Annotated in this window: 378 protein-coding genes, 14 tRNA genes, 1 other RNA gene, 14 pseudogenes and 1 riboswitch (2 of these 408 cut by a window edge); of the genes and pseudogenes, 268 read left to right on the top strand and 139 right to left on the bottom strand. The window is 62.1% G+C overall.

The window, feature by feature from the left end:
* The 3 genes from AB656_RS05695 to AB656_RS05685 form a co-directional block, all read right to left on the bottom strand.
* Nucleotides 1-2394 carry the 5' portion of a lipid II flippase MurJ gene (locus tag AB656_RS05695; protein WP_476559199.1) on the bottom strand. 1989 nt of this gene lie to the left of the window's left edge, so 2394 of the gene's 4383 nt are visible here — the first part of the coding sequence; the start codon lies at nt 2392-2394; its stop codon lies off the left edge, out of view.
* A gap of 134 nt (nt 2395-2528) precedes the next feature.
* Nucleotides 2529-4901 (bottom strand): DUF6049 family protein, encoded by a 2373-nt coding sequence (locus AB656_RS05690; RefSeq protein WP_144418949.1) that lies wholly within the window; start codon nt 4899-4901, stop codon nt 2529-2531.
* The gene (locus AB656_RS05685) at nt 4894-5709 is read right to left on the bottom strand and encodes an NUDIX hydrolase (protein WP_193786716.1); all 816 of its coding nucleotides are present in this window, start codon (nt 5707-5709) and stop codon (nt 4894-4896) included. Before AB656_RS05685 ends, AB656_RS05690 begins: the two co-directional genes overlap by 8 nt.
* A gap of 116 nt (nt 5710-5825) precedes the next feature.
* On the opposite strand from AB656_RS05685, the gene AB656_RS05680 reads away from it, so the two are divergent.
* The gene (locus tag AB656_RS05680; protein WP_051905408.1) at nt 5826-7280 is read left to right on the top strand and encodes a CCA tRNA nucleotidyltransferase; all 1455 of its coding nucleotides are present in this window, start codon (nt 5826-5828) and stop codon (nt 7278-7280) included.
* Nucleotides 7281-7387: 107 nt separating this feature from the next.
* On the opposite strand, the gene AB656_RS05675 is transcribed toward AB656_RS05680, so the two are convergent.
* The 7 genes from AB656_RS05675 to AB656_RS05645 all read right to left on the bottom strand — a co-directional run bounded on the left by AB656_RS05675 (nt 7388) and on the right by AB656_RS05645 (nt 15608).
* Entirely contained in the window at nt 7388-7996 is a 609-nt protein-coding gene (locus tag AB656_RS05675; protein ID WP_033504889.1) for a LytR C-terminal domain-containing protein, read from the bottom strand.
* A gap of 80 nt (nt 7997-8076) precedes the next feature.
* Nucleotides 8077-8943, bottom strand: coding sequence for a 16S rRNA (adenine(1518)-N(6)/adenine(1519)-N(6))-dimethyltransferase RsmA (rsmA, locus tag AB656_RS05670; protein WP_033504895.1), 867 nt, complete (start codon nt 8941-8943; stop codon nt 8077-8079).
* Between the two features lie 104 nt (nt 8944-9047).
* Nucleotides 9048-10472: an aggregation-promoting factor C-terminal-like domain-containing protein gene (locus tag AB656_RS05665; protein WP_033504888.1), complete on the bottom strand. Its 1425-nt coding sequence runs from the start codon at nt 10470-10472 to the stop codon at nt 9048-9050.
* 367 nt (nt 10473-10839) lie between these two features.
* Nucleotides 10840-10913, bottom strand: a tRNA-Thr gene (locus AB656_RS05660).
* Nucleotides 10914-11172: 259 nt separating this feature from the next.
* A complete protein-coding gene (locus tag AB656_RS05655; RefSeq protein ID WP_033504887.1) occupies nt 11173-12162 on the bottom strand; it encodes a DsbA family protein in 990 nt (329 codons plus the stop codon).
* Between the two features lie 101 nt (nt 12163-12263).
* Nucleotides 12264-14561 (bottom strand): serine/threonine-protein kinase, encoded by a 2298-nt coding sequence (locus AB656_RS05650; protein WP_033504894.1) that lies wholly within the window; start codon nt 14559-14561, stop codon nt 12264-12266.
* A gap of 57 nt (nt 14562-14618) precedes the next feature.
* On the bottom strand, nt 14619-15608 hold the full coding sequence (locus AB656_RS05645) for a LacI family DNA-binding transcriptional regulator (RefSeq protein WP_033504886.1): 990 nt from the start codon (nt 15606-15608) through the stop codon (nt 14619-14621).
* Between the two features lie 231 nt (nt 15609-15839).
* On the opposite strand from AB656_RS05645, the gene AB656_RS05640 reads away from it, so the two are divergent.
* From AB656_RS05640 to AB656_RS05610, 7 genes are all read left to right on the top strand, one after another.
* Nucleotides 15840-16769, top strand: a complete 930-nt coding sequence (locus AB656_RS05640) for a carbohydrate ABC transporter permease (protein ID WP_033504885.1) — start codon at nt 15840-15842, stop codon at nt 16767-16769.
* Nucleotides 16766-17758 (top strand): carbohydrate ABC transporter permease, encoded by a 993-nt coding sequence (locus AB656_RS05635; protein WP_033504884.1) that lies wholly within the window; start codon nt 16766-16768, stop codon nt 17756-17758. Before AB656_RS05640 ends, AB656_RS05635 begins: the two co-directional genes overlap by 4 nt.
* 40 nt (nt 17759-17798) lie before the next feature.
* Nucleotides 17799-19907, top strand: a complete 2109-nt coding sequence (locus AB656_RS05630) for a beta-galactosidase (RefSeq protein WP_236681859.1) — start codon at nt 17799-17801, stop codon at nt 19905-19907.
* A 270-nt stretch (nt 19908-20177) separates the two neighbouring features.
* Nucleotides 20178-21521 carry an ABC transporter substrate-binding protein gene (locus AB656_RS05625; protein ID WP_034983476.1) on the top strand — a complete coding sequence of 448 codons (1344 nt, stop codon included), beginning with the start codon at nt 20178-20180 and terminating at the stop codon, nt 21519-21521.
* Between the two features lie 308 nt (nt 21522-21829).
* Nucleotides 21830-23179 (top strand): ABC transporter substrate-binding protein, encoded by a 1350-nt coding sequence (locus AB656_RS05620; protein WP_034983473.1) that lies wholly within the window; start codon nt 21830-21832, stop codon nt 23177-23179.
* A 319-nt stretch (nt 23180-23498) separates the two neighbouring features.
* The gene (locus tag AB656_RS05615; RefSeq protein WP_033504926.1) at nt 23499-24626 is read left to right on the top strand and encodes an ABC transporter ATP-binding protein; all 1128 of its coding nucleotides are present in this window, start codon (nt 23499-23501) and stop codon (nt 24624-24626) included.
* A 201-nt stretch (nt 24627-24827) separates the two neighbouring features.
* A complete protein-coding gene (locus AB656_RS05610; RefSeq protein ID WP_033504927.1) occupies nt 24828-26288 on the top strand; it encodes a DUF4032 domain-containing protein in 1461 nt (486 codons plus the stop codon).
* A gap of 102 nt (nt 26289-26390) precedes the next feature.
* Here the strand turns inward: AB656_RS05610 and rlmB are convergent, their stop codons facing one another.
* From rlmB to AB656_RS05580, 6 genes are all read right to left on the bottom strand, one after another.
* On the bottom strand, nt 26391-27389 hold the full coding sequence (gene rlmB, locus AB656_RS05605; protein WP_033504928.1) for a 23S rRNA (guanosine(2251)-2'-O)-methyltransferase RlmB: 999 nt from the start codon (nt 27387-27389) through the stop codon (nt 26391-26393).
* Between the two features lie 86 nt (nt 27390-27475).
* Nucleotides 27476-28228, bottom strand: coding sequence for a carboxymuconolactone decarboxylase family protein (locus AB656_RS05600; RefSeq protein WP_033504929.1), 753 nt, complete (start codon nt 28226-28228; stop codon nt 27476-27478).
* Nucleotides 28229-28372: 144 nt separating this feature from the next.
* Complete coding sequence (locus tag AB656_RS05595; RefSeq protein WP_033504930.1) at nt 28373-29020, bottom strand: NAD(P)H-binding protein; 648 nt, start codon at nt 29018-29020, stop codon at nt 28373-28375.
* Nucleotides 29021-29102: 82 nt separating this feature from the next.
* Nucleotides 29103-30260, bottom strand: a complete 1158-nt coding sequence (locus tag AB656_RS05590; protein ID WP_052122817.1) for a LacI family DNA-binding transcriptional regulator — start codon at nt 30258-30260, stop codon at nt 29103-29105.
* A gap of 172 nt (nt 30261-30432) precedes the next feature.
* Nucleotides 30433-31818: an MFS transporter gene (locus AB656_RS05585; protein ID WP_033504931.1), complete on the bottom strand. Its 1386-nt coding sequence runs from the start codon at nt 31816-31818 to the stop codon at nt 30433-30435.
* Nucleotides 31819-31886: 68 nt separating this feature from the next.
* Nucleotides 31887-35942, bottom strand: coding sequence for a fibronectin type III domain-containing protein (locus AB656_RS05580; RefSeq protein ID WP_033504932.1), 4056 nt, complete (start codon nt 35940-35942; stop codon nt 31887-31889).
* Between the two features lie 283 nt (nt 35943-36225).
* Here AB656_RS05580 and AB656_RS05575 point away from each other — a divergent pair, with 283 nt between their 5' ends.
* The gene (locus tag AB656_RS05575; protein WP_158336165.1) at nt 36226-37500 is read left to right on the top strand and encodes an ABC transporter substrate-binding protein; all 1275 of its coding nucleotides are present in this window, start codon (nt 36226-36228) and stop codon (nt 37498-37500) included.
* 36 nt (nt 37501-37536) lie between these two features.
* Here AB656_RS05575 and dcd read toward each other — a convergent pair whose 3' ends face one another.
* Nucleotides 37537-38118, bottom strand: a complete 582-nt coding sequence (gene dcd, locus AB656_RS05570; RefSeq protein WP_033504933.1) for a dCTP deaminase — start codon at nt 38116-38118, stop codon at nt 37537-37539.
* 635 nt (nt 38119-38753) lie between these two features.
* Here dcd and fbaA point away from each other — a divergent pair.
* From fbaA to AB656_RS07690, 8 genes and pseudogenes are all read left to right on the top strand, one after another.
* Entirely contained in the window at nt 38754-39827 is a 1074-nt protein-coding gene (gene fbaA / locus AB656_RS05565) for a class II fructose-bisphosphate aldolase (RefSeq protein WP_033504934.1), read from the top strand.
* Nucleotides 39828-39947: 120 nt separating this feature from the next.
* Nucleotides 39948-41249: an adenylosuccinate synthase gene (locus AB656_RS05560; RefSeq protein ID WP_033504941.1), complete on the top strand. Its 1302-nt coding sequence runs from the start codon at nt 39948-39950 to the stop codon at nt 41247-41249.
* A 56-nt stretch (nt 41250-41305) separates the two neighbouring features.
* Entirely contained in the window at nt 41306-42490 is a 1185-nt protein-coding gene (locus AB656_RS05555; protein ID WP_051905404.1) for a LacI family DNA-binding transcriptional regulator, read from the top strand.
* A 353-nt stretch (nt 42491-42843) separates the two neighbouring features.
* Nucleotides 42844-43664 (top strand): annotated as a pseudogene (locus tag AB656_RS05550) (alpha-amylase family protein); the annotation flags it as partial.
* A pseudogene (gene ilvC, locus AB656_RS05545) lies at nt 43660-44377 on the top strand (ketol-acid reductoisomerase); the annotation flags it as partial. The pseudogenes AB656_RS05550 and ilvC, both read left to right, overlap by 5 nt.
* A gap of 205 nt (nt 44378-44582) precedes the next feature.
* Nucleotides 44583-45929 carry a GntT/GntP/DsdX family permease gene (locus AB656_RS05540; RefSeq protein ID WP_033504935.1) on the top strand — a complete coding sequence of 449 codons (1347 nt, stop codon included), beginning with the start codon at nt 44583-44585 and terminating at the stop codon, nt 45927-45929.
* 59 nt (nt 45930-45988) lie between these two features.
* Nucleotides 45989-47338, top strand: coding sequence for a D-serine ammonia-lyase (locus AB656_RS05535; RefSeq protein ID WP_033504936.1), 1350 nt, complete (start codon nt 45989-45991; stop codon nt 47336-47338).
* Between the two features lie 122 nt (nt 47339-47460).
* Nucleotides 47461-48159, top strand: coding sequence for a helix-turn-helix transcriptional regulator (locus AB656_RS07690; protein WP_033504937.1), 699 nt, complete (start codon nt 47461-47463; stop codon nt 48157-48159).
* A gap of 1 nt (nt 48160) precedes the next feature.
* Here the strand turns inward: AB656_RS07690 and AB656_RS05525 are convergent, their stop codons facing one another.
* From AB656_RS05525 to AB656_RS05515, 3 genes are all read right to left on the bottom strand, one after another.
* A complete protein-coding gene (locus AB656_RS05525; RefSeq protein WP_081924925.1) occupies nt 48161-49696 on the bottom strand; it encodes an amino acid permease in 1536 nt (511 codons plus the stop codon).
* Nucleotides 49668-51179, bottom strand: a complete 1512-nt coding sequence (locus AB656_RS05520) for an amino acid permease (RefSeq protein WP_034983467.1) — start codon at nt 51177-51179, stop codon at nt 49668-49670. Before AB656_RS05520 ends, AB656_RS05525 begins: the two co-directional genes overlap by 29 nt.
* A gap of 112 nt (nt 51180-51291) precedes the next feature.
* Nucleotides 51292-51471: riboswitch (Lysine riboswitch) on the bottom strand.
* Between the two features lie 398 nt (nt 51472-51869).
* On the bottom strand, nt 51870-53390 hold the full coding sequence (locus tag AB656_RS05515) for an amino acid permease (RefSeq protein WP_081924924.1): 1521 nt from the start codon (nt 53388-53390) through the stop codon (nt 51870-51872).
* Between the two features lie 237 nt (nt 53391-53627).
* Between AB656_RS05515 and AB656_RS05510 the strand changes: the two genes are divergently transcribed.
* The 3 genes from AB656_RS05510 (at nt 53628) to AB656_RS05500 (ending at nt 58537) form a co-directional block, all read left to right on the top strand.
* On the top strand, nt 53628-55145 hold the full coding sequence (locus AB656_RS05510; RefSeq protein WP_033503950.1) for an amino acid permease: 1518 nt from the start codon (nt 53628-53630) through the stop codon (nt 55143-55145).
* Nucleotides 55146-55400: 255 nt separating this feature from the next.
* Nucleotides 55401-57410, top strand: a complete 2010-nt coding sequence (locus AB656_RS05505; protein ID WP_081924922.1) for a SpaA isopeptide-forming pilin-related protein — start codon at nt 55401-55403, stop codon at nt 57408-57410.
* A 419-nt stretch (nt 57411-57829) separates the two neighbouring features.
* Complete coding sequence (locus AB656_RS05500; protein WP_033503952.1) at nt 57830-58537, top strand: hypothetical protein; 708 nt, start codon at nt 57830-57832, stop codon at nt 58535-58537.
* Between the two features lie 157 nt (nt 58538-58694).
* Here the strand turns inward: AB656_RS05500 and AB656_RS05495 are convergent, their stop codons facing one another.
* Nucleotides 58695-59984 carry a class I SAM-dependent methyltransferase gene (locus AB656_RS05495; protein ID WP_033503953.1) on the bottom strand — a complete coding sequence of 430 codons (1290 nt, stop codon included), beginning with the start codon at nt 59982-59984 and terminating at the stop codon, nt 58695-58697.
* Between the two features lie 261 nt (nt 59985-60245).
* On the opposite strand from AB656_RS05495, the gene AB656_RS05490 reads away from it, so the two are divergent.
* Nucleotides 60246-60596 (top strand): DUF4186 domain-containing protein, encoded by a 351-nt coding sequence (locus AB656_RS05490; protein ID WP_414630304.1) that lies wholly within the window; start codon nt 60246-60248, stop codon nt 60594-60596.
* Nucleotides 60597-60696: 100 nt separating this feature from the next.
* Here AB656_RS05490 and AB656_RS05485 read toward each other — a convergent pair whose 3' ends face one another.
* The 3 genes from AB656_RS05485 to AB656_RS05475 form a co-directional block, all read right to left on the bottom strand.
* A complete protein-coding gene (locus tag AB656_RS05485) occupies nt 60697-61086 on the bottom strand; it encodes a hypothetical protein (protein ID WP_152593109.1) in 390 nt (129 codons plus the stop codon).
* Nucleotides 61083-63098 (bottom strand): ferrous iron transport protein B, encoded by a 2016-nt coding sequence (feoB, locus tag AB656_RS05480; RefSeq protein ID WP_236681927.1) that lies wholly within the window; start codon nt 63096-63098, stop codon nt 61083-61085. The genes AB656_RS05485 and feoB overlap by 4 nt, the downstream gene beginning before the upstream one ends.
* Before the next feature lie 184 nt (nt 63099-63282).
* On the bottom strand, nt 63283-63510 hold the full coding sequence (locus tag AB656_RS05475; protein ID WP_081924921.1) for a FeoA family protein: 228 nt from the start codon (nt 63508-63510) through the stop codon (nt 63283-63285).
* A 260-nt stretch (nt 63511-63770) separates the two neighbouring features.
* Between AB656_RS05475 and AB656_RS05470 the strand changes: the two genes are divergently transcribed.
* Nucleotides 63771-64439 carry an endonuclease III domain-containing protein gene (locus tag AB656_RS05470; RefSeq protein WP_051905401.1) on the top strand — a complete coding sequence of 223 codons (669 nt, stop codon included), beginning with the start codon at nt 63771-63773 and terminating at the stop codon, nt 64437-64439.
* A 328-nt stretch (nt 64440-64767) separates the two neighbouring features.
* On the opposite strand, the gene AB656_RS05465 is transcribed toward AB656_RS05470, so the two are convergent.
* From AB656_RS05465 to AB656_RS07860, 5 genes are all read right to left on the bottom strand, one after another.
* The gene (locus tag AB656_RS05465) at nt 64768-66417 is read right to left on the bottom strand and encodes an MFS transporter (RefSeq protein WP_236681858.1); all 1650 of its coding nucleotides are present in this window, start codon (nt 66415-66417) and stop codon (nt 64768-64770) included.
* 329 nt (nt 66418-66746) lie between these two features.
* On the bottom strand, nt 66747-67637 hold the full coding sequence (locus AB656_RS05460; RefSeq protein WP_033503956.1) for a 3-hydroxyacyl-CoA dehydrogenase: 891 nt from the start codon (nt 67635-67637) through the stop codon (nt 66747-66749).
* A gap of 316 nt (nt 67638-67953) precedes the next feature.
* On the bottom strand, nt 67954-68349 hold the full coding sequence (locus AB656_RS05455) for a VOC family protein (RefSeq protein WP_236681857.1): 396 nt from the start codon (nt 68347-68349) through the stop codon (nt 67954-67956).
* A 120-nt stretch (nt 68350-68469) separates the two neighbouring features.
* Nucleotides 68470-68667 (bottom strand): hypothetical protein, encoded by a 198-nt coding sequence (locus tag AB656_RS05450; protein ID WP_033503958.1) that lies wholly within the window; start codon nt 68665-68667, stop codon nt 68470-68472.
* A 54-nt stretch (nt 68668-68721) separates the two neighbouring features.
* Nucleotides 68722-68826 (bottom strand): MerR family transcriptional regulator, encoded by a 105-nt coding sequence (locus tag AB656_RS07860; RefSeq protein WP_144418947.1) that lies wholly within the window; start codon nt 68824-68826, stop codon nt 68722-68724.
* 91 nt (nt 68827-68917) lie between these two features.
* Between AB656_RS07860 and AB656_RS05445 the strand changes: the two genes are divergently transcribed.
* Nucleotides 68918-69238 carry a hypothetical protein gene (locus tag AB656_RS05445; protein ID WP_033503959.1) on the top strand — a complete coding sequence of 107 codons (321 nt, stop codon included), beginning with the start codon at nt 68918-68920 and terminating at the stop codon, nt 69236-69238.
* A 270-nt stretch (nt 69239-69508) separates the two neighbouring features.
* Here the strand turns inward: AB656_RS05445 and AB656_RS08025 are convergent, their stop codons facing one another.
* From AB656_RS08025 to AB656_RS05420, 5 genes are all read right to left on the bottom strand, one after another.
* A complete protein-coding gene (locus AB656_RS08025) occupies nt 69509-69655 on the bottom strand; it encodes a hypothetical protein (RefSeq protein WP_193786715.1) in 147 nt (48 codons plus the stop codon).
* Between the two features lie 212 nt (nt 69656-69867).
* A complete protein-coding gene (locus tag AB656_RS05435; protein WP_033503960.1) occupies nt 69868-70125 on the bottom strand; it encodes a Txe/YoeB family addiction module toxin in 258 nt (85 codons plus the stop codon).
* Nucleotides 70122-70406, bottom strand: coding sequence for a type II toxin-antitoxin system Phd/YefM family antitoxin (locus AB656_RS05430; protein WP_033503961.1), 285 nt, complete (start codon nt 70404-70406; stop codon nt 70122-70124). Before AB656_RS05430 ends, AB656_RS05435 begins: the two co-directional genes overlap by 4 nt.
* A 93-nt stretch (nt 70407-70499) precedes the next feature.
* Nucleotides 70500-72662: a YhgE/Pip domain-containing protein gene (locus AB656_RS05425; RefSeq protein WP_033503962.1), complete on the bottom strand. Its 2163-nt coding sequence runs from the start codon at nt 72660-72662 to the stop codon at nt 70500-70502.
* A gap of 100 nt (nt 72663-72762) precedes the next feature.
* The gene (locus tag AB656_RS05420) at nt 72763-75363 is read right to left on the bottom strand and encodes a YhgE/Pip domain-containing protein (RefSeq protein WP_051905400.1); all 2601 of its coding nucleotides are present in this window, start codon (nt 75361-75363) and stop codon (nt 72763-72765) included.
* 812 nt (nt 75364-76175) lie between these two features.
* Here AB656_RS05420 and AB656_RS05415 point away from each other — a divergent pair.
* Nucleotides 76176-76385: a hypothetical protein gene (locus AB656_RS05415; RefSeq protein WP_033503971.1), complete on the top strand. Its 210-nt coding sequence runs from the start codon at nt 76176-76178 to the stop codon at nt 76383-76385.
* Nucleotides 76386-76510: 125 nt separating this feature from the next.
* On the opposite strand, the gene AB656_RS05410 is transcribed toward AB656_RS05415, so the two are convergent.
* On the bottom strand, nt 76511-77473 hold the full coding sequence (locus AB656_RS05410) for a hypothetical protein (protein WP_152593110.1): 963 nt from the start codon (nt 77471-77473) through the stop codon (nt 76511-76513).
* Between the two features lie 267 nt (nt 77474-77740).
* Between AB656_RS05410 and AB656_RS05405 the strand changes: the two genes are divergently transcribed.
* From AB656_RS05405 to AB656_RS05395, 3 genes are all read left to right on the top strand, one after another.
* On the top strand, nt 77741-78139 hold the full coding sequence (locus AB656_RS05405; RefSeq protein ID WP_033503973.1) for a hypothetical protein: 399 nt from the start codon (nt 77741-77743) through the stop codon (nt 78137-78139).
* Nucleotides 78140-78517: 378 nt separating this feature from the next.
* Nucleotides 78518-79198, top strand: a complete 681-nt coding sequence (locus tag AB656_RS05400; protein WP_081924920.1) for a sodium:solute symporter family transporter — start codon at nt 78518-78520, stop codon at nt 79196-79198.
* A gap of 6 nt (nt 79199-79204) precedes the next feature.
* Nucleotides 79205-79486, top strand: coding sequence for a hypothetical protein (locus AB656_RS05395; RefSeq protein ID WP_051905398.1), 282 nt, complete (start codon nt 79205-79207; stop codon nt 79484-79486).
* A gap of 743 nt (nt 79487-80229) precedes the next feature.
* Here the strand turns inward: AB656_RS05395 and AB656_RS05390 are convergent.
* A complete protein-coding gene (locus tag AB656_RS05390) occupies nt 80230-81156 on the bottom strand; it encodes a hypothetical protein (RefSeq protein WP_144418946.1) in 927 nt (308 codons plus the stop codon).
* 452 nt (nt 81157-81608) lie between these two features.
* Here AB656_RS05390 and AB656_RS05385 point away from each other — a divergent pair, with 452 nt between their 5' ends.
* Nucleotides 81609-81962: a carbohydrate ABC transporter permease gene (locus AB656_RS05385; RefSeq protein WP_051905396.1), complete on the top strand. Its 354-nt coding sequence runs from the start codon at nt 81609-81611 to the stop codon at nt 81960-81962.
* Between the two features lie 174 nt (nt 81963-82136).
* On the opposite strand, the gene AB656_RS05380 is transcribed toward AB656_RS05385, so the two are convergent.
* Nucleotides 82137-82943, bottom strand: a complete 807-nt coding sequence (locus tag AB656_RS05380; RefSeq protein WP_158336164.1) for an IclR family transcriptional regulator — start codon at nt 82941-82943, stop codon at nt 82137-82139.
* A 262-nt stretch (nt 82944-83205) separates the two neighbouring features.
* Here AB656_RS05380 and AB656_RS05375 point away from each other — a divergent pair, with 262 nt between their 5' ends.
* Genes AB656_RS05375 through AB656_RS05365 form a run of 3 tightly spaced genes read left to right on the top strand, consistent with a single transcriptional unit; the run spans nt 83206 to nt 88656 of the window.
* A complete protein-coding gene (locus AB656_RS05375; protein ID WP_033503976.1) occupies nt 83206-84495 on the top strand; it encodes an MFS transporter in 1290 nt (429 codons plus the stop codon).
* 31 nt (nt 84496-84526) lie between these two features.
* Entirely contained in the window at nt 84527-87376 is a 2850-nt protein-coding gene (locus AB656_RS05370) for an alpha-L-rhamnosidase (protein ID WP_051905395.1), read from the top strand.
* A 35-nt stretch (nt 87377-87411) separates the two neighbouring features.
* Nucleotides 87412-88656 (top strand): glycoside hydrolase family 1 protein, encoded by a 1245-nt coding sequence (locus tag AB656_RS05365; RefSeq protein WP_033503977.1) that lies wholly within the window; start codon nt 87412-87414, stop codon nt 88654-88656.
* Nucleotides 88657-88754: 98 nt separating this feature from the next.
* Here the strand turns inward: AB656_RS05365 and AB656_RS08105 are convergent, their stop codons facing one another.
* From AB656_RS08105 to AB656_RS05355, 3 genes and pseudogenes are all read right to left on the bottom strand, one after another.
* Entirely contained in the window at nt 88755-89117 is a 363-nt protein-coding gene (locus AB656_RS08105; RefSeq protein WP_236681926.1) for a 3-hydroxyacyl-CoA dehydrogenase family protein, read from the bottom strand.
* 39 nt (nt 89118-89156) lie between these two features.
* Nucleotides 89157-89612 (bottom strand): annotated as a pseudogene (locus AB656_RS08100) (3-hydroxyacyl-CoA dehydrogenase NAD-binding domain-containing protein); the annotation flags it as partial.
* Nucleotides 89613-89829: 217 nt separating this feature from the next.
* Nucleotides 89830-90224 (bottom strand): annotated as a pseudogene (locus AB656_RS05355) (VOC family protein).
* A gap of 449 nt (nt 90225-90673) precedes the next feature.
* On the opposite strand from AB656_RS05355, the pseudogene AB656_RS05350 reads away from it, so the two are divergent.
* The 3 genes and pseudogenes from AB656_RS05350 to AB656_RS05340 all read left to right on the top strand — a co-directional run.
* Nucleotides 90674-92011, top strand: a pseudogene (locus AB656_RS05350) (chorismate-binding protein); the annotation flags it as partial.
* Complete coding sequence (locus AB656_RS08140) at nt 92010-92285, top strand: chorismate-binding protein (RefSeq protein WP_051905393.1); 276 nt, start codon at nt 92010-92012, stop codon at nt 92283-92285. The pseudogene AB656_RS05350 and the gene AB656_RS08140, both read left to right, overlap by 2 nt.
* Before the next feature lie 71 nt (nt 92286-92356).
* Nucleotides 92357-92935, top strand: coding sequence for an anthranilate synthase component II (locus AB656_RS05340; protein ID WP_033503979.1), 579 nt, complete (start codon nt 92357-92359; stop codon nt 92933-92935).
* Between the two features lie 12 nt (nt 92936-92947).
* Here the strand turns inward: AB656_RS05340 and AB656_RS05335 are convergent, their stop codons facing one another.
* Entirely contained in the window at nt 92948-93346 is a 399-nt protein-coding gene (locus tag AB656_RS05335) for a carboxymuconolactone decarboxylase family protein (protein ID WP_033503980.1), read from the bottom strand.
* Between the two features lie 80 nt (nt 93347-93426).
* Between AB656_RS05335 and AB656_RS05330 the strand changes: the two genes are divergently transcribed.
* The gene (locus AB656_RS05330) at nt 93427-93783 is read left to right on the top strand and encodes a MerR family transcriptional regulator (protein ID WP_033503981.1); all 357 of its coding nucleotides are present in this window, start codon (nt 93427-93429) and stop codon (nt 93781-93783) included.
* Nucleotides 93784-94107: 324 nt separating this feature from the next.
* Here AB656_RS05330 and AB656_RS05325 read toward each other — a convergent pair whose 3' ends face one another.
* The 7 genes from AB656_RS05325 to AB656_RS05305 form a co-directional block, all read right to left on the bottom strand.
* A complete protein-coding gene (locus AB656_RS05325; RefSeq protein ID WP_269078547.1) occupies nt 94108-94479 on the bottom strand; it encodes a type I restriction endonuclease subunit R, EcoR124 family in 372 nt (123 codons plus the stop codon).
* Nucleotides 94480-95070: 591 nt separating this feature from the next.
* A complete protein-coding gene (locus AB656_RS05320) occupies nt 95071-98064 on the bottom strand; it encodes a type I restriction endonuclease subunit R (protein WP_033503984.1) in 2994 nt (997 codons plus the stop codon).
* A 2-nt stretch (nt 98065-98066) separates the two neighbouring features.
* The gene (locus AB656_RS07680; protein WP_081924917.1) at nt 98067-99332 is read right to left on the bottom strand and encodes a restriction endonuclease subunit S; all 1266 of its coding nucleotides are present in this window, start codon (nt 99330-99332) and stop codon (nt 98067-98069) included.
* Entirely contained in the window at nt 99332-101338 is a 2007-nt protein-coding gene (locus AB656_RS05315) for a type I restriction-modification system subunit M (RefSeq protein WP_033504034.1), read from the bottom strand. Before AB656_RS05315 ends, AB656_RS07680 begins: the two co-directional genes overlap by 1 nt.
* Before the next feature lie 94 nt (nt 101339-101432).
* Nucleotides 101433-101600, bottom strand: a complete 168-nt coding sequence (locus tag AB656_RS07850) for a hypothetical protein (RefSeq protein WP_201777319.1) — start codon at nt 101598-101600, stop codon at nt 101433-101435.
* A 2163-nt stretch (nt 101601-103763) separates the two neighbouring features.
* Nucleotides 103764-105335: an alpha-L-rhamnosidase-related protein gene (locus tag AB656_RS05310; protein WP_033503987.1), complete on the bottom strand. Its 1572-nt coding sequence runs from the start codon at nt 105333-105335 to the stop codon at nt 103764-103766.
* Nucleotides 105336-105415: 80 nt separating this feature from the next.
* Nucleotides 105416-106711 carry an MFS transporter gene (locus AB656_RS05305; RefSeq protein ID WP_033503988.1) on the bottom strand — a complete coding sequence of 432 codons (1296 nt, stop codon included), beginning with the start codon at nt 106709-106711 and terminating at the stop codon, nt 105416-105418.
* Nucleotides 106712-106915: 204 nt separating this feature from the next.
* Between AB656_RS05305 and AB656_RS05300 the strand changes: the two genes are divergently transcribed.
* A complete protein-coding gene (locus AB656_RS05300) occupies nt 106916-107899 on the top strand; it encodes an AraC family transcriptional regulator (RefSeq protein ID WP_033503989.1) in 984 nt (327 codons plus the stop codon).
* Between the two features lie 1690 nt (nt 107900-109589).
* Here AB656_RS05300 and AB656_RS05285 read toward each other — a convergent pair.
* Together AB656_RS05285 and AB656_RS05280 are read right to left on the bottom strand one after the other, a co-directional pair.
* On the bottom strand, nt 109590-110273 hold the full coding sequence (locus AB656_RS05285) for an InlB B-repeat-containing protein (protein WP_033503991.1): 684 nt from the start codon (nt 110271-110273) through the stop codon (nt 109590-109592).
* Nucleotides 110274-110869: 596 nt separating this feature from the next.
* Nucleotides 110870-110942, bottom strand: a tRNA-Lys gene (locus AB656_RS05280).
* 116 nt (nt 110943-111058) lie between these two features.
* Here AB656_RS05280 and AB656_RS05275 point away from each other — a divergent pair.
* The 3 genes from AB656_RS05275 to ftsY all read left to right on the top strand — a co-directional run bounded on the left by AB656_RS05275 (nt 111059) and on the right by ftsY (nt 113493).
* Nucleotides 111059-111634, top strand: a complete 576-nt coding sequence (locus tag AB656_RS05275; protein ID WP_051905392.1) for a GNAT family N-acetyltransferase — start codon at nt 111059-111061, stop codon at nt 111632-111634.
* A gap of 89 nt (nt 111635-111723) precedes the next feature.
* Complete coding sequence (locus AB656_RS05270) at nt 111724-112227, top strand: hypothetical protein (protein WP_033503992.1); 504 nt, start codon at nt 111724-111726, stop codon at nt 112225-112227.
* A 75-nt stretch (nt 112228-112302) separates the two neighbouring features.
* Nucleotides 112303-113493, top strand: coding sequence for a signal recognition particle-docking protein FtsY (gene ftsY / locus AB656_RS05265; RefSeq protein ID WP_033503993.1), 1191 nt, complete (start codon nt 112303-112305; stop codon nt 113491-113493).
* Nucleotides 113494-113592: 99 nt separating this feature from the next.
* On the opposite strand, the gene AB656_RS05260 is transcribed toward ftsY, so the two are convergent.
* A complete protein-coding gene (locus AB656_RS05260) occupies nt 113593-115023 on the bottom strand; it encodes an MATE family efflux transporter (protein ID WP_051905391.1) in 1431 nt (476 codons plus the stop codon).
* 546 nt (nt 115024-115569) lie between these two features.
* On the opposite strand from AB656_RS05260, the gene dnaB reads away from it, so the two are divergent.
* The 7 genes from dnaB to AB656_RS05225 all read left to right on the top strand — a co-directional run bounded on the left by dnaB (nt 115570) and on the right by AB656_RS05225 (nt 125013).
* Complete coding sequence (gene dnaB, locus AB656_RS05255) at nt 115570-116907, top strand: replicative DNA helicase (RefSeq protein ID WP_033504038.1); 1338 nt, start codon at nt 115570-115572, stop codon at nt 116905-116907.
* 2 nt (nt 116908-116909) lie between these two features.
* A complete protein-coding gene (locus AB656_RS05250; RefSeq protein ID WP_033503994.1) occupies nt 116910-118358 on the top strand; it encodes a Mur ligase family protein in 1449 nt (482 codons plus the stop codon).
* 148 nt (nt 118359-118506) lie between these two features.
* Entirely contained in the window at nt 118507-119313 is an 807-nt protein-coding gene (locus AB656_RS05245; protein ID WP_051905389.1) for a type 1 glutamine amidotransferase, read from the top strand.
* 821 nt (nt 119314-120134) lie between these two features.
* Nucleotides 120135-120437, top strand: a complete 303-nt coding sequence (locus AB656_RS05240) for a phasin family protein (RefSeq protein ID WP_051905388.1) — start codon at nt 120135-120137, stop codon at nt 120435-120437.
* Nucleotides 120438-120632: 195 nt separating this feature from the next.
* Nucleotides 120633-122396, top strand: a complete 1764-nt coding sequence (locus tag AB656_RS05235) for an ABC1 kinase family protein (RefSeq protein WP_081924915.1) — start codon at nt 120633-120635, stop codon at nt 122394-122396.
* An 82-nt stretch (nt 122397-122478) separates the two neighbouring features.
* Nucleotides 122479-123753 carry a glycerophosphodiester phosphodiesterase family protein gene (locus AB656_RS05230; RefSeq protein WP_081924914.1) on the top strand — a complete coding sequence of 425 codons (1275 nt, stop codon included), beginning with the start codon at nt 122479-122481 and terminating at the stop codon, nt 123751-123753.
* Between the two features lie 375 nt (nt 123754-124128).
* Nucleotides 124129-125013, top strand: coding sequence for a DMT family transporter (locus AB656_RS05225; protein WP_414630303.1), 885 nt, complete (start codon nt 124129-124131; stop codon nt 125011-125013).
* Between the two features lie 159 nt (nt 125014-125172).
* Here AB656_RS05225 and upp read toward each other — a convergent pair whose 3' ends face one another.
* From upp to AB656_RS05195, 6 genes are all read right to left on the bottom strand, one after another.
* A complete protein-coding gene (gene upp / locus AB656_RS05220; protein ID WP_033503995.1) occupies nt 125173-125811 on the bottom strand; it encodes a uracil phosphoribosyltransferase in 639 nt (212 codons plus the stop codon).
* A 144-nt stretch (nt 125812-125955) separates the two neighbouring features.
* A complete protein-coding gene (locus AB656_RS05215; protein WP_051905386.1) occupies nt 125956-126687 on the bottom strand; it encodes a histidine phosphatase family protein in 732 nt (243 codons plus the stop codon).
* 12 nt (nt 126688-126699) lie between these two features.
* Nucleotides 126700-128112, bottom strand: coding sequence for a hexose-6-phosphate:phosphate antiporter (gene uhpT, locus AB656_RS05210; protein ID WP_201777318.1), 1413 nt, complete (start codon nt 128110-128112; stop codon nt 126700-126702).
* A gap of 465 nt (nt 128113-128577) precedes the next feature.
* The gene (locus AB656_RS05205) at nt 128578-129321 is read right to left on the bottom strand and encodes a hypothetical protein (RefSeq protein ID WP_033503996.1); all 744 of its coding nucleotides are present in this window, start codon (nt 129319-129321) and stop codon (nt 128578-128580) included.
* Nucleotides 129311-130372 (bottom strand): NUDIX hydrolase, encoded by a 1062-nt coding sequence (locus AB656_RS05200; RefSeq protein ID WP_033503997.1) that lies wholly within the window; start codon nt 130370-130372, stop codon nt 129311-129313. The genes AB656_RS05205 and AB656_RS05200 overlap by 11 nt, the downstream gene beginning before the upstream one ends.
* A 52-nt stretch (nt 130373-130424) precedes the next feature.
* The gene (locus tag AB656_RS05195) at nt 130425-132662 is read right to left on the bottom strand and encodes an RNA degradosome polyphosphate kinase (protein WP_033503998.1); all 2238 of its coding nucleotides are present in this window, start codon (nt 132660-132662) and stop codon (nt 130425-130427) included.
* 495 nt (nt 132663-133157) lie between these two features.
* Here AB656_RS05195 and AB656_RS05190 point away from each other — a divergent pair, with 495 nt between their 5' ends.
* The 9 genes and pseudogenes from AB656_RS05190 (at nt 133158) to recR (ending at nt 141392) form a co-directional block, all read left to right on the top strand.
* Nucleotides 133158-134063, top strand: coding sequence for a CpaE-like family protein (locus tag AB656_RS05190; RefSeq protein WP_144418944.1), 906 nt, complete (start codon nt 133158-133160; stop codon nt 134061-134063).
* Nucleotides 134060-135097: pseudogene (locus tag AB656_RS05185) on the top strand (CpaF family protein); the annotation flags it as partial. The gene AB656_RS05190 and the pseudogene AB656_RS05185, both read left to right, overlap by 4 nt.
* A 260-nt stretch (nt 135098-135357) precedes the next feature.
* Nucleotides 135358-136017, top strand: a complete 660-nt coding sequence (locus tag AB656_RS05180) for a pilus assembly protein (protein ID WP_144418943.1) — start codon at nt 135358-135360, stop codon at nt 136015-136017.
* A gap of 1 nt (nt 136018) precedes the next feature.
* Nucleotides 136019-136582, top strand: coding sequence for a type II secretion system F family protein (locus tag AB656_RS05175; protein WP_051905384.1), 564 nt, complete (start codon nt 136019-136021; stop codon nt 136580-136582).
* A gap of 249 nt (nt 136583-136831) precedes the next feature.
* A complete protein-coding gene (locus AB656_RS05170; RefSeq protein ID WP_236681856.1) occupies nt 136832-137236 on the top strand; it encodes a DUF4244 domain-containing protein in 405 nt (134 codons plus the stop codon).
* Nucleotides 137237-137379: 143 nt separating this feature from the next.
* Complete coding sequence (locus AB656_RS05165) at nt 137380-137697, top strand: TadE family type IV pilus minor pilin (RefSeq protein ID WP_236681855.1); 318 nt, start codon at nt 137380-137382, stop codon at nt 137695-137697.
* Nucleotides 137690-138079: an Rv3654c family TadE-like protein gene (locus AB656_RS05160; RefSeq protein ID WP_051905383.1), complete on the top strand. Its 390-nt coding sequence runs from the start codon at nt 137690-137692 to the stop codon at nt 138077-138079. The genes AB656_RS05165 and AB656_RS05160 overlap by 8 nt, the downstream gene beginning before the upstream one ends.
* Nucleotides 138080-138165: 86 nt before the next feature.
* Nucleotides 138166-140790 (top strand): DNA polymerase III subunit gamma/tau, encoded by a 2625-nt coding sequence (dnaX, locus tag AB656_RS05155; RefSeq protein WP_033503999.1) that lies wholly within the window; start codon nt 138166-138168, stop codon nt 140788-140790.
* On the top strand, nt 140790-141392 hold the full coding sequence (gene recR, locus AB656_RS05150) for a recombination mediator RecR (RefSeq protein WP_033504000.1): 603 nt from the start codon (nt 140790-140792) through the stop codon (nt 141390-141392). Before dnaX ends, recR begins: the two co-directional genes overlap by 1 nt.
* 36 nt (nt 141393-141428) lie before the next feature.
* On the opposite strand, the gene AB656_RS05145 is transcribed toward recR, so the two are convergent.
* Nucleotides 141429-142433, bottom strand: coding sequence for a sugar-binding transcriptional regulator (locus tag AB656_RS05145; RefSeq protein WP_033504001.1), 1005 nt, complete (start codon nt 142431-142433; stop codon nt 141429-141431).
* Nucleotides 142434-142674: 241 nt separating this feature from the next.
* On the opposite strand from AB656_RS05145, the gene AB656_RS05140 reads away from it, so the two are divergent.
* The 6 genes from AB656_RS05140 (at nt 142675) to AB656_RS05115 (ending at nt 148502) form a co-directional block, all read left to right on the top strand.
* Nucleotides 142675-143664, top strand: a complete 990-nt coding sequence (locus AB656_RS05140; protein WP_033504002.1) for a phosphotriesterase family protein — start codon at nt 142675-142677, stop codon at nt 143662-143664.
* 5 nt (nt 143665-143669) lie between these two features.
* Complete coding sequence (locus AB656_RS05135) at nt 143670-144338, top strand: 3-dehydro-L-gulonate-6-phosphate decarboxylase (RefSeq protein WP_033504004.1); 669 nt, start codon at nt 143670-143672, stop codon at nt 144336-144338.
* Nucleotides 144335-145207 carry an L-ribulose-5-phosphate 3-epimerase gene (locus AB656_RS05130; RefSeq protein ID WP_033504005.1) on the top strand — a complete coding sequence of 291 codons (873 nt, stop codon included), beginning with the start codon at nt 144335-144337 and terminating at the stop codon, nt 145205-145207. The genes AB656_RS05135 and AB656_RS05130 overlap by 4 nt, the downstream gene beginning before the upstream one ends.
* Before the next feature lie 200 nt (nt 145208-145407).
* Nucleotides 145408-146364: a sugar kinase gene (locus AB656_RS05125; RefSeq protein ID WP_033504006.1), complete on the top strand. Its 957-nt coding sequence runs from the start codon at nt 145408-145410 to the stop codon at nt 146362-146364.
* Between the two features lie 50 nt (nt 146365-146414).
* Nucleotides 146415-147776, top strand: a complete 1362-nt coding sequence (locus tag AB656_RS05120) for an MFS transporter (protein ID WP_033504007.1) — start codon at nt 146415-146417, stop codon at nt 147774-147776.
* Between the two features lie 33 nt (nt 147777-147809).
* Entirely contained in the window at nt 147810-148502 is a 693-nt protein-coding gene (locus AB656_RS05115; protein WP_033504008.1) for an L-ribulose-5-phosphate 4-epimerase, read from the top strand.
* 90 nt (nt 148503-148592) lie between these two features.
* Here AB656_RS05115 and AB656_RS07675 read toward each other — a convergent pair whose 3' ends face one another.
* Entirely contained in the window at nt 148593-148931 is a 339-nt protein-coding gene (locus AB656_RS07675; protein WP_236681923.1) for an EXLDI protein, read from the bottom strand.
* 236 nt (nt 148932-149167) lie between these two features.
* On the opposite strand from AB656_RS07675, the gene AB656_RS05100 reads away from it, so the two are divergent.
* Entirely contained in the window at nt 149168-149788 is a 621-nt protein-coding gene (locus tag AB656_RS05100; protein WP_033504011.1) for a DUF5701 family protein, read from the top strand.
* Nucleotides 149789-149965: 177 nt separating this feature from the next.
* Here AB656_RS05100 and AB656_RS05095 read toward each other — a convergent pair whose 3' ends face one another.
* The 5 genes from AB656_RS05095 to AB656_RS05075 all read right to left on the bottom strand — a co-directional run bounded on the left by AB656_RS05095 (nt 149966) and on the right by AB656_RS05075 (nt 155064).
* The gene (locus AB656_RS05095) at nt 149966-150739 is read right to left on the bottom strand and encodes an SDR family oxidoreductase (RefSeq protein ID WP_201777317.1); all 774 of its coding nucleotides are present in this window, start codon (nt 150737-150739) and stop codon (nt 149966-149968) included.
* Between the two features lie 45 nt (nt 150740-150784).
* Entirely contained in the window at nt 150785-151528 is a 744-nt protein-coding gene (locus tag AB656_RS05090; RefSeq protein ID WP_201777338.1) for a carboxymuconolactone decarboxylase family protein, read from the bottom strand.
* A gap of 246 nt (nt 151529-151774) precedes the next feature.
* Nucleotides 151775-152365: a LysR family transcriptional regulator substrate-binding protein gene (locus AB656_RS05085; RefSeq protein ID WP_081924907.1), complete on the bottom strand. Its 591-nt coding sequence runs from the start codon at nt 152363-152365 to the stop codon at nt 151775-151777.
* Nucleotides 152353-152679 (bottom strand): LysR family transcriptional regulator, encoded by a 327-nt coding sequence (locus AB656_RS05080; RefSeq protein ID WP_051905381.1) that lies wholly within the window; start codon nt 152677-152679, stop codon nt 152353-152355. The genes AB656_RS05085 and AB656_RS05080 overlap by 13 nt, the downstream gene beginning before the upstream one ends.
* 51 nt (nt 152680-152730) lie before the next feature.
* Nucleotides 152731-155064: a transglycosylase domain-containing protein gene (locus tag AB656_RS05075; protein WP_081924905.1), complete on the bottom strand. Its 2334-nt coding sequence runs from the start codon at nt 155062-155064 to the stop codon at nt 152731-152733.
* A gap of 187 nt (nt 155065-155251) precedes the next feature.
* Here AB656_RS05075 and AB656_RS05070 point away from each other — a divergent pair, with 187 nt between their 5' ends.
* Nucleotides 155252-156394, top strand: a complete 1143-nt coding sequence (locus AB656_RS05070; protein WP_033504014.1) for an inositol-3-phosphate synthase — start codon at nt 155252-155254, stop codon at nt 156392-156394.
* Nucleotides 156395-156543: 149 nt separating this feature from the next.
* On the opposite strand, the gene AB656_RS05065 is transcribed toward AB656_RS05070, so the two are convergent.
* Nucleotides 156544-158064 (bottom strand): alpha-L-arabinofuranosidase C-terminal domain-containing protein, encoded by a 1521-nt coding sequence (locus AB656_RS05065; RefSeq protein ID WP_033504015.1) that lies wholly within the window; start codon nt 158062-158064, stop codon nt 156544-156546.
* A gap of 29 nt (nt 158065-158093) precedes the next feature.
* Nucleotides 158094-159347: an MFS transporter gene (locus AB656_RS05060; RefSeq protein WP_033504016.1), complete on the bottom strand. Its 1254-nt coding sequence runs from the start codon at nt 159345-159347 to the stop codon at nt 158094-158096.
* Nucleotides 159348-159549: 202 nt separating this feature from the next.
* Between AB656_RS05060 and AB656_RS05055 the strand changes: the two genes are divergently transcribed.
* Entirely contained in the window at nt 159550-160254 is a 705-nt protein-coding gene (locus AB656_RS05055) for a TetR/AcrR family transcriptional regulator (protein ID WP_144418942.1), read from the top strand.
* A gap of 52 nt (nt 160255-160306) precedes the next feature.
* Here AB656_RS05055 and glf read toward each other — a convergent pair whose 3' ends face one another.
* Nucleotides 160307-161467 carry a UDP-galactopyranose mutase gene (glf, locus tag AB656_RS05050; protein ID WP_051905380.1) on the bottom strand — a complete coding sequence of 387 codons (1161 nt, stop codon included), beginning with the start codon at nt 161465-161467 and terminating at the stop codon, nt 160307-160309.
* 724 nt (nt 161468-162191) lie between these two features.
* Here glf and AB656_RS05040 point away from each other — a divergent pair.
* The 18 genes and pseudogenes from AB656_RS05040 to clpB all read left to right on the top strand — a co-directional run bounded on the left by AB656_RS05040 (nt 162192) and on the right by clpB (nt 184608).
* Nucleotides 162192-163178 carry a GMP reductase gene (locus AB656_RS05040; protein WP_033504019.1) on the top strand — a complete coding sequence of 329 codons (987 nt, stop codon included), beginning with the start codon at nt 162192-162194 and terminating at the stop codon, nt 163176-163178.
* A gap of 69 nt (nt 163179-163247) precedes the next feature.
* An RNA gene (ffs, locus tag AB656_RS07670) (signal recognition particle sRNA small type) lies at nt 163248-163344 on the top strand.
* 141 nt (nt 163345-163485) lie between these two features.
* A complete protein-coding gene (locus AB656_RS05035) occupies nt 163486-164544 on the top strand; it encodes a DUF6574 domain-containing protein (protein WP_033504020.1) in 1059 nt (352 codons plus the stop codon).
* 76 nt (nt 164545-164620) lie between these two features.
* Nucleotides 164621-164686: pseudogene (locus AB656_RS08200) on the top strand (zinc-ribbon domain-containing protein); the annotation flags it as partial.
* A 39-nt stretch (nt 164687-164725) separates the two neighbouring features.
* On the top strand, nt 164726-165883 hold the full coding sequence (locus AB656_RS05030; protein WP_033504021.1) for a zinc ribbon domain-containing protein: 1158 nt from the start codon (nt 164726-164728) through the stop codon (nt 165881-165883).
* A 461-nt stretch (nt 165884-166344) separates the two neighbouring features.
* The gene (locus AB656_RS05025; protein ID WP_081924904.1) at nt 166345-167514 is read left to right on the top strand and encodes a phosphatase PAP2 family protein; all 1170 of its coding nucleotides are present in this window, start codon (nt 166345-166347) and stop codon (nt 167512-167514) included.
* A 202-nt stretch (nt 167515-167716) separates the two neighbouring features.
* Nucleotides 167717-170752, top strand: coding sequence for a type I DNA topoisomerase (gene topA / locus AB656_RS05020; protein ID WP_081924903.1), 3036 nt, complete (start codon nt 167717-167719; stop codon nt 170750-170752).
* Nucleotides 170749-171411: pseudogene (gene tmk, locus AB656_RS05015) on the top strand (dTMP kinase); the annotation flags it as partial. The gene topA and the pseudogene tmk, both read left to right, overlap by 4 nt.
* A gap of 251 nt (nt 171412-171662) precedes the next feature.
* The gene (locus AB656_RS05010) at nt 171663-172823 is read left to right on the top strand and encodes a DNA polymerase III subunit delta' (protein WP_033504022.1); all 1161 of its coding nucleotides are present in this window, start codon (nt 171663-171665) and stop codon (nt 172821-172823) included.
* Between the two features lie 85 nt (nt 172824-172908).
* On the top strand, nt 172909-173478 hold the full coding sequence (locus tag AB656_RS05005; RefSeq protein WP_033504023.1) for a YbhB/YbcL family Raf kinase inhibitor-like protein: 570 nt from the start codon (nt 172909-172911) through the stop codon (nt 173476-173478).
* A 186-nt stretch (nt 173479-173664) separates the two neighbouring features.
* Nucleotides 173665-175191 (top strand): C69 family dipeptidase, encoded by a 1527-nt coding sequence (locus AB656_RS05000; protein ID WP_033504024.1) that lies wholly within the window; start codon nt 173665-173667, stop codon nt 175189-175191.
* A 244-nt stretch (nt 175192-175435) separates the two neighbouring features.
* Nucleotides 175436-176974: a formate--tetrahydrofolate ligase gene (locus AB656_RS04995; RefSeq protein ID WP_033504025.1), complete on the top strand. Its 1539-nt coding sequence runs from the start codon at nt 175436-175438 to the stop codon at nt 176972-176974.
* Between the two features lie 125 nt (nt 176975-177099).
* Nucleotides 177100-177173: transfer RNA gene (locus AB656_RS04990), tRNA-Lys, on the top strand.
* A 178-nt stretch (nt 177174-177351) separates the two neighbouring features.
* Entirely contained in the window at nt 177352-178695 is a 1344-nt protein-coding gene (locus AB656_RS04985; RefSeq protein WP_033504026.1) for a metal-dependent hydrolase family protein, read from the top strand.
* 14 nt (nt 178696-178709) lie between these two features.
* Nucleotides 178710-179795: a glutamyl-Q tRNA(Asp) synthetase gene (locus AB656_RS04980; RefSeq protein WP_033504059.1), complete on the top strand. Its 1086-nt coding sequence runs from the start codon at nt 178710-178712 to the stop codon at nt 179793-179795.
* A gap of 122 nt (nt 179796-179917) precedes the next feature.
* On the top strand, nt 179918-180742 hold the full coding sequence (locus AB656_RS04975) for a YggS family pyridoxal phosphate-dependent enzyme (RefSeq protein ID WP_033504027.1): 825 nt from the start codon (nt 179918-179920) through the stop codon (nt 180740-180742).
* Between the two features lie 114 nt (nt 180743-180856).
* On the top strand, nt 180857-181678 hold the full coding sequence (locus AB656_RS04970; protein ID WP_033504028.1) for a fumarylacetoacetate hydrolase family protein: 822 nt from the start codon (nt 180857-180859) through the stop codon (nt 181676-181678).
* 152 nt (nt 181679-181830) lie between these two features.
* Nucleotides 181831-184608, top strand: a complete 2778-nt coding sequence (gene clpB, locus AB656_RS04965; protein ID WP_236681854.1) for an ATP-dependent chaperone ClpB — start codon at nt 181831-181833, stop codon at nt 184606-184608.
* Here the strand turns inward: clpB and AB656_RS04960 are convergent.
* Nucleotides 184511-186472 carry an HAD family hydrolase gene (locus AB656_RS04960; RefSeq protein WP_033504985.1) on the bottom strand — a complete coding sequence of 654 codons (1962 nt, stop codon included), beginning with the start codon at nt 186470-186472 and terminating at the stop codon, nt 184511-184513. The genes clpB and AB656_RS04960 overlap by 98 nt on opposite strands.
* Before the next feature lie 178 nt (nt 186473-186650).
* Here AB656_RS04960 and AB656_RS04955 point away from each other — a divergent pair, with 178 nt between their 5' ends.
* The 3 genes from AB656_RS04955 (at nt 186651) to AB656_RS04945 (ending at nt 189646) form a co-directional block, all read left to right on the top strand.
* Entirely contained in the window at nt 186651-188024 is a 1374-nt protein-coding gene (locus AB656_RS04955; protein ID WP_033504984.1) for a DNA recombination protein RmuC, read from the top strand.
* 114 nt (nt 188025-188138) lie between these two features.
* Nucleotides 188139-188882, top strand: coding sequence for a type I phosphoribosyltransferase (locus AB656_RS04950; RefSeq protein WP_236681853.1), 744 nt, complete (start codon nt 188139-188141; stop codon nt 188880-188882).
* Nucleotides 188879-189646: a TrmH family RNA methyltransferase gene (locus AB656_RS04945; RefSeq protein ID WP_033504983.1), complete on the top strand. Its 768-nt coding sequence runs from the start codon at nt 188879-188881 to the stop codon at nt 189644-189646. The genes AB656_RS04950 and AB656_RS04945 overlap by 4 nt, the downstream gene beginning before the upstream one ends.
* Before the next feature lie 172 nt (nt 189647-189818).
* Here AB656_RS04945 and AB656_RS04940 read toward each other — a convergent pair whose 3' ends face one another.
* Nucleotides 189819-192971 carry an RCC1 domain-containing protein gene (locus tag AB656_RS04940; RefSeq protein WP_158336163.1) on the bottom strand — a complete coding sequence of 1051 codons (3153 nt, stop codon included), beginning with the start codon at nt 192969-192971 and terminating at the stop codon, nt 189819-189821.
* Nucleotides 192972-193731: 760 nt separating this feature from the next.
* On the opposite strand from AB656_RS04940, the gene AB656_RS04935 reads away from it, so the two are divergent.
* The 10 genes and pseudogenes from AB656_RS04935 to rplA all read left to right on the top strand — a co-directional run bounded on the left by AB656_RS04935 (nt 193732) and on the right by rplA (nt 203452).
* Complete coding sequence (locus tag AB656_RS04935) at nt 193732-196848, top strand: Rne/Rng family ribonuclease (RefSeq protein ID WP_414630296.1); 3117 nt, start codon at nt 193732-193734, stop codon at nt 196846-196848.
* A 145-nt stretch (nt 196849-196993) separates the two neighbouring features.
* Nucleotides 196994-197302 carry a 50S ribosomal protein L21 gene (gene rplU / locus AB656_RS04930; protein WP_033503707.1) on the top strand — a complete coding sequence of 103 codons (309 nt, stop codon included), beginning with the start codon at nt 196994-196996 and terminating at the stop codon, nt 197300-197302.
* Nucleotides 197303-197341: 39 nt separating this feature from the next.
* Entirely contained in the window at nt 197342-197593 is a 252-nt protein-coding gene (rpmA, locus tag AB656_RS04925) for a 50S ribosomal protein L27 (RefSeq protein ID WP_033503706.1), read from the top strand.
* A gap of 108 nt (nt 197594-197701) precedes the next feature.
* A complete protein-coding gene (gene obgE / locus AB656_RS04920; RefSeq protein WP_033503705.1) occupies nt 197702-199378 on the top strand; it encodes a GTPase ObgE in 1677 nt (558 codons plus the stop codon).
* A gap of 108 nt (nt 199379-199486) precedes the next feature.
* A complete protein-coding gene (gene proB / locus AB656_RS04915) occupies nt 199487-200620 on the top strand; it encodes a glutamate 5-kinase (RefSeq protein WP_033503704.1) in 1134 nt (377 codons plus the stop codon).
* A gap of 217 nt (nt 200621-200837) precedes the next feature.
* Nucleotides 200838-200913: transfer RNA gene (locus tag AB656_RS04910), tRNA-Trp, on the top strand.
* Nucleotides 200914-200946: 33 nt separating this feature from the next.
* Nucleotides 200947-201174: a preprotein translocase subunit SecE gene (secE, locus tag AB656_RS04905; protein ID WP_033503703.1), complete on the top strand. Its 228-nt coding sequence runs from the start codon at nt 200947-200949 to the stop codon at nt 201172-201174.
* 335 nt (nt 201175-201509) lie between these two features.
* Nucleotides 201510-202130: pseudogene (gene nusG / locus AB656_RS04900) on the top strand (transcription termination/antitermination protein NusG); the annotation flags it as partial.
* A gap of 141 nt (nt 202131-202271) precedes the next feature.
* Complete coding sequence (rplK, locus tag AB656_RS04895; RefSeq protein WP_033503702.1) at nt 202272-202706, top strand: 50S ribosomal protein L11; 435 nt, start codon at nt 202272-202274, stop codon at nt 202704-202706.
* 56 nt (nt 202707-202762) lie between these two features.
* The gene (gene rplA / locus AB656_RS04890; protein ID WP_033503701.1) at nt 202763-203452 is read left to right on the top strand and encodes a 50S ribosomal protein L1; all 690 of its coding nucleotides are present in this window, start codon (nt 202763-202765) and stop codon (nt 203450-203452) included.
* A gap of 115 nt (nt 203453-203567) precedes the next feature.
* Here the strand turns inward: rplA and AB656_RS07845 are convergent, their stop codons facing one another.
* Complete coding sequence (locus AB656_RS07845; RefSeq protein ID WP_051905368.1) at nt 203568-205568, bottom strand: DUF6020 family protein; 2001 nt, start codon at nt 205566-205568, stop codon at nt 203568-203570.
* 409 nt (nt 205569-205977) lie between these two features.
* On the opposite strand from AB656_RS07845, the gene AB656_RS04880 reads away from it, so the two are divergent.
* Both AB656_RS04880 and AB656_RS04875 read left to right on the top strand, forming a co-directional pair.
* A complete protein-coding gene (locus AB656_RS04880; protein WP_193786714.1) occupies nt 205978-206598 on the top strand; it encodes a hypothetical protein in 621 nt (206 codons plus the stop codon).
* Between the two features lie 23 nt (nt 206599-206621).
* Nucleotides 206622-207422 (top strand): PHP domain-containing protein, encoded by an 801-nt coding sequence (locus AB656_RS04875; protein WP_033503700.1) that lies wholly within the window; start codon nt 206622-206624, stop codon nt 207420-207422.
* Between the two features lie 143 nt (nt 207423-207565).
* Here the strand turns inward: AB656_RS04875 and AB656_RS04870 are convergent, their stop codons facing one another.
* The 5 genes and pseudogenes from AB656_RS04870 to AB656_RS08195 form a co-directional block, all read right to left on the bottom strand.
* Entirely contained in the window at nt 207566-207991 is a 426-nt protein-coding gene (locus tag AB656_RS04870; RefSeq protein WP_033503699.1) for a hypothetical protein, read from the bottom strand.
* 323 nt (nt 207992-208314) lie between these two features.
* Nucleotides 208315-209600: pseudogene (locus AB656_RS04865) on the bottom strand (MFS transporter).
* 376 nt (nt 209601-209976) lie between these two features.
* Nucleotides 209977-210504: a MarR family winged helix-turn-helix transcriptional regulator gene (locus AB656_RS04860; RefSeq protein WP_051905366.1), complete on the bottom strand. Its 528-nt coding sequence runs from the start codon at nt 210502-210504 to the stop codon at nt 209977-209979.
* A 184-nt stretch (nt 210505-210688) separates the two neighbouring features.
* Entirely contained in the window at nt 210689-211546 is an 858-nt protein-coding gene (locus AB656_RS04855; RefSeq protein WP_033503698.1) for an ICP22 family protein, read from the bottom strand.
* Nucleotides 211547-211594: 48 nt separating this feature from the next.
* On the bottom strand, nt 211595-212041 hold the full coding sequence (locus AB656_RS08195) for a DUF3427 domain-containing protein (RefSeq protein WP_414630295.1): 447 nt from the start codon (nt 212039-212041) through the stop codon (nt 211595-211597).
* 726 nt (nt 212042-212767) lie between these two features.
* Between AB656_RS08195 and AB656_RS04845 the strand changes: the two genes are divergently transcribed.
* Complete coding sequence (locus tag AB656_RS04845; RefSeq protein ID WP_033503696.1) at nt 212768-213757, top strand: glycosyltransferase family 2 protein; 990 nt, start codon at nt 212768-212770, stop codon at nt 213755-213757.
* Here the strand turns inward: AB656_RS04845 and AB656_RS04840 are convergent.
* From AB656_RS04840 to AB656_RS04830, 3 genes are all read right to left on the bottom strand, one after another.
* Entirely contained in the window at nt 213738-215858 is a 2121-nt protein-coding gene (locus AB656_RS04840; RefSeq protein WP_033503695.1) for a DUF6541 family protein, read from the bottom strand. The two genes, AB656_RS04845 and AB656_RS04840, sit on opposite strands and share 20 nt — an antisense overlap.
* Before the next feature lie 61 nt (nt 215859-215919).
* Nucleotides 215920-216855 carry a glycosyltransferase gene (locus AB656_RS04835; protein ID WP_033503694.1) on the bottom strand — a complete coding sequence of 312 codons (936 nt, stop codon included), beginning with the start codon at nt 216853-216855 and terminating at the stop codon, nt 215920-215922.
* A gap of 103 nt (nt 216856-216958) precedes the next feature.
* The gene (locus AB656_RS04830; RefSeq protein WP_081924889.1) at nt 216959-218644 is read right to left on the bottom strand and encodes a glycosyltransferase; all 1686 of its coding nucleotides are present in this window, start codon (nt 218642-218644) and stop codon (nt 216959-216961) included.
* A 176-nt stretch (nt 218645-218820) separates the two neighbouring features.
* On the opposite strand from AB656_RS04830, the gene AB656_RS04825 reads away from it, so the two are divergent.
* Complete coding sequence (locus AB656_RS04825) at nt 218821-219165, top strand: DUF2142 domain-containing protein (RefSeq protein WP_033503693.1); 345 nt, start codon at nt 218821-218823, stop codon at nt 219163-219165.
* Between the two features lie 178 nt (nt 219166-219343).
* On the opposite strand, the gene AB656_RS04820 is transcribed toward AB656_RS04825, so the two are convergent.
* From AB656_RS04820 to AB656_RS04810, 3 genes are all read right to left on the bottom strand, one after another.
* Nucleotides 219344-219431, bottom strand: a tRNA-Ser gene (locus AB656_RS04820).
* 141 nt (nt 219432-219572) lie between these two features.
* Nucleotides 219573-221021, bottom strand: coding sequence for a catalase (locus tag AB656_RS04815; RefSeq protein ID WP_033503692.1), 1449 nt, complete (start codon nt 221019-221021; stop codon nt 219573-219575).
* Between the two features lie 343 nt (nt 221022-221364).
* The gene (locus tag AB656_RS04810; RefSeq protein WP_236681852.1) at nt 221365-222894 is read right to left on the bottom strand and encodes an Nramp family divalent metal transporter; all 1530 of its coding nucleotides are present in this window, start codon (nt 222892-222894) and stop codon (nt 221365-221367) included.
* Between the two features lie 232 nt (nt 222895-223126).
* Between AB656_RS04810 and AB656_RS04805 the strand changes: the two genes are divergently transcribed.
* The gene (locus AB656_RS04805) at nt 223127-223825 is read left to right on the top strand and encodes a metal-dependent transcriptional regulator (RefSeq protein WP_033503691.1); all 699 of its coding nucleotides are present in this window, start codon (nt 223127-223129) and stop codon (nt 223823-223825) included.
* 245 nt (nt 223826-224070) lie between these two features.
* Nucleotides 224071-226725: an RICIN domain-containing protein gene (locus AB656_RS04800; protein WP_034982867.1), complete on the top strand. Its 2655-nt coding sequence runs from the start codon at nt 224071-224073 to the stop codon at nt 226723-226725.
* A 116-nt stretch (nt 226726-226841) separates the two neighbouring features.
* Here AB656_RS04800 and AB656_RS04795 read toward each other — a convergent pair whose 3' ends face one another.
* Nucleotides 226842-227816 (bottom strand): glycosyltransferase family 2 protein, encoded by a 975-nt coding sequence (locus AB656_RS04795; protein WP_051905364.1) that lies wholly within the window; start codon nt 227814-227816, stop codon nt 226842-226844.
* 217 nt (nt 227817-228033) lie between these two features.
* On the opposite strand from AB656_RS04795, the gene AB656_RS04790 reads away from it, so the two are divergent.
* From AB656_RS04790 to AB656_RS04780, 3 genes are all read left to right on the top strand, one after another.
* A complete protein-coding gene (locus tag AB656_RS04790; RefSeq protein WP_033503639.1) occupies nt 228034-229722 on the top strand; it encodes a glycosyltransferase in 1689 nt (562 codons plus the stop codon).
* Nucleotides 229710-230660 carry a glycosyltransferase family 2 protein gene (locus AB656_RS04785; protein ID WP_033503637.1) on the top strand — a complete coding sequence of 317 codons (951 nt, stop codon included), beginning with the start codon at nt 229710-229712 and terminating at the stop codon, nt 230658-230660. The genes AB656_RS04790 and AB656_RS04785 overlap by 13 nt, the downstream gene beginning before the upstream one ends.
* Before the next feature lie 186 nt (nt 230661-230846).
* On the top strand, nt 230847-232733 hold the full coding sequence (locus AB656_RS04780) for a DUF6020 family protein (protein ID WP_144418939.1): 1887 nt from the start codon (nt 230847-230849) through the stop codon (nt 232731-232733).
* Here AB656_RS04780 and AB656_RS04775 read toward each other — a convergent pair.
* Entirely contained in the window at nt 232717-233880 is a 1164-nt protein-coding gene (locus AB656_RS04775; RefSeq protein ID WP_051905362.1) for an acyltransferase family protein, read from the bottom strand. The genes AB656_RS04780 and AB656_RS04775 overlap by 17 nt on opposite strands.
* Nucleotides 233881-234120: 240 nt before the next feature.
* Here AB656_RS04775 and AB656_RS04770 point away from each other — a divergent pair, with 240 nt between their 5' ends.
* From AB656_RS04770 to AB656_RS04750, 5 genes and pseudogenes are all read left to right on the top strand, one after another.
* Nucleotides 234121-234960 carry an ABC transporter permease gene (locus AB656_RS04770; RefSeq protein ID WP_033503687.1) on the top strand — a complete coding sequence of 280 codons (840 nt, stop codon included), beginning with the start codon at nt 234121-234123 and terminating at the stop codon, nt 234958-234960.
* Nucleotides 234960-236225 (top strand): ABC transporter ATP-binding protein, encoded by a 1266-nt coding sequence (locus tag AB656_RS04765; protein WP_033503636.1) that lies wholly within the window; start codon nt 234960-234962, stop codon nt 236223-236225. The genes AB656_RS04770 and AB656_RS04765 overlap by 1 nt, the downstream gene beginning before the upstream one ends.
* 305 nt (nt 236226-236530) lie before the next feature.
* Nucleotides 236531-237081 (top strand): annotated as a pseudogene (locus tag AB656_RS08190) (IspD/TarI family cytidylyltransferase).
* Nucleotides 237078-238211, top strand: a complete 1134-nt coding sequence (locus AB656_RS04755; RefSeq protein WP_033503634.1) for an NAD-dependent epimerase/dehydratase family protein — start codon at nt 237078-237080, stop codon at nt 238209-238211. The pseudogene AB656_RS08190 and the gene AB656_RS04755 overlap by 4 nt, the downstream one beginning before the upstream one ends.
* Nucleotides 238212-238243: 32 nt before the next feature.
* The gene (locus AB656_RS04750) at nt 238244-239323 is read left to right on the top strand and encodes a LicD family protein (RefSeq protein WP_158336161.1); all 1080 of its coding nucleotides are present in this window, start codon (nt 238244-238246) and stop codon (nt 239321-239323) included.
* Here AB656_RS04750 and AB656_RS07835 read toward each other — a convergent pair.
* A complete protein-coding gene (locus AB656_RS07835; protein WP_144418937.1) occupies nt 239310-239570 on the bottom strand; it encodes a hypothetical protein in 261 nt (86 codons plus the stop codon). The genes AB656_RS04750 and AB656_RS07835 overlap by 14 nt on opposite strands.
* 328 nt (nt 239571-239898) lie before the next feature.
* On the opposite strand from AB656_RS07835, the gene rfbB reads away from it, so the two are divergent.
* The 5 genes from rfbB to rplI all read left to right on the top strand — a co-directional run bounded on the left by rfbB (nt 239899) and on the right by rplI (nt 242994).
* Nucleotides 239899-240942: a dTDP-glucose 4,6-dehydratase gene (gene rfbB / locus AB656_RS04740; RefSeq protein ID WP_051905359.1), complete on the top strand. Its 1044-nt coding sequence runs from the start codon at nt 239899-239901 to the stop codon at nt 240940-240942.
* 234 nt (nt 240943-241176) lie between these two features.
* Complete coding sequence (rpsF, locus tag AB656_RS04735; RefSeq protein ID WP_033503631.1) at nt 241177-241473, top strand: 30S ribosomal protein S6; 297 nt, start codon at nt 241177-241179, stop codon at nt 241471-241473.
* 65 nt (nt 241474-241538) lie between these two features.
* Nucleotides 241539-242186: a single-stranded DNA-binding protein gene (locus AB656_RS04730; RefSeq protein ID WP_033503629.1), complete on the top strand. Its 648-nt coding sequence runs from the start codon at nt 241539-241541 to the stop codon at nt 242184-242186.
* A gap of 93 nt (nt 242187-242279) precedes the next feature.
* Nucleotides 242280-242528, top strand: coding sequence for a 30S ribosomal protein S18 (gene rpsR / locus AB656_RS04725; protein ID WP_033503628.1), 249 nt, complete (start codon nt 242280-242282; stop codon nt 242526-242528).
* A gap of 13 nt (nt 242529-242541) precedes the next feature.
* Nucleotides 242542-242994, top strand: a complete 453-nt coding sequence (gene rplI, locus AB656_RS04720; RefSeq protein ID WP_033503627.1) for a 50S ribosomal protein L9 — start codon at nt 242542-242544, stop codon at nt 242992-242994.
* Nucleotides 242995-243098: 104 nt separating this feature from the next.
* On the opposite strand, the gene AB656_RS04715 is transcribed toward rplI, so the two are convergent.
* The 3 genes from AB656_RS04715 to AB656_RS04705 all read right to left on the bottom strand — a co-directional run bounded on the left by AB656_RS04715 (nt 243099) and on the right by AB656_RS04705 (nt 245511).
* Nucleotides 243099-243446 (bottom strand): phenylpyruvate tautomerase MIF-related protein, encoded by a 348-nt coding sequence (locus AB656_RS04715; RefSeq protein ID WP_033503625.1) that lies wholly within the window; start codon nt 243444-243446, stop codon nt 243099-243101.
* Nucleotides 243447-243545: 99 nt separating this feature from the next.
* On the bottom strand, nt 243546-244049 hold the full coding sequence (locus AB656_RS04710; protein ID WP_033503624.1) for a GtrA family protein: 504 nt from the start codon (nt 244047-244049) through the stop codon (nt 243546-243548).
* 136 nt (nt 244050-244185) lie between these two features.
* On the bottom strand, nt 244186-245511 hold the full coding sequence (locus AB656_RS04705; protein WP_033503623.1) for an MFS transporter: 1326 nt from the start codon (nt 245509-245511) through the stop codon (nt 244186-244188).
* Between the two features lie 181 nt (nt 245512-245692).
* Between AB656_RS04705 and AB656_RS04700 the strand changes: the two genes are divergently transcribed.
* A complete protein-coding gene (locus tag AB656_RS04700; protein WP_033503622.1) occupies nt 245693-246352 on the top strand; it encodes a histidine phosphatase family protein in 660 nt (219 codons plus the stop codon).
* A gap of 88 nt (nt 246353-246440) precedes the next feature.
* On the top strand, nt 246441-247307 hold the full coding sequence (locus AB656_RS04695; protein ID WP_033503620.1) for a hypothetical protein: 867 nt from the start codon (nt 246441-246443) through the stop codon (nt 247305-247307).
* 105 nt (nt 247308-247412) lie between these two features.
* Here AB656_RS04695 and AB656_RS04690 read toward each other — a convergent pair whose 3' ends face one another.
* The 3 genes from AB656_RS04690 to AB656_RS04680 form a co-directional block, all read right to left on the bottom strand.
* A complete protein-coding gene (locus AB656_RS04690; protein WP_051905358.1) occupies nt 247413-248456 on the bottom strand; it encodes a DUF805 domain-containing protein in 1044 nt (347 codons plus the stop codon).
* 160 nt (nt 248457-248616) lie between these two features.
* Nucleotides 248617-249360: an ABC transporter permease gene (locus AB656_RS04685; RefSeq protein ID WP_051905357.1), complete on the bottom strand. Its 744-nt coding sequence runs from the start codon at nt 249358-249360 to the stop codon at nt 248617-248619.
* A 116-nt stretch (nt 249361-249476) separates the two neighbouring features.
* Entirely contained in the window at nt 249477-250580 is a 1104-nt protein-coding gene (locus tag AB656_RS04680; RefSeq protein WP_236681850.1) for an ABC transporter substrate-binding protein, read from the bottom strand.
* Nucleotides 250581-251141: 561 nt separating this feature from the next.
* Here AB656_RS04680 and AB656_RS04675 point away from each other — a divergent pair.
* The 12 genes from AB656_RS04675 to cydC all read left to right on the top strand — a co-directional run bounded on the left by AB656_RS04675 (nt 251142) and on the right by cydC (nt 266778).
* Entirely contained in the window at nt 251142-252446 is a 1305-nt protein-coding gene (locus AB656_RS04675) for an MFS transporter (protein ID WP_033503619.1), read from the top strand.
* Nucleotides 252447-252524: 78 nt separating this feature from the next.
* Nucleotides 252525-253373, top strand: coding sequence for an MBL fold metallo-hydrolase (locus AB656_RS04670; protein WP_033503617.1), 849 nt, complete (start codon nt 252525-252527; stop codon nt 253371-253373).
* A 436-nt stretch (nt 253374-253809) separates the two neighbouring features.
* Nucleotides 253810-256209 (top strand): anaerobic ribonucleoside-triphosphate reductase, encoded by a 2400-nt coding sequence (gene nrdD, locus AB656_RS04665; protein ID WP_236681921.1) that lies wholly within the window; start codon nt 253810-253812, stop codon nt 256207-256209.
* Between the two features lie 130 nt (nt 256210-256339).
* Nucleotides 256340-257068, top strand: a complete 729-nt coding sequence (nrdG, locus tag AB656_RS04660; protein WP_081924967.1) for an anaerobic ribonucleoside-triphosphate reductase activating protein — start codon at nt 256340-256342, stop codon at nt 257066-257068.
* A gap of 66 nt (nt 257069-257134) precedes the next feature.
* On the top strand, nt 257135-258664 hold the full coding sequence (gene gltX / locus AB656_RS04655; protein ID WP_033503615.1) for a glutamate--tRNA ligase: 1530 nt from the start codon (nt 257135-257137) through the stop codon (nt 258662-258664).
* A 64-nt stretch (nt 258665-258728) separates the two neighbouring features.
* A tRNA-Glu gene (locus AB656_RS04650) sits at nt 258729-258801 on the top strand.
* A 45-nt stretch (nt 258802-258846) separates the two neighbouring features.
* A tRNA-Gln gene (locus AB656_RS04645) sits at nt 258847-258921 on the top strand.
* Between the two features lie 358 nt (nt 258922-259279).
* A complete protein-coding gene (locus AB656_RS04640; protein ID WP_033503614.1) occupies nt 259280-260455 on the top strand; it encodes an NAD(P)/FAD-dependent oxidoreductase in 1176 nt (391 codons plus the stop codon).
* Between the two features lie 60 nt (nt 260456-260515).
* Entirely contained in the window at nt 260516-262003 is a 1488-nt protein-coding gene (locus tag AB656_RS04635; protein WP_033503613.1) for a cytochrome ubiquinol oxidase subunit I, read from the top strand.
* Complete coding sequence (gene cydB, locus AB656_RS04630; RefSeq protein ID WP_033503611.1) at nt 262000-263040, top strand: cytochrome d ubiquinol oxidase subunit II; 1041 nt, start codon at nt 262000-262002, stop codon at nt 263038-263040. Before AB656_RS04635 ends, cydB begins: the two co-directional genes overlap by 4 nt.
* 53 nt (nt 263041-263093) lie before the next feature.
* Entirely contained in the window at nt 263094-264932 is a 1839-nt protein-coding gene (gene cydD / locus AB656_RS04625) for a thiol reductant ABC exporter subunit CydD (RefSeq protein WP_033503610.1), read from the top strand.
* A complete protein-coding gene (gene cydC, locus AB656_RS04620) occupies nt 264913-266778 on the top strand; it encodes a thiol reductant ABC exporter subunit CydC (RefSeq protein WP_236681849.1) in 1866 nt (621 codons plus the stop codon). The genes cydD and cydC overlap by 20 nt, the downstream gene beginning before the upstream one ends.
* A gap of 136 nt (nt 266779-266914) precedes the next feature.
* Here the strand turns inward: cydC and AB656_RS04615 are convergent, their stop codons facing one another.
* Nucleotides 266915-267391, bottom strand: a complete 477-nt coding sequence (locus AB656_RS04615; RefSeq protein WP_033503609.1) for a cupin domain-containing protein — start codon at nt 267389-267391, stop codon at nt 266915-266917.
* Nucleotides 267392-267459: 68 nt separating this feature from the next.
* The gene (gene radA, locus AB656_RS04610) at nt 267460-268869 is read right to left on the bottom strand and encodes a DNA repair protein RadA (RefSeq protein ID WP_033503679.1); all 1410 of its coding nucleotides are present in this window, start codon (nt 268867-268869) and stop codon (nt 267460-267462) included.
* Between the two features lie 186 nt (nt 268870-269055).
* Between radA and AB656_RS04605 the strand changes: the two genes are divergently transcribed.
* The 4 genes from AB656_RS04605 (at nt 269056) to AB656_RS04595 (ending at nt 271005) form a co-directional block, all read left to right on the top strand.
* Complete coding sequence (locus AB656_RS04605; RefSeq protein ID WP_033503608.1) at nt 269056-269700, top strand: hypothetical protein; 645 nt, start codon at nt 269056-269058, stop codon at nt 269698-269700.
* A 71-nt stretch (nt 269701-269771) separates the two neighbouring features.
* A complete protein-coding gene (locus tag AB656_RS07635; protein WP_003817716.1) occupies nt 269772-269861 on the top strand; it encodes a 30S ribosomal protein bS22 in 90 nt (29 codons plus the stop codon).
* A 195-nt stretch (nt 269862-270056) separates the two neighbouring features.
* Complete coding sequence (tpx, locus tag AB656_RS04600) at nt 270057-270563, top strand: thiol peroxidase (protein WP_033503606.1); 507 nt, start codon at nt 270057-270059, stop codon at nt 270561-270563.
* Between the two features lie 49 nt (nt 270564-270612).
* On the top strand, nt 270613-271005 hold the full coding sequence (locus tag AB656_RS04595; protein WP_051905356.1) for an SdpI family protein: 393 nt from the start codon (nt 270613-270615) through the stop codon (nt 271003-271005).
* A 132-nt stretch (nt 271006-271137) separates the two neighbouring features.
* Here the strand turns inward: AB656_RS04595 and rpiA are convergent, their stop codons facing one another.
* The 4 genes from rpiA to AB656_RS04575 form a co-directional block, all read right to left on the bottom strand.
* Nucleotides 271138-271836: a ribose-5-phosphate isomerase RpiA gene (rpiA, locus tag AB656_RS04590; RefSeq protein ID WP_033503605.1), complete on the bottom strand. Its 699-nt coding sequence runs from the start codon at nt 271834-271836 to the stop codon at nt 271138-271140.
* Between the two features lie 62 nt (nt 271837-271898).
* Nucleotides 271899-272969, bottom strand: a complete 1071-nt coding sequence (locus tag AB656_RS04585) for a ribonuclease H family protein (RefSeq protein ID WP_051905355.1) — start codon at nt 272967-272969, stop codon at nt 271899-271901.
* 86 nt (nt 272970-273055) lie between these two features.
* Nucleotides 273056-274732 carry a phosphoglucomutase (alpha-D-glucose-1,6-bisphosphate-dependent) gene (pgm, locus tag AB656_RS04580; protein ID WP_033503604.1) on the bottom strand — a complete coding sequence of 559 codons (1677 nt, stop codon included), beginning with the start codon at nt 274730-274732 and terminating at the stop codon, nt 273056-273058.
* A 127-nt stretch (nt 274733-274859) separates the two neighbouring features.
* Nucleotides 274860-275951, bottom strand: a complete 1092-nt coding sequence (locus AB656_RS04575) for a diacylglycerol/lipid kinase family protein (RefSeq protein WP_144418936.1) — start codon at nt 275949-275951, stop codon at nt 274860-274862.
* A gap of 317 nt (nt 275952-276268) precedes the next feature.
* On the opposite strand from AB656_RS04575, the gene sdaAB reads away from it, so the two are divergent.
* The 9 genes from sdaAB to AB656_RS04530 all read left to right on the top strand — a co-directional run bounded on the left by sdaAB (nt 276269) and on the right by AB656_RS04530 (nt 286437).
* Nucleotides 276269-276949 (top strand): L-serine ammonia-lyase, iron-sulfur-dependent subunit beta, encoded by a 681-nt coding sequence (sdaAB, locus tag AB656_RS04570; protein WP_033503602.1) that lies wholly within the window; start codon nt 276269-276271, stop codon nt 276947-276949.
* Nucleotides 276950-276961: 12 nt separating this feature from the next.
* Entirely contained in the window at nt 276962-277837 is an 876-nt protein-coding gene (gene sdaAA, locus AB656_RS04565) for an L-serine ammonia-lyase, iron-sulfur-dependent, subunit alpha (protein ID WP_033503600.1), read from the top strand.
* Between the two features lie 147 nt (nt 277838-277984).
* On the top strand, nt 277985-279310 hold the full coding sequence (locus AB656_RS04560) for an aromatic amino acid transport family protein (RefSeq protein WP_081924883.1): 1326 nt from the start codon (nt 277985-277987) through the stop codon (nt 279308-279310).
* A 208-nt stretch (nt 279311-279518) separates the two neighbouring features.
* Nucleotides 279519-280805, top strand: coding sequence for a serine--tRNA ligase (serS, locus tag AB656_RS04555; protein ID WP_033503598.1), 1287 nt, complete (start codon nt 279519-279521; stop codon nt 280803-280805).
* A gap of 284 nt (nt 280806-281089) precedes the next feature.
* Nucleotides 281090-281710, top strand: a complete 621-nt coding sequence (locus tag AB656_RS04550; protein WP_033503675.1) for an MptD family putative ECF transporter S component — start codon at nt 281090-281092, stop codon at nt 281708-281710.
* 5 nt (nt 281711-281715) lie between these two features.
* Nucleotides 281716-282390 (top strand): energy-coupling factor transporter transmembrane component T family protein, encoded by a 675-nt coding sequence (locus AB656_RS04545; protein ID WP_158336160.1) that lies wholly within the window; start codon nt 281716-281718, stop codon nt 282388-282390.
* Nucleotides 282383-283867, top strand: a complete 1485-nt coding sequence (locus AB656_RS04540) for an ABC transporter ATP-binding protein (RefSeq protein WP_033503597.1) — start codon at nt 282383-282385, stop codon at nt 283865-283867. Before AB656_RS04545 ends, AB656_RS04540 begins: the two co-directional genes overlap by 8 nt.
* Nucleotides 283868-283907: 40 nt before the next feature.
* Nucleotides 283908-283990, top strand: a tRNA-Ser gene (locus AB656_RS04535).
* Nucleotides 283991-284253: 263 nt separating this feature from the next.
* Nucleotides 284254-286437: a hypothetical protein gene (locus AB656_RS04530; RefSeq protein WP_033503596.1), complete on the top strand. Its 2184-nt coding sequence runs from the start codon at nt 284254-284256 to the stop codon at nt 286435-286437.
* 111 nt (nt 286438-286548) lie between these two features.
* On the opposite strand, the gene AB656_RS04525 is transcribed toward AB656_RS04530, so the two are convergent.
* The gene (locus AB656_RS04525) at nt 286549-287556 is read right to left on the bottom strand and encodes an aldo/keto reductase (RefSeq protein WP_033503594.1); all 1008 of its coding nucleotides are present in this window, start codon (nt 287554-287556) and stop codon (nt 286549-286551) included.
* A gap of 130 nt (nt 287557-287686) precedes the next feature.
* On the bottom strand, nt 287687-288208 hold the full coding sequence (locus tag AB656_RS04520) for an NAD(P)H-dependent oxidoreductase (RefSeq protein ID WP_033503593.1): 522 nt from the start codon (nt 288206-288208) through the stop codon (nt 287687-287689).
* A gap of 176 nt (nt 288209-288384) precedes the next feature.
* Between AB656_RS04520 and AB656_RS04515 the strand changes: the two genes are divergently transcribed.
* The gene (locus AB656_RS04515; protein ID WP_033503592.1) at nt 288385-289020 is read left to right on the top strand and encodes an HAD family hydrolase; all 636 of its coding nucleotides are present in this window, start codon (nt 288385-288387) and stop codon (nt 289018-289020) included.
* 7 nt (nt 289021-289027) lie between these two features.
* On the opposite strand, the gene AB656_RS04510 is transcribed toward AB656_RS04515, so the two are convergent.
* Both AB656_RS04510 and AB656_RS04505 read right to left on the bottom strand, forming a co-directional pair.
* The gene (locus AB656_RS04510) at nt 289028-289693 is read right to left on the bottom strand and encodes a LuxR C-terminal-related transcriptional regulator (RefSeq protein WP_033503591.1); all 666 of its coding nucleotides are present in this window, start codon (nt 289691-289693) and stop codon (nt 289028-289030) included.
* Between the two features lie 119 nt (nt 289694-289812).
* Entirely contained in the window at nt 289813-291120 is a 1308-nt protein-coding gene (locus tag AB656_RS04505; protein WP_033503673.1) for an ATP-binding protein, read from the bottom strand.
* A 307-nt stretch (nt 291121-291427) separates the two neighbouring features.
* Here AB656_RS04505 and AB656_RS04500 point away from each other — a divergent pair, with 307 nt between their 5' ends.
* A complete protein-coding gene (locus AB656_RS04500) occupies nt 291428-293206 on the top strand; it encodes a PspC domain-containing protein (RefSeq protein WP_033503589.1) in 1779 nt (592 codons plus the stop codon).
* On the top strand, nt 293196-293957 hold the full coding sequence (locus tag AB656_RS04495) for a hypothetical protein (protein ID WP_033503588.1): 762 nt from the start codon (nt 293196-293198) through the stop codon (nt 293955-293957). Before AB656_RS04500 ends, AB656_RS04495 begins: the two co-directional genes overlap by 11 nt.
* Before the next feature lie 60 nt (nt 293958-294017).
* Here AB656_RS04495 and AB656_RS04490 read toward each other — a convergent pair whose 3' ends face one another.
* The 4 genes from AB656_RS04490 to AB656_RS04475 form a co-directional block, all read right to left on the bottom strand.
* Complete coding sequence (locus AB656_RS04490) at nt 294018-295667, bottom strand: alpha/beta hydrolase family protein (RefSeq protein ID WP_051905351.1); 1650 nt, start codon at nt 295665-295667, stop codon at nt 294018-294020.
* A gap of 55 nt (nt 295668-295722) precedes the next feature.
* A complete protein-coding gene (locus AB656_RS04485; protein WP_033503586.1) occupies nt 295723-296379 on the bottom strand; it encodes a DUF4125 family protein in 657 nt (218 codons plus the stop codon).
* A gap of 42 nt (nt 296380-296421) precedes the next feature.
* Nucleotides 296422-298404, bottom strand: a complete 1983-nt coding sequence (locus AB656_RS04480) for a DUF4037 domain-containing protein (protein ID WP_033503671.1) — start codon at nt 298402-298404, stop codon at nt 296422-296424.
* Between the two features lie 75 nt (nt 298405-298479).
* On the bottom strand, nt 298480-299667 hold the full coding sequence (locus AB656_RS04475) for an MFS transporter (protein WP_033503585.1): 1188 nt from the start codon (nt 299665-299667) through the stop codon (nt 298480-298482).
* Between the two features lie 616 nt (nt 299668-300283).
* On the opposite strand from AB656_RS04475, the gene AB656_RS08095 reads away from it, so the two are divergent.
* Complete coding sequence (locus tag AB656_RS08095) at nt 300284-300802, top strand: DUF3152 domain-containing protein (RefSeq protein WP_236681848.1); 519 nt, start codon at nt 300284-300286, stop codon at nt 300800-300802.
* A 188-nt stretch (nt 300803-300990) separates the two neighbouring features.
* Here the strand turns inward: AB656_RS08095 and AB656_RS04465 are convergent, their stop codons facing one another.
* From AB656_RS04465 to AB656_RS04450, 4 genes and pseudogenes are all read right to left on the bottom strand, one after another.
* Nucleotides 300991-301737, bottom strand: coding sequence for an SDR family oxidoreductase (locus tag AB656_RS04465; RefSeq protein ID WP_033503584.1), 747 nt, complete (start codon nt 301735-301737; stop codon nt 300991-300993).
* Nucleotides 301738-301897: 160 nt separating this feature from the next.
* On the bottom strand, nt 301898-303712 hold the full coding sequence (locus AB656_RS08090) for an RCC1 domain-containing protein (RefSeq protein ID WP_051905349.1): 1815 nt from the start codon (nt 303710-303712) through the stop codon (nt 301898-301900).
* A gap of 129 nt (nt 303713-303841) precedes the next feature.
* Nucleotides 303842-305185, bottom strand: a pseudogene (locus AB656_RS08185) (RCC1 domain-containing protein); the annotation flags it as partial.
* Nucleotides 305186-305690: 505 nt separating this feature from the next.
* Nucleotides 305691-306806 carry a zinc-binding dehydrogenase gene (locus tag AB656_RS04450; RefSeq protein ID WP_081924880.1) on the bottom strand — a complete coding sequence of 372 codons (1116 nt, stop codon included), beginning with the start codon at nt 306804-306806 and terminating at the stop codon, nt 305691-305693.
* A 426-nt stretch (nt 306807-307232) separates the two neighbouring features.
* Between AB656_RS04450 and AB656_RS04445 the strand changes: the two genes are divergently transcribed.
* From AB656_RS04445 to AB656_RS04435, 3 genes are all read left to right on the top strand, one after another.
* Entirely contained in the window at nt 307233-307964 is a 732-nt protein-coding gene (locus AB656_RS04445; RefSeq protein ID WP_033503581.1) for a DUF4391 domain-containing protein, read from the top strand.
* 302 nt (nt 307965-308266) lie between these two features.
* The gene (locus AB656_RS04440) at nt 308267-308974 is read left to right on the top strand and encodes an ABC transporter ATP-binding protein (protein ID WP_051905439.1); all 708 of its coding nucleotides are present in this window, start codon (nt 308267-308269) and stop codon (nt 308972-308974) included.
* Nucleotides 308971-310416, top strand: a complete 1446-nt coding sequence (locus AB656_RS04435) for an FtsX-like permease family protein (RefSeq protein ID WP_052201418.1) — start codon at nt 308971-308973, stop codon at nt 310414-310416. Before AB656_RS04440 ends, AB656_RS04435 begins: the two co-directional genes overlap by 4 nt.
* 296 nt (nt 310417-310712) lie before the next feature.
* On the opposite strand, the gene AB656_RS04430 is transcribed toward AB656_RS04435, so the two are convergent.
* Nucleotides 310713-310786: transfer RNA gene (locus AB656_RS04430), tRNA-Pro, on the bottom strand.
* 133 nt (nt 310787-310919) lie between these two features.
* On the opposite strand from AB656_RS04430, the gene lysS reads away from it, so the two are divergent.
* The 3 genes from lysS (at nt 310920) to AB656_RS04415 (ending at nt 314479) form a co-directional block, all read left to right on the top strand.
* On the top strand, nt 310920-312578 hold the full coding sequence (gene lysS / locus AB656_RS04425) for a lysine--tRNA ligase (protein WP_033503578.1): 1659 nt from the start codon (nt 310920-310922) through the stop codon (nt 312576-312578).
* 91 nt (nt 312579-312669) lie between these two features.
* A complete protein-coding gene (menA, locus tag AB656_RS04420) occupies nt 312670-313671 on the top strand; it encodes a 1,4-dihydroxy-2-naphthoate octaprenyltransferase (protein WP_051905348.1) in 1002 nt (333 codons plus the stop codon).
* A gap of 67 nt (nt 313672-313738) precedes the next feature.
* Entirely contained in the window at nt 313739-314479 is a 741-nt protein-coding gene (locus tag AB656_RS04415; RefSeq protein ID WP_033503577.1) for a phosphoglyceromutase, read from the top strand.
* 97 nt (nt 314480-314576) lie between these two features.
* Here AB656_RS04415 and phoU read toward each other — a convergent pair whose 3' ends face one another.
* Nucleotides 314577-315251, bottom strand: coding sequence for a phosphate signaling complex protein PhoU (phoU, locus tag AB656_RS04410; RefSeq protein ID WP_033503575.1), 675 nt, complete (start codon nt 315249-315251; stop codon nt 314577-314579).
* Nucleotides 315252-315365: 114 nt separating this feature from the next.
* On the opposite strand from phoU, the gene AB656_RS04405 reads away from it, so the two are divergent.
* Nucleotides 315366-316655, top strand: coding sequence for a sensor histidine kinase (locus AB656_RS04405; protein WP_051905347.1), 1290 nt, complete (start codon nt 315366-315368; stop codon nt 316653-316655).
* Nucleotides 316656-316740: 85 nt separating this feature from the next.
* On the opposite strand, the gene AB656_RS04400 is transcribed toward AB656_RS04405, so the two are convergent.
* Nucleotides 316741-316995, bottom strand: coding sequence for a hypothetical protein (locus AB656_RS04400; RefSeq protein ID WP_033503573.1), 255 nt, complete (start codon nt 316993-316995; stop codon nt 316741-316743).
* Between the two features lie 125 nt (nt 316996-317120).
* On the opposite strand from AB656_RS04400, the gene manA reads away from it, so the two are divergent.
* The 4 genes from manA (at nt 317121) to AB656_RS04380 (ending at nt 321851) form a co-directional block, all read left to right on the top strand.
* On the top strand, nt 317121-318545 hold the full coding sequence (gene manA, locus AB656_RS04395) for a mannose-6-phosphate isomerase, class I (protein ID WP_033503572.1): 1425 nt from the start codon (nt 317121-317123) through the stop codon (nt 318543-318545).
* Nucleotides 318546-318829: 284 nt separating this feature from the next.
* On the top strand, nt 318830-319795 hold the full coding sequence (locus AB656_RS04390; protein ID WP_033503571.1) for a CHAP domain-containing protein: 966 nt from the start codon (nt 318830-318832) through the stop codon (nt 319793-319795).
* Nucleotides 319796-319856: 61 nt separating this feature from the next.
* Nucleotides 319857-320597, top strand: a complete 741-nt coding sequence (locus AB656_RS04385; protein WP_033503570.1) for a C40 family peptidase — start codon at nt 319857-319859, stop codon at nt 320595-320597.
* A 198-nt stretch (nt 320598-320795) separates the two neighbouring features.
* Nucleotides 320796-321851 carry a universal stress protein gene (locus AB656_RS04380; protein WP_033503568.1) on the top strand — a complete coding sequence of 352 codons (1056 nt, stop codon included), beginning with the start codon at nt 320796-320798 and terminating at the stop codon, nt 321849-321851.
* Nucleotides 321852-321964: 113 nt separating this feature from the next.
* On the opposite strand, the gene AB656_RS04375 is transcribed toward AB656_RS04380, so the two are convergent.
* Nucleotides 321965-322378 carry an OsmC family protein gene (locus tag AB656_RS04375; protein ID WP_033503566.1) on the bottom strand — a complete coding sequence of 138 codons (414 nt, stop codon included), beginning with the start codon at nt 322376-322378 and terminating at the stop codon, nt 321965-321967.
* A gap of 198 nt (nt 322379-322576) precedes the next feature.
* On the opposite strand from AB656_RS04375, the gene AB656_RS04370 reads away from it, so the two are divergent.
* From AB656_RS04370 to AB656_RS04360, 3 genes are read left to right on the top strand one after another with little or no spacing between them, the layout of a single operon-like run.
* Nucleotides 322577-323452: a thymidylate synthase gene (locus AB656_RS04370; protein ID WP_033503663.1), complete on the top strand. Its 876-nt coding sequence runs from the start codon at nt 322577-322579 to the stop codon at nt 323450-323452.
* Nucleotides 323453-323505: 53 nt separating this feature from the next.
* Complete coding sequence (locus AB656_RS04365) at nt 323506-324174, top strand: dihydrofolate reductase (protein ID WP_033503565.1); 669 nt, start codon at nt 323506-323508, stop codon at nt 324172-324174.
* A gap of 31 nt (nt 324175-324205) precedes the next feature.
* The gene (locus AB656_RS04360; RefSeq protein ID WP_236681847.1) at nt 324206-324709 is read left to right on the top strand and encodes a low molecular weight protein-tyrosine-phosphatase; all 504 of its coding nucleotides are present in this window, start codon (nt 324206-324208) and stop codon (nt 324707-324709) included.
* A 65-nt stretch (nt 324710-324774) separates the two neighbouring features.
* Here AB656_RS04360 and AB656_RS04355 read toward each other — a convergent pair.
* The 4 genes from AB656_RS04355 to galE all read right to left on the bottom strand — a co-directional run bounded on the left by AB656_RS04355 (nt 324775) and on the right by galE (nt 326666).
* Nucleotides 324775-324850, bottom strand: a tRNA-Phe gene (locus tag AB656_RS04355).
* A gap of 47 nt (nt 324851-324897) precedes the next feature.
* Nucleotides 324898-324971: transfer RNA gene (locus AB656_RS04350), tRNA-Asp, on the bottom strand.
* A 122-nt stretch (nt 324972-325093) separates the two neighbouring features.
* Nucleotides 325094-325570 carry a DUF4190 domain-containing protein gene (locus tag AB656_RS04345; RefSeq protein ID WP_051905345.1) on the bottom strand — a complete coding sequence of 159 codons (477 nt, stop codon included), beginning with the start codon at nt 325568-325570 and terminating at the stop codon, nt 325094-325096.
* Nucleotides 325571-325655: 85 nt separating this feature from the next.
* Nucleotides 325656-326666, bottom strand: a complete 1011-nt coding sequence (gene galE, locus AB656_RS04340; protein ID WP_033503562.1) for a UDP-glucose 4-epimerase GalE — start codon at nt 326664-326666, stop codon at nt 325656-325658.
* A gap of 160 nt (nt 326667-326826) precedes the next feature.
* On the opposite strand from galE, the gene trmB reads away from it, so the two are divergent.
* The 3 genes from trmB (at nt 326827) to AB656_RS04325 (ending at nt 330444) form a co-directional block, all read left to right on the top strand.
* Nucleotides 326827-327684 carry a tRNA (guanine(46)-N(7))-methyltransferase TrmB gene (gene trmB / locus AB656_RS04335; RefSeq protein ID WP_236681846.1) on the top strand — a complete coding sequence of 286 codons (858 nt, stop codon included), beginning with the start codon at nt 326827-326829 and terminating at the stop codon, nt 327682-327684.
* A gap of 139 nt (nt 327685-327823) precedes the next feature.
* Nucleotides 327824-328492 carry a signal peptidase I gene (gene lepB, locus AB656_RS04330; RefSeq protein WP_158336159.1) on the top strand — a complete coding sequence of 223 codons (669 nt, stop codon included), beginning with the start codon at nt 327824-327826 and terminating at the stop codon, nt 328490-328492.
* Complete coding sequence (locus tag AB656_RS04325) at nt 328489-330444, top strand: elongation factor G (protein ID WP_236681845.1); 1956 nt, start codon at nt 328489-328491, stop codon at nt 330442-330444. Before lepB ends, AB656_RS04325 begins: the two co-directional genes overlap by 4 nt.
* Before the next feature lie 116 nt (nt 330445-330560).
* On the opposite strand, the gene AB656_RS04320 is transcribed toward AB656_RS04325, so the two are convergent.
* The 3 genes from AB656_RS04320 to AB656_RS04310 form a co-directional block, all read right to left on the bottom strand.
* Nucleotides 330561-332126, bottom strand: a complete 1566-nt coding sequence (locus tag AB656_RS04320; RefSeq protein WP_051905343.1) for a S10 family peptidase — start codon at nt 332124-332126, stop codon at nt 330561-330563.
* Nucleotides 332127-332394: 268 nt separating this feature from the next.
* Nucleotides 332395-332466: transfer RNA gene (locus AB656_RS04315), tRNA-Glu, on the bottom strand.
* 58 nt (nt 332467-332524) lie between these two features.
* Nucleotides 332525-333406, bottom strand: a complete 882-nt coding sequence (locus AB656_RS04310; protein ID WP_033503561.1) for a glycosyltransferase family 2 protein — start codon at nt 333404-333406, stop codon at nt 332525-332527.
* Nucleotides 333407-333486: 80 nt separating this feature from the next.
* Between AB656_RS04310 and AB656_RS04305 the strand changes: the two genes are divergently transcribed.
* From AB656_RS04305 to AB656_RS04270, 8 genes are all read left to right on the top strand, one after another.
* Nucleotides 333487-334950: an AI-2E family transporter gene (locus AB656_RS04305; protein WP_081924876.1), complete on the top strand. Its 1464-nt coding sequence runs from the start codon at nt 333487-333489 to the stop codon at nt 334948-334950.
* A complete protein-coding gene (locus tag AB656_RS04300; RefSeq protein ID WP_033503559.1) occupies nt 334951-336177 on the top strand; it encodes a glycosyltransferase family 2 protein in 1227 nt (408 codons plus the stop codon).
* A gap of 250 nt (nt 336178-336427) precedes the next feature.
* Nucleotides 336428-337861: a D-alanyl-D-alanine carboxypeptidase/D-alanyl-D-alanine endopeptidase gene (gene dacB, locus AB656_RS04295; protein ID WP_236681844.1), complete on the top strand. Its 1434-nt coding sequence runs from the start codon at nt 336428-336430 to the stop codon at nt 337859-337861.
* A gap of 12 nt (nt 337862-337873) precedes the next feature.
* Entirely contained in the window at nt 337874-338983 is a 1110-nt protein-coding gene (gene tilS / locus AB656_RS04290; RefSeq protein WP_033503555.1) for a tRNA lysidine(34) synthetase TilS, read from the top strand.
* Nucleotides 338970-339545, top strand: coding sequence for a hypoxanthine phosphoribosyltransferase (hpt, locus tag AB656_RS04285; protein WP_033503554.1), 576 nt, complete (start codon nt 338970-338972; stop codon nt 339543-339545). The genes tilS and hpt overlap by 14 nt, the downstream gene beginning before the upstream one ends.
* The gene (gene ftsH / locus AB656_RS04280; RefSeq protein WP_033503552.1) at nt 339542-341683 is read left to right on the top strand and encodes an ATP-dependent zinc metalloprotease FtsH; all 2142 of its coding nucleotides are present in this window, start codon (nt 339542-339544) and stop codon (nt 341681-341683) included. The genes hpt and ftsH overlap by 4 nt, the downstream gene beginning before the upstream one ends.
* Nucleotides 341684-341751: 68 nt before the next feature.
* Nucleotides 341752-342825, top strand: a complete 1074-nt coding sequence (locus AB656_RS04275; RefSeq protein WP_033503550.1) for a dihydroneopterin aldolase — start codon at nt 341752-341754, stop codon at nt 342823-342825.
* A complete protein-coding gene (locus AB656_RS04270; RefSeq protein WP_051905342.1) occupies nt 342822-343382 on the top strand; it encodes a DUF3180 domain-containing protein in 561 nt (186 codons plus the stop codon). The genes AB656_RS04275 and AB656_RS04270 overlap by 4 nt, the downstream gene beginning before the upstream one ends.
* A 12-nt stretch (nt 343383-343394) precedes the next feature.
* On the opposite strand, the gene AB656_RS04265 is transcribed toward AB656_RS04270, so the two are convergent.
* Both AB656_RS04265 and ettA read right to left on the bottom strand, forming a co-directional pair.
* Nucleotides 343395-344303 carry an acyl-CoA thioesterase gene (locus tag AB656_RS04265; protein WP_033503549.1) on the bottom strand — a complete coding sequence of 303 codons (909 nt, stop codon included), beginning with the start codon at nt 344301-344303 and terminating at the stop codon, nt 343395-343397.
* A 171-nt stretch (nt 344304-344474) separates the two neighbouring features.
* Entirely contained in the window at nt 344475-346151 is a 1677-nt protein-coding gene (ettA, locus tag AB656_RS04260) for an energy-dependent translational throttle protein EttA (protein ID WP_033503547.1), read from the bottom strand.
* A gap of 359 nt (nt 346152-346510) precedes the next feature.
* Here ettA and AB656_RS04255 point away from each other — a divergent pair, with 359 nt between their 5' ends.
* The 3 genes and pseudogenes from AB656_RS04255 to AB656_RS04245 all read left to right on the top strand — a co-directional run bounded on the left by AB656_RS04255 (nt 346511) and on the right by AB656_RS04245 (nt 348997).
* Nucleotides 346511-347149, top strand: coding sequence for an ECF transporter S component (locus AB656_RS04255; RefSeq protein WP_033503545.1), 639 nt, complete (start codon nt 346511-346513; stop codon nt 347147-347149).
* 43 nt (nt 347150-347192) lie between these two features.
* A pseudogene (locus AB656_RS04250) lies at nt 347193-348867 on the top strand (peptide ABC transporter substrate-binding protein).
* Nucleotides 348868-348923: 56 nt separating this feature from the next.
* Nucleotides 348924-348997, top strand: a tRNA-Ile gene (locus tag AB656_RS04245).
* Nucleotides 348998-349291: 294 nt separating this feature from the next.
* Here AB656_RS04245 and AB656_RS07620 read toward each other — a convergent pair.
* The 4 genes from AB656_RS07620 to AB656_RS04225 form a co-directional block, all read right to left on the bottom strand.
* Entirely contained in the window at nt 349292-350347 is a 1056-nt protein-coding gene (locus tag AB656_RS07620; RefSeq protein WP_158336158.1) for a restriction endonuclease subunit S, read from the bottom strand.
* Entirely contained in the window at nt 350334-352262 is a 1929-nt protein-coding gene (locus AB656_RS04235) for an HsdM family class I SAM-dependent methyltransferase (RefSeq protein WP_033503543.1), read from the bottom strand. The genes AB656_RS07620 and AB656_RS04235 overlap by 14 nt, the downstream gene beginning before the upstream one ends.
* 248 nt (nt 352263-352510) lie before the next feature.
* Complete coding sequence (locus AB656_RS04230) at nt 352511-352711, bottom strand: hypothetical protein (protein WP_033503542.1); 201 nt, start codon at nt 352709-352711, stop codon at nt 352511-352513.
* Between the two features lie 1112 nt (nt 352712-353823).
* Entirely contained in the window at nt 353824-354816 is a 993-nt protein-coding gene (locus AB656_RS04225; RefSeq protein ID WP_051905340.1) for a LacI family DNA-binding transcriptional regulator, read from the bottom strand.
* Nucleotides 354817-354993: 177 nt separating this feature from the next.
* Between AB656_RS04225 and AB656_RS04220 the strand changes: the two genes are divergently transcribed.
* From AB656_RS04220 to AB656_RS04175, 10 genes are all read left to right on the top strand, one after another.
* The gene (locus tag AB656_RS04220; RefSeq protein WP_033503539.1) at nt 354994-356277 is read left to right on the top strand and encodes an enolase C-terminal domain-like protein; all 1284 of its coding nucleotides are present in this window, start codon (nt 354994-354996) and stop codon (nt 356275-356277) included.
* 124 nt (nt 356278-356401) lie between these two features.
* Complete coding sequence (locus tag AB656_RS04215) at nt 356402-357838, top strand: GntP family permease (RefSeq protein WP_051905339.1); 1437 nt, start codon at nt 356402-356404, stop codon at nt 357836-357838.
* 132 nt (nt 357839-357970) lie between these two features.
* Nucleotides 357971-358879, top strand: coding sequence for a dihydrodipicolinate synthase family protein (locus tag AB656_RS04210; protein ID WP_033503538.1), 909 nt, complete (start codon nt 357971-357973; stop codon nt 358877-358879).
* Between the two features lie 1004 nt (nt 358880-359883).
* Complete coding sequence (gene rpmE / locus AB656_RS04205) at nt 359884-360102, top strand: 50S ribosomal protein L31 (RefSeq protein ID WP_033503537.1); 219 nt, start codon at nt 359884-359886, stop codon at nt 360100-360102.
* 136 nt (nt 360103-360238) lie between these two features.
* Nucleotides 360239-361327: a peptide chain release factor 1 gene (gene prfA, locus AB656_RS04200; RefSeq protein ID WP_033503648.1), complete on the top strand. Its 1089-nt coding sequence runs from the start codon at nt 360239-360241 to the stop codon at nt 361325-361327.
* Nucleotides 361328-361369: 42 nt separating this feature from the next.
* On the top strand, nt 361370-362425 hold the full coding sequence (prmC, locus tag AB656_RS04195) for a peptide chain release factor N(5)-glutamine methyltransferase (RefSeq protein ID WP_414630294.1): 1056 nt from the start codon (nt 361370-361372) through the stop codon (nt 362423-362425).
* A 696-nt stretch (nt 362426-363121) separates the two neighbouring features.
* Nucleotides 363122-363931 carry an iron-containing alcohol dehydrogenase gene (locus AB656_RS04190; RefSeq protein ID WP_269078540.1) on the top strand — a complete coding sequence of 270 codons (810 nt, stop codon included), beginning with the start codon at nt 363122-363124 and terminating at the stop codon, nt 363929-363931.
* A 33-nt stretch (nt 363932-363964) separates the two neighbouring features.
* On the top strand, nt 363965-364906 hold the full coding sequence (gene uriH, locus AB656_RS04185; protein WP_033503536.1) for a uridine-preferring nucleoside hydrolase UriH: 942 nt from the start codon (nt 363965-363967) through the stop codon (nt 364904-364906).
* Nucleotides 364907-364935: 29 nt separating this feature from the next.
* Nucleotides 364936-366324: a uridine transporter UriT gene (gene uriT, locus AB656_RS04180; RefSeq protein WP_414630293.1), complete on the top strand. Its 1389-nt coding sequence runs from the start codon at nt 364936-364938 to the stop codon at nt 366322-366324.
* 194 nt (nt 366325-366518) lie between these two features.
* Nucleotides 366519-367697: an SLC13 family permease gene (locus AB656_RS04175; protein ID WP_033503643.1), complete on the top strand. Its 1179-nt coding sequence runs from the start codon at nt 366519-366521 to the stop codon at nt 367695-367697.
* A 31-nt stretch (nt 367698-367728) separates the two neighbouring features.
* On the opposite strand, the gene AB656_RS04170 is transcribed toward AB656_RS04175, so the two are convergent.
* Together AB656_RS04170 and fdxA are read right to left on the bottom strand one after the other, a co-directional pair.
* A complete protein-coding gene (locus tag AB656_RS04170; RefSeq protein WP_081924874.1) occupies nt 367729-368388 on the bottom strand; it encodes a DNA-3-methyladenine glycosylase in 660 nt (219 codons plus the stop codon).
* Between the two features lie 74 nt (nt 368389-368462).
* A pseudogene (gene fdxA / locus AB656_RS04165) lies at nt 368463-368777 on the bottom strand (ferredoxin); the annotation flags it as partial.
* Between the two features lie 268 nt (nt 368778-369045).
* Here fdxA and AB656_RS07830 point away from each other — a divergent pair.
* From AB656_RS07830 to AB656_RS04135, 5 genes are all read left to right on the top strand, one after another.
* Nucleotides 369046-369861 carry a hypothetical protein gene (locus AB656_RS07830; protein ID WP_152593107.1) on the top strand — a complete coding sequence of 272 codons (816 nt, stop codon included), beginning with the start codon at nt 369046-369048 and terminating at the stop codon, nt 369859-369861.
* Nucleotides 369855-371780 (top strand): multicopper oxidase domain-containing protein, encoded by a 1926-nt coding sequence (locus tag AB656_RS07825; protein ID WP_201777314.1) that lies wholly within the window; start codon nt 369855-369857, stop codon nt 371778-371780. Before AB656_RS07830 ends, AB656_RS07825 begins: the two co-directional genes overlap by 7 nt.
* 131 nt (nt 371781-371911) lie before the next feature.
* Complete coding sequence (locus tag AB656_RS04145; RefSeq protein ID WP_034983453.1) at nt 371912-373360, top strand: tyrosine-type recombinase/integrase; 1449 nt, start codon at nt 371912-371914, stop codon at nt 373358-373360.
* A gap of 208 nt (nt 373361-373568) precedes the next feature.
* Nucleotides 373569-374123: a Panacea domain-containing protein gene (locus AB656_RS04140; protein WP_051905336.1), complete on the top strand. Its 555-nt coding sequence runs from the start codon at nt 373569-373571 to the stop codon at nt 374121-374123.
* Nucleotides 374124-374139: 16 nt separating this feature from the next.
* On the top strand, nt 374140-374673 hold the full coding sequence (locus AB656_RS04135) for a GNAT family protein (RefSeq protein ID WP_033504779.1): 534 nt from the start codon (nt 374140-374142) through the stop codon (nt 374671-374673).
* 213 nt (nt 374674-374886) lie between these two features.
* On the opposite strand, the gene AB656_RS07820 is transcribed toward AB656_RS04135, so the two are convergent.
* Nucleotides 374887-375465, bottom strand: coding sequence for a hypothetical protein (locus AB656_RS07820; protein ID WP_144418933.1), 579 nt, complete (start codon nt 375463-375465; stop codon nt 374887-374889).
* Nucleotides 375466-375608: 143 nt separating this feature from the next.
* Between AB656_RS07820 and AB656_RS04125 the strand changes: the two genes are divergently transcribed.
* The gene (locus AB656_RS04125; protein WP_033504777.1) at nt 375609-376367 is read left to right on the top strand and encodes a hypothetical protein; all 759 of its coding nucleotides are present in this window, start codon (nt 375609-375611) and stop codon (nt 376365-376367) included.
* A 3-nt stretch (nt 376368-376370) separates the two neighbouring features.
* Here the strand turns inward: AB656_RS04125 and AB656_RS04120 are convergent, their stop codons facing one another.
* Both AB656_RS04120 and AB656_RS04115 read right to left on the bottom strand, forming a co-directional pair.
* Nucleotides 376371-376811, bottom strand: coding sequence for an ImmA/IrrE family metallo-endopeptidase (locus tag AB656_RS04120; protein WP_051905335.1), 441 nt, complete (start codon nt 376809-376811; stop codon nt 376371-376373).
* A 24-nt stretch (nt 376812-376835) separates the two neighbouring features.
* The gene (locus AB656_RS04115; RefSeq protein WP_051905334.1) at nt 376836-377249 is read right to left on the bottom strand and encodes a hypothetical protein; all 414 of its coding nucleotides are present in this window, start codon (nt 377247-377249) and stop codon (nt 376836-376838) included.
* A 140-nt stretch (nt 377250-377389) separates the two neighbouring features.
* Between AB656_RS04115 and AB656_RS07815 the strand changes: the two genes are divergently transcribed.
* The 25 genes from AB656_RS07815 (at nt 377390) to AB656_RS04005 (ending at nt 390387) form a co-directional block, all read left to right on the top strand.
* Nucleotides 377390-377647, top strand: a complete 258-nt coding sequence (locus tag AB656_RS07815) for a hypothetical protein (RefSeq protein WP_144418932.1) — start codon at nt 377390-377392, stop codon at nt 377645-377647.
* 11 nt (nt 377648-377658) lie between these two features.
* Entirely contained in the window at nt 377659-377871 is a 213-nt protein-coding gene (locus AB656_RS07955) for a hypothetical protein (RefSeq protein ID WP_033504776.1), read from the top strand.
* Between the two features lie 20 nt (nt 377872-377891).
* A complete protein-coding gene (locus tag AB656_RS07950; RefSeq protein ID WP_156097187.1) occupies nt 377892-378047 on the top strand; it encodes a hypothetical protein in 156 nt (51 codons plus the stop codon).
* 134 nt (nt 378048-378181) lie between these two features.
* Nucleotides 378182-378967, top strand: a complete 786-nt coding sequence (locus AB656_RS04105; protein WP_081924873.1) for a phage antirepressor — start codon at nt 378182-378184, stop codon at nt 378965-378967.
* A complete protein-coding gene (locus AB656_RS07945) occupies nt 378964-379134 on the top strand; it encodes a hypothetical protein (protein WP_156097186.1) in 171 nt (56 codons plus the stop codon). Before AB656_RS04105 ends, AB656_RS07945 begins: the two co-directional genes overlap by 4 nt.
* Nucleotides 379131-379319 (top strand): hypothetical protein, encoded by a 189-nt coding sequence (locus tag AB656_RS04100; RefSeq protein ID WP_033504775.1) that lies wholly within the window; start codon nt 379131-379133, stop codon nt 379317-379319. The genes AB656_RS07945 and AB656_RS04100 overlap by 4 nt, the downstream gene beginning before the upstream one ends.
* Nucleotides 379316-379501, top strand: coding sequence for a hypothetical protein (locus AB656_RS04095; RefSeq protein ID WP_033504774.1), 186 nt, complete (start codon nt 379316-379318; stop codon nt 379499-379501). The genes AB656_RS04100 and AB656_RS04095 overlap by 4 nt, the downstream gene beginning before the upstream one ends.
* Nucleotides 379502-379568: 67 nt before the next feature.
* Nucleotides 379569-380024, top strand: a complete 456-nt coding sequence (locus AB656_RS04090) for a hypothetical protein (protein ID WP_144418931.1) — start codon at nt 379569-379571, stop codon at nt 380022-380024.
* Nucleotides 380024-380560 (top strand): hypothetical protein, encoded by a 537-nt coding sequence (locus AB656_RS04085; protein ID WP_033504772.1) that lies wholly within the window; start codon nt 380024-380026, stop codon nt 380558-380560. Before AB656_RS04090 ends, AB656_RS04085 begins: the two co-directional genes overlap by 1 nt.
* Nucleotides 380545-381357, top strand: a complete 813-nt coding sequence (locus AB656_RS04080; RefSeq protein WP_051905332.1) for a hypothetical protein — start codon at nt 380545-380547, stop codon at nt 381355-381357. The genes AB656_RS04085 and AB656_RS04080 overlap by 16 nt, the downstream gene beginning before the upstream one ends.
* 166 nt (nt 381358-381523) lie before the next feature.
* Nucleotides 381524-381982 carry a single-stranded DNA-binding protein gene (locus tag AB656_RS04075; RefSeq protein ID WP_033504771.1) on the top strand — a complete coding sequence of 153 codons (459 nt, stop codon included), beginning with the start codon at nt 381524-381526 and terminating at the stop codon, nt 381980-381982.
* Entirely contained in the window at nt 381957-382679 is a 723-nt protein-coding gene (locus AB656_RS04070) for an N-6 DNA methylase (RefSeq protein ID WP_201777313.1), read from the top strand. The genes AB656_RS04075 and AB656_RS04070 overlap by 26 nt, the downstream gene beginning before the upstream one ends.
* A gap of 142 nt (nt 382680-382821) precedes the next feature.
* The gene (locus tag AB656_RS04065; RefSeq protein WP_033504770.1) at nt 382822-383190 is read left to right on the top strand and encodes a hypothetical protein; all 369 of its coding nucleotides are present in this window, start codon (nt 382822-382824) and stop codon (nt 383188-383190) included.
* Between the two features lie 192 nt (nt 383191-383382).
* Nucleotides 383383-384234, top strand: a complete 852-nt coding sequence (locus AB656_RS04060) for a hypothetical protein (protein ID WP_051905331.1) — start codon at nt 383383-383385, stop codon at nt 384232-384234.
* A complete protein-coding gene (locus tag AB656_RS04055) occupies nt 384231-384734 on the top strand; it encodes a hypothetical protein (RefSeq protein ID WP_033504769.1) in 504 nt (167 codons plus the stop codon). The genes AB656_RS04060 and AB656_RS04055 overlap by 4 nt, the downstream gene beginning before the upstream one ends.
* A complete protein-coding gene (locus AB656_RS04050; protein WP_033504768.1) occupies nt 384734-385084 on the top strand; it encodes a hypothetical protein in 351 nt (116 codons plus the stop codon). Before AB656_RS04055 ends, AB656_RS04050 begins: the two co-directional genes overlap by 1 nt.
* Nucleotides 385077-385394 (top strand): hypothetical protein, encoded by a 318-nt coding sequence (locus AB656_RS04045; RefSeq protein WP_052201415.1) that lies wholly within the window; start codon nt 385077-385079, stop codon nt 385392-385394. Before AB656_RS04050 ends, AB656_RS04045 begins: the two co-directional genes overlap by 8 nt.
* Nucleotides 385391-385693 (top strand): hypothetical protein, encoded by a 303-nt coding sequence (locus AB656_RS04040; RefSeq protein ID WP_033504766.1) that lies wholly within the window; start codon nt 385391-385393, stop codon nt 385691-385693. Before AB656_RS04045 ends, AB656_RS04040 begins: the two co-directional genes overlap by 4 nt.
* 69 nt (nt 385694-385762) lie before the next feature.
* Entirely contained in the window at nt 385763-386329 is a 567-nt protein-coding gene (locus tag AB656_RS07610) for a type I-E CRISPR-associated protein Cas6/Cse3/CasE (protein WP_033504765.1), read from the top strand.
* Nucleotides 386326-387063 carry a hypothetical protein gene (locus tag AB656_RS04030; protein ID WP_033504764.1) on the top strand — a complete coding sequence of 246 codons (738 nt, stop codon included), beginning with the start codon at nt 386326-386328 and terminating at the stop codon, nt 387061-387063. Before AB656_RS07610 ends, AB656_RS04030 begins: the two co-directional genes overlap by 4 nt.
* On the top strand, nt 387060-387437 hold the full coding sequence (locus AB656_RS04025; protein WP_033504763.1) for a hypothetical protein: 378 nt from the start codon (nt 387060-387062) through the stop codon (nt 387435-387437). The genes AB656_RS04030 and AB656_RS04025 overlap by 4 nt, the downstream gene beginning before the upstream one ends.
* 1 nt (nt 387438) lies before the next feature.
* Nucleotides 387439-388269: a hypothetical protein gene (locus AB656_RS04020; protein WP_033504762.1), complete on the top strand. Its 831-nt coding sequence runs from the start codon at nt 387439-387441 to the stop codon at nt 388267-388269.
* Nucleotides 388266-388853: a hypothetical protein gene (locus AB656_RS04015; protein WP_033504761.1), complete on the top strand. Its 588-nt coding sequence runs from the start codon at nt 388266-388268 to the stop codon at nt 388851-388853. Before AB656_RS04020 ends, AB656_RS04015 begins: the two co-directional genes overlap by 4 nt.
* Nucleotides 388847-389620 (top strand): phosphoadenosine phosphosulfate reductase domain-containing protein, encoded by a 774-nt coding sequence (locus AB656_RS04010; protein ID WP_033504760.1) that lies wholly within the window; start codon nt 388847-388849, stop codon nt 389618-389620. The genes AB656_RS04015 and AB656_RS04010 overlap by 7 nt, the downstream gene beginning before the upstream one ends.
* Complete coding sequence (locus AB656_RS04005) at nt 389617-390387, top strand: hypothetical protein (RefSeq protein WP_033504759.1); 771 nt, start codon at nt 389617-389619, stop codon at nt 390385-390387. The genes AB656_RS04010 and AB656_RS04005 overlap by 4 nt, the downstream gene beginning before the upstream one ends.
* 154 nt (nt 390388-390541) lie before the next feature.
* On the opposite strand, the gene AB656_RS07810 is transcribed toward AB656_RS04005, so the two are convergent.
* Both AB656_RS07810 and AB656_RS04000 read right to left on the bottom strand, forming a co-directional pair.
* Nucleotides 390542-390787: a hypothetical protein gene (locus AB656_RS07810; RefSeq protein WP_158336157.1), complete on the bottom strand. Its 246-nt coding sequence runs from the start codon at nt 390785-390787 to the stop codon at nt 390542-390544.
* 298 nt (nt 390788-391085) lie between these two features.
* Nucleotides 391086-391580 (bottom strand): hypothetical protein, encoded by a 495-nt coding sequence (locus tag AB656_RS04000; protein WP_144418930.1) that lies wholly within the window; start codon nt 391578-391580, stop codon nt 391086-391088.
* Between the two features lie 46 nt (nt 391581-391626).
* On the opposite strand from AB656_RS04000, the gene AB656_RS03995 reads away from it, so the two are divergent.
* The 25 genes from AB656_RS03995 to AB656_RS03875 all read left to right on the top strand — a co-directional run bounded on the left by AB656_RS03995 (nt 391627) and on the right by AB656_RS03875 (nt 414981).
* The gene (locus tag AB656_RS03995; RefSeq protein WP_033504756.1) at nt 391627-391923 is read left to right on the top strand and encodes a hypothetical protein; all 297 of its coding nucleotides are present in this window, start codon (nt 391627-391629) and stop codon (nt 391921-391923) included.
* A gap of 152 nt (nt 391924-392075) precedes the next feature.
* Nucleotides 392076-392390, top strand: a complete 315-nt coding sequence (locus AB656_RS03990) for a terminase small subunit (protein ID WP_051905330.1) — start codon at nt 392076-392078, stop codon at nt 392388-392390.
* A 23-nt stretch (nt 392391-392413) separates the two neighbouring features.
* Nucleotides 392414-393997 (top strand): terminase, encoded by a 1584-nt coding sequence (locus AB656_RS03985; RefSeq protein WP_051905329.1) that lies wholly within the window; start codon nt 392414-392416, stop codon nt 393995-393997.
* A 17-nt stretch (nt 393998-394014) separates the two neighbouring features.
* Nucleotides 394015-395505 carry a phage portal protein gene (locus AB656_RS03980; RefSeq protein WP_051905328.1) on the top strand — a complete coding sequence of 497 codons (1491 nt, stop codon included), beginning with the start codon at nt 394015-394017 and terminating at the stop codon, nt 395503-395505.
* Nucleotides 395495-396283, top strand: a complete 789-nt coding sequence (locus AB656_RS03975; protein ID WP_051905327.1) for an HK97 family phage prohead protease — start codon at nt 395495-395497, stop codon at nt 396281-396283. The genes AB656_RS03980 and AB656_RS03975 overlap by 11 nt, the downstream gene beginning before the upstream one ends.
* Before the next feature lies 1 nt (nt 396284).
* Nucleotides 396285-397523 carry a phage major capsid protein gene (locus AB656_RS03970; RefSeq protein WP_033504755.1) on the top strand — a complete coding sequence of 413 codons (1239 nt, stop codon included), beginning with the start codon at nt 396285-396287 and terminating at the stop codon, nt 397521-397523.
* A gap of 19 nt (nt 397524-397542) precedes the next feature.
* Nucleotides 397543-398079, top strand: coding sequence for a hypothetical protein (locus tag AB656_RS03965; RefSeq protein ID WP_051905326.1), 537 nt, complete (start codon nt 397543-397545; stop codon nt 398077-398079).
* Entirely contained in the window at nt 398076-398468 is a 393-nt protein-coding gene (locus AB656_RS03960; protein WP_144418929.1) for a hypothetical protein, read from the top strand. Before AB656_RS03965 ends, AB656_RS03960 begins: the two co-directional genes overlap by 4 nt.
* The gene (locus AB656_RS03955) at nt 398465-398788 is read left to right on the top strand and encodes a hypothetical protein (protein WP_033504754.1); all 324 of its coding nucleotides are present in this window, start codon (nt 398465-398467) and stop codon (nt 398786-398788) included. Before AB656_RS03960 ends, AB656_RS03955 begins: the two co-directional genes overlap by 4 nt.
* Entirely contained in the window at nt 398785-399198 is a 414-nt protein-coding gene (locus AB656_RS03950; RefSeq protein WP_033504753.1) for a hypothetical protein, read from the top strand. The genes AB656_RS03955 and AB656_RS03950 overlap by 4 nt, the downstream gene beginning before the upstream one ends.
* Nucleotides 399199-399264: 66 nt before the next feature.
* Nucleotides 399265-399885, top strand: a complete 621-nt coding sequence (locus tag AB656_RS03945) for a hypothetical protein (protein WP_051905324.1) — start codon at nt 399265-399267, stop codon at nt 399883-399885.
* A gap of 108 nt (nt 399886-399993) precedes the next feature.
* On the top strand, nt 399994-400479 hold the full coding sequence (locus tag AB656_RS03940) for a hypothetical protein (protein WP_033504752.1): 486 nt from the start codon (nt 399994-399996) through the stop codon (nt 400477-400479).
* A 257-nt stretch (nt 400480-400736) separates the two neighbouring features.
* Nucleotides 400737-404267, top strand: a complete 3531-nt coding sequence (locus tag AB656_RS07940) for a hypothetical protein (protein ID WP_033504750.1) — start codon at nt 400737-400739, stop codon at nt 404265-404267.
* Nucleotides 404264-405148, top strand: coding sequence for a phage tail family protein (locus tag AB656_RS03930; RefSeq protein ID WP_158336156.1), 885 nt, complete (start codon nt 404264-404266; stop codon nt 405146-405148). Before AB656_RS07940 ends, AB656_RS03930 begins: the two co-directional genes overlap by 4 nt.
* 28 nt (nt 405149-405176) lie before the next feature.
* Complete coding sequence (locus tag AB656_RS03925; protein WP_051905322.1) at nt 405177-406043, top strand: hypothetical protein; 867 nt, start codon at nt 405177-405179, stop codon at nt 406041-406043.
* Nucleotides 406040-407263: a hypothetical protein gene (locus AB656_RS03920; RefSeq protein WP_033504749.1), complete on the top strand. Its 1224-nt coding sequence runs from the start codon at nt 406040-406042 to the stop codon at nt 407261-407263. The genes AB656_RS03925 and AB656_RS03920 overlap by 4 nt, the downstream gene beginning before the upstream one ends.
* Nucleotides 407264-407283: 20 nt before the next feature.
* Nucleotides 407284-408900, top strand: coding sequence for a hypothetical protein (locus AB656_RS03915; RefSeq protein ID WP_051905321.1), 1617 nt, complete (start codon nt 407284-407286; stop codon nt 408898-408900).
* Nucleotides 408901-408910: 10 nt separating this feature from the next.
* On the top strand, nt 408911-409225 hold the full coding sequence (locus AB656_RS07935; protein ID WP_051905320.1) for a hypothetical protein: 315 nt from the start codon (nt 408911-408913) through the stop codon (nt 409223-409225).
* Between the two features lie 68 nt (nt 409226-409293).
* Entirely contained in the window at nt 409294-410538 is a 1245-nt protein-coding gene (locus AB656_RS03905) for a GH25 family lysozyme (protein WP_033504746.1), read from the top strand.
* 14 nt (nt 410539-410552) lie between these two features.
* Entirely contained in the window at nt 410553-410804 is a 252-nt protein-coding gene (locus AB656_RS03900; protein WP_033504745.1) for a phage holin, read from the top strand.
* A 299-nt stretch (nt 410805-411103) separates the two neighbouring features.
* Complete coding sequence (locus tag AB656_RS03895) at nt 411104-411412, top strand: hypothetical protein (protein ID WP_033504744.1); 309 nt, start codon at nt 411104-411106, stop codon at nt 411410-411412.
* 82 nt (nt 411413-411494) lie between these two features.
* The gene (locus AB656_RS03890) at nt 411495-411830 is read left to right on the top strand and encodes a helix-turn-helix domain-containing protein (RefSeq protein ID WP_051905319.1); all 336 of its coding nucleotides are present in this window, start codon (nt 411495-411497) and stop codon (nt 411828-411830) included.
* An 88-nt stretch (nt 411831-411918) separates the two neighbouring features.
* Complete coding sequence (locus AB656_RS03885; RefSeq protein ID WP_033504743.1) at nt 411919-412338, top strand: hypothetical protein; 420 nt, start codon at nt 411919-411921, stop codon at nt 412336-412338.
* Nucleotides 412338-414620, top strand: a complete 2283-nt coding sequence (casA, locus tag AB656_RS03880) for a type I-E CRISPR-associated protein Cse1/CasA (RefSeq protein ID WP_034983443.1) — start codon at nt 412338-412340, stop codon at nt 414618-414620. The genes AB656_RS03885 and casA overlap by 1 nt, the downstream gene beginning before the upstream one ends.
* A gap of 85 nt (nt 414621-414705) precedes the next feature.
* The gene (locus AB656_RS03875) at nt 414706-414981 is read left to right on the top strand and encodes a hypothetical protein (RefSeq protein ID WP_144418928.1); all 276 of its coding nucleotides are present in this window, start codon (nt 414706-414708) and stop codon (nt 414979-414981) included.
* Between the two features lie 141 nt (nt 414982-415122).
* Here AB656_RS03875 and AB656_RS03870 read toward each other — a convergent pair.
* Nucleotides 415123-415199: transfer RNA gene (locus AB656_RS03870), tRNA-Arg, on the bottom strand.
* Nucleotides 415200-415409: 210 nt separating this feature from the next.
* On the opposite strand from AB656_RS03870, the gene AB656_RS03865 reads away from it, so the two are divergent.
* Nucleotides 415410-415859: a Fur family transcriptional regulator gene (locus AB656_RS03865; protein WP_033505014.1), complete on the top strand. Its 450-nt coding sequence runs from the start codon at nt 415410-415412 to the stop codon at nt 415857-415859.
* Between the two features lie 545 nt (nt 415860-416404).
* Here AB656_RS03865 and AB656_RS03860 read toward each other — a convergent pair.
* The gene (locus AB656_RS03860; RefSeq protein WP_081924870.1) at nt 416405-419224 is read right to left on the bottom strand and encodes a bifunctional lysylphosphatidylglycerol flippase/synthetase MprF; all 2820 of its coding nucleotides are present in this window, start codon (nt 419222-419224) and stop codon (nt 416405-416407) included.
* The gene (locus AB656_RS03855; protein WP_033504798.1) at nt 419221-420609 is read right to left on the bottom strand and encodes an alpha/beta hydrolase; all 1389 of its coding nucleotides are present in this window, start codon (nt 420607-420609) and stop codon (nt 419221-419223) included. Before AB656_RS03855 ends, AB656_RS03860 begins: the two co-directional genes overlap by 4 nt.
* Before the next feature lie 169 nt (nt 420610-420778).
* Here AB656_RS03855 and AB656_RS03850 point away from each other — a divergent pair, with 169 nt between their 5' ends.
* The 11 genes from AB656_RS03850 (at nt 420779) to AB656_RS03800 (ending at nt 435059) form a co-directional block, all read left to right on the top strand.
* Entirely contained in the window at nt 420779-421699 is a 921-nt protein-coding gene (locus tag AB656_RS03850) for a metal ABC transporter solute-binding protein, Zn/Mn family (RefSeq protein ID WP_051905318.1), read from the top strand.
* A 107-nt stretch (nt 421700-421806) separates the two neighbouring features.
* On the top strand, nt 421807-424077 hold the full coding sequence (locus tag AB656_RS03845; protein WP_081924869.1) for an LTA synthase family protein: 2271 nt from the start codon (nt 421807-421809) through the stop codon (nt 424075-424077).
* 198 nt (nt 424078-424275) lie between these two features.
* Complete coding sequence (locus AB656_RS03840; RefSeq protein ID WP_236681841.1) at nt 424276-425346, top strand: methionine ABC transporter ATP-binding protein; 1071 nt, start codon at nt 424276-424278, stop codon at nt 425344-425346.
* Nucleotides 425339-426019: a methionine ABC transporter permease gene (locus tag AB656_RS03835; RefSeq protein WP_033504800.1), complete on the top strand. Its 681-nt coding sequence runs from the start codon at nt 425339-425341 to the stop codon at nt 426017-426019. The genes AB656_RS03840 and AB656_RS03835 overlap by 8 nt, the downstream gene beginning before the upstream one ends.
* A gap of 54 nt (nt 426020-426073) precedes the next feature.
* Complete coding sequence (locus AB656_RS03830; RefSeq protein ID WP_033504801.1) at nt 426074-426952, top strand: MetQ/NlpA family ABC transporter substrate-binding protein; 879 nt, start codon at nt 426074-426076, stop codon at nt 426950-426952.
* Between the two features lie 156 nt (nt 426953-427108).
* A complete protein-coding gene (locus AB656_RS03825; protein ID WP_033504802.1) occupies nt 427109-427765 on the top strand; it encodes an L-threonylcarbamoyladenylate synthase in 657 nt (218 codons plus the stop codon).
* The gene (locus AB656_RS03820; protein WP_033504803.1) at nt 427762-428943 is read left to right on the top strand and encodes an MraY family glycosyltransferase; all 1182 of its coding nucleotides are present in this window, start codon (nt 427762-427764) and stop codon (nt 428941-428943) included. Before AB656_RS03825 ends, AB656_RS03820 begins: the two co-directional genes overlap by 4 nt.
* 47 nt (nt 428944-428990) lie before the next feature.
* Entirely contained in the window at nt 428991-430538 is a 1548-nt protein-coding gene (gene guaB / locus AB656_RS03815; protein WP_033504804.1) for an IMP dehydrogenase, read from the top strand.
* Between the two features lie 116 nt (nt 430539-430654).
* Nucleotides 430655-431359 (top strand): oligoribonuclease, encoded by a 705-nt coding sequence (gene orn / locus AB656_RS03810; protein ID WP_033504805.1) that lies wholly within the window; start codon nt 430655-430657, stop codon nt 431357-431359.
* Between the two features lie 42 nt (nt 431360-431401).
* Nucleotides 431402-432808: a PIF1 family DEAD/DEAH box helicase gene (locus AB656_RS03805; RefSeq protein ID WP_033504806.1), complete on the top strand. Its 1407-nt coding sequence runs from the start codon at nt 431402-431404 to the stop codon at nt 432806-432808.
* A 433-nt stretch (nt 432809-433241) separates the two neighbouring features.
* Nucleotides 433242-435059, top strand: a complete 1818-nt coding sequence (locus AB656_RS03800) for a proline--tRNA ligase (RefSeq protein ID WP_144418926.1) — start codon at nt 433242-433244, stop codon at nt 435057-435059.
* Between the two features lie 214 nt (nt 435060-435273).
* On the opposite strand, the gene AB656_RS03795 is transcribed toward AB656_RS03800, so the two are convergent.
* A complete protein-coding gene (locus tag AB656_RS03795) occupies nt 435274-436146 on the bottom strand; it encodes an exodeoxyribonuclease III (protein WP_033504808.1) in 873 nt (290 codons plus the stop codon).
* A 334-nt stretch (nt 436147-436480) separates the two neighbouring features.
* Here AB656_RS03795 and AB656_RS03790 point away from each other — a divergent pair, with 334 nt between their 5' ends.
* Nucleotides 436481-437020, top strand: a complete 540-nt coding sequence (locus tag AB656_RS03790) for a single-stranded DNA-binding protein (protein ID WP_051905315.1) — start codon at nt 436481-436483, stop codon at nt 437018-437020.
* 149 nt (nt 437021-437169) lie between these two features.
* Here AB656_RS03790 and AB656_RS03785 read toward each other — a convergent pair whose 3' ends face one another.
* Nucleotides 437170-439254 (bottom strand): M13 family metallopeptidase, encoded by a 2085-nt coding sequence (locus tag AB656_RS03785; protein WP_033504809.1) that lies wholly within the window; start codon nt 439252-439254, stop codon nt 437170-437172.
* A gap of 185 nt (nt 439255-439439) precedes the next feature.
* On the opposite strand from AB656_RS03785, the gene AB656_RS03780 reads away from it, so the two are divergent.
* The 12 genes from AB656_RS03780 (at nt 439440) to AB656_RS03725 (ending at nt 452612) form a co-directional block, all read left to right on the top strand.
* On the top strand, nt 439440-440081 hold the full coding sequence (locus tag AB656_RS03780; RefSeq protein ID WP_144418925.1) for an HdeD family acid-resistance protein: 642 nt from the start codon (nt 439440-439442) through the stop codon (nt 440079-440081).
* A 69-nt stretch (nt 440082-440150) separates the two neighbouring features.
* Nucleotides 440151-440930, top strand: coding sequence for a type I methionyl aminopeptidase (gene map / locus AB656_RS03775; RefSeq protein WP_033504810.1), 780 nt, complete (start codon nt 440151-440153; stop codon nt 440928-440930).
* A 183-nt stretch (nt 440931-441113) separates the two neighbouring features.
* Nucleotides 441114-442247 carry a peptide chain release factor 2 gene (gene prfB / locus AB656_RS03770; protein WP_033504811.1) on the top strand — a complete coding sequence of 378 codons (1134 nt, stop codon included), beginning with the start codon at nt 441114-441116 and terminating at the stop codon, nt 442245-442247.
* Nucleotides 442248-442375: 128 nt separating this feature from the next.
* Nucleotides 442376-443578 carry a cell division ATP-binding protein FtsE gene (gene ftsE / locus AB656_RS03765; protein WP_033504812.1) on the top strand — a complete coding sequence of 401 codons (1203 nt, stop codon included), beginning with the start codon at nt 442376-442378 and terminating at the stop codon, nt 443576-443578.
* Complete coding sequence (gene ftsX, locus AB656_RS03760; RefSeq protein ID WP_033504813.1) at nt 443575-444498, top strand: permease-like cell division protein FtsX; 924 nt, start codon at nt 443575-443577, stop codon at nt 444496-444498. Before ftsE ends, ftsX begins: the two co-directional genes overlap by 4 nt.
* Nucleotides 444499-444642: 144 nt before the next feature.
* Entirely contained in the window at nt 444643-446013 is a 1371-nt protein-coding gene (locus tag AB656_RS03755; protein WP_033504814.1) for a CHAP domain-containing protein, read from the top strand.
* Between the two features lie 136 nt (nt 446014-446149).
* Nucleotides 446150-446632, top strand: a complete 483-nt coding sequence (gene smpB / locus AB656_RS03750; RefSeq protein WP_033504815.1) for an SsrA-binding protein SmpB — start codon at nt 446150-446152, stop codon at nt 446630-446632.
* Nucleotides 446633-446910: 278 nt separating this feature from the next.
* Nucleotides 446911-447852: an ABC transporter substrate-binding protein gene (locus tag AB656_RS03745; protein ID WP_033504816.1), complete on the top strand. Its 942-nt coding sequence runs from the start codon at nt 446911-446913 to the stop codon at nt 447850-447852.
* Nucleotides 447853-447940: 88 nt separating this feature from the next.
* Nucleotides 447941-448915, top strand: coding sequence for an amino acid ABC transporter permease (locus AB656_RS03740; RefSeq protein ID WP_033504817.1), 975 nt, complete (start codon nt 447941-447943; stop codon nt 448913-448915).
* An 8-nt stretch (nt 448916-448923) separates the two neighbouring features.
* Nucleotides 448924-449736, top strand: a complete 813-nt coding sequence (locus AB656_RS03735; protein ID WP_033504825.1) for an amino acid ABC transporter ATP-binding protein — start codon at nt 448924-448926, stop codon at nt 449734-449736.
* Nucleotides 449737-449838: 102 nt separating this feature from the next.
* Complete coding sequence (gene glmS / locus AB656_RS03730; protein WP_033504818.1) at nt 449839-451731, top strand: glutamine--fructose-6-phosphate transaminase (isomerizing); 1893 nt, start codon at nt 449839-449841, stop codon at nt 451729-451731.
* Nucleotides 451732-451763: 32 nt separating this feature from the next.
* Nucleotides 451764-452612, top strand: a complete 849-nt coding sequence (locus AB656_RS03725; protein WP_033504819.1) for a pseudouridine synthase — start codon at nt 451764-451766, stop codon at nt 452610-452612.
* Nucleotides 452613-452775: 163 nt separating this feature from the next.
* Here AB656_RS03725 and AB656_RS03720 read toward each other — a convergent pair whose 3' ends face one another.
* Together AB656_RS03720 and AB656_RS03715 are read right to left on the bottom strand one after the other, a co-directional pair.
* The gene (locus tag AB656_RS03720; protein WP_051905314.1) at nt 452776-455985 is read right to left on the bottom strand and encodes an RCC1 domain-containing protein; all 3210 of its coding nucleotides are present in this window, start codon (nt 455983-455985) and stop codon (nt 452776-452778) included.
* A 532-nt stretch (nt 455986-456517) separates the two neighbouring features.
* Nucleotides 456518-457303: a type III pantothenate kinase gene (locus AB656_RS03715; RefSeq protein ID WP_033503716.1), complete on the bottom strand. Its 786-nt coding sequence runs from the start codon at nt 457301-457303 to the stop codon at nt 456518-456520.
* 140 nt (nt 457304-457443) lie between these two features.
* Between AB656_RS03715 and AB656_RS03710 the strand changes: the two genes are divergently transcribed.
* The 4 genes from AB656_RS03710 to AB656_RS03695 all read left to right on the top strand — a co-directional run.
* On the top strand, nt 457444-459111 hold the full coding sequence (locus AB656_RS03710; RefSeq protein ID WP_051905435.1) for an ABC transporter substrate-binding protein: 1668 nt from the start codon (nt 457444-457446) through the stop codon (nt 459109-459111).
* A gap of 9 nt (nt 459112-459120) precedes the next feature.
* On the top strand, nt 459121-460095 hold the full coding sequence (locus tag AB656_RS03705) for an ABC transporter permease (protein ID WP_033503717.1): 975 nt from the start codon (nt 459121-459123) through the stop codon (nt 460093-460095).
* A 107-nt stretch (nt 460096-460202) separates the two neighbouring features.
* Entirely contained in the window at nt 460203-461033 is an 831-nt protein-coding gene (locus AB656_RS03700; protein ID WP_033503823.1) for an ABC transporter permease, read from the top strand.
* Nucleotides 461030-461373, top strand: the 5' portion of a protein-coding gene (locus tag AB656_RS03695; protein ID WP_051905313.1) for an ABC transporter ATP-binding protein. The gene runs 526 nt beyond the window's last position; the window shows 344 of its 870 coding nt (coding positions 1-344); its start codon is at nt 461030-461032; the stop codon falls past the right edge of the window. The genes AB656_RS03700 and AB656_RS03695 overlap by 4 nt, the downstream gene beginning before the upstream one ends.

Here is a 461373-nt window from a genome sequence, read left to right as displayed (position 1 = left end):
GACCAGGGCGATGCCGTCGCGCGCATGGAGTTGATAGACCGGTGTGAACCGGCGGTTGGGCTTCAGGGCCATGGCGGAGGCCGCGGCACCCACTGGCTCCAAGGCCGAGGCGTCGGTCACCAGGAAGAGCTGGCAGGGCCTATCGAGGACTTTATCTTGCGCCTGCCATACGCTCAGGCCCGGTCCGCGCTTGAGGAGGGTTTTGAGCTGGTAGCGGTCGAGAAGGATATCTGAGGTGGAAGGCTCCATGGTTCCTGAATTCTCGTGAGCTGCGGGGCTGGGCTGCGTCGAGAGGGCGCTTGGCTGGGGCCAGGCTGTGCCTTCGGACGGGAGGGCGAAGGAAGGAGAGGGTTCGGTAGGTTTGGCCAGGGGGGCTCCTGAGGGGGGTGCGGCCGGTATGGGGGCACTTGCGAGGTTGCTTTGGCGATCGCCAGCCCGCTGGCCTGTCGTTTGGCTGATTGGGGCGGCTGCTGGTGTTGCGGGTGTTGGTGTTGCGGGCTCCGTGGCCTTTCGCTGCAAGGTTTTGCGGGGTGGGAGTTTGGGGACGATGCGGGCTGGCTGCTTCCAGACGCGAGGATTCATGGAGCCGGCGTCAGCCATGGCCACATTCTCGATTTGCTCGAGCGCCCCTTCCAACTCAGAGCCGATGGCGGGTTGGGTGTAGGACCGGATGACGCGTATGGGCTGCCCGGCCAGTTCGCTCTCCTGGGCCGTCGGGTCGGCGGGTAGGGAGGAAACAGCTGGTATCGAACCGGTTCGAGCGCTCTTGCTGTTGGTTTTCTCGCCAACGCCCAGACGTCTGGTCAGGCCGTTGAGAAGGTCGGTCAGTTCGCTGGTGCGCAGCAGGCAGAGCAGCAGGAAGTAGACCGCGCCGACCAGGACGCTGATGACCAGACAGATGAACACCGCCTGGACCCAACTCATGTGCCCCTGGCGCCCGCTTACCTCGGCGCCTGCGAGCTTGGTCAGCGGCGTCTTCACGAGGAGGGCCAGGCCACCTGCCACGATGGCGGCCAGCAGGGCCTTGCAATAGGTGGCGACGATTCGTCGTCCGTCCAGGAATCCTTCGAACCGGCGCTTGAGCATGTGCACTAGGAAGGGGAATGAGACGATGTTGCTCAGGGCCAAAGAGAGGCCGACGAGAGTGGTCCAGTAGCGGGGAGGAGCCAGGCGGACGGCGACCAGCACCATGCCCACCTGCAGCGTGTTTGAGATGGCCGCGAAGATGAAAGGCTGCTTGCCGTCCTCGAAAGCGTAGAAAGTGCGCTGTATGAGCAGGAAGGCCGAGACCGCCGCCAAGCCCACCGTAAGGCCCAATAGGGGGCCGGAAATCAGGACGGCTTCGTGCACGCTGACCGAGGGCAGGAGCGCGCGGATGATTGGCACTGGGATGACCAGCATGACCACGCCGAAGAAACACATCATCAGGCCCACATTGCGCAGGGCCCGGCTCAAAGCCTGACGGGCGTCATCGATTCGGTTCTCGGCGATGGCCTGTGAGAGCAGGGGGAAGATAGCGGTGGAGACGGAGACGGCGATCAGCGAATAGGGCAGCATGTAGAGCGTGTAGGCGTTCTGATAGGAGCCGTTGCCGGCGATGTCGAAGGGATCGCCTTCCAGGGGCGCACCGTTCGTAATGCGGGCGTTAACGATATTCGCCAGCTGGTCGATGACCACCACGCCCAGGCTCCAGGCCGCCACGGGGCCCATCGAGCGCAGGCCGATGCCCTTCAGCCCCCAGCGCGGCCGGTAGGTGAAGCCGGATTGGATGAGCGGGATGAACAGGACCAGGGCTTGGAAGGCCACACCCAGGGTCCAAGCTCCGGCTGTGAGCCCCACTTTCTCGGTCGTCCAAAAGTCCATCGGTTGCTTCTGGGCGTTGCCGAACATGGCGATGAAGGCCAGGAAACCGCCGCAGGAGATGGCATTCGCCGCTACCGAGGACCAGGCGTAGGCCGTAAAGCGCCCCTTAGCCGCCAGAATCTGCCCGAGGACCGTGTACAGACCGTAGAAGAAGACCTGTGGCATGCACCAGAGCGTAAAGGCGTTCGCCAGGGCGCGCTGGGCTGGGTTCCATTTCGAGTTCAGGTAGATGGAGGTCAGCACCGAAGTGCCCAGCATCAGGATGAGCGTCAGACCGGCCAGCAGGGCGATTGACGCGGTTATAAGCTTGTTGAGCCGGTCCTCGGCGTCCTCCTCCTTCAGGGTGCGCACAATCTGCGGGACCAGCACCGCGTTGAAGATGCCTCCTGAGATCAGGGTGAACATGACCTGGGGGATCATGGCGCCAGTTTGGTAGGCGTCCGCGGCGATGCCGGTGGTGCCGATCGCGGCGGCCAGCAGGATGGTGCGAATCTGTCCGGTCACGCGCGAGGCGGCCGTGCCGGAGGCCATGATGATTGAGTTACGTCCTACGGAATCCTTGCCCTCAGCCGCCTGGCTCAGCCGCTCTGGGGCTGGCGAGGATGAGGCCGGCAAGGATGCTTGCGCATGGGTCTGTTTCTGGGCCGAGGCCCGGTTCGCCCGGCTCATTCGTCCGGGTCCTTCTTGCGATGGAACTGCCGCCACAGGCCTAAGGCGCCGAACAAGAGGGCTGCGACGACGATGATTAAACCAGACATGTCGCTCAGACGCAGGTGGCTGTTGATGTGGGTGGCCTGCGTCTGCCCGAAGGGACGACCCTGCCGGTCCACCAGGGAGATTTCAGCGGTGGCTTGGCCGGCGGTGGCCACGCGGATGGTGAAGGTCACTTGGGCTTCGGAATTGGCGGGGATGACCGTGTCTGCGGTGCGCGTGGTGGCGATCTCCATCGAATCGGTCTTAGCGCTGACCCGGGCGGCCACCGGATAAGGGTGCGAGTTGGAGACGGTGACCGGCATCGTCGCGGTCTCGGAGACCACGGTGATGGACTCGGAAGGCCTTATTTGTATGCCGCCGAGAAGTTGGTCGGCTAGGGCGCGCGCCGAGTCGGCCAGGCTTGCAGCTTGGTTGGTGCAGGCCAGGGTGTGCAGAGCCAGGGTGTCGTGGGCCTCGCTCACCTCGTTGAGCCAGCGTCGGGGGTCATCGGAGCGATGGGCCGCGTTGGCCGCGTCTTGCCGGGCCAGGGCTTGGGCGTCGGACCGGCTGGAGGCCGAGGGAGTGGATTGGGCTTGGCTGGGGGTGGCTAGGATGGACTCGCCGAATCGGGAGATGTCCTGCCGACTGGCGGTCAGGGAGTCCAGCGTGCCGGACAGTCCGTTGTCCTTGCTCTGGCCGCCGTTGGCCTGATTCGCCTGGGCCACGGTCTGTTTGGCGGCTTCCCCGCCCTGGTAGGCCTGGGCCTGATTGAGCGCGTCAAGTCCGCTCAGCTTCAGCCAAGGGGCTTTCTCCGCCGCGTCCATCAGCGCCGACGTGGCTTCGGCGTCTTGGTCGGTCCCGAAGCAGACCAGCAGGGGCCGCTCGGAGTAAGGCTGTTCCATCTGGTAGAAGGCGGATTGGGCCATGAATCGGGCGGTCTGCCCGGCCGGCGTCTGCTCGCCCGCCGCTCTGGTGGAGGTGGGTTGCCCTTGCGCCAGGTCGCTCAACTCCTGCTGGGCCGACAGCACCGTGACCTCGCCGGCGGCTGTAGGTACCGTGTACTTGCCGGTGTGGGCCGAGGAGCCGGAGCCCGCGTCCAAGCCCAGGGGGGCCACGACGGTCTGGTATCCCTGCTGACGGGCCTGGGTCAATGAGTCCATGGACCAGGACCTCCGCCCTTGCCAAGCGTAGGTTGGGATGGTCTTCGAGGATGCGCCCAGGGCCGCTTGCAGGTCCTTGCCGGTTTGGTCGGCGCTCCACACGGTGGGTTGGACGCCGGCGGAAGCGTAGTGGGCGGCGTCTTGGCTGGAGTATGCGGTCAGGTCGAATGCGGCGGGCTGCATGACGGCATCCACCTTGGGCGAGTTCTCGAACGCGGCCAGGTAGGTGGGGTCGGCCACCACATTGAGATTGGGATGGTGGCTGACGAGTTGCATCTGGCTGTTCTGCACCTTCTGGGCCTCCTGATTGAGGCTTAGGATTTGGCTGGGATCGGTCTGCTCACGCGATCCTTCACCGCGACCGGCTTGGCCGTCGCTGTGCTTGCTGCCCTGGCTGTCCTGATCCTCTTGGCGCTCACCGGTCATCAGGCGCTTGACCGCGCCTTGGTCGCTGGTCCAGCCGGTCGTCGTCAGCGGCATAAGCATGCTCACCGTCATCGGCGGGGTCTGGGCGGTGGTCAAGCCGTCTTGCGAGCGGGTCAGGAAGGAACTGATCGCTGCGCGCACCTGCTTGCCGGAGCCGCCCGCCTGCCCGCTCTGGTATGTCAGCAACAGGGGTTTCGGCCCCCAAGTGGCCATGGCTTTGATCGATCCGTCGTCGGCGGGGGCGGAAAGGGTGACCTCCACGCTTTGCCCTGGCTGGATGACGCCGACGGGCTGGGCGGCAAGCTGGTTGGGCGTGGGGATCCGGGAGCCTCCTTCGGCCCAACCCTGCATGTCGATTCTGGAGCTGAAGGTATACAGGCTGTTGGTGGAGGCGCTTAGGCTGCCCGCATCAAGGGGGGCGCTCGAGGTGTTGGTCACGGCCACCCGCGCCGCGTAGCCGGACGTGGACGAGATCATTGGCGTGGAGGACCGGATGGCCAGCTTGGTTTTGGTCTCATCCTCGCGCTCTTCGGTCTTGCGCTGTTCGCCCGCCGCTTGAATCTCCTCGCCTGGGTTCGCCAGGGCCGCGGGCGCTGGCAGCAGGATGCTGGCGCAGACCAAAAGGAACGCCAGCAGGGCGCGGATTGATGTGGTCAACGCGCCTAGGGGTGCGCTGGGTCGCCGCCGGTCTGCTCCCGGTGCGGGGGCGCGGCGGTCCTGGGGGGTGACGGAACTCCCACGGTGCTGGCTCTCAGTCATGAGGCCTCTTGATTTTCTTGGCGTAGAGCCAGGCGATTTTGCGCTCGTTCGGGTAGGAGAGGACGTCGGTCAAGTCGTCGAAGTCCACCCAGGTGGCGTCCTCGGCCTCGTGGTCGGGGTCGCCTTCCACGGTCAGCCAGCCCCCAGTCTGTTCCAGGACGAAATGATGGACCAGTTTGTGGACCCGATGGTTGCTGCCGGTGAACCAGTAGTCGATAGTGGCGATTGAATCGACCACCCGCCCCAGGATGCCTGTTTCCTCGTGCACCTCGCGTACGGCGGTCTGCTCCGGGCTCTCGCCCTTCTCGATGTGCCCTTTGGGCAGGCACCACTCCATGTGACCGGAGCGCGAGTGCCTGGCGATGATGGCCACCCTGTTGTCCTTGTCGAAGATGAGCCCACCGGCCGAGTACTCGCGCACCACTGGCAGGTCTTGGGTCTGCAAGGAGGCGAATGAGGCGCGGCCTGTCTCCTGGCGGTGACGCGGCATGATCGCGGGCGTGGGCGCGTCGCTGTCGTCCCTTTCGCTGCTGTGCTCGCGGATGGAAACGGAGATCAGCCGTCCGTTCGAGGTTCCGTCCGTCTCGTCGGCCTCGGCAGCGGATGCATCAAGGTCCAGCTCGCCGTCCCCCAGTTCCTGGCCCCGGCTCAGCCGCTCCACCATCCGACCCAGGTCCGGATCCAAATCGTCGCTCAAAGTATGGAATAGCCGTGGGGATTCCTTGGGTCCCTGGCCTTTTTTGGCATGGTCGCCCCGATCTTTGGCGTGGCGCGACAGCATGCGCGCAAAATCGGTAGGCGTAGTCATAACTTCCACTTTACGTAAGCTATTGTGCAGGTGGGGTGACGGTAAGCTGGTAGGCGCATACACTGCTCACGCCGCTGCGACGGGCGTGATGACAAGTATACGCGGAAAGGGTGATTGTGGACTTTGAAGTTTGGCCTGAGGCGCTGGAGCTGGGGCGCTTGTTCGCCCAGGAGGGCTTCGAGCTGGCCTTGGTAGGCGGCCCTGTGCGCGACCTCCTCCTGCGCCGCCCCTCCCACGATTTGGATTTCTGCACTTCGGCCAAGCCTGAGCGCTTCGAGCCCATCCTGCGCCGGTGGGGGCAGGGTTTTTGGGATATGGGCCGCAAGTTCGGCACCCTAGGCGCCATGCGTCGGCGGCCGGACGGGACCGAGGTGAAGGTGGAGGTCACCACCTACCGGTCCGACCGGTACGAGCCGGACTCTCGCAAGCCGGACGTGGACTACGGAGACAGCTTGGAAGGCGACCTGTCACGGCGGGACTTCACAGTCAACGCGATGGCCCTGCGGGTGCCCGACCTGGAGTTCGTGGATCCCTTCGGCGGGGCTTCCGACCTGTCCAAACGGGTCCTGCGCACGCCAGTGGACCCCCGGCAGTCCTTCGATGATGACCCCCTGCGGATGATGCGTGCCGTCCGCTTCGTCGCCCAGCTGGGCTTCCGCATAGCCCCGGAGACCGCCGAAGCGTTGAGCGACATGACAGACCGGATCAGCATCGTCTCGGCCGAGAGGGTGCGCGACGAGTTGACCAAGCTCCTGCTCAGCGAGCATGCCTCCGATGGCGTCGAGGCCCTGGTGGATTCAGGGCTGGCTGACCAGGTGCTGCCTGAGCTGCCCGCCCTCCAGTTGGAGATAGACGAACACCACCGACACAAGGATGTCTACGAGCATACGCTGATGGTCCTGGACCGGGCCATCGCGCTTGAGACCGGCCCGGATGGACCGGTGCCCGCTCCCGACCTGACCCTGCGCATGGCCGCCCTCCTGCACGACATCGGGAAGCCCGCCACCCGCCGCTTCGAGCCCGGTGGCAAGGTCAGCTTCCACCACCACGACGCGGTGGGCGCCAAACTGGCCCGCAAACGCCTCAAGGCGTTGCGCTTCGACAAGCGGCTCATCGACGACGTGTGCGACCTGATCGCCATGCACCTACGCTTTCATGGGTATGTGGATGAGCGCTGGACGGATGCGGCTGTGCGCCGGTACGCCAAGGAGACCGGCCCCCTGTATGAGCGGCTCAACCGCTTGACCCGGGCTGACGCTACCACGCGCAACAAGCGCAAAGCCCAGGTGTTCTCCGCCGCCATGGACGAGCTGGAGGACCGCGTTCGGCAGTTGAAAAAGAAGGAGAACCTGGACGCCATCCGCCCTGACTTGGACGGCCAGCAGATAATGGCGATCCTTGGCCTGGAACCTGGGCCTCTGGTGGGCAAGGCTTACCGGCACATGCTGAACTACCGTTTGGACCACGGCCCGGTCGACCCGGCCAGCGCCGAGGCAGAGCTCAAGGCCTGGTGGGACGCCCTGCCCGAGGATCAGAGGCGGTCGGCCCGACGGTCTGCGCGCCGCCCCTAAGCGAGCCAGGGGCGTACGAAACGGCGGGGGAGCGGCGAATCCGAGTGGTTCGCCGCTCCCCCGCTTGCTTATCTATGCCTGTATTACCGGCATTCCCGCTCTGAGTGTTACTGCTTGAACTTGGGCAGGGTGCCGAGGTCCTTGATGTCCGATTGGCAGCCCCGGATCGCCTCGATCGGCTTGCCTACGGCCGGGGTCTCTTTCTCCTTGGCCAAGTCGTTGAAGGTGGCGCCGATCACCACGTCGACCAGGTCATCCTGCCGGTCGTCCATGCGCATGATCGCATCGTTGAAGAGGCCTGCCACCGTGTAGCCCTGGGCCACGCCATTGGCGCCGAAGCGGATCTCGGTGCGGGCCAGCTCGGTTTTGGTCGGGAAGTCCGCTAGACCTTGCATGTTGAAACCGCGGTTGCGAAGGGCCCGCAAGACGGCGCTTCCCAACCCGGTCTTGTTGGTGCCATTGAGCACGCGCACGCGCACGGTCGGATGGTTGAGCACGGCTGCGTCCTTGGGAGGGCAAATCACAGCCACCCCGTAATTGGGCTTGGACTGGGCCGACTGCCGGTGGGAGCGTCCGACCGCGCCCAGGGTGACGACCAGGGCGATGACCAACACCACGGCCAGGGCCGATACCGCGATTGTGAAGACCATCTTTTGGCGGCGGCGGACGAACTGGCGGCGAGCCTCTCGCTCATCCGCTGGATCGGGAAACGTCATGGTTGAACCCCTCTGAACGGTGACTGCCTCAATACTCTATCCCGTCCGGCTGACGCTGGCGCGGCGCGGGCGGGGCGGTGTTATGGGAGTTCGCCGTCCCTGGGATCAGCGGCCGCCAGACGGGCGAATTCGTCCACGAGCAGGGTCTCCCCCCGGCGCTTGGGGTCGATGCCCGCAGCGTTGAAAGCGGACGGATCCACGCGTCCGGACAAGGCTGCGCGTAGGGTCTTGCGCCGCTGGGCGAAGGCGGCGTCGATGAGGGAGAACACCCGCGCCCGTTCGTCTGGGGCGTGTTCGGGACCGCGCTCGCGCCCCTCGGTTCTGTTGAAGGACACGAGGGCCGAGTCCACGTTCGGGGCCGGCCAAAAGACCGCGCGCCCAATCCGTCCGGCGGGGCGTGCCTGGCCGTACCAGGCCAGCTTGACCGAGGGCGCCCCGTAGGTCTTGCTCCCGGGCTGAGCGGTCAGCCGGTCGGCGACCTCCTTCTGCACCATGACCAAGAATCCGGTGAGGTTGTCGAAGCGCTCCAGCAAGGTCAGGATAATGGGTGTGGCCACGTTGTAGGGCAAGTTCGAGACCAAGGTGAGCTCGGGCGCCTGGGCCAGGTCCGGCGCTGTCTCCCGGCTCAGGGTGAGGGCGTCGCGCGTTCTCACATCGAACCGGTCCAAGGCTTGCGGCATATACGATTGAATGGTATTTGGCAGCTGGGTCGCCAGGCGGGGGTCAATCTCGACGGCGGACACGCGCGCGCCGGTTTCGAGCAGCCCCAGGGTGAGCGAGCCCAGGCCAGGGCCCACTTCCACCACCCGTGAGCCAGCGCCCACCCTGGCTTCGCGCACGATGCGGCGCACGGTCCCTGGGTCGGTCACGAAGTTCTGCCCAAGTTTTTTGGTTGGGCTCACGTCGGCGGCCGCGGCCAAGCGCCGGATATCGGCGGCCCCTAACAGGCCGCTTTCGGTTCCGGTATCGGGGCTGCTGAGCGGGAAGGAGGCGCTGTCGCTACTAGCGGTCAGACCTGGCTCTCCTTGCTTATGCGAATCGTTCACGGGGCTCAGTACCAATTGAATCTCTCAGAGTGCTGCCAGGCGGCGCTGGGGTTGCCGTAGGCGGAGGCGATGTAGCTCAGACCCCACGCGATCTGGATGGCGGCGTCATCGCGCCAGTTGGCGCCGAATGCGGCCATTTTGCTGCCAGGCAAGGACTGGGGGATGCCATAGGCGCCTGAACCGGGGTTTTCCGCAGACCATCTCCAACCCGATTCCCGGTTCCACAGTTTCACCAGGTCATCGAATTGCTGGCCGGTCCAGCCGCGTTGGGCGGCGGCACCGGCGGCGAAACTTTGCGCGGCGGCGGGGCTGGCATGCCACAGGCCGCTTTCGGAAGGCGCGGGAGGGGCCGGCGGTGCGGGGGGCGCAGGAGCTGGCTGAGCGGGTGGCGCAGGTTGAGCGGGCGCAGGCGTGGACGTAGGCTTTGAGGGGGTGGAGGCCCCGTTCTGGCCGTCGTTTTGGCTGGGCTTCGCCGCTTCTTGCTTGCTGGACTGGTCCTTGTCCTTATCCTCTCCGTTCTTCTTGTCGTTCTCACCGCCCTGCTTGTTGGCATCCGCTGAGCCGCCTTGGGCTGCTTGCTGCTCCGGTCCGACGGCGATGATCTGGTCCAGCGGCACGGCCACGGTCTCTTCATTGATCAAGATGGAGGACTCGGCTTCGCCGTCCACGAATGTGGTCTGGTAGGTCTGCTTCTTCTGGCCCGCCTGGCCTTGCTGGCGGATGACGGTCTGCCCTGGGGCCAGGCTGGTGTCAACTACCGTGCGGCTGCCGAAGGGCAGGGCCACCATTTTGATCGTCTGCCCGTGGGTGACCCGCTGTACGCGCAGGATGGTGGTGCCGGCGCCCTTCTCCGCAGAGACGCGGTCCTCCTTGCCCAGGACTATGCCCTTGGAGTCCAGGATCGAGGCGGCCGGCAACTTGCCGTCGGGCGCCACTGATGTCTTGCCGTCCGCTATGACGGTCACCGGACCCGCCTGGTTGATGGCTAGTCCGCCGGTTAGTTGGTTGTATACGTTCTTGATGTCCACGCTCACCTTGGCGGCGTTGCGGCGGTTGGCCTCGAAGAAGCCCAGGAGCTGTTCGGCCGAGCTGGCGGTGGTCCAGAAGGGCACTTGCTGTCCGTCGATCGAAATCGTGGTCTGGTAGGCGGACTGCACGGTCACTGTCCCGTGGTCCACCAGCTGCCCGCCGGCGGAGGTCTCAACCAGGTCGTGGGTCTTGCGATCGATGCCTTCTTGCTGGAGCAAGGCATCCACGCTGGAAGCGTAGGTGGTGACCTGACGGGTCTGACCGTTGACGGTCAAGGCCACTGATTTACGCGCAGTGAAGGCGAATGAGCCGATTATGGCAACGGCCACCAGGGCGGCGCAAGCGATGACGCGGATGCGGCGCTTGATCACGAATTGCTGCGGTGTCCACCGTCTACTCATGGTCGCTCCTTTCGTGCACGCAATAGACCCGACTCTATCGGTGCGATGTGTGGCTTCCGTGGAGGTGGGCGCGGACATGTGTAAATATGCACAATTGTCGGGGCACCTGTGAAGCGTTTGTGGAGGTTGTGCCTCCACAAACGGTCCACAAAGAAATCAGGGGCGGGATTGAAGGGGATGTTCCCGCCCCTGCAAACGGACGAAGCTGGTTGGAGAAAGCGCTTCGTCCTGTCTCCGCAGGCCGAAACCTTCGGAATCTTACTCGAGAGAAGTATTCGTTTGCGGGCCGGTAGTCCGGGCCGCTCCCGTTGAGGGGGCCGAGGCCGGACGCCACCCGTAAGGCGTGTCCAGACAAGTGTTCTCAGCGAGCCTCCTGTCAGATTCGAACTGACGACCTGCCGCTTACAAGGCGGCTGCTCTGGCCAACTGAGCTAAGGAGGCGGTGAGTGCGCTAGTATGCGAACGCGCAACGCATCAGTCAGCATACTATTGTTTTGTAACGACGTGGCCGTTCTGTGAGCCACATCCCAAAACCGTCCTAAGCTCCTTGGCCATGCGATCGAAACCGAATCCGGCAAGGGCTTCATATTCAATTGTGGGCCAGCACGTCCGCAGGACGCCGGTCCGCCTGGTTCGAGGGCTCAAACTCTCACGCAGGCAAGGTCGTTCACCTTAGCACATACTGCGGGCGACCCTCAAGTCACTGCCGCGAACTCGCTGTGAGCGCAATCGGCGCCCCCTTGTCCCCAATCGACGGCATCCGGCCCGCTTGGCCCACCTGAGCGGCCGGCAGACCAACCGCGGCCAGGAAGCCGCTAACCGTGTCCATGCCCGCCTTGGATGGGGAGTCCACCGACCAGAAACGCTTGTTGATGCGTACCGTCGGGGTGGTCATCGACCCCTTGCTTGAGCCGCTCGTGTTCCACAGCTCGGAGCGCATGGGGGTGTACTTGTTCATCTTGGACAGCCACTCCTTGTACTGCCCCTTGAGCGCCTCATCGGCCACTTGCTCGCTCACCCCGGCCTTGAGCATCTGCTCCTTGAGACGCGCGTCCGAGACGGGCTGGTAGTTGGACTCGTCGGGTTGGAAGTCTTTCGCGTACAGGTTCGACATGTACGCCATGTAGTGCTTCGAGTCGTGCTCCAGCAGGTAGATTCCTGCGGAGCCGGCCCGGGCCGAGTACTCGTCTGTGGTGAGCCGGTCCATGAAGCTCATCGGGTAGATTTCCAGGTTGAGTTGACCCGCGTCCATCATCTTGTTCAACGTGGGGTCCAGGCTGCGGTTGAGCGCGGCGCAACCGGGGCACATGAAGTCCATATAGATTTCCACGGTGGGGGCCCCGGCCACGCTCTTGCCCACGCCGTCCTTGGACAGGAGGAAGCCCCCCTGGCTGTTGGCGTCCCGGGGCTTCACTTTGACCTGTTCCACCGCCTGGTAAGCCTGCTTGATTGAGGAGGGCGAGTCCTCGGCGGCAGGGCGGTGCGAGCGCCAGTAGAAGAAGCCGCCTGCGGCCACCAGGGCGATAACGATGACGGCCGCGACCACACCGATGATGGTCTGTTGGCGTCCTTCCCGGGCCAATTCCTCCTGGTGCGCGCGCTCCTGGGCTTCTTTGGCCGCCCGGTTGGAGCTCGCGTTCGGGCGCACCGTGCGCTCCTGTTGGGACTGCTGGGGGTGCTTTTGGGCCATATCCACGTTCCTTTCGCCAATCTCGTGCACTAAGTGTAGCCAAGAAAAGAGAAGATGGGCTCCGCTGGTTCCAGGTCGCTGGCGCCAGGGCTCATCCGGTCTCAGGAGCTCGCGGGCATGAGCGTGATTGGAGCCCAGTCCAGGGTGGTGCCCGAGGCGATGAAGGCCAGCAACACACCTAGGATGAGCACCCACAGGGCCAGCAGAATCAGCGGACGCCTGCGGCTGGCCTGGGCTGGAGTCCCCTGGAGTGGGTCCGCTTGGCCGCTCAGGCCCGCTGCCGCCGCCTGCTGGGCTTGCTCCGCCTCCCTCTCCTGGGCGCCCTTGCCTGGCAGGGCACCGGCTCCCAGGCGCACTGCCAGCCTCCAATCCTTCGTGCCAGGAGCGGTGGCTGAATTCGACGCCCCTCCTCCGCCACCAGCGAAAGCCGCCAGGAGCCAGCCGACAAGCGCGCAGGTGGCAGCCAGCAGGCCCGCCGCCGATGAGGACTTGCCAGCCACTAGGGGGAGCGGGATGACGGCGCCGAAGAGCCCCAGCTTCCCGCTGACCTTGGGGGTTCCCAAGAGCCAGCCGCCTGCTGCCAGCCCCAGGGCGTCAGTGGTTAGGAGGATGAGCAGGCGGGGCAGGGTCATCGCGAGGGCTTTGATGGCCAACCAGGGCAGGCTTGCCAGGTTCAGAAGCGCGTCCCGCCGGCGTCGGCCATCGCCCCGCTTGAGTTCCCGGCTCATCTGCCCGCCCAGGCTCAGACCGGCGGTGGCCAGCGCCCATAGGGCCAGGGAGGAGAGTAGACAGGCGGAGAACGGGGTCAGTGCGGCCAGGGCGGCGGCCAGCAGGCCGATCATCCACAGAACCGGCCTGCCCCGCTTGTAGCGCTCCCTCCAGCGTACAGCGGCAGGGGGGTCAAGGGGGGCTTGGGCGTAAGGGCCATAGGGGGTGGCTGGAGCCGCGTACTGGCCTGGGACGGCCGCTTCGGGCGCTATGCGCGGCGCCGCCTGGGCCATGGTTCCGGCTTGGAGGCTTGGTCCTCCAACCTCCGCCGGCAGCGCCGTGGTCATGGCTGGCAGGGTCCGCGTGGCGCTGGAAGGACCGCCGACCCAGGTCTTTTCCGCGTCGTCCTCGGCTCCGTCCTCCGCTTCGTCCCAGTCGGCCGTGGCGCCCAACTCCGATTCCTTGGCGGGCAGCGTGCGGGTCAGTCCAGCTAGGGTCGTTGCATCCTCCGGGCCGCTGTCGGCCAGGGCCTGGGTGCGAGCAGTATCGACGTTTTGAGTCCGCCAGGTCAGGCGGGGGTTGCTTGCTGGGCCCCCTAGAACCTGCGTGGTTTCGCCGGCCGTCAGATTTCTCGCATCTCCAACTCCGCTGGCCTGCGCGCCGCCGCTGGGCCCAGGTCGCCGATCAGTCGAAGAGCTTGCGCCAAAAGGGCGCACCACCCCTTCGCTTTCCTCGTCGCCAGGCTGGCTCTGTCCGCTTTCGCCGCTGTCCTCGCCCTGTTCGCTGTCTTGTTGATCGTCCGGTTCGTCGTCCCGCTCCCAGAGCTCAGGTTGCAGGGCGTCCAGCCCTATGGCGTCCAGCAGGGCTTGGGGCCTGGGCCTGTCCTGCCTGCGGGGGCTGAGGGCGGCCCGGAAAGCCGCCATGGTCCGGGCTGGCAGCCCGGTTAAGTCCGCCGATCCCGAGGCCGCCCGTTCCAACACGGCCATCATGGGTTGGGAACCGAAGACCGGCTTGCCGCAGGCCGCGTAAGCCAATACTGCGGCCGTGCTCCACCAGTCCGATTCCTCGTCCGACTCGGCCCCATCGATCACCTCCGGGGCTATGAATCCCGGCGTGCCCATCACGAGCCCGGTGCGGGTCACGTGCGCTTCGCCCGCGCCCATAGCGATGCCGAAATCCACTAGGACCGGACCGGCGGCGGAAATCATCACGTTCGTGGGCTTGATGTCCCTGTGGACGATGCCCGCCCGGTGGACGGCGGCCACCGCGTCGATCAGCTTGGCGGCCAAGCGCTCCAGGTCATCGCCGCTGTAGGCTCCGTTCGTGGACACATCGTCGCTCAGGTTCAGCCCCTCGATCAGTTCGGTGACGATGAAGGCCAGCGAGTCGTCCAGCTCCATGTCCACAATCCGGCAGACCCCGGGGTGGTCGATCCGCCGCAGGGACATGGCTTCCCGGCGTAGGCGCTCGCGGGCGGATGCCCGGTCCGTTCCCCCCTGACCATCCGCCTGGCCGTCCTTCTCGGCCAGGGAGTCCCGCAGGACCTTCATCGCGTAGTCGGTGCCCCCGTCGTCCTGGACCCGCCAGACTGAGCCCATCGCCCCGCCGCCCAGCGGGGCGATCAGCGTGTAGCCTCCCACCTCGTCGCCGGTCTGCAAGTTCAGCACGTCCACTCTGCTCATGCCTTCTATTGTGGTCCTTTGCGCGAACAAGGTTCTTCCCTGCGGCCTCTCAAGCCGTTCGGGCCCTTACTCGCTGATGTCACGCACTGACCCGCGCTCGATCAGCTCGGCGGGGATCACGGTCTTGACGCCTACCGGCACCTCCTCGCCTTCGCACTGGCGGCGGGCCATTGAGAAGGCCTCGCGGCCGATTTCGTTGAACTTCATCCTCATGGTGGTCATTGTCAGCCGCGGCACCACGCCCAGCAGGGAGTCGTCCACGCCGATCACACTCACATCTTGGGGCACGCGCTTGCCGTTGGCTACCAGTCCTTGCACCAGCCCGTAGGCCATTTGGTCGTTAGCCGCGTAGATCGCGGTGCAGTCCTCCTCACGGGCCAGAGCCAGCCCGGCCTGGTATCCGCTGTCCGCCTCCCAGTCGCCGACATAGGTCTTAGGCAGGGGGATTCCGAACTGCTTCAGGGCGTCCCTCCAGCCTTTGGCCCGGCTCTCCGCAGCGCGCGACCAGGAGGGGCCGGCCACATGGTAGACGGTCCGATGCCCCTTGCTCAGCAGATAGTCGACGATGGCGGTGGAGCAACCGTACTGGTCAGCATCGATTGTCGGGCAGTGGTTAGCTGGGTCCTCCGAGATCAGGACTACTGGAAGGTCTTTTGCCGGATCGAATTCGTTGAAGTCGGGAACCCGCCGTTCCAGCACGGCCACCACCGCGTCCACCGGTAGTTGCTGGAAGTGGGTTATGGCTGAGTTCAGGCTCTGGTTGGCTTGCCCGTTGATGGTGTGAACTGTCACCGCGTAGCCGCTCTCCGCCGCGGCTGAGACGATTCCATTCAAGATGCGCACGTTTCCGTTTGAGGTCATGTTGTGCATGAGCACACCCACGTTCTTGAAGCGTCCGTGTTTCAGGGCCCGAGCCGCGTAGTTGGGCCGGTAGCCGAGCTTGGTCATCGCCGCTTCCACTCGTTGCTGGGTTTGGGGGCGCACAGCCGTGGAACCATTCGCCACCCGGGAGACCGTCTGGGCGGAGACGCCCGCCGCCTTGGCGACATCGCGCATAGACGCGGGTTGTGCGTGTTCCATCTCGATTCGGCCTCTTGATCTATCGGCTGCAAGCTTCCCGAGCGGTATTTTCTTGACCAATTATACCTATCAGCGTGCGCTCAGGCCTTAAGTATGGCAATATTACATTATTGCGAAGTGTTAAGATGATAACGCAAACATTTTGGAGTGACTGCCCTGAACTCCTGTAAGTTTTCGGCGGTCGGCCTTCGAGGGAGAGGGATTGGGATGACTTCCGGGGATCTTGATGCGAGTGGGCTTGCAGGCCGGCCTCAGGTGACGGTTCACCGGCGAAGGACGGATTGGCGTGGGTGGAAGTTCATGTGGCCGTTCGCCTTAGTGTTCTTGCTGGTGTTCGTGATTCCGATTGTGTATGCGGTGTATATCTCGTTCTTCCAGCAGAAGATGATCGGCGGGACGGTGTTCAGTGGATTCGCAAATTACACGCGGCTGTTCAGGGATGGGCAGTTTTGGAGTTCCGTGCGCCGGGTGGCGTTGTTCACGGTGGTGCAGGTGCCTGTGATGTTGGCGTTGGCGGCGTTGATGGCGTTGGCATTGGATTCGATGAGGCTCCATGGCACGAAGTTCTTCCGTATTTCGACGTTCCTGCCGTACGCGGTGCCTGCTGTGGTGTCCGCGTTGATTTGGGGATTCGTGTATGGCGCGAAGTATGGCCTGGTGGGTTCGCTGAATAGTTGGCTGGGCGTGCATATCGACGTGTTGCAGCCCAGCGTGCTCCTGGCGGCGATCGGCAATATCAACACGTGGGAGTTCACGGGGTATAACATGTTGATCTTCTATTCGTCCCTGTCCACGATTCCGCATTCCTTGTATGAGGCGGCGGCGATTGACGGTGCCAGTGAGTGGCAGATAGTCAAGCGTGTCAAGATGCCTGAACTCAAGGGCTCGCTGGCGATCACGGTGATTTTCTCGATCATCGGTTCCTTCCAGTTGTTCAACGAGCCGAGCATTTTGCAGAACATGGTGCCGGGTAACGCGATTACGACGTATTACACGCCGAACATGTACGCGTATAACCTGTCGTTCTCGGGTAACCAGAGCAATTACGCGGCGGCGTTGGCGATCGTAATGGCGGTGATCACGATGGGCATCGCGTACGCGGTGCAGTTGAACAGCATGAAGGAGCAGATGAAGTGAGTGCGGCGGCGGAGGGGCCCCAGGTCGGGTCCAGTCAGTCATGGTTAGGGGCCAGGAAGGTTGAAAGGGCCCGGCGGCGGCGAATCGCTGCTGATGAGCGCGCGGAGCGCAGGCGTTCGGGCAAGAGCGGGTTCTCGAACCCCGCAAACCCGCGTCGTTCCGTGTGGATGACGGTGGTGTGCGGGGTGTTCGCGGTTTACTGCCTTTTCCCGTTCGCCTACTTGTTGATCAATGCGACGAAGACGCAGGGGGATTTCACTAGCACGTTCGGCCTGGGACCCGGGCACAGCTTCGCCTTGTGGGATAACTTGGTGATGGTGTTCACTTACCAGGATGGCATCTTCGGCCGGTGGCTGCTAAACACGGTGTTCTACGTAGTCGTCGGCGCGGGCGGCGCCACGCTGCTGGCCATCATGGGCGGGTACGCGTTGGCGAAGTTCCGTTTCCCTGGCAGGAAGGCCGTGTTCGCGGTGATCATTGGCGCGATTAGCGTGCCGGGGATTGCGCTGGCGGTCCCACAGTTCCTGTTGTTCGCCAAGCTGGGGTTGACGAACACGCCTTGGGCCATGATTCTGCCGAGCTTGATTTCGCCGTTCGGCTTGTATCTGATGTGGATTTTCTCTGAGCAGGCGGTGCCCACGGAGTTGTTGGAAGCTGCGCGGGTGGATGGGGCGTCGGAATGGCGCACGTTCGCGCAGGTGAGCCTGCCTTTGCTGGCCCCTGGGATTGTGACGACGGCTTTGTTCACGATCGTGGCGACTTGGAATAACTACTTCCTTCCGTTGATCATGCTCAAGGATGCGGACTGGTACCCGTTGACGATTGGTCTGAACCAGTGGAAGGACCAGGCCAGCACGGCGGGCGGTCAAGCGATTCAGAACCTGGTCATCACTGGCAGCCTGGTCACGATCATCCCCTTGGTGATCGCTTTCCTCCTTCTGCAACGCTACTGGCAGTCCGGTCTCGCCGCCGGCGCCGTCAAGGAATAAAACCCATACTTTGCGGACCAATCGGGGAGAACAGTTCCACGTGAAATACGATAACGAGACGGGTCTGACCGCGTCCGCGCGCAGGGCGCACCGGTGGCCGCAGCCTTCCGCCGGACGGTCAGGGCGCATCTGGTATGGTGGCGATTACAACCCCGACCAGTGGCCCGAGGAGGTTTGGGACGAAGATGTCGCCTTGATGGCCAAGGTCGGCGTCAACGTGGTCTCCTTGGCCATCTTCTCTTGGTCCAAGCTGGAGCCGCGTGAGGGTGTTTATGATTTCGGCTGGCTGGATCGGGTGGTTGGCAAGCTCGGCCGTGCCGGCATCAGCGTGCTGATGGCCACAGCCACCGCTTCCCCGCCCATGTGGCTCACTCAGGCTCACCCGGAGGTCCTCTGGCGTGACGAACGCGGCGATGTGGTCTGGCCCGGCGCCCGCCAGCACTGGCGGGCCACCAGCCCGGTCTACCGGGACTACGCCCTCAAGCTCTGCCGTGCCATCGCGGAGCACTACAAGGGCAATCCGGTCATCGTTGGCTGGCATGTTGGCAACGAATACGGTTGCCACAACCGCTTTGACTACTCAGACGATGCGATGCGCGCCTTCCAGGTTTGGTGCCATCGCCGCTATGGCACGATTGAGGCGGTCAATGAGGCCTGGGGGACGGCCTTCTGGGCTCAGAACCTGGACGATTTCTCACAAATTCTGCCCCCCCGATACATCGGCGAAGGCAATTTCATCAACCCAGGGAAGCTCCTGGATTTCAAGCGCTTCAGTTCCGACGCCTTGAAGGACTTCTATCAGGCTGAGCGTGATGTCCTGCACGAGGTCGCTCCGAAGTTGCCGGCCACCACTAACTTCATGGTCTCGGCCGCAGGCAGCACCCTGGATTACGACGACTGGGGTGCTGAAGTGGACTTCGTTTCGAACGATCACTACTTCACCCCAGGCGAGGCTCACTTCGATGAGCTGGCCTATTCAGCTTCGCTGGTGGATGGCATAGCCCGTAAGGACCCCTGGTGGTTGATGGAGCACTCCACTGGAGCCGTCAACTGGCGGCCCATCAACTACCGCAAGGAGCCTGGCCAGCTGGTTCGGGATTCCTTGGCCCATCTGGCCTTCGGGGCGGATGCCATCTGCTACTTCCAGTGGCGGCAGTCCCGCTCCGGCGCCGAGAAGTTCCACACCGCCATGGTTCCTCATGCGGGCGCCGATTCCCAGATTTTCCGTGATGTGTGCGAGTTGGGCGACGATTTGCGCCTCCTGTCCGACCACGGCTTGGCCGGTAGTCGCCTGGCCAAGTCCCAGATGGCTGTCGTCTTCGACTACGAGAGCGAGTGGGCCAGCGAGTACACGGCCACTCCCTCCCAAGAGGTGCGCCATTGGACCGAGCCTTTGGACTGGTTCCGGGCCCTGGCCGACCAGGGGTTGACCGCTGACGTAGTGCCGGTACGCGGTCCCTGGGATTCCTACGAGGCCGCTGTCCTGCCGGCTGTCTACCTGTTGGATGAAGCCAATACTCGGCGGGTTCACAGCTATGTGTCCGGCGGTGGCAAACTGTTCGTCACCTATTACACTGGCCTCGCCGACGAATCCGATCGCATCTGGCTGGGCGGCTACCCGGGTTCGATTGGCGATGTGGTCGGTGTGCGTGCCGAGGAGTTCGCGCCGATGGGCGCGGACGAGGGTGCTCTGGACCATGTGAACCTGACGAACGGGGCAGTTGCGCATGGCATGGCTGACCTGATCACATCGGTCGTCCCTGGTGTCACGGTCCTGGCTTCCTATCATGCGGATAAGCGCACTGGTTTGGATGGTGCACCAGCCATCACAGTGAACCCCTTCGGGCAGGGCCGAGCGGCATATGTCGGTTGCAAGCTGGGCCGTGAAGGACTGGGTAAGAGCTTGCCTGCCCTGCTGAGAGCCGTGGGGTTGGAGGTGCAGGCTCAGGGCGAGGATCCTGGCGCCCTACTGCGCGTGGAGCGTGTGAGCCCGGACGGATCCAAGCGCTTCGACTTCCTCTTCAACCGTGTTGACCACAAGGTTCGGTTTCAGGCTGACGGCGAGCCCTTGCTGGCCTCCTTGGCCCGGGTGGGGGCGGATGGCCGCGCGTCCATCGACCCCAACGGAGTCTTGGTCCTTGAACGCTGAGCGGAGGTTCATCCAGGGGTGGATCATCGCTCCGGGCCTTGCGATTGCGATATCAGAAAGACACTAGGGTTTTCCTCGGTATTTCACTTACAGACGTGTATAATAAATTATGTTATCGCAACCATTCTCTCCGACCGACGCTGGCTTCGGCGGGAACGGTCGGTCCTCAGCGGCGAGGCATTTCGCGGAAGCCATAGAGGAGCGGCAAGGGTCGCGGATGCAAGTGTAGGCAGCCGTCATCCGGCGGCTGAAGGAAGGAGACTAAGAACGATGAAGTTTACAGCGGTGAAGAAGGGGTTGGCCTTGGTGGCGGGCCTCGCTATGCTGTCCAGTTTGGCGGCCTGCGGTGGTTCCGGCAGCTCATCCGACTCCAGCAAGAGCGGTGAGAAGACCGAGCTGACCGTGTGGGCCTGGGAGCCTACGCTCAAGGGCGTGGTCAAGGAGTTTGAAGCCCAGAATCCGAACATCAAAGTTAAGCTGCAGAATGTGGGCACCAACACCAAGGAGTACACTGCTCTGGATAACGCCATCCAGGCCGGCTCCGGTGCCCCTGACGTGGCACAGGTCGAGTACTATGCCATTCCGCAGTACGCGATTGGCAAGCACCTGATGGACATCACGGATAAGACTAGCGGTTACGAGGGCTTCTACACTCCCGGCACCTGGTCTTCGGTCCAGTGGGATTCCAAGGTTTACGGCCTGCCGATGGATTCTGGCCCTATGGCTTTCTTCTACAACAAGGACGTTTTCGATAAGGCTGGCGTGGACGCCACCCAGATCAAGAGCTGGGATGACTACTATGAGGCGGCCAAGAAGATTAAGGCCACCGGTTCCTACATCACATCCGACTCGGGCGATGCCGGCTTCTACGATTCCATGGTCTGGCTGGCTGGCGGCCACCCCTTCAAGACCTCGGCTGATGGCAAGAATGTCACGCTGAATCTGACAGGAGACGAGAACGCCAAAGCGTTCACTGAGTTCTGGCAGAAGATGATTTCCGAAGGTCTGGTCGACACCAAGACCGCCGGCTGGTCCGAGGATTGGTTCAAGGCCATGATCGACGGCTCAATCGCCTCCCTCCTGTCCGGCGCTTGGATGCCCGCCAATCTGGCTAACTCCGCTGCTGGCGGCGCTGGCAAGTGGCGTGTGGCCCCCATGCCCACCCGCGACGGTAAGACCACGGACGCTGAGAACGGTGGTTCCTCGCTGGGCATCATCTCGTCTACGAAGAAGGCCGATGCCGCTTACAAGTTCATCGAGTTCGCCAACCACGACTCCAAGGGCATTTCCATCCGCGTCAAGGGCGGCGCCTTCCCGGCCGATACCAAGACCATGAAGTCCAGTGACTTCCTCAACACCACTACCGTCAAGAACTCCGACGGCAAGGACGTGGATTACTTCGGTGGGCAGAAATACAACGAGGTCCTCGCCAAGGCGGCTGACTCCGTCTCCACCGGCTACCAATTCCTGCCCTTCGAGGTCTACGCCCGTGGTAAGTACGGCGATTTCGTTGGCAAGTCCTTCACTGGCAGCGACAAGCTATCCGACGGCATCGCCGCTTGGCAGGCGGACATGTCCTCCTACGCCAAGGGACAGGGTTTCGAGGTCAAGTGATGAAGCGCTGTGTGTAGCAGTGAGCATACGCGCAGCCCATTGACTGAAGAACCATTCAGCCAGTGCCGTCGCGGCCCTTGCAATTTCTATGGATGCATGGGCCGCGACGGTTTTGTCGTCTCAGGCTCTTGCGTGACGTGTATCATAGTGAGCACCGTTGCGACGACTGGAGAGACATGTAGCCGTTGGTCTGCGAGGTTGCAGAGCAATGAGCTTTAGGTGTATTGGCCGTGGGGGTGTATGGCTCTTGATGGCGTCGCTGTTTCGCCCGTGGCCGCTATGGGGCGGCCGGGAAGGATGTGGGAACGATGAAGTCCATGACAACACGCAAAACCCTGGCACTGGTAACTGGTCTCGCTATGGTCTCCAGCTTGGCGGCCTGCGGTTCCGGAGGATCTCAAGCCTCTAATAGCTCCTTCGAGTCCGGCGGGAAGACCGAGCTGACCGTGTGGGCCTGGGAGCCTACGCTCAAGGGCGTGGTCCCGAAGTTCGAGGCCAAGAACCCGAACATCAAAATCAAGTTGCAGAACGTTGGCACTGGCAACAAGGCTTACACCGCCTTGGATAATGCACTACAGGCAGGCTCCGGCGTGCCCGATGTGGCCCAGATAGAATACATGGCTATCCCGCAGTATGCCATCGGCAAGCACCTGACTGATATTACCGACAAGACGAATGATTACAAGGGCTTCTACACTCCCGGCACCTGGTCCTCGGTCCACTGGGGCGGCAAAGTGTATGGTCTGCCGATGGATTCTGGCCCTATGGCTTTCTTCTACAACAAGGAGGTCTTCGACAAGGCTGGTGTGGACGCCACCCAAATAAAGACCTGGGACGAGTATTACGAGGCGGCCAAGAAAGTGAAGGCCACCGGTTCCGTGATTATGGTTGACTACGGCGATGCCGGTGTTTACGATGCCATGTCCTGGTTGGCAGGGGGGCAACCCTTCAAGACTTCGAACGATGGGTCCCGGGTGACGATTAACTTGACCGGTGATGCCAAGACCAAGGAGTTTACTAGGTTCTGGCAGAAGATGATCTCCGAGGGGCTCATGGATACCAAGACCGCCCCCTGGACAGAGGAATGGTTCAAGGGTTTCTCCGACGGTTCGATCGCCGGCCTGTTGACCGGCGCCTGGATGCCAGCCAATTTCGCTAATTCCGCTGCTGGAGCTGCCGGCAAGTGGCGTGTGGCCCCCATGCCTACCCCTGACGGCAAGCCCACGAACTCGGAGCTGGGCGGTTCTTCGCTGGCGATCATGGCCCCGACCAAGAAGGCTGACGCAGCCTGGAAGTTCATCGAGTTCGCCAACCACGACTCCGAGGGCATCAAGACCCGCGTCGAGGGCGGCGCCTTCCCAGCTGACCCTAAGACGCTCAAGTCCAAGGAGTTCCTGGATACCACAACGGTCAAGAATGCCCAAGGCCAGGATGTGCAGTATTTCGGTGGCCAGAAGTTCAACGAGGTCCTCGCCCAGGGGGCTTCCCAGGTGTCCACCAATTACCAGTTCCTGCCCTTCGAGGTCTACGCTCGCGGAAAGTACGGGGACTTCGTGGGCAAGGCCTTCGGAGGCGAGATCAAGCTGTCCGATGGCATCGCAGCCTGGCAGAATGACCTGAAAACCTACGCCAAGGGGCAAGGTTTCGAGGTTGAGTAAGCGCGTGGCCCAGGCAGGTGCGGCTTTGCCTCGCCGCTGCCTGGGCGCGTGCGCGCGAAGGCCGCTGGGTTTTCCTGCTTGGCGTCGCGCCGACCAAGGAGAGGGAACCAGGCGCCGGCAGTGTGTGAGGTGGGGCTTGGGTGGAATCGGGAGCTTTGAGGTATATACTGGATTTTGGCTCAAGGGAGAGTTTCTCTTAAGCGATAAGTCAAGACCGTTCCGCGGCCCCTCCGTTGATGGCTGGGCTCGAGGCGGTACCACAGTGGAACCCCTTCACTACGGATCGTTCGGCACGTACCTGCCGATGAAAGGATGAACAATGGCAGAAGTGGTATTCGAGCATGTGACTCGCATCTACCCGGGCAATGACGAGCCCTCGGTGGATGACCTCAGTTTGGACATCAAAGACGGCGAGTTCCTGGTCCTGGTGGGCCCCTCCGGCTGCGGCAAGTCGACGACTTTGCGCATGTTGGCCGGCCTGGAGGAGGTCAACAAGGGCCGGATCATGATCGGTGGCAAGGATGTCACCACCATGCAGCCCAAGGATCGCGACATCGCGATGGTCTTTCAGAACTACGCCCTCTACCCCCATATGACGGTGGCGGACAATATGGGCTTCGCCTTGAAGATCGCCGGCACCCCCAAGGATGAGATTCGCCAGCGGGTGGAGAAGGCGGCCGAGATTCTTGATTTGACCGAGTTCCTTGACCGCAAGCCTAAGGCCCTCTCGGGTGGTCAGCGCCAGCGCGTGGCAATGGGCCGCGCCATCGTGCGCCAGCCCAAGGTCTTCCTGATGGACGAGCCCCTGTCGAACTTGGACGCCAAGCTGCGCGTGCAGACCCGTACGCAGATCGCGGCCCTCCAGCGCCAACTCGGCGTCACCACCTTGTACGTGACCCACGATCAGACCGAGGCCCTGACGATGGGCGACAGGATCGCCGTCATCAAGCTGGGCGTCCTCCAGCAGGTGGGCGCTCCGACCGAGCTCTACGATCACCCCGACAATGTGTTCGTGGCTGGCTTCATCGGCTCCCCGTCGATGAACATCAACATCCATCCGGTAGTGGATGGCCATGCCAAGATCGGCGAGGATACGGTCAGTCTGCCGCGCGAGGCCGTCGACAAGCTCACGGCCGAGGACAATGGCCGCATCGTGGTCGGCTTCCGCCCCGAGGACGCAACCCTGGCCGGCGCTGGCGAGCCTGACGCCTTCTCCCTGTCGGTGGCGAATGTCGAGGACTTGGGCTCGGATGGCTACATCTATGGCAACATTCTGACCGACGACAGCCCCGCCGAGAAGGCGACGGTCATGTCCGACCAGAACAAGCTGACCACCATCCGGGTCAACCCCCGCCAGCTGCCCAAGGTGGGCGATGTGGTCAAGATTCACATCGACCCGGCTAAGATGCACCTGTTCTCCCCGTCTACGGAGCTGCGTCTGAACTAATAATGAATCCAGGCGCGCCGGGTCCATCCTGGCGCTGCCCCCTGAGCGCGTCTTTTTTCCTCTTCTTCTCTGCGCGCTCCTCCAGTGGCCCCACCCCCATCCAGGGCGGGGCCACTGGTTTTCCCTGGCCGCGCTCGCTGGCGGCGTGGAGGCGGCGATTCGCGTCCGCTCTTTCTCTGGTCCCGAAGGTAGGTTGGAGGCATGGATTCGACAGATCAGTTGAGCCTGGACCCCAGGGCCCTCAAGGCCACGTCGGTGCAGGTGCCGAGCGGGTCCGGCGCGGATCGGGAGCCCGAGGCGCTGAGGATTACCGCGGCCTCATCCAACCCCAAGATGTTCACTTTGCCCTGGGAGAAGCCGCTGGCCACCTGGCCCAAGGAGCTCCTGGCCAACCTTCCGCGCGGCATCTCCCGGCACGTGGTCCGCTTCGTCCGTGTGGGCGATGAGGTTTACGCCATGAAGGAGATCACCCAGCGCATGGCCGAGCGCGAGTATGAGCTCCTGCGCAAACTGGTCAAGCTCGACCTGCCGGCGGTCACGCCGATCGCGGTTGTTACCGGTCGCAGGGATGCCTCCGGCCAGCCTTTGGAAGCCATCCTGGTGACCCGTCACCTGAAGTTCTCCCTGCCTTACAGGGCCCTTTTCGCGCGCAACCTGCGCCCCGACACCGCCGAACGCCTGATTGACGCCCTGGCTGTGCTGCTGGTACGCCTTCACTTGGGCGGGTTCTACTGGGGCGACGTATCCCTGTCGAACGTGCTTTTCCTGCGCGACGCCGACTCCTTCGCCGCCTTCCTGGTGGATGCGGAGACTGGCGCCCTTTACCCGTCACTGACCGACGGCCAGCGCGAATACGACATCGACCTGGCTCGCACGAACATCATCGGCGAGCTGATGGACCTGAACTCCGGCGACCTGCTCTCGCCCGATGTGGACGAGGTGGCCGTCGGCAACCGCTTGGCCGGTCGGTATCGCTCCCTATGGGCCGCCCTGACCGAGGCGGAGTCCTTCAGCCCGGACGAGATGTGGAAGATTGAGCAGAGGGTCAACAAGCTCAATGACCTGGGTTTCGACGTGGACGAGCTGGAGATGAAGACCGACGAGGATGGCAAGCGGGTGCTGGTGCGTCCCCGCGTGGTCGACGCCGGCTACGCCTCACGCAAGCTGCTCAGGCTCACCGGCTTGGACGTGCAGGAGAACCAGGCCCGGCGCTTGCTCAACGATTTGGATGTCTACCGTACCTCCACCTGGCGGCAGGGCGAGGAGTTGGAGATTGTCGCCACTGATTGGATGCGGGAGGTGTTCGAGCCGACCGTGCGCATGATTCCCCCCGAGTACCGATCGCGGATCGAGCCGGCCCAGTTCTTCCACGAGGTCCTGACCAAACGGTGGCTGCTGGCTGAGCAGGCCGGTCACGACGTCCCCCTGGCTGAGGCTGTACGCGACTACATCGACGAGTCCCTGCCCGAGTACAAGCTGGATGCCGCGGATATGAAGACGATCAACGACGAGGCCGACTCGGCGGTCGTGGACGATGACCGACGGTGGGCGCAGGATGGCACGCAGGGCGAGGCGGCCGACGAGCGCGACGATTCCGCCGATTCGGATGACGTTGACGACGACTACCGCGATGATCAGGACGCCTCGGTCTGGGCCAGCTGACGCTGCGTCCGAGCCTGCGTAAAGCGCGGGAAAGCCCGACGACTGAGAGTACCCAACGTCGGGCTTTCCTTTTGCGGCGGCGGGCGGTTCGTCAGCGCCGGATCACTGCTTCTCCTGAGCCAGCCCTGCCAGGCGACGGGCGTTGGCGACCGAATAGAGGGCGATGCCCGCAGCCACCGAGGCGTTCAGTGACTCCACGGTGGAGGAGATTGGGATGCTGGCGATCACATCGCATGCTTCCCTCACCAGCCGGCTCAAACCCTTGCCCTCGGATCCGAGGACCACAATCAGGGGGTCGGTCTCGAAACCGGTCTCGCCGACCAGGGCCTTGCCGCCGCCGTCCAGGCCGACCGCGTAGTATCCGCGCTCGCGCAGGGCTTCAATCGCCCTGGTCAGGTTCACGACCCGGGCTACCGGCAGATGGGCGGCGGCGCCGGCTGAGACTTTCCAAGCCGCAGCGGTGACCGAGGCCGACCGCCGTTCGGGCAGGATGACGCCCGAAGCGCCAAAAGCGGCAGCGGAACGAATCGCCGCGCCCAGGTTCTGCGGGTCGGTCACCCCATCCAAAGCGATGAAGAGCGGGCGGGCGGCCAAGGCTGCGGCTCCCTGTACGGCCCTCATGGCGGCTGAGTGCCGCTCGGCCTGCTCAACCAGGTTGGCCAGGGTAGCGTACTGGTAAGGCTGGGTTTTCAGCGCGACGCCCTGATGGTTGCTGGAGTGCGCGATTCGGTTCATCTCCAGGCGGTCCGCCTCCAACAGGTTCAGTCCCTCCTGCCCGGCCAAGCGGATGATCTCCCGGGTACGGTCGTCGTGCTCAAGCCGAGCGGCGACGTAGAGCTGACTGGAGGGCACGCCGACTCGCAGGGCCTCCAAGACGGCGTTGCGCCCGATCACCAGGTCGCTGGGGTCGGTGGCGAAGCGGTCCGCCCGCCGCCGGGCCGCCAGCCTTGGGTCAGCCGCCTGCCGCTTGATCGCTGATTGCTTGGCCTTGTACGCTTTGTGATACACGCGGTCCTCGGCCTTTGGGGTGGGGCCCCTGCCGCGCAACTTCCCCCGATGCTTACCGCCCGAACCTTTGGTCGGGCCTTTCTTCTGTGCCATAAGCCTTATCTTACGGGCAACCCGCAACCGCCATGGGCTCCGCTCGTCGCGGTCCAGGGCGGTTGCGGGTTACTGCCGCGCTTTGGTCAGCCCAGTTGGGCGACTGCGGCGGGGCCGGGGAATTCCTGCCAATCGACTACCTGCTCGCCGGGGGCGGCGGGGGTCACGGCCACGTGGGTCATCGAAGAGTCCTGAGCGGCACCGTGCCAGTGACGGACGCCCGCCGGGCAGAAGACCACGTCGCCGGGCTTGAGCTCGCGGGGCTCCTGGCCCTCTTCCTGCTCCCAGCCACGGCCGGCGGTCACCATCAGCAGCTGCCCGTGCGGGTGGGTGTGCCAGCGGTTGACGCAGCCCGGCTCGAAGGTCACGTTGCCTGCGCTGCACTCAGCGCCGGGGTCGGTCAGGTACTGCACCCAGGCGTGCCCGGTGAAGTTGGGGCCGTCCGCCGGGTCGCCCAGCGGGTAGGGGCCATGGTTGGCGATGGGCTCGGCTGTGGGCGCCGCCGCCGCGTCGGACTCGTCGGCCCCGAAAGTCTCCTTAGCCAGGCCGAAAGCGGACCAGGCCTTGGGCCAGCCCGCGTAGAAGGCTAAATGCGTGATCAGCTCCACCATCTCGGTCTTGGTCACGCCGTTGCGCTTGGCGAGTTCCATATGGCTCTTGAGCTGGGGGAAGAGCCCCATCGACATGAGTCCGGCGCACGTGATGAGGGAGCGGTCATGAGCGCTCATCTCGCGCTCGCGCGACCACACCTCCCCGAAGAGCACATCATCGTTCAGGTGGGCGAACTCTGGGGCGAAGTCGCCCAGTCGGTCGTGCCCAGCGGTCTGTTTGATTGCCATGATCGGCTCCTTATAATTCATACTCTGCTGACATTGCTGCTGTTACTGGTATTGCTGTTGCGGAAAGCCGCAGCGGGCGATGGGAGATGCCGCGCGGTGCCGCTCTTGGGGGCGTGCCGCCGGTGCGGCATGCCGGCGGTTCCTTCAGCCCTGGGACTTCCAGATCAGGTGGTCCCCCTCGGTACCGGGTCGGGCTATGCCCAGGCTCTCCCCGCTGTACTCGCTCGGGTTCTTGAGGATATCCACGATTAAGTCGGCGATGGCGGCCCTGGAGACGGTCGTACCTTTAAACGGCTCCCCCTTGCGTGTCAGCTCGTAATCCAGGTCAGGCTCATCGTCCATGTAGGCGGCGCGGATGATTGTGCTGTCCACGTCGGACTCCTCGATGACCTGGGCTGCCCGTCGGGTGTCGTCCATAACCTCGCTGCCGATGCTGTCCTCCACCCACTGCCCGAACCTGCCGGGCACCTCATGGTAGAGCCCCAGGCCAGTCACCCAAATCAGGCGCTTCACGCCAACGGCGTCCATGGCCCGCACCACGTTCTTGGCCATGGGTTCGAATTCCCCGCCCAAGTTGGCGTAGACGATGTCCTGGCCGCGCATGGCGGACAGCAGGTTGCCGTAGTCGTTGACGTCGCCTTCGATGATGGACTCACGCGAGGGGTCGATGGGCTTGAGCCGCTCAGACCGACGCAGGTACTCGCTCAGGAGGGCGTCGCTCTCAGTCAACATGCGCCCTCGCACGATCCGGGCTATTTGCCCGTACGCGCCCAGAATCAAGATATTGCTCATAGCTCGCCTCCGTGACCGCCTCGGCCGCCCTCGCGCGAAGCGGCGAGAAAAAGACGACGGCCATAAGGCTGTATAGCCCCACTTATACAACTTCAAGTAGGCTTGAAATCAAATGCCTTTGAGCCCCTCTTTCCCCGGTACTTCGCCGCATGATTAGCGAGGTGTCCACTGGTATGAGCTCAGGGGAAGCCTCCTGGGGAGATAGACCGTGCGCAGTCAACCACATTTTCAGTTGGTTATCGCGCGACGAGGGCGCATGTCTGACCTGTCGCCCTAACAACGTATCGACCGCCGCTTGGCCGATTTGTGCCCGCGGTATGCGGATTGTGGTGATAGACGGACTTACGACAGGGGCAATGAGCGTGTTATCAAACCCGATGACCGACAAATCGCCGGGTATGCGTAGCCCATCGGCCTGTAGACGCAGTGCCAGTCCGGCCGCGATTAAGTCATTATACGCGATGATGGCATCGGGCAGGCGGTCCTCCACCGCCGCAGCCGCCTGCACGCCGCCTTCCACATTGGCTTTTACAGGCCCGATTCGGTGAGTCTTGAAGCCTAGGCTCCGGCCTATGGTCTCCAGACAGGCCCATCGGGAGTGGTCGGCCCATAAGCCATCTATGCCGCTCACGTAGACGATTGAACGGTGGTGAAAGCGTTTGAGCGCAAGTAGGGCGCGGGTGACGCCCATCGTCGGGTCAGGCACGATTGATGGCACACCTTCGACTGGTCTGTTGACCACAACCGTGGGCAGGCGACGGGCTGTCCGGTGTATGGACTCGGCTGTCAATTCGTTGTTCGCGATGATGATGCCATCCGTGCGGTCCATCAGGAGCCTCAGCAGGCTCTCCGAACGGGGAGCGGACGGCCCTGTTTCGATGACCGATACCGCACAGCCTGAGGCGATGGCCTCTCTTTGCGCGCCTTTGAGGATTTGTGAGGAAATGCCGTCTGCTGTGTCTTGGGTCAGGAAGGCGATGATGCCTCTTCCCCGGTCATTTTCGGTATCGGAGGGATTCCCGGCTGTTGCCGTGCGGTCTGGTCTGGGCCTGTAACCCAGACGGTCCGCCACCTGTCGCACTCGTTCTGCGGTTTGGAAGTTGACCCGTGTTGGCTTGGAAAAGACACGGGAGACCGTGGATATGGCAACGCCCGCTTCTGCTGCCACGTCAGCCAAACGCACGCGGACGGTGGCTTTAGCTGTGCCGCCAGCGGCCTGATGCCCGCTTCCGTCAGTCATAAAACCTCGATGTTGAATGCTGCCAATGGTTATTGCACCAGTGTAGGTCGCACGCTGGATGCGCAGGAGCGGCGTGGCCTATCCGAAATCTCAATTCCGGGCAGGTCGCGTCGCTCCGTAATACGCTTCGGTGGTCGTCCGTCACATTGAAGCGGTTCGCGTCCGTAGTGTATCAGGCTTGTGCCGCCTCCTTGGCATGGCGCTCTTTCAAGTCAGTAGTTATCTGCCGGAACTTCTTTTCAGTGACTGGATAGAAGAAAATCAGGATGGCGGAGATGGCGAACACGATTGTCGGTACTAGGCCGACGGCCAAACGCATATTGGTCTGGATCGAAGGATCTTGCGCCACGTTCATGCCGGACTTGTAACCGATGAAGGAGAGGATGGCAGGACCTGCCCAGCTGTTGATGGCGCCACCTACCTGGCGGGTGAAGGACAAAGCGCCCATTGCTGCGCCCTCGGTGTTTTTCTCACCGGTTTTCCACTCGTGGTACTGCACCGAGTCGGCTTGCATGGCCCAGACGCAAGGGGTGATAAACTGCACGCCGACGCTGTTCATGGCGATGAAGAAGACTGCCAACCAGGCGTTCTCCACGAAGATGAAAGCCAAGGAGGAGATGATCACGATGGCGGCACCGGTGATCCAAGTGGTCTTCTTGCCTAGGTGCCGCACGATGACAGGGGAGAATGGGGACATGACTGCGCCTGCCAGCACGGATACCAGGGTCAAGGCGAACGTGACTTGGCTGATTAGGTGGGGCTGGCCTACGGCGAGGACTTCTTTGGCCACGATTGGGGCGATGGAGCCCACCGGGTTGGTCATGAAGAGTGTGGCCAAGCAGACCAGGAGCAGAGCCTTGTTGCTGAACATGACCTGTAGGCTATGCAGTGGTGAGGTTTTCTTCTGTGGAGCGGGCGTGTACTGTTCGATTGTGGCCTTGGCCATGAACACGTAGCCTAGGGCACCCAGCACGCAGAAGACGGAGACCACAGGCAGGAAGAGCTTGGAGGGGTCCATCGAGTTGACACGGGTGGCCAGGGTGAAGGTGAAAATGATCCCGACGGCTGCGGAACCGAAGTTGCGGGCTGCGGACAGCTTCTGCCGCTCGTTCGGGTCCTCGGTCATCGCGCCCAGCAGGGCGCCGTAGGGCACGCCTCCCAAGGCGCCGAAGAGCTGGTAGAGCAGGTAGGTCACAATCGCCCAGATGATTTTGATGTTCATGGCTGAGTTCGGCGGAATCGTGTACATCAGCGCCACAGAAATCATCAGTGGGATACCGAAGATGACTACCAACCTACGGAACTTGCCGTTTTTGTTGGGTTTGAAGTTGTCAGTGACATTGCCTGCGAACAGGTAGACCACAGCTTGGAAGAGCCGCGCTCCCAGAAAGATGTTCGCTACCACCATCGGGTCGATGCCCATATAGACGTAGTAGGTGGTCAGGAAAAGGTTCATCATCTGCCAGCCCACGTTGTTGGCGGCATCGCCTGTCCCGTAACCGATGATGTTGAGTGGCGTTAGCTTTTGAGGCTGAGGCGCGACTTGCGATTGGCTCATTTGAGCTTTTCTCCTTCTGTTTCTTATTGGTTATTGCTGGACATTCATTGCCGATTGCTGCCTTGGGCTCACTTGATGATGCAAGGCAGAGAGGGGCTGGACTCTTGGGACATGCCAATTGCGTTGACAGCAATGATCGAGACTGTATAGTTCCCCGGTGCCAGGGCATCCACGCTGACCACCGTCTGGCTGGCATCGGCCTTGACCACCTGGCTTTTGCCTTCGGTCAAGTTGCGCAGGGTGAGTACGTAGGAGGTGACTGGGGTACCGCCGTCGGTGGGCACCTGCCAGGTCACCTTCATCCGGCGCCCGGATGAGGTGACTCCGGGCTTGTTGGGTTTGGCAGGAGTGTGCGCCACGATGATTGGGGCGCTCGGCTGGGAGGGTTCGGAAACCGCGCCAACCGTGCTGGTCGCCTCCAACCAGGCTCGGTAGCTCCCTGTCGGCACCTGTTCAAAGGTCCAGCTGGGCTCATCCTCATTGGCTGGGGCCCATGCGGTCAGGGCCTGGCCGTCACCAGAGATTGGCGAGAGTATCAGATTCCATCCCTCGATATCGTTAGGAAGATTGTTAGCCTTCCAAGTCAGGTTCACCTGCGCTCGATCCACATCCACTTCTGCGCTCGGCTGGTCCGGTCGAGGCAGAGTGCTGTTGATTTGTTCGGACTGCGTCTCTCCAACAAGGGTTTCATAGGGTTCGGAAAGTTCGCCGGCTCCTATCGTATTTCGACCTTGAATCAGGACGATCCACGACCCATACGGCACGTTCCTCAGACTTGTTTGCTGCTGGGCGCCATCCAACTCCATCCGGATGAGTTGGTCTTGTTCGTTCACAAGCTTAAGCGTGGAGCCAGTCAATGGCGAGCGACCATCGGAGTTATAACTCCAACTCAAGTCCAGTTGGTGACCTCGGCTTTGTGCGCGTACCTGGGTGGGCGCAGTGGGAATAGTGGGTATTCGGTGGTCGGCGTAGGCCGCAATCTGGGTCAGCTGCATGGCGTAGGCCCCACCAGCATTCGGGTTAGGACGCAGTCGGCTGGCGGCAATGCGCACGAAGCGTACGCCTTGTACCGGCTCAAAATCAAAGGATCTGGGTTTACCATTATCTGGTAACGGGTAATTCACGTGACGGGATACCTCCTGCCAATCGTGACCGTTTTCCGAGACCGAGATTGTGAAGTCCAGAGGGAAGCCCTGCCCGCGGTTGGGGTCCAACGCTTTGTGACCGGCCGCGAACTCCAGCACGCCGCCCACTCCCTCACCTTCGCCGTGAAAGGCCTCGGCTACGGTGCCTCCGGGGTTCTCCCCGCGTGGTACGAGTACCACTTGGGCTAGGCTAACTGGCCTGTGGAACTCCAATTGGGCCCATTGTGGTTTGTTTTCGCCGCTGATTTCGCTGGACCATCCGAATCGGTCATAACCGGCGTTGAACACGCCATCCACCAAGGCTGCGGCGGTCCAGCCCGGCTTTCCGGATGTCGAGGAGACCCTCACCCGTGCGCCAGCGGCGAGGTTCGTGGGATCTTCGCTCCCTGGAGCATCGTTTACGGTGAAAGCGACGGTGAACCGAGCTGTTTCACCGTTCTCGCCTGTAAAGGTCACGGCTGCGCGATGCTTGCTGCCCGCTTCCAGCGCCGCGGTGTTGAGCGTGTAGAAAATGTCCTGCTCGTGACGCAGATTGCCGGTCCGCGCTTCCAGCTGGAAGGCTCCCGAGGCATCGTCGTCGACTGTGGCAGTCCAGTGCTCGCTCATTGTGCCACCCTCTTGAGCTAAGTGAATCACGTGCTTGACTGTGCGCGATTCCCAGCCCAACTCTCCTAGGTGGCGCTCTGAGCCGTGTACAGCTAGCTTGGCTGGCGCAGGTCGGTCTATCCAGCCTAAGAAGTTTTCCTCCCGATATACTTCCTGATTCTCTTTGCGTACCGCCAGAGTGAGGATAAGCTTGGCGCCTCGGGCGGCATCCGCGTCGGGCACTTGGATATTGATCGTGCTTTCTCGGTGCTCAGCGTGAGGCACTTCTACGATTCGTGTGTCTTCCTCAGTTGTGTACAAGTTACCGTCAGATACGGTTTGGTAGGACACTCTCCACTGCAGTTCCAGCTTGGTGCCGCGGCGCTCTTCGTCATTGTGCACGATAATGATGCGTTCGCTGGTCTCGCCTGGTCGGTAAATCCGATGGGGCTGGCCTAGACGGGGCTCCTTGTCGTATGCCTTGTCATAGGCCGCCACATCCGCGTAAGAATTGGCGAAATACCGGTACCCGCCGCCCTCAATCCATCGTTCGTCGCCGCTCTTTGTCGGGTCAAACTGCGGGCGCATCAGCAGTTTAGGGTTGAGTCCATGTTTTGTCATCTTCTGGTCCAGCGGTACGAAGCGCTCGATATTGTCATAGATGAACATGGACAGGCAGAATGGTTTCCAATCGGCCATACGCGTAGTGCGTACACCTCGAGTTACGCGGCCGACCTCCCGTCCGAAGTCCGCGCGGGTGATTGTGTCGGGGTCGCCATTAAGCCTGCCGTGGTAGATGTCTTGGATGGATCCGTCCTCGCTGTATCGGGGGATGCCAGCTGTGGATACGGAGAACTCCTCGCCGGCGGCCAGCGGCAGGTCGGAGTCGATCTGATATAGGGAGTAGATGTCAGGCGCGGAAGTCATGCCAGAGGGGTATCCCCCGAAGTAATGGCGGGAGTCCTCATTGGTGATTGGCTTATTGAAACCGTCATTGATCACCAGCCGGGAAGGGTCTTCCCTTAGTGCTGCCTCCTGCAGCGGACCTATCAGCTCGGTGGCGTCGTTGGGGTTCCATGCCTCATTGGTAGTGGACCATAGGATGATGGATGGGTGGTTGCGGTAAGCGCGCACCCAGCGTTGCACCCACTCGCAGTAGTAGCCTATGGTCTCGTCGCTGTAGTTGATATAGTAAGGGGGTTCCAACGACACATTTGAGACCGAACCCGGATTCCAGAAAGCGGTCTCCTCCTCGATCAACATGCCTGTTTCATCGGCATGGTTCTCCAGGCTGTCAGAGGGGATGGAACGGATGTGGTTGCGTAGGATATTGGCGTTGGCGTGCCGGTAGGCGTCTATCCATGCTTCTGCCATCGCATCCGAGGCGTGGTTGTCGTCCAGAATCACCCCGTAAGCGTCACCGATTTCGTTGATTAGGTCGCGGTTGCCCTGGTTGAGTAAGCAGAGGGAGTCGCCGCGTAGACGGATTGGCAAGCCATTCATCATGTAGCGATCGCCTTCCCTCCAGAATTGACGAAAACCGAAGCGGTCGCTGGCGGTGTTCACTGGTATCCCACTGGTGGTTCGGATCAACTCCGCATCCATTTGGTAGAGGAAGGGGTCGGTCCGCGACCAGTAGCGCGCATCAGGCCAAGCAGCGGTCAAGCTAATCACCTGGCTGGCTCCCGCCGCCAGCTCTATCTGTCCGCTCTCCAATGTCAGTTCCGCTGATTCAGTTGCTCTCTCGTTTCGCGTCCAGGGGCGGACCTGGGCTTTGAGGGCTAGCTTGGCCATGCGCCGCGTGTGGTTGACGAGCGTGGCTTTGAGTGTTAACTCGTCGTCGGATGGGTCGGCATTACGTTTCAGGTCAGGGATTATCTGCATGTCGTCGATGCGCAGCTTAGGTCGGCTCGCCACCCGAACATCGCCGCCCAACCCTACGCGGCCCACGATGTTTTCGGTGCCGAAGGGGAAGAGCAGGCGGTCAGGTCCTTCTTCCGGTGCCAGCGCGTCCTCCGGTAGTTGCTTGACGCTCCAAACTTCGATTTCCAGTTCGTTGCTCCCGGTCCTCGCCGCCCCGTTGATGTCCAAATCGTAGGGCAGAAGGGTCATCAGGTACTCCTTAGTAGACTCGGGCCCAACGGACACCCCATTGACCCTCACTTTGCCTAACGTGGCCAGCGCGCCCACATGCACGAACAAATCCTCGGCAAGGTCTTCTTTGCTTAGTTGGAAACTCCTCCGATAAAGCCCGTGCCGCACCCCTTGACTCCACTCGGCTGGGTAGCCGGTGGTCTGCGGAAGGCTATCCCACCAGGTGGGCACGGTAATTTTGTGCCCTTCATCGCTGCCATCTGGGTAGAAATTCCAGCTGCCATTGAGATTGAGTTCCATCGCATCTCGCTTTCCTGCGTATATCCCTGATCGGTCTGCCGGGTTGCCTCTCAGTAGGCTACCTCTGGGTTTTTTTGCCATTTTTTGCCATTTGCAACGGACTGAATGGGCGGGATTCCACGCTTGCGCAGAGGCGCGCACTTCGCTTCGACGGGGCGCGTTTGACATCGGTAGTATGTGTACTTGCTGGAGCACGCCGCAGTGTTGGGCGCGGCACGCAGTGATGTCAGGAGGATGCATGTATCGATGGTGTCGGTCCCGATTCGGCGGGATAGCAAAAGCAATGGCTGCGGTGCTGGTCATAGTGTTCGCGCTTGCAGCGGCGGGATGTGGCTCGTCCGGCCCAGCGGACGGTGCGGTTGAGATTACGCTGTGGACCTGGCAGTCCACGATTGACGATTTCACTCGGGCGTATTCAAAGACTCATCCCGGAGTGCGTGTCAAAGCGGTCAACGTGGGTTCTAATGAGAAGGAATATATGCAGTTGACCAATGCCATCGCTGCTGGTAAAGGCGTGCCCGACTTGGTTTACATGGATTACAACGCGGTCCAACAGTACGCGGTATCAAGTCAGCTGCATTCGGTAGATGAGCATGGATTCGATTCGATTTCCGACGATTTCACTCTTTCTTCCTTGGCTAATGTCAGCTACCAGGGCAAGCATTACGGTCTGCCGATTTCCGCGGGCCCCATGGTCATGTTCTATAACAGTGACCTGCTGACTCGTGCGGGCGTGAATCAGCCTCCAGCTACCTGGCAGGCGTACGCTCAAGCAGCGCGAAAGCTGGCTGACTTGGACGCGGGTGTTCATATTACTTCAGACTCCGGTGACGCCAATTTCCTAACCTCTATGCTGTGGCAGGCGGGCTCCCGTCCATTTAAAGTCGATGGGACTCATCTAAGCATAGGCTTCTCCGACCAGGGGGCCCGGCGGTTCACTGGTATGTGGCAACCGTTGTTAGACCAGAGGCTGGTGGACACTAAAATCAAGATGTGGGACGAGTCATGGTACAAGGCTCTGGACGATGGTCGGATCGCCACGGTACTTACCGGAGCTTGGCTGGCCACGTCTCTTAAGAAGAACGTCAAAGCAGGGGAGGGTCACTGGCGGATAGCGCCGATTCCCCAATATGAAGCCCAGCCTATCGCCAATGCGGAGAACGGCGGAGGAGCTTTGGTTCTCCCTGCCGCTGCTGACCGGCGCAAGGTCGACGCTGCATACGATTTCGCCCGGTGGTTTGCGCACGAGGGTGGTGTCCAGGTTAACTTGAATCAGGATGGTATTCCGCCGCTCGCCACAGTGTTGAACGGCGCGGAATTCCGAGACAAGACTGACCCATACTTCGGAGGTCAGCGCACCGGGCAGATCATCTCTGACGCTGCGGCCCAAATCAGTTCTGGCTGGACCCACCTGCCCTACATGGTCTACGGATCCCAAATTGCCGCTAATTCAGTAGGCAAGGCGTATCTGGGCAAGTGCACATTGAACCAAGCCTTAATTCAATGGGGCCAAGACTTATCCGATTACGGGCGCCAGCAAGGCTTCACCGTCAACTAGCTGTGTTTCGTCGTTTCGATAATTGCCGCGGTCCGGTCAGTCGGAGACGTCCGCACGGTAGAAGTTGATGTAGGAGCGCGAGGGGGTGGGGCCGCGCTGGCCCTGGTAGTGGGAGCCGGTGCCCTTGGACCCGTAAGGGTGAGCCGCCGGGGAGCTCATCTGGAAGAAGCACATCTGGCCGATTTTCATGCCGGGCCATAGCTTGACCGGCAGGGTGCTGACGTTCGAGAGCTCCAGGGTGATGTGGCCTTCGAAGCCGGGGTCGATGAAGCCGGCGGTCGAGTGGGTCAGGATGCCCAGCCGCCCCAGGGAGCTCTTGCCCTCAAGCCGGGCGGCGATTGTCCCGTCCAGCTTGACGTACTCCCAGGTGGAGCCGAGCACGAACTCGCCGGGGTGGAGGATCCAGGGCTCCCCGTTCGGCACCTCGAATTGCTCGGTTAGGTCGCCTTGGTCCTCGGCAGGGTCCACGTAGGTGTACTCGTGGTTGTTGAACAGGCGGAAGAACTTATCCAGGCGCACGTCCACGCTGGCAGGCTGCACCATTTCGGGCGTCCACGGGTCCAGGGACATGTGCCCTGCCTCGCGGGCCGCCTCTATGTCATGGTCGCTGAGCAGCATCGCATTCTCCTTATTATCGGCTGTCACCAGGCGTTCTGGCTCCAGTCTACTGCCTGGCCCCAAGAGCCTGGCCTCCCGCCCTGCCGCTGGTTGTTTCTCAGAGTATTCCCAGGGGAATCCTGCCTCTTTCCAAGATAAAGGTGTTGTACTGTCCCTGTCGGCACGAGGTGCGCTATGCCGGCCGAGTTGTGGAAGTCTCGTTAAGTTGAATCTCTCTCTTCTCTGCCCGGCGGTCTCTCTTCTCCCGCCGGGTCTCTCTTTCCTCTGCCTGGGAAGCGGGATTGTGGCGAGTGGGTGTGTGAACGAAAAAGAAAAACCGTTACAAAATATTCACATAGCTCACATTGAATTCCCAGAAAACTCTAAAAGTTTGCCGAGAAAGTGATGCTTAACTAAGAATTGTTGGCGGAATATAGCTGACGGGGTGATTACCGAGGTGGTTTGGTCTGGCGGTCACTGGTGGTAGAAGTTCCTTTTCTCTTCTTTCTTGGCCCGGCGGCCCCCATCCGCCGGGCTTTCTATATTCCGCACCATTGCGAAGGCTTGCGCCCCTGCCTCCGGCGTCCCCTTCCGCCGAAGTGGGCGCCGCGTGGCCCGGACCCCACATTATCGGTGGCAGTGGCGATAATGAAAGCATGACTTTAGCGACACCCGAGCGGTACGCGCTCATGCTGGACTCGGCCAGGCGCGGCGGTTACGCTTACCCGGCCATCAATGTGACCTCCACCCAGACCTTGAACGCGGCCATCCAAGGCTTCGCGCAAGCTGAATCCGACGGGATCATCCAGATTTCTGTAGGCGGCGCGGACTACCTGTCCGGCCAGCGGCTCCACGATCGAGTGGTCGGTTCCATCGCTTTCGCCCGTTTCGCCTCCGAGGTCATCTCCGGGTATAAGGGCGTCACGCTCGCCCTCCACACCGACCATTGCGCCCCCCAGTACCTGGACGGGTGGGTCCGCCCCCTTCTGGCCTACGAGCGTGAGCAGGTGGCGCGCGGCGAGGAGCCCCTCTTCCTTTCGCACATGTGGGATGGCTCCACCCTGCCGCTAGAGGAGAACCTGCGCATAGCCCGCGAGCTCCTGAGCGAATCCCAGGCGGCCCATACCATCCTGGAGATCGAGGTCGGGGCGGTCGGCGGCGAGGAGGATGGGCAGTCGGCCGAGATGGACGAGCGGCTCTACTCCAGTCCCTCCGACGGCATCAAGGTGGCTCAGGCCTTGGGCTTAGGGGAGGAGGGGCGCTACATGGCGGCCTTCACCTTCGGCAACGTCCACGGCGCGTACAAGCCCGGCGTGGTCAAGCTGCGCCCGGAGCTCCTGGGCCGCATCCAAAGCGCAACGGCTGAGGCGGCCGCTCAGGGCGGTCTGCCGGAGCGGACGGCGCGCGCGGCGGCCGAGGCCCCGGACAGCAAGCCCTTCCTGCTGGTCTTCCACGGCGGGTCAGGTTCGCGTCCCGAGGAAATCGCCCAAGCGGTGACCCACGGGATCGTCAAGATGAATGTGGATACCGACACCCAGTACGCTTTCACTCGCGGTGTGGCCGACCATGTGTTCACCAACTACGACAAGGTCCTCAAAGTGGACGGCGAGGTGGGCGCCAAGAGCGAGTACGACCCGCGCGCTTGGGGTCGGCGGGCTGAGGACTCGATGGCCGCCCGCGTGGTCCAGGCTTGCCAGCAGCTAGGCTCAGCGGGTCGGGCCCTGAAGTAAACCAAGCCGGGCGTCCGAGCCTGGCGGCGGGGCTCCTTGCTCCACGCTCCGGAGTAGGCTGCTGCTGGCGGTCGATTCGGCGCGAGGCGCGGAAGATCGTCTGACGTGGAGGAGGATTTCATGCCGGGAATCGTGATTGTCGGAGCCCAATGGGGGGATGAAGGCAAAGGCAAAGCCACCGACTTGATTGGTAGCAGGATGGATTACGTGGCCCGCTTCAACGGGGGCAACAACGCCGGGCACACCGTGGTCGTGGGTGACCAGACCTACGCCCTCCACCTCCTGCCCTCAGGCATCATCCACCCCCGGCTGACCCCGGTGATCGGCAACGGCGTGGTCATCGACCCCGAAGCCCTCCTGTCCGAGATCGACGGCCTCCAGGCGCGCGGCGTGGACTGCTCCAAGCTTAAGATTTCCGAGGCGGCGCACATCATCGCCCCCTTCCACCGTCGGCTCGACAAGGTGTCGGAGCGTTTCCTGGGCTCCCACAAAATCGGCACCACCGGTCGGGGCATCGGTCCCGCGTACGTGGACAAGGTCAACCGTGTAGGTATCCGGGTCCATGACCTCTTTAATGCCGCCCACTTGCGAAACAAGGTGGAAGCCTCCCTTCACCAGAAGAACCTGATGCTGGAGAAGATCTATGATTTGCCGCCGGTAGACATCGACCAGACCGTCGATGAGCTCCTGAAGGCCGCTGAACGGCTCAAGCCTTACGTGGCCAACACTTCCCTGCTGTTGAACGAGGCCTTGGATGCGGGCAAGTCCGTCCTCTTCGAGGGCGGCCAGGCCACCATGCTCGACGTGGACCACGGCACTTACCCCTTCGTCACCTCCTCCAACTGCACGTCCGGCGGCGCCTGCACCGGCACCGGCGTGGGCCCCGCCAAGATCGACCGGGTCATCGGCGTGGCCAAGGCTTACGTGACGCGTGTGGGCCAAGGCCCCTTCCCCACGGAGCTGGAAAATGAATCCGGCGAATGGCTACGCAAGCACGGCCATGAGTTCGGCGTCACCACCGGCCGGCCCCGCCGCTGCGGCTGGTTCGACGCGCTGGTTTCCCGCTACGCCACCCAGGTGAATGGTTTGACCGACATCGTGCTCACCAAGCTCGACGTGCTGACCGGTCTGGAGTCCATCCCGGTTTGCGTGGCCTACGACGTGACGATGGCCGACGGCTCGACCGCCCGGGTGGATCACATGCCCACCGATCAGGCTGAGTTCACCTCCGCCAAGCCCGTCTACCAGGAGTTCCCCGGCTGGTCCGAGGACATCCAGGGCGCTCGCTCCTTCGACGAGTTCCCAGCCAAGGCCAAGGATTATGTCCATCGGCTGGAGGACCTCTCCGGTTGCAGGATTTCCGCCATTGGTTCCGGCGCTGGTCGTGGGCAGATCGTCTCCCTGCGCTCTCTGGTAGACTGAGAGGCCGCAGGGTATCGAACGTTCGATACCCCGTTGATTCGACGGGAGGCTCTCAAATGGTAGGTATGCGCGATGTGGCCAGGAAGGCGGGCGTCTCCACCAGCACGGTCTCCCTGGTCGTCAATGGCAATGGTTACGTCTCCCAGGCCATGGCCGACCGCGTCCAGGCGGCCATGGACCAGCTTGATTACGTGCCCAACGAGTTGGCCCGCAACCTCTCACGCAACCGGACCAACCTGGTCGGCGTCATCGTTCCGACCATACGCCACCCATTTTTCGCCACGCTGACCGCCAGCCTGCAGCGAGCCCTCTACGAGCAGGGTCTGCGCACGGCCTTGTGCTCCACCGCAGACGTGGATCAAGACGTCAGCCAGTATGTGGACATGCTGAGGCGGCGGGCTATGGATGGCATCATCATGGGCGCCCACACGGTCTATCCGGCCGACTACTGGTCCTCGATCGACCGGCCGATTGTGGCCTTCGACCGCTACTTGGGCTCCTCGATTCCCTCGGTGGGCTCTGACCACAGCCAGGGTGGCCAGTTGGCGGCAGCCCTGTTTATCAAGACCGGAGCCCGGCGCGTGGTCGAGATCGGAGGCCCCCGCATCCACTACCAAACGGCTGCGGGCGTCGATTCGGTGCCCCTGGGGTCCGTCACGATTGCCGGTCAATCCACCTTCCCGCCCGTCCGCTATCACCTGGCCTTTGAGCGCAGCCTGCGGGCGGCGGGCGTGCGCTACGACTACATCGAGATTGAGTCAGTCGCGCGGATGGAGGAGTTCCGCAACGCAGCCTATCTGGCCTTCGAGCGCTGCCCCGACTTGGATGCCATCGTCGCTCCTGACCTGGCGGCCGCCTTCTGCGCCCAAGAGGCCATCCGCCGGGGTCGTCCGATTCCCGGTGACTTGCAAATCGTCGCCTACGACGGCACTTACGTCTCCGACCTGGCTGGCGTCAAGCTGACCAGCGTCCTCCAGGACTTCGACGGCGTGGCCTCCGCCTTGGCCCGGCGCCTCGTGCAGCTCATCCCTGGGCGAGACGGCCAGGTCCCTTTGCCTCAGGGCGGTAGCCCGCGCGCGGCTGGTGCAAGGTCGAGGACCAAGCACGCCGCGCGGTCCGCTCGCGTTGGCTCGGGCGCCCCGGGCGGCCTATCCGCCCAGTCCGAGCTGGTCCCGATGACGCTCAAGCCTGGTGAATCCACCCGTTGGAAGGGCTCGATTCAAAGCCTGCTCAGTCGCTGACGGCCACTGATTTCGGTTCCAGGTCGATGTCATCCAGGGGGCACGATCTTAGTGTGGTGGCTGATTTTGTATCCCAAATACGGGGCGAGCACTAAGATAACGCTGAAGTAGGTCATCGCGATTTCGCGCCAATCGCCACTTTGGAGGACATCTCTGGCTGCCGCATTTCGGCCATCGGCTTGGGCCCCGGCCGCGACCAGATCGTTCAGATTCACTCCCTGATGGACTGACGAATTCGTCAGTGTCGTCCAGTGTCCTTGGTTTGTCGGATGCTTGTAAAATCGGTTTGGTAAAATGCTCCGAGTGGGCCTGTAGGCGTTGTAAGGAGAAATTGCGGATAACAGGGTCAGCCCATCGCCTATGCGGACCGTTTCGGAGACGGTACTCTGCTTCCTTGGCTGAAATGCTGCGAACCAGGTTCGATGGTGTTTATTGTGGCATTCACATATTGCCTTTTTCGCCCCGTACGATGGCGCGGATCCCGGTTTCGATCCAACCGATCACACCAAGGTGGATTCGCGTCTGGGCTCCTGGGAGGACATTAGGGAGCTGAGCCGTACCCATGGGATCATGGTGGACACCATTGTCAACAACATGTCATGGGAATCCAGAGAATTCCAGGATGTCATGCGCCAAGGCGAGGTGAGCCTTTACCACAATATGTTCCTAACCATGTCTTCTGTCTTTTCAGAAGGTGCTTCGGAAGAAGATTTGACGGGTATTTACCGCCCTTGTCCAGGTTTGCCCTTTACCCAGTACGACTGGGCAGGAAAAACGAGATTGGTCTGGACCATTTCCACCCCCCAGCGGGTCGACATTGATACCGGGACTGAGCAGGGGTGGGGTTATATCATGTTGATTCTCGACAGGCTGGCAGAAAGTCGTGTACGGTACATCCGGCTAGATGCTGTCGGTTATGGAGCCAAACAAGCCGGCACCAACTGTTTCATGACTCCAAAGACCTTCGAACTGATTTGAGCCAGCAAGCAGGAGGCTGGGAAGCGCGGTCTGGAAACCCTGATTGAGGTTCATTCCTATTACAAGAAGCAGGTTGAAATAGCTGCTAAAAGTCCATCGGATCTACGATTTCGCCTTACCGGCTCTCCTTCTCCACTCGATTTATATGGGTGATTTGGAAGCACTATCTTATTGGGTAAGTGTGCGGCCGGGCAATTGTTGGCTTCGTCCACGGGTTCAACATCCATTACGGATACGTCAAGCCCAGCGCCGATCATCCTGTCTCCATGGTCGCACCCAAGGGCCCGGGCCACATCGTCCATCGCGAGTACGTGGCCGGACGTGGTGTGCCGGTGGTCGTTGCCGTCGAGCAGGATCCCCGCCTACGCCAAGGCCCTGGGCTCCCTGCGTGTAGGCGCCATCAAGACCACCTTCAAGGAGGAGACCGAGACCGATCTCTTCGGTGAGCAGGATGTGCTCATGGGTGGCGTCAACCACCTGGTCGAGACTGGCTTCGAGGTGCTGACTGAGGCCGGCTACCAGCCCGAGATCGCCTACTTCGAGGTCTGGCACGAGCTCAATATGCTGGTCGACCTGATGAACGAGGGTGGTCTGAACAAGGCCCGTTGGTCCTGCTCCGACACCGCCCACTACGGTGACTTCACATCCACCGTGGTCGACGAGTCCACCAAGGATCGCATGCGTTACCAGCTCAAGCGCATCCAGGACGGCTCCTTCGCCAAGGAGTTCATCGACGATCAGGATGCCGGCGCCCCTAAGTCCAAGGAGTTGCAGGAGAAGTACTCCCACGAGAAGATTGAGGAGGTCGGCCCCAGGCTGCGTGTCATGTTCTCCTGGAACAAGGACGTCAAGGATGCCGACGAGGCTCAGTCCTTCACCGGGAAGATCGCCCGCTCCCAGGTTCAGTGACCTATAAGTTCCTAAGTCTGTAATCTATAGGGCCACCGTCCAAGTGACGGTGGCCCTTTTTTATTGTGTGACCCGGATTATCTATTTCCGTTTAAGTGGTGGAAGCGCTGTACTCTGAAGAGTCGTACCCATACTTATATTGGCAAAAATTATTTACTGTGGTAAAATACTATTACCACTGAGTTCAGTAAACAAAGGAGTTGACGTGGGTACCGGTCCTCTTCTGGTGGTCCTCCTGATCGCCATAGCCGTCATTGTGCTGCTCATTGTTAAGGTAAAGATGCATCCTTCGCTTGCCTTACTGCTTGCGGCATTCTTAGTCGCTTTTGTTACGCGGGTTCCTTTGGGGAAAATAAGCGATATCCTTGAGAAAGGTGTTGGCGATACCTTGGGCTTTCTGACCCTGATTATCGGTTTTGGGGCCGTCCTCGGCAAGTTGCTGGAGGTTTCTGGCGGGGCGCAGCGCTTGGCTCACTCAATGCTCAAGGCTTTCGGCAAACAACGTGCCACCATTATCATGGCTTTATTGGGTCTGATTTGTGGTATCCCTGTCTTTGTGGAGGTAGGGTTCGTACTCTTGGTTCCTTTGGTCTTTGTGGTCGCAAAGGAGGCCGGAATATCCCGGTTGAAAGTAGGAATACCCCTCGCCACCTCTCTAATGGTTGTTCACTGCATCCTGCCGCCACATCCCGCGGCTACCGCCATTGCCGGGACCTTGCATGCCGATATCGGTATGGTTATCCTTTTGGGGCTTTGTGTGGCAATCCCCTCCGTACTCGTGGGAGGTGTGCTCTTTGCTCATTTTGCTATACCTGCACATGACTCGTCTCTTCAGGAGATCACCGAAGGGGGCTTGGGTAATTTCGTAGAAAAGGATGAGAAGGATCTTCCTGGGTTCGGTATCACCTTGCTTACCATCCTTCTACCCCTCCTGATCATGGTCACCCGCACCATCTGTGAGCGGCTGATTCCAGCTGATACTTTGGCAATGCAATGGATTAATGTTATTGGCAATCCGATCTCTGCCCTCACAATTGCACTGCTCTTTGCGTACTTCTCATTGGGGCTGAACCGAGGGTTTGGTATTGAGAAGCTCCAGGAGATCACCGACGGCTCCTTCGGACCTATCGGTGGCATTCTCTTGATTATAGGTGCTGGAGGGGCATTCAACGCAGTACTGACTGCTTCGGGTGTGGCTCCAGGACTGGCAAAGGCTTTCGCTCACCTACCTGTAAGCCCGGTAATCCTAGCTTGGCTGATTGCTCTCATCCTACACTTCGCGGTAGGTTCCGCCACGGTTGCCATGATTAGCGCCGCCGGAATCGTGCTTCCGATGCTTTCAGCCAATCCCAATCTTTCTCCAGCAATTTTGGCCTTGGCCATCGGTGCGGGTGCCATAGGCCTTACCCATGTCACTGATTCACTCTTTTGGATGGTCAAGGAGTATCTGCAAATCAGTGTCCCACAGGCCTATAAGACCCTGACAGTTGGCACCACCATAACCTCCGTGGTGGCCCTCTGCATGACCCTCTTGCTGAGCCTGGTGGTCTAAGGTCCTCACCCTGAACAGTAAAGGCAGTTGTCAACAATTGTGAACAAAGGAGTCAAACCATGAACAATGAAATACAAGGCAAGTCAATGTCCGAATGGGTCAAGGACTTCCCTGTGTTGGATGACCTGAGACATGAAAAGGAAACCACCTGGTTCAACAGCCGGTTGCAATCGGCTCAGGAAGGTATCGCCCATGTAGGGTTAACGATTAAGGACGTCGATGATGCAGCTGACAGACTGAAGCGTTTCGCCCCCCTGATCATGGATCTCTTTCCGTCGATCAAAACCTCAGAAGGCATCATTGAGTCACCGCTGGTAGCTGTTCCCGATCAGAGCAAGGCTCTTGGGGAACGGTATGGGCACTCGCTTCCGGGGCAACTCTGGGCCAAGCTTGACAGTGAACTGCCCATCAGTGGTTCCATCAAAGCTCGAGGTGGTATCTACGAGGTGCTGAAACATGCCGAGGATCTGGCCATTGAAGCAGGACTTTTGGAACCTGGCGATGACTACCGTAAACTTGCTACCCCAAAAATGAAGAAATTCTTCGGGCAATACAAAATTGCAGTCGGCTCGACTGGTAACCTCGGCCTGTCCATCGGAATCATGAGTGCTGCCCTGGGCTTCGACGCCAGTGTCCATATGTCAGCAGACGCCAGGCAGTGGAAGAAGGACAAACTTCGTGCCAATGGAGTCCATGTGTTCGAATATCAATCGGATTATTCGGTAGCAGTGGCCTCTGGGCGCAAAGAGGCGGAAGCTGATCAGAAAGCGTACTTCGTCGACGATGAGAATTCGTCAACCCTCTTCCTGGGATATGCGGTTGCTGGCAGACGTCTTGCTGGTCAGTTGCAGACCTACGACGTGCGCGTGAATGCTGACAATCCCCTCTTTGTCTACCTGCCCTGTGGAGTGGGCGGATCGCCTGGCGGCGTTGCCTTCGGCCTCAAGACCGTTTTCGGTGATGATGTCCATTGCATTTTTGCAGAACCTACGCACTGTCCCTCCATGTTTCTGGGGACTTATACGGGTCTGCATGACAAGATATGCGTCCAGGACTTCGGTATTGACAACGTGACTGCAGCCGATGGCCTGGCCTGTGGCCGCCCGTCGCGCTTCGTTGGTAAGGCCATGGAGCATCTTGTTGATGGGTTCTTTACAATTGATGACGATGAGCTCTTCCGTATCGAAGCCAACCTGCACGACAAGGCTGGCATCGATATCGAGCCGTCGGCTGCCGCTGGATTCGTGGGTCCTTGGCGAATTCTGGCAGGTAACGAGTATCGTCAGAAAATGAATCTGGATGATGTTAGCATGGCGCATGCCACGCACATCGCCTGGTGTACAGGCGGATCCATGGTACCTAAGGACGAGATGGCCGGTTATATCAGTAAGGGTGAGAGCTTACTCTAGACCGGAGGTTCAGGTTGGAGTGAATACAGGGTGGGAGCATAAAAACTAAAGCTGTTTCCACCCTGATTTCATGCCGAATTCGATGTGATAAGGTCGTGTCCAAACATGGAGAGGTTAGAGTTATGACTCAAGAAGCTTCCTTCCCTGGTAAAGATTCCGAGGCGGCGGATGATGCAGCCTACCTTCGACAGTTCTTTCCTTTGGTGGATTTCCTGGGTGAAGTGTTGGGTCCGAGGACTGAGGTGGTTCTACACGATGCATCTAACGTGAAAAATTCAATCATTGCTATTGCAAACGGTCATGTTTCTTCAAGGAGTGTGGGGTCTCCAGCCACTGATTTCCTGTTGCGGTTGCTTCGGGACGGGGCACAAGGAGGAAAGGACTACATGGTGGGGTACAGAGGAAAGTCGTCCACCAACAAGAACCCCTTAGTCTCGTCAACCTGCCTGCTCAGACGGCAAGGAAGGATAGTCGGCGCCTTGTGTATTAACAGTGATCGCACCCCGCTCGTGGCCGTTGAGCATATGGTAGGGCAGCTCAAAGAGATGTACTTTCCCTCTGCTGACTATGATAATATCCATCAACAGGAGGAGAACCTGGTTGCCTCAGTTGGAGATATCGTTTCCCAGGTGATTGATGGGGTCTGTGTTGAGACCGGGTTACGTGTGGATCAGCTGGGTACAGAGCGACGCCTCGATGTGATGAAACGGCTTAATGATCGAGGTTGTTTCAACATCAAGGGTTCTGTTGCGCGGGTTGCTAAACAGCTAGCAATATCTGAATCGACAGCCTACCGTTACATCCACATGGTTACTGAATGAGTCACACCGGTATATCGGTTGTCTGATTTCGATGTCCGGGGATTACGTCGGTCCCGGAGACGTCCATGTCCTTGAGCTTGACGATCTTGGTGTGGTTGATGAACTTGTAGCCCAGGTAGAGCACCAGGACCAGGACCACGCTGAAGTAGGTCATGGCCATGTGTGACCAGTTCAGACTTGCCATGGAGGGGATGTCCTGTCCGGCGATGACGATCAGGCAGAGCGCCATCGCCAGGAGAGGGCCCAGAGGGTAGAGCCTGGAGTGGTACTTGAGCTCGCTCACGTCATGCCCCTGGAGTTTGAAGGCCCGGCGGAAGCGCAAGTGGCTCAGGGCTATGCCAATCCAGGCGATGAAACCGGTCAGCCCGGTCGCGGTCACCAGCCACAGGTAGAAGGACTGGCCGAAAATCGAAGTGGTGAAGGTAGCTAGCGACATGCATACCGTTGCGATCAGTGCGGCCATCGGGATGCCGTGCTTGGTGGTGTGGGCGAAGATCTTAGGCGCGTAGTGGTCCTGGGCCAGGGCGTAGAGCATACGCGAGGAGGCGTAGGCGCCGGTGTTGACCGCGGAGAGAATCGAGGTCAGGACCACCGCGTTCATGACCGAGGCAGCCCCCGCCAGCCCGGCCCGTTGGAAAACCAGGGTGAAGGGCGACATGGCGATATTCGCGTCCGAAGCGCCCAGCAGGTTGGGGGAGGTGTAGGGGATCAGGGCGGCGATGACGAAGATGGAGAGAATGTAAAAGAGCAGGATCCTCCAGAACACCTCGTTGATGGCCTTGGGCACGGCCTTGCTTGGGTCCTTGGACTCTCCAGCGGTCACGCCCACCACTTCGGTGCCCTGGAAGGAGTAGCCCGCGATCAGGAAGACCGACATGATGGCCGGCAGCCCGCCCACGAACGGCGCATCCTTATAGGTGAAGTTCCGCAGGCCTTCGGCCGGGTGGAACATGATGCCGAAGATCATGGCGAAGCCGATCACCAGGAAGACGATGATCGTTGCCACCTTGATGAGCGAGAGCCAGAACTCGGTCTCCCCGAAGGCCGAGACCGCGAGCGCGTTGATCAGGAAGACTATGACCAGGACCAGTAGGCTCCAAATCCAACCCGGTGTGTTAGGCAGCCAGTATTGGATCAGGAGGGCTGCGGTCGAGATGTCCACCGCCCCGGAGATGGTCCAATTCAGCCAGTAATCCCAGCCCATGGCGAAGCCTAGGGCCGGGTCCACGAACCGGGCGGAGTACGAGGCGAAGGAGCCGGAAACCGGCATGTACGTGGCCAGCTCGCCCAGGCTGGTCATCAGGAAGTAGACCATGATGCCCATGGCCGCGTAGGCCACCAGACCGCCGCCGGGGCCTGCTTTGGCGATGGTGGACCCGGATGTCATGAACAGGCCGGTGCCGATGCACCCGCCCAAGGCGATCATCGAGATGTGGCGGGTGCGCAGGGAGCGTTGCACGGCGTTGCCGCCCCCTGCGCCCGCCCCGCCCTGGGGGTCGTCGCTTGCTTTAGCCCTGGACCTGCTCTGCTGCTTCATGCTCTTCCACACCTGTCTGTGCCGCTGATACGTCGATGTCTTTCAAGGGAATCAGCTTGGTATGGTGCTTAATCTTATATCCGAAGAAGAGGATGAGCACGAGCGGGACCGATATGTATGTCACGCCGATTTCCTGCCAATTCCACTGGATGAAGGCTTCGATGTTCTGCCCGGCGATCACGACCAGGCACAGGACCAGGGCCAAGATAGGGCCCAGGGGGAAGAGCTTGGCGTGATACTTGAGCTCGGAGACCTTGTGCCCCTGGAGCACGAAGGCCCGGCGGAAGCGGAAGTGGCTGATGGCGATGCCGAGCCAGGCGATGAACCCGGTCAGGCCCGAGGCGGCCACCAGCCACATGTAGACCTGCTGGCCGAAGATCGAGGTGGCGAAGGTGGCCAGGGCCACGATTGTAGTGGCGATCAGCGAGGCCATCGGGATGCCGCGCTTGGTGGTGCGCGCGAATATTTGGGGCGCGTAGTGGTCCCTGGCCAGGGCGTAGAGCATGCGGGTGGAGGCGTAGGAGCCTGAGTTGGCTGCGGAGAGCACCGAGGTGAGCACGATCGCGTTCATGACTGAAGCCGCGCTGGCCAGGCCCGCCCGCTGGAAGACGAGAGTGAAGGGCGACATGGCGATATCGCCGTCGGCCGCGCTCAGCAGGTTGGGGGAGGTGTAGGGGATCAGGGCGGCGATGACGAAGATGGAGAGGATGTAGAAGAGGAGGATCCTCCAGAACACCTCGTTGATGGCCTTGGGCACGGCCTTGCTCGGGTTGTCCGACTCGCCGGCCGTCACGCCCACTAGCTCGGTGCCTTGGAAGGAGAAGCCCGCGATGAGGAAGACGGAGAGGATGGCCGGGAAGCCGCCCACGAAGGGCCCGCCCTTGTAGGTGAAGTTCCGCAGGCCCACGGCGGGGTGGAACATGATGCCGAAGATCATAGCGAAGCCGACGACCAGGAAGACGATGACGGTCAGGACCTTGATGAGCGAGAGCCAGAACTCGGTCTCCCCGAAGGCCGAGACCGTCAGCGCGTTGATGGTGAAGACTATGACCAGGACCAGCAGGCTCCAAATCCAACCTGGCGTATTGGGCAGCCAGTATTGGATCAGGAGGGCTGCGGTCGAGATGTCCACCGCCACCGTAATCGCCCAGTTAAACCAGTAGTTCCAGCCCATGGCGAAGCCTAGGGCCGGGTCCACGTAGCGGGCGTTGTAGGTGGCGAAGGAGCCGGAGACCGGCAGGTGGGTGGCCAGCTCGCCCAGGCTGGTCATCAGGGCGTAGACCATGATGCCCATGGCCGCGTAGGCCACCAGACCGCCGCCGGGGCCTGCTTTGGCGATGGTGGACCCGGATGTCATGAACAGGCCGGTGCCGATGCACCCGCCCAGGGCGATCATCGAGACATGGCGCGCCTTCAAATTGCGCTGCACCCCCGACGAGCCGGCAGTTCCGCTTGAATTGCCCGATGCTTCCTGTTGGGCCATGAGTCATCCTCCTTGCAATACGTAAGAAGGAGCGTGAAAACGACGAAAACCGCAGCCGTAGTGCTGGGGGCGCGAAGCCTCCGGGCAACCGTCGACTGAGGCTAACGCATGAACCGTCCATAGCGCTCCGCAGCGCATCCGCTGCGACAGTCCTGGATTTGTTGAACCCAGTCCCAACCCCCAGGCTCAGCGGCTCCTGGACGTTTCGGCTGACCACCCTTTCGCCAGGTTTCACCGGCGCCGCAACGCCTCCACCTGGCTACTGATGAGCTCAGCGACCTCTTCTGTGACTTGTAATGTGCCCTACACTATACCGCATCCTTGCCGCTAGTGTGTTACGTCCTTCCGCCAATAAGCGGGCGAAGGGCTTTCCCACTCCCGTTTTCACCCGTTCCGATCCTTAAAACCCCCGAAAATCCTGGGCTGGCCTCTTCCGTCGCGGGATTCGGGGCAGGACAGCGTCTTTGAAACCAATCCGAGCAGGCAGGGATTCCTAGGGGCGCTTGTCTTTCCCTATGAGGTTGGTTCCCAGTCGCTCCCCCCCCCAATCCACGGTCCGTGCGACCGGGGATTAGAAGGTGCGGCCGCCGGATACCTCAATGTGGCTGTTAACGCCTGCCGCCCTGGCTACAAGCCGACGTACGAGCGGTTTTCACATAGCAGGATATGGGTGGTGGAACGAAAGACCGCCTAGCGCTTCCTCCGCATGGTGAGCTGGTAGGCGGCCACCAGGGCGGCCAGCCAGATGGGGCCGATGATGACGGCGACGCGGTAGGACGGAGAGAAGCACATCAGCGCTACGACCAGGGCCATGAAAGCCAGGAGGACCCAGGGGGTCACGCGCGGCCAGGGGAGTTTGAAGGCGATAGCGTTCAGGGCCGGTTGGCCGGTTCTGCCGGCCAGCGCCCCAGGCCCGCGTCCAGCGGCCACGGCCTTGCGGAACTTCATTTCGGTGATCATGATGATGGTCCAGTTGATTAAGGTGGCGATCGTGGCCACGCTCATCAGATAGTTGAAGGCGAATCGCGGCCAGAGGAAGACTACGAGAACCGCTAGAGCGGTGATCGCGGCCGAGGTGAGCACTCCCGCGTAGGGCACGCCCCCGCGCGAGACCCGGGCCAGGTAGCTGGGCGCATTGCCTTGCTGGGCCAAGGAGTAGAGCATACGGGAGTTGGAGTAGAGGGCGGAGTTGTACACGCTCATCACTGCAGTCAGGCAGACGAAATTGAGGATGCCTGCGGCCGCGTGCACGCCGACCGAATCGAAAATCTGCACGAACGGGCTAGTCACCACTCCCCGCGCATCCGGCTGACCGATCGAGCGCCAGGGCACGACGGCCATGATGACGCCCAGGGCGGCGATATAGAAGACCAGGATTCGCCAGATGATGTCGTTGGTGGCGCGCGGTATGGTCTTGCGCGGATCAGCGGTCTCCCCGGCGGTGATGCCAATCAGCTCAGTGCCTCCGAAGCTGAACATGACCATGGTCAGGGCCATGAGCAGCCCGGTCCACTGCCCGCCGGGCCCGCGTCGCAGCAGCCCGGTGGGGAAGAACCCGCCGTCGTTGAACCAGTTGGAGAAGGAAGCGCGCATACCGCCCGTGGTAGGCAGGGCCATGATGACTACCGCAGCGCCGCCTATGATCATCGCGATAATCGCTACTATCTTGATGGTCGCGAACCAGAATTCGAATTCGCCGAAGCGGGCCACCCCCATCAGATTGGCCGCGGTGATCACCAGCAGGAAGACGGCGGCCGAAACCCAGGCTGGAATCGCGGGGAACCAGTAGCTGACGAAGGAACCCACCACGGCCAGCTCCACCATGGAAACCAGAATGTAGTTGAGCCAGTAGTTCCAGCCGGAGACGAAGCCCGCGCGCTTGGACCAGTAGCGACTCGCGTAGTAGGAGAAAGCGCCGGCTTGGGCGTCTTCCACGCTCATTTCGCTCAGGGCCCGCACAATCATGAAAATGGCCGCCCCACCAATCAGATACGCCAGCAGAATCGCCGGCCCGGCCAGTTTGATCGACTCGCTGGACCCGTAAAAGAGGCCAGTGCCGATGGCCCCTCCGAGCGAAATCAGCTGGATATGGCGGTTTTTGAGGGTGCGTTGCAGAGCACCGCTGGCCCTCTTTCCTTCCGCCCCTGTCGCTGCCTGTGCTGTTATCGGCCCCGCAGTGTTCTGATGATTCGGGGCATCCTGCTTGTTCATCGCGCTCGCGCTTCCTGCTTTCGGTTCATGGTCACTGCTCGCTTACACCGGCCGCGCGAGGCGTTGTTCGCCGTCCCGTCGCCCGCTTGACGCTGTCCGCCCGCCAAACCTTGTGGGCCCTGGCTTAGGAAAGTCCATCCGCCAGTCTAGCCAGGCCCGCGCCGGCCCGCGCTCTCCGTCTCGCTGGATGGATGCCCCTACCGCTCGTCCCAGATGGGGAGTTACGATAGGTGTCCTATGCGAAATTCAGACGAAGACAATCAGCAGACCTCGGCCTCCTGGCAGGCTGCGGCCGAATCCACGGATGGCGCCGGTCAGCGGCCTGGTGCAGGCAACCAGATGGAGCGTGGCTTGAGCAAGCGTCACGTGCAGTTCATCGCCATCGGCGGCACAATTGGCACCGGCCTCTTCCTTGGCTCGGGCAAGTCAATCGCTCTGACCGGTCCATCGATCATTTTCGTTTATATAGCAGTAGGCCTCATCATGTTCCTGCTGATGCGGGCGATTGGCGAGCTGATGTACGCCGACCCCGACCAGCACACTTTCATCGCGTTCATTTCGCGCTACCTGGGCCCGGGCTGGGGCTCCTTCGCTGGCTGGTCCTACTGGATCGTGCTGATTCTCATAGGCATGTCCGAGCTGACCGCCGTAGGCACCTATTTCGTCACGTTCTTCAACACGTTCGGCATCGACCTGTCCTCCTGGCGCTTCCTGATTGAGCTGGCCTTCCTGCTGGCCATGGTGGCCATCAACCTGATTGCGGTGCGCGTGTTCGGCGAGGCCGAGTTCTGGTTCTCGATGATTAAAATCACACTGATTGTGGGCATGATCGCCACCGCCGTGGTCATGGTGATCATAGGCTTCCATTATCCGGAAATCCACATGTCCGGTTCCGAGCCCGCCTCCCCGGCTGGCCACGCGGGCATTGACAATATCCTGAACGGTTTCTCCTTGGCACCGAATGGATGGCTCTCCTTCTTCATGAGCTTCCAAATGGTCTTCTTCGCCTACGAGATGATCGAATTCGTTGGCGTCACGGTCTCGGAGACCCAGAATCCGCGCAAGGTCCTGCCTAAGGCCATCAACGAGATTATTGTGCGCGTGCTGATCTTCTATGTGGGCGCTTTGGTCGCCATCATGCTCATCGTCCCCTGGCGCACCTTCAAGCCCAAGTCGGACGGGACGTTCGCCTCCCCCTTCGTGATGGTCTTCCGATACGCCGGGCTGGACTGGGCGGCCGCGCTGGTCTTCTTCGTCGTGATAACGGCCGCGGCCTCGGCCTTGAACTCCCTGCTCTATTCGGCCGGCCGCAACCTCTTCCAACTGGCCGGCTCGGCTGAGAACCCTGCCATGCGCTCCTTGGCCGTCATCTCCAAGCGGGGCCATGTGCCGGCTAGGGCCATCCTGGTGTCCGGCTTGCTCATCCTCTTGTCACCCGTCCTGCGCTCGCTGCCGGGATTCTCGTCCGCGTTCGTCCTGTTCGCCTCAGCGTCCTCCGCGGTGATTATTTTCATCTATGTCTTGCTGATCGTGACCCACCGCCGCTACCGCGCTTCAGCTGACTTCGTGGCGGATGGTTTCCTCATGCCGGCCTACCGGTGGACTGGCTCGCTGGCCATCGCCTTCTTCGTGTTCGTCTACGCTTCGCTCTTCCTGGCGCAGGACACGCGAGCGTCCGCCGTCTGCGGCCTGATTTGGCTGCTGGTTTTCGGCGGCGCATGCCTCTGGAAGCATCGCGGAGCGGCGAAGGCTTGAATTCGTGAGTTGCATTTGACGGCGTCCAGGCGTGCCAGGCTGCGGGTAATCACAGGAGCGTAGTTACAAACCCATTACAGCAGTAGGCTTCCTGTGGCTCTTTTTATTTGCCCTTTTGCCTAGGCTATGCGTATAATCAAACTTGCGCGGGGTCTAACCGGCACTGACTGCAATCTTGCATCGTGGCGGTGAAAGATGGGGAACTATCGGTTGGACCTGCACTATAGATAAGGTAAGAGAAAAGGAGCGCATTCAATGCGTATTCAAAACGATAAGACTGGGAGCCGTAGTCTTGCTGCAAGACTGCTTGGCCTCCTAGTGGCGGTGCTCACCACCGCGGCGGCTTTCCTGGTTGCCGCGCCTGGTGCCCACGCTGCTGACCCTGACACCATTTCGGCTGATGACGAGTTCTCCACTTCGGTTGACCCAGCTGCAGGCGAGCATGACAAGGTCACTCTGACCAAGTACCTGGCTAACGCCGCGGGTAATGCCGCCACTGGTTCGTCCTTGGACGCCAAGCCTGGTACCGCTGTGGGAGTTGGCGTTGTGTTCAAGCTGCGTGAGATTGTGGCTACCGGTTCGCATAACCCGAGTGATATGAACCCTAACGGTGGCGCTAATAAAAACTACAACTATGTAGATGGCAAAACCTGGGCCGGTGTTACTGACGCAAACGGTAAGATTGCCAACCTGGCCAGCGGTAATCCAGCTGTCGGTATCTGGATGAAGGCACCGGCCACAGATCCTGTTGACGCCGCAAGCTGGAAGGCTTGGGCTCAGGGTCAAGGCAGCGCCCCGGCTACCAGCGCTGATGTCCTGCCGCTCGAAGCAACTGGCACGCACTACTATGAGCTGTCCGAGGTTGCTCATCCCGTAAGCCTGAATCATTACACACCTGCCGAGACAACCGTCTTCTCCCTGCCTTACATGACCACCGGTAAGTACACCGTGAATGGTACCCAGCAGACCATGACGGGTTACATCCATCACCTGCACATCTTCCCGAAGAACGTTAACACCCAGCAGGTTTCGAAGTCGATTACCAAGGTCAATGGCTCTGATTACGTTCCTGGGAGCGAAGCCGCTGTTGCCGGTAATACGGTCACTTGGCAGATTAACAACAACATCAGTACAGCTAGCCCGGTCAACAACGATAACAACATCTACTGGAATTACATCCAATCTGCTGGAAACACCGGCGAGTACCTGAGGGTTGTTGATCGTGTTTCCAGCGCCTTGAGCGTTGACACTGACACTGCTAGCAACGTTTCTGTAGTGTTCACTTATAACGATGGTACGAGCGACCATACCCGAGGCTTGATGAGTGATAGCGATTACACGATGGAAAAGCTGTCGACTCCTCCCACCCGTATTAATAGCACGGACGAGATGTTCACGGATGACGGTTCCTCGCAGTACCTCGTATTCCACTTCAAGAAGGCCTCGAATTCTTCGCTTAGCGGTGTGACCGGTACCGTGAACGACCCTCGCTTTGTGATTACCATCAGGTCCACGGTGACTCCGAACGGTGCTGGCGATGGTTCCCTGGCCGGCCGTCTGTCCAACTCTGTCGCTACCGATACCTACAACGACAGTAGGCAGAACCCTGGCAGTCAAGCTGACGCGTCCATGCCTTCCGCCGGTTTCCAGTTTGCAAAGGTGAAGACGGATGGCACCGGTCTTGCTGGAGCCAAGTTCGCTCTGCAGAAGAACGATGATACGGGTACTTTCCTGCTGCAAGACGGTACTTTTGGTGCGGATGGACAATCGGCTAACCCGATGATTACCGCTACTTCGAACAACCAGGGTGTCGTCACATTCACTGGCATCAAGCTGCCGGTGGGTGTTTCTAGCGACCAGGGCCAGTTCAAACTCGTTGAGATCGCGGCCCCGGCGAACTATCAGCAGGCTTCTACAAAGTTCAACATCGTCGACTTTGGTGATGTCGTGTCCAAGGCCAGTGTCTCGGATGCTATCGCTGCGTTCCCCAGTGGTCTGCACCCTAACATGTCCAAGCTGAACTTCGGCTCATATGACCCTGCTGCTCACAATGTCTCCATTAGCCCTAACATTAAGGATGCTAACGGTGACCAGATCACCAAGGGTATGATGAACTGGAAGAGTGGTGAGTCCGGTGCGCCCATCAGCCTGCCTCTGACCGGTGGCAAGGGCATCATCCTGCTCCTGATTATCGGCCTGGCCATCATGGGTGGTGTGCTGGTTGCCCGCAACCGCAAGAACGCCTCTGTTGGTCGTCACATCTGATTCATTGAATCAGATTCAATCACTGCCTTGTAACCAGCAGTGATCATGCAGTGGGGCTCCGTCCGCCTTGACGGGCGGGCGGAGCCCCACCTCGACAGTATGGCTTTTGGACTCGCGAGGGTCCGCTTCCCGAGGCTTCTGCCTATTAGGGCAGGGGGCTTGGGACCCACTGAAGGAGAGAGCGGTGGGTTACCAAACGGCTTCCGGTGTAAGAGAAGAGACACTTGAGTAAGAATCCGGAACCGATGAATAGCTTTTGACGGGGAGTATTCAACATGAGGCTGAAGAGATTATCGTCGGCAGTTGGGGTAGGGCTATTGTCCTTCCTGCTGTTGATAGCTATTGCGATAGGGGTTGCCCCTACGCAGGCCAGGGCTGATAGCGGCCAGCCTCACAGTGACGCTGCATTGACCCTCCAAGTGGCAGAGAACGGCACGGGCACTGGCATTGGAGATCCCCGCAACATCAATCAACTACTGCCAGCTGGAGCAAAGCCGGTCGGCGCAGGCTACATATTCAGCGCCACAAAACTGGACTATTCCGTCATGCAGCGCATCGTTGATGATCAAACATCCAACGGTCAAGGTACAGCTGCGAACAAGGCCGTCACCGATAAGGTGATGGAGAAGTTCTCTGATACCGTGGATAAGACGGGCGGCAAAAGCACCATTTACCTCGGCACCACCGATGGCCAGGGCCAAATCACCGTCGGTTCCTCGGCCTCTAACGGCGTATGGCTGCAAGGGGCCACTTACGACCGGTCGCAGAACAAGGTGAACGGTGGTTCTCCGGCAGCCTTCAACTTAGATAGGTACAGCACGTATTGGCTGGTGCAGGTTGTCTCGGGCCCAACAGGCAAGATTGCCTCAGGCGATCCAGTCGTCGTGCAACTACCTGACCATACGGGCGTTAGCTCGGACCCCTACCGTGTGACGATCCGGCCGAAGGTGCAGGTCAGAGACGCTCCCCCTGCTGCCGCGAACGCATCCTCCTCATCGTCCGCCCCCCAGGTCACAGGTCGCTTGGCGGCGACCGGCAGCAATGTCCAAGCTTTGGCTTCGATGACCATCCTCCTGCTTATAGCAGCCGGCCCATTACGCCTTTACGCGGCCCAATCCCGCCGCTAGCATTACCTAATCGAAGCCCTCCAAGCGGAGGGCTTCGTCATGCCAGACAGGCCCGGGTAAGGCGCGAGTCCAGACAGTAGCGTCTCATGGCATGCGAGCCTGAACGAGGAAAGCCCCGCACCAAGTGCGGGGCTTTGCGTTTCGGGCTGGCTGCTGGCTACCGCGTCCACCAGGGGCGCAGCGGGTAGGTGCTAGTGCCGGTGTCTGGATCGGGCTTGATGCACTGGAACTGGTGGACCTGAATCGTGTTGATTTCGAAGTTCAGGCGGGAACCAGCCATGTACAGGCCCCAGAGACGTGCCTTGGGCTCGCCCACCATTGATTTCGCCTGTTCCCACTGGGCTTGGAGGTTCTCGGTCCAGTGCTTGAGCGTGATGGCGTAGTTCTGGCGCAAGTTCTCTTGGGTGATGACCTCAAAGCCATTGTCTTGGATGGTCATCTCGATCTCGGCTGGGCTGGCGAGCTCGCCATCAGGGAAGATGTAACGGTCAATGAAGCTGCCAGCGCGCTTACCGTCGTGCGAATTCGTCCGCGTGATCTGGTGGTTGAGCAAGATGCCGCCAGGGCGCAGCTTTTCCATCATCTCATGGAAGTAGGCCGGGTACTGTTTGAAGCCCACATGCTCCATCATACCGATTGAGCATATGCCGTCGAAACCGGACTCCGGCACATCGCGGTAGTCCATCAGACGGATTTCCGCCAAGTCTTCCAAGCCCTCGCGCTTGATCCACTCCTGGCCCCACTCAACCTGCTCATCGGCCAAGGTGACGCCAATTACGTTAATGCCACGCTTTGCGGCGGCTATCTCCATGGAACCCCAACCGCAACCGATGTCGAGCAGACGGTCGCCCTTCTTCAGGTTCATCTTGTCGAGCACCATGTTGAGCTTGTGGGCCTGGGCGTCTTCCAAAGAGGTCTCCGGGGTGTCGAAAACCGCGCAAGTGTACGTCATCGAGGGGCCCAGGAAGAGCCTGTAGAAGTCATTGGACTGGTCATAATGGTAGCTGACGGTGGCCGCGTCGCCCTTGCGGGTGTGGGGGCGGATGCCTTCGCGCAGGCGCGTCGAAAGGGAAGGGCCTTCGATGGTCGGCGGATCAGGCACGTGCACGCCGTGGGAGAAGACAGCCGCGGCGATGCGGGCCAGCTCGACCTTGCCGGGCTTGCGCAGGTAGGACTTAAGGCCGGTCAGTTGCTTGAAAACCTCGTAAGGGTTGCCGGGCAGGAGCTCAGGGGAATCCAAATCGCCCTGGAGGTAAGCGCGGGCCAGCCCCAGGTCGTTCGGGTTCTCCGCGATGTAGTACATGGCGCGAGAACTCTTGATATCCAAGTGGAGGGGAGCGTCGTCGGAGCCAAAGCGCGAGCCATCGAAGGCCCTCACCTGCACCGGAGCGTCAGGCTCCAGGAAAGCCTCAACCATCTGCGCGACCGTCATGTTGCGTGCGTTCATATAGCCTCTTCCTCTTCAAAGCCTCGCCTGCCTGAGAGTAATTAGGAGCGGGGCCAAATCACTAACACTTCCTACCCTCCACACTACTCCCCGTAGGCTTACCGTGCCGTGCCTTACGGGAAAAGCTGCATCGTTCGGCCATGTAGCCGTCCTATATTAGAAGGCGGATGCCGAGGCGAGGAGAGGATGGACGTGATGGGTCACAGCGGCGAGCCAGGTGAAAGCACAGGTGAGTACGCGGGCCAGGAATGGGTCCAGGAGATGCTCAGACGGCTGGGAACGTCCGAGTTCCGCGCCTCCTTTTCGCTTACCGCCAAGGACCGCGCCTATGCCAGGGCGAAAGGGAAAGCCACGATAGACCGGCATGCCCACGAGATGCTCCGTCAGCGCGTAGGCGCCGCCAACCCTTTGAAGGATGGCAAGCAGACCCCCTACCGCGGGCATCCGGTCTTTACGGCCCAACACGCTACGGCCACCTGCTGCCGGGGCTGCATCGAGCGCTGGCACCACGTGCCCAAAGGGCGCGAGCTGACCGATCAGGAGGTGGACCGTCTAGCTGCCCTAATCATGGCTTGGATTGAACGCGACCTGATCGCCCATCCTGCCATTTGAGTCAATTCCGCTGGACGAGAGAAATCTAGCGTTACTCAGGGTTTCATCCAGTCGGTCTTGTCTCTGCCTGGGACGGGTGGGATTCAAAAGCCGGCAAGGGTCATCGGTCTTCTGAGGGGGATTGGCGAATGCGGGCGCGCAGGCGGGCCCACGGGGACTGCTGGCGGCGCACTGCGGCTGGCAGGATGGGGCAGGAGGCGCAGACCAGGGAATCCGGGTCTGGGTCGCAGCCCGGGCCGGAGCCACAGTTCCCGGCGGCGAGCTCGTAGTAGTTCAGGCGGCCTGAGCGACGGGCCTGCTCGGTGACCAGTGAGACGAAATCGAGGGGGACCCCTACTTTCCGCGCCACGGTTTGGGGAGGCTGCCCGGCTGTCAGGGCGTTGATGATTCGCTCGGCGATTGGGGCTTGCATGTCGCCGCCTACACCGGGTTCGCCCGGCTTGGACGCACCGCTGGGGCTGGTTTTCCTGAACCCAGGCCCGGCGCTCATAAGAACCGCCCGACTTGGAAGACGATGACGGCCAGAATGTAGGCGATGATGAGACCGGCAGCTACGGATTGGGCCGCGATTCTGCCCCCGTACTGGCGGCGCATCTCCGCCACCGTGGCCAGGCAGGGCGTGTAGGCCAGGACGAAGAGCATGAAGGCCGCCGCCGCTGCCGAGCCATGCCCATGACTGGAAGCCTCGAAGGACTCGCGCACCGCCTGGCCCAAGGTGCCGGTGCCCTGCTCCTGGTCGGAGGCGTCATCAGAAGAGTGGATTTGATAGGACTGCGACATGGAGCCGACCACTACCTCCTTGGCCACGAACCCTGTGATCAGCGCCGCGGAAGCGTGCCAGTCGTCGAAGCCCGCCGGTTTGAAGACCGGGGCCACCGAGGTGGCGACCGCCCCGTAGAGGGAGTCGTGCACGTCGTCCACATGGCCGAAGGAGTTAGCGCCGGCCGCGCCTGCCGAAACGGGGATGGCGGACAGGAACCACATGATGACGATCATCGTGATGATGATTGAGCTGGCCCCGGTCAGGAAGGCCCACAGGCGCAGCGCCACCGATTTGCCAAGTTGGATCAGGCGGGGCATCTGGTAGGGGGGCAGGCCGATAGCGAACGGCTGGGTCCTTAAATCGCTGAACTGCGTCTTGCGCAGCAGAAGGCCCACGCCCAGGATGATCAGGATCGAAGACACGTACATCAGGAAGATGGCCAAGCCCGCGTAGCGCCCGAAGAAGGCGTAAGCCAGCACGATGTAGACGCTCAGCCGGGCTGAGCAGGAGGTGAACGGAATCAGCAGGCCGGTCATCAGGCGCTGGCGGGAGTCAGGCAGGGTGCGGGTGGAGGCCAGGGCTGGCAGATTGCAGCCGAAACCGACCACCAACGGTAGGAAGGCGCGTCCGTCCAGTCCGATTGAGCGCATGGCTTTGTCCATCACGAAGGCGGCGCGGGCCAGGTAACCGGAGTCCTCCAGCAGGGAGAGGACGATGAAGATGATGCCCATCGGCGCTATGAAGGTCAGGACGGTGATGCAGCCGTCCAAAAGCCCATCCACCAGCAGCGAATGGGGCCAGGAGTCCAGGGAGCCGGGCCCGGACAAAGCGGAGAAGACCCAGTCGATCGCGCTCGTGGCCCAGCCGCGCACGGTCACGTCGAACCAGTCGTTGATGGGGGCTGCTACCACGGTTGTGGCCTCGAACACCAGGTACATGACGGCTAGGAAGATGACGATGCCGGCCACCGGGTGCAGGAGGACCCTGTCCAGGCGGTCGGAGAAGGTGGGTTCAGGCCCAGTGGCATCCGGATGCGCAGGATTCAAATCCGTCAGCACGCGAGCCGTCCAATCAAAGCGCTGGTCGGCGGTGGCGCGCACCCAGGCGGAGACTTCCTCCTGGCTGGCTTCGCGCCCGGGAGCTGACAGGTCGGTCGCTGGCGAGAGCAGCTGGAGGGAACCAGACGAATCCTCTTGCTCACCGGCGGCGATACGGGCCCCGATGGCCTCCAGCAGGTCCTCCTTGCCGTGGCCGGTGCGCCCGTCCACCGCAATGAAATCCAAGCCAGGCACCTGGCGGCTGAGCGCGTCCACACTGATTGACGAGCCCTGCTTGGCTGCCAAATCCAGCATGGTCACCGCCGCTACGATTGGTCGGCCCAAGTCAAGCAGCTGGCTGAGCAGGTAGAGGGACTTGGAGGGGGAGGTGGCGTCGAAGACGGCGACGATGACATCTGGTTCCGGGTTGCCGGCCCGGCCCATAGCCGCCTCCGAAGCCACTTGCTCGTCGGGGCTGAGCGCGTCCAGGGAGGCTGTGCCTGGGGTGTCGATGAAGTCCCAGCTGGTTCCGCCTCGGTTGAGCTGGCCGCGTTCAACCAGGACCGTCGTCCCCGGCGCGTTCATGACCGAGGCCGATGTTCCCAGAATCGCGTTGAAAAGGGTGGACTTGCCGACGTTCGGGTTGCCGACGAAGACGATGGAGGGCCGATTCTGGGACGGGTGCATATGGTGATGGGGCATGGGCAGCAGGACCGCCAGGCCCCGGCGGTGATGGTGGCCGCCGGCGTGGGCCTCATGCGTCCCCATTTCCATTTCCCGCGATTCCAGCGTCTCCTGCGTCGCTACGCTCGGCCGCTTGGCCTCCTTAGCGAGGTCATCAGCCATAGTGATCCTTCCCTCTTGAACCTGGATCGGTCTGTCTGCCTCAGCTTACTTTCACGACGATGTGCTTGGCAGTAGCCCCGTCCAAGGCGATGCGTTCCGAGCCGTGGGCGATGACGCGACCTCCGAAATTGGCTTTCTGAATGACCCTGACCCGCTCGTGCTCGCGGAAGCCGAGCTCCCTTAGCCGGAACCGATAGGCGCTGCTCAGGTCAATGCGACATATCTCTATGTCCACGCCCAGCGGGCAGGTCCGCAATGTCTCGGTCATACTTGTGAGAGTAGTTCCCCAACCGCCCCATGTAAAGATTCGCCGTCCACTTTTCCCAGGACTTGCCCCATGCTTCGGTTGCAGGTGAGAGGAAGCGGGAGGTTCGTCTGCCCAGGGATGCCTTAGTGGAATGGACCGATACCCATAGCGGGGAATGCTGCGGCGGTGGCCGCACTGTGGTTGTGGATGCTGTACTGTGCGGGTGATTGGCGAGGAGCGCGGGAATTGACCTAGGGGGTGTAATGCGCTACTAACGGAGTATGGACAAGCAACGATTTGAGACGACTCTCGCCGCGGGCTCGCCCGCACCACCGACCTCCCGCGAGCTCTATCAGGCTCTGCAGCGCACATTCGGCCGGATGGATTGGTGGCCGGCCGAGACCAGCTTCGAGATGATGATGGGCGCGGTGCTGGTCCAGCACACGGCCTGGGAGAACGTGGGCAAATCCTTGGACGCCTTGCGCCAGGCTGGGCTCCTGCATCCCGCCGCCATGGCGGAAGCTGAGTACGAGCGGGTCAAGACGCTGATCAACCCGAGTGGCTTCATGACGGCGAAGGCGCGCACCTGCATAGCGCTCGCCCAGTGGCTGCTGGGGCGGGCAACCGATGCGGCGGACGTGGAGCCCAGCGTGGACCCTGGTCTGCGCGACAGCCTGCTGACGGTGACTGGAGTCGGACCTGAGACCGCTGACGTGATCCGTCTCTACGCCTTCGGGCAGAAGTGCTTTATCTGGGACCTCTATTCCCGGCGGCTTCTAGCGGCTGTTGGGTATCCGAATTGGGGCAGCTACGAGGGCGCTTGCGGACACGAACGGGAGTTCATCAACGTGGACGAGTACACCTTGCCTGAGATGCAGGGATACCATGGGCTGATTCTTTCCGCAGGCAAGCGCGCCCGCCGCGAAGGCTCCTGGGATTTTCTGAGGTAGCGACAGGGCTGGTCATCCAGATTAACGGTCCGTGGGGTTTTGGGGCTCCGGGTGCCGTTGGCTTTCCCGTACTCCGTATTAATCGGAGGGGGCTATTGCCGGCATGGGCATGAGCGCTCCCAGCGGCCTCTTCCGGGACCTGTCGAGCAGCTTGAGCGGGGGCATCCCTCTGATGCGGTCCGTAGATATGCCAGGTCGTCGCCCCAAGGTGAATCGTTCGCCAGGGTCGGGGTCGAATGGGCCGATTGCGCGCGCAATCGAGCGCGTTCCATACAGCGAGAGGCCGCCCTTCCGTCTCTTGCGGTGTATTGGGTGGCCTCGCGCTGTCTCACATTTGCTGGGTTTCGCGGATGGCCCGGGCGGCGGTTTTTATGGTTTCGGGGACTTGGCGGGTGCCGTTGGCCTCGGCGTCTTTGATGATGGCCTTGACATCCAGATCCGGGTTCTTGTCTTGGGTGGCGACCAGGTCGCGTGCCTCCTGCTGGCTGGAGACCGTGGGCAGGGTGCCGGGCATGGGCTTGCGCGCCGACTCCTTGAGGAAGAGCACGGTGACCAGGCCGCAGGCGGAGGTGAACATGATCCAGTAGGCCGGGGCCAGGTCACGTCCGGTGGCTGAGACCAGGGCCTCCATGATTAGGGGCGCGGTGCCGCCGAAGATGGCGACGGCCAGGTTGTAGGACAGGCCCATGCCGCCATAGCGGGAGGCGGTGGGGAAGAGGGCCGGCAGCGATGAGGCCAGGTTCGCCACGAAGAAGATGACTGGAATCGCGATCAGCAGCAGGCCCAGGAAGGTGGTGCCCGCGGTGCCCTGTTCCATCAGTTCAAATGCGGGGATGACCAGCGCCAGGCCGGTAAGGGCGCCCGCGAACAGGATCTTCTTGCGGCCGAACTTGTCGGAAAGCGCGCCTGTGAGTGGGATGCAAGCGGCCACGATCAGCAGGATGGGTAGGGTCAACAGATTGGATTGCGCCATGTTCTGGTGCAGGGTGGTCGTCAGGTAGGTGGGCATGTAGGTGGTCAGCGTGTAACCCAGCGTGTTGGCGGCCGCCACGAGCACGAATGCCATGAGCAGCTCCCTCCAGTACCCGCGGATCAGGCTGATGACGCCCTTATGCTCGGCCGCGGTCTTCTCTGTCGTGGCGTTCTGCGCCTGCTGGAAGGCGGGGGTGTCCTCCACCCTGGTACGGAAGTAGACCGCGATCGCGGCCAGCGGCAGGGCGAGGATGAAGGGGATGCGCCAACCCCAGGCTTGCATGGCCTCGGGGCTGAGGTTGAACTCGATCAGGGAGACCAAACCCGCGCCAAAAGCGAAGCCCAAGTAAGAGCCTACGTCGAGGAGGGAGGCGAAGAAGCCGCGGTGGCGGTCGGGCGCGTACTCGGTGACCATGGTGGTGGCACCGGCGTACTCGCCACCGGTCGAGAAGCCCTGGGCCAGCTTGAGGATGATCAGGGCCAGAGGCGCCCAGAACCCGATAGCGCTATAGCCGGGCAGCAGGCCGATCAGGAGGGTTGCGCCCGACATGGACAGGAGGGTGAAGGCCAGGATGCGCTGGCGGCCCAGCTTGTCTCCCAGTTGTCCAAGCACGATGCCGCCCAGGGGGCGGGCTATGAAAGTAACCGCGAACACGCCCAGGGAGAAGAGCCGCTGGATGGCGGGCGAGGCGTCGGACAGGAAGACCACGCCGATCGTGATGGCCAGGTAGCCGTACACGCCCACGTCGTACCATTCCATGAAGTTACCGACCACGGTGCCTGCGACGGCACGCTTGAGCGTGGCTTTCTCGACGACGGTCACATCGCTCACATGTAGGCGCCGTCGCCAATTGCGGAAGCTGTATGGGGTCTGTTTCTTTGGCTTGCGGGGCATCCCGCCCTTACTGTCGGGCTCTCCGTCCGCTTCCGCCGCTGGGCTGTTGGGCTTGGCCCCATCCTCGCGGCTCGTATTCATGTGGGTATTCGTAGTATTCTCGGCTGTCATGTTTTCTTCCCGGCTCCTGCGGCCGTGGTCTTGGTCTTGCTGGCTCTGGTTCGCCTCTGGGCTGTCATCTTTCTTCACAACAATGTCATAATGTGTGAGTTTATCACTGGGGGCTCGCTGCGCCTCGCTCAGGGCTTGCGCCGTCTGAATCGCGCTCTTATGGCCAACTGGACCGGGCTGGGGGCTGGGATTTCCGCGCATGACAAAGCCCGGCGGCCCGTCTTTCCGAGCATTTCGCTGGTGGGGAACCTCGCGCCGGGCTTACGTCTTAGGTGTGTGGGTCGCAGGCCGGATTGGCGGCTGCTGCGCCGCTGCGGCCGGACGGACCGTCAGGCCTTGAGGAAAGCGGGGTCGGCGAACTCGGGGTTGGGGTAATGATAGAAGCCCTCACCCGACTCGCGGCCTAGTTTGCCCTCGTCCAGCATGGCCTTCATCTTCTCCAGGTAAGGCTGGGCCTTAGGGTCGTCGCCCTGCTGCTCCTTGGTGATGTTGTAGCAAGTGCGCAGGCCTACCAGGTCCATGATCCCGAACGGGCCCATGGGGGCGCCCGTGCCGATCATCCAGGTCTTATCGATGGTGTGCGGGTCGGCGATGTCCTGGCCCCAGAGGTAACTGCCGGCATCCAGCAGCGGGATCAGCAAGGTGTTGAGGACATAGCCCGGCTGCTCCTTCTTCAGCTCGATCGGCACCATCCCGATTTCGCGCGCGTACTGCACGACCTGCTGGTATATCGCCGGGTCCGTCTTGGGCGAGCCCATGATCTCGGCGGTGTTGTTCTTCCAGACCTGGTTGGCGAAGTGGAGGTTGAGGAAGCGGTCCGGCCGGCCGGTATCCTCCATGTAAGTGGAGGGCACGTAGGTGGAGGAATTGCTAGTGAAAATGGTGCGCTCAGGGGCCATCTTGGCCAGGTTCTGGTACAGGCCGTGCTTGATTGAGGGGCGCTCGGGCACCGCTTCGATCACCAGGTCCGCATCTGCCACGGCCGAGGCCAGGTCGGTAGTGAACGACAGGCGGCCGAGTCCGGCGTCGAACTGCCCGTCGGTGGCCTTAATGTCGTTCTTATAAGAATCACGTAGGCCATTCACGCGTTTCTTGACCTGCGCGATGGCTTCGTCATTGATGTCGTAAATGATGACGGCCTTACCCTTAAAAGCCGACTGGTAGGCGATCTGGCTACCCAGCACGCCCCCGCCGGTTACGGTCACATGTTCCAAGCTCATCTGTGAACTTCCTTTCGTTGAGCGGCCCGACGTTGGGCCGACTCACTGCTACTGCACTTCCCAATCTATCCGCTCGCCCCCGTGGAAACCACCCCTGATAGCCCCAATATTGTATGGAACCGCACATCCTCGCCGGCATGATCTTCGAGGCGCCTGGCTTAAGGTCGTCACTGAGCCTTGCCGCGCATCAGATGGTCCTCAATGATGGGGGGGGGCGTCGCCCTCTGGAATGGAATGGCCTTCGCGGGCTCTTCCCGTCCCACGATCGCGATGATCGGGCTCGGCTTCTTGGGGTGTGCGCCGGCTCGGCGCCCGCTCACAGGATTTGGCAGAATTCGATGGTTTCCTTGTTGGGGCCCCAGATGTTGAAGTAGCGGATGCCGTGGTCCCAGAAGGAGGGGATCGACTGGATCTCCTTCTCCTTGATGTTCAGGTTCAGCGCCTTGGCGTTGGCCCAGGCGGCCTCGATGTCGGGGGCGTCCAGGGCCCAGTGGTTGATGGCGCCCGTCGTCATCGGCGCGGTCTCGCCTTCCCAGGTCTCGATCGTCAGGTGCCCGTAGCGCAGGAAGGCGCAGCGGTTGCCTCCGTTAAAGAAGGTGTCCACCAGCTCGAAGCCCATCTTCTCCGTGTAGAACTTGATCGTCTCGTCCAAGTCCCAGGCGATCATGCCCGAGTGCTGTAAATCCGTGGTAAACGCCGTCATTGGTTTCATCGCGTGACTCCTTGGTTTTCGTCGGTCCACCCTGACCGCTGATATAGTCCTCTCTATTCTAACCGGATTTTTCGAGCGGTCGCACTTCCGGGCAGGCCTTGAATCTGGTGGATGGAGGGCTCAGCCTAGGAGCTGTTCCAGTTCCTTCTTCGCCGTTTTGAGAGAGGCGGTGCGGCGGGCGAGATCGGCCTGCTGTTGGGCGATGGAGGCAAATTCCCGATTCACTAGGTCCAGGTTGGCTTCCCGTTGTTCCCGGGTGCCGCATTGAGTCTCATGCCTGCCATGGATTTCGACGATGGTGGCTATCGAGAATCCCATGCCTCTTAAGGATTTGTCTTCTTCAAGGGCCTCTTTCTCCGGTGGACCGAAGTCTTAGTTGCGGCCTGCTCGGCTGGGCTGCAGCAGCCCAGCCACCATGTAAAAGCGCACCGTGTCCTTGGTGGTCTGATGCCGGTGCGCGAATTCGCCGATCTGCATGCCGCCTCTTCCTGTGCGCCGACTTTTCTGCGCAATTTGCTGTGGGGGTCCCCCCCCCCATATGTTTCAATTGAAGCACGAAAGGGGCAGTATGAGAATCCTGAATGCCATCTACGTCAGTGCGGTGGTCATATACGCAGGGCTGATGATTATTTCCGCATTGGCTCTTATGGGGAGTGTGCCGGTCTGGCCGCTTCTGGCCACACTCCTCTTCGCTTGCTGCCTCCTGGCCGCCTTACGCTGGGACTGGCTCCTGCCAATCGGCCTGTTAGGCTTGATCGCGGCCGCCGTCGTTAACGGATTCAGCATGTATGGCCACATCAATCCGCCCCACCTGCTGGCCCGGCTCGCTGTTTCGATGGTGTTGCTCGGACTGTGGGCGGTGAAAAGGAAAGGAAATCCCGTAAGCTAATAACGTCTATTGCGCGCGATCACCTCCATCTACGTGCGCGACTTGGCGAGAACCTGGTGGAGCTTTCCCTGCTATACCGGGCGATGGCCGCTGCTTCCGCCGGGGCAGTCATGCCGCACTCCTGGCGCCAATCTCGGTATGTGCACTGAGGGAGGAGCCTAGGTCGGTCATGAGTTGGCAGCGGCGGACCGGGTTGAAGGCGGTGGCGGGGTCAGACCAGTAGCGGTTTTCGTAGAGCCAGGCGGGGAGGGGCTGGTGGTCGGGCGGTTCCTAATCGTAGCGTGGGTAGGCGTGGGCATGCAGGTATTCGTCGGTGTTGCCCAGGATGTCGTAGTTGATGCGCCCGGGTTGGCAGACCGCCAGTGTCGCGTCTCCCAGGACCGACATGTCCAGCAGGGATTGAGACCGCTCTTCCATGCCGAGCTCATTGAGCGAGCCCACGTGCCGGTGGGGGAGCAGAATGCGCCAGCCAGGCAGGAACCGCATATCCGCAAAAACCGTGAATCCGCTCGGCAACTCAGCGATCGCCGTGGGGTTACGCCTCTGCCGAGCCGCCCCAATCCGGTCCAGCCTTCCAACCCTCGTCCATAAACCCAGCATATAAGGGCTGGGAGCGATCAGTGGGCGGCTTATTGGTAGTGGCTGCGGGCGGAGAGGATGGTCAGTTTGGTGGCGGTGAAGGTGTATATGAGGCGGTTGGCGGAGTCTATGCGGCGCGACCAGGCGCCTTGGAGACCCCACTTGAGCGGCTCGGGCTTGCCGATGCCGGAGTCGGGATGGCGGAGGGTGTCGAGAATCAGGGTGTTGATGCGCTTGAGGGTTTTACGGTCCTGGGACTGCCAGTAGCGGTAGTCCTCCCAAGCGTCTTCGGTCCAGCCCAGAATCATGCCGCCGCCCGGCGCTCCGGCTCGTCGTCGTCGACCAGGCTGTGTTCGCTGGCCTGGCCCTGAGCTACCGCTGCCAGACCGCGGGTGATTTTATCGCGCAGATACGGGTTTTGGTAGATGCGTAGGGTCTCCATGAGGGAGTCGTAATCATCGGCGCTCATCACGACCACGTTGTCTTCTGGGTCGGTGTTGGTCACCAGGAGCATATCCGCGTCCTCGTTGACCTTATGCATGTACGCCTTAAGGCTCTTGCGGAAGTTGCTGTACGCTACGGCCTGCATGTCGTCCTCCTCCCCAGTCCGGTAGACTAGTGTCGTTCGATATTGTACAAAAATCTGTACATTTAAATCAACGAGGAAGAGGAGAGGAGCGCATTACTCCATGAGTTTGGTGGCTTCTATCTTGGATACATACCACTGGTTGAACTTGACTAGGGGCTTGCGTAGGACCAGGCCCAGCAGGATCATGGGCGGCACGAAGAGGAGGAGCTTGCTGATCTCGATCCAATAGTCGTTCATGTAGATGCCGGCGATTGCGGCGCGCATGGCCTGTATTGAGTGGGAGACCGGCAGATACGGGTTGACCGCTGAGACGAAGCCTGGCAGTACTTGCAAGGGGTAGGCGCCCCCGGAGCCGGAAATCTGCATGACCAGGTAAATCACGCCTATGGCCTTGCCTACGTTGCCAAAGGAGGCGACAAGGGTGTAGATGAAGAAGGCGTAAACCAGTCCGCTGATCCAGCCGGTGGCCATGAACAGCCAGGGGTGCGCCGCATGGACTCTGATGAAGAGGAGGGAACCGGCGCAAGAGAAGGTGGACTGCAGGAGGGAAATCACCGCGAACACGCCAAAGTGCCCCAGGAAGAGCTGGTGGGGCTTTGGATCGCCTAGGGCTTCGCGTGTGCGGCGGGAGACCGTGATTTTCAGCGTGACCGCCATCAACAGGGAGCCCACCCACAAGGGGATCAGGGTGTAGAAGGGGGTCAGGGCCGCGCCAAAGGACTGCACCGGGTACAGGGTTGTGCGGCTGAGTTTGACCGGCGCCGCCAGAGTGGCGGCCAGCGTCTCCGGGTCGTTGGAGCCCAGGATTCGGCGGACCGTGTCCATGTCGCCGCTGGTCAGGGCGGCGTTGAGTTTGCCGGTGAAGTCGGTCAGGCGGTCGCTGGTCTTAGCCATCGTGGCTGACATGGAGCTGAGCATGTCGTTCACGTCGGCCATGTCTTTATTCACCGCGCTGGTGTCGGTTCTTAACCCGCTCAAGGTGCTCTTGAGCTGTGAGCTTGCGGACCCGAGCGTGGCGGTGGTCGCGTTGACCGAGGATGCGATCTGCTTGATTTGCGGCCTGAGCTTGGTGTTGAAATCGCTGGAAACGCCGGAGATCGAAGCTTTGGCCTGGGCGGCCAGATCCTTGATTTGCTGCCGCTGCTGGGCGGACTGCGCGTTCCTGTTGCTCACGTTTGCGGCGGTGGATGATAGGGAGGAGCTGAGCTGGCGGAGCTGCAAAATCACCGCGTCCAGGCGCTGGGAGACCGAGTTCTCGCCGGTGGTAGCGACCAGAGCGCCGCGGATCCGCTGGTACTGGTCGGCCTGCTGGCTCACCTGCTGGGACTCGCGGTTGAGGCCGGCGGCCGCGTCCGCCACTGAATGATTAGCAGTTTGGAAGGTGGAATCGATGCTGCTGCCCACCGCATCGTAGGAGGAGGATGAGGCGACCAAGGCATCCGACAAGCTCTTAGCGGTGGAGTCGAGCGCGCCGGACACGTCACTCACCTGATGATTGGCGTTCTGCAAGTCACGTCCGGCCTGGTTGGCTCCGTCCGACAAGGAGTCGACCATCTGGGTGGAGGATGTCATCAGGCCTTGCGCGTCCTGGGAAAGGGAGTCGAAGTTGTTGAGGATGGCGCTGGCTTGACTCAGCTCTTTGGCGACATCGTCCACGTTGCCGGTGAACCGGGTCAGCATGGTCTTGGCCTCAGGCCGATCCATCTCGTCCGCCAGCTGGGAGGCGATGGACAGCGCGGTGCCGGTGATGGTCTTGGCGAACATCTCATTGATCTGCCCGGCCACCTGGTCGGCGCCCTGCCCAGTGACCTTAGGGGCCAGGGCGTTGGTCTTCTCGTTTGAGTAGTAGGCCAGCTTGGCGTGGTGGGCGTCGGCCGAGAAGAAGGTCATCATGTCGTGGCTGAAGTTTTCGGGAATGACGACGGAGGCGTAGTACTTGCCGGATTTAGTGCCGTCGATGGCGTCATCCTTGGAGGTGAAGGTCCAATCCAGCTGGCTGTTGGCGCGCAGCTCGTTGACCACCTGGTCACCCACCGTCACCTTGACCGGGATGAGGTCGGATTTATAGCCTTTATCCACATTTGCTACCGCGAACTTGAGGTTTTTGGTGTTGGAGAAGGGGTCCCAGCTGGCCGCCACGTTGAACCACGCGAACAGGCCTGGGATCACGACGAGCCCTATGACGATGATGATGGAGACGATGTTGGAGGTGATTCGCTTGAGGTCACCGGTGAAGAGCTCCCACATGGACTTCATGCCCGTTCACTTCCTTCCCCTGGTTTGGCATATCCGTTTCACCTGCTTAGGCAGCACTGTTCGCTCCATCCGCTCCGTCAACCTCATCCGCTTCCCACGCTTAATCCCGCTTGGCCGCGGGATTGGTCACGTCCGAAGGCAGGTGGGCCGGCATGGCGGCCCGCCGCCTGCGCCGAATCTTGCGTCGGGGGCGGTCGAAGTCGAAGACCATGCCGCGAATGGTCTGCTCGGACAAAGTGCCCAGACGAATTTGGCGCACCACATGGTCTCGCATCATCTCAATCGCCATCAGGAAGGCGATGATGACCAGAATCCAGATGACCCAGGCCGCCAGGGCGGTCACCATAGTGCCGGAAGTGAAGGAGAAGGTGACCGCCAGGATGGCGGGCACGACGATGCCGGCGATCAGGGCCCCTCGCTTGAGCCGGGGGTACAGCCGGGCGAAGCTGGTGGCGCGCGCCACGATCGCCTGCCGGTATTCGTCCTTATTGGCGAGCACGGCCAGGGCCTGGGCCAAGGAGAATTCGCTGCTGATGCGCTCCACCGGCTCTCCGACCAGCATGTCCGAGTCCTCGATTTCGCGGGCGAACAAGCGATTGAGGTTGTTGAGCCGGGGCCGCCCGTAGATGCCGAGGACGAAGAAGAGAAGGGCGAATACACCGAGCTTGGCCAGGTCCATGGCCCAATCGTTGCGGTAAAAGCCGCCGATCGTCTCGCGCAGGGCGTTGATTGAGTAGGTGAACGGGAAGAAGGGGTAGAGCCGGCGGAAGAAGGAGGGCATCATCTCGATGGGGTAGAGGCCGGATGCGCCGGGAATCTGCAGGATGACCAACACGACGCACAGGCCCTTGCCCACGTGCATGAACGTGGTCGAGAGGGCGTAGGCGATGGACAGGTATATCAGGGAGGTGATTGCGCCGGTCAGCACGAACAGGGGGGCTGAGATGGTCTGCACGCCGATCAGTATGGTCCCGATGGTGGTGGTGACGCCTTGCAGGGCCGCCAGGGGCGCTAGGAGGAGCCAACGGCCCCAGTAGCGCTCCGTGGGCGTGGGGTCGTCCAGGCCTTCGTCGTCCACCTCCAGCTTGACGATGACCATCAGCACGAACGCGCCCACCCATAGCGAGAGGTTGACGAAGAGGGGGGCCATGCCGGAGCCATAGGAAGCCACCGGGTAGAGCACCTTAGTGTCGAGCACGGTGGGCGAAAGCATGAAGTCCGCCACTTTCGCCGCATCGAGCTTTCCGTCTTTGCCAAAAACTTGGGGCAGGGCGTTGGCGGTGTCCAGCGCGTCGATGTCGGTGGAGAGGGTGGTCAGTTTGCCTTGCAGCCCGGAAAGGTAGGAGTCGGTGGAGGCCAGGGACTGGCGGGTTGATGAGGTGGCCTGATCCAGCTGGCCCAGGATCGCCTTCGCTTGCGCGATGGTGGTGCCTTGCGAGCTCAGCCTGGCGCCCAGGCCACCCGAGGCGGAGGAGAGGGAGTTCAAGCCGTTGTTGAGCTGGGGCAGGGTTCCGGCGATGATGTTTTTGCGGGCGTTGCCTGAGGCGGACAGGGAGTTCTGGGTGGCGTGGTTGAGGGTGTCCGCTAGTGAGGCGGTGGAGGCGATGGTGGCGCCGGTGTCCGCGTTCAGCTGCTCCAGGGCCCTGATTGATTGGCCTAGGGACTGGTTTTGAGCCTTGAGCTGGTTGATGATGCCGCTGGTGTTCGGCAGGCCTAGGTCCTCTAAATCCTTGATGATCTGCGCGTTCGACTGGTTGAGCTGTTTGGCTTGGGCGATCGCCGAACCTACGCCACCATTGGCTTCGGCCAGCATGCCGGTCGCCTGGGAGACGGCCACGTTTGCCTGGGCGCTGGCCTGGCCCAGCTGGGAGGACGCTTGATCGAGGTTCGTGGAAGAGGAGTCGATGAACCCGTTGAGCTCGCCTTGGGCCTGGCTCAGCAGTGTGGACATGGAGGAAAGCGACCGGCCGGCGTCACTCTTGAGGTTGTCGGCTTGGTTCAGGGCTATGCGCGCCTGCTGGGTCTGGTTGGGCACCTGCGAGAGTTGGCCGCTTACATCGCTGATGGTCGAGCGGGCTTTGTTGATGTTGCCCTGCAAGGCCGCGAGATCGGATTCCGCCTGGTTGCCGGCCGCTTTACTTGCCTGGTTGAGGTTCTCGTTGGTGGTGTCGACCGCGCTGGAAACCACCTTGGAGACGGTGGAAACGAAGGTGTTATTCACCTGTTTGTCGACCGTGGCGGCGCCGGTGTCGGTCACCTTGGTGGCGATGGCGTTGGCCTTTTCGTTGACGTAATACTGGAGCTGGGGGCGGGCCGATCCGTCGGTCACCACACTGGAGAGCTGCTTGCTGAAGTCACGCGGAATGATGATGGCCGCGTAACTCCTGCCCGACTTGACCTGGTCAAGGGCCTCGTCCCGGTCCACGAACTGCCAGCCCAGTTGCTTGTTCGACTTGAGCTGGGAGACGATTTGGCCGCCCAGGTTCACCTTGCCCATGATTTCGGAGTTGGCGCCCTTGTCTTCATTCACTACGGCCACGCGGATGTTAAGCGTGTTCCCGTACGGATTCCAGAAGCCAAGGACGTTGAACCAAGCGTAGAGCGGCGGGATGAAGACGAGGCCGAACATAATCACCCATGCCGCAGGTACACGCAACAACCGCAGCGCGTCTCTTCTGACGATGGCAAGCACGTTCCTCATGGTTATTGTCGTCTTCCTTCGGGGGTCGTGGTCCGGCTCGTCCGCCAGGCACAGGGTGCTGCGGGCATACCAGGAGCCCAATATTAGTCATCTACTACTACGAAACGCGGGTTTCGCTATGAACGTGGCGACCTTCGACAATGCTCACACTAGGTTGTGCTCTCCACTTAACGCATAGCCGTCGAGTGGGACTGTTGTGGAGAGGTGTTCTCTTGAATCGTGAACCCCATTGAGTTTGGCAACATGCGTCTGCCGTAATGGTCTGAATGTAGCCAAGGAGGGGAGGGCGACCCGAAGATGATTCGGGTTGGATTTCGACCTAGAGTTACTTGATTCGTCGTCCGTCGGGCTTGCGGAGAGCTTGCAGTGTTTTGAAGAAGAAATACGCGGATCAAGGACGGTACGTATGACAGGTCATTCTCACTCCCAAGGGCGGACCGTATTATTAACGCGCAATTACAGCGCTGACGAACTGAATTGACTAATCGTTTGGCAATTCAGTTGAAGTGCCTGAAACGCTGGCGAGTTCTCCACAGCTATTTCAAGGGGAGGAACATGGTTTTGAAAAGACATCTACGCGAACCCGTTCGGCCTTCACAGTAGCCCTCGATACGGTCACCAGTTTAAGGAGACCGAGAACAGGCGCGCACAATCAAAGCAGGTATGGCCACTACTCTGGGTGATCTGCAGGCGCCCTCAATTTGACCACCTATTACCGCTTATCACGTCCTCCGCATGGTCGGTAGGGTGCCGTTAATAAGCGTATAGGCCCGCGTTATCGCCGGAATTTGAATAAGTCGATGGAGACACTCATGGCGAGTGTGGCTTCGGGCAAACCTGCTGAAAGGAAGGTTAAGAAAAACTCGATGCCGAACGCCTACGTCATCCTATTTCTCGTCATTGCGTTCATCGGTGTGCTGACGTGGTTTGCGCCCGGCGGCGCCTGCCAGATGGATAAAGTTGGGCAGGCTCTATCCAGTATTCGCCACCTGACGGCATTCTCGCCTTGCCGAGATTGCTGAATAACCCCAGTTTCTTCATATGCTTTCCCTTACCATGAAGGGGACGGGCACACGTGCTCGTCCAACCTAGCCAGCGGGGCGGGAACCTGCTAAGTATTCAGCCCCGCTGGCACATTCTTAATCAATCAGCCAATACCACACGAACCATCCGGATTACAACCATGATTGCCTATCGGTTTTTGGCTGTTGAGCCTTTCCCTCCAATTCGAGCCTCCGCCTTGTGGCGCAGCAGGCGCTGGCGCTGGCGCGGGGGCTGGCGCCGGAGCGGACCAGCCGCCGCCACGATTAACGGAAGGCCGGTAGGAAGGCGCGTACCCGTCCCCGCCGTAGGAAGGGGCCGACCGTTGGACCGGGGCCGCCTGCTGGACGACCGGGGCCGGCGCCGCCTGGCCGGCGGCCTGCGCGTCCGCCTCGGCCTTCGCCTGCATCGAAGCGTTGATCTGATCCATGGCCGACCGCAGCGCGTTAGCCGCGTCCTGGTAATCCTTTGCCTTATCGCCCTTGACCCCGCCGGCCTGGTCGATGGCCTTGCTCAACGCGTCGCGGGTGGCGTTATCAGCCACCTTCCCATCACTGTCCCCCAACAGCTTGGCCGCTTCATCCCTCCTCCCATTCAAATCCGACTTCGCGTCCGCCAAGGTTTTCGCATCCCGCGAAGCCAACACCGCCTTCGCAGCCCGCTCGATGGACTTGTCCTGGTCCTCGCGCTTGGCGGCGGCGGCGTCCATCCGATCCGCAGCCGACCGCAGATCCGACGTGCCCAGGGAGGCGTCGCACGACGCTGGCTTGACCGTGGCCACGGCTTTCACGGCCCTCTGGTAGCCGGTAACGGTCTTGGCGTCGGCCACCTGGCCGGCCTGCACCCCGCGCGCCTCCGTCAGTTGCTTCGAACCTATAGGTTTATCCGCGCGGGTCAGCCGGCCGGCAGCGTTCTGGCACGCCGCCACCGCATCCTCATGACGAGAGGTTTTCAGCCGGTGAATCCCCCAACCGCCAGCGCACAAAACCACGACGACGAGGGCGGCGACAGGAATGGCCCACCGCTTCCCAGGCCGTTTAACGTTTTCTGTTTGTTGCCCTTCTCCCATGATTGTCTTCTCCCCTTTACGTGAGTAGCTAGGCTTCTCTGGCAGCCTCACAATTCATTTTGGCAGGTGATATGCCCAGTCATGCGTAAACCCACTTCCACACCTCTAGTGCAACATGGGCAAGTCCACTCTAGGCGTGGATTTCGCCCTGGCGTGGTGGGCGTCTCCGCTCGCGTCTCGGTTCCGTGTGCTCAGGGGATGGTTTCGCGGCACGGCGCCGGGATGGCGGGATTCGCGGTATCGAAGGCCTCCGGTATCCTGTGATGCATGGAAATAGGAAATCTTGCCGAGTGGGTCACGGGGTTGGCCGAGATGGCGGCGGTGCTGACCACTCTCTTCTTCTCCTTTTATCAGAGTTATTTTGACAAAAAACGCAAGCGGGGGATCGCAGCTCGCTCCTTGAGGACCATGATTGCGGAGACTTTGGATTCCCTCAGCCGCATCGAGCGTTCGGGCAAGCCGTTGACTTATGAGAGCAAGGCCGAGGACAAAGCTTACCGAGTGTTCACAGAGTGGCTTCAGATAAAGGCTTTGGTGGATGATTCGGATTCCGATCAGGTTGTCGAGGTCGCTAGCCAAATCAAAATCATCCTGGATAAGGCTACCACCATTGATCAGGCCACCCGCGATCAGGTCGCGGATCTGTTGATGTCGCTGCATTACTGAGGCCTAGCTCCCGGGCGCCTGCTTCAGGCTTTTTTTGAGGGGTTTTGCGCGCGTGGGCGCCTTGCAAGACCCGGCCGAGAAGAGTAAGAGGGGGTGTTCCCTGTGTGCCTGCGCCGGGAGCCCTGTGGTCATCGAAATGAATCATGCGCGGGCGTTCGGACGGGATCGTGCGCCTGCCGTTCAATCCTGAGGTTGGCCGGGGCCTTGGTCCGAACGCGCGCCGTTGTGATTCCCGGCCCACTGCTGCCGCCAATGCCGAGGTCTGGGCTTCAAAAGAGCGGTGATTTCGCTCCTTTTGGCACTGCGTTGTCAGTCCGGAGACGTTTCACCTCATCCCTTAGAAGGTCCAATGCCTGACCGTTTTGTGACTGTTCGTGAATGGTCATAGTTCGTGTTAAGGCTCTGGGAGTCATGCTTCTCGTACCGTTTTTTCTACTCCCCGACCCGAAGATAAGGGCACTACGGGGTTTATGGGCAAGATACCGCAAAGTCACTGGAATCTGGGTACATGCGGGCCTTCAGGAACCTTGTACTGGGTCCTACTGTATGTACTTGGTACTTGGATTGGTGATCGGCCAGGACATCTGGCAGCGGATGTTCACAGCTCGAACTCCGAAGATTGCCCGTAGGGGTACCATAACTGCCGGCGTGTACGCCATCTTCTATTCACTGGCCGCCATTATGCTCGGTATGTCGGTGTATGCCGCCGGCATTAAGCTCAGTGACCCGTCGATGGCGTTTGAAGCTGGTATCTCAGCTTTCCTACCGCAGGGAGTCGTGGGGTTGCTGCTTGCGGTGGCGCTTGCGGCTTCTATGTCCGTGGCCTCCGGGACCATCCTGGCTTGCTCGACGGTGGTCTACGACGATTTGTATGTGCGTTTCATCCGTCGTGGACCTTCGGAGGAGATTTCGCATGACTCGCAGAATCAGGCTAATAGCAGCAAGGACGCGTGGATTAACCGCGGGATAGCGCTGGTGGTTGGATTGGTCACAATCGACGTCTCGCTGGCCATAGGGGACCTGTTCAAAGCGCTCGACCTGGCGTACGCTTTTCTGTAGGGTTGTGTGTTCATCCCCGTCATTTTCTCCTTCCTGGTCAAGAGGATCTCGCCTAGAGCCGGTTTCGCCTCGTTGGTCATGAGCGCGTTCACAGTCGCTGGCACGATGGCCTATGGTGGCATGACCCACAAGGCCGACTTTGCTTTGGGGGGCAACTGGCCGATTATGTTCGGCATAGCCATTGGTTTGATTTCCTACCTGCTCGTCACGCTCTTGGACAAGACCAGAATCACTCCGAACGCGGGTGGGGAGGGAGAAACCGCGGAGGCAGTGCACCGGGCATGGTAGCAATGGAACCATTGGTGGCGCGCAATCGCACGTTCCGAGACGCATGAAGCCACAATATTCGATGGCTGAAGTGCTTTTTGGGGAATGTGAACTCAGAACTGAAGGATTAACGGGCTTGCCTTGTTGGTCGTTAAAAGTGTCGGCTATTGCACATTGAGAGGCGTTGCTGTTGTAGATACGCCTGTTTATTGTATTCGCCCGAGTTTGCATACAGCCAGACCTGAGATGATGCATCTGGTGGATGAATTGGCTGCTCGGACCGGTCATCGCCCTCACTTTTATGACACGGCAGGCTGCCGGGACGATTAGTTCGAGGCGCGGAGTGTTGAATCGCTTGGCACAATCGGTGTTGGATGCGTTCAGCGTGGCCTGGGCCTTGCTGACAATGGTTGTCGAAGGAGCTGCACCCATATCGATGAAAGTTATATTGACAGCGGATGTGTCGTAACCGCTATCGGTTCTGTCATCGTTGTCCTTGTAGGTCCGCTGTCGCGAGATATCCATAGGTTCGGAGTCGTCGCTATTGTTGTTGCCGCAGGCGAGCGCTACTCCGGCGATCAAAGCCGCCACCGCCGAAACGATGGACACGCCCTTCCTCGCCCTGCTGGGATTGGTTAATAACTCCAGTTTCTTCATATGCTTTCCCTTACTATGAAGGGGATGACCGTTATGGTCGTCCTCAAAACGCCAGTGGGATAGGTAGCGTCCAAACCAGCCAATCCCGCTGGCACATTCTTAATCAATCAGCCAATACCACACGAACCATCCGGGTTACAACCATGATGATTTGTATCTAATGGAGGCAATCGGCTCTGAGCGCTTGATCCGCCGCCTTGTGGCGCGGCGTGCGCCGCCGGCGCGGGCGCGGGGGCTGGCGCCGGAGCGTACCCGCCGCCACCGCCGCCGCGATTGGCAGGAGGCCGGTAGGAGGGCGCGCTCCCGACGCCACCGTATGAAGGGGCCGGCTGCTGCGCGGCCTGAGCGTCCGCCTCGGCCTTCGCCTGCGCGCTGGCGTTGACCTGGTCGAGCGCGGCCTGGATGGCGGCCTGCGCCTGCTGGTAGTCGGACGGCTTCGAGGAGGAGACCTTGCCCGCCGCGTCCAACGCCTGCAGCAGCCGCTCACGGGTGGCGTCATCGGCCACCTGCCCGTCGGTCTGCGCCAAACGCGCCGAACCCTCGTCCTGCTTCGCTTTCAACGCGGCCTTAGCGTCCGCCAAACTCTTCGCATCCCGCGAAGCCAACACAGCCTTCGCAGCCCGCTCCGCCTTGGCTATGGCCGCCTTGCGGGAGTCGGCTTGAGTGTCCATTCGCTCAGCTGCCGCCCGCAAAGCGGTCTCGTCTTGGGAGGCTTGGCAGGTCGCAGGCTTGACCGGCTCAGCTGGTAAAGCGTCTTTTTGGAAGGCGGTCACCGTACCGGCGTCGACCACCTGGTCCGTCCTCACCATGCGCGCCTCCGCCAGTAGTTTCGTCTCCCCCGTTTTGGCCGTAGTGGTCAACCGTGTTTCCGCTTGCCGGCATTCGGTCAGTGCTTCGTTGTGCTTTTCAACGTTCCAGCGGTATAAGCCCCAGCCGCTTGCGAATGATGCGACGACGACCACCACGGTTGCAGGCGCGCCCCAGCGTTTCCATGCGGATGCTGTTTTCTTGTCCCGTGTCTCCTTGCTAGGCATTCAATCAACCCCCTTTCTCTCACATTTCGAATATTAATAAACAGTTTAAGTGTAACCATATGTTCTTTATTCATTCTGCTATTAGACGAAATCTCTTGCCTAAGATACTTATTCCTCACCAAGAGCGTATTACCTGCAGCCGCTCGCATCCATGCTCAATTTGTTGGAAGTCGACCGTTCAGGATATGACCTGTTTTCGCTTGTTTATAGGTTCGTGCGAAACTGTATTCCCGTGTCGTTGTGCTCCTGGTTTCCGGTGGCGCGACGCTACTTATGTCGTATTAAGTGAATGTAAGGCTTTTGTAATGCTGGCTTTAGCGTAAAGGGACTGCGATGGCTGCGCTTTCCTCAATGCCGGTCTTGGAGGAAGGTAGGGCGCCAGAGGCTAAGCAGGTCGAAAGGAGTATTTCTTTTAACATAGCGGGCGTCTAGGCGTTCGTGACTATAGCTACATGAAGGAGATACCGGATTCCCTACTGGAGGCCGCCCGTATCGATGGGGCCGGGACCTGGCAGGTGTTCTCCCGGATCGTAATGCCGCTTTCTCGCAATACGACGGTCACCGTGGCGACCTATAACTTCGTTTTCATCTGGAACGAGTTCGTCTTCGCCAACACGCTCATGGTGCAAAGTGACATGAAGACCCTCCCGATCGGCCTGAACGATTTTGTCGGCATGTATGGGCAGACAGATCTTGGAGCCACCTATTCCGCCATTGTCGTGTCGATGGTGCCGATGCTGATCCTGTATTTCTTCCTGAACAGGCAGGTTATTTCCGGCATGGTGGCAGGGGCCGTTCGCGGCTGAGGATTCGGCCTACAAGGACAAGGATATTGAAGATGAGTACACAAATGGATCGTATCGCTTTGGCGTTTTTGAGCTATTTGAGAGTGAGCCCCGCCTGTGGGGAATGCCATCCAGCGGGGCCATGCGCGGGTGGATTAGTGCTGTGAATATCTCTGGTCAGGAGACGCGCCCTCTTCAGTTTCCTTCCCAGGGCGGCAGGACCCTGCAGGGCTTCGGACTGGTGACGCGACGCGTTATCGCACGGGCGCCTGCCTTGATGATGGGCACGTAGCTCTCCAGCTGATGTTCGCTGGCGTTGACCACGATGCCGATTGCGGCGATTACTGACCCGGTTTTCCCGAAGATGGGAGAGGCGACCGAATGAACGGCAGCATCTGGGACCTTCAGAAGGGCGACCTGCTGGTGCCGAATGCGTTCCAGATCCTGACGAACCAGACCAGCTGGGGGCCTGGGCGTCTGCCAGGTGGGCCAGGTGAATTGCTCATCATTCAGGATGAGGTCGATTGTTTCCGTGGAGGCATAGGCCAGAAGGGTTCTGCCCACGGCCGTGGGCACCAATGGAAGGCGATCACCGATATGGTAATAAATCGGTATCTTGTGTTTTCCCTCCCGCCTGTCCAGCACGGTCATCTCCAGACCATCCAGGGTGCCCAGCTGTATGTGTTCGTCTGTCATGCTGGCCAGTTTGTCGAGGATGGGTGAGGCCAATTCCCTGATGTTGAGCATGGGTTGGGCGTACTGGGCGATTTCCATCAACCGGGTTCCGATTGAGTAGGCTCCGAACCGGTCCCGCGTCAGGGCCTGGCTGGTGGTCAGCTCTTTGAGCAGCCTGCTTGTGGTACTGGCCGGGAGGCCAGTGCGTTGCATGATCTGGGTCAGGGTCAATGTCGGTTGTTCGGAAGTGAAGCAGTCAAGGATGGCGAAAGCCCGCTTAAGTACGCCACTCCGCGGGACTTTGCCGGAATCTTGAGTTGCTGCCATAGCCATATGCTCCCATATCCACTATGGGAAATGCTAATGAATGGGCATAGGACTTTCCAATGACTTTTCCATTGAGTGGAAGTTGAGTTTTCGACCGGGCCGAGAGGTGGATAAAAACAATAGTAACCCTTGTGAAGTCGGAATCGGAAGGAGCGCTTGGCGAGTTTCCGCACGAAGCCGCGTCGGCTGAATCCTCGTTGAGAATCCCCGTTCGGATGCACCAAGGGGAATACAGGTTTTTACAGTCCAAAGGAGGACCAGCATGACTGAACAAGACAGTCAGACCCTTGAGGCCAGTGGTCTGACAGACCACGATCCGGGCTATCTGCCGCCCGAGTATCCCAGCCCCGGCAAGACCATCGCGTTGGTGCTGATTGCCGCTGTCGGCTTGTACATCATGTGCATGAGTCTGGGAACGGCACTTTCCCTGCGCGTGGCAGCCGTCATGCCCGAACAGAAGGATGCCGTTTACAGTCGTATAACCTCGGTGGGCTCCCTGCTGATGTTGTTCGTCATTCCCCTGGTCGGAGGTCTTTCCGATAGGACCACCAGCAGGTTCGGTCGCCGCCGTCCCTGGATTGTCGGTTGCCTCCTGGTTTCGTTGGTGACCGCCGCCTTGGTGGGTCTGTCGGATAACGCCTGGGTGATGGGTGCCGCTTACGTCATTTCGGTTGTGGCTATGCAGGCCGGTTTCAATGCCTACTCGGTCATTGCCGTTGAGGGTGTGCCGGAGAATCGTCGCGGCACGGTCATGGGGTTGATGGGCCTCTTTGGTGCTCTCGCCTTCTCGGCTGGTACCTACCTGACAGGTGCCCTGGTCGGTAATGGTCTCCTCCTGATGACCGTACCAATCCTGCTGGGTTTGATTGCCTCAATTCCGCTGCTCCTCATGTACCGCGATCCGGTCAAGGACCGCAGCGAGGTTCCCTCGCTCAGCGTGAAGAAGCTCTTCGGTGGATTCTTTGTTAATCCCCGGAAACACCCGAACTTCGGATGGACCTGGTTGTCCCGCTTCCTGGTGGGCCTGGCCATGGCCTCCATGCAGACTTATTTCGTGTATTACCTGATTTCCGGCCTGCACACCCCCTTGAACCAGGTGGGTAACAAGGCGGGTCTGCTCACCCTCTGCTCGGCCCCCATCTCGGTCATCTTCTTCTCCTGCTCTGGTTTCCTCACCGATCGTCTGGGCAGGAAGAAGCCCTTCGTGATCGCGGCCGCCGTTATTATGGCCTTTGCCCTGATTCTGGCGGGCTCCTCCCATAGCTTCACCCAGTTCCTGGTTGCCTGGGAGATATTCTGTGTGGGCCAGGCCATGTATATGACTGTCGATTTGGCTCTTTGCGCTGCGGTTCTTCCCGAGAGCAAGGACGCCGGCAAGGACATGGGCGTCTTCGGGTTGGCCCTGAACGGTGCCAATGTTCTGGTTCCGGCGGTGGCTCCCTTCATCATCAACATGGCAAGCGGCAACAACTACCCCCTGCTCTGGCTGATTGGTGCAATACTCAGCCTCTGCAGTGTTCTGATCATGCCGCTTATTAAGGGCGTCAAGTAGGATTCCGACGGAACGGGGAAGGTAGGCGGCCATGACATCGGTGGTGGTTTCCAAGGCGCGTTTTGGTTTGCACCAAGCTGGCGAACAGGTTTTGGGGTATGAGGATGCAAGGCCCTCCCTGTCCTGGAAGGTTCTTTCGGCCCCTGAGGGTTGGGAGCAGACCAGGGCCCAGGTGGAGATCGCGTCGGGTCATACCCAGGCGGAGGTGTACGACCTGGAGGGTTCCAATCAGGTCTGTGTGGCTTGGCCAGGCAGTCCCCTGGGCTCGCATCAGGCCTGCCGTGTACGGGTCCGGGTCGCGGGTGGTGACGGGGTCTGGTCGGCCTGGTCGGACCCTGCCATGGTGGAGACCGGTCTGCTCGACAATGCCGACTGGGGCGGTCGTCCCATTACCCCTAATCCTGCAGTCGGTCGTGAAGAGGCCTCTCCCATCATGGTGCGTGATTTCATGGTGGGGGAGGACTGCGACCTGGCTCGCCTGGATCTGACCGCAGGGGGTATTTTCGTGGTTTACCTGGATGGGCGCCGTGTCGGGTCCGACCAGTTGGCTCCGGGCTGGACCGATTACAATCACCGTTTGAACGCCCTGACCTATGACCTGACCCACATGCTGACGCCGGGTCGGCATGAGCTGGCGATCATTCTGGGCAATGGCTGGTACCGCGGGCAGCTTTCGTGGACCTGCCGTACCGACGTCTACGGGAGTGCTCTTTGGGTCCTGGCCAACCTGCTCTGGCATGACAGGGATGGGGAACATACTCTGGTGACGGATCAGGCCTGGAACTGGCGTTCGTCCTCGATCCTGGCCAATGACCTTTACGATGGTCAGACCCAGGATATGCGTCTTCCCCTTCTGAATCCCCAGGGACAGACCTATCCTGTCCGAGAGCTCCCCATGCCGTCGTCCCGAATCAGGCCCCAGGAAGCCGCTCCGGCCCAGATCGTCGACCGCCTGCCCGGACAGGAGATCATCGTCACCCCCTCAGGGAAACGAATTGTGGATTTCGGGCAGAATCTCTCGGGCTGGGTCCGCATGCATGTCAGTAGCGGACATGCTGGTCAGCGTGTGGTCCTGAAGCATGCGGAGGTCCTGGAGAAGGGCGAGCTGGGCACACGGCCCCTCCGTAATGCCAAGGCGACTGATTGTTTCATCCTCTCCGGTCAGGAGGAAGACCTGGAGCCGATGTTCACCCAGCATGGCTTCAGGTATGTCCAGGTGGAGGGGATTGACGATTTCCGGGCAGAGGACCTGCAGGCCTGTCTGGTTTCGGCCCGGATGGAGCCCCTGGCCACCTTCCGGTCCTCGGATGCCGATCTGAATCGCCTGTTCCAGAACGCCCGCTGGTCCACCATGGATAACTTCATCACGGTGCCCACGGATTGTCCGCAGCGTGATGAACGGCTGGGTTGGACGGGTGATATCGCCATGTTCGCACCCACCGCGCTCAGTCTTTTCGATGCCGGCGGTTTTCTCTCCTCCTGGTTGGTCGATATGGCCCAGGCTCAGGCGCAGGACGGCGGCATCCCGGTGGTAGTCCCCGATGTGCTGGACGGTCCTAAGCTGACCTGCGGATGGGGTGATGCGGCGGTACTGGTGCCCTGGGCCGTTTACCGGTCTACCGGGGATGCCGGTGTGCTGCGCCGGTTCCTGCCGATGATGGATGGGTTCGTAAACGGGGTGGAGGCTCGATGCGGCGACTCCTACCTCTGGCGGGGAGGTTTCCAATTTGGTGACTGGCTGGATCCGGATGCGCCGCCGGACAACCCCGGGGGTTCCAAGGCCGATCCCGACGTGGTGGCTACGGCCTACTTTGCCCATTCCACCCGCCTGGTGGCTCGGGCCCATGCTGCCCTGGGGCAGACGGATGAGGCCAAGCGGTATGACCGGCTGGCCGACAAGGTGGCTCAGGCTTTCCGCCACGAATACGTCACCGACAATGGAGCCATCCTCTCCGATTGCGCCTCGGTCTATGCCATGGCCCTGGTCTGGGATCTTCTGGAGACCCCGCAAGAGCGAAAAGGTGCCGGTGACCGGCTGGCGGACATCGTGCGGGTCAGCGGTTTCCGCATCTCCACAGGTTTCCTGGGGGCCCCCCTGGTCTGCCCCGCCCTGGTCAGGAGCGGGCATCCTCATCTGGCCGTCCGTCTTCTGCTCCAGCGTCACTGCCCGAGCTGGCTCTATCCAGTGAGCATGGGTGCCACCACCATCTGGGAACGTTGGGATTCCATGCTTCCTGACGGGTCCATCAACCCTGGGGAGATGACCTCATTCAACCACTATGCCCTGGGAGCCATCGTGCATTGGATGCTTGCCGGACTGGCCGGAGTGGCAATGGAGGAGCCGGGGTGGCGGAAGGTCCGCATCGCACCGGTCTTCGATGCGGCCCTGACCAGTATCGACATGAGCCAGCAGACCCCGTATGGGTTGATGGCCCTGTCCTGGCGAATGGATGCGGATACCGTCCATCTCGACTTGGATATACCGGTCGGCGTCGAAGCCAGGGTGTCCCTGCCAGGTGAGGAGGAACGCGCCTGGGCGCATGGGCACCATTCCTGGGACCTGCCCAGTAGCCAGGTCTGCCCAGGCCTAGGACTGATTCGTACCATCCGTGACCTTATCGATTCGGATGAGGCCATGGCCGGTCTGGTCCAGGTGCTGACTGCCTCCGGGTCGCCCATCTATCAGGGCGATCAGGCGGATGTCGCCTTCACCAAGGCTGCAAAACCTTGGTTGGGCGCAAGTCTGGACCTCCTACCCGAGGTCGCTTCCCAGCAGGGGTATGTGCCTGGGGCCGGCGACATCGTTGAGGCCTGCAAGAGGTTTCTGTCCGAAAGGACAACAGGCGAAACCGTATCGCGCGGTTTCCCCAACAAGAAATAGACCCAATCTGTAACCAAACAAAAAGGAGCAATCACATGACAGCAATTCTGCCCGATCATTTTCTGTGGGGTGCCTCGACCGCTGGGCACCAGGTGGATGGCGGCGATACCGCAGCCGATACCACCTTCCTGGAGGGCGTGACCCCTAGCGTCTTCAAAGAGCCTGCCGGCAAGGCCTGCAACAGTTGGGAGCGTTGGGAGGATGACCTCGACCTGGTCAAGGGGATGGGCCTGAATTCCTACCGCTTCTCCGTGGAGTGGGCCCGGATCGAGCCCGAAGAGGGGAAGATCGACCAGTCCGCCCTGGACCACTACGACCGGATGGTTGACGGCTGCCTGGAGCGGGGCATTGACCCGGCCATAACCCTGTGCCACTTCACCCTTCCCAGCTGGTTTGCGGCCAAGGGCGGCTGGCTGAACCATGATGCCCCCTCCATGTTCGCTGACGAGTGCGTACGTGTGTTGGATCGTATCGGTGATCGTGCCGTCCTTGCCGTCACCTTCAATGAGCCGGACCTGCCCCGTATCCTCGACAATGGCAGTCTGCCCCAGGAGGCGGTCGACCTGCAGCGTGCCTGCATCGATGCAGCCACCAAGAAGGCCGGCGTTGCGCGGTATCGTTCCGGTAACGTCGTCATTCCCGAAGAGGTCACCCAGCTGGAGTATGGCTTCATTCGCGCACACCGCACAGCCGTTCAAGCGGTGCGTTCCGTCTGCCCGACCCTACCCGTGGGCCTCTCCCTGGCAGTCATCGACGAGAGTTACTCGACCGAAAGGGGCAAGGAGCTGGCCCTGGACAAGCGTGAGTCCTGCTATGGACCCTGGCCTGCAGCAGTACAGGGTGACGACTTCGTGGGTGTGCAGAACTACGAACGTGAGGTCTTCGATGACAATGGGCCGATTCCGGCTCAGCCCGGCGAGGATGTGAATGAGAGCGGCTCCCCACTTCATCCCGAGTCGCTGGCCAACTCCGTGACCTACATCCATCATCTGACCGGTCTTCCCGTTGTCGTGACCGAGCATGGCGTCTCCACCCCGGATGACGACCTGCGCTGCCGCTTCATCAAGGCTTCGATTCCGCCCCTGGTCGAGCTGGTCCGTGACAATGTGCCCGTACTCGGATACTTCCACTGGTCGCTCATGGATAACTACGAGTGGATCAGCGCCTTCGACGTTCACTTCGGGCTGTGCTCGGTTGAGCGCGAGAACGGCACCTATGACCGCAAGCCCAAGGGAAGCGCCGCGGTCTACCGCGACATCGTGGCCTCCACTGTCCTCTGACGGCCGTTAGGACTCGCGAAAAACCAATGTCGAGTTCCATAGATTTCCCGTGAGAAGCCTGTGGAACTCGACGTATAGGTAGAGCAGCCTGATGACTCTCAGGCTTTCAGGAAGTCGGGGTTCTCGAACTCGGGATTCGGATACTGGTAGAAGCCCTGGCCTGTCTCGATGCCAACCTTATTCGCGTCGATTATCTTTTGGATTTTGTCCAGGAACGGCTTGAAATCAGGGCTGCTGCCCTGCTGTTCCGTTGTGATATTCAAAGCGGTGCGCAGCCCAACCGTATCGAAGATGCCGAAGGGGCCGGTGGAGGCTCCGGTGGTGATCATCCAGGTCCTGTCGATGGTCTCCGGGTCGGCGATGTCGTGGCCCCAGAGGTAACCTGCCACGTTCAGAAGCGGAATCAGCAGGGTGCTGAGAACGTAACAGGGTTGCTCCTTCTTGAGGATGATTGGAACCATGCCGATTTCCTTGGCGCATTCGACGACCGTCTGGAAGACCTGGGGGTCGGTCTGGTCGGTGCCCATGATTTCCGCGGTGTTGTAGAGCCAGACCTTGTTGGCGAAGCGGAGGTTGAGGAACTTGTCTGGTCTGCCGGTGTCCGGCGCGAAGACGATGGGCGCATAGGTCGATGAATTGCTGGCGAAGATGGTCCCTACTGGCGTCAGTTTGGCGAGGTTCTGGTAGAAGTGATGCTTGATGGTCAGTTACTCCGGAACGGCTTCGATGACGAGGTCAGCATCTTTGACGGCTTCGGCCATATCAGCTGTGTAGTTCAGATTCTTCAGACCGGCATCGAACTGTTCGTCGGTGGCATTGGCGTCGTGCTTATAGGCATCCCACCTGGCCCCGATGCGCTTCTCCGCTGCTGCAACGGCGTCGTCATTGATCTCGTAAACGGTAACTTTCTTGCCCTTGAAGGCTGATTGGAAGGTGATCTGGCTCCCCGGCAACACCACCGCCGGCCACTGTGACTTTCGCAATGTTCGTTATGAGGAATCTTTTTCTTGGTTGGTACCCCCCGTTGGGTACACCAACAATGATAGTGGTATTCCAGATTCGAATAATCGTCGCGTTAAGTTGGAAATCCGCTGTTTTTCAGTCTTTTGAGAGTATTGCAGGCGATTATGCGTAGCATTTACCACGCACCGACACGGCTGATCGCGGTCGGGTTCAGAGAATCTGGCAGAATTCGATTGTTTCCCTGTTGGACTCGAAGATGTTGAAGTAGCGGATGCCCTTGTTCCAGAAAGCGGGAATGGACTGGATGCCATCCTCCTTGATCTCCAGTCCCAACTCCTGGGCGTTCCGGTAGGCGGCCTCGATATCCGTGGCATCCAAGGCCAGGTGGTTGATGGCTCCCGTGATCATGGGAGCCTCCTCCCCTCCCGGGTTTCAATGGTCAGATGCCCGTACCGCAGGAAGGCGCATCGGTTTTTTCCTTTGGGAAAGATGCCGGCCACCTCGAAGCCGAGCTTCCGAGTGTAGAAAGCGATGGTCTCATCCAGATTCCGGGCGATTATGCCCGAGTGCTGGAGGTCTGTGGTGAATGCGGACATGGGTTGCATGGGTTCTTCTTTGTATATGCGCACGTGTTGCGCGGAAGCCTGATGCTTTTCAGGATACTGCTATGCGGCCAGATTGGAAGTGCTCGGACAGGGTTAAGTCCGCATGGTGGATGTCGATTGTGTGGAGGCATCCGCATGCTCTAGCATGGTGCCCATGAAGAAAGCGACATCACGGCAGGTCTGGTTGCCCAAGGGTGTCTTTTTCTATGTCGATGCTTGATGGCGTTGATGCTTCCGGCCTGAAGGGCCAGAACCGATTCGGTTCTTCTTCTGATTCGCATATCCGTCTCATTTTTGAGGCTCCCTTTTCTTATCAGCTGCGGGCATGACCTAACGGATGATTCATCCCCTGGAACGCCGTATAGCTGGCTTGGTCTGGGTACGTTCGGCACCGGGTGAAGGTCCATTCCCGTTTTCGAACCGCAGCATCCGACAAAGGAAGTATCGGTATGACCATCAACGCATCCATGGAATCCCGTCGGTTCGCCAGCGACCTTGACGCCCTGGCCATCTACAGGCGTCTGCGAACCAGGTACCGGGAGGACCAGCTCTTCCTCCTGGAGTCCCTGAGCGGCCCAGACCCGGACCGGAACCGTCCCGTGATCGGATTCGAGCCAATCCTGACCCTGAGCGTGACGGACCATGTCATGACCATCGACCCCCTGGGCAATGGTCAGCTGACCAGCGTCCTGGAGCCCTTTGGACAGATTGAGCAGGGGGTGATTCGCCACCCGGTCCCGGACATCCAGGAGATCTTCGCGGTGCTGAGGCGGATCGAGTCCTCCTTCGTCATCAGCGGTGGCCATGCAGGGCCTTTCGGGATGGGCTGGTTCGGCTGCTTCGGGTATGACACCATCTTCATGATTGAGGACCTGGAGGAGCGCATACCCAGGGATGCCGCCCTGCCTGTCATCTCGCTGACCCTCTACCGGGGGATCATCAACCTGGATCTGAAGGCCGGCGGGCATTCCGCCACCGTGATTCACCTGGAAGACGACTCTGATGAGCGAGGCGGACGGGAGAGCGCCTGCAATGGTCAGCAGGACGATGGCCGCGCCACGGAGGGTGAAATGGATGGCCGCAATGCTGTGGAAGCGTGCGACGGATTCGACGCGCAGACCGGCAGGGAGGATTCCGGTCGCGAATCCGATCTGCTTGAGGATGTACTGGGGTTGCTCCAATCCGATGCGCTCGCTGAAGAAGTTGCAGGCTCGCATGATTTCGAGCACGCAGGGGTTGCCGATTTTGGTTTGACCGGTCACGCGAATTCGGATGGGATTGGGCCGGACTATCCATACAGTGCCCATGACACGATTGATCGTGACCGCTTTTATCGGTGGTTCGCCAAGGGCAAGGAGCATATAGCCCAGGGCGATGTGTATCAGCTTCAACTTGGGCATGAGATCCAGGTGGATTCCCGGATTCCGCCCTTCCAGGGCTACCGGTGCCTGCGGCACCAGGACCCGTCGCCCTATATGTATTACTTCGTGACCCCACAGGGTGTGCATGTCATCGGTGCCAGTCCCGAGCTTTTCATCGGACTGACCCCTGACGGCGACATCACCTTGCGGCCCATCGCCGGGACGGTCGGCAATCCTGGTGAGGGGGAGGCGCGCCAGGCGGCCATCAGACAGCTGACCGGAGACCCCAAGGAGCGGGCCTAACGCCTGATGCTGGTGGACCTGGGCCGGAACGATGTGGCCAGGTGCTGCACCCTGGAGTCCCTGAAGTTCGACCGGTTGATGACCACCGAAGTCTACTCCCACGTCATTCATATGGTTTCGGATGTGGTCGTTCGAATCCGGCCCGGCCTGGACAAGTACGACGTTTTTCGCGGCCGCCTTCCCGGCCGGCACCATGACCGGAACCCCCAAGGTCCGTGCGGTGGAGATTACCGAGGAGACCGAGGTCAGCTCCCGCGGGCTCTACGCCGGTTCGGTAGGCTTCCTGGGCTTCGACGGGATGGTCCTGACCGCCCTCTGCATACGGACAGCCTCCTATCCACTCGAGCAGCTACCACCTGCGTGCCTCGGCCGGGATTGTCGAGGATTCGCAGCCTGAGAGCGAATGGCAGGAGACCATGAAGAAGATGAGTTCGGCCTACCTGGCCATCAGTGGAAAGGAGTTGGCCCATGAACGCCTTGCTGATTGACGCCTTCGACAGTTTCGTCTATGTGGTCAAGAACTATGTGGACCTGCTGGGCGTGGATACGACCATCGTTCGGGTCAACCGCCTGGATGGGGTGGATCCGCTTGCCTACGATGCGGTGATTCTGGGTCCCGGTCCGGGCCGCCCCGAGGACTGCGGTTACCTGGAGGTCCTGGAGCGGGTGGCGGGCCGGAAGCCTGTATTCGGCATCTGCCTGGGCATGCAGGCCATCGTCCGGTATGCCGGTGCCGACGTGGTCAGGGCCTCCAGCCGTCAGCACGGCAAGGTGAGTCTGATCAGGAACGACGGGAAGGGTTGCTTCACGGGGCTGCCCGATACCTTCGAGGTGACCCGCTACCGCTCCCCGGTCGCCGATGAGGCTTCGTCCGAAGCCGCATCCGATCTGGAGGTGAGCGCCCGCTCCCTCCTGGACGGGTACGTTATGGGACTGCGGAACACCCGTGTCCCCATGGAGGGCGTGCAGTTCCGCCCCGAGAGCATCGGGAGCCAATACGGACACCAACTGATCGGCAACTTCTTCGACCAGTACTGTAGCCGGTGACCGGGGTCGCCGTCAGCTTTGGGTGGGTGCGTCACCGGCCTCTTGATTCCGGAAGACTTCCCTGGCAACGTTGACGGCGTTGATGACCCTGGGGAAACCTACATAGGGAGCCGTCTGGAGAACGGCCTGAACCACCTCCGACTTGGTGAGGCCCACATGCAGGGCAGCGGCTATATGCACCCTGAGCTGGGGAGTGGTATCTCCCTGGGTCACCAGGCTGCCCAAGGTGACCAGTTCCCGCTGCCGTGCGTCCAGGGTCGGGTCGGCATACACGTCGCCAAAGGCGAACTCGACGATCCACTTGCCCAGGTCGGGCGCAATGTCCTGCAGGGATTCGACAACCGCCTGACCGCCCTCTCCATCGATCGATGCCAGTATCCTTGAACCTCGCTCGAATCGTGACTCCGCCATAGCCTGCTCCTTTTCGGTAGAAGATTGAATGATTCTGAGCGTAAAGTATGAACCATGGTTCAGGGCAAGTGGAGGTGAACATGAGAATCGGGCAGGTATCGGAAAGAGTGGGGCTTCCCATATCCACGTTTCGATATTACGAACGGAGGGGAATCATCCGGCCCGGGCGCTCGCCGGAGTGGTATCGGGACTACATGGAGCAGGACCTGGCGTGGATAGCCTTCGTCCAGAGATTGCTGGCGACCGGTATGCCCCTGGCCCAGGTTCAGGAGTATGCCCGACTCAGGCATGAGGGCGACTCAACCGTTCCGCAGCGTCTGGAAATGCTCTACAAGCATCGTGGCGCACTTGAGGCCAGGATGAAGGAATTGCAGGAGCAGATGGGCTTCCTGGATCAGAAGATACAGGTGTATCTCGGCATGTTGGAGAAGCAGTGAAACACTCGGTTTGAAGATTATGCCCGAGGAAGGCCTGGTCCAAGATCATCTGGGTATTGGGCAAGGCGACGATTGATTACAGCTATTCGGTATCGAGCAATATTGGAGGGTTGCCCGTATGCGGGCCTGAATCGTGAGTTGGACATGATAGGTGACCGAAGAGGCATCAGTCGATTTTTATTCCCCATGGTTTGAGCGCTTGTGCAGTGTTATGAATGACCGAATCCCGATTTCCCTCAAGGCAACAGTGGTATGACGGTGTGTTCAAAATCAGTGCGCAGCCGTTCCAGGCCTGTCTCGCGGAATCTACCGCGTTTGAAAAGACTAGTCCTGGTTTTCCCCTAATCCTCTGAATCGTCCGAAGAATCTGGATAGTTTGTCGATTACCTGTTGCTTCTTTTCGCCATGACCGCCTTGAGAGATGAACCTGGACACAGGTGGAAGAATGGTGGTGATCGCCGTGCCGCTGGTCTGCAATAATCCATCGCGGAATGCCTCGTCCATGAACCGTTCAGTCGGCTGGAGTTTGAGTCCTTCCTCTCTGATGATGGTCTGTAATTCCTCATCGCGTCTATGGTCGATGAACTCCCGCCATTGGTCATCCACGGTCCCCTTCATCGAAACTGTGTCGACGAAATCGTCGATCAGGTCCTTCTTGTTGCGCAGGGAGGGGCTTGCCGAGACAGCCTTATTGATCTCGGTGCCTACGAAGTCATTGAAGCTGTTGAGGATGTCTGCAGCCTGAGAGTGTTCACGAAGAGGTAGATAAAGTACTTCTGCTCCTGTTCTTCTAAAAGTGGTTGACCAATAGAGGGGATAGGGATCAAATAGTCTAGTAACTTTGCCTACTTACCCCTTATAACACTTGAACAGTTTGATTATGCTGAATGGCAGGGGCTTCCATTCCCTCATTGCCCTCAACGTTTGCTTCGTCACAAGATTGAGATGTCAGTATTCTTCTCGTCTCACTGATTGGCAGGCTAGGAGAGATATTACCGATGCTAGGCGTGGAGTACTTTCAGAGTCCGCTGTTTTAACGTGTCCGTTCTTGAGATTGGGGGGGGGGTCTCATAGAGCTCAAGTGAAGCATTCCTCGGAATCCTTCACTTTGGTTAAGCGAGCATTGAGTTTTGGTCTATTTATGCTGTGATAACTCTAATTCGCTTGCTTCCCGCCTGCTTCGGCGGGTCTCAATTCTCTTCTCAGAATCGTTCTTTGGCCGTAGGCGTCTTTTTGCCTTCAGCAACCGTGCTATACGAGTTTACGGGCTCTTGGGAACACCGGTATTTAGTCGGTTTGCCTTTCTACTTGTGGAACGTTGTCCGGCGCTTCGAGTGGTTTGCCTTGCTTGTTGTATGTCTGGTTGAACACCATGTTGGTCAACCATTTCTTGAATGATGAATTGTCTTGGAACTGCTTAAACAATTCCATGTTGTCTGACATGATAGAAAAGATGACATTCTGTAGGGCACGTTCGCTTTCGGTCCGGGCCTCTTGCTCATCTGAATTTCGCATGGCGTTCTGGTACTTCTTGTCTCGCGATACCATGGTCGGAATCTGAAGGATCTGTCTTTGCGCGTTGTCTGCGTCATTCCACTGGATGTTTCCGAACAGGTCGTTGAATTCAGAGATAATCTCCGATAGCGGATCCAACTCCGGTTCGGTGATATGACCCACTATCCCGGCGGGAACCGGGTCTATTTCCGCGTCCTCGTCCTCAAGCTTGATATCTACCGCCCCCTGCGCTTCATTGCGATAGCTGTCCAGGTCAATTGCGGACAGAATTCCTTCTGATAGGTCGCCCTCGCACGGTGACGGAAGCTTCGGAATCAGGAGGTTCAGGAAAATGGACCGCCTCTCCCACTCCACGTTCCCATAAGGGAGAATGGAACCAAGGAATCCGTAAGTGCGCACAAATGACTTTGCCGCGCTCTTGAACTCAATCTGATCATCCACTTCCAGCTCGTTGTATACGGAGACACATGGGTCAAGCAGCGGGTCAAGCCGATCCCGCTCAGCGCCGTTAAGGAACAGGTCAACAACGTGTTCCACGTCATCACTGTCGTATACCTGATAGCTTTCTATGACATTTATCAGATCGTGAAGCTTGTCCGGGTTCGTTTCGCTGGAAAGGATGGTAGTCCGGTAGAACTTCGAGAACGCTTCCTCGATCGTCGCTGTCTTGTTGGCAAAATCCAGCACATAGACTTCATCCTTGCCTGGGCACGCTCTGTTCAACCTGGACAAGGTTTGTACAGCTGCTATATCGTAGAGCGGCTTGTCCACGTACATCGTCTGGAGCAATGGCTCGTCGAATCCCGTCTGGAACATGTCCGCGACAACAAGAAGCCTATAGGGATCCTTCTTGAACTCCTCTGGTATCTTCATGTTAGAGAATCCGTTCATTTCAGAAGATGTCAGAGCGGGCTCCTGCCCGTTGTACTTGCATTCTCCGGAGAATGCAATGATTGCTTTGTATGGGCTGTGACGCTCAGCCAGACTTTTGTTGATAGAGTAATAGGTCTCTATGCAACGGGGAATGCTGGCGGTCACAACCATAGCGCGTGATTTCCCGTTGAGCTTTTTCTTGGCGATGATCTGCTCGTGGAAATGATCCACCATCATGGCGGCCTTCTTGGTGATGACATCCGGATTGCCTTCTACGAAGGAACGGAGCTTCTTCCGAGCGCGTTTCTTGTCGAACATCGGATCGTCCTCGACCTTCTTAGCGATCTTGTACCAGCTGTCGACGGTCGTGTAGTTCTTCAGAACGTCAAGAATGAAGCCTTCCTGGATCGCCTGCTTCATCGTATAGACGTGGAAGGGCCTGTGTTTGATAGCGCCGTCCTCTTCGTATGGGCTGCCGAAAACTTCCTCTGTCTTATTCTTTGGCGTGGCTGTGAAGGCAAAGTAGCTCGCGGTCTTCACAAGTTTTCGCCCCTCGACAATGGCATTGATCTTGTCTTCGTTGTCCACTGTACTGTCAGAAGCCATGCCCGAAAGCGCGAGATTCATATTCGCGGCGTTTCGGCCACTCTGGCCGGAATGCGCTTCATCAATGATGATGGCGAACTTGTTGTTGATGTGATCCTGCCCAATTTCCTGCGAGATGAATGGGAACTTCTCAACTGTAGTGATGATGATTCGCCTGCCATCTTCAATCGCCTTCTTTAGGCCGCCGGAATGCTCCGCCCACACAACGGTGTTCTTTACCTGCATGAACTGATTAATCGTGTCGCGAATCTGCTTGTCGAGGATCTTGCGATCAGTAACGACGATGACCGAGTCGATCATCGGATGACCATTCTGCTCTAGTCCAATCAGCTGGTAGGCAAGCCATGCAATGGAGTTCGATTTACCGGAACCCGCGCTGTGCTGGATGAGATACCGCTTGCCGACGCCGTTCTCTTTCACATCTGCCAGCAGCTTCTCCACGCAATCCAATTGATGGTAGCGCGGCCATATCTGCTTCTCGGTTTTCTTCTTCGTGTCATGGTCCTCATCGTCCACTACCTGCGCATAGTTTTCGATGATGCGCGAGAGTTTACATTTGGTCAGGATGTCCTTCCAAAGGTAGTCCGTCATGATGCCGTCCGGATTCGGTGGATTGCCTGCTCCGTCATTGTAGCCCTTGTTGAAAGGCAGGAACCAGCTGTCCTTGCCTGACAGTTTGGTGCAGAACATGATCGTCTGGTCATCAACAGCGAGATGTACCATGCATCGCTTGAAAGAGAAGAGGATATCTCTGGGATTTCGATCTTCCTTGTACTGCTCCACTGCATCTGATGTCGTTTGCCCGGTGAAATGGTTCTTGAGCTCAATCGTGATGATCGGCAGGCCATTGATAAAAATACACAGATCCAGAGCAAGTTTGGTAGCATCCGAAGAGTATCTGAGTTGTCGTATTACGCTGAAACTATTCTTCTGGAACAGCTCCTCAGCCGTCCCATTGTTCTCGCTCGGTGTCAGGTAGAACAGCTCAATGTGGTTCGCAGGGTACATCTCCATGCCATTGCGCAGCACTTTGATAATGCCTTGCTTGGTGATTTCTCTGGAGAGACGGTTGAGGAACAGCCTCTTTTTCTGGTCACTATTGTTCACACCCAGCATTTCCATCTTCTTTGGCTGTGTGTCATTCAGAAAGCGGAAAAGACGCGTCTCGTCGAGAGCATACTCGTTACTGTAGTCGCCATTCGTCCCTTGCTCATAGCCATTCTGGCCCACGAGCCAGTTCACAATAATCGTCTCAAAGCCTTCTTCAGTTTTATCTGTAAAGGCCATGATTACGCCTCCTGATCAATAGCGTTATTGTTTTCATCAGTATTTCCGTTCTTGATGATATCGTCAGCATGTTCATATTCGGGAACAGTGATATCACGGATATCGATTTTTCCTGTGACGACATCGGTAATGATCTTATTTTGAAGCTCTTCTAATGTTTCTTCTTCTTTTAATACCAATGGGCGCATTTTTATATATGAACGTATCAGTTTACAAAATCTCGAAATTGCCTCTGTGTTATGTACTATCGGAATTTCGACTCTGAGCAACTCATTTATGTTCAGAGGGCGATTTCTGCCTGCTGAACCGTGCGAGCATATTTGCAAATCTGCCAGTCCTTTTTGAGATATAAAATATCCAAATAGGTATTCCACCGGAACATCAGTACTTTGACTTTTCAATAGATAATATCGATGTGAAGCTAGTCCTTGCTCATCCTTATCGTCAGTGACAAAAACCGCATCTTCCCATGCAAATTGTCCACTGATCATCAACCGGTTTCTATAGATGTGTTGAAACTTAGAATCACCCATGTCAGAGCCCTTAACTGGTTTGCGTAAGAAGATTCCCCTTCCGCGGTTATACATACCAGCTTTCTGATAATAATCATTTGGGTCAATTTCCATAAAATCGTTATCAAGCGATACCACTCGCTTCAACCGCACTTTCTCAGTTGACTCAGCAATAAGAGAAGCAAACGCAGTTTTGATTAATTCCGTAAGTAAGTGCAACGAATTTCTTTTAGACAATATTATTTTCCGGATCTCCGAAACCTTCCAGTCGAGAAATCGCACGATCTGGTCCTGTTCCGCGTGGGAAGGAACAGGGACAGATATATTCCTTAATTCGTTGTAAGAAAGAGTCAGTCGAATGCCTGTCCCCATTCCATGGAGCATCTTTTTGGAATCCATAGCTTTGAAGTAATAACAATAGTATGTGGGATTAACTTCCGAAGTTCTTGCCCTCAGGCTGATGTATGCAGAAGTGATAATGCCATTTTCTTTCACAATCGCGACCCGCTGAGAGGCAAAATCGTAATTCAGGTTCAAACAATTGATAATGATGTCACCGGTATTAACTTTTGTATACTTGGAATAAGTGTCCACGAGTGAAGCATTAATCTTATATTCTGGTTTTTCTTCTATCGATCCATAGACGAATTTTAGTGCAGTCTTCCTTGAAAAGTCAGTGTTCTTTTCTTTCTGCTCTTGAAACAGTAATCCAAGCCTTTGAGAAGACCATCTGTCCGTATGGGCGAATGGTGTCATCACTTCAGCCCCTTTATGATCTCGTCAATTACACCGTCCGATTCCTTTTCCAGTTCAGCAAGAGAAGCGAGGATGTCTTTCATGTCACGCAGCTTTACCGGCTCGTAAAAATACTTCGTGAAGCTTATTTCGTAGCCGATCTTTGTCTTGCTCTTGTCTACATAGGCATCTGGAGCATAGGGTTTGACTTCTTTATCGATGAAGGCCTCGATGCCGCCCTCATAGTTGAACGGAATAATCTCAGAGTCGCGGAGTTCCTGATCGGATTCCCCTTCTACCTCTTTCGCTCTGGGGTCCGTTTCCGTGATATATGGGCGGATCTTCTTCAGCTGCGTTTTCTTAAGCTCTGTTGCGTCAGCAAAGGTATCCCAATCATCATGTGGTGTACTTACAGGAACACCTGATATAGCTTTCCTGATAGTGTCCAAATCAGCTTGTTTCTTGAAGGCGTTTTCCGGAATCTCTCTCTCCGGGAATACTCGGAGGCGTAGAGGCCGCTCAACTGTCACGTTCCAGTAGCCAAACTCACTGTTGTCGAAGATTTTACTGATGTTGCTTTCTTCCATGTCGAGAAAAATGCGGACGATTTCCTTGCGGATCTCTGGTGTAAACTCGCAGTTCTTGTTGCCCATGTTCTTGCGCAACGAGGATTTCATGTTTGTTGCGTCGATAAGCTGGATCTTTCCCCTGCGGCGGTCGTCTTTCTTGTTGGAAAGAACCCAGATATATGTACCGATGCCGGTGTTGTAGAACATGTTGTCCGGTAATGCGATGATTGCTTCGACGAGGTCGTGCTCAATCATGTACCGACGGGCGTTGCTCTCACCGCTCCCGGCGCCACCGGTGAACAGGGACGAGCCGTTATGGACTTCGATGATGCGGCTGCCGAGTTCTGTGTCCGTTTTCATCTTTGACACGTTATTCAATAGGAAGAGGAGCTGCCCGTCGCTTGTGCGCGGAATCATCTTCAGTTCTTCGCCATCCGAAAGATATGCGTCGAAGCGGGTGTCGAGGATCTCGTTCTTTCCACCCATCTTGTCAGCATCCGTTTTCCAACTCTTCCCATAGGGAGGATTGGAGAGCATGAAGTCAAACTGCCGTGAAGGATTCCCATCGAACGACAGTGTTGATCCATAGATAATGTGCTCGGCTTCCTCACCGTCGCCTTTCAGGAGCATATCCGCCTTGCAGATTGCATATGTCTCCGGGTTGACCTCCTGCCCGAACAGGTGGATCGAGACGTTCTTGCCGCGATTGCCCGCGAGCGTCAGGAGCCGTGACTGCGCTACCGTGAGCATTCCACCTGTGCCGCATGCCCCGTCATAGCAAGAATAGGTAGCGTCCTTGATCTTATTCTTGACCGGATAGAATGCCAAATCGGCCATGAGTTCGACGACGTCACGCGGGGTCCAGTGTTCGCCCGCTTCCTCGTTGTTCTCTTCATTGAAACGGCGGATGAGTTCCTCAAAGATGGTTCCCATGCCATGGTTATCGAGCCCAGGGAGCTTGACGATCTTCTTCTCCGCGTCCTTATAGATTGGATTCGGACTGAGATTGATATCTGCTGAGGTGAACTTGTTGATGACCGCGCCGAGGATGTCCGCGTCGACCATCGTTCTGATCTGGTCGCGGAACTTGAACTTGTCGAGAATCTCTTGAACATTCGGGGAGAACCCGTCCAGGTATGCCTTGAAGTCCGCTTCGAGTGTCTGCTTCTTTCCCCGACTTGTGAGGTCCTTTAGCAGGAATGGAGATGCGTTACAGAATGCCTGCCCGGCTTCATTGCACAGTGCGGGCCACTGATTGTCGATCTTCGCGGCGTCCAGTTGTTTCTTCCTTTCAAGCACCGCTGGTTTCGTTTCCTTGAGCATTGCGTCAAGGCGACGGATGACTGTCATCGGGAGGATGACATCACGGTATTTGCCGCGAACGTACACATCGCGAAGGCAATCATCCGCGATTCCCCATATGAAGCTGACTATTGAGTTGTACTCCTGATTGTCCATTAAGTCTCTCCGCACCCGCTGTACAGTTGCAACGGCTTTCCATTTATTCAATATTGTATAACCGACAGTATTACCATCTGTCTGGGCCAACTGGTCAGTTGTAGTTTTCCTCAATATCCTCTGTGTTGTTGCCGGGGGTGTTCGTCGATCTCGCTGAGCTTGGACTTCCATAGACGTCCGATTTTGCCGGCAGGCAAGTTACTTTGTTCCATTGCATATTGCTCTCGCGGCCTGCTTTGAGGTCTTCCTGCACTTCTTTCATTGGCGGCCACTCCTCTATATTCTTATCCACTTCCTTTCCCCGCCATTTTATGGAACTTCTCTCATATCTTTAGTATTGGAATCCCACCCGTTGCTCGGAAAGCAGCTCTCGCCATTGATGTCCTGCGTCTTTCATTTACGATTGGAGTCTCTCTCGGACCCACGAGCATCAGTGTCTGTAGGTATTTGCACACAATTTTCGGCAATGTCATTTCTGAGATCCTCGGTTCCGCAATTGCCATTCGTGACGGGCGATTTCATCGGTCTGCCCCTTGCCGACTGCCTCGTATTCGCCTAAGACATAATCAGCTAGATACTGCGGACTACTGAGCCCCCTCTCCAATGTTCTCTGAGGGCCATTGAGAAGTAACTGAAAAACATCTATATTATATTGGTACATCCTCAAGGGGTATTTCGGCAGGCCATTGAATTTCATGAAGAAATTGAATGAGTATCTTCTCAATCTTTAGTAGTGCTGAAAGGTAATTCGAATCGACATAGCTAGTGGGAAAGTGCCGTTACTGAGATTATTGTGATAAAAGCGATGAGGCTTCAGAATCTATCGGGGAGGGGAAGAATTTTTATCCAATTAATTATTTGACGGTCATTTTCGTACCCTTTTTTGGTTTTGAAGTTTCGTTAGTTTGACCTTGATGGGGATAGGACATCGCGAAACGGCTGTTTTCCTTTACGCTGAATAACTTGATGATAAATACGCCCGTTGCTTTTGATGGCGACCACTTTTATGTCTAATTTGGTACCGACGGTATCTGGTTTGCGCGTTCTCTCAAGTTTTCCAGTGCCTGATGCCCCCCCCCCCCTGGCAACAAAGGCAGTTGATCAGAAGAGACCTGAAGATAGCTAACATACACTTCCAACATTGATGAAATTGACTTGCAAGAATCAGAGCACCTTTTATCAGCTCTAGGGTGTATTAAATGGTAAAACAGGTAAACTGTTGGAAGTTAGTGCATGAACTACAACGATGCGTAAATCTGGCAGATCAAAATTGAGAATGGCTCTGCCACGTTTGTGCCCTGTATGTCTATGACGTAGTTGAGCCTGTTTTCCACAGCTGTGGGATGGATGTGTTTCGATGATTTTAATCCTTGCTATTACGTGGAGATTTTTGGGCTTTCGACATAATGATTGGTGACAACTAAAGTTTGAACTGATTCAAGCATGCCGGTAAACTGCCCACCCTTACGGTCATTTACACAAGCGCACAAAGGTGACTCGTGCTGCTGTAGTGATGATGGCTGAGCAACGCCTGTCCACGAGAGCGGCTGCTTGTGACAGAACCGATTTCCCGTTCTGGACGATCGGCGGTGCTCTTTCGCACGGTTGTGCCTCTGGTTCGGGAGAAGCGCACGGAGGAATCGAGCATGACAGACAACGACAATTGCAGCAAGCAATGCCGTACCTATTTCAAATTTACTTATCAGAAGGTGATATTACCTAGGGAACCTACAGGGAGCACTACTGCTTAACTATGATCCATTCCGCAAGTGTCATCAGCTGTATGAACAGTGTGCTTACTCAGAGAACAAGTTCTGGCTCTACGGCAGGGACAGCCTTGCTTGCGAGTTCCGCCGAGCTGGAGACATGCTTCCCCTTGATTATGAGAGCTAGAATGAGAACGGGCACCTGCTCGCATCAGGATTCTATCTTGGACAATGTCCTCTCATATAGAAGGTCATTGCAGCCAAGGCTGAGCTGGATCAGTTATTTCGGCATCTGAATGAGCTCGTATCAGAGGCAAAGTAGATCGGCGAACTTTGCAAGGACGGCTTTTATGAAGAAGCCACCGCCTACTGCGATGCAACAGCGATTTATAAGTATGTGCAGAACTCACTTCTGTATGGGTGATTCTTGAATGCAATGTGATTGCTAATGTCATATGCATACATGTGAATAGAGAGACTATACAGAACAAAAGCAGAATATGGTTCGCAATGTTGATTGTGTAAATTTCCTAAACATATGCAAGAACTGAGCAGAAAAAAGAAGGGGCCCTGTTCCTATTTGTGCCGGTTTGAATAGTGCGTTGGTTCAGGGCCCCATGCTTTGAATTTCTCTGTCAGCCACTGTTTAGTGTGGGGTAATGGGGGGTAATCCAGAAGGTCTGATTTTAGGCGATAGAGCACATGACCATCACGATGGTTCACCTGCCCATGGGCAGGTACTTCTTGATCAGGTAGACGGGGGTGCAGCTCCAGGCGTGGCAGTAGCTGTTGATGAGGGTGCTGCCGTAGGGGGAGTACTCCGGCTGGTCGGGGTCGAAGGCCTCCCAGTAGGTGTCGGCGCCCAGGGTGATCATCTTGCCCCAGTAGGACTTCAGGAGCTTGATGGCCTCCTCCTTGAGACCCGCGATGAAGAGCGCCTCGACGATATGGTGGTACATATAGGGTGTGGCGATGCCGGTGACCGGGAAGAGTTCGCGCACCGCTGCGGTCATGAGGTCGTGGTTACCCTGGTTGTCCAGGACCCGGGCCAGGACCATCCAGGTCTGGCTGGCGATGTTGAATTCGTGCTCGGGGCCGGAGGCGAAGAGTCCCCTCTCCTTGTCGAAGAGGTGGTCCTGGGCGTACTGGACCAGGGCGGACAACTTGGCTTCGTAGGGCTGTGCGTCCTCGCCGGCCTTGACGGTAAGGTCGATGAACTGGCGGAGCGCATAGACCAGGATCCCGTGGATGGCCGTGGTCTTATCGAAATCATTGGACCAGTCCACGAAGACCGGGGTGTCGCCAAGCTTGAGTTCACCATCATCGCCTACCAGATCCAGATCCACATCCATCTGTTTCTTGGCGATCGGATACAGATCGTGGAGCACCTCCATGTCCTGCTCATGGTTCATGAGGTCGCTCAGGGTGGAGATGAAGAAGAGACCATAGTCGAAAAGGAAGGTGTCATCAGGGGTGTTGGGGTCGACGAAGACGTTGGCCGAGATGCGTCCATCCGTGGTGTTCATGCCGGCGAAAAGGTAGAGGCAGCGCTTGATCAGGGTGGTGTCGTTGAAGGTGACATAGTCGGCCAGGGCCTGGAGGCGCAGATCGCCGGTCCACAGCCTGCGATCGCGTTTGGGGCCGTCCTCGAAGACCTCCTGCATGCAGTCCTGGAGGGTTTTGCAGCCAACCTGGTAGATTCTCTGGATTTCCGGGTCGTCACTTACGGTTTCCCGGGGCATGGATTCGACGGCGCTGACGGTCTGCACCCTGGCATCGCTGAAAACGGCTTGCCACTTGGGGGAGGTGTCGACCACCTTGATCTCCGCATAACGGAAGCTGTATCGTCTGGGCATTTCGAGGTCGACGGGAAGGGTGTCCAGGTGGATGGTTTCCTCCTGGATCCAGGACTTGCTCAGCCAGCCGTCGTAGGTTGAGCTTTCCTGGGAGAGCTCAACGGGGAGCTCGGCGAATTTGAGGCGCAGGGTCAAAGGTGCGTCCATGGGGGAGCCGACCGACTCGATGTGGATGGAGAAGTGTCCGACCATATGGTCGCCGAAGTCCAGGATCAGCGAATTCCTTCGCTTCATGGGCTTGGATTGTCTGGCTGTGGAGGTGTCCGTTGTCACGGTCACCCCGCCCAATGATTCGGAGTTGGCGGTCAAGGTGCCTTCGCCTACCGGTTCCATGGTGCCGGTACGGAGCTTGGGGCGCAGTGCCTCGGCCTTGGCGAGCAGACGCTCGTCGTGATTGAATGTGACGTCGTTGTTGATCTGGAACGTGAATCCCATTGTCTTACCTTTCAAAAATGCAGGGGCGTAGGGAGGTGGTCGAAGCGGCCGCCTTCACACCCCTGCATGGCATCGTCCCGTCAGACTTCCGCCTCGCGGACGCCGTACTTCTTCTGCATGGCAATCATGATCAGACCGCCGATCAGGCCGACGGTCAGGAGGGCCGCAAACCCGAACATGGTTACGCGGATGGCCGAGGGGACGACCAGGGCCGGGGTGATCAGGGCGAAGAGACCACAGCAGAAACGGGAGAAACCGTTGATGAAGCCCTGGACCGAGGCGCGGACCTCCACCGGGAAGGACTCCTGGGTCCAGACCTTGTACATGGCCTCGCCGGCGAGGTTATTGCCGATGTTGTAGAAGCCGATGGCGATGACGATGGGCCAGAGGGAGGAGCTGCTCAGGGCCAGGCCCAGCATGGCGGCGATCTGGATGATCTGGGCGATGACGAAGACGGTGTTGCGCCACTTGCCGCCGGAGATGGAGGCGAAGATGGAGGTGGTCACCAGACCGAGCAGGTTGAGAACGATGCCGGCACCGGTGGCGAAAGTCTGGCTGGCGTGGGCCTGGACCAGGGTGAAGGTCTGGAACTGGCCGAAGGTGTTGGCCAGAAGGTTCCATGCCAGGTAGAAGACCATGATGCAGGTGAAGAAGAGGACATACTTGGAGCTGCCTTTACTGAAGAAGACGCTGCGGATGCTGACCTCGCTGCCTTCGCTGACCACAGTGTGACCGCTGGCTGCCTCGGCCTCGCGCACCTGGGCGATGCGTTGGTCGGCCTCTTCATGGAAGGTGCGGAACCTGGCGGACAAAAGGCGCCAGAGCCAGGTGGCCACGGCAACGATGGCCAGGAGGGTGAAGACGATCCGGGCCCCGGTGGCGCCGCTGACTCTGGAGACCAGGAAGGCGGCCACGTAGGAGCTGAGCACGCCGACCTGCCAGAAGATCTGGGTGGATGAAACGAGCTGGGCAGAGGTCTTCTCGTTGGGGGAATCGTGAGAGACGACGGTCAGGCTGATCGGCAGATCGGCGCCCGATGCGAAGCCGGTGATGATGACACCCACCAGCAGCATGGCGTAACTTCCGGAGAATACGCAGACCAGTGCACCGATGGCATAGAGGAAGTTGAGCCAGTTGAATGAGCGGATGAGGCCCACATACTTGGTGATCTGGCCTGAGAGCAATGATCCGGCTGCAATGGCGAATGTTAAGGCACCGGAAATGATGCCCACCTGGCCATTGGTAAGACCCAGCCCTTGCTGCCAGACGGTGATGGTGGCCGAGAGGCCCACGATGATTCCTGATCCGAGAATCGAGCCGATTCCCGCAGCAATGGCCAGAGGCCGGTACTTGCTGAATTCCGATATCTGTTCCATGTTCCCTTTCCTCGTTGATTGAGAAACTGAATTTTCAAACGTAGATTCATCGTAACGGCGGAGAATCAGGGCTACAAGAGGCAGCCAATCGCTCTTTAATTGCAAATCCACAGGTTCTTGCCATCGTGGTATGGTCGGCTTAGACGAATGACAGGATATTGATTCAACCGGCTGTCCCCGTATGCCTGATTCCGGGAGGGTGTCATGTTTTCACAGCGACTTGATTGCATCCTGCATGAGCACAATGATGTTGAACGCCAGCAGCTCAGCACGGTCAGCAATTTTAATTACATGAACCTGGATTTCTCCAACGATGCCGTGCCGCAGATGCCGGAGTGGATCTTTTTCAAGGATGGCAGCATCGCCGTAACCAAGAACAACCGTTTTTCATACGTGCCCGAGCATACCCACAGCTTCATCGAGATGAACTACATGTATTCCGGGCGGTGCACGCAATACATCAACAACGAGCTGGTCGAGCTGCATCAGGGCAGTCTGGTCATGCTCGACAAGGCAGTGCCCCATAGAATCTCCTATACCGATGAAGACGATATCCTGGTGAACATCCTCGTTCAGGAGAATGCGGACATCGCCTCCATGTTCACCATGGCTCCAGAGTCCCTCAATGTCATCTCCCAGCTCATCGCCAACGTGGGCAACGCCTCGACCCTGCATGACAACCTCATCGTCTTCGACCTGCAAGGGCACGCCGTGCCCACCAACCTGATTGAGGTGCTCATCGAGCAAGGGTTGGCTGGCCGGCCGACCGTTGGCCGGAACCGGGCCATGGAGCTGGTGCTTTCCGCACTGGTCATTGAATTGAAAGCATTGATTTCCAAGAGTGTCATCGATTTCGGCAACATCCAGGCCGAGCAGGTGGCTCCGATTATCTCATATATCAACCGGCACTATGCCACGGTGAGTCTGGTATCCGTCGCCGACCGGTTCGGTTACAACCCCAACTACCTGAGCAACAAACTGAAAAAGGCCACGGGGGAAGGTTTCCAGGAGCTGTTGGATCGCCGCAGACTGATCGAGGCGCAGAAAATGATGAACGGCACCGACTGTTCGAACCAGGAAATCAGCGAGGCGATCGGCTACCGCAATGTGACATCGCTCTTTCGGCTGTTCAACAAATATCTGGGTGCGACCCCCGATGATTACCGTAGCAAAAACCGCCAGCTCTAGTATTCCGGTTCCTGCCCCTCTTGTGGGCAATTGGATCCAACCACGGATATGCGTGAATGCCGATTTCCGCTGCACCGCTTCAGTGAGGTACCAAACATGTGGAACGAGGAGCATCAAGCCACCCCACCATAAGCGATGGTGCCTGGCATGTGGCGTGAGGAACTGCACTCACGGGTGTTTGACAATACAGGCCAAAGGCATCTGATGCGCTTGCAGACCTGCGACAAATCGATTGCGTCAATCGCTAATGCCGGAACCCCGGTGCCTTCCTGATCGTAGATTGGTGAAGGTAGCTGACCCTGTGGGCGATGTATCAGCCTCGCAGGTTTCGAGGACGGTTTGTCCGAAGGGAGGGCATTCTGGCTGTGAATTTTTTCGGTGCCGGTTTTCTCGGGGGGGGGGCATCGGGGACTCAATAGGGTATGAAGAGCCTGTCCATAATGACCGGACCGCATACGGAACACCGACAGGTGCTTATCAAGGATACCCGGGGGGACAACAGCAAACTGAAGGGTACGGTAAGCGCCGCCTACTCGCGGTCGAATAATCCGGGCTGCACAACCCTGGTCGACATATCTGGCCTGTTCAAGGAGAACGTCGATGGGCGAGGTGTGGATTCACCGCCGATGCAGCTGCGTCTGCGGAGCATACCCATACTGAATTCGCCGTAAAGGACGCCGACCAACACGGGGGGACAGGTAAGGGCGAAACAGCTGCCATCAACAATAATGGAGACGAGCTTGACACCGATTCCGCACCCAAGCCCATCTCCTGAAAAGCCTCGCCGATTCCGTATTGGAGACATGTCCTGGTTTATCCTGTGGGATTAGCGGGCTAGGATACGCCTCCAGAATTTCGATGAGGTGCACGTGTCGGTCAATCGGAGAGTTACGGGTATGCTCCAAACGCGTACTGGTACAGATTGCAGCTATCAGAACGGTGAGAGGCGCGACCATCCATACGTTCGACCACAGCTTTTTCAGGCTCTTCATGGGAATGCGCACCATGACGGCTGATCGGGGGTTCCAATCGCCTGTCACCGCCATTGGCGAAGACCACACCTAAACGTGACTTCGGCTTGCCAAGGTCAGTTGCCATAGGGAAGAGACGATGGTCGGCATTGGTCTTGAGGAGTCGGGACAGGATTCTTGCGATTCTTGAGTAGCCCACGATGGTACCGAAGCTGATATGCGCGGGGAATCTGGAAATGTATCGATCTGTGCTGGTGGGGCCACAGTGCGAAGCCGTCGCGGCGGCCCCTGCGAAGGGCAGGGTACCGCCTGATGTCATCGGTACGCACCTCCGATAGGCTCTATATCGATGCGTGAACCTCTACGTCGGAGACGGCAATCAAGCGTAGCGTTCATGTCGGTATCAAGCTCAAGGTTTCCTACACGGTCTGGTGGCCTCTCGTGGGGCTCGAGCCCATAACCCATGATTCACAAGGAAACGGTGGCAATTATGTCCTGCTGGATGCGGGATGTTGTGTCTCTGCCCGCTTCTGTGACATTGATGATTCTGCGTCGGCTCTCCGTCGGGGAGGGGACCCGGGACCGCTGAGCGGTGTCGGGTTTTATGGGGCTGGGCGTATAACCGATGTCTGTCTGTATGGAGGAGGGCCGGTTACCGTTCTTCTACTTGGCGGAGGAGCCGTGTGCGATCCTTCGTCCTGTGCGAATGCTCGCCAGAGTCAGGATTCCCGCGGCCAGGATGGGGGCGGTGTCGCTGCCCGTGCTGGACAGGACACCGGACGGATTCGGGTTACCGGTCGGGCCGGTCGGCTGCTGTGTATGGTCGATTGGCTTTTGTGTGGGGTTGGTCGGTTTCTGTGTGGGGGTGGTTGGTTTCTCGTCGGCATTGCGGGTCCAGTGGGCGGTGAGGTCAGGTCGCCGGTGACGGGCTGGTCGAAGCCGTAGGGGCCCGTTCCGTTGAACCAGCCGTTAAACCGGTGACTGTCCCCGGTCGGGTCGGCAGGTCTGACGGCCTTCTGCTCGTCCGTGACCCGTTGGGCCGAGAGGGCCGAACCGCTGTCCGGGTCGAAGGTGACGGTACGGGTGGCCACCGGGGCCTCATACGTGTAAGTCAGGTGCTCGTCAGGCTGGGCCATCCCGTTCAGGGTCCAGGTGACGGTGACGGTGACGGTGACCGCGCCGGCCGCATGCGCGGGGGTGGACACGCTCCAGGTGCCGTCCGTCTTGGCGGTCAGGTCCACGCCCGCAATTCCGTCGAACCTCACGCCGGCGAGCCTGACCTGATCGGGGAAGGCCACCCGCCCCGACCTCCCATTCGGGGAGACGCTGTCGGTGTCGCGTCCCAGCTCGTCGTAGTAGTTGTTTCCCCAGGTGTAGAGGTTGCCGTTCGAATCGATCGCCACGGGGGTAGTTTCTGCCAGCGCTGATCTGTGTGATTCGACCGGTTTCAGGTGGGGTGAGGGTAACGGTAGCGCCGCCGGCATCTGGCCCGTGGTCGAGATCGATGGCCCATTGCTGGCCTGCCGTTTGCGTCTGAATAGTCGAAATGGATGGCGGAGATTCGCCCGTAGCGGCGGAGGCGGCACTACCACCGGTCGGACATAAACCGACCAGTAGGGCGGTTGCCGTCAATGAGCGGCCGGGATGGATGAAACTAGATATTGACTACAAATCCTGTCCTTTTGTTATACGTACCACAGTGTGCTGGGTTCCCGCCCTTCCCTCAAATGGGCAATGCGCACATACACATCGTAGAAAAATACAACGAAAACACAACTAAAAGAATAGTAAAGAATACGAGAACAGTTTGTATCGTTCTCATCTGGTTAAGATATGTGTGTGACATTATGAGGATAAAATCTATGAATACCTCGACAGAGGGATGGCCCTGATGTCCGGGGCGGAGCAGTTGCCGATGGCGTTCTGATGAAGCAGATGGCGCACAAGAATACTGAAGGCACCTCGATTGGTTCCGGACCGAGGTGCCTTGTTCAGCCTGTGCCCCCCCTGGGATTCGAACCCAGAACCCACGACTTAAAAGGACGCTGCTCTAACCATTGAGCCAGAGGGGCAACTTCATATCATTCTACAACCAGCCTGACACAAGGCAAGTCGCGTTTTGGGGATGGCGGTTGCCGGAGGTGGCCGGGGTTGCTAAAATGCAAGCACTTTCGTGAAGGGGATTGGCATGGGCGAAATCGGTGGGGGCGCGATGGGCGAGGTCAGGATCGAGCAGGTCGGGGCTGACTCACGGCGTTATGCGCGCTCGGCTTGGGAGCACATGCGCGCCTGTAAGGCGGCGGATGGTGGCCACACTGCGGGCCTGGGCTGCCTGGAGGGCTTCGCCAACGCCGATGAGGCCGAACGGGGTTGGGCGGGTCAGGCGCTCGCCGAGGCTGCGGGCGAGGGCCTGCCTGAAGGTTGGGTGCCCTCCGTTGAGTTCTGCGCGCTCGGTCCAGGCGACCAAGTGGTGGGCATGGCCCAACTGCGGTTGGCGCTGAACGATGCCCTGCTCGACCGTGGTGGGCACATAGGCTACTCGGTGCATCCTGATTTCCGTCGGCGCGGTTATGCCGGACTCCTGTTGCGGCGGTGCTTGAGCCAGGCCCGCCAGCAGGGGATGAGCCGGGTCTTGCTCACCTGCGACGGTTCGAACGAAGCCAGCCGGAGGACCATCCTGTCCTGCGGAGGGGTCTTGGAGGACACCCGGGTGGACTCGGATGGGGCGGCGTATGAGCGCTACTATGTGCAGCTTGGGCACTGAGGGGCCCTGCCTGCCCGCGCTTGTGAATGAGCTTGGGATGTTTGCGGGTGGGGCTTACGCGAATGGGCGCTCCCTGCGACAATAGATATATGGTCTGGGTCATTCTGCTTGTGTGGATAGCCGTGGTTGTGGCGCTGGTGGTCTTCGTCCTGCGCTTGGCCAGGGGTGAGTCCCACGACCGCGCCTTCTCCGAGGCGGTGAATGAACGGACCCGACGGCGGGCTGCCCGGCGGGATCGCGCTGGGCAATCGAAGGAGGCCACCCCGAAGCTCCTGCCGCGAATCGCCGGGACGGCCCCGTCCTTCACCCCTCAAGAGCCCCGGCAGCCGCTCCGGCGAGCCCAACCCTACATCGACGATGAGGACACGATGGAGCACCCGGTCTATGTCAACGACTCCTCCGTCGTTCAGATGCGTTCCCTCCTGATTCCGGGCTCGGGCGCGCAAGCAGCTGACGGACAGGGCGGACAGGACGGGAGCGACGAGGATGAAGTGGCTCGGTCATCCGAAGCGCCCGGCAAGGAAACGGTTGGCGGTCAGGCGACTGAACCCAAGGCCGCGACGTTGGATACGCTGTCCCGCCAGGGGGAGTGACCCGCTCGTCTTCTGGCCCTTGCGGCCGTAGAGCGCTGCGCGGGGGTGTCCGTTAGCGACTTTACTCTTGAAGGTATGAACACTTACGCCATCATCGCCCTGATCTGCGTCGTTGTCGTCCTGATAGCAGCGGGCATCTTCATCGGTATGCGCAGGCGCGGCAACGATTCGCGTCCTTCCGGGCAATCCCAGGCGCAGGCAAAGTCCCAACCGGCCCAGAGGGAGGCGGAAGAAGGAGGGCAAGCCGCGCAGCTTGGCTCTTCCGGGTCCGATGAACGGCAGGCGGAGCCCGTGCAAGCCGGGTCGGTGGCATCCAAGGCCGCGGAGAAGCCGGAGTCCTCGTCATCTAGCATGACCCGGCTCAAGGCGAAGCTAGCCAAGTCCCCGAACCCCTTCGGCAAGGCCCTCTTCTCGATCCTGACCAAGGACCACCTGAGCGAGTCCGACTGGGAGGATGTCGAGGACACCCTTCTGCGGGCGGACGTGGGCGCCGAGGCTTCCGAGCAGCTGGTGGACGAGCTCAGGGCTGACGCGCGCGTGCGGGGTGAAAAAGACCCTCAAGCGGTCCGCGCCATGTTGCGGGAGAAGCTCTTGGCCCTGGTCGACACCGGCCAAGACCGCTCCCTGGCGGCTTCCCGGCCGGGTGCGGCCAAACCGTCGGTCATCATCATGGTAGGGGTCAACGGCACCGGTAAGACCACGACCGCTGGCAAACTGGCCCGCCTGTTCGTGGCCGAGGGCAAGTCCGTGGTCATGGGAGCGGCGGACACCTTCCGTGCGGCGGCCGCCGCCCAGCTACAGACCTGGGCGTCGAAGGTGGGCGTACAGGTCGTGCGCGCCGAGCGGGAGGGTGCGGACCCGGCTTCTGTGGCTTTCGAGGCCGCTCAGCAAGCTAAGGAGTCCGGCGCCGACCTGCTGATTGTCGACACCGCCGGGCGCTTGCAGAACAAGGCCAACCTGATGGATGAGCTGGGCAAGATCCGGCGGGTGGTGGAGAAGAACCTGTCGGTGGACGAGGTGCTCCTGGTCCTGGACGCGACGACCGGGCAGAACGGCATGGTGCAGGCCAAGGTCTTCGCGGAAGCTATCGGCGTCACCGGCATTGTGCTCACCAAGCTCGATGGCTCGGCAAGGGGCGGCATCGTCGTGTCCGTCCAGCGGGAGCTTGGCGTGCCGGTCAAGCTGGTGGGACTGGGCGAGGGGCCGGATGACCTGTCATCCTTCGACCCCGAATCCTTCGTGGATGGGATTTTGGGCGGCGAATAAGCGTTGCCGCCCAGCCCTGCGTCCCTTGCGCAACAGCGAGAAGGGGCGCAGGGCTTTTTTGACGCCCGGAGCGGTCCACAAACCCCAGGCCAGGCAGGGTCAGACGGAAGCCAAGGCTCGGTCCATCCAGGCGTCGCCCCGGGCGCGCAAGCCGTTGAAGATGGCGCGGGCGCCGATGAAGAGGAAGTTGATGGCGGACCAGAGCATGACGATTCGCCAGGTCTGGCTGGCCCAGGTTTGGGCCCACAGGGTCAGCGGGGTCAGCGCCGCCACATAGATGAGGGCGGTGGACGAGCAGGTGGCCGCCAGGTAGCGGTAGTCGCCCGCACCGATCAGGATGCCATCCAGGGCCCACATCCAGCCGGCGATCGGCATGAAGACCCCCTCCACCGCCATGCCCACGGTAATCAGGGAGCGCACGGCGGGCGTGGGGCTGAACAGTGGAGCGGCGAACAGACCTAGCGCGATCATGACCAGGCCGACCAGCACGCCCATCACCATGCCGGCCTTGGCGGACAGGCCGGTCATCATGCGGGCCCGGGGCTTGTGGCGGGCGCCCAGCTCAGTGGCCACCAGCGACTGCCCGGCGATGCCCACCGCGTCCAGCATGTTCAGTCCGAAATTCCAAGCCGAATTCACTCCCTGGTATGCTGCCAGCACCTGTTCGCCCAGGTGCGCCGCCGCCACTACCGTGCCGGCCAAGCACACGCGCAGGGCCAGTGTGCGCAGGAAGAGCGGCAGGCCGTCGCCCGCCGAGCTGAGGATGCCGGCCAGGCGGGGCTTCCAGGAGGCGCCCTCCCGCTTGGCCCAGACCAGCGCCGGTATGGTTAAGAACAGTCCCATGTACCATTCGGCGATGAGCGTGGCGGCGCCCGATCCGGCGATTCCCCAGCGCAGGCCGAAGACGAGCAGGACTTCCAGGACGGTGTTGAGCACGGCGCCGGAGACCGCCGCGAATAGCGTGATTCTGACCTTTTGCAGACCGCGGAAGATGCCGTTCGCCGCGTAGACCAGGAGCATGGCGGGCAGGCCGAAGATCGTCGCGTTCAGATAGACCCGGGCCGCGGCTAGCACGGGCCCGCGCGCCCCCATCAGCCAGCACAAAGGTTCGCTCGCGGCTACCAGGGCCGCGCAGACCAGGATGCCGATCGCGAAAGCCAGCCACATGCCATCGACGCCGACCTCCATGCCCTCCTTGCGCTTGCCAGCGCCCATGAGCCGGGCCACCTGGGAGGTCGTGCCGTAGGCCAGGAAGACGCACAGGCCCACAGTGGTCAGCACGACGGTGGAGCCGATTGACAAGCCGGCCAGGGCGGCGTCGGATATGTGGCCGACAATCGCGGTGTCGATCATCACGAATGCTGGTTCGGCGATTAGCTGGCCGAAGGTGGGCACGGCCAGGGCGGCGATTTGCCGGTAGACCGAGCGCTTGTCCGCTCCGGTCCCGGTACCGGCCTCGGTGACGGCGCCCGGTCCGGCTGTGCCCGCGCTCGCTGCCTGATTCTGTCCCTCGCCCGCCTGCTCCTGCATCCCGCTCTCCTCTGTCCGGGCGCAGCCGCGCCCCTGTCGTGCCCTCGGCGCCGCGCGCCGCTCAGTTGATTCTATATAGGGGAGGCATCGCCGCTGGTGATGGTCGTCGAAAAGCGGAGTCTGGCGTCGTCTTTGTGCACACTTGTGAAGGGAGGACGCTCGATACCATAGAGCGCCCGCTGACGCAACCCGTCCAAGTTGCGCCTATGTCTGTCCCCAGGTTTTGCACATAGTTGTACCCACCGTGTGGATAAGTCAGTCGGTTCTCCCCGCAGACACGCCTATATTGTGGATAACTTTTTTCCTCGTCCACATACGGGGGCGACCTCGTTCCATCGTGAATGGGTGACCGTCAAACGTGAAGATGTGAAGAAAGTGCCCGCGCGACCCGGAAGCGGCCCTGTAAACGCCTTGGGCGGAAACGGTCGGAGGCTGGGCTGCAGATACCGACCAGCCTTTAGAATCGGGCGTATGGCTTCAGATGATTACAGGGACTTCTCGCACCCAGAGCGGGAGGACGGTCGCGGCGGCCAGGGCTCGCGGGACATGCTCTTCGACCGCGTGCCCCCGCATGACGACGATGCGGAGATGGCCGTGCTGGGCGGCATGTTGATGAGCAAGGACGCGATCGGCGAGGTCTCGCAGATGATCGACGTGACCGACTTCTATCAGCCCAAGCACCAGACCATCTACGACGCCATCATCACCCTCTTCGCGGCCTCCCAGCCGGTGGACGCGGTCCTGGTCGCCAACCAGCTGCTCAAACACGGCGACCTGGAGAAAGTGGGCGGCACGGACTACCTGCACTCCCTGGTGGCCTCGGTGCCCACGGCCGCCAACGCCACCTATTACGCGGACATCGTCCACCAGCGGGCCGTCCTGCGCAATGTGATCGCCGCTGGCACCAAGATCGCCCAGATGGGCTACTCCGCCGAGGGCTCCCAGGCCGAGGAGATCGTGAATCTGGCCCAGGCCGAGGTCTACGAGATGAGTGTGGGCAAGGTCCGCCAAGATTATGAGGCGATTGGGCCGGTGGTCCAATCCACCCTGGAGCAGTTGGACAAGATGCAGTCCGGGGACCTGCAGAAGGGCGTGCCTACAGGGTTCAAGTCCATTGACGACGTGACCCAGGGCCTGCAGCCGGGGCAGATGGTCGTGGTGGCGGGCCGCCCGGCTATGGGAAAGTCCACCCTGGGCGTGGATTTCGCCCGCGCCGCCGCGCTCCACAACAAGATGACCACCGTGATCTTCTCCCTGGAGATGAGCAAGACCGAGCTGGCCCAGCGCATCATCTCCGCCGAGACCGACATACCGCTGGTGGCGCTGCGCCGGGCCGACGACATCACCCCGGAGCGGTGGAAGGTGCTGAACAACTTCTGGGGTCAGCTCCAGGACGCCCCGCTCTTCATCGATGATTCGCCCAACTTGAGCCTGATGGAGATCCGCGCCAAGTGCCGTCGGCTCAAGCAGACCAACGAACTACGCCTGGTGGTCATCGACTACCTGCAGCTCATGACCTCGGGCCGGCAGGTCGAATCTCGCCAGCAGGAGGTCTCCGAGTTCTCCCGCGCCCTGAAGCTCCTGGCCAAGGAGTTGGAGGTGCCGGTCGTGGCGTTGAGCCAGCTGAACCGTGGGCCCGAGGCGCGTAACGATAAGCGCCCCATGCTCTCCGACCTGCGAGAGTCCGGCTCGATCGAGCAGGACGCCGACGTGGTCTTTCTGGTCAACCGCCCGGACTTCTATGACAAGGAAGACCGGCCCGGCGAGGCGGACATCATCCTGGCCAAGCACCGCAACGGCCCCACGGACACCTTCACCCTGGCTTTCATTGGCGAGAAATCCAAGTTCAAGGACATGCCGCAAGACCAGCAGGGAGGCGTGTGAGCATGGCATCCGGCGAAACGACGCGAGGCGGGCACCCCAAGCAGGCGGCGGCCCCAAAGCCCCGGCGGCGGCCCTGGTATGGCTTCCTGGCCTTACCAGCGGGCAAGGCGGCGCGCGCCCTGTCCCGGCTGACCCACCACGGCGGCTCGGCCCTGCCGGGTAAGGTGGTGGAACGCCTGGACCCCACGTTCTTGGCCCGCACCCTGGCCCAGCTGCCGATGGGCGTGGTGCTGGTCTCAGGCACCAACGGCAAGACGACCACCACCCGTATGGTGGCCTCCATGCTGGAGGAGCTGGGGCTCAAGGTCTTTACGAATCCTACCGGCTCCAATTTCACCCGGGGCGTGGTTTCGGCCCTGGTCACCGAGCTGGGATCCGGCGCGGGCGGTGGGGGGCTGGACGCCGATATAGCGGTGCTCGAGCTTGACGAGGCCTACGCGGTGCATTTCGTGCAACAGGTTCGACCGCGTTACGCGCTGCTGCTCAACGTGATGCGCGACCAGCTGGACCGCTTCGGCGAGATAGACAACACCGCCCGCCTGCTCGGCTCCGTCGCCAAGGCCACGAGCGGCACCGTGGTGCTCAACCGGGAGGATCCACGAGTGGCTGGGCTTGCTGGTTTGACCGCCGCCACCGCCTCAGTGCGCTACTTTGGCTTGGCTGATTCCCTCCTTTCCTACTTCCCCTCGGACGACGAAATGCACGATGCGGATCTGGCGGGCTCCGGGGCGGGTACGGATTCGACGCAAGCTCTGGCGGCGCGTCTGGCCGCCCGGCCCGAGCACGCTCTGGCGGCCGATGTCGTGCTCACGGCGGTGGGTGACCATACGGCGTCCTTCCAGGTGGACGGTCAGGCGCTGTCCACCCAGGTCAAACTGGAGGGCGTCTACAATCTCTACAATGCGGCGGCCGCGCTGGCCCTGGTGCGGGCGGTGCTGTCCGACCGGCAGGCGACGGGTGGCCAACCCATGCCTTCGGACCAGCGGCTCATGCGGGCTTTGGCGCAGGTGACCCCGGCTTTTGGGCGGGGCGAGGTGATTGAGTACCAGGGCGCTCCGATCGAGCTGGTGCTGGTCAAGAACCCAATGGGATTCCGCTTGGCCTTGTCCTCCTTCAATCCCGCTGGAAGCGACACGATGATCGCCATCCGCGACGAATACGCGGACGGGAGGGACATGAGCTGGCTGTGGGATGTGGACTTCGCCTCCCTGCGCCCCGGCGGCGTGGCCATGGTGTCCGGCACGCGCGCCTGGGACATGGCCCTGCGCCTGGATTATGACCAGGTGCGGGTGGGCGCGGTCGAGCCTGACTTGGAGGAGGCCCTGCATCGGTTCGCGGGCGCCCACGCGGGCACCCCCAAGCGCGTCTACTGCACCTACACGGCCATGCTGCGCCTGCGGGCCGAGCTGGGCAGGATGACGCAGGTGGCGGACGCTGGCGTGGGGGCATAAGGCGGCAAGCTCAGGTTGGAACCGCCGGGAACACGAGCCGGCGGCCGGCGGTTGGTGAGGGTGACGAATGACGGAAACGACTACGGAGGAAGACCGGACCAGCGGGCGGGAAGCCAGCGGGGCGGCTGCGAATAGGAAGGGCGTCGAGATGGTGAACGAGGCTGCTGACAGGTCCGAAGCGGCGCAGGCTGGTCAGGAAGCGCCTGAGCGCGCCATCGACCTGGTCTCCTTGTACCCGCAGGATATGAACATTTACGGCGACTCAGGCAATGTGCTCACGGTCAGCCGGCGATTGGCGCTCTACGGCTACCAGCCGCGCATCCACCGTATCAACCAGGGCGACGCCTGGCCCGACCAGGTGGACATGATCCTGGGCGGAGGCGGCCAGGACCACGGTCAGGGGCGGATTATCGACGACCTGTTCGAGCGGGCTGACACACTGAGGGCGGCGGCGGAAGCGGGCGTGCCCATGCTGATGGTCTGCGGGCTCTACCAGCTCTTCGGGCATTATTTCGAGACCATCGACGGCGAGCGGCTGGACGGCATCGGCATCATCGGCGCCTACAGCCTGGGCCGCCCGGTGCGCATGATCGGCAACCTGGTGGAGCATACGGACTCATTCGGCGACGCGATCGGCTACGAAAACCACTCCGGGCAGACCTTCCTCGACCCAGGCGTCGAGCCCCTGGGGCGGGTGGACGCGGATGGTTGCGGCAACAACGGCGAGGACCGCACCGAGGGCGCTCGCGTGCACAACGTCATCGGCACCTACCTGCACGGCTCCCTCCTGCCCAAAAACCCCGCCATCTCCGATTTCCTTATCCGCACCGCCGTGGAGGCCCGTTACGGTCAAGGTTCCTTCGACCCTGCCGCCGCCCCCGGTTCCGCCGAGCTCGCCCGCCTGGACGAGGCCGCCGCCCAGGCTCGCCAGGCGGCCTCCGCCCGTCCGCGCTGAGCGCGCGGGTCGATGAGCTGGCTCCGGGCGGCTGTTGGAAGATTTGCTTGTGCTCGCCGGCGCGCGGCGGCGCGAGAGCCCTTGAACGCCGCGTCTCCATGCCAGCGAACATGTCCGTTCATTACCGATAGAACCATGTGAATCTGTCATTCATGAGGCTCTTACGCGCGCATTGCCCGCGTGCTTCAAGCGGCCATTTGCCTGCGTTCGACTGGTGGTCGGTTCAGGGCAGGCAGGAGAGTAGGGGCGCGTCCAGGGCTTGCGTAAAGCGGGGGAGAGCCCGCCCATGCGGCTGGTCTGCCGACCTCGGGGCCTAAGGCCTCACCCGTTCGGTCTGCGTCAAACCGGTAATCGTACAGGGTCGTCCGGGGGGGTCGAGCGCGCCGCCGCCAACGCGCGGGTGGCGGGAAAGCCGTTGTTGGATCTGGCGATTGGGCCGACCATCCGCAGGTGCCGCGACGGTTGAATCTGCTCGTCCTCGACCGGCGGGCCGTGGTTCAAAACGGTAATGTCCCCTTGCGGCGGACCTGTTACATACCCTCGTGCCTTGGACCTGGCCCGGGTCTTTGTCCGCTTTTGTCGAGTCCCTATTCATTTTCACCGACGGGCGGGTGGAATCCGTTTCCCGCTGGATTCCACTCCATGCAGCCCATACGTTCACGAAATCAGGGGTTTGAATCCGGCAAATTTTCACGAAATCAAGGGTATGGGCTGGTGGTGAGGATGGGGAGGGCTGAAACGGGTGAGGGGGTTGGGAGCGGCTAGACTGGAGGAACGGGCTGCGGGTCTAAGGCGCGCGGCGGTAATCGAGGAGGTCTGTGATGAGCGAATTGAATTTAGGGGATGGGCTGCGCAAGGTGATGCTGGCGGGCATCGGCGCGCTGGCGACCGGCGTGGAAAAGAGCCAGGAAATCGTGGACCAGCTGGTCGAAAAAGGCGAGCTGACCGTGAACCAGGGCAAGGAACTCAACACCGAGCTCAAGCGCAAGGCAGCGGCCAACCGCCAGGAAGCCAAGGACGAGCGGGCCGCGGCTGACGCCAAGGCCCAGGCGGAGACTCAGTCCGGGGGTTCGATGCCCACGCCGACGCCCGGCGCGGTCTACAACATCAAGACCGGGTGCTGATAACCGAGTACTGACAAGAGCGTCGGCTGGGGCGCGGCGGTTCGCGCGGCCAGGAAGGGCGGGCCGCGCGAATGAGCGCTGCTTGAAACGGCCGGGAGCCAGACGGAACCCGCCAGGCGAGCCCAGGCCGCGAACCAGTGGCAGGTAGTAGGTAGTGAACGTAGGCGGCGGCTACGCGTAGGAAGGGGTCAAGCCATGTCTCAAAGCGGCGAGGACGCAGGCTTCCCCGGCCCTAAAAGGTCCGGCCAGGGGCTGGACCGAGGCCAGTCGGTGCCCACAATCGGGCTCTTCGGTCTGAACGCTGGCAGGGGGGAAGAAGGGGTGGACGGCATCAAGCCCAACCACCGTTCCCGGCTCAAGCGCTTGCGGCAGATTGGGCGCATCGCCGCCCGCTTCGACGTGATTCACGGGCTGACGCCGGTGACCATGAGGCTCATGTTCGAGGCGCTGGGGCCCACATTCGTCAAAATGGGGCAAATCCTCTCCATGCGCTCCGAAATCCTGCCCGAGGCTTTCTGCCGGGAGCTCTCCAAGTTGCGCGCCGATGCCGACCCCATCCCCTACGCCACCGTGATGGATACGCTGGCGCAGGAATACGACGAGCCGCTCGACCGCATTTTCGCCTCGATCGACGCCACGCCGCTGGGTTCGGCCTCCCTGGCCCAGGTGCATCGGGCGCGGCTGGTGACCGGCGAGGATGTGGCGGTCAAGGTGCAGCGGCCCGGCGTGCGCGAGACGATGGTGCAAGACATCGACATCATGCGCTCCTTCGTGAAGTGGGCGGGGCGGCTGGCTCCCAGGCGGTCCCAGGTGGTGGACATCAAGGGCATGGTCGAGGAGCTGTGGCAGACCTTCCAAACCGAAACGAACTTCGTCGACGAAGCGCGCAATCTGGTCCAGTTCCGCGAATTCTGCAAGCCATACGCCTATATCGACTGCCCTAAGCCCTACCCGCGCTACTGCACCGAGCACGTGGTGGTGATGGAGTATGTGGACGGCATCTCCGTGGCCCACCCAGCCCAGCTGGTGGCCGCCGGGTACGACTTGGGCGAAATCGGCACCAAGCTGGTCGACAACTACGCCACGCAAATCCTGGACGCTGGCTTCTTCCACGCCGACCCGCACCCGGGCAACATCATCATCCGCGAGGGCAAGATCGTGCTGATCGACCTGGGCATGGTCGGCCGCCTGGACGTCAAGACCCGTTCGGTCCTGAAAGACATGATTTTCGCGGTGGGCAAGGAGGATTCGCCCGCGCTGGCCGAAGGACTCCTGCGCTTTACCGGCACCGCCGAGACCAGGCCCGACGACTACTCCACCCTGCTGAGCGACCTGGACGCGATCGTGGAGGAGTTCGGCAAGGTGGATCTGGCCGACCTGGACATAGCCGAATACATCAACTCGCTCATGCAGTTGGCTCAGCGGCACAACATCAAGGTCCCCAGTTCGGTGACGATCGTGGCGCGTTGCCTGGTCACGCTCGAAGGTCTCTTGGATGAGTTCCTGCCCAATGCGAACATGGTGGAGATCATCGCCCAGCACCTCACCTCCTCGGTGAGCGTGGAGGACCGTCTGAAACAGGGCGGTAAGCAGTTGGGGTTGGAGTCGAACGCGGCCCTGCATGGGCTGCTGGGGGCGCTGTCTGAGTCGCGCACCGCCTCCCGGATGCTCACGCGAGGCCAGATGCGGCTCAATATGCAGATCGTCGGCTCTGAAGAGCCCCTGCGGCAGCTGTCCGATATGGTCAACCGCCTGGCTATGGCGCTGATTGTGGTGGGGCTGTACGTGGGTTCGTCCATCGTCTATTTCGCTCGAATCAAACCGTTCGTCTTCGGCATCCCGCTGGTGGGGCTCCTGGGCTACGTGGTGGCCTTCATCCTCTCCGTCTGGATCGTATTCGACATTTTGATTAAGAACCGCGCCTCCAAGCGCCGCCAGACCCGCCACAAATCCAGCTGAATTCCGGACCGGGCCAAGCGGCCTGCCAGGTTGCCGGCTGGGCTGCCGTCGCCGTTCGCTAGGATGGGAACGGAGGTGCGCAATGGGGAGTGTTGCACGGATCGTCTCGGCGGGGAAAGCATTAGCAGGGGTCGGCTTGGCTGTGGGCGCGGTCGGGGTGTGGGCTTTGGCCCCCCGGCCCGAGGCCGCGCGCCGGCTGCAAGGGGCCCTTGGGCTGCCTCAAGCTTGCTACGCCCACCGGGGGCTGCACGATGCTGGGTCCGGGTTGGAGGCTGACCCGTCCAAGGACGACGCTGGTGAGCGTGAGTACGTGGCTCTGGCCCGCAGGATTGTTGGTGGGGATGGGGCGAGGCGCGTCAGCGGGCATAAGGCGGTGCCCAGGGGGCTCGCTGACCGCAGTCCGCGCGGGGCGGGGGCGCGGAGGACCTCGCAGTCCGAGGCGGTCACTCAGGAATTGGCCCTGGTTGGATTGAACCCTGACGCGGCTCATGCCCGGAGCGCTGATGGGACAGCAGCTGGCCTGGGCGTTGACCCTGAAGCCGGCGGTGGCCCGGCGGCGCAAGCGCCCCTAGCGCCGGAGAACTCGCTGCCCGCCTTCGCGGCTGCCTGCCAGGCCGGCTACGGGATAGAGCTGGATGTGCGCCTGACCAAGGACAAGCAGGTGGTGGTGGTCCACGACGACGATTTGCGCAGGGTGGCCGGCGACCAGCGGAAGGTCGCTGATCTGACATATGCGCAGCTTCGGGAGGTGACGTTGGGGCCTGCTCCCGTTGCTTCCAACGCTTCCGTCGGGTCGTCCCCCATGCGCGCGACGGGGCACCGCTACCACGCCAGGCATGCGGGACGGTCTGAACCCATTCATGTGCCCTTGCTGTCCGACGTGCTGGCCCTCGTGGATGGCCGTGTGCCGATTTTGGTGGAGTACAAGATGGGCAGCGCGCTGGACTGGGAGCTGATGGAGCGGACGGATGCCCTCCTGTCCGCTTACCCGGGTCCGTACCTGATTGAATCCTTCAACCCGTTGGCGCTGGCATGGTACCGCCGCCACCGTCCCACCGTCTGCCGTGGGCAGTTGGCCGTCCCCTACCACGGCAAAGTGCGGTCATCCGCTGATTTGGCCCGTGCGCTGGCTGGAAACCTGTTGCTGGACTGGCTGGGCCGTCCTGATTTCGCCGCCTACGAGTGGCACGGCGGCGCTGCCCCGCCCCTGCGCCTCTTCCGCGCCCTAGGGGGCGAGTCAGTAGCATGGACGCTACGCTCCGCGGAAGCTCAGAGCCAATCCCGCGCCAATTTCGATCGTTTCATCTTCGAGTCCTACGTTCCTGCGCGCCCGCTGCCCCTTGCCGGTCCGCGTTAAACGCCCCAGATTGCAGCGGCTTCAACCTGCCTTAGCCTCCCCTTTCTCCCTGTTCGAGGCCAGCTATTTTATCGATCTTTGGCCACGGTGAAACTGTACGTAATCTTTACCAAGGGAGGCGGCATGTTGTTACTTGGTTTTGCCTATAGTGAAGCTACTCCGCGAGGGGTGCCACGAGTCAACCGATTGCAGCGAACAGGTTGGGCGTAGATGAGTTTTCAATCAGGCGTACGGATTGTCAAGAGCGGTATGCGCGCGCTCCAAGGGGATGGGACCGGGATGGGCGGACGCTACCGCCTGCTGAAAGCTGGTTTTCGCAAGCTGTACCGGTACGTGCTCCTGTCTTTCCCGCCTAACTTGGCGCGGGTGCTGCTCATGTGCTGCGCGGCCTTGTGGGGCGGCTCCTACCTGATGGCCAAAGTCGCCATTCGCGCCATATCGCCCCAGTGGCTGATGGGGCTGAGGATGACTGGCGCCTGTCTGCTGATGATGCTCCTCTTCCACAAGCGGATCACCCCCCGCCTGACGCGCGCGATTATCCTGCCTGCGCTCGCGGTTGGCGGTACCTATTACGTGAACATGCTTTTGCAGACCGAGGGTTTGCGCATGATCGAGCCCGGCCGCTCCGCATTCCTGACAGCCTCTTACTGCGTGCTGACGCCATTCGCCATTTGGGCCATGTTCCGTCGTCGGCCCCGGCTGGTGAACCTGGTCGCGGCGGTGATTTGCCTGGTCGGCGTGGGCTTCGTGGCGCTGAAACCAGGTTCGGCCTCCCTTTCGCTGTCCTCCGGCGATTTGATGACCCTGGGCTGCGCGGCCTTCTACGCGGTTAACCTGGCGCTGATGGGCCACTTCACCCGCGTGTTCTCACCCTTGTCGATGACCTTCATGCAGTTCGCTGTGGCTGGGGTTTGCTTCCTGGTCGGCGCCCTGTTCACCGAGCCGCTCCCCTCGGCTTCCTGGTTCCAGACGCCGGTGGTGCTGAGCTTCGTCTACCTGCTCTTCGGCGCGACATTCGCTGCGCAGGTGATGCAGAACGTGGGCCTGGCGCATGTCTCCGCTTCATCGGCTTCGATTATCCTGTGCACTGAATCGCTCTTCTCGGTGGCCTTCTCGGCCCTCTTCATGGGCGAGCGAATCACTTCCACGTCTATGGTGGGCTTCGCGCTGATTTTCTGCGCGATTCTACTCTCGGTGGTCCGCTTCAGCCACCTTGTGCCCAAGCGCAAGCCCCGGCCTCAGGTTGTCTCGGTCGGTTGAGGCGCGGTCCTGTGCGCTCAGGGCGTTTTCGGGCCGCAATCAAGGCCTGGGGTGGCACGGTTCCAAGGCATAGGCGGGGAAACGACAAACGGGCCTGGTCTCCGCTGGGAGTCCGGGCCCGCTCAAGCCCCGCGCGGGGGCGGGTTGGTCTTACTGAGTTCAGTTGATGACGCCGTAGAGGCGGTCGCCGGCGTCGCCTAGGCCGGGCACGATGTAGGCGTGCTCGTTGAGCTTTTCGTCCACCGCGCACACCACGACCTTCAGGTTGATCTTCGGGTCCATCTCGGCTTTCAGGTGCTCAAGGCCCTCAGGGGCGGCCAGGATGTTGATTGAGGTGACGTCCTTGGCGCCGCGCTCGGCCAGGTAGTTGGTCGCGGCGATCAAGGTGCCGCCGGTGGCCAGCATCGGGTCGAGCAGGAAGCACTGGCGGCCGGAGAGGTCCTCGGGCAGGCGGTTGGCGTAGGTGATGATGTCGAGCGTGGATTCGTCTCGCTTCATGCCCAGGAAGCCGACCTCCGCCGTTGGCAGGAGGCGGGTCATGCCATCGAGCATCCCCAGTCCGGCGCGCAGGACCGGCACGACCATAGGCCGGGGGGCGGCAAGCTTCTTGCCGACCATCGGAGCCACGGGGGTTTCAATCGCCGCGTCCTCGATTTCCAGGTTGCGCGTGGCTTCATAGGCCTCAAGCATGACCAACTCGCTGGTCAGCTCGCGGAAGGTGTTGGAAGGTGTGTTCTTGTCCCGCAAAACGGTGAGTTTGTGCTCAATCAGCGGGTGCTGTAATACGTGGAGTTCCATACCTCCCAGCCTAGCGCACGGCATGCGCTTGGGACACAGCCCCGGCCCGGCTTGTGGGAGATCCAGGTGAAGACGCTGGTAATAAGCCAAAACCCCGGCCAGTCCGCCTGGTAGCGGACCGCCGGGGTCTGGGATCGGCTTGGGTTACTCCTCGCCACCGCGGTCGTAGTACTCCGAGGAGCACACGCGGCCGTGGATGGTGAAGGCGCCATCCTGGTAGGTCAGCTTGGTGACCGTGGCGTTGGTGGGGTCGGAGAAGTCCGTGCCGTGGTCCACCACGTAGAGGAACTGGCGGATGCTCAGGCCGGAGCTGATGACCAGGACGTTGCCCCAGCCCTCCTGCTCGCCCTTGCGCGCGATGCGGGTCATGGCCGCGTTCATGCGCTCCTGCACCTGGGCGGAGGTCTCGGCGCGGTCCTGGGCGGCCAGCGTGGTCTTGAGCACGTCCGCCTGGTCCATCTCATACAGGGCGTCCTGGATGTCGAGATGGACCTTGCTGCCGCGGTCCGCCTCGCCCTCCTCCATGGTCTTGTACCCCATGTGCTCGATCGCCGCCTGCATGGAGCCCGAGGTGCTGTGACCCTCGAAGGAGCCGAAATTGTCCTCACGTAGGTCCGGGTCCATCTGGATGGACACACCCTCGTTGCCCGAGCCGTCGAGCACGCCGCGGGCGGTCTCGTAATGGCGGGGCAGGGTGCCGCAGTAGGCGGCGGAGAACTCGATGCCGCGCATGCCCCGGCCCAGGCGGCGGATGATGCCCCGCCCCTCCTGGGTGACCGGGAAATCGGACCAGCCCTGCATGATGTCCATGATGTTGGACGTGGTCTGTGTGTGCCGGGCCAGGTAGATGGTGACCGGCTGGGATGCTGTAGTCATATTGGGTGACCCTTACTTATCGGTGGCGGCGAGTTTTTTGCGGGCGCGAATCTTCTTCTCCTCGTGGATGGCCACGAAGATCTGCAACACGAAGGAACAGGCGACGGCCAGGTAGAGGAGGGCGAAGGTGTCGTTCCAGCCGTGGAAGTTGTGTCCGAACAGGGTGATGCCGGAGGCGGTGGAATCGGCGATGCGGGCCAGGACCAGCTTTCCGGTGGAATCACCGAGCAGGTAGGCGAACGCGCCCAGGATGCCGCCAGCCAGGGCAGCCGCCTTCTTGGGGACGACCGCGAACTGGGAGATGGCGATCAGCACCTGGGGGCCGAACGCGAACATGCCGAGGAAGAAGAGGGAGACCATGACCGTGAATGGGGTCTTGGCGGCCTGGTAGACGGCCAGAGGGATGGCGGCAAGGCCCAGGTCGATCAGGGAGACCAGGCCGGGGCGGCCACCGAAGGCGTCGGAGATGGCGCCCCAGATCAGGCAGCCGACCAGCGAGCCCATGCCGAAGTAGAAGATTGCCTGGGCGCCGACCTGGTTGGAGAAGCCCAGCTGCTCGGTGACGCGCAAGGAGGACCAGTTGTCGATGCCCACGCGCAGCACGTAGGCGAACACATCCGAGAAGCACAGGACCCACACGAGCGGGTTGGTGAGCAGGTACTTGCGGAAGAGCTCCCAGGTGGAGTCGTTGGTGGATTCCTCGTCCTCGACCTTCGGCGGTTCGCCGAAGATCTGCTCGGCGGTGCCCCAACCCAGGTCCTCGGGCCGGTTCTTGCCTACGAAGAAGCAGATGAAGGCCACCACGAATGCCACGATCGCCGGGGCTATGAACATGCCGTAGACGTGACCGCCGAAGAAGGTCTGGGCGCACCAGAGGGAGAAGATGCCAGCCAGGCCGCCGCCGATGTTGTGGGAGGCGGACCAGGCGCCGTAGTAGCGGCCGTAGTTCTTGGAGGTGGTCCAGTTGAGGATGGTGCCGGCACAGGCGGGGCCAGCGGCGCACTGGATGACGCCGTTGACCGCCCACAGGGACAGGAACCAGCCGAACGGCACGCTGTTCATGGTGAGTAGGAAGCCCACGCACAGCACCAGGATCGAGGCGGCCAGCAGCATGATGGAGGCGACTTTTTTGTTGTCCTTGTTCGTGACGATGTAGCCGACGATGATCTTGCCGATGCCGTACGCCACCGAGAAGGCGAAACCGATGAGGCCGAGCTGCTGGGTGGTCAGGCCCATCTGCTGTTTGAGCAGGGGCTGGGCGGCTTTGAAGTCGTCGCGCACGAAGTACATGGTGCTGTACAGCAAGGTCACCATGAGGAAGGGCTTCATGAACTCGGTGAACCAGCGCTTGCGCTGGTCCGACAGCGGCAGGTCCACCTTGGGGACGTGCTTATCGAACGCCAAATCGAACGTGTATTTTGACACGGGGGTCAACCTCCTTGTAAACACCAATATCTTGGGTACATGACGGGCTTCGGCGTCCGACTGTGGACGTCTGCTGGCCTTCGGCTCCCTAGTCGATTGCAAGCGCTGTGAATCCAATGCCTCCGGGTTCATGGGGATGCGAGCCTGTCAATAGCTTTTAATGATAACGCTTGCAACATATCCGTCAAACCGGTGTCCAGGAGGGACCGCGAACGTTGGAAAAAGGGGTGAAACGTCGGACCGCGAAAGCGCCTGTCGGCGCAAACGCCGCTCGCGGCGGCAATAAATGGAGCCCGGGGCTTAAGCACGGCCCGACGCACTACCTATTCTACGCGGCCGCCAGTTGTGTGGGGTGTTACGCTCAGCGCCGCAAGCGCTGGGGCGCGGTAAAGGTGCCGGATGAGGTGGAGCCGGGGCGGTTGGCGAGGGTGGATGGGGTGGGTTTAGTCGACTTAAGTAACGACGTTACTCTAAGCGGCCCTGACGCCAGAGTCCGGCGGCTCGGGTGAAGTCCCGGGAGGTGGTCATGAGGGAGGAGACGGTCTTGCGGTCGGCGGACTGGGCCTTACCGGCCTTGCCGGCTGACTGAGCGGCCTGGAGGTGCTGGACCGACTGTGGGGCCTGGTCGAAGGTGGGAATGCCGGCTTGAAGGCCGCGGGCGATGACCTCGCAGAAGGCGGCGGCGCGCTCCAGGGCCAGGGCGAAATCGCCGGTGAAAGCGCCGGAGAGGATAGAGTCGGCGGTGCGAGCCATGGCGGCGGCATCGGGGGCCGCGTCCACGCCGGCGATGGCGGAGGCGGCCGTGTCCCTGGGCTCGCCGATCCGCCACAGGCGGCTGATCTGGTCGCCCTGCCGGCGCATCCAGGAACGCAGAAGGTAGAGCCGCCAAAGGGTGCCGGGCAGGGTGTCCGGGGCGGAGTCGGACCAGAGCTCGGCCACGATGTCCACGCCCTCGCGGTCGATTAGCGTCACCACCCGCTCCACTACTTCCGGATCGGTCGTGTGGTGGACTTTATCAAGTAATGAGGCGGCGGAGACATGGCTCATCTCATTGACTTCCTGAGGGTCCACGCCGCCGGAGACCTGCTCGGCGATCGCCGGGTCCAGCTGGCCGGGCCGGGAGGGGCGGGAGGCGCCGTGCGCGGCTACGAAGCCGGTGCGGGAGGGCAGGATGGAGGAGGAGCCGAAGCTGGAGCCGTTAGTAGACAATGGGTATCGCCTTCTGTATGTCGATGATTCGTGGGCTGTCCGCTCCGCGCGCGAAGTGGAGCGCCAGCGCCGTGCCGGTGGGCATGTAGGGGGAACTCTTGGCGAGGAGCCGGGCTATGCTCTTGGAGGCGCACAGGCCGCGCAGGTGGTCGAAAACGCCGCCTAGCACCGGCCGGTGCATACACACCAGTTTAGTGGACCTGGCGGTCAAGGCGTCCTCTATCAGCGCATCGAGCCAAGCGTAAGCATGGTCTGGCTGGGCGGCGAAGGCGGTCTCGGTCAGGCAATCCACCTCTTCTATCGGCTGACCGGTCTCGGCGGCGTAGGGGCGCACGGTCTGCAAGCAGCGGGTCCAGGGGGAGGAGAACAGGTCGTCCGGGGCCCAGCAGGCCAGCTCCCGATTCAGCGCATAGGCGGCTGCCGCGCCACGGGGGGTCAGGGGGCGCTGGGCGTCCTCCCCGCTCCACTCCTTGCGGGAGATGGACTTGCCGTGACGCACAATGATCAGGGTCGCGCCAGTCAGAGCGCCCTGTTCAACTTGGTCGACGAAGAGGTCCAGGATCTGCTTGTCGGACGAGTGGGTGAGCCAGGAGCGCGCCTGCTTGGGGCTCAGCCAGGCCACCTGGTCGACCTCGTCCGGGTCGGGGATGCTCACGTGGCCGATTACGGCCTGGAGGCGGTCGGCTCGGGCATGACCAGCCAGGCTGGCCATCCAGTAGACGATGTGCTTGCGTCGGCCGAGTCCGTGCGACCCCTTGCTCTTGCCCTCGTTGGACAGCGGGTATTCGGATTCGCCCAAGTAGGGGCCCAGGCGGACCACTCGACCGGTCTCTTCGCTCACCTCGCGGGCGGCCGCATGGGCGTGGGTCTCATGGGCTTCGAGCTTGCCCTTGGGCCAGGACCAGTCGTCGTATTTGGGCCGGTGGACCATGCACAGCTCCAGGCGCTTGAGCAGGGCGTGGGGGTCGGCCTGCACGCCCTGCCCGCTTGAGGGGTCACCCTGCCGCCAACGGTAGAGGATGGCACCGGCTGCTTCGACTGTCTTGCTCATCGGTCCTCCCAACCTTGCGCGTCCGCTGTAGTCGCTGCGCTTGAGCCTGCGCCTAGCGGTTCCTGCCGCCGCGCGAATGACGGTCTATCAGGTACTCCTGGCAGTCAACCAGCGGCCGCCCTTGGTCGTCGCGCGAGTGCCGCACGTAGGTGCCGTCCGCCTGCATATGCCAGGACGCGGTCGTGTCGGCCATTTGCAGGTCTAGGTACTTGATCAGCGAATCCACCTCGTCGGGGGCGGTGATGCGCACCAGGGCCTCGACTCGCCGGTCCAGGTTCCGGTGCATCAGGTCGGCCGAGCCAATCCATACCTCCGGGCCGGATATGGGGCCCTCGCCGATTTGCGGACCCTGGGAGTTGGCGAAGGCGAAGACGCGGGAGTGCTCCAGGAAACGTCCCAGGATGGAGCGCACGCGGATGTTCTCGCTCAGGCCTGGCACCCCGGGTTTCAGGGAGCAGATGCCCCGCTCCACGATGTCCACCTTGACCCCGGCCTGGCTGGCCCGGTAGAGGGCGTCGATCGTCCGCTCGTCCACAATGGAGTTGACTTTGATTTTGATCCACGCCTCGTGGCCTTCGCGCGCGGCCCGCTCCTCGCGCTGGATGCGGGCGATCAGCCCGGTGCGCACGGTGCGGGGGGCCACTAGGAGCCGGTGGAAGCTGGACTTGGGCGCGTAGCCGGAGAGCTGGTTGAACAGGCGGGTCAAGTCCTGACCCACCACCGGGTCGCAGGTCAGCAGGCCCAAGTCCGTGTAGGAGCGGGCGGTCTTCGGGTTGTAGTTGCCGGTGCCCACGTGGCAGTAGCGGCGCAGGCCGTCCGTCTCCTGGCGCACCACCAGCGAGAGCTTGCAGTGGGTCTTGAGGCCCACGATTCCGTAGACGACGTGGACCCCGGCGCGCTCCAGCTTTCGGGCCCAGGCGATGTTGGCCTCCTCGTCGAACCGGGCCTTGATCTCGACCAGGGCCAGGACCTGCTTGCCGGCGTGGGCCGCGTCCACCAGGGCGTCGATGATCGGCGAATTGCCGGAGGTGCGGTAGAGGGTCTGCTTGATGGCCAGCACTTGCGGGTCGGCGGCGGCCTGGGCCAGGAAGGCCTGGACCGAGGTGGAGAAGGAGTCGTAAGGGTGGTGCAGGAGGATGTCGCCCTCGCGGATCGAGGCGAACACGTCTTGCGCCTGGCTGGACTCCACTTGGGCGATTTGGCGGTTGGTGGTGGGGACGAAGGGGCGTAGCTTCAAGTCCGGGCGGTCGATGGATTGGAGCTCGTACAAGACGGTCATATCCAGGGGGGTGGGCAGGCGGTAGACCTCTTCATTGGTCACGCGCAGCTTGCTGGCCAGCAGCTGGGAGAGGAAGGGGGAAGCGGTGTCGGAGATCTCCAGGCGGATGGGCGGACCGAAACGGCGCTGGAGCAGCTCCTTTTCCATGGCGTTGAGCAGGTTCTCAGCGTCGTCCTCCTCCACGTCGATGTCCTCGTTACGGGTCACGCGGAAGGAACGCGCCTCCTTGATCCTCATGCCGGGGAAGAGGGACTCCAGGTGGGCGATGATCAGGTTCTCCATCGTGATGAAGCCGTAGCGCTCCTCGCGTCCTTCCTCGTCCGTCAGATCGTCCACGGCCACCAGGCGGGGGAGGTTGTCGGGGATTTTGACCCGGGCGAAGTGGGTCTTGCCCGAGGTCGGGTTCTCCACCAGCACGGCCAGGTTCAGTGAGTTGCCGGAGATGTAGGGGAAGGGATGGGCCGGGTCCACGGCCAGCGGGGTCAGGACCGGGAAGACCTGCCGGTGGAAGAAGCGGGAGAGTCGCTCCTGCTCGGGGGCGGTCAGGTGGTCCCACTTGAGCAGCACGATGCGTTCGGCGGCCAGGGCCGGCAGGATCGTGTCGATCGCGTAGTGCGCGTGCTCGTTCTGGAGCTTGTGGGCCTGCTCGGAGATGGCTCGCAGCTGCTGGCGGGGGCTCATGCCACTGGGGGCGGGCACCGCGATGCCGGTGTCGACGCGGCGCTTGAGGCCGGCGACGCGCACCATGAAGAACTCGTCCAAGTTCGAGGCGAAGATGGCAGCGAAATTGGCTCGCTCCAGCAAGGGGAGGGATTCGTCCTGGGCCATTTCCAGCACCCGCTTGTTGAACTTGAGCCAGGAGATCTCCCGGTCGAAGTAGCGGTCTTTGGGCAAGGGCTTGTCGTCGCCGGGCTCGGCTGGGCTTCGGCTGGGCTTATCGCTCTCCGCTATGTGCTCGGCGATTTGACGTTTGAGAATCGCCTGGGAGGGCGCATCGAATTTCTGAACCATACTATTGTACTGTATGCCCTGGGCTCCCGGCTTGCAAACACAAGGGACCACAAAGAGAAACGGCCCCCGAAGGAGCCGTTCTCACAAGGCTCGTATCCCTGAGCGGAACTCTTCACAACTTCATCGTTGCAACGGTAAGTGCCATTCTTCACATGCCCCCGTTCAACGTATCGGTCCTTGTGACCATACACTTTTGTGGGCTTCCGCTCTGTTCAATTTGCCTTGCAACTCCTATTATCGCAGGCTTTTCGGGCTTGGCAAGCGGGGCGGGGGAGCGTGCGCGGCGGTGCGGAAGTGTGCGGTGGCGTGCGGATGAACAGGGGGCTTTGCGGGTTTTGTGCGCTTGGGCCGGAGAATTGTGCGCACATGTTGCTTTTGGGGATGGGGCCGGAGGGAAAATGGCGGAATTCGCGGCGTGTCGCGGTTGGTGCCCACATTCGACCACATTGCTCGCGTAAGTTGGCGGCGTCAGAGGCGAGCGCGTGTAATCAAAACATGACATATACGCATGAACAAAGCGGGCGGGCCGCCCGAATGCCTGCGGGGCAGCAGCCTGCCGCCCGCCACGGGCGGCCCGACCGCCGGATGCTCTACATGGACCCGGGCAGGCGCGGGCAAGAGGTTTCAGACGTCAGGCCGCCGGGGGAGGGGAACGTCCCGGCGGCCCTGGTCTTCTTGTCGGCTTGCGGGGGCGTCGGCTTGTCCACCTGCTTGGCCCTGTGCGCCAAGATTCTGGCTGGGCGGGGCTGGCGCTGCGCGATTGTGGACGCGGATCTCGCCGCCGGCGGCATGGATGTATTGCTGGGGCTGGAGACCGATCCGGGCTTGCGCTTGAGCGAGCTGGAGGCGCCGCTAGGGCGGATGGACCCGGACGCGCTGACCCACGAGCTGCCTAAGTGGGAGGGAATCGCCGTGCTGAGTTCCGACCCTTGGAAGGGTGCGCCGCCGCAGGCTTGGGATCTGGATGCGGCCCTGGCGGCGATGGGCGCCCGGTCCGACTTGCTGTTGGTCGACGGCGCCGGAGGGCAAGGGCTGGAGGGGTTGGAGGCCCTGGCTGGGCAGCCTCGCCTGGTGCTCGCTGAGCTGAGCGTGCTGGGCGTGGCCCGCACAAGGGCCCTGCTGGGGCGCGTCGAGGAGGGGTCCAGCGGCCCTGTGGAAGTGGTTGGCGTGGCGCCGCGAGGGGTGAGGGGCGCGCCGCCGGTCAGTCAGGGGGAGGCCGAGGACTTCTTGGGGCGGCCGCTGCTGGCGGTCCTCAAGCCGCGAGCCAAGCTGGCGACGGGCATATTAGAGGGCTTGGGCGTCGAGCGCATCCCCCGCTCCTACCGCAAGCCCTTGGCTGCTATAGGGGATCGGGCAGAAGCCTTGGCTGGGCTCGGCTCCCCCAAGGGGGTTTGGACATGAGGGCAAGACGGACGGCGGGGACGGACGCCGACCGGGGTCTGGCGTTCGGCTACTTGCAGGCGCTGGCCGCTGACCCTGCGGTCACGGATATCGCGGTCACCGGCGACGGGCGGGTCTGGGCGGACACGGGCTCGGGCATGCAGGAGCGACGGGTGCGGCCGGGCTTCACTGGGCCCGCTATGGTGCGCGAGTACGCGGTTCAACTGTGCTCCCAGTTAGGCAAGCGCTTGGACGATTCCTGCCCCATCGCCGACGCTTCCACGGAGGGCGGGGTGCGTGTCCACGCGGTTATCCCGCCGCTTGTGGCTTCGGGCGCTTCCATCTCCATCCGCCTGCCTGATCGGGCCCGACCTGGCCTGGAGGGGCTGGCGGCGGGTGGGCTGTGTCCCGCCGGCTGGGTGCGCGTGCTCAAGGCGCTGGTGGCTGGGAGGGCCACGTTGATGATCACCGGGGGCACCGGCTCGGGTAAGACCACGCTCCTCAAGGCGCTCCTGGGCCAGTGCGGGTCGGACGAGCGGATCGTGTCTGTGGAGGAGGTGCGCGAATTGGGGGCTTTGCAGGGCCATGGAGACCACGTCTCCATGGCGGTGCGTGAAGCGAATGTGGAGGGGGCGGGCGCGGTGGGGCTGCCGGAGCTGATCAAGGCCACGCTGCGGATGCGGCCTGACCGAATCGTCTTAGGGGAATGCCGGGGGGAGGAGGTGGCCGACCTGCTGCGCGCCTTCAACTCCGGCCACCACGGCGGCATGGTCACCCTCCACGCTGACAGTGTGGGGCGGGTGCCCGCGCGCTTGGCCACCCTGGGCTTGTTGGCGGGGTTGGACCCGCTGGCGCTCGCTGCCCTGGTTGAGGGGGCTTTCGACGCGGTCATCCATCTGGAGCGCGTCGGGAGTCACCGACGCATAGCCCAGATCGGCCTGCTGGGTCTCGATGGGCGTGGGCGTTTGCGGGGGCGGCCAGTGTGCGTCTGGGATGGCGGCGGGCCGGCCCTCTATAGCCCTCTATGGCCCGGTTTCGCCCGGCGTTGGGGGATTGAGGGGGTCGGGCCGACGGGTCAGTGTCCGGGCAATCCGGCGACCTTGCGTCAGGTGACGAAAGTGCCTAACGGAGTTGGGCTGCCTGGTTTGGAGAAGGCGGCTGGGCCGGCCCACTCGGCTGAGGCGCAGGAAATGGTTCGTTCGTCCGCGCCACCGCCCGCTGGTCCGTCGTCAGGCCCTGCGCGAGGCATGGCCCGTCCGCGTCCCCATCCGCCCGCGCAGACCAGTCCGATTCGCATGCAAGTCGGGCGAGCGCGATGATGGGCTCATTAGCGCCCTTCTGGGCCGCAGCGTGGACCGTTCTGGCCCTGGCCCTGCGTCAGCCCGCCCGGAGCGCCTCCTGCTCCCGGCTGATGGGCCTGGGCGCCAGTGGGCAGGGAGGGCTGGTTCGCATTGGCTTGGCGGCGGTCATCTCCTCCCTCTCCGCTTACCTGCGCAACGGCGGTGGTCTGGTGGGCGCCTTCGAGGAACAGGCCGGGCGGTCCTTCGCTACGCGCAGGGTCAGCTATGCCCGGGCTCGCGCCATGTTAGATGAGCGCCGCCTTCCTCAGGAGACGAACGACCAGGTCGAGGCGGTCGCTTATGCGCTGGTCGTCGCCTGCCGGTTGAGCGTGACCTTAGGCTGCGAAGCCTCGCGTTGCCTGGAGGCGGTTGGGTCGGCTTATCGCAGGATGGCCCGACTGGCCCAGGCCAAGGCGGCTGCGTTCGCCATGCCTAAGGCCACGGTTAAGCTCCTGACCGCCTTGCCCTTGCTGACGCTGGCCTTCGGTTCCCTCCTGGGCGCCCGTCCCCTGTCCTTCCTGCTCAAACCGGGGGCCGGCACGCTCTGTCTGGCTTTGGGAGGGTCATGCTACCTGCTGGGTCTGCTCTGGATGCGGGCCCTGCTGAGGGACTTGGACGATAAGGCGGCGCAGTGAGATGGTGAGCCTTCCCATGTCCGCCGTCTTGTGCGCCGCCTTCGGCTCCACCTCCCTGGGCTTGGTCCTATCCCGCCCGTCTAGGGCCTTGGACGAGCTCGACGCTGCGGAGCGGAATCTGGACATACCGTTGACGCTTTTGCTGGAGATGCTGGCGGTCTGCGTGCGGCAGGGGGCGTCAGTGCCCCACGCCTTGGACCGGATTGGAGCGGTGGTCCAGCCGGGCCTGGGTACCCCTCTGAAGCAGGTGGCCCGTCTGCTCAACCAGGGGACCGACTGGTATTCCGCCTGGACCCAGGCCTGCTCCCACCCCCGCTATGGGCCCCGGTTCGCGCTCATGCGGGACTGCCTGGAGTCCTCCTGGAGGCATGGCGTCTCGCCGCTGGGGCGGATCGAAACCACCATAGAGCAGGTGGACCAGACCCAGCGTCGGCGTTTGGACGAGGCCTCAGCCGGGCTGACCGTCAAAATCCTCCTGCCAACCGGCCTGTGCATCCTTCCGGCCTTCATCTTGATTGGGGTCCTGCCGTGCATCGCTTCTTTCGCTGGAGGCTTGTCTTTCTGATGCGCCTGTGGGGCCGCCCCGCCCCGGTTCGTGGCACTTATCCACAAGTACCACGTTCGACCACATGAGATGGTACGGCTTCGACCGAAAGCATCCGAGGGGCACAGTTGGAAGCACCCCGCAACGAGAGGCCCTGTCGGGCCGCTGCACCTGGGGGAGGCGTCGGCGGACCGCGTGGCCCGCCCGGGCCGGAGGAATCGGAGTGAACCATCTGCCGCATCGCGGCAGGCAAACGGAAAGGTATTGCACATGTCAGTCTCGCATTTCATCCCAGTTGCCATCGCAACCCAACCAGCCATGACCCTCGTCCCCATGCATCGTGAGCAAGCGGCTCGGGAAACGGTCTGGGCGGGTCTCCGCTTCGTCGCTATGACGGTTTACCTGGCCTGCGTCCGACCCTTGCGCAGGATCTCCATCCCGCTGCGCAGGCTGGGTCGCCGGCTCTCGGACAAGGCCCTACGGCTGGTCTGCTCCCTCCAATCCCGCGTCCATGCGTTGGCTGCCGAACCTGAGTCCGGCGCCGCCACCGCCGAGTACGCGGTCGTCCTGATCGCCGCCACAGCATTCGCTGGGCTCCTTCTGGCCATCCTCAAATCCGGCACCGCTCGTGAGCTTCTGCTGGCTTTGGTCAAGCGGGCGCTCAGTGTGGCCTGATGATGGACCGGTTGCGGTCGGGAGCTTTCGAGCGGCTTCGCCCTACCTGGCTGGGCTGGCGGCGGCCGCCCGACGGACGCTTTGGTCTCCTGGGAGGTTGGCGGCGGGTCCGGGCGTGGTTGAGCCGTGGAGACAGCGGGTCGGTGACAGCGGAGTTCGCGGTGGTCCTGCCGGCGGTCGTGGCTGTCGCCGCCCTCCTTCTAGGCCTCACCCAGACGGTCTGCGTCTCGCTGAGCTGCCAGGACGCGGCCCGGTCGGCTGCCCGGGAGGTGGTCATCCACCGGGGCGAGGGGGATCCCTCAGGCGTGGCCAGCAGGGTGGCGGGAGGTTCGGCGGCGACCTCCTTGGAGCGTTCCGACCAGCAGGTCAAGGTATCCGTCTCCTGCCCGGTCCTGTCCACCCCGCTGGGCGTCCTGCCCGGACGGGTCAACGGCTCAGCGGTGGCGATGCTCGATGAGTAGCGCCAACCTCCCAACCGGCCGCCTGCCCGCCGTCCTGCGTCGGGCCGACCGGGGCTCCGGTACCGCGATGGGGGTCATGCTGGTCGCCATCGTGGCGCTGGGGTTGGTTTTAGTGGCTACGCTGGGCAACATCCTGGTCTGCCAGTCGCGGGCGAGGACCGCCGCCGATGCCTCGGCCCTGGCGGCCGCGTCCGCCCTGGACGAAGGTTCGGGCGCGCCATGCTCCGCTGCGACTACAGTAGCGACGGCCAACAAGGCCAGCTTGGCCTCCTGCCAGGTGGAAGGGCAGGATGCGCTCGTGCGCGTGGAAGTGGCCACCCAGGTGCCTTTCGCCACGCAAGTGTCCAAAGAGGCCAGGGCCGGGCCGCGTGACTGCCCGTGAACGCGCCCTTGGGGCAATGGGCCGGCGCCGCCGGACCTGTGGGAGGGGCGTTGGCCTGTGTCGCAAGAAATGGATACCTTAGAACTATGGCACTAGCACTGTATCGCCGGTATCGCCCGGACACCTTTGACGGGGTAATCGGCCAGAAGCAGGTCACCGTCCCCCTTTCCCGCGCCTTGGATGCGGGAAAGCTGACCCACGCCTACTTGTTCTCCGGGCCCCGGGGGTGCGGTAAGACCTCCAGTGCCCGCATCTTCGCCCGCGGCGTCAACTGCGTCAAGGGACCCACCAGCCATCCGTGCGGCGAGTGCGATAGCTGCCGGGACCTGGCGACCGGCGGTCCAGGCTCCATCGACGTGGTGGAGATCGACGCGGCCAGCCACAACGGGGTAGATGACGCGCGCGAACTGCGTGAGAGGGCCGGATTCGCCCCGGTGCGCGACCGCTACAAGATTTTCATCCTCGATGAGGCCCACATGGTCACTCAGCAAGGATTCAACGCCCTGCTCAAGATCGTGGAGGAGCCCCCCGAGCATGTGATGTTCATCTTCGCCACCACCGAGCCGGAGAAGGTCATCTCGACCATCCGCTCCCGCACCCACCACTACCCCTTCCGCCTGGTGCCCCAAGAGGTCATGGAGCCGTATCTGGAGAGCATTTGCGAGGATGAGAAGATCGAAGCCGAGCCTGGCGTGCTCAAGTTGGCCATGCGGGCCGGGGGCGGTTCGGTGCGCGACACCCTCTCTGTACTCGACCAGCTGATGGTGGGCGCCGACCAGGGCGAAATCACCTACGACGCGGCCGTGACGCTCCTGGGGTACACGCCCGAGAGTCTGATCGGTGAGGCCATCGACGCTGTCATCGAGGGGGACGGTCCCAAGCTCTATGGGGTTGTACAGCATGTTGTGATTGGTGGGTTCGAGCCCAAGCGCTTCGTTGAGGACCTCCTGCAACGGGTGCGCGACCTTCTGGTCCTGACCTTGGCTGGGGCCAAGGCCGAAGGCGTGCTGAGCGAGGATGCGGGCGTCGAGGGAACCGGCGACATGGAGCGGCAGGCCAAGGCCCTCGGCATGGGCAGGCTCACACGGATAGCCGACATCATCGACGACGCGTTGGCTTCGATGTCTGGGGCAATTTCGCCACGTATGAGGTTGGAGCTGCTGGCGGCCCGCCTCTTGGTGCCGGACTCGGAGCTGGCGCCTACCGCGGCTAGTGATGGGCGGGCGGGCACTTCCATGGTTGGGGCTCCTGCTGGCGCTGGCTTCATCGGGGCGAAACGGCAGAACCCATCTGCGCCTCGGGGCGATGGCAGGCAAGAGCAAGCGCCTGGGCCAAGTCCGGTGGCCCAGGGGCCGACGCAATCCGGCGCACCGCGGCCCGCGCCCCAGGTTCAGGCGCAGCCCTCCGGCCACGCGGATCAGAGCGTTGACCAGCGCTGGGACGCTCTAGTAGCGGCCCTGCCTGATGGCGTCAAGGAATACGTGGTTCGGGAGAAAGTGCCCCGGGTGGCCCTGCGTCGAAATCCGAAAGGGCGCTTGGTCCTGGCATTGACCTTCGACCAGCCGTTGAGCCAGCACGCTTTCGCTCTGGCCGTCGCCGCACGAGCGGTGGACGGTGAGACCAAGGTGCCCAACATCGTGATGGTCCGGGCCCGCCAGGAGTTTGGCCCCGACACGATGATCGCCCCGTCGGGCGTGGCCGCAAACGGTGAGAAGGTGGAGTCGGTGGCCAGGATGAGCCCCGAGCGCCGCTCTGAAGTGAAGAAGCGGATAGCCCTGGCCCGGACCAACATGTCCGCGATGAACCTGGGCGTCGGCGTCGCTCCCCACACAGCTAGTGAGGCCGCCGGGCAGCCCCATGCCAGAGGCCAGCAGCACTCAAGCCAGGGTTCCGCGCAGGAAGGGGAGTCCGCTGGAGACGCCTCCGACTCCGACGCTCACCACGCCAGTGGTCCGGGTTCGGACGCTGGCCGTAATGCGTCGGGCAGCGAGCCGGTAGATCAGGGTGCAGGCCCTTCCGGCGGCCCCATCCAGGGGTCGTCGCCCTTGTCTGCCGCTGGTTTCGCTTCGACCGAGTCGTATGTCAGGCCGGACGAGCTGGATGATGATGACCCGTGGGCCACCCCTTCGTCACCCACCGTGGATTTAGGGCCTCACGGCGGTGCTGACGGGTCGCAGAGCCAAGACCAAGAGGAGGCTGAGGCCGAGCGCAAGGCCCGCAAGATGGGCTTGCCCGACCTCAGCGACCAGGACGATCCCTGGGCCAGTCACTTAGCATCGAACCCTGCCTCAGTCCAGACCCAAGCCCCGGATCAGACCCCGGTCCTAAGGCAAGACTCAGCTCAAGCAGCGGAGGCCTCGGCCGAGACGTCGAGGGTCGTCGACCATCCAACGCCTATCGAGGACGCGCCGCAGTCAGCGCCGGTCGAGGCGCCCGCCGCGCCCGTGGCGGACACCCCTGCCTCGCCGGGCCCCGACGGCGATCACGGGAGCTTCGTGCCGCCGGATCGTCCCCAGTCCGACCCGCAGGTGCCTCCTGACGAGGATGAGTATTCCCTCAATGACGCCAGGCAGGGCGAGGAATCGCTGATGGGGCCGAAAGAGCTGGCCAAGATGTTCGATGTTAAAAAAGTGGAGGATTTGAGCGCAGACGATCCAAAGAACCCTCTGAACATTAACAAACGCAAGCGGCAGCAAGGATTTGAGCAGTAATGGCAGTGGCATATGACGGAGCGATCCAGGACCTGATCGACGCTTTCGCGCGCCTTCCAGGGATTGGGCCCAAGGGCGCCCAACGCATCGCTTTCTACATCCTGGGAGCGGATGAAAGCCAGGCCCAGGAGCTGGCTGACGCGGTCATGACCGCCAAAGCGAAAGTGCGTTTCTGCGAAATTTGCGGGAACGTGTGCGAGGTCAGCCCGTGCCCCATCTGTCAGGACCCCCGCCGCGACCGCTCCATCATCTGCGTGGTGGAGGAACCCAAGGATGTGATGAGCATCGAGCGCACCCGCGAGTACCGGGGCCTGTACCATGTGCTGGGCGGCGCGATCAACCCTATGGCCGACGTGGCGCCTTCGGACCTGCGCATTCCTGGCCTCCTGGAGCGTTTGAAGAGCGACGAGGTCAAAGAGGTCATCATGGCCCTGGACCCCAACATCGAGGGTGAGGCAACCACCACCTATCTGAGCCGCCTGCTGGGGCCGCTCGACCTCAAACTCACCCGTTTGGCCTCCGGGTTGCCGGTCGGTTCCGACTTGGAATACGCCGACGAAATCACCCTGGGCCGTGCTCTCACAGGCCGCAGCGAGGTGTAGGACGCGCGGCGGGTTCTCGTTGTTCTCCCGCCGGGTTCATCGCTCATCGTCGGCGGTCTTGCCGGTGTTATCCAGGGCGAGGATTTCTTCGGCGGTGGAGCGGTCGGTGGCCAGGGCGGAGATGAGGCCGCCGCGCATGCAGGCCCGGATGGCCCGAACCTTGGCATGCCCCCAAGCCACACCGATGACCAGCGGTATGCGCTTGAGCCGGTTGAAATCTATCGACACGGTCCGGTCGCATAAGCTGGTGCGGATATGCCGTCCGTAATCGTCGATGTGATGCCCGCAGATGTGGCCGACCGCGCCCAGGGAGGTGATTTCCTCGACGACGCCGGCGTCTTCGTAGTCGGTGAAGATGTGCCCGCTGCGTCCGTTGTTTACGGCTCCCACGCCGACGATGGCCGCATCCGCCCGTCCTCCTAGGGCCAGGGTGGCGGCGATCTGCTTCTCCTTGAGCATGGCCCTGGCCATCGGCGCTGAGGAAAGGATCATCGGCACGGGCAGGGTGGTGTAAGAGCCGCCGAGGCGTTGCGCCAGCATGCGGCAGATCTCCGGCGAATCGGTCATGGGGTTCGCGGGCGAGAGGGACCCGATCATCTGGGCCACGGTGCTCTTCTTCCAATCCTGGACGGGCACCTCCCTCACCGTGGCGGCCACCGCCCGTCCGTTGGAGACGGTGACCAGTGAGTCCGACGAGGCGTGCTCGACCAGGATGGAGGCGGCGCAGCGGGGGATTACGTCGATGGGCCCTCCACCGGCGGGAGGCTCGGCCACCCGCGCGTACATCAGGCCAAACCGGCTCACCAGCTGCGATTCCAGATTCTGCAGGCGCTCCAGGGGGTCGGAGATGGTGATGCGGACGATTCCACGGCCCAGGGCCTCCTGGAGCATGCGTGAGACTGTGGGCCTGGAGTAGCCCACGGTCTTGGCGATTTGCAGTTGGGTCATGTTTCGCTGGTAATACATGCGTGCAACGTCGAGGATCTCGGAGATTCGCTGGCGTTCGTCCGATGATGTCAGCGAGGCGTCATTGTTGAACATATGTTCATGTTATATCATGACCCAACTGATGCGTATTTGTTTCATGTTTGTTCTGACATATTGCTCGAAACAATGTTTATTCTCGCATGGGATCGAATGATGATTTCCACTTTCTGAGCATATGTTCATAACGAAGCTATACTTTTTGCTAGAACTCCCCTAGGTTTACAACTACCAAGGCCGCGAGCGCCTACCTGGGTCCGCGGCATGGTGGCAGACCAAGCACAACAAAGGAGTTCACATGGCAATCGCACGTACAATCCTCGGTGACGTGGATCCTTCAACCCTCGGTGTCGTCGACAGCCACGACCACCTGATCCGCGTGGGCGCTGGCGAGGTCTACATCGATGGCGACCACCAGTTGGATTCGGTCGAGAAGGCCGAGACCGAGGCTGGCTACTTCGCGCAGGCCTCCCTGAATTGGAGCAAGAATGGCGGCACGGTCGTCGATATGTGCCCGATCAACTGCGGTCGTGATCCCCGCAAGCTGTCCGAGGTGGCCCGTTCCGTGGACCACCTGCAGGTCATCGCGGCCACCGGTTTCCACCGCGAGCATGTCTACCTGGAGACTCAGTCGCACTGGATCAACCGTTACACCCCCGACCAGATCGCCGAGCTCGTGATCGCCGACATCCGCGAGGGCATTGACCAGAACGATTACTCCGGCCCCATCGTCGAGCGCTCCCCCTACAAGGCCGGCGTCATCAAGGTCGGGACCGCGTATGGCGAGATCACGCCCTTCGAGCATAAGTGCATGGAAGCGGCCGCCATGGCCTCCATCGAGACCGGCGCCCCCATCAACACCCACACCACCTATGGCACTTGCGGCCTTGAGCAGGCCCAGACCCTGATCGACATGGGCGTGCCCGCCGACCAGATCGCCATCGGCCACATCCAGCGCAACGCCGATGTCTACTACCTGGAGCAGATCCTCGACCTGGGCGTCTACCTGGAGATCGACGGCACCAACCGCATCAAGTACCAGCCCGACTCCAACCGCTTCATGGAGCTGGCCGCCTTCAAGAAGGACGGTTTCGAAGACCGCATCCTCCTGGGCACTGACTCCGGCAAGCGCTCCTACCAGAAGGTCTATGGCTCGGTCAGCGGCGTGGACTACAATCCCGCCGTCGACGGCCCCCGCATGATCGCCGAAGGCTTCGACCCCGCATACGTCGACAAGTTGCTGATGACCAACGCTCAGCGCTTCTTCACCCTGCGTAAGGAGGCATGAGACCCATGGCGGAGCAACTTGAGCGTCCCCAGCTGCAGATAGCGCTCGACACCTTCGACATGCCGTCCGCCCTGCGTCCGCTTAACGCGGCGATTTCCAAAATCGACGTGATCGAATGCGGCACCGTGCTGATCATCGCCGAAGGGCTCAGGGCGGTTCGCGAGATTCGCGCCCTCTACCCCGATAAGACCATCCTGGCCGATGTGCGCATCGCCGAGGCCGGAGCGGTCATCTCCCGGGCTTGCTTCGAGGCTGGGGCCAGCTGGGTCTCGGTCGTGGCCGGCGCCAGCATGACCACAGTCGAGCAGGTGGTCAAGGTCGCCAACGAGTTCGGCGGCGAAGTCCAGATTGAGCTGGGGGAGAAGTACGACCCCGAGCAAGCCCGGCAATGGCGGCGTCTGGGTGCCACCCAGGTCATCGTCCATCGCTCCCGCGACGCCGAGGCGGCTGGCAAGCTCACCTGGGGCGAGGATGACAAGCGGCGCATCCGCGAGCTCCACGATATGGGCTTCAAGGTCACCATCACCGGCGGCGTCAAAGCCAAGGACATCCCCTTCTTCAAGGGTGAGCCCGTGGGCGTCATCATCTCCGGCCGTGGCATCGTCCAAGCGGACGATCCGCTGGCCGCCGCCACCGAGCTAAGCGATACCATAGATCAGGTCTGGGCCCAATGAGCGCCGGATCCGTTACCCTCGGCATCTATGAGAAAGCCCTGAAGGCCGTGGCCGACCCGAGCGATTGGGGCCTCTTCATGGCCCAGGCCGCCCGCGATGGTTTCTCTTTCATGGACTTGTCGGTGGATGAGAGCGCCGAACGCATGGCCCGCCTGGACTGGACCCCAGCCCAGGCCCGTGCCTTCCGCGCGGCCGCGGACCGCCAGGGCGTCCAAATCGGCGGCATGTGCCTGTCCTGCCATCGCAAGGTCGGCCCAGGCTCGGCCGACCCCCAGGTGCGGCGGGAAGCCGCCGACATCTTCCGCAAGGCCATCGACCTCTCCCATGAGGCCGGCATCCCAGTCATCCAAGTGGCCGGCTACTACGCCTACTACGAGGAGCCGGACGCCGGTCAGCGAGACCGCTACCTCGATACCCTGGCCCAGGCTGCGCAGTACGCGGCCCAGGCGGGCGTGATGCTGGGCATCGAGAACGTGGACGGCAACGACATCACTTCCATCTCCAAGGGGTTGGAGATTTGCGATCAGGTGGGTTCCTCCTGGCTGACCATGTACCCGGACATCGGCAACCTCTACGAGCAGCGGTTGGATGCCGTCTCCGAGCTCAAGGCCGGGCAGGGCCGTATGCTGGCCATCCATGTCAAGGATGTGCGTCCGGGCGAGCCTCGCCGGGTGCCCATGGGCGAAGGCAGCGCCGATTTCCCGACAGCGTTCGCCGAGTTGGCCAGGCAGCATTGGTCGGGTCGCATTATGATCGAGATGTGGAACGACGACGATCCCAACGCGGACCGCATCGTGACGGACGCCCGGAGCAAGGTATCGACCTGGCTTGAGGCGGCTGGCATCGAGGTGATTCCCAGGCGGGCGTGAGCGCTACGGCGGCGCGCAACCGACAACAAACGAACACTGAATACCGAATATCGAATACCGAATTGAATATGCAGGTCCCGGCGCGGGTGGTATCAAAGATGGGCCTCCCGCACCGGCTCCCCCCAACCTATGCCTGCCGGACCGGCTCTACGACGAGCGGTCCCGCGAACTGCATCCGCTTGTTTTAAATAGGAGAAGCAATGCCAACACCTACCTATGATTTGTCGACCATCGGCGAGGGCCAGATCCGACTGACCGTCAACCGCGGCGAACGCTTGATGAACGCCCGCTCCGTGCGCATGAACCCCGCTTGCTCTGAGGCCAACGTGGCCGGTTTGCTGTCTGAGCTCAAGCGCAAGACCTTGTGGACCTCCTCCCTGCCCGAAGGCGATCTGGGCGAGTATGTGCTCAGCGAGTACCGCTCGGTCGGCGTGGACCTGTCCACGATGGTGCGCAAGCCCACAAGCCGCATCGCCCTCTACTTCATGGAGCCCGGCGAGCCTCCGATGCCGGCCAACGTCATCTACGACCGCGAGTACACGCCCTTCCGCACCACCGGCATCGACGAGTACGACTGGGATAAGATCCTGGACACGCGTTTGGTCTTCCTGACCGGCATCACCGCGGCCCTGACCGACACGACCGCCTCCGTGGTCAGCTTCGCCGCCGACGAGGCGGAGAAGAGGGGCGTCGACGTCGCCCTGGACGTCAACTTCCGCTCCAAGCTCTGGTCCGGCGACCAAGCCCGCAAGGTCCTGGAGCCCATCGCCGAGAAGGCGCGGATCCTCTTCTGCTCCATCAAGGACGCCAAGGCGGTCTTCGGCATCGAAGGCACCGGCGAGGAGGTGGCGGAACAGCTCTACCAGCGTTTCGGCAACGAGTACGTGGTCTCCACTAACCATCTCGACGGCCCCTACTTGCGCGACAAGAACGGGCTGCACAAGTACACAACGACCACCGTACCTGTGGTGGACCGTCCCGGCGCCGGCGATTCCTTCGTCTCCGCCACCCTGCACGGCTTCCTCTCCGGCGACGTGGAGTGCGGCGTCAAATGGGGCCAGAAGGCCGCCGAGTTCGCCCTGACGCACATGGGCGACCTGACCCGCATGCGCCCCGAGGAGCTTGACATCCCCATGGGCGACGACATCAACCGCTGACTGCCCTAGGGCGCAGTTTCCCTGTCCAGCAACCTTGAAAGAGTGCAATAATGAGTGATTCCAACGCTTCCGTGGCGCGACCCCAGCAGACAGCCTATGAGCTGATCGACTCCCGGCCCCTGACCGGGCACCAGAAATCCATTATCGGCCTGGCCATCGCCGGTAACATCTCGGAGTTCTTCGACATGTTCCTGATCGGCTTCGTCGTTTCCCTGCTCACCTCCGCCTGGCATCTGACCGGCACTTCGGTGGGCATCATCCTGGCCTGCTCCGGTTTGGGCACGGTCATTGGCTCCATCGTCTGGGGTCGCCTGTCCGACAAGTTCGGCCGCAAGCACGCCTTCCAGTGGTGCGTGATTTGCTTCGTGATATTCACCGCCCTCTCGGTCTTCCTGCCGGACGGCGCCTGGGTCCTCCTGGCCATCCTGCGCGTGGGCGTGGGCATCGGCGTGGGTGGCCTGAATATCATCTCCATCCCTTACGTCCAGGAGTTCGTGCCCGCCAAGCAGCGGGGCGTGCTCTCCGGTTTGGCTTCGGTCTTCATCCCCATGGGCCTCCTGCTGGGTTCGGTGGCGCAGTCCCTGATTGGCGGCAACTGGCGCTTGCTGGTGGCCTTGGGAGTCATCCCGGTCCTCCTCCTCTTCTGGTTGGCCACCGTGCCGGAGTCCCCGCGCTTCTACCAGTCCATCGGCAAGGATGACAAGGCCCGCGAGGCCCTGGCCTGGGCCCTGGAGATGCCGGCCAGCGAGGTCGGCGCCCTGCCCGAGGTCAAGGAGGAGAAGAAGGCTTCGTACTCCCTGCTCTTCTCCAAGAGCCTGAAGCCGCTGGTCATCATCTCGCTCGGTTCCTTCTGCTTCATCCTTGGCTCCTTCGCCATCCAGTCCTGGGGCCAGACCCTGATGAAGGACGCCTTCGGCTTCTCCACCCAGATGGTCGCCTACCTGTTCATGGGCGTCTCCGTGGCGGATTGCATCGGCCGCTTCGGCTCCGCTTGGTTGGCCGACGTGATCGGCCGTCGCTGGACCATGTTCTCGTTCGGCATCATTGGCGCGGCCGGCTGCTTCTACGCCGCATTCTTCCATAGCTCGGGTTGGCAGTTCTACATCGCCGTGTTGATCATCATGACCTTCGCGGATGGCGTTTTCGGCATTCTGAACGCCTTTGGCGGCGAGCAGTTCCCCAACGACGTGCGCTCCACCGGCCTTGGTTTGGGCTACGGCATTGGCGCCATCGCCAAGATCGTCGGCCCGATCGTCATGGGCGCCCTGGTGGGCGGCAGCTACGTTGCCCAGCACATCGACATCTCGGTCATCACCAAGGCCTTCACCTTCTTCGGTGTCTGCCTGGTCATCGGCGCGGTTACCTACCTGTTCGCCCAGGAGACCAAGGGTAAGGACCTGGAGAGCCTGTAGGGTTCAAGCATCGAATGATAAGGAGTTCATGTTATGGCTACATTGGCTGATTTTTCGCCTGAGGTGCGCGCTGAGGTCAAGCTGGTGCGTGAGCAGGTGGCGACCCTGCATGAGCAGTTGTTGAAGTGGAATCTGGTGGTGTGGACCGCGGGCAACGTCTCGCAGAGGCTGCATTCCGCCGATTTGATGGTGATTAAGCCGTCTGGCGTGCGTTATGAGTATCTGACGCCGGCCTCGATGGTGGTCACTGATTTGGAAGGGAACCCGGTGGATGGGGCTGAAGCGCCCAGTTCGGACACCGCTTCGCATGCGTATATCTACCGTAATATGCCGGATGTGTACGGGGTGGTCCATACGCATTCCACGTATGCGACCGCTTGGGCGGCGACGGGGCAGAACATTCCCTGTGGCCTGACTATGATGGGTGACGAGTTCGGCGGTCCTGTGCCGGTCGGCCCCTTCCGCTTGATCGGTTCGGAGGCGATTGGCGAGGGCGTGGTCGAGACCTTGAAACGCTACCCCAACTCGCCGGCTGTGCTGATGCAGAACCATGGGCCTTTCACGATTGGTGAGGACGCTGAGTCGGCCGTGAAGGCCGCTGCGATGACGGAGGAGGTGGCGCATACCATGTGGGCCGCCCGCCAGTTGGGCGGAATCATCGAGATCGACCAGTCCGACATCGACAAGCTCAACGACCGCTACCAGAACGTCTACGGTCAACACTGACCCAAATGCGCTCCAATAAGCCTGCGTCCAGGCGTCCCGTCAGCTGTTTTCGCTCACGGGCCGCCTGGCGCAGGTTTTTGGGTGGTCTGATCAGATATCGAGGTCTTCGATGGGCCCTGTTTCAGCGGCGGCGGCGACTTCGGCGGCCAGGGCCGGGGGAAGTTGGGCGGTCAGTTCGCTCAGGGTGTCGAATATGGCCATGGAGCGGGAGACCGACTGGTTGGGGGCGGGGCTGGTCCACTGGTCGCCGACCCGGTCGCTGGCGGTTCGCCACAGCAACATTGAACGTTGGTGGAGCACATACTTGCCCTTGCGGAAGGTGAAAATCTCCGTGACGCTCTGCCGGCGGTCCGCCTGCTGGTCGAAGCGGGAAAGTCGGCGGCCGACGAAGCGCTTGCGGACGGTGCGCCCGTGGTCGCTGACCTCCAGCTCGACCGCTTCCAGACTGGGCTCCGCCGTCCTTCTGGGAGCGCGGGTAGAGCCTGAGCCCTGCCATGACGGAGCCGGACAGGCTCCCCGCTCGCTTGGTCGCCGCCCGCACGAGATGCAGATCCTGATCCAAGATGCACACGTTCTTAGCAGGCATGACTATCACTATGCGCACAGTATCCAGCAAGACGATTGATGGCGCGGCGCGCGGTAACGCCGTGAATTAGACTGGGGGCATGACTACTTCTTCGCAGGAGGCCGTCCGCCAGCTGGACCGCATCGTGGCCCTGGGATACCCGGATGTCGCCGATTTGAGCGCGGCGGCATTCCGCTCCCTGGCCGCTCCTCTCATCAGCGTCTTGGAGCAGGTGGATTTGGGCGACAAGATCCTGCTGGTGCCCACACGCGAGCTGGTCACCCCCGAATCCCTGATTGCCCGTACCTCGATAGGGCGCATGGCCGGCTTCACCACCATGCCCCCCCGGGACATCGCTTCCTTCCTGCCCCAGGATGGGTTCGAGCCGCCCGAAGGACCCTTCTACATCGTGGTTGAGCCCCACACTGGCAGCCGCTACACCAATCGTGAACCGGACGTGGCCCGCAAGCTGATCGACTCCGACGACTGCCTTCCGCTCACCCTGGAGGAAGGCCTGGCCATCGCCACCCAGCACCCGGATTGGCTGGTCAAAAAGAACGGTTTCAACCTGCTCGGATCGCGTTCGGCCGACGGCCGCGTGCCTAGCATCTGGATGAGCCAGAACGCTCCCCGACTGGGCGCGGTCTGGCCCAACTCCCGCCACACTTGGCTGGGCAACGCCTTCTGCGTCGCTCGCCGGGGCGTCTCCCTCTTCCAATAGCCCCCCGTTCGTCGGTGGCCGCTATCGCGCCGCCACCGGTTGCGGCGGCCGTACTGGCCTACGCAAGCGGTGGCGGGTATCTATGGCCCGACGGCTGGCCGGGCCAAATTTATTCACTCGTCGATGTCGGTGGAGCAGGCCAGGTCGGTCTCGCTGCGGTATTCGCCCAGGCGGTCCTCAAGCCGCTGGATGGCGTTGCGCAGGGCCTCGGAGCCTAATACGACATGCAGGGGGGGTCTCGGGGTCGGCGGCGCACTCGATGATGCGGGCGGCCATCTCGGCGGGGTCGCCGGGGGCCAGGCCGTTAGCCGGGTCGAGCATCTTCAGGAAGGCGTGCGTGGGGCCGTCGTACTCGGGCATCAGCTGGGCCACCTGGGCGCTCCCGTAGCGGAATTCGGTCCGGGCGCCACCGGGCTCCACGATCATGGTGCGGATGCCGAAGGGCTTGACCTCCTGGGCCACCGACTCCACGAACCCCTCAATGCCGAACTTAGTGGCGTGATACATCGAGTTGCCTGGGTAGGCCACCTGCCCGCCGTAAGAGGATATCTGCACGATGATGCCCGCGCCCTGCCTGCGTAAGTACGGCAGGGCGGTGCGGATGACCTGGATGGAGCCAAGCAGGTTGGTGGCGATGATGTGCTCCACCTGCTGGTCGCTCAGCTCCTCGGCCGCGCCAAAGAGCCCGTAGCCGGCGTTGTTAACCACCACGTCGACGCGGCCCTGGCGCTCGAAGGCGGCGCCCACCACTCGGTGGACGGCCTCCACGTCGGTCACATCCAGGTTCGGCGTCTCCAGGGTGTCGGGGTACTGGGCCTTGAGCTCGGCCACGGCCGGGGATTCGCGGCGGATGGTGCCGACCGCCTTGTGGCCCGCAGCCAGTAGCTGTCGGGTCAGTTCCAGCCCGAAACCGGAGTTGACGCCGGTAATGAGCCATGTTTGCTTGTTCATATTGCTCTCCTTGCTGAGACGGATACTTATCGAAGTGGGTGCGCCCTAGTGGTCGGTCCGGCTGGGCTGCCGTTGATCGACCGCCTTGCGCAGGCAGCGCAGGGCGTTAAGGCAGCGAGGGTAGCCGATGAAGGGCAGGAGCTGGTAGATGGCGGCGATAAGGAAGTCCTTGTCGTTGCCGATGCGCAGGTTGGCCACCGCGTGGGAGGTCAGTTGCGGTTCGACCCCGCCCTGGGCCGCCAGGAAGCAGAAGGTGATCATCTCCCGCTCCTGGCGGCTCAGCCCTGATCGGCTGTAGTAGTCGCCAAAGCAGTTGCTGGTCAGCCAGTAGTTCATCTGCCTGCTGTCCTCGGGCCCGGATTGGGCGAATCCGCGCATATCCTCGCCGAAAATGTCCACCTGGGCCCGTTCGCCGGCCTGGAGGCGGCTGCCCTCGTCGCTGGTCGTGCTTGCCTGCGGCTCCAAGGGCAGCTCGACGCCGGCCTCGGACAGGGCCTGGTTGGCGGCCTTCAGGAAGGGGAAGACCCGGCCGATGCCCAGGTAGGCCACGGCCTGGTAGACCACCTCCTTGAGCTGGACCGGGCTTAGGCCGAAGTTCAGCGCGGCCGGAATCATGGCTCTGAACTCGTCGATGCCCTGGCATCCGATGAGGCTGGCGAGGATGGCTATGAACCGGGTGGGGTCGGGCAGGTCGCTCTGGTGGATCACTTGGTCGAAGGCGAAGCTGCCGAATCGCTCGATGAACTCCGGGTCGGTCCGCAGAAAGTCGGACCGGTAGCCCGGGAACATCCTCTCATGAAAGTCATGGGCGAAGTCGGTGATGGGCATGGGCCGTCTCCTTTCGCGCTGGCGGCCGGTCTGGTTGACCGGCGTTCATGCTGTTACGCTAAGGCTTGGAGAGGGTCGAAACAATCTCGATTATGGGCCTGATTGATAAGTTTTACTTATATGTCGCCCGCCCGTCAGACGAGGGGAGCCAGCGGTGGCCAGGGCTTGCTGATATCGCCGCAACCGCGGCGAGGAGCGCTCTGCGCCTTATTGAAACTGGGATTTGAGCAGCTGGGCGAAGGCCTCCACATAATAACCCGAGTTATCTCGGCTCCAGAAGGCGTAATACTTGCGCACCAGGGGCTCCCCCTGCCGCGTCAAAGCCAGGGCCCGTCCCACCTGTGGATCCACCTGCGCGCTTTCGCCCTCGTCCATCAGCAGGTAGCCCTGGTTGGCCGCCATCAGCAGCTGCGCCTCCTCCCGGGAGCTTGCGAAGATGCACCGGCTGGTCAGTCCCAGGGCGCTGTGGTGAAAATCCTCCTCGGCCGAGCGTTGATCGTCGCTGGCCAGCAGGATGACGGGCAGGTCGGCCAGTTCGCGCACGTCCGCGCTGCCTGTGGCCCGCTGTGGGGATTGCCGCGAGTCCCGCTGCCGGCCCTGCCTCGCCACGACGGCCACGAGTCGGCTGGAAGTCAGGTACAAGTTGACGAAATTGCGGGACAGGTCCCGTCGCTGGTCGCTGAAGACCAGGTCCGCCTGGCCTCCGGTCAGCAACTGGTAGAGGCGTCCATGGCTGCCGCCGCTGATGTCCAGCCCGATGCGGGGAAACCGCCGGGAGAAGGCGGCTACCGCTTGCAGGAATTCAGTCGAGCCGAAAGATGGAGGTAGCCGACGGCCAGCGAGCTATGGGCCTGGTCGCCAATCTCGCGGGTTCGCTTGGTCAGCGTGTCCACCGAGCGCAAGAGGGAGCGGCTGCGGTTGTAGAAATATTCACCGGCCTCGGTCAGCTCGAAACCGCGGCCGGATCTCCGTAGGAGCGGTACACCCAGCCTCCCCTCCAGGGCTTTGATCTGCTGGGAAATGGCCGATTGGGAGATGTTGCAACGCTCGGCGGCTCGCAAAAAGGTGCCCTCTTCTACGACGGCCACGAAATAGGTCATCTGCTGAAGCACGAGCCGCATCCTTCCCCCGACGAGCGGTTGATCAACCCGCGGCTGTTGGACTTACTGACCGGAGTTTGGCTGGGTTTGCGGCTGGGTGGATTGCTGGCCTGGGTTGGTTTGCTGGTTCGGGGTGGTTTGGGTGCCACCCTGGGTGTTGTTGTAGTTGTAGTTGTAGTTGTAATTCTTGTAGCCATTGCCATAACCGTTGGTGTTTCCGTAGGAGCGCTGGTAGCCGTAGCTGTATGAGGCGCGGCCTGTGCCCCAAGTGCCATCGGGACCGCCCACCTTGCCTACGTCCTTAGCGACGGGGAATTTCTCGTCGGCCATGCCGGCTGTGGCCTGCTTCATGTACTGGGTGAACAGGTAGGTGGGGTAGCCGGAACCATGCGGGTAGCCGGCGAAGTTCGGGACCTTCTGTGCCGAACCGTCCGGTCCGGGCTGCCAGATTCCGAAGGTGGTCAGCACGGAGGGCGTGAAGCCGGCCATAGAGGCCGCGGTGTCGTCGTTAGCGGTGCCGGTCTTGGCGGCGATGGTCTTACCCACCGCGCGCGCCTGGGTGCCGGTGCCGTACTGCACGGTGCCCGTCATGGCCTTCTGCAGGAGGGCCACCTGCTCGGCGTTGAAGACCTGCTCGCCCTGGTTGGAGGCTGTGTAGAGCTGCTGGTCTTTAGTGTCTTTGACTTGGCTGACCAGGTGCAAGGGTATTTTCTTGCCCCCGTTGGCGATGGTCTGGTAGCCCTGGGTCAGGTCCCAGTCGGTCAGCGCGTCCACGCCCAGCGCGTCGAAGGTGGTGGTGTCGTCGATCTTGCCTTCGATGCCGGCTGCGTGCGCCACCTGCGCGGTCTTTTGTGAGGTCACATGCTCGTTCAGGTCCATGAAGACGGTGTTGACCGAGTTCGCCAGCGCCGAATACAGGTTCACGTAACCGTAGCTGATGCCCTCCGCGTTGGCCACGGATTTGCCCACGGAGTTGAAGGTGCGCGGCGAATTGCCGTTAAAGACCGTGTTCAGGTTCACGCCCGATTGGATGGCCCCCAGCAGCGTGAACACTTTCATCGTGGAGCCCACCTGGAAACGGGCCTGGCTCACGTTATTCAGCTGGTGCTTAAGGTAATCGTCACCGGCGTAGAGGGAGATGATGGAGCCGTCCTTGGGGTTGACGGACATGCCGCCCACCTGCAAGCCGTCCGGCAGCCGCTTGCCCTCCACTGAAGGCGAGGCCACCTGGTACATGAGGTCCTGCTTGCTCTTGTCGATTGTGGTGATGATCTTGTAGCCGCCGGTGTCGAGCTCGTCAGCGGTGAAGGGCGCTTTTTTGCCGCCAGCCAACTCCGTGCGCACCATGCGCAGCAGGTAGCCGTTGGGCCCCTGGTAGACGTTCTGCGGCGAGTAGTCGATGGTCTTGGGCGGCGCTTTCAGGGCTTCGCTCTTGTCTTTGGCCGAGATATAGCCATCCTCTTGCATGATGCCTAGCACGCGCTTGTAGCGGGACTGCGCCTGCTGGGGGTTGACCGCCGGATCCCAGGTGGTGGGCGCTGGGATGATGCCCGCCAGCATGGCCGATTCGGGCAAGGTCATGTCCTTGGCGTCCTTGCCGTAGTAGGCCTGGGCCGCCGCTTGGATGCCGTAGGCGCCGCGCCCTAGGTAGATCGTGTTCATGTAATTGCACAAGACCGTGTCTTTATCCTCGGTTTGCGCGATCTTAAGCGAGAGCATGGCCTCCCGCAGTTTGCCGGTGTAGGAGGTGGTTTCGCCCAGATAGTAGCGCTCGGCGTACTGCTGGGTGATGGTGGAGCCGCCCTGGCGGGTGCCCTTGGTCACGTTGTTGAACAGGGCGCGGCCGATGCCCTTCAGGTCGATGCCGTTATCGGAGTAGAAGGAGCGGTTTTCCGAGGCCACGATCGCGTTGCTCATGTGCTTGGGCAGGGTCGAGCAGGGGATGATTTCGCGGTTTTGCTCCGCGAAGGAGCCCACCGGCGTCACGCCGTCCGCATAGTAGACGGTCGTTTTCTGCGCCAGGGCCTGCTTCTCCGGCGGCACCACTTCGGTGGTCAGGTACAGGTAGGCGAAGGCGGCCACCCCGGCCAGGAGCAGGAATCCCAGGATGCCTAAGGTCCACTTGAGGATCAGGTGACGTTTGCGGGGTTTGCCGTCGCGCCCCAGCTTGGGCGTCTTGGCTGGCCCGGAGCCGCCCCTGCGTTTGGCCCCGTGGCGGCTCTTGCCCGCTTCCGTGATGGGGTCGGTCCCGCGGGGGGCGCGCAGCTTGGGGCCCCCGGATGGGCGGAAAGTCGCGGCCCTTCCGCCGCCTGCGCCTGGGCGGCCCGCGGAGGAGGCCGAACGGGCCTTCCTGGGCGGTCTGGGCGCGGAAAACGATGACCGGTTCTCAAATATCATGCCAACCAGGCTAATCTCTGGCTATGTCAAGAGTCCGCTCAAAGAGTAAGGTTCCATACTTTTAGTACGTTTACGCGCCCGTCACCCCTTGCGTTGCCGCTGTGAAGCATTTGCCCCCACAGCGGTCGCCTCTCGCCACCAAAGGCTATGCTGGAATTGGTATTGGTTATTATCAGAGGAGTTTTGTATGAGTATCCGTGTAGCTATAGCTGGCGTTGGCAATTGCGCTTCGTCGCTGGTGCAGGGAGTCGAATATTACAAGGACGCCAAGGATGACGCGAAGATTCCGGGCATTATGCACGCCAACTTTGGCGGCTACCGCATCCGCGACGTCGAATTCGTCACCGCGTTCGACGTGGATGCCAAGAAGGTGGGCAAGGACCTGTCCGAGGCGATTTACGCCTCCCAGAACAACACCTACAAGTTCTGCGATGTGCCCAACCAGGGCGTTGAGGTGCTCCGCGGGCCCACCGGCGACGGCCTGGGCGAGTACTACAAGCAGATGATCGAGGAATCCGACGCCCAGCCGGTGGACGTGGCCCAGGTTCTGCGCGACAAGAAGGTGGACGTCCTGGTCTCCTACCTGCCGGTCGGCTCCGAGCAGGCCGACAAGGCTTACGCCCAGGCCGCGATCGACGCTGGCTGCGCGTTCGTCAACTGCCTGCCGGTCTTCATCGCCTCCGACCCGGAATGGGCGCAGAAGTTCCGCGATGCCGGCCTGCCGATCATCGGCGACGACATCAAGAGCCAGGTGGGCGCTACCATCACCCACCGCGTCATGGCCCGTCTGTTCGAGGATCGCGGCGTGCGCCTGGATCGCACCTACCAGCTGAACGTGGGCGGCAACATGGACTTCATGAACATGCTGCAGCGCACCCGCCTGGAGTCCAAGAAGGTCTCCAAGACCCGCGCCGTCACTTCGATCGTGCCCCACGAGATGGACGCCCACAACGTCCATATCGGCCCCTCGGACTACGTGGCCTGGCTGGACGACCGCAAGTTCGCGTTCGTGCGCCTGGAAGGCACCACTTTCGGCGATGTGCCGCTGAACCTGGAGTACAAGCTGGAGGTCTGGGATTCGCCTAACTCCGCCGGTATCGTGATTGATGCGGTGCGCGCCGCCAAGATTGCCTTGGACCGCCACCTGGCGGGTCCGGTCCTGGCTCCCTCCTCCTACTTCATGAAGTCCCCTGCCGTGCAGCACGAGGACAACGAGGCCCACCAGCTGGTCGAGGATTACATCACCGGCAAGGTCGAGGCCGACGAGGCCTCCCTGGACGCCGACGTGAAGGCCGCCCAGGACGGCGGCAAGGACGTCTGGCACGCCTGAGCCTGAGTCCGGTTCTCCTCGGTTCCGGTTCGGTTGAGTCGGTAACGAGAGACTGTGGTTCTTAATGCATGTTGAGGGCCGCCCCCCAAGTTCCGGGGGGCGGCCCTCAGCCGTATCCTAGGGGCGCCGTGCAGCGCCCCGCGTACCGTCTAGGCCAGCGATAGGGTCAGGGTGTTGACCGAAGCCGGCTCCAGATGGGCAGTGACCTCGCGGCCGATCGGGGCGTCAAAGGCGTTCCTGCGGGCGCGCAGAAGGTCCGGATTCTGTTTACTGTTGAACTGGTGCGGGTCTTCGCCCACCAGAGTTCGCATGTCCTCCACGCGCACGTCCACCGGCAGGGTCAGTGTCTGGTCCACCGCCGCGTCCATGTCGGCGTTGGTCAAGTCGACCAACAGCTTGCGGTTCTTGACCGATGCGAATGCGTAGACTCCGGTCTGCTGGTCCTGTCGGGGTGTTTCGATCGCCTGGGCGCCCCGATGTCCTTGGTACATCATGAAGACGTCGTAATTGGGCGTCAGGATGGTGGCGTCGCCGTCGGTGAGGATCAGCGAGTTGAGCACGTTGATAGTCTGCGCGTTGCAGGCCATGCTGATCTTGTCGCAATTGCGTTGGAGGATGTCCAGGGTCAGCGCCGTGGTCACGGCGTCGCGCATGGTCACCTCCTGGCGCAGGGCGGGCCGGACCTCAAAGGCGTCTCGGTGCCAGTTGCCCCATTCCCCGATGACCAGATCCACGGACTCCAGCCGCGGGTCCTGGGGGACCTCCGGCCTCGGCATGGCGGACAGCCCTGCGCGTATGAGGCCCCACTGTTCATCGATGATGTCCTCCAGCTCCAGGCAGCCTTCCACCACCCGCCGCCATCCGGCCTGGTCGAACTGTGTGGAGGAGTCCTCCTCATGGTCGATGTTCCAGTTGTAGAAGTGCAAATCGTAGGCGCTGATGGGCGGCTGGCGGAAGGAGGCTAGTTCGCGGAAGAACTCCCGCGTCCACTCCACCCGTTCCACCGGCTTATTGCCGTCCGGTCCGCAGGCGATGGGATACATCATGCCGGGTTCGTCGTTGGAATGGGTGAACGAGGGCATGGAGGAGGCGAACAGCCGGTAGAGGTCCATGTAGGTGGAGGGCGTCATCGTGCCGCCGCCGGCCCAGGGCTCGTTGCCCAGACCCCAGTAGCGCACGCCGTATGGTTCGGCATGTCCGTTGGCGGCCCGCGACCGCGCCAGGTCGGTAGGCTCGGCGCGGTTGCAGTATTCCATCCAGTCGCGCATCTCGCTGACGGAGCCGGACAGCATGTTCACGTTCACCCATGGCTGGGCGCCGACCTGTTCGCACAGGCGCAGGTATTCGTCGGTGCCGAATCCGTGGCGGTCCAGCTCATAGGTGCCGAAATTCTCGTTGTAGGTGGTGCGGCGCTGGTCCTGGGGGCCAACTCCATCACGCCAGTGGTAGGTGTCGGCATAGCAGCCGCCGGGCCAGCGCAGCAGGGGTGGTGCCAGCCGTTTCAGGGCCTCAAGGGCGTCTGTGCGGATACCGTTCTGGTTGGGGATGGCGCTGTCGGGCCCGACCCACAGACCCTCGTCGATGCACTCACCTAGGAACTCGATGAACTGTCCGTGCAGCAGGGGGCTAATCGTACTGGTGGTGTTGCCGGGGTCCAATGCGATGGTCATGGTACTTCCTTTCCTGTTGAAAGTCTGCCTTACTTGACGGACTTGATGCGGCTGATGAAGAAGCAGGCCAGGATCACCAACACGATGGCGGTGGGGAAGACCAGCTCATAGGACTTGGTGACCGAGACGATGAGCGAGGTGGCCAGCGGGCCGACCATTTGACCCAAGGTGGTGGCGATGTTGAGGATGCCGAGGTCCTTGCCGGCTTCCCTGGCGTTGGGCAGTACGTCCACATTGAGCGCCTGGTCCACCGAGCCGTACATGCCGTAGCCGAAGCCGCCGATAGCGGTGAACAGGATCATGCCCATGGGGCTGTGCAGGATCCAGGGCATGGCGTAGCCGATGGCCAGAAGCAGGGATGCGATCACGACGGGGATTTTGCGCCGGCCGAGCTTGTCGGAGATGGGGCCTGCGCCCAGGGACGCGATCATGGAGACCACGATCAGCACCATCGACATGGTGGACATGGTGGCGGCGGAATCCTTGACCGACTGGCCCATGTAGTCCTGGAGGATGAAGAGCTGGTAGTTGAGGACCATGTAGTAGGAGAAAAGCAAGAGGCTGCGCCCGGCGAAAGCCAGCCAGAAGTCGGGGGCGTTGCGGGGCGGGCGGAAGGATTCGAGCAGGGACTTCCAGGAGGCTTCCACCTGGGGCAGGTCCTTGGCCGAGGGCTCCTTGGGCCAGATGATGATGGTCACCAAGCCGGAGATGCCCATGACGATGCCGGAGAGGATCCAGCCGGGGACCTGCATCGTGATGAAGTGGGCGCCGACCAGGGTGCCCAGGGAGTTGCCGACCATGTTGCCGGCGGAGATGAAGGCCGACATGGTGGCGCGCTGCGTGTCCGGCACGCGGTCGGACAGGGAGGCCACCACGGGCGAGATCATCATGTTCAGACCCACCATAGCCAGGCAGTACACGATGCCGATGGCCCAGATGTTGCTGAAAACGCCCATCAGGAAGAGGGAGACTCCGGCCAGGACGCCGCCGGAGACGATCCACGGGGTGCGGCGGCCGAAGATGGAGCGCGTACGGTCGGAGAGGTTGCCGACGATCAGGTTCGAGACCAGTGAGGTCAGGGCCGTGGTGGCGTTAAAGACACCCGAGATGGCCACCTTGGAGCTTGGGGCGATGTCGGTGAGCCGCTGGGGAAGCAGCACCGAGGCGACGATGGACAGGGCCATCATCCAGAAGAGGTTGAATACGAAGAAAGCGATGCAGTAACGCGACTTTTCAAGTGGGCCAGACTTGATCTGCCCGCCTGATGGGCTGGCTTGCGACATATCAGAACTCCTTTGTAGTACGACGCCGTGCTGCTGTGCACGACTCTGAAGCGCTATGCTTCACCTTTATTTTATATATTATAAATATTAAATAAGCAAGCTGCGTGGTTGCCGGATTGTATGTGTGCAGTCGGGCCGGGGCGGCTGGCGCGCCACTCTTCAAGCCCGGAACGATTGGGCTGGTGCGCTAGTATCAATAGTGATGAGTAAGTCAGACGAGGGGCTCGACACCCCGGAGAACAATGCGGCGAACCACGGCCCGATTAACCGGCATCGCAGGATGTCACCCGACCGGCGCCGGCGGCAGATAGCGCAGGAAGCCGCCAAACTCATCGCTTATTATGGCAGCTATGGGGTCTCCATGCAGACCATAGCCGACGCCGTGGGGCTGACTCTGCCGGGGTTGTACCACTATGTGCGTAACCGCGAAGAGCTGCTGGCGCTCATCATCGAGACATACTACGACGCAGGCGCGTTCTCCTTTGAGACCAGCCTTCCGGCCAGCGAGCTCACAACCCTGGAGGTGGGCAAGGATGGGCAGGGGCGGCAACTGTATAGTCTGCCGCGCTACCTGGCTGGCATTGTCAAAGTCAACTCACAGCGGTTGGAACTGGTCATGCTCTTCATGCGGCTGGCCATCGAGGCCCACGATCCGCGGCATCCGGCGCACGATTACTACCAGGCGCGGCACGCCAAGATGCTCGATTTTATGGACTCGATACCCTGGAAGCTGCCGGAGCGCTATCAGGGTGAGCAAGCCTTCCATGGACTCATCCGCACCGTTTACTGCACGATGGATGGGGTGCAGGTGCAGGCGCTGACCAACCCGGACGACGACATCATGGGCCTGTGGGCCAATGCGGAGCCGGTGCTCTTCCCCTCTCCCGAGTGGGACGGTTGCTGCTAAGACTGGCCCGTGCCGACTCTGTAACGGAGGGCGGCCCGGGCCGATGCGGAGCTCACTCGCCCAACAGCGGCTCGATTTGCTTGTCGAAGGCGACCAGGGCGGAGTTGATGACCTGGTGCATGTCGTAGTAGGCGTAGGTGCCCAGGCGACCGCCGAAGACGACCTGGGGCTGGGCGGCTGCCAGCTCCTTGTACTGGTTGTAAAGGCTACGGTCGTCGGCCGTGTTGATCGGGTAGTAAGGCTCGTCGCCCTTGCCGGCGAAGCGGGAGTACTCCTCCCAGACGACCGTGGAGTCGTGGGACTGCCGGTCGTAGCGCTCGGGGTTGAAATTCTTGAACTCGATGGCGCGGGTGTAGGGCACGTCCGGGTCGGAGAAGTTCATGACCGGGCAGCCGAAGTGGTCGTCCTCGTTGTAGCGACGCTCCTTGAACTCGACCGTGCGCCATTTGAGCTCGCCCAGCTGGTAGTCGAAGTAACGGTCCACCGGGCCTGTGTAGACCACTGGCACCTGGCCCACCAGGGCGTCCCGGTTCCAGGGCTGCGAGTCGTCGAAGAAGTCCGTGGAGAGCTTCACGCTGATGCGGGGGTCGTCGATCATCCGCTCGAACCAGGCCGTGTAGCCGTCTTTGGGCAGGCCTTCCCAGGTGTCCTTGAAGTAGTGGTTATCGTAGTTGAACCGCACCGGCAGGCGCTTGATGATGGAGGCCGGCAACTCGCTGGGGTCGGTCTGCCACTGCTTGGCCGTGTAGTTCTTGATGAAGGCCTCGTATAAGGGCCTGCCGATCAGGGAGATGCCCTGGTCGTTCAAGTTGGCTGGATCGGTGCCCGCCAGTTCCCCGGCTTGCTCCTGCACCAACGCTTGAGCCTGGGCTGGCGTGTAGTGGGCGTGGAAGAACTGGTTGATCGTGCCCAGGTTGATTGGCAGCGGGAAGACCTCGCCCCGGTGGGTGGTGTAGACCCGGTGGGTGTAGTCGGTGAACGCGGTGAAACGGTTGACGTAGTCCCACACACGTCGGTTGGAGGTGTGGAAGAGGTGGGCGCCGTACTTATGAATCTCGGCCCCGGTCTCCTCGTCCATATAGGAGTAGGCGTTGCCCCCGATGTGGTCGCGCACGTCGATGATCTGCACCTGCGCCCCGGTCCGCTCCACCGCCTGCTGGGCCACGGTCAGCCCGAAGAGCCCGGCCCCTACTACCACTAAATCCGCGTCCATGGTCAGAATTCTCCTTAACTGCATCCGTTCCATTCCTGCATAACCGCTGCCATCGGCGGTTCGGCGCTCGTGACTACCGTATGCAGCAGCCGTCAAGCGGCGAACTTAATCCTATCAATCCCCCTCGCGCCTCCTCCAAAGGCGCCTGCTGGACGAAGGCATGATCCTCGCGAACTTGCTCAGGACGCTTGTGAGCGTGGTTGCTGAAAATGCGCGCTGCGCCCGAACCAGAGTCAGTGTGTTCGAGGTTGTTGACGGGGATGGCTCGCCTAAGCTCCAGCCGATGAAGGCGATGGGACTGGGGAGGGCTGATGCTTCGGAATCTGTGTTCCACCAGGAGCAGGGCGTGGGAAGGGGAGTGTGGAGCAGTCTCTTAGGGTCTGGAATCTTGTCGTGCGCCGATACCGATGATAAGTGCTGGCATCCTAACAATTGGTATGTAGCTCATCCGCGTGTATACCAACCATTCATCGGTGTTCCGGTAAAAGCCGTTGATCGTGCGCAGGGGATGCGGGCCGCCGATTTGCCGGTGGAAACGCTCTGGTTCTGGGCATGCGGTGTTGTGCAACACGCTCTCTTACTGGATGCGCCGACGGCTGTCCCCTGGGTAGTGGCCGCTGGCTCCGGTTTAACGCTTGGCCGGCTTTTCGGTAACCCCTTTTGCTAGGCTGTAGCCACGGACGGTTGGGCCGCAGCCTGGCCGACGTACGAAAGGGCAAGGGCTATGATCCCTTCGGTAGTTTTCGATTACGACGATGTGCAACTCATTCCGAACAAGTGCATCATCGAAAGCCGTTCCGAGGCTGACACCTCGGTGAAGTTCGGGCCGTGCACCTTCAAGATACCTGTAGTGCCGGCGAACATGGAAACCGTGATTAACGAGGAGTTGGCGCAGTGGTTGGCCGCCAACGGATACTTCTATGTGATGCACCGGTTTGAGCCGGGCGCGCGCGCCGGTTTTGTGCGGGACATGCATGAGCGAGGGCTGTATGCCTCGATTTCGGTGGGGGTCAAGCAAGGCGAGCATGACTTCGTGGACGAGCTGGCCGCCGCCGGTCTGACCCCGGAGTACGTGACCATAGATATAGCGCACGGCCACTCGGACCATGTGATCCGTATGATCCGCCACCTGAAGGAGGCCCTGCCTGGCGCTTTCGTGATCGCTGGCAATGTGGGCACGCCCGAGGCCGTGCGCGAGCTGGAGAACGCGGGCGCGGACGCCACCAAGGTGGGCATCGGGCCAGGCAAGGCATGCATCACCAAGCTCAAGACCGGGTTCGGCACCGGCGGCTGGCAGCTGGCTGCGGTGCGGCTGTGCGCCAAGGCCGCGCGCAAGCCCATCATCGCTGACGGTGGCATCCGCTACAACGGGGACATCGCCAAATCCATCCGCTTCGGCGCTACGATGGTGATGGTCGGCTCCCTGCTGGCAGGCCACGACGAGTCGCCCGGAGGCACAATCACGATTGACGGCAAGACCTACAAGCAGTACTGGGGCTCGGCCTCGGAGCGGCAGAAAGGCGCCTACCGCAATGTGGAAGGTAAGCAGATGCTGGTGCCCTACCGGGGCTCAATCGCTGACACCCTGCATGAGATCGAGCAGGATCTCCAGTCCTCCATCTCCTACGCGGGCGGTTGCAAGCTGACGGACATCCGTCACGTCGACTACGTGGTCGTCAACAACTCCGTCTTGAACGGCGACAACTATTAGCGGTTCGCGGGTTGAGCCGGCGGCGAGACATACGCTGGCTGCAATAATCCTCGCAATCGGTTAGAATAAAGAAAGCTCTCACGTGGCGTTACGTCACCCAATCCCCCCAGGGCAGGAATGCAGCAAGGGTAAGTGGCCTCTGACGGGTGCGTGAGAGTTTTCTTATGCCTGGTCGTCAGCGTCGGCGCGGCCGCTGGGCCGGTCCAATCCGTGGGGTTTGATATTCCCGCCTCGTGATTCAATGGTGAAGAATCGCCAAGACCGATGGAAGGTCTTGGGAGGGGACTGTCGAGGAGATGAGGGGACAATGAAGGTATGCGCCGCGTGCAATGCCGAGAACCCGGATTCGGCTAATTTCTGCCGCAAGTGCGGCACATCGTTCGCTAAGGACGCTCAGCCCGAGCCCGCAGCGGCCCCGGAGCCAACCACCGAGCCGACGGCTGAAGGGCGGGACGTTCAAGACCAGGCTGACCGGCAGCAGCCCCAAAAGTTCCAACAGCCTGCCAGCGCGGGAGCTTCCCCCGTCCCTGTCATGGCGCAACCCCAGCCCATCGCTGCGCAGACGGCTCCGATTCAGGTCCAGCCCGCTCCCGCAGGTCAAGCTTTCGCCGGTCAGCAACCCCAGTCGGCGCCGCAACCCCAGCCGGCGCAGGTTCCCACCCAAGGCGCGATGCCCGGCGCGGTCCCTGGGATGGCTCCGGCCCAGCAGACCGGCCCCAGCCAGTTCAAGCTCTTCTTCGACTGGGTCCTCGCCGCTTTGAAGAAGCCCAGCCTCCGCATGGCCACACCTACCTGGTGGGCCTGCGTGCCCATGTTCGTGGAAGCGGCGATCGTCTCGCTCCTGGTCACGATCTGGGCCGCGAAGGCGGCTTCGGCGGTCTTGTACCCCGCTGAATCCATCCTTTCGATGATGGGCGAGTCCTCCCGGTCCATTTCCGTCAGTTCCTCCGACTATTTCTCCCTTTTCTTCCGGGGATTCATCGGTGTGGCTCTCGTGCTCTACGCGCTGGTCCTGATCGTCTTCCTTGGCAGGAAAATCTTTGGTGACGCCGACACCTTCAGGCAAGTCCACGATACGTTCGCGCAAATCGTGATCCCGTTCGCCGTCTTCCACCTGGCGCTGGTCCTGCTTTCGCTCGTGGGCGCTTCGGTTGTGGCTGGCGTCCTCTTCTTCCTCAGCCTCGCCTTCATGGCCCTGCTGCCCTCATACTTGGTCGCCATCTCCGCCAACCACCGCAAGTTGGACTCTTTCTGGCTCTGGCTGTTCGCCATGATCGCGGTTTTCTTCATCCTCGTGCTGCTGATGATCATCTTCTCCAACATCGCGGGCTCCGCCTTCATGGGCGCCCTGTCCCGGTGGAACTGAGACAGGCGGGGATAGGAGCATGACCGACCGGTCCGTCGACCGGCGCGACTCTCAACAATGAGCGGAAGTGGACACCATGTATTGCACCCAATGCGGAGCTGAGAATCATTCTGGCGCACGGTTTTGCCTGTCTTGCGGGCAACCGCTGGAGCCGGAGGAGGCTCAGGGGGCCGAGCAAGCCATGCCTGGAGTCTCTCCGGCCGAGGACGCGGTAGCGGCTCAACCGGTTGCGCAAGCGCGGGCCCAAGAGACGGTCGCCATCCCGGTCCCGCATAAGACACAGCGCCGGACCCTGGTCATCTGGGGCGTGATCATCGCCCTGATCGTGATCTTGGCGGGCGCCTATACGGTCCTGAAGAACACGGTGTTCACTCCGAATGGGCAGATTAACGCCTATGTGTCGGCTATATCCAGCGGCAACTACCAGCGGGCCAACCAGATGGTGGACCCGGGTGTGGAGCAGGATTCGCGCGTGCTGCTCACGAACGATTACGGCAAGGACGCCAGCTCACGCATCAAGGACGCGCAGGTCGGGACCCTGGTCAAGGACCCGAAGGGGGCCGGCTACGAGGTGCGAATCTCCTACGTGGTCAATGGGGTCAAGCAGTCCAAGCAGCTGGCCGTGGAGCCTTCCGGCAAGCGCTTCCTGATTTTCGACTCCTGGCGGATTGCCAGCCCGTTGACCACTTCGATCAAGGTGGCGGCGCCCAAGACCATCGATACCGTGACGGTCAACGGCATCGGGGTCAACCTGGCCAAGGCCGGCACGGACAAGCAGGTCGTCAGCCCGCCTTCGGAACGGTCCTCCTCCAGCGACAGTGATGGGACGCACTACACCTCCATGGACGAGTACACCCTTCCGGTCTACCCGGGCGTCGCCACGGTGGATCTTCCCCAGTCCAAGTACATCAAGGATGAGGCGGTCAAACTCAACGATTCCGAGAAGGTGGCCTATGTATCCCCGCAGGCCACGGACGCCCTGGAGCAGGGAATCCTGGGGCAGGTGCAGCAGCGTATCGACGCATGCACCGCCTCCAGCGATCTGAGGAAGAGCGGTTGCGATTTCTCCAATGGCTCCTTCGACGGCGGTGGGCATCCGGCGTACACGAATATCCGGCGTACCGTCGCCAGCGCGCCCTCACTGGACAAGCTCGACCTGAGCACCGGTGAGTTCAAAACGGACCTGATCCACACCGGCATCAGCTACCAGTACCGGTTCGACGAGGACGACAATTGGCTCAACGACACGTCCTCCGCCTCCGGCTACTTGGCTGGAACGTTCGCGATCAAGAACGGCGAGTTGACTGTCAAGATCGACGACTCAAGTCCTAGCTACTGAGTCCCGCCAGGCGTAGGTGTGCATGGTTAGGCGCCTACGAGCCGCTGATCGAATCACCCGTCCCGCCTGCTTGTCGAAGATCGGCGGTCATCAACCGCAAGAAGGCCACCTACCGCTTTGGAAGGCTATGGCATCCTTTCGCGGGCGGCATTAACTGGCATGTCCGCATAAGGCTGTGGTCCGCTTGCGCGGCGATTCCCCAACTGTGGGCTCAAGGAGGCGGCAGCCCTTGCCTGAGATGGGCAAGTCAGCGTCGGGGGTTGGAAGAGCGCATATAGTCCCGGCCCCGGCCTGTAAACGTAGTGCGATTCTTGGGGGAGCGGGGGTGCGGCGGACCGGGGGAGTAGATAGAGTTTGAAACTATGACAGATCAGCATGGGCAGGGTTGGAGTGAAGGGCCGGGGACCCAGCGCGGGCAGGGATATGGTAGTGGTCCCGGCCCGGTTGGGGGACCGGATTCGGTGTCGGCGTTTACTCCGGGCTCGCCTGATCCGGGTCTGGCCGGACTGGCGGGGGGACCGGCTTTTCAGGATGCCCAAACCGACGGCTATGGTTCCGACGACGTGTTCGCGGAGCGGGACTCCACGGCGTCTTCGGCTCAAGGCGCCGATTCGGCCACACTGTCCACCCTTCAGGACTTACAAGGTTTGGCGGCCCAGGGCGAGCGGGCGGCGGCTGAGGACCCTGAGCAGCTGGAGCGGATGGACCCACTGACCGTGCGGCCGCGCACTTCGTCGTGGATCGTCTGCCTGGTCTTGGGGATTTGCTTCCTGCTGGCCGCGGCCGGGGTCTGGTGGTTGGGTGTGCGTACCCTGGCCGGGCAGCAGTATGACGACGAGGTTTACCGTAATTTCGCCGGCTATATAGGACGAGCGCCCCTTCTGCAGAGCGTCTTGGGGATCTTTCGCGTCAACGGGCTGACGATTGCGCTCTGCTGCGCTATCGGCCTGCTGTCCTACGTGATCGCGGCCCTGCGTAAGCGCTGGTGGCTTTTGGCCCAGGTGGTCGCCTATTCGGCCGTGGCTTACTTGGCCGGTCGCCTGCTTAAGTCCTTCCTGCCCAGGCCCTACCTCATCAACACCGAGTCCATGCGAGGCAACTCCGCGCCTTCGGGCCACACGATTCTGGCCGCGACGGTGACCCTGGCGCTGGTCTGCGTGGTGCCGCGCGTTTGGCGGGCCCTGTGCGCGGCGCTGGGATTCGCTTTCACTCTGGCCGTGGGCTGCTCGGTGATTGACGGGCGTTGGCACCGGCCCACCGATGTGATTATGTCCATCCTGATCGCCGGCGGTTTGGCCCTGATCATGATGGCCTGCACCAGGGCTTCAGGCATGGACGCCCCCGGCACCCGCGTCAGCTCCGCCTCAGTGCAAATCGTCTCCACCGTCATGCTTACGGCAGGCGTCCTAGGGGCCCTGTACGGCGGTTACCTGGTCTGGCAGATGGTCTCCGGGTTTGAACTGGGTGCTCGTTGGACGTTTTATGGGGCCTACTCTTCGGCGTTGGCCTTCATCGCTTCGGCGGCCGCACTCGCTTTCGGCTCGGTTCTGGCCATGCGTCAGGTCACGGCCTCGCCCCTGTCTAAGATCGGCCTGCTTGGAGCCCCGCCGACCCCGCCCGAAAAACGCTGAGAGAGTAAGAGCGGCCTTCTCGCGATGTCTGCGATCGGCTGGCCTTCAGCAGCGTTCCGCAGGCTGAATCCGGGGCTTGATTTGACCTTTTTATCCATTCATCGGCGTGGGAACGTTCGACCACATGCCCGGCGCGTTTTACCAGATGACGATGGCTGGTGGGTAAGATGGCGGCGAATGGCGCGCATATAAAGGAGAGGCCATGACACACGGCAATAAGCTGGTCATCGTGGAGTCGCCAGCCAAGGCTAAGAAAATTAGCGGTTACTTGGGCCCGGGCTACACGGTCATGGCTTCGGTCGGTCACATCCGCGACCTGGCCAAGCCCTCGCAGATACCAACCTCCCAAAAGGAGCGCTTCGGCAAGTTCGGCGTTGACGTGGACCACGACTTCAAGCCCTATTACATCGTGGATGACAATAAGAAGAAGACCGTCTCCGGCCTGCGGCAAGCCTTGAAGGACGCCGACGAGCTTTACCTGGCCACTGATGAGGACCGTGAGGGCGAGGCCATCGCCTGGCACCTGGTGCAGACTTTGAAGCCCAAGGTGCCGGTCAAGCGGATGGTCTTCCATGAGATCACCCCCGAGGCGATCAAGGACTCCTTGAACCACACGCGCGACGTGGACTCGAACATGGTGGTGGCCCAGGAGACCCGGCGCGTGCTGGACCGCCTCTACGGCTATGAGCTCTCGCCCGTCCTCTGGCGCAAAGTGGGGCCGGGCCTGTCCGCCGGGCGCGTGCAGTCCGTGGCCACGCGGCTAATTGTGGAGCGCGAGCGCGAGCGCATCGCTTTCGTCCGCGCCCCCTACTGGGACCTAGTGGCCGACCTGTCCGCGGCCAGCGACCTGAGCGAGTCCGGCTCCGACCGCTTCCAGGCTCGCATGGTGGAATTGGGCGGCAAACGCCTGGTCAATTCCAGGGATTTCTCTTCGGATGGACAACTGACCGCCTCCGCCAAGAAGGATGAGGCCCGCCAGCTGGACCAGACCCTAGCCGAGCGCCTGGCCGGCGAGCTCAAGGACGCCGACTTCACTGTGGTCGGGCTGGATACCAAGCCCTACCGCCGCCGCCCGCAGCCGCCTTTCACGACCTCGACCATGCAGCAGACCGCCGGCAACCGCCTGGGCATGAGCTCACGTGCCTCCATGCGCGCCGCCCAGAGCCTGTACGAGAACGGCTACATCACTTATATGCGCACTGACTCGGTGACTCTGTCCCAACAGGCCATCGCCGCCGCCCGCCAGAGCGTGGAAGAGGTGTACGGCAAGCAGTACCTCGTCGAAGGTCCCAAGCAGTATGTGACCAAGAGCGCCGGGGCCCAGGAGGCTCACGAGTGCATCCGTCCCGCAGGCTCGCACTTCCACAGCCCGCAGGAGCTGGCCTCCTCCTTGCCGCCCGACCAGTTGAAGCTCTACACGCTGATTTGGCAGCGTACCCTGGCCTCGCAGATGGCTGATGCCACCGGATCGACCGCGACCGTGCGCCTGAGCGCGCCCACCCAGAGCGAGGGGGAGTCCATCTTCCAAGCCTCAGGCACCGTGATTCAGTTCCCTGGCTTCATGAAGGCCATGGGCTTCTCCGCTGAAGGCGGTAAGGGAGGCAAGGCTGAGGGCGACGGCTCCCTGCCCCCGGTCAGCCAGGGACAGCGGCTCAAGGCTGACTCGGTCGAGCCTGAGGGGCATGAGACCCAGCCCCCGGCCCGTTACACCGAAGCTTCCCTGGTCAAGACCCTGGAAGCCAAGGAAATAGGCCGCCCATCCACTTACGCTTCGATTATCTCCACGATTATCGATCGCGGGTACGTCTATGAGCGTGGCCGCGCCTTGATCCCCTCCTGGCTGGCCTTCTCCGTGATTAAGCTGTTGGAGACCAACTTCCCCCAATACGTGGATTACCGCTTCACCGCACAGATGGAGAACGGCCTGGACCAGATCGCCCACGGTACCGAGACGGGCACCGACTGGCTCACCCGCTTCTACTTCGGCTCCGGTCCCGGCGCCGCCCGGAACGCGCAGGAGGCCCACCGGGGCCTGCAGGAGCAGGTGGCCCAGTTGGGTGAGATTGACGCCCACCAGGTCAACACCATCCCCATCGGGGAAGGGTTCCAGGTGCGCGTAGGCCGCTACGGTCCTTACCTGGAGGACAGCGCCCACCTGGACGACAAGGGCAACCCTAAGCGGGCCTCCCTGCCCGATACCCTTGCCCCTGATGAGCTGACCGTCGCCAAGGCGCGTGAGCTGATTGAGACCAACTCAGGCGGTCCGCGCGTGCTGGGCACCGATTCGAGCACCGGCGGCCGCGTGGAGCTGCGCAAGGGGCGCTTCGGCCCCTACCTGGCCCTGATCACCCCCGAGGTGGACGCCGCGATGAAAGAGGCTGAGGAGCGCAAGGCCGCAGGCAAGAAGGCCACTGAGCCCAAGCCCAAGATGGCTTCCTTGTTCAAGTCCATGAACCCCGAGACCGTGACCTTGGACGATGCTCTGAAGCTGCTCTCCCTGCCCCGCGAGGTGGGGCAAGTCAGCGTGAGTGACGCTAAGACCGGTCAGAGCGCTACAGCCACGGTCACAGCCAGCAACGGTCGCTACGGCCCCTACCTGACCGCCACTAAGCCGGACGGGAGCAGCGAGACCCGTTCCCTGGCCTCCGAGGATGAGATTTTCACCGTGGACCAGGCGAAGGCCCAGGAGCTCTTCAGCCAGCCCAAGTACGGGCGGCGGAGCGCAGGCGCGGCCAAACCGCCCTTGCGCGAGCTGGGCCCGGACCCTGACACCGGCAAGCCCGTGACCATTAAAGACGGTTTCTATGGGGCCTACATCACCGACGGCGAGACCAATCGCACGCTGCCTAAGCAGTACACGCCAGCCTCGGTTGAGCCCGAGGTGGCATTCCGCCTGCTGGCTGAAAAGCGGGCCGCCGGTCCGACCAAGCGGCGCAAGCGGACCGCTACGCGCAAGAGCGCGGCCAAGGGGACGGCGTCCAAGAAGACCGGCGCGAAGAAAACCGCGACTGAGAAGGCCACGGCTAAGAAGACTGCGGCTGAGAAGACCACGGTGAAAAGGGCGGCGACGAAGACCGCCAGCACCCGCAAGTCCACCGCTACCAAGGCGGCGGGCGGCAAGGCTTCCGCCACTAAGCCCGCCAGCGCCCGCAAGTCCACAGGCGCGTCGACGCGCAGGACTAGGGTTGCCACGTCGAGCAAGGGCGCCAGCCGCCAGACCAGTGAGGACCAGGCATGAGTCAGGGATTGTTCATCTCGTTCGAGGGCGTGGACGGCGCCGGTAAGACCACCCAGGCCCGCCGCGCGTACGATTTCCTCCAGGCCAAGGGCCTGCGCTCGTTGATCACGCGGGAGCCCGGCGGCACCCCGGCGGGGCTGGCCATCCGTGAGCTGGTTCTGCATGGCATGTGCGCCTTCCCCTCCTTCGCCGTGACGGCCGGCACCGACGTAGTGGACTCCTCGGACGACCTGAATTCGCGAACCGAAGCCCTCCTGTACGCGGCGGACCGGGCCGAGCACGTGGCCCAGGTGATCCGGCCCCACCTGGATCGCGGCGACATCATCCTGTGCGACCGCTACTCGGACTCCTCAATCGCCTACCAAGCCGGGGGTCGTGGGCTCGACGAGGACTGCATCGTCAAGCTCAGCTCCTGGGCCGCTGACGGTTTGCAGCCGGCTCGGACCTACCTGCTGGACGTGGACCCGGCCCAATCCCACGCGCGGGTGAACGATGAGCCCGACCGCCTGGAGGCTGCAGGCGACGCTTTCCAGGAACAGGTGCGCGCCAAGTTCCTGGAACTGGCCCGCCAAGACCCGGAGCGTTTTCTGGTCATTGACGCCTCCCTGAGCGTTGACGAGGTGTGGAGCGTCATACAGCGCGACCTGGAGACCCTGACCGCCGGGATGCCACCCACCATGCCGGTCGCTGCCGAGGACGACGGCGACGCGGTAAGTCTCGATGAGGCGGACGGCGGGGATGAGGCCGTCGAGGACGAACTGGACGATAATGGCGATGACGAGGACAGCGATGAGATCCTCGATGGCGGCGACGACTTGAACGACGCCGACTACGATGAGTATGATTACGACGACGATGCGGATGACGCGGACGCCGAGGACGAGCCTCCAAGCCGGACGGGGCAAGGTTGGTGAGCGTCTGGGACTCGATGGTCGGCCAGGACCATGCGGTTGACCTCCTCAAGCGGGTAGTGGCCTCGCAAGGCACCTCCCGCGACGACATGACCCAATCCTGGCTCTTCTGCGGCCCTCCCGGATCGGGTCGCTCCAACCTGGCCAGGGCCTTCGCGGCCGCCCTGGTCAGTCCCGACCACGGTATGGGCGATGAACCCACCAGCGAGAGCCGGCAGGTCTTCGCTGGCGCCCACCCGGATGTGACCTTCCTGACCACGGAGAAGGTGACGATCGGCATCAAGGAAGTCCGTCAGCTGATCATGGTCTCCGAGCAGATGCCCTCCACCGCGCCCTGGCGGGTCATCGTGATCGAAGACGTGGACCGCATGATGGAGCGCACCACCAACGTGCTCCTTAAGGAGATAGAGGAGCCGGCCGACCACACGGTCTGGATTCTGTGCGCCCCCAGCGCCCAGGACGTCCTGTCCACCATCCGTTCCCGTACCCGCATCGTGAACCTGGCCGTGCCGACCAATGCGGCGGTCGCTGGATTCCTGCGCACCAGCCTGGGAGTGGACGAGCATCAGGCCGCCCGGGCCGCCCGCCTGGCCCAGGGGCACATAGGCGTGGCCAAGATGTACGCCACCGACGAGCAGGTGCTTAAGGACCGCGACGAGCTGGTGGTCGGACTGCTGGAGATGCGCCGGGCCTCGGACGCGGTGCTCTTAGCCGTGCGCCTGGCCGACCAGGCCCGCGACCAGGCCGCGCGTGACGCCAACCGTCAGATTGCGAGCTTGGAGGCCAACTTCCGCAGAATAAACGGCCTTAGGGCCGATGAACGGGTGCCCCGCCAGCTCCTGGGCGCCTACCATGAGATCAGCGGCAAAGACGAACTGCGGCGGAGGACCGTGCGCCGTTCGCGCGACGTGCTCGACCGGGGGCTGACCACCTTAGCTTCGGTCTACCGCGATGTGTGCGTCCTCCAGAACGACGCCGAGTCGCAAGTCGGCCTGGTCAACTTGGAGAACAGGGCGGCGATCACCGAGCTCTCGGTCCGGCTGGACCGCCGCGGGGCGATTGAACGCATCCAGCAAATCAGCGTGGCCAGGCGCCGCATCGAGGGCAACGGATCGCAACTGCTTGATTTGGAAGCCCTCATGTGCAACCTCCTGGTCTGAGCCAGGGGGCCCTTCGCTCGCGGCATGCGCCCGAACCGGTCCTGCGCCGGGTTGACTTAGCGGGATTAGGCGCGAGAATAGCGGTATGAGAATCATCACCGATTTTGCGGTCATCCCCAACGAATACGCCAAGCACGCCCCGGCTGAAGCCAGCCTGGAGGGCACGCCTATCATCTCCTTCCCCTTCCGTCTGGAGGGCGTGCCCGAAGCCGCCAGTTTCCTGAGCTGGGAGCTGGTGGATCCTGACTCGATTCCGGTCTGCGGTTTCCAGTGGATCCATTGGTCCCTGGCCAATCTGCCGGTCGAGCGGGTGCGCGAGCAGGATCAGACCCAGGCTCCGAGCGGCGCCGGAGTCGCGGTTTCGATTCCGCGCGACTACTCCCGCCGCCTGCCCGGCTTGGTCCCCGGCGTACCCCAGGGCCGTACTTCCGCCGCTTCCAAATTCGTGGGCGGCACTAATCCCGCGCTCACCTGCCGCTACAACGGGCCCACGCCACCCGACCAGACCCACGACTACGTCCTGCGGGTCTGGGCCAGCGGCCAACCCTTGCCTGGTCTGGAGGATGGGTTCTGGCTCAACGCCCTGGAGCACGCGGTCCATGCCAACCCAGACGTGCTGGCCGTCACCGAGGCCTGGCTACCCGCTGAAGCCTAATGGCCGGAAGTGGCGCCCAGCCTTGGCGCCGTACCGGTCCCAGGTCTTCCACCCGTTACTTGGGGACTGTAGAGTGGAAGCCACGCATGACGCCTCCTGCGTGCAGGCCGGCGCAGGAGACTCAGGCGGATTGTTCCAGCAACCCCGCTTGGCCTGCGATCGGCCAGGGAAAGGAAGGCGCGCCACATGCCCTGCACAACGCTCCTAGTCGGTAAGAACGCGAGCTACGACGGCTCCACTATCATCGCCCGTAACGAGGATTCCGCCAACGGTCAGTTCCGCCCCAAGCAGTTCATCGTCGTCCAGCCTGAGGAACAGCCCCGGCACTACACCAGCGTGCTCAGCCACGTGTCCATCGAGCTGCCCGACGATCCGATGCGGTACACGGCGGTGCCCAACTCCCTGCGCGACAAGGGCATCTGGGGGCAGAACGGCGTCAACGAAGCCAATGTGGCCATGACCGCCACTGAGACCATCACCACGAACGAGCGCGTGCTTGGCGCGGACCCGCTGGTGGACCTGACCCCTGCGGTCGGTGAGCCCGGCGCATCCGACTACATCCCTGAGCAGCCCGGCGGCATCGGCGAGGAGGACCTGGTCACCATCGTCCTGCCTTACATCCGCTCGGCGCGCGAGGGCGTGCAGCGACTGGGCGCCCTGCTGGAGCGGTACGGCACCTACGAGATGAACGGCATCGCCTTCTCGGACACCGACGAGATTTGGTGGATGGAGACGGTCGGCGGTCACCACTGGATCGCGCGTCGGGTGCCTGACGACTGCTACGTGACCATGCCCAATCAGCTGGGCATCGACGAGCTGGACCTGGACGACGCGCTGGGCGAGCAGAGCGAGTGCATGTGCTCGGCGGACCTGCGTGAGTTCATCGAGGCCAACCATATGGACCTGGCCGTGGAGCCCGCCTCCCCGTTCAACCCCCGCTACGCCTTCGGCTCCCACTCGGACTCCGACCATGTGTACAACACGCCGCGCGCCTGGTACATGCAGCGCTTCTTCAACCCCTACGACGAGGTGTGGGACGGACCGGACGCCGACCACAACCCCATGAGCGACGACATCCCCTGGTGCCGCCAGCCTGAGCGCAAGGTGACGATTGAAGACGTCAAGTACGCGCTGAGCTCCCACTACCAGGGCACCGCTTACGACCCCTACGCGATCATCGGCGACGAGCACACCAAGGGGCTCTTCCGCCCGATTGGCATCAACCGCAACGACCAGCTGGCCGTCATTCAGCTGCGTCCCTACGCCCCGGCCGGCTGCAGGGCGATTCAGTGGATGGCCTTCGGCTCCAACGTCTACAATGCGCTGATTCCCTTCTACGCGAACGTGGACACCACGCCCGACTACCTGTCGAAAGTGGACGACCGCGTCTCCACCGACACCCTGTACTGGTCCGACCGCCTGATCGCCGCCCTGTCCGACTCGGCCTTCGCGGACACGGCCGCGGCTAACGAGCGCTACCAGCAGCGCATCGGCGGGCTGGGTCATCGGATGATCGCCGCGACCGACGAGCAGGTCAACCGCTTGGAGGGCGCCGACCGGGGCACCGGCAACGCGGAGGTGCGCGAGGTCCTGCAAGCCGCCAACCAGTCCATGGCCGACCAGCTGCGGGCCGAGACCGACGACCTGCTGGGCCAGGTGCTCTACACGGTCAGTCTGAAGATGCGCAACGCCTACCATATGTCCGACCACTGAGCCGGATTTCTCCGTCGGCTTGGGAGCGCGATCAGGCCCCAAGCGGCGGATACTGGTAAGGACTAGGCCCCGCCGCGCGTAGGTACGGGCGGGGCCGCGCCGCCTGTCCGCGCTTTCAGGCGTCCGGTGGCCGGTTCGGTAGCCACGGTCGCTGTGATTGCCGCAACCATCGTGGTCATCCGCTGCCGAGCTGGCGGAGAAGGCAGCGGCGGAGAGCGGCTAGAGCGTGAATCAGGAGGACGGCATGAGCGCATTCGATGAATTCGTGGCCCCGTATGGGCTGGTCAGCAAGGTGGATGCCTTCGGGTATCTGGATTATCTCGAAACCCACCCCGAGGAGCGGACCAAGCGTGGCAAGGTGGTCCTGGTGACCGCCGATACCCCGCTTAAAGCCTCCCGTGGCGAGGGCAAGACCACGACGACGATCGCCCTGATCGACGCCCTGCGCGAGCGGGGGGTGGACGCGGCCGCCGTCCTGCGCCAGCCCAGTATGGGCATCACCGCAGCCGGATCAAAAGGCGGGGCCTCCGGCGGCGGCAAGTCCTCGTTGGCCCACCCGGAGCTGGTGGACTGGGGGCTGTGCGGGGAGATGGCGGCCATCGAGAACGCCCAAAACCTCCTCGTCTCCTTTGCGGAGAAGGCGGTTGACGAGGGCTTGCTTGACCAAATTCTGGTTCCCCGAGTCTCCGAGGTGCCTTCGCGGGCCCTGCGCCAGATCGTCGTGGACCGGGGCAAGTCCAACATCCCCGAGCGCATGGTCCTGACGCCTACCTGCGAGCTGATGCAGATTGTGGTCCTCTCGCGCTCGATGGAGGAGATCTCCCGGCGCGTGGCGGCCATGACCGCCGGCACCCTGGATGGCAAACCAGTGCTTTTCGGCGAGTTCATCGACCTGTGGCGGATTACGAACATGCTGGCCGACGCGGTCAAGCCCGCCATGATGACCACCCAGGCCGGCTCCCCGGTCTACGTCCACTGCGGGCCGTTCGCCAACGTCTCCCTGGGCATCCCCAGCCTGGTCTCGGTCGAGATGGCATGCGCCCGCCACGATGTGGTCGTCGTCGAGGCCGGCTACGGGGCCGACGCAGGCGCCCAGAAGTGGCTGGACATCGCCGCCCGCGAGTTCGGCGCCCCCTGGCCGGCCGCGGCGGTCGTCGTGACCCGCGCCTCCACCTGGCGTGACGAACCGGCCCTGCGCTGGCGCTACCCCTTCCACGTCAACCGCATGGAGGGGCTTGGCATCCCCGCTTTCCCGCTGGTCAACCTCTGGGAAGGGGAGGACGGCCAGGTGGGCGAGCTTAAGGAGAGCGCGGCCGGCCTGGGCTTGCGCGAGCCGATCCTGGGCAACCTCTTCCGCGACGGGGGCGAGGCCCTGGCCAGTCAGTTGGACGCCCTGATCGCGGTCCTGCGGCCCAGGCAGGCAGGGGGGCGGGATGAAGCTCCAGCCGAGGCCTTACGTAGCCACAAAGGCATGGATATGGTCGATCAGCTGCGCTGGATCGCCGCATCGGCATACGGCGTGCCAGCTGAACGGGTGCAGGCCGCCCCGGCTTTCGCTGATTCGCTGGCCAACGCCCGGGCCTTGTGCCATGCCGAAGGGCGTGACTTGAACGATTTGGTGCCGGTGGCGGTCAAGTCCCCGGCCACCATGACCGACGACGACTCCGCTCCCGAGGCCGAACGCACCGTCACCTTGAAGAAGATGGAGGTCCACACGGGCGCTGGCCTGGTCCAAGTCAACCTGACCAAGTCCTTGACCACCCCCATGCCCAAGATCGTCTGATCAAGGGGTCCACGTGAGTTGGCGCGCCGAATCAAGGTCAGCGGCCCCGGCGCGCCGATGGGGCCGCTTACTTGCGCCCCTGCGAAAAAGCGCTATAGTTACATCTTGGCTCTTGAATGTGCTACGCCCCTGTAGCTCAGTTGGCTAGAGCAGCTGACTCTTAATCAGCGTGTCCGGGGTTCGAGCCCCCGCGGGGGCACAGAGAGCAAGTGGTCCGAGGCGATATGCCTCGGGCCATTTTTGTAATTCGCCTCTGGTTATTCGTAATGGGGTTTAGGGGGTGCTTTCCGTAACCGTTTGGCACTACGATGGAAGCTACTGGGAAGGTGTCGAGCAGCCGCCCGGCGGTCCCCCGGACCGGACGAAAGGAAAACATCATGAGTTCTGCTGTCGGTAGGAAGGCGCGGGAGCCGTTCGCTCTGGAGCACGCGGACGTGGCAAGTGGCGATGAGAAGGGCACTCTCTGGCCGGACACAACGATTGTGGTCGGTGACAGCGGGCGTATCGAGCAGATTTCGCCCTCCCTGCAGGCGTATGTGCCCGAAGGCTACCATCGGATCAACGCGACCGGCAAGGTGGTCGCCCCCGGACTTATCAACGCCCATACCCATCTGTTCGCGGACGGCAAGGTCCTGGAGGCCGGCGAATCCAGTCCGCGCAAGGAGCGCGCCGCTCTGGCGCTGATTCGCGGCCCGATCGGTAAGGCTTATTTGGCGGCCAGGGCCAAGGCCTCCGTCAAGGCGCTGCTCAACTCGGGCGTGACCACTATCCGTACGCTTGGCGATGCGGGCTACGAAGCGGTGGCCCTGCGGGACAAGATCGACTCGGACGAGGCCATGGGTCCCCGCATCCTCGCTTCCGGTCCCATGCTCTCCATCCCCGGTGGCCACGGGGATCCTTATATCGCGCTGTCGTCCAGCACCCCCGAAGAGGCTCGGCTCAACGCGAGGATCAACCTGGAGCATGGGGCGAACGCCCTGAAAGTGGCGGCGACTGGCGGTGTGACCGACGCCAAGGAAGTTGGCGTGGCTGGAAGCCCCCAGATGGACGAGGAGTCCATGGCGGCCGTGTGCGAGGAAGCGCACGAGGTCGGCGTCATCGTCGCGGCCCACGCCCAGAGCCCCGAAGGTGTGCGGGCGGCCCTGCGCGCTGGTGTGGATACCATCGAGCACGGTTGCCGTATGGACGATGAGATCATCTCGCTCTTCCACCATAACCCCCGCTCCCTGCGCGGCTTCTCCGGCCTGAACTCGACCTTGTCCGCCGGACTGCCGCTGATCGAGGTCAGTCAGGAAGAGCTGGGCATATCCGACATCGCGCGCGCCAACTCCGAGCAGGTGGTCGAGGGGATGTTGGAAGGCGCCCGCCAGGCTCTGAAAGAAGGCATCAGCGAAGGTGTCGGCACCGACACCGGCATGACTCTGGTCACCCAGTACAACACTTGGCGTGAGCTGGACCTGCTGGTCCGTTTCGCTGGATACACCCCGGCCCAGGCCTTCCACGCGGCCACCCAGGTCAATGCGCGCAACCTGGGGGTGGATGACGTCACCGGTTCGATCGCCATCGGCAAGGACGCGGACATGATCGTCCTGGACGGCGACCCGGTCAAGGACCTGTCCGTGCTGGCCGACCCCAAGCTGGTGATCGCCCGTGGATGGCCGGTCTGGCGCCCGAAGGTCAAGCGCATCGAGAGCGTCGAAGAACTCCTTACCCGCTTCTGATTCGGGGGCTGTTGGTGGACCAAGCGGATACTGCGGTAGTGGGGAGGATCGCTCCTTCCCCTACCGGTCGCATGCACTTGGGGAACGTGTATGCGGCATTGGCGGCTTGGCTGGGGGCTCGGGCCTCCGGTGGCGTGGTCCGGCTGCGGATTGAGGACATCGACCGGCCGCGCGTGGTCGCAGATGCGGACCGCTGGATCATGGACGATCTGGCCTGGCTCGGGCTGGACTGGGACGGGCCGGTGGTCTACCAATCCCAGAGGGAGGGCCTCTACCGGCAGGCCATGGAGCACTTGGAAGGCCTGAGCGTGGAGGAGGTCGCCGCTTCGCTCGGTCCTGCTGGTGGGGCTGAAACCGGCGATTCGGGGGATGGCTCCAAGCAAGACGTCCAACCCCTGATTTACCCATGTTTCTGTTCGCGGGCCGATATCCGGGCTGCTTCGGCTCCCAACGAGGGCGATGGCTTCATCCTGTATCCGGGCACCTGCCGGGGTTTGGACCGCGCGCTCGCTCAGGAGCGGGTGCGTGAGGGTCGTCGCCATGCCTGGCGCATCGCGGTTCCGGGGGAGGGGCGGCCCGGCTCCGTCTGCCGCTTCGACGATGCGGTGTACGGCGCGCAGACTTTCGACCTGCCCCATGCTCTGGGTGACGTGGTGGTGGTGCGATCGGACGGCATCGTCTCCTACCAGCTGGCGGTCAGCGTGGACGACCTGGAGATGGGCGTCAATCAGGTGGTGCGCGGGCGTGACCTGCTGCGCTCCACCGGTATCCAGCTGTGGATCCGCCAGGGTTTGCAAGCAGGGGCTGGCGGCGACTTTAAGCAGGCGCAGCCTGTGTCTTGGGCCCATCTGCCTCTGGTGGACGGGGCCGATGGCCGCCGGCTTTCCAAGCGTTTCGGCTCGCTGGACTTGGGCACCTTGCGCGATCGAGGCAGTTCGCCCCAACAGGTGGTGGGGTTGTGCGCCTGGCTGCTGGGGCTGGTGCCGCGGGCGGAACCGGTGGAAGCCGCTTCCCTGGTTGAGCGCTTCGAGTGGTCGGCTGTGGCCGCTGACCGGCAGGACCGGGTTGTGGACGAGGAGCTGTTGAGCGTTCTGGCCTGAGCGTTCTCGTCGCAGGTCCGCGTAGGTCGCGCATGAATCCATATCCTCGCCCGCGCACGGCTGCTGACAGGTTTGGCGGCCGCTGCTAGGCTGGAGACCTGTGGAAACGGTGAGGTGGTAGCGTGTCGGCATATATGCAGCACAAGGATCTGTCCAAGGAGGACCTGCCCACCGAGCGTGGGCGCGAAATCGCGGACGGCGTGCATCGGGTGATGGAGCGGATGGCCGAGGCCGAGGCGGCCGCTGGACGGCGGCCGGGCGATGTGCGCTTGCTGGCCGCCACCAAGACCCGCGACGTCGGCGAGATCATGGCCGCCATAGACGCGGGCGTTCGTTTGATTGGCGAGAACAGGCCCCAGGAGGTGACCGCCAAGTTCGAGGGGCTGACCAGGCAGTGCGCCCAGCGACAGCTGGCCCTGGGGCAGCGTCAAGGACCCGGTTCGGTTGCAGGGCCATCCTCCTGCATCGGTTTTCATCTCATAGGGCAGTTGCAGTCCAACAAGATCAACAAGATCCTGCCTTGCGTGGATACGGTCGAATCGGTGGACAGCCTGGAGTTGGCGGACAAGCTGGGCAAGCGGGCCCAAGCCAGGGGGCTGAGCGTGGGCGTGCTGCTGGAAGTCAACGAATCCGGCGAGGCCGCGAAGTCGGGTTGTAGCCCCGACGAAGCCGAGGAACTCGCCTATCGGATCGCCGGGACCGAGGGGCTGAGCTTGCGGGGGCTGATGACCATCGGCGCGCACGTGGACGACGAGCGGACCATTCGACGCGGATTCGCACACCTGCGCGGCCTTCGCGACCGCGTGCGCGATTCGGGCGAGGCGGGTACGGATTCCTGCCGGGAACTTTCCATGGGCATGACCGGCGATATGGCCTACGCCATAGCTGAGGGCTCCACAATCGTGCGCGTGGGCGCCGCCATCTTCGGGAAGCGCGCGTTTATCTAGCGGCCCGCTGCCCGAGTGGACCAGGGCGTGGCCTGGCCTCACGCGCGGCTTGTCGCGTGGTTACCGGGCCTGATGCCCGGCGCGCGTAGCGGGGTTTGCGGGTAGAATGTGCCTATGAGAATCGCACGCTTTTCCATGAACGGCAATCCGCACTACGCCTTTGTGCAAAAGGACCAGGCGAGTGGCGAGGATTATCTGGTCGAGATTGACGGCTACCCGCTGTCCGGGCAACAGGTGGAGCCGACCGGCAATCGCTACAGGATCGATGATGACTGGGTGAGGCTGCTGGCGCCGGTCATCCCGTCCAAGGTCTACGGCTTGGCCTTCAATTACCGGGCCCACGCGGAGGCGATCGTGGCCGATAATCCGCAGATCAAGCCGCAGTCGGCGGAAGAGATGACCGTGTTCATGAAACCATCCACCTCGGTGATTGGCCCGGACGACCCGATTGTCCTGCCCTCATACAGCCAGAACATGAACTTCGAGCCCGAGCTGGCCGTGGTGATTGGCCGCATCGCACGCCGGGTCAGCCAGGCCGAGGCCTTGGATTACGTGCTGGGCTACACGTGCGTCAACGATGTGACCCTGCGCGACATCCAAGGCTCCGATCCCACGTGGACCCGGGCCAAGGGCTTCGACACCTCCTGCCCGCTCGGCCCCTGGGTCGAGACGGAGCTCGATGGGGCCCACGCGGGCATCTCCTTCCAGCTCAACGGCCAGGACGTGCCCGAGGCGCGCGGCACCACCGCCAACCTGATTCACTCCATCCCTGAGCAAATCGCCTTCATCTCCTCTTTCTCCACCCTCCTTCCCGGCGACGTCATCATGACCGGCTCGCCCTCCGGTTCGGGCCAGCTGCACTCCCGCGACGAGGCCACGGTCACGATTGATGGCATCGGTTCCCTGCGCAACGTCGTGATCGGGGAGCAGGAGTAAGCGCCGCGAAGTAGCGATATGAAACTTGAGTCCTTGAGGCTCAAGTTTGGGAATACTTGCCGAACCCCCGCTGTTGGTCATAGCAGACGATGACGCAGGCGGCGCCACTGAAGCACAAGCTGAGGAGGTGCCGCGCAAGAAGCGGAGGAAGCATGGAAGAGAACTTTACAGCCTTGGCCCAGCAGGCCATTGGCGACGCGATACAGTCAGCAGCCGCTGCGGGCAATCCGCAGGTGGATACGCTCCACCTGCTTGATTCGCTCCTGCGGCAGGAGTCGGGCGTGGTCCCGGCCCTGATTCAGGCGGCGGGCGGTGACCCCCAGCGGGTCGGCGCGGCCGTGCGCAACGCCCTGGTGGCGCTGCCTTCGGCCTCATCCTCGGCATCCACCCAGCCCCAGGCCAGCCGGCAACTGAGCATGGCCCTGGCCCAGGCATCCAAGGAAATGCAGGCGATGGGCGACGAATACGTGTCCACCGAGCACCTGCTGATCGCCATCGCGGTGGGTCCCTCGCAGGCGGCCGACATCCTCGACCAGGCAGGCTTGACCCCTGAGGCCTTGCGCCAAGCCACGCCCCAGGTGCGCGGCGGCGCCAAGGTGACCAGCCCCGATGCCGAAGGCACATATAAGGCCCTGGAAAAGTATTCCACCGACTTGACCGCCCAGGCCAAGGAGGGCAAGCTCGACCCGGTGATCGGCCGCGACCAGGAGATCCGGCGGGTCATCCAGATCCTCTCCAGGCGCACTAAGAACAACCCAGTGCTGATCGGTGAGCCCGGTGTAGGCAAGACCGCCGTCGTGGAGGGCTTGGCCCAGCGGATCGTGGCCGGCGATGTGCCCACCGGCCTCGAAGGCAAGAAGCTCATCTCGCTCGACCTGTCCTCGATGGTGGCCGGCTCCAAGTACCGGGGCGAATTCGAGGAGCGGCTCAAGGCTGTGCTCAACGAAATCAAGTCCGCTGACGGGCAGATCATCACCTTCATCGACGAGATCCACACCATCGTGGGCGCTGGGGCCTCCGAGGGCTCGATGGACGCGGGCAATATGCTGAAGCCCATGCTGGCCAGGGGCGAGCTGCGCCTGATTGGCGCGACCACCCTGGACGAGTACCGGGAGAACATCGAGAAGGACCCGGCCCTGGAGCGCCGCTTCCAGCAAGTGTTCGTGGGCGAGCCGTCGGTGGAGGACACCGTTGCCATCCTGCGCGGGCTCAAGCAGCGCTACGAGGCCCACCATAAGGTGACCATCGGCGACGACGCGCTCGTGGCCGCAGCCACCCTGTCCAACCGTTACATCACCGGTCGGCAGCTGCCGGATAAGGCCATCGACCTGGTGGACGAGGCCGCCGCCCATCTGCGGATGGAACTGGACTCGCAGCCGGAGGAGATCGACGAGCTGCAGCGCAAGGTGACCCGCCTGGAGATGGAGGAGATGCAGCTGAAGAAGGCTGACGACCCCGCCTCCCAGGAGCGGCTGAGCAAGCTGCAAGCCGAGCTGGCCGACTCCCGCGAGAAGCTCTCGGGGCTGAAGGCCCGCTGGGAGCGGGAGAAGGCCGGGCACAACAAGGTCGGCGACCTGCGCGCCCAGCTGGACGCCAAGCGGGTCGAAGCCGATAAGGCCACCCGCGAGGGGAACCTGGAAGAGGCCTCGCGCATCCTCTACGGGGAGATTCCAACCATCCGTAAGCAGCTGGCCGAGGCTGAGAACGAAGCCGACAAGGCCAAGGCCGCGGCCGGTCATGGCTCCGCGGCGACCGGCGGGGCCGCCTCGGACGGCCTGCCCGCGCAGGAGCCGATGGTGCCCGACCATGTGGACGCGGACTCGGTGGCGGAGATCGTCTCGGACTGGACCGGCATCCCGGTGGGCCGCCTGATGCAGGGGGAGAACGAAAAGCTCCTGCACATGGAGGACTACCTGGGCAAGCGGGTGATTGGTCAGAAAGAGGCCATTCGCGCGGTCTCGGACGCGGTCCGGCGCTCGCGGGCCGGAATCTCCGACCCCAACCGGCCGACCGGCTCCTTCATGTTCCTGGGGCCCACCGGCGTCGGCAAGACCGAGCTGGCCAAGGCTTTGGCCGACTTCCTCTTTGACGACGAGAAGGCGATGGTCCGCATCGACATGTCCGAGTACATGGAGAAGGCGTCGGTCTCGCGGCTGATTGGCGCCGCCCCCGGCTATATCGGCTACGAGGAGGGCGGGCAGCTGACCGAAGCTGTGCGCCGCCGGCCCTACTCGGTCGTGCTCTTCGACGAGGTGGAGAAAGCCAACCCGGAGGTCTTCGACATCCTCTTGCAGGTCTTGGACGACGGCCGGTTGACCGATGGACAGGGTCGGACCGTGGACTTCACGAATACGATTCTGATCATGACCTCCAACCTGGGCTCGCAGTTCCTGGTGGGCGGCGACCTGGACGCGGACGCTAAGCGCGAGGCCGTGATGGACGCGGTGCATGCCACCTTCAAGCCCGAGTTCATCAACCGCCTTGATGACCTGGTCATCTTCCAGCCGCTGACCCGCGAGGAGTTGGGCGGCATCGTGGACATCCAGGTCAAGCAGGTGGCCAGCCGGCTGACCGACCGCAGGATCACCCTGGACGTGACCGACGCGGCCCGCGAGTGGCTGGCGAACATGGGCTACGACCCGGCTTACGGTGCCCGGCCCTTGCGTCGACTGGTGCAGACCGAGGTGGGCGACCAGCTGGCTCGTATGCTGCTAGCGGGCAGCGTCCACGACGGCGATACCGTCTTGGTCGATCAGACCGGCGGTGATCACCTGGAGCTGACCGCTTGGCCCACCGACAAGCTGGTGGACGACGTGAGCGTGGATGATATCGCTACTGACGAGTCTGATCAGGCAGGTCAGAAGAGCCGGGAAGACCAGACTCCGGGCGATCAGCGGAACCCGGCTGCCGGTCCGGCCCCTCAGGCCTGAGCGTGAACCGACGGCCCCCGTCCGCGATGACCTGCGGACGGTGGGCCGCCAAGGTCGGCAGGAGCTCCGGCTGAACGCGGGCCAAGACCCGCCAGCGTCGGGAAAGTCTCCTGAGCCGGCCCAGCCGACGCACGTTGAACATCGGCAGTAGGGCCGCGATCGCTGTGGCGACCGGCGCGACCATCGGGTTGAGCATCCACCCGAAGAGGGGGTAGGTCACCCCGGTGGCCAGCGCGACCGCCACGAGGTTATAAGCGTAGCCCCAGCACAGGTTCTGGTTCATCGTGCGTCGGGCGGCCCTGGCCAGGTCGATGGCCCGGCCGATGCCCCCTAAGTCGCCCGCAGCCAGCAGGAGCTCCGGTTCGGCGGCGTCCCGGCCTTCGGCGGTGGCTGCTCCGGCGGCCGCGTCAGCGTCCCTCTCGGCCTGCCCCGCCGCTACGGACCCTAAACGTATGCGGACCTGAGCGGCTTGCCGCGCCTGTGGCTCGGCGTTTCCCAAGGCGGCGAACGCCACCAGGCCCGGCCTTCTCGATGTTTTCTTGCGCTTGACCTCTTGCGTGGCCGCACGGTTCAGGTCTTGCGCTATCAGTCCAACCCAGCGGGCCTTGCGCCGGCCGTCCACTCCGGTGAACAGGTAGTCCACGCCGGCCTGGCGGGCCGCGCGCTCCACAGGGTCCTGCTCATGGCCCAAGGCGGGGTCGGCGCCATGACCCCCATCCATGACCACGGTTTTGACCCCCAGGCCGCGCAAGTGGGTGGACGCGCGAGCCAGTTCCGCGCAGGGTTCCTGGGCGTAGCCGTCCGGGCTCTCGTTGTCGGCGGTTGCAGTGGCTGGAGCCGCTGCGGAGGAGTCCTCGTCCGCCGCTAGTCCCGGTCCTAGGGCGGATTCGTCCAGCACGGCCACTTGGGTGGCTGCCAGATGTCCCATAGAGCGGGGCGACGTGAAGAGCATCCCGTGAGCCAACCCGGCCCCCAGCGCGGTGCGGAAAGTCAGCGAGACGGAGATGGCCAGGGCCGTTGGGCAGGCGATGATCAGGACGCCGACCGCGTTGGCCACCGCATGGGCCAGGTGGGGCTGCGGACCGGCCAAAAGCCAAATCATGAAGGTCCACACGGCTACGATCATCACAAGAGGCTCGGCCCTGGCGATCAGCCGCTCCACGCGCAGCTGGGCCGAGGATGGCTTGGATAAGGTGGCCGCTACGCTGCTGGTCAGCGCCTGGCCGCGATCCTGGTCGTACGAAGGGCCCAGGCGTCCGGTCAGGGCGGCCGTGTGGGCGCTCAGCTCGCATAGGCGAGCAAAAAGCGCCAGGGTCATAATGGCGCCAACCACGTCGAAGTAAGGCTGCCGGGAGCCCTCGGGCAGGAGCCCGGTCAGGGCGCAAGCGGCAAGGCTGTATGCGTAGGCCAGGGCGGTGGCGATGGACACCAGGGAATTCAGGTCGGTCTGCCGGGCCCTGAGCCGGGCCCAGCCTTCCTGGCAGACAGGACGGCCGCAGTAAAAGACCACGGGCGTGATCAGGATGGCTTGAATCCACGGGCTGGCCAGCCAGGAGGGCAGGAAGCCCGGCATCAACCTGTCGCACAAATCAATGGCGAGGACCGGCGCGGTCAGAATCGCAGAGGCCAGGGTCAGCTTGGCGGTGCGCCTGCGCAAGGTTTCCAAATCCTCCTGGCGCGATGCGAGCCCTGGCCCGTTGCTGCGCGCTTCCGACGCTGCGGCGGCCTGCCCTGCTGTGCGCTCCCCGGATGCTCCGCCGCTGCGGGTCCGCCGGTGAGGGCTCAGGAAGTACCAGACGATGAACCAGGTGAGCGCCGCGGCCACCAGGATGTCGCCCACCGCCAGAAAGATGTCGATTCCCACTGGGCCTCCTCATGGCAAGGGCGGCGTGTATCGCAGCCCCTGCCGATACTGCGAGCGGTATCAAGCTTCTTTCCCCATTGTCCCCCCGAATGCGCCTGAATGGGGTTGATTCGCCTGATTCCTTGCGGAACGTGCGAATTGCGCTCCCGCGTCCAATGCTTATGGTTGGCTAGAACATATGTTCGACCTTACTTCGATGATTGTGCTGATTATAGCCATAGCGCTCTCCCTGGCCGCAGGCGGCTATATCGGCTATATCCTGGGCAAGACCCAGGGGCGGGACGCCCTTCGCGTGGCCCAGGGCAGGGTTGGCGAGGACGCCGATGAGCAGCTGGCCGACCTGCGCGAGCAGCTGTCCCAGTCCCAGGAGCTGGTGGCCCAGTACCGGGCGCGGTTCGAAGGCGCTAACGAGCAGTTGGCATTCGTCAAATCGGAGCTGGCCCAAGCTCAGCAGGCCGAGCAGGTCCGCCTGGCTCATGAGCGCGAGCGGGCCCAGGCCCTTCAGGAGCAGAAACGCCAGGAGCAGGCCAAGGCCTTGCAGGAGCAGAGCAGGGTCCTCTCCGCCCTGGCTCCGGTGCAGAAGAACTTGGACGCCCTCCAGCAGAAAGTCAGCCAGATCGAGGAGGGGCGCAAGCAGGAGATGGGCGCTCTGGGCCAGCAGCTCAAGTCCCTGGGCGAGCAGCAGGGGCGGCTTGACAAGGAGACGAGCTCACTGGCTTCGGCCCTGCGCAACAACAAGGTGCGCGGCGCTTGGGGCGAGGCCCAGCTGAAGAACATCGTGGAGTCGGCGGGGCTCCTGGAGCACGTGGACTTCGACACCCAGGTGGTCGTCACGGCGGCGGACGGCAAGGTGCTGCGGCCCGACATGGTGGTCCACCTGCCCGGCGGCAAGACCATCCCGATTGACGCCAAGGCGCCTTTCTCGGACTACCAGCGCGCCTGCGAGATCCCCGACACCGCCTCGGACGAGGAGCTCGCCCGCAAGAACGAACTCCTGAAAGCCCACGCCAAGGCCCTGCGCGACCATGTGAAAGCCCTGGCCGACAAGCAGTATTGGAACGCCTTCGAGACAGCGCCCGACTTCGTGGTGGCGTTCATCCCCAGCGAGTCCCTCCTGCAAGCTGCCTTGGAGGCCGACCCCGCCCTGATGGACGACGCTTTCGCCCAGAAGGTCGCTCTGACGTCGCCGGTGACCCTGTGGGCCGTGCTTAAGTCGGTGGCGTACGCCTGGCAGCAGCAGTCATTGACCGACGACGCCAAGCGCCTGTTCACCTTGACCCGCGAGCTCTACGGCCGCTTCGCCAAGCTGGGGGAGCGTGCCAGCGCCCTGGGCGCATCCATATCCCGCACGGTCAAGGCTTACAACCAGTTCGCCGGCACCTTGGAGTCGCGCGTCCTGCCCACCGCACGCAAGCTGCAGAACGTGGACCCCGCCACGATCATCGCCCCTGTGGACATGATCGACCCGGGAAAAGCCGACATCCGGGAACTCACCGCTCCCGAGACCCAAGCCGTCGCTGACCCCAACGAACAGTCGCCTCTGGTGTTCTGACCAGTCTGCTGAGCCTTCGGGGGTCCACCGGCCAATCGCTCAAGTTGCCGAGGAGCGTGGTTCAGGCGCGTAGGCGGGGGCAGGGAGATTCGGGTGGTGCGATAGGGTGGCGGTATGGATGCTTTGGACGAGGAGACGGGCAGCGGGCGCGCAGGATTTCGGCTGACTGGAGCCGGGGGTGTCGCGGACTATCCGGGCGATGACGCGCTCGGACTGGTGGATTCCCGGGAGCAGCTCCGCGCGCTCCTGAGCCGGGAGATTGATGGACGGGCCTTTACCGAGCTAGCTGGGGTGGCCTTCGACCATGAAGGCGCGGAACTGGCTGGGCACGTCCTGCTTGACACGTTGGAGGATGCCGGGTATTCGACCAACGACTTCGACGCCGTTGGAGCGCTGACTGCGGCCGCGGTGCCCTTCGCTGACGCCATGCTCCACGCCGCCGCCTCGCGGGGGCAAGACCTGGACGCCTTCGTGATGGACTTCGTTTACCCTTCAATCAAAGGCCCTTCAATCGCGGGCAAGCGGGTCATCTTGCTGGACGCCTGGCTGAGTGAGAAATCGTACGTGCAGACCTCCTCCCTGGTCACCCTCCGCCACGGCAACGAGCTCAGCCTGGACTGCGGCATCGTCAGCAGGCAGGGAGCCGAGCTGGTCGCCATAGCCTCGCTGGTCGGAGGAGTGGGTGAGACCAGCAAAGTCGGCAGCGGGGCGGGCCGGACCGCTGAACTCCAGGCCGGGCAAGCCCTGAGAACGGAACTGGAGCTGGTGGATCCAGTGGATGCCAGCAGGCGGGCCCTGCCTTTCGTCTGCGCCTTCGACGAGCGGCTCTTCCGGCCCGCCGAGGAGAGCGAGCGGTGAGGGAGCCTAATCCGGTCACCAAGGCCGCTATGGAGTCGGGCGAACCAGTGTTCCGGCGGGTAGGCCTGGGCCCTTGGAACCAGGAGCACCCGGACCAACCCAGGCCGGAAGGCGCTGAGTTCGACCCGGAGCTGCTCGACCAAGGCGACCGGCGCAACGTGCTCGACCGCTACCGCTACTGGAAGGTCGAAGCCATCCGCGCCGACCTGGACGCCCGTGGCCGTCATGGTTTCGAGGTGGCCGTCGAAAACTGGACCCACGACTTCAACATCGGTTCCATGGTCCGCTCCGCGAACGCCTTCGGCGCCCGCCGCGTCCACATCGTCGGCCCCCACAAATGGAACCGCAAGGGCGCGCTCATGACCGAGCTCTACCAGCACGTGGACCACCATCCGAGCATCCAGGAACTTGTCAGCGGGTGGAGGCGTGAGCTTGCTCAGGAGGCCCGGGACATGCGCGCTCAGGCCCTCGTCGCCCGCAGCGACGCCGAACGCGACCGCCTGGAACGGGCGGCCCAAGCGGCGGCCGACGCTCGCGTTGTCGCGCTCGACATCATTCCCGGCGCGGTGCCGATTGAGACCTATGACTTTCCTGAGCGCTGCCTTATGCTTTTTGGGGCCGAAGGGCCTGGGCTCACGCAAACCGCTGTGGAGTTGGCGGATGATGTGGTTTACATTTCGCAATTCGGCTCCGTGCGGTCCATTAACGCCGGGGCGGCGGCTGCGGTGGCCATGCATGCTTGGGTGACGCAGAGGGGTATTTAGGCGCTGATGGGGCGGGTTGGGGCTCCGCGAGCTTTCGCCGCGCCTCGCCGCCGCTGATTAGCCCAGGAGGTATGGGGTTGGTGACCGGGGGGTAATCGTAGTGGGTTGGGGTATGGGATGGCCCGGCAGCTTGGTGCGGCTGCCGGGCCTGTTGCGTGTTGGGGTTGCTTGGTTATTTGCTGCTGGTGGTTGTGGTCGTGGGTTGGTTGGTGTGGTGGTGTTTGGTGGCGAGTTGGTGGCCGGTGAAGGTGAGTGCGGCGAGTGTGGTGAGGGCGAGGAGGGTGGCTCCCGCGAGCTGGTGGGCGGGGGTGCCGCCGGCTTTGGGCAGGGTGCGGATGTCGTAGTACTCGTAGGTGAGGGGGTAGTCGGTTTGGGGGGAGCCGCCTAGGGTCCAGTGGATGGTGGCGGTGGCTTGTCCTTCGGGGTGGGGTGGGGTTGTGATGTCCCAGGTGTTGTTGGTGGTGTTCCAGGTGGGGTCGGGGGCGTTGGTTTGGTCGAGTGTGACGCCGGTGACGGTGATGGCGGGTGCGTGGACGGGCGCGAGTGTGCCGCGGTTGGTGGTGGCGCCGTCGCCAAGTTGACCGTAGGCGTTCCATCCCCAGCTGTAGGCGTGGTGGTCACCGCTGATGGCGAGGCTGTGGGCGCCGCCTGCGCTGACGCTGGTCCAGGTGGTGTTGGGTTTGCCTGCCGGGTCGCTGACTGGCGCGGGCGTGGTGTGGGGGTTGGAGTCGCTGCTGCCGTTGCCGAGTTGTCCGTAGGTGTTCCATCCCCAGCTGTAGGCGTGGTGGTCACCGCTGATGGCGAGGCTGTGGGCGCCGCCTGCGCTGACGCTGGTCCAGGTGGTGTTGGGTTTGCCTGTCGGGTCGGAGACCGGTGTGGGCGTAGTACGGTCAGTGGTGGTGTTGTCACCGAGCCGACCGTTATTGTTGCTTCCCCAGCTGTAGGCGTGGCCGTCGCCGCTGATGGCGAGGCTGTGGTACTGGCCTGCGCTGACGCTGGTCCAGGTGGTGTTGGGTTTGCCGGCCGGGTCGCTGACGGGCGCGGGCGTGGTGTGGGGGTTGGTGCCGCTGCCGAGTTGGCCGTACTGGTTCGCTCCCCAGCTGTAGGCGTGGCCGTCGCCGCTGATGGCGAGGCTGTGGTAGCCGCCTGCGCTGACGCTGGTCCAGGTGGTGGTGCCGCTTGGGTCGGTGACGCGGGAGGGCGTGGTGTGGGGGTTGGCGTCGGTGCCGCCGTTGCCGAGTTGGCCGTTGGCGTTGCTTCCCCAGCTGTAGGCGTGCCCGTCGCTGCTGAGGGCGAGGCTGTGGTAGTAGCCGGCGCTGATGGTTTTCCAGGTGGCGGTGCCGTCGGCGGCGGGGTTGACGGGGACGGGCGTGGCGCGGTCGGTGGCGGCGCCGTCGCCGAGTTGGCCGTTGCTGTTGGATCCCCAGCTGTAGAGGCGGCCGTCGCTGCTGATGGCGAGGCTGAAGCCGTTGCCGGCGCTGACGCTGGTGAAGCGTGCGCCGTTGGGGGCGTGCACGCGCACGGGCAGGTTGCGGTTGGCGGTGGTGCCGTCGCCCAGCTGACCGTGTTGGTTGTCGCCCCAGCTGTAGGCGTTGCCGTCGGTGCCGATGGCGAGACTGTGCGTATAGCCGGCGCTAACCTGCATGTAGGTGATGCCGTCGTCGGGCGGGTTGGGGGGTGTGACGTGGATGGCGGCTCCGCCGGTGTCCGGGCCCCGGGTGGGGGTCATGGTGAACCGTGGGGTCCTCCATGTGGCGGTCAGGGTCAGGTCGTTTCTGACGGGTTGGGTGAAGTCCCAGGGGCTGCCGTCGGGTTTGGCCCACCCGTCGAACCAGTGGCCCGCCCAAACCGGGTCGGGGACCGGCCAGTTGATGGGCTGCGGGTCGTCCGGGTACGAGTACTGGCTGGCGGGCGGGGTTCCCGGCGCCCCGCCCAGTTGGAAGCTGACGGTGTACGGGGTGGCGTACGTGTAACGCAGGGTGACCGTGCCGGACTGGTATCTGGGGTTGGCGATGTTGCCGTTCACGTCGAGGCCGTCGAGATGGTAGGCGACGGTCACGTCGACGGCGCCCGGGGTGTGTTGGGGCACGTGCATGTCCCAGGCGCCGGTGGTGGCGTTGACGGTCTTACTGGTGACGCTTGCCCCGCCGAAGGCGACGCCGTCGATCACATACCGGGGCGTGAGCACCGGCGCGGGCTTGCTGTGGTCGTTGGTGGTGCCGTCGCCTAGCTGACCGAACCGGTTGTATCCCCATGCGTAGGCGTGGCCGTCCGAGTCGAGGGCCAGGCTGTGACTGTTGCCTGCGCTGATGGTTTTCCAGGTGTTCGTGGGGTTGCCACTGGAGGGCGTGCTCACCGGTGCGGGCGTGTGTTGGTTGCCGCCGGTGCCATGGCCCAGCTCGCCTTCGCTGTTATTTCCCCATGCGTAAGCGCTGCCGTATGTGTAGGTGTTGCCGTCTGAGCCGATGGCCAGGCTGTGCCAGTAGCCTGCGCTGATTCGGGTGAAGCGCACGCCGGCTGGCGTGCTCACGCGCACGGGCGTGCTGCGTAGGTTGGGGGTGCCGTCGCCCAGTTCGCCTTCATTGTTGTAACCCCATGCATAGGTGTAGTTGTCCGATCCGATGGCCATGCTGTGCCCCCAGCCTGCGCTGATTTGGGTGAAGGTCACGCCGGATGGCGCGTGCACGGGTACGGGTGTGCTGCGGTTAATCTTGGAGTCGTCGCCCAGCTGGTAGTACCAGTTGGCTCCCCATGCGTAGGTGTTACGGTTCGAGCCGATGGCTAGGCTGTGATTCCAGCCTGCGTTGATTTGGGTGAAGGTCACGCCGGCTGGCGCGCTCACGCGCTTGGGCAGGGTGCTGCTGCTGGTGCCGGTGCCCATCTGACCGAAACTGTTGTCTCCCCACGCGTACGTGTTACCGTCGGAGCCGATGGCCAGGCTGTGAGCGCCGCCTGCGCTGATTTGGGTGAAGGTCACGCCGGATGGCGCGTGCACGGGTACGGGTGTGCTGCGGTTAATCTTGGAGTCGTCGCCCAGTTCGCCGGAGCCGTTGTCTCCCCATGCGTAGGTGTTGCCGTCGGAGCCGATCGCTAGGCTGTGATATTTTCCTGCGTTGATTTGGGTGAAGGTCACGCCGGTTGGCGTGTTCACCCGCACGGGCAGGCTGCGCTGGGTGTTGGTGCCGTCGCCCAGTTCGCCTTCGTTGTTGTATCCCCAGGCGTAGGTGTTGCCGTCCGAGCCGATCGCCAAGCTGTGATCGTAGCCTGCGCTGATTCGGGTGAAGCGCACGTTGGTTGGCGGGGCTGGCGGTGTCAGCGTGGCCATGGCGTCTTGGTTGGCGGGGCCTTTGGTGGGGGACAGGGTGAAGCCGTCCACGGTCTGCGAGGCGGGGGCTCCCGATCGGGTCAGGTGGTTGGGTTCAGCGTGGGCGGGACGGGCCGTCGAATTACCCCCCCCCCCAGGAGGATCATGGCCAGGGCCGCGAATGCGGCGCTGGCGGCGCGGAAACGACTCATCACCCCTCCAAAACAGGCCCTGGTGGCGCGACGCGACGCCCGGCCCGTGTTTTACTCATCTGTGTTGATTGCGGGGCGGAGCACAGCGAATCCGGCTCCCCAACCGATCCGAACGCACAAAACCCCTTCACTGATTGCCTAGTATAGCAGCCAAACAACCCGACAAGAGCAGTAAACGGGAGAAAGGGCTTCGTACACAGGCCTCGGCCGGGGGCGAGCTTGCCGGAGAGGCGGGGTGGCTCGCGCGATGAGCGTATAAGGGGGGGGGGCGGATGGGCGGGCACATGACGAATAGGGTTGGGATGAGTTGGGGAATGCGGAGCGGATATAGGGGAAGTGTGCCATACTAGAGGAGTGGTGGCTCTGTACGGCCACTGTGAAGCGTAGGCGTTGATCCCCTTGCATGGATTGCTTCGTGCGAATGCAGGCGACGGTGTCCGCTTACGTCCCGGAAGACTTTTTGAAGGCGTCCAGGCGATGCGCACAGTGCGCGGCCGCGGTGAGAGCGCGGTGTGAGAGTTCGCCGCCGCCGTGAGCGCGACCCGGTGCAGCGCGTCGCAAGGAGCATTGTGCCGAATAATACGCATGAGGACCCCGTGCAGAGCGAGTCCTCCCAGAACTTAGACCGTAGCGAGCAGAAAGAAACCCAGCAGAACCCCGAAGCCGCGCCCGCGCGCCGCCGCAGGGGAGGACGCCGAGTGGTGAGGGGGGCTGGGGCTGCCGACGCGCCGGTGCCAGTGCAGGTGGAAGCCGAAGAGCGGGAGCGGACCCGCCGCAGGACGCGCCGGGCCGCCGACAGCGCCGACCAGTCCACCGACGCCTCCGCCGCTGCACGTGAGGACGAATCGGCCTCCAGCGAAGCCGCGCCCGAACGCGCCAGCCGCCGCCGGGCCAGCGCCAGGAGCCAGTCCAGCTCTGCCGGCAGCGCGAGCGGCCGCAGCAGGACCCGCCGGGCCAGCCGGGTCGACGAACACGACGAGCCTGACGAGCAGGCCAGCGCTAACCAGGGCCGCCGCCAGGGCGAGGATGAGGCCGAAGAGCCCCGGACCCGCCGCCGCAGCGCCACCAGCCGTCGCAGCCGGTCCGCCGCCTCCAGCCAGGGCGAGGGCGAGGCCGCCAACCAAGGCGGCGAAGAGCCCCGCCCCAGCAGGACCCGTCGGGTCAGCGCCCGTCATCGTGCCGGAGATACCACCAGCCAGGCCGAAACCGAAGGCGTCCAGAGCCAGGAGGAGGGCTCCGGCCGGGGCTCACGCAAGGCCCAGGAGGTCGAGCGCGGACGCGGGAGCGCTCAGGGCGCCGAAAGCCAGGAGACCAAGACCAGTAAGGGGTCCAGGGGCTCCCGGTCCACCAGGGCCCAGTCGTCCGCCAAGCACGCCAAGCCTATGACTTCACTGCTCTTCCAGGAGCCCATCATCCCCGCCCGCCCGGCCGCTCCGGCCGAGGACGCGGCAGGCGCCGACGAGGACGACGAAGAGGCTGGCTCCTCGGGCAGGAGCCCCTCGCGCAGGTCCCGCAGCCGCAAGGGACGCACCAGCATCCGCCGCGTCGCCGAGCGCGAGGACGATGACCAACGCGACCAGGGGGATGAGCGCGAGGACAGCGAGAGCCAGGAAGAGCCCCGCCGCCGCAGGTCCCGCAGGCTCAACGCCGAGGAGCGCCGCGCCGCCGACGAGGTGGGGCAGATTGAGCAAGACCTGCGCGACGACGACATTCGCTTCATAGACGACGACGGCGAGGACGACGAGGAGGAATCCAAGCCCGTCACCCGCCGCCGCAGGAGCCGGTCCGAGATTGAGGACGAGGAGGAGTCCGGCTCCGAGAGGGTCGAGCGCTCCGAACGCGATTCGCGCCGCCGCAAGCGCAAGAGCGAGGACGACGAGGAGGAGGTTGGGCTGACCCGCCGTCGCCGTCGTCGCCGGGGCTCCAAGGAATCCGAGGAGGAGACCAGCCGCCGCTCCCGTCGCCAGCAGTACGTGGACGAGATCACCGACATCGAGGGCTCCACCCGTCTTGAAGCCAAGAAGCAGCGCCGGCGCGACAACCGGCGTGAGCGCAGCCGGCAGACGCAGCTGATCGAGCAGGACTTCCTGGCCAGGCGCGAGGACGTGAACCGGCTGATGGTGGTGCGGGAGAAGGAGCACCATACCCAGATTTCGGTGATTGAAGACGGAATCCTGGTGGAGCACTACGTCTCCGACATCGACGAAGTCTCCTCCGTGGGCAATATCTACCTGGGCCGCGTGCAGAACGTGCTGCCGAGCATGGAGGCCGCGTTCGTAGACATAGGCCAGGCCCGCAACGGTGTGCTCTACGCCGGCGAGGTCAACTGGGACGCCACCCGCCTGGAGGGGCAGCCCCGCCGCATCGAGCTGGCCTTCAAGTCCGGCGACCCGGTGCTGGTGCAGGTGACCAAGGACCCAATCGGACACAAGGGCGCTCGCCTGACCTCCCAGGTGACGCTCGCTGGGCGCTTCCTGGTGCTCGTGCCCTCCGGCGGCATGACTGGCGTCTCGCGCAAGCTGCCCGACAAGGAGCGTACGAGGCTGAAGTCCATCGTGTCGAAAATCGCCCCCAAAGACATGGGCGTGATCATCCGCACCGCCGCCGAGGGCGCTTCCGAGGAGGCCATCGAGAAGGACCTGGAGAACCTCAAGCGGCAGTGGGAGGACATCGAAGCCAAGCGCCAGGAGTTCTGGCATGGCAAGCGTCCCAAGCTCCTGCAAGGCGAGCCGGACGTGGCCATCCGCGTGGTCAGGGACATCTTCAACGACGACTTCAACCAGTTGATCGTGCAGGGCGAACGCGTCTACGAGCACATCGAGCGCTACCTGGACACGATGGCGCCTGACCTGAAGGACAAGCTTGAGCGCTGGGACCCGGAGGACCACAAGGGCAAGGACGTGTTCGACAAGTGGCAGATCGACAGCCAGCTGCGCAAGGGCATGGAGCGGCAGGTCTACCTGCCCTCCGGCGGCTCGCTGGTCATTGACCGCACCGAGGCGATGACCACGATCGACGTGAACACCGGCCGCTTTATCGGCAAGGGCAAGTCGCTTGAGGAGACGGTGACCCGCTGCAACCTGGAGGCGGCCGAGGAGATCGCCCGCCAGCTGCGCCTGCGCGACATCGGCGGCATGGTCATGATCGACTTCGTGGACATGGTCCTGCCCGCTAACCGCGACCTGGTGCTGCGCCGGCTGGTGGAGTGCCTGGCGCGCGACCGGACCAAGCACCAGGTGGCCGAGGTCACCTCGCTGGGCCTGGTGCAGATGACCCGCAAACGCGTGGGGCAGGGCCTGGTTGAGGCCTTCTCCGAGGAGTGCCCCACCTGCGGCGGACGCGGCTTCCTCCTGCATGACCAGCCGACGATCTCCGGCAAGTACGACGATCCTTACGCGGTCAAGGGCGGCGACCCGTTCGTTAAGACCAACAAGCACGGCCACGGGTCCAAGGTCGTCAAGGAGTCCTCGGCGCCCAAAGGCTCCTCGCCCGACGTGAAGGCCAAGTTGGCGCAGATCGCTGCGGCCGCCGAAAAGGCCTCCGAGGGCCAGGATGAGGGCGCGGGCGAGGAGGGCGAGCGCGAGTCTGGCCAGGGCTCTCGGCTCCCGATTCCCGTGGGTCCCCCCGAAGACGGGGCCTCGACCGGTTTCGATGACTCCCAAGGCGATGTCTCCGAGGAGGCATAGACTGGGCGTGTTTCGTCGGCGCGCTGCCATTTGACGAGGTGGCGCGCCTGCTTATATACTGATTAGCTGGTGTCTGGTTCGCTCCGCCTCCTGGCGGGTCCGGGTTTCAGGCGCGGCAGCTTAGAAGCAGACAAAAGGTAGGGCTATGTACGCGATTGTTAAGGCCGGCGGCCATCAGGAGAAGGTCCAGGTCGGTGACGTGATTAAGGTCAACCGTCTGGCGGCCAAGAAGGGCGAGGCGGTCGAGTTCCCGGTCGCGCTCGTCGTGGACGGCGCCAAGGTGACACTGGCGGCCAAGGACCTGGCCAAGGTCTCCGCCAAGGGCGAGGTCGTGGACGACGAGCTCAAGGGCCCGAAGATTCGTATTCAGAAGTTCAAGAACAAGACCGGCGTGGCACGTCGGAAGGGTCACCGTCAGCAGCTGAGCGCGGTGAAGATCACCGCCATCGCCTGAGCGCGTCGGCAGAGTCGTTGATTCGGGAAAGGACAAGACATGGCACACAAGAAGGGCGCGTCGAGTTCGCGCAACGGTCGTGATTCCAACGCGCAATACCTGGGCGTTAAGAAATTCGGCGGCGAAGCGGTTGTCGCGGGCAACATCTTGGTTCGCCAGCGCGGCACCAAGTTCCACCCCGGCAAGAACGTGGGCCTGGGCAAGGACCACACCCTGTTCGCGCTGACTGACGGCAGCGTCAAGTTCGGCGTGCGCCGGGACCGCAAGGTCGTCGACGTCGTCTCGGAGTGAGCGAATAGCCCGGAACGAACCTTTTATAGCCGCGCCCCGATTGGACGCGGCTTTTTTCGTAGTAACCCCGTGCCAGCCCGATGAGGCGGCGGGAGAGAGCAGGCCCCTATGAGCGCATTCGTCGATCGCGTGACCGTTCACGTCGCAGGCGGGGACGGCGGCAACGGCGCGTCTTCAATCCGTCGGGAGAAGTACAAGCCCTTGGCCGGTCCCGATGGCGGGGATGGCGGGGATGGCGGCTCGGTGATTCTGGTCGCCGACTCCAATGCCAGCAGCCTCCTGGACTACCGCTACCTGCCCCACCGTTCCGCCGGAGCGGGAACTATGGGCCTGGGCGGCGACAAGGACGGCAGCAAGGGCGCCGATTTGGTCCTGCCGGTGCCGGTGGGCACGGTCGTGTTCACGGCCGAGGGCCAGGAAGGCGAATCCAAGCGGCGGGGGCGCTGGCTGGCTGATCTGAACCGGCCCGGTGACCGTTTCGTCGTGGCTCAGGGCGGGACCGGGGGGCTGGGCAACCGCTCCCTGGCGAACAAGACCCGTCGGGCCCCGGGTTTTGCGCTCCTGGGCGAGCCGGGCGAAGAGCGGGACGTGATGCTGGAGCTCAAGTCCATAGCGGACGTAGCCCTGGTGGGCTTCCCCTCCTCCGGCAAGTCCTCGCTGATCGCGGCCATGAGTTCAGCCAAACCCAAGATCGCCGACTACCCCTTCACTACCCTGGTGCCGAACTTGGGCGTAGTGCAGGCCGGGGACGACCGCTTTACGATAGCCGATGTGCCCGGGCTGATTCCCGGCGCCTCCCAGGGTAAGGGCCTGGGCTTGGAGTTCCTGCGCCACATCGAGCGCACCGAAGTGGTGGCCCACGTGATCGACTGCGCCACGCTGGAGCCGGGTCGCGACCCAATCAGCGACTACCACGCGATTGAGCGCGAGTTGGCCCTGTACGCGGACAAGCTGGACCTGCCCCTGGGAGCCATCCCAATCGCCGATCGCCCCCGGGTGATCGTGCTGAACAAGGCGGACGTGCCCGAGGCCCGGGAACTGGCGGAATTCGTCCGTCCCGAGTTTGAGCGAATGGGCCACCAGGTCTTCATCGTCTCCACAGCCTCCCACGACGGGCTCAAGGCGCTGGGCTTCAGCCTGGCCGAACTGGTGAACGGCCTGCGCGCCCAGATCGCGGCCGAATCGAAGGCCCAGGATGAACGGGTCGTGATTCGTCCCCTGGAGGCCCGTAGGAACCGCCGTGACGACCTTTCCGGCGAATTCCAGGTGGAGCGCAAGCAGAGCAAGGATGGTGACCACTGGTTCGTCGTCACGGGCGACAAGCCTGTGCGCTGGGTGCGCCAGACCAATTTCGACAACGATGAGGCAGTGGGCTACTTAGCAGACCGCCTGGCCAAGCTGGGTGTGGAGGACTCCCTGCGCAAGGCGGGCGCCCGGGCAGGCGACGAGGTGCGCATAGGCCTGGGCCGCGATCAGGTGGCTTTCTACTGGGATCCGACCGTCGCCGCAGGGGCGGAGATGCTCGATGGGGCGCCGATGGCCTCCCGGGGCAAGGACTTGCGTCTGGAGGAGGCTGACCCCCGCGCGCGTCGGCGCACGAACACCGAGCGACGGGCTGAATACCACCGGATGATGGACGCCCGCCAGGCGGTGCGTCAGGCCATGGCGGCCGAGCGCAAGGCTGGGCATTGGGCCGACCCAGCTGTGGATGACGACCCTCGGGATGAACATGGCTTGATTGGCAAGGCCCTGAATCACGACGATGACGAGGACAGCCAGGAGTAGGGCGGCGGTGCGCTGCGGTCGGCTAACGCGACCGAAGGGTGCGGCAGGCTGACGGGTTGGCCGCCTCGGGTCGGCCGTGGGCGCGGTAGGGGCTTCGGGAAGGGCGTCATGACCAAGATGGATGAGGAGGCGGTGCGCAGGGCTGTGGCCCAGGCGCGCACCCTAGTGGTCAAGGTCGGCTCCTCCTCGCTGACTTCGCCCAGTGGCCATCTACGCCCGGAGCGTTTGCAGGCCCTGGTCGGCGCCCTGGCCCGGGTCTGTCTCCAAGGGGCGCGGCTGGTCCTGGTCTCCTCCGGCGCCATAGCGGCCGGTTTCGGCTCCCTGGGCTTCTCCGAGCGCCCCGACGACCTGGCGACCCAGCAAGCAACGGCCTCCGTGGGCCAGGGCGTGCTGATGGCCCATTACGAAACCGCTTTCGCGTCTTACGGGCTCAAGGTGGGCCAAATCCTCCTGACGGCCCAAGACACCCGCCAAGCCACCCAATATCGCAACGCGCGCCGTACCCTGGGCCGCTTGCTGGACCTGGGCGTCGTGGCGATTGTCAACGAGAACGACGCACTGGCCTCGAACGAGATTCGTTTCGGCGACAATGACCGCCTCTCCGCGCTGGTGGCGAACATCGTGCGCGCCGATGCCCTGGTCCTCCTGACCGATGTGGACGCCCTGTACACCGAGCCGCCTTCTCGCTCGGGGGCCAGGAAGGTCGCGTTCGTGCCCGATGTGGTCCAAACGATGGAGTCGATTGACGCGGAAGGCTCCACCTCAGGCCTGGGCACCGGAGGCATGACCACCAAGCTGGAGGCGGCACGCATTGGCGCGGTCTCCGGCATCCCGGTCCTGATGACCAAGGCCAGCCTGGCTGGTCCGGCCCTCTTCGGCGACCCTGTGGGTACCGTGTTCGCCCCGGTCAAGCACCGGGGGAGCGCGCGCCGCCTGTGGATTAAATTCGCTTCGGCCCCGCGCGGTTCCTACCAGGCTGATGCCGGTGCCGCACGGGCGGTCCACGGCGGTCGAGCCAGTCTTTTGCCCGCAGGCGTGACTGGGGTGGAGGGGGAGTTCTCCGCCGGAGACCCGGTTTGGATTCGTGACGAGTCCGGTCGCCCCTTGGCCAAAGGGGTTTCGGCCTACGACGCGGAGGAGGCGGTACACCTGATGGGCCGTACGACCAGTGAATTGTCCCGCCGCTACGGTCGGCAATACGCCCATCCTTTCGTTCACCGGGATGACCTGGTCCTCCTGTGACCCGTAGCCCCGGCCGCCTGCGTTTTGCCGGTCACGGCTGGGTTGGGGCCCGGCGGAGAATCAGTGGGGGAATTCATACGTTCGCTCTGGGCGCGACACTACCGGGCGGCGCGGGTGGACGGAATCGGAGGCTTGGGCTACAGTAGAAACTTGGCGGTTTACCTCGCCCTGCCCAACGGTATCCACCCGGCCGGGTAGGATGGGCAAATATCTCCTTAGGGAAGTGGCGCAATTGGTAGCGCAACGGTCTCCAAAACCGTAGGTTGTGGGTTCGAGTCCCGCCTTCCCTGCCAATGGTTGGTTCCAGGAACAAGCGAAGGATGGATATGGCTAAGAAGGCTCAGGCTTCTGAACAGAAGAGGCCCAATATCTTCAAGCGTATCGGCATGTTCATCAAGCAGGTGATTGACGAGATTCGCAAGGTGGTGGCGCCGACCGGCAAGGAGCTTCTCGGCTGGTCCGTGGCCGTGTTCATCTTCGTCCTCTTCCTGATGGTCTTCGTGACGGTTCTCGATTTCGGCCTGGGCAAGCTGGTCATGCTGGTCTTCGGCTGATTCATACAGACTTGTAGATTTGCGAAAAGGTGGCTCTTTACATGAGTGATGATCAAATGGCGGATGCGATGAATGAGGCTCAGGGGTTTGAAGCCCTCGCCGCAAACGCAACCCCGGCGACCGAGCAGGGCGCGCCCACTCCGCAAGAGAACGCCAGCCAGGCCGACTCCGTCGAGGGGCCAGACCAGGCCGAAGGCGAAGCCGTTCAATCGGCCGATGCGCCTGAGCAAGAGCAAGTCCACCAAGCCGCCAATGAGGCCGCTGAAGCGGCTGACGGTCAGAACCCGCAAACCCCTCAGCCTGAAGGGCAGGAAGCGCAGGCTGATTCCGGGCAGGAGGACGCCGGTCAGAAGGCCGTCGATGAATTCTCCAAGCAACTGCGCACCTTGGAAGGCAAGTGGTACGTCCTGCACACTTACTCGGGCTACGAGAAGCGTGTCAAGGCGAACATCGAGTCCCGCGTCGTCTCCTTCGGCCTGGAAGACCAAATCTTCCAAGTCGAGGTGCCGATGGAAGAGGTCGAGAAGCATACCGACAAGGGCAAGAAGGTCGTGAGCCGCGTCCGTGTGCCTGGCTATGTGCTGATTCGCATGTGGCCGGAGGATAACGCCCGCCGCATCGTCAAGGACACCGAAGGCGTGACCGGCTTCGTCGGACCCACCAAGGACCCGACGCCCCTGTCGAACAAGGAGGTCGTCAAGATGATGGCCCCGATGATCGCGTCCGAAGCGCTCAAGGCCGCAGGCGATAAGCCCGCCGCCGCCAAGAAGCGCACGGTCGAGGTCTCCTTCCAGGTTGGCGATCAGGTTACCGTCACCGAGGGCCCATTCGCCACGATGGCTGCAGCGGTCTCCGAAGTGGAGCCCACTACGCAAAAACTCACTGTGCTGGTCTCGATTTTCGGCCGCGATACGCCGGTCGAGCTGGGCTTCGACCAGGTCGAGAAGATCGTCTGAATTGGACGCCGCCCGTCTCCAGCGGGTGGCATACTGATAAGGCTTGGCGACCAGGGCTTAGTCCAGGGCGCCGGAAAGTAATAGTTGCGGGAGAAGGCTTCGCGCTTTCGACAGACCGCTTCCTAGAAAGAAGAAGCAGCAATGCCTCAAAAGAAGAAGAAAGTCACTGCGCTCATCAAGCTGCAGATCGAGGCCGGCAAGGCCAACCCGGCTCCGCCGCTGGGCCCGGCGTTGGGTTCTCACGGCGTCAACATCATGGACTTCTGCAAGGCCTACAATGATGCGACCAAGGACAAGATGGGTCAGGTCATCCCCGTCGAGATCACCGTTTTCGAGGATCGCTCCTTCACCTTCATCACTAAGACCCCGCCCGCCGCGGATTTGCTCCGCAAGGCAGCCGGTGTGCAAAAGGGCGCTGGCAACCCGCTGACCACCAAGGTCGGTTCGGTCACCAAGGCCCAGGTGCGCGAGATCGCCGAGACCAAGATGCCCGACCTGTCGGCGCGCGACGTCGAGGCTGGCATGAAGATCATCGAAGGCACCGCCCGTTCCATGGGCATCACCGTCACCGACTGAAAGTTTGGCGGTAGGGCCACGCTAGCCCGCACCGCGACTGCTGATAGGAGAAGCAGATGACAAAGCGTTCCAAGAAGTACCGCGAGGCGCTCGAAAAGATTGACCGCTCCAACCTCTACACCCCGGAAGAGGCCATCGCGCTGATCAAGACCATGCCGAAGTATGGTTTCGACGAGAGCGTCGAGGCCGTCTACCGTCTGAGCGTTGACCCGCGCAAGGCCGACCAGCTGATTCGCGGCACGGTCAACCTGCCCAACGGCACCGGCAAGACCGTCAAGGTCCTGGTCTTCGCCCGTGGTCCGCAGGCCACAGCCGCCGCTGAGGCTGGCGCCGACGAGGTCGGCGACGACGAGCTGGTGACCAAGGTCGCTGGCGGCTACCTGGACTTCGACGCCGTGGTGGCTACGCCTGACATGATGGGCAAGGTCGGCCGCCTAGGCCGTGTCCTGGGTCCCCGCGGCTTGATGCCTAACCCCAAGACTGGCACCGTGACCATGGATGTCGCCAAGGCCGTCAAGGAGATCAAGGGCGGCAGGATTGAGTTCCGCGTCGACAAGAACGGCAACCTGTCCTTCCTGATTGGCAAGTCCTCCTTCGAGGAGCAGGCTCTGGCCGAGAACTTCCACGCGGTCAGCGAGGAGATCAAGCGCCTGAAGCCGGCCACCGTCAAGGGCCGCTACATCACCAAGGCCACCATCGCCTCCACCATGAGCCCCGGCGTCCCCCTGGACCTGGCTACTCTGTAAGGTAAGGCTAGCGCCTCTTTAAAGGCCCGGAACCAACCAATCCCGGTTGGTTCCGGGCCTTTCGCGTTCTCTGCTGCCTGCCGCGCGGCCGGATGGCAGTTCGCGCGGCTGTGCCTCACCGACCGCTGGGCGAATGGGAGGGACCGGGCTGGGCGCGGCGGGCAGCGATGACCAGGAAGGGGAGGGTGAAGACCAGGGGGAGCATGTGGCGCTCGAAGTTGTTCGCGGGGGCGGCGATCATGACGCCCATGAGGAGGATCAGGGGAACCTGGCCCAGGATGTCCCTCCAGCGGCCGCGAGCGGCTTCGTAGGCCAGCAGGAGCAGGCTGGACACGACCCAGAAATTGCCGGAAGCTGGCCAGCCTAGGATGGGCGTGGAGGTCCAAACGCAGGCGAACCAGGCCACCCGGTCCCGCCAGCCGTGGCACCAGTACTTGATCCAGGCCGAATCCTGTTGGACATAACCATTGCTGACGTAATAAGCCATCGGCACGTAGGCGTGGTCGGTCAGGTCGAAATAGCCATAGCATTTGGCCAGGAAGGCGTCCAAGTAGATGGTCGGAGCCTGGCGGCCGATCTGCGCCCAGGCCCGGTTGAAGTCTTTCATGTCGCCTGCGGTGACGGTCCTCCAACGGTAGACGACCACCTTAGAGCTGTTGCCGGAGGACTTGACCCGGTCCGCGTCGTTGGGGTAGTAAGCGAAACCGGCCGCGTCCAGGTCCATGATCGGCGCCAGATTCACCCGCGCGGCAGCGGGGATGGCGGAGGGGTCGCGTTGGGCCACACGGGCGATCTGCTGGAGCTGTATGCCCTTGCCCTCGATGGAGTCCCCCTTGATCACCGCGCCCGTGGCGAACAAGCCCCCCATGCAGGCTTCAAAGACCAAAAGCGGGGCCAGGAGCGTGAGCAGGTAGGTCATCCACCGCCGGCGGTCGGTCAGGAGGGCGAGCAGGAGCTGGACCGCCACGATATAGACCGCGTACTTGGCCGAGGCCAGCATGACCAGGGTGGCAATCAGGAGAGCCAGCTTGGAACGGGCGCGCAGTCCCTGGCCGGCGGCCCTCGTCAGGCGCAGCTCATAGCCAATGCCCATCCACCAAAGGAAGGCCCAGGCGAACAGGGGGGACTTGGTCAAGCTGATGGTGCTGAACACAATCAGCGGGCAAACCAGGAGGACCAGGAGGATTGCCACCCGAGCCAGGGGTCCAGCAGGCTTCATGTCCGGCTGGCCGCTGCTCTGGGGCAGTCGGCAGGCCTGGGCCGGCTGAAGGAAGCGGTTGGCGCTGGCGGCGGCGCAGAAGGTGGCGAAGACCACTTGCAGACCAGCCAGGATGATGATGGCCAAATCGCTGGCGCCGGTCAGCCGCCGGGAAAGGGCGAGCGAGCCGCCGTAAAGGAGGGTCAGCGGCAGGTTGTGCTGGTCGGTCAAGTAGGTGGGGTGCGTCGGCCATAGGTAGTGGGCCGTGGGGTAGACGTCCATAATCGTGGACCCTTGGCGGTAGGGCAGGCTCTCCCCGTTCAGCTGGGCCAGCCAGGAGGTCACCTCCCTGGATTGGGAGATCAGATCGGCGCCATAGGCCGCCACTAAAGTGATCCACGCCCAGGCCCATCCGAGCAGCAGGACCAGCATGATCGTTCGCCAGCTTCGGGTGGCGCGGGTCACGGCCCTTCCAAGCAACCGCATGAGGGGGGATGTCGCGGACCAAGCTTCCAAGCGGGCGCGGCCGTGGAGCCAACCCTGGCGGCCCGCGCCTATCGCAGGAATCGGGCCGGAGAGGCCAGCCCCGCCGGCCGCCTGCGCCGACTGCCTGGCTTTCCCACGCCGTCTGCCGATTGCGGCCAGCTTGGCCACCAGGCCTAGGGATGCGGCGAAAACGCCCAGGAGGATGAGCCAGTTGGGCGGGCCGAAGTCGGCTATCGAGCCGTCAGCCCGGTAAATGGGACCGACCGCCGTGCAGAGGGCAATCCAGGCGCAAGCCAGCGCCGCCAGCGTCCACCCGATCCAGCAGGGGACTTGGGTGCGCGTGCGCCGGCGCTCCGCGACCGACCCTGCCGGGCGGGACGCGGGCGCGTCTGGTTCGTGGGTGGTCCAAGAAGCTCGTAATCCGGTGATCATCGGTACCGATTCTATCCCGACTGCCGGCCAGCGCCCGGCCTAGGGAGGGTGCGGGGCGGGGGCCTGGATGGCTTGATGGTTGCGCTGGCCGTGGAGCACGGTGCCAAACATCGCTGCGCACAGTTGTCCAACCCGGTGAGGGGTTACGATGGGGTAGGACCAGCGGCAGCCGTCCAAGGGCGCTTCGCCCGCCAAGGTCCTAATCCGCTTGGGCGTCCGGCGCGATCCATTGACTGGGCCGGCTGGATTTGTCGGCAACGGTCCTCGCGCGGCTGGCAGTTGGGCCCTGGTTGAGGGTATCCTGATTCTGTGTTCGCGCGTCGGCTCCTCCGGTGGCGGGACGCCGACGACCGGGAGTTCATGTGAGCGGTAAAGCTGGGTAACCATGCCAGCGGAAGGGAGACAGCGGTTGAGTGAGCGAAAGGTATCGGCCCATCCGGAGGCCACAATCGCCGACTCCGAGTACTCCCTGGCGGACATCGAGCGCAAGCGGGCCCGTCCCGGTCGTTGGGTGGCTTTCATCCTGGCGGCTCTCCTATCCATCCTCCTGCCTTATGGCGTGGGCCGCACTATGGCGATTCACCACACGGCCGGGGTCCTGCGCATAGTGTCGTCGATGGACCCGAAGGGCATCGCGCTGATCTCGTGGACGGTCACCTTGGTGGCTTTCGCCGCCCTGGGGATGTCGATCATCGAGTCCTCCTCCTGGTTCTGGCGAATCGTCTTCTTGCTGGGGCTGGCTGCCGAACAGTTGATCGCCGGCCTGTGCCTGTTGAAATTCAACTTTTGGTATGGCACTTACGTGGTCTACCAGCAGTCGGCGGTCCTAGCCAACGCCGCCAACTTGGGCATCCTGGCCGGTGGGCTAGCCGTGGCGGTCTTCGCCGTGGTCTTCGTGGCCATCCTGATCGGTATCAAGAAGGACTCGCCCCTGAACGTCCTGACCCACTCCTGGTCGGCCCTCTCCATGTTCTTCGTGATCGAACTGGCGGCCATTCTCATCGTCTTGTACGGTGGCCTGATCAACTGACCTCTCGACCTTAGGGGGCAACCATGTTTCCTGACTGCCACGTGCACTCCTCCTTCTCCTTCGACTGCGAAGAGCCGCTGGCTTCATACGTGGACCGGAGCGCCGGTTTGTTGCTGACCACAGAGCACCTGGAACTGGCTAATTCGGTCAATGGCGGCCGTGACGACGTCCCTGACTTCGCGCGGATTGCGCGCCAAATGGACCGTATCCGCCAGGAGGAGGCCGATCCGGGCCTCAAGAGCGTGGTCGGCGCTGAGGTGGGCTACAGCCGGGAGCATCCCAACCAGTTGGAGGACCTGCTGGGCGGGGAGGCCATCGATCTGCGCCTGCTGAGTTTCCACTCCTACCGTGGCCACGACTGGATTGAGGTCGAGGCCCACCAAAACATAAGCGACCATGATTACGCGGCCGCCTACTTCGATTTGGTCCTGGAGGGTCTGCAGACCCTGGGCGGACAGGTGGATGTCCTGACCCACTTGGACTACCCCTTCCGCTACCGTCCCAGCCTGCGAGGCCAGGCGGTCTTCGACGAGTTCGCGGGGCCGATTGGACTGATTATCGATGCCTGCGCCGAGCGAGGGCTGGTCGTCGAGCTCAACACGAAGAGCATGTACAAGTACGGCGACGAATCCTTCTACGCCCTCCTGCTGGGGATGGTCGCCGCCAAGTCCGGCCAGGGCGCGCCAATCGCCGTCTGCCTGGGCTCGGATTGCCACCGGGCCAGTGACTGGCGCGCTGGTTTCAGCCGAGCTGAAGGATTGGCGGCCGCCCACGGCCTGAAGCCACTGGACTTGGATGGCCTGATTTCGCGCCTGGGCCGCTGAACCGACTACGGGGACTGACGCCCCGGATAACCGGGCGTGCTCGAGGATGCGGCCGGATACGCGCGGGCCCCCGCCGGTGATGGGAAACCGGCGGGGGCCCTGGTCCAAGCCCCGTTCAGGTGGTCTTGGCTACTCGCGTTGCGTCAGTAGGAGTGCGAGGTTGGGATCTCGAAGCGCACGTTCAGCCCGCGCTCGTAGTGGAGGAACATGTTCGCACCGTAGCGGTCCACGTCGCGGTGGGTGAAGAGCATGCGGATGGCGAACGCGGTCTGCACGTCCGGCGAAAGCGACTCGAACGCCTTGTGCGCATCCCAGCCGCCAGGGGCGACAGCCTGGTCGGTCACGTAGGCGTAACCATAGCCGTCCTCGTTCACATAGCCCATGAAGGGCAAGTCCCAGGCCTTGTGGTCGGTCAGCTGTTTCTTGAATTCCTCAACACCCTCAAGGGCTTCGTCGCTGATGCCGAAGTGTTTGGCGACCTTGTTGGCCGCACGGGTCTTGGTCTCAGCGTCTTCCTCGAAGAGCGAGCCATCGACGACAATCAGGTCGTCATCCTTCTGGTCTGCCATATGAGTATTCCTTCCTGCGAGCCCCCGGCTGCCGGCGACATCGCCCTTGGCGCCCTGGTCGTTGACCGTCCTTGGTGCCCCTTACTGTGGCCGCCCACGTGCTATCACGGCGCGCCCGTGCTTTTAATCTATCATCGAATGCGATGTGCTGTCGCTTCCGATTTTGTGCGCTTTTCCTCTATTTTCCAGGCTTCTGCAGGGCGAAAGCGGCTGTGCGCTTGAGGTGTGGTCGCATTCAAAAGCTCACAGAAACGAACAGATCCCCGTAACTGTGATTCAGCTCACAGAAGAGGGCTCCATCGCTTCGAAGTCGGACTCGGGGCTCAGCGCCCGCCGGGGGTGGGGAAGGGCTTGAGCGTGACTTTGATTACCGTGAGATATTGGATGGCAAGCAGGACCAGCAACATGCCGAACGCGAGGGTGGATCCGGCGGCGGTGCCCTCGGCCTGGGTGGCGGCGCCGGATTGCCCCGCAGCCACCAGTGCGGCGGATACCGAGGTGCCGACGGCGCCCGCGAACTGCTGGACCGTGTTGAACAGGGCGTTGCCGTGCGATTGCATGCGCTGGTCCAGCCGGCCCAGGCCGGTGGTCATGATGTTGCCTGAGCTCATGCCCATGCCGGCCATGTAAAGCACGTAGATGCCGCAGATGCCAGCGTCGCTCAGGTGGCGGCCGAAAGCCAGGAAGAGCGCCAGCGAGGACAGGGCCAGCGCAGGGCCGGTCATCAGCGGGGATTTGGCGCCGAGCGTGTCCAGAATGCGGCCGCCCAGCGGGGCGAAGGCGGCGCCGAGCAGGGCGCCGGGCAGGACGACCAGGCCGGAGATAAGCGCGGAGGAGCCATTGACCAGCTGCATGTAGTTGGGCAGGATGAACGCCAGGCCGAGCGAGGCGATTTGGAAGAGGAGGAAAGCCAAAACGTAGCCGGCGAAATTGAGGTTGGCGAGGATGCGCAAATCAAGGATGGGGCTGCTCGACTTGAGCGTGCGGAAGGCGAAGCCGGCGCAGGCGACCACGCCGGCCGCCATCGCGCCGGCTACCTGGAGGCTCAGGAAAGGGCGGGTGGTCATCGAGCTGAAGCCGTAAATGAGCCCGCAGAAGGTGAGCGCGATCAGGAGCAGGCTAAGCAGGTCGAACCGGACCCGCCGTAGCTCGCTTTTTTGCCTGATGCTCAAGGTGCCCATGACTAGGGAGACGAGGAGGACAGGCAGGATGAAGATGAAGATCCAGCGCCAGCCGAGCTGGGAGATGACCACTCCGCCGAACGTGGGGCCGATGGCTGGGGCTATGGCGGTGATCAGGGTGCCCATGCCCATCATCGTGCCGATTTTCGGGCGGGCACTTGCTCCAGGATGATGTTGTACATGAGCGGCAAGGCTATGCCGGTGCCCAGGCCTTGGACCACGCGACCGGCGAGCAGCATGGGGAAGTTCTGGGCGGCGATGTCCAGGCACAGGCCGGCGATGAAGAGCAGGTTGGCTGTCACAAAGAGGGAGCGGCTGCGGAATCGTGCCTTGAGACTGGCGGAGAGCGGGACCATGATCGATACCACGAGCAGGTAAGCGGTGGTCATCCACTGCACTTGGTCGGTCGATACGCCGAACTCGCGCATGAGGGTGGGGAAGGTGATGTTGGTGGCGGTTTCCACGATTACGCCGGAGAAGGAGAGCAGGCCTGCGGAGGTGAAGGCGCAGATGACTTTGCCTGGTATGCGGTCGGTGGCGGCCGGGTGGGTTGCCTTGGACGGGCTGGGTTGGGCGGATGGTTGGGTCTTCATATGTGGTGTTTTCCTACATTTCTATGCAAGTGGATACTGTCCTGGTTGCGGCGCGGGCGGACCTGGGCGCGGGCTGAGGACCGGTTTCGGCCGGGGCGCGCGAGCGGCTCGGCCGGGCCAACGCTTCGCGCTGGCACGCTGCCGCTGTTTTTGTTGGGTTGCCTTGACGGGCTGGGCTCAAGGCGGGCCTGGGGGGAGGGTCTGGTGAGGCCTATAGGGGAGGGCGCTTGTCGACGGGTTGGTCGTCGTCGAGCCCGATGCTGGCGGCCATGTAGGCGATCATCCTCTTGAAGTCAGCCAGACGGGCGCGGCCGAACTCGCGCTCGAAACGGAGCTGCTGGCGGTCGATGTAGGCGCTGATGGCGGGAATCAGGCGCTCGCTCTTGGGCGTCAGGTGCACGGTTTTGCGTCGAGCGTCGGCTGTGGAGGCGGCGCGTTCCAGCAGTCCCTTGGCTTCCATCCTCTGAAGCATGACGGTCAGCGTGGAGCCTTGGATGTCGAACTCGGCCTCGATGGCGCTCTGGCTGGCGGCGTGGCCAGGGCAGGTGGACAGGTGGTCGATGATGGAGGCTTGGCTGGCGGTCAGGTCGTAGCGGGCGACGAAGCGGTCTAGCTTCCGGTTCTGCTTGTTGATGGCCTGTTTGACCAGTCGGTAGTAGTTCTCTGGGCGTGGTTGCGGCCGCTGCCCGGCTTGGGCCCGGGCCAGGTCCCTATCTGCTGGCTTGGTCTGTTGGGCCATACGTGCCGCGCCTCCTCCATGGGTGCCGAAACCGTCCGTAAGCTGTTATTTAGTTAGCCAACTAAATAATATATTCCTGACACCGACATCCGCACCGGAACCGCTGACGGGCCTGGGCAGGGGATAGGGCATATGCGTGGGCTGTCCCATGATCTCATGGGACAGCCCACACAGCGTGCTCGACTCAGTGCCGGTGGAAAAGATCGGCGGCGACGATGATGGCCGCGCCCAAGGACTCCAAGGCGGTGGCGATCAGCCAGGCCACGACCATGCTGGACTGCCCTGGCGCCACGCTGCCCAGTCGCGTGAACAGGAACACGTCAGTGACGACGATCTGGGCGCCCACTAGGTTGCCGATCGTGGCGGTGCGCAATAGACGGCCGTGGCGGCGGGGCGTCTGGTCGCTCTTGAGGCTGATGACGCCTACATGCCCCATCAGCCAAACCGAGATGCCCAGCAGCACACCCGCCACTGGCAGCGAGATGAAGATGGGGAAGGTGCTGAACGCGGCCCCCAACGAGGCCACCCCAAAAGCGATCGCCATACCCAAATACAGCGGATTATGACGGCTGTTCTCATGCACATTGCGCATGGCTGACCCCGCCAGGTGCCCGGCCTGCTCCGCCATTGACGGACCCTGCCCGGATTGCAAGGGGTTTCCCTGCGGTTTTTGAGTCCCGGTCGCATCCTGCCGCTGGCTCTTGGCATCGTGAGCTGTTCGGTTGCCTTGTTCCTGTTCGTGGCCGGGCTGTTGTTCAGCGGCTTCGGAACTTGGCTGACCCGTATCGGTGGGTTCGCTTTCGCCATCGCCCTTACGCTCGCCCCCGTCACCGGTGGTCGCGGACATGTCTGCCGGAGCGGGTGAGGCTGCGGATGGGGACGAGGAAGCGCTTGCGTCCGGCTTGCTTTGGCTCGCTCCATCCCGCTGCTCGATCGTATCCGCTCCGCTGCCAGCGAGCTTGCCGCTCTCGGCCTGATTCTCCGAGTCCGCGCGTCCCCGCCCGCTTCCGTTGTTCCTGGACCTATTACCGTGTGCAGCCATCGCAACCGCCTCCTTCAATCTTTACCCCTAGTCTAGGCGCTCGCGCGGCTATGCGCTTTCCGCCCCTGTCAGGTGCCGGTAGAGCTGTCTATCCAGGGCCTGCGCCAGATGCAGGTTCGTGACAGTCACTTTCCGGGCTGCCTGGTCGCCGCTTTGAGGAGTCGTTTCCGCGGACGGGTCCCCTATAGCGTTGACATGGCCGAGGTAATAGTACTTCCTTTCGGAAGCCTCCTCCTTGCGCATCACGAACAGCGGGATGAAGCGCGTCTCGTCCCATTCCGGTCCCCCTGCGCCCTCCCGCATCCACACGAATTCAGGTGATTCCGGCGTCCTCCCGCTTCTGCACGGCTTGCCTCGTCGACGCGGATGCAGCCAAATTCGTTCGGCGTGAATTTCGTGAGCGCTTCCGGGCGGTACGTGGCCTGGACTGTGGCGAAGACGTAGGACAAGTGGGTTCCTTGTTTTCGCCCGAGAGAAGCCCAGGTCTCCCACCATCGCAGCCCAGTACCCTCTGGCAGGACGTTTTGGCGCTTCGTGCTCTCGGGCGGTTTTTTGAAGTCCTGGAAGAGCGCCTAGGCGGCTTCGGCGGTGACGAAGGCGGCGGGGATGCCGAATTGGTCGCTCGCGCTGTCTCCTCGCTGATGGCGTCATGCATGGCGCTGCCCGGCTGGTCGAAAATTAGCTGTGGCGCGTATGCGCCCGGCGGGCTGATCCGAGCTTGAACAAGGCCGGACAGTATGTCCTCAAACATGGAAGGCGGCGGTTGCTTGTCCGGGCCGTCCGCCGCGATGGGTGAAGGCGGGGGAGTCCTTTCCCCCAGGCATGGCGGGCCTTCCTGCCGATGCTCTTGCAGGTGTTGCTGCGGTTGCGCGCAGGAAACTCGCGCAATCCAGCCAAATTCAGTGGAAGACCTACCCTCATCCCCGCCGCGCGCACAATACCTTGCCCTCGCGCACGATCGCGGCGCCCACAACCTGAACCCTTCCCTTTCCGTTCCGGTGAGCGCCTTCCATGATGCTCCTCCACCTCCTCGATTCGCTGATTTGGATTTAGGATACGGTCGGCCTCCCCCAATGGGGCTGTTCTCTTGACTGCCCAAACGCGAACGGATCAGATGCACGCCGGCCACGGTGACTCGGCTTAGTGCAGGAGTTGGAGGAATGTGAGTATAGGTCTTCGGGCGTTTCCACGTCTATTGAGGTGGCGCATATACTTGTGGCTATGATTTCTCGCGTCACTGCCCTGGTCGTATCCTATAACCGGTCACAGCTGCTGCGGCAGTGCCTGGACGGTTTGCAAGCTCAGACCCGAAAGCCCGACAGTATTATTGTCGTGGACAATGCCAGCAGCGACGATTCAGCCTCCGTGGTGCAGCAGCATCCTTGCGGAGCGAAGCTCGTGCAGCTGTCGCGCAATATGGGAGGAGCGGGGGGGTTCTCCGCCGGCATTGCGCTGGCCTTGGAGGAGGGTTCCGACTGGGACAATTCCAGTATCTGGATCATGGATGATGATGTAATCCCTACTTCGACGGCATTGGAGAAGCTGCTTGACGCAGCTGAGGAGGCCAGCCGCCTTAATGGTCGGCAACCGACGGTCATGGGATCTCAGGCTTTGTGGATTAATGGCGAGATTCACGGCATGAGCAAGCCCAGGCCGCGCACATGGGTGAAAGCAGGGCATAGGACCCTCAAGGCATCAGCAGGGGCATACCAGGTTCGTTCCTTGTCATTCGTGTCCTGTCTGATTAGCGCGCAAGCGATTCGAAAGGCGCGCGCTTTGCCCAGGAGCGCCTACTTCCTGTGGAATGATGATTTCGAGTTCACGACCCGTCTGCTCAAAGACGGCATCGGCTACTTCGTCCCAGCCAGCGAAGTGGTCCATAAAACAAAGGTCTTCGGCTCCAGCGATGCGGATCCCGGAAATCGATTCTTCTACGAGGTGCGCAACAAAATTTGGCTGATGCGGTATTCGTCCAGCAATTTCACCGTAATGGAGTTCGGAGAGTTGCTGGCAAAGACCGTCCGTCGCTGGGTGCTGACGCTCCTGCGTTCCAAAGACCGCGGGCTGATACTGAAATGCCTGGGCAGAGGGCTGCGCGCCGGTTTCGGAACGCGCCCCTTAGACAATGCTTCCATCTTCTGCGCTGAGCCCGAAGTCGCTCAGGCCATACAAGCCGTGGAAGGTGACGGATTTACAGGCCACAAGCGGTAATGCGGTACAGCATGGCCCTGCCCTGGCGGTCTACGGGATGCATGGCGCCAAGGACGGGCCGAAGCCCCTCGAAGACCTGGTGTTGAGGATCGTTCTTCACATAAGGGCCGCCCATGTCGACGTACCACTTAAGGTCGTTGTTCTTCAGAATGCGGCATACCTGCGGATCTGAATCCACTCTGTCGAAGTGCCTCGCCAGATACTCATGGTCGTAATCCCACATGGAGCTCAGATGGGCGTAGTACGGAGTGCGGTGACCGACGGCCAGCATGAATCCGCTGCCGTTCCAAGGGTCGGAGACCACTTCCTCACTGGGGCCCACATGGCGGTCCAAGCGCTTGAGCAGCAGATATTCGTCAGAGGAGAGCATGGGGGAATCTGCGTAGTTGTCCGCAAAGGCATAAGTGCGGCTTACCGCCGATTGCATGGCTCGCATCTGGGGATTGACTAAGCAGGAGAGCAAGCCGATAAGCGTCACTGCGGCAACTGTTACGGCAGTGCGCCTCTGCGAGCGAGCGCCGACGGTCCCGGCCCGTTCCAATCCTCTTCCGCCCTGGGGCACCGCCAGGGAATTACGAAGACGGAGCCATCGCGTTGCCGCGCTGATTGCCCAGGAAATCAGCGCGATGCCTGCGATTGGCCAAGCAGCGAACAGTCTGCGCTGGTCCTTGTACCATAGCGCGGTCACCACTTTCGCCCAATCGGCATGGCTGCCCGCGCAGGAGACGAAGACGAATCCGAGCAGGAGGAAAGAGGAGAGCAGCGTCAGACCTTGTGGCTTATGCTCGATGACGATGATCGCAACCGCTGCGATAAGCGCAATCGCTATTGGCCAGAAGACGGGAAGCCTCTGGTTGGAGGAATTGATGGGTTGACCAAGGAAGTAGCGCAGGGTCGCGGATCCGATGGATTCAGTGGGCTGGGCTGGGCCTCCGTTGAGATGGTCCGCAATAGGGCGTGAGGCACCGCTGAGATACATCTTCCGGAAGATTGCGACCCCTGCTATGGCCACCGCCGCAATTGCCGCCACGAACCCTGCGGCCGTTGCGCGGAAAGCCGCGCGGTTGTGCTGCCGCAGCCGGGAGCAGGTGCCGATGAACCAGACTAGAATCTCGGGAAAAGCGAGCAGAAGAGCCGTCATCATGACGCGGAAATGACATACCGATATTGCCAGAACCGATACGGCCATCCACGCTAATCGCGTCCAGCTCTCGCGTTCGCCCCTCATGCTGCCGCGGCAGTAGCGCCAAACCAGGCCAAGAAAAACAGGTAGGAGGACTTGGCTGGCAAACATGGAATACAGCGTGCCCCAATCCAGAAGAAGGAAGGGGAATCCCGCGGTTGCGGCGGATAAGGCGGGTGCTAGAAAATCCGTTGCCGGGAGGGGGCCGACTAACGACCGAACCATATACAGCATCGAAATGGGCCAGACGAGGGCGGCGAATATCAGCCAAGTACAGGTGACGCTACTGCTGGTGCTGGTTTGGGAGAAGATTTCGTTGCCTAAAGCGGCGAACTGCTGAAAGGCGATGGGGTACACGTCGCGCACTGGGGGGAGCGCATGGAGGGAGGACGCCTGTCCCGTCATCGCGATGCGAGCCACGATATTCTCGTGGAAGACCGAATCGTAGTTCTGCGTGACTTGCTCGGGGGAAGGAACGGCTTCAATGAGCCTGCCGGCTATGGTTCCCGCCGCAAGAATGATTCCACTCGCGGCGGGCAGGGACTTACAAGCCGAGCGCAGGAAGCCCTTGTCGTCGGACTCAGGTTTCTGAATAGCGAATGCGCTGCGAGATTGGGCTCGGTTGCCGGACTTGTCCTTTGTTCCCCTCTTCGCCATCCACGTACGTGCCAGCCCGCACAAGGCGGCAAGGACGATTGCTGAGGCGAGATAGGACGCCCAGTTCCAGCGGATATGCATGGGGTAGAGCACTATACCGTCCACCCCAGCTAAGGCTACGGCGGATACGGGAGCAAGGGCCAGGACCTCGTTGCACTTGCGTCGCCCAGCTGCTAGGACAATCATGATTCCGGGTAGGTAGAGCAGGCCAGCGACTGTGAGCGTCAAAGGCATGGCCTGGAACCATGATGACAGTTGCATCTACCATTCTCCTTATATAGGCGGCGCTGTGAGCTGGGAGGAAGAAAGTGCTGACGGGACCCTACTCCCTGACAGGACGAAGCGCATGTCGCAGGCCAGTGAGGCAGCGATAACCGACTGTACGCACTGGAGTGGGCAGTAGCCTGTACAGGGCTCGTATGCATACATTTCGCACAAATTGCGGGGCGGTGGTGAAGCCGTCGGACCGGAAGCGATTCTGCATGCGCAGTTCATCAATGAACATGGGTAATCCTCCCCTTCGCTCGTAGGCTCCGGCATCGACACGGTACAGGACTAAAGGAAGGGGGACATTGCATAGGCGGGCGCCTGCCAGTATCATACGCTCCCATAGGAGGTAATCCTCGAACCTTCCTTGCCCTTCAGGGTATCCTCCCACGGAAGCAACCACGGATCTTCTGAACGCCACGCTCGGGTGGTGCAGCGGCGAACGAAGCCTGGCGAAAGCCTCAAGTTCGGCCCCTCCCGTCGGAAGCTCTCGAACTTGCCCCGGGTCATCCTGCTCGTCCGAGAATTCTTGGATAAAGCTGCCTACCACATCGAACCTGTTCCCCGCGCTACCGGTGAGTAGGGGAACGATGGCTTCAAACCGTTCAGGCATGGAGATGTCGTCACTATCGGCCCGTGCCACAAGATCATATCCGCAATGTCGCAGGCCTTGGTTCAAAGCTTTAGCCAGACCGGCATTATGCGGAAGGCGCACGATTTCCAGTTCGGGCTGCTTGTCCGCTCTACCTGCTGCTATGAATTGTTCGGTCAACATAGCCGGGAGGGAGTCGAGGAGTTGCGCTATGCCCGAGCCGACTGGTCCATCCTGGACAAGCACCACTTGCGAGGGAGGGAGATTCTGTTCCACGGTATTGGACAGCAACGCCTTTCGCACATAGTCAGCCCGGTCACCCGCGTACACTGGCATCAATAGGCTGAACGGAAGGGAAGCCTGCGTGCCGTCGGTGGCGCTGCCGGTTTGTATGTCCATGTTCGTCGCGCGCTCCTTCCGTGGTAGCGACTGCTCGCTTCTACTTTCTTGGTCCTTGCGCGCTCGCGCTTGCGAATAGGGGCGCAGACGGTTGAAGCCTAGTTTATGAGCTGTGAGAAGCCTCGTGTTTCAGCATAGTTTCATAATATTCATTGGCGGTGGTCAGACGGGCAAACTCGTCCAAACGTCCACGTTCAGCCTGCCACAGGCTAGCCCGATCGGATTCGTCGACAAGCAGATGCTTCAAGACTCGGGTCGCGGCTCTCGCCAGGTCAGCGCTGCGGCGGGGGAGTAGCCCCTGTTTGGGAATCAGAGTGGATTGGGCTCCTACGGTCGCGCTCAGTGTTGGTATTCCCGCACTGATGGCTTCCATTGTGGTGAGCGTCAAGCCCTCATTGTCTGACGTGACTAGCAGGACATCCGCTTCCTTGTAGGTCTGTGAAGCTGGAATGGATATGTCGCGCCGTTCCACCACCGAGGTCAATCCCGCACGCGTAATCTCCTGATCGACCTTATCGTCGAGATCTCCATTGCCGTGCATGAGGAAACGAAAAGCTCCTGGTTGCGCATGTTCCAGAAGGGCCGAGATCCTGATGAAGACCTCAGGTCTTTTCTGGCGGGTCACCCTGCCCACGAAGGCGACGCATAGCCTATTGTCTTCGGCTTTTGGCTTGACTTCCTTTCGGGTCGCCCCCGTCGTCATGCCCATCAGCGGAGCCAGTACCACCTTGCCTGCGTCGATTCCTTGCGCACGGACCAGCCAATCCCGGAGCTGGGGGGAGATGACGTGATGGATGTCGATGTAAGGATCATACCGGACCGCTTGGCAGGGATACCCTCCCCGATGTCGGTATTCCAGAATGTGCAGGGAATCCACCACCATGGTATTCGGGTGGCGTTGTTTGACTCTGGGCAGCTGGTCATACATCCACTGGTTGTGGTGGATTAGGATGGCGCGGATGTCGAATTGCCCATACAGGGAGTCCATGAGCGACATCCCCTCTGCTCCGGACGTCAGAGGAAGGCTGAGGCATAGGACTAGGGCGGAGCGTAGCTCTGGGCGGGTTATCCACAGCTGGTGGCTGTCATTGTCGGTGATGACGATGGGCACCATGCCTGTCTGAGAGACGAGCCGAACTGTTTCCATGGCCCAGCGTTCGGCTCCTCCTGGTTGCAGCCAGTGGGCGGCGATCACAACAGCGCCCTGGCGTTTTGCGTCATGCGCGGAGATGTGGGAGTTTGCTTCGACCTGAGATGACTGCATATGCGCAGAGTCTGGATGACTGTCTTCATGTATCCGGGCGATGCGCTTGCGCATGTCGTGCTCCGCGACATGGCGAAGTGCTTCCCGGACGTAGTCAAAGCTGATGGGGGCGTGCTCCTCGCATATGCGATACACGCGTTTGGGCAGGCTGCCCCGAGCGATGGCGCGAGCGTCCGCATCGGTTGCCTGGTCCGGCGTAAGTAGGATGTGGCGGACGGCATGGCTGGTTGATTGCTGGCGGAGTTTGCCTGTCTGCGCCAATGAGCCCGTCGATGATGAGATGGCCCTGACTTTCAGGAAAGGATGCAGCCCTGCGTCGCTGGTCAATTCCCCGCTGACCGTGCTGGTGTCTGTCAGTCGGGGGTACTGGCGGGCCTGGCCCATATAAAAGAGGTATTCTATGGCTGCGCCTGGCGTGAGCAGGCTGTGGTAGTTCATGGCGGATTCGGCCAGGGCACGCAATCGTGGACTGAAGGCGTTCAGTCTCTCCTGTGCGGAGCGGCTCAGAGAGAAGAATGTAGGCATGCGGCCATGATAGTCGATGAACGCTACCGAAGGTGGGGACTTAGACCGTCATTGCCATATGAGGTGCTACAATTGCCGCTGTTTGAGGGGGAGGCTGAGACTGTTTGTCGAAAGTCCTGCGGGCCTTGGCGTATCACAGAAATTCAAAGTGAGACCGTTCATCTGCCCAACGTGGCATGATCCCTCTGCTGGTCGCCTTTGTGGTGCTGTGCCTGTTGTCCGCTCACGCCGTCAACGGTTTTCCTGGCATGAAGTGGGTGAGGGGCATGGCCGGTGTCGTATCCTTCCTTTTTCTGATTGCGGTAGAGCTGGGCCTGTATATCTCCTTCTCCCCCAATCCTTCTGGAACCTGGATCGGGGGTATTCAGAGTCGATACTTTATTCCTGTTATTCCTGTTGTAGCTTTACTGCTGCCTGATATGGGTATCGAGAAAATATCTGTGAAGAAGGCTTTAGGCTGGTGCTATATCCTCGTGGTACTGTCCTATGCGGGGATGATAATCACCCACGTAGCAGGTTAGTCCCAGTCTCCTGCTGTCGTCGGCCTTTGCTGGCAAGAGCATATGCCGCACATCGGCGTTATGAGTAGTGTGCGACTTTGGCAAGGCAGCATCATGTCTCAGAGAAGGCAGTGTAGACAAACTTCTATAACTTCGTATTCATGTAAAAAAGAAGCCCCTCGGCATGAGGGGCTTCATATGGCGGAGGATACGAGATTCGAACTCGTGAGGGCGTGAACCCAACACGCTTTCCAAGCGTGCGCCATAGACCACTAGGCGAATCCTCCAGGTCACAACTGCTCCATAATAACACACACCTTGGCCGACGGGTGAGTGTGCCAGGCAGGGCGTGTCACGGGAGCATGCAGTGGGGCCGGGTTGCGGAGCGGTTTGAGCGCTCAAGGCCCGGCCTCACTGGCTTGACGGGGTCAGCGGATGGAATCCATCGACAGACCCAGGGCCTGGGCTACGCGCTCGCCGTACTCATGGTCGGCCTGGTGGAACTGCTTGGTCTCCAAGATCTTGATCTCTTCGCTGTCCACAGTGCCTAGGGTCGACTTGATGGTCTCAATCATCCGGTCCTTCTCTTCCGGCTTCATCAGACGGTAGAGGTCGCCGGCCTGGGAGAAGTGGTCCACCTCGTAGGGGCGTGAGTACTCGGCTTGGCTGGTCAGCGCCTCGCTGTCGGCGTGCATACGCGCGTCATGGTCCTCAACGGGGCCGTCGTGGGAGTTGGGCTCATAGTTGACCGAGCCGTCCTGGCCCTGGGCCATGAAGCCGTCGCGCTCGTAATTATGCACCTCGTTGACCGGTCGGTTGATGGGCAGCTGCTCGTAGTTGGCGCCAAGGCGGTAGCGTTCGGCGTCCTTGTAGCCGAAGAGGCGGCCCTGCAAGAGCTTGTCGGGTGAAGGCTCGATGCCAGGAACGAAGTTAGCGGGCGAGAAAGCCGCCTCCTCCACTTCGTCGAAATAATTGACCGGATTCTGATTCAGCGTGAACTCGCCAATCTCGATGCGCGGATAGTCCTTCTTGGAGACGGTCTTAGTCACATCGAAGATGTCGGTCTTGTAATTCAACCCTTCCTCGTAGGGTAGGATTTGCACGCACACCTTCCAGGACGGGTAATCGCCCTGGTCAATCGCGCTGTAGAGGTCGTGCAGCAAATAGTCCGTGTCTTCGGAGGCTGCCTTGGCGGCCTGCTCGTTGGTCATGTCTTTAACGCCTTGGGCGCTGATGAAATGGTACTTGACCCAGAACTGCTCACCTTGCGCGTTGACCCACTTGAAGGTGTGGGAGCCGTAGCCGTTCATGGTCCGGTAGGAGGCCGGATTGCCGCGGTCGCCCATCAGGTAGGTCACCTGGTGGAGAGACTCGGGGGAGTGCGACCAGAAGTCCCACTGCATCTCTTGGGAGCGCAGGTGGGTGGCCGGATCGCGCTTTTGCGAATGAATGAAGTCGGGGAACTTGAGCGGGTCGTTCACGAAGAAGACGGGCGTGTTGTTGCCCACCACGTCGTAGTTGCCCTCGGCCGTGTAAAAACGCAGGGCGAAGCCGCGCACGTCGCGCATGGTGTCGGGGTAACCTGCCTCTCCGGCCACTTGGGAGAAGCGAATCAGCACTGGCGTCTCCTTGCCTTCACCGTTGAATAGGTCGGCCTTGGTGTATTGACTCATGTCGCGAGTGAGTTTGAATGTGCCCTTGGCACCCGCCCCTTTGGCGTGGACCACACGCTCGGGGGTGCGCTCGCGGTTGAAGTGGGCTAGCTTTTCCAGCAGCTGGTAGTCCTGCATCAGGATGGGTCCGCGTTTGCCGGCGGTTTGGCTGTGGGTGTTGTCGCCCCAGGGCTGGCCTTCGTTAGTGGTGAGCTTTGCGTTCATGACGCCCTTTCGATTCTTGAGGAGCATCGCCGGCTGGGTTTGCGATCGGATGGCTTGTTCCATGCGCGCAGAGTCGGAATGTGTCCGGCCCATGTCGGTTGCACGGGAGATTTTCCCGCGTGTCCCTAATTAGACCGTAACACCGTAGCCTGCGATTAGGAAGGGGTGGTTCTCGCGGTGAAGTGAGATGACTCGCGTGCCGGGTTGAGGTTGGACCGAGCATGGAATTGAACACGGGCGCTAAACGGCGGAAGGCGGGCATCGCAATGCGCGCACATGCGCTTTGTGGCGCGCGCCCGCCTGGTCGTGCCTTGTATGAGTCTCCAGCCAGCCTGAGACGGGTTTATAGCAGGGCTATCAGCTCGCTTACATCTTGGATGGCGAGTTGGACGTTCAGCGCGGACAGGACCGCAACCACCACCCAGGCCAGTGCGGCCAGCCACTTGGGATTGGCGTACTTGCCCATGATTTTGCGCGACGAGGTGAACCAGACCAGGGGGACCATCGAGATGGGCAGGGCCACGCACAAGAAGACCTGCGAATAGACCAAAAGGCTGTCCAGGGCCGATTCCTTGCCGCCGAAGATGACCGTGCAGATCAGGACCGGAATAATCGAGATGACGCGGGTGACCAGGCGGCGCAGCCAGATGGGGATGCGCATGCGGATGAAGCCCTCCATCACGATCTGCCCGGTCAGGGTGCCGGTGATGGTGGAGTTCTGCCCCGAGGCCAGGAGGGCCACGGCGAACAGTGTGCTCAGCAGGCCCGAGGCCACAGGGCCGGCGATGGACTGGTCGCCCAAGGCGTTGTATAGGGCGGTGAAGGTGTCCAGACTTTCGCCGTGGCCGAAGAACATGGCCGCGCCTAGCGCGAGTAGGAGGCAGTTGACGATGAAGGCGCCGGTCAGCTGTATGTTGGAGTCCCAGGTGGCGAAACGGACCGCGTTGGCCACTTGCTTGTCATCGGAGCGGTCGAAGTCGCGTGTCTGCACAATGGAGGAGTGCAAGTAGAGGTTGTGGGGCATGACCGTGGCGCCGACGATGCCGAGGGCCATGGTCAGCTGGCCCCTGCCCAGGATCGTCTTGTTGGGGATGAAACCCTCTAGCATGGCGGGCACATCGGGGCGGGCGAGGATGACCTCATAAACGAAGATCAGCATGATGACCATGATCAGCCCGGCAACGATGGCCTCGATTCGACGGAAACCCAAATGGGTGAGCAACAGGAGGATCAGCACGTCGAGCACGGTCAGCGCCACGCCCACGACCAGGGGGATGCCGAACAGGAGCTTCAATGCGATGGCGCCGCCGATTACCTCGGCTATGTCGGTGGCCATGACGGCCAGCTCGGTGCAGATCCAGAGGACGAAGCTGAGCTTGCGGCCGGTGTGCTCCCGCGTGGCCTGGGCCAAGTCCAGGCCGGTGACGATGCCCAACTTGGCGGACATGTATTGCAGCATCATCGCGATCAGACTGGAGATGAGCACCACGGACATCAGCAGGTAACCGTATTGGGCGCCGCCCCCGATCGAGGTGATCCAGTTGCCCGGGTCCATGTATCCTACGGCCACCAGGGCTCCGGGGCCCGAAAAGGCGGCCAGGTTGCGCCAGAAAGAAGTCTTGTTCCTGGGGACAGGAATGGAGGAGTTGACCTCCTCGAGGGAGCGGCCGTTGGCTGTCTGCACAAGGAGGATGGGTCGGTGTTGATGGGATGAGGGATTTCTTGCGCCGCCCTTGACTGTAGCGGTTGACTCGGCGCTGTTGTCGACGGTCATGTCTGCTGTTCGCCTGTTTTCGTGCGCTGCGCTGGGTGTTTGTTTCCTGGTGTGCGCAATCGGTCGGGCGTTCGAGTCATCTGCTGGTTTGCTCGCCATGCTGTCCTTCAACTCTGAGCTTATGTGCCTGACTTCGTGCCGGGTCGTGCTGCGAAGATGGTTATTTCTGCGTATGTGCAAACAACTATCTTTGACTACGCGAAGTCTAGCGGATGCTGTGTTTTATTTCCACTGTTCGCATGTGAAGGTTATTTGCCTGTGCGCCGGCGGCCTGCTGTATGATGTCTGCCTCGCATTGAGTGGCCTTCTGGCCTCTTGTTAGACTTTCCTTATGGATTTGGACGATTTATCGGCGAACTCGCAGGACTATCTGAAGATTATCTGGGACCTGCAGGAGTGGGATCCGAGTCCGGTGCAGCCCTCGGCTCTGGCGAAGCGTGTAGGTGTCAAGCTATCCACGGTCTCCGGTGCCATGAACCGTCTTGGGGCCGCAGGCCTGGTGGAGCATCGGCCATATGGAGGTGTGGATCTGACCTCTCTTGGCCGCCAGTATGCGATTCGAATGGTGCGCCGCCATCGGCTCATGGAGACTTTCTTGGTGGAGACTTTGGGCTACAGCTGGGACGAGGTGCACGAGGAGGCGGAAAGTCTGGAGCATGCGGTTTCGGACCGGTTGGTGAACCGAATAGATGCGCTGCTGGGCCATCCCGATCGTGACCCGCATGGCGACTCCATCCCCGCTGCTACTGGTGAATTGCCTGATCGCAAGGACTCAATCCCTCTGTCACAGGCTCCCCAGGGTGCCTTTGCACGTGTGGATCGCGTCTCGGATGAGGATCCCGAGATGCTGCGTTACCTCAAAAGCAAGCAAATTCAAGTTGGTTCCCTCCTGCGTATAGCCCCTCAGCCTCCTTACTCTGATGCAATCGTGGTCGAATTGATGGAAGGGACTAGCGGCACATCCACGGGAGTGGAATTGGTCTTTGGACCTGCGGCGGCGGAGCGAGTCAGAGTCTGCCGTGTCGGCTGAGGGGGTGGGGCTATCGATTCGTGGCGTTTCGCACTTGGTCTGTGATCAGGCCGATCCAGGCATGCACTGTCGGCTATAGATAACATGCTGTGGCTGTGCTTCTTGAGATCACTACGCGCACTTATGGTGGAAGTGTGGCATCTCGGAGATTGTTGGCTAATTTACGGTGGTCAGCGATTACAGTGTTGCAAACAGGCAAATAGATAAAAATGGCCATCGTCTTGGCCTAGGATTGTGCGAGAATCATGAGCTTTGTACAGAAATTCTTTGCATTGACCGCTGCTGCGGGTATGTGCTTGTTGGGGACCGGGGCTAATCCTGCATGGGCTGAGGCTCTCGTTGACACGGTTGCTTCTGCTGAACCAGATAACCAGGCGTTTGCTTCAACGGTATCGACTGAAGAACAGTTGCCTGCTGACAAGCTGCCGGATGCGGTTTCTGATGCGATTCCCGACGGTGCGACCTTGGTATCCAAGAATCTCGCTGTAGCGGATTCGGGAGAGACCAAGGACGTAAAGACGGGGAAGACAGTCACCGACCCAAAATTGGTTGGCACGGAAAGCAAACCCGCCGATCCTTTGGCGAAGACGAATGGACGCTCGTTCATCCCCGTTCCTATGGGGCTAGTCAAGGAACAGATGGATGGTAAGGAACCCGATTCGGCGAGCAAGGTTGGTGGTGATGAGGCCGTTCGTCAGTCCGTCTTTAGCGGAAACATGCACAGTCAGCCTCGTCGTCATGCTGAACCAGGTCGTTACATGTCATACGGTCAGACTCTTCAGGACGCCGCTCCGTCTCCCGCCCGAACTGTGGCTTTGCAGAACAACCAGTATGGTGCGTATTGGGGTATGTACAATGGCACGCAGGCCTTCTTCCAGGCTGATGGCGGGCTATTCGCACAGCAAGCTAAAGGTGTTATTGACGTTTCCGAGTGGCAGGGCGATATCAACTGGGAGGCGGCTCGCAATTCTGGCGTGGAAGGTGCCATCATCCGTATCGGTTACGGCTGGGGCAACGGATTCGACAACAAGGCATTGCGCAACATCAGTGAGTGCAAACGCTTGGGCATACCTTTCGGCATCTACTTATACTCGTATGCATATGACAGTGGTACCGCCTCTTCCGAGGGTGCGAATGTCGTCGACCTTCTGCGTCGCGCTGGTGTCGGACCAGGGGATTTGAAGTACCCGGTGTACTACGACTTGGAGCTGTGGTCTTGGTCGGGGCATCGTCCACCCACCAACCCCGCGGTATACGACGGAATCGTGAACTCCTGGTGGTGGCAATTGCAGAGCGCCGGCTACAACAAGCTGTCGGTGTATTCCTATACGCATTACCTGAACACAGCGCTGAATTCCGGCAATATCCGCTCTAGAACAGACTGGGTGGCCAGTTATGGTTCTCGGCCTGGTTTCAACTATCCGGCCAACGAACGTTGCTGGCAGTACTCGGATGGAGGCCGCATCAACGGCATCAAAGGTTCTGTGGATTTGAATGCTTGCGGCCTGCACGATTTCGCGGCCGAGCTTAATGTAAACGATTTGCCCCGGGTAAATCTGCCGGATGGGGAATACTATATCAACTCTTGGCTTAAGGATTCCTCAGGCATTGACATTGCTGGTGCTAGCGCGGCTTCAGGTGTTCCTCTTCATCTATATAGTTACAACAATTCAGGAGCTCAGCGTTTCGTCTTTAGCAAACAAAGCGATGGCTCGTATGTGATTACTAATGTCAACTCAGGCAAGGCTTTAGATGTGTCTAATGCGGTGGCTGGCAACAATGCAACAGTTTGGCAGTATGACTGCAATGGAAGCACTGCTCAACGATGGTTTATCCGTGATGCAGGCAATTCATACTACTTGCAATCGGCTTTGGGCAACTGGGTGTTGGATATCGAAGGGGCTTCAACTGCCGACAATGCTCGCGTTGCTCTCTATCAACCCAATGGAACGGGGGCTCAACGATTTACCCTTGCTTCTGTAACTACTATCGAGGCAAATACTTGGTATCGGATTCGGTCGTCTATCAACACAGGACTAGTGCTTGATGTACCAGGTGGTTCAATGGAAAGCGGCACCCGCATTCAGATTTACCCCTGGAATGGTACTGATGCTCAGCTTTATACTTTTAAACAAGTGGGTAATGGTATTTATGAAATAAGTAATGCTAGATCAGGAAATAACCTTGAAATAGCTGGTGGTCAGACTCAGAACGCCGCTCCAGTTCAGCAGTATCAGCTGAACGGGACCCAGTCCCAGCGTTGGCAAGTGCGTAATTCCGGTGGCGGTGAATTCAGTTTTGTCGGTAGCCTGTCCAATAAAGCTATGGATATATCTGGAGCCCAAGCCGTGTCTGGCCAACAGATGCAGATATACAGCCAGAACGGTACTGCAGCTCAAAAGTGGGTACTGTCCAACGAGCCAACAGTCCGGCAGCGTCTAGACCAGTTGGCTGCTCAACATCGTAATGATGTTAAGGACGGTAGCTATGTAATCGCATCAGGGGAAAACAACAGATACAAGGTTGACGTAGCTGGCGGCACTTCCGACAACAATGGGAAGGTGCAGCTTTATGCAGGCAACGGTACTCGGGCTCAGCAATGGGTTGTTCGGCATGACAGTCAAGGATACTTAACAATCATGAATGCTGGTTCAGGTAAACTGATGGACGTCGCCGGTGCGAACATGTCCTCCGGTGCCCGTGTCCAGCAATATCAGGCGAATGGGACTTATGCTCAGAAGTGGGTGGCTGTCCGACAGAGCGATGGAAGCAGCAAGCTCATTTCTGCTTTGTCCTCGGATTTAGTTCTTGACTTACCAGGGGGTGCGGTAGCGAACAATAATGGTCTCCAGCTATACATGGCTAATGGTACCCAAGCCCAGAACTGGCGATTTGAATAATTATGGTGGGCAGGTTAGCATCCGGATAGTTTCGGGGTGGGGGGGGGGGGGAGCATTCATTGTAGATGTGCCTCCGTCCCGAAGCTATACGCTTTTATGAGCTTTCAAACAGGGACTTATTCTTTGTCGGAAAGCTCTGCCCTTTTCAGGTAAGAGAAAATATTGCTGTTAGTGATGTAACTCTTGCGATCGTTCTTGGCTATCACATCCAAGATGATGCCGGTGACGATGCTCAGTAGACCCACTAGAATAAGTAAAACAGAACCAATCAAGGTAGGGAAACGAGCCACTGCTCCGGTGTTCCAGAAGTCAATAAGCACTGAAATGACCAGGGCAATGCCGGTTATGTCAATTACCGCACCTAGACCCCCGAAGAAGGGGAGGGGCCGATACTCCCGAATCATGCGGAAGATAGTGGATAGGACTTTTAAGCCATCGCCTACCGTATCCAGTTTGCTGACTGATCCCTCTGGTCTATCTCTGTATTGGATAGGCATCTCATACAGGCGTACGTTCTTGTCCAGACTATGAATGGTCATCTCAGTTTCGACTTCGAAACCCTTGGACAGGATTGGGTATGTCTTTACGTAGGTGAAGGAAAAGGCCCGGTATCCGGTCATAATATCGGTGACATGCGCGTTGAAGAGACTGTTGATGAAACCTCGTACTACACGATTGCCTATGTTGTGGAAAGGGCGTTTATTCTCTTGGAAGTAGGTGGAGCTTAAACGATCGCCAATTACCATGTCATAACCGTCTAAAACTTTTTGAACCATAGCGGGTGCTGCGTCAGCCGGGTATGTATCATCACCATCAGCCATCACATACACATTGGCATCTATGTCCTCAAACATGGCGCGGATGACATTACCTTTGCCTTGGCGTGGTTCTTGACGGACAATGGCTCCTGCTTCTTTGGCTTTCTGAGCCGTTCGGTCGGTTGAATTGTTGTCATAGACATAGATGTCTGCTTCAGGAAGAGCAGCATGGAAGTCGCTGATGACTTTACCGATAGTCTGCTCTTCGTTATAGCAGGGCAGTAATACCGCAGTTGTTGCCTTCAAAGGCTGTATTCCTTTCACTCTGCCCATTATACAGTGAGATTGTATACTGGGGAGTCTCTTATTCTCGCATCCGTTTCAAATCTTACAGAGATTCAGGTGTTTGTGTTGCTGGTTGAGGAATAGCGACAGCGGATTTCAAACTTACTTAAGCGGGTCCTAGGAATTCGTTATAGGGAGTGTCTAAATAGTGTGCGCTTGGCTGTGCTCGCAGCTTGTTACTCGATTGCCGTTTATCATAGATAGCATGCTTAAGTTATTTGATGTGGACGAGTCTGTGTCCGCAGCCATTGAGAAGTTAAGTCCACGGTTGCGAGCATTGGTGCTGGCTGCTCTGAACTACCACAGTCTTATCCAACCAGGCCGGGAGCTCAGTTACCGTTTATATATGGGAGAACGCTGGCAGTATCCTCGACTGACTGATACCTCTACGTTGAGTGGGGATCTGACGGAGCGAGCAGGGCTCACACCGTTTCTGGAGTTTCGGGCGAAATCCGCCGCAGATCCTTCCAGTGAGTTTTCTCCCCACTATTTCGAAGGTCAACAGCAGATAATCGACCGGAATGTTCGATATATCTTGTTGTCTCCGGATGGCGCGACCGACGAGGATATCGAAGCCAAGCAGACCGTCAAGCTTGCCAGCAAGGTGTATCGTGCTTGCGAGACCTATGCTCCCGTGGCTTTTGACTACATTCGTGAAGCACAGCGCTCGCACCGGGAGAAGCAGAGCTATCAGCCGATTGTCCCATTCGTTCCGCAGGATCTTAGCTCAGCCGAAGTCGCGCAACGGCTTCATCATCCATACTTCGACATCAAGCCGAACAAGCCTAGGGAGGGTGCCCCTAAGGCTGTGCTGGTGGGTATGCACTGGCTTCAGGCTGGTGGGGCCGAACGGTGGGGCCTTGAGACCATCGACTTAGTCAAACGGGCCGGTATGACGCCGATCGTTATTACGAACATGGACAGTCATCAGCCGTGGATCAGCAAACCTGAGCTGGAGGGTGCGCTAGTCATTTGCCTCACCTTCCCCATGCAGGAACGTCCGGGGGATGAACCTTTGCTGCGCTCGATTTTCGAACAATTCGACGTGCGCGGTACCCTGATCCACCACAACCAATGGCTTTACGACCGTCTTTGGTGGATTAAGCGCTACTATCCACAGACCCGAATCGTCGATTCCCTGCACATTTTGGAGTACCGCTATCGCGGCGGTTATCCCAACCAGGCAGTAAGCCGGGATGCCTATATCGACTTGCACCATGTCATCTCTCCGCAACTGGAGAACTGGCTGGTTGAAAGGCACGGCATAAGTCAGTCCAAGATTGTCATGGCACCTCTTGTTGGTCTGACCGCTGACACTGGACGAGATACGATTAAAGCTCGTCAGCAACCAGGCCAGCTGTGTGTAGCGTTCGTGGGAAGGGTCACCAGGCAGAAGCGACCGGAGGCGTTCATTAGAATCGTGCAGATTTTGGAACACGCGCATCCGGGGGCCTACCACTTCATCATGCACGGCAATGGTGATTTGGATGGCGAAGTCAACAACATAATCGAGCATGCTGGTCTGACGGATGTCATTGAACGCCGTGGTCTTAATCAGTCGGTGGAGGATACGTATCAGGAAGCCGATTTGCTGCTGGTCTCTTCGGTGAACGAAGGTATCACCCTGACCACTATCGAAGCCATCAGTGCCGGTTTGCCGGTCCTGAGTGCTGACGTAGGTTCTCAATCAACGCTCATTCCAGTTCAGGGATTGCTGCCTCGGCGCACTGCCGATTTGATTGCCGCAGCCGTGCGGAGTATGGAGCATATCAGAGAGCATGAGGAAGATCGGGAACGCTTGTGGCAGGTGGAGAATGCAAGGTTAACCAGCTTCTTCGGCCAGCAGTCCGCCAACCGGTATTTCCAAAATATGCTAAAGGAATGGGCACAGTGAAGCACAGTAAGAATGTCGCGGCAGTAGTTGTTACCTTCAACCGCCTGGAGAAGCTCAAGAAGGTCCTGGCTTCCTTGGAGGCACAGACCATGCTGCCGTCTCACCTGGTGATTGTGGACAACGCTTCCACCGATGGCACCGCCACTTACTTGCAGGAGTATGCCGACAATTTTAAGATTGCGGATCAGGTGAATCTGCAGATCGTCACTCTGCCGGAGAACGTAGGCGGGGCCGGTGGTTTTTCGGCCGGTATGGAAAAGGGCTACCAAATTGGTGCTGACTACGTCTGGATTTTTGATGACGATGGTTACCCTGCACCTGATGCACTTGAGAAGCTGGTCGACGGATACGAACGGGCTGTCGATGTGTTTAGTCCGGACATCCCATTCGCATGCTCCTTGGTCAAGTTCATCGACGGGCACATATCCGAGATGAACAACCCTGTGCCCACATGGGATTGGGGGCGTCTGCGGGCGGAAGGGCTCAAGGACGTGGTCCTGATTAACCGTGCGTCGTTCGTGTCAGTCCTGATACCGCGCTGGGTCATGGAAGCCTACGGTCTGCCTTACAAGGAGTACTTCATCTGGTTCGACGATGCCGAGTACACCACCCGCATCACCAAGAACTGCCCGGGCATTCAGGTGCTTGACAGTGTGGTCGTGCATGATATGGGTGATAACAAGGGCGTGAACTTCTCGATGATCAATCAGAAGAACGCGTGGAAGTTCGCGTACGGTACCCGTAATCAGGGCTCGTATACTCTGCACCATGAGGGTTTCTTGCGCTACTTGCTCTTCTGTGGCATGGTGTTCAAGTCTATGCGCATCGGACATGTGGAGAAGAAACTGCGCCGGCAGATGTACGGCAAGATGCTGGAGGCCTTCCGGTTCAATCCCCAAATTGACTACCCACAGTCAGGGCGCCTGATTTCTTCCTGACAAACTCATTTTAACCTTATGCGCGTGATGCGGAATGGATGTTGAAAGATGAAAAGGGTGCCGATAAGACGCTATACCAGCTCAATTATAGTCGGGATTCTGTCAACTATGGCTTTGACCCTAAGGAGTACGAGCTCGGCCGCTTTTTCAAATAGCTCTAGTTTCTTCAGCCAAAGTATGGACGCTGTGGGCGTGCTTGGTGCTGTAGGTTCTTTTTCCATGATGACCGGTATCGGATACATTGTGTATCGCATCTATCCGCTGTTGAGTGTTGCGACCATTCGGGTCAAGGTTGTTAACTGCATACTATCCGCTGCTATCGCTTCCTCTACCATTTTGCCGCGAATGGCCCCTGACCCTAGCCTGGAAAGAGGTTCGATTCAGGCGCAAACCCACGAGCAAGCTATGCGGAGTTCTACAAGTTTCATACTTTGCCTTGCTCTCCAGGTTCTTGCTCTGTCCATGTTTGTCTTTGCGATACTGTGCTGGTTGGAAGACATCGCCGCTAAGTATATGGATCGATCTAAAATGGAGGTCAGCGAGCAGGAGCTGCAGAATGTCGCAGACCCGAAGTCTGTATCTCACAAGATTTGGCGCATATTGGCTAGCTTTATTGATTTCACGCCAAAACATATATTGATAACTACGATCATTATCTTCGTATGTTGGATGCCTGTACTTATCATTAATGGACCGGCAATAATTGGTGTTGACGCCATGGTTCAACTAATTCAGTATAAAACTGGCCATGTCTGGGATCCTATGCTGATGAATGAGTTGCCGGGATACAGGGCTCAGGATCATCATCCAGTATTTGACACTTTGTTGTACGGACTCTTTGACCAGTTGGGCGTTTTCCTTGGTAATGAGATTGCAGGAATGCGGGTGCTTATCATCTGCCAGTCCTTATTCGCTGCTTTCTCTTTGGCCGTGGCTCTTGCTTGGATTAGGAGGAGAACCAGTCTTCCGGACGGAGCTGTTGTTGCCATCCTGTTTTTCAGCGCTTTGTTGCCCGCATTCCCAATGTATATGAGTATTGTTCTCAAAGATACGACATGGCTGCCATTTTTTGTACTTTGGTGTGTGCTGTTTTATGAGTGCGTCTATCGGGTGCGCAAGCACGAACGGTTGACCATTTCTCTTATTACTGCAGTGGTAGTTTTTGGTATCGTGGGCGGTTTGACTAAGAAAACATCAGTATATGTCACAGGTCTGTCACTGTTGGCACTTGCCCTCTTTGCTCATAAAAATAGAGTGCGTGTTGCTCTTATGGCTCTACTTCCACCGATACTCGTGGCCATTGTGATACCGGCTACACTATTTTCTCCATTAAGAATTGCTCCAGGAGGTCCTCAAGAAGCCATCTCTGTTCCTATGCAGCAGGTCGCAAAGGTAGCTATTGATAAATGGCCGGAATTGTCACCAAAGGACAAAAAGGCAATTGAAAAGGTAATAGACGTAAAAGAAGCTCATCAACATTGGAATCGCAACAGTTCCGATTATGTTAAGCACTATGCCTATCGGCAGGATGCCACAAAATTGGATCGTACAAAGTTCATGGCGATTTGGGCGCGCCTCTTTTTTAGATATCCTGGAGAGTATTTCAAGGCTGCCTTATACTTGGCAATTCCGTTCGTGGTACACGATACTTACTATTACACGTCAGCTGTGCGTTGCGGTTGGTGGGAGGCTGGTGGTCGTTCATTGTTCCCAGGGTATGAGGAGTGTGCGCTATCGCATGGGCAAAAGACCATAGCTGTACCCTTGGTGTCATTGCTGAACAAGATTCCGCCTTTTTCTCTTCTTGGCAGCGAAGCTGTATATGTGCTTTGGATTCCTTTGGTGGCGATGGGTTTTGTCGTCATTAGGAGAGAATACGGCAAACTGCTGTTCACTTTACCCTTCGTATTCACTTGGCTGAACTTGTTGGCACTGCCTGCGCATCAGGTGCGGTACTCGCTCGGTTTCTTGTTCTGCTTTGCTTTGATGATAGCAGTGCCCTTCATCCGAGAAGAGAGTCGGAATACAAGTATCGCCGATGACCAGGTGGTGTCCGCTACTCTTGATGAGTAAGCGCTTTATGGCGGTCGATTGCAGCAAAAGCCAACTTCTGACAGGGATGAATGAGGAGGGAATCTAAGAGGAAGGCCATTCCATCGAGAAGAAGGAAAACTGCGATTACGATGATGATGAGAAGAATCGCCGATTCAATCAATCCGGACGGATGAGGCATGAAACGGGCTACTGCTGTCCACAGGATTCTGAAACCAAAGATGTTCTCATGCAGGAGATATACGCCGAAGGTGCTCTTCGCCACTGCACGGATCACTGTGTTCGCAGTGGTCTCTTTCGATCTGGGCGCCATCTTCAAAGCGGCAATCAGCAGGCAGGAGGCTATGAGGATTGGCAGAACTTGAAGACCCTGTTTCACTAGGGCAGGCCAGCCCAGCGCAGTGATTACTGAGGACCGAGAAGCGGCGATGTAATTGAACAGAGTCATGGCTATGGTCGACGTCGCAATCAGCGCGCTGAGGACCAGAGGGCGAGTTTCCCTGACCCTTGACAGCTCTTGATGTATGAAACCGCCGATCAGGTAGCAGATTATCGCATAGGTCACGTTATTCCAGTGGTTTGTTTGGTTGAAGAACAAGGGCCACGTGCCCAAAAAAGCCAGCAATGCTATGAGAGCTATTAGCTGTCGTTTTGTGGAGTACCGCATGACCAAATTGATAAATGGCACGAATAGGAGCATGACGATGTAGGCATCAATGAACCAGTAGCTGTCGTACAGGAAGGGGAAGAAGCTCCACAAAGCGGTTCTCTTAAGCTCACTTCCTTGCATCAATGGTGCCAGGAAAGCCGGGAGCGGAGAAAAACGCTGGTATATGAGGATGGAGAAGAAGCAGAGTGTCGTGTACAGAAACGCCTGGGACCAGGTGAGGAACACCCTTCGCCAGGAGAACGTCTTGCTGCTCAGGAAGAAGCCTGAAATCATAAAGAAAATCGAGACGCCTACTTGCCCGTACTGGACGGCCGTGAAGCGTATCGCGTTCTTCCATCCTGGTACCACGGCCAATTCCATTCGAAACTGTGAATTGCCAACGTCCAAATGTATGACGGCATGGCAAAGCACGACCAGTACCATCGCAAAAATGCGTAATAGCTCGATGTTGATATTACGGGGATTCTGGGCTGAGTGCCGTTGCGACGAATTTGCCATGTCACCTCTTTCGTGTTCTTTGCTCTACTCACCCTAGTTGGCATAGTGGTCATGAAGGAATTAGCTTGAATGGAACTGGTTGGAACACGGTCTTCAGTTTAAACGATGCACAACGCCCGTGTTAGGTCTGCGGCGGCTCGCTTTTATGTGTTGCCAGTGGCTGTAGTGGAAGAGCGCATTGTAGAATCGGTAGTACGCGCGTGGCGGACAGCTATATACCACCTGCTAAACTATATCTCTGTGTCAGATATAGCTAATAGAGTCAGGAAGCGATACCATTACTCGTGGGTCGTTCTGAAAGAGCTTGTAAAGACCGATTTCAAGCTGCGCTACCAGGGTTCGTTTCTTGGGGTTGCCTGGTCCGTGCTTCAGCCGTTGATGCTGTTTTGCGTGATGTACCTGGTATTCGCGAAGTTCCTTCGGATGACCGACGGAACGCGCACCTATCCTGTCGTTTTGCTGCTGGGCATCAGTTCCTGGCAGTTCTTTAGTGAGGCCACTTCGATAGGGCTGCGGTCCATCGTTGATCGTGGGGATTTGCTGCGCAAGGTCCATTTCCCGAATTATATCGTGGTGGTTTCGGCCGCGATGGGCGCCTTGATTAGTTTCGGTATCAACCTGATCGTGGTGTTCATCTTCGCCCTGTTCAACAGGGTGCAGTTCACCTGGCGTGTGATTCTGCTGCCTTTGAACATTTTGGAGCTGTATATGCTGGCTATTGGCTTTACCTTGTTGATGTCCACCATGTACGTGTATTTCAGAGACATCTCACATATATGGGATGTGCTGCAGCAGGCCATCTTCTATTCGATTCCTGTGATTTATCCTCTTACCGCCGTCTCTAACATCCAGCATTGGTGGGGCCCTGTCGTGGCCAAAGCGCTCCTGCTGAACCCCATCGCTCAGTCGATTCAGGATATTCGTCACAACTTCATCGCTCCCGAGTCGACTCCTACGGTCTGGAACCAGATAGGAAATCCATGGATTCGGCTCATTCCTCTGTGCATTTCGATATTCGTCGTCGTGCTGGGAATCGCTGTGTTCCGTAAGTACAATCGTCGGTTCGCCGAGGTGATGTAATGGGTAAAGTAAGCGCAAGCACGCCAGCTGAGAATTCCAGTCCAGTGGTGCTTTCCGTCGAGCATGTCGACAAGGTCTTCCGTCTGCCCACCGAGCAGGCGACCGGTCTTAAGCAGGCCTTCATCAATTGGTCCCGCGGGATCAAGGGGTACAAAGAGCAACAGGTTCTGGAGGACATCTCTTTTCAGGTCCACCGTGGGGACTTCTTCGGTATAGTGGGCCGCAACGGCAGTGGAAAGTCCACCCTGCTGAAGCTCATTTCCGGCATATACTGCCCCGAACGTGGCAAAATCAGTTACTCAGGCAAGCTGGTCCCCTTCATCGAGTTAGGCGTGGGGTTCAATCCTGAGCTCACCGGCCGGGAGAACGTCTATCTGAACGGTGCTTTGTTGGGATTCACTAGTGAAGAAGTGGATGCCATGTACGACGATATCGTCGAGTTCGCTGAGCTTGGCGATTTCATGGATCAGAAGCTGAAGAACTATTCCAGCGGCATGCAGGTCAGGTTGGCTTTCTCGGTGGCCATTAAGGCTCAGGGCGATATCCTGGTGCTTGATGAGGTGTTGGCCGTGGGAGACGAAGCCTTCCAACGCAAATGTGACGATTACTTCGCCCAAGTGAAGAAAGACCCCAGCAAAACCGTCATCCTGGTCACCCACGATATGAGCGCTGTGAAAAAGTACTGCGACAAGGCGATCCTGATCCAGGACGGGCATATCGTTGTTTCAGGAGACAAGGACGATGTCGCCAACCGCTATACTTTGGAGAATCTCAAGGCTGCAAAGAAGGATGCCCGCGACAGCAAGAGCGACAAGTATCCCACCGGTCTGAACGAACGGGTCCCCAAGCTGCGGGCTTATCCGATTTCCTCGCCTGTGTGCAGCAGCAGCGATATTTTCCGATTCGATGTGGAGTACCAGTATGACGAGGACCGGGAATTCTACTTGGCCATTGCCATGCACGACACCCGCCGCGGTGGCATTGTATACGATACCGGGTCAAACAGGATCAAACTCCGCCAGTCGGGCCATCAAATCGCGCATTTCGAAATGCCTCTTAACCTCTTCAACAATGGAGAGTTCAGGCTGGTCGCTTCATTGAGGACCGCAAGTCGGGAACGTCCTGATGCGCCGACGGAGATGATTGCCTTTACCAATGACGAGAACTCATGCGTATTTGCTATACGGGATTCCCGCAATAGTGAGTACGCCCTGCTGAGCGACCGGGCATTGCGTATCCGACAGGTCGGAGTCAGTCAAGTATGATTGATGGGGAAATTGCGGATGTTCGCCTACCTCCACCCCCCCCCCCCTGCACTTTTATTATATAGACATGGATTCAGTGGAACAGTAATCAGCGCTGATGCTAGTGCCGGAGCCACCCAGGATCGGCATCCGTCGATTTGCCGGATCGTCAAGGTAAAGTGGTGGCTCTAGTGCTCGCTGGCGGAGTAGGCGCCCGGATGAAGGGGCCTGTGCCTCAGCAGTTTCTGATGGTGAGGAACAGGCCGGTACTTGTCTACACTATTGAAGCCTTCTAACGGGCCATAACCGTTGACGATGTCGTCATCGTGGCCTTGCCTGAATGGGTGGATATCGTCAATGAGTATGTCCGCGATTGCCGTTTGTCCAAAGTGGTGGAGGTTGTGCCTGGCGGCTCCAGCGGGTTTCAATCGATCAGAAGAGGGCTCCGATATTTGGAGGGGCACTACGATGACCAGGATATCGTGCTGATTCATGATGGGGTGCGTCCCCTCCTGTCCGAGGAAGTCATCAACGCCAATATCGCAGTCGTCAAGAAATACGGGAATGCTGTGACGGCTGTGCCTGCAACGGAGACCCTGCTGTACACCGATAACGGGGAGTCCTCGCGCGAGCTGGTCGGCAGGACTCATATCCTGCGTACGCAGACCCTCAAAGTCTGAGGCTAGGGCAGTTCAAGCTTATCCACCAGCAGGCTGACGAGATGGGCATCACGGATTCAATCGCGACCTGCACTCTGCTGGTTGAGACAGGGCATGCAGTCCACACGGTCCTGGGTGACAATTTAAATATCAAACTCACCAGCTCCGAGGATATCGCCCTGTTCGAAGCCTATCTGGAGGCGGGTGAGGTTCTGTGAACGGCCTATCGGGGACCGGTGAATCCGCTGAGCGCATCCTTTTCGAAGACGTGGGAAACCTTATTGGACAACACCATCAGCTTTGGGGGCAATTCGACAGCTCGCGCGTCCTGTTGACCGGCGTTACTGGATTCGTTGGTTCGTTCTTGGTTCGGTTCTTCTCTGGGCTGCGCCAGCAGGGCGTGGCTGACGTCGCCTTGGTGCTTTGCGGCCGCAATGAGGAAAAGGCCAGGAATCGGCTTGGGGCTTTTATCGACCCAGAGCGCGACAGTTTCCTGATTGGCGATGTGCGTGATTCTCTCACGGAAGCAGCTATCAGCGGCATCGACTTCTGCGTCCACGCGGCCAGCAACGCGAATCCGGTGGCGTATTCGCGTGATCCCGTCGGTACATTGATGACGAACGTCTGCGGCACGTACCATGTGATTGATGCTTTACGCGGACAAGCATCGACGCTGCGCCGAATGGTGTACCTTTCCAGCGTCGAGGCTTATGGCAGACATGATAATCAGTTGCCGCTGACTGAAGGATCTGATGGAAGCATGGACCCTAGTAATGTGCGTGACTGCTATCCGGTCGGCAAAATCGCCGCGGAGAATCTGTGCGCCGGCGCTGTGGCTCAGTATGGCCTTCCTGTTAGCGTGGCCCGGCTCTCATACTTGTATGGCCCCGGAGATAGCATCGATGATCCCAAAGTCACGACCGCTTTCCTCGCTGACCTCAAAGCCGGGCGGGACATCATGATGCTAAGTTCGGGGCGGCAGCGGCGGACGTATTGTTACATCGAGGACGCGGTGTTCGCCATCCTGCTGCTTCTGCTTCGTGGTGACAACCGGACTTACAATGTGTCCTCCATGGCCGACATCGTTACGGTGGCCGATATCGCCAGAACGGCCGTCGATTTATTTGGGAACGGCGTTCAGAAGGTCCGGTTTGAACAGCCCAGCGAGCGGGTGGGTAGCCGGTTTTCGCCCATTCAGGATAATATACTTGATAATACGCGCATCAGAAGGCTGGGGTTCAAGGCAAGCATGGATTTCCGAACGGGGTTTGAAAGAACTGGTTTGTATTTTGGCCTCGCGCGGGGTTACGGCGGCAAAGAGACAGGCGGAAGGACGCGAGGCCAATGATAGGCGGTTTCATACAACACGCAAGGGAGAAATTGCTGCCTGCATCCGCGCAATCATTTCACGATGCCGAGCGCTACATCGCCGGGCAGTTCGCCCTGCTGAAGGAGGACAATGCTTCCCTGCGGCGCCAGTTGGATGATATGAGCGCGCAGATGCTCCGGCTCCAGGAAAGCCTGGACCGTGAGGAGAACGCCCGAGACCTTGATCGCGAGCGTCAGCTGATTATGTACTGGCAGTTGATGAGGCGCGAAGGAGAGTCCTTGGAGGACACCCAGATCCGGTTCTTCCGAGCTCTGCCGAAGGCATCTGGCATCCACCAGCTTTTCCAGGATGCCGAGGCTAAATTGTTCGCTCTTCTTTCCGACTTGTGCAAGGATCACGAGATTCAGTATTGGGGCACCGGCGGCACCGTTCTAGGGGCCTTCCGTCACGGCGATTTCATTCCCTGGGACGACGATGTGGATATTTACATACCCAGAGACCAGTTGGATAGGTTGGCCGAGCTCGTCGAGGCCGATGACCGCTTCCGGATTACCGTGCTCTGGGACTGGTATGTGCCATGTAAACAGATACGCTTCAGGCTCGCTGATGATGACAACCCCTGCTTTATAGACCTCTTCCCCCTGGATTGGGTGGCGAGCGATCCTAAGACTGCCTGGGAGCAGTGCTCCGCCGAGCGTCGGGCATTTGTGGATGAGTTGCGGGAGGCATACGCCCACTCCGAATGGAGCGAAGAAAAGTACATCGTGCAAGGCAATCCCTGTGTGGCGGGCCTCGAGGAGAGGCTTGCGAGCAGGCTCGCCTCCTTAGGCGAGCGCCTATCTGTTCTGCCGACCAGCCAGGGTGCCACCGGCCTGATCCGAGGAATTGAGAACATTGACGAGGTCAGGTCTTCGGGGCCATACCCGATTGGAGAATGGATGCCACCGGAGAAGCTTACCTTCCGGGGAGTAGACGTACCGGTTCCCCGGGATTATCGGGAATATTTGCGTCGGGCATATGGAGACTATATGTCGCTTCCTGCGGATATGCACACGCATGAGCATGTGGCCGCTGATTACATAGGGTCGCCCGCGTCGATTGATGCGATGAATCGCTTCATGGCGCTCTAGACCAAGGGCAATAATGCAAGCTCAGAGTGTGGTTGTACTTGACAGCGGCGATGACCGCGATAAGGGTATGTTTGATGCCGTCGCGATTCCCGTCGTGCTTGGGGTTCTCTTTGCATGCAGCAGCAATGCGGCCGTGAAAGGGCGCATCCCTGTCAGGGAAGCCGCATTTTACCTGGATATTCTCTGCTATGCCCTGTTGTTCTCCCTCGTTTTCATGCTGGCCGATGCTCTCGTCAGGCTGAATCATCCACCTCTGTTTCCGAGCCTACGCTTGAGCCCGAAGTTGCGCAGGACGCACAAGCTGATGACGTTCTCGCATGCTCAAAATCTTCGGGGTGTATTGCCTGACGCTGGCCGAATTTGCTGCTGCTGGCTTCCGTACATAGTCCTGTTGTATCCGGTCAGTCTTTCTACACCTGGGTACTCTGGGCCTCTGCGGTACATGTTCTATACCATCTTCCTGTTCCCGATTGTGCTGGGCCTTCTGTCGGCGCAGTTCAGTCCATCCCCAAACAGGCGTAGCGATCAGTCTATGCATCCCGATTCGTTTATTCGTAAGTAGCGTGGTGATAAGCATGCCAGATTCGGACGTACAACCTTGCCAGGGCGATTTCGCATGTCTTCTGGTTACCGGCGGTGCCGGCTTCATTGGCTCCAACTTTGTCAGATTCGTATTACGAGAGCATCGCTTACCCCACATTGTGGTTTTCGACAAATTTACCTACGCGGCGAATTTGAAGAGCCTGTCTGGGGTTGACCTCGAACGTCTCGATATCGTCGAGGGCGACATTTGCGATGTTGCGCAAGTCGAGCAGGTAATCACGGATTATGGTGTGGATGCTATTGTCAACTTCGCCGCCGAGTCCCACAACGACAACGCCATTTGCGATCCCGCCCCCTTCATCAGCACTAACGTGGTGGGTACGTACGTCCTGCTTGAGGCGGCCCGGCGCCACAACCTGCGCTTCCACCAGGTTTCGACCGACGAGGTCTACGGAGACCTGGCTCTGGACGATTCCTCCCGCTTTACCGAGCGCAGCCCCTACCGTCCTTCCGGGCCGTACGCAGCTTCCAAGGCGGCGGCCGACCATCTGGTTCGCGCCTGGCACAGGACGTATGGCAGCCGGGTAACCATCTCGAACAGCTCCAACAACTACGGCCCACGACAGCACGTGGAGAAGTTCATCCCCCGGCAGATCACCAATATCCTGTGCGGTGTACGACCCAAACTCTATGGGGATGGGAGGGCGGTCCGTGACTGGATCGCGGTCGAGGATAACTGCACGGCGATTTGGGAGGTCCTGACCCGCGGCGAAATCGGGAGAACCTACCTGATAGGCGCGGACGGCGAGCGGAGCAATATCCAGGTGCTTCGCATGATTTTGGAGCGCATGGGCAGGCCCGTAGACGAGTTCGACTGGGTGCGGGACCGGCCCGGAGCTGACCGCAGGTACGCCCTGAACGCCAGCGGCATCCGCGACCAGCTGGGTTGGCGACCCCGGTGCGCGGACTTCGCGGTGGGCCTGGACGAGACAATCGCCTGGTATAGGGACCATGCCGATTGGTGGATGCCCAGCAAGGCCGAGACTGAGGACAAATACCAGCGGGAAGGGCACTGACGCAAAAAGTAGGGTGGGTGCTGAATGGCGGGCTGCCAGCAGGCTGTGTGGACACCGCATTCGGAACCGCTGACTTGCGGAATGCCTTCTCCCAAGTCTGCCTGTCAGTGTAATGTAAGGGTTTGATTCCGCATTTAGTAGGCGGCCCGATGCCGGCTCTGACATGCGGGCAACAGTGCTACACCCTCCTGTCGCGGAGAGTCCGCGACCGAGTATGTCCAAAGGAGGTGGGTGATGTCTGCGCACAAGTATGAACTGATGTTCATCGCTGATCCGTCCCTCGACGAGCGAGCCCTGGAGAAGATGGCTCAGCAGTATCTCGAGATCGTCACTAAAGAGGGCGGTTCCATCGATAAGACCGATTTCTGGGGTCGCCGTAAGCTGGCCTACGAGATTGACGGCAATACCGAGGGCAACTACGCGGTGATCAACTACACGTGCGAGCCGGCCGTCTCCGACGAGCTCGACCGTGTGCTGAACCTGAGCGAATCCATCATTCGCACCAAGATCCTTCGCAAGGACGCCAAGTAAGCCAGGCGCAGGGCTGGGCGAGGTCATAGAGCCCCGCCGCAGATCCGCTAGGAAAGGCAGGAACCATGGCAGGGGACACGATCATCACGGTGGTGGGTAACCTCACCGCCGACCCGGAGGTACGCACCACCGCCAATGGCGGCACGGTCGCTGATTTCACGATCGCCTCCACCCCGCGGCAGTACAACCGCAACTCGGGGCAGTGGGAGGACGGCGACGCCCTCTTCCTGCGCTGCTCGGCCTGGGATTCCACCTATGCGCCGATGGCCTCCAACGTGCAGGCCAGCCTCGCCAAGGGCATGCGAGTCATCGCCCAGGGCCGGTTGGTCCAGCGTTCCTACCAGGACCGAGAAGGCAACAACCGCACGGTCGTGGAGATGCGCGTGGACGAGATCGGTCCCGCTCTGACCCGCAACACCGCTCAGGTGACCCGAAACTCGGGTAGCGGCGGCGGTGCCGGCGGCGGGCGCGGCGGTTTCGCTGGCTCGCAGCAAGGCGGAGGCTACCAAGGCGGCTACCAGGGTGGTGCTTCGGCGCCGGCCGGTGGTCGGCAGGCCCCCCAGGGCGGCAACCCCTCAGCTCGACAGCAGGCGCCGGCCCAGGATCCCTGGTCCACGCCGTCCTCTGGCGGTTCGGATGCGGCTGGCGGCTCTTACGGGTCCTTCGGTTCCTCCGACGATTTCGGCGGATCCGGGGATGAGCCGGAATTCTGAGCGGCCCTGGGCCCAGTGTGGATGCAGCTGGCCTTTCCCAAGGGCCAGCTTTCATCAGTTAATTATTCGTAGTGTGTTGTTTAAGGAGTGCATATGTCACGCAAAAGGCCGCAAGCGCCGGTCAAGCCAATCAAGAAGAAGCCGAATCCGCTGAGCGTAGCCAAGGTTCACGAGATCGATTACAAGGATGTCGCTCTGCTTCGCAAGTTCATCTCTGACCGGGGCAAGATTCGTTCCCGTCGGATCACGGGCGTCACCGTCCAGCAGCAGCGCCAGCTCTCCAAGGCGATCAAGAACGCCCGCGAGATGGCTCTCCTGCCTTACCAGACCACCGGCCGCTGAGGGAGGAACGACAATGGCAAAGACAAGCAAGGTCATCCTGACCAGCACCGTTGGCGACCTGGGTAACTCCGGCGACGTAGTCGACGTGAAGCCCGGTTACGCCCGCAACTTCCTGATCCCCAAGGGCCTGGCCTTCGCCTGGACCAAGGGCGCCGCCACACAGATCGAGTCCATGCGCCGCGCCCGCCAGGCCAAGCTCCTGGCCACCCGCGAGGATGCCGTCGCAGCGAAGAGCGCGATCGAAGGCACTGTCGTTGAGATGCACGCCAAGGTCTCCGAGTCCGGTAAGCTTTTCGGCTCCATCTCGGCCGACGCGATTGCCAAGGCCCTGGCCGACAAGGCTCCGGTCGAGCCTCGCTCCATCTCGGTCGAACCAATCAAGACGCCGGGCGAATTCCCGGCCAAGGTGGCCCTCCACCCGGAGATCAGCGCCTCCTTCACCGTCAAGGTGACCGGCGACAAGTGATCGCTAGCCCGCGCCGGCCCTGATGGGCGCGCAGGGTAAGCAGAAGAAAGGCTCCCGAACCCCTGCGCAGGGGATCGGGAGCCTTTCTCGCGTTCTTCCTAAGGTTAGAAGTTGGAACCGTTCCATCCCCAGTCGGTCGTAGCCGTGTAGCGGATGTAGGTGCGGTCGTTGGGGATGCCCAGCTCCTCGTTCAGGGCTTTCATGATCGACTGGGTGAGCTGCTCCCAGGCTGAGCGCGGCACGTCGGAGCCGAAGACGTTGACCTCTACGTATGCGGCGGGCTTGGAATCATCGCCGGCGAAGTAGATGGGCATGTCCGACTCGAACGGGCACATCAGCCAGCCTTCGGACTTACCGGGCACCGCGGTGATGGCCTGGCCGTAAGCGGTCTTGATCCGTTCGCGCTGTTCTGCGCTCAAAGGGGTGGAAACATGGGTATGGATGACTGGCATAGTGGAATCCTTCCTGTGGATGTGCCGGTTGGGCAGCGGTGCTCAAGCGCGCTGGCCCCCAACCGAACCGCCATCTCCAGAGTAGACCAGCGTCCGGAATCACTGCCAGCCGAAGGGGCGGTGCGCTAGGGAGAATGCACCCAGCCGACGGGCGAACGAGCGCTCGTTCTTGGGCTTGCCCGGCGCAGGGGCGTCCAGGAGCCACTTGCGGATGATGAAATTCCAGATGGCGACGACAACCGTGGATACGATCTTGCTGGCGTTGGTGTAGAGCACATACTTGGCGTGCATGCTGACGGCGGCATCGGCTGGGAGCATGGAGGTGCCCGCCCAGATGATGACTTCGTTAATCCCCAGGCCTATGGCAGCGGAGACGAAGAAGACCACGATCTCCATCCAGCGGGCCATGTCGTCGCGGTGGGTGAAGACGTACTTCATGCTCGCCAGGTAGTTGAAGGCCAGCGAAATCAGGAAGGAGGCCGTGGAAGCCAGCAAGTTGTTCAGGTGGAGGTGGAGGAGGATGTTCATCACTCCGATGTCAATCAGAAAAGCGATAATACCTACGACGCCGAACTTGGCCACCTGTTCAATTAATTTCCGCACAGTGAAATCCTACAGCATGGCCCTGTCCGAAGTGGGATCGGCGGCTTTTCCGTGCGGTACTTATATCCGAGGGCTCATGAACGGTCGTGCGGAAGGCGGGGGGCGAGAAACCGTTGGGAGGCCCGGCGCCGCGCGTTCAGACGGGTATGACGGTTAGGTCCGGGCGCTGGGTGGAGCCGCGGATCTGCTTGAAACCGATGAAGGCGATGGCCAGGCTGGTCAAGGCCAGGAAGGTGACCACACTGAATCCGCCCTGGGACCCGTAACGGTCGATGAAGACCCCGGCGATCGCCGAGCCTGCGGACGATCCGATTGAGTTCATGGCGTTCAGCCAAGCCATGCCCTCGGTGAAGCGGAAGGGCGGCACCAGGTGGAGCATGAGCTGGTTGCCGTTGATCCAAGTAGGGGCCTGGCAGACTCCGATGACCAGGTAGATGGCCATGATCGTCCATATGTTGCGGGCGAACATGAACGAGGCTATGCCCAGGTTCACGACGAGGAGGCAGAAGTAAAAGCGCTTCCACAGGGGAATCGTCCAGCTCTTCGCCCCGTACATGAGGGCGCCGATCAGGGAGGAGAAGGAGAAGCAGGCGAAGATGAAGCCAGTCATCTGCTTGGCTCCCTGCTCGCTGGCGAAGGAGATGATCGAGATCGAAGCGGCGGACTGGAAGGCGCCTAAGCCGAACCAGGTGATGCAAACGGCGACCAGTCCGGAGCTCCAGAAAGCGCTGGAGCCTTCTTCGCCTTGCAATTGGGCCTGGATTCTGGCCTGGCGGGCCCGGTAGACCTTGCGGCTGACCCCATCGCGGCGGGCCAGGACCGTCTGGGAAGGCGGTTCGGTGGACAGCTCGGTCAGGAACATCAGGGCGCCGACGGCTACGCACACGCCAGTGAAGGAGAAGGCCAGGATACCTGAGATGACAGCCAGGATCGAGGCCAGGGGGTTGCCGACCACCCACATGGCTTCATCTAAGACACCGCACAGGGATAGGGCCCGCTCGGTGCGCACATGGTCGCCCTTGAGCAAGAGGGTCCAGCGCTGCCGGCTCATGGCACCCCAAGGTGGGATGGCCGCCATGAAGGGGGTGATGCAGTATAGGGCCCAAATCGGGGCGTGGGAGCTGATGGCCGTCGTCAGACTGGCCGCCGCCACCATCCAGACCCCAATGGTCGGGATGGAGACCTGCCTCTGGCCGAACTTGTCGACCAGCTTACCCAGCAACGGGCTCATGACCGCTAGAGAAATCGCTTGGATGGCGGTCAGGGAGCCGGCCAAGGTGTAGGAGCCGTAGTAACGCTGGACCGAAATCGTGATGGTCATGCCCACCATAGGGAAAGGCATGGAGGCGACAACGGCGCCGATGGCGAACCGGGCGGTGCCGGGCATCCTCAGTAGCTCGGAGTAGCCACCTAGAATGCGGCGCCCCACCTCTCTGACGGCTGCGGTGACTTGGCTGGGCATAGGGGATCCTTTCGTCGCCGCGCCAGGGCGGGCAATCATGGAGGGGGGGAGGGGGGGGACGGGCGCGAATCGGCGTGACTTGTGGCCGTAGACGATCCATGTCAAACTTTAGTTGACACTGATGACGACGCGCTGGGCCAGCCTTGCTATCGGGCGGCTTCCGGCGGCAGGAGGCACAATTTTGCCAGCGACCACCATTCATTTCGTCCGCCACGGAAAGGTTTACAACCCTAATCACGTGCTCTACGAGCGTCTGCCAGGCTATCATTTGTCCCAACGCGGGGCGAGGATGGCCGCCGCGACAGCTCGCTTCCTGGCCTTGAACCCCGCCACCCAGAGCGTGTCCGCCTTGTACACCTCGCCCCTGGAACGCGCTCAGGAGACCGCTGGCATCATACGCGACCAGATCAATCTGGGCCGTCGTGAGCGAGGGGAGCGCCCCTTGGACCTCATCGAGGACGGCCGTTTGATTGAAGCGGGCAACGAGTTCAGGGGCAAGAGAATCGGCCGTGGGGACGGCGCCTTGTGGCGGGACGGCAACTGGCGGCTCCTGACCAACCTGATGCGGCCCTCCTGGGGCGAGTCCTACCAGTCAATCGCCGGTCGTGTCAGCGACTTCGTGCGCGAGCAGTTGGAGCACAGGCCCGGCGAGCAGATCATCGTTGTCAGCCACGAATCACCCATCTGGAGCTTCCGCCACATGCTGGAGACCGGGCGCCCCGAGCACAACATGCTTTTGCGCCGGACGGCCCTGGCTTCTGTCACTTCGGTCACCTTCGAGTCCGGCAGTGGAAGCGTGCTCGGCATCACATATGCGGACCCGGCTGCGCGGCTGGCTTGAACCGGCCCATAGCATATGATGGCAGTGGGCTCGCGCGCCCTGGTGGGGAACCGCGTGGGCTGTGGGTTGCATAAGCCGAGGAGGGCAGATGACATACGCATTTGACGGTGATCGAGTGGACGGGCTGGCAGCGCTGCCGCAGTTGGGGAAGGCGGCTGACGCGGGCGCGCACTTGATTGGGCTGTGGCCTTTGAACGACGCGACGCAGCTGGACAATGACGCCAAGTATGGGGAGAACCTGCAGGTCAGGATGACGCAGACCTTCGCGCGCATCATGACCGGCGAGGATGTGACGATTCCTGATGCCGAGTTTGTCTATGAGGGCGCGGACCAGATCCCTGGCCGCCCGCAGTCGATCGTGGATGCGCTTTTGGCCGCGGAAGACGCTTGCGATGGCATGGCGGGATACGCCCAGTCCGGCGACTTCAGCCAGGTGCGGGCGGCCGCCGACCTCATGGCCGCCGGTTGGAGTGATCAAAAATCCCAGGCCGGGGCTGATGTGGCCCAGGCCGTACTCCAGGCCATGAGCCCGGAAGGCCAGACGGTCGAGGCTAGCGCCGATCCGCAGGTCATCGCCCAACGCCTGGCTGCGTCGATGCTGGCCGCGTGGGACCTGGCGCATGCGGTGGGCGCGGGCTCGGACGAACCGGCCAGGGCCTTGCCGGTCCTCCTGTTCGCCAATGAGCTCAATGAGCGTTTTGAGATTCCCCGCTTCTACGTCTCGGACGAGCAGCTGGTCCACTTGCTGGGTCAGGATTCGCTCCAGAGCCTGGCTGAACAGGCCGCGCCCCTGGTCCAGGCTGAGTGGGACGGCCACCGTGACGACCTGCTCTGGGACCCGGACGAGGCTAAGCGCCAGGCCAAGGAAGAGGATGAGCGCAAGAGCCGCGAAGCCCTGAAGGCCAAGTTCGCGCACGTGCCGGAGGACCCGCACAAACCGCCGGTGGAGCTGTGAGCGCTCGGCGCTGATTGCTGCAAAATGAGCCCGGATCCTGCTGCGCGCAGGGTCCGGGCTCGCGTTTACATGGCTGCGGCATCGACTCCCTCGATTAGGGCGGAATCACGCGGTCTTGTCGAAGCGGGCGCCATGTGGGTCGGACTGACGGACTGTGAAGACCAGCCAGACGATGAAGCCGGCCATCATGATGAAGAATTCCCAGCTCAGCGCTTTGACCGAGGCGGGGGTGATCGCCGTGGCGTCCGCGGAGAGGAAGGCGTCAAGGCCGATGTGGGAGATGGTGACGGCCATGGCGATGATGCTGCCGTAAGTCAAGCCGAAGGGCAGGAGAATCCACAAACCGGAAAGATTGCTGTCATGCAGCCTGCGTACGGCAATCGATATGTTGGGCACTAGGACGGCCAAGTCCCATATGTAGCTTATATAGCTGCCGAAGCGGCCCATCTGCCCGGTCACGATGCCCAGGCCCAGGCCCACAAGCAGCAGGAAGAGGAAGGACCACCAGAACTCGCCCCGGGAGGCGCGGCCGGAGAAGTCGGCGTACTTGCTGAAGAAGCGCTTAATGGCGGCTCCGAAGCTGATGCCGTACCAGGGCTGGTTGAGGGGCGGCTCACCGCCGGTTCCCAGCGGGACCGTGTACATCGGCGTGGTCTGCGGCAGGGAGGGCTGGTCCCCCATGTAGGGCCCGCTGGGTTGCTGGCCGTAGGGCTGTCCGTAGTCTGGTCCTTGCCCATAGTCTGGAGCCTGACCGTAGAAGGGTCCTTGCGCTCCTGGCTGGCTGGCGGCGGGCTGCCCGTACGAGGGCTGGCTTTGCTGCCCGTATCCGTATGGGGGCTGACTTGGCTGGCCTGTCGGGCTGGCCTGCTCCCCGTAAGCCGACTGTTGGCCGTATTCGGGCTGGCTGTATGGCTGCTGTCGCACGTACGCGGGTTGCTGGACGTAGAATGGCTGCTCCTCACCTGTCCCATACAGTTGGTAGGGGTAGGCCTGCGCGCCCCCGTAAGGCTGCTGGTTGGCCGCTTGGTTGGTCCCGGGGGCTTGCCCGTCCGGGCTCTGGCCAGCGCCCGGTTGGTCCGCGATTGGCTGTGGGGTCCCTGCCTGGGGGTCCCCGTTCGCTCCTTGGGTCTGGTCATTCCACTGCGTCATCTGTAACTCCCTTGCCTAAGCGGCTGTTCAAGCCGTCCCCCCGAGTCTTCTGCGCCAGCATTCGCGCCGGACGGTTTCCACACCTACCAGTATGGCAGATTCGACCGCGGTTGTCAGCGTCGCCCGGCTTGCATGCCGGAGGGCCCGCGGACGGGTCCGGTCAGTCCTCGGGCCTGGCGGAGTCGGCCTGGTCATCCCCGCCGATCAGCGCCCGCTCGGCCAAGGCGATCAGCCCGAGGAGGATTCCGGTCAAGGCCATGATGACCAGGGTGGCGGAGAAGATCAGCGGCGTTTGGAAGGAGTTGAAAGCGGACTGGAGCCAGATGCCCAAGCCGTTCCTGGCGCCCAGGTATTCAGCGGTCGCCGCTGTGGCGAAGACGTAGGCGGCGGAGACGCGCAGGCCGGAGAAAATCTGCCGGGCGGCTACGCGCAGCTTCACGTGCCACAGGGTCCAGGCCTGGCTGGCCCCGCAGGTCAGGGCCACGTCCTGATAGAAGGGAGGGACCTCTTGCAAGCCCCGATACGTCTGGACGGCGATGGGGAAGAGGGCGAAGAGCGCGACGATGACCACTTTGCCCAGAGGCTCGAAGCCGAACCAGATGATGAACAGCGGGGCGACGGTGATCAACGGCACCATCTGGGCGGCGGCGATCAGCGGGTAGAGGGCGTCGTGGACGCTGCGCCAACGGTAGAGGCCGATGCCGGCCAGCACCCCTAGCCCGGTGGCCAGTAGGAAGCCGATGAATCCTTCGGTCGCAGTGGGCTGGGTCGCCTCCATCAGGTCCGGCCAGGCGGCCAGGCTGGCCTGGATGATGCGGCTGGGGGAGGGCAGCGCGTGCTCCGAGATGGAACCGAGGTCGGTCCAGGCCTGCCAGGCTGCGATGAGGGCCGCGAAGACCAGCATAGGGGGCAGGAGCCTACGCCAGACGCCGCGCGGGCTGCCGCCTGTCCGCGTCGGCCTGGGCCTGGATTGGAGTCCAGCGGCCTGGGCGGCGCGAGGTCGTTGCGTTGGTTGTGTTTTCACTTGACGAACTCGTCGGTCCAGAGGTCCTTGGCCTGCGGCGCTCGCTTGAGCTTGCCGCCCTTGCCGTCTTGGTAGGAGCCGGCCGTCTGCTGGAAGTCCAGGTAGGTCTGGGCCTGCCCCATATCCACCGTTCCAGGAAGAGTCGTGGCTCCAGGCTGGCCTGTCCAGTAGCCTTCCTTGACGATTCGCTCCATCGATGCGCGCGCCTGCTGGGGGTCGATCCGGGCGGCGGGGGCTTGCTCGACCAAGATGTCGGCGGCCTGGTCCGGGTGGGCCAGGGCCCAGTCGTAGCCTCGCTTGCTGGCTTGAACGAACCGGCGCAGGGCCTGGCGGTGGCTTTCCTGCTTCAGCCAGTTGGAGGAGACTACGAAGCCGATCTGGTCCGGATTGCCGGGCACCCCCCAGTCGGACTGGACGAAGCAGTGGAGCTTGGGGCCTTTCAAGTCGGCTTGCACCCCCTCCCAGGTCACGTAGAAACCGGCGAAGTCTCCTTTGCCGGAGGTCAGGGTGGCGAAGGTGGAGGTGCCGGAAGTGGCCCGCTGGAAGTCTCCTTGGCCACCGGCGTTCTTGATCATCTGCTTGACGACCGCGGTCTGCTCGGCCGATCCGAAGCTGACGAAGGTCTTCCCGTCGAAGTCCTTAGGGGTCTTGATGTCGGTGCGCGAGGCCAGGGAGCACCAGCGGCCTATGGGTTTTTGCCCGATGTCGAACACCTGCCTGAGATCCGCGCCCTGGGCGTTGAAAGCGGCCAAATTGCTTAGCTTCGAGAAGCCCACGTCGGCCACACCGTTTTCGACCGAGGTCTCGGCGCCGGCCTGGGCGGTCGGGAGGATTTTGACTGAGACTCCGGCTTGCTTGTAATACCCCTGACGCTGGGCCGTGTAGATGCCTACATGGTTGGTATTGGGCGTCCAGTCCAGCATGAATGAGATGTCTTCGCCGTCTTGGGCCTTGGCGCCGGCGCCGCAACCGGCCAGCGCGCCGACGGCCAGGGCCAAGGAACAGATCACGGCCACTGCCCTGCCTGGCCGTCGCGACTGCAGAAGGCCGGTCCGTCCTCCGGCCTTGGCCCCGGTGCGTTTGCGTGTGCTCATCCTCATTGGCCCATCACCTTGCCTTTCGCGCTTGCAGCGCGTGTACGCGATTCCGGGTCGCTGGTCGGGAAGGTGAGGAGCCCGCGCGAGTTGCCGAATCGCCGGCGGGCGGCCCGCTGATGGGACGCTCGCCTGCCTGAATCCTTGGGGCACGCGGCTGCTGCCACCAACCGCGCGAAGCTGCATCCAGTATAGGTTCAAGGCAGGAGATAGGCGCGTCCAAGGGTCGCTCCCTGCGAGACTCGCCGGGAAGTCGTGGCTGTTCAGGGACATAGGGGTGTGGATCGGACAGGGGATTGGGCAGGACCTTCCAAGCCAGGTGCGCCAGTGCCTGGGCGCTTGTTTGGGCCTAGCTGTTTCGGCGGCTTGGGTCTCGAACCGGTGCATCATGTGAAATTATCGGTTTGTAAACCAAACGTGAGGAGGTTAGACTGATTTCATGCCTCAGTGAGATGTTTTCGTTGGCCTTACGATGATTTATCTCGGAATTGTCATATTCACTCGTGGTGGCGAAGCAATGTCGCTGTTGCGGAGAAGAGTTCCTATCGAAGAGGATGGTGCGGTGCCATGAGAGTGCTGTTGAACTACCTGGGGATGGATAAACATCGATTCGGTCTGTTCTTGGTCATTACGTTTTCCACTTCCATTTACTGGTGGTCCAGTATTAAAAGCGTTATATACGAACCCTTCAGGCACGCCTTGGGCGTCTCGAACGCGCAACTAGGCTTCCTGCTCGGGTTGATCGGTTTCGTGCAGATCTTCGGATACGCGCTCCTGGGCTGGCTCCAGGACTTGTTGCCCATCCGCAAGCTGATCGCCGTCGACCTGTGGGGCTACGGCATTTTCGCCCTCATCCTGGGCCTGGTCCCCAATCTTCCCTACTGGTTCCTGGTAGTGGCCTTCGCCGCCTATGGTTTCTTCGGTGACGCAATTTATTGGCCCACCATTCAGAAGTCGACCAAGGGCCTGGCCACAGAGAAAACGCAGGCCGCTGCCTTCAGCGTCCAGGAAGCCATCCGTTCCGGCATGGGGCTGATCATCACCTGGTTCACCCTCTTCCTCTTCACCGTCGGCGGTTCCAACCTCTTCGGCGCCCGGCTCTCCATGACCATCTACCCGATTTTCATGATGCTGTACTCGTTCGTGGTGCTGAAGTTCATTCCCAAGGACTTCATGCACGATCAGAAGGATGAGAAGGACCACAAGCAGGATCGTAACGGCGTGTCCATGGTGCTTAAGGCCATGAAGCTGCCGATCGTCTGGACCACCGGTTTCGGCGCGGCGGCCACCTACCTGATCTACGTTGCGGCCAACACCTACTTCCTGCCCTTCGTCCAGAACTCCTTCCACCTTTCCGATGCGGCCGCCGGCCTGTTCGGCACCGTCAACTCGGGTCTGGTCGGTCTAATCGCCGCGGCCCTGTCTGGCGTTCTGGCCACCAAGCGCTTTAAGACCACCCCCCAGTGGATGACCCTGCTCTACGTCATCGTTGCCGTCATCTGCGTGTGCATCGTCATGACCCCACGTACGTCGAGCTGGATGTTGCCAGTCGTGGTGCTCTGCTGCGCTGTCACATTCATTTGCGTGGCGCTCAGGGCTGTCTACTATGCGCCAATCGGTGAAAGCGGCGTGGACTCCGACATTTCCGCCACGGCCATGTCGATCGCTTCCTTCATCGGCTACTGCCCCTCGTTCTTCGCTTACCCCCTGTTCGGTGCCATCATTGATGCTTTTGACACCCGCACCGCTTACAAGATCATCTTCATCATGCTGGCTGCTTTCAGCCTGGTCGGAATCGTGGCATGCACCTTCGGCAACAGGGTGATCATGAAGCAACGGCGCCTGGAAGAGGCCGCAGGCATCGAGGTCTGAGGGCATAAGGGAGGGTGTGGAAGCCCCTCCCTTTCCTTCCCAGCCAGTTTTCCTGAAAGTGAGAAAAGGAGTTCAATTATGAAATTGCAACATCTTGGAACCGCGGCGGCCGAACGCATTCCCGGTATCTTCTGCATGTGCGACCTGTGCAAGCACGCCAGTGAGGTGGGCGGCAAGGAGATTCGCACCCAGTCCCAGGCCTTGGTGGACGATTCCCTTCTTCTGGATTTCCCGGGGGACACTTACCACCACTTCGTGGATGAGCACTTCGATCTGCCTAGCATCACCACCCTCTTCATCACCCACTGGCACTCCGACCACTTCTACGGCGAGGACTTGGCTTACAGGATGGATTGGTATGCCAATGACAACCCCACCCATATGGATGTGTATGGCTCGGAGACGGTGAAGGGCTTCTATGAGCGCGCCTTCTTCCTGGAGGAGCACTACGACTACTCCAGGCTGACCTATCACAGCCTGCACCCTGGCGATGCGGTCACGGTGACGGCGTCCAACGGTAAGGAGTACACGGTCCACGCTTTCGAGGCCAAGCACGGCCACCACTTTGGGGACTGCCTCTTCTACGGCATCACCGATGGCGAGAAGGCCCTGCTCTACGCCCATGACACCGCCCCCTTCTATGAGTCGGCATGGAAGGACATGGAGGACGCCGGCCTCAAGTACGACTATGTTTCGCTTGACTGCACGCACGCCCTGGAACCCATCAAGTCCGATGTGCATATGAACTTCGCCGACAATCTCAAGGTCCGGGACCGCATGGTCGAAATGGGGCTGGCTGACGATAGCACGATTTTCGTAGCCAACCACTTCTCCCACAACGGTCTGGCTACCTATGAGCAGATGCAAGCCGCCGCCGTCAAGGAGGGCTTCATCTCCTCTTACGATGGCATGGTGACTGAGTTCTGATTCCGGGTCCGCCGGCGGCCGCGCGCGGCCGCCTGAGGTCCGATTTGCTATAGCCGAGCCGGTGTCCCGCTCTTTCGGGTGGGGCTCCGGCTCGGTGCGTGTGTTGCCCCCCCCCCCGGTTGGTCTTGGTGGGGGTGCGAGGATGAGGGCGGTGTCGGGTGCGCGTGTCGGGTTCGGAGGCTGTCGGGGTGCCGGCTCGGTACGTGCGCCATCTTGCGCTTCCGGGCTCTGTCTGAGCGTAGCCATAAGCTGTGAGCTTGCTCCCGTAATTCCATGAGAAACTAGATATAGTGATGGTTTTTTCGTTTTTCACTAGATATTGTGCTTTTCCGTGCTAGGCTGGGGATGCTGCGGGAAATGACGCAGATGTGGTTTGTGAGTAAGCGCGGGTGTCTCAGCGCGGCTTGGAAGGGCGAGGATTATGGATACGCAGGTGATGACGGATCGGACGCAGGGGAGCAAGGTCCTGGGGACGTCCAACGCCGTTGATGGCATCCTGGTGGAGAAGCGGGACGGCCGCATCGTCGATTTCGACCCCATCAACATCATGCACGCCGTCGAGGCGGCATTCAAGGATGTCAACACTCAAATCGACCCCAAGGTCAAGCAGGCGATCCGCTCCATGACCCTGTCGGTCGAGTCGGAGATTCGCGACCGCTACACCAACCCGGTCAAGATTGAGGATATCCAGACTCTGGTCGAGCACGCCCTGGTCAACGCCCACTACTACGACATCGCCCGAGCCTACACCTCCTATCGCCTGAGCCGCGACATCGAACGGGCCAAGGCCACCGATGTGAATGAGGCCGTCCACAGGCTCACCTCGAAGGACGAGTCGCTGGTGCGGGAGAACGCCAACAAGGACGCCAACGTCTACGCCACCCAGCGCGACCTGCTGGCCGGCGCGGTCTCCAAGGCCTCGGCCCTGAAGATGCTGCCCAAGGACGTGGCCAACGCCCACCTGAAGGGTGACATCCACTTCCATGACGCCGACTACTCGCCGTTCACCGCCGAGACCAACTGCTCCCTGCCTAATTTCGGGGACATGCTGGCCAACGGCTTCGAGCTGGGCAACGCGATGATGGATTCCCCCAAGTCCATCGGCACGGCGGCCACGCAGATCACGCAGATCATCAAGGACATCGCCGGTTCCCAGTACGGCGGCCAGACCGTCAACCGCGCCGATGAAATGCTGGAACGGTACGCCAAGCTGGACTACGAGAAGAATTACAAGATGGCCGAAGCCGTCCTGCCGGACGAGGAGCCCATTGAACTGGCCCGGGAGGTGGTCCGCGGCCTCAAGGCCCGCGAATCCGACTGGATTCACATGGACGACCGCCCCCCAATCGGCGAGGACGCCCCCTTCGACCTGGATGCGCCGGCCATTGTGCGCGCTCGCCAGGTCTATGCGAAGATCCTGACCCGCAAGAACATCTACGACGCCATGCAGACCATGGAGTACCAGATCAACTCCAACCGCGTCTCCAACGGTCAGACCCCGTTCGTCACGGTAGGCTTCGGCTTGGGCACTTCCTGGTTCGCCAGGGAGATCCAGCGCGCCATCTTCCTTATCCGCATCCGTGGTCTGGGCAAGGACCGCCATACCGCCATCTTCCCGAAGCTGGTCTTCACGATCAAGCACGGCCTGAACGCGGATGAGGGCGATCCCAACTACGACATGAAGCAGCTCGCGCTCGAATGCTCCACCAAGCGCATGTACCCGGATGTCGTCTTCTACGAGAACCTGATCAAGATCACCGGTTCCTTCAAGGCCCCTATGGGCTGCCGTTCCTTCCTCCAGGGCTGGGTCAACCCCGAGACCGGCGAGGATGAGGAGGACGGTCGCATGAACCTGGGCGTCGTCACCGTCAACATCCCGCGCATCGCCCTGGAATCGCGCGGCGACAAGGACCGTTTCTGGAAGCTCTTCGACCAGCGTATGGAGGTGGCCCACCACGCCCTGCAGTTCCGCATCATGCGTTGCAAGCAAGCCACTCCCATCAACGCGCCCACCCTCTACCAGTACGGTGCCTTCGGCCGTTTGAAGCCCACCGACTCGGTCGATACCCTCTTCCGCGATTCACGCGCCACGATTTCGCTGGGCTACATCGGCCTGTACGAGGCGACGGCGGTCTTCTATGGCAAGGATTGGATGCAGGACCACTCCTGGGACCCGGAAGGCAAGGAGTTCGCCCTTTCCATCGTGCGGCGGATGAACCAACTGTGCAAGCAGTGGGAGAAGGCCGAGCGCTACCACTACTCCGTCTACTCCACGCCGGCCGAGTCCCTGACCGACCGCTTCTGCCGGCTGGATCAGGAGAAGTTCGGCAAGGTTGAGGGCGTCACCGACCACGACTTCTACACCAACTCCTTCCACTACCCGGTCTGGTTGCGTCCCACCCCTATGGAGAAGCTCTCCTACGAGCGCGACTTCCCCTACCTGGCTTCGGGCGGATTCATCAACTACTGCGAGTTCCCCTCCCTCCAGCCCAACCCGAAGGCCCTTGAGGCGGTTTGGGACTACGCATACGACATCGGCATCGGCTACTTGGGCACCAATACGCCCATCGACCACTGCTTCGCCTGCGGCTACGAGGGTGACTTCGAACCCACCGAAGAGGGTTTCAAATGCCCCGAATGCGGCAATGACGACCCGGAGAAGTCAAACGTGACCAAGCGCACCTGCGGCTACCTGGGCAATCCGATCCAGAGGCCTATGGTCCACGGCCGTCACGAGGAGATCGCCCATAGGGTCAAGCACATGGAAGGGCAGACCGGCCATGTGGTGCTCAAGGACGGTTCCACCAAGGAGTGGTTCGACAACGTCGAGGAGTGAGTGGTCGGCGCTTCAAGAATAATCAAGGCAGTAAGGGATCGCGGGTGCAGCCAGGGACGGCGGCCCGCGATTGCCTTGCCTGGTGTGGGCCCGCTGGCGCGGGGCGGGCGGGGGAGAGGAGAATGTGATGATGTCCGAAGGTTTCACCGCCACCAAGGACCCGGCGAAGAACTCTCACCGGGATTTCGCCCCGGACGAGAACGATCGTGGCCCAAGCGTGCCCAGCGAACTGACCAACAATCCCAAGGCGGGGCAGTGGGATGGCCGCAAGCTCAGCAGGGGCATCGTAGCTGATTACAAGCCTCTCGTCATGACCGATGGCGAGGGCATCCGCTGCTCCATCTATGTCTCCGGCTGCCCCTTCCGCTGCGAGAACTGCTACAACGCTTCCATCTGGGACTTTCAGGCGGGGCGGCCTTACACGGATGAGTTGGAGGACCGCATCATCCGAGACCTGGCCCCTTCCTACGTTCAAGGCGTCACGTTCCTGGGTGGTGAGCCCCTGCTCAACACTCCTATGCTGCTCAGGCTGGCGCGGCGGGTGCGGCAGGAGTTCGGCCATGGCAAAGACATCTGGTGCTGGACCGGATACACCTGGGAGGAGCTCATGCGCCCTGGGGAGACCCCCGACAAGGCGGAGCTCCTGTCGTACGTGGACGTGTTGGTCGACGGCCGTTATATCGACACGAAGAAGAACTCCCTCCTGCAATTCCGGGGCTCCTCGAACCAGCGCATCATCGACGTGCCGCGCTCGCTTCGGGCCGGCGAGGTCGTCATCTGGCCCAAGCTTCATGACCAGACCCGTTTCATCCCCGAGCACTACAGCAAGGACAGACAGCAGGAGCAGGCCAGGGGCTGAGCGGGCGCTTGGCTGGTCCCGGCCAGCGGCCGGCCAACGTCGGGTTGCCGGGGCACAATGGTTCCTATGAGTCAAGAGCACGACAAGAACGTTAAGCCTGAATTGCCCAAGGACCTGCGCGTCAGGTTCTGCCCTTCGCCTACCGGTACCCCGCACGTTGGCATGGTCCGCACGGCGCTGTTCAACTGGGCGCAGGCCCGCCACTCTCACGGTTCCCTGGTCTTCCGCATCGAGGACACCGATGCCGCCCGTGATTCCGAGGAGAGCTATGAGCAGATCCTGGATGCCATGCGTTGGCTGGGCCTGGATTGGGACGAGGGCGTGGAGGTGGGCGGCCCGTACGCCCCCTACCGCCAGTCCGAGCGCGGCGACATCTACAGGGATGTCGCCGGCAAACTCCTTGAGGCTGGGTATGCGTACGAGTCATATTCCACGGCTGAGGAGATCGAGGCCCGCAACTTGGCCGCAGGCCGCCCCAAGGCATTCGGCTACGATGGTTTCGACCGTGATCTGACGCAAGAGCAGAAGGCCGCCTTCAAGGCCGAGGGCCGCAAGCCCGCCTTGCGCATCAGGATGCCCGACGAGGACCTGGCCTTCGACGATCTGATTCGCGGGCGGATCGAGTTCAAGGCGGGTTCGGTGCCCGACTATGTGATTGTGCGCCCCAATGGCGATCCTCTTTACACCCTGACCAACCCGACGGACGATGCGTTGATGCGGATTAATGTGGTCCTGCGCGGAGAGGACTTGCTGTCGTCCACCCCACGCCAGCTGGTGCTCTACCGTTACCTGACCGAGCTGGGCATCGCCGAGGGCACGCCCCTGTTCGGTCATATGCCGTATGTGATGGGCCAGGGGAAGAAGAAGCTGTCCAAGCGGGACCCCGAGTCCAATCTCTTCCTCCACCGTGAGCACGGCTTCATCCGCGAGGGCCTGCTTAACTACCTGGCTCTCCTGGGTTGGTCCATCGCTCCTGACCGGGATGTCTTCTCCATGGACGAGCTGGTCGAGCACTTCGACATCCGCGACGTCAAGGCGAATCCGGCCCATTTCGACATCGATAAGGCCACGGCGATCAACGCGGAGCATATCCGTATGTTGGATTCACAGGACTTCCTGAACCGCTCCCTTCCGTATCTCAAGCGTGACGGCGTGATTTCCGCCGATTCGTGGGATGCTTTGACCGAGCGGGAACGCACGGTTCTGACGGCTGCGGCGCCGCTGGTCCAGCCGCGCGTGCGGCTGCTGGGTGAGGTTTCCGGCATGGTCGGCTCCTTGCTGCGTCAAGAGGGCTATATCGAGCCAGCCCCCGATGCCCGCAAGCAACTCAAGGATTCGGCTGGACAGGTCCTGGAGCTGGCCGTTCGTGCGCTGACACCGGTTGCTGAGGCTGACTGGTCGGCAGAGCACCTGCACGAGCTCCTGACCAAGGCCCTGGTGGACGAGGCAGGCTATAAGCCGGGCTTGGCCTTTGGTCCTGTGCGCGTAGCCGTCTCCGGGCGCCGGGTGTCCCCGCCGTTGTTCGAGTCTCTGGAGATTATCGGTAAGGATACGACACTCCGAAGGCTGAATAACTTGCGCCAGAATCTCGGGTAACATATACTTCTACTCGTTGTGTTCGTGGCCCATTGAACCGGGTCATGGCGCGGCGGATAGGTAAGCCCCCGTCGTCTAGCGGTCTAGGACTACGCCCTCTCACGGCGCCAACACCGGTCCAAATCCGGTCGGGGGTACGACGGTCTGGTGGCGATTGCTGCAAGCAGTTGCCGCGAGTCCATTGGGGTATGGTGTAATTGGCAACACAGGTGATTCTGGTTCATCCATTCTTGGTTCGAGTCCAGGTACCCCAGCCATGAAGCGCATAAGCGCGATACGCAGCTGGTTCCGTGAAAACGGGCCAGCTTTTTGTGTACTAAGCCCTTTCGCCCAGGCGTTGGTGCACCCAGCAGGGAGCGGGAACGTCTCCGTTCTTCCTTGGGGGCACAGGCTGCGCGGGCGCTTCTGCGCTGGCGGCCCAAGGGGAAATGTGGTGTTCACTACAAAATACTCGCATTTTGCGGGTTTCGCGCCCTCAGCATTGTTCAAAACCTTTACTTTCTTATATACTGGAGTCATATCTACAGCGGCCGGGCTGCCTCTGCCGAGGCGTTGGTCCCGGTAGGAGTACGCCCGAATGCTGCGACAGCGAAGCGCAAGCAAAGGTAGGAACTTATGACAACGATTGCCGTGTTGGGTGGCGGGTACGCAGGTTTGCGCGCTGCGAGGAAACTCGCTCATGCCAAAGTCCCAGCGCGCATCGTACTGGTGAACAAGCATCCCTACCACTACCAGTCCACCCAACTGCACCAGCTGGCCGCTGGCACTAAGGAGGAGGCCGACATCTGCTTCCCCATGGCGACGGCGGTCCCCAAGAAGGTGAACGTGGTGATTGACGAAGTGGAGCGCGTGGACAGGGAAGGCCACCAGGTCTTCCTCAAGTCCCATCCGCCCATCGCCTATGACTACTTGCTCAATGCGCTCGGATTCGAGTCCGAAAGCTTCGGCATCGAAGGCGTTGAGGAGAACAGCCTGCCTCTGGTCGACGTGGACACGGCCTTGGCCGCCCGCCGTCACCTGGAGGAGACCCTGGCCCGTTACCGCACCAGCGGTGACGACCTGGACCTGAGCATCCTGGTGTGCGGGGCCGGATTCACCAGCATCGAGTACTTGGGCGAGCTCGTCTACCGACTGCCGGAGTTGGCCAAGCGCTACGACTTCCCCATGGAGAAGGTCAAGATCGGCTGCATCGAGGCCGCTGACAAGATCCTGCCCATGTTCGATCGCAAGCTGGCCGACTGGGCCACTGACTATCTGCGCCGGCACGGCGTCGTCTTCCACACTTCCACGCCCATTACCGCCATTCGCCCCGGACAGGTGGTCAGCAATGACGCCACCTTCTCCGCCAATACCATCATTTGGGCTACTGGCGTCAAGGGCAGCAGCGTGATTCCCGCTTCCGGTTACTCAAGCAAGCGCAATCGCGTGGTCGTCCAAGACGACCTGAGCGTGGAGGGCAATCCCAGGGAATTCCTGATCGGTGATGTCAGCGCGGTGTTGGACCCCTCCAGTGGTCGGCCCTATCCGACCACCGCCCAGGTCTCGATCGCCCAAGCCGACTGCGCGGCCGCGAATGTGGTCGCCGAGCTGACCGGGCGACCTACCGGCAAGTTCTCCTTCAAGAGCGTGGGCACGGTATGCTCCCTGGGCCCCAAGGTCGGCGTGGCCCAGATCGATTTCATGGGACACTGGAAGCTCAAGGGTTGGATTGTTGGCATCGTTAAGAAGATGGTCAACGACCGCTCAGTGCTTGAGGTTGCCGACGTGAAAACAGTATTAGGAAACAACTGACAGCCCACTTGCTGCCCCTGACAATTCTTCCGAAGTATTACAGAGAAGGGAAGGAAGGAAATGAGTGTGTTGACGTTATCGCGACTTCAGTTCGCGATGACAACCGTATACCACTTCTTCTTCGTGCCGATGACCATCGGTGTAGGCCTGGCCGTGGCCATCATGGAAACCATGTACGTGGTGACCAAGAAGGAAGTGTATAAGACGATGACGAAGTTCTGGGGCAAGGTTTTCCTGCTCTCCTTCGCCGTCGGGGTTGTCACAGGTATCATCCAGGAGTTCCAGTTCGGCATGAATTGGTCGAACTACTCCCGCTTCATGGGCGATATTTTCGGAGCCCCTCTGGCCATCGAGGCGCTTGTGGCTTTCTTCCTCGAATCGACCTTCATCGGCGTGTGGATGTTCACTTGGGATCGGTTCAAGCCCGTCTGGCATATGGTCTTCATGTGGCTGACCAATGCGGGCTCCATCATCTCCGCCATCTGGATTCTCACCGCCAACTCCTTCATGCAGCACCCCGTCGCCTTTGAGATCAACAAGGAGACCGGCCACGTGCGCTTGACCAGCTTCGCCGACCTGCTGCGCAACCCGCAGCTGTGGGTTGAGTTCCCGCACGTCTTCTTCGCCGCTGTCTGCACCGGCGCTTTCGTCGTCATGGGCTGCTCGGCCTGGAGCCTGCTGCGCATGCACGTCAAGAACAAGAAGGATGTCGCCGCTGTCGAGGTAGACGGCGTCAAGGCCGCCAAGGTTGATCTGTTCACCCGCTCCCTGCGCGTGGGTGCCGTCATCGGTCTGATTGGCGCTTGCTGCGTGGTGTTTTACGGCGACCTCCAAGGCAAGTTCATCGTCAATGATCAGCCGATGAAACTGGCCGCCATCGAAGGCATCTACGACAACACCGGCGACCCCGCCCCCTGGCAGGCCGTGGCCTTGATTAACGAGAAGGACCACAAGGTCGAGAAGGCCGTGGAGGTGCCTGGCTTTGGCTCTATGCTCTACTACGGCAAGGAGTCCGGTTCGGTCAAGGGCATGGACGCGGTCAACCAGGAGCTGCACTCCAAGTATGACGCCAAGTTCGGCAAGGATATGAACTACTACCTGCCGACCACCACGCTCTTCTGGGTCTTCAGAATGATGGCGGGCATCGGCTTCGCCTTTGCGGTGGTGTCGGCTCTGGTGCTTTGGTTCACACGGAAGAAAAAGAACACCATGTGGACCAGCCGATGGAAGCTGTGGGTGATGGGCATCCTGACCTTCGCTCCCTTCCTGGCCAGCACTTCGGGTTGGATGGTTACGGAGATGGGCCGCTACCCCTGGATCGTGTACGGTTATCAGACAATCGCGGACGCTGTCTCACCGACGACCACGGCGCCTGAGGTCCTCTTTTCGGTGATCGTCTACTTCCTGCTCTTCCTGGTCCTGGGCTTGGTGATGGTCTTCTACACCCGCCGCGTCCTCCATCAGGGTCCTTATTATGAGACGGACCAGGGTGACGAGTCTGCCGCCCATGTGTCCGGCGCCGCTGAAAGGAAGGTGGCATTAGCATGAGCTTCCTGCAAGGTATGTGGTTCTTCGTTATCGGTCTGCTCTTCGCCGGGTTCCTTTTGCTGGAGGGCTTTGACTTCGGCGTGGGCATGGCGACCCGCTTCCTGGCGAGGGACGGTGACGAACGAGCGCTCTTCATGCGGGCCATCGGCCCCCATTGGGACGGTAATGAGGTTTGGCTGATCACGGCTGGCGGCGCCATGTTCGCGGCCTTCCCCCTGTGGTACGCCTCCCTCTTCTCCGGTTATTACCTCCTGCTCTTCCTGGTCTTGGTGGCGCTGATCCTACGCGGCGTATCATTCGAGTTCGCCAACAACGCGATTACGGACCGGGAGAGGGGCGTATGGCAGTGGGCCAACTTCATTGGCTCCTTCTTCGCGCCCTTCTTCCTGGGCATGATGCTGACCTCCTTCATCCAGGGCGTTCCCATGGATGACCAAGGCAACGCCTGGGTCGGTTTCTTCGGCGTCTTCAACTGGCTCTCAGTGGTCGGTGGGGTAGCGGTCGTATTCTTCTGCTTCCTGCATGGCCTGCACTTCCTGAGCCTGAAGCTGGGGCCTGGCGACTCCCGCCGGATGCTCAACACCTCGGAGAAGCTCTACTGGATCGCTTACCCGGCCCTGGTGATCTTCGTGGTCCTGGCCATGTTCATGACCGACTTCTACCGCTTGCGTCCTGTCAGCACTTGGTTGCTGACCGTTGTGATTCTGGCGGCCACGATTTGCGGTCATGTCAGCACCTTCAAGAAGCGGGGCGGTTACGCTTTCACCGCGACTGGCGTGACGCTGATGGCCCTGATCGCTTGGATTTTCAACGGCATCTTCCCCCGAGTCATGGTGGCGACGGATCCGTCGAAGGACCTGCTGATCAAGGACGCCGCCGCTTCGCCCTACACCTTGAAGATCATGACCATCGTGCTGTGCATCTTCCTGCCCATTATGCTGGCCTACTTCATCTGGTCCTACTTCATCCAGCGCAAGCGCCTCGTCTCCGACGATGTGAGCATGACTGACGTGCGTCCGGCGGTCGTGGCTGGCTGAGGCAGGTCGCAGCTTGGCGCGAACGTTGATTACAACCTGGGAAGGCATGCCCTTTGATTGATAAGAGCCTTTTTCGGTTCGCCGGTATCAGGCGGGAGATGCTGGCTTTGGCCTTGCTCTCCATCCTTCAAGGGGCGGCCATTTCAGGGCAAGCGGCAGGGTTGACCTGGGCCCTGGTGCGCATTTGGCACAGGCGGCCCATGTCCGCCCTGTTGCTGCCCGCCCTTGCCTTCCTGGTCGCTTTCACGGTCCGCCAACTGATCGAGGTGGCCAAGCAACGCATGGCCACCTCCTACGCGGATGGCGCAGTCCGGCAGTTGCGCCCGCAAGTGCAGGAGAAAGTCTTTCGCTTGGGTCCGGCGGCTCTGACCCAACGGGGCACAGGCTCCGCGGTCACCATGCTGATCGACGGGCTCGACGAGGTCAAGACCTATATCCAGACGGTCCTGCCCAAGATGATGGACATGACCTTCATCCCGCTGATCACCCTGGTGCTTATCTGGAGCCAAAGCCCCTTGAGCGGGATCATCCTGCTATGCATGCTGCCCCTGCTCTTCTTCTTCCTGGCGATCCTGGGCCTGGCCGCCCGTGATCGCTCCAACAAGCAGTACGCTCAGTTCCGTAAGCTCAACACCCGCTTCGTCGACACGATCCTGGGGCTGCCCACGCTCAAAATGCTGGGCATCAGCGAGGAGTACGAGAGCGAGATCGAATCGACATCCGACCGGTTCCGTAAACGCACCATGTCGGTGATTCGTGTGGCGCTGACCTCTACGTTCGCGCTTGACTTCTTCACCACCTTGGCCATAGCGATGATGGCCGTATTCTTAGGCAACCGGCTGATTGACGGCACGGCTGACCTCTTCCCTTCCCTGCTGGCCCTGATTCTGGCGCCTGATTACTTCCTGCCCATCCGGCAGTTCGGCGACGACTACCACGCCACCCTGGACGGCAAGAACGCCTTGACGGACATGCAGGACCTCCTGTCCCAGCCCGAGCCCAAGCAAGACGACCGTTTGGACTGGGACGGCTGGGGCGAGGACAGCCAGCTGACCGTGCGCGGCCTGAACTTCACTTATCCAACCAAGCCCCAAGCGGACGCCGTGGTGCCTGCGGGGAAGGCCGCTTCCTCCAGTAAGAACCCGGCCGCCTCGAAGGAAGGGGAGCAGGAGGCTTCCGAGCCGATAGAGCCCGCGCTGACCGATTTGGGCTTTACCCTCAAGGGTTACAGCAAGGTGGCGGTCATCGGCCGTTCCGGCGCCGGCAAGTCCACCCTGGTGCAACTGCTGGCTGGCTTCAACGCCCCGTCCTCCGGCTCGATCGAGTTGGACGGGCGAAGCATGGGCCACTTCAACGCACCGTCCTGGCAGCGGCATATCGCCTACATTCCGCAGGACCCTTATATTTTCTCCGGCTCCATAGCCGACAACATTCGTTTCTACGCCCAGGAGGCCGACGATTCGGCCATCGCCCAAGCAGCTACCCAAGCCGGTTTGGACGACTGGCTGGGCGTCCTGCCTGAGGGTCTGGGCACTCAGATAGGGGAGGGGCACCGGGGCATCTCCGGCGGCCAGGCCCAGCGCATATCCTTGGCCCGTGTGCTGCTGGACTCCACCCGTGAAATCCTGCTCTTCGATGAGCCGACCGCCCATTTGGACATCGAGACCGAGTACGACTTGAAGCAGACCCTTTTGCCGATCATGGAGGGGCACCTGGTCATCTTCGCTACCCACCGCTTGCACTGGCTTGCGGACGCGGACCAGGTCATCATGCTGGACCAGGGGCGGATAGCTGCCCAGGGCGCGCCAAAGGATTTGATCGGCCAAGGCGGGCCTCTGGACCAGTTGATCGAGCGGATGGGAGGCAATCAGATTGCCGGATACCTCGACTAAGCCTTTCAACGGCCCCGAGCCCAGCCAGCTGACCGCGCAGACCCGGCCGGCCCAGTCCGAGCCGCAAGAGCAGCGCCGGTCCCGCCCCGACTATCTTGCCGCCTGGCGCAAGGATCACTGGTTCTGGCCTTATCTGAAGCTCAATAAGGGCCTGCTCGCCCTGATTTTCTTCCTGGGGACCATCACCTTCGTGTGCGCCGCCGGGCTCATGTTCACCTCCGGTTTCCTGATTAGCCGTTCGGCCCGCCATCCCTACAACATCTTCGTGGTCTACGTGCCGATCGTCCTGACCCGGGCCTTCGGTATCGGCAGGCCCACGTTCAAGTACTTGGAGCGCACCCGCAGCCACGATTGGGTCTTGCGCGTGGTCTCCAAGCTGCGCGTGCAGCTCTACCGCACCCTGTCCAAGGACGCCTCCTTCTTGACCGAGCACGAGCGCACCGGCACCGTCCTCTCGATGCTGGCCGACGACCTGGACCACCTGGAGAACTTCTATCTGCGCACCATCTTCCCTACCGTCGTCGCCTACCTCATGTGGTTGGTGGTCACCATAGCCGTCGGTGTGTTCTCCTGGCAGGCCTCCCTCCTGCTCTTCAGCCTCTTCGCGCTGATTCTGATCCTGATCCCGCTGGTCTCCCTGGCTTTCGCGGACGGCCACTACGCGCTGGAGAAGGCCCGGCAGCAAGACGAGTACACGCAGGTGACCGAGAGCTACCTTGGCTTGTCCGACTGGGTCATCACCCACCGCCACGGCGAGTTCACCGCCACCGGGGCCGAGGATTTCAGCCGTGTGATGGACAGCCAGTTGCAGCAAAAACGCTTCGAGCGCTGGCGTAATTTCGCCATCCAGATGATATTCGGCATCATGGTGGTTGGCCTGCTGGCGGGCAGCCAACTGACGCTCACCTCCTCCGATTCGCTCGCTGACTACGCTGCGGCCGTGGTGTTGAGCCTTTTCCCACTGATCGATTGCTTCATCGTCGTATCCCAAGCCGTCGCGGAGGTTCCGCTTTACACCGACTCCCTGGGCCACTTGAACGGCTTGACCGCGAGGGTGGAGGCCCGCCAGAGCGCGCCCATCGAGCAGGTTATGCTCAAGGAGCCTGTGGCTTCGATCGACTTCGATCACGTGACCTTCGCCTATGGCCCCGGCCAGCCCACCCTGCTGGATGACGTGTCCCTGCGCATACCGGCTGGCAGCAAAATCGCCCTCCTAGGGCCTTCCGGCGAGGGCAAGACCACGATCCTGCAACTGCTGCTGGGCGATCTGGCCCCACAGAGCGGGCGGATCAGCGTGAACGGGCAACCAATCGCAGCCCTTCAATCCGAGCGTGCCCGTCTCTTCGGCTACCTGAACCAGCAGCCTTTCCTCTTCAACACCACAATCGTCTCGAACGTCCGTCTAGGCGAGCCGGAAGCTTCGGATGAGCAAATCTGGCAGGCCTTGGAGGCCGTGCAGATGGCCGACTATGTCCACTCCCTGCCGCTCGGGCTCGACACCCCGGTGCAGGAGGGCGGCGCCCGCTTCTCCGGCGGCCAGCGACAGCGCCTGGCCCTGGCTCGGATCGTGCTGAAGGACACCCCGATCGTCCTGTTGGACGAGCCGACCATAGGCCTGGACCCTGTCACCGAGCAGGAACTCATGACCATGATCATGAAGGCTACCGCGGGCCGCACTCTCCTGTGGGTGACCCACCACCTGCAGGGCCTGGAGGGCGCTGACCAGGTGGTCTTCCTTGAGGACGGCCGTATCGCCATGCAAGGTACCCCATCTGCGCTCTACCGGGACAACCCGCGCTTCCGCCAGCTTTATCAGCTCGACGTGGGCGACCTCACCTCAGCCTGAGGGTCGCCGGCGGAGCTGGGGAGTTGGGCAGACGCTTACCAAGGCTCCGATCATACGGCGGCAGGCGGAAGGTCACGGGGCTGAATCCTTGGCAGGCCCCTATGCCTAAGTCGGGGGGGGGGGCAGGGGAACGGGGTTACTGCTCCAACTCAAAACCTGCGAAAGTGAAGCCGGGGGAGACCACGCAAGAGACCAGGGCGTCGCCGGAGCCTGGGAGGGTTCGCTGCCAGCAACCTTCGGGAACGACGTAATGGCCCACTGGGGTGGTCTCGTCGGTGGAGCCGCCGTGGGCGATCTGGGAGCCCAGGGTGATGAGTTCGTGGTCGTTCTGGTCCTGGGCCGGGGCGTCGCCGTAGCCGCCGATCTCAAGTTGGACCGTCGCGGGGCCGTGCCAGAGCCAGATTTCGTCCGCGTCCACCTTGTGCCAGGCGGAAGCGTCGCCCTGGGCCAGCAGGAAGTAAATCAGCGAGCTCAGGGGGCGGGCCGAGGGTGCGTCTTCGCGTGGACTCAGCCAATCAGCCACGTACCATCCGCCTTCCGGGTGGGGTTCCAGGCCCAGGCGCTTGACCAGGGACTGGGCGTAGGGGCTCATGGATTCCAGTTCGACGCTCATGTGCGGGTTTCCTTTCGTGTGGGGTTCTTGCGGTGGGTTCCTTCATTGGACGTTACGCCTGGGACTGCTTAACGCGCGCCTAGGGCTTCCAAGGCGTCGGCCAAGGTGGAGACTTCGATGACCTCTAAACCGGCGGAGGGCTTGGTCGCGCGGCCGCCCCGGTGGACGGGGACGACGGCGCGGGTGAAGCCCAGGCGGGCCGCCTCACTCAAGCGGTGGGCCAGCTGGGGGACCGGGCGCACTTGGCCGGTCAGGGAGATTTCACCGATGGCGCAGGTGGTCTTGGCGATCGGCTTGGCCGAGTTGGCCGAAGCCAGGGCGGCCGCTACGGCCAGGTCGCAGCCGGGCTCCTTGGCCAGGCCACCGGCGATTGTGGACACATACAAATCGCGGGTGAGCAGGTTCACCTTGCCATGCCGGTAGAGCACTGCGGCCAGCATGGCCAGTCGGTTAGCGTCGATGCCATTGGCGTTGCGGCGGGGGGTGGGCAGGACTGACGCGGTGACCAGCGCCTGGATTTCGATGGGTAGGCTGCGGTGGCCGTCAAGGGTGAATGTGACGCAGGTGCCTTCGACTGGGGCCTCTGAGGCGGACAGGAAGAGCCTGGCCGGGTCCTTGACCTCCTCGATGCCTTGGCCGCTCATGTCGAAACAGCCCACCTCGTCGGTGGGGCCGAAGCGGTTCTTGGCCGCGTGGAGCATGCGCAGGGCCGTCTGGGAGTCGCCCTCGAACTGGCAGACCACATCCACCAGGTGCTCTAGCGTGCGCGGACCGGCGATGGCGCCGTCTTTAGTGACATGCCCTACCAGCATGACTGGAATATCGTACGTTTTGGCCAAATCAATCAGGGCGGAAGCTACCTCGCGGACCTGGGTGGAGCCGCCGGAGATGCCGTCCACGTCCTGAGAGGTGATGGTCTGGGCCGAATCCACGATGGCCAGGGAGGGCTTGGTCTGCTCGATCAGGCCCAGGACCGTGCCCAGGTCGGTGGTGGCCGCCAGGAGCAGGGAATCGTCGATGGCGCCCACCCGGGAGGCTCGCATCCGCACCTGGGCCTGGGACTCCTCGCCGGAGATGTAGAGCACGCTGCCGGGCTGGCTGCGGGCCACATTGCCGGCCGTCTCCAAGAGGAGGGTCGATTTGCCGATGCCGGGTTCGCCGGCCACCAGCATCACCGAACCGGGAACCACGCCGCCGCCCAGCACGCGGTCGAACTCCTCAAAACCGGTAGGTACGCGCTCCACCGACTCTGACCCCACCTGACTGATGGGCTGGGCCTGGGCCTCGGCGGACAGGACCGACGCCTGGGTTCGCCGGCCGCTCGAATTGGAAGCGCCGGGCGAGCGCGTCTTGCCGGGCCGGGCCTCATGGAACTCCTCGATCGTGCCCCACTGACCGCACTCCGGGCAGCGGCCGAACCACTTGGCTCCGGTCCAGCCGCATTCGGTGCATACATACTGCGTTGCGCTTTTCGCCATATTTGTGACGCTATCGGTCTTGAAGGACAAGGCGGCAGGCCCTTCATCGCCGGCGCAAGGCCCTTGACGGCATCGCCTGACCAGCCCTGGACCAAGCGTGCGCGCCGATGGTGGCCGGTCCTTTTTCATGCAAGTTTTCGCGGACCCTACACGAGCCGTTCAAAGCCCTTGTGAGAGAATCGGAGTATGCCTGAAAACAAGCCTGAGGTTAAACCGCAAAGCCAGACGGCAGCCGTCCGCCGCCGCCGCTTAAGCGTGGTCATCGGTGCCGCCGTCATCGTGATCCTGGTCCTCTTCTCCGCTTTCGTGTGGCCCCACTGGGCGCCCCGAAGTTCCACCGCTGTGCCCGCCGCCAGCTCCTCGACGGGTGGCGATGTCGCACCCTCGCAGACTCAACCGACCATTAAGGCCCAGCCTTTGCCCCAGGGCGCTTCCGACCTGCTCAAGGCCATGCCGGATTCGGTCGGGGCCTTCGCCCGTCTCAATGCCCAGGCGGCCGCGGACTGGCAGTCCGCATCGCCGCTGGAGGAGTATCAGTTGACCTACTCGACTGGTGCCGCCGCGAAGGATGTGACCCTCCGCGTGGCCCAGTGGAGCCAGGAGGAGGACGCCAGCAAGCAGTACGAGGCCCTGGCCGCCGCCCAGCATGGTAAAGAGCTGGCTTCGGGCAAGGTCAAGGTCTCCGGCAAAGCCACCGGATCATACAGTGAGCATGAGGTTGACGGGGACGCCAAGAGGGCAGTCGTCGTGTGGCGCAACGCCACGGCGATCTTCCAAGCCGAGGGGCCCAAGGCCTCGGTTGACGCCTTCTACCAGGCTTTCCCCCTATAAAGGTCCCTGAACCGGTGTATTATAGGGCGAGTTGCACACTTACCATCAGATGTTAAGGAACGGAGGCTCGGATGGGGTCTGTCATCAAGAAGCGCCGCAAGCGTATGAGCAAGAAGAAGCACCGCAAAATGCTGCGTAAGACCCGCCACCAGCGCAAGTAGTAGCGCTCCCACGGTTCGTGAAGCCCCCGAGCCGTATGGCTGGATTGCTCCCCAGGGAGTTCCGGCGCATGGGTCGAGCAGGGTGCATGAAGGTCAGTGTCGTTACGGCGCTGGCCTTTTTTCATGGTCGTCCATTGTCGCAGTCCACTGAAGCGGGGTGCTGCGTGGGGACGGTTTGTGTGCGATGATAGTTTCATGGCACAAATACAAGTAGGTGGCACTCCCACAGCAACGGTAGGAACCCTCCCCGAGGTCGGCGGCCCGGCCCCGGCCTTCACCCTGGCTGGTGAGGATTTGAATGATGTCGTCTCCTCCTCCTTCACTGGCCGCAAGCTGATCCTCAGCATCTTCCCTTCCTTGGACACCGGTGTGTGCTCCATGTCGGTGCGCAAGTTCAACCAGATGGCCCAGGAGCTGGATGACGCTTCGGTCCTGTGCGTCTCCATGGATCTGCCCTTCGCGCTTGGTCGCTTCTGCGGGGCCGAGGGCATCAAGGACGCCCAGGCGGCGTCGGCCTTCCGCTCAAGCTTCGGCCAGGACTACGGGGTGACCATTGCTGAGGGTCCAATGCAGGGTCTGCTCTCCCGATGCGTGGTCGTCATCGATCGGGGAGGAAAGGTGGCTTACACCCAGCAGGTGGCCGAGGTCCATGACGAGCCCGACTACCAGGCCGCCCGCCAAGCCGTGGAAGCCTTGGACTGACCGCTGGCGGTACAGGGGAGTGCCCGCAAATCGGGGCGAGGAGGTAGCAATGGTCATTGTGGCGGTTCTTTTCACGGCGGTAGCGGCTCTGGCGGGCTGGATGTATATGGGTGCCAGGAAGGGTCGTTTGACGCGCAACTCCGCGGCGGGTCTGCGCACCCCGGCCATCATGGCTTCCGACGAGACCTGGGAGTACGTCCACCACAGGTATGCGGCGGTCTTTCTGGGCATGGCCATGCTCTCGGGTTTGTCCGCGCTGGTGGTCGTCGCCGGGTGCCTGGCGGTCCACAGCGTGATGAGGATCGCTGACTGGGCCTTTGCTTTGCTGATGCTCTTGATGCTTGCGCTTTGGTTGCTGTTGGTTGTAGGAGGCATCAAAGCCGACAAGGATGCCAAGGCGTTCAACGCCAAGCATGGGATCAAGGCTGATGCCGGCTACTGACCGCAGTGCGTCCGACGGCCTACGGCCCGCTGGGAATCGTTGTCGGGTCGATGCTCCACCTGCCGCGCGGTAGCAATAAGCGAGCGCCCCGCCCGTCGGATGGTCGGTGGGGCGCTCGCCTGGTGTTAAAGCCTACTTGTTGGAGTTGCTCAGAATCCTGGGGCCGTGGGGGTCGCCGATGATGACGGTGTCCACCATGTTGAGGAAGAGCCCGTGCTCGACCACGCCGACCGTGTTGATCAGGTCCTCGGCCAGGTCCTGGGGGTGGTCGATGCGTCCCAGGTGCAGGTCCACCACGAAGTTGTTCTCATCGGTGCGCACCTCCTTGCCGTCAGCGGTCTTGCGCAGGACGGGCTTGTAGCCGCGGTCCTCGAAACGCTTGATGACATGGCCGGCGCCGAAGGGGATGACCTCGACCGGCAGGGGGAAGGCGCCGATGGTGTCCACCACCTTGGACTCGTCCACGATCCAGACGATCTTATCGGAGTTGGTGGCCACGATCTTCTCCCAGAGGAGGGCGGCGCCACCGCCTTTGATTCCGTTGAAGTTCCTATCCACCTCGTCCGCGCCGTCGATGGTCACGTCGATGCGGTCCACGTCGTCCACGTCCACGATCGTGATGCCGTAGCCCTCGGCCTGCTCCTGGGTGCGGCGGGAGGTGGTGACGCCGGTGAAGCGCAGTCCCTCCTCCTGCACACGGCGGCCTAGCTCGTCCACCAGGAAGCGGACGGTCGAACCGGTGCCCAGGCCGGCGATCATGCCGTCCTCCACCAGCTTCGCGGCCTCAATGCCCGCAGCCTTTTTCAACGCGTCCTGCTGTGCCTTATCCATGCAATCTCCTTTACGCGCCACTGGACTGGCGCTCTGCCGTATTGGACTGAATCTAAATTAGTCTAAAACTGTGGGCTGTCGAGTTGCTCGCCGCCGTCGCCAGTGTCGCGCTCGGTGATTGAGTGCAAGCGGAAGGGGGCGGATATGTGCACCCGGCCCTTTTGGTCGATGTCCGCTTCGAAGGTGATTGAGCCCGAGACGTGGAGCGCTTTATCGGCGAAGTAGGGTGAGCTCGATGGGGGAGGGGTGATGGTCAAGTCGCCGGAGGCGGTCAGGCCGCGCGCTGGTTCGGCGCTTTCGGTGCCCTCGCCCGCTTCGTCCTCGCCCGTCTCGGCCTGGTCGTCGTCAGATTCCTGAATCTCGGCTTGACCTGCAGCGCCGCCCACTGGTTCTATAATCTCGGTCCTGGCTTCGTCATCCAAGATTTCGGTCTCGTCCGGCAGGTCCGTCTGCGCGTCCAGCGGCTGCTGGATGGGCATGGGCCGCTCTGGACGGTCGTCGTCGCCCGCGACCTCGGCTTCGTCGGTTGGCAGCTGGCCGCTCCCGGCGCTGACTGCGCTTGTGGGGGGGGCGACGCCTTGCCCCTTAAGTTGCAGGCGGACCTCCTCGGAAATCTTGAGCCCCTTGGTGTAGGGGGAAGCCAGCAGGGACTGCCAGCCCTCCAAAGGCAGGTAGGAGCGCTTGGTGCCGGCCCGTGCGGCTGAGGCGTAACCGCGTGCCAGGTCGTCGACCTGCTCGTTGAAGCGCTCGCCGGCGTGGCCCTTGACCCAGAAGAACCTGACCGGTCCCTGGCGCTGGCGAAGCTCCTGGTCGATCGCCTCGATCAGCGCCCGGTTCTTGACCGGTTTGCCGGCGGCGTTGCGCCAGCCCTTCTTCCTCCATCCTGCCACCCACTTGGTGGAGCAGTTGATCGCGTATTGGGAATCGGTTTGAATGGTCAGCGGCATGGAGCCGGGGTGGGCGCGCAGGGCTTGCAGAACCGCGCACAGCTCGCCAATCTGGTTGGTGCCATTGGTGGCCCCGCCGGCGTCCTGGCCACCGCCCTGGTGGTCGACCCAGCCCCACCCCATAGGCCCATTCGGGTTGCCCAGGGCCGATCCGTCGGTGGAAACGACAATCTGATCTTCGGTCATACCCTCTACTTTAGATGGTTCACCTGAAAAGCTGGAGGCCGTACCCCTGCCTGGGGAAGCGGCCTCCAGCTTTGCCTGCGCTGCTTTCAGTCAGAAAGGGCCTGGCCAACCACCTCGTCGGCTTCGGTGAGGACTTGGGCCAGGGAATCCGGGGAGACGAAGGATTCGGCGTAGACCTTGTAGATGTTCTCGGTGCCGGAGGGGCGGGCAGCGAACCAGTTGTCGGCCGTGGTCACCTTGATGCCGCCGATCTTGGCGCCGTTGCCGGGCGCTTCGGTCAGCTTGGCGGTGATGGGCTGTCCGGCCAGCTTGGTCTCGGTCACGTCCGCCGGGGTCAGGGCGCCGAACTTGGCTTTCTGCTCCAGGCTGGTGGGCGTATCGACCCGCTGATACCAGCTTTCGCCAAAGCGCTCCACCTGGGACTGGTGCAGCTGGGCCGGGTTCTTGCCGGTCTTGGCTGTTATCTCGGCCGCCAGAAGGTCGGGAATCAGCCCGTCCTTGTCAGTGGTCCACACGTGGCCGTCGAAGCGCAGGAAGCTCATGCCGGAGCTCTCCTCGCCGCCAAAGGCCACTTGGCCCTTGAAAAGCGGGTCCACGAACCACTTGAACCCGACCGGCACCTCCACGAGCTTGGCGCCGATGGAGGCTGCCACCCGGTCAATCAGCGAGGACGAGACCAGGGTCTTGCCTACTCCAGACTCGGAGGGCCAGTCGGGCCGGTGGCCGGAGAAGAGGTATTCCACGCACACGGCGATGTAATGGTTGGGGTTCATGACCCCCGATCCAGGGCAGACGATGCCGTGGCGGTCGGCGTCAGGGTCGGTGCCGCCCACCAGGTCGTAGGAGTCCCAGGCGCCGGCGTCCAGCCGCTCCACCAGGCCGCGCATGGCGTAGGGGGAGGAGGGGTCCATGCGTATCTTGCCGTCGTGGTCGATGGTCATGAACCGCCAGGTGGGGTCCACGCCTTCGTTCAGCACGCCGATGTTCAGGCCGTATTGTTCGTTGATCAGCGGCCAATAGTTGACCGAAGCGCCGCCCAGGGGGTCGATGCCCAGGCGCACGCCCGAAGCGCGGATGGCGTCAAAGTCGATTACCTTGTTCAGGTCGGACACGTAGTGCTCGCGGTAGTCGAAGCGCTCCACCAAATCTGACTTGACCGCCTGTTCGAAGGGGATGCGCTTGACCTGGCGGTAGGAGCCCAGGAGCTCGTTGGCGCGCTTGGCTATGGCCTGGGTGGTGGACTCGGGCGCTGGGCCGCCGGTGGGCGGATCGTATTTGAAACCGCCGTCGGTGGGCGGGTTATGGGAGGGCGTGACGACGATGCCGTCGGCCAGGTCGTCGCCAGTGAACCGCTGGGAGCCGTCCTTGGCCCGGTTGTGGGTCAGGATGGCTTGGGAGATGGTGGGGGTGGGCGTGTAGTCGTCGCGAGCGTCGATGCGCACTCGCACGCCGTTGGCGACCAGCACCTCGATGGCGGTCTTCCATGCCGGCAGGGAGAGCGCATGGGTGTCACGGCCCAGGTAGAGCGGTCCGGTGACGCCTTCCTTGGCCCGCTGCTCGGCGATGGCCTGGGAGATGGCGACGATGTGGGCCTCGTTGAAGGAGGAGGTCAGCGAGGAGCCGCGGTGGCCGGACGTGCCAAAGGAGACGCGCTGGGCGGCCTCGCCGGTATCTGGGACCAGGTCGTAATATTTGCCGACGACCTCGTTGACATCAATCAAATCTGCTGGGGTGGCGGGCTGTCCCGCATTGATAGCAACCATGCCTCTTATTATCGCATGCGAGGGTGACCGAAAATCGCACAATACACAACGAAATCTCACAAGTATGCACAGCTCAACCAAGCGGAGCGGTGGTTTCAGCAGCCATGCAAGCCGCCCGGCCAATGCCTCAGTCCACCGGCACCCGCACGCACAGGGCCTGATGGTCCACGGTCAGCTCGATGTGCTGGGTCTGCCCCAGGATGTCGCCGTCCACTTGGGCCAGGGCCGGTTCCTTCAACCGTATGCTGGCGCTGGAGCCCTGCACCTGCACGATTGAGGAGTTCGTGGACAGGGGGCTCTGGTTGGGCTTGCGGGTGATGGTCTGGTGCATCACGTCGCCGAAGAGGTTGGCCCAGCCGATCAGCCCGCCGGAGGTGTCAATCAGCTCGAAGTCCAGTATCCCGTCGTCGAAGGAGGCGTCTGGCATCAGCGAGAAACCTGGGATCTCGCCGCAGTTGCCGGCCATGAAGGTGCGGAACTCCACGTCCTTGTTGGTCTGGGAGCGCCCGTCGGGTTGGCGGATGGTCACGTCGCCGTGGTATTTGTCGGCGAACAGGTGCTTGGCGCCGGAGATGAAATAGGCCAGCCAGGAGATGCTCTTTTTCAGGTTGGGGTCCGTGTCGTCTATCATCATCGCGTCGAAGCCGATGCCCGCGATGATCAGGAAGGCGTGCTTGGTTTGAGGGGAGGATGAGTCCAGGATCCTCATCCGGCCCACGTCGACCAGGCGCGAGCCGTGCGAGGTGGCTACAGCCAAGGCCGCGTCCATGTCGCCGACTGGGATGTTCAGATTGCGCGCGAACAAGTTGCCCGTGCCGATTGGAACGATGCCCAGGGTGTGGCCGGTGCTGGCCACGGCGCTCGCGACCGTGCGCACCGTGCCGTCGCCGCCGACCGCCACCACGATGTCCGCGCCCTCGTCCACGGCTTGGAGCGCGCAGGCCTTGCCGTCCTTGTCGAGCTGGGTGTCGTAGAAACGCACGTCGTCCAGGCCCTTGGCCCCGCAGAAATCCTTGATCAGTCCGCGTGCCTGCTCGGCCTGGGGCTTGGAGGGGTTGATCACGAAAGCGTAGGAGACGCGGTCACCGTCATCGTGCCTGGCCTGGAGGCTGGCCTCGAGCCGGCGGCGGGCGCGGGCGCGCAGCCAAAGCGCCAGAGCCGCCAAGGCCGCGATGACGCAGACCACCCCGGCAAGGACGACGATCGCTGATAATGGCATGATCTCCATTTTCCGCGTTCGGGCGGGCTGAGGGAGCAGGAGGGCTTGAACGTCAACGATTCCTGCACGTAAGCGGTTCGGAGGGGGGCGGAACGCCCGGGAGTCGGATGTAATGGAAAAGGCTTACGCTAAGGATGTGATTGATGTCTCATGATGGTGTGACAATCATCACCGTCTCCAAGGGAGCAGGCTGAAATGTGACAAGGCGAGCGGCGGCATGGGCCAGTACCGGGTCCGTCCTGCCTGGGAGGAAGTGCCTGGTTACAGGCATGACGTGCGGTGTGTTGAAGCAGTGCTAGGCAGTGAAAGGACGTGCGATGTCACAGAACTACAAGAGCGTGTTCGACATCATAGGCCCCGTGATGATCGGTCCTTCGAGCTCGCATACCGCGGGCGCGGTGGCTATCGGCAGGGCGGCCAACAGCATCATCGGTGGCCCGCCGGATAAGGCTGTGATTCGATACTACGAATCCTTCGCGCAGACCCACAAGGGCCACGGGACGGATTATGCGATCGTCTCGGGCCTGCTGGGCTTCGAGCCGGACGACAGCAGGGTGCCGCAGGCGGTCGACATCGCCCGCGGCCAGGGCATTGACATCCGGTTCGTTGAGGAGCAGGGTGACAGCCCGATCAAGCACCCTAACACCGCGATTTTGGAGATGACCAAGGACGGCCGCCAGGTGACCGTGTCCGGTTGCTCGATCGGTGGCGGCACGATTGAGATCCGGCGGATCCAAGCGGACGGCTTCGACATCCAGCCTGGCGGGTTGCTGCCCTTCCTGCTCGTCGAGGAGCCGGGCACCGGCCAGACATGCGAGGACGAAGTGAAACCGATCGCGGACAAGCTCGCCAGCTTGGGCGTGCTCGGCGGATGTAGCGAATGCTGTGATGAAGAGAGAGGGAAGACCATGTACGCCTTTGATTTGGACAAACCGCTGACCGCTCAAACCGTCAAGGACTTCGCGAGTCACTCGTCCCGTATCTCGTACATCAGTTAGGAGTCAGGGAAGATGTTCAACTCGGTCAAGGAATTAGTGGAAACCAGCGAGCGGGAGAATCTGCCTGTCTCGGAGATTATGATTCGCGACGAAATGGAACGCTACGGCGAAGAGCGCGAGCAGGTCTGGGATCGCATGGCGAAGAACCTGGACACAATGGATGCGGCGGTCGTCAAGGGCTCCACGGACAAAGGCGTCTTCTCGCAGACCGGGCTGACCGGCGGCGAAGCGGCCCTGCTCAGGGACTATCGCAAAAACAAGGTGAGCTTGTCCGGCGACGTGATGATGGAGGCTGTGCAAGCGGCTATAGCCACCAACGAGGTCAACGCCTCCATGGGCGTCATTTGCGCCACCCCGACCGCGGGGTCGTCAGGCACCCTGCCCGGTGTGCTGGCGGCCCTGAAACGGCGGCTGGAACTGCCTAGGGAAGGGCAGATTCGTTTTCTCTTCGCAGCCGGGGCCTTCGGCATGGTCGTGGCGAACAACGCGATGATCGCGGGGGCGACCGGCGGTTGCCAGGCCGAGGTCGGTTCCGCTTCCGCCATGGGCGCTGCGGCGGCGGTGGAGGCTGCCGGCGGCGATGCGAACATGTCGGCTGAGGCTTTCGCCATCGCCATGAGCAACTTGCTGGGATTGGTGTGCGACCCCGTCGCGGGCCTGGTGGAGCTGCCCTGCGTCAAGCGCAACGCTATCGGTGCGGGCAACGCCCTCATCGCGGCTGACATAGCCCTGGCTGGTGGGACCAACAAGATCCCGGCCGACGAGGTCATCGTGGCCATGCGCCAGGTGGGTAAGAACCTGCCAGCATCCCTGCGGGAAACCGGCATCGGTGGTTTGGCCGGCACGCCGACCGGTGAGGGCTTCCGCAGGACCATCTTCGGCAAGTGACAAATAGTGGACAAATCGGGAGTGCGCAATCGCTCGCGAATACTATTGCAATAAGAGGCATTGGCTTGTCCTGGCGGCGTTTTGACGGTGCTGGGTTGGTCATTGATGAATATCTGTTGTGAGAGCAAGAAAGGGATACTGCACAATATGGAAAACAAGGCAGCGACCTCACCTCAGGACCCATCTGAGGTAAAAGGCACTAAGGAGTATGCCAGTAAGTGGCATAAAGGCGATACCACGTGGATGCTGAGCCTGTTCGGCACAGCCATCGGCGCGGGCGTCCTCTTCCTGCCCATCGACGCGGGTAGTGCGGGCATCATCGGCCTCGTGTTCATGACCATCATCGCCTTCCCGACGACCTTCTTCGCCCACCGGGCCATGAGCCGCTTCGTGCTCTCGGCCAAGAACCCGGGCGACGACATCACTGATGTGGTCGAGCAGCACTGGGGCTGGAACTTCGGCCTGGTCTTCACCATCATCTACTTCCTGTCGATCTTCCCGATCCTGCTGGTCTACGGCATTTCGATCACCAACACCACCGAGAGCTTCATCGTCAACCAGATGCACATGGGCGCGCCGCCGCGTTGGCTGCTTTCCCTGGTCCTGGTCGTCGTGCTGATGCTGATCGTGCGCCTGGGCACGACGGTGACCACTAAGGTCATGTCGATCCTGGTCTACCCGTTCGTGATCGTGCTGGTGCTGTTCGCCCTGTACCTGATCCCCCACTGGAACACCAGCATCTTCACCTCTTTCCCGCGCAACGCTTCTGGCGGCTTCTCCTTCACCGGGCTGCTTGAGGGCCTGTGGCTGCTGATCCCCGTCATGGTGTTCGCCTTCAACCACTCCCCGATCATCTCCTCCTTCTCTGTGGCCGAGCGCGAGGAGTACGGCGACGAGTACGTGGACCAGAAGGTCACCAAGGTCCTGCAGCGGGCCGAGCTGATGATGGTCTGCGTGGTTATGTTCTTCGTCTTCTCCTGCGTGCTGTGCCTGGGCCCTGCCCAGCTGGCCGAGGCCAAGGCCCAGAACATCTCGATCCTGTCCTACATAGCTAACCAGTTCAACAACCCGCTGATTTCGATCGTGGCGCCGCTGATCTCCTTCATCGCCATCGCCAAGTCCTTCCTGGGCCACTACCTGGGCACCAGCGAGGGCCTGTCCGGCATCATCCGCAAGATCGCGAAGAAGTCCGGCAAGCAGGTCTCCGATAAGGTCATGACCATCTGCGTGGAAGGCATCATCCTGGTGTGCGCGTGGCTCGTCGCCTGGGCCAACTTTTCGGTGATGAACATGATCGAGACCATGATCGGCCCGATCATCGCCTTCGTGCTCTTCCTCATGCCTATGTACGCGATTCACACGGTCCCCTCGCTCAAGAAGTACTCGGGCAAGGCCAGCAACGTGTTCGTCGTGATCATCGGCCTGATCGCCGTGAGCGCCATCTTCTACAACATCGTCATGCTCTTCAACTGAGTCTGGCCGTTTTTCGGGGGCAGGGGCGCGTTCCGTCGTTTTGCGCGGGGCGCGCCCCCGCCGCGTATCTTGGGCTTACTATAGAAGCTGTAGGGTGAACCGAGCCTACAGGAATAAGGCAGTTGAGATGGCAGTCGGCGGGGATTGTACGGGCCGAGGATGGGGTCGTATTAAGCCGCCTGTCCCCTTACGGGAGTAGGATTAAACCATGTTAGATATACAATTCATCCGCGACCACGCGGACATCGTCAAGGACTCCCAGCGAAAGCGCGGGGAGTCCGTCGAACTGGTCGACGAAGTGCTGCGCGCCGACTCGGAGCGTCGTGAGGCCTTGCAGGCCTACGAGTCGTCCCGGGCCGAGCAGAAGGAGCTGGGCAAGCAGGTCGCCTCGGCTTCTGCGGATGAAAAGTCCTCACTCCTGGAGAGGACGAAGAAGCTTTCCGATCAGGTCAGCGAGTACAAGTCCAAGGCCGACGCTGCGGACGAGGCCTACACGACCGCTATGTGGAAGTTCAGCAACATCGTCGAGCCTGAGGCCCCCGCCGGTGGAGAAGACGACTATGTGGTCGTCAAGAAGGTCGGCACTCCCCGCGACTTCAAGGCCGAGGGCTTCGAGCCTAAGAACCACCTGGAGCTGGGCGAGGGCGTGGCTGGCATCGATATGCGGCGCGGCGTCAAGATTTCCGGTTCCCGTTTCTACTTCCTGCGCGGCGACGTGGCCCGCATGGAAATCGCCATGCTGACCATGGCGGTGGATCAGGCGATGGAGCACGGCTTCATCCCCACGATCACCCCCACCCTGGTGCGTCCCGAGGTTATGGCCGGCACCGGCTTCCTCAACTCCCACGCCGAGGAGATCTACCGCCTGCGCGAGCCCGACGACCAGTACTTGGTCGGCACCTCCGAGGTGTCCCTGGCCGGTATGCACGAGGATGAGATTTTGGATTTGGAGTCCGGCCCCCTGCGCTACTGCGGCTGGTCCACGTGCTACCGCCGCGAGGCTGGCGCCGCTGGCAAGGACACGACCGGCATCATCCGCGTCCACCAGTTCGACAAAGTCGAGATGTTCGTCTACTGCAAGCAGGAGGATTCCCGCGACCAGCACCAGCAACTGCTGGCTATGGAGCAGGAGATGCTGGCAAAGGTCGAGGTGCCCTACCGCATCATCGACACCGCCGCTGGCGACTTGGGCTCCTCCGCCGCCCGCAAGTTCGACTGCGAAGCCTGGGTGCCCACCCAGGAGCGCTACCGCGAGTTGACCTCCACCTCGAACTGCACCGAGTACCAGGCCCGTCGCCTGAACGTGCGTGAGCGCACGGCCGACGGCGGCACCCGCGCGGTCTCCACCCTGAATGGCACGCTGGCCACCACCCGCTGGCTGGTCGCCATCCTGGAGAACCACCAGAACAAGGACGGCTCCATCACCATTCCCGAGGCCTTCCGGCCGTACATGGGCGGCAAGGAAGTCATCGAGCCCACTCAGTGGGAGGCCTGAGACTCTCCCGGTTTTCCCGAGCGACATCCCGTGCTCACGCGCGAGCCATCAGGCGAAACGCGGGGCGCGGGATGTTTCGCATCCAGGCCTCCTTGCGCGGTCCGCCCGACGGGTAATGGCCTTATAAGCAAACGGTAGGCATACCGCTCCTCGCCCAGGGAAAGCGGAAAATGACCCTTGCCAGGCGGCTGGCGGTCCCATAGGCTGGTAAGTGAGACAAGTGGCTGCGGCATCTGTCGCGGCGGGGATTCAGCGGGCCAAAAGGCGCGGGCGGAAGCATGATCATGGGCGGATTCGCGGCTTTAAAGACCAAGGACCTGATTAACGTCGGGATTTACAGCGCCCTCTACTTTATCTGCATGGGCCTGGCCGAGGGGTTGACCACCCTGGTCACAGGCCTGCTCCTGCCCGGCTTCACCTCGATTTTCGTCCCTGGCATCGTCGGCCTGCTGGCGGGACCGGTCTATATGCTCATGTGCCGCAAGGTGCCGCGCTTCGGGGCGCTGACCATCATGGGCGTGCTGATGGGCCTCTTCTTCCTGATTTCCGGCCACTTCGCCCTGGCCTTCATCCCTTACGTCCTGTGCGGTCTGCTCGCCGACCTGGTCGAAACCGGTCTGAACCGTGGCAGCGTCCACATCCCCTGGCGGGTCCTGAGTTACCTGGTCTTCACCTTCGGTTCGCTGGGCCCGGTCCTGCCCCTGTGGTTCATGAAGAACGCCTACGTGGCCAGCCTGGTCAAGCGCGGTAAGAGCCGGGACTATATCAACGCCCTCTTCTCCCACGTCACCGCCCCCACCTTGATCGCCTGCCTGGCCATCACGGTCGTCGGCGCCTTGGTCGGCGCTTGGATAGGCCAGCGGCTGGTCTCCAAGCACTTCTCGGAAGGGGCGGCCAAGGGATGAGGCCGGTGTGCATATTCAGCAAATTCTTTCTGGTGGTCTTTGCGAACGCGCTCCTGTTCTTCAACCTGCCCATCTGGTTGCAAGCCGCCTCCTACGCCTACTTATGCCTGCTCTTCCTACCGGCCCGGCGCTGGCGTCAGGCGGGCATGTGGTTGGCGGTTTGCGCGGTTTTCGTGGCCGGTGATGCCTGCGTCCTGCTCTACCCCGACAACTTGCTGGGCCATTACCTGCTTTTCCTCTTCTCGGCCCTGGGAAAGATGCTTCCGGTCGTGGTCGTGGCCGCGCTGATTTTCTCCACCACTCGCGTCTCCGAACTGGTGTACGGGCTGCGGACCTTGCGCCTGCCGCAGTGGGTGGTTGTGCCGATGAGCGTGCTCTTCCGCTTCTTTCCCACTATCCGCCACGACTACCATCAGATTCGTGACGCGATGAAATTCCGGGGCATCGCGGTCAATGGCTCCGACCTGGCCCTCCATCCCTTGCGCAGCATGGAGTACATCTACGTGCCTTTGCTGAACAACGCCTCAAACGTGGCGGGCGACCTGACCGCTGCGGCCCTGACCCGGGGCCTGGCTGATCCACAGCGCAAGACCTCCCTGTACGGTCTGTCGGTGTTCTCCAGCGACCTGGTCTGCCTGATCGTGGGTCTGGGGCTGCTGGGGTGCCTTGCCTATGCTTGATCTGCGCAACGCCTCATTCACGTATTCGGGCCAGGAGCAGCCCGCGCTCGACCGGGTGAGCCTGAAGTCCCCGGCCGGCCAGGCGCTGGTGGTCACTGGCAAGTCCGGTTGTGGGAAGACGACGCTCTCGCGGGTGATCAACGGCCTGATTCCGGAACTTTACGAAGGTGGTCTGGAAGGGGAGTGCCTGGTGGACTGCCTGTCCACTGGCAGCACGCCCATCTCCCAGCTCTCCCGGCGGGTGGGGTCAGTGTTCCAGGATCCCAAAACCCAGTTCTTCACCACCGACGTGACCAGCGAACTGGCTTTTCCGCTGGAGAACGCGGGGGTGGACCGGGCCAGTATCCGCGCCCGCCTGGACCAAGTGGCGGATTTATTCGGCATCCGGCGGTTTCTGGATAGGAGCATGTTCGCCCTGTCCGGCGGGGAGAAGCAGCTGGTCGCCATCGCCTCGGCCTGCATGCCCGGCCCCAAGCTCCTGCTATTGGACGAGCCCTCGTCCAACCTGGACGCCCGAGCCATCGAATCCCTGGGCCGTGTGCTGGCCATGCTCAAGGAGCGGGGCATGACGATGGTGATTATCGAGCACCGGCTTTACTACCTGCGTGACTTGGCTGACCGGTTCGTGGTCATGGACCAGGGCAGGGTCAGTCATGAATTTGAGCCGGGCCAGATGGCGGCCCTGGACGCGCCCGCCCGTGAACGGCTGGGCCTGCGCGCACTCACCCTGCCGACCGCCGGCCCGGACGCCGCCGCTCCCGCCGTCCCTCCTGATGACGCACCAGCCCACACGCTGCGTATCCACGACCTCTCCTACACCTACCACGGGGCGGATCGGGCGGCTTTGCGCGTCGATGACCTGGAGATGGACGGGCGCGATGTCATTGGCATCGTGGGGCGCAATGGCGCCGGTAAATCCACCTTCGCCAAGGCCCTGACCGGGCTTATCACAGGGGCCAAGGGCGCGCGCGTCAGCCTGGATGGCCGCAGGCTGGGCCGCAAGGACCTGACCCGGGCCTCCTTCCTGGTCTTCCAAGACGTCAACTACCAGCTCTTCAGCGAGAGTGTGGCCAAGGAGCTGCGGCTTGGAGCCGTCGGGGTCGATCAGGCGCGGGTGGAGGAAGTGGCGGCCCGCCTGGGTTTGACCGACCTGTTGGACCGTAATCCGAATCCGCTCTCAGGCGGGCAGAAGCAGCGGGTGGCGGTGGGGTGCGCCGTGCTGTCCGGCAAGCGGATCGTGATCATGGACGAGCCGACCAGCGGTCTGGACCTGACCCACATGAACGAAGTGACCGAGTCGATTGGATACTTGCGTTCCTTGGGGGCTATCGTCTTGGTCATCTCCCACGACCGCGAATTCCTTTTGAAAACCTGCACCCGCTTCCTGACGTTCGAAGAGGGCGCGATTACGACCGACACCAAAGACCTGCCCGATTCGCGGCTCGGCGAGTCGAGCCCAGCGGATTGTAAGCCGTGACCGCTAAACTAGAGAGGCATCGCCTCGTGTAGGCGGTCGAGGACAGGTGTCTGAGCGGTCGAAAGAGACGGTCTTGAAAACCGTTGAACGCAAGTTCCGCGGGTTCGAATCCCGCCCTGTCCGCAAACGGGGTTTCCGGCTGAGCGTCGGAAGCCCCTTTTTATCCGGCGTTCGTGTGGACGCCGGCCGGCATCCGCGCCGTCATATGCGAGTAGGCCGTCGCCCTCCCTCGCACGCTGCATGCTGGGCGCAAGGGTGGCGGTCGCCCGGTCCCTTGCAAGGTCGCCAAGTTCGCGGGTTCCATTAAGATGTCGCCTATGCGTGTAGGGCGGGTGAGGGAAATTCCACAATGGTTGGAGAAAAACCTCCGCTCTTCAGAACGCAGGATGCTCGTCCCAATCGCGCTCATAGCGGTCTTCGTCTGCCTTGAGGTCTTCGTGGCGAATATGCCCTTTTGGCGCAGCCTGGGCGATGACACGGAGGCGGGCCGCTCGTCGCTGGGCCCCGGGCTGGTGGCCCACCCCGATCGGGGGACGGCCACCGTCATCGACCCGCATGGCGCCTGGCGCGACGTATCGAGCCCGCAGCCGATCCGCTACCTGTACTTGCGCCCGGCCGCAAACCTGAGCGCCCAATCCGGGGCCGTGTCCAACCAGGCCCTGTCGTGGAAGCTCTCGACCCGTAAGCGCACCGACGGTGGTTGGTACGACGCCACCAGCGTCCATCAGTACTCCACCGGGGCTCCGCGGTCGCGCTACCTGCACGTCGGCGACGGCGCGAACGCGGTGCGCTTCCACTACCAGGTGCGCTCCGGCGATGTCATACCCCTGGATGATGTGAGCGTCAACCCGCGGGTGCCATACCGCGTGGACTGGTCCCGGCTTGCGCTGGAAGCCCTGCTGATTGTGATCATCCTCGCGTTCAGGCCAGGCAGCGGCCTCTACCTCCGCCCCTTCCGCGCCCTCAGCCCCCGCTGCCTGGCGCCCCTGGCGGCGGTGTTCGCCCTCGACGCGGCCGGCATAGTGGGCTTGTGGTTGGTCTTCGGGATGCCGACCGCCACGACGGTGCCCCACAAACTGTTCAACGACATGTTCTTCGATTCCAATCAATACGGCGACTTGGCCAAGGCGCTTTTGCACGGGCGGCTCAACCTGGACCTGCCGGTCAACCGTCAGCTGGCCGAGATGCCCAACCCCTACGACACGGCCACCCGTATGCGTTTGGCTCGCGAGGACCCGCAAGGCACCCCCATCTTCTTCGATGTGGCCTTTAAATCAGGCAAATACTACAGCTACTTCGGCGTACTGCCAGCCATTATCGCCTTCATGCCCTACCGGGCGCTGACAGGCCAAGACCTGCCCGCATCCTCGGCTGTGCTGGCTTTCGCCCTGGTGTTGGCCTTGTGCTCCCTTGCGGTCACCGTGCAGGTGGCCCGCTGGTTCTCCCGTCGGGGGCACCCGGTCAGCTTGGGCTGCGTGCTGCTGATCGCCAGCGGTATGCTCTTCTGCACGCCCATGTTCTACGTGCTCCACAGCGAGGTGTTCTACCAACTGCCGCAGACGCTTTCAATCAGCCTCACTTTCCTGGGGCTGTGCTGCTGGATCGAGTCGAAACTGCGCGATCTGAATAAGGGCTGGCTGCTGGCCGGTTGCCTATGCATGGCGCTGAACCTGGCCAGTCGGCCTGCGTTCGTGCTCGCTTCCCTCTTGGCCCTGCCGCTTTTCTGGGGCGAGATTCGGGACTTGTGGGAGCGCGGCCTGCGCGGGGGGAAAGGCCTGCGTGAGGAGGCGCTGACCTGGTTGTGCGCCCTGGCGCCTTACCTGCTGGTCGCCGCCCCGCTGATGGCTTATAACGCCGCCCGCTTCGGCCGCCCGCTCGACTTTGGGGCCAACTACAACCTGACCGCCTACGACATACCACACAGTTCTTCGCCGCTCTCGCAGCTAGTGCCCCTCTCCTTGCTCTACTTTTTCCAGCCGCCGAACCTGGCCACCACCTTCCCCTTCCTGCTGCGCACCAGCCAGGACATGTCGCCCTGGCTGCCCGAACAGGCCAGTTACGGCGGCCTGTTCACCCTGCTGGCTCCCTTCACCCTGCTCATCTTCGCCCTCAAGCCCTGCTGGCGGCGGCTCCGTGAACGGCAGGTGGGGGCCTTCTGCGCGCTCACAGGCGCGATCGGCCTTCTGATGTACGCCTTCACCGCGCACACGGCGGGCTACAGCATGCGCTACATCCTGGATTTCGGTTGGGCGCTCGCGCTGGTCTTCGCCTGCTGCCTCCTGGCTTTTGACTCCCGCCGGTCCGCTCAAGGGGACGCGGACGATTCGGCCCTGGCCGGTGAGATCGGCGCAAGGTCCGGCGAGGGTGGACCGCTCGCATTGCCGGATCGGGGGCCTGAGCCGGAGGCCAGGCTGGCGCCCCTGTCCGCCTTCTCCCGCAGTGCGATGGGCTGCGCGACGGCCGGCCTGGTCATCGCTGTCCTGGGCGCCTTCCTGTATGTTTTCGAAACCCGCAACTGGGTCAACGACCAGCTTTGGTGGAGCGTGAACTCCTGGTTCCTGTTCGTATGACCAAGGCCCTGCCCTCAAACGGCTGATCGACGAGCGACTGACCATGTAAGCGGCGACCCCCTCCCGGCCTATGCCTGGAGAGGGGTCTCGGTGCGTGGGGGAGGAACCCGGTCAGCGGGTGAAGTCCGTCTGGTCGGGCGCCCAGGGGCCGGTGACGGTGTGGGGGAGGTAGGGCTCCTCCAGGTAGGCCATGTCGTCGGGGGTCAGATCCAGGTTCAGGGCATCGACCGCGCTGCGCACGTGGTCGGGCTTGTGGGCGCCGATGATGGGGGCGGCCACCTGCGGTTTGTGAAGGAGCCATGCCAGGGCCACCTGGACCATGGGCGCCTCGTACTTGCCAGCCAAATGGTGGACTCGCTCGACTATTTCCATGTCTTGGCTCTCGGTGTGGTCATACTTGCCTCGGGCCACCTGGTCGCTCTGGTACCGCTTGGTTTGGGCGCTCCACTGACGGGTGAGGCGACCCGAGGCGAGCGGGCTGTAGGGGGTGACGGCCACATTCTCGTCCTGGCATAGGGGCAGCATCTCGCGCTCCTCCTCCCGGTAGAGCAGGTTCATATGGCTCTGCATGGAGATGAAGGGCGTCCAATTATGGGAGGCGGCGACGAATTGGGCCTTCTCGAACTGCCAGGCGTACATGGCGCTGGCCCCCAGGTAGCGCACTTTGCCGGCCTTGACCAGGTCGTGCAGGGCCTCCATGGTCTCCTCGATCGGAGTGCGGTAGTCCCAGCGGTGGATGATGTACAGATCCACGTAATCCATGCACAGGCGCTCCAGGCTCTGGTCGATCTGATGCATGATGGCCTTGCGGGACAGGCCATGCTGGTTGGGCTTGTCGGAGTGGGTGAAGAAAACCTTGGTGGCTACGACGACCTCGTCGCGCTTGGCGTTCTTCTTGAGCGCCTGGCCCAGGTAGCGCTCGCTGTCGCCGTAGGAGTAAATGTTCGCGGTGTCGAAGAAGTTGATGCCCAGGTCCAGGGCTTGCTTAACCACGGCCTCGGAATCCTCGGCCCCGACCGCCCAGGGGAACATGTCGTTGCCGGGCGTGCCGAATCCCATGGAGCCCAGGCAGATCCTGGAGACGTCCAGGCCGGAATTGCCTAATTTGGTGTATTGCATGGCGTTTGCCTTCTTGCTTGTTGTGCTGTTGGTGGTCTTGCGTCCTTCACGCGCCGCCTCGCTTGGCCGGCGCGTGAAGGGCTGGGTAAAGGTCTTGCCTGACGGCTCCGTGGCCCAGGGATTCAGCGGGTCACTGGCTCAAGCGTTCGGCGAAGGCACGGGCGGCTTCCTCCAGTCCAGCGTCGCTGATTGAGCTGGCGCCATGAACCAGGAAGGGCTGCTGCCAGTCCATGCCGGTATAGCGGGCCGTGGTCCGCCAAGGGGTCAGCAGGTCGGCGCCCCTGACCGCGAACTCACCCTCGGGCCGGTACTTCTCCGCCGTCGCACCGATGGAGATGGCCAGCAGGAGTTGCTTGCCCCGGAGCTTGTCGCCGCCGGTCCCGTAAGCCCAGCCGTGCTCCAGCACGTCGTCCTCCCACTGCTTCAAGAGGGCGGGCGAACTGTACCAACGCATGGGGAAGAGCCAGACCACACGGTCGGCGGCCAACAGGCGCCCCTGCTCGGCCGCGACATCGATGCGAAAGTCGGGGTAGAGGGCGTATTCGTCGACCAAGGTCAGGTCGTTCCCAGGTCGCGCGGCCTGGGCCAGGCGGTGGGTGATGCGTGAGCCGGACTCCAGCTCGGGATGGAAAGCCAGGACAAGCGTGTTCATGCTGCTCCTTCTTTGCAGGGATGCGCCCCCAACGGCTTGATGTAAGCAATATAGAAGTTAAAGACGGCTTGAAGTCAATCGAGCGGCTGAGGCCTTATTCTGTGGGCGTAAGGGCGGGCGGGCCTGGCTGGGGAAGGGCGGACAGGCACAGGTTTGGGCTGGCCTAAGCTGGTGGTATGAGTGGAGCGAACGCGGGCGTTGTGGACAACGTGATTTTTGACTTCGGCGGGGTGCTGGTGGACTGGCAGCCGCGTCTGGCCCTGGAGGGGGAGTACCCGGATGGGGTGATAGACGCGCTGCTGGACCCGGAGGATGAGTGGGGCTTCTGGCGGTTCAACGACTTGTCCGACGCCGGCTGGAGCCAGGAGCGGATACTGGCGGACTACGAGAGCGACCACGGGCCGGCTGTGGCCTGGGTGCTGCGCACCTATTTCGCGCACGTGGAGCGGACCTTTCCCGCGATGATCGCCGGAATGGAAAAGCTGATGGAGGATTTGCGCGCGAGCGGGCTGCGTCTGTGGGGGCTGAGCAACATTTCCGGGTCCTCGGCGGTGGTGCTGCACGACAAGTTCGAGCCCATACGACGGTTGGACGGTATTGTGACGTCGGGCGAGGAGATGGTGCGCAAACCGGACCCCCTGATTTACCAGCTGCTTCTGCGGCGCTTTGGATTGGAGGCCGGGCGCTGCGTGTTCGTGGATGACAGGCCTGTGAATGTGGCGGCCGCTCGGAAGCTGGGCATCCACGGGCTGGAGTTCCGTGGCGCGCAACAGCTGAGGGAGGACCTGCGCGCTCTGGGTTTGGAGCTGTAGTCGGCGGTCAGACGATGCGGCGATCGACGGCCCAACGGGTCAGTTCGGAGCGGTTGGAGAGCTGGAGCTTACGCAAGACCGAGGAAACGTGCGTCTCCACCGTTTTGACCGAAATGAAAAGCTCGCTGGCCACCTCCCGGTAGGTGTAGCCACGGGCGATGAGGCGCATGACCTCTTGTTCGCGGCCCGACAGCCGGTCCAGCTCATCGTCATGGGCCGGGCCCTCGTCGCTCGCGCCGTCTTGGAAGGCGGAGAGGACGAAGCCCGCCAACTTGGGGGAGAAGACAGCGTAGCCTTCGTGCACCTGGCGGATGGAGGAGACCAGGTCGCCTGCGGAGATGGTCTTGGTCACGTAGCCGCGTGCGCCGGCGCGGATGACCGAGCCCACATCCTGGGGGGAATCGGAGACCGAGAGGGCCAGGAAAACCGAATTGGGGGCCAGGGGCTGGGAGCGGGTCAGGATTTCAGCGCCGCCTCCGCCTTGACCGCCGGGCACATGCACATCCAGGAGGACCACGTCGGGCTGGGTCTGGGCGATCATCGCCACTGATGACTCCACGTCCGCGGCCTGACCCACGATGGGGAAATAGGGTTCCAGGGTGGCGATGACCCCGGCGCGGAACATCTCGTGATCGTCCACCACGCCTACGCGAATCCGGGTTGGGTCCCGCATGCCGACGGATGCGGCCGGGCCATCCTCCGGGGCGTTTGCAGGAGCGCCGCTTGCGGTTAGGGGCGTCCGCGGGGTCTGCGCTCCTGGTCCCGCTTGTTTCCTCGCCTCTTCCATAGCCCTCACTCCAATCTGGTTTTCGCGTCGGTCGCCGTCCGCGTCGCCGTGCCTGGCCTGGCTTGATCGCTCTGGCTGGCTGCGGAGATGGGCATATGCATGCGCACCTCAGTGCCCCATCCAGGTCTGGAGACAATCTCCACTGTACCGCCGCGTCGCTCGATGCGCCCGATGATCGACTGGCGGATGCCCAGCCGGTCGGGCGGGATGGCTGCCGGGTCGAATCCGTCGCCGTGGTCGCGCACGAACACCTCCACTTTGGATTTGCCGGCTTCGCAATAGAGCGCGATTGGTTCACCACCGTGCGTGACCGCGTTGAGCAGGGCCTGCCTGGCGGCGTCCAGGAGGGCGTCGGTCTGGGCGGAGGGGAGGGCGTCGCCGACCGTGACCACGTCGATTGGTTGTCCGTGCTCGTCCTCGATCTGGGCCGCGATTTGCTTGAGCCCGGAACTGACTGAGCGGTCCGTGGGCGTCCGCTCCTGGTAGAGCCAGTCGCGCAGGTCGCGCTCTTGGCCCCTGGCCAGGGTGAAGACGGTTTGAGGGTCGTCGGCGTTCAGCTGGATCAGGGCCAGGGTCTGCAAGACGCCGTCGTGCAGGTGGGCGGCCATGTCCGCGCGCTCCTCTTCGCGCTCCTTGCCGGCGCGCTCCGAGCTGATCCGCTGGAGGAGGGCTTGGGCCCAGGGGGTCAGAACCACCGCCACCGAGGCCAGGACGGCTAGGGTCAGAATCATCATCTGCCAGGCTTCGCGCAGGGGGAAGACAGGGAACACGTAGGAGGCCAGGGCGGCCAGAATCAAGCAGGCGGACAGAGCCAGTGTGGAAACGCGGTGGCGGGCGCCATCGAATCGCAGCCAGGCGACCGCGATTCCCGCCCCCAGCAAGAGGGCTGGCAGCACTAAGTGGCCAGGCAGTCCCCGCCACAGGAAGGAGAGCGCCAGAGTCAGTAAGAGGGCGCCAAGGCCGATCAGCAATACCGGTTTAGACGCGCCGCGCAGCACATCGAGCAGGCCTTCCCGGGCCTCCGTGCCCTCCTTTTCGTCAGGTTCGCTGGCGGATGGTGCGTTGCCTCGGGATAAAGGCGAGTGCTCACCGGTGCTGGCAGCGGCCTGGGCGGCTACGTAAGGGTCGCCGACGGGGACGAAAATCCACAGGAGGATGTAGGCCGCCATCCCGATGCCGAACGCGAAAGTGAGGGCCAGCATGGCCAGGCGCACCCAAGTCACGCTGACGCCCAGGTGAAGGCTGATGCCCCGGCACACCCCGCATAGGATTCGGCCGTGTCGGGGGCGCATCAGGGGGAGGCGGGCCGGCATGAGCGGTGGGGGTGCGGTGGGTGCCGAGTCAGGTGGCGTGTAGGCCAGGCCAGGCCTGTAGCGGGTGAAGTCGGGCGTTTGGCCGGGAACCGGACCGGGGTTGGGTTCGGGCGGGGTGTAGGGCGGCTGACCGCAGCTGTAGCCGTATGGCTGCTGTCTGGGCTGAGCCTCGCGGCGCCGGCGATGGGAGAACATACTGCCATTATTGCCCCTGCGACCCCCTGGAAGCGGGTTTCGCTGGAAAATCAGGGTGGAATCAGGGTGTTCCCGGATAGGTTGGCGGGTCTCGTCCTGCTGTAATGGGGATATGAGCGATTTCAACCAGCAGACAGGCCCGGAAGCGGGCAAGGGTTACCAGGGTGGTTCCGGCGCCGGAGGCGGCTACGGTCAGGAGCCTGGCGCGGATTCGGGTCATGGGTATGGCCAGTGGCAAGCGGGACCTGGCGCGCAAGGCGGGCCCGGCTGGGGACAGGGTCCGGCGGCCGGCTCGAACCCTAACTACCAACAGCCCGGGCCGCGACCCGGGCCTGGCCCGTTCAAACCGGTGGGAGCCGGCGTCACCAGCCGCTTCTTCTCCTGGGTGCGCGGCAGCTACTTGCGCCGGTCCGACAACCGCTGGGTCGGTGGAGTATGCGGCGGCCTGGCCGAACGCCTAGGTTGGTCGCCGGCCCTGGTGCGCGTGATCATGGTGGTCTTCCTCCTGTGCTTCGGGGCCGGAGCGGCCTTCTATGGCTTCGCCTGGTTCATCCTGCCCGACAAGCACGGCGTCATCGTGGCTGAGGACCTTTTCGCCGGCATATGGCACGGGTCGATGGTGGGAATCATCCTCTGCTGGATTCTATCGATCGGTTCTCATGCCATAATCGTTCCCGCGCTGGTGGCGGTCCTGGTCCTGTGGGCCTTGCTGGCCTGGAGCGGCGAACAAGCCAAGCGATACGGCTGGGGGTATGGCCCGGGCTGGCAGTCAGGGGGCCCTGTCCCTTTCGATGATTCCGGCTGGCGGGAGCCGGGTCCCGCGCCGGCCGGCCCTGGCCCGGTCCCTGGCCCTGCGCCGGCCCCGCGCCCCACTCCTGCATATGGGCCTTACGGCTACGAGCAAGGTCCGTCTCCTCCGGGCTATGCGTCCTCTGCCGCCCCCGCGCCTGGGTTCCAGGGATCCCGGGTGCGTAAAGCCCGACGGAAGCCAGCTGGGCCCGCCCTGGTGCTGGTCTGCCTGGGGGTCGTATTTCTGAGTGGCTTGGTGGTGTGGGGCTTGGACTGCCGTTCGGGCGAAGTGGCGTCCTTGTCCACACTGCGGCTAGGGCTTATCTGGGTGGGCGGCCTCTCCCTGGCCTTGGGTGTTCTGCTGATGGTCCTGGGTGCGATGGGCCATCGCTCCGGTGGGCTGATTCCCGTGGCGGTCATCGTCCTGCTGATGGCCGTGATAGTGGCGGCCGGTTCCATCGGCTTGGAGGTCAACCGCAACGACTTGCGCCAGGAGCTGGCTGGATACGAGACGGTCAGTCTGCCCGCCAATGAGCATCTGAAGTTGGATTCCAAGCCCGAGCAGATGCGCCGCTATGAACGTGGCATCTTCCTGACCGGAGACCAGGCGTCCCCGGCTAGCGTCACCTTGGACCTGAGCGATTACCAGGCGAACAACGGCAAGCACCGGGTGCGGATGAACGACGGCTCCAAGCAGGATTCGGGCTGCCCGGCCGGCCAGGTGCGTATAGCGGCCTCCGCCGCGAACCTGCTGGTGAAACTGCCCCGAGGCTGTTCCTACGCGCTGGTCAAGGGGAGGGTTTTAAACGATCTGCCGGCCGCTGGCGGCGCGCCCTTGGACCTGAGCTCATGGTTGGACCATCATGCGCAGCTGGGCCTGGGCTGGGACGTCCACGCCGGCGACGGGATTGAGGAATCCGAGGGTCACGGGGCGGTGAGCCAACCCGAGCTTGATGTGAAGTTCGTTCATTCCTCGGACTGCGAGCTGTCTTTCCGTCATTCAGGGACCGCGACCTTGCCTCAGGACGGTAACGACCAGCCCTTTATGCATGATCGCGTCCACCGCGACCAAAACAGTGAGGATGATGAAGATGACGAGTGATGAAACCGAGGTCGAGGGCGTGATTGGCGGGCCAGGGGATCAGGAAGCGACCGAACAGGTGGAAGCGGCCCAGGCAAGCGCTCAGACTACCCAAAGTCCGGTCGAAGTGCCGGGCTTGAGCGAGGAATTGAACCAGGAGACGCGCACGACCCGAACGAACGGCGGCGCGATGAGCGGCGGAGGCGAGTCGGGCGGCGAAGACGGGCCGGCCGATGGCGCCATCGCCTCTGACGGCACTGACTTTAAGGCCGCCTCGCCCAGACGGAACGGAACCGGCTCAGATACTGAGGGCGCTGGTCCAGGCGCAGGCGGTTCCGCCCAGTCAGCGGCATCTCAGGGCTTCAGCGCCGGGGGTGTCGGGCCCGACAGTCCTCGCGGGGGCTCGGACCAGGCATCCTGGAGGCAAGGGCCGACAGGGGAGCCGCCGACCTACGTGTCCACGCCTCCGTACGCTTATGCGCAGCCCCAGCAGCCGGTCCAATGGGTCATGCCCACTGGACCGAATGCGGCGACCATCATCTTCGGCTTACTGTTGGCGGTCGTGGGTGTCTTCTGCCTGGTTTCGGGGGCTTGCTTCTCCTGGTACGGCATGGTGGGGCTGCATTTCACTGCGGAAACGGTCTTGATGATGATGTGCGCGGTGTTGGGCGGTTTCTTCCTCCTGGCAGGCCTGGTTTGGGGGCTGGTCTCTTGGACTAAAGGGAGGCGGTCCGGCCAAGGCGCGGCCCCTGGCTCTCCGGGCGAAGACTAGGGCTGGGGCCGATTCGGGCAGAAATGGCCCGTGGTAGCGGGGAGCCTCCGGCCGCAGCCCTCAGAAGGTGTATGCGCCCCAGAAAGCCAGGACCAGCAGGCAGGCCAATGCGCCCAACCAGGCCAGGGTTAGGACTATCCAGTGTCCCCAACCCCGGGCTAGGGCGGGTCGGCCCTTCGCGGCGCTTGTCGCTTGAGGCCGGGCGTGGAAAGCGCCGGCTTGAATCGCTTCGGCCCGGCTGCCTGCGGGCGCGCGCCGGGTCATCCAGGCCTTGATGGCCCGGGCTGGCAGGAGCGCGGACAAGGCGGTCGTGACGAGGGCTAGCGCTTTCAATCCGGTCCACAACCTTACCTGCGTCGTCGTAAGCGCTTCCAATCTCAGCGCGTGCGCGCCGATGATCGCGATATAGCCCAGAACGGCGGCCAGCAGCAGGAGGGATGCGATCGCCTGAGCCCACAGGAGGGCGGCCACGCCTCGGCCGAAACGGGGAGGCGAGGTCTGCTGCGATTTACGGCGGCGGATCGCGCTCGCTAGGGCCAGGGTCAATGAACCCACTAGCGCGGCCAGCAGCAGGACGGGGCCGGTGGCCAGGAGGACGGCCAACGCACCGATTGACGTGACCAGGCCGGGGCTGGTGTGTTGAGGGGCGGCGTAAGTCTGTTGCGGTTGGGCGCCTGCTAATTGCGGGGTGGTCCAGCCATCGGCCTTGGTGCCCTGGGCCACCGCATTGATCCAATCCTCCAAATTGCGCGTGTAATGGGATTCCAGGGGCAGACTGGCCTTGGCCAGGCGGCTGCCTACGCGCATCTGGTGGTTGGCTGGGTAGTAGCGGACCGTCACGTTGCGATTGCCGGCCTGGCGCGCTTGGTCGAGAATCTGCCTGGCGCCCTGCTCGACCGGCATGGAGGCGTCGTTCACGCCGAAGTTGATGAGGGTGGGCTGGGTCAGCTTGCTCCAGTATGGCAGGGCGTCGAAATCCGCGTATTGCAGCCCCAGAGGGGCGAAATTCATGCCTAGTAGCTTCGGGATGTCCGCCCGGACCCCCGCCGGGGCGCCGATGATGTCCAGGTAGGAGCTGACGGCCATGGCCATCTGGTCGCGGCCCGGGTAGACCGGGGGAGAAGTCAGGATCGTGAAGGTCAGCGAGGGGTCGCGCGCGGTCATGATCGAGGAGACCCAGGTGCCCTCGGACTCGGCGTAGAGCCCGGTTTTGGCGGGGTCGACGCCGGGCCAGGAGCGCAGGACTTTCAGGGAGCGCCCGTAGTCATCAGCCATGGCCGCATAGTTGCGGTGGAAGTCGGTGTAAGTGTCCAGTCGCTTGTCCGGCACCAGGGTGGTGATACCGGCTGAAGCCATGGCTGAGGCCAGGTCCCCGTATACCTTACCGGCCGAACCGGTGCCGGCTCCGTGGATGAACAGGCAGGCTGGGCGACCGGCCGGGGCGCCCACCGGTTCGCGCACAATCGCGTGAATGGTGACCGCCGGCGCGAGCTGCACCTTGATGTCGCTCTCGCGTGTCCGATAGCTTCCTTCGGGTGCTGTAGGGCCCATCGAGGATGCGATTGAGGTGTCCGACGTCTGTGGGCGCACGCGCCCCTGATAGGGTTCCACCTGCCATGCAGGGGTCATCAGGGCTCCGGCCCCAGCCAGAAGGCCCAGCAGTAGGACGAAGGCGATCAGCGGTGTCACCAGCCGTTTGAGAATTCGCACGAACTAACTGTGGCACAAGGGGTGGCCCTGCCTTTTTCCGCGGTCCTCTCCCGCGTCAGGCGGTGGGCGTGGCCTTGCGTTGCGCGGCCTCAGCCTGGTCCAGGTCCGGGTAGCCGGCCATCTTGACCGTCGCCAACAAGGTCTCTTCGGTCAGATTGCGTCGCTGGCTGGCTGTGAATAGGACCATCTTCTCGTACAATCCCAAGGTCTTCAGCGAGTAGGTGGACAGTTCGCCGCGCAGATAGGTCTCGAATGACGTGTCCTGGGCGGTGTCATCGGCTGTTCGCAGCCTCCGCATCTCCTGGCCCAGCGTGGGGTAGCGGTCGCGGAAGTCCTTGGCCCAGGCCACTTGCTGACGGATGACTCGCTCCTGGCGCTCTTGACGTTCCAAGCCCAACTTGGGCAGGTAGGGGGCGATGTCGCGCCGGTAGTCCTCGGGCGCGGTGGACTCCATCATCCGGCCGTACTTTTCGGTCAGCAGGTTACGGGCCTCCGCGTCCGCCCGGTCAAGGTCGTCCGCGTAGCTCTCCAGCAGCTCGCGCGGCCAGACCGAGAACTGACTGAGGCGCATCTGGTGGAACGTGGGCCAGTTGCCCTGGCAGTTGGCCCGGCCGCCCTCATTATCCACCTGCTGGAATTGGTCCCACTCGTGCTTGACGATTCGCTCGCGCAGGTCGTCGTCGCTCAGCTCGCTGTATGCTCGTTCGCTCATCTAATCCCCTCGATTTCGGCTGATACTTGCCCCCGTCATGATTCAAATGCTGTGGAGGACGGGGTCTTGGCTGCTGATATGCGCCTCGATATAAGGCCGTTGCCACTCCAAGAAGCCCTCGCTCGAGTTGGTCAGCCCCTCGGCTCGGAGCTCTTGGAGAATTTGCTGGCAGACGGTTTCAACCTGCCCGGTCAGGCGCTCGGCGGCTGGGGCCGCCCCCTTACCCCCTTCGCCGAAGCCCGCGCCGCCGAAGCAGGCGGCCGAGGACAAGCGCAGGATGGATTCCAGTTCCCCCGCCACCGGGCTCAGACGGGTCGCCACCCGGCCACTCAGCTGGCGGAGTGCGGCGAACGTCCATTTGTAGTAGGGCAGGTAGCCTACGGTCAGTGGATTGTTGATCAGAAAGACCAGAGAAGCCACGGCTTTCGCGAACTCGTCGACCGCCAGCCAAGCGGCTGCGCCATCCCCGCGCTCCAGACTGCGTTGCAGGTTGTATTGGCCGGCCTGGCTGATCATCCCCAAACGGCGCGAGATCAGGGCGAATCGCACGTCGTCCGGCATGGATTGAAAACCTTGCCGGGTGCTCAGTAAGGCGCCCAAAGGGTCAGAGAAGATCTCGCCGTTGGTGGCGGCCGCTAGCGTGGCTTCGTCCAGCAAAAGCCATTCGTGCGGCTTATCTTCGTCCGGGGCCTGCCGGTAACCAGTGATTGACTCGAAGAAGTCGCCTATCTCGAAGACGCCCACCCGCTTGGCCTCGCCCCGGGCGCGCACGCTGCGCTCGCGCGGGCCGTAGCCCATGAACTCCTGGGGGAGGGCTTCGTAATCGGCTTGGAGCTGTTCACCGATCGCCGCGTAGTCCTCGGCGGTCAACCACAGGCAAAAGCCGGGGCCAAAGTCGTGATCCCGAGAAATCGCATCGTCGAAGCCGTAGCATTCGGAGCCATGCCCCACTAATCCAGCAGCGATTCGGCCTGCATACTGGGGGTATTTGGCTTCGATCATCGGCTTGCCGCACTGCTCCCAGTAAGCGCGCGCCAGTTTCAAGCCGCTCATGGGCGGGCGCTCGCTGTGCTTGTTCGTGCTAGCGTCCGCGCCCGTACCGGGGTCTGAACCCTCGCCGTCGGCCCCGGCTTCCTTGTCTGGCCCTTGGATTTCCTGCCCAGCCTGCTTGGCGGCTTGGAGGGCTTGACTCAAGTTCTCCTGGGTGATGCGGTAGGAGTCGCTGGCCTCGCCATAGTCGCGGGCGATGATGCCCAGGGCCTGCTGGTAAGCGCCCGCAGCCCGCCCGTATTGGCCGCTCGCGAAGCAGGCCTGCCCATAGCCCGCCAGCGCTGAGGCGAAGTGCGGGTTGGCTTCCAAGTGGCCGACCCGGTAGATGTCGAGCGCCTTGGAGGCGTGTGCCATCGCTTGAGCGAGGACCTGTTCGCGCTCGCCCTGGTCGTCGTCGGCTGGCAGGTCCAGCAGGGCCAGGGCCAGGTTGGTGTGGGTGGACGCCACGTCCAGGTCCGCATCCGGGTCGGTGGAGGAGGCGGTCACGATGGATAGGGCTTTCTGAAGTTCTTGCACGCCCTGGTCGCCGCGCCCTGTGTCACTGTAGAGCATGGAGAGGTTGTTGTGCAGTGCGGCCAGGCGCCGGTCGTCCGGTTTCAGCGTCCTCTCGGCTGAAGCCAGGGCCTGCTTGTAGAGCTTTTCGGCTCGCTCATAGCGGCTGGCGGCGCGCATTCCGGTGGCTGCGTTGATTAGCGTAGTGGTCCAGGCTTCGGTGCCTTCCAGGCCCATGTGGCGAGCTAAATCGAGCGATCGCTCAATCATGGGTAGGCCGTCCTCGTGCCGTCCCCGTGACCGGTAGTAGCCGATCACCTCGTTGAGCACTGTGAGCTGTCCGGCCTGGTCGTCAGCTTGCTCGGCGTCCGCAAGTGCCTGCAGGAGGTAGCATTCCGCGTCGTCATTGGACCTATCCGAGTCGAAAATCGCATCCAAGCCCTGTATGAACCGCCCGCTGTCAAAGGACCCGTTCTGGCGCATATATGTAGGCGAACCCTTCAAAGGCCCACTGTTCTTGCCGTCATCGTCCAAGTCTTCCATGCGCCAAGACTACGCTCAAACCTTGACCACCTGCAGCCTATCGACCGCATCGGTCTTGGTCTCCAGGCGGTGGGAGTAGAAGAGCAGTAAGAGGGCTGCGGCCAGGGCCAGGGGCGCACCGGTCAGGGCCGGGAAGCGGTAGTCCATGCCGGTGGCGGAGAGCGCTGCGCCTCCCAGCATCGAGCCAACAGCGTTGCCCAGGTTGAAGGCCACCTGGATGGTGGCGCCGCCAATAAGCTCGCCACCGCCCTGACCGGCATCGACCATGAGGATTTGCTGGGGGGTGGAGACGAAGAAGAGGCCGAACGCCACCCAGAAGGTAAGGATCGCTGAGCCCAATTTGGACCCTGGAATCAGGAAGATGGCGACCAGGCCCAGGAAGGAGATGGTCTGCCCCAGGGCGGCGGTACCGGCGTGCCGCCAGCGGTCGCAGAGGGCGCCTCCCGCCAGGCCGCCGACTACCATGCCGAAGCCTGCCAGTACCATCAGAGCGGAGAGGGCGCTGGACGACCATCCACCAGCCTGGGTCAGCCAGGGGGAGACGTAGCTCCACCAGCAGAACAGGCCGGCATTGCCAGTGAACACGGCTAGCAGGATGACCCAAGGACCCCGGCGCTTCAGGAAGTGGAACTGGCCGCGTAGGCCCGAATCCGGCACAGGGGGCAGGTTGGGGAGCCAACGCAAGGACAGCAGGATGGTCGCTGCGCCCCAGACCGCCAGGAAAGCGAACGCCGCGCGCCAAGACAGGTATTCGGCCAGCAGGGTGCCCCCGGGCACGCCCAACATGTTCGCCAGGGTCTGGCCGGTGATGGTGACCGCTACGGCCTGGGCTTGCTTGTCGGGGCGGGCGGTCGACTTGGCGATGTAGGCGGCGGTCCCGAAGAAGGCGCCGTGGGGCAACCCGGCGATGAATCGAGACATGGTCAGTGCGATCGCGCTCGTGGACAAGGCCGAGCAGCCGTTGCCAATCACAATCAGTGCCAGAAAGAGGATGATTAGGCGCTTGGGCGGGGTTTTGCGGCCGAAGACCAGCATCAGCGCGCCCACGCACACCCCAATCGCATAAGCTGAGATGAACCGCCCTGCTTGGGGGATTGAGACATTCATGGCTTGCGCGGTCTGCGGCAGGATGCCCATCATCACGAATTCGGCGGCTCCCAGGGCGAAGGCTCCGGCGGCCAGCGCTATCAGGCTTTTCTTCATACGAGTGCTCTTCCGTATCCATGTGGTTGGTGTGCGTGCGGCTCCCGCCGTATCGCGCTCGGCGGCTGCTTCCGTAGTGTACGCTGGGGCCTGTTCGTCGCGGCATGGGCGCTTGGCGGGCTGATGGGCGGTTGCGAGGGTGGTTCGGGGCTGTGATGTGTCAGGACTCGACAAGATAATGATGTTGTGCGCTCGGACGCATTGAAGCAGTCGAGTTGGAGAGGGGCATGGGATGGGAGCACGATCAGGAGGGGCGAATCGCCGAGGTGGAGCGGGGCACGGTAACCGCCCGGCGAACTGGCTCCGCACCTTCCTCACTGGTTGCCGGTCGCTTCTGGAAGTCCTGCGCCCAGGTAGTGCCGTCAAGGTTTCCGACTCTCAGCGGGAGCGCATTTTCCGAATACGCCGCTGGGTCTTGACCACCCTCTGCGCGCTGCTCGTCCTCTGCATTATTGTGGCCCTGGGCGTCTCAGCCCGCCGGTTCTCCCATCCGGGTCCAAGTCCCTCGGCCAGTGTCAGCGCCCGACCCGTGCGTGTACAGCCCAAGCCTGGCGGCAAGCCTACCGCCAGTCCCGCCGCCCCACTAGGTGAGCCGAATCGGGCGTCGGTACTTTCCGTGGCGGAAGCAACGGCCGCGGCGTCCGGCAAACCCCCGCGTCGGCTTACTTACTGCGTGGCCGGTAAAGGGCAGGTCGGCGATACGGCCGCTTTTGAGAGGACCATTTTCCTTAGCCTGAACGATCCTCGAGGCTGGCCGAGGGCTGGGACTACCTTCGTGCAAGGCTCCCAGGGTTCCTGCGACATGACCTTGATCCTGTCTGAGGCCCAATACATGCGCACGTTCGCTTTGGGCTGCTCTTCGCTGTACAGCTGCCGGGTGGGCAATCAGGTCATCATCAACAAGGACCGTTGGAACGGCGGTACCGACTACTGGCTGGGCTCGGGCGGTGACATGGCCCGCTACCGGATCATGGTCATCAATCACGAGGTAGGCCATCGCCTGGGCCACATTGACAACGAGCAGGCCTGCGCCGGCCCTGGCCAGCCCGCCCCTCTCATGCTGGAGCAGTCTATGGGCCTGCACGGTTGCGTCCCCAACGAGTGGCCCCTCGATTCCGAGCTCTGGGTTAAGTAGGTCACCCCTGCAGGGAGGGCATGGCTTATTGCTGATGTTGGGGCGGGAAACGCAACGGCGCCAATGACCGCTGTTCCACCAGCGCCTGTCGGGGTATGAAAAATCGAGCCGGTGCGATGCAACCTGACGGTATCGCGCCGGCTCCCGGGCTCGTGGTTAACGTTCCGGTTTACTTTCGCCGTCCGCCTTCACCAGGGCTGGATGGTGGGGCCAATCGTGAATTCCGAGACGTTGGTGTCCTCGGGCTGATCGATGGCGAAGGCCACTACGGAGGCCACGCGGTCGGGCGTGATCTGGTAGGAGTCATAGGTCTGGTTCATGGCTTCTTTGGCGCCCTTATCGGTAATGGTGTTGAGCAGCTCGGTCTGGATGGCCGCCGGGTAGATGGTGGCCGTGCGGATGTGGGTGCCCTCCATGGCCGATTCCATGCGCAGGACTTCCATCAGTTCGCGGACAGCCCACTTGGTGGCTCCGTAGACAGCGCCGTTGGGGTACGCCTTCAGCCCTGCCACAGATGAAGTAGTGATGAACTGCCCCGATTTTTGCGCCGTGAACTCCGGCAGGGCCGCGGCGATGCCGTGGAGCACCCCCTTGAGGTTCACGTCCACCATCCGGTCCCACTCGTCCGTCTTGAGGGCAGAGAGAGGGGAGGAGGGCATGAGACCGGCGTTCAGGAACATCACGTCCACCTGGCCGTAACGCTCCTTGGCGAAGGCCACGAAATCCTTATTCTGCTGTGGGTCGGTCACATCCAACTTCCGCCAGGCAGCCTGGCCGCCGTCTTCCTCGATGCCTTCCGCTATCTGCCGGAGCCTGTCATCCCGCCGAGCCCCGAGCACTACCTTTGCCCCCCGTGAGGCCAGCAGGCGGGCGCTCGCCTCGCCAATTCCCGAGGATGCGCCGGTAATCAGGACTACCTTGTTCTCAATGCTCATCAGAGCCTACCTTTCCGCGCTACCTGTGCGCGCTGGCCTCAGGCTAGACCTTCAAGCCGCTCGAAGCGCAAGCCCGCCGAGAGCAAGGTGGTCGAATGTGCTGGCCCGGGTGGAATCGGTAGGCATCAGCGGGTGTCGTCGTCTCCGCACGAGCCTTCGCTCAGCCGATGCGAGCGACCCCGTTTTTGCTGCTGTGCTCCGGTTTGCGGCGCGATTGCTTCCGTCGAGCATTCTGATACCCTCCGCAGCAGCCAGCCGCCAGCGCGCTCACCAGAAGCAGCGTTTTCCCGGTCAGTAGCTGCAGGGGCGCCGTTCCGGCCTTGGGTAGCGTGAACGCAGTGAAATAGGTGTAGGAGTTGATTTTGTAGTCGGTTTGCGGCGCACTCGCCAGGCTCCAGGAGATGGTCACGGTCACGGGACCTTCAACGTGGGCGGGCGTATCGACGCCCCAGGTGCCGTTAGAGTTGGCGGTCAGCGCTGTGCCGGCAGTGCCGTCAAACTGCACTTTGGTGATGACCAGCTTTGGCTGTGTCATCACCACTGCGGTCAGGCTTAGGTTCCCGGCCGACCCGCCAGCGCTGTTGCCGAGCTGCCCGTACTGGTTGTCGCCCCAGGCCCAGGCCTTGCCAGTGGTGTCTATGGCCAGGCTGTGCTGCTTGCCGACCGTCACTTTGGCATAGGTAACACCGCTGGGTGGGTTGATTGACACCGGTCTGGACTGGTTGCTTTGATTGCCGTTGCCGAGCTGTCCGTATTGGTTGTCGCCCCAGGCCCAGGCCGCGCCGGAGTTGGCGAGCGCCACCGCGCTGTCCCCTACTACGTTCACTTGGTCGAAGCTGAGGCCGGTTGGCAGCGTAGGCGCTACTGGCGCGCTCTGGTTGGCGCCGTTGCCGTTACCCAGCTGGTTGGCGCTGTTGCAGCCCCAGGTGTAGATGCGGCCGCTTGAGCTGATGCCCAGGCTCCAGTCGTTGCTGGCCACCACCTGTTTGAAGCCTGACACCCCGCTGGGCGCAGTGACCGCGACCGGCAACAAGGACCGCCCGCCGACTGTAACGGCTGTCGAACCCAGCTGGCCGTAACCGTTCGAACCCCAGCTGTAGGCCTGTCCTGTAGAGCTGATGGCCACCGTGTGCGCGTTTCCTGCGCTAATCTGCGTAAAACCTGTGACACCAGACGGCAACTCGACCTTGACGGGTGTCGGCGAGTTGTAAACCGTGCCTATGCCCAGCTGCCCTTGGTCGTTACCGCCCCAAGCATAAAGGACCCCAGTGTCGGTCACAGCGAAGGTGTGCTCGCGGCCGGGAATGATTTTCGTGTACTTGGTAGACCCTTCGGGCACCGGTACTATCACGGGCGTGGACTGGTCCACCGTATTCCCGTTGCCCAGCTGCCCTTTGCTGTTCCAACCCCAGGCGTAGAGGAAGCCATTGGCGGCCAGGGCGAAGGAGTCGTTCGGCCCGGCCACGACCTGTGTGAACTTCATGCCGCCTGGCATATGCACTGCGACCGGCGAAGTACGGTTGCTGGTCGTGCCGTCGCCCAGCTGTCCGGCATCGTTGCGCCCCCAGGCGTAGACCTTCCCGTCGCGCCCCAAGCCCAGCGAGTGGTACCAGCCTGCGCTCACCTGCGTCAGCGTTGCGTCGAAAGCCGGGGGCGTCACGGTAACGTGTGCGCCGCCTGTGCTGGGCCCCTTGACTGGTGAAATAGTGAACGTATACGAATCCCACCGGGCCTTGAGCGTAATGTTGTTGGTTACCGGCTGGGTAAAGTCGTAGGCATTCCCATTGAGTTCCCAGCCCCCAAACCAGTGTCCGTCCCACTTGAGATCATCCGTGGGCCAAGAAGCTTTCTGCCCATCCATCACATGCTGCTGCGCTGGCGGCGTGACCGGTGCCCCAGCCATGTCAAAGCTCACCGAATACGAAGCCATATACTCATAATCCAGCACAGCCGCCGTCTGAGCCTGTCCGTTCACTGTCCATTCCACCCGCACCTGTATCTTCCCGGGGGACGTGTGCTGAGGCGCATTGACATGGAATAAATCCGTAGCCGGATCGTGGGTAATCGTCCCCGCGTTAATGCCATCGAAGCTGACGCTAGTGACTGCGATTTTAGGTTTGGCTACGCGAACAGGTTGAAGTCGCAGGGTGTTTGTCCCATCTCCCAATTGCCCAGATGTGTTTGTCCCCCATGCGTAAGCGTTCCCATCGTTTCCTATTGCCGCAGACGAAGACCAACCAGCGCTTATGCTAACGAACTTGAAATCCGGCGAAACATTATCTGGCTTCTGAACGGCAACTGGGCTATGCCGATCCACACGTGACCCATCTCCGATGTTTCCAGCACTTTCAAACGTTGGTATGATACTACTATTTTGGCCCCACCCGTAAGCATCGCCATCATTGGTGAGAGCTAGAGCATGATACGCGCCAGGACTCATTGCTGAGAACTTTAAAGGAGGGTTCACCGGCGTAGGTACTGACTTATCGTCTGTGGAACCTATGCCCAATTGGCCTGCGCCGTTATACCCCCATGCGTAAGTTGTGCCGTCTTTACCTATGCCAAGGGAAAAATCGTATGAACTACCGCCCCATCTGTCGGTGCCGCCAGCTTTAACGGTATTAAACTTCGGCGCGTTTTCGATAGCGATTGGGGTGCGTTGGCTAGTCCCGGGAGTCCCGTTTCCTAGTTCTCCATAGGAGTTATCGCCCCAGGCGTACATTTTGCCGTCGGTTCCGATTGCTAAAGCGTGTCGACCGCCCATGCTGATAGAAGCGAATTTCGCAGAAGTATTGACAGGGGTAGGTGTATTGCGGTTTGTAATCGTGCCATCCCCGAGCTGCCCGCTATTATTAAAACCCCACGCATAGGCATTCCCATCGTCCCCGATGGCTAAAGAGGATGTTCCACCTGCGCTTACGCTAACAAATTTTACGTTGCCGGGAGTTTTCACTTTTTGGGGTTCCAAAGCGTTGTCGAAAGAATCATTTCCTAATTGTCCATAAACGTTGTAACCCCAAGCATATGTGTGTCCATCTGTGCCGATCGCCAAGTTATGCCACAGTCCGACGCTAATGGATGTGAACTTCACTCCATTGGGAACTCTAACGCGAACAGGCAGGTTATTGGAAGCGTTCGTTGAACCGTTGCCCAATTGTCCTAGATTTCCAGCGCCCCATGCCCAAACGTCTCCATTGGAGTCCACCGCTACGGTATGGATGCTGCCGACATAAATGTCTCTAAACTTAACTGACGTCGAGAACGGCGGTGTAATAGCGACGTCGTTGCCACCTTCCGCTGGGCCTTTGATTGGCGAGAGGGAGAAACCTTGCGCGTCGGATACGGAGTCTGCATGCGCTGGGGCGGGTCGTGCTAAACTGCCCCCCCCCCCCAGGACAATCAGAGATATGAGAGCCACGATGGCACTCAAAGAACGGTAGCAGCGCATAACCCCTCCAATTGGGCCCTTAGTGTGCCTTCAAGCGCTTGGACCGAAAAATCAAAACAACAACTAGGGGTTATGCCAACCCCGTACGGTTCCCAAAACGCCAGGCATGGTAAAACCCCTGCTCCTCTTAATAGTCTAACATTCATCCGCGAGTTTCGCAGACGTTAGTTAATCAAGCAAAACCCCTGGTTAAGGTTCCAACCGAACGGCCATTTAATCAGACCGATATCGTCATTCGGGTGCCAGTTGGTGAGCAGGGCGTCGAAGCGGCCGCCTACAGGCGTATCCGCAGACACCGAGAGCAGCAGGGATACCGAGAGCAGGGGATGGAGGGCTTGCGGCCGGCAATTTCGGAGGGCTGGCGATTGTATCGAGTTGGGCCGCTTGGATCGCACTCCTTTGGCGATTGCTGTGCATGCTGTACATGAGCGCCCACCTGACTGAAACAGTAGTATTGCACTGTTTCAGTCAGGTGGGCCTTTAATGCCGTTTAAACATGAGCCGCTTAGAACTCAGTGATGACCGAGCGGATGACCTCGCCGGCGACGAGCTGCTTGTAGGCCTCGTCGATCTGGCTCAGGTTGATGTGCTGGGTCACGATGTCCTTCATGTTCAGGCGGCCATCAACAGCCAGGTCCGCGTACATGGGGATGTCGTGCTTGATGTTGGTCGAACCCATCCACACGCCCTTGAAGCCGCGCTGGTGCACCAGCAGGTCGGCCGGGTTGATCTCCAGCTCGACGGTCGCGTCCGGCTTGGTCAGGCCGATTGGGTAGGCGGTGCCGCCCACGCCCAGCATGTCCCAAGCCTGCTTCATGGTCGACCTCAGGCCGATGGCCTCGAAGGCCTGGTCCACGCCGCCGTCGGTGAGCTCGCGCACCTTGGCGACCGGATCCTCGTTCTTGGAGTTGATCACGTCGGTGGCGCCGAACTTCTTGGCGAACTCCAGCTTGTTGTCCAGCAGGTCGATGGCGATGATCTTCTTAGCTCCGCAGATGCGGGCGCCGGAGATGATGTTCAGGCCGATGCCGCCGGTGCCGATGACGGCGACCGTGTCGCCGGGGCGTACGTGGGCGGTGTTGATCACGGCGCCGGCGCCGGTGATTGTGGCGCAGCCGATGCAGGCGGCCTGGTCCCACGGCACCTCATTGTTGACAACGGCCAGCTGATTCTCGTGGATCAGTGCCTTCTCGGCGAAACCGCCGGTGCCGAAGGCCTGGGTGATGGGCCGGCCGTCGGGGAAGGACAGGCGGGGGGTGTCACCCTCGGCGCGTACGCACTCCTGCTGCTGCATGCAAGACTGGGGCTGCCCCTTCAGGCAGTTGGCGCAGTGCCCGCACACCTGCTCCAGGGAAGCCACCACGTGGTCGCCCACCTTGATGCCGGAGACCTCGGGGCCGACGGCCTCGACGATGCCCGCCACCTCATGGCCGATGACTGCGGGGAAGGGGAAGAACTGGTCGTCGTCCTCCACCAGGTGCAGGTCGGAATGGCACAGGCCGGAAGCTTGCACGTCTACCAGGACCTCGGCGCCCTTGGGGTCGTCGATGATGATCTCCTCCGGCTGGGCGAATCCCTTGCCGATGCCGTAGGCGATCGAAGCCTTAATCTTCTGAGGCATGTCTGCTCCTTTGCGTTTCACGTCCGCGCGCCGCTCTTTGCGCCGCGCTTAGCGGACCGGCCCGCTGTTGGTGGCTGAGTCCGCGCCTACCGCCCTTCAACGGTCGCAACTACGCCGTTCCGGGCGAACTGCAATTCCCATCGTACCGGAGGGATGACATGAAACCAAACGTTTCGTTAGCGCTCACATTTTCCCTTTTCTCTGTATGCAGCCTCTGTCCGACAATCGGATTCGGGGGGTGGGTTATACCGCTCGCATGCGAAGAATCGGAGCGAATCATGCCGGAATCGGGAAGCGTCAAAGTCAATCCGACGGCGCCAGGCGGACGGCGATCCAAGCCTGCAGGCAGTAGGATAGGACTACATTCCTGAAGGGAAGGGTCAGTGGGATGGGGCCAAACCAGCCGGTTTTCAAGAAAGGCCGAATATGACAGCACAAGCCTGTGGTTCCGTGTCCGCGCTCACACTCGGGCTGCCGCCCGCGACTGCCGTGCCGGAGGGGAAGGGGGAGCTGCCCAAGCAGATGTTCTACGCCAAGCGACCGACCTCCGCCAGGCTTAAGCAGCGGTTCACCAACGACCTGCGCTCCGTGACGATGCTGGCCCTGCTGCGGCCCGCCGACGCGGGTTTGGCGCCAGGGGAGCATGTTCAGGAGATATTGGTGATGGGCCTGGACTTGACCTGCGAGCAGACGCCCCTGGAGATTGTGGATCGCATAGCTGGTATGCGCTCTTCCCGTATCGTTTTCGCCTGCGTTCGCCAAAGCCGGGAAGAGGGCGGTCAGGGCGATGAATGCGCTTTGGCGGTGCGCCGTCCCATGCCCACTAAGCCAGGTCATGAACCGGCTTTCCGCGTCTTTGCGAGTCCATGGAAGCCATCCGGTCAGGTCAAGCTGACCTTGTCTGGGGCGAATATGGACAAGGCGTGGGAAGGGCTGAGCGCGCAAGTGATTTTGGGCGAGCCGGAAGGCGCTGATTTGGACGCCCGGATAGCCCGGCGTGATTTGATTACTGAGCTGGTGGCCGAGGAGGTCAAATTGTCCAAGGATCACGCCCGCGCCAAAGACCCGACTCAGCGTAATCAGGTTTATGCCAAGCTCCACAAGGTGCGCTCCCGGCTCAAGGAGCTCGGTTCCCTTGATGGGGCGGGGGCCAAGTGAGCGGATGGCTTCACCGGGAATGAGTTGTTCCCGGGCCGTGCTGGTGTGGTCGGTGGCGACGAATCAGTGCGGATGAGGTTATGCGCATCAAGCGCGCCTCCGCCTGCTCTTGCGGATCAGGTATCATCAAGGCGCTGCGGTCGCAGGGTCAGGTGAACCCCTGATTTTTCCTCGAATACACCCTGAATGCACCCTGAAAACGCCCTGGGAACACCCTTGTGGATGTTTCCATGGAGTTATTGGGCATGCGTTTTCAGTCGTGCCCAGAGGATGCGCAACGGGTGCGGGAAGAGGGTTCGGACATGCAATCACAGGTAGCTCAAATGCGCGGTTTCCCACCTATCGAAGCCCGGGGATTGATCAAGGATGTGAGCTTGCGCAAGGATGAGACCATCCGCATCCTTCACGGCGTGGATTTTCAGGCCGACTGGGGGCGGATGACAGGCATCGTCGGGCCCTCGGGCTCAGGCAAGTCCACGCTCCTTTACTCCCTGGCTGGCTTGGAATCCATATCGGGCGGCCAGGTGACGGTGCTGGGGGAGCGGATCGACCGGATGGGGAGGGCGAAGATGGCGCGATTCCGCCGCGCCCACCTGGGTTTCGTTTTCCAGTCCTACAATCTGGTGCCCACGTTGAATGTGGAGGAGAACATAGCCTTGCCCTTCCTGCTGCGAGGGCGGCGGGCTCCCAAGGGCGAGATCGCCGCCATGCTGGAGCGTTTTGGCATGGCCGACCGGCGGCGCTCGGACATAGGCTCCCTCTCGGGCGGCGAGCAGCAGCGAGTGGCCCTGGCTCGGGTGTTGGTCTCCAAGCCTGATGTGGTCTTTGCTGACGAGCCTACGGGCGCTTTGGATCAGGCCACCGGTCGGGTGGTGATTGATGAGCTGCACCGGGTGGCGGCGGACCCGGCCAGGGCTGTCGTCGTGGTTACCCACTCCGAGGAGGTGGCCTCCAGCTGCGATCGGGTGGTCACCCTGGTGGATGGGCGCATAACCGGAGGTGCAAGGTGAAAGCGATACTGACAAGCTTGCGTGCTGCGCCGGGCGTGTGGATTGGAGTCTTCCTCTACTTGAGCGTGGTGCAGACCGTGATGAGCGGCATGACGCTGATCGCTGGCTCCTCCCGGTACACCCAGGCCAATGCCCAGGGCGGCCTGGCCGAGGATGCCTATCAGATGACGCGCATGATGGACACCGACCAACTGCCCATCACCATCATCGTCGGAGTCTTCATCACCTTGTGGGTGGTCTCGGCCGCAATCAATCAGCAGCGCAAACAGCTGGCCCTGCTGGCCATGCAGGGCGCCACCCCAATCCAGCTGACCGCCCTGATGGAGCTGCTGGTCCTGGTCCTGGGTTTGACCGCCTCAATCCTGTCGGCCGCTGTGGCTCCGCTGGTGGCTCCCGCGTTTTTCAAATACCTCCTCAGGACTTACAGCACGATGGCGGACTCCTACACCTACCATGCTGATGCTCGATCCTGGTTCCTGGGCGTAGCGATTGGCTTGGCCACGGCGCTCATCGGCACCACCCTGACCGTTCGCTCGGCATCCCGTGTGGATCCGGTCGAGGCTTACCGCTCCCAACCCGTCACTTCCAAGCGACCCGGCGGTATCCGCATCCTCCTTGCACTGGCCTCATTCTTGGGCGCGGTCTATGTGTTCATCCTGCCTGCCAGGAGCGTGCATCGGGTCGACCTCTCTGGCGGGAAGGCTGCCATGAAAACCTTCTACGAGGATATGGGCACGATGTACTACTCGGCCATAGGCGGGCTCTTGCTGCTCATGATCGCCTTCGCCTTCCTGGCCCCCCTCCTCTACGGCGGCCTGGTCAGGCTCTGGACCTCACTTGTGCCTTTCCCTGCCGCGCCCTGGGCCCTGGCTCGGCGGCAGACCGTCTCCCGCATCGAGCGTTCCAGCTCGGTGCTGGCCCCGCTCATGGTCTGCGTCGGTTTGATTATGGGGATGGGCACTCCAATACAGATTTTCTCGGCCTCGCTCTTGAGGGTGGCCGGATACTCCACACCTCCCGGCACCACCAGCACCGGTATGCCTGGCGTTATCGGCGCCATCGGCCCAGAGGCCGTCGTGGCCCTGGGCGGTGCCCTGGCTGGTTTCTGCATGGTCTCCCGGGAGCGCGGCTTTGACCAGGCCCTGCTCGACATCTCCGGTGCCGAACCCCGGCAGCTGCGGTTCATGGCCCTGCTGGAAGGCTCCATCATCATGCTGACCGCCATGCTCGCCGCCTTCCTGATTGTCATCCCCGCCACGGCCTGCGCCTACTTCGACATTCGGGCCATCCTGGGCACCGCGGTCCTCTCCATCTCCTGGTCCCTCTGGTTCCGGATGACCCTTGCCGTCTCTGCCCTGGGGTCCCTCATTTTCTTGCTCGCCTCGGTCCGGGCCTTACGCACCCCCGCTATTGAGCTCCTATCCGCTCAAGCGGGGCAATGATATGCGGCTGGGGAGGTCGGGGAGGGCGGCCCTCGTTAAGGGTCACTCATGTTCAGGGATCGCAAGCGAGAACCGAATCGGTGTAGGAGCTGTTCTGGGGCTGGCGCCATGCCCTGCACGGCGATGACGTTGGATGTGTAGGCGGATGCGTTCGACGAGGACTTGGACGTGGTGGAGGAGTCGATGAACGAGTTGCTGCTGCAAGGTGCGCCAAAATGCGCTCAGAACGTGTTTCGCTGACTACGTGAGATTCTAGAAAGGTTGGAATTCCGGCCCTTAGAGGGCCGGAATGATTGTCGGGGTAGGGGGATTTGAACCCCCGGCCTCTTCGTCCCGAACGAAGCGCGCTACCAAGCTGCGCTATACCCCGCGACAACGTTCTATATAGTACACGCACCGGTGCTCAAATGCCAAGACTCGCGCGGCGGGGCGGCTGGCGCGGCGAGGCGCGGCCACCGCTGGGAGGCCAGTGAAGTACTGGCGTTTGCGTACACTGGGGACTTATGACTGACTTTATAGAACATGGTGCCCAGAGCGAAGAAGCGTCGGAAAATGGAACCGGCATCTCCACCGTGGAGCGGGCGCAGATGCTGCTGGACCAGGACAAGGCCATCGCCGCCAAGGTGGACCAGGGTCTTGAGCTGGAAGAAGCGGTGGATCCGTCCAACCGCGAGTTCGGCCCCCGGGCCCACCCCGAGCAGGTGCAGATGCGCGTGGCTAAACGGGCGCTCATGCTTAAGCAGGGCATCGCTCCATACCCGGTTCACTTGGATGTGACTGACCGCATCGAGCATGTGCGAGCCGAGTATGAGGGCAAGTTGGAGCCGGGGCAGGAGACTGAGGATGTGGTCGGCATCGCCGGCCGTGTGCTCTTCCTGCGCAATGGCGGCGGCCTATGCTTCGTGCAGCTGTCCGCCGGCGACGGCACCACCATCCAGGGCATGATCTCCAAGAAGGAGGTTGGCGCGGACTCGCTCAAGTCCTTCAAGCAACTGGTGGATTTAGGTGATCAGCTCTATGTCCGTGGTCGGGTGATCGCTTCCAAGACCGGCGAGCTCTCGGTCTTCGCCACGGAGTGGGCCATCGCGGCCAAGGCCTTACAACCCCTGCCTGCGCTCCACAAGGAATTGTCGGACGAGCAGCGCACCCGCAAGCCCTACCTGGCCATGATCGCCGACGAAGCCACACGTGATATGGTCCGCAGGCGCTCCAAGGTGGTCTCCTCCCTGCGCCGCACCTTCGAATCCCAGGACTTCCTGGAAGTCGAGACGCCCATGCTGCAGACCGTGCACGGGGGAGCGGCGGCCCGCCCGTTCACTACGCACATGAACGCCTTCGACATCGACCTCTTTCTGCGCATCGCCCCCGAGCTCTTTTTGAAACGCTGCTTGGTGGGCGGCATCGAGCGGGTCTTCGAGATCAACCGCGACTTCCGCAACGAGGGCGTGGATGGCACGCACGCTCCCGAGTTCACCATGCTGGAGGCCTACCAGGCCTATGGCACCTACGATACGATTGGTGACCTGACCAAGCAGCTGGTGCAGCAGGCCGCCCTCGACGCCTTCGGCTCCACCAAGGTCACCCTGCTGGGTGGCGAGGAGTACGACTTCGGCGGCGAATGGAAGACGATGACCATGTACGGCTCCCTGTCCGAGGCCTTGGGCGAGGAGATCACTCCTGAGACCTCCGTGGAGCACTTGGGCGCCATCGCTGACAAGCTTGGCGTTGAGCGCGACGAGGTCGAGAACCACGGCAAGCTGGTCGAACATCTCTGGGAGCACTTCTACGAGGACAAGCTCTACGAGCCCACATTCGTGCGCGACTTCCCCGTAGAGACCTCGCCCCTGGTCAAGGCCCATCGCTCCAAGCCCGGCATGGTGGAGAAGTGGGACCTGTACGTGCGAGGTTTCGAGCTGGCCACTGGCTACTCCGAGCTCAACGATCCGGTCGTGCAGCGCGAGCGCTTCATCCAGCAGGCCAAGGACGCGGCCGCTGGAGACGAAGAAGCCACCGACATCGACGAGGACTTCCTGGAGGCCCTGGGCGTGGGCATGCCCCCGACCGGTGGCATGGGCATGGGCATTGACCGTCTGCTGATTGCCTTGACCGGCGCCACCATCCGTGAGACCATCACCTTCCCCTTGGTCAAGCCGCTGGTCTGAGATCAACCGGATTCGGGGCTGAGCCCCGCCGATTCAGGCGAAGCCTGGCCGGGTTCGTCCCATGCATAATTCGCCTGGCAGAGGAGATGGTATGAACGTCAAATTGTGGATTAACGGGCTACGTCCCAAGACCTTGCCCGCTTCGGTGGCTCCGGTCTGCGTGGGCGCGGCGGCCGCCCTGCTCCTGCGCTCCCGGTCCGCGGCGGCTTGCGCGGGCACTTGCCCCGTGCCTGCCGATCCGGCTGAAACTGCCCGGGCGGCACGAATCAGCGCAGTGAGCGGTGGCCAGCTGTTGACGGTCTTCATCCTTTTGGTTTTCCTGGCCTTGTTCATGCAGATTGCCGCCAATTTCGCCAACGATTATTCGGACGGGATTCGCGGCACTGATGCCAACCGCAGCGCCGATGAGGAGGTTTCCGGCAAGCCCCGTCGGCTGGTGGCCTCCGGTGTGGCCCCACGCAAGGTCTTCACCGCCATGATGATTGCGGTGGTCATCACTGCTTTGCTTGGTTTAGCGGCCGTTGTAATCACCGGCCACTGGTGGATGCTGCTGGCCGGCCTGGTCTGCTTCGCTGCAGGCTGGTTCTACACCGGCGGCAAGCATCCCTACGGGTACTACGGTCTGGGCGAGGTCTTCGTGTTCATCTTCTTCGGCCTGGTGGCCACCTTGGGCACCGAGTACTTCATGGTCGGCGCCCTCAGCACCGCCGGCTGGCTGGGCGCGTCCGCTGCGGGTTTGAACGCGGTGGGGCTGCTGATGTTCAATAACTATCGCGATATCGAGTCCGACAAGCGCTCCGGTAAGCATACCTACGCCACGATTGTGGGAGATAAGGCTGCCAGAGTCTCTATTTACGCGGTCTACCTGCTCAGCTTGGCATTGGCTATCGTGGAGTTCGCCGGCGCGGTCTGGAGGTTCGGATCCGTGGAGCTGCCCGCCTGGCTGGTCGTGATTCCGATTGCCGTCTGCTTCGGTTTCGTTTGCGCGTTCTTCGCCCGCAGGAACCAGCCTAAGGCCTTTGTCCTGTCTGGTCAGGGCACGCTGATTTCCGCCTTGTGCTGGACGCTCGGACTGCTCCTGCAACTGGTCTGAAACCGGACTGTTAGCGCGCGCATAAAGCTGGTCTTCATGGTCTGGCAGGGCGATTAAACTGTGAAGCATGACATACAAACTAGTATTGCTCCGGCATGGCCAGAGCGCATGGAACAACACCAATCAGTTCACCGGCTGGGTGGACGTCCCGCTGACCGAGCAGGGCGAGCAGGAGGCCCGCAAGGGTGGCCAGCTCCTGAAGGATAAGGGCGTCCTGCCTGACATCGTCTTCACCTCCCTCCTGCGTCGCGCCATCAACACGGCGAACATCTCCCTGGATGTGGCCGACCGTCTCTGGATTCCGGTCAAGCGTGACTGGAGGCTCAACGAGCGCCACTACGGTGCCCTGCAGGGCAAGAACAAGACTGAGATCCGCGAGGAGTACGGCGACGAGAAGTTCATGCTCTGGCGCCGCTCTTACGCCACCCCGCCGCCCGAGATCGACCCGGACGACAAGTACTCGCAGGCCCACGACCCCCAGTACGCGGGAGTGCCCGTGCCGCGCTGCGAGGCCCTGTCCAATGTGGTCAAGCGCGTGACCCCCTACTGGGAGTCCGACATCGTCCCTGAGCTCAAGACCGGCAAGACAGTGATGATCGCCGCCCATGGCAACTCCCTTCGCGCCATCGTCAAGATGCTGGACGGCCTGAGCGAGGAGGAGATCGCCAAGGTGAACATCCCCACCGCCATCCCCCTGCTCTACGAGCTGGACGAGAACTTCAAGCCGATTAAGCCGCGCGGCGAGTACCTGGACCCGGAGGCCGCCGCCGCTGGCGCCGCAGCCGTCGCCGCTCAGGGCCAGAAGTGAGCTTAGGCCGCAAGCGCTTGCGGTAAGCCTTAACAGGAGCAGGCCCCCGCGTTCATCTTGGATGCGGGGGCCTGCTCGTATTGGTCCGTGCCGGCTGTCAGTCGATGTCTTCCAGGTCCTTGGGGTCCTTGGTGGGGTCGAAACCGGAGACGATGTAGACGACGCGGCGGGCGGCGGACACGCCGTGGTCGCCGATGCGCTCCATGAAGCGGGCCAGCAAGACCAGGTCGATCATCTGCTGTTTGGAGCCGGTCCACTCGTCGGACAGGGCCAGATCGAAGGTCTGCTGGTGGAGCTGGTCGAGTTGATCGTCATCGATGATGATCTGCTCGGCCACCTTGGTGTCACGATCGGAGAGCATGGCCACCAGCCGGTCTGACATCTGGTTCAGGAAATCCTGCATGCGGCCGAATAGATCATGAGCCTCGGGCGGCAGCGGGGGGTCGGGATAGGCTCGGCGCACGGCCTCGGCTATGTGGCGGGAGAGGTCGCCCATCCGCTCGAAGGTCGCAGCCAGGCGCAGCGTGGAGACGATGACGCGCAGGTCGGTGGCCACCGGGTTCTGCTTGGCCAGGAGCCGAACGCACTGGTCGATGATCGAGCCTTCCAGCTGGTCGATGGCCTGGTCGCCGTCGATCACCTCCTGGGCCGCGTCCAGGTTCGGCTCCAGCAAAGCCTTGCCGGAGGTCTTGATGGCCTGACTGACGGCGCCCGCTATCCGGTCCATGTCGTCAGCTACCTGACGCATCTCCTCGTTAAAAATCACTCGCATGCCGTTCGCCCTCCTGTAGACCTGCCATAATGAAGCATGACAACAGTCTACGGCCTGGCGTCAACGGATGCCCAGGTCGGCCCAGGGCCAACGCTGGCCCGGTGAGGAGGAGGCATGGGTTTCCTAGCCGATCGCCTGAGCGCTCTAACGAACCCCGCCGCGCGCGAGGGGAGGCAGGAGGCCAGTGAGGACCTGGAAGCTTCCAGCCAGGCCATCCTCTCCCTGGTGGGCTCGCTCGCCGTACTGGTGGGCAGGGACGGGCAGGTGGTCCGCTCCAGCCCGGACGCCTACCGCTTGGGCATCGTCAGTCAGGACCGCATCGTCGACGAGCGGGTAGAAGAGGCGGTCCGCCAGGCCTGGCAGAGCGACAAGGTCTCCCGCTTCTCGTTGACCACCGCCACGCCGGAGGCTTTCGCGGATTTGCCGGGTTTGAGTGAGACGCAGGAAGGCGCTGATCAGGGTGGGGACCACGATGATGGGGCTCTGAGCGAGGTATCGCGCCCCAACTGGCTCAAGGTAGCGGTCGGTCCGATCAGCCTGGGCCTGGTCCTGGTCTTGATTGATGACGTGAGTGAGGCCAAGCGTTTCGAACAGACCCGACAGGCCTTCATCGAACATGTCTCTCGGCAGCTTTCACGGCCAATCAGCTCCCTGGGCGCTCTTGCCGAAAGCTTGACGGCCTTGGCCAAGGGCCCCTGGCGGGAGGGCGAGCGGCTGGAGGAGCGCATGGCGGCGGTCTCCAGCCAAGCCAAGCTGGTCAAGGATTACTCCCGCTACTTGGAGCACACGCTTGGCGACCTCATTCTCTTAATCCGCGCTCAGGAGGAGACTTCAGCCAGCAAGACCGAGCGCATGGACCTGGGCGAGCAGGCGAGCAAGGCTTTGGACGCGGCGCGGCCGCAAGCCGAGGAAGCCGGCGTGAACTTGGTCTGCCGGTCGAGCGGGCCTTTGCCGGTGCTCGGCGACCCCGAACAAGTGCGCGTAGCCGTCTCCAAGCTGGTGGAGAACGCCATCCGATACTCGCCGGCTGGTTCCAAGGTCAGCCTGGAGGCCAAGCCTTCGGCGGACGGCTCCTTCGGCCTGGTCCAAGTGATTGACCGTGGCGCGGGCATCCGCAAGGAGGACCAGGCCCATGTATTCGAGCGCTTCTACCGGGGCGATGAGCAGACCGAGGCCAGCCAGGTGGGCATCGGCCTGGGTCTGTCCATCGTCAAGCATGTGGCTTTGACCCACCACGGTTCGGTCAAGCTCTGGAGCGCTCCGGGCCAGGGTTCGACTTTCACGCTGGCGCTGCCCCTGGCTCCGGCGCCCGCTCCTGCTTCCGCCTCTGACCCAAGTGCGGTCCCAGTGGAGGGCTTCGGGCGGACGGATGGCGGACCAGCGGGTGTCAGTTCAGGAATGTAATCAGGGCTAAAAGGTTAAAGGAATAAAGGAATCTGCCGGGGTCCATGAGAGGGGGTATCCAAGCACCCGGAGTGAGGAAAGGGGGTTACTGGGCCAGGCGCCGGTAGTCCCAGCGGTTGAAGTGCTCCCAAATCAGCAGCAAGACTCCCACGCCCACACCCGAGGCGCAGACAATCAGTGGTTTCATCGCGTCAACCCCGCACCAGAGCATGATGGCGCATACCCCTAAAGACAGCAACCATGCCGTCGTGCCACCCAAGAAGATGCGCCGCAAATCCACCTGGACGGGCTTGGGCGAAGGCCGACGGGCGTCCGGGTCGAAAATCGGTGCGAGTTTCATAGGGATTACTTTATTACGGCCTTTGACAAAGGAGATGCGGATTCTGACGAAGCGCTGACATACTATGGAGCCTGGCCGTCCGGCAGCACCGGCGGCGCGAGTGCCTGAAGCGGAAGGGAGCGTACGTGTACCCTATAGAGCCTGTGCAGAAGCGGTACGCCTGGGGCTCGCATACCCGCTTGCAGGACATGTTCGGCCTGCCGCTAGGGCGGGCGATGGACGGGGACGGCGTGCTGGCGGACACCTTGGCGGAGATGTGGTTCTCGGGGCACCCCCAGTCCCCGTCCACGCTCAGGTTGCCTGACGGGGGCGGCCTGCCCTTGACCCAAGCCATCCAGCGCGATCCCCAGGGCATGGTCGGGCAGGAGGATTCCGAGGATTTCGGCCCAGTTCTGCCCTACTTATTTAAGGTCATTTCGGCCCGCATCCCCTTGTCCTTGCAGGTTCATCCGTTGGACTTCGAGGCGAGGGCCGGATTCAACCGGGAGAACGCGGCCGGCGTTCCTCTGTCGGCCCCGGAGCGCTCCTTTAAGGACACTCTGGCCAAGAACGAGATGGTTGTGGCCTTGGAGCCTTTTACGGCATCGGTCGGGTTCGCGCCGATCTCCACGCAGCTGCAGATTTTGAGAGTGGTGGACCATCCTGTCGCCCAGCGGATGGTGGACGCGCTAGTGACCCACAGGTTCCGCCGGGGAACCACGCCGGCAGGTTTCGCCCAAGCGGATGCGATGATGCCCGTCTCCTCGCTGGCGTGGCCGGACTCCCGGCGCCGGGTCTTCCGCGCCTTCTATACGGCGGTCAGCGCGCAGGCGGGTGATGCGGGCGAATTGACCCCGGCCCTGCTGGACGCCGACAGGCGGATTCACTCGCGCAAGGCGCATGATGCCATAGTCAACGCCCTTCAGGCCGCGCAAGCCTTCCCCGGAGATCCTTCCGTCCTGGCCTTGCTGATGATGAATGCGGTCTGCCTGGATGAGGGTGAATCGGTTTACATCCCAGCAGGCACCCCCCACGCATACATCCACGGCGCGGCGGCGGAAATCATGACCAATTCGGACAATGTGCTGCGCGCAGGCATGACCCCCAAGCACAAGGACCTGGCCAACCTCCTGCACAGCCTGGACTGCCAGCCCGCCAGCCCGATTGACCCATCAAGCTCGATGATCGCGACCCTGGCCATGCACAACATGGTCACCTACCGCCCCCACATCAGCGAATACATGCTGGTCTACGGGTACATGGAGCCTGGTTCGGCCACCTGGCCGCTGATGAGCAGGATCGTCGACCGTTACGGGGACCTGGTCCAGCGCTTCGGTCCCCGCCGCCTCCTGCTGCCCCAGGCCGGCCCTCGCGTGCTGGTGTGCGTCGAAGGCAGTGTGCGCGTGCGCGGCCAGAACCAGGATTTGACCTTGAACCACGGCCAATCCCTCTTCATCCGCTCCGACGATGGCCCCGTCGATATCGTGCGGCCCGAGCCTGGCGGGAGCACCCTCGACGGTTCCCCGGCCGACGACCACGGCTCTTTCCTGATGGCCTCCACTCCTCGATGAGCGGCTTCTTCACGAAGCATTCGTACCACCTCGCTCTTAGCGAGAGGACACGCCGTGCTCAGCTTGCCAGGTTCGGGGATGGGCGTGCGTGGGCCGAATAGCGCTGGGGCCCGAAAAGCCGGGGAGGTCCAAGGGCCGCCATGAGCGTCAGGACGAGTGAGCGGGGCGGTATGGACAATATCGGACGGTTAGGTGGTCGCGGGCATACTGTTGTAAAGTGCAGTAAGTGATGGTTGTGTGACGTTGCGGTATTAGGAATGTAAACAATACAGGAGTGATCGTATATGAGGTTCGCTGCGGACAAGGCGAAAATCGTCCGAGGTGCGCATATCAATCGACAGCGCGCTTCGTCGGTTTCCTCCCAGGCCAAGCGCGGCAGCGGGATCGTGAACGTCTCCCAGGTATTCGCCGCCCAGTCCAAGAAGATGCGCCAGGAAACCGCTGTGGAAGAAGCCCTTGCCCAGCGGTTGAATGAAGTGGCGCCCATGACACGTCGCTCCCGGCGGTTGGCCGCCAAGGCGGCGGCCCGGAAGAACCATGTGATGACCGGTTCCACGATGGCGGCGCTCGTAGGCGTCGCCGCTGGCGCGGTCGCTGTTGTGGCCCCTAAGAGTCCACTGAAGGCGCCCCTGGCCGCCGACCCCACCACTTCGCAAGTGACGACATCCTCGTTCACTTCAGCGCGTGTGGATGGTGGTTCTTCCGTCTCCCGTTCGCAGGTCCGCGTGCCTGAAGGCCAGGATCAGCAGACCAGCAATCATGGCACGTGGGAGTTGGCTGATTCCAGTCTGGACGTGTCCAGCATGTTCAAGTCCCTGGCCGACAACCCGGTCGTGGCCAAGCTGATGGACCAGAATCAGGCGGTCCTGCCCGCCAACTTCAACCCTAACCATTCCACCGGCGACGCGGGCAACGTTTACGAATTCAGCCAATGCACCTGGTGGGCTTACGTGCGCCGCCACCAGTTGGGCCTGCCGGTCGGCTCCCATATGGGCAATGGCTGCCAGTGGGCCGCCTCCGCCCGAGCTCTGGGCTACTGGGTGGATAACACCCCGCGCAATGTGGGCGATGTGATTGTCTTCAACGCAGGTCAGGAGGGCACTGACCCTACTTACGGCCATGTGGGCATCGTGGAGAGCATCAACCCCGACGGGTCGATCACCACCTCTGAGTGCGGCGTCTCGTTGGGCGGTAAGACCTACTCCCATACGTATAAAAACGTCCACGACTTCCAGTTCGTCCATTACTGATTCCACGGGTTCCGGCACCGTCGCCGCTGCCTTCTTCGCCTTGTGGTAGAGTGAGGAGATAATGAACATTCAACGGAAAACATGGACTACAGCGGCCGCATCAGTGCTGGCCTGCTCTACGCTGCTGGCGGGCTTCTCGGCCGTCGCCTTCGCGGACACGCAGTCTTCTGCGGCAACCGTGACTTCCTCCCGTTCTTTCAGGTCCGCTGACCAGCCTCGCAAGAATCTTCTTGCTGAGTCCACTTCTACTTCGGTGGATACCAACAGCAACTGGGGAGGCATTGAAAGCCTGAATGTGCCGCAGACTAAGTCCCAGGCGGAAAAAGATGCTGAGGTCAAGGCGCAGGCCGAGGCCAACGCTAAAAAGGCCCAGCAGGAGGCAGCGGCTTCTCAGCAGCGATCTTTGTCGGTCAGCCGTTCGGCCAGCAGGAGCGCTTTGCCCTCGAAGGATGCTCCGGCTTCGGCCAGTGGTCAGGCGGTTTTGGATTATGCCACGACTTTTCTGGGGATACCCTATAAGAGCGGCGGTAATACTCCAGATGAAGGCTTCGACTGTTCGGGCTTCACGCGTTACGTTTACGCCCACTTCGGCATCAATCTGCCGCGCATAGCTAATGCGCAGCGCGTGGGTCAACAAGTGTCTAATCCTTCAACCGGTGATTTGATGGTTGCTAAAGATGGCAGTCATGTCGCCATCTATATCAGCGGTGGCAGCATGATTCACGCTCCCCAGCCGGGACAGTCCGTTAAAATACAAGCCATTTACAATCCAGGCGGTTGGGATTTTTATCGAGTGCTATAGCGACTTCTGCCGGCTCAAGGTAGAGGCATTCGGATCTTGAGGAAGGCTCCCGAGGGGGCCTTCCTCTATGTCTGGACGAAGATGGACGAAACGCCACGAGGATGAACCGGATTATCGGCTGCTCCTGGTGCGATATTCTTAAGGCAAGATAGAGGCGAGGTCCATTGGCCTGGCCCCGTGAGTCATGAGGAGGTCGTTATGATCAACGACAAGGCGATTCTGGTTGGTGTGGATGGGTCGGACGCCAGCTACAAGGCCACCTGGTGGGCGGCTAACTACGCCAAGCACGCCGGGCTGACCCTGCAAATCGTGTGCGCGTATTCGCTGCCCTCGTACGCAGCCGTGTCCTTCGACGCTACCTACACGACGATGGGCGATGACGCGGCCGCCCATTCGGACGCGCAGGAGATTCTATCGAAGGCCAAGGCCATAGCGGATGAGCAGGGCGTCGAGGCCGTCACGCTGATTGTGACCGGTGACCCCTCCTCGGTGTTCGTGGAGCTGAGCCGCAACTACAACCTGATTGTCATCGGCAACCGTGGCAAGGGGGGCTTGGCCGAGCGCCTGTTGGGCACCACATCCTCCTCCCTGCCCGCGTACGCTTACTGCCCGATCGTAGTGGTGCCCTACACCGATGACGACGGCAATCTCATGCACTTGAACAACCAGATCAGGAAAGTGGCCGTCGGCTCTGACGAGTCCAAGTGGGGTCTCAAAGCCCTTCAGATCGCGGCGGAGTTCGCCGCTAACTGGGACGCCACTCTTGACGTGATTTCCGCAGTGCCGAACATCTCCGGCCTGACCGGCACGGGTTCGGCCGAGGAGAAGAGTGTGATGGACTCCTACCTGGAGGACTTGGATGACCGTATCCAGCCCCTCCAGCAGACGTATCCGGGCCTGAAGATCGACAAGAAGGTCGTGCCGGGCTCAGCGGTTGAGGCCCTGACCCAAGCCAGCAGGGATCACGACGTGGTCGTCGTCGGGTCCCGCGGCCGTGGCGGCTTCACTGGCCTTCTGCTTGGCTCGACCAGTCAGGGCCTCCTCCAGCATGCGGTCTCCCCGGTCTATGTGGTGCCCCGTAAATACGTGGAGGCCAGCGAGTCCGAGCTTGAGACGGCTACCTTCAGCGCTGAGGAGGGTGAGACCCCGACCCTGGAGGACATCAACGGGGTGAAGGAGGTCTCGGTCGCTAAGGCCAAGGGGGTGGAGGACATCGAGTCCGCCATCGACCCGCTGCACGACGATCAGGACTAGTCGCCCGACTGAGGCGACAACGGCGAGGGGCCGTCCGCCACCTGTTCAAACTGGTGGCGGACGGCCCCTCTCGCGTCCGAGTGCCGAGGGTAAGCCCGGCTCCGTCGGTGTGCTCAGCGGCGCACGTTGACGCTCATCCGCACCGGAGTTTCGCGCTCGTAGGTGTGCTTGACCGTACAGGACTTGTCAATGTGGCGCGTGACCCTCTCGACCAGCTTGTCGGCGTCCTCATCGCTCAGGTGGGCGTCGGAGCCGTCCAGGTTCACCTGCTCATCGAAGCTCAGGAAGGCGTCGTCATCGTCGCTGTAGCGGGCGTTGACCACGACCTTGGCCCCCTTGCCCTCGCCCAAGGCTCGCTCGACTGCGAACTGGCTGGACATGCCCGCGCAGCCGGCCAGAGCGAGTTGTACGAGATCACCGGGGGTGAACAGGCCTTCTCCCCGGCCGAACCTAATCATGGCGCCATCGTCCGAATGGCCTTCCCAGACGCCATCGGCGCCACGCTCAACCCATAGTCTTTTCGCCATAGCTACCTCTCAATGCTCGTGTGTGTACATATCCAATCTACCCCCAAACGCCGCGCGGATGGGTCTGAATCCGTGCGGATGCGCCCGATTGAGCCGGGGGAGGAAGCTCAGCCGCCGCAGGCCTTCACAAGCGCCGGGTCATCCGCTTCGAGCCTGGGGGCCTATGCAGGCGGATTGGGACTTGCTAAACTTGGTCGCATGGCTTTGACTCAGCAGCAGCTCGCAGAGATTCGCACCCGCATTCCACAACGTCCCGAGACCGACATCCCTACTCCTTATGAGGATTTGGTCCGTAAAATCCTGCGCGAGGGCCATTTGAAGTCCGACCGCACCGGTACCGGCACGATTTCCCTGTTCGGCCAGCAGATGCGCTTCGACCTGTCCTCGAGCTTCCCCCTGCTGACCACAAAGACCGTCTTCTTTAAGGGGCTGGCTTACGAGCTGCTCTGGTTCCTTAAGGGTTCCTCCAACGTCCGCTGGCTGCAGGAGCGCGGCGTGCATATCTGGGATGAGTGGGCCGATTCCGAAACCGGCGAGTTAGGGCCTGTATACGGCGTTCAATGGCGTTCCTGGCCCGCCCCCACCCCAGAGGACCCCAGCCGTACGATCGACCAGATCTCCAAGGCTTTGGACCTGATCAAGCGCAATCCCGACTCCCGGCGCATTATCGTTACCGCCTGGAACCCGGCTGAAATCGACCAGATGGCCCTGCCTCCCTGCCACGCGCTCTTCCAGTTCTACGTGGCCGACGGCAAGCTCTCATGCCAGCTCTACCAGCGCTCCTGCGACATGTTCCTGGGCGTGCCGTTCAACATCGCCTCTTACTCCCTGCTGACTGAGATGATGGCCCAGCAGGCGGGCTTGGAACCTGGCGAATTCGTTTGGACGGGCGGCGACTGCCACGTGTACGACAACCATATCGATCAGGTGCTGGAGCAACTCTCCCGCGAACCCTACCCTTACCCGCGTCTTGAGATGCGCAAGGCCGAGTCGATTTTCGACTACCAGTACGAGGATTTCAAGATTCTGGACTACCGGCACCACCCCACCATCAAAGCGCCGGTGGCGGTCTGAGCTAGTCAGTAGTATATTGTTGCAAATCCCTGATAGAGGAGCATGGCGACACTATGGAGCATGACAGTAGCAGCAAAAGCGGCTATCACGAACCCGAGCCCGGTCATGCCGGGCTGCTGGGGGATAAAAGCAAGGAGTTTGAGGAGGACAATCTCTCCGACCCTTGTTCGATTAACCTGATTTGGGCCCAAGCCCGTGCCAACGATGGCAAGCGGGGAGCCATTGGCTACCAAGGGGGGATGCCTTGGCGGCTGAGCGAGGACATGAAGCGCTTCAAGGAACTGACGATATCCCACCCTGTGCTGATGGGGCGGCTCACCTGGCAGTCCATGGGGTCCAAGCCGCTGCCTGGCAGGGACAACGTCGTCATCTCCGGCAACCCTGACTTCAGGGCGCCCGGCGCAACGGTCATGATGAGCTTGCAGGACGCGGTGGAAATGGCCCGCCAGGAGGCCATACCCGCAGATGGGATCGACCGTTCGGAGATATGGGTCATCGGCGGTGCCCGCATTTTCCAAGAGGCGCTTTCCCTGGCTGACCGCGCTTATGTGACGGAGCTGGACGCGCAGGTGGACGCGGATACGTTCGCGCCGGACATGGACGAACTGGCGGGCCACCGTTTCTGGAGGGTCGGTCAGCGGGGGTCCTGGCAGCAAGCCGTAGATCCGCGCGACCGGGGCGTCAAGCGTTTCCGGTACGTCACCTATGAAAAGGTCAGATGAAGGAGGCCTCATAAGGATGCAAGGGGACCGTATGCCCTATGTGGTGATGACGGTGTGCACCGGCAATATTTGCCGTTCGCCGATGGCGGAGATTATCCTTCGCAAGTTTTTCCAAGACCGAGGGGCGGATCCCGATCGGGTGCGTGTGGAGTCCTCAGGAGTCAGCGACGAGGAGTTCGGCAATCCAATCGACCGCAGGGCCCAGAAGGTGCTCAAGGAACGTGGCTATGACCTGCCGGATGACCATTTCGCCCACCGGATCAGCCGGGAGGAGGCCGAGCGTTCGGACCTTCTGCTGCCGATGACCGCCGACCACATGCGCGCCTTGTTGCGCATCCTGCCCCCTGATAAGCGCCCGGCCGTCCACCTCTACCGCTCCTTCGACCCGGACTTGCCTCAGCCTCGGCCAGGGCATGAGTCCGACCTGGACCTGGTGGACCCCTGGTACGGTGGCCCCCAGGATTTCGAGCTCGCGATCGACCAGATAGAGCGTACCGCCCCCTACATCGTGGACTGGGTGCTCAAGCGGGTGTGATCGCTGAGGGGCCCGCGAATGCGCAGAACCCCTCTCCTGCATGGTTGCGGGGGAGGGGTTCTTGCTGGTGGCTCCGAGCGGGATCGAACCGTTGACCTAGCGATTTTCAGTCGCTCGCTCTACCAACTGAGCTACAGAGCCATGTTTTCCGAATTTTTGGGATCAGCGGGAAAAGGCTGAAAACCCAGCGACTCCGGCCGGACTTGAACCGGTGACCTCCGCCGTGACAGGGCGGCGCTCTAACCAACTGAGCTACGGAGCCGTGGCTGCTTTAACAGCCAAGTGATTAGTTTACATGAACTGTCCGCTTATGCAAGCCTACGGCGCGTCGCGCTCGTGGCGCTGCCCGCTGCCTTGGCGGGCCAGCCTTGCCGGGCCTTGAGGTCAGAGGACGCCTTTGGCGCGAACGGCGCAGGCCATGGCCGTGATGCTGTCGGAATGGTAGCCGCCGTGGCTGAATTCGGATAGGGATTGGACCGTCATGAAGACGAAAAGCAGGACGATGAACCGCAAGACCAGGCCAACGGCTGAGATGATGACGCCGGCGATCGCCATGCCGCTCTTCTGGTCGGGTTTGCGCTTGCTCTCGCTGTAGGCGATGATCGAGACGATTAATCCGGCCAGGGGCAGGATGAAGGAAAGAATGAAGCCTGCGATCGCTACGCCGCTCGTCCGCGTCGCCGGTGACATGGAGCTGTACGCCTGGCCATAGGGAGGCTGGGTGGGGACCAGGTAGGGGTTGGCGGGATCGGTAGGCATGGCCCCCTGGCCGCCTTGCGGGTTCTGGGGCTGGCCGTACTGGGCCGGGTAGGGGTCTTGGCTGTAGGGGGTTTGCGGCTGGTTGCGCCAATCGTTGCTCATACTTTCAGATTAGGCCTGGGTCGGTAAAACCCCGGTGGCGAGGCGGCTCGCGCACCGGGGCTAGTGGAGGGGCAGGGTCAGGAAATCAGTTGGTCTGCTTCCAAGCGTCCGTATCGATGTGGTGGTCGGGGTTGGCCTGCCATGCCTTCCAGGCGGACTCGACGATGTCTTCCACGTCGAACCGGGCGTGCCAACCCATCTCCTCGTTGATTCGCTTGGGCGAGCCGATGAGCTGGGCCGGGTCGCCGGGTCGCCGTGGCTCGATGGCCTCCTTGAAGGGCAGTCCGGTGACTTTCTTGACCTCGTCCACGATTTGTCGCACCGAGGTGCCTTTGCCGGTGCCGACGTTGAAGGCGTCGTACCTGCGCTGGTCCCGGTCCAGGTAGGCGAGCGCCGCCAGGTGGGCGTCCGCCAGGTCGGTGATGTGGATGTAATCGCGGATGCAGGTCCCGTCAGGCGTGGGGTAGTCGTCGCCGAAGATGGCTGGCGCCTTGCCCTGCTTCAGGCGGTCGAAGAGCATGGGGATCAGGTTCAGGATGGCCGGGTCCTCCAGCTCGACGGGGCCGCAACCGGCCACATTGAAGTAGCGCAGCGCGCAGAAGCGGATGCCGAATGGCTGCTCGCAGGCCCGGGCCATCCACTCGCCGAAGAGCTTGGTCTGCCCATAAGGGTTAATCGGCACCATCGGCTGCACGTCCTCGGGCACGACCGAGACCGGAGGCTCGCCGTAGGTGGAGGCGGAGGAGGAGAAGACCAGCTTCTTGGCGTCGGTGGTGGACATGGCCTTCAGGACGTTGAGCATGCCGTTCACGTTCTGCTGGTAGTACCACAGGGGCTTGGCGACCGATTCGCCCACCTGCTTGCGGGCGGCGAAGTGGATGATTGAGTCCACGTTGTCGTCGCGGATGATTTCGGCCAGGCGCTCGTCGGCGCCGGGCGCGGCGATGTCCGCTCCGTACAGGCGGGCGCCCTCGATGCGCGAGGCCTTGCCGTAGCTCAGGTCGTCGACGACCACGACATCCTGTCCGGCTTGGTGAAGGGCGTGGACCACATGCGCTCCGATGTAACCGCAGCCGCCAGTGACGAGGACCGACATTTTTACCACCTTCCTGCAAAAGGGCACCCTGACAGAGGATGTTCGCTTTTGCACGTTTTTGTTTGTATTTGTTCTAAATAAAGTATAGCATGATGCTTTTGCCGGAGGAGCCGGCTGGCGGCGGCCCTCTTATACCTTCCTTCGGCTATATATGGTAGTGATGAGCACTCTAGAGAACGCCGCGCGCACCCGGGCCGGGGCCGACCGCGGACGCAGAACCATCGTCTCATTCATGCGGCGCTCAGGCAAACTTGACGCCCGCCTGGCCCGCGCCTGGAGTGAGCACTCCGCCGCCTACCTCCTGAAACTGGACCAGGCCCCAGCGGGCTTGGGTGTGGACCCGGGGCTGACGGTGGACCGTGGCTTCCTGGAAACCGCCTTTGGCCGTCGCGCCCCGCTGACGCTGGAGATCGGCAGCGGCCAGGGGGAGAATGTCGTTGCGGCGGCGGCCGACCACCCTGAGCGCGACTACTTGGCCCTGGAAGTCTACGAGCCTGGTCTGGCCCATACGATGCTCCTGGCGGGCAAGCAGGGCCTGAGCAACCTGCGCCTGGCGAGGACCAACGCCACCGAGTTCATCTCCGCGGCTGGCCCGGGGGCCCTGGACGAGGCGTGGACGTTCTTCCCTGATCCCTGGCCTAAGATGAAGCACCACAAACGTCGCCTGATTCAACCCGCCTTGGCCGCTGACCTGGCCCGGGCTCTGACGCCCGGTGGCCTGTGGAGGATCGCCACCGACATCGACGACTACGCCCTGCACGTGCATGAGGTCATGGACGCTGACCCGGCTTGGAGGAACCTGGGCGACGAGCGGGTCAGCCTGGCCATCGAGCACGTGGGCAAAGGTACCGCCGAGCGGGCCGCGGCTCTGCCGCACGCGGACTTCCTTGAATCGACGCGCTTCCCTGGGCGGATCCTGACCAATTTCGAGCGCAAGGGGCTGGTGGCTGGCCGCGCCATCCACGATTTGACCTACCAGGTTGTCCGCGCTGGGGACGGAGAACTTCGTCCGCGCTAGGTGCACGCTCGAGACCTGCAAGCAGGGCGGAGGGAGAGCCCTGTGGGACCGTGGAAGACGGTAGATGGGGGTCATTACACTGAGGTTGTCTTTAAGTAGCTGGCGGGGCGGCGCCTGCGGCGGGAGGAAGGGGTGGAGCGTGGATAGGGATCATGCGAAGCCTGAGCGGCTCCCTGCGGAGGGTCAGGAGCAATCCAATCAGCGTACGAACCCAGGCAAGCCTTCCTTGCGCAGGAGGTTGCTGACTGATGCTGCTTGGCTCCTCGCCTGCGTGCTGGCGGTCGTCCTGCTGAGGATGTTTGTCTTTGGAGCCTACGTGATTCCTTCCGAGTCGATGGAGCCCACGCTGAACGTAGGCGACAGGGTCGTCGCCTCTAAGCTCCAGCCGCGCTTGCGCGGGGTCCAACGGGGCGACATCGTGATTTTCCACGACCCGGACCGCTGGCTCAACACCGGCCCGGGCGACGACTACCTGATTAAGCGGGTCATCGGCGTGGCCGGCGACCACGTGTCCGCCGATGGGTCGGGCTCGGTCGTGGTGAACGGCAAGCCTTTGAACGAGTCTTCCTACATCATGCCGGGGGCGGTGCCCTCGCAAATCCCGTTTTCGGTCAAGGTGCGCCCCGGTTGCATTTTCGTCATGGGCGACAACCGGTCCAACTCCGCCGACTCCCGCTTCCATATGAGCGACGCGAACGGAGGTCAGGTGCCCTTGGGGCGGGTCGAAGCGATCGCCAACTGGACCTATTGGCCCCTGGACCGGCTTGGGGCCATCCACAGGCCGGGTGAGATCTTCGCTGGGCTATGAACCAGGAGATGGACCGCCCGCGCCGCATCGTCTTAGGCATCCTGGCTCATGTGGATGCCGGCAAAACCACCCTGGCTGAAGCCATGCTCTACCAGACCGGGCGTATACGCAAGCTGGGGCGGGTGGATCACGGCGATGCCTTCCTGGACACCGACGGCATGGAAAAAGAGCGTGGGATCACGATCTTTGCCAAGCAAGCCCTTCTGGAGCATGGCGACTTGGCCATGACCCTGCTGGACACCCCCGGGCACGCTGATTTCTCCGCCGAAATGGAGCGCACCCTAGGAGTCCTGGACTACGCCATCCTGGTGGTCTCGGCCCCCGACGGGGTCCGCGGCCAGGAACAGACCCTTTGGCGACTTCTGGAGCGGTACAAGCTGCCTGTCTTCGTTTTCGTCAACAAGATGGATGCGCCCCAGGCCGGCCGCCAAGCCCTCCTGGAGCAGTTGGGCAAGCGGTTGGGGAAGGGCTTTGTGGATTGCTCCGCCGGCGCTGACCCCGCGCGCCTGGAGGAGACGGCCCTCTTAAGCGAGGCGGCCCTTGAGGAGTTCCTGGAGCAGGGACGGGTCAGCGATGGGCGGATGCGGGACTTGATTGCCCGCCGGCGGCTGTTCCCGGTCTATTTTGGCTCCGCCCTGCGCTTGGACGGCGTTCAGGATTTGCTGGAAGGACTGGGCCGGTACACCCGGGAACCTGATCGAGGGCTGGATTTCGGAGCGAGGGTCTTCAAGATCTCCCATGACAAAGACGGTGGCCGACTGACCTGGATCAAAGTCACCGGAGGGGATCTGGCGGTCAAAGCCATGCTGACCGGCGCGGCGCGGGACGCGAATGAGAAAGTGGACCAAATCCGCCTGTACTCCGGAGCTAGGTTCAGCCTGGTGAACCACGCTCAAGCCGGGATGGTCTGCGCTTTGACGGGGTTGGACACGACCCATCCGGGCGAGGGGCTGGGGGCGCAGGGCGACGGCGTTAAACCGCTGTCAGAGTCTGTGCTGACCTACACCGTCCTGCCCGGGGAGGCGAATATTCACCAGGTGCTTGCCGCCCTGCGCCTGCTGGCGGACGAGGACCCGCTCCTGCGCGTGCGCTGGGTGGAGCGGCTGGGGCAGGTGCGCCTGCAGCTGATGGGCAAGGTCCAGCTGGAGGTGGTTCGAGAGGAGCTTAAGGAACGGTTCGGCCTCGAAGTGGACTTCGGGCCCGGGTCGATTCTCTACAAGGAGACCATCGCCGCGCCGGTCGAGGGCGTTGGCCACTTCGAGCCCCTGCGCCACTACGCCGAGGTCCACCTTCTCATGGAGCCGTCCGAGCCTGGGTCCGGGCTGGCTTTCGCTTCAGCGGTCAGCCTGGATGACCTTCCGGGCAACTGGCAGCGGCTGATTCTGGGCCACTTGCGCGAAAAGGAGCACCTGGGCGTCCTCACCGGCTCTCCGATAACGGACATGCGGATCACCCTGGTCGCCGCCCGGGGCCATGAGAAGCACACCGAGGGCGGCGACTTCCGCCAGGCCACCTACCGGGCCGTTCGCCAGGGGCTGATGCACGCCCGCAATGTCCTGCTGGAGCCCTGGTACTCCTTCCGGCTGGAGCTGCCCCAGGAGCAGCTGGGCCGCGCCATGTCCGACATACAGCGGATGAGTGGCTCCTTTGACGCGCCCGACAGCGAGGGCGATTACGCGGTTGTGACAGGCAGCGCCCCGGTGTCGCAAATGCGGGATTATGCGCTTGATGTCACCGCCTACACCCACGGCCAAGGTCAGCTGACCTGCCTGGTGGACGGATACCGGCCCTGCCATGACGCCGATGCCGTCATCGCTGCCCGTAACTACGACCCCGAGGCCGACTTGGAGAACACCCCGGACTCGGTCTTCTGCGCCCACGGCGCCGGCTACCCGGTCAAGTGGAGCCGGGTCCCCGATTTCATGCACCTGCCGGGCGGCAAGTACCTGTAAGCCGCCGAGCGGTTCGGGCAGGCGCCGTCTCGATCGCCTGGCCATGCAGGTAAAGACGCGAGGACCCCGGCAGAGGAACTCAACGACTGCCGGGGTCCGCCTATAGAAGAAGAGCCTCAGCGCATCTCGTCGGCTGTGGGCTGGGAGGGGCGCTCGTTGATCTCAGGCATGTCCTCGGGGGTGGCGGCGTAGAAGTGCTTGAGGTCATGGGCGAACTTCTTGTAGCTCTCCAGGTTGGTGTAGACCATATGGCCGGCCGGGTAGTAGGTGAAGGCGATGTTGTCGTGCAGGGAGGCGTCGATGCCCATGTGGTCGATGTCGTATTCGGTCTGGCCGAAGGGCGTGGCCAGGTCGAAGAAGCCATTGCAGACCAGGACCTTCATCCGTGGGTGGCGGACCAAGGCGGTGGCCAGGTCGGGCGTGACCTTGGGGAAGGGCGTCTTGTCGCCGAAGGAGGAGATGGCCCGTGGCGGCAGTTGGTGCCACCAGACCCAGCCCTTGCCCGGTTCTGTGGCTCCCCACTCGAAACCTGCATGGGACTTGCGTTCAGGACGGCCCTCCCATCCCAGCTCGTCGCGCAGGTAGGCGTTGCCCAGGGCGTTGTATGGAGGTTCCATGAAGTTATCGTCCACCACGAACGTCTCCACGTCCGAGATGCGGTCCATGTCGAGTCCTTGGGTGCGGCCGTCATAGCGGCCTACGATGCTGTCCTCGCTGCGCAGGAGCTGCTTGCGGAAGCGGTCGTCCAGGACCCGGAGGTTGGAATCGATTACGTACCGCGCATCCAAGCCGGTCAACTCGGCGTAGCGTGCGGCCACGCGCTCGCGCTCGGCGGCGCCCAGTTGGTCTCCCCGCCACAGGGCCTGGCGCAGGGGGCCATTGGCGAAGGCGCGCGCCTGCTGCAGGTGCTCATCCATGCTCACCCCGGCGCCGGCCTTGCCGTGGTACTTGGCGATGGCCGCATAGGTGGGGAAGTAGCCGATGTAGTACTGGTCGGAGGTGTCGAAGGTGAAGCCGTAATCCAGGATGTTGGACAGTAAGGTCAGACCGTTCAAGGCGATGCCGTCCTGCTGCAGGCGGAAGGACAGGGCCGCGCCACGGGTGGTGCCGTAGGATTCGCCCAGGAGGTACTTGGGGGAGTTCCAACGATGGTACTTGCTCAGCCAAGCGCGGATGAACGCGGAGAACCCGCGCACGTCCCCGTCCACTGACCACAGCTCCTTCTTGGCTTCTTCCACCACTTGGGAGAAGCCGGCACCGGGCGCGTCAACGAAAATCAGATCGGATTCGGGCAGTAGGGTGTCCGGGTTCTCGGGCATGTCGTACGGGGCCGCGGGTTCGGGCACGGCGTCGGGGATGTTGATGCGCTTGGGGCCCACCGAGCCCATCATCAGGAAGGTGGAGGCGGACCCAGGGCCGCCGTTGAAGATGAAGGTCACTGGTCGCCTGGCATCGGGATTGCCTTGGGCGTCGACCACGGTGAAGGCGGAGAAGAAGACGGAGGCCGCCGGCTTCACCGTGGCGGTGTCGATCGTAATGGTGCCCACAGTAGCGTCGTAGGCCCATTCCTTGCCGTCCAGGGTGATCGTGTGGTGGGTCACATGCTCGCTCTCCGCCTGCAGGGCGCTCGCTGCCTGCTGGCTGGTCTGGTTCTGGACGGTGGGTTCGTTCTGCTCGCTCATGTCGCTCCTCCGATTAGCGGCGGCCCAAGCCTTACTGCTTGATAGCAGTGGGAAGGATTGCGCCGTATGATCTCGTTCAGGCTGTGCTTCCCCATAGCGCTCGCAGGCGGTGGGGTCAGATGAGGGGGAGGCTGCTTCTGACAGTCATGCTTTCGCCGGTGCTTCGTTGGCCGGCCGTATCGTGTGCGAAAAGGCGGCGCGCCTGGGCTGGTACGCCCGCACGAATCCTTGTGGGACCGGGCGGCGCGCCCGGGAAGCGAAAACCTCGTAGCCCCGGAGAGAGTCGAACTCTCGTTGTCAGATTGAAAGTCTGGTGTCCTAACCGTTAGACGACGGGGCCGGACGAAGCCATACTACCCGCCACCCCTAGACGAGGCAAACGCTCGGAGAGGCGCGGGTCAGCACATCTCCTGTTCACGCTGGTGGAAGAGCTCCATCTGCTCCTTGATCCAGACGCGCTCGGCCGGGTTGATGTCGGCTGATTCCAGGTACTTCTGGTAGACGGGATAGAAGGCGCGCAGCACAGGGTAGATGGCGTAGAGGGTGCGCTCGGGCTTTTGCTCGCGCGTGTGCTGGGGATGGGCGTCGAAGGTGTTTTTGAAACGCTGCATGTACCGGCGGAAAGAGGGGAAGGACGTGTCCATGCGGCGGGCGGAGATGCCGGCGTTCATGTTCCTGCAGTAGACGGTCTTGAAGTCGTGGTCGATCAGGTGGAGGGAGATATCCACGTCCTCGTGCATGATGTCCGCCTTGTCCCGGCAGACCTCGCCCCGGATGGCTTTCCAGGCGCTGGCGCGCAGGGCCATGTTGGAGCCGAAGAGCAGGTAGCGTCCGTCGTCGGCCCGGTAGACCGATTTGCGCACTTTGTTGTCGCCCTTGAGCCCTAGCTCTTTGGCGGGCATGTCGTAATAGGCAACCGGCCCAGTCGCCCCCATGGCCTGGGGGTCGCGATCGAAGAGGTTGCCGACCACCTCCACCCAGTTGGGCCGCAGCATGCAGTCCGCGTCGACCCGCCCCAGCACCTGCCCCTTGGCCCGGTCCAACCCATAATTGCGGGTGGGGATCAGCCCCTGCTCCTTGTCCTGGTGGAGGAGCTTGACGGGGGTGTCGGGGTGGGCGTCGATGAAGTCGCTCACGATCTGGGCCGTGCGGTCGGTGGACTTGTTGTCCACGACGAGCACTTCGAGGGGGGCGACCGACTGGGTGGTCGCATTCAAGATGCAGTCGGCTATGCGTTCTTCTTCGTTCCAAGCCGGAACGACAACGGAAACGGTCAGCATAGGCTTCACAATACTTGCCCCGGGCTACACCGGCTGGGCAAGGGCGCCCGCCTTGTCAGCAAGACCGGGATAATGGAGGCATGAGCGCGAGCAAGAAGCAGCAGTTCGACTTGGGATCGGTCTTCCCCTCGAAGGGAGACCCCCGGCGGCCACCCGAATGGTTCGGCCGAGCATTGCTCTACACGGCCATAGCCGTCTTCCTCGCATGGTTCGCTTACGCATCCTGGTCCAAGGTGGAGTTCGTCGTCCTGGATGTGGTCATCGCCACGTTCGTCTCCTTGGCCCTGGAGCCCCTGGTCGTCCTGCTGGTCAAGCACGGCTGGAAGAGGGGCGCGGCCTCGGGTGCCACGCTGATTGGCCTGGTGGTGGTCGTCATCGCGTTGATGGGCTTGTTCGGCAACATGTTCGTCCAGCAGGTGATTGGCATGGTCAGGGGGGCGCCCGCCTTCTACGAGCAGGTGGCTGGCCTGGTCAAGGCGAAGACCCACCAGGAGCTGCCGGCCATGCAAGACCTGGGCGGTCAAATCGCCGGCAACATCCAATCCTCCTGGGTCACTGACTTCGCGGGCCAGGCGTATTCGACCACCGTGGGGCTGTTGGGCTCGGTGCTGAACATCATGACCGTCCTGCTGGTCACGTACTACATTTCGGCCGCTGGGCCCAAGCTGCGCCGGTCCCTATGCCAGTGGATGAGTCCGTCCAGCCAGCGCCGGTTCGTCTCGGTCTGGGCCATCGCCCAGGATCAGATTTCATCCTTCCTTTTCTCGCGCACGATTCTGGCCCTGATTTCCGCGACCTGCATGTCGGTCTTCCTGGTCGCTCTCAAGGTGCCCTACTGGCTGCCCCTGGCCCTTTTCTGCGGCCTGGTCTCCCAGTTCGTGCCGACAATCGGCACCTACATCGGCGGCGCCCTTCCGGTCGTGGTGGCCTGGGGCGGCAACGGCCTGGTCATCGCGTTGGCGGTGCTGATCTACATCTGCCTCTACCAGCAGGTGGAGAATCTGCTCCTCGCGCCGAAGATCTCCCAACGGACCATGGATTTGAACGCGGCCATCGCCTTCCTCTCGGTCCTGGCCTTAGGCGCGGTCTTCGGGGCGTTGGGCGCCTTCCTTGCCTTGCCGGTCGCCGCTTCCTTCCAAATCATCTTCAAGGCTTCCACCAAGCGTTACGACCTGATCGACTCCCCGCTGATGAACGACCCTCGGCCCACCAAGAAATCCAAAGTGGTGGAGGGGGCCGAGGTCATCAATGAGCACGTGATCAAACCGATGGCCGACCACATCCCCCGGCAGGCGCGCGGTTCCAGCAAGCGGGTGGCCCCCACTGACGGCTACACTGAGCGGGCCAAGGATGAGCTGAGCCACATGCCCACTTCCGAGGCCTTGGATTCTTCGCAGACCGTGGCCATCCCCAAGCATCTGGTCTCCGCCGCCTCCGGGAAGCCCACGCTGGAGCCCAGCGGCGACTCCGGGCGCAAGGAGGACGGTGCTGAACGTGGCGGGCCCGGCGAGAGCGCGGCCAACCCGCGTAAGGAGTGGCGCTGAATGGCTTTTCTTTCCGTGGTTGATGCCTTGATGCTGGTTCTGGGTTTGGTCGGCATCGTTTACCAGGCCGTCTGCGTTGTCACGTCCTTCGTGGCCAAGCCGGTTGTCTTCCCGCCGGCCTCGATGGACCGGCGGTTCGCGGTGCTGATTTCCGCCCGCAACGAGGAGCATGTGGTGGGCTCCCTAATCGACTCCATCCAGGCCCAGACCTATCCCTCGCGGCTGATCGACATCTGGCTGGTTGCGGACAACTGCACGGATGGGACCGCCGAGGTGGCGCGCTCCAAGGGTTGCCATGTGGTCGAGCGCGAAAACCAGGAGCAGATCGGCAAAGGGTACGCCCTGTCCTACCTGCTGGACCACATCAACGCAGGCGAGGGTTCCAACCGATACGATGCCTTCTTCGTCTTCGACGCGGACAACCGCCTGGACAAGCACTACATCGAGGAGATGAACAAAGCCTTCCAATCCGGCTTTAAGATTCTGACCTCCTACCGAAACTCGGTCAACTTCTCCGACAACTGGGTCTCCTCGGGCTCGGCCCTGTGGTTCATCCGTGAATCCCGCTTCCTCAACTCCTCGCGCATGGTCTTCGGTTCCTCCTGCCACGTGGGCGGCACCGGTTTCATGTTCTCCCGCGAGGTGATGGAACGCAACAATGGCTGGAAGTTCCACCTGCTGACCGAGGATTTGGAGTTCACAATGGACTCCGTCCTCCACGGCGACAGGATCGGCTACTGTGGCACCGCCATCCTCTACGATGAGCAGCCGGTGACCTTCAAACAGTCCTGGCGGCAACGCCTTCGCTGGTCCAAGGGCTTCCTGCAGGTCTTCCGCTATTACGGGCCCGCCCTGATCAGGAGGGCGGTCCGGGAGCGGGACTTCTCCGCGGTGGACCTGACCATCCTGATTTGCCCTCTGACCGTCCTGTCAGTGGCGCGTGCGGTCTTTGGCGTCCTGTTCTCCGTCTTCGGCTTCGTCACTTGGGCCAGTCAGATCACCGGGTTGATCAAGGTGGCTGCTTGGACGCTGGGAGGCATGCTGGCCATGATGGTCCTGGCCGCCCTGACCGTGGTGGCAGAACGCGACAAGATCGGCGCCTCCAACAAGGAGCTCTTCGCCTACTGCCTTTCCTTCCCTATTTTCATGCTCTCCTACGTGCCCATCTCCTTCCAGGCCATCTTCGCCAACCCGGGCTGGAAGCCCATTGAGCACAACGGCAAATAGTGCCGCGACGGGGCTTTCGGCTCTTCCGATTCGCTTCCCTCCTGGATCGGGTTTAAGGCGTAAGCGCATGCCGGTCTTGACGACCGGGGTGGTGATTGACGGCCTATGCCTGCTGGTCCTACGGGCCAGTGAGCCAGTGGCGCGTCCGGTCCTGCCCGCCGCTAAGCTGGGCAGATAGGAGACCGAGGCCCCGGCAAGGGCTCGGCGGCTGTGGATGACGGACCGGTTGGAGGCAAGAGTGGGAGCACACGTGCGCGGACCTCAGCGTCATGTGGCCAGGACCCTGTTGGCCGCGGGCTTGGTCGTCGTCGCGTTCGCTGGCTACGTGGCCGCCGACATCGCCGACCTGGTCCCTGGACCCTTGACCAGGGACGCTCGGCCGTCCCAAGGCCAGGCCGCAGGGCCAGCCCAGGCCTGGGCCCCTGCGCGTGTGGCCGGAGACTTGGAGACTGGTCGGGGCGTGGACGCGGCCGCCGCCCAGGGAGTCATCGACACGTTCGCGGCCACGCCTGGTTTAGGCTCCGATTATTCGGTCCTGATCGCCGACGCGGACGGAACCGTCGCCGCCGAGCGTGACCAGGAGAACCTGCGCCAGCCCGCATCCACCCTGAAGACCTTGACCGCCGCGGCCGCGGCTGGCAGCCTTGACATGGGCTCGACCATCCCTACAGAGGCCTATCTGAGCCAGTCGGCCGGTGCGGGCGCGAAACTGACGCTCAAGGGCCAAGGAGACATGCTGCTGGGGCCTGGGGCGAGCGATCCCAACCATGTGAACGGTCGGGCCGGCTTAGGGACCTTGGCCCAGGAGACCGCCCAAGTCCTGAAGGCCCGGTCCATCAGCAAGGTGTCCTTGGCTTACGACGCGGGGAAGTTCGGCTCCGTGCGCTCGTCTCAGGGCATAGAAGCCAACAATCCAGGAGGCGTCTACTTCACGCCCACTTCCGCCATGGCTGTGGATGAGGGGCGGCAACGCTCGCCGCAGGACCGGGACGCCGCGCCGGACGCGGCTGGCGTGTATGTGCCGCACGACCAGGATCCGGAAGGTCAGGCCGCGCGGGTCTTCGCCCAGCGCTTGCGTGAGCAGGGCATCGACTTGGAAGGCGAGCCCTCGGCGGGCCAGGCCGCGCAGGCCGATCAACCCTTGGCTCAGGTCCAGTCGGCGCCCCTGATCCAAATCATGGCCTATATGCTGCGTACCTCCGACAACACGCTGGCTGAACTCTTCGGCCGGTTGACCGCCATCAAGGAGGGCAAGGAGAACTCGCCCGAGGGCGCGGTGCAGGCTGTTGGGCAGGCCTTGGAACGTGAGGGGATCAAGCTTGAGGGCGGTGCCCACATGGCCGACTGCTCCGGCCTCTCGCCGGGCTCGCAGGTCAGCGTGACCACACTGGCGGCCGTCCAGCGCTTGGCCTGCGACGGTCGTCACGGGCGTTTAGCCCCCCTGGTCGAGGGTCTTTCGGTGGCGGGTCTGGTCGGCACGGCCGCCAATCGCGGGCGGGGGCCGGCTAGCGGCCTAGCCAGGGTCAAGACCGGTAGCTTGGACCAGGTGACAGCCATGACCGGCAACGTATCCAGGACGCGCGGTGGCCTGCTCGTCTTCGCGGTCATCGTCAACAACCCTTCGGACATGGGCGCTGCGGTCAAGGCCGTCGACACCCTGCTGTCCGGTCTGCCCCAGCTGTGAGCGAGGCTGAGCATGGTCTATTCGCCTGAATTACGGCAGGGGGTCGGCGACCTGCGTCGCTGCCTGGAGGAGGCTGGACTTGGCCGGCAAGGCGCTGGTTTCGCTAAGCATGGTAGCCACAGTCCGGCTCCCGACGCCCCCCTGATCCTGGTGGCATGCTCGGGGGGGCGGGATTCGACGGCCCTGGCCGCACTGGCTTCAATCGTCTGCCCGGAGCTGGGGCTCAAGTGCGGCGCCGTGGTCATCAACCACGGGCTGCAGGAGGGTTCGGCCCAGGTGGCTGGCGAAGCCGCGCACCGCTGTTCCAGCCTGGGCCTGGACCCGGTGGTGACCGAGCGCGTCCAGGTGACTCATACGAAGGCGGGGATGGAGGCTGATGCCCGCTCCGCCCGCTACCAGGCCATCGGACGGGTGGCGCTCGCCGCTGGGGCCAGGGCCGTGCTCCTGGCCCATACCCGTGACGACCAAGCCGAGGGTGTCCTGATCTCCCTGATACGCACCGCTGGATTAGGGGCTCTGGCTGGCATGGCGCCCCGCTCCCGGCGCGGGGGAGTCCTCTACTTGCGTCCCCTTTTGGACGTGAGCCGGTCCCAGACCACCACCATCTGCCGGCAGATGGGCTTGGATTGGTGGGACGATCCCAGCAACGGCGGGGAATTCGCCGCCGACCAGCGCTTACCGGCCAACTACCCGCTGCGCTCCCGGGTCCGCCACGACCTCCTGCCGGCCCTGAGCGCGTTCGCCGGGCGCGATATGGCCATGCACCTGGCCCAATCCGCTCTGCTGGCCAGGGCGGATCAGGACTTCCTGGACCAGGAGGCGGGCCGTCTGCTGACCCGGTCCCTTCGCCCGCGTACGGCCAAGCCCCAAGGTGCTGAGCCCCTGGCCTGCCTTGACGTCAAGACCATGCAAGACGCCCACCCGGCCTTGCGTTCCCGGGCATGGGCCCAGCTCCTGACAAGCTTGGGGTTGGATGCGTCCAGCCGTCGGATCGGCCAGATCGACGCGCTCGTCTCCCGCTGGCATGGTCAAGGCCCAGTCAGCCTTCCCAGCTTCCATTCAGCGTTTCGCCAGGGTCACGTCATTCTCATATGCAAAGATAGGGACCATGCGCATCGCTGATATCCAGTCCCACATTGACCATGAATTGGTGTCCAAAGACCGTATCGAAGACTTAATCAGTAAGGTGGCGGCCCAAGTCAGCCAAGACTACGCTGGTAAGGACCTGCTGATGGTGGCCGTCCTTAAAGGGGCGATCAACACGTTGGCCGCCCTCTCGCAGGCGGTGACCATACCGGTCCAGCTTGAGTTCATGAGCCTGTCCAGCTACGGATCCGGCACCACCTCATCCGGTTCGATCACGGTGCGCAAGGACCTGGATTGCAGCGTTCGCGGGCGGCACATTCTTATCGTGGAGGATATCATTGACTCCGGCCGGACCTTGCGCTGGCTGGTCGACGAGCTTCGCTCCCGCGGGGCGGCCTCGGTGGAGGTCTTCGCCCTGCTCGACAAGACTTGCAGGCATGAGGTCCAGGTGGATGTGAAATACCCTGGCTACGTCATTCCCGACGAGTTCGCCGTCGGTTTCGGCCTGGATTACGACGAGCGGTACCGGAACCTGGACTCCATAGCTGTCTTGAAGCCGCAGGAATACGAGCATGAGGATCAAGGAGAGCAGTCATGACCTATCCGCAAGGGCCCCAGCGTACGCCGTCGGGCGACGGCCGGCCAGGCAAGGGCGGCAAGCCGGGCGGCAACAGCCCCTTCAACTTCAAACTCAACGGCGACGGCAAGGGGCCGGGCGGCGGCAAGTTCTGGCAGTCCCCCTGGCTGTGGGGCGCTTTGGCCATTCTGATCGCGCTGAGCCTGTTCGGTTTCTTCAACGCCCAGGGTGGCGTGCAGACCATCGACACGCGCGACGGCCTGGAACTGCTGGCCAAGTTCGACTCCAAGGACAAGGACTCGACCAACACGATGGTCAAGTCCGCCGAAATCACCGAAGGCAAGCAGGTCGTCGAGCTCAAGCTCAAGAGCGACTTCGTCAAGAAGAACAACGGGGTCGATGGCAAGCGCAGCCAGAAGAACTACGGCCAGGACGTGCAGTTCTACTACGTCAAGGACCAGGGGCCGCAGGTCACCAAGGCCGTGGAGATGGGCCACCTGGAGGACGGCTTCAACTCAGTGGTGCCTCAGACCAGCATGATGTCCTACCTGCTGACCTCCTTCCTGCCGATCATCCTGCTGCTGGTCGTCTTCTGGTACTTCTTCTCCCGCATCGGCGGCTCCGGCGGCGGCATGTTGGGCATGGGCAAGAAGAACAACGGCAAGTTGCTGGAGGGCAAGACCCCCAAGACCAAGTTCTCGGACGTGGCCGGCGAGGAGGCGGCGGTCCAGGAGGTCGAGGAGATCAAGGAATTCCTCAAGGATCCGTCCAAGTACAAGGCCCTGGGTGCCCGCATCCCCCGTGGCGTCCTCCTGTACGGCCCTCCCGGAACAGGCAAGACACTGCTGGCGCGGGCGATCGCGGGCGAGGCTTCGGTACCCTTCTACTCGATGGCGGGCTCCGACTTCGTGGAGATGTTCGTCGGCTTGGGCGCATCCCGTGTGCGCGAGCTCTTCGACGAGGCGAAGAAGAACGCCCCGGCCATCATCTTCATCGACGAGATCGACGCGGTGGGCGGTAAGCGCGGCGGTGGCGGCATGGGCGGCCACGACGAACGCGAGCAGACCCTGAACCAGCTGCTGGTGGAGATGGATGGTTTCGACAACGACACCAACCTGATCATCATCGCCGCCACGAACCGGCCGGACATCCTGGACCCGGCCCTCCTGCGCCCCGGCCGCTTCGACCGGCAGGTGGCCGTAGAGGCCCCTGACCTGGAGGGGCGCGAGGCCATCCTGAAGGTGCATGCCAAGGGCAAGCCCTTCGTCCCGGATGTGGACCTTCATACTGTGGCTGTGCGCACGCCGGGCTTCACCGGCGCCGACCTGGCGAACGTGCTCAACGAGGCGGCCCTGCTCACCGCCCGCTCCAACGCTCAGCTGATCGACAACCGGGCCATCGACGAGGCCATCGACCGTGTGCTCTCCGGCCCCCGTCGCCGTACCCGTGGCATGGCCCTGGACGAGCTGCGCAACACGGCCTACCATGAGGGCGGCCACGCCCTGGTGGCAGCGGCCATGCACCATACCGATCCGGTGACCAAAGTCACCATCCTGCCTCGCGGCCGGGCGTTGGGCTACACCGCCGTCATGCCGACCGAGGACCGCTACTCGCAGTCGCGCAACGAGCTTTTGGACCAAATGGCCTACGCGATGGGAGGCCGTGTGGCCGAGGAGGTCGTCTTCCACGATCCGACCACCGGTGCCTCCAACGACATCGAGAAGGCCACGCAAATCGCACGGCAGATGGTTCTGGAGTACGGCTTCTCCTCCAAGCTCGGCGCGATCAAGTGGGGCGACGAGAACGACCAGGATCAGGGCATGGACGCTCTCAAGCCCCACAAGTACTCCGAGGAGACCTCCAAGGTCATCGACGAGGAGGTCCACCAGCTGGTGGAGACCGCCCACGAGGAGGCTTGGCAGGTCATCACACAGAACCGTGCGGTCCTGGACGAACTGGTCCGTCAGCTCCTGGTCAAGGAGACCTTGGGCAAGAACGAGCTGGCCGCGATTTTCTCCAAGGTGGTCATGTCGCCCGAGCGGCCCCTGTGGCTGTCCGCCCCTGACCGGCCGGACTCCGACCTGCCCCCGGTGGAGATTCCCGAGTCCTTGAAACGCAGCGTCAATGGTCAGGGCGATCAGTCGGCCATCGGTCAGTAAATGGTAATACCGCCGCGTCCGGTCGCCCCCAAGGGTGGGCCGGGCGCGGCCCGTGGAGGGAGGTCCGCGTGGATTCCATACAATTGACTGGCATCCGCGCCACCCCCCGAGGCAGCGGGTATGGTCGCCCGTTCGCCTACATGGTCGACGTGGCGCTCCACCTCGACTTAAGCGCCGCAGGCAGCCAGGACGATTTGACCCAGACCGTTGACTATGTGCAGGTGGCGCGGCGGATCGTCACCCTGATCGAGGGTATGGACGCCCAGCTGGTCGAGACGGTCGCCAGTCGGGTGGCCGATTCCATCCTGCTGTCCCACCAGGTGCGTTCGGTCGAGGTGACGGTCCATCGTTTGGAGGCGGGCCGCCAAACAGGCGTGGACATGGACGGGGTCAGCGTCAGCCTGACCCGTCGAGCCGATTGCGGACCAGACGACCAGGCCTCTCCAGCCGCTCTGGCATCCGGGCAGGCCGGCGAACGCTCCCGACTGCGTCAATCCTTCCATGAGCACCCGTCCTCTGGCGGCCGGCGCGGCCCCAACGGTGAGGGTGGAGGCTCGGCTGAGGTCGGTGAGGTTGGGACTGCCTCCCACCGGGCCGTAGTGGCGATGAGCGGCGGCATAGGGCCCGTTGAATCAGCCATGCGCACAGCGATCGTCTCCCTGGACGGTGTGCCGGGCAGCCAGGTCATTGGCATATCGCCCCTCTACCGGTCCCAGGGCGCAGGCGGTGGTGATCTCCTGTGCTCTGTGGTGATCGTCGAAACCCCTATGGGCCCGCTCGACCTTCTGTCGGCCTTACGGGTGATTGAGAGCGCTCACGGCCGCTCCCGCAGCCTGCGTCTGGACTCCTACCCCCTCGACTTGCGCCTGATCGACATGGATGGCAGCGTATGGAGCGCGGAAGACCTGCGCTCATCTCAACCCAGCCCTTTGGCGATCGAAGGCTCCGAATCCCTCCAGTTCCTGCCAGATCAGGAAGCCTGGCGACAGGCTACGGTGCTCAAACCGTGGGCCGATTTAGAACCGCAAGCGCAGCTGCTGGGACCCCACGGCGGGATGGTGGCCGACCTGGCCCAGGAGGCCCCCGATTATGAGCAGGTCGCTCTGGTGTCCGATTCGTGGATTTTGGGAGGTTCGGTATGAAGATGGGACGCACGCCGGCCGTGTACTACCTGCTGGCGCTTGGACTGGGGCTGCTTGGCGGCGCCTGCCTGGTACAGATCGACGAGCATAGGCGGATCGATATGCTGGGCGCCCCCTGGGTGGTCCCCGCCCTCCTGCTGATCGCCGGCGTGATCATCCTGCTGATGGCCTACCAGGTCCACAAGTACGCTAAGGGGGAGCGTAAGCAGATGGATCCGCAGTTCGCGGTCAACGCCCTCCTGCTGTCCAAGGCGCTGGGAGTGGCTTGCGCCGCCCTCTTGGGCTGGTATGGGGGGCAAGGGCTCTCCTGCCTGCCCCACAGGGAGGCGCCGTACTATGAGCGCGTCATCGTCGAATGCGCGATCGCGGCCTTGGTCTGCTTAATCGACATCATCATCGGAATCGTCGGGGAGTGGCTCTGCCAGCTGCCCCCGAACGATGGGCCTGAGAGCCCTGAGGGCAAGCGGCGGGCCGAACGCCAGCGCCTGGCTGGAACCGCTCAGAAAGGCATGTCCGATCAGGGCTTTGCTGACGCCGCTGGGGCCGCTGAGGGCTGAGTCCCGGCGTGATTAGTCCGCGGCGGCAGGCTTAGGCACACGAATCATCGCTTCCTGCGCCATCGCGGAGACCAGCTCGCCCCTTTGGTAGACCTTCGCCGAGCACAGGGCCCTGCCGTGGTCCGCAACCGAAGTGTCCTGCACGAACAAGACCCAGTCAGACATGTCGATGTCCTCGTACCACCACATGGAGTGGTCGATCGAAGCGTAGGAGATGCCGGGCGTGGAGATTGACAGCCCGGTGCGGCGCAGGGCTGGTTCCATCATGAGCTGATCGCAGCCCAGGGCTAGCATGGCCCGCTGCATGGTCTGGTTCATGCGGGCTCGGCCGTTGGTGCGCATCCAAACCATCTGCCGGCCGCTATCCGCCTCCTGCGAGGTTTGGTCGGGTCCTAGCATGATCGTAGGGGTGATGTGTCGGATGTCGAAGGGGGATTGTTCAGCGTAGTAGGCGGCGAAAGCCGAATCGGCGGCATAGGGGGCCATCAGCTCCCGGGCGGAGGTCAGGCCCTCCGGGTCGGGCAGCCCCACCGGCATCGGATCGGCGTATTTCACGCCCTCCTGCCCGGTCTCTTGGAAGGAGAGCATGACTTTGAGTATGGCCCGGTCCGGCTGGCTGGCGTCCACCATCCTTGTGGAGTAGGAGCGGCCGTCGCGCAGGTTCTGCACGTCGAAGCGCACATCCTGATCCAGCAGTCCGGTGCGCAGGTAGTAGCCGTGCACTGAGTTCGGCACGCGGTCCTTGGGTACGGACCAAGAGGCCGCCATGATCGATTGGGCCATGATCTGCCCGCCGTAGATGCGACCTGTGGGGAAGGGGAGGCTGGAGCCGGTCAGGTGGAGGGGATCGTTGGCTCCTTCCTCCATATGCAGTGAAAGGACATCCACCGCAGCGCCCACGGTTGTGTTTTGATTTGACATGCCGTAATTCTCCCAACGGAATCTATTTCGCGCGCCGAGCCTGTTGCCCACCCCCCATAAGACGCTGGTGAGCAGTCTATAGGCAGGCGGAAACATACGGTCTGCAAGCACCCTGCAGGCAGCCATGCGCGCCGGCTGCCTGCAGGCTCAGATTTATGCGGTTGCCCTCCCTTAGCGGGTGAGCTTGCGGTGGAGGCGGTGGGGGCGGGAGGCCTCCTCGCCCAAGCGGGTCACTTTGTTCTCTTGGTAGGCTTGGAAGTTGCCTTCGAACCAGTACCAGGAGGCGGGGTTCTCGTCGGTGCCCTCCCAAGCCAGGATGTGGGTGGCGATGCGGTCCAGGAACCAACGGTCGTGGGAGATGACCACCGCGCAGCCGGGGAAGGCCAGCAAGGCGTTCTCCAAGGATTCCAGGGTCTCCACATCCAAGTCGTTGGTAGGCTCGTCGAGCAGGAGCAGGTTGCCGCCCTGCTTGAGGGTCAAGGCCAGGTTGAGCCGGTTGCGCTCGCCGCCGGATAGGACGCCCGCTGGCTTCTGCTGGTCGGAACCCTTGAATCCGAATGAGGCCACGTAGGCGCGGGTGGGCACCTCGATGCCGCCGACTTCGATGAAGTCGTTGCCGTCAGAGACGACCTCCCACAGGTTCTTGTCGGGGTCGATGCCCTCGCGGTTCTGGTCCACGTAGGAGATTCTGACCGTGTCGCCCACCTCCAAATCGCCGGAGGTCAGGGGCTCCAGGCCCACAATCGTCTTGAAGAGGGTGGACTTGCCGACTCCGTTGGGGCCGATGACGCCCACGATGCCGTTGCGGGGAAGCGTGAACGACAGGTCATCGATCAGCACGCGGTCGCCGAATGCCTTGTGGATGTGCTCGGCCTCCAAGACCTTGGAACCCAGGCGGGGCCCCGGCGGGATCTGAATCTCGGAGAAGTCCAGCTTCTGGTTGCGCCGGGCCTCGTCCTCCATCTGCTCGTAGCGCTCCAGACGTGCCTTGTTCTTCGCCTGTCGGGCCTTGGGGGAGGAGCGCACCCAGTCCAGCTCCGAGTTGAGCCGCTTAGCCAGTTTGGCGTCCTTCTGGCCTTGGACCTCCAGACGCTTGGCCTTGGTCTCCAGGTAAGTGGTGTAGTTGCCCTGGTAGGGGTAGAGCTGTCCGCGATCGACCTCGCAAATCCATTCGGCCACGTTGTCCAGGAAGTAGCGGTCGTGGGTGACGGCCAGGACAGCGCCCTTGTAGGTGTGGAGGAACTGCTCCAGCCACAGGATGGATTCGGCGTCCAGGTGGTTGGTGGGCTCGTCGAGCAGGAGGAGGTCGGGCGCTTCCAGCAGGAGCTTGCACAGGGCCACACGGCGGCGTTCGCCACCCGAGCAGACCGAGACCGGGGTATCCGGGTCGGGGCACTGGAGTGCATCCATGGCCTGCTCCAGCTGGGAGTCCAGGTCCCAGCCGTCGGCCGCGTCAATCTCTTCTTGCAGCTTGCCCATTTCAGCCATCAGGGCATCGTAGTCGGCGTCTGGATTGGCCATCTCCTCACCGATTTGGTTGAAGCGCTGAACTTTGTCCATGACGGGTCCGAAGGCCTGCTTGATGTTCTCGCCCACGGTCTTGTCTTCGTCCAGCGGGGGTTCCTGCTGGAGGATGCCGACGCTGTAGCCAGGGGTGAGCTGCGCCTCCCCGTTGGAGACGGTCTCCAGGCCGGCCATGATCTTGAGCAGGGTGGACTTGCCCATGCCGTTAGGGCCGACGACGCCGATCTTGGCCCCGGGCAGGAAGCTCAGGGTCACGTCGTCCAGGATGGCGCGGTCGCCGAAGGACTTACGCGCTTTAATCATTTGATAGATGAACTCAGCCAAGTGGAAACCTCACTGAAAATGTTGAAATTCTAGCCTCTTACACTACTTCCATGCTAGAGGGGGCTTGCGACGAGGTTCGCCCGTTTCCTCCTCGCGCAAAGCCTCTCCGTTCGCGCGGCACCGGACCTTGGCGTCGCGTTTACCGGGCCGGGGGAGGGACCGTTACGAATTCGATGTTCGCCGCCGAGTTCGCTGAGGGCACGCGACCCCTGTTCAGCCGGGATTCGGCAGACTAGAGTGGCTCAAGAGCGGCTCCGTCCGACGTGCGCAGGTCAAGGGGGTGCTCGCGGGGCAGTCCCGCAAAGCCGGCACTGTGCGCACGGGCCGCGCAGGGGCGCGGGTGGATCGCAAGGAGCGTCATGACAGCGAACAACAATACGAATGTGGGCGCGCCCATCCCCGTTAAATCTCACTCCCTGCGCTGGAGGCCGGTCGACATAGCGGTGGGCGCGGCCCTGGGCGTGGTCTCCGGTTTGATATACTGGGCGGCGTCGGCCCTGTCCGCCTGGGTCTTCCCCCTGATGACAGCCCTCCTTCCGGGCGCGGCCTCCCTTCTGCATGGCCTCTTCTACTTCCCGGTGACCATGAACCTGCTGATCATCCGCAAGCCCGGGGCCGCCGTCTACGCGAATGTGGTCGGCGCCCTGGTCGAGATTCTCTTCGGCAACGCCTACGGGTTGGGCATGATCATCCTCGAAGCCGTCATACAAGGCCTGTGCGCTGAAGTGGTCTACGCCATCTTCCGCTACCGTCGCTGGACCCTGTCGCTCACAATCGCCGCAGGGCTGCTGGTGGCCCTGGTCTACAACGCCTTCCTGCTGGCGTTCTTCTATCAGGGCGTCGCTTTCCTGAGCCCGCGGGGGCTGATCGGCACTGTCTGCGAGGCTATCAGCGGAATCGTGTTCGCCGGTTTCGTCAGCTGGATGCTTTACAAGGCCATTGCGAAGACAGGCGCTTTGGACCGGTTCGCCTCCGGGCGGAGGTGCCAGGCCCGATGAACGGTGTCCCCTGCCAATTAACGGTCGTATTGATAACGAAACTATGGAAAGGATCGGCTTCGCTATGCGTGCTGCAATAGTCAGTGCTGTAAGTTCGGTGACCCTTCTGACCCTGGCCCTGACGGCCTGCGGGTCCCCGTCCTCGTCGACGCGCCCGGGTCAGTCCGCCGGTCAGGTTGATTCCAACGCGATCATCACGGTCAACAACGTGGAGCCCTCTTCCGATCTGACCCCAAGCAAGGTGACCGACACGGCTGGTTGGAAGTTGGCCACCCTCCTGTTCGATGGTTTGGTCACGTTCGGCGACGACGGGCGCCTGATTTACGCGAACGCCGACTCGATCACCCCGAACCAGGACGCTTCCGCTTACACGATTAAGCTCAAACCAGGCCTGCGCTTCTCCAACGGAGAGCCGATTGGGGCGATGACCTACGCGCGCGCATGGTCGTTCGCGGCCAACGTGGCCAACGGGCAGACCGGTGGGTCGATATTCTCCACGATCGCCGGTTATGAGGACCTTCAGAACCCGCACGGGTCCAAGGACGCCATCCTGTCCGGCCTGAGCGCGCCGGATGCTTCCACCCTCCGAGTCCAGCTCAATGCGCCTGACTCGTCCTTCCCCTATAAGGTGGGCGATGTCTCCTTCCTGCCCTTGCCTTCGGTGGCTTATAAGGACATCGCCGCTTTCGGCCGCCATCCAATCGGCAACGGGCCCTACCGGTTCAAGTCCTGGACACCCAACCAGTCGATCAGCCTGGTCAAGGACCCGGGGTACCGGGGCCCCCGCAAGGTTCGCAATGGTGGCGTCACCTTCCGCGACTATCAGAGCCTGGAAGCCGCCTACGCGGATGTGGAGGCCGGCAACTTGGACGTCCTGGACGCGGTACCGGTCTCCTCGTTGGCCACCTATCGCAGCGAGCCGCGGGTCCAGGCCTTCACCAAGCCCGGACCTGCCTTCAAATCCCTGACCATCCCATCCAACCTGCCTCACTTCCAGGGGGCTGAGGGGGCCTTGCGACGGGCGGCCATATCGCGCTCAATCGACCGAGCCGAGGTGGCAAGCAAGGTGTTTCGAGGATCGGTGACCCCTGCCACTGACTTCACTGCGCCCACGATTGCCGGTTATTCCAAGCGGTTGAACGGCGGGGAGGTGTTGTCCTACGATGCCGGCAAGGCACGCGAGCTTTGGAAGCGGGCCGATGCCATCTCGCCGTGGTCAGGCGTACTCGAAATCGCATACCCTGCCGACGGCAGCGACAAGGACTGGGTGGACGCCCTGGTCAATTCGGTCCATCAGACTTTGGGCCATCCAAGCCCGCAGCAACACGTTCCCTACCGGCAAGGAGTTCAAGACCGCGGTCAACGCACGCCAGATCCACTCGGCGTTCAGCTCCGGTCACCAGTCCGACTACCCCTACCCGGAGGGCTACTTGGTCGAGGGGTACGCCTCCTCAGCGGCTGACGGCAAGGGGCTCAACTACGGTGATTACAAGAGCGCTACATTCGACGCCCTGATTGCCCAGGCAGCCCGGCAGACGGACCGGGCCCAGGCTTTCGACACTTACCGCCAGGCCCAGTCCCAGCTCCTGAACGATCTGCCGGCCATCCCCCTGTGGTACGCCAAGGTCAGCGCGGTGGCCAGCAGCCGAATCGATCACGCGGCCTTCAACTACATGGGCCTGCCCGCTTACAACGAGCTGACCCGCCGTGCCGCTTAGCGCTCGCTTTGACAAGTGCTCTTGCTAAAGTAATGCTGTTGGCCTGAGGCCAGCGTGGGGCCTTAGCTCAGTCGGTTAGAGCAAACGACTCATAATCGTTCGGTCCAGGGTTCAAGCCCCTGAGGCCCCACTCATTAAAACCTCTGCAACCACAACGGTTGCAGAGGTTTTATGATTGCCGATAACCATTGATTGGGACGGCAAATGTATACTAAATGTATACTAAAATGCTTATCTGAGCCCATGCGGGAACAAAGCGAACGTAGGACGGCAAAACAAAAGGCCCCGCTGAAGCGGGGCCGCTTATACGTGCGCCGGACCGCCGGCCTGGACGAGCGCAGGCAGGCCATGCTTAAGCTAGACTCAGCACTCAGCATTGAATAGATGCAAGAAGCTTTGCTGAAGCGGGGCTATTGAGGTGGTTTTAGTTTCGTGTTTTACCTTCTAAAAATGTGAGGTACTGCTCGTATTTGCGTAGCATCATATTCTTGGTGTACTGTTCCATGTATTCGTAATCAGGTTCGCCTGAGTCGTTGACAGGTAACATGATTCTCATGTTGTGGACACGAATGTCGTTGATTTCGCGGTTAAAATTGAAATTCGATTTTTGTTTCGCAATCACTGTAGCCATAAATAAGGATGTATACTTCGATGATTGTGCTGTTTTTAACGCTGTTACATGGTCACTTGCAACATAGTTGAATGGCTCGTAAAAAGCGGTTCCTACACTACCGCTGTTTGCAAGACTGATGCAATTTCTAAAAACACGAGTTCCGGCGCTGGCTTCGATATAGTCATCGATTCCGTTATTGCTCGCTGTTGATGAGACGTAAGGTAATTGTCCGGGAACGTGATCTGCTTTTTTCAGTCGTTTTCCACGACTAATTTCTTCAAAAATGTTTGTAAGTTTAAACGGAGCCCACTCTTTTTCGTTGAGTTTCGGAACCTTGACGTAAGATCCTATTTTTGTGATCTGTTGCTCCGCATAAGCTCCGTACTTCAGGAGCATTGCTTTTTGTTTTTGCTGTGCGTATTTCTCCATGTACTCATCATCAGGTGCGCCCGAACTATTCACCGGCAGCATGATACGGAGATTGGTCAGCCGTTTACTGCCAAGTTTTCTGCTATAGCTGAACGCCTGTTTCTGCATCGAGATGGCATGCGCAATGAATAGTTGGATTCCTGCGTCAGTGTAGTCCCTCAATATGACGCGACGGCAGTCATTACCGTACAAAGCTGGATAGGGGTGATAAAACGCTTCTCCAATGGAGCCGTTACGATTTACAGATATGGCATTAGATGTAATTGAATCGTTGTAGTTGGCCACGAAATACCCAATACCGTTATTTGCTGTGCCTGATGTTACGTACGGTGTGTCACCACTTCTACGTTCTCCCGCATAAATGTCACGACCAGAACGGATGTCTGCGATATCGCCCAAGCGAAAGGCTTGCCATGTGTGTTCCTCAAGACGTTGCATGATTGTCGCCATCCTCGAAGAGGTATTCCCGGTTTTGCATGATCATGGAGAATTCGAACGTCAGGTAATCGCCGATCGCTTTCTCAAAATCTGCATCTGTGGGTATTTCGTCATTGAAGTAGTAAAAGCTGTGGAGCCATTCGTCATCCTCTTTCACGGTTGATTCCACGCAGAATTGGGATGATGCCTCAGTCGCGCCGTTCCACACGTCCAGCAGGTGTTGTTGCCTATCCTTGGCTGCGTCATCGGCTACCAGGCCTACATGCGCATGGACCGTGAATCCGTCATCACGGAAGTCGATGAACTTGCACACTTTTTCCGTTGGATGGGGTTTGTGCGCGGTGAATACAGCTATGACCGGATTGACGCCGACGCCATAGAACGTGTCGGGGTTGCAAGTGATGACGCCTTCAAGGGTGTGTTTCGAAAGGATGCTGTGTTTGAATGCCCGCTCGGCCTTTGTTTTCCCTGTCATGCTTGACTGAGGAACGATGACAGCTGCACGCCCCCCTTCGGTCAGGGAGTCCAGCAGGTGCTCCACAAAAGAGAGCTCATACTGGTCGGGGTCCCCTGAGTTTCCTTGGGAGTATGGTGGATTCATCAATCCCACCGTCGCGGTTTTTTCCGTTTGCAGCTGGGCAGGGTTGGCTTTCAGGAAATCACTGCACTCGATGTTGCTTTTACCGTCTCCTCGTAGAATCATGTTGGTGACGGCAACAGCGAACATGTTGCTTTGCAGTTCAATTCCGTGCAGTTGTCTGGTCTTGATCCGGTCTTTGTCCGTGTTTGTTTCGGCTTGAGAGATCATCATGTGCATGGCAGCTATGAGGAAACCCCCTGTCCCGCATGTCGGGTCGAAGACCACGTCGTCTGGTCGCACTTTCACGAGCCGGCACATGAGTTCGCAAATGTGCTGAGGAGTGAGGATGATGCCGAGTGTCTGTCCATCGCCTCCTGAATAGCTCATGAATTTCCCGTAGAACTGTCCGAGGTAATCTGCTGAAGAATCCTGGTACTTGATGTTTTTGTATACCCGGTCGTTCAGAAAGTTCGTGTAATACTTCAACGGGGTCATGCCCAACGTGTCATTGACCTCGTTGAGTCTGAAACTGGTGGTGATGATGTCGAACTCCGAAAGCAGTTTGTCTCGTTTCGCGTCCGGCCCGACATTGGATCGCCTCAGTCTTGCTCGGATGGCTTTCATTATCTTGTCTCCGTCGCGGCTCTCTGGGGTCTGATCGCCATTAAGAGATTCTATGCTAAAGTTATGATTTTCTGTTTCTTCGAGAGCTAGCAAAATGCCGGCGACAACTAACGGTTTGTCTTGGTCTTTGAGACTCCCGTAGTTGCGAAGGTACTCATGGAGTTCGGTGGCATCCTTGAGGATCTGCTCGGTGGTCTTCTCAATGCGTGTCGGTTCTTCCAGCACGTAGCGTGTGTAATATTCCTGGATGTTACCAGGGGAGAACCATACGAAGGATTCAATGTCATCTAGTTTCTTCAACTCTCCTCTGTCATTGACCCAGTATGGGCTGATTTGATGATGTTTCGGATCGCCGGACACACCAACGGCAAACACCTTCTTGAAAGAGGTGTGCTTAGCTATATGTTTGGCGTAGAAGCATGCTCCATTGACTGCGTAATCGGTGATAGCCTTCACGCTGTCATCCAGAATATCTTTTCCAGTCAGTTTCTGATGTTTAGAAAGAGTGTTCTTGTCTTCGACGACCAGAACGAAATCATTAACAATGGCAACAACGTCAGGTCGTCCAACTTTTTTCGTTCCCCGCTTCGAGGCGCTTTTCAACGCTTCGTTGATCTCTTTCACGTGGCTTCCCTGAAGGTCGAACTGTATGTTGTTCTCTTCAAGTTGTCTGCCGACCCAGTAATCCGTCGTCGCCTCTTTGTTAAGCATGTCTTTCCCTTTTCTTTTCGATATAAGAATGATAACGGGTCCACTGAATCTCATGAAATGATATGCGCCGTACCTGGCTAGCAGTTGACCGAGTTTTTGAGTTGTATGAAATTCGAGCATGAGAATAAGTGAACCCCTGCCAATATTCCTGCTAGTGGCCGTTTTACAAAGACAAAGATATCTGAAAACAGACAGAGGTCAGTAAAACAAAAGGCCCTGTTGAAGTGGGGTTCCAGGATTAGAGATGTTTATTTGAAGAGGTCCCAGAGGCTGAAGCTGGTCTTGTGGTAGATCTTGTTGTAGGCGGCTTTCCTGGGGTTTTTGACCCAGCCCATGCCTTTCTTGCCGTACCCGGGGATGATCGCTTTCTTCATTTGGCGTTTGAGCCTGCCGGTGGTGCGTGCGCTGATCGAGCGTTTGACGCCGGGTTTCCTCATGCCGAATCTCATGCTTGTCTCTCTCCTTGTTAGTTCATCCAGCGCAGGCGGCCGTCCGTCGCGGTCCTGCAGGTCAGTGTAGCGCCGTTACGGTCGGATGTTCCGGTGGAGCCTGCCCTGGAGCAGAATGAGCCCCGGTGAGGCGTTCCCTGAGAACGTGTTTGTGACTGTATCTGCTGCTCTTGTGCATGCTGTTAAGCGGCCTGTTGCTGCGCGGTCTGCACGGCTATTTTTCTTCTCGGTCTGTGCCTTGTCACATAAGTCCGGTTTTCTCCATGGCTTTGTCCGCCTCGTCTTTGGCGTCCTTCAATTTCTTGCGTGACTAGTGTAGGTCGGCCTGGCTCTTTGAGCAGGCGGATTGCGGGTCTTCGCATGTTGTGAGTTCTTGTGATTGTGCTGCTGCAGGGCCCCATGCCACAGCCGATGGCCAGCAGCAGTAGCGTAGTGAGTACGGGTTTCTGGTTCGCTTTGCCTTCCTTCACGTTGGGCTTTCCCGGTTTGGCCTCGGTGCCCATATGTGGCGGTTTGGGCGGTGGAGCTGTGATGTGCGCAGCGCCACTGCCGCCGGTGGAAGCACGGTCGTTCCTCTCTCATCGCTTATAAGGACGAGGGCTTTCACTCCCCTCATCCATGCCCATGATCGCTCCTTCGCTAAATCATTAACGACGGTATTAACATATAGCAGCTGCGCTTCTACTCGCTAACGTTGATTTCGTGGATCTTGTCCGGAGCAGAGCAGCTGGGGTTGGGCTGTTTTGAAATTCTCCAGGTTCACCTTTCATCAGGGGAGCCCTTCTGCTTGTGTGTCGGGAGAATTCTTCGCCCTGCTTTCTTCTAAAAACAGCAGTACTTGATGAAAAATCTCTATCATCCGCCTGGGTAATGCACGCACGATCATGTCCTCGTGCCAACCTCGTCGGTAGGATTCACCGTCGTACGGGGCCTGGTCGTCTGGTACCCGATGGTCTTACGATTCGCAGATGCTAATAAGATGTAGACACTTGCTTCGGCGTCCGCCGACCGATTGCCCGCTAAGTGTATCCAGTGGATGGCTGGCCAGATTTTCTCCGGGCTGTACTCTATGGTTGTTCGGGCCAGAGTTCAATTCCCTGAGACCTCACTCTTTACTTTGCCGCAGCTTGCGCGGCGCTGTCGCGCTTAACGATTGTGACCGGTAAAACCACATGGGTCTCTACCGGTCGTTCGCGGCGCACATCGATAATCATCTCAATGGCCTTGCGGGCTTCGGCGTTGAAAGGCTGGTTGACGGTGGTCAGGGGTGGAGCCATGAACTCGGCTGGATAAATGTCATCGAACCCTACAACAGACAAGTCGGTCGGTATCGCCAGGTCCCGTTCGTGGGCGGCCCGGTAGACGCTCAGCGCGGTCTGGTCATTGCAAGCGAAGATGGCGCTCGGGCGCTCAGGCAGGTCCAACAACTCGCAGGCCGCTTGGTAACTGGCTTGGGGTGTCAGGTCTGTGGCGCGCTCCAAGGTGGGGTCGGGTTCGATGTGCGCCGAATGCGCGGCGGCAAGGAAGCCACCGTAACGGGCGATGGTCGACTGAGAATTCTGAGGGCCGTTGATGATGCCGATGCGCCTGTGTCCCAGACTGATGAGGTATTGCGCCATCTGGAAACCGCCCGTCCAGCGGTCAACCGAGACCCACATGGCTTGGTCGTCAATCGGGGTGATGGGGTCCAGGATTACGAACGGGATGCCCCGTGACTCCAGAAGGTCTTTCTCCGCCTGGGGGATTTGAGTGATTTGGTGGATGACCACACCTAAAGGGTTACGGTCGATAATGCCACGGAAAGAATGTTCGACCTCCTCTCCTGAGTGAATTTGGGTGATGGTCAACGCATATCCTGCTTGTTGGGCCCAGTATGAGGCGTGGTCAATCAAGGGGAGGGTACAGTCAGCGTCAACATGCTCCAGGACTAGTTCGATGGTTCGCGAAAGTTTCGTTGAAACGAGCGGCTTGTAGTAGCTGTTCTCGTTGAGAACCTGCTCCACGCGCCTTCTGGTCTCGGCGGCAATTCCAGAGCGCCCGTTGATGACTTTGGAGACGGTGGATGGGGAGACCCCGGCCAATTCCGCCAGTTCACTGATCTTCATCCCCTGCTCCTTCGGTTTTATGAGACGGCATGGTTCGCGTCATTAAGTGTATACATGTGAAGATACCTGCGATTAAGAAAACTTCCAAATCTGATTTGCAAATTTCTAAACCTTCGCTTAGAGTTCCTATTGGGATTACTCCGTTGTAACCACTTATCAAAGACGAAGGAGCCTTTTATGAGCACTATCACAAATGTCAAAACGTATGACTTCCGTTTTCCGACCTCGCAGACTCTCTCAGGTTCTGACGCTATGAACCCCGACCCTGACTATTCGACCGCTTATGTGGAGGTTGAGACCGACGCCGATGATGGCATCAAGGGCACCGGTTTCGTCTTCACGATTGGTCGCGGCAACGATGTGGTCTGCCGGGCTATTGACTCCATGTCGCACGTCCTCCTCGGACGCAACGTGGAGGAGCTGTTGGACAATATGCGCCTAGCATGGGATCTGTTCGTCGGTGATTCGCAATTGCGGTGGCTGGGTCCTGAGAAGGGTGTGGAGCACATGGCTATCGGCGCTGTCCTCTCGGCCCTGTGGGATATCAAGGCAAAGCGGGCCGGTAAGCCCCTATGGATGCTCCTGGCTCAGATGGACCCCGAAGAACTAGTTGCCACCTTGGACTTCCGTTATCTGACCGATGCCTTGCGCCCGGAGGAGGCCATCGAGATCCTGCAAGAAGGTAAAAGGGGTAAGGACGAGCGCATTGAGTACCTGCTTAAGTTCGGCTACCCGGGTTACTCCACGGCAGCGGGTTGGCTAGGTTACGCCGATGAGAAGATGGTCCAGATTGCAAAAGAGGAGACTGAGCAGAAAGGCTTCAAACAAATCAAGCTTAAGGTCGGACGGAATGTGGACGATGACCTGCGCCGCCTGGCCTTGGCCCGAGAGGCGATCGGCCCGGACGTGCGCCTGGCTGTGGATGCCAACCAGGTCTGGGATGTGCCCGAGGCCATCGAATGGATCAACAAGTTCCATGATTTCGACCTGGCTTGGGTGGAGGAGCCCACCAGCCCCGACGATGTGATCGGACATGCCACCATCGCCAGGGCCATTAACCCGATTCCCGTGGCCACTGGCGAGCAGATGCAGAACCGAATCATGTTCAAACAATACTTGCAGGCCAACGCTTTCGGCGTCATGCAGATCGACGCCACGCGCGTGGCTGGCCCCCAGGAGGTTGTCCTGGAGTATCTGATGGCTAAGAAGTTCAACAAGATCGTCTGCCCACACGCCGGTGGCGTGGGCCTGTGCGAAGCGGTCTGCCACTTCGCCATGTTCGACTACGTGGCGGTCTCGGGCACCATGGACGGACGGATGATCGAATACGTGGACAACCAGCACGAATATTTCGTCCACCCCATCCAAATTAGCGAGGGTAACTATGTGGCTCCTACGGCTCCCGGCAATGGCACCGAGATGACTGTAGAGACCGCTCAAAAGTACCTCTACCGCGGCTAATCGCAAAGCTGCGCATCGTCGCTCTCCGGCGGCCCTTCGCCCTTCAATGCGCTGTAACGGCGCTTGGCGATGGGCCGCCGGTGCACAGTACCATCATTCGCTTTGATAGTGTGAAGGACTTCATATGCATTCGCTCATTGTGGCGCTGTCATCGCCGCTCGTACAGGCGGCCTCCGAAGTGCCGAAAGTTCACCTTAGCCCCGCTGCCCTGTTGATCAGTATCGTATTGGGCGTCGCCTTGCTGATCGCCTTGGTGACAGCGGCCAAGGTTCACCCATTCGTCGCGATCATGATCGCCTCCATTTTTACTGGTATTTGCTCGGGTTACGGCATGATGAACACCATCACCGCCTTCCTCGACGGCTTTGGTTCAACAACGCAGAGCGTTGGCATTCTCGTCGGGCTGGGCGCCATGCTTGGGCAAGTGTTGATGGTCACCGGCGCCACAGGCGTGCTGGTCGATACCCTTGTGGACCACTCATCGGTCAAGATGCTGCCTTGGACCATGGCACTTATCGGCTCCCTGGTAGGTCTGCCGCTCTTCTTCGACGTAGGCCTTATCATTATGGTCCCGGTTATTATCATGGTGTGTCGGCGTTCCAAGCTGCCGATTATGATGATCGCCATGCCCGCTTTGGCCGGCTTGTGTGCGATGCAGGCCCTAGTGCCGCCCCATCCTGGCCCTACCGCTGCTCTGAAGACCTTCTCAAACGGTAGCATGGGTATCACGATGGGAATTGGTGTATTGATTGCGATCCCAACCGTAATAATCTGTGGCCCGCTGTTCGCTAGGTACGCCACTAAAATCGTGGATCGCGGCGCCCCCGACACTTTCGATATGTCCGCAATCGAGCAGCCGCCGGAGGGCACCAAGCGCCCCAGTTTCGGCCTTTCTTTGACCTGCGTAATCATGCCTGCCGTGCTTCTGCTGATCACTTCGATTGCCACGATGATTGCTCCCAAGCTCAGCACCTCCAAGGCTTTCGTGCCGCAGCTGATTCAGTTCCTCGGAAATCCTGAGATCGCCCTGCTCTTCTCCCTGATTTTCTCGACCGTAGTTCTGTTCAAGGTCACTAAATTCCCCTGGAAGCGCATCCAAGACGAAACCGCCAAGTCGTTGAAGCCTATCGCTGGCATCGTCTTCATTCTGGGCGCGGGTGGTGGTTTCAAGACTTTGCTGATTGACACCGGCATCGGCGATATGATTACTCAGTTCGTGCAGAGCTCGCACATATCGATTCTGCTTGTCGCCTGGGCCATCGCCGCCTTCGTCCGCGTCGCCACAGGCTCTTCGACGGTTTCGGCAATAACGACCGCGGGTATCCTCGAACCGGTTGCTGTTTCGCTTGGCCTTAACCCGGTTGGCATAGCCCTCTTGGTCCTTGCCATAGGTGCAGGCTCCTTCATCTTCTCGTTCGTGAATGACGCGGGACTGTGGTTGGTCAAGGAATACTTTGGTTTCACGCTGCCGGAGATGTTCAAGACATGGACGCTTATGACTTGCGTTCTTTCGGTTGTGGCGATGATTTTTGTTCTGATTCTCAGCGTGCCGCTCATGTAGGGACGGCTTCGGTTCAACGCCCAACCACTGCGCGCGAGCAGGAGAGTGGGCGTTGGGTTCGCGCATGCAAGCGAAGCATCGCGCACATGATGTGATAATGGTGATAACCGCGGTTCAAGTGAGGAGCGCAAGATGGTGACAGCGGCGTTTGAAGGGGTGTTCTGCCCGTCTATTACGGTGACGGGGGATGACGGAAGCATCGACTACGAGCTATGGGGCCGGCACCTGGACCACCTGGCCGATGCCGGCATGAACGGGGTGCTCCTGTTCGGCAGCATCGGCGAGTTCTATGCGTATTCGCTGGAGAGCAAACAGGAGGCGCTCGCATTCGCGGTGAATCGCGTGGCTGGCAGAATGAAGGTCTTCTCGGGTGTCGGCGGTACCGATATGGATGAGGTCCTGGCTTTCACCCATTACGCTGAAACAGTTGGTGCCGATGCGGTCGTGGCGGTCAGCCCTTATTATTTTGGCCCGAGCGAGCAGACGGCGAGCGTTTACTTCGCTCAGATCGCGCAGGCCACCAGCCTGCCGGTCCTCCTGTACAACTTCCCTCCCAGGACTGGCATGGATCTGAGCCCGGAATTGATCGCCCAGTTGGCGGCAGACCACAGCAATATTCTGGGGCTCAAAGATACGGTCGATACGATCAGCCACACCCGTAAGGTGATTGCCGCCGTCCGCAAGGTCTCGCCTTCGTTCAGCGTCCTATCCGGCTTCGACGAGTATTACACGCCTAACCGGATCGCTGGGGGCAATGGCGTCCTGTGCGGCTTGACCAATGTTGAGCCTGAGACCTTCGTGCGGATGCACGCCGCTTGGCAGGGTGGTGATTACACGACCGCGCTCGCCTGCGCCCGGCGGATTAACGCGCTTATGGCCGTATACGATCAAGCCGACCTTTTCATCAGCGCGATCAAGGCAGCGGTCAAGATCAAAGGTCTGCCTGTTTCCACGGCCATCAAAGAGCCGGCGACGCAAATCAGAGCCGAGCAGGTCAGGGCCATCGAAGGCATTATAACCGCAGCTGACCAACTTGGGTAGTGGTTTCCTAACAAGGGGGCGAGTTCAACGTGTCTCACCGGAAAGGGAGGGCGTTGGGGGAGTATGGTTCCCCCCCCCCTGCCGCCCTCCCCTCGCGTTGCAGAGGTTCTTTGCTGGCTTGTCGACGCCTCTGTGTGTGCTCTGGGTGCCCTTACGGTTGGTTGATTCGTGGAACCCGTGCTGCTTTCGGACCTGGTCGAGGAAAAATGAAAAAGCGGGCCCCGGCTTTGACGCCGGAACCCGCCTTTACCGCAGTCTGACTCTCGCATCCACAAACGGCGAACCGCCTGCTTCAGCCGGGGGAATAGAATCAGATCGCGTCTGTCGTCCCTTCGGACCGGGAACCCGACTCTGTCGAGTTGCGGGGCAAGATGATGGTCCCAAACATTGAGTTCTCATCCGGACGCCCCGCTATATTGCCTGGATATACCAGTCCGGGTCGTGATTCTCTGCGAATCCCCTTCATTTAGTTATGGCAACAGTCATCTCTCACGAATAAAGATAACCACGACCTTGCTGCGTGAATTGCAGGTAAGCTCCAACAGCGGTCGCCATCTCTATTTGCGGCATACATCTTTATTCAGAGAGCAAGGAAGGAAGTGGATTGCACTTCACCCCTTGCGGCTAACCGTTTTCATGCATCCCCCAATGCACGAGAGATTTCTACCTGTCCATGAATATTAGCGTAACGGTTCGAAAAATGTCAACGCGCCCTGTCTCCCGGGCAGTGGTTGAATCCTCCAGAGCGTTGGAATCTCGGTTCGTTCCGAATCGTCATCCATGGGCGGTGTGTTGTGAAACAGTCGGGAATAGGCCTGGGGTCCATGCGGTTGAGGGATGTGAGCATGGCGGAGGATGTCTTTCTAGACGTTCTTGAAAACCGCGGCGGCAGGCGGTCCTCGCTGGGGCAATCTCCCGGGCCTGCGCTATACTCGCCATTGGTTCCGGTTCACGTCGGCCATAGGGGCAGGCGACCCGGATCCCTTCGGACCCTAGGAGAAACCATGAAGCAGGGTATTCATCCCGATTACCATCCCGTCCAGGTGACGTGCTCGTGCGGCAATACGTTCGTCACCCGCTCGACCGCCCCCGGCGATCACATGACGGTTGATGTGTGCTCCAACTGCCATCCCTTCTACACCGGTAAGCAGAAGATCCTCGACACCGGTGGGCGCGTTGCCCGCTTCGAGGCTCGCTACGGCAAGAGGAACAAGAACAAGTAGCGTTTTCACGCCAGCCTGAGCCCCGGGTCATGCTTGACATGCCCGGTCGCTGAGGCTGGCGTTTTTCTATGTCCAAACGGATGGCGCACCCAGAGCCTAGTGAAGCGGAAATGCGTAAGAGGAAAGGTTGGAGATCATGGAGGATGAGCAATTCCCCGCAGCGCGGACGGCTCTTGAGGAGTACGAGCGCCTGGAGCGGGAGATGAGCCAGCCTGAGGTAGCCTCTGACCCCGCGCAGATCCGTAAGCTGGGCCGTCGGCACGCTGAGCTGGGGAGCATCGTGGAGGCCTATAAGGCATACCGCACGCTTAACGATGATTACGAGGCCGCACGGAGCATGGCCGATGATGACCCTGATTTCATGGCGGAGGCCAAGAGCTTGGGCGAGCGGTTGCCGGCGGCTGAGGACCGCCTACGTTCGGCGCTGATTCCTCGCGACCCGGATGACGCGCGGGACACGATCATGGAAATCAAAGCCGGCACTGGCGGAGAGGAAGCGGCGCTGTTCGCGGGTGACCTGATGCGCATGTACATCCGCTATGCGGAGAAGCGTGGCTGGTCCGTGGAAATCATGAGTCAGAACGCCACCGAACTGGGCGGGGTCAAGGACGCGCAGCTGGCCATTCGTTCGCGTGGGTCCGTGGCGCCGGCCGATGGCGTCTGGGCTTCGCTCAAGTACGAGGGTGGAGTCCACCGGGTGCAGCGCATACCGGTGACCGAATCGCAGGGGCGCATCCAGACCTCGGCGGCGGGTGTGATCGTCTTCCCGGAGGCGGACGATGACGACGATGAGATTGAAATCGATCCCAAGGATTTGAAAATAGACATTTTCATGAGCTCCGGCCCCGGTGGCCAGTCGGTCAACACCACCTATTCGGCGGTGCGCATGACGCATATCCCGACGGGGATTGTGGTGAGCATGCAGGACGAGAAGTCGCAAATCCAAAATCGCGCCGCCGCCCTGAGGGTCCTGAAGTCGCGCCTGCTGGCCATGAAGCATGAACAGGAGGCTGCTGAGGCTGCGGACATGCGCCATTCACAGGTGCGTTCCCTGGACCGTTCCGAGCGCATCCGCACTTACAACTTCCCTGAAAGCCGCATCGTGGACCACCGCACGGGATACAAGGCTTACAACCTGGAGCAGGTGCTCGACGGTGACATCCAGGCCGTAATCGACTCCGACATCCAAGCTGATGAGGCCGCGCGTCTGGCTGGGCGCAAGTGAGGCTTGGACGGGCCGCTGCTCCGGGCGAGTGAGGGGGCCGCTATGGCGATTAGCGGGAGCGACATGCTGAGTGCCGATGAGCGAGCCGGTGTGCAAGCGATCCTTGCTGAAGCGAGTGGCAAACTGGCCGGGGCTGGTGTGGACACGCCGGAGAACGACGCCCGGCTGCTGTTGGCGGAGGCATGCCGAGTTGATTTGCACGATCTGGACAAGGCCCTGCTCCTGGGGGAGACCGTAAGCGATTTGGCTGCTGCCGGGGTCAGGGGGAGCGCTGCTCGTGCCCAGGGTGTTGGTGACGCTGCTGATGCCGATGCGGCCACGGTCATAGTGCACATTGACCCGGACCAGGCCGGGAAGCTGGCTTTGGGTGTCTTCCGCGATTTCGTGATCCGCCGGGCAGGGCGCGAGCCCTTGCAATACATAGTGGGGCACGCCCCGTTCCGCTTTCTGGATTTAGCGGTCGGACCGGGGGTGTTCATCCCGAGGCCAGAGACCGAGACCGTGGTGCAGGCCGGGCTGGACTGGCTGGCGGGGGAGGGTATCGAGCGCCCGCTGGTGGTTGACTTGTGCGCTGGATCTGGTGCGATCGGCCTGGCCGTGGCCACCGAGGTGCCCGGAGCCCAAGTGTGGGCGGTGGAGGTATCCGAGGAAGCCGCCGCCTGGGCCCGCCGCAACGCTGACCGTTACCGGCAAGCCATCGCTAATAATGGTTCCAGCTACCAGCTAGTCCTCGCCGACGCCACCGCCGCCGAAACCCTGGCGGATTTAAATGGCCGCGTAGACCTAGTCATTTCCAACCCACCGTACATTCCCGAGCGAGAAATCCCCGCCCAGCCCGAAGTCACCCGTTACGACCCACCCCAGGCTCTCTACGGCGCCTCCCCGGATGGTACGGCCATCCCTGGGCGTATCATCGCTCGAGCCGCTGACTTGCTTCGTCCAGCCGGCTGTCTGGTCATGGAACACGATCCTTCGCAATCAGCGGTTCTGCGGGGAGTTGCCAGCGCTGCTGGCTTTACTCAAGTCAGAACTGACTCCGATATGACGGGGAAAGATCGCTGTTTGCTGACGATCAAGGGCGCTGCAGACACTAAATAGGCATAGACCATGAGCCTGTTGGCTTTGTTTACCCTCGGGTTTTGTTCGAAGATGATGAAGCGCATATACAGACTGCTGTTGCAGTTGGTGCGCTTGACCTGGTGCTTGCCGCTGTTTCTCTTTTTCTGGATGCCGGTGTTAGCGTCTAAAGCGTGTCCAAACAAATCGTGCAGGTAAAGGCGTAGGCCCATAGTATCTGCCAATTTTCTTGCATGTTGTTTGCTCCGCATTTAGCCGCACTTCGCGGATGGAAGGCCCTACTCTCGGTACGCTGGCTGCTTTAGCCTGTGGGATGAGGAAGGGGCCGAATCCGAAGGGTGGGTGTAGCGAGCCATCGCCCATAATCTCGCTCTCTGTCAGCTAGTGAAGTTTGTCGATATCGGGTGTCTTGCATCGCGGGTCTTTACGTCAATAGTGATTGGAATACGGTGTAGGGCAAGATTACTTCGAGGTGCTTAGCGAAAACGTCCCAGCCATTATTTAAGGAAGTCAGTGGTTTTCGGTGTTGACGGGTCGTGCTGGAAGTGGGTAGAGATTTGTGATGGATACTCAGCGTATAGATGAGGAACAGCGTCGTAAGGCCGATATGTGGTTCATCAGCGAAAGTTTGAATTATGAATATAGGCACTGAAGGATGTTTCTCAGAGCCGATAGAGGAACGAAATCAACATCATCCGGGTCAACGGTGGAGCCATTTTGGAGTACACGGACCCAGCCAAACCCATCAAGCCGTGCGCGGGTATGATCTCCATACCAACTACGGCGGGTACCGGCAGCGAGATGTCGAACGCGCTGGTCGTGACGGATGAGGCCAGCAGTCGCAAGATGACGGTCTTGGCTGATCCTGCGGTCAGCGAGTACGCGATTCTGGACCCTGACCTAACGCTGACCCTTCCTGCGGATATGACGATCGCCTGCGGTTTGGATGCGTTCGGTCACGCGGCTGAGGGCTATCTGTCCCGGCTCTCCAGCCCAGTCACCGATGCCGTATGCGAGAAGGTCATGTTCCTCCTTTACAATTACCTTCCTCGGGCCGTACGGGACGGCTCTGACAGAGAGGCGCGGGAGCGGGTCATGGTGGCGGCGAATCTGGCCGGCTGGATGTTGAACAACACCGGCACCATCGTCGGTCATTCAATCGCTCACGTGTTGGGTTCCCAGTACCACATCGTGCACGGCGATGCGGTGGCCTACGCCCTGCCCTCCGTAATGGAGTTCGTGGGTCCAGTCAGAGCGAACAAAGTGCGGGAAATTGGTCAGATTCTAGGCGCTGCATACCCCCAGGGCGCACCGGAGGAGCAGACGACGGTCATCGCCTGCCGATCCTTTAAGGACTTCCGGGACCGTATGCTGGGGATGCGCCTGTTTGAGTCATATGGGCTGAGTCGAGAAGAATTACTGACGAACGCGCAAGCGGTGGCCCAAGAAAAGTTTGCGGGTAATACGCCTCGGACGGTAGATTTGGAAGCCGCGGACAGTTTGCTGCGCACTTTTGGCGGTAGATGAGTGTTCGGAACACGAAGAAAGAAAGTGACTGTAATGGCAAGGAAGATAATACTGGATTCGGACCCAGGGCATGACGATGCTGTCGCCATCCTCTTGGCCGTCGGTAATCCCAACATTGACCTGTTGGGTGTAACGACTGTCGGAGGCAATCAGAGTCTGGAAAAGGTGACCTATAACGCCCGGGCGGTGTTGGAGAAGGCCCATGCCACCGACATCCCGGTGCATGCTGGCTGCGACCGCCCGTTGGTCAGGCCGTTGGAGGTGGCCGCCTCCGTCCATGGCGAAACCGGTTTGGATGGCGTGGAACTACCTAAGCCCAGCCGCCCGCTGGACCAGGGGCATGCCGTTAACTGGCTGATTGACACCATCATGGCCGCCGAGCCCAAGTCCATCACGCTAGTGCCCACCGGGCCGCTGACCAACATCGCCATGGCGGTGCGGATGGAACCGCGCATCGTCGACCGGGTCAAGGAAGTCGTGCTCATGGGTGGCGGGTACCACGTCGGCAATTGGAGCGCGGTCGCTGAGTTTAACATCAAGGTGGATCCGGAAGCGGCGCACATCGTCTTCAACGAGCCCTGGCCCGTCACCATGGTCGGTCTCGACCTGACCCACCAAGCCTTGTGCACGCCCGAGGTGCAGCAGCGCATCGAGGGCCTGGGCACTGACTTGGCGCATTTCGTGGGTGGACTGATGAACTTCTTCCGCAAGGCGTACCAGAACAACCAGGACTTCCAGGACCCGCCGGTGCATGATCCATGCACGGTGGCCTACCTGATCGACCCCAGCGTGGTCCAGACCCGACGCTGCCCGGTCGATGTGGAGACCCAAGGGGATCTGACCCTGGGCATGACCGTGGCAGATTTGCGCGGTCCTGAACCTTCCCCGGAGGAATGCCACACCCAGGTCGCCACGAAGTTGGACTTCGATAAATTCTGGGATTTAGTGACCGATGCCATTACGAGGATTGGGTGAGTGTGATGTCGCAAACCGTAACAGGAACCATGAAAGATCCGAAGGGCAAGTCCGTAGCCGCCCTGATGACGGCGCTGATGGCCGCCGTCTTCGCCTTCCAGCTCAATGCGTCCATGCTCTCCCCAGCGCTGACGACCATGCAGAACGAGCTGAATACCACCAGCTCCCAGATTGGTCTGACGCAGACCGTGTTCTTCACCGCTTGCGCCGTGTTCTCCCTCTTCCTGCCCCGGTTGGGCGATTTGGCTGGGCGTAAGAAAGTGCTGTTGGGCATGCTGGTGCTCACCGCCATCGGCTGCGTGATCTCGGCTCTGGCAGTCAACGTGCCGATGCTGATGGTCGGCCGCGTGGTCCAAGGCGTTGCTGGCCCTATCGTGCCGATGACCCTGATCATGCTGCACCACGAGGTCACTGACGACACCCGTTACGCCAAGCTCATGTCGATTCTGACCGCTGTCAACGGCGGTATCGGCGGCGTGGACGCCATTCTGGGCGGCTGGCTGGCTGGCACTTTCGGCTTCCGGTCCGTCTTCTGGTTCATGGTCGTCATCGCCGTCATCGCTATTGTGCTGGTATTCATCTTCGCCAGCGAAAGCCACGCGGCGGAGACACCGCGCATGGACTGGCCTGGCGTGGTCTCCCTATGCGTCGCCTTCCTGATGACCTACCTGGCCATCAACGAGATTGAGAAGCTGGCTGAAGCCAACTGGATGATGGTGGCCGGCGAGATCGTCGTCGCCGCGATCTTCTTCGTCGTGTTCTGGCAGATCGAGAAGCGCGCCAAGGCCCCCATGGTCACCACTCACTACCTCAAGCAGCGCCGCACCTGGGGTCTGCTGCTCACGACCCTGCTGACCATGACCGGCGTCTTCGCGATCATGAACGGCATCGTCCCCGCCTTGGCTCAGGACGCCAAGTTCGGCGCCGGTATCTCAGCCAGCGTCGTCTCCTTCGCCACCCTGACCCCGTACGCGCTGATCGGCCTGGCTTTCGGCCCGGTCGCCGGTGTGCTGGCCTCCAAGTTCGGTTATCACAAGGTATTGCGCATGGGCTTGCTGGTCACTGTACTGGGCTTGCTCTTCGGCATTTACGTGTGCAAGGCTCCGAGCGTGTGGGCTCTCGTGGTCCTCTCCCTGGTGCTGGGTGTCTCCTATGCCGGGACGGTCAACATCATGCTCAATGGTTTGGGCGTCGTGCTCTCTCCCGCCGACAACACCGGGTACCTGCCCGGGCTCAATTCCGGCGGTTTCAACCTGGGTGCGGGCCTGTCGTACGCGGTGCTGTACGCCTTCATGAACGCCTTCACTTCGTCTGGCAATGGCACCACGGGCTATGTGGCCAGCATGATTGGCGCTGTGGCGCTGCTGGCGCTCGCCTATGCGGCCTCTTTGCTCATCCCCAAGCATGCGGACGACTGATATGACGACGGTGCTTCGGCGCCATTGATTTTCGGGCCCTCCCGACTGGTTGAAGCAACCATTCGGGAGGGCCCGTTCATTGCGCAGGGGATGAGCCACTGCCCGGCGCGTTCCGAAAATCCGCTTCTTTGGCGGGGCGCAGGGGCGGTCAGCGTACACTTGATTGCGGAATGGACACCGAGTCGGAGGCGGCGATGCGACAGTGGGCCCTAGGGCTGCTCAAGAACGAAACCGTATTCGTCGTAGCCGCTGTCATCGCCATCATCTCCTGCTGTTTCGTGCACCCTGACCACCTGTACGCTAGCTACGTCCATTGGAACACCTTGGCCCAGCTGGGTTCCCTAATGGCGGTGGTCGCCGGATTCCAGCGGATAGGCCTTTTCCACCTGATTGGCTCCAACCTGCTGGCGCGCGTGCGCACGGTACGCGGCCTGGCGCTGGTGCTTGTCGCCCTGCCTTTCCTGACCAGCATGTTGATTACGAACGACGTGGCCCTGGTCACCTTCATCCCGTTCGCCATCGCGGTCCTGGTCATGGCAGGTTTGGAGGATCGCATCTTTCTGCTGGCCTCGCTAATGACACTGGGTGCCAACCTCGGTTCCATGCTCACCCCTATCGGCAACGCTCACAATCTCTACCTCAAAGCCCGGTCCGGCATCCCAACCTCGTCCTTCCTGGCGCTGATGGCCCCCTACACGCTTGCTTCGGCCGTCCTGCTCACCCTGGCGGTTTGCCTGGAGTTCCGCCCCAAACGTGTCTCATCGCTGGAGCGGATGGGGGCTTCCAACATCCAGCGCTCGGTTCTGGCGCCCGAATCCGACGGCATCCACCCCCAGGTCCAAGTGGCTCCCATCCAGGGCTGGCGCTTGGCGGTGTACAGCGCCCTGTTCCTGGTCTGCTTGCTTGGCGTGGGCGGGATTGTCCCCCAGTGGGCCATGGTGGCGATCGTGGCCTTCGGCTTCCTCCTATGCGACCGTCGGGTCTTCCTGCAAGTGGATTGGGGGCTCCTGCTCACCTTCACGGCCTTCTTCATCTTCATCGGCAACGCCCGCCGCATCCCCGCCTTCTACAACCTTGTCTCCGGACTGGTCGGCGCATATCCGCTGGTCACTTCCGTGGCCTGCAGCCAGGTGATCAGCAACGTGCCCACGGCCCTGCTGGTCTCTGGCTTCTCTTCGTCCTGGCGGCAGATCATCGTCGGCACCAACCTGGGTGGCTTGGGCACGTTGATCGCCTCGATGGCTTCCTTGATTTCCTATAAGGCCGTGGGCAAGAAATACCCGCAGTCAAAGGGCCGGTACCTGAAAATTTATACCTTGCTTAACGTCCTCTTCCTCGCCATCCTGCTGGCTATGGCTTGCCTGATCGAATAGCGTCCCGCTCCCTTCCGCTTGGCTGATCCGCTCAGGAGACGTAGGGGTTGCCGGCGATGATATAGCGGCGACGGGCGTCCTTGGCCTTGGAGATGCCGATGCGGACCGTGGCTTCCACCCGCTCCCCGGTCTGCAAGCCGCCCTGGACCAGGCGAAGAGGAGGCTGGCGCAAGTCGTGTGCGTACAAGGTCTTATCCACCGCGATGGCTTGGGAGAGCTTGGCTGGACCATTGGTCAGGTCGCGGTCGGGATGGCGGCCGTGGCGGTGGGATTTTAGCAGGCTGAGTCCGGCGACGGGCTGGCAGGCGCGAATCAGCGCTCCGGCGCCGAAGCCGTCTTGATCGCAGGTGATGTTGCAGCAGTAATGCATCCCATAGGTGAAATAGACGTAGAGATGGCCCGAAGGGCCGAATAGGGCCGCGTTGCGTTCGCTGCGGCCGTGATAGGCGTGGCTGGCCGGGTCGTTCTGGTCGTAGGCCTCGGTCTCCACGATGCGCACAATCGAACGGCCCCCGTCCTCATAATCGCGCAGGAGAAAGCAGCCTAGGAGGCGGCGGGCCGCCTGATCCACCGGCCCGTCCAGGAAATCAGGGAAAGAGCCTTGCACCACCTGGTCCTCCAGCTCTTGGGCTCGATGGAAGGCGTCCAAGCCTCGCGCGCTCGCCCCCGCCGGGTCCGCGCCTCCTGTCATGCCCCCTCCACCTCGTTCCGGGGAACCCATACGGCGCGCTGGGTCTTGGTTTGCTCCTGCACGCAGACGAACGCATCCTGCGGTGGCAGGGCTGCGACTTGGGGGTGGTCGTGGTCGTAGGGGCCGTGGGCCTGGGCGCCGCCCGCGTTGCCGACCTGGCCGAAGAAGTCGACGGCCGCGTCCTTGTACCAGGCCCAATCCTCGGGCAGGTCGTCCTCGTAGAAGATCGCCTCCACCGGGCACACCGGCTCGCACGCCCCGCAATCCACGCACTCGTCAGGATTGATGTACAGGTCACGCGGACCCTCGTAGATGCAATCCACCGGGCACTCATCCACGCAAGCCTTATCCTTCACATCCACACACGGCTGCGCAATCACATACGTCATACTCGTCACCCCACAATCGTGGACCGCCGCCCGCAAGCGGCTCGGACAGTCCACCAAGGATAAGGCGGGGGGTGGATGGGTGGAAGTTCCAGTCAGGATGCAGGCGGGCACGATGACATTCGCTGCTCGTTACCGTCACCTCGGATGTGTCAAGCCGGGCCTGCCCATTGCGGTTCTGGCGAGTCGCAGGCGGGGCTCTTAGATTAGTGGCCGTTGACCAATGTTGTGCAAGCCGGGCGCAGAGGTCCGACGGATGGGAGCAGCGGCTATGGAAACGGAAGGGCGGACCAGGCCGACTGGGAGGGCGGTGGCCTTCCCCAAAGCGCGGGTGGCGCTCCTGCTGGGTGCGGGGCTCTCGGCCATGCTTGGCTTGTTAGCCGCGTCGGTCCGCTCCGGCCTCTTGGAGGTAGGGTCGCCCTTGATTTTGGCGGACTTCCACGGGGCTTTGATGATTTACGGCTTCTTGGGCTCGGCGATCAGCCTTGAGCGGGCCGCGGCTTACAGGGGTGGCGGCAGGCGAACGGTCAGATGGTGCTTCCTGGCTCCCGCGTTCGGGGCTCTCGGTCTGCTCGTGGTCCTGGCCTTCACTGCTACTGCCGCGCTGCCCGGTTGCGGGAGGCTGGGCGCTTGGGCCCGACCCGGCGCCGGGCTCTGCTGGTGCGCTTCCACCTTCCTCCTCTGCCTGATATACCTGGCTATCTGGCGGCGGCAGCCTTCCATTGCGGTGCTGGTTCAGTTCCTGGCAGCACTGGTGGGTTTGGCTGGGGCGCTGATGTGGACTGGCGGTGTGGAGGCTTTCATCCTGTCCCCAACTTGGCTGTCGTTCCCGGTGCTGTCGATTGTGGGGGAGCGGGTGGAGCTGGCCCGGGCCGTCTTTTCCGAGCCGAGGCTGGAGGCCGGCGTGCTGGCGCTGAGCATGCTGACCGCACTCCTGTTGCCTGGGCAGATTTCCGCCCGTCTTGGGGGTACCCCCTTCTGGGGCTGGCGCTGGGTCTGCTATTGGCTGTTATGGTCAGGCATGACGTGGCTCGCTCCACTTGGCGGCGTCGTGGGCTACCGGGCTTTATGGGCCTGTGCATGTTGATCGCCTACGCCTGGGGATTGATGGCGGCGCTGATTTGGATGGTGGGGCCCGCCGGCGGTGGCGGATATTGGAAGGACATGGCCCTGCACGCCCTGGCCATTGGTTTCGTCATGACGATGGTCATCGCCCACGTCTGCATGATAGTGCCGTCGATCACCCGCCGGCCCATGCCCTTTCACCCGGTGTTGAAGCTGGACTTGGCTCTCGTGCAGGCTGGCTTGGTCTTGCGGCTCTTGGGCACGATCCAATCGCTGACCGGGCTCTGGCAGTCCGGTGACCTCGTCAGCATCCTTGGACTCCTGTCCCTGATGGCCTCCGTTTTCCTGCTTACGGTCAGGAGCGAGGGGGTGCTGGAGCGCAAGCGCTACCTGAGGATGCATGGCGCTTCCGCTTCGAGCTCGCCTTCCGAGCGGCCGCTGGCCTGGTCGGGGTGGTTGCCGGACCGCCATAGGAAGGCTGTGATGGGTGTTTCCACGGCGGTGACGGCCTTGATCCTTTTGGCTTTCTCACTGATTGCGGTGGGACTACCGGGCGGGTTGGCCTCTCCCCTGGGCGGCGCCCAGAGCGAGGCCAATGCGGGAGCCGGACAGAAGGCTGCCGCGACGGGGTCCGGTGCGATGGTGGTTCCTACCGGACGAACCCGGAGGGTCGATGTGCGGGTCTCGGGCATGTCCTTCAGCCCTTCCACCATCCGGGTGAATGCCGGTGACCGGTTGGTTGTGGACTTCAGCAACACCGGCGACCAGCGCCACGACCTGGTCTTCGCCAGCGGGCAGGGGACCGGCGTCCTGCCGCACGGAGGCCACGCCCGCGTGGATTTAGGCGTCATCACAGCCAGCACCGGAGGCTGGTGCTCCCTGCCTGGCCACCGGCAGATGGGCATGGTCCTGACCATCACGGCTGCCGGTGGCGCGGCGCGGACCGCCGGGCAAAGCTGGGAGCCGGTCGGGAATGCTGCGGTCCCTATTGCCGCCCAAGCGAAGAAGTTCGCTGGTTCGGTCCAGCCTTTCGACGCCGGTCTGCCTGCCCTGAAACCAGCGCCTGACGGCCTGCGGTCCTGCACACTCGTCATCCGGGAGTGCCGGGAACCGCTGGCGCCGGGACTGACCCGCATGGTGTGGTCCTACGATGATGGCGATGACCCGCGTGGTGGTAAGGGCGACACGCGCCCGATGAGCCCGGGGCCGGTTCTGCGCGGGCGGGTGGGCGATACTTTCCACATGACTATCCGCAACGAGGGGAGTATGAGCCACTCGATTGACTTCCATGCCGGGCCAGCGCTCCCGGAGCGGATGATGCGGCCGATTGAGCCCGGCCAAAGCCTGGAATACACGTTCAAGGCCGACCATGCGGGCATCTGGATGTACCACTGCAGCTCCGAGCCCATGGCCTTGCACATAGCCAATGGCATGTTCGGCGCTGTGGTCGTGGATGATGGGACCCTGCCGGCGGTGGACGCCGAATACGTGCTGACCCAATCCGAGCTCTACCTGGGAGGCGATGGGGACGGCGCGGATCCGGGCAAGCTTGCCGCCATGCGCCCCGACTTGATGGCTTTCAACGGTAGGCCATACCAGTACGATGCCCACCCGCTCACAGCGCCGGCCGGCGGCAGGGTCCGCTTGTGGCTCTTGAACGCGGGCCCCAACCTGCCCCTGTCCTTCCACCTGATTGGAGCCCAGTTCGACACGGTCTGGTCCGAGGGCCGCTACCTGATCACCCAGCCAGGCCGGACTGACGCCCAGTTGGCCGCCCCCGCCACCGGTTCGCCCGCTAGCAAGGCCTTGGCCCTCCAACCGGCCCAAGGCGGCTTCGTGGAAGTGACGATCGCCCAACCTGGTCGCTACCCCTTCGTGACCCCGGCGAGACTCGAACTCGCGACCTACAGATTAGAAGTCTGGCGATTGGATTATATTTAAGGCGGCGCCGACAAACAAGAATGGCGGAATTGCAACGATTACAGCCTTACTACATCCTTACTATACCCCTACTAGCCTGTAGTAGGATGGGGCACAAATGGGGCACAAACATTTTTGGGGGAGGAATCTAGATGCCGAAGAGCCGTGGGACCGGGGCCGCCAAGCCGTACACCTACTGGAGCTCATACACCGTTAAAAAGAGCGACGGCACGATCGAACGCAAGCGGGTGCAACGCTGGAAGGTCCGGCTCGACCTCGGCTACGACGCCGACGGCAAGCGCATCCGAAAGACCTTCACCGGCAAGACCAGCGCCGAAGTCAAGGCCAAGCTCGCCGCCGCACGCAAGGAGATACGCGACACCGGCGCCATCAGCGACAAGAGCGCCAGCCTGCGCAAATACGCCGACCTCTTCCTCTCCTCCGCCCAGCAGCGCGTCGCCCCGTCCACCTGGGGCGCCTACCGCACCTGCGTGGAGAAGTACTGCAAGGACTGGATGAGTCTGCGCATCGCGGACTTCGTCCCCACCACCATCCAGCGCATCCTCGACCGCGCCAAGGAGGACGGCCGCTCCGTCAGCTACCGGCACCAATTATGGACGTGCCTGGACCAGATATTCGACCTGGCCCTGGGCGATAGGGTCATCCAGATCAACCCGGTCAAAGGCGTCAAAGTGCGCGGCCTGTCCGAGGTGGACACGGGTCGGCGGGCGTTCAGCGTGCCCGAGCTCAAGTCCCTGCTCATGGCCACCCTCGACATGCCGCCAAGCCAGGCCGCCATCTGGTGGTGGCGCCTGTTCACGGGCATGCGCCAGTCCGAGATCCTCGGCGCCCAGCTCAAATACCTCCACCTGGACGGGCAGCGCCCCTGGTACGATCTAAGGCGCTCGTTGGCGCAAATACCCCGCGACCACGGGTGCGGTCCCAAGGTCGACGGCCGCTGGCCATGCGGCCGCTCCACGGGGGGGCTGTGCCCGGACGCCAAGTGGCGCGTCCCCGACGGGTACCTCATGGAGCATCTGACCGGACGCCTGTGCTTGGTCGCCCCCAAGTCGGGCAAGGCCAGGCCGGTGCCAATCGTGCCCGAGCTCGCCCAGGTCATGTGCTTCTATTTACAGGCCACCGAGGACTGGCCCAACCCTTACGGTCTCATCTTCCGCGAGCGCGACGGGTCGCCGCGCATATGGGCCAAGGACACCCGGGAGTTCAAAGCGCTGGTCGCGGCGGCTGGCATGGACCCCCGGGAGCGCACCGGGCACGAGACCCGTTACAGCGCCGTCACCCTCATGCGCCGGGCCGGCAAGGACACCAAGGCCATCGAGGAGATGATCGGCCACACCAGCGTCAAAGTGGACGACATCTACACCACTGTGGACGCCGAGCAGCGCGCCGACGCCGTCCAAGCCATACCCCAGGCCCTCAACCTGCCTCAAACCCTTCTGCCCGCTGGCAGGGAACGCACCCAGGAGGAGATTGACGCCGAGGAACGCCAGCGGCACGACGAATGGGTCAAGTCACGTAAAGGCGTAGGCGGCAGGAAACCCAAGACCAGCGCTGGAGAGTCCACTCCAGCGAGGCCATGACCATGGCTACCGGACCGCCGGCCTGGACGAACGCAAACAGGCCATGCTCAAACTTGACAACGCGCTCGGCATCGAGTAATCGGCTGGCTTGGATTATGTAATGCGTCGCTGCTATAATTTGCTTGCGAGTAAAATTGGCCGATTGGCATAGTGGTGTGGGGGAGTTCCACGTCCCACGACTTTGGGGCACGAGAAGGTGGTGAAAAGCATGGCGAAAGCAAAGGACGTCGCCCGTTATATCCTTGAACAAAGGGATGCACAGGGTCACATGACCACGACATTCGCACTGCAGAAGCTGCTTTATTACTGCCAGTCATGGATGCTTGTGGCAAAGGACCGGGAACTGTTTGATGAACCGATCGAGGCGTGGGAGCATGGCCCTGTAGTGCCGGAGGTCTTTACGTATTGTAAGGGTCATAAGTACCTCTTCCCGCGTGAGATTCCCGACGGAGATGCCGACGGGCTGGCCTTGGAGGAGCGGTCTCTGGTCGATCGTGTCATGGAATCGTACAGGGATGTTGAGGACGGGGACCTTGGAGACAGGCTTGAGGAAATGAGCCATGCCGAGGATCCGTGGTCTGATGCGAGGAAATCCGGCGAAAAAGTCATAACGCGGGAGAGCATGCTGGATTATTATTCCGCATTGCAGGCGGATCCTTCCAAGAGCCATGCGGCACCGATACCGAACCTGGCTGATGTGTCTGACCGGACATTCATCACCCAGGAAGACGCCGACTGGCTGAAATCCTTTCTGGCAGAGTGACGCACGAGGGGGTTGCATGGGGAGCGGCGTACTGTGGGACAGGGTTGTCAAACTCGATGAAACCATAGAACTGGACAAGTTCCTTTGCGGCGAATCCGAAATCGATATCTGGCTCCAGAAGGACGCTTGGGAACAGCAGGAGCATGGAAGCTGCACCGTTTATGTCGCCTTGGGTACGGATGGTACGATAATCGGTTTTTTCTCTTTGAACATGTATTATCTGCAGTTCAGAGCCTTGCCGGAGGATGTGAAACCCGGGATGGGCATTACCGGGAACATTCCGTGCGTTCTGCTTGGAAGGCTTGGTGTTAACCAGAAGTTCCGGCATGGGGGACGAAAGTCGCTTGGATGCGATAGACAAGGTCCCCTGCTGCTGAAAGAGGCGATAATGAAAGCAAGGTCTCTGGCGGAGAACGTGGGCTGTCGCGCCATGTATGTCCAGGCGTTGAACGAGGATCTGGTGCCTTGGTATCGAGATCATGGGTTTCATTCGTTGCCAGGAAACAGCAAGAAACTGGTTCGTGATCTTCGAGCCCCCATCGATTGGTGACAGGCTGGAATCGCGGATCCCTCTTCCCTCTTATGCGAAAGCCCCGCCGAAGCATGTAGGCGCAGGGACGAAACAGACCCTTGACGTCGCGCCCAGGCAAGACGGCGTTAAATGCGCAAGCCCCGGAATGCCGGGGCTTGCGGCCGTGTGTGTCGTTGGTTTAAATGACTGGACGGATACGGAAAGGCCCCGCCGAAGCGGGGCCGAGAAGAATCATTGCAGTGGGACTTTATCCTCTTGGTGGGCCGGGCAGAATGCCAGGTCCTTTCCGTTCATGTCAAGCGCGGCGTTCCAGGTCAGGTCCTGGTCCCCAGTGATTTCCGAGGATGGGACCGAGACGTTGAGGGCGTTGTTGTTGCCCTTGTCAACGTCGAAGGTGCCGATGTTTTTTACGGACTCGTTGGAGAACATCTTCTGTACGGTGACCTTGTTGGTGCCCGTTTGCTCCGAGTGCTCGATCCTTACCTGCGTCCACGCTGACGCCCCGGCATGGATGTTGATGTAGTAGCCAACGTCCACGAGGATCATGTCATCGGCGTTCGGTATCGAGATGTTGAGCTGCCCCTCGGAGGTGGACAGGTTCACCTGGTGCAGATGATTTGGGTTTGCCGGATCTCCCGTGCATGACCCGGACAGTCCATTGGGGAGTGTCGGTTCAGTCGTGGTCTCCTGGCTTGGGGTTGGTGCTTCCGTCGTCCCTGTGGCCGTCGCCTGCCTGTGGGTCTCTCCACATCCTGATAGGCAGGCGACGATGACCGCACACACCAGCGCCGCTCTGTATTTCTTTCGCATCCCTTTACCTCCACTGTCGCCCGTGACAACAGCAGCCTATCAGTCAGGGTGTATAGCGTCATGCCCCTACGATCGGGTCCTCGCTCCAGTCGCGCCGGTAGGGGTGGACGGTTCGTTTGGCTGGGCCTTGGTATGATGCGGTTGTGAAGAAGGTTGGATACATTGTCGTAGGGCTCTTACTCGCGTGCCTGGTGATAGCGAGTCCGGTCGCGGGCATTATCGTCGGGCTGCTGGGGTTGGGCGCTTACAGCCTGGTGCGTGCCGTCAGGATGAAGGGCAAGGGCTCCAAGGGCAGGCATGACGCGTCGGGGCGGACGCCTGACGGTGAGGCTGGCCCTGGCGGGCGTCCGGGCCGGTTGGGGTACCGGGTGGAGCCGCGGCCTGACCATGAGGAGAGCGTCGAGGAGCAGGAGGCGCGGTTCCGGCGCAGCTACCGTGCCGCGTTCGGGTGCGAGCCGTGCAACGCGCGGCCGGATGGCTGCCTGATCGCTGATGTCGAGGAGTGCGCGGGCGTGGATGTGGCGAAGCGCGGGGAGCATCAGGGGCAGTTCGCCCGGTATGGCAAGGGCGCTTGGATGTGGGTGTTGGTCACGCGCGAGCACATCCGTGACGGGCGGTATGAGGGGTGGCCGACGATCGAGGTGTGGTTGGATGGCGAGTCGGCTGGTTATCTGACGCCCTTGCAGACCTCGCGCCATTATTTCCAGGTGCCTGAGGAGGGCGGGGTGACCCAGGCCCATATCCGGCAGGACAACAACACTGGCGTCTATCATATGCGGGTGGAATTGCCGCCCAAGCATGATGAAATCTTCCTGGAGCCGTTCATCGAGCGCCGGCCGGCCCCGCGGCGGGATGCGCCGACCCCGGTGGGCCCGCCTCCTCCGCCGCCGCGTCGTCGTTGACCGTTAGCAGGCGTAGAGGTCATCGCACCAACGGTTTCGCAGGGGCGCGGCCATCGCGCATTCATCAAGGAACCGTTGATAATCCTTGAGGACCTGCACGGTCACTCCAAGCTCGCAAGCCATTCTCCAGGGCTGCCCCTCATATTCCGTTTCCGCGATTTTGTACTCAAGTGTTGTTACCAGACGGCGGGCAGTTTCCCTTCTCGTCCTGCATTCGGCCTTGCGCATCAAAGTCGACTGGCCGCATCCCTGGTCGCCGTGCTCGGCGTGGATGAGTTCATGCTGCAGAGTGCACAACTGCTGCCGCTGATTCATGCGCGGGTCTAGGCAAATCATCTTCGTTTTGTCGTTATAGATGCCTTGGCAACCTGTGGGCAGGTAGACTTCCTGGACGCTGAGTCCCATCTGGTCAGCCTGCGCAAACAGATCCTCGATCTTGGGCATCGATCCCCTTCCTCTTGGGCTTGCTTAATCGTCTGGTGTGTTCGCTTCGGAGTCTTTGTCCGGGTTCATGTTGGCCGCGATGCCCAGGTCTTCGGGGCTGAAAGTGATGGGAGACCCCCATCGTTGGTTCCTCGCGGCCGCACCGTTGGCGAGGCGCCGTGCCATTTCGTCCATAAGTTCGTCATCGCTGGCGTCCCGCAAGGCCTGTTCTGTACCGGCACTGGCGGGTTCGTCGGGTCGCAGGTATCCGAACGCAACAAGAGCGGATATGGGGTTCTTGTGGTACGCGCGAGCGATGAGGATGACGTTTTCAGCGGAGAAGCCAAGTGCGTTGTTGTACTGCCTCCATGCCGTCGCCGAGGAAATACCAGCTTTGGTTGCCATCTCGTTGACACTATCGTCGCCCATTGCTTTGGCTAGCCATTCGTCTTTGTTCATGCTTTTCATTATGAAATAAACTGCTCTTCATGTCAAGACACGCGGGCGTGTTTTCGTATTGACACTTACATTTTCATGATGATATATTGATATTCAACACGAAAAACAAATCTTCATTATGAATACGAGGAGGTGGGGTTTTGAGCTACCAGATGGTTTTCAGGGACGGTTTTCTTGAAAGAGCGAAACGCATGAGTGGTCTGAAAACCGAGAGTGCATTTGCTGGTGCGTTAGGAGTCAGCGAAAGCGCGCTGAGCAAAGCTAAACGCACTGGGGTGGCATCCCCGGTGCTGATTGTCGGATTGTACAGCGCGTTCGGTTTTACGCCGGGTGAAGTTGCAACGGTCAGAGAAGTGCCTGATGTGCCAGTTGCTTCTTCTCAGCGTTTGACGGCTTAGGGGTGATGGGTATGGGTGTTCGGCTTATCGGATTCCAGGTGCGTAGGACTTTGCGTTCGCTTGAGCGGGCGGATACGCAGCTCACTGGCTTGTGGTCGGCCTTGAAGAATTCGGACCAGCGGGAGGTACGGGAGCTGAGCAACGGTCTATTGCGGTCTAACACCAAGGACCTAGCCGATGACGTGCGCGACATATGGGAACTGGTCAGGAAAAACGAGGGCTGAGGAATGGGGGGTTTGCGTTGATGCGGTTGTTGGATGCTTTGCAACATCAGGTCATGTGGCTGGTGGCGTTGCTGGTGACGGTGTGGCACCCGGAGTGGGTCAGTGGGGCGATGATGGTCGCTTGGACGTTGATGGCCATCATCGTGGAGCTGTGCTCGGACCGGGACGGCTCATGATGTAAAGCGGGATTGATGTCTTCGGCATAGTCGCTTCGGGTAAGGGGCCCATCGCAAATCCTATACACAGTTTTCTCATAAGTAAGTAAATGCCGCAGCTGCCACTGCGGCGGTGACAAAGAAAGGTGAATCCAATGTCATCTACAACAGTAACACCACGGCCTTTCGTTTTCGAGGGGCACTCGGTTAGGACGCTGACGTTCGAGACCGGGCTCACTTGGTGGGTGCTTTCGGACGTGGCCAAGGCTTTGGAAGTGCAGAATGCTTCTGACCTGGCTAAGCGTCTGGACGAGGATGAACGGTCTAGATTCAATCTAGGTCGTCAGGGCGAGGCCTGGATCGTCAATGAATCTGGCCTGTACAAGATCATCTTGCGTAGCGATAAGCCAGAGGCTAAACGGTTCCAGCGTTGGGTCACGCATGAGGTGCTCCCGCAGATCCGGCGTACTGGCGGCTACATACCGAAGGCTGAGTCGCCTGAGGAGACGATGGCCCGCGCGGTGCTGATCGCGCAGAAGACGATCGAGGAGCAGGAGGGGCGTATCGCCGAGCTGGCTCCCAAGGCCGACGCTTTGGACCTGCTGACCTCGGCCGAGGGCTCGTACTCGGTGGCCGAGGCCGCCAAGCTCTTGAGCGAAGCCGGCGGCGTGGTGCGGGTCAAGGACCTGTACTCGTGGCTCGGCTCGCACGCATGGGCCTACATGCGGGATGGGCATTGGGTCGCTAACCAGGAGCGCGTCAATGCCGGGCATTTGGAGATGCGCGCCTACAAGACCACGGGCACGCACCGTGATGGCACGAGCTTCGCCTTCCACCCGCAACTGCGGGTGACCGCGAAGGGATTAGGTCTGATAGCGCGGCGGATAAGCGAGGAACGCCTCAACACCGCCCGCTCGAACGCAGTGGAGGTGGCGGCGTGACCTGGCAGCAATGGGTGCTAATAGGCCTGTTCCTCATGGGCATGGTGAACTCCGTGCTCCGAATCGGGAGGGAGCAGCAGCCGGTCACGCCAGGCACCGCGGCCGTGGCGGTACTGATCTACGCGGCGCTCATATGGATGACCGCAAACATGGAGGTGACGGCATGAGTGAACTGAAACCATTACTACTCGATAAAAACCAGGCACGGCAACTGTTCGCGGGAATGCCCGAAGACACATTCATGAAACTAGCGCGCGACCACGGAATCTTTATAGGAAATTCCTACTATTGGCGCCCCGGCGACCTTGAAGAGATCGCCCAATCCCTGAACTACGGGAAGAAGCAATCATGACCGCGCGTGACTGGTGGCATGCGCTCGCGGCGGCCCTCGCGGCCGTGCTGAGCGTGTGGGCGATCCTATGGCTGCTGGCTGGCTTGGCGCACGGCGTCATCTCAATCCTGCACACAGCCGTCCTCCTCGCCTGCCTGCCGGCGGCTTGGCGGGCTTGGGCGCGGGTGGAGCGGGCGGAGTGATGCAGCAAGCGCTCGCGGCCCTCCTGCTGGGACTGGCCGTCTGGGTCAGCTGGATAAGCAACAAGCATTGAAAGGAATCGAATTGAGTGAATGGTATGAGGGCCTGGCGGCTGAACAGCTGGAGGGCAAGCATGTGCACGTTAAATTTTGCAACGGCTTTGGGGTAACGGACCTGATGCTGACCTCCCCTACATTAATCACCTTGGGCCCGGACTGCGACCACCGGGCGATCCTGGAGCGCGACGACACGAGCAAAGCATGGCGTCTTGCCGATTGCGTGGCATCCGTGTCCCTGCGCAAGCCGCCCACGGAGTCTGGCTACTACCGGGACCGGGAAGGTGACGTGTGGGTCGTCAGTGAGTGGGGGCGGGCGGCGCTCGTCCAGCATCGAGGGGAGCCCATTGCCGACCCGAGCCCGCTCGATCTGTGCGAAATCACGCAATATGCCCCGTTCGAGCCGGTGCACTTCGAGGACGGGCCGGACAAGATAAGTGCCGATGGAGACGTTAAGGAGGATAAGTGATGCAAAAGAGCATCCAGGATCAGATAGCGGATGGGGATCTGACGCCGTATGAGGCGGCTGAGCAGATCACGCTGGCGACGGCGATGCAGCGGGTGCTCACGGAGCGGGTGGACGCGCTCAAAGGATACATGGCTGACGTGATGGACCCGAGGGAGCATTACACGACGCATACGGGCGTGGTGACGGCCAAGCGGGGCGCTGAGCCCAAGTGGCGGGTGAAGGACCCGCGAGCGTACGCCGAGTGGTTGGACGAGCATGGCGAGACTAGCGGCGTGGAGGAGACGCTCATGCCGGTGGATGTGGTCACCAAGCATGACGCGATCGAGCATCTGATACGCCAGTTCGGAGGCGAGACTCCTGATGGCGTGGAATTGTCCAGGGGCACGGCGGACACGGTGGCGGTCAGCAAGGTCAAGTCCTGGGATGACATCTACGCCGATCAGGAGCTGGTCGGGCAGGCGCGGCAGGTGCTGGGCTTGGAGGCCGGCGACAGCGAGGACGAGGATGATGAGGAGGACGCATGGGACGCGATCTGACCGAGGCGGGCGGCGCGCTGCGCGATCAGATGCAGTGGGCCAAGCTGGCGGAGAGCAGCGACATCATCCCGGCCGCGTATAAGGGCAAGCCGGCCAACATCCTGGTCGCGGTCGGTTTCGGCCAGTCGATGGGCTTGAGCCCGGCTGAGAGCCTGTACCGGATCAACGTGATCAAGGGCAAGCCGACGATGGGCGCGGAGCTGATCGCCGCCCAGGTGCGGCGCGCTGGCCATAAGCTGCGCATCGCTAAGGATGAGGCGGCGGTGAGCGTGACGGCCACGGTGGTGCGCGCCGATGACCCGGACTATCCGATCAGCGTGACCCGTGATAAGGCGTGGGCCGAGCGGATGGGCTTGGCTGGTAACGACAATTACCGTAAGCAGCCCATGACGATGCTGACCTGGCGGGCCATCAGCGCGGTGGCCCGCGAGGCCTGCCCCGAAGCCTTGTACGGTGTGGCGTACACGCCTGATGAGATGGATGACCTGGACCAAGGGGACGCGGACGTGCAAGCGCGCGTCGAGGAGCCCACGGACCAGGGGCGGGACGGGGAGCCGGCGGCGGAGGCCGAGCTGATGGCGTCCAAGGAGCAGCGCGCCGAGATCAATCGCCTGCTCAAGGAGGGCGGCGTCTCCACGAGGGCGCAGGCGGCGCGCGCGTTGACGGCGTTGACGGGGGAGGAGACCGGGTCGACCGGCACGCTGTCGCAAGCGGCGGCGGAGGCCCTCCTGTCCGCGCCTGAGCTGGTGGTGTCGCGCACGCGCAAGGCGCTCGGAATGGGGGAGGCGGCGGCGTGACCCCTGACAGTGGGCTGTTGCATGGGGCGGTGCGGAGATGCGAGCACTGCCATAGGCCCGACATAGGCGACGACCGGTGCGCGCACGCGATCGACAAACGCTACCCCTGCCGAGACTGGGCACAACCAAAACAATTGAAGGACGCGTTGAAGAGAGGAATCTGAACATGAGCACGGCGATTGAATTGACCGGGAACGCTGGCGGCGATCCCGAGACCCGGACCTTCCAAGGCGGGAGCGTGACCACGGTGAGCGTGGCCGTGAACCAGGGCTACATGGACCAGTCGCACAATTGGGTGGAACAGGGCACCGCCTGGTACCGGGTGCGGTTGAACGGAAAGCAGGCCTTGGACCAGGCCAAGTACATCCATAAGGGCACCAAGCTCCTGGTCAACGGGGGGCTTAAGGTGCGCGAGTACACGGACAAGCAGGGGCAGGCCCGGCAGGCGCTGGAGGTGTCGGCCAGGCATGTGGGCATCATCCACTCCGAGCCCCGGCAGCAGCAGGGCCAGGCCGGCTCCTGGGGCGGCGGGCAGGGCGCGACGCGATCACAGCAGCAACCTGCCACGTCCGACCCGTGGGGCGCGCAGGACTTCGGGGGTGGCAACGGTGAGCCCGAATTCTAAGCTCGATTCCGACGCCATCAACCGCGTCCTCGGGATTGACGAGCCGTTCAAGGCCCCAGGGCGCGTCATGGAGATCGTACTGGACAAAGACGACCGTGAGCGCGTGTTCCGGCAAATGCTGGATGTGGACACGGATGTCACGCATGACTGGTTCCACTCGTATTTCGAGGAGGAGCAGGCGGACCGGCGAAAACACAAGCAGGACTTCACGCCGGACGAGGTGTGCGACCTCTTGTCGGACTTGACGGATTCGGCTTCCAACGACCCGCATCGTGGCGTCATCTCGTACGATCCGACCGCGGGCACCGGTGGGCTGCTGATCAGCAGATGGTGGTCGCACTGCCTGCAAACCGATCCGTTCCTGTACAGGCCGCAGGACTGGCTGTACGTGGGGCAGGAGATATCCGACCGCGCGTTCCCTTTTTTGGTGTTCAACATGGCGTTGCGCGGCATGAACGCCGTGCTGATACACGGGGACACCCTGACCGGCGTCACCAAGGGCGTGTTCTTCCTCCAGAACGACAAGAACGATTTCCTCGCGTTCTCCTCGGTGAACGTAATGCCGTACACGCGCGCGGTTCTGGATTACTTCCATCTGCGGGATTGGGTTGGCGAGGAAGACAGGTACGGGCCGCATGTCGAGTCGCCGGTGTTCGGCGTAAGCATGGGCCAATTAACGGAAGGAGCGAGGCCATGAGATGGGATTCGAGGCCGTTCGAGGCGGCGTGGGATGGGCCGGAGACGCCTCCCGAGCCTGACCATACGTGCCCACTGTGCGGTGGGGCTGTAAGCGCGTCAGGTCATTGCATGGGCTGCGACTGGCCCGCATGGGAGGAGTCATGAGCCGGCAGAAGCGGAAGGGCACGGCGTTCGAGACCCAGGTGCTGGGCTATGTGCGCGGCCGTATCGGGGACCCGGAGGGCATGATCCACCGGGAGGCCCTGCACGGCAACGCCGATGAGGGTGACATCAAAGGCCTCTACATCGGCGGCAAGAGCCTGGTGCTGGAGTGCAAGGACTGGACACGGTTCAAGCTCGCCACTTGGCTGGACCAGGCCAAGAAGGAGGCGTTCAACGCCGGCGCGGATTACGGCATGGTCGTGTTCCACCGTCCCGGCAAGGGCGGCAAGCAGATGGGGGACCAGTACGTGCTCATGGACCTGGACACCCTCGCCCGCCTCGCAGGAGCGCAAGAGGAGGAGTCATGAGCGCGCATGAGCGGCTTGGCCCGGTGTGGGACGCGGCCCGGCAGGAGCTTGAGCGGGCCGAAGGGGCAGCACGCTCCTGCCCGTGCCCGGAGACCGACTGGATGCTCCGGCAGGCCCTTACGAGGGTCGAGCAATTACGCCCGTGGATCGAGCGCGGACGATGAGCGGCATGTATGAAAGGAGGTGACGGAGATGACTTGGTTTAAGGTTGATGACAATCTTACGCGCAACGAGAAGATGGTCCAGGCTTCGTTGAGCGCGGTTGGCCTCTGGGTCGAAGCAGGTGCTTGGGCTTCTGCTTCGCAAACTGATGGGCGAGTGCTTAAGCGGGTGCTTCGCACTTTGCACCCCGACGCGACCGAAGAGGACGCGCAGACGCTCGTCGACGTCGGACTGTGGGAGGACCACGGCGACTACTGGCAGATCCACGATTTCCTCAAGTACAACCCTCCACGGGAGAAAGTTAAAGCCCAGAAAGAGCTCCGTTCCGAGGCTGGGAAGCTTGGTGGCATCAAGTCCGGCAAGGTCAGGAGAAGCAAACAGGAAGCAAACGCTTCAGCAAATGCGGAAGCAAAACATGAAGCAAATGCGGAAGCAAAACATGAAGCAAAAACGAACCCCGTACCCGTACCCCTATTTATATCTAAAGATATAAATATAGTCCGCGAATCAAGACCGGAAATCGTGGCCCTCTGCGAACGCCTGCAAGACTGGATCGTGCGCAACGGGTCCAAACGCCCCGACATCACCCAACGCTGGCTGGACGCGGCCCGCCTCATGATCGATACGGACGGACGGGACCCCCAAGAAGCCGCCCGCCTCATCGACTGGTGCCAGCAGGACAGCTTCTGGAAAAGCAACATCCTCTCCATGCCCAAATTCCGCGCCAAATACGACCAACTCCGGCTGCGCGCGCAAAGCAGCAGCCTCGGGAGGGCTCGTACGCAAGCCAACCAGGACGCGAACGCGGCCCTCGTGGCCCGCTACATGGCCGAAGAACAAGCACAAAACAAACCACCCCAACGAAAGGAGATCGGCTCATGAGCCTGAGCATAGCGGACAGCACGCTCGTGCTCGCCAAGATCCGCGCCCACCACGGCAACGCCGCCATCACCGACCTGGAAGCCAGGACTTTCCACGAGGAGCTGATCCCGGATGCGACCATGCGGGACGCGATGGAAGCGGTCAGACGCTACTACGCCAACAATCAGACGGGCCGGTGGATGGGCTCGGGCGATGTGAACGCGGGCATCAAAGCGGTGCGCAAGGCCCGCATCCCTGAGGACGCGCAGATCGGTCGGCTCATGGACCAGGCGGGCATCGACTCCGACCACTACACCGCCTACCGGCGGCGGCTCATCAAAGGCGTTCAGCACGGGTTGAGCGTAGGCCAGGCGCACGAGCGCGCCGCCCAGGAGGCCAAACGGCTACGCATCGAGCCCGCCCAACCCAAACCCAGGCGCAAGCCAACCGGGCACTTCATCGGCCGCAGAGTCGGCGACATGGACATCAACCGGATCATCGGACAAGGCAAGGAGGAGTGATGCTAGACATCAACAAGAGCGCCCAGGCCTACAAGGCCTATCTCACGGAGGAAACCGGCGTCCTGGACGGCGAGGACGAGACGCTGCTAGTCGGCTTCCACCTGGGATACAAGCAAGCGGAATCCGACTGCGCCCTCACCGTGGACAACATCGACGAGGCCGCGCAAACAATCTATGAGAGCCTGCGTGACAGCGGGCAGGCGCTCTGCAACGACTCATGGGCGGGCGAAGCCCCGGTCGCTAAGGACGCCTACCGGCAAGCCGCGGAAACAGCGTTACGAGGGTTCCTCGGCTGGCAAGGGCCAAACGATGGCGTATACGCGGCCGCGCAAGGGGTGAGCAATGAGTAAAGCGATGGCTGAGCGCGCACACGCGCACTTGCGTCTAAGCGACCTGCATCCGGATGCCGCGCTGCCCATGACGGACGGCGGTTGGAAGCTCAATGGATGGGTGGAAGACGACGGGTCCAAGCGCGCCGTCATCGACTACCCGGGTGACGCCGACGGCGGCTGGGACTACCCGCCATTCAGCATCGAGGCGACGGCTGGCAAGGTGAGCCTGAGCATGGCCGAGGCCGAGCGCGACATCACCATCACCCGTCGCATGGCCCGACGCCTGGGCCAGTGGCTCATGGACGCGACCAAAGAGGAGGACGCATGAGTAACGAGTTTGTGTTGGGCCTGGTGGCATGCGGCGTGGTGGTGGTCGCCGCTGTCGTGGTGGGGTTGGTCGTCCAGGCCGCCCGGCTGGCCTTCGACTGGCTCAATAGCCGCATCTACAAGTATCGGATGATCCGCACCTCCCGCCGGCCGGAGATGCACTATGCGGAAGAAGCCGAAGAACGCGCCAAGCATTGCGAGAATCTGGCCAAGGCGCTGTTCAGGGCCCCCAAATTCCGCATAATCACTGTGTGCGGCTGGTACATCGCGATCTGCCGGGACTACAAGGAGGACGCATGAGCGACCGGATTGTAAAGATGCACACGCCGGACGGCACCGGCATGGAGCCAGGACCGGAGGAGGCAAACAGTGAATGAGACAAACTGCGTGTGGCATACGGAAATCATATTCAACCGAAATGGCAGAGCAATCCCGTTTGATTCAGCGCTAGTGCATCGGATAATCACCGCGTCCACCGGTGACCCCGCGTCGCTCTGGTGCTCACCCCGGCCTGCGGTCTTGCTGGTGCAGACCCGCCGCCCACTGCATGCAGAGACCTTCCGCCGTGAGGCGGCAAGCATACGGCAGGCCAAAGCAAGCCTGTTTTTCGATTCGCGCGCACGTGTGGAGATATCCGGCGTCATCAACGCGACACGTTGTAAGGCGCACCGGCGAAGGGCGCCACTCGGCGCGGATGATATGCCAGCTTGGCTGTGCCGGCACTTGAAAGGCTGCAAGGCTGACATCGATGCGGTGCAGGAAATGTCCCCCGCGAAGGGACGGCACGGTGAACAGCCGCTCACCATCTCCCGCGCCGCGTTCCACGGGTTCGCCACCGTAAAGGACCCCGACGAGTTCGCGAACACGCTGATGACGGGGGTAGGCAGGGGCAAACGATTCGGGGCCGGCCTTGTGCTGGCGAGGAGGTCGTCATGAAAGCAGTAAGGATGATATGGGGGCTGCTGGGAAGCCCGCAACCCGAAGGGGCGGCGGCAAAACTGCTGTCCGAGTCGGAATCGGTGTGCAAGGTGTGCGGTACGCGACAGGCGGTCACAGCGGACGCAAGCAAAGCGCTTGGATCGAATTTCACCGATCGGTCGCTGTACGCCAGCCCCGAATCAGGACGAGTGTGCGACTGCTGCCTGTGGGCCTGCTCAGGCCGGGGGGTGCGCACCATCCGCATGTGGAGCGTCGCGGCGGCACCCGGCGTCACACTGCCAGACAGCCAGGAGAAAGCGGCAGCTTGGATTGGACAGCATGACGGAATCTGCCTGACATCAAGGCACGATACGTCACCAATCCTCGGTCTGCTCCTCAACCCACCTGAGAGCGAATGGGCGGTCAGCATCGCCGTCAGCGGTCAGAAACACGTCATGCCATACACGGGGCTCAACCATGGGCCCACAGGCATGATCCGCATGGAGACGGCGGACGTGCCTTACACGCAGGAAGCCTTCTCCGCAGCCTACCGGCCCGCGCTCGAATTACGGAGGATGGGAGCCAGCGCCGAAATGGTGCAGGCCGGCCAGCCACCACGCTTCGAGGGCATGGAACAGGCCAAAGCCTGGAAACGGCTTAACTCCGATATCAACCCATGGAAAGGAAGCCCGATCCTAGACCTGGCCCTATGGGCCATAACCAAACCAATCATGGAAGGAAACCACTCATGACAAAACAGCAGACAACCCCAACCGAAGACCAGATGGACGAAGCGACCATCAACCTCATCTTCGCCCTGCGCGACAGCCTTACCGACGACGGCCCAAGCCGCATCGACTTTTGGAGCGGCGGACGCGCGGCAACCGCAATACAGACCGCGGCAGCCGGATCGTCGGAATCACACCAGATGCTGACCACCGCATGCCGGAAATTGCAGATACCACAGATCACCGTGTCGCAAAGCCCAGCGGTGTTGTCCGCATGCGAGCTGATAGACGCGGACTACGCAGCATGGCAGGACCACATCGACCGCACCATCGTTTACATCATCGCCCTAGCTGACATGCGCCGCCGCCAAGCCAAGACCACCAAGAAGGAGAACTGACATGACCATCATCAATTACGGACTCACCCTGACCTCGCCCTTCCACCATGGCGCAGGCACACAAGGCAACACCAGCATCCTACGCACCCAGACGGTGCACACCCCTGACGGGAGGATCGCCCAAGTGCCCTTCCTGTCGGCAAACTCCATCCGCCACGGGCTCCGCAACGCCCTGGCCTGGGAGACCGTCAAAACACTCCAAGTCGAACCCGGGAGCCTCACCAAAGGGCAGACGGACCTGCTCTTCACGGGCGGCGCGGTCACTGAGAAAGGCGCGCAAACCGACCTTGAGGCCTACAGGCAAGCCGCACGCATCCTCCCATGGCTGACCATGCTCGGGTATGCCAGTAAAAGCGACATCATCGAAGGCACGCTCAGGGCCAGCGACGCGATCCTCGCCTGCGCGGAAAACCGGGGCCGTCTCCGCGACACCGACGACTTGAAACCCGCCGGATACTGGCGCAGCGAGGAATTCGGAACCAGGATGGACCAAGCCACAAGCCCAATAGCCGCGCTCATGGACATGGGAGCTGAAGCCGCCGGCAGCACGCAGATGATCTACAGCGTGCAAACGCTCAGCCCCGGAGCGCGGCTCGAAGGCAGCCTCGAACTCAGCGCAGCCGCCACAGACATGGATGTACGAATGCTTAAGGCGGCACTGGATCTGTGGGCCCCGGACGGCAAAACAATGCTAGCCGCCAAAACCGGCACGGGGTACGGGCGCGCGACTATCACAGCGGATACCCCATATGCGGGAGCGGCGGGTGACCTACGCGGCATAATCTCGGATAACAAACCAGACATCCTCGGCCTTTTGGAGGCTCTCGCATGAGCATGCCACTGCACGTCGCCGCCACCCTCGACAGCGCGGCCTGCGGCGTGGAAGGAAACCCGCTCCCCCTCGATGGGCTCCTGGCCTGGGCCATGCACGCCCGGGAGCATGACCCGACGCCACCAAGAGGAAGCATCAAAGACTACCTGCTGCCAGTGGAGCAATGGGAAGCCTGCGGCACCTGGGGGTGGAAGACGTCACGCGCGCACCCGCACATCCTCGCGCGGACCAGCCTCCAATTGAGACGCAGGCCACCGGACTGGCAACTGGCCGTCTACACCAAAGAGAGGAAGAACCATCACGGATTGGACGCATGGAAAGCCCGTGACCTGACGGTACCGGCATCCATCATCGACACCATCGAATGGGACCTGCAAGCCACCGACCCCGACCAGGTGGAAGACCTGCTCCACTCGATCAGCCACATCGGATCCCACCGTGCGGACGGATGCGGACACGTGGCACGATGGGACATCACCCCCGGCGACCCAGAAGCATGGAAGGACAGACCAATGCCGCAACAAGGGCAAACAGGACGATTCCGACCGCCGTACTGGTCGGATGACAGGACGGTCACATGCTGAAAGGCATGAGCACCCTGACCCCCGCCGACCTCGAAGTCTGGCGGGGGTACGGCAGATACGACCAAGCCATAGGTGCGCTCATGGAACCCCTGGAACGCAAAGCAATCCAAGAAATCCGCAAATTCCATGAACTACACCCGGACTGCATAACCAACGTCAGCTGGGGCAAGGACTCGGTGGTGGTCGCCCACCTTACATGGATGGCAGACCCGGCGATACCCATCATCTGGGTGCCAGCGGTACGGGAGGACGGCACATGCTACGAAACGGAACCCAGCTTCCAGGTGCGCGACGCCTTCCTCCGCGCGCATCCAGGATGCGTCTACGCCGAAAGGCCCGGCCTTCCACGGAACCCCCGGCGAGGGGAGCCAGGATGGGAAGACTACATGCGGCATGTCAAAGAACGCCACCAAGACATGCTCGGCGAACAAATCCATGATCCGCACATCACCGGAGTACGAGCTGACGAATCGGCCATGAGACGCATGAGCATACGTTCCCGCGGGCTCAGCTCCACAAAAACCTGCCGCCCCATAGGCCGATGGAGCGCCGAGCAAGTCTTCGCCTATCTGGCGGCCCGTGACTTGCCGGTGCATGGCGCCTACGCCGCATCGTACGGAGGTCACCTTGACCGGCGATGGCTGCGCGTCCACGCCATCCGCAGCGCCATCAGCACCAGCGCCACCCATTACCACGACATCGCGCAGTGGGAGGACGACTATTTCCCCACATTGTGCGACTACCAGCCAAGAGAAGAGAGCGTATGAGTCAATGCATGACCTGCCCGGTGTGCATCAGGGGTCCGCGCGGCCCCCTGTGCGAGGAGCATCGGCATGATTTGGCGCGCATCCTGCGCGGGCTGCGCACTGGGATGTACGAGCTTAGGGCCGTGGCCGACCGCAAGGTCAGGCTCGGCGGCGGGGGCGGGGGAGCGCGCCCCGCGTTCGCCCCCACGCCCATGGATTTGAGCGCCGCCGACCTGTACGACCAGGTGGAGGACGTGATCCAGGACGTGGCCGGCGACATCGGCTTGTGGGGAGGCCGCGCGCAAAAACTATTGCGCGAGCTGACCAACCGTCAAGGGCGGTTGTGGGACGCTCCCAACAGCGGCCGCGACTACCGTGACCTGGCCGACGCCTTACGCCAGGTCAGCGAGCGCCTGTCCACGCCAGGCGAGCGCATCGTGTACGGGCACTGCCTCAACCCCGCTTGCAAAACGGCCCTGAGCGGGGCGCCAGGGGAGCCGACGGTGGTCTGCCCCGAATGCGGGTCCACATGGAGCGTCAAAGCCCTCACAGAGGCGCGCAGGCGGCGTTTCGAGGGCAGGACCATCACCGGCACGCCCGCCAGGATCGCGTCATGGGTCAAAGCCAACGCAGGCGTGCCAGTCAAAGGGCAGGATGTGCGTAACTGGCTGCGCCGTGGACGGCTCGGCCGCTCGCGCAAGGTGGGTCGTGGCGTGTACGAGTGCGACCTGTCCGAGCTGCTGGACTGCGCGCAAGGCGTCCACCCAGGGCCGAAACGCCTCTCCTGACTTGCAAATGTCCTAATGACACGCTATTTTGAATACAGTTGCTTTTAGTGTAAGGGTCGGGCCGAGAGGTCCGGCCCTTTGTGATTAAGCCCGCAAATTGCATGCTCCGCCACCGGCCTTCCGCGTACTGGCCGAAAGCAGCGACGCTCTGCTATTAGATACCCAGCGCCTGTCTTACCTGTGCCACAAAATCCGGGGCCACGACAGACGCGACGACATAGCCGATCACAAACATCACCACCACCACGACAAGGGCCACCAACACCGCGATCCTGTCCTGCCTCTGCTGCTCACGCCGCTCCTGCTCACGGATGACAGCCATACGCTTGCGATACACCACCGGGCACGTTGTCCCCGGGCGATGACGATGCACCGGGCATTCAGGATCATATTGGCACATGGACTCAATAATAGTCGCAAACTGAAGGCCTCGAGTCCTGCCGGTCGTCGTCAGCCGGCACGGGGCCCGACGATAAATAAACCCGAGGGTCGGTGGCTCCATGCCATCGGCCCTCACCCATACCCGCCCGCAGGGTCTTTCAACCTTTCTTCCCCTGCGGGCACCCATCCTTGCGTGGACGGCCTCCGTATGCAGCCACCGCAAACCAACCAACTGCAAGGCATCGAGCGCCAGCTCACGCGCATAGCCGACACGATGGCGGGCCAAGGCATGCAAGTGGACCGCACCGAAGGCCTGTTTACTTGATGTGGATGGTGCAGCCCTCGCCGGTCGGTGATCCTGTATTCGCGTCGAGCCTTGTGAAAGTGAGTGACTGTAGAGACCCCGCCAGGCCAAGTTTGCTGATATTGGCTTTGGTGGTCATGACGGCACCGCCAGACGGTAAAGGCTTGGAACTGGACGTTGCATCGTCTAGGCTGACGGATTCGCCCCTCGCGTCGACGCCTTTCACTCCGCTGTCGGACGTGGGTATCGACCCGATGACGCTGGCCTTCCCCTTGTCGGTAGCGATATCCACCTTGATGGAGGAGTTAGGCGCCTGGGATGATGTGAAGGCAAGCTTGCCCTCGTTGAGGCCAGCCTTCGATATGTCCACGTTGGCGGTGGAGCACGACCCCTCACCAGTGCTAGTGGTGTTCACGTCATGCACCGTGCCACATCCGCCCAAACCAAGCAAACCGCCACACAAGAGCACACAAGCGGCCGTCCTACCCTTACCCATAATTCTCTCCATTCCGACGCCTCATAGCGTCATCATTCCAGACTAGCGGAGGCCATGCATGACAAGAGCAAGAGTCAGCACGCGAGCCTTCCAAAAAGCGCGCCAGCGGTTCTTCGAGCAGGGGAAGAAAGAGAACGCGCCATGCTGGCTGTGCGACCTGCCCATCGACTACACCGTAAAGCCGGGCAGCACGGACGAAAGCCATGAGCTAGACCACTACGTGCCGGTCTCCGTGGACCCGAGCCTGCAATACGACCCAGGCAACTTCCGCCACGCCCACCGCATTTGCAACATCCTACGAGGAGCCGACCCACCCAAACTCACCCTAGGCATGCATTCACGCACATGGTACTAAGCAATCATGCACACAAGTAATAGATGACACGGGGGGTAGGGGCGTTCGAATCGCTGGAAACCGCCCTGAGCGGCCTACCTCCCGCGCTCCAATACTCCCCTCCCCCCGAGCGTTGTACAGGGGGTCGCGCGCGGTATAAGAGGAGGGGCATCATGGCAGCGAAATTTGAGCTCCTGAACGTGTCTGACGCATTGGAAAGATCCATCAAGAACAGCTCCGGGCAACTTACCGCGAAGCACTCTGCCTTAGTGTCGGCCGCAAGGGTGCTGGCCAGGCGAATCGACATGCTGTGCGAAGCGGGATTCGAAAACGAGGACGGAAAAATCGACAATGTGACCATCCCAACCTTCCTGAAATACCTCCAGGCGCTCGGATTGACCGCAGAAACGGTGAAAGCGGAGGAAAGAAAGCCAAGGAAGGTCTCAGTGGATGATCTCACTGCTTTTCGGCAGCGTCATAAGGCATGAACAACGATCTTAGGAGGTCGTGAATGGCTGAAAAAGCCGTTTTCGGCGCCACTGAGCCGCGAATCTGGAGTAAACCGCTCCGCGAACTCACGCCAAAGACCTCACTAGGGTACGAAGTCATCGACTACGCCGAAACGGTGCTCCATATCAGTCTCAGACCTTGGCAGCAATGGCTGCTCATCCACGCGCTGGAGCTCAGGGAGGATGGAAGCTACCGCTATCGCATCGTCATTGTCCTGGTGGCACGCCAGAACGGCAAAACCATGCTGGCCAGTGTCCTTGCCGACTGGTGGCTCCATGTGGACTCGCAGCGTCACCCGGAACGGGTGCCTCCAGTGAAATTCAAAATCGTGGGCACCGCGCAAAACTTGGATATCGCACGCGAACCTTGGAACCAGGTGAAGCTCTGGAGTGACCCAGAGCCTGACACTGAGGAGGAGGGCACGCTCGCTGTCCCCGCCTTGCAAGACAACACTTTGAAAGTCTCCGATACGAACGGTAAGGAGTACATCAAGGCGAAAGATCTGGCCGTGTATGAGATTCGCGCCGCTAAAAGCGCCCGCGGGAAGCCTGCCGCCAGGGTATTAATGGATGAGCTACGTGAACAGTCCACCTGGGCGGCGTGGAACGCGGTGAGCCAGACGACGAAAAGCTTCTGGAGCGGTCAGCTGTGGGGTATCAGCAATGCGGGTGACGGCACGGCTGTGGTGCTGAAGAAGCAGCGTGAAGCAGGCATGGAGCAGATCAGGCGATGCGATGCCGCTTTGGCGGCTGGCGAGACCATGTCGGCCCATATCGACGAGCACCCGGAGGATGCGACGATCGGCCTGTTCGAATGGTCCGCTCCTGATGGCTGCGCCCTGGATGACCGTGACGGAATCCTGCAAGCGAATCCGTCAATCGGTTTCGGGGGTCTGACGGTGGATTCGGTCGCGTCGGAGGCGCAGGGGATGACTGAAGCAGGATACCGGACTGAGGTGCTGTGCCAATGGGTGACCGCAGACGTGGAAACCTATCTGGACCCCTCCAAATGGGAGAAGGGCACTGATTCGAAATCCGCGATAGCGGACGGGTCGCGCATCGTCCTGGGGGTGGACACCACGCCGGACGGCGATACCACATGGATAGCCGCGGCAGGATACCGTGATGATGGGCTCCCTCATGTGGAGGTGGTCGCCAGGCGTGACGGCATGATGTGGGTGCCCAAACTCATGGACCGGATCAGAACGGTCACAGGAGCCAGCGAGGTCGCCATCCAGGGGAAGGGGTGCAGGGCCTCGGACCTGATAGACCCTCTTGCCGACGCTGGATGGCAGGTTGACCGCATCGAAGGCCCTAGGCTTGGCGCCTCGGCCGGGCAATTCCGCGACCGGACACGCGAGGAGAAGCTCCGGCATCTCCCGCAGCCGGCAATCGACCAGGCTGTGAGCGCTGCAGTGGCCCGCAAGCTTGGTGATGTGGATATTTGGGACCGGAAGAATTCGATGCTTGACATTTCCGGCCTGATAGCGGAGACGAACGCTTTATACGGCCTTGAGATGTTCGAGGCTGAGCAGGGGAAGAACACGGCATCAGCGTACGCGGACCATGGGCTGATGGTCCTTTGACGAGAGGGAGGTGACCAGTGTCCATCTGGAGCCAGATCAGGTCAATCTTCCAACCGGAGTATTCCATCTCCTTCAACCTGGAGGACGCTCTTACCCATATCCAGGGGCAAAGCGAGTCCGAGCTGTACAAGACCCAGCCGCACCTGCGCACCGTCATCAGCTTCCTCGCCGACAACACGGCCCAGGTGGGGTTGAAGGAGTATCACAGGACGTCGGACACGGACCGCCCCAGGGTGACGGATGACGTGCTTATCAACCTGCTCCAGCAGCCGAACGCCACACAGACAGGGTATGAGCTGATCCGACAGCTGGTCTCGGACCTGGCCCTCTACGACAACGCCTACTGGCTAGTAACCCAGGAGCCTAACCGTGATGTGGACCGTTTCGGCGCGTGGACCATCCAGCCCATCCCGCCATCATGGGTAAGGGCCAAAGGCGAGGGAAACGCCTTCGCACCCGGATACTACCGCGTGGGCACCGGGTATGGGCAGGGGCATGTGGACATACCCGCCGCGTCGGTGGTCGCCTTCCACGGATGGAACCCCAACGATCCTTCAGCCGGGGTGAGCCCGGTGAAGGCACTTAAGGATGTCATCAACGAGCAAATCCAGGCTTGGTCATATCGGACGCAAAGCTGGCAGCGCGGAGGACGCATCGGCGTCTACCTGTCCAGGCCGAAGGACGCCCCCGAATGGGGGGAAGAGGATCGGAAACGGTTCAAGGAATCTTGGAAGTCCTTCCAGGACAAGGGCGTCAATGCCGGGTCCACCCCACTGCTTGAAGACGGCATCACCATGAACAAGGTCGGTTTCTCAGCCCGCGAGGACGAGTTCGTGGAGGTGACCAAGCTCAGCCTGCAGACCGTCGCCCAGGTGTACCACGTCAACCCGGTCATGGTGGGTGTGCTTGATAATGCGAACTTTTCCAACACCAGGGAATTCCGCAAGATGCTCTACTCGGAGACACTGGGGCCGACGATCCGCATGATCGAGGACCGAATCAACACCTTCCTGGCGCCGATGGTCGGGACGGACGAGGACAACTACGTGGAATTCGACATCCGCAGCAAGCTCTCCGGCGATTTCGAGGAGCAGGCCAGCGTCCTAAGCACATCGGTCGGGGCTCCCTGGATCACCCCCAACGAGGCCCGGGCTACGCAGAACCTTCCCGGAATGGAGGGCGGAGACAGCCTTGTGGTGCCCTTGAACGTCACTCAGGGAGGGCAGGCAAGCCCGCAGGATGGCGGGGAGCCGGCAAGGGCGCCTGACCAGTCGGACCCCGCCAAGGCAGTCATCGTCGAGTGGAAGGACAGGCTCCGCAAGTCCGTGAAGTCCAGGCTAGGTGCGGGCAAGAGTCTGGGGGACATCGACTGGCGCAAGTGGAGCGACGAGCTGCAGTCCGACCTGGTCGTCAAGGCGGGGCTTGACCTGTACACGGCAGGCATAACCGCACTAGGGAGGACCAGAGAGGCCGAAAGCGAATTCAAGGAGAGCGATTATGCAGATTAAAGAACGAACCTGCCAGGTGAAAACCACCGGTGATGATAAGGCGCTGGGGGAAGGCGAATTCAAAGCCTACCCCAGCACCTTTACCCGGATGCCGGACGCCTATGGGGATGTGGTCGCCAAAGGCGCCTTCGCCGACACCATCAAAGCGTGGAAGGATTCCGGCAAGACCTTGCCTGTCATGTACGGGCACCGCATGGACGACCCCGACTACAACGTGGCCGGAGTGGAGGACATGGGGGAGGACGATCACGGCTGGTGGATCAAAGGCCGCTTCGACATGGACTCGCCCAAAGCCGCCCAAGTGTACCGGCTCATCAAGGATGGCCGCCTGTCTCAGTTAAGTTTCGCCTTCGACGTGCTCGACGAGGGGACGGTAGAGCTTGACGACGGCACCGAGGCCAACGAACTGCGAAAACTCGACGTGTACGAAGCCAGTTTCGTGCCCGTGGGAGCCAATCAGGACACGTCAATCGTGGGCATCAAAGCGGCAGGGATGAAAGCGGGGCGTGTGCTTAGCGCCAAGAACGCCTCGATGCTGCAGGAGGTCGCCGACTCGCTGAACAAGTCCGCGACCAAAATCAAGGATTTCCTGGCTCAGGCCGCTCCTGACCAGGACAGTAACAACCAAAGCGAAGACGCGAAAGCGGACGCTGGCCAGGTCAAGACCGAGGAGCCCCACAGGGCCAAGGCCGAGGAACGGAAGCCGGATGCGGACAGCCAAGCGCTCAAGCTTGCCATCGACATCGCCCTGACGGGCGAAGGAAGCGAGGTAGCCTGACATGGCCACACTCAAGGAAAAGCGGGCCGAAGCCATCGAAAAGCTGAAAGCCTACCAGCAGCAGCTCAAAACCGGGGATGCCCTCGACGAGGACGGCACCAAAGCCGTCAAGGACCTCCTCGAAAAGGTGTCCGACCTGGACCACCAAATCAAGAAAGCTGACGAAAGCGCGCAGCTCCTGCACAGCATCGACGGGCTGTCATCGTCCGACCCGGCGCCAACAGGCAACGACGGTGGCTCTGCGGCTAAGTCGCGCACGCCTGGAGAGTTCTTTATTAAGAACTTGCAGGCTAAGGGCATAAAAGCCCGGCAGGCGTTCAAAGCCGGCATGGAGGTGTCCTTCAAGGCACCTACTGACACGCAAATGGTCGGAGGCTCCGACGGTGCGTTCGGGCCTTTCGTCACGCAAGTGGACCAGGAGGGCGTCAGCCCTTACCGCAGGCCCCTCGTGGTGGCCGACCTGTTCGCGCAGGGCGCCCTTTCAGGGTCCGCCCTCAAGTATCCGGTGTACGGGGAGCTTGAAGGCGGGGCGAAGACCGTCAAGGAGGGCGGGACCAAAGCGCAGGCCCACTTCCCCGACCCCACCTGGCAGACGGACTCCCTTGGAGAGATTGCTGTCTGGTTCGGCGTATCCGACGACATGGTGGAGGACCTGCCATGGCTGCAGGGCGAGATTACCGACGCCGCCCAATACTCCCTCGGATTGGAGGAGGAGAACCAGCTACTCAACGGCGACGGCAATGACCCGAACCTCAAAGGTCTGCTCATGCGCGGCATCCAGACCCTGGGGCAGGGGGACGACTCCGATGCAGACAGACTGTTCGCATGCCGTAGGCTGATCAGTCATGACACCGGGTTCAACCCGGACGGCATCGTCATCAACCCTACCGACTATGAGGCCATTCGCCTGTCCAAGGACAGTAACGGACAGTACTTCGGCGGCGGTTACTTCACCGGCCAGTACGGTAACGGCGGCGTCATGCAGGACCCGCCCATCTGGGGCTTGCGCACCGTGGTCACCGAGGCTGTGACCCCAGGAACCGCCATCGTCGGCGCTTTCAAAGCCGGCGGCAAGGTGCTGCGCAAAGGTGGCATCGACATCAAGTCCACTGATTCACACGCGGACTTCTTCATCAACGACAAACAAGCCATTCGCCTCAAGGAGAGGGTGGGCTTGCAAGTCAAGTACCCCAAGGCCTTCGTCAAGGTGACCCTCGGCAAGGCCGCCCGGTCCAAGTAGTCGGGAAGCGAGGTGGAGCATGGACGCACGGCAGCCTGGAATAGGCGACATCGTCAGCCCTGATTCCGAGGTAGGGCCCAATCTGTGGCTGAAAGCAGCCCAGGCCTCGGTCCGCTCGTACTGCGGGTGGCATATAGCCCCTAACGTGGAGCAGACCCTCACCCTGGACGCCGAAGGCGGCCGCACGCTCATGCTCCCCTCCCTGCACGTCACCGGCCTGTCCCGCATCACCGTGGACGGCCGTGATGTGACCGGTGAAGTGGACTGGAGCCAAACTGGCATGGTCAGTCTTCGCTCCGGGAGCTTCCCCGACCGTTTCCGCTCCGTCATCGTGACGATGAGCAGCGGGTATGAAGTGGATGAGGTGCCCGACGTGGTGTCAATTATCCTCAAACTCGCTAACCGGGCGGCCACAGGGCCAGGGGTGGTGGCCAGCCAAAGCGTCAACGGCTCGTCCGTGTCCTACCTGACGGCAGGCGGGGCGCCCTTGAGCACTCCGCTCCTGCAAATCGAGAAAGACGCGCTGGAACCCTACAGGCTGAAATGGACGGCATGATGGGAACCGCGGCAGACTATACAGGAGGCGGTCCGGACGGGATGGGCCACCGGCAGGCCTACACCAGGCTGAGACGCGGAACCGTCCCCGACCCCTACGACCCTGACCACCTGGTGTCCGGTGGATGGGGCCAGGCGGACACCAGGGCCGTCTACGGGACCCTGGCATCAAAAGCAAGCATCGAACAGCCGGACCCAGTCAGGGACGAGGCAATCTCCACGGCAGAGCTGATCCTGGACGACCCGGACTCCGACGTGCAACGCGGTGACCGTATCAAAGCCGAGGACGGCAGAATATGGGATGTGCAGGGCTACCCGCATGCCGACCGGAACCCCTTCACCGGGTGGCAACCGACACTCGTATGCGACCTGCAGGAGGTCATAGGATGAGCAAAGACAACGTCACTATGCACTTCAACGAGGATTTCTTCAAGAGCATCATGCGTTCCGCCGGCGCCGAGGAGATGTGCAGGCAGAAAGCGCAGAAGGCCCTTGACGCAGCTAAAGCCTCAGCGCCAGTGGGAGACCCGTCCAACCCTGTCTACAAGAAGCCGGGAAGACATCCGGGCCAGTACAAGGAGGGACTACACATCGAGAAGGTGGCACACGCCTCACGCGACACCTACATGGTCGTGGGCAGCGACCCTAAGACGCTCCTGGTCGAATCCAAGACGGGGAATCTCGCCCGCGCGCTGAAGAAGGCCAAATGAGCATCTACCTGCCGCCGGATATCGAAGATTTCCTCACGGGATGGCTTCGCGAGCGCATCCCTAATATCAGTGTAAGGAACAAAGAACCGCAGGAACTGCACGCTCCGCTGGACAAACCCCTCGTAGTCATACGCGACGACTCCGGCACCAGGACCAGCCTGGTCACATGGGACCGGTCCGTGGGGGTGAGCGTCCTGGCTGGGTCGAAATCATATGACAAGCCTGCCAATGATCTGGCACGTCTCGTGTACGCCCATCTGACCGATGACGCCGTCACGGACGCTCCCGGGTCGCCGATAGCAGCGGTCCTTGACGAAGGATGCAACGGCCCATATGCGGTGCAGGACGATCAAGATGTGGCAAGACGCTACATGACCATCGAATACTCCGTCACCGGCGAACAGCAGTGACAGGCGATAAGTAACCAAGCCAGAGGCCACCAGACGGTGGCCTTCACCATAGTTAGGAGAGATTGCATGGCAAAAGACAGCCAAGGCAATGACCTGAATGCAGTGCCGGTGCCGAAGGGAGGCGCGATAAGCTTCGCCCCCTACGCGCCGGGGAACATTCTCAAACCCGAGGACATTGGCATCAAGGTGGCGAAAGTGCAACTGCCCGCCGCGTATTTCACCGGCGGCCTGATTAAGCAGGATGGCGGGCCGGCCGACGAGTCCGGAAAGGGAGATGCTACTGAGTTCTTCCAGGAGGGCTACTCGCTGTCCAAGAGCCCGGACCTGACCACAGCCGTCTCACTCGCCGAGGACAACCCTAACACGCGGCTCCTGTGCTACGGGACGGAGCCGGACGAGAACGGTGTCTACCATGTGGATACGCTCACCCCGGACCGTAAGTGGTGCGCTTACTACGAGGAGCCGCGAAAGAACGGCACCGTCTACCGACGCGCCGGCATCGTCCAAGTCACCGAGAACAAGCCTGACCAGGCCGAGCGTGGCACGGTGAAAGGCAAAGCTGTCACCTTCACCTGGCAGCGCGACCCAGCCTACGACGGTAACGCATGGATCGACTGCGTGTATGGGGAGCAGCCGAACAGTGGGAACCAAACCCCGACCCCCAACAGCGGCCCCAAGACGAGCTGACCCATCAGCATCACCAGTACCTCCCCGTGCCGTTTCGCCTGCTTGACGGCACGGGGAACCCCTTCATACCACTCAGCAGGCACCCGCACAAAGTAGGAGAAATCAAGCATGGCAGCAGAAACCAAGACCACCGCGCAAGAAGCCGATATGGACCTCGACTTCGAGTCGTACACCGACCAAGACTGGCAGCGCGACATACGCCAGGCCGGACGCCAGCTTGCGAACAAATACATCATCAAGTTCCCCAACCTCTTCATCAGGACAATCACGGGTACCCAATATCTTTTGCCGCTCGACCTCACCCCAAGACAGCTTGACGAACAGTCCAAGGACCTCGACAAGTCTCCACTGGACCAGATCATCGCCATGCTTCAGAAAGCCAACCCCGGAAAGAAGCAACAGATCGACAATGAGATGTCCTCATCCCTCCTTGCAATCGGGGACAAGTACGGTCAGGTGATCGAGGAGGTGCATATGGCGTCAATGGGAAAATACGAGCCTTCTGCGCCCGCGTCCAACGGGAGCGTACCAGCATCAGCGCCGACTTCGCACGATGCGGATGGAGCCTCGCAGCAGACCTCGGCGGGAGACTGAGATACGGGGACGCCATAGCGCTCCTGTCATCCATCGAATCCGACCCGGCAACCCTGACAGGGGCGCAGGCTCTTGGACTCACATACCCAGCATCAATGACGGATCTGGCGATCCTGCAAACCATAGCCCCTGGCATGTCACCGGTCAAGCAAGAGGAACCAGAAGCCCCCCGGCCGAATCACGAACCCGATGATCGGAGCGCGGAGGCAGTGAACAAAGTCAACCCGCTGTTCGCGGACCTGTACTAGGAGGACCACATGGCCGGAGGGTCGGAAGTAGGATCAGGGCACGTCAGCATCTTCCCCGTGATGACGGGCTTCAGAGCGGCCGTTTCCAAGGAGATGCAGGCAGCCGGACATGAGGGCTCCGGCATCTTCGGCAAGGCCTTCAACGGGGTAGGGTCGAAGACTGGCTCCAGTCTGGGCAGGGACATGAAAAACGCCTTCACGGGCGCCTCCAAGGACATGGCCACCCCGGGTTTGAGGAAACTCGAATCCGAGGTGGCCTCGGCCGCTAGAGCCATGAGCGCGGCGCGGCTCAAGCAGCAAGATGCGGCAGGCAAGGTGCGTGTCGCCGAAGCCCAGTACGCCGAAGCCGTGAAGAAGAGCGGAGAGGGAAGCGTACAGGCCGTCAGCGCGTCGGAACGGCTTGCCAGCGCCAAACGCAAAGAAGAGTCCACCTCGGACTCCCTGACAGCAGCCGAGAAACGGCTGAAGGACGCCAAAAAGGCTGTCGCTGACGTCAAACAGGCCACCATCGAAGCACCCAAGGTCGGCCCGTTCGAGTCGGCGGTGACCCGCATCAGGTCCGCGATCCAGGGATTGAACGCACAAAGGCTCGATAAGGCCGGTGCCACCGTTAATGGACTGGGGGCGGCTTATCAGGGAGTGGTCGGCCACGTCAAGGCCAGCACGGTCGCCATTGGGTCTCTCCTGGCTTTCGGTGCGAGGGGGATTGTCAACTACGGGCGCACCGCTATAGACGCCTACAACGAAATCAGCGGCACGACAGCCAAATTCCAGCAAATCGCAAGCAACAACCACTGGGCGCAGGACCAAACCCAGGCGTTACTCGCTTACAACAAGGAGCTCGGCAGGACGGGCATCATCAGCGCAGGGACGCTGAAAGCGTCACAGGCCCAGCTCGGTACTTTCATGCTCTCCTCCCAAAGCGTCAAGACCCTCACGCCAGCTCTTGCTGACCTCATCGCCAACACGAAGGGCTACAATGCCACGACCGAGGACGGCGTACAGCTGTCAAACCTGGTAGGCAAGGTCATGACCGGCAACGTCGGCGCCTTGAGCAGGTACGGCGTCACCCTCGACGAGAACCAGAAAAAGCTCCTAGCCCACGGCTCGCAGGAGGAGAGGGCCGCGACCCTCGCCAAAGTCCTGGAGCAGAACTTCGGCGGCGTGAACAAAGCGATGGCGGCCACCCCATACGGCAAGTACATCATCATGCAGCATCAACTGTCCGCCATCAAGACCACCATAGGGGGCGGCTTCATCGATGCCATTGGGGCCCTCGGCGATATGGGCATCGACGTGGTGGACAAGATCAACGGCAAGCTTGACAGTTTCTTCAAATGGCTCCCGAATGCCGTAGGAGGGACCGTCTCCCTCCTACGCGACGGCAGGGTGTCCGGCGCCTTCGCGCAGGCTTTCCATGTGCCCGATTCCGCGCGGCACGGCATAGAGAGCACGGTCAAACATGTCCGCGACAGCGTCAAGGGCCTGGGCGACTTCCTCAAGTCCGGCACCATCTCTAAATCCTTCACCGACGGTTTCAAGGGCATGGACCCGAAGGTCGTCGAACGCTTCCAGGACGCTCTTAAGCGCGTCCGTGAACAGATTACCGGCACTACCAAGGAGATGCACCCGTTCGGCGGAGGCATGAAAGGCGCCAAGCCTGGTCTTGACCTGGCTACCAAGGGTGTGGAATCGGTGACGCTGGCACTGAACGCCCTATCACCGACCATCACCATCATGGGGACCCTTGTCAAGGCCTTCTCCTCGCTCCCAGCGCCCATACAGGGAGCCATCGGCGCCAGTATGTTCTTCGGCAGGCAGATCAAAGCCATAGAGGCCCCGATCGGTCTGGCTTTGAAAGCAGTCGGTGGACTGGGCAAAGGAGTCAAATCAGTAGGCGGCATCCTTTCGGATTTCGTCTCGGCGCGTGTATCTTCCAGCGCTGGCCTGGCACCCTTGGCAGGGGACTTCGCCGGTATCGGCAAATCTGCCTCTTTAGCAGCCCCTAATGTCTCGGGGCTGGCCAAGAGTTCCGAGGAAATGGGGTCGAAAGCCGGAAAGGCCGGCGGAGGAGTATCCGGCTTGCTTGGCCCGCTTGGCGGACTCGGCCCTGGTGGTTGGGCCGCCGCCGCTGGAATTGCGGCGGCAGTCGGCGGGGTCATGCTGTGGGCGGACCACGCGGAAAAAGCGAAAGATCGGACAACGGATTTGGAGTCTGCTCTGCAGCAAGGACAGACTGCCTACTCCGACTTCGTCGACACCGCAGCGACCAAGGGCACAGACATGGACTGGGGCTGGTTCCAGAAATTCAGGTCCGGGTACGGCTCCTTCAAGGAGGAGCTGAGCGGAGCCGGGGTCAGCATGCAGACCTTCCGAGGGGCCATTGAGGGAGACAAAGGCTCCATCGACTCATATGTACAGTCTCTAGAGCAGAGCACGGGGCAAGGAAGTAAGCATAATGGCGTAGTCGAGGAGGGTGTACGCAAGCTCGCGCAAATGAACCACGCTTACAACGACGCAGTCTGGCAGCAGAACCAGATGGCCGGGAGCGCGGAAAACCTGAGCCGCATACAGCAGGACCTCAACAACAAATTGTCGGGACTATCGACGACCGTCAAAGCCAACGGCGGTAGCCTTGACGCCAACACCCAGTCCGGGCAGCTGAACCGGCAGGCCATGCAGAACATGGCGGATCAGTCCATCGCTACTGCCGCTGCCGTGATGCAACAGGGACAAGCGACCGGCAATCTCGGACAGGCGTCACAGGATGCCAGGAACAACATCTACCAGGCACGTCAAGCCATGGTGGACGCGGCCCAGCAGTGCGGCATGAGCAAGGAGCAGGCCGAGCAGTATGCGGATCAGCTTGGGCTCATACCCTCGAATGTCGGGACGAACATCAGCCAGAACGCGCCGCTGAGCAAAGGCCAGGTCGAGCAGTATCTCAATACTCTCAATCTCACGCCTGCGACAAAGGACACCGTGATGAACGCCTTCAACTCCGGGGCGATCAAGAACATCGGCGACGTGGATAATGCCATTAAGAGCGTGCCGAGGCAAAAGGATACCGATTTGAACGCTCACGACCATGCGAGTGGCGTGGTGCAGAACATCCTGGATTGGTTCAAGCGGATCCCTGGGGAAGTCGTGACCTACTTCACCGGGAAACCATCAGGGAAATTCGCCGGAGGCGCTGTTAGCCGCGCGAATGGTGGCCCTGTAGGGTTCTCGGCAGGCGGCGGGCCTTACGGTCTGGTACGCGGCCCTGGAACCACTACGAGTGATTCGATCCCGGCTTTGCTGTCGGACCAGGAGTATGTGGTCAGGGCATGGGCGGCGAAGAGGATCGGGCTTGCCGCTTTGGACAGGATGAACCGGACCGGGAAAGTGGAACAGTCAACGTCCACCGTGGTGTCTCCCACCGTGATCCAGCCCGTGAACATCACCAACAACGGCGTCAAAGACCCGTTCGTGGAAGGAACAATCATGGGCAGGCAGATGGCATCGGCCGCGAGGATGGCTTTGAGGGGGATGGCATGAGCATGTTCGAGGCATCAGCGCACCTGTATTGCGATGACAACGACATCCGCTTCTACAGCGGATTGGCCAGCCCCCCCGAAAAGACAGGCATCATGATCGCAAAGGACGGCGTCGAGGGGTGGCTCTCCACGCCTCCGGTGAAGCTCAGCCTGACGGAAAGGGCTTGGGGGAACGGCGCCCATGATGTGTCAAACCCGGACATTACATACGCAGCCAGGACAGTCACTATCCATCTTGACGCGGTCGGGATGACACGATCAACGATCATCGGCTTGGCTTCGCGTCTTAACTCGATGATGGGCAAAATCGTCAAATTCCGCGTGATTGATGACGGGCAGGACACGTATGTGGAGGGATACCTGCACAGCGAATACGGGTCGAATTGGTCTCGGCAGCTCCTGGAAGGCACCTTGACCCTGGTCTGCCCGCGTCCTGAGCGCTTGTCTTGGGATGCGCAGTCAGTGCAGCTCATGGCTCCGAGCGTGTCGGCTGGCGGCCTCTCTTACGGCCCTGACGGCAAGGGGCTGGCGTATCCGCTGGATTATGGGGCGGCGTCGGTGGATCAGAGTCAGGCGCTGTTGCGTAATCGTGGCACGGCTCGTGCGTATCCGGTGTTGACCGCGTCGGGTGATTGGCCTGATGGGGTGCTGCTCGTGTGGGATGGTGGCGAGTCTTTGGAGTGGCGTGGCCGTGTGTGGCCTGGCGTGCCCCTGGTGCTGGACTGCCGGTCGCGGACCGCGAGCATGGGTGGCGTGGATGTGAGCCGTGGCCTCACGCGTCGTGGCTTCCCCCGGATCGAGCCGGGTGGGGACATCATGCTGCGCTGTCTGAGCGCGGGCGGCGGCTGGGTGGACGCGCAGACGCGGGACACCTACATCTGATTACTTATTTGGCTGTGAGGAGGCTCTTATGGTGACAGCTTTGGGCGTGGCCCAGGACGCGGACGGCGTGGGCATGGACGCTTTGACCCACCGGCGCGTCATTGGCGCGCATTGGGAGAACCCGGGCGTGGTGGCCGGCTTGGAGGTGTCGGGGGCCGCGGGCTTGCGGTACCAGGCGTCGGCCGGGGTGGCGGTGTGCTCGACTGGCGGGTCGGACGGGTCGGTGGAGGCGTACTGGCCCGGCGGGCTGACCCTGGAGGCGGTGACGGCGGGTGACGGCGCGTACCCGCGCATCGACACGGTGTATTTGCTGGCGGATACGCGGGCCGGCGGGCAGGTGTCCTTGCATGTGGCGCAGGGCACGCCGTCCGCGTCGCCTGCGCACCCGGTAGTGCCGGCCGGGGGGTTGCGGCTGAGGGACATGACGATGCCGGCGGGCGCGTCCGCCACGATCTCCGCGTCGCCCATGGGGAGCGTGGATTACGCGATCCCCTACGGGGCGAAGATGGGGCGGATCGGCTACGGGAGCAACACGTCCAGCGTCTTGCAGGATTGGAGCACCAAATGGTGGTCGCAGGCTCCCGCTGAGACGATGATGCTGGCCACGGATCGGCTGGTCACGGTCAAGTTCACGTGGCGGGCGAGCGTGGATGGCGAGCAGGTGGGCAGCTTTTATGCAATGCCCGTGGTTGACGATCAGGACATGGGTGATGGTTTGGACGAGTGCCTGGTGGCGCATGTGTGGGCCAGGCAGTCCGTGGAGTGGCGCATGGTCCTGGAGGGAGGCCGCCCGCACAGGGTGGATGTGATGGCCAAACCCAATCTGGGGCGGCCACGGTTCACTTGGCGCGGCCTGCGTACTGTGGAGGTTATTGACGAGGGGGTCGCCCGGTGAGTTGGCGGCATTGGATTTGCGACGCGCGCGATGGGCGGATCGTCTGCCTCATCGACATCCCCAGCTTCTCCTGGGACATGGCGATCGGGGATTTCAGCCTATCGACGACGGGGCCGGCGGATAAGGGCGCGGGCAGTGGTGATGAGAGCGGTTTGACGCTGCCGTGGTCGGCTCTCCCGGCGCGCACGCCGGCTGATCGCAGCCTGCTGCTGGACCCGACCCGGCGCGCCTTGTGCACCGCGTGGGTGGGCTCCGACGAGCCGAGCGACTTGGGCGACCCATTGCTGTGGGGCGTGATCGGGGACCAGGAGGACCACCAGCTGGACACGACGTTCGGCCTGGTGTCGCCTATGGCTTTGCTGGCTGACCGGTACGTGATCCGCGACGGCGCCTACCAGGACGGGCGCAGCACCGACATCATCGGCGTGCAGGGGTTGTCCTACCGGGGCATCCAGTCGGAGATCGGCGCGTGGGCCACCGAGCGCAAGCAGGGCGGCACGCTGCCCATAGACTGGACCTACCTGGGGGAGCGCGGAAACCATCAGAAGACCGAGTACAAGGCGTGGAACGCGCAGAACGTGGGCGCCCGCAAGCTGATCGAGGACATCAGCAACCTGCAAGGCGGCCCGGATTGTGATTTCGAACCGTACTGGACGGAGGACGGGCAGCATGTGCGCTGCCGCTTCTTGGCGGGCTCGGACGCGGACGCGTACCTGCACGAGGACGCGGCTCCCGTCCACTTGTCATGCTTCCCCGGGGGCGGCGATTTGGAAGACGTGAGCGTGTCCCACGCCTCGCCCATCCAACGCTGGTACGCGACCGGCGCCGGGTCGGATGAGAGCGTGCTGACCGCGCTGGCCGAGGACCTGGGGCCGGTCATGTCCGGCATGGACCCGCCCATCCTGCGCGAGGGCGTCTACTCGGACACCGATACCGACAATCTGGACGTGCTTAAACGGCACGCCCAGTCCCGCTTGGAGGGCGGCAGGCGCAAGCTCATCCAGGTCAGCGGCACCGTCCATTTCAACGACCATGACGAGTCGGGCGCCCCTTTGCATACGCCGTCCGGCTTGCGGCCGGGGCGTCGCTGCGTCCTGCACTTGCAGGGCTTCCCCACCTTGCCGGATGGTGAGTACGGGACCCGGATCATGCGCCTGTCCGGCGACCAAACCGATAAGGGCCAGGTCGTGCTGGACGTGATGGCCGACCCGTACCAATGATTTTTAAGGAGTGATTAATCGTGGTATACCATCCCAGCATCATCCGCCGCACCGCGTTTGAGGACGTGGCTCTGGCGGCGGGGTCGGCCTTGGACATCGCGACCCGGCAGCAGACCGGGGCGACCGGGACCGGCACCTGGCATAACGTGGACGGGACCAAGACGATCCAGGGGCCGGGGGCCGGGCCTGAGGGTGTGGTGCATTGGGTGGGGGATACGACCCCCCCGGGCAGGCCGACGGGTGTGACGGTGGGGTCTGGCGCGGGCATGATCCTGGTGGCTTGGGATGGGGGGTTGGAGGGTGGCGTGCCCCCGGACTTCGACCATTTGTCGCTGATCGTGGATGGCCTGGAGGCGGGCAGGGCGCTGGCTAAGGGCGTGTACCCGTTGGGCCCGTATGAGCCGGGCAGCGTGCATGAGGTGAAGGTGGTGGCGTGGGATGACGCGCACGCGCAGGATGGCAGTCCGGCGCCTAACGGTTCGTCGGCCTGGGGGCCGGAGCGTGTGACGGTGTCGGGCGCTGACATCGACCCGGAGAGCTTGGGCATCCTGGTCACCAAGGCGGCCACCGACCCTGAGGGTGCTGGCAAGCATCGGGGGGATTTGTGGCTGCGCTATGGGGAGGGCGAGCGTCCCGCCGTAGCGGCCGAATGGTGGTGGGACGGGGATGCGTGGGTGCCGATCCCGGTGGCCGTCTACCTGGATCAGCTGGCGGCTCGTGATGTGCAGGTGGACGCGGCGGTCATTGGCCTGATCTGCGCGGGCATCATCAGGTCGGGCCAGTTCAGTACGCCGGATGGGCTGGTGGGCTTCGACTCGTCGGGTTTCTGGTCCAAGGGCGTGGACGGGAAAACCCTGTTCAAGGCGTCCGGGAACGGTGTGCAGGCGGTGGGCGGCTTGCAGACCGCGGGCGGCGGCGACCGCATCCAGTTGAGCCAGACCCTGATCCAAGGGACCACCACGGGCGGCCTGCAGGGCATAGGGGATGACCCGACGCACCCGTACTGGCTGATCTGGGGCGACCATGACGAGGACGGGCTGGTCAGCCGGCTGATGATGGGCACCAGCACGCAGCAGCCGGAGATCTCCATCGTGAGGGGCCAGCAGGGGCGCAACAATGTCGGCCTGACGGCCGACAGGGTGGATATCGTAGGCCGTCAGATTGTTGGGATTGAAGGGGATGTCGCCCTGGATGGCAGGTCGATCTACGCGCCGGACCGTCGCGTCTACCAGTGGGTGTCTTCCTGGACAGGCAGGCCAGGCTATCCGGGAGGGACCTGGTATACGGAGAACACTGCGTCTTTGACCGTGCGATCCCCCGGTCAGGGCCGCTGGTATGTGCTTGACATGGGCGAGCGTATCACGGGCCCGGGCGAGGGTTTCCTGCTCGCCGTGATCCGCAAAAACGGTGAAAACATCGCCACGCATGTGGTCAGCAGCAGCGCGACTCCCGGGGGGCAGACGGATAATTATTCGGCTTCGCGCCGGTTCTGGCTGCCGGACGGCGTTTATCAGATCACCGTGTATTTCAAGTATTTCGGCGACTGTCAGGTGTCCGGCGGTGATGTGTATTTGTGCTACACCGACCCGCAGGTCAGCGGGTGGTTCGCCCGGTACGTGTTTCTGACCGAATGCTAGGGGCTTCCGAGTGTCTGACGTGCTGATGACCCTGGTAGAGGCCGTGATTCCCATGCTCTTGACCGGTATCGGCGGCATGTGCGGATGGCTGCTGAAAAGCCACCGCAAGGAGGAGGCCAAGGACCAGGCCATGGAGGCGGGCCTTCGTACGCTCCTGCGGGCCGAGCTGCTGGAGATCCACGCCGAATACGTGCCGCTCGGCCATATCCCGGTGGCGGTCATGGAGGAGGCCGAACGCGTGTACCGCGCCTACCACCTTCTGGGAGGCAACGGGACGGGGACCAAGCTGTACGAGGAGCTAAAAGCCCTGCCATCCGTGGACTGATCGGCCCGTCAATTGCCTTTGCCACCCATCCCGGGTGGCTTTTTTCATGCCTACACAAAGGAGGGTGTATGCGTTTTTCTCATGCGCGTCACGCGCGCGCCAAGCCCCGGTATGCTCGTATCGGCGTGGGGGTGGCGGCGGTAGTGGCCATGCTTGTCCCTGGTGTCGCCCACGCGGACGCCGGCTTCGACAATTCCAGCTGGCAGGGTTGTTATAACGCGCAGGCCGCCAAAAACTCGGGGGCGTCTTTCTCGATCACGAAGATCACCGAGGGCGTCAATTACGTGAACCCCGCCGCGGACTGTCAGCTCCAAGCCAACCGCGCCGCGGGCTTGCGTATCGGCGCTTACGGGTACGCGCGGCCCGAATACGGTAATTCGCCGGAGGCTGAGGCCGACTTCTTTAATGCCCAGTCGAATGCGCGTGGTCTGGTGCATGCGGGGGTGATCCCGTTTTTGGATTGGGAGCCGCCCGCATCCCATCGTGGTGACACGGAGTGGGCGAAGCGCTGGTTGGACCGGGTGGCCTCCTATTGGGGGGTTAAGCCGATCATCTACATGTCCGCGTCCACAATCAGCGCCGGGGATTGGCGCGCGGTGGCGGGCGCGGATTACGGGCTGTGGGTGGCCGGGTATCCGCGCGGGTACGCGGGGGAGCGGCTGCGCGACCCGGGCGCCCCACCCTACTCGGTGGCCCCCTGGCCGTTCGCGGCGGCCTGGCAGTACTCCTCCTCGGGGCATGTGCCTGGCGTGGGGACCGCCGTGGACGTCAACTGGTGGTACGGGGACGCGGGCACCTGGGCCAAGTACGCGAACGCGCCTATAGGCACCCGGCCGAACCCGGTCGCCCCGTCGCTCACGCCCCAGCAGGGCGCGCCGGTCGGCGATGCTGCCAGCATCGCCTCGGCTGTCATCCGCGGCGACTACGGCAACGACCCGCAGCGGCACGCCCTCCTGGGCAACCGCTACAACGAGGTCATGGCCGCGGTTAATGAGCGGCTGCGCGGTAATACGGGCGGCGGCACGGGGTCGGGCGTGTACGTGGTGCGCCCAGGCGACTGCCTGAGCGCCGTGTTCGGCGGCTCCTGGCCGACCGTGGCCAGGCTCAACGGCATCCACGCGCCGTACGTGATCCACCCAGGGCAGAGGCTCTCCACCGGTGGCGGCGGCGCTGGAGGCAGGTCCGTGACCGTGCGCCGGGGGGACACGCTCTCCGGCATCGCGGCCAGGCTCGGCGTACCGCAGGGCCAGTTGCACGGCTACCGGTCCGGCGACCCGGGCCTCATCTACCCGGGCGAGGTCCTCTCGTACTGAAGGAGGTGATAATCATGCCCGACACGACGCAACCCGACCAAGGTAAGGGTTACTTGCTGCCCGGCAAGGTGTACCAGACGCTCAAATGGGCGGCCCTGGTCCTCCTGCCCGCGCTGGCCGTCTTCGTTGGCACGGCGGGACCCGCGCTGGGACTGCCGCACGTGGACGCGATCGTGACCACGCTCAACGCGCTTGGCCTGCTCATCGCGGCCTGCATCGGCGCCAGCCAAGCCAAAGCCAGCTACAGCAAGCAGACGACCATATAACCCAAGCGCCCCCGCCTCCGGTAATCGGAGAGCGGGGGCGCTTTTCGCGTTTAGCGACAGTGGGGAGACTGCATCGTAGATGATGCTCTTATGAGCTCGGCGGGCCGTAGACGGCAGCCCGCATAGGACGCCAGCGGTCTCCTTGCGCGCCACGGATCTCCGGGGATGGCGGCGCCCCCCTCCCCGCCTTGCGACACGCCCGGAATAGATACCGGTTGCGTCATGCATCCAGTTTGGTATCATGGTAGTCATGAGCGGTCAGCATAAGGCCCGACCGCCGAGCGAGGAAGGCTCAGATCATGACCACCAAGACCGAGTACACGGACGGCTTCGCTTCGATCGTCAGCGCCGAGGCCCCGGGGATGGACTGGATCCTCGAGAACGCCGCCGGCGCCGACGCCGGCGACTACGACCTGGACGCCGCGCTGGACGACTACATGGACCGCGTCAACCAGGTCGTCAACCCCTTGGGCCTGACGGTGTCCAGGTCAGGCGTCGCCGTCTGCGACGCCGACGCGGAGATCGACGACGAGGCCGTGGCCGAGGCCGCGCGCGGGGTGGACGTTTACGAGGTCCTCGCCCGGCACGACGTCTCCGGCAAGCGGTAAGCGGGCCGCGCGGGGGCGGCGTCGGCTCGCGGGCCGAGCCGCCCCCCGGCGCAAGAGGACGCAAGGAGGAAGGGGCGCGCTTATGACGCCAGCTGAGTTCAAGGCCACGCGGGAGTCGCTCCACCTCCCGCTTGAATGGCTCGCCGACAGGTGGGGCGTCCTGAGGCAGAGCGTGCAGCGGTGGGAGCGTGGCGACCGGAGGATACCCGACGGCATCGCCTCCGACCTCGAGGCCCTGGAAGCCCAGGCCGACCTGCTGGTCGAAGACGGCGCGGACCGGGGCGACGACGTGCTCCTGGTGCCCAGGACCGACATGGCCAGGGAGGACGGCATGCCCGCCGCCTGGTCACGGGCCATAGCCAAGCGCGTCGCCGCGCGGACCGGGGCGGCCATCGAGTATGGGCCCGGGGACCGGTAACATTTTTCTAAATTCCGCACACATTGGGCGCTCATTGTGGTACAATAGTCGATGTAGGGTAGTGGACCATCCAAAGAGGGGAGTCATTATGACCATAGAGGAGTTGGCCCAGCGCATGGCGGACAAGTACGACCTCGTGCCATCCGCCGCGCTGAGCATGTCAAAGGAGTTCCAACGGCAGGCGGCGCGCGTCGACGGCCTGACGGCCGACGAATCCGACGTCAGCGACGACCAGGCCTATTGCATCGAATACATGATCTCGGAGCCCGACGAAACGCTCTTCGACCAAGACCGGGACCGGATCGAAACGGCGGCCGCCCAGGTCATGAAGCTGGTGGACCGGGTGCGCGACGAGGACGGCGACCTCTCCTGGATGATATACAGCGACTCCGATTTGAGGCGGGCCCTGCGCCACGCGGCCGAGGACTCCATGAGCGTCAGGGAGCTCGCCCAGGCGTCGGGCCTGGACAGGGACGCCGTCCTGGAGATCCTCGGGGCGGAGGACTGATGCCCGGATACGATCTGCTCGAAGAGCCTTGGATACCCGTCATCGACGCGCGGGGCGGGTCCCATGAGTGGGGCATCCGCCAAACATTGCATGAGGCCGGGAGGGTGCGGCTGGCCGAGCCCAGGGCCGAATACCGGATCCCCACGCTGCGGCTCCTCCTGGCGTTGACCTACCGGATCCTCCCGGCGCCCGGCGGGTCCGCCGACGGGCGGGACGCATGGCTGGGCCTGTACGCGCGGGACGGGTTCGACCCCGCCCAAGTGGACGCCTACCTGGACCGGTGGGCCGGGCGGTTCGACCTCTTCGACAAGGACCGGCCCTTCCTCCAGACGCCCGGCCTGGCCACGGCGGCGGGCCCGGTCCCCCTGCGCGAGGCGGACCCCGTGGAAAGCCCGCCGCTTTTCGGCGCGCGGGCCGCATCGGACGCGCCGGTGGACCCCGCGCGGGCCGTGGCGGCGCTGCTCGCCATCCAAGCGTGGGACACGGCGGGCATCAAACCCGCCGCCCTGGGCAGCGCCACCGCCAAGCGCGGCAAGGAGTACCCGCCGCGCGGCGTCCAGGTCATGGGCCTGTGCGGGAGCATGGACATGGCATGGCTTGAGGGCCCGGACCTGTACCATACGCTGATCCTGGGCTGGTCGCCCGACTGCGCCCGCCCCGGCGACCTGCCCGTATGGGAGCGGACCGCGCCCCCGTCGCCGGACCCCGTGTCCGGCCGCGCGGCCACCGGCCCGGCCGACTGCCTGGCCTGGCCCTCGCGCCGCGTCCTGCTCGCCGGAGGGCCCGCCGGGGTGACCGGCGCGACCGTCACCTACGGGGACGCCACCGACCCCACGACCCTGCACGGCCTGGAGCCGATGGGCTGCTGGCGGCGCGACCGCGCCCACCGGTGCGTGCCCAGTAAATCCCCCTCGCGCCAAGGCCTGCCGTCCATGATCGGCCGGGCCCTGCCCGGGCCCTCGGCCGGCCCGGGACCCTCCGCGCTGTCCTGGGCCCGCCGCGCGCTGCCCGCCACCGGCATCGACCTGGGATGGCGCCTGTGCACGGCGTCCATGACCTACGGCAAGCAAGCCAGCGCCATCATCGACCTGGAGACCCACAGCGAGCCGATCCTGCCCGACTGGCTGACCGGCCTCGGCGGCCGCGTACTGGACAAGGCCGTCGCGGGGCTGGGCGCCATGCGCGACGCCTGGCGCTCCTACCGGCTGAGCATGGCCACGGCGGCGGGCTCCATGACCCACAGCCACCGCGCGCGGGCCGACGCCCTGCGCGCCGACGCGGCCGACGAAGCCGAGCAAACCTTGGACACGGCCATGAGCCGCATCCTCTCCGGGAGGCTGGACCCCGTGCATGCGGCCGCCGAAGCGGCGAGCGAGATCAGCGCCTGGCCCTCACCGGACCAACCCTCCCCCTTCGCCCCCCACAACGGCGTCATCCCCGCCCTCCGACGCCGCGCCTTGCTCGAGGATCTCTCCGCAGCGGTCCTCGGCCCCGACATGTCGTATTTAACGGACGTGGCGCGGGCCATCGCCCAGGAAACCGAAAGCCTGGACCACCTGGCCAGGACGGCCCTGGAGCAAGGCTGGCCATCCACCGCGCTGGCGCACGCCTACGGCAAGAGCGCATCAAGCGTCAAACGCCTCCGCGACCACGCGCGCGCCACCACCGTGTCAGCGCCAGGCCCCGACCCCAGGCCCGACATGATGGACGCCAGGATCCGCATCCAAACGCTCTCCCAACTGCTCATGGACCTATGCGCGCAAGCCGAAGCGCAAGGCAAGAGCATGGCCAGCATCGAGCAAGCCACCGGCGTCAGCCGAATGACCCTGTACCGCAGGCGCGGCCACACCGACGACGGCCTGTGGCAGGTCTGGATGCCCGAGGACACCTGGGCCGACCGGCACACGCCCAAGGCCACGGCCCACGCCGTGCTCGCCGCCATGCCGGAAACGGGGCCGGCGCAAGACCGGATGGAACGGACCCTGAGCTCATGGTCGCGCGACCCACGCATCCTCACCGACCGCGCGAGCGGGCTGAGGATCCTGCCCAGCGCCACATGGGACATACGCCCCGACCCCCCGCAGGACACGGACAGCCAACCCGCCGAACACAAGAAAACCCAAGCGCGGCCTAGGAAACGACGCGCCCGGGTCACCACGCAGGAAGCCCAGCGGATCCAGTCCCTCTACAACGCCAAGCAAGCCAGCGTCAAAGAGCTCTCCACCCAATACGGGGTGTCGGTATCAACCATCTACAACATCATCCGACGCGGGCGGGAGTAATAGATGCCACCGAGAAGACCCTCGCCCAGGCGTGTCGCGTTTTGCGGTGAGCCAAGCCTTGCACCCCCCTGCTAGCCTCGATCGCATGGCATATGATGACCCGCAGGATGTAAGCATGAGGCGGCATGGCTATGACAGCGTCGACCAGGCCACAGCCCGCCACCTCCAAGTCAAGACCCTCCTGGAGCGCCGCAAGGACCAGATCATCGACCGGCTCCAGGACCCCCGCCTCACCCCAGGGGAGCGTGAGAGGCTCCAAGCGGCCAAGGAGGAGGTCAAGCGCGACATCGCCTCCATCCGCGTATGGGGCAGCGAGGAGGACTTCGACCGGATGCGCCGCAAGTATGGGCGGCGGGGCTAAGCGCGATTGCGAATCTGGTTTGCAAATTGCGAATTTGGTTTTGCAAATTATGGGGCACAAATGGGGCACAAACTTTTTGCTTACAGGCGCCCCTCTGGATAGATGAACCCCCTACATCTCTTGCGGGAGTAGGGGGTTGTCTGGTGACCCCGGCGAGACTCGAACTCGCGACCTACAGATTAGAAGTCAGTTGCTCTATCCAGCTGAGCTACGGGGCCGAACTTCTTTATTCTAGCCAACCGCGCGCGCGGTTGGCTAGCGGCGAGTCAGGGCGGAGGAACGCGAGGGGAGAGGGGGGCGTGAGTCTTACGCCCAGGGCTCACGGGGCGTGTCCTTACCGTGGCGGATGGGGCCACTCCTGCGCTATGGTGGCAAACGTAGGAGCGACGTGCCCGTCGGGGCTTGGCGGGCGGACGGGGGAGGAGACCATGACAGAGCGGAACTCACGGCAGACCAGGCAGAAGGAGGCCGTCCGCCGGGTCCTGCGCGCCCAAAGCGAGTTCGTCTCCGCCCAAGAGCTGCATGAGCTCCTGGTTGAGGCGGGTGAACCAGTGGGCCTGGCCACTGTCTACCGGCAGCTGTCGTCCCTGGCGAAGAACGGTTCCGTGGACACCATCGAGCACAAGGGTTCCCAGCTCTACCGCCTCTGCGCCGCCCAGCGCAGGCATCACCACCACCTGGTCTGCGAGTCCTGCGGCAAAACCGTTGAAATTGAGCCGCCGCGGGAGGACTGGCTGCGTGCCGTGGCCGCCGCGCAAGGCTTTACCGTCGCCTCCCATACATTGGAGGTATACGGCCTGTGCTCGGATTGCCAGCGCAAGGAACGGCAGGCAGGGGATAGCGGCCGCCCGCCGCAAACGTTGAGCCTTTTACCGTGAATCGCAGAACCGTACTTTGTCAGCACGAGGGCGTCAATGCACGAAAGCCCCGATTTACGGCGACGATTTGGGGCCTCGTCTAGTTTCGGACAAATACATCATGCCCAATAGGCAGGGAGGGGTTGGAGCCCGAACTGAGCGGGCCCGGCGCAAGCCCGGAAATGCCCTAGCGTATTCGGGTGGTGGTCATCTGGAAGGGTGGCGGCGCGGTTGGCAGGGGAGCTGCGCGCGAAGCGGCATCCCATGCGGTCTGTGACAAAAAATGAGGGGGGGGGGGGGGGACATCCGCGCCCGGTAACGGGTTGGGGGGGGGGGTATTCCTTCTTGGCGTCAACCTCGGATGGTCCCGGTTCTTCGGCGGTGATGCCAGCGGAGGTTTACGAACCGAATGCGCTTTGCTCTGATTCGTGGCACCGCAGCCGTGACATGTGTACGTTTCGATTTTTCAGGTATCAAGACATCGCATATACGACCGGTGGCCGGGGCCTGTGATAGGCCCCGGCCACCGCTTCGCGCCGTGTTGAGGCTAATGACATTCCGTGAGCTCAGCTCGCGTCAGGCCTATCCACCGTCTCGTTCGCTGGCCCGGCAGGATTCGGTTTCGCAGGCTCAGGCGCGGATGCGGCTGGTGCGCTCGGCGCTGGCTTGGTGGAGGGCTTGCTCTCCTTCGGCTCGGCGGATTCTTGAGCGGTCCTGCCGTGAGGACTGCTGCTCTTAGGGCTGCTGCCTTCAGATTTATCGCCCTTGCCTTCTTTGCCGTTCCTAGGGGCCTCGTTCTTAGCTGGGCGCAGGGATTTGAGCGCGTCGAGGGCCTGGGATGCTTTGAGGTCGGGCAGATAGGCTTGGACCACGGACAGCCCTATCTGCACCAGCTGGGCCGGGTCCGGGTAGCAGATGTAGACCGGGTTCTCGGCGGGCTGGAACTTCTTCTTGAAGAAGAAGAGGGAGCGGAAACCGTAGGCGGGCTCCATCAGGTCGGCCACCAGCTGCAGAGCGTGCTGTAGGATTTGCGGGGTGTTCTCGCCCTGGTTGTCCCGCTCCGGGTTCATGCCAGCCAAGGGGGCGGCGGATAGGCTCATGAACTCCACCTGGCCCTCGTCGCGCAAGCGTTCGGCCATGCGGGCGATCAGGAACTCCATGATTCCGTTGGGGGAGTCGGTCCGGTGACGCATGAAGTCCAGGGTCCAACCGATGATCTTGCCGTCGCGATAGGTCGGCATCCAGGAGGTGACGCCCAGGACAGTCCCTTCGGCGTCGATGGCGTAGAGGATGGCCACACGCGGGTCGCGCAGTTCGTCCAGGCCACCCAGCGTGAACTTCATCTCGGGCAGGGCCTTAAGCTCGGCCCACTGCTCGGAGATGGCCACGATTTGCGACTGCACGTCCCAGGGCGCATCGTTAAAGGTGGACAGCTCATCGCGGTAGTTGCTCTTCTTGGCCTTGTTGATGGCGGTGCGGATGTCCTGCCACTTCTTGCCTCGGGTCTCCCACTGGGAGGGGATGACGACCATCTCGGAGCCCACCTCCAGCGAGGCCCAACCGTGGGCGACCAAGTCGTCGCGCTGGGGCTTGTGGATCGAGTAGAAGACCGGTGACCAGGAGTGCTCCGTGCAGTAGCGCCAGAACTCATGCAGGTCGTCCTGGTACTCGTGTGGGTCGCCGAAGGGGCCGGTGGTGGTCAGGGCGATGCCATGCAGGACCCTGTAGGCGATGGCCGAGCGCCCGGAGGGGGAGAACCAGTAGTTGTTGCCCTCCCAGGTGGTCATGAAGGACATGGACTCGCCTCCGGATTCGACCAAGGCGTTGGCCTTGAGCCGTTCGTCCTCATTCTGCAGGACCGAGCTCCGCATCCACAAAAGAAGAACGACCAGCACGACCAGCCAGAAGATGAAGCCGACGGAGTTGTTGATTACCTGACCGGTGAGGGTGCGTGGCACGAAACGGGGCTTGAAACGGCTGGCCACCCCGTTGGTCAGGTAGCGCGCGGGCAACTCGGCCAGGGCCATGCTCAGATTCGGACGGGGCTTGAAGGAGCCGGGGGAGACGGTGACGGCGGCCAGGTAGAGACCGGCGGTAATCAGCCAGTCCAACAGGATGGCCAAGCTGCCGGCGCGCAGGAGGCCGGCCTTGGTGCGCACGGGGAAGTAGCGCATGTAACGGCATATGAAGTAAGCGAAAATCAGGGGCGGCAAGGCGATCGCCAGCAGGGAGGGCACGGCTCCGTGGCGTACGGCCCGGGCCAGGCCTTCGCCCAGGGTAAGCGGCACGACAAGGTAGTAGACCAGGGCCAGAACGACGGTCAGGCCGTTCAGGACCAGGCTGGTCATCGCCGCCACGCGCCGGCCGTGGTAGATGCCCCAGGAGACCACCAGCATGACTGCTGTGGGCACCAGGAGGCCGATGAACGTTGCGGTGGTGACTGGACGCGACAGGCCGTATTGGGTGTAGCAGGAGGCGGCCGTATTGGTCCTCAGGCAGTCTTGCAGGCGGGCGGCCCCGGTGGGCCCAGGGCCCATGAACATGCCCAAGGGGGTGAAAATGCCAGCCTTGACCTTGGAGGAGGCGGTGACGATCGGGCCCAGGGCCAGGACCGCGGAGATGGCGCCCAACAGGTGCCGGGTCTCGTAGTAGGAGCGGTGGCCGGGCAGGGTGCGGTCGGTGATGGGGCCATGCCAGATGCGCCCGGTCAAATGGCCGATCAAGGCCGCCGCCAGGGCGCAGTAGTTGCCGGGGTTGCCGGTGTAGAGCACGAGCAGGATCAGTGAGGCGTAGCCAATCAGGTGGATGCGCCGCCTCCACAGGAGGTTGCTGAAGGAGCTTGCGGCCATCAGAGCGCCGATGACCAGGATCACGGGGTTCAGGGCCATGGGAATGCGCACGAACCAGGTCCAGTGGGACTGGAGCTCATTGATGGCGTAGCAGATAGCCAGACCTACGGCGGCTCCCGAGACCGCGGAGATCAGTGAGGCCAATACCGTGCGCCGCCTGCCCAAGCGGGGTTCGGCTATGCACAGGATCAGCAGGACCAGGGCTGCGTCCACAATCAGTTGGAAGGGGCTGGACGTGATGAAGAGGGTCAGCAGGAGCTTTGCAAATTGGCCCGGGAGATCGCTCTGGAGGGGGGTGCTCGGCTGGGCGGCCATCGGGGGGTGGGCCAGGAAGTCGGACAGGGGCATGCCGGCCTGGTCGGCCTTGGGTACGCGCAGGAGGGCGTAGACCAGCCAGGCGAATAGGTTGACGACCACCAAGACGAGGGTGGAGGTTACAGCCAGCGTATGGATGCGCAACCAGTGCTTCAGATCGTCGCCCAGGACGGCCAAGGCTGACTTGCCCATCGTGCTGGGTCCTTTACCTGTCTCGCTCATGCTTGCTCTTTCCCCTGCTGTTGGCTGATGTCGATTAGTTGGATGGCCGTATACTGGTCCATGCTCTTGGTCATAGGGCCCAAGCCCATGCGTTCGCCGAGCCACTCCAGGGCCGGCTCCCAGGTGGAGCGGACAGCGTGCCAGTCGTGTCCGGAGCCTTGGGCCGTGGCTGCCACTACGTCCATGCCGGCCTCCCGCGCTGCCTTGGCAATGGTGATCATATTGCGGATGGAGCGGGGGTCCCTGGAGCCGGCGCCGGTGAAGAGGACCTGATTGCTGGGGGCGTGGCGAGCTATCGCGGTGGTCGGCACCTGCTCCTGGTAGGCCTTGCGGTCACCGTGGAAGTAGTCGCGGATCATGTCGTCCTGGGAGCCTTGCTGGGGTGCCAGCTCGCCGTCGACCGGCAGTATGGCACCGAAGAGGTGGGGGTGTCGGGGGGCTAGCTGGGTGGCGCAGGTGCCGCCTTGGGAGAAGCCGCCGATGGCCCACATCCTCGGGCTCTCGCTCACGGGCAGCTCGGACTTGATCCAGTCCGGCACATCCCGAGTCAAGTAGGTCTCCGCGTTGCCGTAGACCGGCGAATCCACGCACAGGCTGTTGTGCGTGGTGGCGCCGTTCTGGTCGGGGGAGACGACGATTGGGGCCAAGCCATCGTGATTGGCTGCGTATGCGTCCATCATCTGCTGGAGGCCGCTGGCGGTGAAGAGCCGGTCGGGCGAACCGGGCTGTCCAGCCAGAAGGACGAAGACCGGGAGGGCGGGCGGTTTGGAGGACAGGGCCGCTGGCGGAAGGTAGATATCGGCGGCGCGTGCGCTGAAGTGCGAGGCGGGGTTGGGGATGCGGACTGAATAGGACTCGCCTTTTGCTGGGTGTTTGGGTAAGTGCCCCTGGGCGGCGGAATCGCGCCACTGCTCCAGGCTCATCTGGGCTGTGGTGGTCTTGTTTGGCTCAAGACGCGGGTAAATCGGGACGGAGAAGATGGAACCGAACGTGGTGTATTCGCCGTAAATCATGTCGATGCGCAGGGCCGTGGCCAGGATGACCGGCACAATCATCAGTGATGACAGGATCCGTTTGAACCCCCGGTCCGCGACCAGGCAGGCGATGACGAAGCTCAGGGCGCCGATGCCAGCGGCGACTGTGAGGATGACCATCCATCCGAGGCTCACCTCGAAGAGCATGAAAACGTCCGAGACCAGCCAGGTGGCCAGGAGCCCCGCAGCGGCGGAAATCAGCGCCACGGCCAGGCGCTGGCCCAGGGCTTTCCATTGACGGGCCAGGCAGTAGCCGACCGCCAGTGCGACCAGTCCCAAGCCGGTTATGGTGAAAACGGTGATGGGGAGCCATCCTACGATCAGATGGACGCGGCCGAACCTCTTGAACATGAATACCTTTCTTCCTCATCAGTGCCTTTAGTGTATATCGAGCCATAGCACTCACGATGAGATCTCATGATGGGAACGGGCCATGCTATAGTTAATGATAACTAATCTCATTAACGACTGATAATGAAGGTCGTCGGATGCTTTGCCGACATGGAAGGACGAGTCTGTGATGCTGACAGATCTCATGATGGAGCGAATCACGACCGCGCATGGCCCGCTGCGGCCGGTACTGGCCGCGCTGCTGGCTCTCGCGCTCCTGCCGCTGTCGGCCTGCGGGCCTGCGGGCGGCGGGTCCGGAGGCCTCATCCAAGTGGTAACCAGCATCGGTCAGTGGTCATCCCTGGCCTTGGAGCTGGGCGGCGACAAGGTACAGGTCCACGCGGTTATCAACAATCCCAACGCCGATGCCCACGATTATGAGCCCACCACCAAGGACATCGCCGCGATCAGCGGCGCCGACCTGGTTGTGGTCAATGGGGCGGACTATGACACCTGGGCTGGTAAAGCCGCGCGGGACAATGGCCGGCGGGTGGTCGATGTGGCCGCTAGCAGCGGCAAACGCTCGGGCGACAACCCCCACCTGTGGTTCTCCTCTCAGGCGCGCGAACACGCCGCTCAGGTCATAATGCAGGCCTACAAGGAACTGCGCCCCGGCGACAAGGGCCACTTCGAGCGGTCCTATAAGCTCTGGCATGAGCGCGAGCAGCGGCTCGAAGGGCGCATCGCCGCGGCATCCAAGAAGATTGGCGGCGGCTCGTATGCGGCCACCGAATCGGCTGCGGATTACCTGGCCTACGACCTGGGGCTCAATGATCTCACACCGATCGGTTACCTGCGGGCCACCTCTAACGAAAGCGAGCCCTCTCCGGCCGACATCCACGATTTTCAGGTCCTCATAGGGTCAGGTCGGCTCAAGCTCTTGATTTACAACGATCAGGAGGACACCGAGGTCAGCCGCGGGCTGGTCGCCGCAGCCGACAAGGCCGAGTTGCCGGTCGTGAAGGTCAGTGAGCAAATGCCGGCTCAGTACTCGCGCCTGGAGGATTGGATAGGGGACCTGGCCGATTCGTTCGGCAGGGCCTTGGGCTAAGGCGGCACAGGTTCCCTGCTGCGCTGAGAGTGGGGCCTTGTCGGGGATGACGGGGAGAATAGGCCATTATGCTTGAAAAACCAGCGGCTATATCAGACCAATCTGAAATGGGAGACGCTGAACGCGAGTTGACCGGCGCAACCGTCGACGGTGGGTTAGGCGACCGGGGGACCCGTACGCCAAGCGGCCGTCAAAGCCGCCACCGCAGCAGGGTCGGCTTTCTCCTGCGTGGTTCGATGGCGTTGCCCACCTGGGCTTACGCCCTCCTCTTCGTGGTCTTCGACGCCTTGGCTGTGGCCATGCTCCAATGGGGCGTGACGCTGGAGTCCTCCCGCGTGGCCTTGTCCAACCCCCTGATCGGCTTCTGGGGATTCGTGTCGGCCATGTGGACCGATCGGCGCTTCGTCTTCGTGCTGAACCTGTTGGCCATCGGTTTGGTTTACCTGGCCCTGCTCTTCCTGACCAACCGTTTCTGGGCGGCCACCCCGATCCTGCTGGTGGCGTCCGCCCTGATCGCCGTCATCGAGCACTTCAAGGTGGTTTCCCGCTACGAAACCGTGCTCCCCTCCGACTTGGACTTCCTCCATGCGGATGCCGGCAACATCGTGACCTTCCTGCCCGCTGGCTCCCTATGGACCATCGTCTCGACCGTTATCGTCATAGCCCTGGTGGTCCTTGTCTGCATCCTGCTGGGCCGGGCCGACCGCTGGAAGGGCCGGGTCGTGACCTGTGGCAACAAGCGCTTGGGCGCCTCCCTGCGCCTGGCCGGGGTTCTGGCCCCGGTGCTGGTCCTGGCCTTGTTCATGTCGGCCGTGGGGACGTATGGCAGTTGGGCCAACTCCTTCGCCCGTTGGATGGGCGACCAACCCTCCATGTGGGATTCGGTCTACGATTCCCAACGCAACGGCACCTTTGTCTCCTTCTCCCGCCAGCTGAACCCCAAAGTCATGGACCGGCCCGCTGATTACAGCGAAGCCACGATGAAGTCCCTGTCGCGCCGCTACGCCAAGGACGCGGCCGCGATCAACGCCGATCGGTCCGCCTACATGAACGAGAGCACGGTGGTCTACATCCTCTCTGAATCGTTCTCGGACCCCACGCGTGTGCCTGGCCTCCAGGTGAATATGGACCCGATGCCGAAGATTCGCTCGATCAAGCGCAACACCACCTCCGGCTACATGCTTTCCTCCGGCTACGGCGGCGGCACGGCCAACATGGAGTTCATGGCCCTCTCCGGCCTGTCTATGGCCAATTTCGACCCGTCGCTGACCAGCCCCTACCAACAGGTGGTCCCCGACCTCAAGTGGATGCCGACGGTCAACCAGGCCTGGGGCGCGCCGGAGAATTCGCAGGCCTTCCACCCCTACGAGCCCTCGATGTACTCGCGGGCCCAGAACTATAAGACCTTCGGGTTCTCCCGCTTCTACTCCCTGGCCGGCCCAGACGTGATCGACCACCAAGACAAGATCGACAGATCCCAGTACGTCTCCGACAAGTCCGCCTACGACTCGGCCTTGGAGGAGATGCGCTCGGCCAAGTCCGACCAGTTCGTCGAAGTCATCACGATGCAGAACCACATGCCCTACAACGACTGGTACAACGGCAATACCTTCCAGGTGTCCGCAGCGGACGGGGCCCTGCCCTTAGGCGACGACGAGGCCAACTCCATCCGCACCTACGCCAAGGGGGTCAACCTGACCGACCATGCCACCCGAAGCTTCCTGTACTCGATTGACCAGTTGAAGAAGCCGGTCACAGTCGTCTTCTACGGCGATCATTTGCCCGGCATCTACAACACAGCCGGCGCTGACCAGAGCAACTCCCTGGCCCTGCACCTGACCGATTACTTCATCTGGTCCAACCAGGCGTCGCCCGCGCGTGACGTCAACCTGTCGGACTCGCAATACACGTCGCCGAACTTTTTCGCGACCCAGGCCGCCGAGCATATGGACGCCAAGGTCTCCCCCTACCAGGCCTTCCTGACCCGCCTGCGGGGCAAGGTGTCGGCTATGGAACCGCCGGTGGTCAACCAGGTCCAGGGATGGGAGCGGATCCCGGAGGGGCAGACGATCTACCTGGACGCCCAGGGCAAGCCCATGGACGCCCGCGGTTTCGATGAGAGCACCAAGCAACTCTTGCATGACTACCAGCTCATCCAATACGACATCATGGTTGGCAAGCAATACCTCAAGGGCACTGGGTTCATGACTACGCCGACCCGCGCCGGGGATGAAGCCGTGGCCCGCAAAGCCCAGCAGCAAGCCCAGAAGCGGGCTCAGCAACTCGCTCAGCAGCTGGCCCGGCAGCAGGAGGGCGCCGCCAAGCCTCAATCCGCTGAGCAGGAAGCTCAGCCACCGGCGGCGAAATCCGCGCAATGAGATTGCAGCGTCCGCATAGTGGACGCTTAGCCGGGGCGCGAGGGTCCCAGGACCAGACCAGCGTCGCCCGGCGATAGGGATGCATAGATTTCTTCTATAACCCCTGGCTTGCCGCTGTCCGCCGCTCCGCCCTAAGCTGACGGGCAGTCACAGGACGGTCCACCGGGCGGTTCGTAAACCTAAAGGAAAAGAGGGAGCGTGGCTAGGCAGGAGATGCAGGAGGGGCGAGCGGTCATCGCACTGTCCCACCTCAGCAAGACCTATCACTCCGAGGAGGAGGGCGACCGAACGGCCCTGTCCGACGTGAGCCTGCGGATCGACAAGGGCGACATCTTCGGCATCATCGGCCTGAGCGGCGCTGGCAAGTCCACGCTGGTGCGCTGCCTCAACGGATTGGAGACCTACCAGGGCGGTTCGGTCAAGGTGCGCGGGCAGGAGGTGGCCGATCTGAGCCCGCGCGAACTGCGCTCCCTGCGCCAACGCACCGGCATGATCTTCCAACGCTTCAACCTGATGCCTTCACGCACTCTCTTAGGCAATGTGGCGCTTCCCTTAGCCAATTCCGGCCTGAACCGCAAGGAGCGGACCGACCGCGCCCGCGAGCTCCTGGAGTTGGTCGGCTTGGCCGAGCTGGGGGAGAGCTATCCGGCCGAGCTCTCCGGTGGCCAGCAGCAGCGGGTGGCGATCGCGCGCGCGCTGGCCAACCGCCCCGACATCCTCCTGTCGGACGAAGCGACCTCGGCCCTGGACCCGAACACCACCAAGTCCATCCTGGCGCTCCTGCGCCGCCTGCACGACGAGCTGGGCATCACCGTGGTCATGATCACCCACGAGATGGCTGTGGTCCGTCAGATCTGCAATCGCCTAGCCGTCATCGACCAGGGGCGGATCGTGGAGGAAGGCCGGGTCTTCGACGTGTTCGCCAACCCCCAGGCCTGGCTGACCAAGTCTTTTGTGGCCACTACCTCGAACCTTGACAAGGTGGGCGACCTGATCGAGGCGGGCTCGCCGCTCATCCAGCTCAAGCCCGGGCAGGTTCTCCTGAGGATGCGCTTCACCGCCAAGACCGTCGACGAGGCCATGGTCTCCACCATCTCCCGGCGTTTCGACCTGGACGTCAACATCATCTTCGGCGATGTCGACGTGGTCGAGGGCTCCCAGCTGGGCGGGCTGGTGGTGCGTCTGGAAGGCTCGGGCGAACACATACGCGCGGCCCTGGAATACATGCGCTCGAACGAAATCGGAATCGAGGTGTTGGACCGTGGCTGAACTGCTGGAATCCTGGTTCCCGAATGTGGCCAGCCGTCTGCCGGAGTTTTTCGACTCTTTCATGCAGACCCTGGTCATGGTCTCCGTCTCCGGGGTGATCTCCTTCCTGCTCTCGATTGTGATTGGCGTGGGTCTGACGGTCACCCGGCGCGGGGGGATCAAACGCAACGGCCTGCTGTTCAATGTATTGGACAAGCTGATCGATCTCTTCCGCTCGATTCCCTTCATCATCCTTGCGGCGGCCCTGGTGCCGGTCACCCGCATGATGATGGGTACGGCCATAGGCCCTAGGGGCGCCATCTTCCCCCTGGTCGTGGGCATCACCCCTTTCTTCTCCCGGCAGATCGAGTCCGCGCTCGCCTCGGTGGATGCCGGGCTGGTCGAAGCCGCCGAATCCATGGGGATGACCACCTGGCAGGTCATCCGCCACGTCTACCTGCGTGAGGGCGTGCCGTCGATCATCCGCGTCACTACGATCACGCTCATATCGCTGATCGGCGAGACCGCGACCGTCGGCATCGTCGGGGGAGGGGGTCTGGGGGACTTCGCGATCCGCCTGGGCTATCAGCGTTACATGTACGACGTGACGTGGGCCACGATCATCGTCCTGGTGGTGCTGATCGCGGTCATCGAACTGTTCGGCCGCTTGCTGGCCGAGGTCATCGAACACTGAGGGAGCCCGCCGGGCTGGTGCGGCAGGCGGGGAAACGAGCGGAAAGGGAGCATCGTGGGAACAGTCAAGTCGGCGCGCGGCAAGCGCAAGGCCAAGGTGGAGCTGGCGGTCCTGTCGGCCCTGATCGTGGTGGCCCTGGTCGCCGTCTGCGGGGTCTCCTACCGCCTGCACGGGGGCGGCCAGGACGAGACCGAGGTCAAGATCGCGGTGATCGGGTCGTCCGACGACCAGATTTGGAAGGCCGTCCAAGCTGAGATGGACCGCAGGGGCGACAAGATTCACGTCACCCTCAAGCCCTTCCAAGACGCCATCTATGTAAACCAGGCCCTGAACAACCGCGAAGTGGACCTGAACGCGGCCCAGCACTACGCCTTCCTGGAGAACGATTCCAAGACCAACGGCTACCATCTGGCCGTCTTGGGCGACACCTACATCTCGCCGATGAACCTGTACTCCAAGCGGTACAAGCGAGTCAGCGACATACCTGAAGGCGCCAAGGTGGCGATTCCCAACAACGCCACGAACATGGGGCGGGCCCTGAAAGTCCTGGAACGGGCCGGGCTGATTACCCTACGCGACCCCAACACCACAACGCCGGTGCCCGAGGATGTGCGCGACAACCCTAAGCACCTGACGATCGAACAGACCGATCCGGCTGGCATCATCAACCTCTTGCCTGACTACGGCGGCGGTGTCGTCAACGCCAACTTCGTGGTCGACGCGGGGATGAAAGTGACCGATGCGATCTTTCAAGTGCCCTACGATTTGAAGGACCCAGCCAACCACCCTTACGTGAATATCATCGTGGCCAACGCCGATCGCAAGGACGACCCGGTCCTGCGTAAGGTCGTCGCCGCCTATCACACCAAGGCTGTGGCCGACACGATCAACAGCATCTACAAAGGGGCGGCGGTCCCCGCTTTCACCGCATGAACGAGCCGCTTCGCCTGGCGGGGCCCTGCTGGACGTGATCCCTGAGCGCGGGTAGGGCGCGCCCTTTGCATAGGCCTTGGGGCACAATAGGGTGGTGAATGGTGCGCCCCCGGGTGCGCCTAGTGTTCGGGTTCGAGGACGGAGAGGCGGGAGCGCATGGGCGTGATAGCGGCCATCAATCAGGATTCCCTGGCTGAACTCAGGCGGGTGATCCGTTCCGGTGGCCTGGCGGTCATCCCCACCGACACGGTTTATGGCATCGTCTGTGACCCATACAGCGATGCGGCCATCGACACCCTCTTCGCCGCCAAGGAGCGGCCCAGGAGCAAGTCCCTGCAGGTCCTTTTGCCCTCAGTGGCCGCCATCGACCAGCTGGGGCTGGACCTGCCTGATTCCTTGGCCCGCCTGTCCAGCCGTTTCCTGCCTGGTGCCTTCTCTCCCATTTGCCTGGCCAGGCCCGACTGCCGGCTCAAGACCTTGCGCCAGGAGGCCGCTGGCCTCACCCAGGCCGTTCGCGTGCCCGACAGCGACGACTGCCGGGCTGCCCTCGCCGCGGCTGGGCCCCTTGCCGCGTCCTCGGCTAACATCTCCGGTCATCCCAGCGTCCAGAGCGTCCAGGAGGCCTACGACCAGTTGGGGGACCGGGTCGCGCTCTACTTGGACGGCGGATCCACCAAGGGCCCAACCCCCTCGACGGTTGTCGCGGTCCAACCTGACCAACCCGGTGGCGTGACCATCCTGAGGCAAGGTGCCATCGGCTCCGATCGGATTTTCGAGGCCCTAGGCATGGGCAGGCAAGGCGGGCGAGGATGAGGGTCTACCTGTTCATCGCCGCCATCGCAGGCGGCGCCACCTGGCTTCTGACGCCATTAGTGCGGCATCTGGCCATCAGGATCGGCGCGGTGGGAGAGGTCCGGGCCCGCGACGTGCACACGGTCCCCACCCCGCGAATGGGGGGCCTGGCCATGCTGCTGGGGTTCGCCACGGCCATGTTCTTCGCCGCGCGCATCCCGTTCATATCGGGCTTGTTCAAGACGGGCCACCAGGCCTGGGTGGTCCTGGGCGGAGCGGTGGCCATATGCCTCTTGGGCATGGCGGACGACTTGTGGGATTTGGACTGGATGCTGAAGCTGGCAGGCCAGCTTCTGGTCTCGGTCTTCGTCTCCTGGGGCGGGTTGCAAATCATCTCCCTGCCCTTGGGCTCACTGGTTACCGCCTCGCCCTCGCTGTCGATGGCCATCACGGCCTTCCTGATCGTCGCCTCGATCAATGCGGTCAACTTCGTGGACGGCTTGGACGGCTTGTCCTCGGGCATCGTAGCCATAGGCGGCATCGCTTTCGCCATCTACTCCTATGTCATCTCCCGCTTCTCGCCCTCCTACGCCTCGATGGCCACCCTGATCGACGTGGCCCTCGTGGGCATTTGCGTGGGCTTCCTGCTGCATAATTGGCATCCGGCTAAGCTTTTCATGGGCGATTCGGGCTCCATGCTCCTGGGCTACTTGATTACCTGCGCCTCGATTGTGGTCACCGGCCGCCTGGACCCGGCCACCATCCACACTTCGATATACTTGCCTGCTTTCATGCCCATCCTCCTGCCGATCCTGGTGCTCTTCCTGCCGGTGCTCGACATGTGCCTGGCCATCGTCCGCCGCTTGAGCAAGGGCCAGTCGCCTATGCACCCCGACCGCATGCACTTGCATCACCGGATGCTCAGGATCGGCCACTCAGTCCAGTCGGCGGTGCTGATCCTCTGGGGTTGGGCGGCGCTCTTCTCCTTCGGCTCGCTGACCATCCTGTTCGTGCCGGTGCGCTACGCGATGCTGGGTCTGGCAGTCGCGGCCGCCTTGCTGACCATCGCGACCCTCTTCCCCTACTATTTGCGAAGGCTGCCTGAATTGCGCCAGGAGAACGCGCAACTGGCCGAAGCCAGGCGCGCCCAGCAGGGGCCAAGCGCAGGAGGAAGCGGGCAGGGGAGGGCCCGGCAGTAGGGTTTGCGGGCCCATCCCACGTCTGCGGCAGTCTGTATCATGTTGTTATGTCTACTGAGCATTCTTCCCCAGATCAGTCCATCTACCAGCCTGTGCCCCCTAAGTTCGAAAAACTTGGCTTGGCCTATGATGATGTCCTTTTGCTGCCGAATGAGTCGGATGTCATCCCCTCCGAAGTGGACACCACCACTCACCTGACCCGTCGCATCACGATGAAGTCGCCGATTTTGTCGGCGGCCATGGACACCGTGACCGAGGCGCCCATGGCGATCGCTATGGCACGCAACGGCGGCATCGGTGTCCTCCACCGCAATTTGAGCATCAAGGATCAAGCCAATCAAGTGGACATCGTCAAGCGTTCCGAGTCGGGAATGATTTCCGATCCGCTGACCGTGACCCCTGACGCCACCTTGGCCGAGCTGGATAAGCTCTGCTCCACCTACCGGGTCTCCGGCCTGCCGGTCGTGGACGAAGACCAGCGGCTGGTCGGTATCATCACCAACCGAGACATGCGCTTCGTGGAGCCTCAGGATTACAACCGCCTGCGGGTGAGTGATGTGATGACCAAGGAGGGGCTGATTACCGGCCCGGCCGACATCACTAAGGAGGATGCCCACCGGATCCTGGCCAAGTACAAGGTGGAGAAGCTGCCTCTGGTCGACGGCGCGGGGCGTCTGGCTGGTCTGATCACCGTCAAGGATTTCGTCAAGACCGAGCAGTACCCGGACGCCACCAAGGATGAGCGCGGCCGCCTGCGTGTGGCTGCGGCGGTCGGCTTCTTCGGGGACGCCTGGGAGCGGATTTGCGCTTTGCGCGACGCTGGCGTGGACGTGCTGGTCGTGGATACGGCCCACGGGCACGCCAAGCTCATGCTGGATATGATTCGACGGATCAAGTCCGATAGCGCCTTCGACGGGGTGGATGTGATCGGTGGCAACATCGCCACGCGCGAAGGGGCGCAAGCCCTGATCGACGCTGGCGTCGACGCGGTCAAGGTGGGCGTGGGCCCTGGCTCGATTTGCACCACCCGCGTGGTGGCCGGTGTCGGCGTGCCCCAGCTGACCGCCGTCTACGACGCCTCCCTGGCTTGCAAGCCCGCTGGTGTGCCGTTGGTGGCCGATGGCGGCATTCACTACTCGGGTGACATAGCCAAGGCGATCGTCGCCGGCGGCGACACCGTCATGCTGGGCGGCCTGTTGGCGGGGACGGCCGAGGCACCGGGAGAGAAAGTCCTTCTGCACGGTAAGCAGTACAAGATCTACCGGGGCATGGGCTCCTTGGGCGCTATGGCGCCGCGCGGCAAGAAGTCCTACTCCAAGGATCGCTACTTCCAGGCGGATGTCAGCTCGTCCGACAAAGTGGTGCCCGAAGGCGTGGAAGGCGAGGTGCCCTTCCGTGGACCGCTCAACTACGTGCTTTACGAGCTGGTAGGCGGCCTGCACCAGACCATGTTCTATACCGGCGCCCGCACCATTCCAGAGCTTCAGGAGAAGGGCCGCTTCATCCGCATCACCGATGCGGGCCTGCGCGAGTCCCACCCTCACGACATCGTGATGACCAAGGAAGCCCCCAACTACTCCGGTTTCCACGACTGAGGGCGGCGGGCGGCCTGAGACCGGTCGCCCTTGGACGGTAAGCTGATGGGTTCGGCGCGGGGCTTGGCCTCCCGCGCCGGACCTGAGCCATGGAAGCAGCGGAAGGAAACGGACGGATGAGCGATACGAGCGATGTGACCTTCACCCCGGAAGAGTCGAGGATGATTTGGATCGACTGCGAGATGACCGGATTGGACATCTTCCATGACGAGTTGTGCGAGGTGTCGGTCGTGCCCACGGACTTCAACCTGAACGTGCTGGACAAAGGCATTGATTTGGTGATTAAGCCCTCCGACGCCGCCGTGAGCCACATGGGTGATTTCGTGCGCCGGATGCACACCTCCTCCGGCCTGATTGATGAATGGAACCGTGAAGGCCTGAGCCTGGAGGAGGCCCAACGGCAAGTCGTGGATTACGTCAAGCGTTTCCTGCCGAAGCGGGGCAAGGCCCACTTGGCTGGCAACTCCGTGGGTTCGGACAAGAAGTTCCTGAACCGCTACATGCCCGACCTGATGGACCTCCTGCATTACAGGGTCATTGATGTGTCCACCTTGAAGGAGCTGGCGCGTCGCTGGTATCCGGCGGTGTACGAGAATAAGCCCGCCAAGCACGGTGGCCACCGTGCCTTGGCCGACATCATCGAATCGGCCGACGAGCTGCGCTACTACAGGGACATGTTCTTCGCCCCCGCTCCCGGACCGGACGCCCAGGCCGCGAAGGTCGGCGCCAGGCGGGTGGAGGATACCTCCCTCCTGCGCGCTTATGAGGCCCAAGGCCAGCCTGTGGAGGACACCGCCACCCCGCAAAAAAAGGACTATTAGAGCCGGGCGCGGCCTGTACCGCCTGCGAGGGAGCATGGAATCATGCAGCAATCCGAAGCCCTGACCATCCTGGACGCGGGCGCCAACGTCTTCATAACCGGCGCTCCCGGCGCAGGCAAGACCTACGTGCTCAACGAATTCATCGCCCGAGCCCGCCGACGGGGGGCCAAGGTGGCCGTCACCGCCTCGACTGGCATCGCCGCGACGCATATCAATGGGCAAACCATCCACTCCTGGTCCGGCGTGGGCATATCCAAGGTCATGACCGACGGCTTGCTCAAGCGGATCAGGAGCCGGCGCAAGCGGCAAATCAGTTCCGCTGACATCCTGGTCATTGACGAGGTTTCGATGATGCACGCCTGGCTTTTCGACATGGTGGACCAGGCCTGCCGGGCTGTGCGCCACAGCCCTGAGCCCTTCGGCGGCATCCAAGTGGTGCTTTCGGGCGATTTCTTCCAATTACCGCCAGTGTCCCGCTCCGTGCGCGATAATGACCTGGTCGCTGCCAGTCCCGAGTTCCAAACCTCCCGGGCCGCCTACGCCCAGGCGGGCAAGGACCCGGAGGGTTTCGTGACGGAATCCTTGGTCTGGGATGAGCTGGAGCCTGTGACCTGCTACCTGACCGAGCAGCACCGCCAGGATGACGGCCAACTGCTGACCGTCCTGACCGACATCCGCGAAGGTTCGGTCAGCCAGGAGGACCATGACGTGCTCTCCGGCCGCATCGGCATCCAGCCCCAGCCAGGCCAGGTGGCCGTCCACCTTTTCCCCGTCAACCGCCAGGCCGACACGTTGAACGACCTGCGCTTGGCGCAAATCACCGAGGAACCCCACGAATACGCCTCCACGCAGACCGGGGAGCCCCGACTGGTGGAACGGCTCAAGAAGAATATGCTGGCCCCCGAAAGGCTCCAGCTCAAAACAGGCGCTGCCGTCATGGCCCTGCGCAACGACCAGGACCACCAGTATGTCAACGGTTCAATCGGCACGGTCTGTGGTTTCGCGCCCCTGGCCAAGGGCGGCTGGCCGATCGTCGCCTTCGAGAACGGCAATACCGTCACGATGAAACCTGCGGCTTGGGAGATGATGGACGGTGAGACTGTGCTGGCGGCGGTCAACCAGGTGCCCCTGCGCTGCGCCTGGGCCATCACCATCCACAAGTCCCAGGGCATGACCCTGGATCGTGCCGTCATGGACCTGCGCCGCACCTTCGCCCCGGGCATGGGTTACGTGGCCCTCTCCCGCGTGGAGGCCTTGGACGGGCTCTACCTGGACGGCATCAACGAGCACGCCTTCCTGGTTTCGCCCGAGGCCGTTATCCTTGATTCCGAGCTGCGAGCCAACTCCCAAATCGCCTGTTCACGCCTGGCCGACGAGGGTTCGGGCTCCTTCGCCAAGCAAGCGATAGGCCAAGAGGAGGATGAATTCGGCCAGGACGCGCTCTTCTAAACGGCTTCGCCCAATTCCTCTCCTTGGTTCTCTGGGGGTTTTCCGGGGTCTGGGATAGCAGGGTCGGGCGCATCGGTCCAGCCGCGCGGTGGTGCCGTCCTCAACGGACGGTTGGGGGCGGGGCCCACACGGTGACCCCTACCGGTTCAGTCCGTCTCGGATCAGCATTTGGCCCGGAATCGGTGGGTCTCATACGCTGCACGCATCCCCCACCCTGGCGCCAAGGTGGATGAAAGTTGAGATTGGATGGTCCCCTGCACAAGGTGCTGCGCTAGGCCCATCCGCGCCACAGACATGGGGGCACCCCTCCCTTCCCCGTCCTAGAGCATCGCTTGTGGCCTGAGCGGACTGCCTCCGTCCTGGTGGGAGGAATCGAAATCCGCGGCCTGTCTGACCGCCGGTCTTGTCGCTGAAAGCGCATATTCTGAGGCTTATGAAAGCCACTGCATTACGTATGTCAACCCTCTTTTTGCGCACCCTTCGTGAGGATCCGGCGGATGCCGACGTGGATTCGGCCCGGCTCCTGCAAAGGGCGGGCTACATTCGCAAGGCCGCGCCCGGCATCTGGACCTGGCTCCCGTTGGGCCTGCGCGTGTTGAACAAGGTCGAGGCCATCGTCCGCGAGGAGATCGACGGCATCGGCGCCCAGGAGGTGCACTTCCCGGCCCTGCTTCCGCGCGAGCCCTACGAAGCCACCCATCGCTGGGAGGAGTACGGCGACAACATCTTCCGGCTGAAGGACAGGCATGGGGCCGACTACCTGTTGGCTCCCACACACGAGGAGATGTTCACCCTCCTGGTCAAGGACATGTACTCGTCCTACAAGGACCTGCCCGTCACCCTCTACCAGATCCAGACCAAGTACCGTGACGAGTTCCGACCGCGGGCCGGTCTGGTGCGTGGGCGCGAGTTCATCATGAAGGACGCATATTCCTTCACCATTGACGAGGATGGTTTGAAGCAGGCCTACCAGGACGAGCGCGCCGCCTACGAGCGCATCTTCCAGCGGCTGGGTCTTAACTACGTCATCGTCCGCGCGGTCTCCGGGCCTATGGGGGGCTCCGAGTCCGAGGAGTTCCTGGCGCCGCTGGCCATTGGCGAGGACACGTTCGCGCTCGCCCCCTCCGGCAAGGCCTGGAACGTGGAAGCATTGACCACGCCGGCCGTGGAGGATGTCGATTGCTCCGCAACCGCCGCTATGGAGGCCCTGGAGACACCTGACTCGAAGACCATTGAAAAGCTGGTGGACCAGGCCAACGCGCTGCACCCGCGCCAGGATGGCCGCCAGTGGACCGCCGCCGATACCTTGAAGAACCTCATCATCGCGGTCAAGCACGCCGAGGATGACGAGCATGAGCGGCCCTGGCGCGAACTGGTGGCCATTGGCCTGCCCGGCGACCGACAGGTGGATATGAAGCGCTTGGAAGCCCAGTTCGCGCCGGCGGAGATCGAGGAAGCCAACGAGGACGACCTGAAAGCGCATCCTGAGTTCGTCAAGGGCTATATCGGTCCGCGAGTGCTGGGTCCGCAGGCGGAGGAGAAGGAAGGCATCGCCGAGCCGGTGCACTACCTGATGGATGCCCATGTGGCCCGCGGCTCCGCCTGGATCACCGGGGCCGACCAGGAGGGCTTGCACGTCTTCAACGCTGTGTACGGGCGCGATTTCGAGGCTGACGGCACGGTTGAGGCGGTCGAGGTGCGACAGGGCGACATGAGCCCGGATGGTTCCGGCCCACTGAGCTTTGAGCGTGGCGTGGAGATTGGCCAGGTCTTCCAGCTGGGGCTCAAGTATTCGAACGCCTTGGATCTGAAGGTCCTGGACCAGAACGGTAAGGCCGTCCCGGTGTGGATGGGCTGCTACGGCATCGGCGTCTCCCGGGCCCTGGCTTGCATTGCCGAATCCCACCACGACGAGCACGGCCTGGCATGGCCCGCCGCTGTGGCGCCCGCCCAGGTGCATGTGCTGGCCACCGGTAAGCAGGCCGAGGTCTTCGAGAAGGCCGATCGGTTGGTGGCCGAGCTGGAGTCGCAAGGCATCGAGGTGCTCTACGATGACCGGCCCAAGGTCTCTCCGGGCGTCAAATTCAAGGACTCCGAGTTGATTGGCGTCCCCCTGGTCGCCATCGTGGGCCGCGACACCATGTCCAACGGCACCGTCGAAATCCGCAACCGCGACGGCTCCGACTCAGTCGCCGTCCCAGCCGCCGAAGCCGCCCAAACCATCGCTGAGAGGGTAGCCGCTTTAGCCTAGTTCCCAGTTATGGAAGCCCATCCTATGGCAGATTGCTCTTGAGAGTGGTCTGCCATTTTGTTTTCTCATGCGCCACGGTCCGCTTGCCCTGTGCGCCGGGAATCGAGTTGCGCAGACTATGACGCGCCCGGGCATATACGATGCCAAGACTCGTCGGTGGCGCGTGCTGTTCATAGTCAGAATCACTCAAGAGGAGCAGCGGTCGCGCGCCGCATCAGAGATTGACGGTGAGCTCTAGGGGGAGGTGGTCCTGGCGGGTGCCGGTGTCCAGTGGGTGGCAGGCGGTGATCGAGTCGGCGACTCGGTTGGAGGCCAGCCAGTAGTCGATTCTCCAGCCCGAGTTGTGGGCCTTGGCGGTGGGGACGCGCTGGGCGAACCAGGTGTAGATGGAGCGCTCGGAGTCGCCGTCGCGGAAGGTGGGGGCCGCATCGCCGTGGAGCTCGCGGAAGGAATCGGTGAAGCCAGCGTCCAGGAGCTGGGTGAAGTCGGCGCGCTCCTCGTCGGTGAAGCCTGCCGAGTGGTGGTTGGTCTGGGGGTTGGCCAGGTCAATCTCCTCGTGGGCCACGTTGAAGTCACCACCAACGAAGACCGGCAGGCGCTTGTCGAGCTGGTGGATGTAGTCGCGGAAGCGCTCGTCCCAGACCTGCCGCGCTTTGAGCCGTACCAGGCCGTTTCCCGAATTGGGCGTGTAAACCGTGACGACGAAGAAATCAGGGAATTCCAGCGTGAGTATGCGGCCCTCGCTATCCATCGTATCCGGGGCGCCGATTTGAGGGCGGTCCACGTCCGGCGAAGGCAGGGAGCGCTTGTAGAGCATCATCGTGCCCGCATAGCCTTTGCGCGCCGGAGGTTCAGAGGTGTTATACACCACTTCATACTCGGGGAAGCGGCTGCGGAGCTGCTCGATCAAGGCATCGGTCTTCTTGGCCTGACCGCTGTTGAGCTTCGTCTCCTGGATGGCGAAAACGTCGGGTTGGGCGGCCTCCACCCCCTCCACGACCTGCCGGGACAGGGCTGAGCGCTCGCTGGAACCAGCCAGGGCCGCGTTCAAGGAGTCGATGTTCCACGAGATGAACGTGTAGGCCATGTAAGGTCCTCTCTGCTGGCTTGAGCGGCTGATGCAGCCTTAGTTTAAGCGGCGCAGCTGACCTGCGCCTTCAGAAGATTTATCCACGATCGGTTATCCACATCGGCTTGGCGGGAGCCACATTCGACCACAAGGCCGGGAATCGCCAGCTTGAACGGACGCTGCGGAGCATGATGGGAGCACCGCAGGCCTTGGGCCGTATGGGGCTGGCGGCGTCGGGCGGAGGTGAGCGCAGACGCTGTCCGTCGACCGGTCAGGGCCTGCGGTCCACACTCGGCCGCTTCGGGTGGGCGGGGAAGGACCATCGACCATAGGATTCAGGAGGGCAGCAGGCATGGCCATGCACCAGACGAGGATGACGATAGCGGGATTCGTGGGCAAGGACCCCACGCGGGTGGGGCAGGAGGGCGGCACGCCGGTGTGCACCTTCCGCCTGGGGTCGACCGACGGTTTCTACGATGCCAGGACCCAAGCCTGGCGCGAGTTTCCCACTACGTGGATTACGGTCAAGGCTTTTAAATCCCTGGCTAACAACGTGCTTCAATCGGTGCGCAAGGGCGACCCGGTTCTGGTGACGGGATCGGTGTCCACCGAGGAGTGGGTCAAGGACGGGCAGAAGCGCTCGTCCCTCGTCCTAGAGGCGGACGGCGTGGGGCACGACCTGAACTTGGGGGTCTCCATCTTCCAGCGGGTGAAAGTCGGTTCGTCGTCCGCCAGGGGGACGCGGGGCATGGAGGGAGGCCAGCCCAATCATCCTGCAGGCGCAAGCGCGCCGGCAGTGGCGGCGGTGGTAGGTCAGCGGGATAGAAGGAACCCCGGTGGAGCCATCCAACTCGCTACCCGGGGATCCATTCAAGCAAAGCCCGTCCGCTGATCCGGGCGAGCAGGTGGACAGCCCGCCGCCGCTGGTCATGGACCCTTTTTAGGCCGTCGCCCGTCGACCGTCGCCTGCTCGTCCATGACGACCGTGCGCAGGCAGCCGCCACAAGCCAGTGGGACCGCCCGCGCCGATTCGTCATTGGGTCACCAGATGCTGACCCGCTGGTCAGGGGCGCGCCACATGCCGTCCCCCTCGCTTACGCCGAACGCCTCATAGAACTTGTCGACGTTCGAGGCGATGCCGTTGGTGCGGAACTCGGCCGGAGCGTGCGGGTCGATTTGCAGGTACTGCTCGGCCAGCTCGTCGCGCTCCTTGGACCGCCAAATCGAGGCGTAGGACAGGAAGAAGCGCTGCAGTCCGGTGAAGCCATCGATCCGGGGGGCCGCAGCCAGCGCGGCGCTGATGCCCTCCGGGCTGGCGTCCCTAGGTTGGCCCTCCGCCTCCTGCAAGGCGAATGCGTAGGCTTTGAGCGAGATGTTCATTCCGCCCAGGTCGCCGATGTTCTCACCTATGGTCAGGGCGCCGTTGACGTGTGGTGCCTGGCTGGGGTCATCCGCGTGCTTGTCTGCTATCTGGCGGGGGACGTAACCGTTGTATTGGGCGATCAGCTTGGCCGTGCGCTCCTCGAAGTTGGCGCGGTCCTGCTCGGTCCACCAGTCGTTGAGGCGGCCATCGCCGTCGTACTTGCTTCCCTGATCGTCGAAGCCGTGGCCGATCTCGTGGCCGATCACCGAACCGATGCCGCCGTAGTTGGCCGCGTCATCCGCCTCAGGGTCGAAGAAGGGAGGCTGGAGGATGGCTGCGGGGAAGACGATCACGTTCAGGGAGGGCTCATAGTAGGCGTTCACCGTCTGCGGGTTCATTAGCCATTCGTCCTTGTCGACGGGCTGGCCGGCCTTGCTTAGCTCGTAGCCGGTCTCGTACAGGGACGCCCGGCGCATGTTCTCGGCTAGGCTCGCTTCGGCTGAAGGCCGGAAGGCGCTGTAATCGCGCCATTTTCGGGTGTATCCGATCTTTGGCTCGAATTTGGAGAGCTTATCCAGGGCCTTGGCCTTGGTCTGCTCGCCCAGCCAGTCGGAAGAGGATATGGAGGCCCGATAAGCGTCGATCAGGTTGGCGACCAGCTCCTCCATGCGCGTCTTGGAGGATTCGGGGAAGTGGCGCTTAACGTACTCCATGCCCACCTCCTCGCCGCAGATCGAGTTGACCAGAGAGACGGCGCGCTTCCAGCGGTCCCGCATGCGCTGGGCCCCGGAGAGCACTTTGCCGTAGAAGTCGAAGCTGGTCTGGTCGAAATCCTGGCTCAGGTAGGAGGCCTGACTCATGATCGTGTGCACCCGGGCCCATAGCTTCAGGTCATCCAGTTCGCTGTCCCGCCAGAGGGCATCCAGGCCGGTGAGGAAGCTGGGCTCGTGCACGATCGTGTGTTCCAAGGCCCCGAGCAGGTCCACCGGTTGGGTGTCGGCGCCTTCGGCGGCTGAATAAGCGTCCTGCCAGGCGTGGGCCCAGGCCTCGATGTCCAATTGGGGCAGGGCCGCCTTCAGGTCGGCGAAGGTGGTGGGGTTGTAGGTCTTGTCCTCGTCGCGGGTGGCGACATTGTCCCAGTGCTGCGCTGCGATTCGGGTTTCGAAGGCCATGAAACGCTCCGCCTGCTTGGCCGCCTGCGCCTGGTCAGCGGCATAGCCCGCAAGTTGGAGCATCCGTCCCACCATGACCAGGTAAGCCTGGCGGATGGGCTCGTAGCGGTCCTCGCGGTAGTAGGCTTCATCGGGCAGGCCCAGGCCGCCCTGGGCGATGTGAATCACGTTATGCTCGGGGTCGCCAGGGTCTCCGTAGACGCCCATGTCGAACAGGTCGGGGCCGCCAGCCGGGCTCATTGAACCCAACAGGGCGGTCAATGCCGGTTTGTCGGCCACTTCGTCGATGGCCCGCAAGCTGGGGCGGATGGGATCGAGTCCGGCGCGTTCAATTGCGTCGGTGTCCAGAAAGCTGCTGTAGATGATGGCCGACTTGGTCGCCGGGCTGTCCGGGTCTTCCAGGATATCGCGGATCTGGCCTTCGGCGTCCTCGGCCAGCTGATCGAAGGAGCCGAAGCGGGAACGGTCCTCGGGTAGGTCGTAGGTGTCGATCCAGGGGCCGTTGACGAAGCGGAAGAGGTCGTCCTGGGGCTTGATGACGGAGGAGAATGATGCCGGGTCGAGCCCGGACTTGCGCTGTGTATGATCCATACCGTTCAAGCGTAAACCCTGCCCCTGCCGCCTGCAAGGAGGGCCATTTTACTCTCGAAGTGCCTGTGGCGCGTGAATTTACCGCCATGCGCAATGTCGGCGTAAGTCTTCTGCCGCCTCTTTCGGACGCATACACTAGGAATGATTATGGTACGCAGCCATGGAACAGTACGAGGAGATTCACTATGAATGACGAGAGCCAGGGGCCATACGGGCCTGACCTGTACCAGCAAATGCCCGGAGGGCCTCAGCGGTCCCGAGATCCCTTCAGGCTAATCGTCGAAGATCTGACGTCCAAGTCGGTGAACCTGGTCAGGGCCGTGTTCGGCATTGTCGGCGCGGTGGCTCTGATCATCGGCCTGGCCCTCCTGATCGTGCCAGGTAAGACGCTGACCGTCTTCACCGTGGCCTTGGGCGTCTACTTCATCATCACCGGCCTTGTCCACCTGATTACCTCGATCGTGGCCCAGGGGTTGCCGGGCGGCTGGCGGGTGCTGAGCGTACTGATTGGAGCCCTGCTGGCTATTGGCGGCGTTGTGATTGTGAAGAACACGACCGTATCCGCTTCCACTCTGTTGGTTTTGGTCACCTTGATCGTCGGCATCGGCTGGATTATGGAAGGCGTCATGACCCTGGCCGAATCCTGGGCCGTGCCCCACTCGGGTTGGGCCATCTTCAGCGCGGTAGTCTCGATCATCGCCGGCGTTTTCATCTTGATCAACCCGATGGGCTCTACCGTCGTCCTTGTCATCTTCGGCGCCTGCGCGCTCGTCGTCCTGGGTGTCGCCTCCCTGATTCGCGCGTTCACCTTCGGTCGCCGGCGCTGAGTCTGGCGCACGGGGAGCCCCGGGCTTAGAGTGGGGAGGGACGCTCCGCTGTGAAAGGACCGATGAACGGTGATTGAGATCAAGACCAAACAAGAGATTGAGCAGATGAAGCCCGCTGGCAAGTTCGTCGGCTCCATCCTGAAGGACCTGCGAGCGATGGCCAAGCCTGGCGTCAACTTGCTGGAGCTGGATGACTATGTCAAGCGCCAGATCGAGTCGCGTCGGGGGGCTGAGTCCTGCTACGTGGACTACGCGCCCGATTTCGGCACCGGCCCCTTCCGCCACTACATTTGCCTGTCGGTCAACGACGCGGTCCTGCACGGCGTGCCCTTTGACTACTCCCTGCGCGACGGCGACCTCCTGTCGATGGATTTGGCGATTAGCGTGGATGGCTGGGTGGGGGATTCAGCCATCAGCCTGGTGGTCGGCGAGCACGCGGACCCGGAGGACCTGCGCCTGATCAAGGCTACGCAGGACGCCCTGGAGGCCGGCATCAGCCAGGCCAGGGCCGGCAACCGTCTGGGCGACATCTCCGCTGCGGTCGGCGACGTGGCGCATGAGAATGGTTACAGCGTCAACGTGGAGTTCGGCGGCCACGGGGTGGGTCACGTCATGCACGGCGACCCCATTGTGCCGAACGACGGCTCCGCCCACCACGGCTTCAAACTGCGTCCAGGTTTGGTGATCGCGATTGAACCCTGGTTCATGGCCGGCACTGACGAGATTTTCCAGGACCCTAAGGATGGTTGGACCTTGCGCTCCGTCGACGGATCCCGAGGTGCCCACAGCGAGCACACAATCGCCATCACCGAGGGCGACCCGATCATTCTGACCGCTAGGGACGAGTGATGCATGCCCGGTTCGGCCGTTTCGCCGAACCGGTGCTTGTGAGGGGCTCCAGGTAAACTGGGCTTACGATGAATACGCGCAAGAGACGAGGCATCACCGCCATCACGCACGACCTTTGACGACCGGCGGGAGTTTTCGAGTCGGCGGAGCCAAACAGCATCGAAGCGGAGGATGACGGTAAGCATGGCGGAGTTTGATTTCTCCCAGGCCTTGAGCGAAGCCCAGGCCAAGTACAACATGATCGAGAAGGCGTTGGACCCTGACGCCTTGCGAACGAGGGTCGGCGAGCTGGAGCGGGAGGCTTCCGCCCCCGGGCTTTGGGACGACCAGGAGCACGCCCAGGAGGTGACCAGCCGTCTCTCGACCCTGCAAGGCCAGTTGAAACGGCTGGACTCTGCCCGCAGCCGGCTGGATGATGTGGCGACCCTGGAGGAGATGGGGCGCGAGGAGAACGACCACGATACCCTGATCGAGGCGCAGAACGAGGTTGAATCCATCGGCAAGGACCTGGCGGACATGGAGATCCAGACCCTGTTGGACGGCGAGTACGACGAACGTCCGGCCGTGGTGACCATTCGCTCCGGCGCCGGCGGCGTGGACGCGGCCGACTGGGCCCAGATGCTGATGCGCATGTACCTGCGCTGGGCCGAGCGCCACGGCTACAAGACCAAGGTGATGGACACGTCCTACGCCGAGGAGGCGGGCATCAAGTCCGCGACCTTCCAGGTGGACGCGCCCTACGCATACGGCCGCCTGTCGGTGGAGGGCGGCACCCACCGCCTGGTGCGCATCTCGCCCTTCGACAACCAGGGCCGCCGGCAAACCTCCTTCGCCGCGGTCGAGGTCATCCCGCTCGTGGAGCCTACGGACCACATCGACATCCCCGACTCGGACATCCGGGTGGACACTTACTGCTCCTCGGGCCCCGGCGGACAGGGCGTCAACACCACGTATTCGGCCGTGCGCATCACCCACTTGCCCACCAACATCGTGGTGACCATGCAGGACGAGCGCAGTCAGATTCAGAACCGGGCCGCGGCCATGGCCGTGCTCCAATCCCGGCTTCTGGTCCTGCGCCACGAGGAGGAAGCCAGGAAGAAGAAGGAGCTGGCCGGCGACATAAAGGCCTCCTGGGGCGACCAGATGCGTTCCTACGTGCTTCACCCTTACCAGATGGTCAAGGACCTGCGCACTGGCTACGAGACCTCGCAGACCCAATCGGTCTTCGACGGCGACATTGACGGTTTCATTGAGGCGGGCATCCGTTGGCGCCACCAGCAGCGTCAGCAGGAACGCGCCGAGGCTGAGGGCAGGTAGTTCCGGGCTTCAGATGGCGGCGGAGCGTGAGGCTTCTGCGAGGAAGGGCGCGGTCCGGGGCGGACTGGGCCCCTCTCCGCTAGGCTGGTTGTTCGGGGGGTTCGAGCTTTGCAAGGATTGGAGAGCGCATGGCGCTGATTTCGCTCAAGGATGTGACCAAGATCTACCCAAAGGGCACCCGTCCCGCCTTGGACAGCGTGAACTTGCAGATAGACCGGGGCGATTTCGTCTTCCTCGTGGGCGCTTCGGGCTCCGGCAAGACCACTTTGCTGCGCCTGCTCCTGCGCGAGGAGGAGGCTACGGAGGGCGAGATCCGCGTTGCCGGTAACGACTTGCGTCGTCTGAAGAACCGCCAAATTCCCCTCTACCGGCGTTCGATAGGCTTCGTTTTCCAGGATTACAAGCTCCTGACCAACCGCACGGTCTGGCAGAATGTGGCCTTCACCCTGGAGGTGATCGGCGCGAGGCGCTCCACCATTAAGACCATGGTGCCCCAGGTCCTGAAGACGGTCGGACTGACCGGCAAGGAGGGCAACTACCCGCACGAGCTCTCAGGCGGTGAGGCCCAGCGTGTGGCCCTGGCCCGCGCTTATGTGAACCACCCGGGCATCCTGCTGGCCGATGAGCCGACTGGTAACTTGGACCCGACCACTTCCTTAGGCATCATGGAGGTCTTGGACGCGATCAACCGCACGGGCACCACAATCGTGATGGCCACCCACAATGAGGAGATCGTCAACTCCATGCGCAAGCGGGTGGTGGAACTGCACGGTGGCCACATCGTACGCGATGAGCGCCAGGGTTCGTACGATTCCGCCAAGTTCTTCCCCGACGCCGACGTGGAGGCCAGGGCCCAGCGCGCGCTCGGCAAGGAGCCGCAGCAACGGCAAGTGCAGGCTGCGGATATGGCGACCGACGGTCAATTCAGCGATGCCGGCATAGCGCGCTTGGCCTCTTCAGTGCACTCGGGCCGCACCGGCCGCTACGGTGAAGCCTTCGCCCCGGTCGAAGAGACCCTGACCTGGGGTAAGGGGCTCCGCTTGGACGAGGAGGCCGTCCGGGAGCAAATCGCCCAGGGGCAGGCGGCGGACGTGGAGGCCGCACAGGTTTCGGAAACCTCTGAAGGCGATGAGGCGGGGGAGGCGTCCACGACGCAGGAGGCCCAGGCCGCCGAAGAGGCCCAGCGACCCTCGGATGCTCCCGAGGAAGGTAAGGCCGCGCCACCGGTGCCCCCGCAAAAGCCCCAAGGGACTGATGAGCGGACGGATGGCATCCAGCAACAAGCGCGGGCCGCGGCTGAGAGGCCCGAGAGCGAGGGGGAGCAGGCATGAGACTGCGATTCATACTGTCCGGCACTTGGGACAGCCTCAAGCACAACGGTTCAATGATCTTGTCGGTCATGCTCGTCACCTTCATCTCCTTCCTTTTCATCGGCGCTTCGGGCCTGATGCAGGCGCAAATCGCCAAAGCCAAGGGCGACTGGTATTCCCAGGTGGAGGTGGTGGTCTGGCTATGCCCGGACGGCGCATCCCAGGCCGCCACCTGCGCGGCTGGCAAGGCTCCCTCCAAGGCGCAAATCGTCCAGATGGAGAACACGATCCACAGCGAGCTGGGTGATTCCGTCTCCAAGATTTCCTACGAGAGCCGGGAGGACTTCTACAAGGACACCTTCCTCAAGCAGTATCCGAATGGCGTCTACCAGGGCCGCACCCTCACCGCCGCGGATATGCAGGACTCCCTGCGGCTCAAGTTGACCGACCCGACCAAGTATCAGGTGGTCTCGGAGGTGCTCTCCGGCCGTGACGGCGTGGAGGAGGTGCAGGACCAGCGCCAGATCTTCGATCCGGTCTTCAAGATATTGAACCGTGCCACGGTCGTGACCGTGGTCTTGGCCGCGGTCATGGTGTTGGTGGCCATCTTACTGACTGGGACGACCATCCGCATGTCGGCGGCCTCGCGCAGGAACGAGACCGAGATCATGCGCCTGGTGGGCGCTTCCAACATGACGATTCGCATGCCGTTCATCTTGGAGGGCATGGTCGCCTCGTTGTTGGGCTCCTTGCTGGCGGTGGGCGCCCTGTCGGCGATTGTTAAGCTCTTCGTCACCGATTGGCTGGCCCAGACGGTCCAGTGGATGCCTTACATCAACCAGAGCACGGTCTGGCTGATGGCCCCCGCCCTGATTCTTGGCGCGGTGGCCCTCTCCGCCCTGGCCTCCACGGTCTCCCTGCGGCGCTATTTGAAGGCTTGACGGGGGTTCGCCGGGGAGCGGACGTGATGGTCGCGCGAAAATACACGGTCCCGTCTGGCTCCCTCCAGGGTCTTCACATAGAATGTTGGCTTATCAGTGAGTAAGGGAATCGCGTTTAGGGAAGGGTGTGAAAGCTTGATTCGAATGAAGCGGATGCGGGCGGTCGTAGGCTTCGCCTTGGCCAGCTGCGCCCTCCTAGCGGGGGCGGTGACCTCCGCGGTCGTGGACGCGCCCAAAGCCCAGGCGGTCAGCTGGAGCGAATACCAGCAGAAGGTGAACACCAACGAGTACCTGAAGAACAAGTTGGCGGGCGTCTCCTCCGAGCTGGCCCAGCAGATTGAGGATTTGAACAACCTGAACAACACCGAGATTCCGGCCGCCCAGGAGTCCTTGACCCAGGCCCAGCAGAGCGCCGAGCAGGCCAAGAGCCAGGCCCAGGCGACCGGTGAGCGACTGGAGGCCGCTAAGAAAGACAAGCAAGCCCTGGAGGAGAAGATCAAGCAGTCCGGGATCGACTACGACGACGCAAAGGACGCTGTGGCGCAGATGGCCCGTAAGGGCTTCCACGGTTCCGACGCCTCGGATGTGATGAACCTGGTGACCAAGTCCTCCAACACCCAGGAGTTCGTGGGCAAAATGCAGTCGGACGCGGCCGTCAGCCGAAGCGAGGCGAATGCCGCCTCGGACGCGGCGGGCAGCATGAACACCTCCATGAACCGCAAGGACCGTTTGGAGGCCATCGAAAAGCAGATAGCCACCCTGAAGAAGCAGGCCGACGAGGAGGCCGCCTCGGCCCAGAAGGCGGCTGAGGACGCCCAGACCAAGCAGGACCAGCTCAAGGCGCTGCGCGATCAGGGCGCCCAAGCCAGGGCCAGCCTGGAGGCGCAGAAGGGGAGCCTGAGCTCTCAGTCCGCTCGGGAGGCCGCGGACATCGCGACCATGCAGTCGCAGATTGACTCGTGGAGCATACAGAACGCCAGCGCAGGGTCGTACAACCCCGGCTCCGGTGGCGCCCAGCAGAGCGGCGGCGGAGCAGCGCCCTCCGTCGGTGGTGGTGGTGGCGGCGGTGGCGGTGGCGCCTTTGGCATGAACTACGCCGTCCCCGGTTCCTGCCCCTCCGGCTCGGGCTTCTGCTACGGGCACCCCACGGGCAACAGCGTGGGTGGTTCCGCCTATCCCCCCCGCCAGTGCACCCTGTGGGCCTACCTGCGGCGCTCTCAGCTGAGCCTGCCCGTCGGCTCGTATATGGGTAATGGCGCGGATTGGGCCAACACGGCTCGTGGCTTAGGCTACGTGGTCAACAACACCCCGCATGTGGGAGCGGCCATGGTCTTCGCCCAAGGCCAGCGGGTCGGTAGCTGGAACGCTGATCCCCAGTACGGCCATGTCGCGGTGGTGGAGCGTGTGAATGGTGACGGGTCGGTCCTCATCTCCGAGGGCGGCACGGGATTCGCCACGTTCCCGGCCTCCGAGATCGTCTACAATGCCGGCGCCTACCAGTACGTGCATTATTAAGTTAAGCGGTACGCCTGGCTGAGCCGAGGGCGTCATCCCAACCGGGGTGGCGCCCTCGTGCTATGGTCGAAGCCAGTTCGAGAAGGCCATTCCACAAGGAGCAGCGCATCCGGCAGAGGCGCGGGAAGGGGGTCGCATGGCCAAAGAGACGGGCATTCAGACGATCGCCCAAAACCGCCGTGCCAGGCACGACTACACAATCGAGGACGAGTACGAGGCCGGCATCGCTTTGACCGGCACCGAGGTCAAGTCCCTACGCGAGGGCAGGGCCTCCTTGGCTGAGGCCTTCGTCTCGATTGACCGCTCCGGCGAGGTCTGGCTGGAGGGGGCGAACATTCCCGAGTACCTTAACGGCACCTGGAACAATCATGCGCCCAAACGCAAGCGTAAGCTCCTGCTCCACGCTAAGCAGATCGCCAAGCTGAGCCGGCAGATCGATGCCAAGGGTTACACGATCGTCCCCTTGAGCCTGTATTTCAAGGATGGGCGGGTCAAGGTGCAAATAGCCCTGGCGCGCGGTAAGCGTGAGTACGACAAGCGCCAGGCTCTGCGCGAGGAGCAAGACAAACGCGAGGCTCAGCGGGCCATGCGCTACAAGAACCTTAGGGGTCGGGCCTGACCCGCGTGGTCTGCCTGCTCGTATGGCATACGGCGGCAATGGATGCGCCGTCTCCTCGCTCATAGCGATTCACATAGCCGCGACACGCCGGAGAGGTCCGGGCTGCGATGAACGCCGCCAGGCGCTGGTTCCTTTGCGGTTCCAGGGTTTTGGGGCTCTCGCCCGGGTGGGCTGTGGAAGGTTCGCTAGGGCACGATGCATAAAAATACAAATTGATGCATAATAGTACTAGTGGATGAAGGCCGAGGCGTCGCCGCGGCGAGAGAAAGGACGCGATTATGAAGTCAATCAAAGCCTTGGGGGCAGCGGTCATCAGCCTGGCGCTCCTGGCCAGCCTGGGCGCCTGCGGCACCACCGATGAGCCCTCCAAGTCCGGCGGTTCCGGCAAGGACTCCTCGGCTCTCTCCCACCCCACGCCTTACGACGTGTCCGGCATCAAGAAAGACGACGCGATCGCTTCCCTGGTGCCCCAGTCCGTAGCCGGTGACGGCAAGTTTAAGGTCGGTATGGAGACCACTTACGCGCCGGGGGAATTCGTGGACGAGGACGGCAAGACTCCGATTGGGTACGATGTGGACCTGTCCAAGGCCCTGGCTCAGGAGATGGGGCTCAAGCCCGAGATGGTCTCCGCCTCCTTCGATTCGATCATCCCCTCCATTGGCTCCAAGTACGACGCTGGCATCTCCTCGTTCACCATCACCAAGGAGCGGGAGCAGGCCGTCGATTTCGTCACATCCTTCAAAGCCGGCACCGCCTTCGCGGTGAAGAAGGGCAATCCCAAGAAACTCCAGGACAGCGACCTGTGCGGCTCCAAGGTGGGCGTGCAGACGGGCACGATGGAGGAGCAGGGCGCGGACAAGCTCTCCAAGGAATGCACCGCCAAAGGCAAGAAGGCCATCGATGTGCAGTCCTTTAAGTTGCAGACCGACGCGGCCACGGCGGTGATGACCGGCAAGATCGACGTGTTCTACGCCGATTCGCAGGTGACCGGCTACGCCATTAAGCAGACCGGCCGCAATCTGGAGCAGCTGGGCAAGGACTCGGACGTGGTCGTGCAGGGCATCGCTCTCAAGAAGGGCGATACGCAGATGGTGGAGGCCACGCAAAAAGCCATGCAGAAGCTGATTGATGATGGCACCTACGGCAAGATCATGGACCACTGGGGCGTCAAGTCCGGTGCCGTGGATAAGGCCGAGGTCAACCCCGAGGTGGCGGACTGATTCGAGCCACGTGGATTCGAGCGGGCCTGGGGGTGGGCCCGCCCGGGTCCGTGCGGCGGTGATCCGAATGCGAGGCTAAGGAGCGAGCATGTTGGGACGGGACAAGGGCGACAGGCTGGATATTCCAGGGAGGATCCACGCCAAGCCGGTCAGGAGGCCGGGACCGGTCATCGCGGCGGTCATCGTGGCCGTTTTCGTGGCCATGCTGATCCACGGGATGGTGACCAACCCTAACTTCGACTGGCCCACGGTCTGGAAGTACCTGTTCAACGAGCACGTGCTCGATGGGATCAAGTGGACCCTCCTGCTCACGGTCTACGCGATGGTCCTGGCCACCATCCTTGCCGTGATCCTGGCGGTCATGCGTAAGTCGGCCAACCCTGTCCTGCGCTGGGTGTCCTGGTTCTTCATCTGGTTCTTCCGTGGCACCCCTGTGTACACCCAGCTGGTCTTCTGGGGACTGTTCGCGGTTCTGGTGCCCAGGCTGGCCATCGGCATCCCTTTCGGCCCGGAGTTCCTCTCCTTCAACACCCAGGATGTGCTCAACGCCACGATCGCCACCGTGCTAGGCCTGGGTCTTAACGAAGCCGCTTACCTCTCCGAAATCGTGCGCGCTGGCATCGAGGCGGTCGACACCGGGCAGACCGAGGCCGCCCAAGCCCTGGGCATGCCCCGTTCGATGATCATGCGGCGGGTCGTTCTGCCCCAGGCCATGCGCATCATCGTGCCGCCCACCGGCAACGAGACCATCGGCATGCTCAAGACCACCTCTCTGGCCCTGGCCGTGCCGTTCACGCTCGAACTCCAGTTCGCGACCAACGCGATCGCCAACCGCATCTACAAGACCATCCCGCTCCTGATCGTGGCCTGCATCTGGTACCTGCTGATCACCTCCGTGCTGATGGTCATCCAAGCCCAGTTGGAGAAGCACTACGGCAAGGGCTTCGACGCGCGGCCGTTGGCCGGGCGCAAGGGCCCGGACGCTAAGGAGGCCGTCGATCCGGCGGCCAAGCAGGAGACGGATAAGGTCAATCAAGTGATGATGGCGGGGTTGAACGCATGAGCGGGCAAATGAACATGAGCGCTGATACGAACGCGGAAAAGGAGGCGACTGGCCAGGAGCCGGCCATCATTATCCGGGGCGTGCACAAGGCCTTCGGCGACCTGCACGTGCTCAAAGGCATTGATTTGGAAGTCATGCCGGGCACCGTCACCGCCATTCTGGGTCCTTCCGGCTCGGGCAAATCCACCCTCTTGCGTCTGATCAACCAGTTGGAGGACCGCACCGCGGGCGAGATCATCGTAGGCGGCGAGCTGACCGGCTACAAGCGCATCGGCCCCGACGGCCAGGGCTTGCAACGTCTGGACGATAAGGCCATCGCCCGACAGCGCGCCCGCATCGGCATGGTCTTCCAACGTTTCAACCTCTTCCCGCACATGACGGCTCTGGGCAACGTGATGGAGGCTCCGGTCCACGTGGGGCATGTGCCCAAAGCGCAGGCCAAGGAGGAGGCGATCAAGCAGCTGGAGCGCGTAGGTCTGGGCGATCGGCTGGACTACTACCCCTCCCAGCTCTCCGGCGGCCAACAGCAGCGGGTGGCGATAGCCCGTGCCCTTGCCATGCATCCTGAGATCATGCTCTTTGATGAACCCACCTCTGCCCTTGACCCGGAGCTGGTCGGGGAGGTGCTGGCTGTCATCAAGCAGGTGGCGGCTGAGGGCATGACCATGGTCGTCGTGACCCACGAGATAGGCTTCGCCCGGGAGGTCGCCGGGCAGGTCGTCTTCATGGATGGCGGCGTCGTGGTGGAAAGCGGCGGCCCTGACATCATCGATCACCCGGAGAGCCGGCGCTTCCAGGAGTTCCTGCGGACCGTGCTTTAAGGCGCCGGGCAGGGGGCGTATCGATGGATTCATGTGGACATAGCGCTAGGGAAGACCCGCCCAGGGCGTAACGGCCCCGCCCTGGGCCTAGACTGGTGAGTCATGTGTGGAATAGTTGGATATGCCTCATCTACGTTAACCGCTTGCGGTAAGCCATTGGAGGTCTGCCTGCAGGGTTTGGAGCGCTTGGAGTACCGGGGTTATGATTCAGCCGGCGTGGCCCTGGTGGCCCCTGGTTTGGACACCGTGGCCTGGCGCAAGCGCGCCGGACGCCTCAGCAATTTAGTTGAAAGCTTGGAAGCGCACCCCCTGCCTGAAGCCACGGCCGGTATCGGTCACACTCGCTGGGCCACGAACGGCGAGCCTTCGGATGTGAACGCGCACCCGCATATGAGCCAGGACGGCAAGATCGGGCTGATCCACAACGGGATCATCGAGAACGCCGCCCAACTCAAGTTCGACCTGCAAACCGAGGGTTACTCGTTCGTCTCCTCCACCGACTCCGAAGTGGTGGCCAAGCTGCTGGGCAAGGTCGCCAATGAGATCATCGAGCGCACCGGCCAGCCTGACCTGTTCGAGGCCATGCGTCGCACCGCCCGCATGTTGGAAGGCGCCTTCACCCTCCTGGCCGTGGATAGCCGCCAGCCCGGCATCGTCGTCGGCGCCCGGCACGATTCCCCGCTGGTCGTGGGGTTGAGCGAGGGCGAGAACTTCCTGGGATCGGACGTGGCCGCTTTCGTGGCTTACACCAAAGAGGCCATGGAATTGGGCCAGGATCAGGCCGTGTGCGTCAGCGGCGATGCAGTGGAAGTCACCGACTTCGACGGCAACCCTGTCACGGACTCCAAGCGCTTCACCGTCAACTGGGACGCCTCCGCCGCGCAGAAAGGCGGCTGGGACTCCTACATGGATAAGGAGATTCACGAGGATCCCAAGGCCGTGGCCGACACCCTGCTGGGCCGTTTCGGCCCGGAAGGCGAACTGAACCTGGACGAGCTGCGCATCGATCCCGAGGACATCCGCCAGGTGGACAAAATCATCATCGTGGCCTGCGGCACCGCATCCTACGCAGGAATGGTCGCCAAGTACGCCATCGAGCACTGGGTGCGCATCCCGGTGGAGGTGGAGCTGGCCCACGAGTTCCGCTACCGAGACCCCATCCTCACCTCGCGCACGCTGGTGGTCGCCATCTCCCAGTCCGGAGAGACCATGGACACCCTGATGGCCTTGCGCCATGCCCGCGAGCAGGGCTCGCGCGTGCTTGCCATCTGCAACACGCAAGGCTCCACCATCCCGCGCGAATCCGATGCCGTGCTCTACACCCACGCCGGTCCTGAGATCGCTGTGGCTTCCACCAAGGCGTTCGTGGCCCAGATTGTGGCCGCCTACCTGCTGGGCCTGTACCTGGCGCAGGTCAAGGGCACGCTCTTCCGCGACGAAATCCACCAGACCGTGGACAGCCTGCGCGCCATGCCCTCCAAGATCGAGTGGGTGCTTGACACCCAGGCCGATACCGTGGAGCGGACCGCAAGCAGTCTGGTCGACGCCAAGTCCTTCCTCTTCCTGGGCCGCCACGTAGGCTACCCGGTGGCCATGGAGGGCGCGCTCAAGCTCAAGGAGATCGCCTACACCTTCACCGAGGGCTTCGCGGCGGGCGAGCTCAAACACGGGCCAATCGCATTGGTCGAGCCCGGCGAGCCGATCGTCGTGATCGTGCCCTCCGCCCGTGGCCGCGGCACACTCCACAAGAAGGTCGTCTCCGCCATCGAGGAGGTCAAGGCCCGGGGGGCGTTCGTCATCGCCGTGGCCGAACAGGGGGACCCGGACGCCGAGGAGTACGCGGACGTGGTGTTCTGGCGCCCCGCCTGCCCCACGCTCCTGAGCCCTCTGGTCGACGTGGTGCCCCTCCAACTGTTCGCGCTCGACATGGCCAAGTCCAAGGACTTGGATGTGGACAAGCCGCGCAACCTGGCCAAGTCGGTCACCGTCGAGTGACGGTTCGCTAGCGACATGACGGTGGCGCTGTGATGGCTGGTCCTTTCGAACGGCACCGGTGGGTGACCAGCGAGCCCGAGATTCCCTTCGAGTTGGGCGTGCTCTACGAGGACGAGCGGATCATAGTAGTGGATAAACCCCACTTTCTGCCTACCACTCCTCGCGGCATGTGGTACCGCAGCTCGGCCCTGATGCGCCTACGCGAGCGGTTGGGCGAGCCGCAAATCACCCCCGCCCACCGCCTGGACCGAGCCACCGCCGGAGTGCTGGTCTTCGTGCGCGACCCCTCCGTACGGGCCGCCTACCAGATGCTCTTCCAGAGGAGACAAGTTGACAAAGTCTATGAATGCCTGGCTCCGGCCCGCCCGCTGACCACGCCCGCCACCGGCACCATCGCCCGCCTGGCCCCACCGGCCCCCTTCCCCCTCCTGCGCCGTTCCTATATAGACAAGCACCCCGGCCACATGCAGGCCAGGGAGCTGCGCGCCCAGCCCAATGCCTCCACCTTGATCGACCTGGCTGGGGAGCTTCCCGCCTTCAACCTTGCCGGTGGGCGCGGAAACGCTACTTCCTCCGGCCCAACCTTCGCGCTCGACTCGTCCGGCGGCTGCCTACCGGGGGAGGGGACGACCGGCAGGGCCTCCACCCCTTACCGCGCATACCGTCTCCACCCATACACCGGCAAGACCCACCAACTGCGCGTGCACATGGCCAGCCTGGGCTTGCCTATCCTGGGCGACGACCTCTACCCAATCGTCATCAACCGCCCTTACGATGACTTCAGCCACCCCCTCCAGCTGGTAGCCCGCTCCCTCTCCTTCACCGATCCCATAACCGGCCAACCCATGCGCTTCCAATCACGAGTCCCCCTCTGTCTTTGAGCTGGGACCGTTTCCTAGCGCTTGCGGACTGGCGGCCTGTCTACTGGGGATAGTGTCGGGCCGCGGAGCGGTAGGATCGAGGGGTATCGTGCGGCGCTCGTGTGTTTAAGGTGCGGCCCGGGTGGGTTGGGGTGGGCCGCACCGCAGGCCTTGGGTTGGTTGGTTATTTGCTGGTTGTGGTGGGTTGGTGGGTGTGGTGGTGTTTGCGGGTGATGTGGTGGCTGGTGAGGGTGAGTGCGGTGAGGGTGGTGAGGGTGAGGAGGGTGGCTCCCGCGAGTTGTTGGGTGGGGGCGCCGCCTGCTTTGGGCAGGGTGTAGAGGTGGTAGTACTCGTAGGGGTTGATGGGGTAGTCGGTTTGGGTGACGCCGTCGAGGGTCCAGTGGATGGTGACGGTGGCTTGTCCTTCGGGGTGGGTTGGGCTGGTGGTGTCCCAGGTGTGGGTGGTGGGGTTCCAGGTGGGTGTGGGGGCGTTGGTGGGCTCGAAGGTGGCGCCGGTGACGGTGATCTTGTGCCCTATAAGCGCGGGCGTGCTGCGGCCGTAGATGCTGCCGTCGCCGAGCTCGCCGTGCCAGTTCCATCCCCAGCTGTAGGCGTGGCCGTCGCTGCCGGTGGCCAGGCTGTGGTAGCCGCCTGCGCTGATGGTTTTCCATGTGTTGGCGGGGTTGCCGCCGTTGGTGGGCGCGTGGACCTGCTCGGGCCTGTTGCTCCTGGTGTTGCTGCCGTCGCCGAGCTGGCCGTAGTCGTTGGCTCCCCAGCTGTAGGCGTGGCCGTCGCTGCCGATGGCCAGGCTGTGATCGCCGCCTGCGCTGATGGTTTTCCATGTGTTGGCGGGGTTGTCGCCGTTGGTGGGCGCGTGGACCTGCTCGGGCGTGCTGTGGGGGTTGTCGTCGCTGCTGCCGTTGCCGAGCTGGCCACAGTAGTTGGCTCCCCAGCTGTAGGCGTGGTCATCGCTGCCGATGGCCAGGCTGCGTGAGCCGCCTGTGCTGATGGTTTTCCATGTGTTGGCGGGGTTGCCGCTGTCGGGCGCGTGGACCTGCTCGGGCCTGTTGCTCCTGGTGTTGGTGCCGTTGCCGAGCTGGCCGTAGTCGTTGGCTCCCCAGCTGTAGGCGTGGCCGTCGCTGCCGATGGCCAGGCTGAACTGGTCGCCCGCGCTGATGGTTTTCCATGTGTTGGCGGGGTTGCCGCCGTTGGTGGGCGCGTGGACCTGCTCGGGCCTGTCGCTCACGTCGTTGCTGCCGTCGCCGAGCTGGCCGTAGCCGTTGGCTCCCCAGCTGTAGGCGTGGCCGTCGCTGCCGATGGCCAGGCTGTGCCAGTAGCCTGCGCTGATGGTTTTCCATGTGTTGGCGGGGTTGTCGCCGTTGGTGGGCGCGTGGACCTGCTCGGGTGTTCTATGGTAGGTGGAGGTGTCGTTGCCGAGCTGGCCGGAGCCGTTGTATCCCCAGCTGTAGGCGTGGCCGTCGCTGCCGATGGCCAGGCTGAACTCGTTGCCTGCGCTGACGCTGGTGAACCGCACGCCGGCTGGCGTGTGCACCCGCACGGGCGTGTTGCGGTCGGTGCGGGTGTCGTCGCCGAGCTCGCCGTAGTCGTTCCGTCCCCAGGCGTAGGTGTTGCCGTCGGTGCCGATGGCGAGGCTGTGGAAGCTGCCCGCGCTGATTTGGGTGAAGCGGAGGGGTTGGGGCGGGTCGGGTGGTGTGATGTGGACGGTGGTGCCGCCGGTGTCCGGGCCCCGGGTGGGGGTCATGGTGAACCGTGGGGTCCTCCATGTGGCGGTCAGGGTCAGGTCGTTTCTGACGGGTTGGGTGAAGTCCCAGGGGCTGCCGTCGGGTTTGGCCCACCCGTCGAACCAGTGGCCCGCCCAAACCGGGTCGGGGACCGGCCAGTTGATGGGCTGCGGGTCGTCCGGGTACGAGTACTGGCTGGCGGGCGGGGTTCCCGGCGCCCCGCCCAGTTGGAAGCTGACGGTGTACGGGGTGGCGTACGTGTAACGCAGGGTGACCGTGCCGGACTGGTATCTGGGGTTGGCGATGTTGCCGTTCACGTCGAGGCCGTCGAGATGGTAGGCGACGGTCACGGTGACGGCGCCCGGGGCATGCGTGGGCACGTGCATGTCCCAGGCGCCGGTGGCGGGGTTGACGGTCTTCCGGGTGACGCTTGCCCCGTCGAACGTGACGCCGTCGATCACATACCGGGGCATGAGCACCGGCGCGGGCCTGCTGTGGGTGCCGTAGTCGCTTCTGCCGTTGCCGAGTTGGCTGGAGTAGTTGCTTCCCCATGCATAGGTGTTGCCGTCCGATCCGATGGCCAGGCTGTGCCAGTGGCCTGCGCTGATTTGGGTGAAGCGCACGCCGGTTGGCGTGTGCACGCGCACCGGTTTGTTGCTGTTGCTACCGGTTTCGTCGCCCAGCTGGTTGTAGCCGTTGTATCCCCATGCGTAGGCGTTGCCGTTCGAGTCGAGGGCCAGGCTGTGATAGCTTCCTGCGCTGATTTGGGTGAAGGTCACGCCGGTTGGCGCGTGCACGCGCACCGGTTTGTTGCTGTCGCTACCGGTTTCGTCGCCCAGCTTGCCGGAGTCGTTGTCTCCCCAGGCGTAGGTGTTGCCGTCGGAGCCGATGGCCAGGCTGTGATCGTCGCCTGCGCTGATTTGGGTGAAGGTCACGCCGGTTGGCGTGTGCACGCGCACCGGTTTGTTGCTGTTGCTACCGGTTTCGTCGCCCAGCTGGCCGGAGGTGTTGCGCCCCCAGGCGTAGGTGTTGCCGTCGGAGCCGATGGCCAGGCTGTGGTTGTCGCCTGCGCTGATTTGGGTGAAGGTCACGCCGGTTGGCGCGTGCACGCGCACCGGTTTGTTGCTGTCGCTAGGGGTTTCGTCGCCCAGCTGGCCGAACGCGTTGTTTCCCCATGCGTAGGTGTTGCCGTCGGAGCCGATGGCCAGGCTGTGCCAGTGGCCTGCGCTGATTTGGGTGAAGCTCACGCCGGTTGGTGTGTGCACGCGCACCGGTTTGTTGCTGTCGCTACCGGTTTCGTTGCCCAGCTGGCCGAACGCGTTGTATCCCCAGGCGTAGGTGTTGCCGTTCGAGTCGATGGCCAGGCTGTGATCGTCGCCTGCGCTGATTTGGGTGAAGGTCACGCCGGTTGGCGCGTGCACGCGCACCGGTTTGCCGCTGCGGCTGCCGCTACCGGTTTCGTCGCCCAGCTGGCCGGAGTCGTTGTCTCCCCAGGCGTAGGCGTTGCCGTCCGAGCCGATGGCCAGGCTGTGCCACCAGCCTGCGCTGATTCGGGTGAAGCGCACGTTGGTTGGCGGGGCTGGTGGTGTCAGCGTGGCCATGGCGTCTTGGTTGGCGGGGCCTTTGGTGGGGGACAGGGTGAAGCCGTCCACGGTCTGCGAGGCGGGGGCTCCCGATCGGGTCAGGTGGTTGGGTTCAGCGTGGGCGGGACGGGCCGCCGAATTACCCCCCCCCCCAGGAGGATCATGGCCAGGGCCGCGAATGCGGCGCTGGCGGCGCGGAAACGACTCATTGCCCCCTCCAAAACAGGCTGGCGGAAGAGCGCACAGATGCGCGCTCTTCCGTGAAAACAGTGTGTTGTTGGTATTCGGGTGGTGCGCGGCAGAACAAAACTCTCCAGCCAGTTCAGGGCCGCGAACCCCCATGTTATAGTTACTGAGTCTAGCACCGCCAGCAGCAAGCGCGCACCTCTCCTAGGATGAGGCGGATTCGGTTGGCTACGTCGGAGGTGTATTCATGCTAGTGCGGGTGACTATGGACCAGGGGGGAATGGGAAAGGCCATAAGGCGGCGAAGACCGGCTCGGATGTGAGTGAAGGAGGAGGCTAGGCTGTCTGATTGCTGCTGGCGCAACTTCGCGGTTTCCGTATCATCCGCCCGCCTTGCCCCGTCTTGCGCCGCCGTCCTATTTCGCGGTGGGGGCGGCCTGCATGGTGCGGCTGTAGATGGTGGCCATGCCTCGGAAGATGAGCTCGGGGTCGTAGTGGTCGATGAGGTCGGTTTCGGAAGCGAAGATGCGGCCCAGGCCGCCGGTGGCGATCACTTGGAAATCGTTGTCGATCTCGCGGCGGAACTGGAGGATGATGCGCTCCAGGCCGCCTAGGAAGTTGTAGTAGAGGCCTGCCTGCATGGCATCCCTGGTGCCGGTGGTCAGGATGGAGCTGGGGCGGGTGAGCTCCACCTCGGGCAGCTGGGCGGTCTGCGACCACAGGGCCTTGGCGCCCGAGTCGATGCCCACGGTAATCAGGCCGGAGCGGATGGAGCCCTGGGCGTCCACATAGTTGAAGGTGGTGGCCGTGCCGAAATCGGCCACCAGGAGCGGGCCTTCGTAACTCTCATGCGCGCCCACGCAGTCGGCCAGGCAGTCCGCGCCCAGGGACTTGGGGTCGTCCAGGCGGATGTTGACGCCGGTCTTAACGCCGGGGCCCACCACCAGCGGCTCCACCGACAGGTAGCGGACGATGGCGGCGGGCAGGGAGTGCATGACTTTGGGGACCACCGAGGCGATGATGACGCCCTCCATGTCCGCTGGCTCGTAGCTCGACAGGCGGAGGAAATCGGTCAAAATCATGCCATACTCATCAGCGGTGCGGCCCGCCCTGGTGGCGATGCGGTAGGAGGCGCGGACCCGCCGGCCCTCCATGAAACCAATCACGGTGTTGGTGTTGCCAATGTCGACCGCCAGCAGCATGCCGACCTCCTCGCTGTCTCGCTACGAGCGCTTTCCTGCTTCATTCTACGGCCCTGCGCGCCACCGGGCGGGCGGTGTCCTAGACTGGTGGACGGTGGTCGACCCCTATGGCGGCCAACCAGACACAAGGTGGTAACGCGATGAACTCTTCCCAGGAGGGCGCGCACGCAAGCGACGGCGCGACCCCGGATGCCGGGCCTGGACCCAGCACCGACCCGGTGCTCAATGCCATGCTCAAACCCGCCCGCGCGCATTCGGGCTGGGGATGGAAGCCGCTGAGCCTGCTGCTGGCGGTCGCCCTGGTCGTTTCGCTGTGGGTAGGCGGACGAAGCAGGGGGGGCGGCGCGGCCGAGCGGACGGCGGACTCAATCTCCATTGGCCTCAAACTGGCGCCGACCAATCTGGACATCCGCAACCAATCCGGCTCAGCCCTGGACCAGGCCCTGGTCGGCAACGTGTACGAGGGGCTCGTGGCCCGCGGCGACCACAACCAAGTCACGCCCGGACTGGCCAAGAGCTGGAGCCGGAGCGCGGATGGCACCACCTACACCTTCCGCCTGCACGAGGCGATGGCCTTCTCCAACGGGGACCGGCTGGACGCGGAGGATGTGGCCTGGTCAATCAACGAGCTGGTCCAACGCGGCTACCATGACGCCGACCAGCTGCGCAACTTCCAATCGGTCAAGGCGCTGAACCCGAGCACCGTGGAGCTCAAGCTGACCGCCCCCTACGCGGGCCTGCTCTGGGCGCTCACCGGACGACCCGGCCTGGTCTTCGACAGGCGCGCTTACTATGACCCCAAGAGCCAAGCCCTGGGCTCCGGTCCCTACACAGTCTCATCCTTCAAACCTTCCTCCTCGCTGACCCTGAGCGCCAACCCCCGCTACTGGGGCGAGCGCAAAGCCCGGACACAGACCGTGCGCCTGCGCTACTTCGCGGACGACAACGCGGCGGTCAATGCGCTCAAATCCAACGACGTGCAAGCCCTGGCTCCAATCACCGCCACGTTGGCCGAGCCCTTCAGGAAGGACCCGGACCACTACCAGGTGCAGGCTGGGGATGGCACGGACAAGTTCGTCCTGGCCTTCAACTCCAAGGGCGCCAAAACCAGCGATCCGCGCGTCCGCCAGGCCATCCGGTACGCCATAGACCACCGCCAGCTGATCGTCGCACGGGGCGGGGCCGACACAGCGCTGGGCGGGCCGATTCCCATCCTGGACCCGGGCTACCAGGATCTGACCGGCCTTTACCCGCATGACCCAGGCAAGGCGCGCGAGCTCATGGCCCAGGTCGGCTACAGCCCGCAGCGGCCCCTGAAACTGCGGCTGACCTACGCCAACACCTACGGCAGCGAGCTGGGCGACCAGCTGCGCTCCCAACTCAAGCCCGTCGGCATCGACCTGAACGTGCAAGTGGTTGAGTTCTCCACCTGGATGCAGGACGTGTACACCAACCGCGACTACGACATCTCCCTGGTGGACCACTCCGAGAGCCATGACTTCAACCAGTGGGCCAACCCCAAGTACTACTACGGCTACGACAATCCGAGAGTCCAGGAGCTCTACCGGCAGGCTATGGCCGAGCCCAACGAGCAGGAGAGCGGGCGCTACCTGGCCCAGGCCGCCCGCGTGGTCAGCCAGGACGCGCCGGCCGATTGGCTCTTCAACTACCGGATTACCACCGCTTGGGCCGTCGGGCTGCACGGCCTGCCCCTGAACTTGAACCAGACCCTCCTGCCCCTGGCTGGGGTCTACTACACGCCGGGAGGCGCCGCAGCCAGCGGCTCTTCCGCTCTGGCGGCACGTTAGGGGAAGGCCATGCGATTCCTGCTTCGCCGGCTCCTGCTTTTCGCCGTGGCCCTGCTGGCGCTCTCCCTCCTGGTGTTCGCGGCCCTGCGCATCCTGCCCGGGGACGTGGCCTCCATCATGGCTGGAATCAACTCGCCGCCCGAGCGGGTAACGGCCCTGCGCTCGCAGCTGGGCCTGGACCGGCCGCTGCCCCAGCAGTACGCCTCGTGGATGGGCGGCCTCCTGCGCGGCGACTTCGGGGTGTCCATGCTGACCGGCCGCTCCATCTCCAGCCAGGTGGCCTCCCGGGCCGCTTTGACCTTCCCTCTGATTGGGTTGGGGCTGGCGGTCGCCCTGTGCATAGGCATACCGCTCGGCTGCTACTCACTGCTGGCCCGCAGCCCCCGTGCGCGCGCCTTGTGTCAGGTCGTCGCCATCGTGGGCGGCTCCATACCTGCTCTGTGGGGCGGGCTGCTGCTGATCGTGCTGTTCGGGCGGGGCAGCGGGCTGCTGCCCATCCTGCCTTCGCAAGGCTTCCCCGAGGCGGGCTGGCGTTCCGGCGCGCAGGCGTTTCAATCCTTGATATTACCGGCCCTGACCCTGGGGATCATCGTGGGCGCTGGGCTCATGCGTTACACCCGTGCCGCATTGTCCGAGCTGGCTTCGTCCGGTTGGATCGACATGGCCATGGCCTGCGGCATGACCCGCTCCCAGGCCCTGATCCGGGTGGGACTGCGCCTGGCCATGCCCCAGCTGGTCTCGGTCGTCGGGCTGACCTTCGCGGAGATGATCACCGGCGCGATGGTGGTGGAGAACCTGTTCGCCCTGCCGGGGCTGGGTTCCGGCTTGGTCACCGACCTGGGCAACCGCGACCTGATCGCGGTGCAGAGCGAGTTGTTCATGCTGGCGGCCTTCTTCCTGGCGGTCGGCCTGGTCGTCGACCTCCTCCACCGGGCCCTGGACCCGCGCCTGAAAGCGGCTAATTCGATTGGGGAGGGGGTCTGATGATGGATGAACAAGCGGCTTGGACGGCGGAGCCCGGTCCTGGGAGCTCGGGGCACGCGGTCCGGTCAGCCCGCCCCTGGCGCTGGTTGCGCACGGTGATCGCCAGCATGTGGAACCGGAGGGAGGGGCGTTTCGCCCTGGTCACGCTGGGCTTATGGGTCCTGACGGCCCTGGTCTGCCTGGTTTGGACCCCCTGGCCTCTGTGGCGCACTGACGGCTATCAGGTCTGGCAGTCCCCCTCCCGGGCCCACTGGCTGGGCACCGACGGCACTGGGGCGGACGTGCTGTCCTGGCTCCTGGCCGGGTCCGCGACCAACCTGTTGATCTGCCTCCTGGCCGTCGTCTTCGCCGGGGCCTTGGGCACCCTGCTCCTGGCCGCTACGGTCAGCCGTTCCAAGGTCCTGTCGTCCGGCTCGATTGTGCTGGTCGACGCTCTGATCTCAATCCCCACCGTCCTGCTCGCCCTGCTCCTGGCTGTGCCAATGGGAGCTTCCGTGGCGGTCATCATCGTCGCCTGCGGGGTGGGTTACGGGCTCAACCTGGCCCGGGTCGCCCGCCCTCAAGCCCTGCTGGCCGCTGGTTCGGACTACGTTCAGTCGGCCCTGGCGTCCGGCGCTTCCGGCTGGCGGATTCTGACCAGCCACATCCTGCCCAACGTCGCTCCTCCGATGGCCGTCCAGCTCTCCTTGTCCGCCGGCACGTCCGTCTTGGCTGAATCCGGCCTCACCTACCTGGGGGTCGGCGTGCCCTCGGGGGTGCCCTCCTGGGGGCATTCGCTGACCACCTCGGTCAAGTTCATCAACGTCTACCCGTTGACGGTCCTGTGGCCGGGGCTGGTGGTCACGCTGGTAGTCGTCGCCCTGAACGTTTTCGGCGATGTCCTGCGCGAGGCCATAGACCCCGCTGCCAACCCCGTCCTGCGGAAGGGGGAGGCATGAGCCTGAGCATAGAAGACCTGACCATCTCGATCGGGGGCCGTCCAATCGTGCGCCAGGCCAGCCTGAGCGTGGCCGATGGCGAGCGGGTGGGGCTGATCGGCCCGTCCGGTTCAGGCAAATCGATGATCACGAAAGCCCTCCTGGGCATCCTGCCTCCGGGAGCCCAGGTCTCAGGCTCGATTCGCTTACGTGGCGCGGAGCTTCTGGGCGCCAGCGACGAGGGCCTGGCTGGGGTTCGCGGCGCATACATAGGCGCGGTTTTCCAGAATCCCACAGCCTCGCTCAACCCTGTCCTGTCCGTCGCCCAGCAGGTGGCCCTGCCCCTGCGCTTGCACTATCG

Source organism: Bifidobacterium actinocoloniiforme DSM 22766 (assembly GCF_001263395.1).
In the GTDB taxonomy this organism is placed as follows: Bacteria; Actinomycetota; Actinomycetes; order Actinomycetales; family Bifidobacteriaceae; genus Bombiscardovia; species Bombiscardovia actinocoloniiformis.
Note: the sequence above shows the minus strand (reverse complement) of the source record. Positions and strands in the feature narration are given on the sequence as shown.

What these genes read in the sequence shown, in the direction of transcription:
- AB656_RS05690 (WP_144418949.1), bottom strand. Translation starts at nt 4,901, where the DNA reads ATGACTGAGAGCCAGCACCGTGGGAGTTCCGTCACCCCCCAGGACCGC.
- AB656_RS05685 (WP_193786716.1), bottom strand. Translation starts at nt 5,709, where the DNA reads ATGACTACGCCTACCGATTTTGCGCGCATGCTGTCGCGCCACGCCAAA.
- AB656_RS05675 (WP_033504889.1), bottom strand. Translation starts at nt 7,996, where the DNA reads ATGACGTTTCCCGATCCAGCGGATGAGCGAGAGGCTCGCCGCCAGTTC.
- AB656_RS05665 (WP_033504888.1), bottom strand. Translation starts at nt 10,472, where the DNA reads ATGAGTAGACGGTGGACACCGCAGCAATTCGTGATCAAGCGCCGCATC.
- AB656_RS05655 (WP_033504887.1), bottom strand. Translation starts at nt 12,162, where the DNA reads ATGGCCCAAAAGCACCCCCAGCAGTCCCAACAGGAGCGCACGGTGCGC.
- AB656_RS05645 (WP_033504886.1), bottom strand. Translation starts at nt 15,608, where the DNA reads ATGCGCGATGTCGCCAAGGCGGCGGGCGTCTCCGCCCAGACGGTCTCC.
- AB656_RS05640 (WP_033504885.1), top strand. Translation starts at nt 15,840, where the DNA reads ATGACTTCCGGGGATCTTGATGCGAGTGGGCTTGCAGGCCGGCCTCAG.
- AB656_RS05625 (WP_034983476.1), top strand. Translation starts at nt 20,178, where the DNA reads ATGAAGTTTACAGCGGTGAAGAAGGGGTTGGCCTTGGTGGCGGGCCTC.
- AB656_RS05620 (WP_034983473.1), top strand. Translation starts at nt 21,830, where the DNA reads ATGAAGTCCATGACAACACGCAAAACCCTGGCACTGGTAACTGGTCTC.
- AB656_RS05615 (WP_033504926.1), top strand. Translation starts at nt 23,499, where the DNA reads ATGGCAGAAGTGGTATTCGAGCATGTGACTCGCATCTACCCGGGCAAT.
- AB656_RS05610 (WP_033504927.1), top strand. Translation starts at nt 24,828, where the DNA reads ATGGATTCGACAGATCAGTTGAGCCTGGACCCCAGGGCCCTCAAGGCC.
- rlmB (WP_033504928.1), bottom strand. Translation starts at nt 27,389, where the DNA reads ATGGCACAGAAGAAAGGCCCGACCAAAGGTTCGGGCGGTAAGCATCGG.
- AB656_RS05600 (WP_033504929.1), bottom strand. Translation starts at nt 28,228, where the DNA reads ATGGCAATCAAACAGACCGCTGGGCACGACCGACTGGGCGACTTCGCC.
- AB656_RS05595 (WP_033504930.1), bottom strand. Translation starts at nt 29,020, where the DNA reads ATGAGCAATATCTTGATTCTGGGCGCGTACGGGCAAATAGCCCGGATC.
- AB656_RS05590 (WP_052122817.1), bottom strand. Translation starts at nt 30,260, where the DNA reads ATGACTGACGGAAGCGGGCATCAGGCCGCTGGCGGCACAGCTAAAGCC.
- AB656_RS05585 (WP_033504931.1), bottom strand. Translation starts at nt 31,818, where the DNA reads ATGAGCCAATCGCAAGTCGCGCCTCAGCCTCAAAAGCTAACGCCACTC.
- AB656_RS05580 (WP_033504932.1), bottom strand. Translation starts at nt 35,942, where the DNA reads ATGGAACTCAATCTCAATGGCAGCTGGAATTTCTACCCAGATGGCAGC.
- AB656_RS05575 (WP_158336165.1), top strand. Translation starts at nt 36,226, where the DNA reads ATGGCTGCGGTGCTGGTCATAGTGTTCGCGCTTGCAGCGGCGGGATGT.
- dcd (WP_033504933.1), bottom strand. Translation starts at nt 38,118, where the DNA reads ATGCTGCTCAGCGACCATGACATAGAGGCGGCCCGCGAGGCAGGGCAC.
- fbaA (WP_033504934.1), top strand. Translation starts at nt 38,754, where the DNA reads ATGACTTTAGCGACACCCGAGCGGTACGCGCTCATGCTGGACTCGGCC.
- AB656_RS05560 (WP_033504941.1), top strand. Translation starts at nt 39,948, where the DNA reads ATGCCGGGAATCGTGATTGTCGGAGCCCAATGGGGGGATGAAGGCAAA.
- AB656_RS05555 (WP_051905404.1), top strand. Translation starts at nt 41,306, where the DNA reads ATGGTAGGTATGCGCGATGTGGCCAGGAAGGCGGGCGTCTCCACCAGC.
- AB656_RS05535 (WP_033504936.1), top strand. Translation starts at nt 45,989, where the DNA reads ATGAACAATGAAATACAAGGCAAGTCAATGTCCGAATGGGTCAAGGAC.
- AB656_RS07690 (WP_033504937.1), top strand. Translation starts at nt 47,461, where the DNA reads ATGACTCAAGAAGCTTCCTTCCCTGGTAAAGATTCCGAGGCGGCGGAT.
- AB656_RS05525 (WP_081924925.1), bottom strand. Translation starts at nt 49,696, where the DNA reads ATGAAGCAGCAGAGCAGGTCCAGGGCTAAAGCAAGCGACGACCCCCAG.
- AB656_RS05520 (WP_034983467.1), bottom strand. Translation starts at nt 51,179, where the DNA reads ATGGCCCAACAGGAAGCATCGGGCAATTCAAGCGGAACTGCCGGCTCG.
- AB656_RS05515 (WP_081924924.1), bottom strand. Translation starts at nt 53,390, where the DNA reads ATGAACAAGCAGGATGCCCCGAATCATCAGAACACTGCGGGGCCGATA.
- AB656_RS05510 (WP_033503950.1), top strand. Translation starts at nt 53,628, where the DNA reads ATGCGAAATTCAGACGAAGACAATCAGCAGACCTCGGCCTCCTGGCAG.
- AB656_RS05505 (WP_081924922.1), top strand. Translation starts at nt 55,401, where the DNA reads ATGCGTATTCAAAACGATAAGACTGGGAGCCGTAGTCTTGCTGCAAGA.
- AB656_RS05495 (WP_033503953.1), bottom strand. Translation starts at nt 59,984, where the DNA reads ATGAACGCACGCAACATGACGGTCGCGCAGATGGTTGAGGCTTTCCTG.
- AB656_RS05490 (WP_414630304.1), top strand. Translation starts at nt 60,246, where the DNA reads ATGCTCAGACGGCTGGGAACGTCCGAGTTCCGCGCCTCCTTTTCGCTT.
- AB656_RS05485 (WP_152593109.1), bottom strand. Translation starts at nt 61,086, where the DNA reads ATGAGCGCCGGGCCTGGGTTCAGGAAAACCAGCCCCAGCGGTGCGTCC.
- feoB (WP_236681927.1), bottom strand. Translation starts at nt 63,098, where the DNA reads ATGCCCCATCACCATATGCACCCGTCCCAGAATCGGCCCTCCATCGTC.
- AB656_RS05475 (WP_081924921.1), bottom strand. Translation starts at nt 63,510, where the DNA reads ATGACCGAGACATTGCGGACCTGCCCGCTGGGCGTGGACATAGAGATA.
- AB656_RS05470 (WP_051905401.1), top strand. Translation starts at nt 63,771, where the DNA reads ATGGACAAGCAACGATTTGAGACGACTCTCGCCGCGGGCTCGCCCGCA.
- AB656_RS05465 (WP_236681858.1), bottom strand. Translation starts at nt 66,417, where the DNA reads ATGACAGCCGAGAATACTACGAATACCCACATGAATACGAGCCGCGAG.
- AB656_RS05460 (WP_033503956.1), bottom strand. Translation starts at nt 67,637, where the DNA reads ATGAGCTTGGAACATGTGACCGTAACCGGCGGGGGCGTGCTGGGTAGC.
- AB656_RS05455 (WP_236681857.1), bottom strand. Translation starts at nt 68,349, where the DNA reads ATGAAACCAATGACGGCGTTTACCACGGATTTACAGCACTCGGGCATG.
- AB656_RS05450 (WP_033503958.1), bottom strand. Translation starts at nt 68,667, where the DNA reads ATGGGATTCTCGATAGCCACCATCGTCGAAATCCATGGCAGGCATGAG.
- AB656_RS07860 (WP_144418947.1), bottom strand. Translation starts at nt 68,826, where the DNA reads ATGCAGATCGGCGAATTCGCGCACCGGCATCAGACCACCAAGGACACG.
- AB656_RS05445 (WP_033503959.1), top strand. Translation starts at nt 68,918, where the DNA reads ATGAGAATCCTGAATGCCATCTACGTCAGTGCGGTGGTCATATACGCA.
- AB656_RS08025 (WP_193786715.1), bottom strand. Translation starts at nt 69,655, where the DNA reads ATGGAAGAGCGGTCTCAATCCCTGCTGGACATGTCGGTCCTGGGAGAC.
- AB656_RS05435 (WP_033503960.1), bottom strand. Translation starts at nt 70,125, where the DNA reads ATGATTCTGGGCTGGACCGAAGACGCTTGGGAGGACTACCGCTACTGG.
- AB656_RS05430 (WP_033503961.1), bottom strand. Translation starts at nt 70,406, where the DNA reads ATGCAGGCCGTAGCGTACAGCAACTTCCGCAAGAGCCTTAAGGCGTAC.
- AB656_RS05425 (WP_033503962.1), bottom strand. Translation starts at nt 72,662, where the DNA reads ATGAAGTCCATGTGGGAGCTCTTCACCGGTGACCTCAAGCGAATCACC.
- AB656_RS05420 (WP_051905400.1), bottom strand. Translation starts at nt 75,363, where the DNA reads ATGAGGAACGTGCTTGCCATCGTCAGAAGAGACGCGCTGCGGTTGTTG.
- AB656_RS05415 (WP_033503971.1), top strand. Translation starts at nt 76,176, where the DNA reads ATGGCGAGTGTGGCTTCGGGCAAACCTGCTGAAAGGAAGGTTAAGAAA.
- AB656_RS05410 (WP_152593110.1), bottom strand. Translation starts at nt 77,473, where the DNA reads ATGGGAGAAGGGCAACAAACAGAAAACGTTAAACGGCCTGGGAAGCGG.
- AB656_RS05405 (WP_033503973.1), top strand. Translation starts at nt 77,741, where the DNA reads ATGGAAATAGGAAATCTTGCCGAGTGGGTCACGGGGTTGGCCGAGATG.
- AB656_RS05400 (WP_081924920.1), top strand. Translation starts at nt 78,518, where the DNA reads ATGGTCATAGTTCGTGTTAAGGCTCTGGGAGTCATGCTTCTCGTACCG.
- AB656_RS05390 (WP_144418946.1), bottom strand. Translation starts at nt 81,156, where the DNA reads ATGCCTAGCAAGGAGACACGGGACAAGAAAACAGCATCCGCATGGAAA.
- AB656_RS05385 (WP_051905396.1), top strand. Translation starts at nt 81,609, where the DNA reads ATGAAGGAGATACCGGATTCCCTACTGGAGGCCGCCCGTATCGATGGG.
- AB656_RS05380 (WP_158336164.1), bottom strand. Translation starts at nt 82,943, where the DNA reads ATGGCAGCAACTCAAGATTCCGGCAAAGTCCCGCGGAGTGGCGTACTT.
- AB656_RS05375 (WP_033503976.1), top strand. Translation starts at nt 83,206, where the DNA reads ATGACTGAACAAGACAGTCAGACCCTTGAGGCCAGTGGTCTGACAGAC.
- AB656_RS05370 (WP_051905395.1), top strand. Translation starts at nt 84,527, where the DNA reads ATGACATCGGTGGTGGTTTCCAAGGCGCGTTTTGGTTTGCACCAAGCT.
- AB656_RS05365 (WP_033503977.1), top strand. Translation starts at nt 87,412, where the DNA reads ATGACAGCAATTCTGCCCGATCATTTTCTGTGGGGTGCCTCGACCGCT.
- AB656_RS08105 (WP_236681926.1), bottom strand. Translation starts at nt 89,117, where the DNA reads ATGGTTCCAATCATCCTCAAGAAGGAGCAACCCTGTTACGTTCTCAGC.
- AB656_RS08140 (WP_051905393.1), top strand. Translation starts at nt 92,010, where the DNA reads ATGTGGTCGTTCGAATCCGGCCCGGCCTGGACAAGTACGACGTTTTTC.
- AB656_RS05340 (WP_033503979.1), top strand. Translation starts at nt 92,357, where the DNA reads ATGAACGCCTTGCTGATTGACGCCTTCGACAGTTTCGTCTATGTGGTC.
- AB656_RS05335 (WP_033503980.1), bottom strand. Translation starts at nt 93,346, where the DNA reads ATGGCGGAGTCACGATTCGAGCGAGGTTCAAGGATACTGGCATCGATC.
- AB656_RS05330 (WP_033503981.1), top strand. Translation starts at nt 93,427, where the DNA reads ATGAGAATCGGGCAGGTATCGGAAAGAGTGGGGCTTCCCATATCCACG.
- AB656_RS05320 (WP_033503984.1), bottom strand. Translation starts at nt 98,064, where the DNA reads ATGGCCTTTACAGATAAAACTGAAGAAGGCTTTGAGACGATTATTGTG.
- AB656_RS07680 (WP_081924917.1), bottom strand. Translation starts at nt 99,332, where the DNA reads ATGACACCATTCGCCCATACGGACAGATGGTCTTCTCAAAGGCTTGGA.
- AB656_RS05315 (WP_033504034.1), bottom strand. Translation starts at nt 101,338, where the DNA reads ATGGACAATCAGGAGTACAACTCAATAGTCAGCTTCATATGGGGAATC.
- AB656_RS07850 (WP_201777319.1), bottom strand. Translation starts at nt 101,600, where the DNA reads ATGAAAGAAGTGCAGGAAGACCTCAAAGCAGGCCGCGAGAGCAATATG.
- AB656_RS05310 (WP_033503987.1), bottom strand. Translation starts at nt 105,335, where the DNA reads ATGGGATTCACGTTCCAGATCAACAACGACGTCACATTCAATCACGAC.
- AB656_RS05305 (WP_033503988.1), bottom strand. Translation starts at nt 106,711, where the DNA reads ATGGAACAGATATCGGAATTCAGCAAGTACCGGCCTCTGGCCATTGCT.
- AB656_RS05300 (WP_033503989.1), top strand. Translation starts at nt 106,916, where the DNA reads ATGTTTTCACAGCGACTTGATTGCATCCTGCATGAGCACAATGATGTT.
- AB656_RS05275 (WP_051905392.1), top strand. Translation starts at nt 111,059, where the DNA reads ATGGGCGAAATCGGTGGGGGCGCGATGGGCGAGGTCAGGATCGAGCAG.
- AB656_RS05270 (WP_033503992.1), top strand. Translation starts at nt 111,724, where the DNA reads ATGGTCTGGGTCATTCTGCTTGTGTGGATAGCCGTGGTTGTGGCGCTG.
- ftsY (WP_033503993.1), top strand. Translation starts at nt 112,303, where the DNA reads ATGAACACTTACGCCATCATCGCCCTGATCTGCGTCGTTGTCGTCCTG.
- AB656_RS05260 (WP_051905391.1), bottom strand. Translation starts at nt 115,023, where the DNA reads ATGCAGGAGCAGGCGGGCGAGGGACAGAATCAGGCAGCGAGCGCGGGC.
- dnaB (WP_033504038.1), top strand. Translation starts at nt 115,570, where the DNA reads ATGCTCTTCGACCGCGTGCCCCCGCATGACGACGATGCGGAGATGGCC.
- AB656_RS05250 (WP_033503994.1), top strand. Translation starts at nt 116,910, where the DNA reads ATGGCATCCGGCGAAACGACGCGAGGCGGGCACCCCAAGCAGGCGGCG.
- AB656_RS05245 (WP_051905389.1), top strand. Translation starts at nt 118,507, where the DNA reads ATGGTGAACGAGGCTGCTGACAGGTCCGAAGCGGCGCAGGCTGGTCAG.
- AB656_RS05240 (WP_051905388.1), top strand. Translation starts at nt 120,135, where the DNA reads ATGAGCGAATTGAATTTAGGGGATGGGCTGCGCAAGGTGATGCTGGCG.
- AB656_RS05235 (WP_081924915.1), top strand. Translation starts at nt 120,633, where the DNA reads ATGTCTCAAAGCGGCGAGGACGCAGGCTTCCCCGGCCCTAAAAGGTCC.
- AB656_RS05230 (WP_081924914.1), top strand. Translation starts at nt 122,479, where the DNA reads ATGGGGAGTGTTGCACGGATCGTCTCGGCGGGGAAAGCATTAGCAGGG.
- AB656_RS05225 (WP_414630303.1), top strand. Translation starts at nt 124,129, where the DNA reads ATGTGCTGCGCGGCCTTGTGGGGCGGCTCCTACCTGATGGCCAAAGTC.
- upp (WP_033503995.1), bottom strand. Translation starts at nt 125,811, where the DNA reads ATGGAACTCCACGTATTACAGCACCCGCTGATTGAGCACAAACTCACC.
- AB656_RS05215 (WP_051905386.1), bottom strand. Translation starts at nt 126,687, where the DNA reads ATGACTACAGCATCCCAGCCGGTCACCATCTACCTGGCCCGGCACACA.
- AB656_RS05200 (WP_033503997.1), bottom strand. Translation starts at nt 130,372, where the DNA reads ATGAGCAAGACAGTCGAAGCAGCCGGTGCCATCCTCTACCGTTGGCGG.
- AB656_RS05195 (WP_033503998.1), bottom strand. Translation starts at nt 132,662, where the DNA reads ATGGTTCAGAAATTCGATGCGCCCTCCCAGGCGATTCTCAAACGTCAA.
- AB656_RS05190 (WP_144418944.1), top strand. Translation starts at nt 133,158, where the DNA reads ATGACATATACGCATGAACAAAGCGGGCGGGCCGCCCGAATGCCTGCG.
- AB656_RS05180 (WP_144418943.1), top strand. Translation starts at nt 135,358, where the DNA reads ATGATGGGCTCATTAGCGCCCTTCTGGGCCGCAGCGTGGACCGTTCTG.
- AB656_RS05175 (WP_051905384.1), top strand. Translation starts at nt 136,019, where the DNA reads ATGGTGAGCCTTCCCATGTCCGCCGTCTTGTGCGCCGCCTTCGGCTCC.
- AB656_RS05170 (WP_236681856.1), top strand. Translation starts at nt 136,832, where the DNA reads ATGTCAGTCTCGCATTTCATCCCAGTTGCCATCGCAACCCAACCAGCC.
- AB656_RS05160 (WP_051905383.1), top strand. Translation starts at nt 137,690, where the DNA reads ATGAGTAGCGCCAACCTCCCAACCGGCCGCCTGCCCGCCGTCCTGCGT.
- dnaX (WP_033503999.1), top strand. Translation starts at nt 138,166, where the DNA reads ATGGCACTAGCACTGTATCGCCGGTATCGCCCGGACACCTTTGACGGG.
- recR (WP_033504000.1), top strand. Translation starts at nt 140,790, where the DNA reads ATGGCAGTGGCATATGACGGAGCGATCCAGGACCTGATCGACGCTTTC.
- AB656_RS05145 (WP_033504001.1), bottom strand. Translation starts at nt 142,433, where the DNA reads ATGTTCAACAATGACGCCTCGCTGACATCATCGGACGAACGCCAGCGA.
- AB656_RS05140 (WP_033504002.1), top strand. Translation starts at nt 142,675, where the DNA reads ATGGCAATCGCACGTACAATCCTCGGTGACGTGGATCCTTCAACCCTC.
- AB656_RS05135 (WP_033504004.1), top strand. Translation starts at nt 143,670, where the DNA reads ATGGCGGAGCAACTTGAGCGTCCCCAGCTGCAGATAGCGCTCGACACC.
- AB656_RS05130 (WP_033504005.1), top strand. Translation starts at nt 144,335, where the DNA reads ATGAGCGCCGGATCCGTTACCCTCGGCATCTATGAGAAAGCCCTGAAG.
- AB656_RS05125 (WP_033504006.1), top strand. Translation starts at nt 145,408, where the DNA reads ATGCCAACACCTACCTATGATTTGTCGACCATCGGCGAGGGCCAGATC.
- AB656_RS05120 (WP_033504007.1), top strand. Translation starts at nt 146,415, where the DNA reads ATGAGTGATTCCAACGCTTCCGTGGCGCGACCCCAGCAGACAGCCTAT.
- AB656_RS05115 (WP_033504008.1), top strand. Translation starts at nt 147,810, where the DNA reads ATGGCTACATTGGCTGATTTTTCGCCTGAGGTGCGCGCTGAGGTCAAG.
- AB656_RS05100 (WP_033504011.1), top strand. Translation starts at nt 149,168, where the DNA reads ATGACTACTTCTTCGCAGGAGGCCGTCCGCCAGCTGGACCGCATCGTG.
- AB656_RS05095 (WP_201777317.1), bottom strand. Translation starts at nt 150,739, where the DNA reads ATGAACAAGCAAACATGGCTCATTACCGGCGTCAACTCCGGTTTCGGG.
- AB656_RS05090 (WP_201777338.1), bottom strand. Translation starts at nt 151,528, where the DNA reads ATGTTCCCGGGCTACCGGTCCGACTTTCTGCGGACCGACCCGGAGTTC.
- AB656_RS05075 (WP_081924905.1), bottom strand. Translation starts at nt 155,064, where the DNA reads ATGATATTTGAGAACCGGTCATCGTTTTCCGCGCCCAGACCGCCCAGG.
- AB656_RS05070 (WP_033504014.1), top strand. Translation starts at nt 155,252, where the DNA reads ATGAGTATCCGTGTAGCTATAGCTGGCGTTGGCAATTGCGCTTCGTCG.
- AB656_RS05065 (WP_033504015.1), bottom strand. Translation starts at nt 158,064, where the DNA reads ATGACCATCGCATTGGACCCCGGCAACACCACCAGTACGATTAGCCCC.
- AB656_RS05060 (WP_033504016.1), bottom strand. Translation starts at nt 159,347, where the DNA reads ATGTCGCAAGCCAGCCCATCAGGCGGGCAGATCAAGTCTGGCCCACTT.
- AB656_RS05055 (WP_144418942.1), top strand. Translation starts at nt 159,550, where the DNA reads ATGAGTAAGTCAGACGAGGGGCTCGACACCCCGGAGAACAATGCGGCG.
- glf (WP_051905380.1), bottom strand. Translation starts at nt 161,467, where the DNA reads ATGGACGCGGATTTAGTGGTAGTAGGGGCCGGGCTCTTCGGGCTGACC.
- AB656_RS05040 (WP_033504019.1), top strand. Translation starts at nt 162,192, where the DNA reads ATGATCCCTTCGGTAGTTTTCGATTACGACGATGTGCAACTCATTCCG.
- AB656_RS05035 (WP_033504020.1), top strand. Translation starts at nt 163,486, where the DNA reads ATGAAGGTATGCGCCGCGTGCAATGCCGAGAACCCGGATTCGGCTAAT.
- AB656_RS05030 (WP_033504021.1), top strand. Translation starts at nt 164,726, where the DNA reads ATGCCTGGAGTCTCTCCGGCCGAGGACGCGGTAGCGGCTCAACCGGTT.
- topA (WP_081924903.1), top strand. Translation starts at nt 167,717, where the DNA reads ATGACACACGGCAATAAGCTGGTCATCGTGGAGTCGCCAGCCAAGGCT.
- AB656_RS05005 (WP_033504023.1), top strand. Translation starts at nt 172,909, where the DNA reads ATGAGAATCATCACCGATTTTGCGGTCATCCCCAACGAATACGCCAAG.
- AB656_RS05000 (WP_033504024.1), top strand. Translation starts at nt 173,665, where the DNA reads ATGCCCTGCACAACGCTCCTAGTCGGTAAGAACGCGAGCTACGACGGC.
- AB656_RS04995 (WP_033504025.1), top strand. Translation starts at nt 175,436, where the DNA reads ATGAGCGCATTCGATGAATTCGTGGCCCCGTATGGGCTGGTCAGCAAG.
- AB656_RS04985 (WP_033504026.1), top strand. Translation starts at nt 177,352, where the DNA reads ATGAGTTCTGCTGTCGGTAGGAAGGCGCGGGAGCCGTTCGCTCTGGAG.
- AB656_RS04970 (WP_033504028.1), top strand. Translation starts at nt 180,857, where the DNA reads ATGAGAATCGCACGCTTTTCCATGAACGGCAATCCGCACTACGCCTTT.
- clpB (WP_236681854.1), top strand. Translation starts at nt 181,831, where the DNA reads ATGGAAGAGAACTTTACAGCCTTGGCCCAGCAGGCCATTGGCGACGCG.
- AB656_RS04955 (WP_033504984.1), top strand. Translation starts at nt 186,651, where the DNA reads ATGTTCGACCTTACTTCGATGATTGTGCTGATTATAGCCATAGCGCTC.
- AB656_RS04950 (WP_236681853.1), top strand. Translation starts at nt 188,139, where the DNA reads ATGGATGCTTTGGACGAGGAGACGGGCAGCGGGCGCGCAGGATTTCGG.
- AB656_RS04940 (WP_158336163.1), bottom strand. Translation starts at nt 192,971, where the DNA reads ATGGCCACGCTGACACCGCCAGCCCCGCCAACCAACGTGCGCTTCACC.
- rplU (WP_033503707.1), top strand. Translation starts at nt 196,994, where the DNA reads ATGTACGCGATTGTTAAGGCCGGCGGCCATCAGGAGAAGGTCCAGGTC.
- rpmA (WP_033503706.1), top strand. Translation starts at nt 197,342, where the DNA reads ATGGCACACAAGAAGGGCGCGTCGAGTTCGCGCAACGGTCGTGATTCC.
- obgE (WP_033503705.1), top strand. Translation starts at nt 197,702, where the DNA reads ATGAGCGCATTCGTCGATCGCGTGACCGTTCACGTCGCAGGCGGGGAC.
- proB (WP_033503704.1), top strand. Translation starts at nt 199,487, where the DNA reads ATGACCAAGATGGATGAGGAGGCGGTGCGCAGGGCTGTGGCCCAGGCG.
- secE (WP_033503703.1), top strand. Translation starts at nt 200,947, where the DNA reads ATGGCTAAGAAGGCTCAGGCTTCTGAACAGAAGAGGCCCAATATCTTC.
- rplK (WP_033503702.1), top strand. Translation starts at nt 202,272, where the DNA reads ATGCCTCAAAAGAAGAAGAAAGTCACTGCGCTCATCAAGCTGCAGATC.
- rplA (WP_033503701.1), top strand. Translation starts at nt 202,763, where the DNA reads ATGACAAAGCGTTCCAAGAAGTACCGCGAGGCGCTCGAAAAGATTGAC.
- AB656_RS07845 (WP_051905368.1), bottom strand. Translation starts at nt 205,568, where the DNA reads ATGATCACCGGATTACGAGCTTCTTGGACCACCCACGAACCAGACGCG.
- AB656_RS04875 (WP_033503700.1), top strand. Translation starts at nt 206,622, where the DNA reads ATGTTTCCTGACTGCCACGTGCACTCCTCCTTCTCCTTCGACTGCGAA.
- AB656_RS04870 (WP_033503699.1), bottom strand. Translation starts at nt 207,991, where the DNA reads ATGGCAGACCAGAAGGATGACGACCTGATTGTCGTCGATGGCTCGCTC.
- AB656_RS04860 (WP_051905366.1), bottom strand. Translation starts at nt 210,504, where the DNA reads ATGGCCCAACAGACCAAGCCAGCAGATAGGGACCTGGCCCGGGCCCAA.
- AB656_RS04855 (WP_033503698.1), bottom strand. Translation starts at nt 211,546, where the DNA reads ATGGCTGCACACGGTAATAGGTCCAGGAACAACGGAAGCGGGCGGGGA.
- AB656_RS08195 (WP_414630295.1), bottom strand. Translation starts at nt 212,041, where the DNA reads ATGGTGGGAGACCTGGGCTTCTCTCGGGCGAAAACAAGGAACCCACTT.
- AB656_RS04845 (WP_033503696.1), top strand. Translation starts at nt 212,768, where the DNA reads ATGATTTCTCGCGTCACTGCCCTGGTCGTATCCTATAACCGGTCACAG.
- AB656_RS04840 (WP_033503695.1), bottom strand. Translation starts at nt 215,858, where the DNA reads ATGCAACTGTCATCATGGTTCCAGGCCATGCCTTTGACGCTCACAGTC.
- AB656_RS04835 (WP_033503694.1), bottom strand. Translation starts at nt 216,855, where the DNA reads ATGGACATACAAACCGGCAGCGCCACCGACGGCACGCAGGCTTCCCTT.
- AB656_RS04830 (WP_081924889.1), bottom strand. Translation starts at nt 218,644, where the DNA reads ATGCCTACATTCTTCTCTCTGAGCCGCTCCGCACAGGAGAGACTGAAC.
- AB656_RS04825 (WP_033503693.1), top strand. Translation starts at nt 218,821, where the DNA reads ATGATCCCTCTGCTGGTCGCCTTTGTGGTGCTGTGCCTGTTGTCCGCT.
- AB656_RS04815 (WP_033503692.1), bottom strand. Translation starts at nt 221,021, where the DNA reads ATGAACGCAAAGCTCACCACTAACGAAGGCCAGCCCTGGGGCGACAAC.
- AB656_RS04810 (WP_236681852.1), bottom strand. Translation starts at nt 222,894, where the DNA reads ATGGCGAGCAAACCAGCAGATGACTCGAACGCCCGACCGATTGCGCAC.
- AB656_RS04805 (WP_033503691.1), top strand. Translation starts at nt 223,127, where the DNA reads ATGGATTTGGACGATTTATCGGCGAACTCGCAGGACTATCTGAAGATT.
- AB656_RS04800 (WP_034982867.1), top strand. Translation starts at nt 224,071, where the DNA reads ATGAGCTTTGTACAGAAATTCTTTGCATTGACCGCTGCTGCGGGTATG.
- AB656_RS04795 (WP_051905364.1), bottom strand. Translation starts at nt 227,816, where the DNA reads ATGGGCAGAGTGAAAGGAATACAGCCTTTGAAGGCAACAACTGCGGTA.
- AB656_RS04790 (WP_033503639.1), top strand. Translation starts at nt 228,034, where the DNA reads ATGCTTAAGTTATTTGATGTGGACGAGTCTGTGTCCGCAGCCATTGAG.
- AB656_RS04785 (WP_033503637.1), top strand. Translation starts at nt 229,710, where the DNA reads ATGGGCACAGTGAAGCACAGTAAGAATGTCGCGGCAGTAGTTGTTACC.
- AB656_RS04775 (WP_051905362.1), bottom strand. Translation starts at nt 233,880, where the DNA reads ATGGCAAATTCGTCGCAACGGCACTCAGCCCAGAATCCCCGTAATATC.
- AB656_RS04765 (WP_033503636.1), top strand. Translation starts at nt 234,960, where the DNA reads ATGGGTAAAGTAAGCGCAAGCACGCCAGCTGAGAATTCCAGTCCAGTG.
- AB656_RS07835 (WP_144418937.1), bottom strand. Translation starts at nt 239,570, where the DNA reads ATGATTCAGCCTGACGAGAGCATCGGCCAGCATGAAAACGAGGGAGAA.
- rfbB (WP_051905359.1), top strand. Translation starts at nt 239,899, where the DNA reads ATGCCAGATTCGGACGTACAACCTTGCCAGGGCGATTTCGCATGTCTT.
- rpsF (WP_033503631.1), top strand. Translation starts at nt 241,177, where the DNA reads ATGTCTGCGCACAAGTATGAACTGATGTTCATCGCTGATCCGTCCCTC.
- AB656_RS04730 (WP_033503629.1), top strand. Translation starts at nt 241,539, where the DNA reads ATGGCAGGGGACACGATCATCACGGTGGTGGGTAACCTCACCGCCGAC.
- rpsR (WP_033503628.1), top strand. Translation starts at nt 242,280, where the DNA reads ATGTCACGCAAAAGGCCGCAAGCGCCGGTCAAGCCAATCAAGAAGAAG.
- rplI (WP_033503627.1), top strand. Translation starts at nt 242,542, where the DNA reads ATGGCAAAGACAAGCAAGGTCATCCTGACCAGCACCGTTGGCGACCTG.
- AB656_RS04715 (WP_033503625.1), bottom strand. Translation starts at nt 243,446, where the DNA reads ATGCCAGTCATCCATACCCATGTTTCCACCCCTTTGAGCGCAGAACAG.
- AB656_RS04705 (WP_033503623.1), bottom strand. Translation starts at nt 245,511, where the DNA reads ATGCCCAGCCAAGTCACCGCAGCCGTCAGAGAGGTGGGGCGCCGCATT.
- AB656_RS04695 (WP_033503620.1), top strand. Translation starts at nt 246,441, where the DNA reads ATGACATACGCATTTGACGGTGATCGAGTGGACGGGCTGGCAGCGCTG.
- AB656_RS04690 (WP_051905358.1), bottom strand. Translation starts at nt 248,456, where the DNA reads ATGACGCAGTGGAATGACCAGACCCAAGGAGCGAACGGGGACCCCCAG.
- AB656_RS04685 (WP_051905357.1), bottom strand. Translation starts at nt 249,360, where the DNA reads ATGCTGGTCTTCGCGGCCCTCATCGCAGCCTGGCAGGCCTGGACCGAC.
- AB656_RS04680 (WP_236681850.1), bottom strand. Translation starts at nt 250,580, where the DNA reads ATGAGGATGAGCACACGCAAACGCACCGGGGCCAAGGCCGGAGGACGG.
- AB656_RS04675 (WP_033503619.1), top strand. Translation starts at nt 251,142, where the DNA reads ATGAGAGTGCTGTTGAACTACCTGGGGATGGATAAACATCGATTCGGT.
- AB656_RS04670 (WP_033503617.1), top strand. Translation starts at nt 252,525, where the DNA reads ATGAAATTGCAACATCTTGGAACCGCGGCGGCCGAACGCATTCCCGGT.
- nrdD (WP_236681921.1), top strand. Translation starts at nt 253,810, where the DNA reads ATGACGGATCGGACGCAGGGGAGCAAGGTCCTGGGGACGTCCAACGCC.
- nrdG (WP_081924967.1), top strand. Translation starts at nt 256,340, where the DNA reads ATGTCCGAAGGTTTCACCGCCACCAAGGACCCGGCGAAGAACTCTCAC.
- gltX (WP_033503615.1), top strand. Translation starts at nt 257,135, where the DNA reads ATGAGTCAAGAGCACGACAAGAACGTTAAGCCTGAATTGCCCAAGGAC.
- AB656_RS04640 (WP_033503614.1), top strand. Translation starts at nt 259,280, where the DNA reads ATGACAACGATTGCCGTGTTGGGTGGCGGGTACGCAGGTTTGCGCGCT.
- AB656_RS04635 (WP_033503613.1), top strand. Translation starts at nt 260,516, where the DNA reads ATGAGTGTGTTGACGTTATCGCGACTTCAGTTCGCGATGACAACCGTA.
- cydB (WP_033503611.1), top strand. Translation starts at nt 262,000, where the DNA reads ATGAGCTTCCTGCAAGGTATGTGGTTCTTCGTTATCGGTCTGCTCTTC.
- AB656_RS04615 (WP_033503609.1), bottom strand. Translation starts at nt 267,391, where the DNA reads ATGAGCGTCGAACTGGAATCCATGAGCCCCTACGCCCAGTCCCTGGTC.
- radA (WP_033503679.1), bottom strand. Translation starts at nt 268,869, where the DNA reads ATGGCGAAAAGCGCAACGCAGTATGTATGCACCGAATGCGGCTGGACC.
- AB656_RS04605 (WP_033503608.1), top strand. Translation starts at nt 269,056, where the DNA reads ATGCCTGAAAACAAGCCTGAGGTTAAACCGCAAAGCCAGACGGCAGCC.
- AB656_RS07635 (WP_003817716.1), top strand. Translation starts at nt 269,772, where the DNA reads ATGGGGTCTGTCATCAAGAAGCGCCGCAAGCGTATGAGCAAGAAGAAG.
- tpx (WP_033503606.1), top strand. Translation starts at nt 270,057, where the DNA reads ATGGCACAAATACAAGTAGGTGGCACTCCCACAGCAACGGTAGGAACC.
- AB656_RS04595 (WP_051905356.1), top strand. Translation starts at nt 270,613, where the DNA reads ATGGTCATTGTGGCGGTTCTTTTCACGGCGGTAGCGGCTCTGGCGGGC.
- rpiA (WP_033503605.1), bottom strand. Translation starts at nt 271,836, where the DNA reads ATGGATAAGGCACAGCAGGACGCGTTGAAAAAGGCTGCGGGCATTGAG.
- AB656_RS04585 (WP_051905355.1), bottom strand. Translation starts at nt 272,969, where the DNA reads ATGACCGAAGATCAGATTGTCGTTTCCACCGACGGATCGGCCCTGGGC.
- pgm (WP_033503604.1), bottom strand. Translation starts at nt 274,732, where the DNA reads ATGGTTGCTATCAATGCGGGACAGCCCGCCACCCCAGCAGATTTGATT.
- AB656_RS04575 (WP_144418936.1), bottom strand. Translation starts at nt 275,951, where the DNA reads ATGCCATTATCAGCGATCGTCGTCCTTGCCGGGGTGGTCTGCGTCATC.
- sdaAB (WP_033503602.1), top strand. Translation starts at nt 276,269, where the DNA reads ATGTCACAGAACTACAAGAGCGTGTTCGACATCATAGGCCCCGTGATG.
- sdaAA (WP_033503600.1), top strand. Translation starts at nt 276,962, where the DNA reads ATGTTCAACTCGGTCAAGGAATTAGTGGAAACCAGCGAGCGGGAGAAT.
- AB656_RS04560 (WP_081924883.1), top strand. Translation starts at nt 277,985, where the DNA reads ATGGAAAACAAGGCAGCGACCTCACCTCAGGACCCATCTGAGGTAAAA.
- serS (WP_033503598.1), top strand. Translation starts at nt 279,519, where the DNA reads ATGTTAGATATACAATTCATCCGCGACCACGCGGACATCGTCAAGGAC.
- AB656_RS04550 (WP_033503675.1), top strand. Translation starts at nt 281,090, where the DNA reads ATGGGCGGATTCGCGGCTTTAAAGACCAAGGACCTGATTAACGTCGGG.
- AB656_RS04540 (WP_033503597.1), top strand. Translation starts at nt 282,383, where the DNA reads ATGCTTGATCTGCGCAACGCCTCATTCACGTATTCGGGCCAGGAGCAG.
- AB656_RS04530 (WP_033503596.1), top strand. Translation starts at nt 284,254, where the DNA reads ATGCTCGTCCCAATCGCGCTCATAGCGGTCTTCGTCTGCCTTGAGGTC.
- AB656_RS04525 (WP_033503594.1), bottom strand. Translation starts at nt 287,556, where the DNA reads ATGCAATACACCAAATTAGGCAATTCCGGCCTGGACGTCTCCAGGATC.
- AB656_RS04520 (WP_033503593.1), bottom strand. Translation starts at nt 288,208, where the DNA reads ATGAACACGCTTGTCCTGGCTTTCCATCCCGAGCTGGAGTCCGGCTCA.
- AB656_RS04515 (WP_033503592.1), top strand. Translation starts at nt 288,385, where the DNA reads ATGAGTGGAGCGAACGCGGGCGTTGTGGACAACGTGATTTTTGACTTC.
- AB656_RS04510 (WP_033503591.1), bottom strand. Translation starts at nt 289,693, where the DNA reads ATGCGGGACCCAACCCGGATTCGCGTAGGCGTGGTGGACGATCACGAG.
- AB656_RS04505 (WP_033503673.1), bottom strand. Translation starts at nt 291,120, where the DNA reads ATGCCGGCCCGCCTCCCCCTGATGCGCCCCCGACACGGCCGAATCCTA.
- AB656_RS04500 (WP_033503589.1), top strand. Translation starts at nt 291,428, where the DNA reads ATGAGCGATTTCAACCAGCAGACAGGCCCGGAAGCGGGCAAGGGTTAC.
- AB656_RS04495 (WP_033503588.1), top strand. Translation starts at nt 293,196, where the DNA reads ATGACGAGTGATGAAACCGAGGTCGAGGGCGTGATTGGCGGGCCAGGG.
- AB656_RS04485 (WP_033503586.1), bottom strand. Translation starts at nt 296,379, where the DNA reads ATGAGCGAACGAGCATACAGCGAGCTGAGCGACGACGACCTGCGCGAG.
- AB656_RS04480 (WP_033503671.1), bottom strand. Translation starts at nt 298,404, where the DNA reads ATGCGCCAGAACGGGTCCTTTGACAGCGGGCGGTTCATACAGGGCTTG.
- AB656_RS04475 (WP_033503585.1), bottom strand. Translation starts at nt 299,667, where the DNA reads ATGAAGAAAAGCCTGATAGCGCTGGCCGCCGGAGCCTTCGCCCTGGGA.
- AB656_RS04465 (WP_033503584.1), bottom strand. Translation starts at nt 301,737, where the DNA reads ATGAGCATTGAGAACAAGGTAGTCCTGATTACCGGCGCATCCTCGGGA.
- AB656_RS04450 (WP_081924880.1), bottom strand. Translation starts at nt 306,806, where the DNA reads ATGCCTCAGAAGATTAAGGCTTCGATCGCCTACGGCATCGGCAAGGGA.
- AB656_RS04445 (WP_033503581.1), top strand. Translation starts at nt 307,233, where the DNA reads ATGACAGCACAAGCCTGTGGTTCCGTGTCCGCGCTCACACTCGGGCTG.
- AB656_RS04440 (WP_051905439.1), top strand. Translation starts at nt 308,267, where the DNA reads ATGCAATCACAGGTAGCTCAAATGCGCGGTTTCCCACCTATCGAAGCC.
- lysS (WP_033503578.1), top strand. Translation starts at nt 310,920, where the DNA reads ATGACTGACTTTATAGAACATGGTGCCCAGAGCGAAGAAGCGTCGGAA.
- menA (WP_051905348.1), top strand. Translation starts at nt 312,670, where the DNA reads ATGAACGTCAAATTGTGGATTAACGGGCTACGTCCCAAGACCTTGCCC.
- AB656_RS04415 (WP_033503577.1), top strand. Translation starts at nt 313,739, where the DNA reads ATGACATACAAACTAGTATTGCTCCGGCATGGCCAGAGCGCATGGAAC.
- phoU (WP_033503575.1), bottom strand. Translation starts at nt 315,251, where the DNA reads ATGCGAGTGATTTTTAACGAGGAGATGCGTCAGGTAGCTGACGACATG.
- AB656_RS04405 (WP_051905347.1), top strand. Translation starts at nt 315,366, where the DNA reads ATGGGTTTCCTAGCCGATCGCCTGAGCGCTCTAACGAACCCCGCCGCG.
- AB656_RS04400 (WP_033503573.1), bottom strand. Translation starts at nt 316,995, where the DNA reads ATGAAACTCGCACCGATTTTCGACCCGGACGCCCGTCGGCCTTCGCCC.
- AB656_RS04390 (WP_033503571.1), top strand. Translation starts at nt 318,830, where the DNA reads ATGAGGTTCGCTGCGGACAAGGCGAAAATCGTCCGAGGTGCGCATATC.
- AB656_RS04385 (WP_033503570.1), top strand. Translation starts at nt 319,857, where the DNA reads ATGAACATTCAACGGAAAACATGGACTACAGCGGCCGCATCAGTGCTG.
- AB656_RS04380 (WP_033503568.1), top strand. Translation starts at nt 320,796, where the DNA reads ATGATCAACGACAAGGCGATTCTGGTTGGTGTGGATGGGTCGGACGCC.
- AB656_RS04375 (WP_033503566.1), bottom strand. Translation starts at nt 322,378, where the DNA reads ATGGCGAAAAGACTATGGGTTGAGCGTGGCGCCGATGGCGTCTGGGAA.
- AB656_RS04370 (WP_033503663.1), top strand. Translation starts at nt 322,577, where the DNA reads ATGGCTTTGACTCAGCAGCAGCTCGCAGAGATTCGCACCCGCATTCCA.
- AB656_RS04365 (WP_033503565.1), top strand. Translation starts at nt 323,506, where the DNA reads ATGGAGCATGACAGTAGCAGCAAAAGCGGCTATCACGAACCCGAGCCC.
- AB656_RS04360 (WP_236681847.1), top strand. Translation starts at nt 324,206, where the DNA reads ATGCCCTATGTGGTGATGACGGTGTGCACCGGCAATATTTGCCGTTCG.
- AB656_RS04345 (WP_051905345.1), bottom strand. Translation starts at nt 325,570, where the DNA reads ATGAGCAACGATTGGCGCAACCAGCCGCAAACCCCCTACAGCCAAGAC.
- galE (WP_033503562.1), bottom strand. Translation starts at nt 326,666, where the DNA reads ATGTCGGTCCTCGTCACTGGCGGCTGCGGTTACATCGGAGCGCATGTG.
- trmB (WP_236681846.1), top strand. Translation starts at nt 326,827, where the DNA reads ATGAGCACTCTAGAGAACGCCGCGCGCACCCGGGCCGGGGCCGACCGC.
- AB656_RS04325 (WP_236681845.1), top strand. Translation starts at nt 328,489, where the DNA reads ATGAACCAGGAGATGGACCGCCCGCGCCGCATCGTCTTAGGCATCCTG.
- AB656_RS04320 (WP_051905343.1), bottom strand. Translation starts at nt 332,126, where the DNA reads ATGAGCGAGCAGAACGAACCCACCGTCCAGAACCAGACCAGCCAGCAG.
- AB656_RS04310 (WP_033503561.1), bottom strand. Translation starts at nt 333,406, where the DNA reads ATGCTGACCGTTTCCGTTGTCGTTCCGGCTTGGAACGAAGAAGAACGC.
- AB656_RS04305 (WP_081924876.1), top strand. Translation starts at nt 333,487, where the DNA reads ATGAGCGCGAGCAAGAAGCAGCAGTTCGACTTGGGATCGGTCTTCCCC.
- AB656_RS04300 (WP_033503559.1), top strand. Translation starts at nt 334,951, where the DNA reads ATGGCTTTTCTTTCCGTGGTTGATGCCTTGATGCTGGTTCTGGGTTTG.
- tilS (WP_033503555.1), top strand. Translation starts at nt 337,874, where the DNA reads ATGGTCTATTCGCCTGAATTACGGCAGGGGGTCGGCGACCTGCGTCGC.
- hpt (WP_033503554.1), top strand. Translation starts at nt 338,970, where the DNA reads ATGCGCATCGCTGATATCCAGTCCCACATTGACCATGAATTGGTGTCC.
- ftsH (WP_033503552.1), top strand. Translation starts at nt 339,542, where the DNA reads ATGACCTATCCGCAAGGGCCCCAGCGTACGCCGTCGGGCGACGGCCGG.
- AB656_RS04270 (WP_051905342.1), top strand. Translation starts at nt 342,822, where the DNA reads ATGAAGATGGGACGCACGCCGGCCGTGTACTACCTGCTGGCGCTTGGA.
- AB656_RS04265 (WP_033503549.1), bottom strand. Translation starts at nt 344,303, where the DNA reads ATGTCAAATCAAAACACAACCGTGGGCGCTGCGGTGGATGTCCTTTCA.
- AB656_RS04255 (WP_033503545.1), top strand. Translation starts at nt 346,511, where the DNA reads ATGACAGCGAACAACAATACGAATGTGGGCGCGCCCATCCCCGTTAAA.
- AB656_RS07620 (WP_158336158.1), bottom strand. Translation starts at nt 350,347, where the DNA reads ATGCAACGTCTTGAGGAACACACATGGCAAGCCTTTCGCTTGGGCGAT.
- AB656_RS04235 (WP_033503543.1), bottom strand. Translation starts at nt 352,262, where the DNA reads ATGCTTAACAAAGAGGCGACGACGGATTACTGGGTCGGCAGACAACTT.
- AB656_RS04230 (WP_033503542.1), bottom strand. Translation starts at nt 352,711, where the DNA reads ATGAGATTCGGCATGAGGAAACCCGGCGTCAAACGCTCGATCAGCGCA.
- AB656_RS04225 (WP_051905340.1), bottom strand. Translation starts at nt 354,816, where the DNA reads ATGAAGATCAGTGAACTGGCGGAATTGGCCGGGGTCTCCCCATCCACC.
- AB656_RS04220 (WP_033503539.1), top strand. Translation starts at nt 354,994, where the DNA reads ATGAGCACTATCACAAATGTCAAAACGTATGACTTCCGTTTTCCGACC.
- AB656_RS04215 (WP_051905339.1), top strand. Translation starts at nt 356,402, where the DNA reads ATGCATTCGCTCATTGTGGCGCTGTCATCGCCGCTCGTACAGGCGGCC.
- AB656_RS04210 (WP_033503538.1), top strand. Translation starts at nt 357,971, where the DNA reads ATGGTGACAGCGGCGTTTGAAGGGGTGTTCTGCCCGTCTATTACGGTG.
- rpmE (WP_033503537.1), top strand. Translation starts at nt 359,884, where the DNA reads ATGAAGCAGGGTATTCATCCCGATTACCATCCCGTCCAGGTGACGTGC.
- prfA (WP_033503648.1), top strand. Translation starts at nt 360,239, where the DNA reads ATGGAGGATGAGCAATTCCCCGCAGCGCGGACGGCTCTTGAGGAGTAC.
- prmC (WP_414630294.1), top strand. Translation starts at nt 361,370, where the DNA reads ATGGCGATTAGCGGGAGCGACATGCTGAGTGCCGATGAGCGAGCCGGT.
- uriH (WP_033503536.1), top strand. Translation starts at nt 363,965, where the DNA reads ATGGCAAGGAAGATAATACTGGATTCGGACCCAGGGCATGACGATGCT.
- uriT (WP_414630293.1), top strand. Translation starts at nt 364,936, where the DNA reads ATGAAAGATCCGAAGGGCAAGTCCGTAGCCGCCCTGATGACGGCGCTG.
- AB656_RS04175 (WP_033503643.1), top strand. Translation starts at nt 366,519, where the DNA reads ATGCGACAGTGGGCCCTAGGGCTGCTCAAGAACGAAACCGTATTCGTC.
- AB656_RS04170 (WP_081924874.1), bottom strand. Translation starts at nt 368,388, where the DNA reads ATGACAGGAGGCGCGGACCCGGCGGGGGCGAGCGCGCGAGGCTTGGAC.
- AB656_RS07830 (WP_152593107.1), top strand. Translation starts at nt 369,046, where the DNA reads ATGGAAACGGAAGGGCGGACCAGGCCGACTGGGAGGGCGGTGGCCTTC.
- AB656_RS07825 (WP_201777314.1), top strand. Translation starts at nt 369,855, where the DNA reads ATGTTGATCGCCTACGCCTGGGGATTGATGGCGGCGCTGATTTGGATG.
- AB656_RS04145 (WP_034983453.1), top strand. Translation starts at nt 371,912, where the DNA reads ATGCCGAAGAGCCGTGGGACCGGGGCCGCCAAGCCGTACACCTACTGG.
- AB656_RS04140 (WP_051905336.1), top strand. Translation starts at nt 373,569, where the DNA reads ATGGCGAAAGCAAAGGACGTCGCCCGTTATATCCTTGAACAAAGGGAT.
- AB656_RS04135 (WP_033504779.1), top strand. Translation starts at nt 374,140, where the DNA reads ATGGGGAGCGGCGTACTGTGGGACAGGGTTGTCAAACTCGATGAAACC.
- AB656_RS07820 (WP_144418933.1), bottom strand. Translation starts at nt 375,465, where the DNA reads ATGCGAAAGAAATACAGAGCGGCGCTGGTGTGTGCGGTCATCGTCGCC.
- AB656_RS04120 (WP_051905335.1), bottom strand. Translation starts at nt 376,811, where the DNA reads ATGCCCAAGATCGAGGATCTGTTTGCGCAGGCTGACCAGATGGGACTC.
- AB656_RS04115 (WP_051905334.1), bottom strand. Translation starts at nt 377,249, where the DNA reads ATGAACAAAGACGAATGGCTAGCCAAAGCAATGGGCGACGATAGTGTC.
- AB656_RS07955 (WP_033504776.1), top strand. Translation starts at nt 377,659, where the DNA reads ATGGGTGTTCGGCTTATCGGATTCCAGGTGCGTAGGACTTTGCGTTCG.
- AB656_RS07950 (WP_156097187.1), top strand. Translation starts at nt 377,892, where the DNA reads ATGCGGTTGTTGGATGCTTTGCAACATCAGGTCATGTGGCTGGTGGCG.
- AB656_RS04105 (WP_081924873.1), top strand. Translation starts at nt 378,182, where the DNA reads ATGTCATCTACAACAGTAACACCACGGCCTTTCGTTTTCGAGGGGCAC.
- AB656_RS04100 (WP_033504775.1), top strand. Translation starts at nt 379,131, where the DNA reads ATGAGTGAACTGAAACCATTACTACTCGATAAAAACCAGGCACGGCAA.
- AB656_RS04095 (WP_033504774.1), top strand. Translation starts at nt 379,316, where the DNA reads ATGACCGCGCGTGACTGGTGGCATGCGCTCGCGGCGGCCCTCGCGGCC.
- AB656_RS04085 (WP_033504772.1), top strand. Translation starts at nt 380,024, where the DNA reads ATGCAAAAGAGCATCCAGGATCAGATAGCGGATGGGGATCTGACGCCG.
- AB656_RS04080 (WP_051905332.1), top strand. Translation starts at nt 380,545, where the DNA reads ATGGGACGCGATCTGACCGAGGCGGGCGGCGCGCTGCGCGATCAGATG.
- AB656_RS04075 (WP_033504771.1), top strand. Translation starts at nt 381,524, where the DNA reads ATGAGCACGGCGATTGAATTGACCGGGAACGCTGGCGGCGATCCCGAG.
- AB656_RS04065 (WP_033504770.1), top strand. Translation starts at nt 382,822, where the DNA reads ATGAGCCGGCAGAAGCGGAAGGGCACGGCGTTCGAGACCCAGGTGCTG.
- AB656_RS04060 (WP_051905331.1), top strand. Translation starts at nt 383,383, where the DNA reads ATGACTTGGTTTAAGGTTGATGACAATCTTACGCGCAACGAGAAGATG.
- AB656_RS04055 (WP_033504769.1), top strand. Translation starts at nt 384,231, where the DNA reads ATGAGCCTGAGCATAGCGGACAGCACGCTCGTGCTCGCCAAGATCCGC.
- AB656_RS04050 (WP_033504768.1), top strand. Translation starts at nt 384,734, where the DNA reads ATGCTAGACATCAACAAGAGCGCCCAGGCCTACAAGGCCTATCTCACG.
- AB656_RS04045 (WP_052201415.1), top strand. Translation starts at nt 385,077, where the DNA reads ATGAGTAAAGCGATGGCTGAGCGCGCACACGCGCACTTGCGTCTAAGC.
- AB656_RS04040 (WP_033504766.1), top strand. Translation starts at nt 385,391, where the DNA reads ATGAGTAACGAGTTTGTGTTGGGCCTGGTGGCATGCGGCGTGGTGGTG.
- AB656_RS04030 (WP_033504764.1), top strand. Translation starts at nt 386,326, where the DNA reads ATGAAAGCAGTAAGGATGATATGGGGGCTGCTGGGAAGCCCGCAACCC.
- AB656_RS04025 (WP_033504763.1), top strand. Translation starts at nt 387,060, where the DNA reads ATGACAAAACAGCAGACAACCCCAACCGAAGACCAGATGGACGAAGCG.
- AB656_RS04020 (WP_033504762.1), top strand. Translation starts at nt 387,439, where the DNA reads ATGACCATCATCAATTACGGACTCACCCTGACCTCGCCCTTCCACCAT.
- AB656_RS04015 (WP_033504761.1), top strand. Translation starts at nt 388,266, where the DNA reads ATGAGCATGCCACTGCACGTCGCCGCCACCCTCGACAGCGCGGCCTGC.
- AB656_RS04010 (WP_033504760.1), top strand. Translation starts at nt 388,847, where the DNA reads ATGCTGAAAGGCATGAGCACCCTGACCCCCGCCGACCTCGAAGTCTGG.
- AB656_RS04005 (WP_033504759.1), top strand. Translation starts at nt 389,617, where the DNA reads ATGAGTCAATGCATGACCTGCCCGGTGTGCATCAGGGGTCCGCGCGGC.
- AB656_RS07810 (WP_158336157.1), bottom strand. Translation starts at nt 390,787, where the DNA reads ATGTGCCAATATGATCCTGAATGCCCGGTGCATCGTCATCGCCCGGGG.
- AB656_RS04000 (WP_144418930.1), bottom strand. Translation starts at nt 391,580, where the DNA reads ATGGAGAGAATTATGGGTAAGGGTAGGACGGCCGCTTGTGTGCTCTTG.
- AB656_RS03995 (WP_033504756.1), top strand. Translation starts at nt 391,627, where the DNA reads ATGACAAGAGCAAGAGTCAGCACGCGAGCCTTCCAAAAAGCGCGCCAG.
- AB656_RS03990 (WP_051905330.1), top strand. Translation starts at nt 392,076, where the DNA reads ATGGCAGCGAAATTTGAGCTCCTGAACGTGTCTGACGCATTGGAAAGA.
- AB656_RS03985 (WP_051905329.1), top strand. Translation starts at nt 392,414, where the DNA reads ATGGCTGAAAAAGCCGTTTTCGGCGCCACTGAGCCGCGAATCTGGAGT.
- AB656_RS03975 (WP_051905327.1), top strand. Translation starts at nt 395,495, where the DNA reads ATGCAGATTAAAGAACGAACCTGCCAGGTGAAAACCACCGGTGATGAT.
- AB656_RS03970 (WP_033504755.1), top strand. Translation starts at nt 396,285, where the DNA reads ATGGCCACACTCAAGGAAAAGCGGGCCGAAGCCATCGAAAAGCTGAAA.
- AB656_RS03965 (WP_051905326.1), top strand. Translation starts at nt 397,543, where the DNA reads ATGGACGCACGGCAGCCTGGAATAGGCGACATCGTCAGCCCTGATTCC.
- AB656_RS03960 (WP_144418929.1), top strand. Translation starts at nt 398,076, where the DNA reads ATGATGGGAACCGCGGCAGACTATACAGGAGGCGGTCCGGACGGGATG.
- AB656_RS03955 (WP_033504754.1), top strand. Translation starts at nt 398,465, where the DNA reads ATGAGCAAAGACAACGTCACTATGCACTTCAACGAGGATTTCTTCAAG.
- AB656_RS03950 (WP_033504753.1), top strand. Translation starts at nt 398,785, where the DNA reads ATGAGCATCTACCTGCCGCCGGATATCGAAGATTTCCTCACGGGATGG.
- AB656_RS03945 (WP_051905324.1), top strand. Translation starts at nt 399,265, where the DNA reads ATGGCAAAAGACAGCCAAGGCAATGACCTGAATGCAGTGCCGGTGCCG.
- AB656_RS03940 (WP_033504752.1), top strand. Translation starts at nt 399,994, where the DNA reads ATGGCAGCAGAAACCAAGACCACCGCGCAAGAAGCCGATATGGACCTC.
- AB656_RS07940 (WP_033504750.1), top strand. Translation starts at nt 400,737, where the DNA reads ATGGCCGGAGGGTCGGAAGTAGGATCAGGGCACGTCAGCATCTTCCCC.
- AB656_RS03930 (WP_158336156.1), top strand. Translation starts at nt 404,264, where the DNA reads ATGAGCATGTTCGAGGCATCAGCGCACCTGTATTGCGATGACAACGAC.
- AB656_RS03925 (WP_051905322.1), top strand. Translation starts at nt 405,177, where the DNA reads ATGGTGACAGCTTTGGGCGTGGCCCAGGACGCGGACGGCGTGGGCATG.
- AB656_RS03905 (WP_033504746.1), top strand. Translation starts at nt 409,294, where the DNA reads ATGCGTTTTTCTCATGCGCGTCACGCGCGCGCCAAGCCCCGGTATGCT.
- AB656_RS03900 (WP_033504745.1), top strand. Translation starts at nt 410,553, where the DNA reads ATGCCCGACACGACGCAACCCGACCAAGGTAAGGGTTACTTGCTGCCC.
- AB656_RS03895 (WP_033504744.1), top strand. Translation starts at nt 411,104, where the DNA reads ATGACCACCAAGACCGAGTACACGGACGGCTTCGCTTCGATCGTCAGC.
- AB656_RS03890 (WP_051905319.1), top strand. Translation starts at nt 411,495, where the DNA reads ATGACGCCAGCTGAGTTCAAGGCCACGCGGGAGTCGCTCCACCTCCCG.
- AB656_RS03885 (WP_033504743.1), top strand. Translation starts at nt 411,919, where the DNA reads ATGACCATAGAGGAGTTGGCCCAGCGCATGGCGGACAAGTACGACCTC.
- casA (WP_034983443.1), top strand. Translation starts at nt 412,338, where the DNA reads ATGCCCGGATACGATCTGCTCGAAGAGCCTTGGATACCCGTCATCGAC.
- AB656_RS03875 (WP_144418928.1), top strand. Translation starts at nt 414,706, where the DNA reads ATGGCATATGATGACCCGCAGGATGTAAGCATGAGGCGGCATGGCTAT.
- AB656_RS03865 (WP_033505014.1), top strand. Translation starts at nt 415,410, where the DNA reads ATGACAGAGCGGAACTCACGGCAGACCAGGCAGAAGGAGGCCGTCCGC.
- AB656_RS03860 (WP_081924870.1), bottom strand. Translation starts at nt 419,224, where the DNA reads ATGAGCGAGACAGGTAAAGGACCCAGCACGATGGGCAAGTCAGCCTTG.
- AB656_RS03855 (WP_033504798.1), bottom strand. Translation starts at nt 420,609, where the DNA reads ATGTTCAAGAGGTTCGGCCGCGTCCATCTGATCGTAGGATGGCTCCCC.
- AB656_RS03850 (WP_051905318.1), top strand. Translation starts at nt 420,779, where the DNA reads ATGCTGACAGATCTCATGATGGAGCGAATCACGACCGCGCATGGCCCG.
- AB656_RS03845 (WP_081924869.1), top strand. Translation starts at nt 421,807, where the DNA reads ATGGGAGACGCTGAACGCGAGTTGACCGGCGCAACCGTCGACGGTGGG.
- AB656_RS03825 (WP_033504802.1), top strand. Translation starts at nt 427,109, where the DNA reads ATGGGCGTGATAGCGGCCATCAATCAGGATTCCCTGGCTGAACTCAGG.
- AB656_RS03820 (WP_033504803.1), top strand. Translation starts at nt 427,762, where the DNA reads ATGAGGGTCTACCTGTTCATCGCCGCCATCGCAGGCGGCGCCACCTGG.
- guaB (WP_033504804.1), top strand. Translation starts at nt 428,991, where the DNA reads ATGTCTACTGAGCATTCTTCCCCAGATCAGTCCATCTACCAGCCTGTG.
- orn (WP_033504805.1), top strand. Translation starts at nt 430,655, where the DNA reads ATGAGCGATACGAGCGATGTGACCTTCACCCCGGAAGAGTCGAGGATG.
- AB656_RS03805 (WP_033504806.1), top strand. Translation starts at nt 431,402, where the DNA reads ATGCAGCAATCCGAAGCCCTGACCATCCTGGACGCGGGCGCCAACGTC.
- AB656_RS03800 (WP_144418926.1), top strand. Translation starts at nt 433,242, where the DNA reads ATGAAAGCCACTGCATTACGTATGTCAACCCTCTTTTTGCGCACCCTT.
- AB656_RS03795 (WP_033504808.1), bottom strand. Translation starts at nt 436,146, where the DNA reads ATGGCCTACACGTTCATCTCGTGGAACATCGACTCCTTGAACGCGGCC.
- AB656_RS03790 (WP_051905315.1), top strand. Translation starts at nt 436,481, where the DNA reads ATGGCCATGCACCAGACGAGGATGACGATAGCGGGATTCGTGGGCAAG.
- AB656_RS03785 (WP_033504809.1), bottom strand. Translation starts at nt 439,254, where the DNA reads ATGGATCATACACAGCGCAAGTCCGGGCTCGACCCGGCATCATTCTCC.
- AB656_RS03780 (WP_144418925.1), top strand. Translation starts at nt 439,440, where the DNA reads ATGAATGACGAGAGCCAGGGGCCATACGGGCCTGACCTGTACCAGCAA.
- prfB (WP_033504811.1), top strand. Translation starts at nt 441,114, where the DNA reads ATGGCGGAGTTTGATTTCTCCCAGGCCTTGAGCGAAGCCCAGGCCAAG.
- ftsE (WP_033504812.1), top strand. Translation starts at nt 442,376, where the DNA reads ATGGCGCTGATTTCGCTCAAGGATGTGACCAAGATCTACCCAAAGGGC.
- ftsX (WP_033504813.1), top strand. Translation starts at nt 443,575, where the DNA reads ATGAGACTGCGATTCATACTGTCCGGCACTTGGGACAGCCTCAAGCAC.
- AB656_RS03755 (WP_033504814.1), top strand. Translation starts at nt 444,643, where the DNA reads ATGAAGCGGATGCGGGCGGTCGTAGGCTTCGCCTTGGCCAGCTGCGCC.
- smpB (WP_033504815.1), top strand. Translation starts at nt 446,150, where the DNA reads ATGGCCAAAGAGACGGGCATTCAGACGATCGCCCAAAACCGCCGTGCC.
- AB656_RS03745 (WP_033504816.1), top strand. Translation starts at nt 446,911, where the DNA reads ATGAAGTCAATCAAAGCCTTGGGGGCAGCGGTCATCAGCCTGGCGCTC.
- AB656_RS03740 (WP_033504817.1), top strand. Translation starts at nt 447,941, where the DNA reads ATGTTGGGACGGGACAAGGGCGACAGGCTGGATATTCCAGGGAGGATC.
- AB656_RS03735 (WP_033504825.1), top strand. Translation starts at nt 448,924, where the DNA reads ATGAACATGAGCGCTGATACGAACGCGGAAAAGGAGGCGACTGGCCAG.
- glmS (WP_033504818.1), top strand. Translation starts at nt 449,839, where the DNA reads ATGTGTGGAATAGTTGGATATGCCTCATCTACGTTAACCGCTTGCGGT.
- AB656_RS03725 (WP_033504819.1), top strand. Translation starts at nt 451,764, where the DNA reads ATGGCTGGTCCTTTCGAACGGCACCGGTGGGTGACCAGCGAGCCCGAG.
- AB656_RS03715 (WP_033503716.1), bottom strand. Translation starts at nt 457,303, where the DNA reads ATGCTGCTGGCGGTCGACATTGGCAACACCAACACCGTGATTGGTTTC.
- AB656_RS03710 (WP_051905435.1), top strand. Translation starts at nt 457,444, where the DNA reads ATGAACTCTTCCCAGGAGGGCGCGCACGCAAGCGACGGCGCGACCCCG.
- AB656_RS03705 (WP_033503717.1), top strand. Translation starts at nt 459,121, where the DNA reads ATGCGATTCCTGCTTCGCCGGCTCCTGCTTTTCGCCGTGGCCCTGCTG.
- AB656_RS03700 (WP_033503823.1), top strand. Translation starts at nt 460,203, where the DNA reads ATGTGGAACCGGAGGGAGGGGCGTTTCGCCCTGGTCACGCTGGGCTTA.